At 57.3% G+C, this 457081-nt stretch carries 413 protein-coding genes, 4 tRNA genes and 2 pseudogenes (1 of these 419 cut by a window edge); 167 read left to right on the top strand and 252 right to left on the bottom strand.

The features are described 5' to 3' along the window. Window positions 1-288: 288 nt before the first annotated feature. The 4 genes from purT to ACN0XM_RS03380 are packed head-to-tail and all read right to left on the bottom strand — an operon-like array spanning window position 289 to window position 2805. Window positions 289-1479, bottom strand: coding sequence for a formate-dependent phosphoribosylglycinamide formyltransferase (gene purT, locus ACN0XM_RS03365; protein ID WP_417565516.1), 1191 nt, complete (start codon window positions 1477-1479; stop codon window positions 289-291). A gap of 18 nt (window positions 1480-1497) precedes the next feature. Next, on the bottom strand, window positions 1498-1686 hold the full coding sequence (locus ACN0XM_RS03370) for a DUF1289 domain-containing protein (protein ID WP_417565517.1): 189 nt from the start codon (window positions 1684-1686) through the stop codon (window positions 1498-1500). Beyond that, window positions 1683-2216, bottom strand: coding sequence for a gamma carbonic anhydrase family protein (locus tag ACN0XM_RS03375; protein ID WP_417565518.1), 534 nt, complete (start codon window positions 2214-2216; stop codon window positions 1683-1685). Before ACN0XM_RS03375 ends, ACN0XM_RS03370 begins: the two co-directional genes overlap by 4 nt. 1 nt (window position 2217) lies before the next feature. Then, the gene (locus tag ACN0XM_RS03380) at window positions 2218-2805 is read right to left on the bottom strand and encodes an NUDIX hydrolase (RefSeq protein WP_417565519.1); all 588 of its coding nucleotides are present in this window, start codon (window positions 2803-2805) and stop codon (window positions 2218-2220) included. A gap of 96 nt (window positions 2806-2901) precedes the next feature. Here ACN0XM_RS03380 and ACN0XM_RS03385 point away from each other — a divergent pair, with 96 nt between their 5' ends. Then, a complete protein-coding gene (locus tag ACN0XM_RS03385; RefSeq protein ID WP_417565520.1) occupies window positions 2902-3462 on the top strand; it encodes an NUDIX hydrolase in 561 nt (186 codons plus the stop codon). Here ACN0XM_RS03385 and ACN0XM_RS03390 read toward each other — a convergent pair whose 3' ends face one another. Then, window positions 3463-3774, bottom strand: a complete 312-nt coding sequence (locus ACN0XM_RS03390; RefSeq protein ID WP_417565521.1) for an NGG1p interacting factor NIF3 — start codon at window positions 3772-3774, stop codon at window positions 3463-3465. It abuts the gene before it with no gap. 418 nt (window positions 3775-4192) lie between these two features. Continuing rightward, window positions 4193-8098 (bottom strand): phosphoribosylformylglycinamidine synthase, encoded by a 3906-nt coding sequence (purL, locus tag ACN0XM_RS03395; protein ID WP_417565522.1) that lies wholly within the window; start codon window positions 8096-8098, stop codon window positions 4193-4195. Between the two features lie 290 nt (window positions 8099-8388). Between purL and mltF the strand changes: the two genes are divergently transcribed. Continuing rightward, the gene (mltF, locus tag ACN0XM_RS03400; protein WP_417566057.1) at window positions 8389-9894 is read left to right on the top strand and encodes a membrane-bound lytic murein transglycosylase MltF; all 1506 of its coding nucleotides are present in this window, start codon (window positions 8389-8391) and stop codon (window positions 9892-9894) included. 28 nt (window positions 9895-9922) lie between these two features. Here the strand turns inward: mltF and ACN0XM_RS03405 are convergent, their stop codons facing one another. Beyond that, window positions 9923-10393, bottom strand: a complete 471-nt coding sequence (locus ACN0XM_RS03405; protein WP_417565523.1) for a regulatory protein RecX — start codon at window positions 10391-10393, stop codon at window positions 9923-9925. 174 nt (window positions 10394-10567) lie between these two features. Between ACN0XM_RS03405 and ACN0XM_RS03410 the strand changes: the two genes are divergently transcribed. Continuing rightward, the gene (locus ACN0XM_RS03410) at window positions 10568-13033 is read left to right on the top strand and encodes a DUF349 domain-containing protein (RefSeq protein WP_417565524.1); all 2466 of its coding nucleotides are present in this window, start codon (window positions 10568-10570) and stop codon (window positions 13031-13033) included. Between the two features lie 13 nt (window positions 13034-13046). Here ACN0XM_RS03410 and ACN0XM_RS03415 read toward each other — a convergent pair whose 3' ends face one another. Next, window positions 13047-13310, bottom strand: coding sequence for a late competence development ComFB family protein (locus ACN0XM_RS03415; RefSeq protein WP_417565525.1), 264 nt, complete (start codon window positions 13308-13310; stop codon window positions 13047-13049). 188 nt (window positions 13311-13498) lie between these two features. On the opposite strand from ACN0XM_RS03415, the gene ACN0XM_RS03420 reads away from it, so the two are divergent. From ACN0XM_RS03420 to ACN0XM_RS03435, 4 genes are all read left to right on the top strand, one after another. Beyond that, window positions 13499-14707: an acetyl-CoA C-acetyltransferase gene (locus ACN0XM_RS03420; protein ID WP_417565526.1), complete on the top strand. Its 1209-nt coding sequence runs from the start codon at window positions 13499-13501 to the stop codon at window positions 14705-14707. A 33-nt stretch (window positions 14708-14740) separates the two neighbouring features. Beyond that, complete coding sequence (locus ACN0XM_RS03425; protein ID WP_417565527.1) at window positions 14741-16891, top strand: 3-hydroxyacyl-CoA dehydrogenase NAD-binding domain-containing protein; 2151 nt, start codon at window positions 14741-14743, stop codon at window positions 16889-16891. A 258-nt stretch (window positions 16892-17149) separates the two neighbouring features. After that, window positions 17150-19321 (top strand): carboxy terminal-processing peptidase, encoded by a 2172-nt coding sequence (locus ACN0XM_RS03430; protein ID WP_417565528.1) that lies wholly within the window; start codon window positions 17150-17152, stop codon window positions 19319-19321. Between the two features lie 19 nt (window positions 19322-19340). Next, on the top strand, window positions 19341-20141 hold the full coding sequence (locus ACN0XM_RS03435) for a helix-turn-helix domain-containing protein (RefSeq protein ID WP_417565529.1): 801 nt from the start codon (window positions 19341-19343) through the stop codon (window positions 20139-20141). Here ACN0XM_RS03435 and mtnA read toward each other — a convergent pair. Beyond that, window positions 20130-21194: an S-methyl-5-thioribose-1-phosphate isomerase gene (gene mtnA, locus ACN0XM_RS03440; RefSeq protein WP_417565530.1), complete on the bottom strand. Its 1065-nt coding sequence runs from the start codon at window positions 21192-21194 to the stop codon at window positions 20130-20132. The genes ACN0XM_RS03435 and mtnA overlap by 12 nt on opposite strands. A 111-nt stretch (window positions 21195-21305) precedes the next feature. Between mtnA and ACN0XM_RS03445 the strand changes: the two genes are divergently transcribed. From ACN0XM_RS03445 to rdgC, 8 genes are read left to right on the top strand one after another with little or no spacing between them, the layout of a single operon-like run. Beyond that, on the top strand, window positions 21306-22643 hold the full coding sequence (locus tag ACN0XM_RS03445; RefSeq protein ID WP_417565531.1) for a TRZ/ATZ family hydrolase: 1338 nt from the start codon (window positions 21306-21308) through the stop codon (window positions 22641-22643). Between the two features lie 35 nt (window positions 22644-22678). Next, on the top strand, window positions 22679-23395 hold the full coding sequence (ubiG, locus tag ACN0XM_RS03450) for a bifunctional 2-polyprenyl-6-hydroxyphenol methylase/3-demethylubiquinol 3-O-methyltransferase UbiG (protein WP_417565532.1): 717 nt from the start codon (window positions 22679-22681) through the stop codon (window positions 23393-23395). Continuing rightward, window positions 23370-24056: a phosphoglycolate phosphatase gene (gph, locus tag ACN0XM_RS03455; protein WP_417565533.1), complete on the top strand. Its 687-nt coding sequence runs from the start codon at window positions 23370-23372 to the stop codon at window positions 24054-24056. Before ubiG ends, gph begins: the two co-directional genes overlap by 26 nt. A gap of 58 nt (window positions 24057-24114) precedes the next feature. Continuing rightward, entirely contained in the window at window positions 24115-24864 is a 750-nt protein-coding gene (locus ACN0XM_RS03460) for a YciK family oxidoreductase (RefSeq protein WP_417565534.1), read from the top strand. Beyond that, window positions 24864-25097 (top strand): glutaredoxin family protein, encoded by a 234-nt coding sequence (locus ACN0XM_RS03465; RefSeq protein WP_417565535.1) that lies wholly within the window; start codon window positions 24864-24866, stop codon window positions 25095-25097. The genes ACN0XM_RS03460 and ACN0XM_RS03465 overlap by 1 nt, the downstream gene beginning before the upstream one ends. Before the next feature lie 12 nt (window positions 25098-25109). Next, on the top strand, window positions 25110-25880 hold the full coding sequence (gene yaaA, locus ACN0XM_RS03470; protein ID WP_417565536.1) for a peroxide stress protein YaaA: 771 nt from the start codon (window positions 25110-25112) through the stop codon (window positions 25878-25880). A 48-nt stretch (window positions 25881-25928) separates the two neighbouring features. Continuing rightward, entirely contained in the window at window positions 25929-26129 is a 201-nt protein-coding gene (locus tag ACN0XM_RS03475; RefSeq protein ID WP_099618918.1) for a DUF2788 domain-containing protein, read from the top strand. A 19-nt stretch (window positions 26130-26148) separates the two neighbouring features. Further along, the gene (gene rdgC / locus ACN0XM_RS03480; RefSeq protein WP_417565537.1) at window positions 26149-27075 is read left to right on the top strand and encodes a recombination-associated protein RdgC; all 927 of its coding nucleotides are present in this window, start codon (window positions 26149-26151) and stop codon (window positions 27073-27075) included. A 17-nt stretch (window positions 27076-27092) separates the two neighbouring features. Here the strand turns inward: rdgC and ACN0XM_RS03485 are convergent, their stop codons facing one another. Further along, window positions 27093-29837, bottom strand: coding sequence for a GNAT family N-acetyltransferase (locus tag ACN0XM_RS03485; RefSeq protein ID WP_417565538.1), 2745 nt, complete (start codon window positions 29835-29837; stop codon window positions 27093-27095). A 208-nt stretch (window positions 29838-30045) separates the two neighbouring features. On the opposite strand from ACN0XM_RS03485, the gene ACN0XM_RS03490 reads away from it, so the two are divergent. Next, a complete protein-coding gene (locus ACN0XM_RS03490) occupies window positions 30046-30972 on the top strand; it encodes a histone deacetylase family protein (protein ID WP_417565539.1) in 927 nt (308 codons plus the stop codon). Between the two features lie 6 nt (window positions 30973-30978). Here the strand turns inward: ACN0XM_RS03490 and ACN0XM_RS03495 are convergent, their stop codons facing one another. Both ACN0XM_RS03495 and ACN0XM_RS03500 read right to left on the bottom strand, forming a co-directional pair. Beyond that, window positions 30979-31896: a flagellar protein MotY gene (locus ACN0XM_RS03495; RefSeq protein ID WP_417565540.1), complete on the bottom strand. Its 918-nt coding sequence runs from the start codon at window positions 31894-31896 to the stop codon at window positions 30979-30981. Window positions 31897-31913: 17 nt separating this feature from the next. Further along, window positions 31914-32087, bottom strand: coding sequence for a hypothetical protein (locus ACN0XM_RS03500; RefSeq protein WP_417565541.1), 174 nt, complete (start codon window positions 32085-32087; stop codon window positions 31914-31916). Between ACN0XM_RS03500 and pyrC the strand changes: the two genes are divergently transcribed. Both pyrC and rnt read left to right on the top strand, forming a co-directional pair. Then, the gene (gene pyrC, locus ACN0XM_RS03505) at window positions 32086-33117 is read left to right on the top strand and encodes a dihydroorotase (protein WP_417565542.1); all 1032 of its coding nucleotides are present in this window, start codon (window positions 32086-32088) and stop codon (window positions 33115-33117) included. The two genes, ACN0XM_RS03500 and pyrC, sit on opposite strands and share 2 nt — an antisense overlap. A gap of 44 nt (window positions 33118-33161) precedes the next feature. Next, window positions 33162-33818: a ribonuclease T gene (gene rnt / locus ACN0XM_RS03510; RefSeq protein WP_099618924.1), complete on the top strand. Its 657-nt coding sequence runs from the start codon at window positions 33162-33164 to the stop codon at window positions 33816-33818. A 54-nt stretch (window positions 33819-33872) separates the two neighbouring features. Here the strand turns inward: rnt and ACN0XM_RS03515 are convergent, their stop codons facing one another. Then, window positions 33873-35858, bottom strand: a complete 1986-nt coding sequence (locus ACN0XM_RS03515) for an SDR family oxidoreductase (RefSeq protein WP_417565543.1) — start codon at window positions 35856-35858, stop codon at window positions 33873-33875. A 382-nt stretch (window positions 35859-36240) separates the two neighbouring features. Here ACN0XM_RS03515 and ACN0XM_RS03520 point away from each other — a divergent pair, with 382 nt between their 5' ends. Then, window positions 36241-36540, top strand: a complete 300-nt coding sequence (locus tag ACN0XM_RS03520) for a hypothetical protein (protein WP_417565544.1) — start codon at window positions 36241-36243, stop codon at window positions 36538-36540. 34 nt (window positions 36541-36574) lie between these two features. Further along, window positions 36575-39427, top strand: a complete 2853-nt coding sequence (locus tag ACN0XM_RS03525) for an insulinase family protein (protein WP_417565545.1) — start codon at window positions 36575-36577, stop codon at window positions 39425-39427. 5 nt (window positions 39428-39432) lie between these two features. On the opposite strand, the gene ACN0XM_RS03530 is transcribed toward ACN0XM_RS03525, so the two are convergent. Both ACN0XM_RS03530 and ACN0XM_RS03535 read right to left on the bottom strand, forming a co-directional pair. Beyond that, on the bottom strand, window positions 39433-40065 hold the full coding sequence (locus ACN0XM_RS03530; RefSeq protein ID WP_417565546.1) for a TIGR04282 family arsenosugar biosynthesis glycosyltransferase: 633 nt from the start codon (window positions 40063-40065) through the stop codon (window positions 39433-39435). Continuing rightward, window positions 40052-40780, bottom strand: a complete 729-nt coding sequence (locus ACN0XM_RS03535) for a TIGR04283 family arsenosugar biosynthesis glycosyltransferase (protein WP_417565547.1) — start codon at window positions 40778-40780, stop codon at window positions 40052-40054. Before ACN0XM_RS03535 ends, ACN0XM_RS03530 begins: the two co-directional genes overlap by 14 nt. Window positions 40781-40846: 66 nt before the next feature. Here ACN0XM_RS03535 and ACN0XM_RS03540 point away from each other — a divergent pair. The 3 genes from ACN0XM_RS03540 (at window position 40847) to ACN0XM_RS03550 (ending at window position 46155) form a co-directional block, all read left to right on the top strand. Beyond that, window positions 40847-40923 (top strand) — tRNA-Arg (locus tag ACN0XM_RS03540). Window positions 40924-41126: 203 nt separating this feature from the next. Then, a complete protein-coding gene (locus ACN0XM_RS03545; protein WP_417565548.1) occupies window positions 41127-43850 on the top strand; it encodes a mechanosensitive ion channel domain-containing protein in 2724 nt (907 codons plus the stop codon). A 169-nt stretch (window positions 43851-44019) separates the two neighbouring features. Next, on the top strand, window positions 44020-46155 hold the full coding sequence (locus tag ACN0XM_RS03550) for a VTT domain-containing protein (protein ID WP_417565549.1): 2136 nt from the start codon (window positions 44020-44022) through the stop codon (window positions 46153-46155). On the opposite strand, the gene ACN0XM_RS03555 is transcribed toward ACN0XM_RS03550, so the two are convergent. Beyond that, the gene (locus ACN0XM_RS03555) at window positions 46143-47279 is read right to left on the bottom strand and encodes an MFS transporter (RefSeq protein ID WP_417566058.1); all 1137 of its coding nucleotides are present in this window, start codon (window positions 47277-47279) and stop codon (window positions 46143-46145) included. The genes ACN0XM_RS03550 and ACN0XM_RS03555 overlap by 13 nt on opposite strands. A gap of 355 nt (window positions 47280-47634) precedes the next feature. On the opposite strand from ACN0XM_RS03555, the gene ACN0XM_RS03560 reads away from it, so the two are divergent. From ACN0XM_RS03560 to ACN0XM_RS03575, 4 genes are all read left to right on the top strand, one after another. Beyond that, window positions 47635-48183 carry an outer membrane beta-barrel protein gene (locus ACN0XM_RS03560; RefSeq protein ID WP_417565550.1) on the top strand — a complete coding sequence of 183 codons (549 nt, stop codon included), beginning with the start codon at window positions 47635-47637 and terminating at the stop codon, window positions 48181-48183. A 205-nt stretch (window positions 48184-48388) separates the two neighbouring features. Then, on the top strand, window positions 48389-49675 hold the full coding sequence (locus ACN0XM_RS03565; protein WP_417565551.1) for a DUF2254 domain-containing protein: 1287 nt from the start codon (window positions 48389-48391) through the stop codon (window positions 49673-49675). Window positions 49676-50454: 779 nt separating this feature from the next. Continuing rightward, complete coding sequence (locus ACN0XM_RS03570) at window positions 50455-51129, top strand: spermidine synthase (protein ID WP_417565552.1); 675 nt, start codon at window positions 50455-50457, stop codon at window positions 51127-51129. 99 nt (window positions 51130-51228) lie between these two features. Then, window positions 51229-51807, top strand: coding sequence for a Tll0287-like domain-containing protein (locus ACN0XM_RS03575; protein WP_417565553.1), 579 nt, complete (start codon window positions 51229-51231; stop codon window positions 51805-51807). A gap of 5 nt (window positions 51808-51812) precedes the next feature. Here the strand turns inward: ACN0XM_RS03575 and ACN0XM_RS03580 are convergent, their stop codons facing one another. Continuing rightward, window positions 51813-53444: a methyl-accepting chemotaxis protein gene (locus ACN0XM_RS03580; protein WP_417565554.1), complete on the bottom strand. Its 1632-nt coding sequence runs from the start codon at window positions 53442-53444 to the stop codon at window positions 51813-51815. A 282-nt stretch (window positions 53445-53726) separates the two neighbouring features. Between ACN0XM_RS03580 and ACN0XM_RS03585 the strand changes: the two genes are divergently transcribed. Next, window positions 53727-54392 (top strand): hypothetical protein, encoded by a 666-nt coding sequence (locus ACN0XM_RS03585; RefSeq protein WP_417565555.1) that lies wholly within the window; start codon window positions 53727-53729, stop codon window positions 54390-54392. Window positions 54393-54401: 9 nt separating this feature from the next. Here the strand turns inward: ACN0XM_RS03585 and ACN0XM_RS03590 are convergent, their stop codons facing one another. Next, window positions 54402-55025, bottom strand: coding sequence for an L-threonylcarbamoyladenylate synthase (locus tag ACN0XM_RS03590; RefSeq protein ID WP_417565556.1), 624 nt, complete (start codon window positions 55023-55025; stop codon window positions 54402-54404). Next, window positions 55025-55378: a BolA family protein gene (locus ACN0XM_RS03595; protein WP_417565557.1), complete on the bottom strand. Its 354-nt coding sequence runs from the start codon at window positions 55376-55378 to the stop codon at window positions 55025-55027. Before ACN0XM_RS03595 ends, ACN0XM_RS03590 begins: the two co-directional genes overlap by 1 nt. A gap of 281 nt (window positions 55379-55659) precedes the next feature. On the opposite strand from ACN0XM_RS03595, the gene ACN0XM_RS03600 reads away from it, so the two are divergent. The 4 genes from ACN0XM_RS03600 to ACN0XM_RS03615 all read left to right on the top strand — a co-directional run bounded on the left by ACN0XM_RS03600 (window position 55660) and on the right by ACN0XM_RS03615 (window position 62920). Further along, window positions 55660-57843: a DNA topoisomerase 3 gene (locus tag ACN0XM_RS03600; protein WP_417565558.1), complete on the top strand. Its 2184-nt coding sequence runs from the start codon at window positions 55660-55662 to the stop codon at window positions 57841-57843. 111 nt (window positions 57844-57954) lie between these two features. Then, the gene (locus tag ACN0XM_RS03605; protein WP_417565559.1) at window positions 57955-58689 is read left to right on the top strand and encodes a response regulator transcription factor; all 735 of its coding nucleotides are present in this window, start codon (window positions 57955-57957) and stop codon (window positions 58687-58689) included. Beyond that, complete coding sequence (locus ACN0XM_RS03610) at window positions 58682-60319, top strand: FecR domain-containing protein (protein WP_417565560.1); 1638 nt, start codon at window positions 58682-58684, stop codon at window positions 60317-60319. Before ACN0XM_RS03605 ends, ACN0XM_RS03610 begins: the two co-directional genes overlap by 8 nt. Before the next feature lie 33 nt (window positions 60320-60352). Further along, window positions 60353-62920, top strand: a complete 2568-nt coding sequence (locus ACN0XM_RS03615; protein WP_417565561.1) for a CHASE2 domain-containing protein — start codon at window positions 60353-60355, stop codon at window positions 62918-62920. A 34-nt stretch (window positions 62921-62954) separates the two neighbouring features. On the opposite strand, the gene ACN0XM_RS03620 is transcribed toward ACN0XM_RS03615, so the two are convergent. The 21 genes from ACN0XM_RS03620 to rpsB all read right to left on the bottom strand — a co-directional run bounded on the left by ACN0XM_RS03620 (window position 62955) and on the right by rpsB (window position 85752). Next, window positions 62955-63170 carry a fibronectin type III domain-containing protein gene (locus ACN0XM_RS03620; protein WP_417565562.1) on the bottom strand — a complete coding sequence of 72 codons (216 nt, stop codon included), beginning with the start codon at window positions 63168-63170 and terminating at the stop codon, window positions 62955-62957. Window positions 63171-63580: 410 nt separating this feature from the next. After that, entirely contained in the window at window positions 63581-66238 is a 2658-nt protein-coding gene (locus ACN0XM_RS03625) for an AAA family ATPase (RefSeq protein WP_417565563.1), read from the bottom strand. Next, window positions 66235-67356: a metallophosphoesterase family protein gene (locus ACN0XM_RS03630; protein ID WP_417565564.1), complete on the bottom strand. Its 1122-nt coding sequence runs from the start codon at window positions 67354-67356 to the stop codon at window positions 66235-66237. Before ACN0XM_RS03630 ends, ACN0XM_RS03625 begins: the two co-directional genes overlap by 4 nt. A gap of 126 nt (window positions 67357-67482) precedes the next feature. Beyond that, window positions 67483-69402 carry a PHA/PHB synthase family protein gene (locus tag ACN0XM_RS03635; protein WP_417565565.1) on the bottom strand — a complete coding sequence of 640 codons (1920 nt, stop codon included), beginning with the start codon at window positions 69400-69402 and terminating at the stop codon, window positions 67483-67485. Between the two features lie 112 nt (window positions 69403-69514). Continuing rightward, window positions 69515-70735, bottom strand: a complete 1221-nt coding sequence (locus ACN0XM_RS03640) for a polyhydroxyalkanoate depolymerase (RefSeq protein ID WP_417565566.1) — start codon at window positions 70733-70735, stop codon at window positions 69515-69517. Window positions 70736-70925: 190 nt separating this feature from the next. Then, a tRNA-Met gene (locus tag ACN0XM_RS03645) sits at window positions 70926-71002 on the bottom strand. Between the two features lie 70 nt (window positions 71003-71072). Next, window positions 71073-71759 carry a ribonuclease HII gene (gene rnhB, locus ACN0XM_RS03650; RefSeq protein ID WP_417565567.1) on the bottom strand — a complete coding sequence of 229 codons (687 nt, stop codon included), beginning with the start codon at window positions 71757-71759 and terminating at the stop codon, window positions 71073-71075. Then, window positions 71759-72943: a lipid-A-disaccharide synthase gene (gene lpxB / locus ACN0XM_RS03655; RefSeq protein ID WP_417565568.1), complete on the bottom strand. Its 1185-nt coding sequence runs from the start codon at window positions 72941-72943 to the stop codon at window positions 71759-71761. Before lpxB ends, rnhB begins: the two co-directional genes overlap by 1 nt. 18 nt (window positions 72944-72961) lie before the next feature. Next, window positions 72962-73753 carry an acyl-ACP--UDP-N-acetylglucosamine O-acyltransferase gene (gene lpxA / locus ACN0XM_RS03660; protein ID WP_417565569.1) on the bottom strand — a complete coding sequence of 264 codons (792 nt, stop codon included), beginning with the start codon at window positions 73751-73753 and terminating at the stop codon, window positions 72962-72964. Further along, window positions 73753-74190, bottom strand: coding sequence for a 3-hydroxyacyl-ACP dehydratase FabZ (gene fabZ, locus ACN0XM_RS03665; protein ID WP_417566059.1), 438 nt, complete (start codon window positions 74188-74190; stop codon window positions 73753-73755). The genes lpxA and fabZ overlap by 1 nt, the downstream gene beginning before the upstream one ends. Beyond that, entirely contained in the window at window positions 74190-75230 is a 1041-nt protein-coding gene (gene lpxD / locus ACN0XM_RS03670; RefSeq protein WP_417565570.1) for a UDP-3-O-(3-hydroxymyristoyl)glucosamine N-acyltransferase, read from the bottom strand. Before lpxD ends, fabZ begins: the two co-directional genes overlap by 1 nt. A 47-nt stretch (window positions 75231-75277) precedes the next feature. Continuing rightward, window positions 75278-75775, bottom strand: coding sequence for an OmpH family outer membrane protein (locus ACN0XM_RS03675; protein WP_417565571.1), 498 nt, complete (start codon window positions 75773-75775; stop codon window positions 75278-75280). A 45-nt stretch (window positions 75776-75820) separates the two neighbouring features. Further along, window positions 75821-78139, bottom strand: a complete 2319-nt coding sequence (gene bamA, locus ACN0XM_RS03680) for an outer membrane protein assembly factor BamA (RefSeq protein ID WP_417565572.1) — start codon at window positions 78137-78139, stop codon at window positions 75821-75823. A 44-nt stretch (window positions 78140-78183) separates the two neighbouring features. After that, entirely contained in the window at window positions 78184-79533 is a 1350-nt protein-coding gene (gene rseP, locus ACN0XM_RS03685) for an RIP metalloprotease RseP (RefSeq protein ID WP_417565573.1), read from the bottom strand. A 48-nt stretch (window positions 79534-79581) separates the two neighbouring features. Beyond that, entirely contained in the window at window positions 79582-80775 is a 1194-nt protein-coding gene (gene ispC / locus ACN0XM_RS03690) for a 1-deoxy-D-xylulose-5-phosphate reductoisomerase (protein ID WP_417565574.1), read from the bottom strand. Window positions 80776-80777: 2 nt separating this feature from the next. Continuing rightward, window positions 80778-81617 carry a phosphatidate cytidylyltransferase gene (locus ACN0XM_RS03695; RefSeq protein ID WP_417565575.1) on the bottom strand — a complete coding sequence of 280 codons (840 nt, stop codon included), beginning with the start codon at window positions 81615-81617 and terminating at the stop codon, window positions 80778-80780. Window positions 81618-81638: 21 nt separating this feature from the next. Then, window positions 81639-82409 carry a polyprenyl diphosphate synthase gene (gene uppS, locus ACN0XM_RS03700; RefSeq protein WP_417565576.1) on the bottom strand — a complete coding sequence of 257 codons (771 nt, stop codon included), beginning with the start codon at window positions 82407-82409 and terminating at the stop codon, window positions 81639-81641. Between the two features lie 71 nt (window positions 82410-82480). Further along, a complete protein-coding gene (frr, locus tag ACN0XM_RS03705) occupies window positions 82481-83038 on the bottom strand; it encodes a ribosome recycling factor (protein WP_417565577.1) in 558 nt (185 codons plus the stop codon). Window positions 83039-83122: 84 nt separating this feature from the next. Continuing rightward, window positions 83123-83851, bottom strand: a complete 729-nt coding sequence (gene pyrH / locus ACN0XM_RS03710) for a UMP kinase (RefSeq protein ID WP_099618981.1) — start codon at window positions 83849-83851, stop codon at window positions 83123-83125. A 186-nt stretch (window positions 83852-84037) separates the two neighbouring features. After that, window positions 84038-84907 (bottom strand): translation elongation factor Ts, encoded by an 870-nt coding sequence (tsf, locus tag ACN0XM_RS03715; RefSeq protein ID WP_417565578.1) that lies wholly within the window; start codon window positions 84905-84907, stop codon window positions 84038-84040. Between the two features lie 92 nt (window positions 84908-84999). Next, window positions 85000-85752, bottom strand: coding sequence for a 30S ribosomal protein S2 (gene rpsB / locus ACN0XM_RS03720; protein WP_417565579.1), 753 nt, complete (start codon window positions 85750-85752; stop codon window positions 85000-85002). A gap of 255 nt (window positions 85753-86007) precedes the next feature. On the opposite strand from rpsB, the gene map reads away from it, so the two are divergent. From map to dapE, 6 genes are all read left to right on the top strand, one after another. Beyond that, a complete protein-coding gene (gene map, locus ACN0XM_RS03725) occupies window positions 86008-86778 on the top strand; it encodes a type I methionyl aminopeptidase (protein ID WP_417565580.1) in 771 nt (256 codons plus the stop codon). Continuing rightward, window positions 86779-89424 (top strand): [protein-PII] uridylyltransferase, encoded by a 2646-nt coding sequence (locus tag ACN0XM_RS03730; protein WP_417565581.1) that lies wholly within the window; start codon window positions 86779-86781, stop codon window positions 89422-89424. Then, window positions 89421-90623 carry a succinyldiaminopimelate transaminase gene (gene dapC, locus ACN0XM_RS03735; RefSeq protein ID WP_417565582.1) on the top strand — a complete coding sequence of 401 codons (1203 nt, stop codon included), beginning with the start codon at window positions 89421-89423 and terminating at the stop codon, window positions 90621-90623. Before ACN0XM_RS03730 ends, dapC begins: the two co-directional genes overlap by 4 nt. Continuing rightward, complete coding sequence (locus ACN0XM_RS03740) at window positions 90620-90961, top strand: ArsC family reductase (RefSeq protein WP_417565583.1); 342 nt, start codon at window positions 90620-90622, stop codon at window positions 90959-90961. The genes dapC and ACN0XM_RS03740 overlap by 4 nt, the downstream gene beginning before the upstream one ends. A gap of 112 nt (window positions 90962-91073) precedes the next feature. Then, the gene (gene dapD / locus ACN0XM_RS03745) at window positions 91074-92102 is read left to right on the top strand and encodes a 2,3,4,5-tetrahydropyridine-2,6-dicarboxylate N-succinyltransferase (protein ID WP_417565584.1); all 1029 of its coding nucleotides are present in this window, start codon (window positions 91074-91076) and stop codon (window positions 92100-92102) included. After that, entirely contained in the window at window positions 92089-93225 is a 1137-nt protein-coding gene (gene dapE, locus ACN0XM_RS03750) for a succinyl-diaminopimelate desuccinylase (RefSeq protein ID WP_417565585.1), read from the top strand. Before dapD ends, dapE begins: the two co-directional genes overlap by 14 nt. 18 nt (window positions 93226-93243) lie before the next feature. On the opposite strand, the gene ACN0XM_RS03755 is transcribed toward dapE, so the two are convergent. Further along, on the bottom strand, window positions 93244-93462 hold the full coding sequence (locus ACN0XM_RS03755; RefSeq protein ID WP_417565586.1) for a SlyX family protein: 219 nt from the start codon (window positions 93460-93462) through the stop codon (window positions 93244-93246). Window positions 93463-93685: 223 nt separating this feature from the next. On the opposite strand from ACN0XM_RS03755, the gene ACN0XM_RS03760 reads away from it, so the two are divergent. After that, window positions 93686-94219: a cold-shock protein gene (locus ACN0XM_RS03760; protein ID WP_417565587.1), complete on the top strand. Its 534-nt coding sequence runs from the start codon at window positions 93686-93688 to the stop codon at window positions 94217-94219. Between the two features lie 46 nt (window positions 94220-94265). Here the strand turns inward: ACN0XM_RS03760 and ACN0XM_RS03765 are convergent, their stop codons facing one another. The 3 genes from ACN0XM_RS03765 to ACN0XM_RS03775 all read right to left on the bottom strand — a co-directional run bounded on the left by ACN0XM_RS03765 (window position 94266) and on the right by ACN0XM_RS03775 (window position 96584). Further along, entirely contained in the window at window positions 94266-94640 is a 375-nt protein-coding gene (locus ACN0XM_RS03765; protein ID WP_417565588.1) for a hypothetical protein, read from the bottom strand. Next, window positions 94612-96036 (bottom strand): hypothetical protein, encoded by a 1425-nt coding sequence (locus ACN0XM_RS03770; protein ID WP_417565589.1) that lies wholly within the window; start codon window positions 96034-96036, stop codon window positions 94612-94614. Before ACN0XM_RS03770 ends, ACN0XM_RS03765 begins: the two co-directional genes overlap by 29 nt. Before the next feature lie 107 nt (window positions 96037-96143). Beyond that, entirely contained in the window at window positions 96144-96584 is a 441-nt protein-coding gene (locus tag ACN0XM_RS03775) for a VOC family protein (protein ID WP_417565590.1), read from the bottom strand. 75 nt (window positions 96585-96659) lie between these two features. Here ACN0XM_RS03775 and ACN0XM_RS03780 point away from each other — a divergent pair, with 75 nt between their 5' ends. After that, on the top strand, window positions 96660-97556 hold the full coding sequence (locus tag ACN0XM_RS03780; RefSeq protein ID WP_417565591.1) for a DUF1853 family protein: 897 nt from the start codon (window positions 96660-96662) through the stop codon (window positions 97554-97556). Between the two features lie 7 nt (window positions 97557-97563). Here ACN0XM_RS03780 and ACN0XM_RS03785 read toward each other — a convergent pair whose 3' ends face one another. Then, complete coding sequence (locus tag ACN0XM_RS03785; RefSeq protein WP_417565592.1) at window positions 97564-98142, bottom strand: AAA family ATPase; 579 nt, start codon at window positions 98140-98142, stop codon at window positions 97564-97566. Next, a complete protein-coding gene (locus ACN0XM_RS03790) occupies window positions 98126-98539 on the bottom strand; it encodes a TA system antitoxin ParD family protein (protein ID WP_417565593.1) in 414 nt (137 codons plus the stop codon). The genes ACN0XM_RS03785 and ACN0XM_RS03790 overlap by 17 nt, the downstream gene beginning before the upstream one ends. Before the next feature lie 166 nt (window positions 98540-98705). Between ACN0XM_RS03790 and ACN0XM_RS03795 the strand changes: the two genes are divergently transcribed. Then, window positions 98706-99731 carry an NADP-dependent oxidoreductase gene (locus ACN0XM_RS03795; protein WP_417565594.1) on the top strand — a complete coding sequence of 342 codons (1026 nt, stop codon included), beginning with the start codon at window positions 98706-98708 and terminating at the stop codon, window positions 99729-99731. 32 nt (window positions 99732-99763) lie between these two features. Here ACN0XM_RS03795 and ACN0XM_RS03800 read toward each other — a convergent pair whose 3' ends face one another. The 5 genes from ACN0XM_RS03800 to ACN0XM_RS03820 all read right to left on the bottom strand — a co-directional run bounded on the left by ACN0XM_RS03800 (window position 99764) and on the right by ACN0XM_RS03820 (window position 105577). Then, window positions 99764-100732 carry an NAD(P)H-quinone oxidoreductase gene (locus ACN0XM_RS03800; protein WP_417565595.1) on the bottom strand — a complete coding sequence of 323 codons (969 nt, stop codon included), beginning with the start codon at window positions 100730-100732 and terminating at the stop codon, window positions 99764-99766. An 81-nt stretch (window positions 100733-100813) separates the two neighbouring features. Beyond that, complete coding sequence (locus tag ACN0XM_RS03805) at window positions 100814-102553, bottom strand: sugar phosphorylase (protein WP_417565596.1); 1740 nt, start codon at window positions 102551-102553, stop codon at window positions 100814-100816. After that, window positions 102550-103773 (bottom strand): glycosyl transferase, encoded by a 1224-nt coding sequence (locus ACN0XM_RS03810; protein WP_417565597.1) that lies wholly within the window; start codon window positions 103771-103773, stop codon window positions 102550-102552. Before ACN0XM_RS03810 ends, ACN0XM_RS03805 begins: the two co-directional genes overlap by 4 nt. Window positions 103774-103810: 37 nt before the next feature. Beyond that, the gene (locus ACN0XM_RS03815) at window positions 103811-104626 is read right to left on the bottom strand and encodes an HAD-IIB family hydrolase (protein ID WP_417565598.1); all 816 of its coding nucleotides are present in this window, start codon (window positions 104624-104626) and stop codon (window positions 103811-103813) included. Window positions 104627-104638: 12 nt separating this feature from the next. Next, entirely contained in the window at window positions 104639-105577 is a 939-nt protein-coding gene (locus ACN0XM_RS03820; protein WP_417565599.1) for a hypothetical protein, read from the bottom strand. A gap of 92 nt (window positions 105578-105669) precedes the next feature. Here ACN0XM_RS03820 and ACN0XM_RS03825 point away from each other — a divergent pair, with 92 nt between their 5' ends. Then, window positions 105670-107124 (top strand): protein adenylyltransferase SelO, encoded by a 1455-nt coding sequence (locus ACN0XM_RS03825; RefSeq protein WP_417565600.1) that lies wholly within the window; start codon window positions 105670-105672, stop codon window positions 107122-107124. A gap of 68 nt (window positions 107125-107192) precedes the next feature. Here the strand turns inward: ACN0XM_RS03825 and ACN0XM_RS03830 are convergent, their stop codons facing one another. Continuing rightward, window positions 107193-108707 (bottom strand): fumarate hydratase, encoded by a 1515-nt coding sequence (locus tag ACN0XM_RS03830; protein ID WP_417565601.1) that lies wholly within the window; start codon window positions 108705-108707, stop codon window positions 107193-107195. Between the two features lie 414 nt (window positions 108708-109121). On the opposite strand from ACN0XM_RS03830, the gene ACN0XM_RS03835 reads away from it, so the two are divergent. Continuing rightward, a complete protein-coding gene (locus ACN0XM_RS03835) occupies window positions 109122-112037 on the top strand; it encodes an Ig-like domain-containing protein (protein WP_417565602.1) in 2916 nt (971 codons plus the stop codon). A 225-nt stretch (window positions 112038-112262) separates the two neighbouring features. Here the strand turns inward: ACN0XM_RS03835 and ACN0XM_RS03840 are convergent, their stop codons facing one another. The 3 genes from ACN0XM_RS03840 to ACN0XM_RS03850 all read right to left on the bottom strand — a co-directional run bounded on the left by ACN0XM_RS03840 (window position 112263) and on the right by ACN0XM_RS03850 (window position 115420). Then, on the bottom strand, window positions 112263-112691 hold the full coding sequence (locus ACN0XM_RS03840) for a CoA transferase (RefSeq protein WP_417565603.1): 429 nt from the start codon (window positions 112689-112691) through the stop codon (window positions 112263-112265). A gap of 443 nt (window positions 112692-113134) precedes the next feature. Then, window positions 113135-113899, bottom strand: a complete 765-nt coding sequence (locus tag ACN0XM_RS03845; RefSeq protein ID WP_417565604.1) for a penicillin acylase family protein — start codon at window positions 113897-113899, stop codon at window positions 113135-113137. A 399-nt stretch (window positions 113900-114298) separates the two neighbouring features. Continuing rightward, a complete protein-coding gene (locus ACN0XM_RS03850; RefSeq protein WP_417565605.1) occupies window positions 114299-115420 on the bottom strand; it encodes a CaiB/BaiF CoA transferase family protein in 1122 nt (373 codons plus the stop codon). A 197-nt stretch (window positions 115421-115617) separates the two neighbouring features. On the opposite strand from ACN0XM_RS03850, the gene ACN0XM_RS03855 reads away from it, so the two are divergent. Continuing rightward, on the top strand, window positions 115618-116637 hold the full coding sequence (locus ACN0XM_RS03855) for an AraC family transcriptional regulator (protein ID WP_417565606.1): 1020 nt from the start codon (window positions 115618-115620) through the stop codon (window positions 116635-116637). A 1-nt stretch (window position 116638) separates the two neighbouring features. Here ACN0XM_RS03855 and ACN0XM_RS03860 read toward each other — a convergent pair whose 3' ends face one another. Further along, window positions 116639-117493, bottom strand: coding sequence for a hypothetical protein (locus ACN0XM_RS03860; protein WP_417565607.1), 855 nt, complete (start codon window positions 117491-117493; stop codon window positions 116639-116641). 5 nt (window positions 117494-117498) lie between these two features. Beyond that, window positions 117499-119112, bottom strand: a complete 1614-nt coding sequence (rmuC, locus tag ACN0XM_RS03865; protein ID WP_417566060.1) for a DNA recombination protein RmuC — start codon at window positions 119110-119112, stop codon at window positions 117499-117501. A 305-nt stretch (window positions 119113-119417) separates the two neighbouring features. Here rmuC and ACN0XM_RS03870 point away from each other — a divergent pair, with 305 nt between their 5' ends. From ACN0XM_RS03870 to ACN0XM_RS03885, 4 genes are all read left to right on the top strand, one after another. Next, window positions 119418-119807 (top strand): hypothetical protein, encoded by a 390-nt coding sequence (locus ACN0XM_RS03870; protein ID WP_417565608.1) that lies wholly within the window; start codon window positions 119418-119420, stop codon window positions 119805-119807. A 146-nt stretch (window positions 119808-119953) separates the two neighbouring features. Further along, a complete protein-coding gene (locus tag ACN0XM_RS03875) occupies window positions 119954-120751 on the top strand; it encodes an ATP-dependent zinc protease (RefSeq protein WP_417565609.1) in 798 nt (265 codons plus the stop codon). Then, on the top strand, window positions 120748-122265 hold the full coding sequence (locus ACN0XM_RS03880) for an inactive transglutaminase family protein (RefSeq protein ID WP_417565610.1): 1518 nt from the start codon (window positions 120748-120750) through the stop codon (window positions 122263-122265). The genes ACN0XM_RS03875 and ACN0XM_RS03880 overlap by 4 nt, the downstream gene beginning before the upstream one ends. A gap of 1 nt (window position 122266) precedes the next feature. After that, window positions 122267-123214 carry an alpha-L-glutamate ligase-like protein gene (locus tag ACN0XM_RS03885; RefSeq protein WP_417565611.1) on the top strand — a complete coding sequence of 316 codons (948 nt, stop codon included), beginning with the start codon at window positions 122267-122269 and terminating at the stop codon, window positions 123212-123214. Window positions 123215-123276: 62 nt separating this feature from the next. Here ACN0XM_RS03885 and ACN0XM_RS03890 read toward each other — a convergent pair whose 3' ends face one another. After that, the gene (locus ACN0XM_RS03890) at window positions 123277-124869 is read right to left on the bottom strand and encodes a BCCT family transporter (RefSeq protein WP_417565612.1); all 1593 of its coding nucleotides are present in this window, start codon (window positions 124867-124869) and stop codon (window positions 123277-123279) included. A 253-nt stretch (window positions 124870-125122) separates the two neighbouring features. Here ACN0XM_RS03890 and ACN0XM_RS03895 point away from each other — a divergent pair, with 253 nt between their 5' ends. The 3 genes from ACN0XM_RS03895 to ACN0XM_RS03905 all read left to right on the top strand — a co-directional run bounded on the left by ACN0XM_RS03895 (window position 125123) and on the right by ACN0XM_RS03905 (window position 127399). Further along, a complete protein-coding gene (locus ACN0XM_RS03895) occupies window positions 125123-126766 on the top strand; it encodes an FMN-binding glutamate synthase family protein (protein WP_417565613.1) in 1644 nt (547 codons plus the stop codon). Between the two features lie 117 nt (window positions 126767-126883). Further along, window positions 126884-126960 (top strand) — tRNA-Pro (locus ACN0XM_RS03900). Window positions 126961-127210: 250 nt separating this feature from the next. Beyond that, a complete protein-coding gene (locus tag ACN0XM_RS03905; protein WP_417565614.1) occupies window positions 127211-127399 on the top strand; it encodes a DUF2892 domain-containing protein in 189 nt (62 codons plus the stop codon). 67 nt (window positions 127400-127466) lie between these two features. On the opposite strand, the gene ACN0XM_RS03910 is transcribed toward ACN0XM_RS03905, so the two are convergent. The 21 genes from ACN0XM_RS03910 to ACN0XM_RS04010 form a co-directional block, all read right to left on the bottom strand. Continuing rightward, on the bottom strand, window positions 127467-127832 hold the full coding sequence (locus tag ACN0XM_RS03910) for a MerR family transcriptional regulator (protein ID WP_417565615.1): 366 nt from the start codon (window positions 127830-127832) through the stop codon (window positions 127467-127469). Next, complete coding sequence (gene ihfA / locus ACN0XM_RS03915) at window positions 127813-128115, bottom strand: integration host factor subunit alpha (protein WP_099619018.1); 303 nt, start codon at window positions 128113-128115, stop codon at window positions 127813-127815. The genes ACN0XM_RS03910 and ihfA overlap by 20 nt, the downstream gene beginning before the upstream one ends. A gap of 3 nt (window positions 128116-128118) precedes the next feature. Next, on the bottom strand, window positions 128119-130491 hold the full coding sequence (gene pheT, locus ACN0XM_RS03920; RefSeq protein ID WP_417565616.1) for a phenylalanine--tRNA ligase subunit beta: 2373 nt from the start codon (window positions 130489-130491) through the stop codon (window positions 128119-128121). 62 nt (window positions 130492-130553) lie between these two features. Continuing rightward, window positions 130554-131552, bottom strand: a complete 999-nt coding sequence (gene pheS / locus ACN0XM_RS03925; protein ID WP_417565617.1) for a phenylalanine--tRNA ligase subunit alpha — start codon at window positions 131550-131552, stop codon at window positions 130554-130556. A gap of 151 nt (window positions 131553-131703) precedes the next feature. Then, window positions 131704-132057 (bottom strand): 50S ribosomal protein L20, encoded by a 354-nt coding sequence (gene rplT, locus ACN0XM_RS03930; RefSeq protein ID WP_099619021.1) that lies wholly within the window; start codon window positions 132055-132057, stop codon window positions 131704-131706. Between the two features lie 49 nt (window positions 132058-132106). Beyond that, the gene (gene rpmI / locus ACN0XM_RS03935) at window positions 132107-132298 is read right to left on the bottom strand and encodes a 50S ribosomal protein L35 (protein WP_007151842.1); all 192 of its coding nucleotides are present in this window, start codon (window positions 132296-132298) and stop codon (window positions 132107-132109) included. Between the two features lie 95 nt (window positions 132299-132393). Continuing rightward, window positions 132394-132933, bottom strand: coding sequence for a translation initiation factor IF-3 (gene infC / locus ACN0XM_RS03940; RefSeq protein ID WP_417566061.1), 540 nt, complete (start codon window positions 132931-132933; stop codon window positions 132394-132396). A 2-nt stretch (window positions 132934-132935) separates the two neighbouring features. Beyond that, window positions 132936-134861, bottom strand: a complete 1926-nt coding sequence (thrS, locus tag ACN0XM_RS03945; protein ID WP_417565618.1) for a threonine--tRNA ligase — start codon at window positions 134859-134861, stop codon at window positions 132936-132938. Between the two features lie 153 nt (window positions 134862-135014). Then, the gene (locus ACN0XM_RS03950) at window positions 135015-137621 is read right to left on the bottom strand and encodes a TRAP transporter permease (RefSeq protein ID WP_417565619.1); all 2607 of its coding nucleotides are present in this window, start codon (window positions 137619-137621) and stop codon (window positions 135015-135017) included. 76 nt (window positions 137622-137697) lie between these two features. Continuing rightward, a complete protein-coding gene (locus ACN0XM_RS03955) occupies window positions 137698-138681 on the bottom strand; it encodes a TAXI family TRAP transporter solute-binding subunit (RefSeq protein WP_417565620.1) in 984 nt (327 codons plus the stop codon). A gap of 186 nt (window positions 138682-138867) precedes the next feature. Next, the gene (locus ACN0XM_RS03960; protein ID WP_417565621.1) at window positions 138868-141252 is read right to left on the bottom strand and encodes an efflux RND transporter permease subunit; all 2385 of its coding nucleotides are present in this window, start codon (window positions 141250-141252) and stop codon (window positions 138868-138870) included. Between the two features lie 46 nt (window positions 141253-141298). Then, window positions 141299-142447 carry a WD40/YVTN/BNR-like repeat-containing protein gene (locus ACN0XM_RS03965; protein WP_417565622.1) on the bottom strand — a complete coding sequence of 383 codons (1149 nt, stop codon included), beginning with the start codon at window positions 142445-142447 and terminating at the stop codon, window positions 141299-141301. A 151-nt stretch (window positions 142448-142598) separates the two neighbouring features. Next, entirely contained in the window at window positions 142599-143987 is a 1389-nt protein-coding gene (locus ACN0XM_RS03970) for a DUF1329 domain-containing protein (RefSeq protein WP_417565623.1), read from the bottom strand. A gap of 179 nt (window positions 143988-144166) precedes the next feature. Then, on the bottom strand, window positions 144167-146809 hold the full coding sequence (gene pepN / locus ACN0XM_RS03975; protein ID WP_417565624.1) for an aminopeptidase N: 2643 nt from the start codon (window positions 146807-146809) through the stop codon (window positions 144167-144169). Window positions 146810-146891: 82 nt separating this feature from the next. Beyond that, window positions 146892-147731, bottom strand: coding sequence for a DUF2797 domain-containing protein (locus ACN0XM_RS03980; protein WP_417565625.1), 840 nt, complete (start codon window positions 147729-147731; stop codon window positions 146892-146894). Next, entirely contained in the window at window positions 147728-148018 is a 291-nt protein-coding gene (locus ACN0XM_RS03985) for a YeaC family protein (protein WP_417565626.1), read from the bottom strand. The genes ACN0XM_RS03980 and ACN0XM_RS03985 overlap by 4 nt, the downstream gene beginning before the upstream one ends. Before the next feature lie 164 nt (window positions 148019-148182). Next, on the bottom strand, window positions 148183-149046 hold the full coding sequence (locus ACN0XM_RS03990) for a rhomboid family intramembrane serine protease (RefSeq protein ID WP_417565627.1): 864 nt from the start codon (window positions 149044-149046) through the stop codon (window positions 148183-148185). Window positions 149047-149089: 43 nt separating this feature from the next. Continuing rightward, window positions 149090-150103 carry a metallophosphoesterase gene (locus ACN0XM_RS03995; protein WP_417565628.1) on the bottom strand — a complete coding sequence of 338 codons (1014 nt, stop codon included), beginning with the start codon at window positions 150101-150103 and terminating at the stop codon, window positions 149090-149092. A gap of 2 nt (window positions 150104-150105) precedes the next feature. Next, complete coding sequence (locus ACN0XM_RS04000; RefSeq protein WP_417565629.1) at window positions 150106-150990, bottom strand: NAD(+) kinase; 885 nt, start codon at window positions 150988-150990, stop codon at window positions 150106-150108. 113 nt (window positions 150991-151103) lie between these two features. Beyond that, window positions 151104-152351 (bottom strand): DNA repair protein, encoded by a 1248-nt coding sequence (locus ACN0XM_RS04005; RefSeq protein WP_417565630.1) that lies wholly within the window; start codon window positions 152349-152351, stop codon window positions 151104-151106. Between the two features lie 204 nt (window positions 152352-152555). Continuing rightward, window positions 152556-154625, bottom strand: a complete 2070-nt coding sequence (locus ACN0XM_RS04010) for an FAD-dependent oxidoreductase (RefSeq protein ID WP_417565631.1) — start codon at window positions 154623-154625, stop codon at window positions 152556-152558. A 144-nt stretch (window positions 154626-154769) separates the two neighbouring features. Between ACN0XM_RS04010 and ACN0XM_RS04015 the strand changes: the two genes are divergently transcribed. Next, window positions 154770-155819, top strand: coding sequence for an AraC family transcriptional regulator (locus tag ACN0XM_RS04015; RefSeq protein WP_417565632.1), 1050 nt, complete (start codon window positions 154770-154772; stop codon window positions 155817-155819). A gap of 198 nt (window positions 155820-156017) precedes the next feature. Here ACN0XM_RS04015 and ACN0XM_RS04020 read toward each other — a convergent pair. After that, window positions 156018-156094, bottom strand: a tRNA-Asp gene (locus ACN0XM_RS04020). Window positions 156095-156232: 138 nt separating this feature from the next. After that, window positions 156233-157264, bottom strand: coding sequence for an AraC family transcriptional regulator (locus ACN0XM_RS04025; protein WP_417565633.1), 1032 nt, complete (start codon window positions 157262-157264; stop codon window positions 156233-156235). Between the two features lie 275 nt (window positions 157265-157539). Between ACN0XM_RS04025 and ACN0XM_RS04030 the strand changes: the two genes are divergently transcribed. Next, entirely contained in the window at window positions 157540-158415 is an 876-nt protein-coding gene (locus ACN0XM_RS04030; RefSeq protein ID WP_417565634.1) for a MaoC/PaaZ C-terminal domain-containing protein, read from the top strand. 17 nt (window positions 158416-158432) lie between these two features. Here ACN0XM_RS04030 and ACN0XM_RS04035 read toward each other — a convergent pair whose 3' ends face one another. From ACN0XM_RS04035 to ACN0XM_RS04045, 3 genes are read right to left on the bottom strand one after another with little or no spacing between them, the layout of a single operon-like run. Continuing rightward, a complete protein-coding gene (locus tag ACN0XM_RS04035; protein ID WP_417565635.1) occupies window positions 158433-160016 on the bottom strand; it encodes a response regulator in 1584 nt (527 codons plus the stop codon). A gap of 45 nt (window positions 160017-160061) precedes the next feature. Then, the gene (gene fixJ / locus ACN0XM_RS04040) at window positions 160062-160688 is read right to left on the bottom strand and encodes a response regulator FixJ (protein WP_417565636.1); all 627 of its coding nucleotides are present in this window, start codon (window positions 160686-160688) and stop codon (window positions 160062-160064) included. A gap of 39 nt (window positions 160689-160727) precedes the next feature. Next, window positions 160728-163136: a Lon protease family protein gene (locus ACN0XM_RS04045; protein WP_417566062.1), complete on the bottom strand. Its 2409-nt coding sequence runs from the start codon at window positions 163134-163136 to the stop codon at window positions 160728-160730. Between the two features lie 218 nt (window positions 163137-163354). Between ACN0XM_RS04045 and ACN0XM_RS04050 the strand changes: the two genes are divergently transcribed. After that, the gene (locus ACN0XM_RS04050) at window positions 163355-163732 is read left to right on the top strand and encodes a PilZ domain-containing protein (RefSeq protein WP_417565637.1); all 378 of its coding nucleotides are present in this window, start codon (window positions 163355-163357) and stop codon (window positions 163730-163732) included. A 15-nt stretch (window positions 163733-163747) separates the two neighbouring features. On the opposite strand, the gene ACN0XM_RS04055 is transcribed toward ACN0XM_RS04050, so the two are convergent. The 3 genes from ACN0XM_RS04055 to pncC all read right to left on the bottom strand — a co-directional run bounded on the left by ACN0XM_RS04055 (window position 163748) and on the right by pncC (window position 165953). After that, window positions 163748-164221: a flavodoxin family protein gene (locus ACN0XM_RS04055; RefSeq protein ID WP_417565638.1), complete on the bottom strand. Its 474-nt coding sequence runs from the start codon at window positions 164219-164221 to the stop codon at window positions 163748-163750. Window positions 164222-164239: 18 nt separating this feature from the next. Next, window positions 164240-165286: a recombinase RecA gene (gene recA / locus ACN0XM_RS04060; RefSeq protein WP_417565639.1), complete on the bottom strand. Its 1047-nt coding sequence runs from the start codon at window positions 165284-165286 to the stop codon at window positions 164240-164242. A 166-nt stretch (window positions 165287-165452) separates the two neighbouring features. Next, the gene (gene pncC / locus ACN0XM_RS04065) at window positions 165453-165953 is read right to left on the bottom strand and encodes a nicotinamide-nucleotide amidase (protein WP_417565640.1); all 501 of its coding nucleotides are present in this window, start codon (window positions 165951-165953) and stop codon (window positions 165453-165455) included. Window positions 165954-166035: 82 nt separating this feature from the next. On the opposite strand from pncC, the gene mutS reads away from it, so the two are divergent. After that, entirely contained in the window at window positions 166036-168666 is a 2631-nt protein-coding gene (gene mutS / locus ACN0XM_RS04070) for a DNA mismatch repair protein MutS (protein WP_417565641.1), read from the top strand. Between the two features lie 151 nt (window positions 168667-168817). Beyond that, on the top strand, window positions 168818-169141 hold the full coding sequence (gene fdxA / locus ACN0XM_RS04075; protein WP_088828887.1) for a ferredoxin FdxA: 324 nt from the start codon (window positions 168818-168820) through the stop codon (window positions 169139-169141). Between the two features lie 64 nt (window positions 169142-169205). Here fdxA and ACN0XM_RS04080 read toward each other — a convergent pair whose 3' ends face one another. The 5 genes from ACN0XM_RS04080 to ACN0XM_RS04100 form a co-directional block, all read right to left on the bottom strand. Continuing rightward, window positions 169206-169844, bottom strand: a complete 639-nt coding sequence (locus ACN0XM_RS04080; RefSeq protein ID WP_417565642.1) for a LysE family translocator — start codon at window positions 169842-169844, stop codon at window positions 169206-169208. A gap of 33 nt (window positions 169845-169877) precedes the next feature. After that, window positions 169878-170912 (bottom strand): hypothetical protein, encoded by a 1035-nt coding sequence (locus ACN0XM_RS04085; RefSeq protein ID WP_417565643.1) that lies wholly within the window; start codon window positions 170910-170912, stop codon window positions 169878-169880. A 140-nt stretch (window positions 170913-171052) separates the two neighbouring features. Continuing rightward, window positions 171053-172003 carry a DegV family protein gene (locus ACN0XM_RS04090; protein WP_417565644.1) on the bottom strand — a complete coding sequence of 317 codons (951 nt, stop codon included), beginning with the start codon at window positions 172001-172003 and terminating at the stop codon, window positions 171053-171055. Between the two features lie 110 nt (window positions 172004-172113). Further along, on the bottom strand, window positions 172114-172947 hold the full coding sequence (locus tag ACN0XM_RS04095) for a metal-dependent hydrolase (protein ID WP_417565645.1): 834 nt from the start codon (window positions 172945-172947) through the stop codon (window positions 172114-172116). A gap of 265 nt (window positions 172948-173212) precedes the next feature. Continuing rightward, a complete protein-coding gene (locus ACN0XM_RS04100; protein WP_417565646.1) occupies window positions 173213-174841 on the bottom strand; it encodes an acyl-CoA synthetase in 1629 nt (542 codons plus the stop codon). 153 nt (window positions 174842-174994) lie between these two features. Between ACN0XM_RS04100 and ACN0XM_RS04105 the strand changes: the two genes are divergently transcribed. Both ACN0XM_RS04105 and ACN0XM_RS04110 read left to right on the top strand, forming a co-directional pair. Next, on the top strand, window positions 174995-176497 hold the full coding sequence (locus tag ACN0XM_RS04105) for a PAS domain-containing sensor histidine kinase (protein ID WP_417565647.1): 1503 nt from the start codon (window positions 174995-174997) through the stop codon (window positions 176495-176497). Beyond that, complete coding sequence (locus ACN0XM_RS04110) at window positions 176490-177146, top strand: response regulator transcription factor (RefSeq protein ID WP_417565648.1); 657 nt, start codon at window positions 176490-176492, stop codon at window positions 177144-177146. The genes ACN0XM_RS04105 and ACN0XM_RS04110 overlap by 8 nt, the downstream gene beginning before the upstream one ends. A 6-nt stretch (window positions 177147-177152) precedes the next feature. Here the strand turns inward: ACN0XM_RS04110 and ACN0XM_RS04115 are convergent, their stop codons facing one another. After that, on the bottom strand, window positions 177153-178568 hold the full coding sequence (locus ACN0XM_RS04115; RefSeq protein ID WP_417566063.1) for a PLP-dependent aminotransferase family protein: 1416 nt from the start codon (window positions 178566-178568) through the stop codon (window positions 177153-177155). A gap of 243 nt (window positions 178569-178811) precedes the next feature. On the opposite strand from ACN0XM_RS04115, the gene ACN0XM_RS04120 reads away from it, so the two are divergent. The 3 genes from ACN0XM_RS04120 to ACN0XM_RS04130 are packed head-to-tail and all read left to right on the top strand — an operon-like array spanning window position 178812 to window position 181282. Further along, entirely contained in the window at window positions 178812-179618 is an 807-nt protein-coding gene (locus tag ACN0XM_RS04120; RefSeq protein WP_417565649.1) for a PhzF family phenazine biosynthesis protein, read from the top strand. Between the two features lie 43 nt (window positions 179619-179661). Further along, the gene (locus ACN0XM_RS04125; protein ID WP_417565650.1) at window positions 179662-180855 is read left to right on the top strand and encodes an NAD(P)/FAD-dependent oxidoreductase; all 1194 of its coding nucleotides are present in this window, start codon (window positions 179662-179664) and stop codon (window positions 180853-180855) included. 19 nt (window positions 180856-180874) lie between these two features. Next, complete coding sequence (locus ACN0XM_RS04130) at window positions 180875-181282, top strand: GFA family protein (RefSeq protein ID WP_417565651.1); 408 nt, start codon at window positions 180875-180877, stop codon at window positions 181280-181282. Here ACN0XM_RS04130 and ACN0XM_RS04135 read toward each other — a convergent pair. The 6 genes from ACN0XM_RS04135 to dctP all read right to left on the bottom strand — a co-directional run bounded on the left by ACN0XM_RS04135 (window position 181273) and on the right by dctP (window position 187912). After that, window positions 181273-182028, bottom strand: coding sequence for an Asp/Glu racemase (locus tag ACN0XM_RS04135; protein ID WP_417565652.1), 756 nt, complete (start codon window positions 182026-182028; stop codon window positions 181273-181275). The two genes, ACN0XM_RS04130 and ACN0XM_RS04135, sit on opposite strands and share 10 nt — an antisense overlap. Before the next feature lie 26 nt (window positions 182029-182054). Continuing rightward, window positions 182055-183584: a malonate--CoA ligase gene (locus ACN0XM_RS04140; protein ID WP_417565653.1), complete on the bottom strand. Its 1530-nt coding sequence runs from the start codon at window positions 183582-183584 to the stop codon at window positions 182055-182057. Next, entirely contained in the window at window positions 183581-184942 is a 1362-nt protein-coding gene (locus ACN0XM_RS04145; RefSeq protein WP_417565654.1) for a malonyl-CoA decarboxylase, read from the bottom strand. Before ACN0XM_RS04145 ends, ACN0XM_RS04140 begins: the two co-directional genes overlap by 4 nt. A gap of 22 nt (window positions 184943-184964) precedes the next feature. After that, window positions 184965-186302, bottom strand: coding sequence for a TRAP transporter large permease (locus tag ACN0XM_RS04150; RefSeq protein WP_417565655.1), 1338 nt, complete (start codon window positions 186300-186302; stop codon window positions 184965-184967). 2 nt (window positions 186303-186304) lie between these two features. After that, window positions 186305-186826 (bottom strand): TRAP transporter small permease subunit, encoded by a 522-nt coding sequence (locus ACN0XM_RS04155; RefSeq protein WP_417565656.1) that lies wholly within the window; start codon window positions 186824-186826, stop codon window positions 186305-186307. A gap of 87 nt (window positions 186827-186913) precedes the next feature. Further along, entirely contained in the window at window positions 186914-187912 is a 999-nt protein-coding gene (gene dctP / locus ACN0XM_RS04160) for a TRAP transporter substrate-binding protein DctP (RefSeq protein WP_417565657.1), read from the bottom strand. A 141-nt stretch (window positions 187913-188053) separates the two neighbouring features. Between dctP and ACN0XM_RS04165 the strand changes: the two genes are divergently transcribed. Continuing rightward, window positions 188054-188728, top strand: a complete 675-nt coding sequence (locus tag ACN0XM_RS04165; RefSeq protein WP_417565658.1) for a GntR family transcriptional regulator — start codon at window positions 188054-188056, stop codon at window positions 188726-188728. Between the two features lie 19 nt (window positions 188729-188747). On the opposite strand, the gene ACN0XM_RS04170 is transcribed toward ACN0XM_RS04165, so the two are convergent. Both ACN0XM_RS04170 and ACN0XM_RS04175 read right to left on the bottom strand, forming a co-directional pair. Continuing rightward, complete coding sequence (locus tag ACN0XM_RS04170; RefSeq protein ID WP_417565659.1) at window positions 188748-189674, bottom strand: universal stress protein; 927 nt, start codon at window positions 189672-189674, stop codon at window positions 188748-188750. Between the two features lies 1 nt (window position 189675). After that, entirely contained in the window at window positions 189676-191163 is a 1488-nt protein-coding gene (locus ACN0XM_RS04175) for a SulP family inorganic anion transporter (protein WP_417565660.1), read from the bottom strand. A 331-nt stretch (window positions 191164-191494) separates the two neighbouring features. Here ACN0XM_RS04175 and ACN0XM_RS04180 point away from each other — a divergent pair, with 331 nt between their 5' ends. Then, window positions 191495-192775, top strand: coding sequence for an MgtC/SapB family protein (locus ACN0XM_RS04180; protein WP_417565661.1), 1281 nt, complete (start codon window positions 191495-191497; stop codon window positions 192773-192775). A gap of 4 nt (window positions 192776-192779) precedes the next feature. Here ACN0XM_RS04180 and alkB read toward each other — a convergent pair whose 3' ends face one another. Further along, window positions 192780-193430 (bottom strand): DNA oxidative demethylase AlkB, encoded by a 651-nt coding sequence (gene alkB, locus ACN0XM_RS04185; protein WP_417565662.1) that lies wholly within the window; start codon window positions 193428-193430, stop codon window positions 192780-192782. Window positions 193431-193542: 112 nt separating this feature from the next. On the opposite strand from alkB, the gene djlA reads away from it, so the two are divergent. Next, window positions 193543-194322 (top strand): co-chaperone DjlA, encoded by a 780-nt coding sequence (djlA, locus tag ACN0XM_RS04190; protein ID WP_417565663.1) that lies wholly within the window; start codon window positions 193543-193545, stop codon window positions 194320-194322. Between the two features lie 26 nt (window positions 194323-194348). Here the strand turns inward: djlA and ACN0XM_RS04195 are convergent, their stop codons facing one another. Further along, entirely contained in the window at window positions 194349-194957 is a 609-nt protein-coding gene (locus ACN0XM_RS04195; protein ID WP_417565664.1) for a methyltransferase family protein, read from the bottom strand. Between the two features lie 222 nt (window positions 194958-195179). Between ACN0XM_RS04195 and ACN0XM_RS04200 the strand changes: the two genes are divergently transcribed. Then, window positions 195180-197036, top strand: a complete 1857-nt coding sequence (locus ACN0XM_RS04200; RefSeq protein WP_417565665.1) for a putative bifunctional diguanylate cyclase/phosphodiesterase — start codon at window positions 195180-195182, stop codon at window positions 197034-197036. Here ACN0XM_RS04200 and ACN0XM_RS04205 read toward each other — a convergent pair. The 3 genes from ACN0XM_RS04205 to ACN0XM_RS04215 are packed head-to-tail and all read right to left on the bottom strand — an operon-like array spanning window position 197024 to window position 201941. Further along, on the bottom strand, window positions 197024-197770 hold the full coding sequence (locus ACN0XM_RS04205; RefSeq protein ID WP_417565666.1) for a pseudouridine synthase: 747 nt from the start codon (window positions 197768-197770) through the stop codon (window positions 197024-197026). The genes ACN0XM_RS04200 and ACN0XM_RS04205 overlap by 13 nt on opposite strands. Next, window positions 197770-200853 (bottom strand): efflux RND transporter permease subunit, encoded by a 3084-nt coding sequence (locus tag ACN0XM_RS04210; RefSeq protein WP_417565667.1) that lies wholly within the window; start codon window positions 200851-200853, stop codon window positions 197770-197772. Before ACN0XM_RS04210 ends, ACN0XM_RS04205 begins: the two co-directional genes overlap by 1 nt. 5 nt (window positions 200854-200858) lie before the next feature. Further along, window positions 200859-201941: an efflux RND transporter periplasmic adaptor subunit gene (locus tag ACN0XM_RS04215; protein WP_417565668.1), complete on the bottom strand. Its 1083-nt coding sequence runs from the start codon at window positions 201939-201941 to the stop codon at window positions 200859-200861. A 309-nt stretch (window positions 201942-202250) separates the two neighbouring features. Between ACN0XM_RS04215 and ilvG the strand changes: the two genes are divergently transcribed. Both ilvG and ACN0XM_RS04225 read left to right on the top strand, forming a co-directional pair. After that, the gene (ilvG, locus tag ACN0XM_RS04220) at window positions 202251-203951 is read left to right on the top strand and encodes an acetolactate synthase 2 catalytic subunit (protein ID WP_417565669.1); all 1701 of its coding nucleotides are present in this window, start codon (window positions 202251-202253) and stop codon (window positions 203949-203951) included. Further along, window positions 203948-204226, top strand: a complete 279-nt coding sequence (locus tag ACN0XM_RS04225; protein ID WP_417565670.1) for an ACT domain-containing protein — start codon at window positions 203948-203950, stop codon at window positions 204224-204226. The genes ilvG and ACN0XM_RS04225 overlap by 4 nt, the downstream gene beginning before the upstream one ends. A 160-nt stretch (window positions 204227-204386) precedes the next feature. On the opposite strand, the gene cynS is transcribed toward ACN0XM_RS04225, so the two are convergent. Then, window positions 204387-204830, bottom strand: a complete 444-nt coding sequence (gene cynS / locus ACN0XM_RS04230) for a cyanase (protein WP_417565671.1) — start codon at window positions 204828-204830, stop codon at window positions 204387-204389. A 380-nt stretch (window positions 204831-205210) separates the two neighbouring features. Between cynS and ACN0XM_RS04235 the strand changes: the two genes are divergently transcribed. Then, the gene (locus ACN0XM_RS04235; RefSeq protein WP_417565672.1) at window positions 205211-206812 is read left to right on the top strand and encodes a sigma-54 interaction domain-containing protein; all 1602 of its coding nucleotides are present in this window, start codon (window positions 205211-205213) and stop codon (window positions 206810-206812) included. Window positions 206813-206887: 75 nt separating this feature from the next. Here ACN0XM_RS04235 and ACN0XM_RS04240 read toward each other — a convergent pair whose 3' ends face one another. The 15 genes from ACN0XM_RS04240 to ACN0XM_RS04310 all read right to left on the bottom strand — a co-directional run bounded on the left by ACN0XM_RS04240 (window position 206888) and on the right by ACN0XM_RS04310 (window position 226600). Then, a complete protein-coding gene (locus tag ACN0XM_RS04240; protein ID WP_417565673.1) occupies window positions 206888-208351 on the bottom strand; it encodes a mannose-1-phosphate guanylyltransferase/mannose-6-phosphate isomerase in 1464 nt (487 codons plus the stop codon). Between the two features lie 99 nt (window positions 208352-208450). Next, complete coding sequence (locus ACN0XM_RS04245; RefSeq protein ID WP_417565674.1) at window positions 208451-209632, bottom strand: alginate lyase family protein; 1182 nt, start codon at window positions 209630-209632, stop codon at window positions 208451-208453. A gap of 33 nt (window positions 209633-209665) precedes the next feature. Continuing rightward, the gene (locus ACN0XM_RS04250; protein WP_417565675.1) at window positions 209666-211090 is read right to left on the bottom strand and encodes an alginate O-acetyltransferase AlgX-related protein; all 1425 of its coding nucleotides are present in this window, start codon (window positions 211088-211090) and stop codon (window positions 209666-209668) included. Then, window positions 211087-211737 carry an alginate O-acetyltransferase AlgF gene (locus ACN0XM_RS04255; RefSeq protein ID WP_417565676.1) on the bottom strand — a complete coding sequence of 217 codons (651 nt, stop codon included), beginning with the start codon at window positions 211735-211737 and terminating at the stop codon, window positions 211087-211089. Before ACN0XM_RS04255 ends, ACN0XM_RS04250 begins: the two co-directional genes overlap by 4 nt. Before the next feature lie 11 nt (window positions 211738-211748). After that, a complete protein-coding gene (locus ACN0XM_RS04260) occupies window positions 211749-212906 on the bottom strand; it encodes an alginate O-acetyltransferase (RefSeq protein ID WP_417565677.1) in 1158 nt (385 codons plus the stop codon). Window positions 212907-212915: 9 nt separating this feature from the next. Then, a complete protein-coding gene (locus ACN0XM_RS04265; protein ID WP_417565678.1) occupies window positions 212916-214352 on the bottom strand; it encodes an MBOAT family O-acyltransferase in 1437 nt (478 codons plus the stop codon). 1 nt (window position 214353) lies between these two features. Next, a complete protein-coding gene (locus tag ACN0XM_RS04270; protein ID WP_417565679.1) occupies window positions 214354-215940 on the bottom strand; it encodes a NosD domain-containing protein in 1587 nt (528 codons plus the stop codon). A gap of 9 nt (window positions 215941-215949) precedes the next feature. Then, entirely contained in the window at window positions 215950-217386 is a 1437-nt protein-coding gene (locus ACN0XM_RS04275) for an alginate export family protein (RefSeq protein ID WP_417565680.1), read from the bottom strand. A gap of 5 nt (window positions 217387-217391) precedes the next feature. After that, on the bottom strand, window positions 217392-218768 hold the full coding sequence (locus tag ACN0XM_RS04280) for a hypothetical protein (protein ID WP_417565681.1): 1377 nt from the start codon (window positions 218766-218768) through the stop codon (window positions 217392-217394). A 14-nt stretch (window positions 218769-218782) separates the two neighbouring features. After that, the gene (locus ACN0XM_RS04285; RefSeq protein WP_417565682.1) at window positions 218783-219952 is read right to left on the bottom strand and encodes a PilZ domain-containing protein; all 1170 of its coding nucleotides are present in this window, start codon (window positions 219950-219952) and stop codon (window positions 218783-218785) included. Window positions 219953-220013: 61 nt separating this feature from the next. Then, window positions 220014-221498, bottom strand: coding sequence for a glycosyltransferase family 2 protein (locus tag ACN0XM_RS04290; protein ID WP_417565683.1), 1485 nt, complete (start codon window positions 221496-221498; stop codon window positions 220014-220016). Between the two features lie 91 nt (window positions 221499-221589). Beyond that, a complete protein-coding gene (locus ACN0XM_RS04295) occupies window positions 221590-222900 on the bottom strand; it encodes a nucleotide sugar dehydrogenase (protein WP_417565684.1) in 1311 nt (436 codons plus the stop codon). A 563-nt stretch (window positions 222901-223463) separates the two neighbouring features. Then, window positions 223464-224645 (bottom strand): acetyl-CoA C-acyltransferase, encoded by a 1182-nt coding sequence (locus tag ACN0XM_RS04300; protein ID WP_417565685.1) that lies wholly within the window; start codon window positions 224643-224645, stop codon window positions 223464-223466. A 17-nt stretch (window positions 224646-224662) separates the two neighbouring features. After that, window positions 224663-225814 carry an acyl-CoA dehydrogenase family protein gene (locus ACN0XM_RS04305; protein ID WP_417565686.1) on the bottom strand — a complete coding sequence of 384 codons (1152 nt, stop codon included), beginning with the start codon at window positions 225812-225814 and terminating at the stop codon, window positions 224663-224665. A 24-nt stretch (window positions 225815-225838) separates the two neighbouring features. Continuing rightward, entirely contained in the window at window positions 225839-226600 is a 762-nt protein-coding gene (locus tag ACN0XM_RS04310; RefSeq protein ID WP_417565687.1) for an SDR family NAD(P)-dependent oxidoreductase, read from the bottom strand. Between the two features lie 105 nt (window positions 226601-226705). Between ACN0XM_RS04310 and ACN0XM_RS04315 the strand changes: the two genes are divergently transcribed. The 13 genes from ACN0XM_RS04315 (at window position 226706) to ACN0XM_RS04375 (ending at window position 239313) form a co-directional block, all read left to right on the top strand. Next, the gene (locus ACN0XM_RS04315; RefSeq protein WP_417565688.1) at window positions 226706-227152 is read left to right on the top strand and encodes a MerR family transcriptional regulator; all 447 of its coding nucleotides are present in this window, start codon (window positions 226706-226708) and stop codon (window positions 227150-227152) included. Between the two features lie 23 nt (window positions 227153-227175). Next, window positions 227176-228372 carry an isovaleryl-CoA dehydrogenase gene (locus ACN0XM_RS04320; RefSeq protein ID WP_417565689.1) on the top strand — a complete coding sequence of 399 codons (1197 nt, stop codon included), beginning with the start codon at window positions 227176-227178 and terminating at the stop codon, window positions 228370-228372. 197 nt (window positions 228373-228569) lie between these two features. Continuing rightward, entirely contained in the window at window positions 228570-230114 is a 1545-nt protein-coding gene (locus ACN0XM_RS04325; protein WP_417565690.1) for a carboxyl transferase domain-containing protein, read from the top strand. 14 nt (window positions 230115-230128) lie between these two features. After that, window positions 230129-230935: an enoyl-CoA hydratase-related protein gene (locus ACN0XM_RS04330; RefSeq protein WP_417565691.1), complete on the top strand. Its 807-nt coding sequence runs from the start codon at window positions 230129-230131 to the stop codon at window positions 230933-230935. Next, window positions 230935-232929 (top strand): acetyl/propionyl/methylcrotonyl-CoA carboxylase subunit alpha, encoded by a 1995-nt coding sequence (locus tag ACN0XM_RS04335; RefSeq protein ID WP_417566064.1) that lies wholly within the window; start codon window positions 230935-230937, stop codon window positions 232927-232929. The genes ACN0XM_RS04330 and ACN0XM_RS04335 overlap by 1 nt, the downstream gene beginning before the upstream one ends. Further along, window positions 232929-233837, top strand: coding sequence for a hydroxymethylglutaryl-CoA lyase (locus tag ACN0XM_RS04340; RefSeq protein ID WP_417565692.1), 909 nt, complete (start codon window positions 232929-232931; stop codon window positions 233835-233837). The genes ACN0XM_RS04335 and ACN0XM_RS04340 overlap by 1 nt, the downstream gene beginning before the upstream one ends. 143 nt (window positions 233838-233980) lie before the next feature. Continuing rightward, window positions 233981-234559 (top strand): peroxidase-related enzyme, encoded by a 579-nt coding sequence (locus ACN0XM_RS04345; RefSeq protein WP_417565693.1) that lies wholly within the window; start codon window positions 233981-233983, stop codon window positions 234557-234559. A gap of 51 nt (window positions 234560-234610) precedes the next feature. Beyond that, on the top strand, window positions 234611-236311 hold the full coding sequence (locus tag ACN0XM_RS04350) for an AMP-binding protein (protein WP_417565694.1): 1701 nt from the start codon (window positions 234611-234613) through the stop codon (window positions 236309-236311). A 406-nt stretch (window positions 236312-236717) separates the two neighbouring features. Continuing rightward, complete coding sequence (locus tag ACN0XM_RS04355; RefSeq protein ID WP_417565695.1) at window positions 236718-237083, top strand: DUF2306 domain-containing protein; 366 nt, start codon at window positions 236718-236720, stop codon at window positions 237081-237083. A 124-nt stretch (window positions 237084-237207) separates the two neighbouring features. Next, window positions 237208-237735 carry a hypothetical protein gene (locus ACN0XM_RS04360; protein ID WP_417565696.1) on the top strand — a complete coding sequence of 176 codons (528 nt, stop codon included), beginning with the start codon at window positions 237208-237210 and terminating at the stop codon, window positions 237733-237735. 474 nt (window positions 237736-238209) lie between these two features. Then, window positions 238210-238401, top strand: coding sequence for a hypothetical protein (locus tag ACN0XM_RS04365; RefSeq protein ID WP_417565697.1), 192 nt, complete (start codon window positions 238210-238212; stop codon window positions 238399-238401). A gap of 451 nt (window positions 238402-238852) precedes the next feature. Continuing rightward, on the top strand, window positions 238853-239077 hold the full coding sequence (locus ACN0XM_RS04370) for an addiction module protein (protein WP_417565698.1): 225 nt from the start codon (window positions 238853-238855) through the stop codon (window positions 239075-239077). Then, the gene (locus ACN0XM_RS04375; RefSeq protein ID WP_417565699.1) at window positions 239074-239313 is read left to right on the top strand and encodes a type II toxin-antitoxin system RelE/ParE family toxin; all 240 of its coding nucleotides are present in this window, start codon (window positions 239074-239076) and stop codon (window positions 239311-239313) included. The genes ACN0XM_RS04370 and ACN0XM_RS04375 overlap by 4 nt, the downstream gene beginning before the upstream one ends. Before the next feature lie 99 nt (window positions 239314-239412). Here the strand turns inward: ACN0XM_RS04375 and ACN0XM_RS04380 are convergent, their stop codons facing one another. Then, the gene (locus tag ACN0XM_RS04380; protein ID WP_417565700.1) at window positions 239413-240321 is read right to left on the bottom strand and encodes a DUF2914 domain-containing protein; all 909 of its coding nucleotides are present in this window, start codon (window positions 240319-240321) and stop codon (window positions 239413-239415) included. Window positions 240322-240647: 326 nt separating this feature from the next. On the opposite strand from ACN0XM_RS04380, the gene ACN0XM_RS04385 reads away from it, so the two are divergent. The 4 genes and pseudogenes from ACN0XM_RS04385 to ACN0XM_RS04400 all read left to right on the top strand — a co-directional run bounded on the left by ACN0XM_RS04385 (window position 240648) and on the right by ACN0XM_RS04400 (window position 244648). Continuing rightward, window positions 240648-241601: a trypsin-like serine peptidase gene (locus ACN0XM_RS04385; RefSeq protein WP_417565701.1), complete on the top strand. Its 954-nt coding sequence runs from the start codon at window positions 240648-240650 to the stop codon at window positions 241599-241601. Window positions 241602-241947: 346 nt separating this feature from the next. Then, window positions 241948-242106 (top strand): annotated as a pseudogene (locus tag ACN0XM_RS04390) (AMP-binding enzyme); the annotation flags it as partial. 20 nt (window positions 242107-242126) lie between these two features. Beyond that, a complete protein-coding gene (locus ACN0XM_RS04395) occupies window positions 242127-243611 on the top strand; it encodes a hypothetical protein (protein ID WP_417565702.1) in 1485 nt (494 codons plus the stop codon). After that, window positions 243608-244648 carry a succinylglutamate desuccinylase gene (locus tag ACN0XM_RS04400; RefSeq protein ID WP_417565703.1) on the top strand — a complete coding sequence of 347 codons (1041 nt, stop codon included), beginning with the start codon at window positions 243608-243610 and terminating at the stop codon, window positions 244646-244648. Before ACN0XM_RS04395 ends, ACN0XM_RS04400 begins: the two co-directional genes overlap by 4 nt. 137 nt (window positions 244649-244785) lie before the next feature. On the opposite strand, the gene ACN0XM_RS04405 is transcribed toward ACN0XM_RS04400, so the two are convergent. Both ACN0XM_RS04405 and ACN0XM_RS04410 read right to left on the bottom strand, forming a co-directional pair. Next, window positions 244786-245163 (bottom strand): nuclear transport factor 2 family protein, encoded by a 378-nt coding sequence (locus ACN0XM_RS04405; RefSeq protein WP_417565704.1) that lies wholly within the window; start codon window positions 245161-245163, stop codon window positions 244786-244788. A gap of 139 nt (window positions 245164-245302) precedes the next feature. Beyond that, window positions 245303-245569, bottom strand: coding sequence for a DksA/TraR family C4-type zinc finger protein (locus ACN0XM_RS04410; RefSeq protein WP_417565705.1), 267 nt, complete (start codon window positions 245567-245569; stop codon window positions 245303-245305). 167 nt (window positions 245570-245736) lie between these two features. Between ACN0XM_RS04410 and ACN0XM_RS04415 the strand changes: the two genes are divergently transcribed. After that, window positions 245737-246774, top strand: coding sequence for a fatty acid desaturase family protein (locus ACN0XM_RS04415; protein WP_417565706.1), 1038 nt, complete (start codon window positions 245737-245739; stop codon window positions 246772-246774). 75 nt (window positions 246775-246849) lie between these two features. Here the strand turns inward: ACN0XM_RS04415 and ACN0XM_RS04420 are convergent, their stop codons facing one another. After that, a complete protein-coding gene (locus ACN0XM_RS04420) occupies window positions 246850-247086 on the bottom strand; it encodes a hypothetical protein (protein WP_417565707.1) in 237 nt (78 codons plus the stop codon). A 49-nt stretch (window positions 247087-247135) separates the two neighbouring features. Between ACN0XM_RS04420 and ACN0XM_RS04425 the strand changes: the two genes are divergently transcribed. After that, window positions 247136-249121 (top strand): hypothetical protein, encoded by a 1986-nt coding sequence (locus ACN0XM_RS04425; protein WP_417565708.1) that lies wholly within the window; start codon window positions 247136-247138, stop codon window positions 249119-249121. A 19-nt stretch (window positions 249122-249140) separates the two neighbouring features. Here ACN0XM_RS04425 and ACN0XM_RS04430 read toward each other — a convergent pair whose 3' ends face one another. The 3 genes from ACN0XM_RS04430 to ACN0XM_RS04440 form a co-directional block, all read right to left on the bottom strand. Further along, a complete protein-coding gene (locus ACN0XM_RS04430) occupies window positions 249141-250412 on the bottom strand; it encodes an MFS transporter (RefSeq protein ID WP_417565709.1) in 1272 nt (423 codons plus the stop codon). 699 nt (window positions 250413-251111) lie between these two features. Then, window positions 251112-251420, bottom strand: coding sequence for a hypothetical protein (locus tag ACN0XM_RS04435; RefSeq protein ID WP_417565710.1), 309 nt, complete (start codon window positions 251418-251420; stop codon window positions 251112-251114). A 242-nt stretch (window positions 251421-251662) separates the two neighbouring features. Next, on the bottom strand, window positions 251663-252868 hold the full coding sequence (locus ACN0XM_RS04440) for a CaiB/BaiF CoA transferase family protein (RefSeq protein ID WP_417565711.1): 1206 nt from the start codon (window positions 252866-252868) through the stop codon (window positions 251663-251665). Window positions 252869-253197: 329 nt separating this feature from the next. On the opposite strand from ACN0XM_RS04440, the gene ACN0XM_RS04445 reads away from it, so the two are divergent. The 3 genes from ACN0XM_RS04445 to ACN0XM_RS04455 are packed head-to-tail and all read left to right on the top strand — an operon-like array spanning window position 253198 to window position 255251. Continuing rightward, window positions 253198-253815, top strand: a complete 618-nt coding sequence (locus tag ACN0XM_RS04445) for a LemA family protein (RefSeq protein ID WP_417565712.1) — start codon at window positions 253198-253200, stop codon at window positions 253813-253815. Next, window positions 253815-254573: a TPM domain-containing protein gene (locus ACN0XM_RS04450; protein WP_417565713.1), complete on the top strand. Its 759-nt coding sequence runs from the start codon at window positions 253815-253817 to the stop codon at window positions 254571-254573. The genes ACN0XM_RS04445 and ACN0XM_RS04450 overlap by 1 nt, the downstream gene beginning before the upstream one ends. Window positions 254574-254633: 60 nt before the next feature. Beyond that, window positions 254634-255251, top strand: coding sequence for a TPM domain-containing protein (locus ACN0XM_RS04455; RefSeq protein WP_417565714.1), 618 nt, complete (start codon window positions 254634-254636; stop codon window positions 255249-255251). Window positions 255252-255382: 131 nt separating this feature from the next. Here ACN0XM_RS04455 and ACN0XM_RS04460 read toward each other — a convergent pair whose 3' ends face one another. Genes ACN0XM_RS04460 through ACN0XM_RS04475 form a run of 4 tightly spaced genes read right to left on the bottom strand, consistent with a single transcriptional unit; the run spans window position 255383 to window position 259154 of the window. Beyond that, window positions 255383-256129 carry an ABC transporter permease gene (locus ACN0XM_RS04460; RefSeq protein WP_417565715.1) on the bottom strand — a complete coding sequence of 249 codons (747 nt, stop codon included), beginning with the start codon at window positions 256127-256129 and terminating at the stop codon, window positions 255383-255385. Beyond that, window positions 256129-257076: an ABC transporter ATP-binding protein gene (locus ACN0XM_RS04465; RefSeq protein WP_417565716.1), complete on the bottom strand. Its 948-nt coding sequence runs from the start codon at window positions 257074-257076 to the stop codon at window positions 256129-256131. The genes ACN0XM_RS04460 and ACN0XM_RS04465 overlap by 1 nt, the downstream gene beginning before the upstream one ends. 20 nt (window positions 257077-257096) lie before the next feature. Further along, complete coding sequence (locus ACN0XM_RS04470; RefSeq protein ID WP_417565717.1) at window positions 257097-258284, bottom strand: ABC transporter permease; 1188 nt, start codon at window positions 258282-258284, stop codon at window positions 257097-257099. A 3-nt stretch (window positions 258285-258287) separates the two neighbouring features. Then, window positions 258288-259154 (bottom strand): ABC transporter substrate-binding protein, encoded by an 867-nt coding sequence (locus ACN0XM_RS04475; RefSeq protein ID WP_417566065.1) that lies wholly within the window; start codon window positions 259152-259154, stop codon window positions 258288-258290. Window positions 259155-259399: 245 nt separating this feature from the next. Between ACN0XM_RS04475 and ACN0XM_RS04480 the strand changes: the two genes are divergently transcribed. Together ACN0XM_RS04480 and ACN0XM_RS04485 are read left to right on the top strand one after the other, a co-directional pair. After that, window positions 259400-260476 (top strand): TauD/TfdA dioxygenase family protein, encoded by a 1077-nt coding sequence (locus ACN0XM_RS04480; RefSeq protein WP_417565718.1) that lies wholly within the window; start codon window positions 259400-259402, stop codon window positions 260474-260476. 60 nt (window positions 260477-260536) lie between these two features. Next, window positions 260537-260749 carry a hypothetical protein gene (locus ACN0XM_RS04485; RefSeq protein WP_417565719.1) on the top strand — a complete coding sequence of 71 codons (213 nt, stop codon included), beginning with the start codon at window positions 260537-260539 and terminating at the stop codon, window positions 260747-260749. A 32-nt stretch (window positions 260750-260781) separates the two neighbouring features. Here the strand turns inward: ACN0XM_RS04485 and ACN0XM_RS04490 are convergent, their stop codons facing one another. From ACN0XM_RS04490 to ltrA, 5 genes are all read right to left on the bottom strand, one after another. Continuing rightward, window positions 260782-261717, bottom strand: a complete 936-nt coding sequence (locus tag ACN0XM_RS04490) for a M14 family metallocarboxypeptidase (protein ID WP_417565720.1) — start codon at window positions 261715-261717, stop codon at window positions 260782-260784. A gap of 163 nt (window positions 261718-261880) precedes the next feature. After that, a complete protein-coding gene (locus ACN0XM_RS04495; RefSeq protein ID WP_417565721.1) occupies window positions 261881-262414 on the bottom strand; it encodes a peptidoglycan DD-metalloendopeptidase family protein in 534 nt (177 codons plus the stop codon). A 302-nt stretch (window positions 262415-262716) separates the two neighbouring features. Next, the gene (locus ACN0XM_RS04500; RefSeq protein ID WP_417565722.1) at window positions 262717-263253 is read right to left on the bottom strand and encodes a GNAT family N-acetyltransferase; all 537 of its coding nucleotides are present in this window, start codon (window positions 263251-263253) and stop codon (window positions 262717-262719) included. Window positions 263254-263489: 236 nt separating this feature from the next. Then, window positions 263490-263912: a hypothetical protein gene (locus ACN0XM_RS04505; RefSeq protein ID WP_417565723.1), complete on the bottom strand. Its 423-nt coding sequence runs from the start codon at window positions 263910-263912 to the stop codon at window positions 263490-263492. Between the two features lie 213 nt (window positions 263913-264125). Next, window positions 264126-265079 (bottom strand): group II intron reverse transcriptase/maturase, encoded by a 954-nt coding sequence (gene ltrA / locus ACN0XM_RS04510; RefSeq protein WP_417565724.1) that lies wholly within the window; start codon window positions 265077-265079, stop codon window positions 264126-264128. A 516-nt stretch (window positions 265080-265595) separates the two neighbouring features. On the opposite strand from ltrA, the gene ACN0XM_RS04515 reads away from it, so the two are divergent. Then, on the top strand, window positions 265596-266129 hold the full coding sequence (locus ACN0XM_RS04515) for a 1-phosphofructokinase family hexose kinase (RefSeq protein ID WP_417565725.1): 534 nt from the start codon (window positions 265596-265598) through the stop codon (window positions 266127-266129). Between the two features lie 72 nt (window positions 266130-266201). On the opposite strand, the gene ACN0XM_RS04520 is transcribed toward ACN0XM_RS04515, so the two are convergent. The 9 genes from ACN0XM_RS04520 to ACN0XM_RS04560 all read right to left on the bottom strand — a co-directional run bounded on the left by ACN0XM_RS04520 (window position 266202) and on the right by ACN0XM_RS04560 (window position 273519). After that, on the bottom strand, window positions 266202-266555 hold the full coding sequence (locus tag ACN0XM_RS04520; RefSeq protein WP_048495639.1) for a RidA family protein: 354 nt from the start codon (window positions 266553-266555) through the stop codon (window positions 266202-266204). Between the two features lie 44 nt (window positions 266556-266599). After that, window positions 266600-267637 carry a histone deacetylase family protein gene (locus ACN0XM_RS04525; protein ID WP_417565726.1) on the bottom strand — a complete coding sequence of 346 codons (1038 nt, stop codon included), beginning with the start codon at window positions 267635-267637 and terminating at the stop codon, window positions 266600-266602. A gap of 10 nt (window positions 267638-267647) precedes the next feature. Further along, complete coding sequence (locus ACN0XM_RS04530; protein ID WP_417565727.1) at window positions 267648-268433, bottom strand: amino acid ABC transporter ATP-binding protein; 786 nt, start codon at window positions 268431-268433, stop codon at window positions 267648-267650. A 37-nt stretch (window positions 268434-268470) separates the two neighbouring features. Beyond that, window positions 268471-269124: an amino acid ABC transporter permease gene (locus ACN0XM_RS04535; RefSeq protein WP_417565728.1), complete on the bottom strand. Its 654-nt coding sequence runs from the start codon at window positions 269122-269124 to the stop codon at window positions 268471-268473. Window positions 269125-269136: 12 nt separating this feature from the next. Continuing rightward, the gene (locus ACN0XM_RS04540; RefSeq protein WP_417565729.1) at window positions 269137-269793 is read right to left on the bottom strand and encodes an amino acid ABC transporter permease; all 657 of its coding nucleotides are present in this window, start codon (window positions 269791-269793) and stop codon (window positions 269137-269139) included. 103 nt (window positions 269794-269896) lie between these two features. Next, window positions 269897-270700, bottom strand: coding sequence for a transporter substrate-binding domain-containing protein (locus ACN0XM_RS04545; RefSeq protein ID WP_417565730.1), 804 nt, complete (start codon window positions 270698-270700; stop codon window positions 269897-269899). A gap of 107 nt (window positions 270701-270807) precedes the next feature. Further along, on the bottom strand, window positions 270808-271500 hold the full coding sequence (locus ACN0XM_RS04550; protein WP_417565731.1) for a 3-oxoacid CoA-transferase subunit B: 693 nt from the start codon (window positions 271498-271500) through the stop codon (window positions 270808-270810). Next, complete coding sequence (locus tag ACN0XM_RS04555) at window positions 271487-272182, bottom strand: CoA transferase subunit A (protein ID WP_417565732.1); 696 nt, start codon at window positions 272180-272182, stop codon at window positions 271487-271489. The genes ACN0XM_RS04550 and ACN0XM_RS04555 overlap by 14 nt, the downstream gene beginning before the upstream one ends. Beyond that, a complete protein-coding gene (locus tag ACN0XM_RS04560; RefSeq protein ID WP_417565733.1) occupies window positions 272179-273519 on the bottom strand; it encodes an aspartate aminotransferase family protein in 1341 nt (446 codons plus the stop codon). Before ACN0XM_RS04560 ends, ACN0XM_RS04555 begins: the two co-directional genes overlap by 4 nt. A gap of 152 nt (window positions 273520-273671) precedes the next feature. On the opposite strand from ACN0XM_RS04560, the gene ACN0XM_RS04565 reads away from it, so the two are divergent. Beyond that, a complete protein-coding gene (locus ACN0XM_RS04565) occupies window positions 273672-274622 on the top strand; it encodes a LysR family transcriptional regulator (RefSeq protein ID WP_417565734.1) in 951 nt (316 codons plus the stop codon). Window positions 274623-274633: 11 nt separating this feature from the next. Here ACN0XM_RS04565 and ACN0XM_RS04570 read toward each other — a convergent pair whose 3' ends face one another. After that, complete coding sequence (locus ACN0XM_RS04570; protein WP_417565735.1) at window positions 274634-275113, bottom strand: GNAT family N-acetyltransferase; 480 nt, start codon at window positions 275111-275113, stop codon at window positions 274634-274636. A 541-nt stretch (window positions 275114-275654) separates the two neighbouring features. Here ACN0XM_RS04570 and ACN0XM_RS04575 point away from each other — a divergent pair. The 6 genes from ACN0XM_RS04575 (at window position 275655) to ACN0XM_RS04600 (ending at window position 280285) form a co-directional block, all read left to right on the top strand. Continuing rightward, window positions 275655-276008: a DMT family transporter gene (locus tag ACN0XM_RS04575; RefSeq protein ID WP_417565736.1), complete on the top strand. Its 354-nt coding sequence runs from the start codon at window positions 275655-275657 to the stop codon at window positions 276006-276008. Between the two features lie 28 nt (window positions 276009-276036). Beyond that, a complete protein-coding gene (locus ACN0XM_RS04580; RefSeq protein ID WP_417565737.1) occupies window positions 276037-276750 on the top strand; it encodes an SGNH/GDSL hydrolase family protein in 714 nt (237 codons plus the stop codon). Window positions 276751-276887: 137 nt separating this feature from the next. After that, complete coding sequence (locus ACN0XM_RS04585; protein ID WP_417565738.1) at window positions 276888-277778, top strand: mechanosensitive ion channel domain-containing protein; 891 nt, start codon at window positions 276888-276890, stop codon at window positions 277776-277778. Between the two features lie 300 nt (window positions 277779-278078). Then, entirely contained in the window at window positions 278079-278861 is a 783-nt protein-coding gene (locus ACN0XM_RS04590) for a DUF5602 domain-containing protein (RefSeq protein ID WP_417565739.1), read from the top strand. Window positions 278862-278958: 97 nt separating this feature from the next. Continuing rightward, window positions 278959-279780 (top strand): YciI family protein, encoded by an 822-nt coding sequence (locus tag ACN0XM_RS04595; RefSeq protein WP_417565740.1) that lies wholly within the window; start codon window positions 278959-278961, stop codon window positions 279778-279780. A 22-nt stretch (window positions 279781-279802) separates the two neighbouring features. Continuing rightward, the gene (locus tag ACN0XM_RS04600) at window positions 279803-280285 is read left to right on the top strand and encodes a VOC family protein (RefSeq protein WP_417565741.1); all 483 of its coding nucleotides are present in this window, start codon (window positions 279803-279805) and stop codon (window positions 280283-280285) included. Between the two features lie 18 nt (window positions 280286-280303). Here ACN0XM_RS04600 and ACN0XM_RS04605 read toward each other — a convergent pair whose 3' ends face one another. Genes ACN0XM_RS04605 through ACN0XM_RS04615 form a run of 3 tightly spaced genes read right to left on the bottom strand, consistent with a single transcriptional unit; the run spans window position 280304 to window position 284771 of the window. Then, a complete protein-coding gene (locus tag ACN0XM_RS04605) occupies window positions 280304-281962 on the bottom strand; it encodes an acetolactate synthase large subunit (protein ID WP_417565742.1) in 1659 nt (552 codons plus the stop codon). Continuing rightward, complete coding sequence (locus tag ACN0XM_RS04610; protein WP_417565743.1) at window positions 281959-283152, bottom strand: L-lactate dehydrogenase; 1194 nt, start codon at window positions 283150-283152, stop codon at window positions 281959-281961. Before ACN0XM_RS04610 ends, ACN0XM_RS04605 begins: the two co-directional genes overlap by 4 nt. 5 nt (window positions 283153-283157) lie before the next feature. Continuing rightward, window positions 283158-284771 carry an FAD-dependent oxidoreductase gene (locus ACN0XM_RS04615; RefSeq protein ID WP_417565744.1) on the bottom strand — a complete coding sequence of 538 codons (1614 nt, stop codon included), beginning with the start codon at window positions 284769-284771 and terminating at the stop codon, window positions 283158-283160. A 90-nt stretch (window positions 284772-284861) separates the two neighbouring features. On the opposite strand from ACN0XM_RS04615, the gene ACN0XM_RS04620 reads away from it, so the two are divergent. Then, on the top strand, window positions 284862-285869 hold the full coding sequence (locus tag ACN0XM_RS04620) for an AraC family transcriptional regulator (RefSeq protein ID WP_417565745.1): 1008 nt from the start codon (window positions 284862-284864) through the stop codon (window positions 285867-285869). Window positions 285870-285931: 62 nt separating this feature from the next. Here ACN0XM_RS04620 and ACN0XM_RS04625 read toward each other — a convergent pair whose 3' ends face one another. Next, window positions 285932-286603 (bottom strand): SDR family oxidoreductase, encoded by a 672-nt coding sequence (locus tag ACN0XM_RS04625; RefSeq protein WP_417565746.1) that lies wholly within the window; start codon window positions 286601-286603, stop codon window positions 285932-285934. A 91-nt stretch (window positions 286604-286694) separates the two neighbouring features. On the opposite strand from ACN0XM_RS04625, the gene ACN0XM_RS04630 reads away from it, so the two are divergent. From ACN0XM_RS04630 to ACN0XM_RS04660, 7 genes are all read left to right on the top strand, one after another. Next, complete coding sequence (locus tag ACN0XM_RS04630; protein ID WP_417565747.1) at window positions 286695-287927, top strand: RNA polymerase sigma factor; 1233 nt, start codon at window positions 286695-286697, stop codon at window positions 287925-287927. 78 nt (window positions 287928-288005) lie between these two features. Further along, on the top strand, window positions 288006-288383 hold the full coding sequence (locus tag ACN0XM_RS04635; RefSeq protein WP_417565748.1) for a YciI family protein: 378 nt from the start codon (window positions 288006-288008) through the stop codon (window positions 288381-288383). After that, window positions 288380-288514: a hypothetical protein gene (locus tag ACN0XM_RS04640; protein WP_417565749.1), complete on the top strand. Its 135-nt coding sequence runs from the start codon at window positions 288380-288382 to the stop codon at window positions 288512-288514. Before ACN0XM_RS04635 ends, ACN0XM_RS04640 begins: the two co-directional genes overlap by 4 nt. Before the next feature lie 55 nt (window positions 288515-288569). Then, window positions 288570-289178, top strand: coding sequence for a sigma-70 family RNA polymerase sigma factor (locus tag ACN0XM_RS04645; protein ID WP_417565750.1), 609 nt, complete (start codon window positions 288570-288572; stop codon window positions 289176-289178). Further along, a complete protein-coding gene (locus ACN0XM_RS04650) occupies window positions 289175-289906 on the top strand; it encodes an anti-sigma factor domain-containing protein (RefSeq protein ID WP_417565751.1) in 732 nt (243 codons plus the stop codon). Before ACN0XM_RS04645 ends, ACN0XM_RS04650 begins: the two co-directional genes overlap by 4 nt. A 119-nt stretch (window positions 289907-290025) precedes the next feature. Continuing rightward, on the top strand, window positions 290026-290454 hold the full coding sequence (locus tag ACN0XM_RS04655) for a hypothetical protein (RefSeq protein ID WP_417565752.1): 429 nt from the start codon (window positions 290026-290028) through the stop codon (window positions 290452-290454). 208 nt (window positions 290455-290662) lie between these two features. Further along, the gene (locus ACN0XM_RS04660; protein WP_417565753.1) at window positions 290663-291169 is read left to right on the top strand and encodes a gamma-glutamylcyclotransferase family protein; all 507 of its coding nucleotides are present in this window, start codon (window positions 290663-290665) and stop codon (window positions 291167-291169) included. 1 nt (window position 291170) lies between these two features. Here the strand turns inward: ACN0XM_RS04660 and ACN0XM_RS04665 are convergent, their stop codons facing one another. Then, window positions 291171-292454 carry an NAD(P)/FAD-dependent oxidoreductase gene (locus tag ACN0XM_RS04665; RefSeq protein WP_417565754.1) on the bottom strand — a complete coding sequence of 428 codons (1284 nt, stop codon included), beginning with the start codon at window positions 292452-292454 and terminating at the stop codon, window positions 291171-291173. A 268-nt stretch (window positions 292455-292722) separates the two neighbouring features. Here ACN0XM_RS04665 and ACN0XM_RS04670 point away from each other — a divergent pair, with 268 nt between their 5' ends. Further along, window positions 292723-294186 carry an aldehyde dehydrogenase gene (locus ACN0XM_RS04670; protein WP_417565755.1) on the top strand — a complete coding sequence of 488 codons (1464 nt, stop codon included), beginning with the start codon at window positions 292723-292725 and terminating at the stop codon, window positions 294184-294186. A 55-nt stretch (window positions 294187-294241) separates the two neighbouring features. Here ACN0XM_RS04670 and ACN0XM_RS04675 read toward each other — a convergent pair whose 3' ends face one another. Then, the gene (locus ACN0XM_RS04675; RefSeq protein WP_417565756.1) at window positions 294242-295606 is read right to left on the bottom strand and encodes a glutamine synthetase family protein; all 1365 of its coding nucleotides are present in this window, start codon (window positions 295604-295606) and stop codon (window positions 294242-294244) included. A 261-nt stretch (window positions 295607-295867) separates the two neighbouring features. Between ACN0XM_RS04675 and ACN0XM_RS04680 the strand changes: the two genes are divergently transcribed. Next, on the top strand, window positions 295868-296197 hold the full coding sequence (locus ACN0XM_RS04680) for a hypothetical protein (protein ID WP_417565757.1): 330 nt from the start codon (window positions 295868-295870) through the stop codon (window positions 296195-296197). 7 nt (window positions 296198-296204) lie between these two features. On the opposite strand, the gene ACN0XM_RS04685 is transcribed toward ACN0XM_RS04680, so the two are convergent. Genes ACN0XM_RS04685 through ACN0XM_RS04695 form a run of 3 tightly spaced genes read right to left on the bottom strand, consistent with a single transcriptional unit; the run spans window position 296205 to window position 299138 of the window. Next, window positions 296205-297536 carry a diguanylate cyclase domain-containing protein gene (locus ACN0XM_RS04685; protein WP_417565758.1) on the bottom strand — a complete coding sequence of 444 codons (1332 nt, stop codon included), beginning with the start codon at window positions 297534-297536 and terminating at the stop codon, window positions 296205-296207. Beyond that, window positions 297533-297802 (bottom strand): hypothetical protein, encoded by a 270-nt coding sequence (locus ACN0XM_RS04690; RefSeq protein WP_417565759.1) that lies wholly within the window; start codon window positions 297800-297802, stop codon window positions 297533-297535. Before ACN0XM_RS04690 ends, ACN0XM_RS04685 begins: the two co-directional genes overlap by 4 nt. A gap of 55 nt (window positions 297803-297857) precedes the next feature. Continuing rightward, on the bottom strand, window positions 297858-299138 hold the full coding sequence (locus tag ACN0XM_RS04695; protein ID WP_417565760.1) for a hypothetical protein: 1281 nt from the start codon (window positions 299136-299138) through the stop codon (window positions 297858-297860). Window positions 299139-299681: 543 nt separating this feature from the next. On the opposite strand from ACN0XM_RS04695, the gene ACN0XM_RS04700 reads away from it, so the two are divergent. From ACN0XM_RS04700 to ACN0XM_RS04725, 6 genes are all read left to right on the top strand, one after another. Then, window positions 299682-300788 carry a polyamine ABC transporter substrate-binding protein gene (locus tag ACN0XM_RS04700; RefSeq protein ID WP_417565761.1) on the top strand — a complete coding sequence of 369 codons (1107 nt, stop codon included), beginning with the start codon at window positions 299682-299684 and terminating at the stop codon, window positions 300786-300788. A gap of 3 nt (window positions 300789-300791) precedes the next feature. After that, complete coding sequence (gene potA / locus ACN0XM_RS04705; protein ID WP_417565762.1) at window positions 300792-301910, top strand: polyamine ABC transporter ATP-binding protein; 1119 nt, start codon at window positions 300792-300794, stop codon at window positions 301908-301910. Between the two features lie 4 nt (window positions 301911-301914). Beyond that, the gene (locus ACN0XM_RS04710; protein WP_417565763.1) at window positions 301915-302844 is read left to right on the top strand and encodes an ABC transporter permease subunit; all 930 of its coding nucleotides are present in this window, start codon (window positions 301915-301917) and stop codon (window positions 302842-302844) included. Next, window positions 302837-303658 carry an ABC transporter permease subunit gene (locus tag ACN0XM_RS04715; RefSeq protein ID WP_417565764.1) on the top strand — a complete coding sequence of 274 codons (822 nt, stop codon included), beginning with the start codon at window positions 302837-302839 and terminating at the stop codon, window positions 303656-303658. The genes ACN0XM_RS04710 and ACN0XM_RS04715 overlap by 8 nt, the downstream gene beginning before the upstream one ends. Before the next feature lie 204 nt (window positions 303659-303862). After that, window positions 303863-304492: a hypothetical protein gene (locus tag ACN0XM_RS04720; protein ID WP_417565765.1), complete on the top strand. Its 630-nt coding sequence runs from the start codon at window positions 303863-303865 to the stop codon at window positions 304490-304492. A gap of 8 nt (window positions 304493-304500) precedes the next feature. Beyond that, window positions 304501-305028, top strand: coding sequence for a hypothetical protein (locus tag ACN0XM_RS04725; protein ID WP_417565766.1), 528 nt, complete (start codon window positions 304501-304503; stop codon window positions 305026-305028). 82 nt (window positions 305029-305110) lie between these two features. On the opposite strand, the gene ACN0XM_RS04730 is transcribed toward ACN0XM_RS04725, so the two are convergent. The 15 genes from ACN0XM_RS04730 to ACN0XM_RS04800 form a co-directional block, all read right to left on the bottom strand. Beyond that, window positions 305111-306106: a branched-chain amino acid ABC transporter permease gene (locus ACN0XM_RS04730; protein WP_417565767.1), complete on the bottom strand. Its 996-nt coding sequence runs from the start codon at window positions 306104-306106 to the stop codon at window positions 305111-305113. Between the two features lie 2 nt (window positions 306107-306108). Then, window positions 306109-306996, bottom strand: a complete 888-nt coding sequence (locus ACN0XM_RS04735; RefSeq protein WP_417565768.1) for a branched-chain amino acid ABC transporter permease — start codon at window positions 306994-306996, stop codon at window positions 306109-306111. A gap of 108 nt (window positions 306997-307104) precedes the next feature. Further along, on the bottom strand, window positions 307105-308319 hold the full coding sequence (locus ACN0XM_RS04740; RefSeq protein WP_417565769.1) for an ABC transporter substrate-binding protein: 1215 nt from the start codon (window positions 308317-308319) through the stop codon (window positions 307105-307107). Between the two features lie 78 nt (window positions 308320-308397). After that, a complete protein-coding gene (locus tag ACN0XM_RS04745; protein WP_417565770.1) occupies window positions 308398-309120 on the bottom strand; it encodes an ABC transporter ATP-binding protein in 723 nt (240 codons plus the stop codon). Beyond that, window positions 309117-309902 (bottom strand): ABC transporter ATP-binding protein, encoded by a 786-nt coding sequence (locus ACN0XM_RS04750; RefSeq protein WP_417565771.1) that lies wholly within the window; start codon window positions 309900-309902, stop codon window positions 309117-309119. The genes ACN0XM_RS04745 and ACN0XM_RS04750 overlap by 4 nt, the downstream gene beginning before the upstream one ends. Before the next feature lie 71 nt (window positions 309903-309973). Next, the gene (locus ACN0XM_RS04755; RefSeq protein ID WP_417565772.1) at window positions 309974-310783 is read right to left on the bottom strand and encodes an alpha/beta fold hydrolase; all 810 of its coding nucleotides are present in this window, start codon (window positions 310781-310783) and stop codon (window positions 309974-309976) included. A 4-nt stretch (window positions 310784-310787) separates the two neighbouring features. Further along, on the bottom strand, window positions 310788-311204 hold the full coding sequence (locus ACN0XM_RS04760) for a PaaI family thioesterase (protein WP_417565773.1): 417 nt from the start codon (window positions 311202-311204) through the stop codon (window positions 310788-310790). Further along, the gene (locus tag ACN0XM_RS04765) at window positions 311201-312850 is read right to left on the bottom strand and encodes an AMP-binding protein (protein WP_417565774.1); all 1650 of its coding nucleotides are present in this window, start codon (window positions 312848-312850) and stop codon (window positions 311201-311203) included. Before ACN0XM_RS04765 ends, ACN0XM_RS04760 begins: the two co-directional genes overlap by 4 nt. A 173-nt stretch (window positions 312851-313023) precedes the next feature. Next, the gene (locus ACN0XM_RS04770) at window positions 313024-314085 is read right to left on the bottom strand and encodes a proline racemase family protein (protein ID WP_417565775.1); all 1062 of its coding nucleotides are present in this window, start codon (window positions 314083-314085) and stop codon (window positions 313024-313026) included. Further along, window positions 314085-315227, bottom strand: coding sequence for a zinc-binding dehydrogenase (locus ACN0XM_RS04775; protein ID WP_417565776.1), 1143 nt, complete (start codon window positions 315225-315227; stop codon window positions 314085-314087). Before ACN0XM_RS04775 ends, ACN0XM_RS04770 begins: the two co-directional genes overlap by 1 nt. Window positions 315228-315447: 220 nt before the next feature. Continuing rightward, a complete protein-coding gene (mmsB, locus tag ACN0XM_RS04780) occupies window positions 315448-316335 on the bottom strand; it encodes a 3-hydroxyisobutyrate dehydrogenase (RefSeq protein ID WP_417565777.1) in 888 nt (295 codons plus the stop codon). A gap of 115 nt (window positions 316336-316450) precedes the next feature. After that, window positions 316451-317530 (bottom strand): enoyl-CoA hydratase/isomerase family protein, encoded by a 1080-nt coding sequence (locus tag ACN0XM_RS04785; protein ID WP_417565778.1) that lies wholly within the window; start codon window positions 317528-317530, stop codon window positions 316451-316453. 34 nt (window positions 317531-317564) lie between these two features. Beyond that, the gene (locus tag ACN0XM_RS04790; protein ID WP_099619498.1) at window positions 317565-318344 is read right to left on the bottom strand and encodes an enoyl-CoA hydratase; all 780 of its coding nucleotides are present in this window, start codon (window positions 318342-318344) and stop codon (window positions 317565-317567) included. A 60-nt stretch (window positions 318345-318404) separates the two neighbouring features. Then, complete coding sequence (locus ACN0XM_RS04795; RefSeq protein ID WP_417565779.1) at window positions 318405-319571, bottom strand: acyl-CoA dehydrogenase family protein; 1167 nt, start codon at window positions 319569-319571, stop codon at window positions 318405-318407. A gap of 96 nt (window positions 319572-319667) precedes the next feature. Further along, on the bottom strand, window positions 319668-321161 hold the full coding sequence (locus ACN0XM_RS04800; protein ID WP_417565780.1) for a CoA-acylating methylmalonate-semialdehyde dehydrogenase: 1494 nt from the start codon (window positions 321159-321161) through the stop codon (window positions 319668-319670). Between the two features lie 162 nt (window positions 321162-321323). On the opposite strand from ACN0XM_RS04800, the gene ACN0XM_RS04805 reads away from it, so the two are divergent. The 5 genes from ACN0XM_RS04805 (at window position 321324) to ACN0XM_RS04825 (ending at window position 325355) form a co-directional block, all read left to right on the top strand. Further along, a complete protein-coding gene (locus ACN0XM_RS04805) occupies window positions 321324-322199 on the top strand; it encodes an AraC family transcriptional regulator (protein ID WP_417565781.1) in 876 nt (291 codons plus the stop codon). Between the two features lie 103 nt (window positions 322200-322302). Further along, on the top strand, window positions 322303-322731 hold the full coding sequence (locus ACN0XM_RS04810; protein ID WP_417565782.1) for an SRPBCC family protein: 429 nt from the start codon (window positions 322303-322305) through the stop codon (window positions 322729-322731). A 147-nt stretch (window positions 322732-322878) separates the two neighbouring features. Next, on the top strand, window positions 322879-323679 hold the full coding sequence (locus tag ACN0XM_RS04815) for an MBL fold metallo-hydrolase (protein ID WP_417565783.1): 801 nt from the start codon (window positions 322879-322881) through the stop codon (window positions 323677-323679). A 169-nt stretch (window positions 323680-323848) separates the two neighbouring features. After that, the gene (locus ACN0XM_RS04820) at window positions 323849-324574 is read left to right on the top strand and encodes a YebC/PmpR family DNA-binding transcriptional regulator (RefSeq protein ID WP_417565784.1); all 726 of its coding nucleotides are present in this window, start codon (window positions 323849-323851) and stop codon (window positions 324572-324574) included. A gap of 16 nt (window positions 324575-324590) precedes the next feature. Continuing rightward, the gene (locus tag ACN0XM_RS04825; protein ID WP_417565785.1) at window positions 324591-325355 is read left to right on the top strand and encodes a glutamine amidotransferase; all 765 of its coding nucleotides are present in this window, start codon (window positions 324591-324593) and stop codon (window positions 325353-325355) included. Window positions 325356-325376: 21 nt separating this feature from the next. On the opposite strand, the gene ACN0XM_RS04830 is transcribed toward ACN0XM_RS04825, so the two are convergent. The 3 genes from ACN0XM_RS04830 to ACN0XM_RS04840 are packed head-to-tail and all read right to left on the bottom strand — an operon-like array spanning window position 325377 to window position 328130. Continuing rightward, window positions 325377-325727: an FHA domain-containing protein gene (locus tag ACN0XM_RS04830; RefSeq protein ID WP_417565786.1), complete on the bottom strand. Its 351-nt coding sequence runs from the start codon at window positions 325725-325727 to the stop codon at window positions 325377-325379. A 10-nt stretch (window positions 325728-325737) separates the two neighbouring features. Next, the gene (locus ACN0XM_RS04835; RefSeq protein ID WP_417565787.1) at window positions 325738-326493 is read right to left on the bottom strand and encodes a protein phosphatase 2C domain-containing protein; all 756 of its coding nucleotides are present in this window, start codon (window positions 326491-326493) and stop codon (window positions 325738-325740) included. After that, window positions 326493-328130 carry a protein kinase domain-containing protein gene (locus ACN0XM_RS04840; RefSeq protein ID WP_417565788.1) on the bottom strand — a complete coding sequence of 546 codons (1638 nt, stop codon included), beginning with the start codon at window positions 328128-328130 and terminating at the stop codon, window positions 326493-326495. The genes ACN0XM_RS04835 and ACN0XM_RS04840 overlap by 1 nt, the downstream gene beginning before the upstream one ends. Before the next feature lie 171 nt (window positions 328131-328301). Between ACN0XM_RS04840 and ACN0XM_RS04845 the strand changes: the two genes are divergently transcribed. The 4 genes from ACN0XM_RS04845 to ACN0XM_RS04860 all read left to right on the top strand — a co-directional run bounded on the left by ACN0XM_RS04845 (window position 328302) and on the right by ACN0XM_RS04860 (window position 332358). Then, window positions 328302-329747 carry a phospholipase D family protein gene (locus ACN0XM_RS04845; protein ID WP_417565789.1) on the top strand — a complete coding sequence of 482 codons (1446 nt, stop codon included), beginning with the start codon at window positions 328302-328304 and terminating at the stop codon, window positions 329745-329747. A 19-nt stretch (window positions 329748-329766) separates the two neighbouring features. Beyond that, entirely contained in the window at window positions 329767-330831 is a 1065-nt protein-coding gene (locus ACN0XM_RS04850; RefSeq protein ID WP_417565790.1) for a hypothetical protein, read from the top strand. A 108-nt stretch (window positions 330832-330939) separates the two neighbouring features. Then, complete coding sequence (locus ACN0XM_RS04855; protein ID WP_417565791.1) at window positions 330940-331341, top strand: PA2779 family protein; 402 nt, start codon at window positions 330940-330942, stop codon at window positions 331339-331341. A gap of 9 nt (window positions 331342-331350) precedes the next feature. Next, window positions 331351-332358 (top strand): PA2778 family cysteine peptidase, encoded by a 1008-nt coding sequence (locus tag ACN0XM_RS04860; protein ID WP_417565792.1) that lies wholly within the window; start codon window positions 331351-331353, stop codon window positions 332356-332358. On the opposite strand, the gene ACN0XM_RS04865 is transcribed toward ACN0XM_RS04860, so the two are convergent. Together ACN0XM_RS04865 and ACN0XM_RS04870 are read right to left on the bottom strand one after the other, a co-directional pair. Continuing rightward, window positions 332355-332993, bottom strand: a complete 639-nt coding sequence (locus tag ACN0XM_RS04865; protein ID WP_417565793.1) for a class I SAM-dependent methyltransferase — start codon at window positions 332991-332993, stop codon at window positions 332355-332357. The two genes, ACN0XM_RS04860 and ACN0XM_RS04865, sit on opposite strands and share 4 nt — an antisense overlap. A gap of 91 nt (window positions 332994-333084) precedes the next feature. Beyond that, complete coding sequence (locus tag ACN0XM_RS04870) at window positions 333085-333471, bottom strand: hypothetical protein (protein WP_417565794.1); 387 nt, start codon at window positions 333469-333471, stop codon at window positions 333085-333087. Between the two features lie 153 nt (window positions 333472-333624). Between ACN0XM_RS04870 and rluF the strand changes: the two genes are divergently transcribed. Then, a complete protein-coding gene (gene rluF / locus ACN0XM_RS04875; protein ID WP_417565795.1) occupies window positions 333625-334545 on the top strand; it encodes a 23S rRNA pseudouridine(2604) synthase RluF in 921 nt (306 codons plus the stop codon). Between the two features lie 27 nt (window positions 334546-334572). On the opposite strand, the gene ACN0XM_RS04880 is transcribed toward rluF, so the two are convergent. The 7 genes from ACN0XM_RS04880 to ACN0XM_RS04910 form a co-directional block, all read right to left on the bottom strand. After that, on the bottom strand, window positions 334573-334917 hold the full coding sequence (locus ACN0XM_RS04880) for a YdbL family protein (protein ID WP_417565796.1): 345 nt from the start codon (window positions 334915-334917) through the stop codon (window positions 334573-334575). 29 nt (window positions 334918-334946) lie between these two features. After that, the gene (locus ACN0XM_RS04885; RefSeq protein ID WP_417565797.1) at window positions 334947-335162 is read right to left on the bottom strand and encodes a YnbE family lipoprotein; all 216 of its coding nucleotides are present in this window, start codon (window positions 335160-335162) and stop codon (window positions 334947-334949) included. Then, window positions 335159-336676 (bottom strand): YdbH domain-containing protein, encoded by a 1518-nt coding sequence (locus ACN0XM_RS04890; RefSeq protein ID WP_417565798.1) that lies wholly within the window; start codon window positions 336674-336676, stop codon window positions 335159-335161. The genes ACN0XM_RS04885 and ACN0XM_RS04890 overlap by 4 nt, the downstream gene beginning before the upstream one ends. A gap of 23 nt (window positions 336677-336699) precedes the next feature. Next, window positions 336700-338268 carry a GNAT family N-acetyltransferase gene (locus tag ACN0XM_RS04895; protein ID WP_417565799.1) on the bottom strand — a complete coding sequence of 523 codons (1569 nt, stop codon included), beginning with the start codon at window positions 338266-338268 and terminating at the stop codon, window positions 336700-336702. A gap of 71 nt (window positions 338269-338339) precedes the next feature. Next, window positions 338340-338882, bottom strand: a complete 543-nt coding sequence (gene thpR, locus ACN0XM_RS04900; protein ID WP_417565800.1) for an RNA 2',3'-cyclic phosphodiesterase — start codon at window positions 338880-338882, stop codon at window positions 338340-338342. A gap of 32 nt (window positions 338883-338914) precedes the next feature. Further along, entirely contained in the window at window positions 338915-339604 is a 690-nt protein-coding gene (locus ACN0XM_RS04905) for an SDR family oxidoreductase (protein ID WP_417565801.1), read from the bottom strand. Window positions 339605-339670: 66 nt separating this feature from the next. Then, a complete protein-coding gene (locus ACN0XM_RS04910) occupies window positions 339671-339997 on the bottom strand; it encodes a DUF2007 domain-containing protein (RefSeq protein WP_417565802.1) in 327 nt (108 codons plus the stop codon). A gap of 106 nt (window positions 339998-340103) precedes the next feature. On the opposite strand from ACN0XM_RS04910, the gene ACN0XM_RS04915 reads away from it, so the two are divergent. Further along, the gene (locus ACN0XM_RS04915) at window positions 340104-341180 is read left to right on the top strand and encodes an alpha/beta hydrolase (RefSeq protein WP_417565803.1); all 1077 of its coding nucleotides are present in this window, start codon (window positions 340104-340106) and stop codon (window positions 341178-341180) included. On the opposite strand, the gene arfB is transcribed toward ACN0XM_RS04915, so the two are convergent. Further along, window positions 341171-341584 (bottom strand): alternative ribosome rescue aminoacyl-tRNA hydrolase ArfB, encoded by a 414-nt coding sequence (gene arfB / locus ACN0XM_RS04920; RefSeq protein WP_417565804.1) that lies wholly within the window; start codon window positions 341582-341584, stop codon window positions 341171-341173. The genes ACN0XM_RS04915 and arfB overlap by 10 nt on opposite strands. Window positions 341585-341642: 58 nt before the next feature. On the opposite strand from arfB, the gene ACN0XM_RS04925 reads away from it, so the two are divergent. Next, window positions 341643-342311, top strand: coding sequence for an SOS response-associated peptidase (locus ACN0XM_RS04925; RefSeq protein WP_417565805.1), 669 nt, complete (start codon window positions 341643-341645; stop codon window positions 342309-342311). A 43-nt stretch (window positions 342312-342354) separates the two neighbouring features. Here the strand turns inward: ACN0XM_RS04925 and ACN0XM_RS04930 are convergent, their stop codons facing one another. Beyond that, on the bottom strand, window positions 342355-343383 hold the full coding sequence (locus ACN0XM_RS04930) for an Acg family FMN-binding oxidoreductase (protein WP_417565806.1): 1029 nt from the start codon (window positions 343381-343383) through the stop codon (window positions 342355-342357). 176 nt (window positions 343384-343559) lie between these two features. On the opposite strand from ACN0XM_RS04930, the gene ACN0XM_RS04935 reads away from it, so the two are divergent. Then, complete coding sequence (locus ACN0XM_RS04935; protein ID WP_417565807.1) at window positions 343560-344063, top strand: C40 family peptidase; 504 nt, start codon at window positions 343560-343562, stop codon at window positions 344061-344063. Between the two features lie 44 nt (window positions 344064-344107). Here ACN0XM_RS04935 and ACN0XM_RS04940 read toward each other — a convergent pair whose 3' ends face one another. After that, a complete protein-coding gene (locus tag ACN0XM_RS04940) occupies window positions 344108-344716 on the bottom strand; it encodes a LysE/ArgO family amino acid transporter (RefSeq protein WP_417565808.1) in 609 nt (202 codons plus the stop codon). Between the two features lie 88 nt (window positions 344717-344804). On the opposite strand from ACN0XM_RS04940, the gene ACN0XM_RS04945 reads away from it, so the two are divergent. Together ACN0XM_RS04945 and ACN0XM_RS04950 are read left to right on the top strand one after the other, a co-directional pair. Further along, on the top strand, window positions 344805-345683 hold the full coding sequence (locus tag ACN0XM_RS04945; RefSeq protein ID WP_417565809.1) for a LysR family transcriptional regulator ArgP: 879 nt from the start codon (window positions 344805-344807) through the stop codon (window positions 345681-345683). 59 nt (window positions 345684-345742) lie between these two features. After that, window positions 345743-346162: a DUF2721 domain-containing protein gene (locus ACN0XM_RS04950; RefSeq protein ID WP_417565810.1), complete on the top strand. Its 420-nt coding sequence runs from the start codon at window positions 345743-345745 to the stop codon at window positions 346160-346162. On the opposite strand, the gene ACN0XM_RS04955 is transcribed toward ACN0XM_RS04950, so the two are convergent. Continuing rightward, a complete protein-coding gene (locus ACN0XM_RS04955; protein ID WP_417565811.1) occupies window positions 346153-346773 on the bottom strand; it encodes a CPBP family intramembrane glutamic endopeptidase in 621 nt (206 codons plus the stop codon). The genes ACN0XM_RS04950 and ACN0XM_RS04955 overlap by 10 nt on opposite strands. After that, the gene (locus tag ACN0XM_RS04960) at window positions 346774-347619 is read right to left on the bottom strand and encodes a crotonase/enoyl-CoA hydratase family protein (RefSeq protein WP_417566066.1); all 846 of its coding nucleotides are present in this window, start codon (window positions 347617-347619) and stop codon (window positions 346774-346776) included. 129 nt (window positions 347620-347748) lie between these two features. On the opposite strand from ACN0XM_RS04960, the gene ACN0XM_RS04965 reads away from it, so the two are divergent. The 3 genes from ACN0XM_RS04965 (at window position 347749) to ACN0XM_RS04975 (ending at window position 353040) form a co-directional block, all read left to right on the top strand. Beyond that, window positions 347749-348726, top strand: coding sequence for a ribonuclease Z (locus ACN0XM_RS04965; RefSeq protein WP_417565812.1), 978 nt, complete (start codon window positions 347749-347751; stop codon window positions 348724-348726). A 139-nt stretch (window positions 348727-348865) separates the two neighbouring features. Then, on the top strand, window positions 348866-352630 hold the full coding sequence (locus tag ACN0XM_RS04970; protein ID WP_417565813.1) for a DUF1631 family protein: 3765 nt from the start codon (window positions 348866-348868) through the stop codon (window positions 352628-352630). A 203-nt stretch (window positions 352631-352833) separates the two neighbouring features. Continuing rightward, window positions 352834-353040: a cold-shock protein gene (locus ACN0XM_RS04975; RefSeq protein ID WP_099619215.1), complete on the top strand. Its 207-nt coding sequence runs from the start codon at window positions 352834-352836 to the stop codon at window positions 353038-353040. 71 nt (window positions 353041-353111) lie between these two features. Here ACN0XM_RS04975 and ACN0XM_RS04980 read toward each other — a convergent pair whose 3' ends face one another. Beyond that, a complete protein-coding gene (locus tag ACN0XM_RS04980) occupies window positions 353112-353591 on the bottom strand; it encodes an Lrp/AsnC family transcriptional regulator (protein WP_417565814.1) in 480 nt (159 codons plus the stop codon). Window positions 353592-353747: 156 nt separating this feature from the next. Here ACN0XM_RS04980 and ACN0XM_RS04985 point away from each other — a divergent pair, with 156 nt between their 5' ends. The 4 genes and pseudogenes from ACN0XM_RS04985 (at window position 353748) to ACN0XM_RS05000 (ending at window position 360246) form a co-directional block, all read left to right on the top strand. Beyond that, window positions 353748-357266, top strand: a complete 3519-nt coding sequence (locus ACN0XM_RS04985) for an indolepyruvate ferredoxin oxidoreductase family protein (RefSeq protein WP_417565815.1) — start codon at window positions 353748-353750, stop codon at window positions 357264-357266. Then, on the top strand, window positions 357259-358443 hold the full coding sequence (locus ACN0XM_RS04990) for an aromatic amino acid transaminase (RefSeq protein ID WP_417565816.1): 1185 nt from the start codon (window positions 357259-357261) through the stop codon (window positions 358441-358443). Before ACN0XM_RS04985 ends, ACN0XM_RS04990 begins: the two co-directional genes overlap by 8 nt. Window positions 358444-358566: 123 nt before the next feature. After that, window positions 358567-359681, top strand: a pseudogene (locus tag ACN0XM_RS04995) (sodium-dependent transporter). Between the two features lie 145 nt (window positions 359682-359826). Continuing rightward, entirely contained in the window at window positions 359827-360246 is a 420-nt protein-coding gene (locus ACN0XM_RS05000; protein ID WP_417565817.1) for a universal stress protein, read from the top strand. Between the two features lie 8 nt (window positions 360247-360254). Here the strand turns inward: ACN0XM_RS05000 and ACN0XM_RS05005 are convergent, their stop codons facing one another. Further along, a complete protein-coding gene (locus ACN0XM_RS05005) occupies window positions 360255-360503 on the bottom strand; it encodes a hypothetical protein (protein ID WP_417565818.1) in 249 nt (82 codons plus the stop codon). A gap of 3 nt (window positions 360504-360506) precedes the next feature. Further along, the gene (locus ACN0XM_RS05010) at window positions 360507-361364 is read right to left on the bottom strand and encodes a DUF6544 family protein (protein ID WP_417565819.1); all 858 of its coding nucleotides are present in this window, start codon (window positions 361362-361364) and stop codon (window positions 360507-360509) included. A gap of 106 nt (window positions 361365-361470) precedes the next feature. On the opposite strand from ACN0XM_RS05010, the gene ACN0XM_RS05015 reads away from it, so the two are divergent. Then, window positions 361471-362325, top strand: a complete 855-nt coding sequence (locus ACN0XM_RS05015) for a PA4780 family RIO1-like protein kinase (protein ID WP_417565820.1) — start codon at window positions 361471-361473, stop codon at window positions 362323-362325. Window positions 362326-362335: 10 nt separating this feature from the next. Here the strand turns inward: ACN0XM_RS05015 and ACN0XM_RS05020 are convergent, their stop codons facing one another. From ACN0XM_RS05020 to ACN0XM_RS05030, 3 genes are read right to left on the bottom strand one after another with little or no spacing between them, the layout of a single operon-like run. Then, window positions 362336-362806 carry a MaoC family dehydratase gene (locus ACN0XM_RS05020; RefSeq protein ID WP_417565821.1) on the bottom strand — a complete coding sequence of 157 codons (471 nt, stop codon included), beginning with the start codon at window positions 362804-362806 and terminating at the stop codon, window positions 362336-362338. Window positions 362807-362833: 27 nt separating this feature from the next. After that, window positions 362834-363289: a CopD family protein gene (locus ACN0XM_RS05025; protein ID WP_417565822.1), complete on the bottom strand. Its 456-nt coding sequence runs from the start codon at window positions 363287-363289 to the stop codon at window positions 362834-362836. A 20-nt stretch (window positions 363290-363309) separates the two neighbouring features. Continuing rightward, a complete protein-coding gene (locus tag ACN0XM_RS05030) occupies window positions 363310-364371 on the bottom strand; it encodes a diguanylate cyclase (RefSeq protein ID WP_417565823.1) in 1062 nt (353 codons plus the stop codon). 198 nt (window positions 364372-364569) lie between these two features. Here ACN0XM_RS05030 and ACN0XM_RS05035 point away from each other — a divergent pair, with 198 nt between their 5' ends. Then, window positions 364570-365409, top strand: coding sequence for a zinc-dependent peptidase (locus tag ACN0XM_RS05035; RefSeq protein ID WP_417565824.1), 840 nt, complete (start codon window positions 364570-364572; stop codon window positions 365407-365409). A gap of 18 nt (window positions 365410-365427) precedes the next feature. On the opposite strand, the gene ACN0XM_RS05040 is transcribed toward ACN0XM_RS05035, so the two are convergent. Then, window positions 365428-366096 carry a DNA-3-methyladenine glycosylase I gene (locus ACN0XM_RS05040; protein WP_417565825.1) on the bottom strand — a complete coding sequence of 223 codons (669 nt, stop codon included), beginning with the start codon at window positions 366094-366096 and terminating at the stop codon, window positions 365428-365430. A gap of 87 nt (window positions 366097-366183) precedes the next feature. Here ACN0XM_RS05040 and ACN0XM_RS05045 point away from each other — a divergent pair, with 87 nt between their 5' ends. Continuing rightward, window positions 366184-366360 (top strand): DUF2897 family protein, encoded by a 177-nt coding sequence (locus ACN0XM_RS05045; protein ID WP_417565826.1) that lies wholly within the window; start codon window positions 366184-366186, stop codon window positions 366358-366360. Between the two features lie 36 nt (window positions 366361-366396). Here the strand turns inward: ACN0XM_RS05045 and ACN0XM_RS05050 are convergent, their stop codons facing one another. Next, complete coding sequence (locus ACN0XM_RS05050; RefSeq protein ID WP_417565827.1) at window positions 366397-366918, bottom strand: copper chaperone PCu(A)C; 522 nt, start codon at window positions 366916-366918, stop codon at window positions 366397-366399. A gap of 290 nt (window positions 366919-367208) precedes the next feature. Here ACN0XM_RS05050 and ACN0XM_RS05055 point away from each other — a divergent pair, with 290 nt between their 5' ends. After that, window positions 367209-367928, top strand: coding sequence for a tellurite resistance TerB family protein (locus ACN0XM_RS05055; RefSeq protein WP_417565828.1), 720 nt, complete (start codon window positions 367209-367211; stop codon window positions 367926-367928). A 27-nt stretch (window positions 367929-367955) separates the two neighbouring features. Here the strand turns inward: ACN0XM_RS05055 and ACN0XM_RS05060 are convergent, their stop codons facing one another. From ACN0XM_RS05060 to ACN0XM_RS05070, 3 genes are read right to left on the bottom strand one after another with little or no spacing between them, the layout of a single operon-like run. Next, window positions 367956-368471 (bottom strand): phosphate-starvation-inducible PsiE family protein, encoded by a 516-nt coding sequence (locus tag ACN0XM_RS05060; RefSeq protein ID WP_417565829.1) that lies wholly within the window; start codon window positions 368469-368471, stop codon window positions 367956-367958. 37 nt (window positions 368472-368508) lie between these two features. Further along, entirely contained in the window at window positions 368509-368847 is a 339-nt protein-coding gene (locus tag ACN0XM_RS05065) for a zinc ribbon domain-containing protein YjdM (protein WP_417565830.1), read from the bottom strand. 40 nt (window positions 368848-368887) lie between these two features. Beyond that, window positions 368888-369460: a histidine phosphatase family protein gene (locus ACN0XM_RS05070; protein ID WP_417565831.1), complete on the bottom strand. Its 573-nt coding sequence runs from the start codon at window positions 369458-369460 to the stop codon at window positions 368888-368890. A 283-nt stretch (window positions 369461-369743) separates the two neighbouring features. On the opposite strand from ACN0XM_RS05070, the gene ACN0XM_RS05075 reads away from it, so the two are divergent. The 6 genes from ACN0XM_RS05075 (at window position 369744) to ACN0XM_RS05100 (ending at window position 376719) form a co-directional block, all read left to right on the top strand. Next, window positions 369744-370196 carry a YaiI/YqxD family protein gene (locus ACN0XM_RS05075; protein WP_417565832.1) on the top strand — a complete coding sequence of 151 codons (453 nt, stop codon included), beginning with the start codon at window positions 369744-369746 and terminating at the stop codon, window positions 370194-370196. An 83-nt stretch (window positions 370197-370279) separates the two neighbouring features. Beyond that, window positions 370280-372070: an ABC transporter ATP-binding protein gene (locus ACN0XM_RS05080; protein ID WP_417565833.1), complete on the top strand. Its 1791-nt coding sequence runs from the start codon at window positions 370280-370282 to the stop codon at window positions 372068-372070. 83 nt (window positions 372071-372153) lie between these two features. Continuing rightward, a complete protein-coding gene (locus ACN0XM_RS05085) occupies window positions 372154-372927 on the top strand; it encodes an ABC transporter ATP-binding protein (protein WP_417565834.1) in 774 nt (257 codons plus the stop codon). Further along, window positions 372917-373852, top strand: coding sequence for an ABC transporter substrate-binding protein (locus ACN0XM_RS05090; protein ID WP_417565835.1), 936 nt, complete (start codon window positions 372917-372919; stop codon window positions 373850-373852). The genes ACN0XM_RS05085 and ACN0XM_RS05090 overlap by 11 nt, the downstream gene beginning before the upstream one ends. Next, window positions 373842-375872, top strand: a complete 2031-nt coding sequence (fhuB, locus tag ACN0XM_RS05095; protein ID WP_417565836.1) for a Fe(3+)-hydroxamate ABC transporter permease FhuB — start codon at window positions 373842-373844, stop codon at window positions 375870-375872. The genes ACN0XM_RS05090 and fhuB overlap by 11 nt, the downstream gene beginning before the upstream one ends. Continuing rightward, window positions 375859-376719, top strand: coding sequence for a (2Fe-2S)-binding protein (locus tag ACN0XM_RS05100; protein WP_417565837.1), 861 nt, complete (start codon window positions 375859-375861; stop codon window positions 376717-376719). The genes fhuB and ACN0XM_RS05100 overlap by 14 nt, the downstream gene beginning before the upstream one ends. A 94-nt stretch (window positions 376720-376813) precedes the next feature. On the opposite strand, the gene ACN0XM_RS05105 is transcribed toward ACN0XM_RS05100, so the two are convergent. Then, the gene (locus ACN0XM_RS05105) at window positions 376814-378991 is read right to left on the bottom strand and encodes a TonB-dependent siderophore receptor (RefSeq protein ID WP_417565838.1); all 2178 of its coding nucleotides are present in this window, start codon (window positions 378989-378991) and stop codon (window positions 376814-376816) included. Between the two features lie 182 nt (window positions 378992-379173). On the opposite strand from ACN0XM_RS05105, the gene ACN0XM_RS05110 reads away from it, so the two are divergent. After that, a complete protein-coding gene (locus ACN0XM_RS05110; RefSeq protein WP_417565839.1) occupies window positions 379174-380295 on the top strand; it encodes a PQQ-dependent sugar dehydrogenase in 1122 nt (373 codons plus the stop codon). Here the strand turns inward: ACN0XM_RS05110 and ACN0XM_RS05115 are convergent. Further along, complete coding sequence (locus ACN0XM_RS05115) at window positions 380289-380702, bottom strand: GFA family protein (protein WP_417565840.1); 414 nt, start codon at window positions 380700-380702, stop codon at window positions 380289-380291. The genes ACN0XM_RS05110 and ACN0XM_RS05115 overlap by 7 nt on opposite strands. Before the next feature lie 139 nt (window positions 380703-380841). On the opposite strand from ACN0XM_RS05115, the gene dkgB reads away from it, so the two are divergent. Further along, window positions 380842-381651: a 2,5-didehydrogluconate reductase DkgB gene (gene dkgB, locus ACN0XM_RS05120; protein WP_417565841.1), complete on the top strand. Its 810-nt coding sequence runs from the start codon at window positions 380842-380844 to the stop codon at window positions 381649-381651. Here the strand turns inward: dkgB and ACN0XM_RS05125 are convergent. The 3 genes from ACN0XM_RS05125 to ACN0XM_RS05135 all read right to left on the bottom strand — a co-directional run bounded on the left by ACN0XM_RS05125 (window position 381620) and on the right by ACN0XM_RS05135 (window position 384194). Beyond that, window positions 381620-382297 carry a DUF6064 family protein gene (locus tag ACN0XM_RS05125; protein WP_417565842.1) on the bottom strand — a complete coding sequence of 226 codons (678 nt, stop codon included), beginning with the start codon at window positions 382295-382297 and terminating at the stop codon, window positions 381620-381622. The two genes, dkgB and ACN0XM_RS05125, sit on opposite strands and share 32 nt — an antisense overlap. Beyond that, the gene (locus ACN0XM_RS05130) at window positions 382294-383229 is read right to left on the bottom strand and encodes an aldo/keto reductase (protein ID WP_417565844.1); all 936 of its coding nucleotides are present in this window, start codon (window positions 383227-383229) and stop codon (window positions 382294-382296) included. The genes ACN0XM_RS05125 and ACN0XM_RS05130 overlap by 4 nt, the downstream gene beginning before the upstream one ends. A 194-nt stretch (window positions 383230-383423) precedes the next feature. Then, window positions 383424-384194 (bottom strand): glutathione S-transferase N-terminal domain-containing protein, encoded by a 771-nt coding sequence (locus ACN0XM_RS05135; protein WP_417565845.1) that lies wholly within the window; start codon window positions 384192-384194, stop codon window positions 383424-383426. 356 nt (window positions 384195-384550) lie between these two features. Between ACN0XM_RS05135 and dacB the strand changes: the two genes are divergently transcribed. Further along, window positions 384551-386026, top strand: coding sequence for a D-alanyl-D-alanine carboxypeptidase/D-alanyl-D-alanine-endopeptidase (gene dacB, locus ACN0XM_RS05140; RefSeq protein WP_417565846.1), 1476 nt, complete (start codon window positions 384551-384553; stop codon window positions 386024-386026). A 49-nt stretch (window positions 386027-386075) separates the two neighbouring features. Here dacB and ACN0XM_RS05145 read toward each other — a convergent pair whose 3' ends face one another. Then, entirely contained in the window at window positions 386076-387488 is a 1413-nt protein-coding gene (locus ACN0XM_RS05145) for a DUF4397 domain-containing protein (RefSeq protein WP_417565847.1), read from the bottom strand. Window positions 387489-387622: 134 nt separating this feature from the next. After that, the gene (locus ACN0XM_RS05150) at window positions 387623-387883 is read right to left on the bottom strand and encodes a DUF2798 domain-containing protein (RefSeq protein WP_417565848.1); all 261 of its coding nucleotides are present in this window, start codon (window positions 387881-387883) and stop codon (window positions 387623-387625) included. 143 nt (window positions 387884-388026) lie between these two features. On the opposite strand from ACN0XM_RS05150, the gene ACN0XM_RS05155 reads away from it, so the two are divergent. Beyond that, entirely contained in the window at window positions 388027-388905 is an 879-nt protein-coding gene (locus ACN0XM_RS05155) for a DUF6279 family lipoprotein (RefSeq protein ID WP_417565849.1), read from the top strand. Window positions 388906-388970: 65 nt separating this feature from the next. On the opposite strand, the gene ACN0XM_RS05160 is transcribed toward ACN0XM_RS05155, so the two are convergent. The 5 genes from ACN0XM_RS05160 to ACN0XM_RS05180 form a co-directional block, all read right to left on the bottom strand. Next, window positions 388971-389741, bottom strand: coding sequence for an SDR family oxidoreductase (locus ACN0XM_RS05160; RefSeq protein ID WP_417565850.1), 771 nt, complete (start codon window positions 389739-389741; stop codon window positions 388971-388973). Window positions 389742-389758: 17 nt separating this feature from the next. Further along, entirely contained in the window at window positions 389759-390448 is a 690-nt protein-coding gene (locus ACN0XM_RS05165) for a histidine phosphatase family protein (RefSeq protein WP_417565851.1), read from the bottom strand. After that, entirely contained in the window at window positions 390448-391512 is a 1065-nt protein-coding gene (locus tag ACN0XM_RS05170) for a phosphotransferase family protein (RefSeq protein WP_417565852.1), read from the bottom strand. The genes ACN0XM_RS05165 and ACN0XM_RS05170 overlap by 1 nt, the downstream gene beginning before the upstream one ends. 47 nt (window positions 391513-391559) lie before the next feature. Then, the gene (locus tag ACN0XM_RS05175) at window positions 391560-392378 is read right to left on the bottom strand and encodes an SDR family oxidoreductase (protein ID WP_417565853.1); all 819 of its coding nucleotides are present in this window, start codon (window positions 392376-392378) and stop codon (window positions 391560-391562) included. Between the two features lie 188 nt (window positions 392379-392566). Further along, window positions 392567-393778, bottom strand: coding sequence for an acyl-CoA dehydrogenase family protein (locus ACN0XM_RS05180; protein ID WP_417565854.1), 1212 nt, complete (start codon window positions 393776-393778; stop codon window positions 392567-392569). A 142-nt stretch (window positions 393779-393920) separates the two neighbouring features. Between ACN0XM_RS05180 and ACN0XM_RS05185 the strand changes: the two genes are divergently transcribed. Continuing rightward, complete coding sequence (locus tag ACN0XM_RS05185; protein WP_417565855.1) at window positions 393921-394814, top strand: LysR family transcriptional regulator; 894 nt, start codon at window positions 393921-393923, stop codon at window positions 394812-394814. A 3-nt stretch (window positions 394815-394817) separates the two neighbouring features. Here ACN0XM_RS05185 and ACN0XM_RS05190 read toward each other — a convergent pair whose 3' ends face one another. Both ACN0XM_RS05190 and ACN0XM_RS05195 read right to left on the bottom strand, forming a co-directional pair. Next, window positions 394818-395174 (bottom strand): hypothetical protein, encoded by a 357-nt coding sequence (locus ACN0XM_RS05190; RefSeq protein WP_417565856.1) that lies wholly within the window; start codon window positions 395172-395174, stop codon window positions 394818-394820. Window positions 395175-395202: 28 nt separating this feature from the next. Then, complete coding sequence (locus ACN0XM_RS05195) at window positions 395203-395973, bottom strand: EAL domain-containing protein (RefSeq protein ID WP_417565857.1); 771 nt, start codon at window positions 395971-395973, stop codon at window positions 395203-395205. A gap of 192 nt (window positions 395974-396165) precedes the next feature. Here ACN0XM_RS05195 and ACN0XM_RS05200 point away from each other — a divergent pair, with 192 nt between their 5' ends. Further along, window positions 396166-397320 carry an isocitrate/isopropylmalate dehydrogenase family protein gene (locus ACN0XM_RS05200; protein WP_417565858.1) on the top strand — a complete coding sequence of 385 codons (1155 nt, stop codon included), beginning with the start codon at window positions 396166-396168 and terminating at the stop codon, window positions 397318-397320. Between the two features lie 63 nt (window positions 397321-397383). Here the strand turns inward: ACN0XM_RS05200 and ACN0XM_RS05205 are convergent, their stop codons facing one another. Genes ACN0XM_RS05205 through ACN0XM_RS05215 form a run of 3 tightly spaced genes read right to left on the bottom strand, consistent with a single transcriptional unit; the run spans window position 397384 to window position 399376 of the window. Further along, window positions 397384-397956, bottom strand: coding sequence for a DUF1439 domain-containing protein (locus ACN0XM_RS05205; protein WP_417565859.1), 573 nt, complete (start codon window positions 397954-397956; stop codon window positions 397384-397386). Further along, entirely contained in the window at window positions 397949-398140 is a 192-nt protein-coding gene (locus ACN0XM_RS05210; RefSeq protein ID WP_417565860.1) for a CPXCG motif-containing cysteine-rich protein, read from the bottom strand. The genes ACN0XM_RS05205 and ACN0XM_RS05210 overlap by 8 nt, the downstream gene beginning before the upstream one ends. Before the next feature lie 9 nt (window positions 398141-398149). After that, window positions 398150-399376, bottom strand: a complete 1227-nt coding sequence (locus tag ACN0XM_RS05215; protein ID WP_099619264.1) for a pyridoxal phosphate-dependent aminotransferase — start codon at window positions 399374-399376, stop codon at window positions 398150-398152. Between the two features lie 254 nt (window positions 399377-399630). Between ACN0XM_RS05215 and ACN0XM_RS05220 the strand changes: the two genes are divergently transcribed. Further along, window positions 399631-400614 carry a D-2-hydroxyacid dehydrogenase gene (locus tag ACN0XM_RS05220; RefSeq protein ID WP_417565861.1) on the top strand — a complete coding sequence of 328 codons (984 nt, stop codon included), beginning with the start codon at window positions 399631-399633 and terminating at the stop codon, window positions 400612-400614. Window positions 400615-400686: 72 nt separating this feature from the next. Here ACN0XM_RS05220 and ACN0XM_RS05225 read toward each other — a convergent pair whose 3' ends face one another. From ACN0XM_RS05225 to ACN0XM_RS05240, 4 genes are all read right to left on the bottom strand, one after another. Next, window positions 400687-401352 (bottom strand): LuxR C-terminal-related transcriptional regulator, encoded by a 666-nt coding sequence (locus ACN0XM_RS05225; RefSeq protein ID WP_417565862.1) that lies wholly within the window; start codon window positions 401350-401352, stop codon window positions 400687-400689. A gap of 44 nt (window positions 401353-401396) precedes the next feature. Then, complete coding sequence (gene acs / locus ACN0XM_RS05230) at window positions 401397-403346, bottom strand: acetate--CoA ligase (RefSeq protein WP_417565863.1); 1950 nt, start codon at window positions 403344-403346, stop codon at window positions 401397-401399. Window positions 403347-403655: 309 nt separating this feature from the next. Beyond that, window positions 403656-405191, bottom strand: coding sequence for a fatty acyl-CoA reductase (locus tag ACN0XM_RS05235; RefSeq protein WP_417565864.1), 1536 nt, complete (start codon window positions 405189-405191; stop codon window positions 403656-403658). Between the two features lie 223 nt (window positions 405192-405414). Further along, the gene (locus ACN0XM_RS05240; protein WP_417565865.1) at window positions 405415-406740 is read right to left on the bottom strand and encodes an AAA family ATPase; all 1326 of its coding nucleotides are present in this window, start codon (window positions 406738-406740) and stop codon (window positions 405415-405417) included. Window positions 406741-406948: 208 nt separating this feature from the next. On the opposite strand from ACN0XM_RS05240, the gene ACN0XM_RS05245 reads away from it, so the two are divergent. The 4 genes from ACN0XM_RS05245 (at window position 406949) to ACN0XM_RS05260 (ending at window position 413079) form a co-directional block, all read left to right on the top strand. Further along, window positions 406949-408934 (top strand): HDOD domain-containing protein, encoded by a 1986-nt coding sequence (locus ACN0XM_RS05245; protein ID WP_417565866.1) that lies wholly within the window; start codon window positions 406949-406951, stop codon window positions 408932-408934. Window positions 408935-408958: 24 nt separating this feature from the next. Next, window positions 408959-411136, top strand: a complete 2178-nt coding sequence (locus tag ACN0XM_RS05250; protein WP_417565867.1) for a putative bifunctional diguanylate cyclase/phosphodiesterase — start codon at window positions 408959-408961, stop codon at window positions 411134-411136. 232 nt (window positions 411137-411368) lie between these two features. Then, the gene (locus ACN0XM_RS05255; RefSeq protein WP_417565868.1) at window positions 411369-412022 is read left to right on the top strand and encodes a class I SAM-dependent methyltransferase; all 654 of its coding nucleotides are present in this window, start codon (window positions 411369-411371) and stop codon (window positions 412020-412022) included. Between the two features lie 49 nt (window positions 412023-412071). Beyond that, a complete protein-coding gene (locus ACN0XM_RS05260; protein WP_417565869.1) occupies window positions 412072-413079 on the top strand; it encodes a DUF2156 domain-containing protein in 1008 nt (335 codons plus the stop codon). Here the strand turns inward: ACN0XM_RS05260 and murI are convergent. Together murI and nudC are read right to left on the bottom strand one after the other, a co-directional pair. Continuing rightward, window positions 413057-413911, bottom strand: coding sequence for a glutamate racemase (murI, locus tag ACN0XM_RS05265; protein WP_417565870.1), 855 nt, complete (start codon window positions 413909-413911; stop codon window positions 413057-413059). The genes ACN0XM_RS05260 and murI overlap by 23 nt on opposite strands. After that, window positions 413908-414723, bottom strand: coding sequence for an NAD(+) diphosphatase (gene nudC, locus ACN0XM_RS05270; protein WP_417565871.1), 816 nt, complete (start codon window positions 414721-414723; stop codon window positions 413908-413910). Before nudC ends, murI begins: the two co-directional genes overlap by 4 nt. Window positions 414724-414875: 152 nt before the next feature. Here nudC and plsB point away from each other — a divergent pair, with 152 nt between their 5' ends. Then, entirely contained in the window at window positions 414876-417344 is a 2469-nt protein-coding gene (plsB, locus tag ACN0XM_RS05275) for a glycerol-3-phosphate 1-O-acyltransferase PlsB (protein ID WP_417565872.1), read from the top strand. A 20-nt stretch (window positions 417345-417364) separates the two neighbouring features. Here the strand turns inward: plsB and ACN0XM_RS05280 are convergent, their stop codons facing one another. From ACN0XM_RS05280 to ppc, 6 genes are all read right to left on the bottom strand, one after another. Beyond that, entirely contained in the window at window positions 417365-418198 is an 834-nt protein-coding gene (locus tag ACN0XM_RS05280; protein ID WP_417565873.1) for a class I SAM-dependent methyltransferase, read from the bottom strand. After that, a complete protein-coding gene (locus ACN0XM_RS05285) occupies window positions 418198-418560 on the bottom strand; it encodes a UDP pyrophosphate phosphatase (RefSeq protein ID WP_417565874.1) in 363 nt (120 codons plus the stop codon). Before ACN0XM_RS05285 ends, ACN0XM_RS05280 begins: the two co-directional genes overlap by 1 nt. 119 nt (window positions 418561-418679) lie before the next feature. After that, window positions 418680-419375: a tRNA (adenosine(37)-N6)-threonylcarbamoyltransferase complex dimerization subunit type 1 TsaB gene (gene tsaB, locus ACN0XM_RS05290; protein ID WP_417565875.1), complete on the bottom strand. Its 696-nt coding sequence runs from the start codon at window positions 419373-419375 to the stop codon at window positions 418680-418682. 34 nt (window positions 419376-419409) lie between these two features. Continuing rightward, window positions 419410-420063 carry an adenylate kinase gene (gene adk, locus ACN0XM_RS05295; RefSeq protein ID WP_417565876.1) on the bottom strand — a complete coding sequence of 218 codons (654 nt, stop codon included), beginning with the start codon at window positions 420061-420063 and terminating at the stop codon, window positions 419410-419412. Between the two features lie 200 nt (window positions 420064-420263). Further along, window positions 420264-421634, bottom strand: coding sequence for an HDOD domain-containing protein (locus ACN0XM_RS05300; protein ID WP_417565878.1), 1371 nt, complete (start codon window positions 421632-421634; stop codon window positions 420264-420266). A gap of 59 nt (window positions 421635-421693) precedes the next feature. Beyond that, window positions 421694-424339 (bottom strand): phosphoenolpyruvate carboxylase, encoded by a 2646-nt coding sequence (gene ppc / locus ACN0XM_RS05305; protein ID WP_417565879.1) that lies wholly within the window; start codon window positions 424337-424339, stop codon window positions 421694-421696. Window positions 424340-424443: 104 nt separating this feature from the next. On the opposite strand from ppc, the gene ACN0XM_RS05310 reads away from it, so the two are divergent. Beyond that, entirely contained in the window at window positions 424444-424686 is a 243-nt protein-coding gene (locus tag ACN0XM_RS05310; RefSeq protein WP_417565880.1) for a hypothetical protein, read from the top strand. A gap of 32 nt (window positions 424687-424718) precedes the next feature. On the opposite strand, the gene ACN0XM_RS05315 is transcribed toward ACN0XM_RS05310, so the two are convergent. The 5 genes from ACN0XM_RS05315 to cysM form a co-directional block, all read right to left on the bottom strand. Further along, window positions 424719-425063 carry a pilin assembly protein gene (locus ACN0XM_RS05315; RefSeq protein ID WP_099619282.1) on the bottom strand — a complete coding sequence of 115 codons (345 nt, stop codon included), beginning with the start codon at window positions 425061-425063 and terminating at the stop codon, window positions 424719-424721. A gap of 139 nt (window positions 425064-425202) precedes the next feature. After that, window positions 425203-426057, bottom strand: a complete 855-nt coding sequence (gene mazG, locus ACN0XM_RS05320) for a nucleoside triphosphate pyrophosphohydrolase (protein WP_417565881.1) — start codon at window positions 426055-426057, stop codon at window positions 425203-425205. Next, window positions 426054-428291 (bottom strand): GTP diphosphokinase, encoded by a 2238-nt coding sequence (gene relA / locus ACN0XM_RS05325; protein ID WP_417565882.1) that lies wholly within the window; start codon window positions 428289-428291, stop codon window positions 426054-426056. Before relA ends, mazG begins: the two co-directional genes overlap by 4 nt. Window positions 428292-428352: 61 nt before the next feature. Continuing rightward, the gene (gene rlmD, locus ACN0XM_RS05330) at window positions 428353-429702 is read right to left on the bottom strand and encodes a 23S rRNA (uracil(1939)-C(5))-methyltransferase RlmD (RefSeq protein ID WP_417565883.1); all 1350 of its coding nucleotides are present in this window, start codon (window positions 429700-429702) and stop codon (window positions 428353-428355) included. 26 nt (window positions 429703-429728) lie between these two features. Continuing rightward, window positions 429729-430622 (bottom strand): cysteine synthase CysM, encoded by an 894-nt coding sequence (gene cysM, locus ACN0XM_RS05335; protein ID WP_417565884.1) that lies wholly within the window; start codon window positions 430620-430622, stop codon window positions 429729-429731. 225 nt (window positions 430623-430847) lie between these two features. Between cysM and ACN0XM_RS05340 the strand changes: the two genes are divergently transcribed. After that, on the top strand, window positions 430848-433724 hold the full coding sequence (locus ACN0XM_RS05340) for an ATP-binding protein (RefSeq protein WP_417565885.1): 2877 nt from the start codon (window positions 430848-430850) through the stop codon (window positions 433722-433724). A gap of 10 nt (window positions 433725-433734) precedes the next feature. Here the strand turns inward: ACN0XM_RS05340 and pdxJ are convergent, their stop codons facing one another. The 13 genes from pdxJ to rpoE all read right to left on the bottom strand — a co-directional run bounded on the left by pdxJ (window position 433735) and on the right by rpoE (window position 447103). Next, window positions 433735-434475, bottom strand: coding sequence for a pyridoxine 5'-phosphate synthase (pdxJ, locus tag ACN0XM_RS05345; protein WP_417565886.1), 741 nt, complete (start codon window positions 434473-434475; stop codon window positions 433735-433737). Continuing rightward, window positions 434465-435193, bottom strand: a complete 729-nt coding sequence (recO, locus tag ACN0XM_RS05350) for a DNA repair protein RecO (RefSeq protein ID WP_417565887.1) — start codon at window positions 435191-435193, stop codon at window positions 434465-434467. Before recO ends, pdxJ begins: the two co-directional genes overlap by 11 nt. A 7-nt stretch (window positions 435194-435200) precedes the next feature. Further along, on the bottom strand, window positions 435201-436118 hold the full coding sequence (gene era, locus ACN0XM_RS05355; RefSeq protein ID WP_417565888.1) for a GTPase Era: 918 nt from the start codon (window positions 436116-436118) through the stop codon (window positions 435201-435203). Next, window positions 436118-436807, bottom strand: coding sequence for a ribonuclease III (gene rnc / locus ACN0XM_RS05360; RefSeq protein WP_417565889.1), 690 nt, complete (start codon window positions 436805-436807; stop codon window positions 436118-436120). Before rnc ends, era begins: the two co-directional genes overlap by 1 nt. Next, the gene (locus tag ACN0XM_RS05365; RefSeq protein ID WP_417565890.1) at window positions 436804-437193 is read right to left on the bottom strand and encodes a DUF4845 domain-containing protein; all 390 of its coding nucleotides are present in this window, start codon (window positions 437191-437193) and stop codon (window positions 436804-436806) included. Before ACN0XM_RS05365 ends, rnc begins: the two co-directional genes overlap by 4 nt. A gap of 26 nt (window positions 437194-437219) precedes the next feature. Next, window positions 437220-438017: a signal peptidase I gene (gene lepB / locus ACN0XM_RS05370; RefSeq protein WP_417565891.1), complete on the bottom strand. Its 798-nt coding sequence runs from the start codon at window positions 438015-438017 to the stop codon at window positions 437220-437222. A gap of 12 nt (window positions 438018-438029) precedes the next feature. After that, window positions 438030-439832, bottom strand: a complete 1803-nt coding sequence (gene lepA, locus ACN0XM_RS05375; RefSeq protein WP_417565892.1) for a translation elongation factor 4 — start codon at window positions 439830-439832, stop codon at window positions 438030-438032. 104 nt (window positions 439833-439936) lie between these two features. Continuing rightward, on the bottom strand, window positions 439937-442663 hold the full coding sequence (locus ACN0XM_RS05380; protein ID WP_417565893.1) for an EAL domain-containing protein: 2727 nt from the start codon (window positions 442661-442663) through the stop codon (window positions 439937-439939). A gap of 132 nt (window positions 442664-442795) precedes the next feature. After that, on the bottom strand, window positions 442796-444193 hold the full coding sequence (locus ACN0XM_RS05385; protein ID WP_417566067.1) for a DegQ family serine endoprotease: 1398 nt from the start codon (window positions 444191-444193) through the stop codon (window positions 442796-442798). A gap of 156 nt (window positions 444194-444349) precedes the next feature. After that, the gene (locus ACN0XM_RS05390; RefSeq protein WP_417565894.1) at window positions 444350-444799 is read right to left on the bottom strand and encodes a SoxR reducing system RseC family protein; all 450 of its coding nucleotides are present in this window, start codon (window positions 444797-444799) and stop codon (window positions 444350-444352) included. Beyond that, window positions 444796-445764 carry a MucB/RseB C-terminal domain-containing protein gene (locus ACN0XM_RS05395; RefSeq protein WP_417566068.1) on the bottom strand — a complete coding sequence of 323 codons (969 nt, stop codon included), beginning with the start codon at window positions 445762-445764 and terminating at the stop codon, window positions 444796-444798. Before ACN0XM_RS05395 ends, ACN0XM_RS05390 begins: the two co-directional genes overlap by 4 nt. Before the next feature lie 70 nt (window positions 445765-445834). Then, on the bottom strand, window positions 445835-446401 hold the full coding sequence (locus ACN0XM_RS05400; RefSeq protein WP_417565895.1) for a sigma-E factor negative regulatory protein: 567 nt from the start codon (window positions 446399-446401) through the stop codon (window positions 445835-445837). 15 nt (window positions 446402-446416) lie between these two features. Next, a complete protein-coding gene (gene rpoE / locus ACN0XM_RS05405; protein WP_417565896.1) occupies window positions 446417-447103 on the bottom strand; it encodes an RNA polymerase sigma factor RpoE in 687 nt (228 codons plus the stop codon). Window positions 447104-447237: 134 nt separating this feature from the next. On the opposite strand from rpoE, the gene nadB reads away from it, so the two are divergent. From nadB to ACN0XM_RS05430, 5 genes are all read left to right on the top strand, one after another. Then, the gene (nadB, locus tag ACN0XM_RS05410; protein WP_417566069.1) at window positions 447238-448842 is read left to right on the top strand and encodes an L-aspartate oxidase; all 1605 of its coding nucleotides are present in this window, start codon (window positions 447238-447240) and stop codon (window positions 448840-448842) included. A 40-nt stretch (window positions 448843-448882) separates the two neighbouring features. Then, entirely contained in the window at window positions 448883-449155 is a 273-nt protein-coding gene (locus ACN0XM_RS05415) for a succinate dehydrogenase assembly factor 2 (protein WP_417565897.1), read from the top strand. Window position 449156: 1 nt separating this feature from the next. Beyond that, window positions 449157-449603 (top strand): hypothetical protein, encoded by a 447-nt coding sequence (locus tag ACN0XM_RS05420; protein ID WP_417566070.1) that lies wholly within the window; start codon window positions 449157-449159, stop codon window positions 449601-449603. Window positions 449604-449624: 21 nt separating this feature from the next. Next, complete coding sequence (locus tag ACN0XM_RS05425; RefSeq protein ID WP_417565898.1) at window positions 449625-450620, top strand: YgfZ/GcvT domain-containing protein; 996 nt, start codon at window positions 449625-449627, stop codon at window positions 450618-450620. Between the two features lie 125 nt (window positions 450621-450745). After that, window positions 450746-451579, top strand: coding sequence for an HDOD domain-containing protein (locus ACN0XM_RS05430; RefSeq protein WP_417565899.1), 834 nt, complete (start codon window positions 450746-450748; stop codon window positions 451577-451579). 49 nt (window positions 451580-451628) lie between these two features. Here the strand turns inward: ACN0XM_RS05430 and ung are convergent, their stop codons facing one another. From ung to thrC, 5 genes are all read right to left on the bottom strand, one after another. Then, window positions 451629-452363 carry a uracil-DNA glycosylase gene (gene ung, locus ACN0XM_RS05435; RefSeq protein WP_417565900.1) on the bottom strand — a complete coding sequence of 245 codons (735 nt, stop codon included), beginning with the start codon at window positions 452361-452363 and terminating at the stop codon, window positions 451629-451631. 3 nt (window positions 452364-452366) lie between these two features. Continuing rightward, window positions 452367-453902 (bottom strand): lysine--tRNA ligase, encoded by a 1536-nt coding sequence (gene lysS, locus ACN0XM_RS05440; protein WP_417565901.1) that lies wholly within the window; start codon window positions 453900-453902, stop codon window positions 452367-452369. Window positions 453903-453955: 53 nt separating this feature from the next. Continuing rightward, a protein-coding gene (prfB, locus tag ACN0XM_RS05445; protein WP_417565902.1) for a peptide chain release factor 2 occupies window positions 453956-455051 on the bottom strand; the annotation gives its coding sequence in 2 pieces (ribosomal slippage) (window positions 453956-454978 and window positions 454980-455051; 1095 coding nt in all). A gap of 91 nt (window positions 455052-455142) precedes the next feature. Beyond that, entirely contained in the window at window positions 455143-456873 is a 1731-nt protein-coding gene (gene recJ, locus ACN0XM_RS05450; RefSeq protein ID WP_417565903.1) for a single-stranded-DNA-specific exonuclease RecJ, read from the bottom strand. Between the two features lie 6 nt (window positions 456874-456879). After that, window positions 456880-457081, bottom strand: partial view of a threonine synthase gene (gene thrC / locus ACN0XM_RS05455; RefSeq protein WP_417565904.1) — the 3' portion only. It continues 1199 nt past the right edge of the window; 202 of the gene's 1401 nt are visible here — the last part of the coding sequence; its start codon lies beyond the right edge, outside the window; it ends in the stop codon at window positions 456880-456882.

Here is a 457081-nt window from a genome sequence, read left to right on the forward strand (position 1 = left end):
ATTACTTGGTTAACTTTTTAAAGAGCGTTTGAGCCGTGGCTCAATCAAGGAGGCGTATTCTACATCGTTTCGCCACCCTGTCAACCGTTAATTTCGAACAATTCAAACATCAAATTTTCGAATACTTTCAAACAGTTGCCCTTCGAATCCGGAGCCGCTTAAGTGGCTTGCCCCTCGAAGGAGATGCGCATTCTACAGACCTGCCCCAAAGTGTCAACGATTCGTTTTAACTTTTTTCAAAAATAGCCTAAACACCGTCACCTTAAGACCCTCCAGCCGAAATAAAGTTCAGACTTCAACCTTTACTGAACCGGCGGCATTACGAGCTTTTTCGCGCGCCTCCTCTATCGAAGCGCCCCTTGCCAGGGCAACCCCCATACGGCGGCGTCCCTTCAGCTCCGGCTTGCCAAACAGGCGCAGCTGAGTGTCCGGTTCACCAAGCGCAGCCTCAAGACCAGTATAAGCAACCTCTGATGATTCACCTTCCGGGAGAATAACTGCGGACGCGGACGGACCATTCTGTCGAATTGCAGGAATGGGCAATCCAAGTATGGCCCGGGCGTGAAGTGCAAACTCAGACAGTTCCTGGGAAACAAGTGTTACCAGGCCGGTGTCATGGGGGCGAGGTGAAACCTCGGAAAACCAGACATTATCTTCTTTCACAAATAGTTCAACGCCGTAAATGCCGTAGCCACCCAGATTCTCTACCACGGCACGGGCAATTTCTGCCGAACGATCAAAAGCCAGTGGTGCCATTGCCTGAGGTTGCCAGGACTCTCGGTAATCGCCGTCTTCCTGTCTGTGCCCTATGGGCTCGCAGAAAGAGACACCGTCCCGGTGCTTGACCGTCAGCAAAGTAATTTCGTAATCAAAATCTACAAAGCCTTCAACAATCACCCTTCCCTTACCGGCCCGGCCACCAGACTGGGCATATTCCCACGCGGCTTCAACTTCACCCTCAGTTTTAACGGTGCTCTGACCTTTACCAGAGGAACTCATAACCGGCTTCACCACCAGGGGCAATCCGATCTCCTCTACGGCCGCAAGGTACTCTTCACGAGTCCCGGCAAACCTGTAGGGAGACGTTGCCAGCCCCAGCTCTTCTGCCGCAAGTCGACGAATACCTTCCCGGTTCATCGTAAGGTTAACTGCCCTGGCCGTCGGGATAACGCGGTAACCCTCTTCCTCTAGGCTGATCAGCTCGGGCGTTGCAATGGCTTCAATTTCCGGAACGACCAGATTGGGCTTTTCCTGCTCAATAATACGGCGCAGGCTAGCACCGTCCAGCATGTCGATAACATGGCTCCGATGGGCCACCTGCATTGCGGGTGCATCGGCGTACCTATCCACAGCGATCACCTCAACCCCATACCGCTGCAACTCGATAACCACCTCTTTTCCGAGTTCCCCAGAGCCACAGAGGAGAACCTTGAAGGCGTTACTTTTAAGAGGAGTACCAATTCGAACTTTGTCATTCATGATCTACCAGCGCCTTTGTTAGCCGTGAATCAGAGATTTCTTCTCGCGCTCCGCGACGTTCTGGAGTACATGCAGCCTTTCTTCATGGTCCATTTGAGTCCATCGGGTAATCTCGTCACCACTTCGATGGCAGCCGATGCACATATCATCGTTGTCCAGTGCACAAATACTCACGCAGGGTGAACGTACCTTATCAGCCACATTCATCTCTTAGGCTCACAGGGCTTCAGGCCACTGATGTAACGGGCAGCATTCTGCACATAGTGCTGCGCACTCATTTCCAGCATATTCTTCTGACTTTCAGTCAGCTCGCGCTTGACCTTACCGGGCGAGCCTACAACCATGGAGCCGTCCGGCACCTCCATACCCTCCGGAATCAGGGCATTGGCACCAATAAGACAGTGCTTGCCGATTTTGGCGCCGTTTAGAACCACCGCGTTGATGCCAATGAGCGAATAATCACCGATCTCACAGCCGTGCAACATGACCTTGTGGCCGACGGTTACTCCCTTTCCCAAAGTCAGCGGTATACCGGGGTCGGTGTGCAACACCGAACCGTCCTGAATGTTCGTTTCCGGCCCGATGGTAATCAACTCATTGTCACCGCGGACAACCGCGTTGAACCAGACGCTGGATTTCTCCATCAGACGCACATGACCAATCACCGAAGCATTTTCCGCCACGAACTGCCCGTCTCCTTCAAGCTCCGGCGTTCGATCGTTCAACTGGTAAAACATGTCAGCCTCCTTCGGGCGGTTCAAGCAAATCAATTCCGGCATCGTACACAGCGTTCAGAAAATCGACCAGAACCACTGCAGACAGCCCCCATATCTGGTAACGCTCCCAGCGGTAGCAGGGCACATAAAAAGTATGGTTAAGAAAGTTTAGAGCGTCCGTTCTTTCCCGCTTGTCTTCAAGGAAAAAGGACAGAGGCACTCGGAATATACTCTCAATCTCATGAGGATTCGGCTCCAGCGGATGATCTCGGGGAATTACGCCCACGTAAGGAGTAACCAGAATACCGTAACGGGACATTACCTGACTGAGTGGTGCGATAATCTGCACCTGATCCGGCGGCAAACCAATTTCTTCGTGGGTTTCCCGCAATGCGGTCGCCGCCAGGGACCGGTCGCCGGGGTCACGTTTTCCGCCCGGGTAAGCCACCTGCCCCCGATGTGTGCTCAGATTTTCCGATCTGAGCGTAAAGATCATCTCGGGGTTTCGTGGATCCTCGGTTACGGGCACTAATATGCCGGCTTCGGGATAATCCAGAGCGAGCTGTCGGGGCGCATAGCCGGCCAGGCGCTCAGCGAGTAAATCACGCAAGTTTCGTCTCCAAGGTACATCCTGATGTTGGATGAGACAGAGGCAGTCAGGATCGTTAAACTGACTACCAAACCATTAAAGTATACGGGGAAAATCATGAAGTACTGCAGCACATGCGGCCATCCGGTTGAACAACGCATCCCCGAAGGCGACAACCGGCACCGCTATGTCTGTATCAACTGCGAGACCATACATTACCAGAACCCTCGCATCGTCGCTGGCACCGTACCTGTCTGGGAGGGCAAGATTCTCCTGTGCCGGCGGGCGATTGAGCCGCGTTATGGCTACTGGACACTTCCCGCAGGTTTTATGGAGAACGCCGAAACCACCATCGAAGCGGCTGAACGGGAAACCCTTGAGGAAGCGCTGGCGGAAGTGAATATAGAGGGCCTCTATTCCATTATCGACGTACCGCATATCAACCAGGTACATATGTTCTATCGGGCCACACTCAAGGACGGCCAATTCGGCGCCGGCGAGGAGTCCCTGGAAACCAGGCTGTTCGAGCTTGATGAAATACCTTGGGGTGAAATCTCCTTCCCGACCGTTCGCCGAACCCTTGAGCTTTTTCTCTCAGACCTCAGAAACGAATCTTTCGGTGTTCATGTCAGCGACATCCGGCACCCGATGTCAGCAAACCACCGGAACGCTGACTAACTAGAGGTCCTCCAGGCGATAGATTTCATAAGCGGGTTCCTCGTAAGGGTGAGCACGCTTGAGCGCAGCAAGGGCATCCTGGATCAGGTCATCCTCGCAAACCAGCTCCACCTTGTACTCGCCCACAACTTCAACCTCACCGGTGTTACCAAGGAAAGGGTCGCTTCCCTCCAGGGGACGAAACTGCCCCCTGCCGAGGCACTGCCAGGCGCAACAGTCGTAATCGCCAATGCGGCCGGCACCTGCATCAAACAATGCCCGCTTTGTTTTTTCGACATGCGCTTCCGGGACGAAATAACACATCTTGTACATCGAAAACCCTCCTTGAAATCGGATATTTTTTGTACAGATTAATAGCTTAGACACTTACCCACAGAATCTGTGGATAACTCTGGGGAAAGATTTTGGGAACACGCCCTCAAACCCCGTAATCACTACACTTCCGTTAAATTGGCGACAAATTCACCGGCTAAATTTAAGCCTTAATTATCAATGCCTTATACTTTATGGCCAAAAGTTGAACCGAATTCCCGTTCTTTGTTCACAGAACAAACAGCAAGGCCCCAGAAATGTGCATAAAAATACTGAGTCAAGGGAATTATTGCGACTTTGACAGCTTTTTTCTCTTGAATAACGCTCAAAAACAGGGCACCAAAAAAAACCGGCTTTGGTGTAAACGCTCATGACGAGCGCATCCAAAGCCGGCTTTAATTCAGGCCAATTAAATTGATCAGCCGAACCAGCGCCTCGCATTTCTGAACATACGAATCCAGGAACCGTCTTCCTGCCATTCAGAAGGGCGCCAGGAATGCTGTACAGCTCGGAACACACGTTCGGGGTGAGGCATCATTATGGTTACACGACCGTCGCGGGTAGTAACGCCGGTGATGCCCGCTTCCGACCCGTTCGGGTTGTAAGGGTAACGAACTGTCGCTTCACCCCGGTTATCGACAAAACGCAGGGCCACCAGTTCATGTTCAGAAAGAGCCCCCGCAGAGGTGCCACCGGCAAACTCGATCCTGCCCTCGCCATGCGCGACAGCAATGGGCATACGTGAACCAGCCATACCATCCATAAAGGCCGATGGCGACGGCATCACTTCGACCATTGCCAGGCGAGCCTCGAATTGCTCTGACTGATTGCGAACGAATCGGGGCCAGCCCTCACTGCCGGGAATCAACTCATGCAGATTGGAAAGCATTTGGCATCCGTTACAGACACCAAGTGCCAACGTATCCTGCCGGTTAAAGAAAGCTGCGAACTGATCCCGGACACGGTCGCTGAACAGAATAGACTTGGCCCAGCCTTCGCCGGCGCCAAGAACATCGCCGTATGAAAAGCCACCGCAGGCCACAAGGCTGTTAAAGCGATCCAGAGTCACGCGGCCAGAGAGCAGATCGCTCATATGCACATCAACAGACTCGAAGCCGGCACGATCAAAAGCGGCCGCCATCTCCACTTGCCCGTTCACACCCTGCTCGCGCAGAACAGCCACCTTTGGACGTGCGCCCTTGTTGATGTAAGGTGCAGCCACATCATCATTGATATCGTAGGAAAGCTCAGCGTGAAGGCCCGGATCTTCGACATCCAGAAGGTTATCAAATTCTTCCTGAGCGCAATCAGCATTATCCCGCAGAGACTGGATACGGTAGCTCGTCTCAGCCCAAAAGCGCTGCAGCTCAACGCGTGCCTCATCCACAACCGTCGAGCCCTCAAAGGTCAGGCGCAACCGGTCAGTGTCGTTCGGGCTGCCAATCACGCTAATGTGATCACCAAGCCCGGCCGCTGAGAACTGCTGCAGCACGAAACCGGTGTCTTCCCGCCGCACCTGGATCACAGCACCCAGTTCTTCGTTAAAGAGTTCCCGTGCAAACTGGGTACGGTCTTCTGCCAGGCCATCAAGCTTGATGTCGACGCCAGAGCGGCCGGCAAAACACATCTCAACCAGAGTTACAAACAGACCACCGTCGGAGCGGTCGTGGTAAGCCAGAAGCTTGTCGTCCGAATTGAGGCCCTGGATCACGGCGAAGAAGGCCTTGATATCCTCGGGGTCGTCCAAATCCGGCGCTACCGCACCCACCGCACGATAGACCTGCGCCAATGCAGAGCCGCCCAGGCGGTTCTGGCCGGCCGCCAGATCAACCAGGATCAGATCGGTTTCACCGGCATCTTTTACCAGCTGTGGCGTCAGAGTCCTCGCCACATCGGTGACCGGAGCAAAGCCGCTGATAATCAGCGAAAGCGGTGCAGTTACACTCTTCTGCTCACCGCTATCTTCTTCCCACATGGTCTTCATGGACATGGAGTCCTTACCAACCGGGATGGTAATTCCAAGCTCCGGGCAGAGATCCATGCCCACTGCACGAACCGTTTCATAGAGGTTTTCGTCTTCGCCTGGGTGGCCTGCTGCGGCCATCCAGTTAGCCGACAACCGGATGTCGGAAAGCCTGCCAATGGGCGCCGCGGCCAGATTGGTAATCACCTCACCCACGGCCATACGGCCGGAAGCCGGCGCATCGATCGGGGCAACCGGCGTACGCTCGCCCATCGCCATGGCTTCACCGGTGCGGACGTCAAAGGAGCTGGCAGTGACTGCCACGTCTGCGACCGGAACCTGCCAGGGCCCGACCATCTGGTCACGGGCAACCAGGCCTGTGATGGTGCGGTCACCGATAGTGATCAGAAAGCCCTTCGAGCCCACGGACGGCAGGCGGAGAACCCGACGGATCGCGTCGTGCAGATCAACCTTGGTGGAATCAAAAACCGGTTTGGTGAACGAAGCGCGGCTGATGCTACGGTGCATGCGGGGCGGCTTGCCAAACAGCACGTCCATAGGCAAATCAACAGGCTTGTCGTCAAAATAGGAGTCGCCAAGCTCGAGGTGATGCGCTTCCGTTGCCTCACCGATCACAGAATACGGGCAGCGCTCACGTCGGCAGAGGGCATCGAATCGCTCCAGATGTTCAGGAGCCACTGCCATGACATAACGTTCCTGCGACTCATTACACCAGATCTCCAGTGGAGACATGCCCGGTTCGTCGCTCGGGATATCGCGCAGTTCGAACTTGCCGCCACGGCCGCCGTCTTTGACCAGCTCCGGCATAGCGTTGGAAAGACCGCCGGCGCCCACGTCATGAATAAACGCGATGGGGTTTTTGTCGCCCATCTGCCAGCAACGGTCGATCACTTCCTGACAGCGGCGCTCCATTTCAGGGTTGTCACGCTGTACCGACGCAAAATCGAGATTTTCATTACTGGAACCCGAATCCATGGAAGAGGCAGCGCCGCCACCGAGCCCGATCAGCATGGAAGGCCCGCCGAGGACAATCAGCTTCGCCCCCACCGGTATGTTGCCCTTCTCCACATGCTCTTCACGAATATTGCCGAGACCGCCGGCAATCATGATCGGCTTGTGATACCCGCGCACTTCCTCACCGGCAGCACCGGGCACCTTTTCTTCAAACGTTCGAAAATAGCCGGCCAGATTGGGGCGGCCAAATTCGTTGTTGAACGCGGCACCGCCAACGGGGCCCTCAATCATGATGTCGAGAGCGGAGGCAATCCGCTCAGGTTTGCCATAGTTGATCTCCCACGGCTGGGGATCATTGGGCAAGTTAAGGTTGGAGACCGTAAAGCCTGCCAGGCCTGCCTTGGGCTTGGAACCACGACCGGTGGCCCCCTCGTCCCGGATTTCGCCGCCGGAACCAGTCGCTGCACCGGCCGCTGGCGCAATGGCCGTCGGGTGGTTATGGGTCTCCACCTTCATGAGAATGTGGATGTCTTCCTCGTTATAGCCGTATACACCGGTCTCGGGATCCGGGAAAAAGCGGCCACCACGACTGCCCCGGATAACTGAGGCGTTGTCCTTGTAGGCCGAGAGAACACCTTCGCTATTCATTTCATAGGTGTTACGGATCATGGCAAACAGGGATTTTTCCTGGCCTTCACCGTCGATATCCCAGGAGGCATTGAAAATCTTGTGCCGGCAATGCTCGGAGTTCGCCTGGGCGAACATCATCAGTTCAACGTCGGTCGGGTCCCTCGAAAGATCCGTGAAAGATTTTACCAGGTAGTCGATTTCATCTTCGGCAAGCGCCAGGCCGAGACGTGAGTTTGCCTCCACCAGCGCATCCCGGCCGCCAGCCAGAACCGGAACCCGCCCAAGGAGCCGCGGCTCTTCGTGGCTGAACAGCAATTCCGCACCGCCCATTTCGTGAAACACCTTCTGGGTCATGCGATCGTGCAACAGCGCGGCGATTTTCTCACGCTGTTCCAGTCCCAACTTGCGGCGAGACCGAACATAGTAGGCCGTGCCTCGCTCGATCCGGTGAATCTGCCGAAGCCCGCAGTTCCGGGCGATGTCTGTCGCTTTGCTAGACCAGGGTGAGAGTGTGCCGGGCCGTGGCACGACCAGAAATAGCACGCCATCGGGCTCTTCCACTGGCACGGTCGGCCCGTAGGTCAGAAGCCGGTCAAGAATGGCCTGCTCGGATTCTGAAAGGTCGGCCTCCATATCGACGAAGTGCATGAACTCTGCATAGACATGCTCGATTTCAGGCACGACATCCTGAATTCGGGAATGCAATTTGCGGGAACGGAATGGCGAAAGCGCGGGTGCGCCGCGAAGTTCAAGCATGATATCAACCTGTATCGCGCGAAACGGGGAAGTCTGGATGCAATCTGAAAGGCCGCCATGATACTCGAAAGCGGGGTCAGGATACAGCGCTGGAAACGTTAATCCCGGACAGTACAATTGACATTGTTTTGCATATTAATTAACCAGATTTATTGACCAGACCCCCGACACCAAGGATCATTAAAGGAGTGGAAAGGGAATCCACGCTCAGGATAAACAAGGGTACGGGACTTTCACGGTCGCCGTATCCAGATGATCCAGCTGTAACGGAGACCAAGGATTTGTCGAGAATTAGTACTGCGATAGCAGGCACACCCGTCAGGGCGCTTCTTCTCTTTGGTGTTGCCCTCATTTCTGCAGGTTGTTCACAACCCTCCACCCTTCAGGAAATCCGTGAGGAGGGTGTGCTGCATGTGATTACCCGTGTTGCACCCTCCATCTATATCGAAGAAGAGGGCGGGCCAACCGGTTACGACTACGAGCTGGCAAAACTTTTCGCCGATGAGTTGGACGTAAAACTGAGCATTCGCGTCGCCGGAGACAATACAGAAATTCTCTCTGTTCTGAGGCAAAATTACGCCCATATCGGCATGGCTGGTCTTTCCAGCCAAACAGCGCTTTCCGACGAATACCGAACGGTGCCGACAGGCATTGCAGCCCAATCTGTGCTGATCTACAACCGGGATGTTGAGCGTCCGGAGTCTCTGGCAGATCTTGCCGATAAAACGGTCCATGTCGTTGCGGACAGCAACCACGAGCAACGCCTATCTGAGGCTCAGTCAGACCTTCCCGAACTTCAGTGGCAGATCCACCCTGGCCTCGATGCCGCTGGGATTCTCAGCCGGGTGGAAAGCGGCGAATTTCGGTATGCAACCATTTCGTCCAATGTACTTGAAATGAACCAGGTCTTTTATCCCATGGTGAAAGAGGCCTTTGCCATCGGGGTCCCCCGGGAACTCACTTGGTTTTTCCCCGCCGCACAGGACGAATCACTGGCCAAGGCCGCCGAAGAGTTTCTGGAAAAGCTCAGGGTTGATGGCACCCTTGCCCAGATTTCCGAACGCTTTTACGGGCACCTGGATCGACTGAACTATGTCGGCGCCCGCACATTCATGCACCACGTAAAAAGCCGACTACCTAAATATGAACCGCTGTTTCGGGAATACGCCAAGGAGTACAACATTGACTGGAGGCTGCTTGCCGCCATCGGCTACCAGGAATCGCACTGGCGCCCCAACGCCGTGTCGCCCACTGGCGTGCGTGGCCTGATGATGCTAACTCGCAACACCGCCAGCCACATCGGTATCAATAACCGGCTGGATGCCGAAGAGAGCATTCAGGGCGGCGCCAAGTATTTCAGAATAGTGCATGAAAAGATTCCGGAGCGAATTCCAGAGCCTGACCGGAGCTGGTTTGCCCTGGCCTCCTATAACGTGGGCTTCGGGCATCTGGAGGACGCCAGGCGTCTGACCGAAAGCGCCGGAAAGGATCCCGACCGGTGGATGGACGTCAAGGAATTCCTGCCTCTGCTCGCCCAGAAGGAATGGTATTCAAAGACCCGCTTTGGCTATGCGAGGGGCAATGAACCGGTAGCTTATGTTCAGAATATCCGGCGCTACTACGATGTGCTGGCGCGCCTTCACGAACCAGGAGTCCAACCCCCTGCGATAAAACCGCAACTGGTACAGATGGAAGGGCAAAACATGAAAGATACCCCACACGATGATCCAAGAGCGGGCTCAGAGCTCAGGGCGGCTCTGCCGCCGGAGCTGGGAATGATCCCACCCACGCTCTGATCTTCGAGCTGCAACGCTTGCGGGAGCGTCAGTCTGACCGGGCTTCAAGGGCGCACTCCACCTGACTGGTGGAAAACCCTCGCCGACTCAGAAACCGCGCCTGGCGAACCTTTTCATTCCAGTCTTCACTGAGATCCGCCAGGCCAAACCGTTTTTCCCTTAAACCGATCGCCTTCTGGTTCCAGTCCTCGTCCCCCATTTCCTCAAGACAGTCCGGGCTGCGGTGAACCCCGCGTTGCTGGAGTTCACCCAGAATTCGCAAGGGCCCATACCCAAGGTCCATTCGCTGGCGGGCGTAGACATCGGCAAAGCGGTTGTCGTCGAGCCAACCTTCGCTCTCGTAGTCGTCGAGTACAGACTCGATAATCTCGCCCGGGACTTTCCTCTGACGGAGTTTCAGATTCAATTCCAGTCGGCTGTGCTCCCGTCTGGCCAGCAGCCTGAGGGCCGTTGCCCGGGCCTTGTATTCCTGATCCTCATGATTTTCCTGTTTTGCCATACAGACCCTTTCCGCATACACCTACAAAACGCTAGACTAGCCGCGAATTTCTCCAGCTGGCCAGACAGACCGGCCGCTGAAACTACCCGGCATCCACACCCGGGCGCCGATGGCCGGTGGCGGCTTAACTTTGCCCGACACCGTGAACTGGTTTCAACACCAAAGGATACTCTTATGGCCGCGTTCATCCAGAAACTGTTCAGATCCCGCAAGACACCCGATACTGCCCCGAAAAGCCGGAAGGCCCCCCAGCCTGCCCCGGTCGAGCAGGAAGACACGCGAGCCAGCCAGAGAGAAGAGCAACTCAGAACGATGGCAGGCTCTCCCTCACAGGATGTCCTGGCAAACATCGCGATTGAGGGCGCAACGGCTGACATCCGCCAGACTGCCGCCGGCCGATTAACGGAGGAGAGCAGCCTTCAACAAGTTCTGAAGCAGGCCAAGGGGAAAGATAAAGGGGTTTATCAGACCGTCAAACTGACGCTCCAGAAACTGCGGGAAGAACAGACCCGCCTGGACGGTATCAGTCAAACCATTGCCACCCTCATTAGCCACGCCCGGGACCAGGCACGGAGTGACGACACCAAGCTCTACGAAGCCCGTCTGGAATCCATGCTGAAACAATGGTCAGCGGTGGAAAATCATGCCTCACCTGAACAGGCCCAAACCTTCCTTGAGGCGGTTCATCTATGCAAAGAAAGGATAGCGGCCATCCAGTCCGCTGCCGAGACTGAAAAACGCCAGCGCGAGCAGACAGTGCAGCGGCGGGAAACCCTGAACATGCTTACCAGCACTCTGGACGAGCTCAAGTCGCAGCCGCCGGAGAGCCTGCCCTCACAGGCTTCTCTGGATGCCTTGCAGAAGACCCAGGAAAACCGCTGGCTTGAGGCCACCCGGGACACCGCCGTCGAAAAGCAGGAGCAGAAAACCTACGAGACCGCCATGCTCGCCCTGCGTAATTACCTGAGTGCAGTCAAACGCATCAATCAGGAGCGTGAGACGATTGCCGAGCTCAGCGCGGTTCTCAACAGCAAAGAGGACGCATCTGAGGATGACCGCGCCCGGGCAAAAACACTGATGCAGGAAATCAGCTGGCCGGAAAGCTACCCCAGCCCGGTGCTGCTTGAGCCGCTCCGCAAACTGGCCGGTAAGCGCAAGGCCCCCATCGAAGTCCCGGCGGACCAGGAACGGCAAAAAGCCCTGGCAGCTCGCCTGCAGACCGAATTGCATCAACTGGAAGAGGCGCTTGAGGCAAAGCAGCTTAAAGAATCGAAGCAGCTATTCAAGACGGCCCAGCAGCACCTGCGCGATCTTGACCATCGCTACAGCAAACCCTTCCAGGCCCGGATGCAGCTACTGACCGGCCAATTAAGGGAGCTTTCCGACTGGCAGGGTTTCGCCACAGAGCCAAAGCAGATTGCCCTGTGTGAGCAGATGGAGTACCTGGCCGACCAGCCGATGGATCCGGAAGCCAAGGCGGAACGGATCAAGGACTTGCAGAACGAGTGGCGCGAACTGGGCGGGTCATCAGACCGCAGCCTGTGGTCTCGCTTCAAGGCGGCGTCGGACAAGGCCTACGAGCCCTGCAAAGTCTATTTCTCAGCAAAATCCGGTTTAAAACAGGCCAACCTGGAGAAACGATCCGCCATTTGCGAGCAATTGGAGACCTTCCTGGATAATGCTGACTGGTCTTCCATCGACTGGAAAGGCGCCGAGCGCATTCACCAGACCGCGCGCCAGGAATGGAAAGATGCCTGGCCTGTGGAGTTCCGTGACAACCGGCAGGTGCAGAAGCGGTTCGATGATCTGCTAAAAAGGCTGGAGGCCCCGCTAGAAGAGGAGCGGCGAAAAAACGAAGGGCTGAAGCAGGAGATCGTCCAGAAAGCACAGGCGCTGGTGGACTATGAACCCCTGCAGGACGCCATGAATCAGGCCAAGTCGCTGCAAACTGACTGGCAGGCCATTGGTATTACTCGCCACCGGGAAGACCGGAAACTCTGGCAGGCTTTCCGCAAGGCCTGCGACCAGATATTCGCTCGCCGGGATGCCGAACGCACCGAACAACAGCAGGCCTCTCGCGCCGCTGACGAGTCGGCACAAGCCAACCTGCAGAAATCAGCCGGGGTAAGTGGCGACAGTGACGAGCAGACAATAACAGCCGCGATGGCAGGACTCCGGGAAATTGATACCTCCTCCCTGTCCAACAACCTCAGGGAGCGGGTTCAACAGGAGAAACAGAGGTTGACCCGGATTCTGTCCAGCCTGCAATTGCGGTCAAAGATGGCGTCCTGGCAGTCGCTTGTGCTGGCATCTGCAACCGGCGAAGCGGTGACCGAGGCAGCCCCGGACCACTGGTCTGCACTGGCAGACACTTCAGATACCCAGGACCCGGCAGAACTGGTGATCCGCGCAGAAATCCTTTGCGGCGTGCCATCACCGGACTCGGATCAGCAACGCCGAATGGAAATCCAGGTACAGCGCCTGGCCGATGGCATGGGTTCGTCGGATACCGGCGGCGATCAACTCAAGGACGTGGAAAAGCTGGTGGCCAACTGGTGCCTGGCCGGGACTGGTCCTGCCGCAAATCGCGAGCTAGCGGAGCGCCTGAACGGCGCACTTTCCAACCTGATCAATTCCTAAGCAGATGAACGGGCTACTCCCGCTGGTGCTCCCGGACAAATTCCCTGGCGCCTTTCACGGCGACCAGGGATTTCTGTTTCATCTCCTTCAGTTCTTCATCCGCCAGATAGAACATCATATCGATGGAATGGCGATAATAACGCGTGGGCAGACGGTTTAGCGCCACGCACATCACGTCAGTCAGATAGTCTGCGGAATCGGTATCCTCGCCAGTGGCGGCGATCGCATCCACCACCAGCCGTTCGTAGAAATTGTCGATTGCATCTTGCAGAGACATTGCAAACGCCTCCTGAATTCGTCTGCGGTTACTAATTACCATAGAAGCCACACCACCGCTTGTCATGGATCCTGAGCAATTTCGCCAATGCGATTGGCAGCCCGCGTCATTACACCCCACAGCTGCGACCAGCTATGGTTGTGTTATCGGTAAAAAATCCCGAAACAAACACCACCAGAGGACATTCAATGACCACCGAGGCGTATATCTTCGATGCAGTCCGCACACCCAGAGGGCGCGGAAAAAAAGACGGATCACTCCACAGCGTCAAACCCATCACGTTGCTGACGACCGTGCTCCGCGCACTGCAGGAGAGAAATAGTCTGGACACCGCCCAGGTCGATGACATTGTCATGGGCTGCGTGACCGCCATTGGTGACCAGGGCGCAGATATCGCCAAAACCGCGGCTCTTGCCGCAGACTGGGATGAGAAGGTGGCGGGGGTTACCCTGAACCGTTTCTGCGCCTCGGGGCTCGAGGCCGTCAATCTGGCGGCCATGAAGGTGCGTTCAGGCTGGGAAGATCTGGTGGTTGCCGGCGGCGTAGAAGCCATGTCCCGAGTACCTATGGGCTCGGACGGCGGGGCCTGGGCCACCGATCCGGAGACCAACCTTCATACCGGCTTTATGCCCCAGGGCATCGGGGCGGACCTGATCGCCACACTCGAAGGCTTCAGCCGAGAAGATGTAGACGCTTTTGCGGTGAGATCCCAACAAAAAGCCGCCAACGCCTGGCAAAACGGCTACTTCGGAAAATCCATTATTCCCGTCACTGACCAAAACGACGTGGTGATTCTCGATCATGACGAGCATGTGCGCGGCAGCACCACCGTCGAATCCCTGTCCGGCCTCAGACCCTCGTTCCAGATGATGGGCGAAATGGGATTCGACGGCGTTGCCCGGGAAAAATACCATTACGTCGAAAAGATCAATCACGTGCACCATGCCGGCAACTCCTCCGGTATTGTCGATGGTGCCACCGCCATGCTGATTGGCAATGAAGTCAAGGGGAAGGCCTTGGGCCTTAAGCCCCGCGCCCGCATCGTCGCAACAGCGGTCACCAGCACGGACCCCACCATCATGCTTACCGGCCCTGCCCCGGCAGCCAGAAAGGCGCTGGAAAAGGCGGGCATGACCGCAGACCAGATTGATCTGTTTGAAGTGAACGAAGCCTTCGCCTCTGTCGTGATGCGCTTCCAGCGGGAACTCTCGGTTCCCGATGAAAAAGTGAACGTGAACGGCGGAGCCATCGCCATGGGCCACCCGCTGGGTGCCACCGGGGCGATGATCCTCGGCACCCTGCTGGATGAGCTGGAACGCCGTGAATTGCGCTTCGGCCTGGCGACCCTGTGCGTGGGTGGCGGCATGGGTATTGCCACCATTATCGAGCGCGTCTGAACCCGTCCACTTTTTCTTTAAGGAGAACCGATCATGAGTGCCATCCGTTATGAACTGGGTTCAGATCAGATCCTGACCCTCACCATCGACATGCCCGGACAGTCTGCCAACACCATGAATGCCGCGTTCCGGGAAGCCCTCTCGGAGACCGCCGCGAAAGTCAAAGGCGATCTGGACAACATCCGGGGTGTGATCATTGCCTCGGCCAAAAAAACCTTTTTTGCCGGCGGCGACCTGAAAGAGCTGCACAAGGTCACCCGGAAAGACGCTAAAGCCTTTGAAGATATGGTCAACGGCCTCAAAGCCAATATGCGCCTCCTTGAGACCAGTGGTAAGCCGGTGGTTGCCGCCATCAACGGTACCGCCCTTGGCGGCGGGCTCGAGATCGCCCTGGCGTGCCATCACCGTATTGCCATTAACGATGACAGCATCCAGCTTGGCCTGCCGGAAGTGACCCTGGGGCTACTGCCCGGCGGTGGTGGCACCCAGCGGCTGCCCCGGATGATCGGCCTTGAGGCTGCCTTCCCGTTCCTGATGGAAGGCAAGAAGGTGAACCCGAAAGCCGCCCTCAAAGCCGGCATTGTCGATGAACTGGCCGATTCCACCGACGACATGATGGCCAAGGCCCGTGCCTTTATCGAGGCCAATCCCAAGTGCCAACAACCCTGGGACCAGAAAGGCTTCAGATTCCCCGGCGGCGCCCCCCACCATCCGGCCATGGCCCAGAAACTGGCAATCGCCCCGGCTATGCTAAAGCAGAAAACCAAGGGCTGCTATCCGGCGCCGGAGCGCATTCTCTCAGCCGCGGTTGAGGGCGCTCAGGTAGACTTTGATAACGGAAGCCTGATCGAAACCCGGTATTTCGCCGAACTGGTGATTGGCCAGGTCGCCAAGAACATGACCGGGACCTTCTGGTTCCAGCTGAACGCCATCAAGGCCGGTGGTAGTCGTCCGGACAGCGTCGACAAGGAAACCTTCCGCAAGGTGGGTGTGCTCGGTGCCGGCATGATGGGTGCAGGCATCGCCTACTCTACGGCCACCCGCGGCATCAATGTGGTGCTGAAAGATGTCTCCGTCGAAAATGCCGAGAAAGGCAAAAGTTACTCCGAAAAACTGCTGGCCAAAAAAGTCAGTCGTGGCAGGATGACCGAGGATCAGAAAGCGGAGATTCTCAGCCGAATCAAGGCCACGGACTCCGCAGACGACCTGGAAGGCTGCGACCTGGTGATTGAAGCGGTGTTCGAAGACAGTGGCCTGAAAGCGAAGGTAACGCAGGAGGCGGAGCCCAAGCTGAGGAGCAATGGCATCTTTGCTTCCAACACCTCCACCATTCCCATCACGCAGCTCGCCAATGCTTCAGCAAGGCCAGAAAACTTCATTGGCCTGCACTTCTTCTCACCGGTGGACAAAATGCAGCTGGTGGAAATCATCGTGGGCGAGCAAACCTCCGATGAAACCCTGGCGCGCTCGTTCGACTACGTTCAGCAGATCGGCAAGATCCCAGTGGTGGTGAACGACAGCCGGGGCTTCTTTACTTCCCGGGTATTCGGCACCTTCGTCAACGAAGGCATCTGCATGCTCGGCGAAGGTATTCACCCCTCCAGCATTGAAAACGCCGGACTACTGGCGGGCATGCCGGTGGGACCGCTGGCAATTTCCGACGAAGTCAGCATGACCCTGATGCAGCACATCCGGGACCAGAGCAAAAAAGACACCGAGGCTGCAGGCGGCAACTGGAACGCGCACCCGGCAGAAGCGGTGATTGACGCAATGGTTAACGAGCATGGTCGCAAAGGCAAAGCGGCAGGTGCAGGTTTCTACGACTACCCCGCCGAGGGCAAGAAGCACTTGTGGCCAGAGCTGGAGAATCTGTTTGTCGATGCGAAGAAGGCACGAAATGTCAGACTGCAGGAACTTAAGGACCGGATCCTTTTCATCCAGGCCATTGAAACCGTCCGTTGTCTGGAAGAAGGCGTTCTGCGTACCATCGAAGACGCCAACATCGGCAGTATTTTCGGAATCGGCTATGCACCCTGGACCGGTGGCGCCATACAGTTCATTAATCAGTATGGTGTGAGATCGTTCACCGAGCGGGCGAAGGAGCTCTCCAACACCTATGGCGAGCGTTTTGCGCCACCCAAGCTGCTACTGGAGAGAGCCGAGAGCAACTCGCCTTTCACCTGAGGCCATCGCGCCGGGAGGCATGACGGACCTTCCCGGCGCTCTCACTGGCCTTCTCACGGCAAAACGCCTCTCCCGGTCTGCCCACCACCGAAGGCTTTCCGGTTACCAACCTGACGGCTTCATGGACAGATTGTCACGAACCGATACGTGCTGGCTATGGCAACGGGTGTAGCGCTTGCCTACAATAAATTTATTCGCTCACGGTCAGATAAGCGTCTATACCATGCTTTTCTGCCCAACACCGTCAGGTATGCATTTATGACCATCGCGGAAAGAATTATGGCCCGTCGCTCTCCGGCACAGAACATCCGGACAGGAGCATGCAAGGCGATCACGGTTGCGTTGCTGCTCTCGACGCCACTGGGACTGCAGGCCAAAGTCGACTCTCCGTCGATCTACGAGCCAGTTGCACCCACTATCGAGCAAGCACGGGCCAATATCCTGATTGCCCGTCAGCTGCAGTTTACCCATTTCCGTGATCTCGGCATCAGCGATGAGCTGTCCGGCGACGTCTTCGATGCCTATCTGGACTATCTGGATGGTCAGCGAATTTACCTCACCAAAGCGGACATCCAGAAGTTCGAGCGGATTAAAGGCCAGTTGGGATCGGCTCTGAAAACCGGCCAGCTACAGCCCGGCTTCGATATCTACAACTTGGTCCAGCAGCGCATCATTGAGCGACTGCAGTTTGCCATTAGCGTGATCGACACTGGTATCAACAAACTGGATTTTTCGGAAAAAGAGCGCATTCTCGTCGATCGTTCAGAAGCGGACTGGGTGCCTGATACCCAGGCTCTGGACGAACTCTGGCGCAAGCGAATCAAGAATGCAGTGCTCGCACAGCGCCTCAGTGGCACCGAAGACGATGCTATTGAAGAAACGCTGCTTCGTCGTTACGAAGGACAGCTAAAACGCGCTTACCAGGCCCGAAGCGAGGATGCATTCCAGGCCTACATGAACGCGTTTACAGGCATGTGGGACCCGCACACCTCGTATTTTTCTCCGCGCACATCCGAAAACTTCAACATCAACATGAGCCTTTCTCTCGAAGGCATCGGTGCGGTTCTGCAGTCGGACAACGAGTACACCAAAGTGGTTCGGCTGGTTCCCGGCGGGCCGGCGTCCAAGCAGGGCCAGTTGCAACCGGCAGACCGGATTGTCGCAGTGTCCCAGGAAGACGAAAAGCCAGTGAATGTCATCGGCTGGCGTCTTGACGAAGTCGTGGATCTGATCCGCGGCCCAAGAAATTCAACCGTGACCCTGGAAGTCATTCCGGCCACCGCCTCTGATGAAACTATGACCAAAACCATCGCCATCAAGCGGGATGAGGTGAAACTGGAAGAACAAAGCGCCAGCAAAGACACCCTCCAACTGGAGCGGGCCGGCAAGCAATACACCATTGGCGTTGTCACCATCCCGACCTTTTACGCTGATTTCCAGGCCATGCAGGCCGGTGACCCCAACTACAAGAGCACGACCCGGGATGTTCGCGAGCTGATCGCCGAACTGAAAGCGCAAGGCGTCGATGGGCTGGTGATTGACCTGCGCAATAATGGCGGCGGGGCCCTGCATGAGGCCAATGACCTGGTCGGCCTGTTCATCGACAAAGGCCCAACCGTGCAGATCCGTAACGCCAACAATGACGTGCAGGTACTCAACGACGAAGATCCGTTAGTTGCCTACGACGGTCCTCTGGTGGTTCTGACCAACCGCATGAGTGCATCCGCCTCCGAGATCTTCGCGGGCGCCATTCAGGACTATGGCCGAGGGCTGGTGGTCGGTTCTCAGACATTCGGCAAAGGGACAGTGCAGGCCGTCAGACCGCTAAACCATGGCCAGCTGAAGATTACCCAGTCGAAGTTCTACCGGGTATCCGGCGGTTCGACCCAGCACAAGGGGGTGATCCCGGATATCGAGATTCCGTCCCGCATCGACAAGACCCGGATCGGTGAAGACGCCCTTGAGCATGCCCTTCCCTGGGATCAGATTGAGGCCGTGCCCCACACCCGCTATTACGATTTCAGCGGAATTATTGATGAACTTCGCAAGCGTCATGAAGAGCGTTTCTCAACAAGCCCGGAGTTCAGTCTTTTGCAACAGGAAATCAACTTCCTGGCGGAACAACGGGCAACGGATAGCGTCAGCCTTAATCAGGAAGAACGTCGAGAGCAGCACGAGCAGGTTGAGCGTACCCGCCTTGCTATTGCCAATGCCCGCCGGGAGCTCAAAGGCGAGCAGCCGTTCGAATCGCTGGACGATCTTGAAGACTGGCAGGACCAGCAGGCCGCAGACCTCAATTCAACCGACGAAGAACTGGATTTTGTCATTCGGGAAGGTGGCCACATCATGGCGGACATGCTGGATCTGGATGGCCGTATGGCTTCCATATTGACCCCGCAGCAGTTTGCGGCTCAGGATCCGGCCAGGTAAGTCGCAGCCACCAGCCCCTATGACTGAAAACGGCGACAGCGGACAGGACAACCGGCAGAAGGCGCGAATACTCCAGGACATGCTCCTGGACGCCCTTCATGCCATGCGCTCTCTGGAAGAGGTTCAAAGCCTGGAAAAACCGGCGACCCAGGAGCGGGTTCAAGAAGGCCTCATTGACCGCCTGGCCAGTCTGACTGGCTCAGCGCTGCGTTTTGGGGTCAAGGCCACCGACACTTCCCTCCGGGTTGGCCGAGCCCTGATCAATTCCCAGGATCAGCTTCGGGCCATGCTCACCGCGGGCCAATCTTTGAAGGACATTCGGGAAGTGGCCGGTCTGACCCTGTCGGAAATGAGCGAGGCCCTGAACCTCCGAGACAAATCTGTCCTGGAGGCCATTGAAAACGGCACCACCACCCTCTCCTTTGAACTGATCCTCAGGCTCGCTGCCCTCATCGCCCGGAACGACCCCATTCCGTTTATCATGCGCACCACCCGCAATTACAACCCCGAGGTCTGGCAGCTGCTGAATGACTGGGGCGTGGCAAGACTGCCTCTGCAATTCGAGCGTGAACGGGAATTCATCAATATTTTCCGCCGGCATGATGATGCCCGTACGCTTTCAGACGAAGGTTTCCAAAAGGTACTGGAGTTCACCCGCCACAGCTTCGAGATGTCCCTGCACTTTGTGGAAGAACAGGAACGACAGGTGGAGGAACTGCGTGCGGCTTACGAGGGAAAGGAGCCCGCTGAGCCCGGCAAGCCGGAAAAGCAACCCGCTCCCAGAAAGCGTTCAGGGGGCAAGAGCCCCTCAGCCAAATAGTGCCCGCATACCGGTAATATTTGGGTTATGCACCACCCCCTTTTCCGTAACGATGGCATCAATCAGGCTGGCCGGCGTTACATCAAACACCGGGTTAAACACCTTTACGCCTTCCGGCGCCAGCGGAATCCCGCGAACTTCCCGCACTTCCAGTCCTTCACGCTCTTCAATGGGGATGTCCGCGCCCGAGGCCAGTGACATGTCCACGGTGCTGGAGGGCGCCACCACCATAAAGCCCACTCTGTGATGACGGGCCAGAACCGCCAGGCTGTATGTGCCGATCTTGTTCGCGACATCCCCATTGGCGGTGATTCGGTCCGCGCCTACGATGACCCATTGCACATTTCCGCCAGCCATGATCGCCGCCGCCGCACTATCGGCATTCAGGGTAACGGGGATGCAGTCGCGGGACAGCTCCCAGGCCGTCAGGCGACTGCCCTGAAGCCAGGGCCGGGTTTCATCGGCAAAGACCTCCTTCAGCAGCTTTTCCTCGTTCAGCCTGCGAATAACGCCCAGGGCAGTCCCGTACCCGCCCGTCGCCAGGGCGCCAGTGTTACAGTGGGTGAGTACCGATATTGGTTTGTCCGGCGCCATAAATTCCAGGGCATGATCCGCCATGGCAAAATTGGCAGCAAGATCCTCCTCATGGATTGCCACCGCCTCTTTTGCCAGCCGCTTTACCGCCTCGGCAAGGGAATGGCATTCGTGAAATACCTGCTCCATGCGCTGCAGAGCCCAGAAAAGGTTGACCGCCGTAGGGCGAGACTCCGCAAGTTCACGGATGGATTGTTTGATTTCCGCCTTCCAGTCACCACCGCCAGCGTGCCGCGCTGCCAGAGCGACCCCGTAAGCGGCACTGATACCAATGGCCGGGGCGCCGCGAACCACCATATCCCGAATGCTTTGCGCCACACCGGCTGCACCTTCGAGGGTAATCCAGTGCTCCTCCCCCGGCAGCAGGCGCTGGTCCAGCAGTTCAAGACTGCTGCCATGCCATCTTATGGCAACGGTGCCAATGCCACGCTCAAAAGACAGTTTCGGGGTTTCTGCCATAATAAATGCTCCGGTTTTGCAGCGCTGAAAAGCGCCAGTATAACGGTTATACTTCCGGGCTACATTTCCATAGCGCGGCGGCACCGCGCCAACCTCTGTAAGGCAGGGTTAATGACGGCAGATACCATCACCGCAGCCGATATCCGCATCAACGCACGCTGGCTGATCCCAATTGAACCGGCGGGCACGGTCCTTGATAACCGGGCCGTGATCATTCAAGGAGAGCGGATTGCTGCGGTCATACCTCAGGAACAGGCAGACCGGGAATTCAGAACCCGCGAAACGGTTGATCTGCCACATCACGTCGTGATGCCTGGCCTGATCAATATGCACGGCCACGCGGCGATGACGCTCTTCAGAGGCATGGCAGATGACCTTCCGCTGATGACCTGGCTGAACGATCACATCTGGCCGGCCGAGGGTCGTTTCATTAGCGAGCAGTTCATTGCCGATGGCACGCAGCTGGCCATGGCCGAAATGCTGCGCACGGGCACCACCACCTTCTCGGATATGTATTTCTTTCCCGAAATTGCCGCACAGGTCGCCCACGATGCCGGCATTCGCGCCCAGATCTGTTTCCCCTTGCTGGATTTTCCCACTGCTTGGGGTTCCGGGCCAGAAGAGTATCTGAGCAAGGGTCGAGCGCTTATCAACACCTGGAAGGACGATGGCTACATCATGCCGGCCATTGGCCCCCATGCGCCCTATACCGTCTCAGACGGCCCCATGGCGGAAGCGGTCCGGCTATCAGAAGACACCGGCGCACGGATCCAGATCCACTTGCATGAAACGGCTTTTGAAGTGGCTGAGGCCAGTGAAAAGCTCGGAAAGCGACCAACAGCACGGCTGGCAGAGCTTGGCGTGTTGCGCCCGGAAACCCAGTGCGTGCACATGACCCAGATCGACAACAGCGATATCAACCTGCTGCAGCAGTCCGGCGCCCAGGTTATCCATTGCCCGGAATCCAACCTGAAACTGGCCAGCGGCCTGTGTCCGGTCCAGAAGCTCCTCGATAGCGGAGTAAACGTTGCCCTCGGTACGGACGGTGCCGCCAGCAACAACGACCTGGACTTGTTCGGCGAACTGCGTACAGCTGCCATGGTGGCCAAGGTTGTGGCCGAAGATGCCGCGGCGCTGTCTGCCCACAAAGCCCTTGAGATGGCCACCATCAACGGTGCCCGGGCCCTTGGCCGGGATCACGAGCTGGGCTCCCTGGTTTCGGGCAAACTGGCCGACATTATTGCCGTTGACCTGAGCGACCCGTTCCTGCAGCCAGTTTATGACCCCGCCTCCCATCTCGTGTACAGCAACCACGGCCGGTCCGTAAGCCACAGCTGGATAAACGGCGTACCACAAGTACAGGACGGCCGGCTAACCCGAATTGACGTCGCCGATCTCATGCTTCGGGTCGATGACTGGGCCGGGCGAATCCGCAAACAGGCTGACTAACCGATTTTCTATTGATTCACCAGGCAGAACCAACCATGACAAACCAGAACGTAGACCGGAATGAAATTGCCAAGTTTGAGGCCCTGGCTAGCCGCTGGTGGGACCCTACCAGCGAGTTCAAGCCGCTGCACGACATCAACCCCCTGCGTCTGAACTACATTGACGAGCGGGTATCCCTGGCCGGCAAGCGGGCCCTGGATGTCGGCTGCGGCGGCGGCCTGCTGTCTGAGGGCATGGCACAGCGCGGTGCCCACGTAACGGGCATCGATATGGGCGAGGCGCCGCTCTCCGTGGCGCGACTGCATGGCATGGAAACCGGGGTGAAAGTGAATTATCGCCAGATCACCGTCGAAGAACTGGCCCAGGAGAAAGACCATGTCGGCCAATACGACGTGGTCACCTGTCTGGAAATGCTGGAGCACGTGCCGGACCCCGCATCGGTGATCAGGGCCTGTGCCACCATGCTCAAGCCCGGCGGCCATCTGTTTGTGTCAACAATCAACCGCAATCCCAAGTCATTCCTGTTTGCCATTGTTGGTGCGGAATACGTGCTCGGGCTGCTTCCCAAGGGAACTCACGAGTGGAAGAAATTTATCCGACCTTCGGAAATGTCAGACCACCTGCGTCATGCCGGCCTGGATGTCCGGGAGCTTACGGGCATGACCTATAACCCGGTTACCAAGGTCTACAAACTGGGCCGGGATGTGGACGTTAATTACCTGATGCATGCCAGGGATACCCGTGAAGCCTGAAGCCAACCCAGAACCGTCTGCGGTCCTCTTTGATCTGGACGGAACGCTGATCGACACGGCACCGGATTTTATTCGCTGCCTGAACCGGCTGCGCAAACTGCATGGCCTGCCTGCCCTGCCCCCGGAGCGCATTCGCCGCTCCGTATCCAACGGGGCGCGGGCGATGATCCGAGTGGGCTTCGGGCTTGAACCGGACCACCCGGATTACCTGGAAAAGCACACCGCTTTTCTGGACCTCTACGAAACAGGCGTGGCGGTTGAAACCACCCTGTTTGAGGGCATCGACGAGCTTCTCACGGCCCTTGAGGCACGTGGCATACCCTGGGGCATCGTCACCAACAAACCGGCCCGGTTCGCCGTGCCCTTGATCGAGGCGCTGGACCTGGCAGGCCGCTGCGCCGCGCTGGTGTGTCCGGATCACGTCGCCCAGCGCAAGCCCCACCCGGAAGCCCTGTTCCTTGCCTGCCAGCAGATGGGCACGGAGCCTGGCACAGGCATTTATGTGGGCGACCACGAGCGTGATATTGAAGCCGGTCGTAATGCCGGCATGAAAACCATTGCCGTGCGTTATGGCTACATCGAGCAGCCAGAGAGCGTTGACCTGTGGCAAGCCGATCTTATAGCAGACACCGTCACCGATCTGGCAAAGCTGTTACAATAGTCGGCGAAACTTAGGATCCGGTTTCCATACCGGTAACAGCCTGACACGGAGACAGGTTATGCATGATTACCAAGCACCCGCCGATCTTCTGAAAGACCGTATCGTGATGGTTACGGGTGCCGGAAGTGGCATTGGCAGGGCTGCGGCCAAGGCCTATGCAGCCCATGGTGCGACCGTAGTACTTGTGGGCCGCACAGTCAGCAAGCTGGAAACGGTTTACGACGAAATCGAGGCCGCTGGTCACCCTAAGCCCGCCATTGTACCCATGAATTTTGAAGGCGCGGCGGTCAAGGATTACGAAGAACTCGCGATGACCCTCGAGGATAATTTCGGCCAGCTGGACGGCCTGCTGCACAACGCTGCCATTCTGGGCGACCGCAGCCCGGTAGAGCTGTACGATCCGGAAACCTGGAACAAGGTCATGCATGTTAACGCCACGGCACCTTTCCTGCTCAGCCGGGCTATGATTCCCCTATTGCGCAAATCCGATAATGCCTCGGTGATTTTCACTTCCTCCGGCGTCGGTCGTAAAGCAAAAGCCTACTGGGGCGCCTATGCCGTCTCCAAGTTCGCAGTCGAAGGCCTGAGCCAATTACTGTCAGAAGAGCTGGACGATGAGCGCCACAATGTACGGGTGAACAGTCTGAACCCGGGCGCCACCCGTACCAACATGCGAGCTCGCGCCTATCCGGCGGAGAATCCACAGCAAAATCCGGCACCGGAAGACCTGATGCCGATTTACCTGTATCTCATGGGCAAGGACAGCCAGGGCGTTAACGGCCAGCGACTCGACGCACAACCGAAATAATGGAACTGCTTTTCTATACGACAGCCCAGTGCCATTTGTGCGAGCTGGCCGAAGCCCTGCTGGTGAACACCTCCATGCCGAAGCCGATACCGGTAGACGTAGTGGACATTGCCCAGTCCGAAGAGCTGGTTGAGCGTTATGGCACCCGCATCCCGGTGTTGCGACGTAACGACACCGGAGTGGAGCTGGACTGGCCGTTTACCAGGGATGAATTACTCACATTCCTGCAATGAGGATTGCCTGACATGTTGATGGTTATTTCCCCTGCCAAGACACTGGATTACGAAAGCCCGCTGGCGACAGACAAGGTCACCCAGCCGGATTTTCTTGATGATGCCTGTGAGCTGGTGGACCAGCTCAAAGAACTGGAACCGCACCAGATCAGCAACCTGATGGGCATCAGCGACAAGCTGGGCCAACTGAACGCGGACCGTTTCCGGAACTGGCACACGCCGTTTACCCCAAAGAACGCCCGCCAGGCGGTTCTGGCGTTTAAAGGCGATGTCTACACCGGTCTGGACGCCGAAAGCTTCAGCGAGCCGGATTTCGAGTTTGCCCAGGATCACCTGCGCATGCTGTCCGGCCTTTATGGCGTGCTGAAACCATTGGACCTGATGCAGCCCTATCGGCTGGAGATGGGTACCCGTTTCGAGAACAGCCGCGGCAAGGATCTTTATGCGTTCTGGGGCCACAAGATCACCGTTGAGATCAACCGCCTGCTGGCAGAAGACGATGGGGTGCTCGTTAACCTTGCCTCCAACGAGTATTTCAAAAGTGTAAAGAAGAAAGAACTTGAAGGCCGACTGGTTACTCCCCAGTTCAAGGACTTGAAGAATGGTCAATACAAGATGATCAGCTTCTACGCCAAGAAAGCCCGCGGTCTGATGTGCCGATACGCCATTCAGAACCGCATCACACAAGCCGACGACCTGAAAGGATTTAATCTCGAAGGCTATTACTTCAGCGAAGACCAATCCGATAAGAACAACTGGGTTTTCCTGCGGGATGAACACTAGGGAGATGATCTGAGACTCCCTGATCCACGTTGATATCGGAGTAAAGCAATGAACGAAGCAGTTTTTTCCCAGATCGCCATGCTGGTGTTTCTGACCGGCCTTATTGTCTGGATGGGTGTTATCGTCTGGGATCTGGCCAAGAAGTCACAGGCAGGAAAGTTCGGCACCATTGCCCTGTTTACCGTACTGGGCGCCGGCGTTGTCGGCTTTATCGTTAAAACCGTACTCGTAGAGATCATGCAAATATGAAAGACAAGGACCAGGCCTGATGTGGTTTCGCAATGCCCGTGTATTCCGTTTTACCAAACCGTTTGACATCTCTGCCGAAGAGCTGCAGGAAAAGCTCCAGGCCGACACTTTCAAGCCCTGCGGCCCACAGGAAACCAGCCGCCAGGGCTGGGTGCCGCCACTGGGCAAACATGGTGACCAGCTGGTCCACAGTGCCAACGGCTACCATCTGATTGCCCTGCGCAAAGAAGAGAAGATTCTTCCGGGGCCGGTGGTCAAGGAAGCCGTAGAGGAAAAAGCCGAAGCCATCGAATTCGAGCAGGGCCGCAAGGTTCGCCGCAAGGAAAAGGACGAGATCAAAGAACAGGTGATGCTGGAGATGCTGCCGCAGGCCTTCTCCAAGAATCGCCGTTGTTTTGCCTATATCGCACCGCAGGACGGTGTGCTGGTGGTTGACGCCGGCTCCGCAAAACAGGCCGAAGATCTGGCCTCAACCCTGCGCAAGAGCCTTGGTTCGCTACCGGTGCGCCCGCCGGTCGTGGAGCAGGCACCTGCCTTCACACTTACCGGCTGGCTGAATGAATCCATTGATTTGCCCGGCACGGTGGTTCTGGGTAATGAATGCGAACTGAAGGATCCGTCCGAGGACGGTGGTGTCGTGCGCTGCAAAGGCCTGGACCTGAAAGCGGATGAGATCCGCAATCACCTGGATGCCGGTATGCAGGTCACCAAACTGTCCCTCACCTGGGATGACAACGTCTCGTTTGTACTGGATGAAGAACTGGGCATTCGCCGTCTGAAATTTGGCGAAACCCTGCAGGACCAGCTCGATGACGTCGATGTGGACGACGCAGCGGCCAAGTTCGACGCGGCCTTCACCTTGATGACCCTGGAGCTGTCCAGGCTAATTCCTGGCCTCCTGGAGGCTCTGGGCGGCGAAGACCGCTCGGCGATCGTCGAGGAGTAAACTGAACAGAGCGCCCCTCAGTGGGCGCTCTTTCCCAACCGCTCCCTCTGCCAGTCCTTTTCCGGTTCATTCAGAACCAGCCGAAGATCCATCACTTCCTCTTCCGTGTTGAACTTGACTTCGAAACCCAGGTGCTCCGCCAGTTGCAGCATCGGGCGGTTGTCCGGCAACACGTTCCCGACCATTTCCATAGTGCCCCGGGCCCGGCAGTAGTCGATCATTTTCTGCATCAAGGCAACACCAAGGCCTTCACCCTTCATTTTGTCGTGCACCATCACCGCAAACTCGCATTGCAGGTTGTCTGCGTCGGTCCAGGTCCGCACTGTACCCAGGGTTTCCTCGCCCTCTCCATCTTCCCTGGGCGCGTTGGCGATAAACACCATTTCCCGGTCGTAATCGATCTGCACCATCTGAGCCACGTCCTCCCGGGAAAAGTGCTTGCGGTACTGGAAGAACCGGTAGCGAATGGATTCAGGTGACTGCAGTTCGTGGAAAGCCCGGTGGGCGGGCTCATCTTCGGCCAGTACCGGCCGGAGAATCACCCGCCGGCCAGATTTTGGCAGCACAATCCACTCCTCGAGCTCCCTGGGGTATGGCTGGATAATGGGCCGGCCGGGCTTGTCGGCCAGATTGATGGCGATATTTACCGCCACGGCGCCCTGCTCGTTGAACAGCAGCGGAGCAATCTCGAGGCCCTGGATCTCCGGTATGTCGATCACAATCTGGGATAGTGTCACCAGGGTTTCAGAAACGGCCCGGATATCCTCCTCCGGCTTGAGGCTGTGCTCCCTGAGCAGCTTGTACATATAGGTGCGGCGCAGGAGCTCCCTCGCCAGCACCATGTTCAGGGGTGGCAGCGCGATCTGCCGGTCGGTCATTACGTTGATCTGGGCACCGGCAGCACCACAGACCACCAGGGGGCCGAACAGAGCGTCCCGGGTGATGCCCACGCTGAACTCGATACCACCCACATGCTGGTAGGAACGCTGTACCGCAAAACCGAGAAACCCGCTGTCCGGGAAATGGGTCTGATACTCCTCCATCAGGAAGCGGCAGGAATCCATGATAGCCGCCTCGCTGTTAAGCTTCTGGACAGTGCCCTTGTAGCGCCGCTGGGTCGGGCTCAGGTCCAGAAACGGATGGCAAGCCTGCTCATGAACAATGGTGATGTCGATGGGGCGGCGCTCAACCGCAAAAGCCTCCAGTACTTCCTCCATGTCATCGCAGTAAATTGTTTCGATAGTATTGATGCCGTAATCCCGCACCAGATCCCGGGCTTCACGGTTCGTCAGGTGATGGCGCCCTGAGCGCAGGGCATTCATCACCACCCTCCGGGTGTGAGTCCGGTCGGCAAAATGATCGGTAAAGGATTCCGGGGTTTCCGTCAGCAGCCGTTGGACCCGCTGATGTCGGACATGCTGCATGAAGGCCATTACCGCCTTCTCCGGGTTAAAAAATGACGGCACCCCGGCCCGGTAAAACTCCTCCCGGGCGTCCATCACCGTGCTCTGGCCCAGCCAGCAGGTGAAGACATTAAGTCGCGTGCCCTTGGAAGCCTGCACCACCGCATCGGCAATCTGCAGACTGTCCTCAGTCAGGCTAGGCGCATACATCACCAATACGTTGGCAACTTCCGGGTCCTTGGCCAGAATCTTGATGGCCTTACTGTAAAGCTCCGGAGACGCATTGTAGTTAAGGTCAATGGGGTTCTTGCGCGTCCAGTATGGCGGCAGCTGCTCAGCCAGCGCGTCGATGCTGGATGCCGACAACTCGGCCAGCTCGCCGCCCAGATCCGCCAACCGGTCCACCGCCAGGACCCCGGGCCCTACCCCATTGGCCATGATCGCCAGGGTTTCCCGCCGCAACGGACGCATGCGGGTCAAGGTTTCCAGGGCATCAAACATCTGCCCCAGGCCGTCAACCCTGAGCACACCGGCGCGCTGAAGCATAGCGTCGTAGATGGGGTCGCTGCGTTTCAGGCCATCCGGTAACTGGTGGGGAAACCACTCGGATTCGGGCACGCGGCCGGATTTCACGGCAATCACCGGCTTGGTACGGGAGGCAACCCGGACCGCCGACATGAAGCGCCGGGCATTGGGAATATTCTCGATATGCAAAAGAATGGCTCGGGTCTGGGTGTCCTGGGCGAGGTAGTCGATCAAATCATCGTGATCAATGTCCATGCCATCACCGAGGGTCAGGAAATAGGAAAACCCGACGCCCCGGGCGAAGGCCCAGTCGATCACCGAACTGGCAATGGTGCCAGACTGACCAACGAAGGCTACCTTTCCCGGGATCGCACCCATGTGGGCATAGGTGGCGTTCAGACTACGGGCCGGCACCATCAGGCCAATGGTGTTGGGGCCAAGGACCCGTATGCCGGTTTCGCGAGCGGCTTCCCTGACTGAATACATCAGGGGCTGCCCGGTTTTACTGTGGGTACGGGACATGCCACCGGTCATCACGATGGCGGTTCGAACACCCGCCTCCCCGAGCCGCTTTATGGTCTTGGCGACAGTGTCTGGCGGGGTACAGACAATCGCCAGATCCGGGGAAAACTCCATTTTGGATACTTTCTTAACGCAGGGTACCCCGTGAACATTCTCGTAATCGTTCTGGTTAACCACCAGCAAGCGTCCGGGATAACCGCCCCCCATAAGGTTCCTCAGTACCATACCGCCAAGGTTATCCCCCCGCTCCGACGCACCGATCACCACGATGGATGCGGGGTTGAACAGGCTTTCCAGATACCGGGTGCTCAAGCTGACTCTCCTTACTGACTGGCCAAGGGTCAGTCGGGTAATAAACGTAATAAAACAGGTTACTTATGAGTGTATCTCTTATCTTAGGCGCTGATCTGCCGATGTGGAATGACTATCGCCCCTATAAGACCAAAGAAACCCGGCACCCTGTGGTTTTCCCTGATAAGCTTAAAGAAAATATAAGCATAGTGAAGGCAGCCTGAGACGTATGACCACGGCATTCTTTTTCCACGATGACTTCATGAAACACAACATGGGCCCGGAACACCCGGAGAGCCCGGAGCGACTTGCAGCCATCATCAGCTATCTGGCGGATACCGGCCTGGATCAAAAGCTCGACTGGGTTCGGCCGGAAGAAATTACCCGTGATCAGTTACTGATGGTGCACCCGGAAAATTACCTGCACCAGCTCGATCTGATGCAACCTACCCGGGGCCGGGTGTTTACCGACCCGGATACCGCCATGATGCCCGATACCCTTCGCGCGGCCCGCCTGGCGGCAGGAGCCAACGTCCAGGCCGTGGATATGGTGATGAGCAGCCAGGTGACCAATGCGTTTGTTTGCGCGCGCCCCCCTGGCCATCATGCCGAGCGCGCCAAATCCATGGGCTTCTGTTTCTACAATAACGTCGCCCTGGCCGCCATGCGCGCCCTCACCTTCCATAACCTTGAACGGGTCGCAATTATCGATTTTGACGTGCACCAGGGTAACGGCACGGTGGATATTGTCAGTGGTGATGAGCGGATCCTGATGTGCTCCAGCTTCCAGCATCCGTTCTACCCGCACTCCCACGTGCACCGGCAGGCGGACAACATTGTAAATATTCCAATTGAAGCGAATTGTTCCTCCGAGGAGTACCGGAAGCGGGTGGAAGCAGGCTGGCTGAAGCGCCTAAACGACTTCAAACCCCAGCTGGTCCTCATTTCGGCGGGCTTTGATGCCCATCGGCTGGATCCGTTGGCAGAGCTGAATCTTGATACCGAAGACTATCGCTGGCTGACCGAGATGATTGTAGGTGTCGCCCACGAGCACAGTAACGACCGTATCATTTCAACACTGGAAGGCGGCTACCACCTGCGGGCCCTGGCAGAGAGCGTGAGCGCCCATCTGGAGGTGCTGGATTCGGTTTACTGATCCCGCCTACCCCAGCGGGTCCCCGCCGTAACCGTTGGCCTGTTGCAACTCCGGCTGGTCGCCGGCCCTCTGCAGGCGGATATTGGTGCGGCGGTTGTCCGCAGGGCGGCTAGAGACCGGATACTGGTCGCCGTGGGCCCGGACAGTAATCATGTCTTCATCTATCCCCCTGGCCTTGAGATAATCCGCCACCACATTGGCCCGATCTTCCGAGAGGGCCCGGTTGTTGATCCGGCTGCCAATACTGTCACTGTGGCCATCCACGAAGATCCGTTCCACTGTCGAATCCGCTGTCACATAAGCCACAATAGTGTCCAGCAACTTCCGATCTGCATCCGACAACTGGGTACTGCCGCTGGCAAACGGAATGCGTGAGCGACCGATCTGGTCAAAGTTCACCGGCAGGAGGTTGGAAGTACACCGCTGATAGCGCTGATACTCGCCGGTGAAATTGATGTTGGACACGTGTACCCGCACCGGTCGGCCGTCAAACCAGGATTCCCGGGTAACGGTAGGGCGCATGCCATCAAGCAGGCCCCGGGCCAGCACAAAGGCCTGGCGGGTATCCAGAGAGACCTGGCGGCGACCATCCGAGACGTTCACCGTTCCCAAGGGCCGCGGCGCCACACCCGGGCGCCAGGATGGCGCTTCTACAACCAGGCTACCCTGGCCCGGGCGCATCAGCGGTGATTCAGACTCCAGAAAAAACGACAGGCTTTCCCCGGCGCGATGATAGAACACCGCTCGCCCATAACCGGGCACTTCGTGCACCAGGCGACATTCGAAAACCGACTCGGCCAGGTACCACTGGCTATTTTCAATACCAGCACCATAGCTTGCCGCCTGCCCATCAACAGGCAAACACGCGCCGAAAACACAGGCGGCCAGCACAGTTATCAGATTATTGCGGGGGCGGAATCCCATATCGGTTGCCATCGGTATCAGGGAATTAAAACGCTCTGCGTATTTAACGGCCTTTTCCCGTGTTTCTTTAGCCCCCAGGCGAAAACAATCGCCGACACCTTCTGGTATAATTCGGCAACTTTTTTCAGGGTCTTTTTTTCAGACCCGTTTTCGGCCCCGGCCTCGCCAAAGGTATTGCGGACAATTGCCATGACTGACCAGCTTACTCTAATCCGACCCGACGACTGGCACCTACACGTTCGGGACGGTGATGTCCTCAGGGATGTCGTGCCTGCCACTGCAGCCTGCTTCGGGCGGGCCATCATCATGCCCAATCTGGTTCCACCGGTAGTAACCGCAGCCGATGCCACCGCCTACCGGGACCAGGTTCTCGAGGCTGCCAGCGGCACCGGCTTTAAACCATTGATGACCCTCTACCTGACTGAAAGCACGACACCTGAATCCATTCGGGAGGCCAAAGCGGCCGGCGTTGTGGCCGCGAAGCTCTATCCGGCCGGCGCCACCACAAATTCCGCCTCAGGCGTGAAGGACATCCGCAACATCTACCCGGTTCTGGAGGCTATGGCAGACTGCGGCATGCTACTACTGGTGCATGGCGAGGTGACCGATGCCGAGATCGACATCTTCGATCGGGAGAAGGTTTTCCTGGAGCGGGTTCTGGCCCCAACCCTGGACGCGTTCCCGAACCTGCGGGTGGTACTTGAGCACATCACCACAGCGGATTCGGCGGAGTTTGTCCGGCAGCACAGCAGCGATAACCTTGGCGCTACTCTGACCCCCCAGCACCTGATGTACAACCGCAACCACATGCTGGTGGGTGGAATTCGTCCGCACCTTTACTGCCTGCCAATCCTCAAACGCAACCGCCATCAGCAGGCCCTGCGGGACGCCGTTGCCAGCGGTGACAAACGCTTCTTCCTGGGTACCGATTCGGCCCCTCACGCCAAAGATCGCAAAGAAGCGGCCTGCGGCTGTGCCGGATGTTACTCCGCCTACGGCGCCATTGGCCTGTACGCGGACATCTTCGAAGAATTGGGCATTCTCGACAAACTTGAGGCTTTTGCCAGCTTCAACGGCGCCGATTTTTACGGTTTACCACGCAATACCGACACCATCACCCTGGTTCGCGAGCCCTGGACCATGCCCATAGAACTGCCCCTGGCTGATGGCACTATTGTCCCGCTGAAAGCCGGTGAAACTGTTCACTGGCGGCTGGCGTAAACATGGCTGATTCCTTCTCACACACGGCCAAGACCGGAGCTTGAGTGACTGACGAAAACAAACCACCGCACCCTATGTCCCGCCGCTTCCGCGGCTTTCTGCCCGTTGTTGTCGATGTGGAAACGGCCGGCTTCAACCCCGAGCGAGACGCGTTATTGGAAGTGGCAGCCGTTATCCTGACCATGGATGACGACGGCTGGGTGCGCCGCACCGAAACCCACGTCCAGCAGATAGACCCCTTTGAGGGCGCCAACCTGGAGCAGTCCGCCCTCGACTTTACCGGCATTGACCCCTGGAACCCGGAACGGGAGGCGGTGCCCGAGCGGGAAGGGCTGAGCGAAATTTTCAACCCGATCCGTAAGGCCGTTAAAAACCACGATTGCAAACGGGCGGTGCTGGTTGGTCACAATGCCACCTTTGACCACAACTTCATATTTGCAGCCGCACTGCGCTCCGACATCCGGCGCAATCCGTTCCACCCCTTTTCGACCTTCGACACCGCTACCCTGGCGGGCCTCGCCTACGGCCACACTGTACTGGCCCAGGCATGTAAGCTGGCCGGTATTCCGTTCAACAACAAAGAAGCCCACTCAGCCGCCTACGATGCAGAGAAAACGGCAGACCTGTTCTGCGGCATTGTGAATCGCTGGAAGGAGCTGGGCGGTTTTCCGCCTCCCCTGATCCCGGAAGAGACGGAGTAACAGCCACAAAAAAAACCCGCCGAGGCGGGTTTATTCGTTTCAGGGCATACCTTGTTACCAGTATATGCCTCGCATGATGGCAGCGAAGGCGACCTGCTCGGACGACACCTTGGGGCGCTCGCCGGATCTGCTGCCCGCCGCAGACGGTGAATCCGGGAACATCCGGTACCCCGTGTTCATGACAATCTCGCCCATCTTCGGCGCCAGAGCGTGCAGCACCTGGGCAAAGATACCCAAACGGGTCGCAATGCGCTTCGGCCGGTAAACGATAGCATCGGCCACCATCTCCGCAGCTTCATCCGGAGAAAGCGTTGGCACCGAATCGTAGATCTTTGTTGGCGCTATCATCGGCGTTTTCACCAGCGGCATGTTAATGGTGGTGAAGGTTACGTTGCGGTCGGACCACTCGGAAGCGGCACAGCGGCTGAACGCATCCAGTGCCGATTTTGAGGCGACATAGGCGGAGAACCTGGGCGCATTGGTCAGCACACCGATGGAGGAAATGTTCACCACATGGCCACGGCGACGCTCCAGCATCTTCGGTGCAAAGCCCATGATCAGGCGCACAGAGCCAAAATAGTTCAGCTGCATGGTCCGCTCAAAGTCGTGGAAACGGTCGAAGGACAGATCCAGTGAACGACGAATGGAGCGGCCGGCGTTGTTGATCAGCACATCAACATGGCCGTGATTATCCAGAACGGTTTTGACGAACTCGTCGCAGGCTTCCATATCCGAGAAATCACACGGATAGGCATGCACGCTGGCACCACGGGACTCCAGTTCCGCCGTTACTTCCTTCAGGCGCTCCAGTTTACGGGCGCCGATAACGAGGATGGCACCTGCGTCAGCCAGTTTCTGCGCCGTTGCCAAACCAATACCGGAGGTTGCACCGGTGACCACGCAAACGCGGTCTTCAACTGTGCCACGCAGTGTGCGGTCCTTGAACAGGTCGGGATCCAGATTGCGCTCCCAGTAATCCCAGATAACCGCTGCGTAATCCGGCAAGCGCGGCACGTCGATGCCTGTACCCTCCAGAGCCCGCTCAGTTTCGCGGGCATCAAAACGCGTCGGGTAATTGATGAAGGACATCACTGAAGGCGGAATCCCCATATCGTCCAGAACCGCAGCGGTCAGTCGCTTCACCGGAGGAAGGTTTTTCAGGCTCTGCCGAATGAACGGCGGGATAAAGCCGAACATACGGGAATCGATACGCATGCCCATTTTGGGTGCGTGACCGGCCTCACTGAAGATATTGAGAATTTCTCCCACCTTGTACGGGTCTGAGTCCACCAGATGGAAGCACTTGCCGTCCTCCCCCTCAAGGTGGGCGATGTGGTCCATGGCATTGACCACGAAATCCACCGGTACAATATTCAGCCGGCCGCCTTCAATGCCAATAGTGGGCACCCACTGTGGCAGCGCGTGGCGAATTTTCTGGATCATCTTGAAGAAGTAGTAGGGGCCATCCACCTTGTCCATTTCGCCGGTGGCAGAATGGCCAATGACCATGCCCGGGCGATAGATTCGGAACGGCACCTTGCACTCTTCGCGCACAACTTTTTCGGACTCGTGCTTGGTGCGCAGGTACGGATGGTCCAGCTTCTCCGCCTCCTCAAACATATCTTCACGGAATATGCCCTTGAACAGACCTGCCGCAGCAATGGAAGACACATGATGGAAATGCTTAGCGCCCATGGCCTCGGCCGCATTAACCGCAGCCCGGGTGCCCTCAATGTTGGTTGCCTGCTGGGCCTCTTCATCGGCGCCCATGTCGTAGACCGCCGCCAGGTGGAAGAAATGATCAACCTTTCCCTTCAGGGCCTTGAGCGTTGTGGCATCGATACCCAGATTTTCACTGGTCAGGTCGCCGATAACGGCCTTTACCTGAGTTTCGTCTGCGCCCCAGCGCTCGCGCAGTTGTTCGAGTTTGTCCTGGGACTGCTCACGTACCAGCACATATACCGTGCCGCCGCGTGCCAGCAGCTTCTCTACGAGAAATCGGCCAATAAATCCGGTGCCACCGGTCAGGAAATAATTCATCAATCTTCCACCCTGCTTGTTGCTCAGTTGTTGTCTATCCATGCCGGACCATACGACTAAAGTCTTAGGTTAATCCGGAAACGCCGGCATTGTACTTAATTGCAACCTTCATGTATCGAACTTTTTTAGAGCTTTTACTCTGTAAGCCTTTGTTTTTGATAGAGCTATTACTCTAACTTTTCGCGCCGGGCCAGCCACAGGCGTGTCCAGTTCACCGACACAATGTTTTTGAGACTAGCACAGGAACGGCCGCCTGCCTGCCCAATTGCAGGATTACCACAAAGCAATGAAACACCCTGCCAGCAATGACATAATCGGGAACTTATTGTGCCTCTTGGCATCTCTTTATTTCACAGGACAACCGACCTCCGGAATCCCGATCATGCAAAAAGACAACCCCAACGCGGAACGCTACATTTCTATAGCCCGGGCCTGCCTGAAGGCCATTAACGATACGGCTGATAACGCCGGGTCCCGCGAGCAGAAAATTCAGGCGGTTTACGAAGCCATAGATAGTGCCTTTCAGGCCGAGTTTTCCGATTACCGACAGTCTGTCGCCATTATGGCAACGGTTCTCGAACGGATCGCTTCCGGTCAGCTGGATAGTGAGAAAGCTGCGGACCTTGCTCGTAAAACCCTCGATCAGCAGCCCGAAAGTACTCGCAAAGCCCTGATGCACTGAACCCCGAACACACTTACCGGATAACAGAGAGCCTATGAGCACCCGCACCGCCAGGAAACGCCCCATGGAAAGCCAGATGATTCGTCTGTTTGCCCTGCTTACGCTCCTGCTGTTCAGCACCTTAACTCTTGCTGTCCAGATTCCGGAAAAAAGCCCCAATGACGACAACCAGTACCGGTTCCTCGAACTGGATAACGGATTGAAGGTCATCCTGGTTTCGGACAAGGAGGCAGACAAGGCAGCGGCGTCAATGAATGTGGCCGTCGGCAGCGGCGATGACCCGGAAGATCGCGAGGGGATCTCCCACTTCCTCGAACACATGTTGTTCCTGGGCACCGAAAAATACCCGGCGCCCGGTGAATACCAGCAGTTCATCAAGAGCCATGGCGGCCAGCACAACGCCTTCACCGCGTTTCAGGACACCAATTATTTCTTTGATATTCAGGCTGAATTTCTGAAACCGGCACTGGACCGGTTCGCCCAGCAATTCGCGGCACCGCTGTTCACGGCCGAACTGGTGGACCGGGAGCGCAATGCCGTCCATTCGGAGTTCAGCGCCAAACAAAAAGAGGACGGCCGCAGGTTCTATTCCGTTAAAAAAGCGGTCAGTAATCCGGACCATGCCTTCAGCCAGTTTGCCGTTGGCAACCTGAGTACGCTCGAAAACACCGATGAAAACCCGTTGCTCCCGGATCTCATCGACTTCTGGAAACAGCACTATTCCGCCAATCTGATGTCCCTGGCGGTTTACGGGCCGCAAACCCTGGACGATCTGGAAGCCATGGTGCGAGGGCGTTTTGACACCATCGAAAACCGCCACCTCGAACCCAAACGCCACATGGCCAGCATCTACCCACCGGATGCACTCCCGGCCAAGGTAACAGTGGAAGCATTGAAGGATGTGCGGAGCCTGTCGCTCAGCTTCCCTATTCCCTCGCAAGAGGACAACTATCGCACCAAGCCCGCCAGTTACGTGGCCAACTTGTTGGGCCACGAAGGGCCTGGCAGCCTTTTCGATGTGCTCAAACGGGCGGGCCTTGCTGAAAGCCTGTCAGCTGGCCTTGGCATGGACACCGGTGAAAACGCCACGCTGGAGATCAGCATCTCGCTGACACCGGAAGGGATGAGCCGGCATGAGGAAATCCTGCCACTGGTGTTTGATTACATAGAAAAAATTCGGCAGAAAGGGATCAGTGAGCAACGCTTCCTGGAAATGCAGAACCTGGCACGCATTGATTTCCGGTTCCGCGAACAGGGCAGCCCACTGCATGAGGCCATGCGCCTGTCTAGCGAGCTCATGGACTATCCGCCGGAAGACCTGCTGCGGGCGCCCTGGCTGGTAGAGCGGTACGCGCCGGAACAGTATCGGGACATTCTGAACCGGCTGACGCCGAATAATGTCCTCATATTCGTTCTGTCGCCAGACCCTGGGCTGGAAAACCCGAACCGCACCGATTGGTATGAGGCGGCCTGGACCCGCGAGGCACTGGATCCAAAGGCGCTGACAACCCCACAGCTGCCGGAGCTGGCCGCCCAACTGCGATTGCCGTCTACCAACCCGTTTGTCCCGGAAGACCTGGAAATGGTGTCGGGGCCGACCATGGAAAAGCCCTTATTATTGGGATCAGTCCACGGCATGGAAATCTGGTTTGCCCGGGACACGCGATTTGACACCCCCAAAGCCAACGTGTTCATCAGCCTACGAACACCGGCTGCACAGGCGTCTGCGCGCAGCAATGTGCTGACTCAGCTGCTGGTGGACTCCATCAACGCAAACCTCAACGCCTGGGCCTACTCCGCCAGCCTGGCCGGACTGGATTACAGCGTGTATCCGCACCTGCGCGGCATCACGGTGCGTGTGGGCGGTTACAATGACAAGCTGCATACCCTGATGAATCGAATTCTGCTTCAGATGGCTTCTCCGGAGCTGACCAGACAGCGTTTCGACATTGCCCGACAGAATCTGATCGACAGCCTGCAGAACAAGGCTAAAGATCGCCCGGTTGAGCAGACCTCTGAGTTTGTCCAGACTTCCCTGATCGAAGGAGCCTGGAGCACGGACGACAAACTCAGGGCGGCTAGGGAAGTGACCTTCGAGGAGCTGCTCTCGTTCTCCGAGGCAGCGTTCTCCCAGGTAGATCCGGTGATGATGGCCCACGGTAACCTCACCGAAGCTTCAGCTCTGAATCTGGCCCGGCAGATCGACGCAATCGTCCTGAGAAACACGGAAAACACGCAAGTGAAACGCAGCCAGGTACGCCAACTGCCGGAGCGGGAAACCGACGTTTCCCTGACCGTCAACCACCCGGACACCGGCTACACTCTCTACATGCAGGGGGACAACACCAGCTTTGAGGAGCGCGCCCGGTTCCAGTTGCTGGCGCAGATCATCAGCAGCCCCTTCTACGAGGAAATTCGCACCACCCGCCAGATTGGCTACATTGTTTACGCCACGCCCTTTGAAATGCTAGAGACTCCGGCGCTGGGCTTTGTGGTGCAGTCACCCTCCGCCTCACAAGCCGAGATCGACCAGGCAGTAACGGACTTCTCCGCCGAGTTCGAGAGCACGCTGGCCGGGCTGACCGATGAGAGGCTGAACCAGGAAAAGCAGGCCGTGATCAGCAAACTGCTGGAACAGGACCGGCAACTGGGCGAGATCTCCAGCCGCTACTGGCGCGAGATTGATCGTGGTGCGGAAAACTTTGACTCCCGGGAGAGGCTGGCAAAGGCCCTGAACAATGTCAGTCTGCAGGCGCTTCTGGACACCTTCCGGGAGGCCGTCCTTGAGCGGGAACAGTCGCTCCGAGTGGTTACCGGTGGCAACGGCCTGCCAGCAGCTCAAGCCCTTGGCCAGTTGACCGAACTGCCACCTGTGCCCGCCAGCTGAGGGCCTCAGCAGGTACGCAGAAAGCGGGCCCAGTCTTCTGGCTCGTCCACATCCCAGCGGGGCTCCAGCAAGCAATAGCTGAGCCCCGCGGTATCCAGCCGTTCGCAGGTCTGGGCCAGAACATCCGGTGTACCCCAGGCAATGTTGTCCAGCATTCCCGCCACCACCCGTGAAGCGCCGATGAGGACGTAACCTCCGTCGTCGGACGGCCCGAGCACAACATCATAATCCGCCAGACAGGCCACCGCCTGACGGGCGTAATCCGGATCAACCGACGGGCAGTCGCTGCCGACCACCAGGGCACGGTCATAGTCGCAAAGCGATTGGCTGAGTGCGGCGAACATCTTCTCCCCGAGAGTATCACCCTGCTGCACCCCTTGAACCAGCCCCGCTCCATCCACTTCTTCAAGAATAGAGGCAGCTTCCACAGGGTGATCGTCCACCAGCCGGTCCCACCAGAATTCCACCGGATAACCGGTAGCACACAAGTTGTCCAGCACCGCCAGCGTGAGTCTGATATGGGCCTCAAGCGCACCAACCGGGCCCAATTCCGGAATCAATCGGGTTTTGACCCGGCCGGCTTCCGGCCACTTGGCAAACTGGAGAAATACCGCCGAGGGGGCGTTACTTTGAGACATTGCGGACATCCGATCGGTAGATTTTGGCCAGAGACTCCGGCGATTCACCACGCCAATAACGCCAGCGCAGCTGCCACATCAGGAAAATCGTCCGCCAGACGCCCTGCTTTTCCCACCGGCGGCTATCGGTAACGACAGGTTCTTTTATACAGAAGGGACGGGACACCAGGCAAAGGCGGCGTGAAAACTCCACATCTTCCATCAACGGCATCGGGTGAAAGCCGGCCAACGCCTCGAACGCCTCCCGGCGCACAAACATTGCCTGATCGCCGGTGCAGATACCGGTCAGACAAGACCGCTGGTTCATGAACCAGGCAATCACCCGGAACACCGGCCGCTGGCCTCTCAGGCGCACATTGAACCGCCCCCAGGCGCGGCGCGAGCGGCTAAATTCAGCCAGATGCTCCAGGGCATTGTCCGGAAGGCGAGTGTCTGCATGCAGGAAAAGAAATAGATCACCTCTGGCCACAGCCGCACCGGCGTTCATCTGCACCGCCCGGCCCCTCTCGGAGACCAACACCCGGTCACACAGCGGCCGCGCCAGTTTGGCAGTGCCATCCGTGCTGCCAGCATCCACCACAATCACTTCATGACCCCGGGCGCGAATCGGCTGCATGGCCCGGAGCGTGTCGGTGATGCTCACAGCCTCCATCCAAACTGGAATAATCACGCTCAACGAGAAAGGTTCGGGCAAAACGCACTCCGCAAAATTCACCGAAACAGGGCTGCACCTTGAGCCGCAGGGCTGAGGCCGTTATCATACCGCCCTTCTCGCAATAATGCCCCCGTAGCTCATCTGGATAGAGCGTCCCCCTCCTAAGGGGAAGGTAGCAGGTTCGAGTCCTGCCGGGGGCACCACCCTGACTTCACCACTGTCGACAAAGTACATCAATTTCTTGTTTTTAAATAATTTATAGACAACCCTTCCGATATCTATATCCGCTGGCCTTTACTTGAGGCGAGTCAGTGTCAAAACGGTGGCCTGCGCCATTCGCAGTAACCCTTTTTCATAGCTCGTTAAAGTTTTGCGGTGCTAGTATGAAATCTAAAATGAAAAAGTCATGATCACCACCCGATGCGAGGAGCGCAACGCCATGAACCGCCAAAGGCTTTGCACCCGCTGCGGCGTCCGGTCACTCTGTCTGATATGGCTGGTCGCCCTGTGCTTTGGAGCCATGGCTGCAAACGCGCAACCCAATAGCAAAGGAAGCACTGAAGAGGCAAACGCTGAAGGCGTCGAGACGACCCCTGAAGAGAAAAAAGCAGAACCCGAAGAAGCCAGGCCTGCTGTCCAGCCGGAACTGGAAGCGAATACCGAAGGGCCACCTCAAATCCAGCTTCCAGACACCGAGACGGCGGATATCCGCCAACAGATCCAGGCCCTGAGAGTCTCTCTGGACCAACGCCTGATTGCGGTTGAATCCACACGAAACCGCCTATCCTACGCGGAATCACTTCTCAACCGACTTCAAGACGAATACAACAGTTTCGAGCTTCGCTTGGAAAAAGCCGGCCTCAACCTCACGGGCAACTACGCAAACCTTCTTCAGCAGCGGCTTGATCGGCTTCGGCGACAGGGCATCGCCGAGGACCTGATTCGTGACATTGAAAACCAGCTATCGACAGCCCGCGAAGAGCAGCTTCGACTGGAAGAGTTCGAAGCGGTCATCGATCCCGGTAATGATGCCCGCGACCAGCTGCGGAGCCAGAGGGCCAGCCTGATTCGCCAACTGCACAAGGCCGTCACAGAACACATCCAGGCTCTGAATGAGTATTACAAGACGGTATCAAATCTGCAGGAGCGCGTAGAGGCGTACCGTTCTTTGCTGCAGCAGCGGCTTTTCTGGCTGCCCAGTGCGCCGGTTGTCGGAGTTGAAACTCTAAAGGAACTGATTGGCGCAGCCGCCTGGTTTGCCCGTCAGTGGCGACTTGATCCGCTCGAAGACGCCATGGGCAAATCTGTTCAGAGGCATGGCGTTTACATAGCCTTTCTGATCGCCGCTCTGACACTGCTGCTAATAAAGCGACGAACCGTCAAACGTAACCTCAGGGCCAACAGCAAGTATGTTGGAAATGTCGGCCATGATCGCATTAATTTCACGTTGTATGCGCTCGCGAACAGTTTTTTGCTGGCCCTGCCCGGCGTTCTGGTGCTCGCTATCCTGGCCCTTTTACTGAGGGACGGCACCGACTTCTTCCTCGCCCTCTCCGGGGGATTGGCCGCTGCGGCACTTGTCACCCTCCTGCTGACATTTATCCACGCTGTGGCCCGCCAGGGTGGATTGGGGGACACGCATTTCAACTGGCATATCGACTCACTGCGCGCCCTTCGCAGGGAGCTTCCGTTTCTCCTGGCGATCATCATCCCGATCATCGTTATCATGCCGACCACTGCAACACCTGACGGATCCGAATTTGTCGACAGTCTCGGGCGTTTGCTGTTCGCCGCCGCATCTATCGCACTTGCGGCGTTCGCGCATCGCATCATGAGCGCCGTTCGGGCCGACAGGCCACAGAGCAAGCACCTGTTGGCCCTGCATGTACTGGCAGTTGCCACACCCCTGGTGCTGGTGGCGGCTTCGCTACTTGGATACCACTACACCGCCCTGGAACTGGAGCGAAACCTGTTCATCAGCATCTGCTGGATAGCCTTCAACGCCATGCTGTTCTACATCGGACTCCGGGTGCTTTCGGTCAGGGAACGTCGCCTGACCCTGGCTCGCCTGCGTGAACGCCGCGAGGCGGAACGCAGGCTCGCCGAAACCCGGGAAGCGGCAGAATCCTCGGGCGAAGGGGTACCGCAAATGCTGGACATGCCGGAAATGAATCTCAAGGATATCAATCAGCAGAGTACTGCGCTCCTGCGAATCCTCATTTCCGTGCTTCTCATTACCGGCCTCTGGCTGCTCTGGGCCAGCCTGATTCCCGCCCTGCAGCTGTTCGATAGCATCACGCTCTGGACCATCGCCACCGACCTTGACGGCGGCGACCCGCTGCCCATTACCCTTGGTGACTTGCTGTTGGCGCTGTTCGTCGGCGTCGGTACAGTGCTCGCCGTCAGAAACCTGCCCGGCACACTGGAAGTCATGGTGCTCAGCCGGATGAAGCTTGAGCCCGGCACCGGCTATGCCATTACTACCCTCACCACCTATACCCTGGTGTTAATCGGCGTAGTGGTTTTTCTAGGGGTGATCGGGGTGCAGTGGTCCAAACTGCAGTGGCTGGTAGCGGCACTGGGGGTTGGCTTGGGCTTCGGCCTTCAGGAAATAGTTGCCAACTTTGTGTCTGGTATCATTCTGCTGTTCGAACGCCCCATTCGCGTGGGAGATACAGTCACTATCGGAGGCATTACCGGAACAGTCTCGCGAATCCGAATTCGTGCAACCACCCTGATTGACTGGGACCGCAAGGAGCAGATCATTCCCAACAAGACTTTCGTGACCCAGGATCTGACCAACTGGACACTGTCTGACTCGATTACACGAGTCATACTGAAAGTCGGCGTGGCCTACGGCTCCGACATGGACCAGGTGCAGGAACTGCTAATGGAGGTCGCTCAGAATAACGAACGGGTCGTGGATGATCCCGCACCGGCGGTGTTCTGCGTCGGCCTGGGAGATAGCGGGATCGATTTCGAGCTTCGGGTGTTTGTGAAAGACCCCTTGGACATTATGCCCCTGTCCCATGAGATCAACACCGCCATTACTCGCGCTTTGCGTGAGGCAGGTATCGAGATCCCCTTCCCTCAGAGGGACATTCATGTGCGAACTATTGCGGATGCGTAAACCTTAAGGTAGCGCGTCAAAATCTGGCAGATGGCCATACCCGAATGAGCGTTTGCCTGCCTACTATTTCTCCGCCAGGCACGGAACTCATGCCCAGTCGGTACCGGCATGATGCGGGGCCCAGTCAGGAACGAAGGCGCAATACTCCTCTTGATTCAGGAAACGTCCAATGATGGATTCCCTAACGCAATCCGCGATGTCACTGGTGCAAAGCGCAGGCGTGTGGGGTTACTGGTTCGCATTTTTTGCAGCGCTGGGCGAGACCGTGTTTCTACTTGGCTTGTTTTTCCCGGGGTCGGCCCTTCTGCTTATGATGGGAATGCTGGCTGGGCAAGGCTATTTTGATATCGGCGACCTGCTGTTTTTTGCCATTGCCGGGGCCACGCTCGGCGATAATGTGAATTACTTTCTGGGCCGACGGTACGGTCGTCAATGGCTGCGTGAGGATCGTTGGTTTCTCAAATCCGGTCACGTGGCGAAGATGGAGACATTCTTCAGCCGGCATGGGGGTAAGAGTGTTTTTCTGAGCCGATTTGTACCATCGGCGAAGGAACTGATGCCGTTTATAGCCGGAATGGTCAGCATGAAGCGACGCTCCTTCATGATCTGGAATCTGCTGGGGGCTATTGGATGGGGCTTGCAGTGGATCGTCCCCGGCTATCTTTTTTCGCAGTCATTATCGCTGGCCCAGGCATGGCTTTCCCGCGTTGGTATTCTGCTGCTCGTTCTGGTGGCCGTGATTCTGATTTTCTACGCCATTCGCTGGTCGCTGATGCGATTTGGACCAAGCGGTTTTCTGTTCTTGCGTTCCATCTTGGTGTCCCTCGGTATCGCCTTACGAGAGAGTGACAAGGTCGTTCATCTGGCGCGGCGCTTTCCCGGAACAGCCGGGTTTTTGCGGCGCCGCCTGGATCGGACCCACTGGCGCGGCCTGCCACTGACACTAACCGGAGTGATCGGGCTCTACATTCTCGCGCTCTTCGGCGGTCTTGCTGAAGATGTTGTGATGGGCGACGCTGTAGTTGCGCTGGACATTCGCATCAACAATCTGCTGGCGACTTTGCGAACGCCTGTGTTCAATCACATTTTCTATGTCATCACCTCCTTTGGCTTTTGGCCCGTAATCGCCTGCGGTACTGCGGCGGCAATTTTTGTGCTCTGGTATCGCCGTCAGGCTCAACTGATCCTGCCATTGACCATCTCTGTCGTGAGCTGTGAACTGCTGACCTACCTTGGAAAACTGGCATTCCACCGCCTGCGGCCTGAAGGCGGCGTGCTGGACCCTTACGGGTACTCGTTTCCGAGCGGCCATGCCAGCATTAGCGTGGCGTTTTATGGGTTTTGCTGCTTCCTGGGCATGCAGTTTGCTCAGCGCTGGAGCACGCGCATTAACTTGCTTCTCCTGGGAGCGCTGATAGCGTTCCTCACCGGCTTTAGTCGGCTTTACCTGGGAGTACACTATCTCAGTGATGTGCTGGCCGGGTATCTGGTTGGCTCACTGAGCCTGGCACTTGGGATCTCAGCGACATACTTGCCAGCCCATGCCCATCGTTTCGGGTGGCGGTTAAACTTGTCATCAGGAATACGCCTGACAGGGGCAATCAGCGCCGTGTCAGGTGCGCTGCTGACTGTTCTGGTTTTGAATGTATTTCAGGCACCTGACCTGACCAAGCTGTCGCGATCACAAGTGACCGCCTCCTCAACACCGGCGTCTCCACAGACGATCCTTCAACAAGGCGGGGCCACTGCCAGTTCCATTACCGGAATACCACGAGCGCCGGTCAATCTTGTCTTCCTGGCGCAGGACTTGAACCGGGTTCAGACCTGCCTCACACGTGCGGGGTGGCTGGAAGCCGACCCCATCCGATGGTCCAGCGTTCCGAGGGCCTATTACAATGCCTTGCGTGGAAGCGCCGATCCAACTGCCCCTCTTGCCCCATGGTTTTGGGATGGCAACCCCCAAGCTCTTGGCCTGGTTAAGCCAGGCAATGAAGGGCGGGTTTTTGATCGAGAGTTTCTAAGGGTCTGGCCCAGTAATGTCCGGACAGCGGCGAACAAGGTCTTGTTTGTCGCGACGGTAGGGCAGGAAGAGCGAGCGGATTGGCGATTGGTCCCGCATCCCCTGCCAACGTTTAACCAGGCTCTTGGCGAGCTGGAGAGCCAGCTGCAGAAACTTGGCCTGGCCAGCAAGGTTAAGGACGTCGCCTTTCCTGACGACGAAACCCCAACCTCAACGGACCAAATGCCTCTTGGCGGTGACCGGGTTTCTCTGATCGAGCTGAATCGAGACTGTCAGTCGCAGTAATGTGACCGACCTTTACGCGGTCGCATTGCCAGCCCTGCCAATGTCACTATGCAGAAGCCGGCCCCGCCATAAAACGTTAGGGCTGGCCCTCCGTATTGCCAAAGCAGTCCGGCCAATACGCTCGCGACCAGCAAGGCAATTCCCGATACCAGATTGAAGAAGCCAAAAGCGGTTCCTCGCAGGAATTTCGGTGCCGCGTTCGCAACCATGGTCGCCAGTAATCCCTGGGTCATCCCCATGTGGAATCCCCAAACCACAGAGCCGCAAAGAGTCCACAGCCAGTGATCCCCGAGTGCCAGGATAAGATCAGCGATAATCAGCAGACACAGCCCGATCATTAACAAATGTTGGTGGTTGAACCTGTCGGCCAGTTTCCCGAAAGGGTAAGCCGACACGGCGTACGCAAGATTCATGGTGACGAGTACGATTGGCAGCCAGGCAATGGCAAGCCCGTTGCTTTGGGCACGAAGCAGAAGAAACGCCTCGCTGAAACGCGCGAGGGTGAATACAGCGCCAAGTATCACGACCCACCAGTAGGGGCGGTCGAGCTGTCTCAACGCATCCCGGGAGATAGGATTCCGGCGGAGCTCGGTGACCGGTCGCCCGGGTTCGCGCACGCCAAACATCAACAGACTGACCGCCAAGACCGCGGGGATCGCCGCCACCCAGAATACCGCCTGATAATCGTTGGCCCAGAGCAGCATCAAACCAACTGCGATGAGCGGGCCCGCCAAGGCACCGAGGGTATCGAGTGACTGGCGCAGCCCATAAGCCGCACCACGCATTGAGCTGGGCACCAGATCCGCAACCAGCGCATCGCGCGGTGCTCCTCGTATTCCTTTGCCAACGCGGTCGGTCAGCCTCGCTGTCAATATCCACCCGACGCCGGGCGCCAGAGCAAATATGGGCTTGGTGACGGCGCTCAGGCCGTAACCTAAAATCGCCAGCCCTTTCCTTTTGCCAAGGTAGTCGCTCAAGGCGCCCGAAAAGATTTTGGTAATCTGGGCCGTCGCCTCGGCTGCTCCCTCGATAAAGCCAATGGTTACGGCACTGACGCCAAGGACGGATATCAGGTAAACCGGCAACAGGCTGTGAATCATCTCGGACGAGACATCCATCAACATGCTTACGAAGCCGAGCACCCAAATTCCGGCGGGCAATCGGCTTTGGGGGATAACGTCATGCGTCTTCACGCTGCTGCTCTTTCACTAGAGAACTGCATAGGAATATCACCAGGCCCATTCGGTCCGCGGCCATCCGCTGCATCACCTTGCAGTCACGAAGATTAGCGCCCGGGAATACCCCTGGCAACGCATGTGTTCGGTTGCGCACAGACGGGCAAGAGTCAGGCATCGATCCTAATAGCGTGTGTTCGCGTCGGTTGAGTGCCGCAGTAGCCGCGCGCCACTTTCGGCGCCGGGGTAGTTTATGGCGCATCAGGGAAATGAATCTTAATAGTGCAAGCAAGGAGCCACTACCATGATTAAGATCAACACAGCGGCAATCACTCTCTGCGTTCTTGGTGCATTGCCGATGGCAGCATTCGCACAATCCTCGCAATTCGGCCCCGATGAAGGCGACCGGGAATTTTCCATCTCCGGAACCGGCAGCAATGACAGGGATTTCAATAGCGGCACCTTCGGAGTGACCGGCGAACTTGGCTGGTATCTGCGGGATACTACGGTTGCCGGTGTCCGGCAAAGTGTCAATTACGCCAGCATCGAAGGGACAGATATTGAGGATGATTTCTGGAACGGCGCCACCCGTGGTTACCTCAACTATCAGTTCCTCGACCAGCGGGCACGTCCCTTCATCGGCGGCAGTCTCGGTGCCATTTATGGGGATGGTGTCAAGGATAGTGCCTTTGCAGGCCTGGAGACGGGCATAAAGTACTACTTGCTGACAAAGACATACTTCCTCGCCCGCGCCGAGTACCAGTTCTTTTTCGACGACACTGATGATGCCGACGATGCGTTTCAGGACAATGGAGCCTGGGCTTATACAGTAGGCTTGGGTTACAACTTCTGAACCATGTCACAGTGCTGGCTTGAAGATATCGGAGTCGGGGCCATTGGTTCGCCGGGCCGTAGCTCGGCGAACGCTTCGGTGTGCGGCACATCGCCCTTCTTCCTGAAGCATTGACTCACCGCCGGCATAACGTGACTCGCCCACCGGCACTTTCCACACGACACAGAGGTTCTGGGCTATTCTGTGCGTAACTGCACAGGAGGCAATGATGGCCCACTCGCCACTAGTAAGTCTGGACAGGCTACGCTTTTTTTTCAGCCGCATAAAAGAGCGCTTGTGGGTCAAGCCATTGATACTTTGCGTGCTTTCGATCGGTGGTACTTTCATCGCCAGGCTGGCTGACGATCTGGGGCTTTCGGGCGTTTTGCCGGAAGTTACGCTCAAATCCGTCGAGTCCCTGTTGTCCATCATGGCGTCCAGCATGCTGGTTATCGCCACTTTTGCGGTAGGGTCAATGGTCTCCGCTTATGCATCCGCCAGCACCGGCGCGACACCTCGGTCCATACCGCTTGTTATTTCAGATGACGTTACCCAGAACGCATTGTCGGCGTTTATCGGTGCTTTCATCTTCAGTATCGTTTCCCTGATTGCCATCCAGAATGACATGTTTGGCTCTGCGGGCCGATTTGCCGTTTTCGTGCTTACCCTGCTGGTGTTTGCCATTGTAATCATCACGTTCGTTCGCTGGGTGGACAGAATCGCCCGGCTGGGCCGGGTGGTGAACACCATGGAGCAAGTCGAAAAAGCAACATACCGCGCACTGGATCGTCGCCGCCATGCGCCCACGTTGGGCGCATTGAGAGTCTCGCAGCATCAGGCCGGGACCAAGGGCGTGCCCGTGTGTTCCTCCACGGTGGGTTATGTCCAGCATATTGATCTGGAAACGTTACAATCCTTTGCGGAAGCACTCAATTGCCGCGTGGTGGTGACCGCACTACCTGGCACCTTTGCGACCACACACCGCCCGCTGCTTTATGTTGAGGGGCGCACTGACGAGCACGAAACGTTCAAGCCGGGGGCTCTTACCAGAGCGTTCACGATCAGCTCAAACCGTACCTTTGAAGATGATCCCCGCTTCGGGCTTGTGGCCTTGGCAGAGATCGCTGACAAGGCACTGTCACCAGGTATCAATGATCCGGGTACAGCGATCCATGTCATTGGCACAATGGTACGACTCTTTACGCTTTGGCAATCCCCGGTTGAAAAGGACAACTTACGGGAGATCACATATGACCGAGTAGCGGTTCCGGAGCTTGTGGTCGATGACTTGTTCGACGATGCCTTTACGGCAATCGCCCGTGACGGCGCGACCATGGTGGAAGTTTCCATCCGGCTTCAGAAAGCCTTTTGTGCGTTAGCCAAAACGGATGACAATGCAATGGGCGCCGCCGCCAGAAAACACTCACAGATGGCACTGGCGCGCTCGGAACGCGCCATGTCACTGCCGGAGGATATCGATGCTGTGCGCCGGGCAGCTGGCTTGTTGGCATGAATAAATCGGCCCTCCAGATCCAGCACATCCATCGGATCATTTTCCCACTCTCTTCCCATCCTCGATCTTCTCGTCTACCCGCTGACCTTCCGCCGGGGTCGTATCCCGTTCCTCCTGCCCGGCTTCTGCTCCGGACTCCAGGCTCAGTTCGATGAAAATCGGAAAACGGTACCCAGGCGGGCCCTTTTCCCATCCGCACGAGCTTGAAGTGATCCGAGTGGAAGACATGATCGAGTGGCCAGCGCAGGAGCGGGTTCCTGGCGTTAGAGCTATTGTACATCCCCCCGCCCGACGCGCGGGTCAAGCAGGCTGAGCCTGGCATCATCAGAAGGCGATTCAGCCGCCAGTACCTGTTTGGGCATCAGTGGGAGAGCCGTAGCAATTACCAGCAGCAGAGCCGTCAGGATCAGAACAAGTTTTATGGGATTTGAACAGGCTGCACGAAGAAGGCACGGAATTACTAGTCGCAGGTGACGTCTTCGACGGGACCCTACTGATCGCAAGCAGACAGAGAGATCGTCAGAGTGCTCATAAACAGAGCGGCTGCAATGGACTTGCTGAGTTTCATGGTTCTTCCTTATTATTACCAAAATTCATTGAAATGGTGACAGCTTGTGACGGAATAATCTGTGCGCCAGCGTACGCACCGCTGATGCACGGTCTTGTCAGCCGAAATGTCCTGCCCTAACCGATTCATCAAAGCTAACGCCCTGGCTTTCTTCTTCAAATCAGTCCAGTCGGGTTAAACTGCGAGCCCGTTCAGCTATCCGGAACCATACATGGCCCGCTTCAACGAAATCGGCACCGCAATAATTCCCGGCAAGGGGACACAGCTGCGCCTGCTCCAGCGCAATGATGAGTTCTCCATCAAGATTGCAGGCACCACCGGTGAGCTGATGAACAGCCGGATACACGGCTCGGAAGATGCGCTTGCCACGCTGGCGTGCGAGCGCATTGCCGATCAACCCTCGCCCCGCGTTCTGATTGGCGGACTGGGAATGGGATTTACTCTGGCTGCAGCATTATCAGCATTGGGCAAAGATGCGCGGGTAACAGTGGCTGAACTGGTTCCCGAGGTAGAGGTGTGGAACCGGGGGCCGTTGGGCTCTGCGGCTGGCAACCCGTTGGCCGATCCCAGGGCCAGCGTTCATATTGGTGATGTTGCAGAATTGCTCAAAAGTGGCGATGGCGAATGGGATGCCATTCTGCTGGATGTCGACAATGGCCCGGAAGGGCTGACCCGCAAGGAGAACAACTGGATCTACTCTCCGGCTGGCATCGCCGCCGCCCAGAAATCCCTGCGCCCTGAGGGCATCCTGGCCTACTGGTCCGCCGGCCCGGAGCACGCCTTTACCGAGAGGCTGCGCCGCGCAGGGTTTGCTGTGGAGCCGGTAACGGTGCGGGCTCTGCGCCCAGGCAAGGGCGCCCGTCACGTTATCTGGCTGGCGTGGTAACCTTAAAGGCCCGTTGAAACCCTGTCCTGGCTCAACTCTCTTGTCTCGATCGTGTCATATACTTAGATCAAACCAGCAAGACCACCAGGGAGGTGCCCAATGACCAAGTCAATTTTCACCACTGCCATATTGTTTTCGATTCTTTCCATGTCTGCTGTGGCTCAGCCGCCGGCACAACCCACAGAAGAGCTGGTTGCCGAGGCACGCTCGATGGTCAAAGCCTTTGGTGGCTCATTAAAGCAGGCTCTTCAGGCCGCTATCAAAGAAGGTGGCCTCGCCAACGGTATTGGCGTCTGTAATACCGTGGCTCCTGAAATTGCCGCCAACAACAGCAACGAGGAATGGACCATCAGCCGGACCAGCCTGAAAGTCCGGAATCCTGAAAACGCCCCTACGGACTGGCAGGAGATTCAACTGCTGGCAATGAACAAGCAGCCGGTAAAGAACGGCAAACCGGTGGAGGTCTGGCAGGTTTCCGAAGCTTCAGGCCAGCCCGCATTTCAGTATATGAGCGCGATCCCAACACAGAAGCTTTGCCTTGGCTGTCATGGCAAGTCGATTGATCCGGCGGTGAAGGCCAGACTCGCCGAACTATACCCTGAAGACAAGGCTACCGGATTTTCCGAAGGTGATCTGCGTGGTGCGTTCGTAGTGACCAGACAGACTTTAGCTCCATAACAGAATCATCGACCTCCGTGGCCGCCCTGACCAAGCCGGAACTGCTCGATGGTTTTTCTCAGGGTTTCCGACATGGCCAGCAGATCGCCGGCAATGCGAGCAGTCTCCTTGGCGTCCCCGGAGGTCTGCTCCGCTGAGCGACTGATTTCGATCACGTTGTGATTGATGGATTCGGAAACGTCGCTCTGCTCGTTGGCCGCACTCTCCATTTCCTGGTTGAGATCGGTGATTTCGCGCACCGCAGCTGCAATGGTCTGCAGTTCGGATTCAACCTTCAGAATCGCCGATACCTGATTCTCAGCCATTTCCGAGGCGTGGCGCATGGTCGCCACACAGTCCACCACTTCGCCCTTAAGACCATTGATGGTGTTACGGATTTCCTCAGTGGAATCCTGGGTGCGAGAGGCAAGCGCCCGCACTTCATCCGCCACCACCGAGAAGCCACGGCCCTGCTCACCAGCCCGCGCGGCCTCAATGGCAGCATTCAAGGCCAGCAGGTTGGTCTGGTCGGCAATTTTAGAAATCACTTCCAGCATGTCAGACATCTGGCCGGTGCGCTGGTCAAGCTGTTCAATCCGCTTCGCGCCGCTCTGTACTTCGGTATTGAGCGCCTCGATGCCTTCCACGGCATTGCGGGCCAGTGCTTCGCCCTTATTGGCGGATTCCGCCGTGTCCGCGGACTTGCGGGTGGTGTGGATGGCATTTTCCCGCACCTGAACGGCGGAGGCTGCCATTTCCGTAGTCGCACTGGCCACCTGATCGGTATTGTCCCGCTGGGTCAGGACCTCACGTTCGGTTGTGTCTGCCTTGTCGGCAATACTGCGAGCAGCCTGTTCAACCTGCTCGGCGTTATCCATCACCGTGTTCATGCTTTCGCGGATCTTCGCCATCATCCGGTTGAACGCGCGGGAGACGGAGCCGATTTCATCATTACGGGTGACTTCCAGCTCAATGGTCAGGTCGGAATTGCGGGAAATTTCATCCATTCGGTCATGAAGCCGGCGCAGGCGGGAAAACACCAGCCGGCTCAGGGCCGCCGCCGTCAGGAAAAACACCGCCACGAAGATGGCCACCTGGATCCCGCCACTGGTGAGCAGCTGTTGCTGCAACCGGGCATCGCTTTCTGCCAGGGAATAATCCACCCGGATGGCACCAAGCACGTCCCCCTCTTTGGCCTGATGACAGCCGAGGCAATTCACGCCCTGGTAGTTCTCCATGGCGATTACCGGCTCAATCAGGGTGTAGACTCGCCCGTCCTCATTGCTGGAATAGGCCTCCACCCGCTCACCGGCCAGGGCCTTTTTGTCCAGCGGTTCTCGCTTCTGTTCCGAGGTGTTGCCGGCACCGAAGGTACGATTCAGGTGGTCACTGCGAATTACCCGCACGTCCAGCACATCCTCCGGGGCCGTTACCTTTTTCCGAAGCACATCCCGGTTACCGATAGTGCCGGTCAGCATCATGGTGTTCAGCCCGTCGAAGTATGACTTGGCCAGTCCGCCAACATACTTGTGGCTGAACGCTTCGACATGATCACGCTGTGAATCCGCGTTGTAGAGCACGGTAAACACGAGCACCAGCGAAAAAGCCGCCGCCAGGGCAGCGAGAAGCAGAAAACGAATGGAATAATGTTTTTTCATGGCAACCCAACACGGAGCCGCTCAGCCGGCGGCTTGACGATTATTTTTCCTGATCATAATGACAACTAACCGGCGCCAAACTTTATAGAGATGCGTCAATTATTTCCTGACTTAGATCAGATCGCCGAACGGTCAAGGACATTCCCTGATTAAAAAAGGAGAAATCGAAGTGGCATCAGAGTTGGCCTGAAAGCTGCAGAGGTTCAATGGTGACTACCAGACATTCCAGACGCTGACTGTTCGGCAACCGCAACACGGCGGGCCGAAGGAGGAAAACCATCCATGTCCCTACTGACTTCTCTGATCCGGGCGAGCACCCAGTTCCAGCAGGCCATGGAAAAGCGCCAGACACCGGCCACAGGCCCTGAAACCTTGGCCACCAGAGCTCAGAACACAACGGCAGAAGCCGAACCGACCCCCGGTGATGACCGCTTCACAGCCTCCGATAACAGCCAGGCCGACCCCGGCCGCCTGAAAGCCCGCCGGCTTGCCATGGCCGACTACAAACAGACCGTGGGGCAGGATCTTGCCTTTGTGCGGGAGACACTGCGGCACAAACTTGCCGAATACAATCTGCACCCGGCCACCGCGCTTAACGTGAGCAAAGATGAAAACGGCAGTGTCGCGGTGGAAGGTAAGATTGCGGACAAAACCCGTGCGCTGATTGAGAAAGACCTCAAAGTGAACAAGAACTTCAAGGAAGCGTTCAGCCGTCTGAGCGTCAACGAACCGACTCTCGACTTCATGGACAATGCACTGAAGCTGAACCAGGCCTACGGAGTCAACAACCCGTTACTGGACACCCTGATCAGCGAAAACCAGCAATTTAACGGCCTTCAGGACCTGGTTCACCGGTACGACACCATGCGGCGCTCGGTGGGCGCCGAGCAGATAGAAGCGGCGGGCAATACCCGGGCGTACGCGTTCAATCTGAACGCCCGGGCCTGATACCGGTTATCAGACTTCGAAAGGTGCCGGGTCGCCTTTGCCAACCCGGGTTACCACCGGTGCCTCCCCGGTGAAGTCCACCACGGTGGTGGCTTCCATGCCGCAGAATCCGCCATCAATGATCAGATCCAGCTCATGCTCCAGGGTATCCCGGATGTCATAGGGATCGGTCATCGGCTCCGTCTCACCGGGCAGGATCAGGGTACTGCTCATAATCGGCTCACCGAGCTCGCCCAGTAACTCCTGAACAATGGCATTGTCCGGCACACGCACGCCGACAGTCCGGCGCTTCGGATGAAGCAACCGGCGCGGCACCTCACTGGTGGCATCCAGAATGAACGTGTAGGGCCCAGGCGTGAAATTCTTCAGCAACCGGTACTGGGTGTTGTCTACCTTTGCATACACGCCAATGTCGGAAAGATCCCGACACATCAGTGTGAAATTGTGCTTGTCATCCAGCCTGCGAATCCGCTTGATCCGGTCCGCCGCCTGCTTGTCACCCAGATGACAACCAATGGCGTAGGCGGAATCCGTGGGGTAAACGATTACACCCCCCCGGCGAAGGATATCCACCGCCTGGTTGATCAGACGCTTCTGCGGCGTCTCCGGATGGATCTGGAAAAACTGACTCATTAACCCTCTCCCCGAGCGGTTCGCGCCGCCATCGCCGGATCCTTCTTGGAACCGCCCATACAATTGGGAGACTCCGGCGCCGCCTGGCCGGAAGCCTCCCATTCCTCCGGAGAATACAAATGCAGCGCCAACGCATGCACCTCCCCCTCCAGCTCCTCGGCCAATACCTTATAAATCGCCTGATGCCGCCGAACCTTCATCTGTCCCTCAAACTCCGGTGACACCAGCGTCACCTTAAAATGGGTTTCAGAATTCGGCGGCACACTGTGCTTGTGGCTCTCGTTTTCCACCTGAAGAAGACGCACATCGAACGCCTCATTCAATTTTGCTTCAATCGCGTTTTGAATTTTCATGCCGGTTCAACTCCTGCTTCTGAATCTCAACCCGGAATCATACGGGCGAATGGCACCTTGCAAGAAGCGGGTGTGAAGATGGCTTTCCCAAAAGTGTGTGTTGCCAGGGATGGCAACACCAAGCCCCCAAGGATGGGTTCACGGCGTCTTTTGGGAAAGCCATCTTCACAGCCGCCTCCGCCAACGTTTTCAGTCTACTACACATAGCGCCACCACCCGAACCTTGACAGCATAAAGCCAAAACGCCACATTCCCATCCCGTTTCCAAAACACCAGACCTCATGCACCTGTATATCGCCGAAAAACCAAGCCTAGGCCGCGCCATCGCCGCCGCCCTGCCCGGCCCGCACCAAAAAGGCCAGGGCTGGATTCGCTGTGGCCAGGGTGAACAGGCGGCCACCGTCAGCTGGTGCATCGGCCACCTACTGGAACCAGCCGAACCTGCCCGCTACAACCCGGTCTGGAAAAAATGGCGCCTGGAAGACCTCCCCCTGTTTCCCGAAAAATGGGAAGTGATGCCCAAAGACAACGTACGCCAGCAGCTCAAAGTCCTCGAATCGTTGATCCGACAGGCCGAAACCATCACCCATGCCGGCGACCCGGACCGCGAAGGCCAACTCCTGGTGGATGAAGTGATCCGCTATTGCGGCGCCAGTGCACCGGTCAACCGGGTGCTGATCAACGATCTAACTCCGGCCGCCGTAGCCAAAGCACTCCAGAGCCCGAAAGACAACCGCGAATTCCGGCGCCTGTCCCACTCGGCACTAGCCAGGCAGCGGGCCGACTGGCTCTACGGCATCAACCTGACCCGTTTCTACACCCTCAGTTATCAGCAACAGGGAGAGCAGGGCGTTTATTCCGTTGGCCGGGTGCAAACCCCGGTGCTTGGCCTGGTGGTTGAACGAGACAACACCATCGAGAACTTCCAGCCCAAGCCTTATTTCCGGATTGAGGCCCGATTCAGGGCCCAGGAAGAAGATGCCGATCAGCAGACCTTCACCGCCCGCTGGCTGGCCGACGACCAGTTCCAGAACCACCTTGACGAAGACAATCGTCTACTGAGCCGGGAAGTGGCCGAGCAGATAGCAGAAAGCGTAAAAAACCGGCCCGGCAAGATTACAGAATCCCGTTTCCGCGACCGGCCGGAAGCGCCGCCGCTGCCATTTTCCCTGTCAGCGCTACAGATCGAAGCTGGCCGACTGTTCCGGATGGGCGCCAAGGACGTGCTTGATACCGCCCAAAATCTCTACGAACGTCACCAACTGATCACCTATCCCCGTTCCGATTGCCGTTACCTGCCGGAAGGGCATTATGGCCAGCGGGAACAGGTAGTTCGAGCAATCGGCCGGGTGACGCCGGATCTTCAGCAAGCCTGCGATGATGCCGACCTGGAGCGGAAAACCGCCGCCTGGAACGACAAACAGGTGGATGCCCACCATGCGATTATTCCGACCAGCCGGCCGTCCCCCAACGGCAAACTCAGCGAGGCGGAACAGAAAATCTACGGCCTGATCAGCCGATACTATCTGATGCAATTCGCAGCAGACGCGGTTCACCGGGAAGGAAAGCTCACGGTTCGGGCGGCCGAACACCAGTTCCGTGCCACGGAAACAGCAATTCTGGTGCCCGGCTGGAAAACCCTGGAGATAAAACTCCGGGAAGGGCGAACAGAACCGGAGAAAACACCACTACCCCGGCTGAAGAAAGCCGAGCCGGTGTTCTGCGAAGATAGCTCCATCACCGAACGGAAAACCCAGCCGCCCCAGTACTTCACCGATGCCACGCTTCTCTCCGCGATGACCAATATCGCTCGTTTTGTAACGGATGCCGAGCTTCGCAAAACTCTGCGCGACACCGATGGCCTAGGTACCGAAGCCACACGGGCTGCCATCATTGACACCCTGTTCAAGCGGGATTATCTGTACCGGGATAGCCGGCACATCCGCGCCACAGACAAAGGCAAGGCACTGATCAGCTCCTTGCCCGAATCGGCCAGCACTCCGGATCGCACAGCGGTGTGGGAGGCTACCCTGGAGAGCATTCGCCGTGGCGAGGGGGACCCGAAAAAATTTCTGGAAACGCTGAAAAAGGAAATTCGCAGCTTCCTGAACCGGCCCCAGGGCCGCCCAGCGGGCGGCCCCACGGATCCTGAGACCGCCGCACCGGAAAACCAGACCCACTGCCCGAAATGCCGGGCCCCCATGCTTGAGCGAGACGGCAAGTTCGGGCGCTTCTATGCCTGCACCCGCTACCCGGACTGCCGCGGTACTCGCCCACTGGAAGAGTCCAGCCCCCAGGACGGCACCAGCCAGAAGCCCATACCCTGCCCTCACTGCTTTTCGCCCCTGGTTCGGCGAAAAGGCAAAAAAGGCTGGTTCTGGGGCTGCAGTAATTTCCCCGGCTGCCGACAAACGCTGGACGACGACAATGGAAAGCCCGCAGTCCGTTTACGCAAGTCTACATAACGATACTGAACACAAATGCACATTTTGTGATAATTGGTTGATATAGCAGAGCACTCCGCCCACAGCTCTGCACCATGCCGGGCAAAAAAGCAAAACTCCGGGAGAGACTCAATGCGTATTGCTTTGCTTGAAGATGAAACCGAACAGGCACAGCACATCCAGTCGATTCTGTCTGAGCGCGGACACCATTGCGACAGCTTCCCAACCGGCCAGAACTTTCTGAGCGCGGTATTGCACCGCAGTTACGACCTCCTGATCCTGGACTGGCAGATTCCGGACATGACCGGCATCGACGTTCTTGAGAGTGTCCGGGCTCAGTTGAACTGGGCAATTCCGGTTGTGTTCCTCACCCAACGGGACAGTGAGACAGACATCGTCCGCGCCCTCGACGCCGGTGCCGATGATTACCTCGCCAAGCCCGCCCGGGCGGCTGAACTGGTGGCGCGTATCAATGCCCTCGCCAGACGCACGAATCCGGACAGCGAGAAGGAAGTACTCCGCTACGGGCCGTTCGAAATCAACACTCAGCACCGGACCATTGCCCTGCATGGTGACGAGCTTACGTTGACAGACAAGGATTTCGACCTGACCCTGTTCCTGTTCCAGAACCAGGGCCGCCTCCTTACGCGGGAAATGCTACTGGAACGAGTCTGGGGCCTGGCCCGCGACATCAATACCCGCACCGTTGACACCCACATGAGCCGCCTTCGCCGGCGCCTGGGCCTGAATCCGGAAAACGGCTTCCGGATCAAAACCATTTACCAGCGCGGCTACCGGCTGGAAACCATGAAAGCCCAGGAACAGGATATCGATTCACCTGAGACAGACACAGTAACCAATGACTGATACTCGGGTGGCAAGGCTGTCTAGACTGTTGCTGATAGTGACCCTCCTTACCTGTGCTTTTCAGGCCAGTGCAGAGCTCTCAGTAACCCGTGGGTCTGCCGGGCAGTCTGACGTTTCGCTGGCCAGCCCGTTGCAGGAGTGGATCTACACCCTGCACCCGGGCGAGAGTTTCTCGGAAGTGGCTAACGACTTGCTGGCACAGCACTTCAGTGCCAGCCGTCTGCTTCAGTACAACAAGATCAGCAATGGTGCCATCCTGGGTGCCGGCGATGCCGTTCGCATTCCGCTGGCCTGGCTGAAGCGCCAACCACAGCCAGCGAAGGCCACCACGGTGTCGGGAACCGTTCAACTGATCTCGGGCAACACCGGCCGTAAAATACCTTTGACCGAAAACACCCTCATTCGTGTCGGAGACGAGATACTGTCTGCCTCTGGTACCGCGACAATCGAACTGGCCGACGGCTCGGAAGTACGGATCTCACCCAACTCCCGCCTGATATTCAATCGCCTGACCCAATACGGCAAAGCCGGTATGGTCGACACCCGCCTGAGGCTTAACCATGGAGAAATCCACACCCGGGTAAAACCGGTGATGGAAGGCGGAGCGCGCTTTGAAATTGAAACTCCGTCTGCCGTGGCCGCTGTACGCGGCACCGCATTTGCCCTCCAGGCCTCAGCCAACGGCACCAGCCTGCAGGTAACCGAGGGCGAGGTGGACTTCGGCGCACCGGGCAAAACCCGCCGTATTCCCGCCGGCTTCAGTGCCAGCCTGTCGACCAATAACAACAATGGCCTGAGCATACGTCGCCTGCCGCCCGCTCCGGAAATCAATCCTCTGCCACCCACACTGACCCAATTGCCATCAACCATGACCTGGCAGGAAAGCCTAGCCCCCCTGCACCGGGTGGACATCTTTGAGGCCGACAGCGGCCGATGGGTGGAGAGCCGGAAAGTTACTGGCAAGAGCTTTGATATCGGCCGATTGGACAATGGCAGCTACGAAATTCATCTGGCCGCTCTGGACAGCCGCGGCACTGCCGGTATGCCCGGCGTGATTCCAATCGAAGTCGACCTGCAGGCCAGAGTTGCCAGCCTGGTATCACCCTCAGACGGTGATACCGTCAACGATGACATGCCAGAATTTCGCTGGCAGCTCAACGGCGACAACGAAGTGGCTCGGGTGGAAATCGCCGAAGACAAAGAGTTCCGGAACCTGGTCGCCACAAGTGAATGGGCACCGGAAATCTCCGCACTACCATCACGTCCTCTCGGGCCGGGTAAATACTACTGGCGCGTTGTCACTGAGGCCGGAGGTAACTCCGTGGCCACCACTGAGCCACGGCAACTTGTGGTGAATGGCAGCCTACCGCCGGTGCGCATCATCAGCGTGAACTATATCGACAGACAGGTGCGGGTGTTCTGGGAGAAGATCGTCACGGCCACAGATTACCGCCTGCAGCTGTCCGAAGAGCCGGAATTCAACAACATCATCAAGGAAGCAACGCTGTCTGATACAACAGCAGCCTTGCGTCTGATTCCCGGAAGGCGGTATTTTGTGCGCCTGAAAGCTCTTTCTGATGGTCCGCTGCAAAGCCGCTGGGGCCCTGGGAGGGAATTGTACCTGGAATAATCCTTTGATCGACCGAACCACACAGCAGGGCTCATGAACCGGGATTGGCTGCCAATAAAAACGACCCCCTGGACACTGGGCCTGATACTGCTGGCACTACTTCTGCTCATCCAGATCACCGCACTGCCCCAGCGCCTCGATTACTGGCTTTACGACAGGGCCATCACCGCCAGCCCGGTGCAGGCCTCTGATGACGTTGTTCTGGTAACCATCGACGAACTCAGCCTGAACCGTCTGGGCCGTTGGCCATGGCCCCGGAATCTGCACGCGGAACTGATCGCCAAACTCGACCAGGCGGGCGCCGAGACCATCGTGTTCGATATCCTGTTCACCGAGCCCTCACCAGACGATGATGAACTAGCAGAACAGATGCGGCACCACGGCAATGTGATTCTGCCTGCCTACCTCTCACCGCCCACCTCCCGGTACCTGTTAAGGGAACAACTGCCGGTCAGTAATCTTGCTTCAGCGGCGGCAGGCCTTGGCCACGCCCATGTAGAGCTAGACAGCGATGGTGTTGCTCGCGGACTTTACTCGTATAACGGCCTGGGCGAGCGTCTCTGGCCCAGTCTTTCCCTGGCTGCCACGGGCGCAGGCCCGCAACGTTCAGAAACCATAGACATACCGCCTTACGTGAACGTGCGGGACCAGTACCGAGCAGTTCCACTGATCGGCGGTGCGGGCTCTCTGCCAGCGTACTCGTTCGCTCAGGTACTGACTAAACCACCGGCACCGGAACTTTTCAACGGCAAGACCGTGTTTGTCGGTGCCACGGCCGCAGGCTTTGGAGACATATTGCCAACGCCCTTCTCCGGCCTCAGCCGCCCCATGTCCGGTGTGGAGTTCCACGCCAATGTGTTTTCTGCCCAGGCCAGAGGCCTGCTTATTCGCCAGGCCCCGGTGTGGGCATCCGTTTTTCTGGCATTGGCAACGATTCTGGTGTCCGCACTTGCATTGCCACCCATGCGACCTGCACGAACCCTCCTGGCATGCGCAACTACCGTGGTTATACTGGCCGGGTTTTACCTGTTCATGCTTCTGGCTCTCGGATGGTGGGTACCAATCGCCAGTGCGATAATCGTTCCCTTCCTCGCTTTTCCGGTATCCAGCGGCCTTCGTCTGGCCATGACCAACCGGTTCCTGAACCGGCAACTGGATGATCTGGCCAAAAGCCCCCAGGTTGCCTTGCCTGCACCATCAGGCCGTCACCCAACACAGTTGCTAGAGCATTTCCAGGCCCTGCTCCAGCCCACCGGATGGCTCCTCACAGAAGAAGGCGACACTCTGTCCAGACGAGAACTCTGCCCCGCCGACATTCCGGAAGATCTGACACCTGGCCACTGGCTCCACGACAGCAACCGCAGCTGGATTCAACTCTTACGCGGAGGCACTCGCTACCACCTTGGCCTGTTATTGCCAAACGACCTTGGCCGTGAAGCCATCCAGCGCTATCTTGGCAGGCTCCATCTTGAGCAGACAGCACGGGCAAACCGCAACGCCCGGCCCAGCGAGAACATCTCTGCAAGGATCGAGCGAGTTCGCGTTGCCACCGATCGGATGAATCACATGCAGCAGTTCATCCGCCGGAGCTTTGAGCGAATGCCAGATGGCATCATCGTCACCGACGAACTGGGCGTTATCCGCTTCGCCAACGGTCATATCGAGGAATGGTTCCGGGAGCCCATGCCCAGCCTGGGGGGCCTGCCTCTCGTCAGACTCCTTGACGGCCACGACCCCCGGGAAACCCCACCCTGGCATGAAACGGTGTCGGATACCCTGACACTGCGGCAAAGCCGCACCGTGGACCTGAGAATTCGCGACAAGGACTTCCTGATCCACTTTGCCCCGTTTTCGCTACCTGACAGCGACCAGCAAGGCATCATTGCCAATATTTCCGACATCTCGGAGCTGCGGGAGCAGCAGCGCCAGCATCGCGAGGCCATCGACTTCATTTCCCACGATGTCCGTTCGCCTCTGGTGTCTCAGCTAGCGCTGATTGAACAGCTGAAACGCGACCCCAGCCATATTGAACAAAAGCAGCTGGAGCAATTGGGCAGGCTCGCCCGGCGAAGCTATCACCTGGCCGAGGAGTTCGTGCAGCTTGCCCGGGCCGAGCAGCTTACTGAAACCCGGTTTTACGAATGCGAGTTCCTCGCCATCGTTGAAAACGCCCGGGACAGCGTCAGTGAGCAAGCGGTGGAGAAACAGATACAGCTTCAGCTACAGGGTACGGAAGACCTTTGGCTCAGGGGTAACGCGGAGCTATTGGAGCGAGCGGTGATCAACCTGCTCACTAACGCGGTTCAGTACAGCCCCGAAGGCTCCGCAGTCAACATTCAGGTATTTCGAGCGGGGCATCAGGCGTGCCTGACCATCGCCGACGAAGGGTCTGGCATAGACCCCGAAGAGCTGCCATATCTGTTTGACCGTTACCGGCGTCAAAAAAGCAGCGAGCTGGCCGGAGTGCATGGCACCGGACTTGGTCTTTCCTTCGTGAAGACCGTTGTAGAGAAACACAGAGGAGAAATTTCGGTTTCCTCCACGCCGAGTGAAGGCTCTGCCTTCACTCTGAAATTGCCGATTGCCGACCCGCTGGCCTGAGGCCACATACCTTCAGGCTAACGGGCTGGACATGTCAGGAGCTTACGGACTTGCTCACCACTTCAGAGGGCTCGCTGATCAGCCCGTTAATATCCTCCACCTGAATCGTGAAATACCAGGTGCCATTCCCCAGGCCGCCCACTTCGTATGACATCTCGGCCTCCGAAGCCGCATTGGTGACAACCACTCTTTCGCTGAGGTTATCGGTGTCCTGACCGAACCGGATTACGTATTTGTCCAGTTCGCCCATTGGAATACTGTCGCCATTAACCCGAGTGAGCGGCGCACTCCAGCTTAGAACCGCAGTACGCGCGGGCGATGAACCCGATCCACTGGAACCGGCTTGTGATCCCGCACTGGCAGACTCAGAAGAACCACTCCCGCCACAACCGGTAAGCAAAATCCCTAAAGTAAACGCAGCAATCCATGCCGATGACATTTCTATGACGCGTTTTTTGTACATCCGGCACCATTATCTCATCGAATTTGTGAAATTTTATAAAACGGTGCGGATTATCGATGTGAAGTCTGTCACTTTCCAAGTTACGAAATCGTCAAGTTATTGTCGGTGCAAGGCTATTGAATAACGAGGTCGGCGCTGGTAACGCGGGGATTGCCCCCAACAATGCTTGCAACCGGTGACTGTCATTTGGCTGTTTTCTATCCCAGGGTACCGTTAGCCTGCTCTTTCATGGCCAGAATATCCCTGGGCGCCACACCCAGATCATTCCACTTTTCCGGATGGCAGGTGAACAGCAGGATCTGGTGGCGGTTGGCGGCATCGAACAGAATGCGCTTCATGTCTTCCAGGCGGTCTGTGTCGCTATGTACCAGTGTATCGTCCAGTATCACCAGGGTGGGCCTTCCAGCTTCGCGCAGCAGGTCTGCATAGGCCAGGCGGCTGATCAGACCCATCTGTTCGCGGGCACCGAAACTCAGTTCGGCGATCTGCCCCAGTTCGGTTCCCCGGGTGAAGGTACCTGGCCTCAGGTGTTCGTCCACTTCCAGGGTGGCGTGCGGGAACAGCAGTGATAGGTAGTGGTCCAGGTGCTTTTGCAGCGGGGCCTGCAGGCGCCGGGTCAGTGCCTGTCGCTTCTCGGTCAGCAATGAGAGCAGAAGGTTCAGCGCCTGGGCGCGGCGATGCAGTTCCTGGTAGCGGCGGTTGCATTGCTCGAGCTCGGCCACTTTTTCGTTGAATTGCTCTTCCAGGCCTTCGGCACCCCAGGCTTCCAGCCTTACCTGTATGTCTCTCAGTTCCCGGTGCCGTTGTTCCTGGGTCTGGCGCAGGTTGCTGATGCTGCGCTGGTAGCGTTCGATGTCCTGTTTCAGGATCGCCGGTCGGGCTTGCTGTATCTCTTGCTCACGGGCCTTCAGGGTGGTTTCCAGACGCTCCCGCTTGCCCTCAATTTCCGCCAGCTCCGTCGAGAGTATCCGGAGCTGTTTCTGGTGCTCCGGGTTTTGGACTTCGTCCTGCAGCTGTTGCCACTCGGATTGTCCATTGTCGCGGGCGTGGCGGCGGGTCAAAAGTTCCGTTTGGTGCTTGTGTTCCTCGGCCTCGGCTTCCGCCAGCCGGGTTTCGGCCCGGGTTCGTCCGACCTCTGCAGACTTCACGTCAATAACCTGAGACTGTTGTTCCGGCTCTGGCGAGGGACTGCGCTGCAATTGGGCTTTGGCTTTTTCCAGCTCGGATTCCGTTTCTTTCTGGTCCGCCAGGAGCTGATCGATGCCCACCGGTGCGACAGACTTGAGCAATTCGCGGGTATGCTGAAGCGTCCTTTCGGCCGCTTCCTGGGCTGCCGCGCGATGCTCGGCCTGCTGGACGGAGTCCACACCCAGAGCGGTCATTTGTTCGGTCAGGCTTTGCTCCAGCGCAGCGAGTTTACGGCGGGTACTGGCGAGGTCCTCACCACCCGGGGTGATTCCCAGCGTGCCCACACCCGGTATCACCAGACTGGAGTCCTCGAGCAGCTGTCGCTCGCCCTGCCCCTCAAGCGACTCCTCGTTCAGCGCCAGTCTGGCGCCCGGCTCAAGCCTCCACGTTAATCGGGTTGCGATGGATTGCGACCGGATTTTCTCTTCTTTCAGCTGACGCTCAGTGTTCTTCAGAACTTTCACTTCCGCTGCATCAACCTGATTCTGCCGCGACTGCTCCCTCGCTTGCGCCAGTTCTTGCTCATATTGACGGGCTTTCTCGAGGCTCTGGGTCAACGTCTGATTCTGCTGTCCGAGCCGGCAGACGTCCTGCTCGAGCCTGGAACGGATTTCCTGCAGTCGCGCGTGTTCAAGCCGCCTGGTGGCCTCCTCGTAAGCGGTTTTCGCTGCCTTGGCGCTGCTCGCAATGGAGGGGCTGCGGGCTTCAGCCTGCTCCAGTTCCCGCTGGGCTTTATCCAGTTCTGCTTTGCGAACGTCCAGTTTCTTGTTCAGGCTCTGCCGCTGCTCCTGGTTCTGCCACAACAGTTGCTGGTTGTTCTGCAGGTGGGTCAGAGTTTCTTTATCCCGGGCCTGTTGCTGTTCCAGCGCCTCGACTTGCCGGTACCGCTCTTTCGCCTGTTCAAGTTGCCGCTCGGCCTCTTCCCAGGGGCGTTCTTGCCGGGTGCGTTCGTAATCCTGCGTCAGTTTCCCAAGCCGGTCTACCTGCTCCTGGTATTTCTGGATGCGAGCCTGCAGTTCGTCGATTTCCCGCTGATGTTCTTCCCGCTCCTTCTCCAGCTTCTGGTAATCGCCACGGGGCTTGCCGGTGGGTGTAAAAAGTCCACTCCAGAGCGCTTTGACCTGTTCGATCAGTTCATCACCGCCGGTGCTGGCCACTTCACCGACCAGGGAATTGAGTGCGGATTTCAAGTGGCCGCCGGCATGCTCTACCGCCTGTTCGATGTTCTGTCCGGTTCCCTGTTCAACCCACAGCAACCCGGGTACGCCCCAGTGCTCGGGTTTGCTAACGCCTTTGGCGGAGAACTGGAAGCCCAAGAGTTCCGCGAGCTTTTCTTCGGCCTCGTCTTCGCTGTAGCTGTCCGAATCGATCTTTAGGTCGCAACGTTTGCGCTGGAGAAAGCTTTTGACCAGATGCCAGGACTTCTGCTGGGCGTCAAAGTCCAGCGTTATGGTCGGAGCTGCGGCAGAATCGCCCCAGGGACGAAGATCATCAACGGAGCTGGTCCGGTAACGCTCGAAAAAGGCAGCTCGGATGGCCCTCACCAGCGTGCTCTTGCCGGACTCGTTAGGGCCATGGATTAGGTTGAGGCCCGGCTCCAGATCGTCCATGACAAATGGCTGCCGGAACTGGCGAAGCTGCTCCACCTGCAGGCGACGGAGTATCACTCGCTGACCTCCCGTTTCCGGTCTTTCAGCAGCGCCGCCAGAATGGCGAGTGCATCTCGGGCGGTTTCAGTGTCGACGTTCTGTTGCAGGGTCCTGAGGTGTTCAATCACTTCCCCTACATAGCCATCCGCCTTCAGTGCGGCAATATCGTCATCGGTCGGCTCCAGCTGTAACCCGCTTCGATCACACTGGACACTCCGGAACCGGGCCTCCGCCACGGACAGCGCGTTAATCAGTTTCTCCTCACCGGCCAGGGTAATTGAACCTTCCAGGCGAAGATCAACCACGGAAGGCTCTGGTAGTGCCTGCAGCCTATCCAGCAGCTGGTCCAGATCAGATTCAACAGTCAGGATTTCCCGCCACTGGTGCCATTGGTAACGGGCAGTTTCCAGGGGCGTTACCTGCGGTGATTCTCCTGGCCTGGGCAGGTTGACGATCAAGGCGAAGCCGGCGCCGTTGTTCCGGAACCGCTCCGGCTCGGGTGTACCGCTGTACCAGGTGCGCTCATCAATCTGCTTGGTACCGTGCCAGTCACCAAGGGCGAGATAATCCAGGCGGGCTGTTCCTGCACGATTCGGCAATATGGGGTTAGTGGAATCAATCTCGTCCGGCAGCAGGCCCTGCACGCTGCCATGGGCAAGGCCAACCCGGACCAGGCCTTCCAGGGTTTCACAGGTGTTGAAGGTTTCCGTAAGGTCACTGTAGGTGATGCGTTGCGTCAAAGGGGCGCAGAGGATCGCCAGGCCTTGAGGTTCGAGATTGATAACGCCCGGCTCCAGAGCCAGATGGATATTATCTGGCACCGCGCCGAGGCGCTTCGCTCGTGTCCAGACGCTTTCCGCCAACGCAGCATCGTGATTGCCGGGCAGCATGACCCAGGGGCCTTTGAACGACCTGGTAGCGTTGAAAACACGGCGAATGGTTCGGTCCGAGACAGTCTGGGCATCAAAGACATCCCCCGCTACCAGGACCGCGTCGCACTGGCGCTCGTTGGCCAGCCGTGCGATTTTTTCAATGACCTCAAACCGGGCTTCAACCAGAGCTGCGCCGTCTTCTGCTTCGAAGCGACTGAACGCCCGCCCCATTTGCCAGTCCGCGGTGTGTAAGAACGTGGGCATGTTACCTTTCCTGGATCAGTACGAAACCGTGGGCTGTTAAAGCCACCGGGAACTTTGTAACAGATATCGTACCGACAGTCAGCGACAAATAATGCCGCAAAAGCAGCAAGCGAGCTAACCCGGAACTCAGCCTGCTTTGACGGGTTTGCGGCTTTTCTGGCTTTGGGCCGATTTCGCCGCTGCCGGCTTTCGGGTTGTACGCTTGGCAGTAACGGCCTTGGGTTTGCGTTGCAGGGGGGCTTCCGGTGCCGGCTGATTGCGCACATAGGAGCCGGGCGCCGGCTCAATGACTGGCAACTCGCCGTCTCCCGGCATTCTCGCCGGAACTTCACCGCCACTGAACTGCTCGGCCCACTTGACCCAGTCTGGCCACCAGGAGCCCTCAAACTGCTCCGCTCCGGTGAGCCACTCATCCGGTGACAGATCCGTGTTTTCGTTGATTCGATAGCCGTATTTGTGTTTTTCCGGCGGATTTATGATTCCAGCGATATGGCCAGAACCACCCAACACAAAACGAACGGGGCCGCCCAGATAGCGTGCCCCCTTGTAGCAGGACGCCCAGGGTGCAATGTGATCCTCAATGGCCGAAGCGAAATAGGCAGGCACTTTGACCTGTGAAAGATCGATCGGCGTTCCGGCAAGAGTGATGCCGCCAGGCTGACCCAGACGATTCTCAAGATACATATTGCGCAAGTAAAAACTGTGCATGGCGCCTGGTAGCCGGGTGCAGTCTGAATTCCAGTACAGCAGGTCAAAAGGCGGTGTGTCGCGGCCCAGCAGGTAATTGTTAATAAAGAAAGACCAGATCAGACTGTTGGCGCGCAACATATTGAAGGCGGTCGCCATTGAGGTGCCGTCAAGATAGCCCTGCTTCTTCATGGCCTTTTCCATCTTCTGGATCATGTCCTCGTCAATGAATACCTCCAGATCGCCAACGTCTGAAAAGTCCAGAAGGCTGTTGAAGAAGGTGGCGCTCTTCACGCGATCGTCGCCGCGGGCGGCCAGCCAGGCGAGTGCGCAACCCAACAGTGTCCCGCCGATGCAGTAACCGATGGTGTTGACTTCCCTCTCACCGGTAGCTTTTTGAACGGCATCCAGGGCCGCTACCGGCCCCTCAAGCATGTAATCCTCGAAGCCCTTGCTCGCGTGCTCCTTTCCCGGGTTAACCCAGGAAATAACGAACACCGTATGGCCTTTCTCGACCCAGTAGCGGATGAACGACTTTTTGGCGCCCAGGTCCAGAATGTAATACTTGTTGATCCAGGGTGGCACCACCAGAAGCGGCCGGCGATGCACTGTCTCCGTGGTTGGCCGGTACTGGATAAGCTGCATCAGATCGTTTTGATAGATGACATCACCCGGGGTATCGGCCAGGTTCTTGCCAACCTCAAAGGCATCCGGGTCTGTCATTCTGAACGAGAGCTGACCATCAGCTTCGTCAAGATCCCGAAGAAAATTGGCGAAGCCACGCACCAGGTTGCGCCCCCGGTTGTCGACCGTTGCTCGCAGCACTTCGGGATTGGTCAGAACAAAGTTGCTGGGTGAAAGCGCAGCAGTGATCTGGCTGGTAAAGAAGCGGACTTTTCGACGGTCGTGGTCATCAAGACCCCGGACATCATCAATAGTGTCGCTGACCCACCGGTCCGACATCAGGTAGGCCTGCTTGAGCAAATTGAAGTAGGCGACATCCGTCCAGGCATCATCCTTGAAGCGGCCATCTCCTCGTTCGGGTGCGGCTACTCGCATCGGCTCCCGGCTGATCAGGCTGGTCATCGCACCGCCTCCCAGAATGGTCGCGTTCTGCACCAGCCGCATCTGAGCGGTAATAACTGCATCTGGCTGGGAAGCGAATTTCATGGTAAAGCGAACGAACGGTGTTGCCATACTCTTCAGACTGACCGGGTTGGGGCGGCCGCCTTTCAAGCGCCTGAGCACAGAGCGCGCAAGCAGCCGGCCACCATGCTTCCCGGCGCTGACAAGGGACTTACGAACGCCTTGGGACTCCTCATCGCCACCGGAAGGTGACTTGACGGGTTTCGTGGACATGGATATTTTTCCTCGATTCACCAGTACTGCCTTGTTGAAATATCGTTGGAAGCAATGAAATCAAACTAGCAGAGGGAAGCGGGGGCAACAAGAAACCTGAGCGGTGTTCCGCTCAGGCTTTGCGAATGAATCTCTGCAGGCTGGGAGCAATCTCCTCTCGCCAGCGGCGGCCGTTGAACGTGCCGTAATGGCCAACTCCCGGCTGCAAGTGGTGCACGCGGCGGTCGTCCGGAATGTTGGTGCAGAGTGTGTGGGCGGCACGAGTCTGGCCGGGGCTGGAAATATCGTCTTTCTCGCCTTCTATGGTCATCAGCGCCGTTTTTCGAATGGCAGATGGGTCGACCAGCCTGCCACGGTGCTTGAAGCAGCCACGAGCCAGGTGAAACTCCTGGAAGACACGCTCAATGGTGTCAAGATAGTAGGCATCGGGGAGATCCATTACCGCCAGGTATTCGTCGTAGAACTCTCGGTGGCGGGCAACCTCTTCCGCATCATCATCGCGAATAGACCTGAACAGTCCCCGATAGGCATCCAGGTGACGGTCGAAGTTCATATTGATGAAGCCCGTCAGCTGTAAAAATCCGGGGTAAACTTTTCGCATGGTGCCCGGGTAAGGCGCCGGCACACTATGGATCAGGTTGCGTCTGAACCAGGAAAGTTTGTGTTTGCTGGCCAACTCGCAGGGTTCTGTCGGATCAACACGTCCATCTACCGGGCCGCTCATCAGGGCCAGAGAACGGGGGGCCGACGGGTGATCATCCTGAGCCATCAGCGCTGTTGCCGCCAGCACGGGCACGACCGGCTGGCAAACTGCGAGAACGTGGGTATCAGGCCCAATGTGATCAATAAACTCAATAACATAATCAATGTAGTCGTCGAGGCCGAAATTGCCTTCCGTAATCGGCACCATACTGGCGTCCCGCCAGTCTGTAATGTAAACGTCGTGCCCAGGCAACATGGCTTCCACAGTGCCTCTTAGAAGCGAAGCAAAATGGCCGGACAATGGCGCCACGATGAGCAGTTTGGGGTCTTCGGGACGATCAATGTTGCGCTGGAAGTGCTTCAGCTGGCAGAAGGGCTTGCGTTTGACGATGGTCTCGTTGACCAGAACCGTCTCGCCGTCGCAAACCGTTGTCTCCAGATTGAAGGCAGGCTTGGGATAGCGTCTGGTAAGATCCTCAAACACGTTGAGCGCCGAGGCAATACTGCGGGTTCCGGGTACTCTGGACCAGGGATTCAGCCGGTGACGAAGCATCTTGCTCTGGGTGCTGGCCAGCATGCGGGCCGGAGTCAGAGCAAGACGGCTCATTTCGTGCGTATAGTACATCATCATGCGCATGATCCTGGATGAGTTCAGTTGGTCCCTATCTGTGCCACTGCTCCCATTCCCTGGATACTGCCTCCCGACCCCTTCGGCCAGGCCAGATATTCTGGACAATGCGTTCAGCATACGCCTGTTTGCTTATCAACGCGAAGGTGCAAAAAAAAAGCAGATCAGTCAAAGACTGATCTGCTTTTATAAATGGTAGCGGGGGCTGGATTCGAACCAACGACCTTCGGGTTATGAGCCCGACGAGCTACCAGACTGCTCCACCCCGCATCAAAACTGGTTGTTTACCGGGTCACCCCCGATCAACGTGCGCGTATATTAAGGATTCGATCTCGCGCTGTCAATCAATATCTTCAAAGAGGTCTGTGCGGTATTGAAGTTCCTCCGGATCCGTCGACACGATTTGCCGGTAGAGACCCACCTCATCAATAACTTCCTGAACCGGCCGGAAGGAACGACGGTGCTCAGGTGTTGCTCCAAGACGGCGAAGTGCTTCCAAGTGCACCGGGGTTGGGTAGCCTTTGTGCTGCGCCAGGCCAAAGCCGGGGAATCGGGTTTCCAGTTCTTCCATCTCTCGGTCGCGGGTTACCTTGGCGATGATGGAAGCAGCGCTGATTGCCTGTACGCGGCTGTCACCTTTGATCACAGGCTCCGAGGGCCAGTGCCATTTGGGGCAACGATTCCCGTCTACCAGAACGTACTCGGGCGCAACGACGAGGCCGGCAACGGCGCGCTCCATCGCCAGCATAGTGGCCTGGTAGATGTTCAGCTTATCGATCTCATGGGCTTCACACCGGCCTATGCTCCAGGCTTGAGCATGCTTGAGGATTTCCTCGTAAAGGACATTCCGGCGCTTTTCGGTGAGTTTCTTGGAATCCGCCAGGCCGGCGATGGGCCGCCTCGGATCCAAAATAACAGCAGCAGTGACCACGGCGCCAATCAGCGGCCCCCGCCCGACTTCGTCTACACCGGCCAGAAGCGAGCCGGTGTAGCGACATTCAAATGGAAGCAAAGGAGTCTTGGGCATCAGTTTGGCCCTCCTTCCACCAGTTCCGAGATAGCCTGGGCTGCTTTCTCGTCGGCGCCCTGCCTGAGAGTATGATGCAGTTCGGTGAACGCTTCCGTGAGCCGGGCCCGCTCTTCGCTGTTCTCCAGGCGCTCAAGCACGGCAGCGCCAAGGCTTCCTGCGGTGGCATCGTCCTGTATCAGCTCAGGCACCAGTTGGCGTTTGGCCAGTAGGTTGGGGAGCGCCACGTGCGGCACTTTCACCAGTTTGGAGAGTAAGGCGTAACTGAGTCCGCTCAGGCGGTAACCCACCACCATGGGCTTTTTTAGGAGCATGGCTTCCAGAGTAGCCGTACCAGAAGCCAGCAGAACCACATCGGAAGCAGCCATCACATCCCGGGATCGCCCCCGGACAATAGTGACCGGCAATTTCACGTCCAGCGCATCCACCAAATCCCGGACCTGCTTCTCACGATCCCGGTTCACACAGGGAATCACCAACTGAAGATCCGGACGCCTCTCCTGAATCCAGCGGGCAGCCTCCAGAAACAGGGTTCCAAGGCGCTCCACCTCACCTGCCCGACTACCAGGCAGAATCGCCAGAACCGGCGCATTAGCATCAAGACCAAGGGATCCCCTCATCTTGAGGGTGTCCGGTTCCATGGGGATGCGGTCTGCCAGGGGGTGACCTACAAAAGCCACTGGCACCTGATGTTCCTCGTAAAACCGGGCCTCGAAGGGAAACAGGGTTAGCATGAGGTTGACGGATTTGGCGATTTTAAAGATCCGCTTCTGGCGCCAGGCCCACACCGAGGGGCTCACATAATGAACCGAGAGCATGCCGGCTTCACGGCAGCGCCGCTCGATGGCCAGTGTGAAATCCGGCGAATCAATGCCGATGACGACTTCCGGTGGTGTGGTAAAAAAGTAGTCGAGTAAGCGAGCCCGGATGCTGAACAGCTCGCGAATTCTACCGAGCACTTCCACCAGACCCATCACCGACAGGCGCTCCATGGGCACCAGGGAATGGAAGCCTTCGGCGATCATTTCGTCGCCACCGATCCCTGCAAACCGGGCATTGGGGTAACGACGCCGAAGGGAACGGATCAGGCCGGCACCGAGAATGTCTCCCGATGCCTCGCCAGCAATGATTCCGAAGGTGATATTGCGCTCGCTGATGATCGCGCTTGAAAGATGGTCCGTCACCGACTGGCTCCCGCCGGGTTAGCGGATGATGCCGCGGTCTGCCCCACGAAGGGAATCTATAAGAACCCGTACTTCCGGAACATCGGAATACTCTTTTTCCAGTTCTACAACCGCCTGCTCAGTGGTCAGGCCCTGGCGGTAGATTACCTTGTAGGCACGACGCAGCGCCAGCAGCACGTCCTTGCCGAATCCGCGGCGCCTAAGACCTTCCACGTTCATGCCATGGGGCTGAGCAGACTGGCCGCTGGCCATCACGTATGCGGGTATGTCTTTAAGTACGATACTGCCACCCGCAGCCATGCTGTGAGTGCCGATGTGGCAGAACTGATGCACCATGGTGCCACCACCCAGAATCGCGTAATCACCCACTGATACATGGCCTGCGAGTGTCGCGCAGTTGGCCAGGATGGTGTTGTCACCCACGATGCAGTCATGGGCCACATGCACGTAGGCCATCAGCAGATTGCCGCTGCCAATCCGGGTTTCGCCACGGTCCTGGACCGTACCCCGATGGATAGTGCAATTCTCGCGGATGACGTTGTTGTCACCGATGACCAGAGTTGTAGGTTCACCAGCGTATTTCTTGTCCTGGCACTCTTCACCAATGCTGCAAAACTGGAAAACACGATTGTTGCGGCCTATAACGGTTGGGCCTTTGACCACCACGTGGGAAAGAATTTCAGTACCGTCTCCAATTTCCACATCCGGGCCAATGTAACTCCAGGGGCCAACGGTAACGTTGTCCCCCAGCCTGGCTGACGGGTCTACAATCGCCTGAGGATGGACACCCGACCAGTCATTTGTCGCCATCAAACTTCTCTCTCAGCGGTCAGAATCTCTGCCACGCAGACAACGTCACCGTCGACCAGCGCGCGACAATCGAATTTATAGATACCACGCTTTCCGGAGATGAGTACCGACTCCATACAGAGTTGGTCTCCCGGCAAAACGGGGCGCTTCCAGCGCGCCTTGCTGGATCCCGCCAAGTATTGTACCACGCCATCAGAGGGTTTCCGGCCCACGGTCGCAAAACCGAGAATGCCTGAAAGCTGGGCCATGGCTTCAATGATCAGAACACCCGGCATGATCGGGTTGTTCGGAAAATGGCCCTGGAAGAACTCCTCGTTGAACGAAAGATTCTTATAGCCCTTGATCGACTTTCCCTTTTCGAGCTCCGTTACGCGATCCACTAGCAAAAACGGGTATCGGTGCGGCAGGTATTCAAGTATTTCTTTGGTGTTCATTATCATGTTGATCGGCCTCGGCCCTCTGATTTCTTTTCCAGTTCTTTAATACGTCGTGCCAAGGCATCAAGCTGGCGAAAACGTACGGCGTTCTTTCGCCATTGGCGGTTGGTATCCGCGCTGGTTCCGGAAGAGTACACGCCGGGCTCCCGGATATCACCAGTCACCAGGGTCATTCCAGTCAGGTGAACCTGGTCGCCAATCTCGAGATGGCCTGCAACGCCCGAAGCACCGCCAAAGACACAATGCCTGCCAATACGGGTACTGCCCGCAATCCCCACCATGGCGGCCATGGCGCTGTGATCCCCAATGCAGACGTTGTGAGCAATCTGAATAAGGTTGTCGAGCTTTACACCGTTACCAATGACGGTATCGTCGAGCGCTCCCCTATCGATGGTGGTGTTAGCGCCCACTTCCACATCATCACCAAGAATAACGCGGCCCAGTTGCGCAATGCGATGCCATACGCCCTTTTCATTGGCGAAACCAAAGCCGTCGGAGCCGATAACGGCGCCACTGAGAATGTGGCAGCGCTGTCCGAGCACAACGTCGTGAGCCAGAGTCACCCGCGGCCGGATAACCGTCCGGGCACCAATGCGAGTGCGGGCGCCAATGATCGAGCCCGCACCGATCACCGCTTTTTCGCCAATATCGGCCCCCGCTTCCACAACCACGTTCGGACCGATGCAGGCGTCCTCAGCCAGAATTGCCGAGGGGTCAATCACTGCGGTCGGATGAACGCCTGGAGAGGCGACCGGAGCCGGATCAAACCAGTGACTGAGGCGAGCATAACCGAGGTAAGGGTTTTCCAGTAACAGGACGTTTGTAGGAGCGTCTTTTGCAGTGGCGGGAGACGCAATGACAGCCGAAGCATGAGTGTCAGCCAGATATTTGGCATAGGACGGGTTAGCCAGGAAACTGATCTGGCCAGGCCCGGCTGCCTGCAGTGTTGCCAGCCCTGAAACCCGCACATCAGGATCGCCCCGCAGCTCTGCACCCAGGGCTCTGGCAATCTCCCCCAGGGAGTAAGACCTATCTGTCATCGCGTGCTCCCAAGCAACTTTCCGGGCACCGGAGTACCCGTGACGGGTTAGCGGTTCAGTTTGTCGAGAAGCTGAGAGGTCAGATTCATTTCCGGCTTCACATAAACGACCGCCTCACTCGGCAGAATCAGGTCGAGATCATTATCCTCAAGAAGCTCTTTCACAGCCGCGTCCACTTCCGGGCGGGCCTCTTCCAGGAACGCCTGCTTGCGCTGATTGACGGTAGAATCGAGCCGCTGCTTGAGGAAGTTGAACTCCTTTACTTTTTCCTGGAATTCACCGGCAAGTTTGTTACGTTCGGTCTCATTCATCATGGCGCCGTCTTTTTCGAGGCGCTCCTTGAGTTTGCGGGCTTCTTCCTGAACTTCACGGACCTTGGCTTCATCGCCGGCAAAATCCTTCTGGAGCGTTTCGCTGAAGGCCTTGGCATCGTTTGAAGAAAACAGTGCCTGCCGCAAATCGACTACTCCAATACGGGTTTCTGCCATGGCAGGCACTGAAAACGCCATAATCACAGCGGCGAACATCAATATGAATCGGGACATTGGTTTTCTCCTGGTTTTCATCCGTAGGTTGTTATTATCCATGCTTTAGAAGGTCTGGCCCAGAGAGAACTGGAACATCTGAGTGTCGTCACCGGGTTTGTCGTTCAGCGGCATCGCCAGACTGAAGGCTAGCGGGCCGACAGCAGTAATCCACTGGAAGCCGACACCAGCAGACAGGCGGACTTCTCCCAGCTCCGGATCAAACCCGCGTTCCGTGTCAAAAACCTGACCGGCATCGAGGAAGAACGATGTCCTCATTGAGCGGGTGTCGCCAGCGAAGGGGGTCGGAAAAATCAACTCAAGACTGCCTTCGGTGAGCAGGTTGCCACCAAACGGGTCCGGATCAGAAAAGTCGTTGGGATTATTCGTTGCCCGGTTGCCCAGGGAGTTGGACTGGTAACCACGCACCGAGCCATAACCCCCAGTGTAGAAATGCTCATAGAATGGCATCTGGGTGCGATCCCCATAGCCGTCACCATAGCCAATATCCGATCGCGCGCGAAACACCCAACGATTATTATCGGTAATCGGGTAATAGAAATCGGTCTTGTGGCTCACTTTGTAGAAGGTCAGATCACTGCCCGGTACCGCCACGTCCAGTGACAGGGACTGGCTGTAGCCATCAGAGGGCAACACGCCCCGGTTGAGGGTGCTGCGGCGCCAGCTGCCGAACAGGAAGAAGTTATTAAAGGTGTCCCCTTCTTCATCAATAAACTCCATCACCTCCTGGGAGGTGAAGAGTCCTTCTTTCAGGTTGGACTGGGTGAAGCCCGCACCGAAGTTCAGGCGGGTGATGCTGTCGGTCGGATAGCCAAAGGTGACACGGCCACCATATTCGTCCAGCAGGAAAGATGAAATGTCTTCATCTTCATAGTCGGTTTCGCGGGCAAATACGCTGAAGCCACGGCTCACACCATCCACGGTGTAGTAGGGGTCCAGATAGGAAATATTTGCACTCTTTACCGAATCACTGACGTTCACGCCAAATGAGACGCGCTTGCCACTACCGAAGAAGTTATTCTCGGAAACATTGGCACCAAGAATGACCCCGGAATCCTGAGAGAAACCTACGGATGCCGACAAGCTGCCCGTTGGCTGTTCTTCCACCGAGTAATTCACGTCGACCAGGTCGTCGGTACCCGGAACCGGAACCGTCTCTACGTCCACTGTTTTGAAGAAACCGAGGCGCTCCAGTTTGGTCTTCGAGAATTCGATGCGGTCTGAAGAGGCAACACCGCCTTCCATCTGGGTCATTTCCTGGCGAAGCACATCATCACGAGTGGAAACGTTTCCATCGAAATTAACCCGACGCACATAGGCCCGCTTGCCCGGTTCTACGAAAAAGGTGACCGCAGCGGTATTGCCCTCGCCCGGCTCAGGAACGGCGTTGACGTTGGCAAAGGCATAACCCTCACGGCCAAGCCTGAAAGCCAGGGCCTCAGATATGGCTGTCATGCGGGAACGGGAGAAAACGTCGCCGTCTTTCACCGGTATCAGTGACCGCAGTTCTTCCTCGCCCACAATCAGGTCACCACGCAAATTGATCTCCGAGATGGTGTACTGGGGCCCTTCGTTCAGGGCGATGGCGATAAAGACCTTCTGTTTGTCCGGCGAGATGGAGACCTGACTGGACTCCACATTAAAGTCCAGGTAGCCGCGATCTAGATAAAATGAGCGCAGTGACTCCAGATCACCGCTGAGACGCTCTCGCGCATATTTGTCCGAGTTCGTAATCGAGTTCCACCAACTCGTGGTCTGCAGTTCAAACAAGTCCTTCAGCTCTTCGTCGCTGAAGTCCCTATTCCCGATCAGGTTGATGTGGTGTATCGCCGCCACAGTGCCTTCGTTGATGTCCAGGCGGATTGAAACGCGATTCCGTGGCAATTCCTCCGCTGTTGCCTTCACCCGGGCGTTGTAACGCCCCTGAGCGATGTAGGAACGCAGGATTTCCAGCTCAAGACGCTCAAGGGTCGCGCGCCGGAAGACCTGGCCCTCCTGAAGACCGGCACCCGCCAGGGCATCCATCAACATCTCGGTTTCGATGTTCTTGTTACCCTCGATCTCAATGTTGCTGATGGAAGGTCGTTCACGAACCGTCACGATAAGAACGCCAGCATCGCGGCTGGCCTCAATGTCGGTGAACAACCCGGTACGGAACAGGGACTTGATCGCATCGGCCAGCTCAGTCTCATCAACCTGCTCACCGATGTTCACGGGAAACGCAGAAAAAACGGTACCCGCAGAAACCCTTTGCAGGCCCTCTACCTCGATATCCGCAACTGTGAACTGGTCTGCAAGTGCTGGCTTCAGGCCGGACAGGGCCACAGCGAGGCCAACGGCTACACTTAGTAGAGAACGTCTCATTCAAATATTTCGCCTGGTTAATGCGCGTAAGGAGCCCGCAATTCTCACAACCGCATCAGGTCGTTGTAAAGAGCAAACACCATTAATGTGAGGATCATTGCCATACCAATTCGTAACCCGAACGCCTGAACCTGCTCGGAAAGTGGCTTTCCTCGCAGGGCTTCGATGGTGTAATACACAATATGACCACCATCGAGCACTGGCACTGGCAGCAGATTCAGGATGCCGAGACTCACGCTGAGATAGGCCAGAAAGCGCACAAAATCCTCAAATCCGGAACTAACACTGGCTTCAGCAACCCTGGCAATGGTGATGGGCCCGCTAAGATTGGTGGGTGACAGAAGGCCAGTGACCATCTTCTTGATGGCCACGAGAGTCAGCCGGGTGTCGCCCCAAGTTTCACTGAGGGCAACGGGAACCGCCGCAAACGGACCATAGCTGACTTCGCGTAGCGCTTCATCCGGCCATGAGATAGCTTCAACACCGGCACCAATAAAGCCAATTGACTCGCCACTCTCCTCGCTTTTCGTTTCCGGCGTAAGGCTGATTGAGCGTTCCGAGCCATTGCGGTCAACTGTTACCTCTAGCGTCTGTTCAGGCGCATTGCGGATGAACTCAACCAGATCAAACCAACTACTGATGGGCTCTCCGTTAACGGCAACAACACGATCCCCGGTTTGCAGGCCGGCCGCCTGAGCCCTGCCACCCTCTGAAATCTGGCCCAGCACCGGAGGCACCGCGGGGCGCCAAGGTGTAATACCGAATTCCGCCAGCGGGTTCGGAGTATCGTCGCTCAAGCCCCAGCCGGCAAGCTCTCCGCTGACCGTGCCACGGGCACCACCATTAGATACCTCCAAGGAAATCAGGCCCTGCTCGCCGGTTCGCTCCAGAATACGCATGTTGACGTCTCGCCATGAGGCAACCCGGTGACCATCGACAGAATGGATCTCCATGCCTTCACGCAAACCGACGCGCTCGGCCACACTATCATCGGCCACCTGCCCCACGATGGGAGCAACATGGGTAACGCCGACCACACTCAGCAACCAGTAGGCGAAAATCGCAAAAATAAAGTTTGCCAATGGGCCTGCCGCGGCAATGGCAATACGACGGGACGGAGGCTTGGACGTAAAGGCTTGGTCTTTCAGCTCTTCGGGTACCGGCCCTTCCCGCTCGTCCAGCATTTTGACATAGCCGCCAAGCGGAATGGCGGCTATGGCGAATTCGGTACCGTGTTTGTCGTACCAGGAATACAGCGGCTTTCCGAAACCAACGGAGAAGCGGAGCACTTTCACACCACACCGGCGGGCAACCCAAAAATGACCGTACTCGTGCAGGGTCACGAGGATGCCCAGGGTCAGTGCAAGTGCGAGGACGGTTTCAATAATCTGCATATCGTTCCTGATTGTTGGCTTCAGCCGGGTGGCAAACCGCTGCGAGTATCAGACAGTTAACAGACCGATCTGTTCCCGTGCCCGGGCCCGGGCTTCAGTGTCCTTGGCGAAGATAACCTCAAAACTGTCAGCTGGCTCAACCGCGGTTGCACCCAGCGTGCGCTCTATAATAACGGGGATATCGGCAAAACAAAGGTTACCTTCAAGAAAAGCGGCAACCGCCACTTCATTTGCTGCGTTCAAAACGGCCGGTGCCGTGCCCCCGGCCTCGAAGGCTTCTGCAGCCAGACGCAGGCAGGGGAAGCGAACCAGGTCCGGGCGCTCGAAATGGAACCGGCCGATGGCGAACAGGTCCACTGGTGCAACGCCCGCATCAATACGCTCCGGCCAAGCCAGACCATTGGCAATGGGGGTTCTCATATCCGGGCTGCCAAGCTGGGCAAGCACAGATCCGTCCGCATACTCCACCATGGAGTGGATAATGCTCTCCGGGTGAACATGCACTTCCACCCGCTCCGGCGTTGTATTGAACAACCAGCAGGCCTCAATCAACTCCAGGCCTTTGTTCATCAGCGTTGCTGAATCAACGGAAATCTTCTGACCCATCGACCAATTCGGATGGGCACAGGCTTGCGAAGGCGTTACCGACCGAAGTGCTTCGGCACTGTGTTCGCGGAACGGCCCGCCGGAGGCCGTCAGCAGAATTCGGGTAATGCCGGCGCCGGCAGGGTCCCGGATTTTATCGACCGGCATACATTGGAAAATGGCGTTGTGTTCGGAATCGATAGGCAGGAGTTCTGCGCCAGCTTCGGCCACGGCGTCCATAAACAGCTTGCCGGACATCACCAGCGCTTCCTTGTTGGCCAGCAAGACCCGCTTGCTGGCCCGCACGGCGGCGAGCGTCGGCAAAAGCCCTGCAGCGCCAACAATAGCAGCCATCACGGTATCAATTTCCGGAGCCGAGGCGACCAGGCACAACCCTTCCATGCCACTCAGAACCTGAATGTCCGGCAAATCGGACAGTAACCCGGCAAGCGTTTGCGCCGCCCCGGGATCCGCCATAACAGCCACCCGGGGTTTGAATTCGCGGCACAACATCGCGAGCTCTTCCACACGGGTACTGGCTGTCAGCGCATAGACCGAGAATCGGTCAGGGTGCCGGCGAATGACATCCAGCGTACTCAGGCCGATGGAGCCAGTGGCTCCCAATATACTGATACGGCGGGTTACCTCAGTTACCATAGTCACCACTGTCCGGCTGTCAGCCAACCCAGCTGGGTAATGATCAGGGCAAACACAGGAATGGCGGCGGTAAGGCTGTCAATCCGGTCCATTATGCCCCCATGGCCGGGCAGTAGCTGGCTGCTGTCCTTGATGCCACGAAAGCGTTTGAGCATGCTTTCCAGCAAATCGCCCAGCACCGAGACAAACCCGGTTATCAGGCTGGCGGCGACCAGCAGCAGGGTCTCGCCAGTTCCAGCGGAAGCGATGAAGCTCACCAACAGGGCGAAAACGCCCACGGCCACTAGCCCACCCCAGACACCTGCCCAGGATTTGCCGGGGCTGACCCGCGGCGCCAGCTTGGACTTACCAAAGGCCCGTCCGGCGAAGTAGGCGCCGATATCCGCAACCCAGACCACACAGAAGACGTACAGAATAAGGAGAAGGTTATTGGTGCTGTCACCAAACTGGAACCCACCGGTGCGTAAATGGTTCAACCCGACCCATGCGGGCACCAGAACAAGCAGCCCCATAACCGCTCGCGCGGCCAGACTGCCCCATTTTTCCGAGCCCGCTGGGTAGCTGCGAACCAGCAGAAAACAGATAAACCACCAGGCGAGCGCCATCCAGAGCACCGCAACAATAGGAACGTTCAGCAAGCCATACAGGATGGACGCAGTCGCCAGAGCATACGCCACACGGCCCGGAGTGCTCTCAATGCCGGACATGTTCGCCCATTCCCAGGCCCCCACGGTAATGATGGCACCCGTAAAGAGCGCAAAACCCAGGGGCGGGAGGAAGAAAATCCCGCCAATGGCAATGGGGGCGAGGATCAGTGCGGTAATAATTCGGGTCTTTAACACAGTTAACGTCGCTATCGTTCGTTATTGTTGTGAGGCCTTGGCCGTTATCTGATCATCTGTCTGGCCAAAACGACGCTGGCGACCGGCGTAAGCCTGGAGAGCCTTGCGCATTTCCTCTTCCTGGAAATCGGGCCAGTACACCGGTGAGAAATAGAGTTCTGTATAGGCCAGGTGCCACAGCATAAAATTGCTGATGCGCTGCTCACCGGCTGTCCGGATCAACAGATCCGGCATCGGCAGATCACCAATGCTGAGGTGCTGCTGGATAAGATCATCGGTGATATCAGAAGGTGCCAACTGCCCCGCCCGGACCTGCTCGGCAACCTGGCGCGTCGCCTGAGTGATATCCCAGTGACCGCCGTAATTTGCGGCTATCACCAGGGTCATACGGGAATTATCGCGGGTCAGTTCTTCCGCTATCTCCATGTGCTCACGCAAGGCGGAGCTGAAGGCGGAGCGGTCGCCAATGATTCTGAGGCGAATGTCATTGCGATGGAGCTTGCGTACTTCCCGCTCCAGGGCAAACAGGAAAAGCTTCATCAGTGCGGAAACTTCATCCTTGGGGCGGCGCCAGTTTTCGCTGGAGAAGGCAAAAAGGGTGAGTACTTCCACGCCTTCACGAGCGCAGGTTTCCACGACTGCCCTGACTGCATCCACCCCGGCCCTGTGGCCAGCTACTCCCTTGAGCCGGCGGGCCTTGGCCCACCGGTTATTACCGTCCATGATAATGGCCACATGCCGGGGCCGGCTGTCTGCCGACACCGGAATCCCTGCGGATACATTTCCCGTCATGAAATCCCCTGTGCGGCCGGGGCGCGTGGTTGCACCGGCCTTTCAATTCGCTTGCAAGTGAACCCGGGCAGTTAGACTGCCATCAGGTCCTCTTCTTTGGCCTTGAGCATCTTCTCGACTTCGGCGATGTAGCGGTCGGTCAGCTTCTGGATATCTTCCTCGCCCTTGCGCTCGTCGTCTTCGGTGATTTCCTTTTCCTTAAGCAGCTCTTTAATCATGCTGTTGGCGTCTCTGCGAGCGTTGCGAACAGACACTCGACCGTGCTCGGCATCGGCTTTCGCCTGCTTGACCATTTCCTTACGGGTTTCTTCGGTCAGCATAGGCATCGGAATGCGAATGATGTCGCCACTGGTGGCGGGGTTGAGGCCCAGGTCAGAGCTCATGATGGCCTTCTCGATGGTCGGCATCAGGTTCTTCTCCCAGGGGGAGACGGTCAGAGTCCGGTTGTCTTCAACATTGACACTGGCGACCTGCTTCAGCGGCGTCTCCTGGCCATAGTAGTTCACCATGACACTGTCCAGGATGGACGGGTGCGCCCGGCCGGTGCGGATCTTGTTAAATGCCGAGTGCAAAGACTCCAGGCTCTTCTTCATTTTCTTTTCGGCTTCTTCTTTGATGTCGTTAATCACTTCAGCGTCCTCAATTCGTTCGTCATGTCATTCAGTAATCTGGCCCCTTAGAAATGCAGTGGTCAAGGGGCCCGGGCAACGATGTTATTCGATCAGTGTACCTTCTTTTTCGCCGGTTACGATGCGAATCAGAGCGCCTGCGCGGTTCATGTCGAATACCCGTAGCGGCATGTGGTGATCCCGTGCGAGACAGATCGCGGTCAGGTCCATCACGCCCAGCTTCTTGTCCAGGACCTCATCGTAGGTGAGGTTGTCGTATTTCTCGGCACTGCTGTCCAGGTGTGGATCCGCAGAGTATACGCCATCCACCTTGGTGGCCTTGAGCACCGCATCCGCCTCAATTTCGATACCACGGAGGCAAGCGGCTGAATCGGTGGTAAAGAAGGGGTTTCCGGTGCCGGCACAGAAGATCACCACATCACCATCTTTCAGGTCCCGTACCGCCCGGCGGCGATCGTAATGCTCGACAATCCCGCTCATGGGGATTGCAGACATCACGCGGGTCCGGATGTTCGAACGCTCAAGGGCATCACGCATGGCCAGGCCATTCATAACGGTTGCCAGCATTCCCATGTGGTCACCGGTCACCCGATCCATGCCGGCCGCATTCAGGGCGGCGCCCCGGAACAGGTTTCCACCACCGATAACCAGGCCTACCTGGACACCAATGCCGATCAGCGCACCAATTTCCAGTGCCATGCGGTCAAGAACTTTGGGATCAATACCGAAATCGTGTTCCCCCATCAGGGCCTCGCCACTGAGCTTGAGCAGAACACGCTTGTATCTGGGCTGGGTTTTGGATGATGTCGGCATGGTGATCCCCTTTTCGTCTGTTGGCTGCTATCCGGCGTGATACCCGTTGCAGGCTTGTATCTGACATACTCCTCGAAAAAAGGGGTATCTCAGATACAAGCCCGCCACGAGAGCCGAAAATTCCCGGCTAACGTGGCAGACTCAGCTGGTGCAGCGGCTATGAGCCCGCCACACCAAATAGAAGGATCAGGCCTTGCCTGTGCCGGCTGCAGCAGCAACCTCGGCAGCAAAGTCCACTTCTTCCTTCTCGATGCCTTCACCCACTTCCAGGCGAACGAAGCTGACCAGTTCGCCACCGACGGACTTGATCAGTTCACCCACGGTCTGGTCCGGATTCTTGACGAAAGGCTGTTCAACAAGGCTGTTTTCCTTGAGGAACTTCTTGATACGGCCGCCCATCATCTTCTCGACAATTTCGGCAGGCTTGCCTTCCATATCCGGCTGGGCCTTGATGACTTCTTTCTCTTTCTCAAGCTCTTCGGCAGGCATTTCTTCGGGCTTGCCAACGCGCGGGTTAACGGCCGCAGCGTGCATGGCGATGTCGCGAGCAACTTCCGGATCACCGGCGGTCAGGGCAACAACAGAAGCGATCTTGTTGGTGCTGTGGACATAGCCACCCACAACCGGTCCTTCAACCTTAACGATGCGACGCACGGTGATGTTCTCTCCGATCTTCTGAACCAGCGCCTCGCGCTTGGCTTCCAGATCGCCTTCCATCAGCTTGGCAACGTCGGTTTCGCCTTTTTCGAAAGCGACATTCAAAACATCGTTGGCGAAATTGACGAAGTTGTCGTCACGGGCAACGAAGTCGGTTTCTGAGTTAACTTCCAGAATGTAGGCAACGGTGTTGTCATCAGAGATCTTGATCAGAGACACACCTTCAGCGGCAGTACGGCCAGCTTTCTTGGCAGCCTTCAGACCGGAAGACTTACGCAGCTCTTCGATTGCAGCGTCTACACTTCCTTCAGCTTCCACGAGTGCTTTTTTGCACTCCATCATGCCAAGGCCGGTACGCTCACGCAGCTCTTTGACCATTGCAGCGGTAATTGCAGCCATGTTCAATCCTCTCAACTGTTCCGAATTCGGTGGGTAGGTATGCCCGAAGCAAACCCGGGCATACCTTACATCTCAAACGTGAAGGTATAGCGTCACTCAGCGGCTGGAGCAGCGCCTTCAGCGTCTTCGCTGACTTCAATAAACTCGTCAGCTCCGGCACCGCCAGACTGGGCGGCTTCGATGCAGGTGTTTGCCACGGCTTGCACGTAAATCTGGATAGCACGAATGGCATCATCGTTACCCGGAATGACGTAATCAACACCGTCCGGATCGCTGTTGGTATCCACTACACCGATAACAGGAATGCCAAGCTTGTTGGCTTCCTTGATAGCGATACGCTCGTGGTCCACGTCGATTACAAACATGGCATCCGGCAGGCCGCCCATGTCCTTGATACCGCCAATAGAGCGCTCAAGGCGGTCCATTTCACGGGTACGGTCCAGAGCTTCTTTCTTGGTCAGCTTGTCGAAGGTGCCGTCCTTGCTCTGGGCTTCCAGATCACGGTAGCGACGGATAGACTGACGAATGGTCTTGTAGTTGGTCAGCATGCCACCGAGCCAGCGGTGGTTTACGAACGGCTGACCGGAACGCTCGGCTTCTTCCTTGATGATCTTGGCCGCGGCACGCTTGGTACCAACGAACAGGATCTTGTTCTTGTTCTCTGCCAGCTGCTGAACGAACTTCAGCGCATCGTTCATGGCAGGAACAGTCTGCTCAAGGTTGATGATATGAATCTTGTTACGGGCGCCGAAGATGAACTTCGACATTTTCGGGTTCCAGTAACGGGTCTGGTGACCGAAGTGAGCACCTGCTTTGAGCAGGTCACGCATATTTACCTGAGCCATGATAATTACCTTTTTAGCTTCGGGTTAGTCCTCCACGTATCCGATTACCCCAACCTGGCTCCTTATATAAAGCAGGAGCAGGCACCCTGGGATAACGTGCCGACACGTGTGTGAATTTGCCGGATTCGTTTCCGGCGGGCGCGTTTATACCACAAACGGGGCGGCAAACGCCATTATTTTTGAGAGCCTCCTTCCTTGTACCCGGGCATCAGGCCCCTTAAAATGCCGGTTTGATACAAATCAACGGGAAGCCCAATGCAGGTATCGATCAAGACTCCGGAAGAAATCGAAAAGATGCGCGTCGCAGGCCGCCTGGCGGCCAATGTTCTCGAGATGATCGGTGAACACGTCAAGCCTGGCGTATCCACCGAAGAGCTCGACCGGATTTGCCACGATTACATTGTGAACGAGCAGAAGGCCATTCCGGCCCCGCTCAACTACAAGGGATTTCCGAAATCCATCTGCACCTCGGTCAACCACGTCATCTGCCATGGCATCCCTTCCGAGAAGAAAACTCTCAAGGACGGAGACATCCTTAACATCGATGTGACCGTAATAAAGGATGGCTACCACGGCGACACCAGCAAGATGTGGATTGTCGGCAAGCCGAAACCGGGCACCGAGCGCCTGATCCAGATAACCCAGGAATGCCTATATAAGGGCATTGAGCTGGTGAAGCCGGGAACCCGCCTCGGTGATATCGGCCACGTGATCCAACAGCATGCCGAGAAACACCGTTATTCGGTGGTGAGAGATTACTGCGGCCATGGTATCGGCGCGGTATTCCATGAGGAACCCCAGGTGATGCACTACGGAAAGCCCGGCACCGGCATGGAACTACAGGAAGGTATGACTTTTACCATTGAGCCCATGATCAACCAGGGCAAATACCAGACCAAGCTGTTGCCAGACGGATGGACGGTGGTCACCAAGGATCACAAGCTGTCTGCGCAGTGGGAACACACCATCCTTGTGACTGCAGACGGCCACGAGGTTCTTACCAAGCGATCGGAAGAGTCCTTCTAAGTGGACGGAAGCGAGCTGGAATCCCGCATCAGCAATGATCCCTCTCCCGTTAAGGCTGCCCGGGAGCTGCTAAAGCAAAGGTATAACGCCGATGCCGAGGCTTTCAAGCAGGGTGCCGATGTTCGCGCCCTTGTCCATTCCAGGGCTGACACAGTGGATACCGTTCTGAGACTGATCTGGAACCGCTATCCCTTCTCAAGCTCGCCGGATATCGCCCTGATTGCCGTGGGTGGCTATGGCCGGGGCGAGCTTCACCCCCACTCCGATATTGACCTGCTAATCCTTACCCGAGACGGCATTCAAGACCGCTGGCACGACGATCTCGGCGCCTTCGTTACGCTGCTCTGGGATCTTAGGCTTGATATTGGCCACAGTGTTCGCAGTGTTGAGGAGAGCAAGGCCGCTGCCCGCGAAGACATCACCATTCTGACCAATCTGCTTGAGACCAGAACCATTGCGGGGCCGGATGAGTTGCGCATGGAGCTCAGCGAGCAGGTGTATTCCGATGAGGTCAGCACCGATCGAGACTACTTCATCGCCAAGCGGGAAGAGCAGCAGCACCGGCATCAGAAATACGGCGATACCGAGTACAACCTCGAACCCAACGTAAAAGGCTCTCCGGGCGCTCTTCGGGATATCCAGACCATCGGCTGGATCACCAAGCGGCATTTCGGCCTGCAGAATATCGCCGACCTCACTCGCTTCAGCATCCTGACCGAAGAAGAGCACCAGATCCTGCTCCAGGGTGAAACCTTCCTGTGGCAGCTGCGCTATGGTCTTCAGCTTCTGGCAGACCGGAACGAGAACCGGCTTCTGTTTGATCACCAGCGAGCCCTGGCCCAGATGCTTGGTTACAAGGATGAAGGCAAACGCCTCGGTGTTGAGCTGATGATGCAGTCCTACTACCGGACCGTTCTTGCCCTCGCAGAGCTGGCCGATGTGATTTTGCAGTATTACGACGAGGCGATCCTCGGCAGCGCTTCAGAGGACGCAATCCAGCCGATCAACAAACGCTTCCAGATTCGCAACTACTATATAGAAGCGGTCAACAACCAGGTCTTTGCCTACGCGCCTTACGCCATCATGGAAATCTTTGTGCTGATGGCGCAGCACCCCGAAATCAAGGGCATTCGGGCCACCACGATTCGTTCCCTGCGGGCACACCGGCACCTGATTGATGACGCCTTCCGTTCCGATCTGGCGGTAACCACATTGTTCATGGAGCTGTTGAGAACCCCCCATGCGCTGGACCAGACCCTGTCCGCCATGAAAAAGTACAGCGTGCTTGGCCGCTACCTGCCAGAGTTCGGCCAGATCATCGGCCAGATGCAGCACGACCTGTTCCACATTTACACGGTGGATGCCCACACCATGCGGGTGATCCGGAACATGGTCAGGCTGAACGGAACGGAAGCTCAGACAGAGTACCCCCTGGCTTCCCGCCTGATTCACCGGCTGCCAAAACTGGAAACCCTGTACATTGCCGGCATTTACCATGACGTTGCCAAAGGCCGGGGCGGCGACCATTCAGAACTGGGCGCCATAGACGCAGAAGCCTTCTGCAAACGCCATCACCTCAGTGAGCGGGATACCCAGTTAGTTTCCTGGCTGGTTGAAAACCACCTGCTAATGTCCATGACCGCCCAGCGCAAGGACATCTCGGACCCGGACATCATCCACGGCTTTGCCAGGGCGGTGCCAAGCCAGGCGCATCTGGATTACCTGTACGTGCTGACCGTTTGTGACATCAGCGCGACCAATCCCAAGCTCTGGAATACGTGGCGCGCATCGCTCTTGCGCCAGCTGTATATCGAGGCGAAGCGGGCATTGCGGCGCGGAACGGAAACGCCCATCGACCGGCAGGAGTGGGTGCGCGCCACCCAGTCCGAAGCCAGGGAGATCCTGCACGCCCAGAACATGACCGACGAACAGATTGATGCCATCTGGGACACCGTGGACGAGGACTACTTCCTCCAGGATTCGACCGTGGATATCGCCTGGCAAACGGCCGCCATAATCCGCCATGGCGATAACCCGGACCCACTAGTGTTGATTCGCGACACCCGGGGCGGCCCCACCGATGGTTATTCCCAGATCATCATTTACATGAAAGATCGGGTGGCCCTGTTTGCCGCGACCACGGCGGTGCTGGAGCAGCTCAACCTGAACATCGTGGATGCGCGGATCAGTTCCAGCGAAGGCCCCTACTCCATCAGTTCTTACGTTGTGCTGGATGAGAAGGGCCAGCCCCTGGGAACTGACCCTGCCCGCAAGGAGCGCACACGCAAGCGCCTGATTGAGGAACTGGACGACCCCGATGACTACCCGGACATCATTCATCGGCGCACGCCACGGCAACTGAAACATTTCGCCTTCCCGACGGAAGTGACGTTTTCCAACGACACCATCAACCAGCGCACGGTGATGGAAGTGGTTACCCCGGACCGACCCGGCCTACTGGCCCGAATTGGGCAGGTGTTGCTGGAGCATCGCGTGCGCCTGAGCAACGCCAAGATTGCCACCCTGGGCGAGCGGGTTGAGGACGTTTTCTTCGTGACCGACGAGCACGGCGAACCTATCCGGGACCCGGCCGTGTGTCAGGCGCTGCAGGAAGACCTCTGTAAAATGCTGGACGATATTCAATGAATCCGAATCTGGACAGACTTCACCCTTACCCGTTTGAAAAGCTGGCAAAGCTTAAAGCCGGCGTTTCCGTGCCCGACCATCTCCGACCAATCTCACTGGGCATTGGCGAGCCAAAACACCCTTCTCCGGACTTCGTAAAGCAAATCATTGCGAACAACCTGGACAGGCTCGCCAATTACCCCACCACCCGGGGAACCGACGAACTCCGTGAGGCGATCAGCAAGTGGGCAACCCATCGCTTTAATCTGAAATCGGGCTCGCTCAGCCCGGCCCGCCATATTGTGCCGGTAAACGGAACCCGCGAAGCCATCTTCTCCCTGGTGCAGGCCGTAGTGGATGCCAGCAAGCCGGCCACCGTGGTGAGCCCTAACCCATTTTACCAGGTGTACGAAGGCGCGGCGTTCCTGGCGGGCGCTACACCCGTTTATTTGCCTTGCGACGGCTCCAACGGTTTCATCCCGGATTTTGAGTCGGTGCCAGCGTCCACCTGGAACGATTGCCAGGTGCTGTTCCTGTGCTCACCGGGCAACCCCAGTGGCGCGGTCATTCCGAGAGAAACCTTGGCAAACGTGATTGCCCTTGCCGATAAATATGACTTTATCGTCGCTTCCGATGAATGCTACTCCGAACTCTACCCGGAGGAAGGCAAGCCGCCTGAGGGCCTGTTGCAGACCTGCGCGGCCATTGGCCGAGATGATTACGCCCGCTGCGTGGTATTCCACAGCCTCTCCAAGCGCAGCAACCTACCGGGGCTGCGGTCAGGATTTGTAGCCGGCGATGCCCGCATTCTGGAGGGCTACCTTAAATACCGGACGTACCACGGTTGTGCCATGCCCATCCATAACCAGTTGGCCAGCATCGCCGCCTGGAATGATGAGGACCATGTGAGGGAAAACCGGGCGGCCTATCGTGCCAAGTTCGAGGCGGTGGTGCCCATCCTGCGGGAAGTGATGGACGTGGATTTTCCCGATGCGGGGTTCTACCTGTGGCCCTCCACCCCGATGGATGATGAAACATTCGCCCGGGAACTTTCCGCCCAGCAGAATGTGCATGTTCTGCCGGGCCGTTATCTGTCCCGAACTGTGGACGGCCATAATCCGGGCGAGAACCGGGTGCGGATGGCACTCGTGGCACCGCTTGACGAATGCCTGGAGGCCGCGCGGCGGATTGTTGAATTTGTGAAGGCGAACCAGACATGAAACTCTACGGCATCAAGAACTGCGATACCGTCAAGAAAGCCCGCAAATGGCTGGACGAAAACGGCGCTGACTACGAATTCCACGATTTCAGAAAGGATGGGCTGGACGGCGAGATGCTGGCCCGCTGGGAACATGCGGTTGGCTGGGACACCCTGCTGAACCGCCGGGGGACCACCTGGCGCAAACTTCCCGAGGAGGTTCGTGATACCATTAGCGCCCGGACCGCCCACGAGATCATGCTGGAGAATCCATCCATCATTAAGCGCCCCGTTGTCGAACGAGCCGGGGATGTATTCGTGGGCTTTAATGCAGACGAATGGGCTGCATGGTTAACCTGAATTAACGGCCTCCCCTCTTTTATCCCCTCTCCCCCTCCCGCGAGAGGGTTTGGGGAGAGGGGACGCTACGAACAGACAACCTTCAAATATAGCAAACAGGAGCAACCACCTGATGAGTTTTGCATTCGGTATCGGTATCGGCAGCCAGAACAAACAGGGCGAGTGGCTGGAGGTCTTTTACCAGCAACCGGTCATGACACCTGATAGCACCCTCATGGAAGTCATTCGAAATGCAATGGACTACCATGGTGGCAACCTGGCAATCAGTGCCGCCGCCGAACAACTCAGCCAGCTTGCCAACGCTCTGCGCCAGGTTGGCGAGACCGGCCAGGCGGTCCTGGCGGAAAAAGCTGCCAACAGCAAACGCCCGGTGGTGGTCACCATCCTGGAAACCGATGACACCGCCTCAAGCACACCCGAGGTTTACCTGAAGCTGCACCTGATCTCCCACCGCATGGCCAAACCGCATGGTTTGAAGCTGGAGGGTATTTTCGGCCTGTTGCCGAACCTGGCGTGGACCAACGAAGGTGCCATTGACCTGAACGAGCTGCCCGAGCGTCAGCTTCAGGCTCGTCTGGAAGGCCGCACCCTGGAAGTGAAATCGGTAGACAAGTTTCCGCAAATGACCGACTACGTGGTGCCCAAAGGCATCCGTATCGCCGATACCGCCCGTGTCCGCCTGGGCGCCTATGTTGGAGAAGGCACCACGGTCATGCATGAAGGCTTTATCAACTTCAATGCCGGTACCGAAGGCACCAGCATGATTGAAGGCCGCATTTCCGCCGGCGTTATGGTTGGCAAGGGCTCTGATCTGGGCGGGGGCTGCTCCACCATGGGCACCCTGTCCGGCGGCGGCAACATTATTATTGCCGTTGGCGAAAACTGCCTCATTGGCGCTAATGCCGGCATCGGCATCCCGCTGGGTGACCGCTGCAAGGTTGAAGCTGGCCTATACATCACCGCAGGCACCAAGGTTGCCCTGCTGGATGATAACAACGAGCTGGTGGAAGTGATCAAGGCCCGCGACCTGGCCAACCAGCCAGACCTGCTGTTCCGTCGTAACAGCCAGACCGGTGCGGTAGAGTGCAAAACCAACAAGTCAGCAATCGAGTTGAATGAAGAGCTGCATGCAAACAACTGATTCTTCGACACTCGACCTCGCCATCGATCTGATCAGCCGGCGGTCCGTCACCCCGGACGATGCCGGCTGCCAGGAATTAATGATGTCGCGCCTGGCGCCCATTGGCTTTGCGGGGGAACACTTACGCTTTGGTGATACCGATAACCTCTGGGCCCGCAAGGGCTCAGGGGGGCCGGTGCTTGCCTTCGCCGGGCACACCGACGTGGTACCAACTGGGCCAGAGAAAAACTGGGCCCATCCGCCCTTTGATCCTGTCATCAAGGACGGTTACCTTTATGGCCGGGGCGCTGCTGACATGAAAGGCAGTCTTGCTGCGTTCATAACTGCTTGTGAGCGATTTGTAGCAAAATACCCGGACCACCGGGGATCGATTGCCCTGCTGATCACCAGTGACGAAGAAGGCCCCGCGCAACACGGCACCGTCAAAGTTGTAGAAACCCTGGAAGCCAGAAACGAGAAGATCGACTGGTGCCTGATTGGCGAACCGTCCAGCACGAACGAAGTGGGGGATGTGATCAAAAACGGGCGCCGGGGCTCTCTCCATGGGTACCTGACGGTTCATGGCGTGCAGGGCCACGTGGCTTATCCGCACATGGCCGAAAACCCGGTCCATTCGGTAGCCCCCGCCCTGGATGCACTGGCGAACGAGTTCTGGGACAGCGGCAACGACTTCTTCCCGCCGACCACTTTTCAGATCACCAAAGTGGAAGCCGGGACCGGCAGTAACATCATTCCCGGTGAGTGCCTGGTGCACTTCAACTTTCGCTACTGCACCGAAAATACCGCGGAGAGTCTGGAGGAACGGGTGGTTGCCATTCTGGACCGCCACAACCTGAAGTACGACCTGCAGTGGCATCTGAGCGGGCGCCCCTTCCTGACAGACAAGGGCGCACTGGTGTCAGCCAGCCAGGATGCCATTCGCTCTATTACCGGACGGGAAACCGAGCTTTCAACCTCTGGCGGCACCTCGGACGGCCGATTCATCGCACCGACCGGCGCACAGGTGGTCGAGCTTGGCCCCATCAATGCCACCATCCACAAGGTGGATGAGTGTGTGAAGGCCGAGGATCTGGGCACTCTGTCAGAGATTTACGAGCAGATTCTGATCGAGTTGCTCGCGTAATCCTTTTTAACCCCGTTTTCAGTAGTGAGGCGGAGGGGTTTCGTCCTGTTCGGATTTCATATCGGACGGGGACACATCCTTCAGTTGTTTGTGCAACAAGCGCTTGGCCTCCCATAACTCACGAATATCCATTTCCTGTTTCGCTACCTGCTCGCTCAGGGTGTTGATAACATCATCCTGAAACGCGAGCCGTGTTTCCAACTCATCCAGTCGGGTTTCCAGATCGTTCTGGCTCATTGGGTATTGGTACTCCCCTGGGTAGATCTCTGAAGAATGTGATTGATGACACTGCTTACCCCGTTGCTTGGTCAGCGCTCGCGATAATCTGGTATCATGCCGCCTTTGCCCGCCAGCGCTCCCGTTTTCCGGGGAACTGGCGGTTTTCACCGGCCGGATGCCCGATTTTACCCGATATCCGGTTTTTATCGTTAGCGTTATAAGAATGGAGAAATTTCACTCAATGCGTAATCCATCCAAAGCGATCCTTGTTGCTCTCCTGATCGCCATTCCCGCTCCTTTGGTACTTGCCCTGTTGCTGTCACTCACCCCCGAGCCGCTTCGCCTCATTGCCGTTGGCGAATTTGTAGAGGCGCTGGGAAGCACCCGTGGCATCGCCGCTTACCTTATTGCCCTGCTTCTTTTCGGCATTGCGGGCTTACTGGCCATAGCATTCTCCGCCAAGCAACCGGCCAGCCAGCGCAGCAGGTCCCAGCCTGACAACCGTGCACCGAGCCAGAACTACGACGAGGACGAAGACGACAGCTACGACGAGAACAGTCCTGAAGGTAACGAAGAGGGGACCGTCAAGTGGTTCAACGTCAAGAAAGGCTTTGGCTTTATCGTGCGTGACAGTGGCGATGAGGTTTTCGTTCACTTCCGCGCTATCCGTGGCCGCGGCCGCCGGGTTCTGCGCCAGGGGCAGCTGGTTCGCTTTAATGTTGTGGAAGCCGACAAAGGGCTGCAAGCCGATAACGTTTCCATCTTGAGCGACTGAATCACAGTCCACTGAAGACAAAGAGGCAGCCCGCGGGCTGCCTCTTTCAGTTCCAGACGACCTGTTGTTCGCCCCGGTGATCCAGGCGCCACCACTTTTCCTCCTCAACCGGCTCGCCTTCTTTCCAGTCTCCGGGGCTGCAGCGGATCTCGGTCTCCATGGCGCGCCAGGCGCTGCGGGCGCAGTCCAGATCGCTGTTCCAGGGCAAGCGCTCACCCTCAATAACCAGCGACGTAAAGCGCTTCCCGAAAGCCCCCGGATACAGGGCTATCCGAAGCGACTCGCCTTGATAACGAGCGAAACCCCTGACCACGCCGGCAACCTCACTGTCGTCCAGTTTCAATTCATCGACGTGGCTCTCAAGCCACCGCGAAACCGCACCCGACTTCAGATCACGAATATAAATTTCCAGGTCCTGCACCCGCTGAATCTCCATCCTGCTGTCCACAATGCCGCACATAGTGAACCGGCCCGCGCCGCGCTGCAACCCAGCGTTCCAGTTCCTGCCTCAAATCCTCAATACAGAGCTGACGGAGCGTGCCCGCCGCCTTGCGCTCATGCCAGGCCACTTCTGCAGCCACGCGCTGGAGCTGGATTTCGACAAGTGAAGTCTCGATGTCTTCAACCGATTCCTTCCTCGCCAAAGCCACCAGCGACTGGCGCCGCAGGGTATCTGACTGGCCCGAGAGGGCTACCGCATCTGTCGGCCCTCTATGAGCAAACAGATTCAGCCGGGCGGCGGCACGCTCCAGCCACTGCAACATTCCACCCGGCGTGCTGACACACCGACTGTACCGGGAAGAGACAAAACGAATCACTGGCGCCGGAATCTGCACATTCCACCGCTTTTCGATGGCCGCCTGATGGGCGATCAGGATTGCCTTGCGCTGAACCACGCTTGAAACCGGCATATCAAAGGTGTCCAGAGTTCGGCCAATGCGGTGCTGCAGCATCATCGCCCCATGGCCCGTGCCGGGCTCATCCGGACCAAGTAGCAGAATGGGACCTGCCCATTGCAGAACCAGCGCGCACGCCAGGCCGCCGGGCGATTCCATTAGAGCAACCAGATCGGCGGGAGAGACGTTGTCGAGCACCAGAACCGGCCAACGCGAACGATCGCCCGGGAACTCCCCATTGCCCACTCGCTCTGGAAGGACCAGCAAATCACTGGCCATGATCTCCGCTTCGCGCCTCAGGTCCAGCTCGACATAATCCTGTTCAAAAGCAGACAGCAACGATTGCAGCCAGGCCGTCTTGCCGGAACCTCGCTCGCCACGCACCCAGGCCATGGCCGAAGGCGAGGCTTGGAGGCTGACCGCCACATCGTCGGCAAGCTCAATCCACGCGGAATCGGTAACCACCACTGGCGCTCTCTGAGACTCATCAATGGGCGGCGGCTCCCGCTCCTCAGTCTGGTCTGGCCAGCGGGCGACCAGCTCAAGGACGGCCACATAGGCCTTTCCCTGCAGCCGCTCGGTGTGGCGAACCAGGGTTTCCAGCAACTGGGCCCACCCCAGCCAAGGCGACTCACAGGTCTCCCTCGCCGCTGCAAACCAGTACATGAGCTGGGACGATAACTGGCCCTCGCCACCGACTTCGGTCACGATAGGTTGCTCACACTGAATCGTGCGGATGAGCTCGTCCATATCCACCCCGCGGCTCCGGAGAAAGCGGGGTATCACCGGGCCGGAATCCAGCAGGGCGAGCAGGTAATCTTCAACAGTAACCACCGAGCCGCCGCGGTGTTCAACGCTGTCACGGGCTCGCACTAACGCGGTCTGGCACTGGGGATCCAGGCATCCTTGCCAATCTTCCATCGAACATCTCCTTGTTCTTGATGCATCATCCTGATGCAAGCGCTGTTTTACGGGCCGCTATCGTAACACTTGCAGATGCTTAGCCGCCTGTAACGAAGTCTCACCTCTTACCAGGTGCCGGTATTCTCCATGCTGGCCCAGGGCTCCTTCGTGGGAAGTGCCTCGCCTTTTTGCAGTAATTCTATGGAAATGTTGTCCGGCGTGCGGATAAAAGCCATGTGACCATCCCGCGGCGGCCTGTTGATAATGACGCCATTAGCCCTCAGGTGCTCACACAGTGCGTAAATGTCGTCAACCCGATAAGCAAGATGGCCGAAATTCCGCCCGCCAGTGTACTCCTCCGGATCCCAGTTATAGGTGAGCTCAATCATCGGAGCCCTATCCTCACGGGCGCGGGCCTGGTCCTCAGGAGCAGCCAGGAACACCAGTGTGAAACGACCTTTATCGCTGCTTTTTCGACTGACTTCAATCATTCCCAACAGGTCGCAAAAGAAATGAAGGGTCTCGTCCAGGTTGCTCACCCGGATCATGGTATGGAGATATTGCATGAAGCCTCCTTCTGAACAGGATTAATCGCGAATTCATCATCTTACCCTGAGCTCAGTTTACGGTATTCTTGCGGTATGGATGCAAAAACAGCGGACAATCTCATCTCAGAGCTGACTACACCGGCTATCCGACACCTTGCCTGGCTGTGCCGGGCGCCTCAGCTGTTACATTCGCCACTGACCTTTGAGCCCGCCCGATACCTCTCCGAAGATTTGGACAGCAAACTCAGCGCATGGGATTGCGACCCCAATGCGGCACCAGCCCTTTTGAGAGAGAAGCCTCCGAAGCGATTGGGCTTCTACTTCGAGCGACTCTACCGGGTGTTGCTGGAGGACTTGCTTGGCTGGACCATTCTTCTGCAGAACCGGCAAATACAGTCGAACGGACGAACCATCGGAGAACTGGATTTTGTGGTCCACAACCTCACCGATGACCGGATAGAGCACCACGAAATTGCCATCAAATATTACCTGGGGGTTCCCGAACCGCATGGGAAGACCCTGTGGTACGGACCCAACGCCAAAGACCGGCTGGACCTGAAAACCGACAGGATGCTGCGCCAACAAAGCCAGCGGACCCACCTGCCGGAGGCCCGGACCTTAATGGGCGAGGCCAACATCACGGGGCCGGTGACCCCACGAATCTTCATACCCGGTTACCTGTTCTATCCACGCGATCAGGAAGTGTCCGTTCCCGATTATGTGCCTGCCAGTCACCTCCGCGGACGCTGGCGCTATCTCTCGCAGCTCAAAAGCTCGGACATTGCCGGCTGGGTGGTACTGAACAAGCCGCACTGGATTGGGCCCTGGCGACAGAGTGAGGCGCCCGAAACAGACGATGTCTTAGCTGCGCTGAACACAATCCAGCGCCACGCCGTTCCTCTGTTGTTCGCTAACCTCAAGAGAGATTCAAGCACCGGCCTCTGGCAGGAAACCGACCGGTCATTTGTGGTGCCTGACAACTGGCCCTAGCGGCCGGTCAAGCGTCGATAAGATCCTTCGCCCACTGCGGTAAGGCCGCCTGGCAGCAGTGCCACTGCCCTTCTTCCCAAACCGCAACCCTTACATAGGGTTGCTCGAGACTGCTGTTATCAACCAGGTGCAGCTCGTCTGCTAGTCCTACACACTGTCGAAGATTCGTCAGAGTTCTCGGAATACGAGCCTCGATCTTGGCCTCCGGTACAGTGTGCCCTCCAGATTCAACACGAGACGCGACCCTGGCCTTGTTCAACGACGCCAACTCCAGGTGAAAATAAAACAGCCGGATTCGGAAACCCGCCGCTTTGGCTGCTCCCACGAAATCCACCTTCGACGGATGAGAAAAAACGGTTTCAAAGCAGAAACTCAGGCCTTCTTCCAGCAACCGGAACCGCTCTTTCTCGGCAATCAGTGCAGCTTCATAACTGTGTTTCTCGGGCGCATCCGGCCACACGCTGCGGGCAATATTGTCGGCATTCACCAGAGGAATTTTCCGACGAGCCAGAAACCGCTCATAGAAGGTCGTCTTGCCGGCCCCGTTACCGCCAACCAGCAGCCAGAGCTCAGGCTGCGTTGTCACGGTCACTCAGAGCCTCGAAACGCCCGTTGCGGAACTGCCCGACTTCTCGGGAGCCATCCGGATAAACTGCCTCCAGATAACCGGGCTTATCACCAGAGACCTGATACACAGTGCGCCCCCGGGCAATGGACCGACTCAACTCGCCGCCTTCACGGGCCCGATCCACCTCTGCCCACAGATCATCACTAGTGACCGACTCTGCCACCACTGGCTCAACCCGCACCTGTCGAATACCCTGCGCGATGGCAATCAGATCCTCGGCACTCACCTCACCGGCAACGGCCCGACCAATCTCGGCCCAATACTCGATCTGCTTGGGCGTTGAGCGCCTGTGAACCGCACCCTCGGCAGCTGCGTGTCGAACCAGAGAATCGTCGAGACGGACAGCGGTTGTCATGGTGGCCTCCTGAGGTGTGTCTTCGCATTTATTACAGATTACCACGATTGTTGCGGGTTGCAACAACTGGAAAGTGCTGCTGCCTCGGTATAAAAGATGGGAGGTTGACCAGCGCAACGTTCTCCTGCACCCTAATCTGGTTTCATTATGCAACCGGAGATAACGTGTGAGCGAATACAGAAACCGAGCCGTTGTGCTCAAACAGCGTCCACAAGGTGAGATTCAGCAAGGCAATCTGGTACTGGAAGACCGCCCGGTTCGATCTCCCAGTGAGGGCGAGGTGGTTGCCCAGGTGCTCTGGCTGTCCCTGGATCCCTACATGCGCCCCCGCATGAACGATGCCAAGGGTTACATGGACCCCATTGGTATTGATGAGCCCATTGTTGGCGAGAGTGTTGCGCGGGTGGTGGAATCCCGGTCAGACGGGCTGAAGGTCGGGGATCTGGTCACCTGTTATTCCGGCTGGCAGGAGTACGTTACTTTTCCTGCGGATGCCCCGATGGTGTACAAGATTCAGGAACGCGACAACGTGCCCTTGCAGGCTTACCTGGGCGTCGCCGGGATGCCCGGGCGCACAGGCTACTGTGGCCTTATGTATGTGGGCAAACCCAAAGCCGGAGAAACCGTGGTTGTCTCTGCGGCGTCCGGCCCCGTGGGCACGGTCGTCGGCCAGACCGCCAAGTCAGAAGGCTGTCGGGTTGTGGGCGTTGCTGGTGGCCCCGAGAAGTGCGATTACGTGGTTAATGAACTCGGCTTCGACGCCTGTGTTGATTACAAGGCGGGCAATCTCGAAGCGGATCTTGAAGACGCCTGCCCGGCTGGTATCGACATTTACTTCGAAAACGTGGGCGGTGCCGTAACGCGCGCCGTTGCCCCGTTACTGAATCCAGGCGCGCGGGTGCCTATCTGTGGTTTTGTATCTGCGTACAATGCAGCCGACATGGCCAGTGTGGAAACCCCGTTCCATGTGCTCAAGGCACTTGACCCGGTACCCGAGCACCGCTTTTTCCTGGTGACCGAGTGGCAAGACCAACATCAGGAAATCACCGACATCCTGGCCTCAGGGGTAGCCTCCGGTGAACTGAAATACCGGGAAACGATTGCCGAAGGCCTGGAAAATGCCGTTGATGCCTTCAAGGGCATGCTCAAAGGCAAAAATTTCGGCAAGCAACTGGTCCATATCGCAGACTGATTGCAATTGAAGAAATGCGAAGGCCTGCGGGATCAGTCTGAGATTTTCAGGAGCACCTTTCCGGTATTCCTGTTCTCGGCCACGTAGGCCATCGCGTCTTCCACCTGCTCAATCGGCCAACTGCTGTCAATCAGCGGTTCGATCTGGCCGGCACTGAGCAGCGGCCATACACGCCGATAGAGGGCCTGCATCACCGCCCCTTTGTCTTCGACGGTGCGTGAGCGCAACGTAGAGCCGATCAGCCGCTGGCGCTTGAGCAGCATGATGCCCAAATCCACTTCCGCTGTTCGACCGCCCATGAGTCCGATGAGCACAATGCGACCGTCGACATTCAGCACCTTCTGGTCGTCCGCAATATAGCTGCCGCCGACCGGGTCCAACACCATATCCACGCCGCCCCAGCCTTTAACTGCTGCAACAAAGGAACCCTCGTTGCGGTTCCAGATACCGCTGGCACCCAGGTTGCGGCAGGTCTGCAATTTGGCGTCATCGCCCGCAGTTGTAAAGACCGGGTTGCCAAATGCCGTGGCGAGCTGAATAACAGCGGTGCCCAGACCGCTGGCGCCCGCGTGCAGAAGTACTCGTTCACCGGGTTTCAGCGCTGCCTCGTGGTAAAGGTTCAGCCAGGCCGTCGCAAACACCTCCGGAATCGCCGCCGCTTTCTCAAGAGTCAGGCCCTTGGGTATTGGCAACACCTGAACGTCCGGCACAACGACTCGGGTGGCGTAACCGCCGCCGGTCAGCAGGGCACACACCTCGTCACCGGGCTGAAAGCGGGTCACTCCCTTGCCAACTGAGGCAATCCGGCCACTGACTTCCAGGCCCAGGATGTCCGAGGCACCCGGCGGAGGCGGATAAACTCCTGCCCGCTGCATAAGGTCCGCACGGTTGATCGCTGTCCAGACCACTTCGATTTCAACATGGTCCGCCGGCGGCTCACCCGGCCCTTCCCAGGGCTCCCAGCTCAGGTGGCCCCCGGTTACCTTGATCGCTTTGTTCATGTCTGACGTCTCAGCCTTGCTCGTATGGCCACAGGATACCCTATGTTTTTCGAGCTTTGCACAAATGACGTTACCAGATGATCAGACAGTAATATCCCGGTTGGATAACCAGACACTCTGGTAGGGCTTGAGGGTGATCGAGCCGGACAGATCATCGACCTTCATACCAGAAATCAGGTCCTGCCAGTGGTCGGTACCAATCAGGTTAATATCACTTAAAGTTACCTGCTGAACGTCATCGCTGATGTTGTGAATACAGAAGATGGACTGATCCCGCCGCATACTCTGGCGCCAGAAACCGAAGAGCTGTAGGCCAAGGTGCAGAGTGAACTGTGTCGCGTTGGGATGGAACGCCGGCTGTTTGCGGCGAATGGCGATCAATCGTTTCAGCTCGTGGAAGGCCTTGCTGTGATGGCTTAGCGGGTCTTCAAGCTTGCGCTCCAGATCGTCCAGCTTCCATTGGCTGCGGTTGATGGAACGCAGCCGGCCGGTGTGCTCCACTCGCTCCAGATCATTCTCGGTGGCCAGCAGGCTGTGGATGTAGAAAGCGGGAATCCCCTCCAGCGCCAGCATAACGGTGTGGGCGCAGATAAAACGGTGCAGCTGCCAGTGATCCCTGCCGGATTCCACCGTACCCTGCAGGGCATCGTACAGGGCGATGTTGATCTCGTAGGGCTGGTCCCGGCCATCGGCCGTGCGGCGATAGGATACCTTGCCGCCGAAGGAATCCATGGTATTGATCAGGCGCTGCTTTTCCTCGTCGGTCAGTAGGCCATCGGTGGGGCGCATACCGATACCATCGTGGGAGGCAATGAAGTTCAGGTAGGTGGTGCCCAATTGCGCCGGTGGCATGCTCATCAGCCAGGTTTTCAGGTGCTTGCAGTCTCCGGTCACCAGGGTGTTGATCAGCAGCGGCGGCAGGGAAAAGTTGTAGATGACATGGGCTTCGTTAGCGTTGCCGAAATAGGTCAGGTTTTCCCGGTTGGGCACGTTGGTCTCGGTGATGACCACGACATCCGGGCTGTGATGCTCCATCAGCAAACGCATTATCTTGATCAGCTCATGGGTCTGCTGCAAATGAATGCAGGGGGTACCGGGTTCTTTCCAGAGAAACGCCACCGCATCCAGGCGAAACAGGATGATGCCCCGCTCCAGGTACTGCCGGATGATGCTCACGAACTCGATCAGCACCTCCGGGTTGGCAAAGTTCAGATCCACCTGGTCTTCGCTGAACGTGCACCAGACGTAGCGTTCCCCATCGTCTGTCTGCACGGGATTCAACAGCGGTGACGTACGGGGGCGCACCACGGCGCTCAGATCATCCCGGGGATTGCCTTCAAAAAAATAGTCCTTGCCCGGCTCCACACGCTTTCGAAAGTTCTCGAACCACCGGCTGCGGGCCGACATGTGGTTGACGACAAGATCGGCCATGAGCTTGTAATCCCGGGCGATCCGTTCGATATCCTCCCAACTGCCGTGGGATTCGTTGACAGCCAGGTAATCCATCACCGAGAAACCATCGTCCGAGCTATAAGGGAAAAACGGCAGTATGTGAACGGATGAGATGCTGTCGGCCAGGCAGTCGCCGAGGAACCGATGCAGGGTCACCAGGGGCTTTTCCTCCGGCTGCTGCACGGAATCGGCATAAGTGATCAGCACCACATCCGATTCGTCCCAGTTGTTCTGATGGGCAGGAGGCGGCTTCTGGTCAGGCGCCAGCCCCATGGCAGTTAGCAGCTTTTCCGACAGGAAACCGCAGTCCAGCTCCGGATAAACCCCCTCCAGCATGGCCATCAGTTTGGCTTTCAGGGGCTGGTTCATGGCCGGAATTCCTCGTTATCCAGCTCGATCGCTTCCAGCAGCTGTTCCTTAATATCCGGAATGGCGCTGGTCACCCGGTTCCAGCTGGGAATGAAAGGCGTATCCATGGGGTTGTCGAGAAAGTAGGCGCCGGCCCGCATCACGTTCTGGGCGAACAGCTCCACCGCCTTCTCTTCCTTGTGCCGGTCAAAGCTCAGACCATTGATGATCGCATCGTTCTGGTAGGTCTCGACAAAGTCCAGGGCTATCCGGAAATACGTAGCCTTGAGCGTCCGGAACTTCTCGTTGGAGAAGACCTCGCCATTGGTGGCCAGTTTGCGGAACAGAGCCTTGGCGATGTCCACGCTCATTTTTGAGAGCCCCTTGCTGGCGTCCGCCGGGGACAGTTCCTGGTGCTTGTGGTCATAGACATCGGCAATGTCCACTTGGCACAGCCGGTTGGTGGCGTAGTTGCGCTTCATTTCCGAAAGCACTCCGATCTCCAGCCCCCAGTCGCTGGGAATGCGTAAATCGTTGATCACATCGGTACGGAACGAAAATTCACCCGCGAGCGGATAGCGGTAGCTGTCCAGGTAATCCAGGAAATCGTTGGGCCCGCACACCTTTTTCAGGGCCCGTATCAGCGGCGTCACTAGCAGGCGGCTGACCCGGCCGTTCATTTTGCTGTCCGCCACCCGTGCGTAATAGCCTTTGCAGAACATGTAGTTGAAGCCAGGATTGGCCACGGGGTAAATCAGCCGCGCTACCAGGTCTCTGGAATAGGTGAGGATGTCGCAATCGTGCAGTGCAACGGACTTGCTCACCCCGGAGGCCAGCACGTAACCGAAGCAGTACCAGACGTTCCGGCCCTTGCCCATTTCCGTCGGTGCCAGATTCTGCTCCCGGAGTTTGAGATCAATGGCCCGTAAGCGCGGCCCATCGTTCCAGAGCACCTTGAAATTCTGGGGTAACTCGGAAAAATACTCGAGGGCGTGGCGGTACTGCGATTCGTTCGCCCGGTCCAGGCCGATCACAATCTGATCCAGATACGGCACCTTGCCGAGCTCAGCCACGATGTTCTTCAGGGCCGGGCCTTCCAGTTCGGAATAGAGCGACGGCAGCACCAGGGACATGGGGCGGGCCTTGCGAAAGCTCATTAACTCCGCTTCGAGGTCCTCCACCGGGCGGCGAACCAGGTTATGGAGGGTGGTGACAATGCCATTCTGGTAAAAGTCGCCCATGGCGGCTCTCCTCTTATTATGCCCGTACTCAAACAGGTCAATACCCGTACTCAAACAGGAGATTGAGCACACACTCATTCCAGCCTTCAGGGCCGGGCTTGAGGGAGCGCATGGCGTGCTTTGCCGAAGGTAACTTCACTTCTTCGCTTTTTACGCCCCGGATCACCACCGGTATATCCGCCGATTCGAGCATTCGCTGATCGTTGGGGCTGTCACCAAGGGCAATGGCTACCAACGGATGCTCGCCATAACGCTCCCTGTATTTCTCTCGATATTTATTTAGCAAGAAACGGGCCCCATCGGCTTTGTCGAAAATCCCCATGGCGTGGAGGAAGCGCCCTCCCGGCACAAGCCGGAGATCTTCGTCTGCCAGTGCCGCTTCAAATTCGGCCAGCGCCTCCTCGGTGCCGAGCCAGATCAGAGGCTCGGTGCCCAGTCTTTGTTTTGCCCGCTCTGCCGCGGCCGGATCGAGACCTGCTTCACCGGCCAACTCTTCGGCACTCATGTCATTGAAGCCCCGAAACTGCGCACCCACTTTCCGTTGGGCGTCGAGCACTTCGAGCACCCGATCCCGGGTTGCACCAAAATTCACCACTTCCTCATCGGCATTGCCGAAGGTATTGGGTGGAATGATGACCGCTGCACCGTTTTCGACAATAAAGGGATCGGTATTGCCCAGCTCCTCCCGCAACGCCCGGATTTCCGGCAGGGTTTTGCTGGAATTGAGCACCAGGGGAATCCCCGCCGCCCGGAGCTTCGCCAGCGCTGGGCCGGCCGGCTGCCAGCGATAATCGTCGTGATCAAGCAAAGTGCCGTCGAGGTCTGAAAAAATGAGCAAATTGGGTCTGGCCATGGCGGGTCTCCGTTAATCTGCGCGGAACTTTGGGACGCCAAGGGAGTGATCCTCGGCCACATTGATCAGGACGTCAGCCCTGCCCGGCATTTCATCGAGACAGGCCCGGGTGACCCGTTCGTAGTGCATGACGAATCGGGCGACTTCGTCGTCATTCATTATGCGCAAACCCTGTGCGCCAAAATCCGACTTGCCCTCCTCTGGTGCGCTTCGGGTTTTCCTGGCCAGCTTCTTCTCCTGAAGACTGCGCCACTCCAGAACACACTTCATGGACGGGGCCTTGAGCATCACCAGACAATCGATCTGGCTGAAAAAATCACGGTACTCGCCTTTCAGCTGCTCATTAACATAAGTCCGCCAGGTTCCATCAGGGTCCTCTTCCGCTTCCAGACGGTTGATCGGAGAGCGCAGGGACTGTTCATCCTCCGGCCGGGCATCCAGGCACCACCCTTCAATCAGAATCACCTCCGCCCGGCCGGAGAAAGCAGGCCAGCCGTCGGTTGGAACCCGATCGTCCCGGGACTTGTCAAATGACGGGATCGGGGTTCTGTCGTCGGGACCGGCGGAGCGAAGCTGGTCCAGCACTTGTTGCCCAAGCGCAACATCGTGGGTGCCAGGCACCCCCCGGGTTTTGAACAGGGGGTGAATCCGTTCGGCAAGGTCCTGGCGCGCGGCTCTGGTAAGGTAGATATCATCCAGGGAAAAATTGGCGGTGGGACAATTCCGGTGCCGGGCCAGAATCTCCCGCAGAAACAGGGTCAGCGTCGACTTGCCGGTACCCTGGGCACCGTGGATGCCCACCACGACCGGGCGCTTTTCCGTATCATGGAGAGCCAGGATGTGGTCCGCCAGCGGCACAATGGTCTGCTCCACGGTTTGGGCGTAAGTCTCAGGCAGACCTTCCTGTTGAATCAGGTCCTTGATGGTTTGTTCGAGCGATCGGTCAGACACGTTGGTTTTCCCGGTTTGCACAGATGGTTTGAAAAAAGATTCAGTAGAATTCATATCAGCAGAATTCGTACCAATGGGAGTATAGGCGTTTTATGAGTAGCAACGGTTTTCGAGTAGAGCATCGCTACCTGGAGCTCCCGGACAGCTTTTACACAAGGGTCCAGCCCTCGCCCCTGAGGGGCGCAAAGATGGTGTGCTTCAATTACAAGCTCGCTGAGCAGATGGGCTTCCATGCCACGTCTGAATCAGACTGGACCGGTGTGGGCGCAGGCACCGAGTTGCTTGAAGGGATGGACCCGGTGGCAATGAAATACACCGGCCACCAGTTTGGCGTTTACAACCCTGAACTGGGCGACGGCCGGGGCCTTTTGCTGTGGGAGACCACGGGGCCGGACGGCCGCCGCTGGGACTGGCACCTGAAAGGCGCAGGCATGACCCCCTACTCCCGCTTCGGCGATGGCCGGGCCGTCCTGCGTTCCACCATCCGCGAATACCTCTGCAGTGAGGCCATGCACGGCCTGGGCATTTCCACCACCCGCGCCCTGTTCATGGTAAGTGCCAAAGACCCGGTTCGCCGGGAATCCATCGAAACCGCCGCAGCGCTGGTTCGGGTGGCCCAGAGCCATATCCGCTTTGGTCATTTCGAGTTTGCGGCCCATCATGAAGGGCCAGAAACAGTCAAAACCCTGCTCGAGCACGTGATCTCACTGCACTTTCCACATTTGATCAGCCTGCCGGATGACGAACGCTACACCCGCTGGTTTGAGGAAGTGGTCGAACGCACCGCGCGCATGATTGCAGACTGGCAGGCCGTCGGCTTCTGCCATGGCGTAATGAACAGCGACAATATGTCGATCATTGGAGACACCTTCGATTATGGCCCCTATGCGTTCCTGGACGATTTCGACGCCGGCTATATTTCCAATCACACCGACCAGGCCGGTCGATACGCCTACAACCGCCAGCCGCAGGTGGGCTTTGATAATTGCCAGTACCTGGCTCGCGCCCTGCTCCCGATCATGGATGAGGATGATGTGCGCCGGGGCCGGCGCCGCTATGAAACCGCCTATAACGAACGGTTCCTGCAGAACATGCGCGACAAACTGGGCCTGGCAATCGAAGATGAGGGAGACCTGAGCCTGATCATGGACACCTTCAGCATGCTGCATGAGCACCATGTGGACTACAGCGCATTCTTCCGGGCGTTATCGAATCTCTATGCCAACGGCCATGGGCCGGTCAGGGATCTGTTTGTGGATCGCAGCGTGGCGGACCAGTGGCTGGAGCGCTATGAGGAGCGGTTGATGAGCGAAACCCGCGCCCACGACGAGCGGGAGTACGCCATGCGCGGGGTAAACCCGAAGTATGTGCTGAGAAACTATCTGGCCCAACAGGTTATCCTTGAGGCACAGAACGGGGACTATGAACCGATGAAGGCACTGCTCAAGGTACTGGAACGACCCTTCGATGAGCAGCCGGAAAACGAGGCGTTCGCTGCATTGCCGCCAGACTGGGGCAAACATCTGAACATCAGCTGTTCGAGCTGACGGAGTATTAAAGACGGGGTCAGATGAAAAGTTCATCTGACCCCAATTTCAACCCCAATTTCAGTTTTTCAGACTGCCTTAGCGGCGATGATCTTCTCGTGCCATTCCGCCGGACCGGTCTGGTGCACGGAGGATCCGCGAGAATCCACGGCTACCGTGACCGGCATATCTTCCACCTCAAACTCGTAAATGGCTTCCATCCCCAGCTCTGGGAAGGCAACCACTTCGGCGTGTTTGATCGCCTTGGAAACCAGATAGGCGGAGCCGCCCACGGCCATCAGGTACACCGCGCCAAATTCCTTGATGGCATCGATGGCCACCTGGCCGCGCTCGGCTTTACCGATCATGCCGGTGAGGCCGGTCTTCTCCAGCATCGTGTGGGTGAACTTGTCCATACGGGTTGCGGTGGTCGGGCCAGCCGGACCAACCACTTCCTCGCGCACCGGATCCACCGGGCCCACGTAGTAGATGAAGCGCCCCTTCAGGTCCACAGGCAGCTCCTCGCCTTTCTCGATCATGTCCACCATTTTCTTGTGGGCAGCATCACGGCCAGTCAGCATCTTGCCAGACAGCAGAACGGTTTCACCCGGCTGCCACCCTTTTACATCCTCCGGAGTAACCGTGTCGAGATTCACACGGCGGACGTTTTCACCCACTTCCCAGGTGATTTCCGGCCAGTCTTCAAGGCTCGGCGGAGTCTGCAGGGAGGGGCCGGTGCCGTCCAGGGTGAAATGGGCGTGGCGGGTAGCCGCACAGTTTGGAATGATAGCGACCGGCTTGTTAGCGGCGTGGGTCGGGTAGTCCTTCACCTTCACGTCCAGAACGGTAGTCAGACCACCGAGGCCCTGTGCACCGATACCCAGGTCGTTCACCTTCTCGAACAGCTCCAGGCGCAATTCTTCTGCTCGGTTGGAGGCACCACGCTCTTGCAGATCGTGAATGTCGATCGGATCCAGCAGTGATTCCTTGGCCATTTCCATGGCTTTCTCCGCGGTACCACCAATACCAATCCCCAGCATGCCCGGCGGGCACCAGCCAGCGCCCATCTGCGGCACCATCTTCAGCACCCAGTCGACAACGGAATCCGACGGATTCAGCATGGCGAACTTGGATTTTGCCTCGGAACCGCCGCCCTTGGCGGCCACGTGCACTTCAACCTTGTCGCCCGGCACCATCTTGTAGTGGATGATGGCCGGCGTGTTGTCACCCGTGTTCTGACGCTTGCCATCCGGATCCGCCAGGATCGACGCCCGCAGCACGTTATCCGGATGCGTGTACGCCCGGCGCACGCCTTCGTTGATCACCTCATCCAGCGGCAGTTCGCAATCCCACTGCACGTTCATGCCAATGTTCACGAATACGGTGACAATACCGGTGTCCTGGCACAGCGGCCGGTGACCCTGGGCACACATCCGTGAGTTGATCAGGATCTGGGCCATGGCGTCCTTGGCCGCCTCGCTCTCCTCCCGCTGGTAGGCTTCGTGAACCGCGTCAATGAAGTCCTTCGGGTGATAATAGGAAATGAACTGCAGCGCGTCCGCTACACTTTCAATCAGGTCGTCCTGGCGGATTACGGTGGTCATAGGCGCCTCATCAGCTTGATATCGTTATGTCGTGTCATCAAAAAATCGGGAGGCCAGAGTTTACCAGAAAATCGGTTTGGCGAGGGATCCGACAGAGGGCGCAGCCTTTTGAGCAAAAACAGGGAAGTTACCGGCCCCGCGGGCTCGACAAACCGTTAACCGCCAACTATTTTTCACAAAAGCCTGTCTCCAACCGTGCGGGGAGAATTCAAACCACCAGAATCACACTTTTGGCTGATCAACACTGGCCATACTGTCGCTATAGTCATAGATACAGAAATTGGCTAAAAGCGCTGGCTACAATTTCAGACAACAGTTTTAGCAGAACAGGCCACTGACATCGGGCTTACCGGATCAGACCGGCCCCGTCAGCTGCCGAACATAACGACACAACAACAGGAAAAGGTTCCACCCATGTTCAAGAAAACTCTAATAAGTCTTGCCGTGGCGTCTTCCCTAGGGCTTACAGGCTGCTTTGACAGTGGCGAGACGGGGGCGAATGCTAATCCGGATTATAAGATTAGTAACCCAGCCATTGATGGTAAGACATGGCCTCTGTTTAACGGCGTTTCACGACAATTCCCTGTTCCGAATGACATTCTTTTTGCTCTTGAAACAGCAGGCGATGGGACTATGGTCGATGGGACTGACCCAGAAAACCCAGTGACTACCGGCATAGGGTTTATGGACGGCAATTCCGTCGCATCAGCTTTTGACATCAAAATTTCCGGTAGCTTGGATGCAAACCAGAAACTGGATGCTAGGAGCTTCGTTACTGCAGGCAGCTCAGTCATACCGAATCCAAATCAGAACGTGTTCTTGCTGCCACTGGAGTATCCGGGCCAGGATCCGCTGGCGTCTGCTAAAGGTGAGATTCCAAGCTTTGCTGGGGCAGTGAATTACCAGGTTGCGGCAGGGCTATTAGCCGCTGGCCAGACCGCCACAGCAACCAGTATCTTTAGTAAATTGGCCATGCCCGTTGCCCGAGCCGAAATCATTACTCTGGACGAGGGCGTCAACAATGTAATTCGCATCAACCCGATTACTCCGCTTGAGCCGAAAACCAAATACCTGGTGGTTGTGACAAACGGTGTACAGGATGCTAGCGGCGAACCGCTCGTCGGTTCGCCCTCCTACCAGAACTACTCAAATCCGAATGAGCCATTAGGTACCCCTGATTTAGCACCATTCCGGAATGCCATTTTGAACTGGGAGACGCTGGCAGCGGGTTACTTCGGCTTTATGCAATCAGTCTTTGATAAGGCAGGCGTTGAAGCAACTGCACCGTCTAAAGATGACATCGTATTCTCGATGACATTTACGACTACGGGCGTTGAAGATGTTCTTACTGCGAACGCCGCCCCCAGAAAGTTCTTCGAAAACAGCCAAAGAATTGACGCTCGGCAAGACGCGATCAGCAAATTAATTGACGGAACTTTTAACCTGACTGACCAAGGGACGAGCTCAACCGAGCCAGGTGACTCCAATATCAACACCCGGATTTATGAGTTATTGACCGATCCAGCAAACCAATTCCGACTTTTCAATGCGGACCTAGCTGCGACTCTCTCCAGCGCAAACGCGGGAGCCGTCACGCTGACATACAAAGACGTTGCGGTTTCCTCTGATGGAGAGCTGAACACTACTCTGGCTTTTGCACTGCAAACAGCAGCCTCACAAGCAGCCATCGACGTTAAAGGTGCTATTATTGCTGGCCAAGCAACAGCAGTAGAGGGCGGTTTCGTGAACACACTCGGCGTCCTCGAAGCGCCACAAGCTCGCGCCGTTAACTTCTACTCGACGGACGAAGATGCGAGCTCGATCAACCCTGCACTCCGTGCGCCTGCGAAGGTGTCTCAGGGAGACATCACCCTGCCCTATTTCCTTGAGATCCCAGCAGACAACACTAATGGCTCAGTGATTAGAACTTCCAATTGGACCACCAACCAAGCGGACAACCTGCAAAGTCCTCCCGGTGGTAGTTTGCCAGAAGTTGTAGCGCCCTCAGATAAAATCACTTATAGGTTTCCGTTTGCCGGAGAAATTGGTGAAACAACGGTTCCCGTTCTCGTCACCTATCCCAATGCTGCAGCCACGGCTGCGGTCGGCATAACAAAGCCTTTAGATGGCTGGCCCGTCATCATCTACCAACACGGCATCACGACCGATAGATCCGCGACATTGCCACTTGCTAACGCGCTCTCTTTCGCCTGTGTAGACACTGGCGAAACACCAGAGAACCCATTGACCTGGACCGCCTCCGGTAACGATTGCTTCGCCACCATCGCAATCGACCAGCCGCTCCATGGTGTCGTTCCTACAGGCAGCGTCGTCCCGGGCCTTTCGATGATCAAAAATCAAAGCGGAACGGTGACTCCAGGCGCCTCCGCTGGCGCAACCGAGCGTCACTTCAACTTTTCAGCCAACGCTGAGCTGGAACCCACACCTATGTCAGCCTTGCCTGACGGCGCAGAGGCATCGGGCAGTTTGTTTATTAACCTGAGCAATTTCGCAAACAGTCGCGATAACCTTCGCCAGGGCGTACTCGACCTGCTCAACCTCAACGCGTCGATTGAGGGGCTGGACATTGATGGGGTCGCAAACGGTGCAGACTTAGATCCGAACAGAGTCTATTTTGTCGGACATTCTCTTGGCGGCGTCAACGGCCTGCCATTCGTGTCAGTAAACAACTCGGTGGCGGGTGATATTGGAACCGTTAACGAGGATTTGCCGCCAATTCAGGCAGCTGCAGTGTTGAACTCTGGTGGTGGCGTGACCAAACTCCTTGAGAACTCACCAAGCACAAGCTTCGGCGCTCCCGCCATTCTAGCCGGACTTGCGGCTGCATCCGATGGCGTACTGGTCCAGGGCTCATCTTCTTTGGAGACCTACTTCGCGGTACTCCAAGGCCTGATTGACTCGACTGATCCCGTCAACTTTGGTGACTCGCTATCTTCCTTCAACATACTGCTTACGGAAATCGTCGGTGATGGCACTTCGGACAACCCGTCAGACCAAACTATCCCCAACGCAGCAGATGCGGACCTTTATGGACAAGGCCCGCTGGAGCTTACGCTTAGCAATGGCTTTGTAATCGATAGCTTGCCTGCACCCTTGGCTGGAACCGAGCCAACCATCGCTCAAATTGGAGCCACCCCGAGTGCTGATGGCGCGTTGCCAGCTGTGACCCGCTTCACTGCAGGCTCGCACGGAACACCAGTCTCTGCAGACAACGGCGCTGTGTTTCAAGAAATGGTTGATCAGATCGCAGAGTTGTTTACCAGCGGTACGATCTCCGTCACGAACAGCACAGTGGTAGAAAGCAACTAATGAGAAAGGGGCCGCAAGGCCCCTTCTTCTTCCCACCCAATAATCAATAACTTCTGACTGCCACACCAAGTATTAAACTTGATCGGACTTCCGATCTGCCTCTGCCCAATCCCATCCCCACGATCCACCTCAATCACCATCTTCCCTCAATTGCGGATGCTCTGCCGCCTGGGAAATGGTCAGCACAGGCTCCACACAGGTGTCCTGACCCTCAAATATGTCCTGTCACTCCGCGAACGTCTTATCCAGGATTTTTTCCTTCAAAGCCGCCTTCAACTTTTGTTGATGCTCGGGGTTCTGGCTCAGAGCAAAATCCTTTATCTCACCCAACCCAAGCGTGTCGCAAAGACGCGCAGAACACTGGGGTTCCAGGCTACCGATAGACAACCAGCGATTGTCCCAGGTTCGATAGTAGTCGTAGAACGCCCACCATTCAGCAGCGCCGTCTCGGCACCTGCTCCTGCCAGAAAGACAGGCAGTACCGGACATGGCGCACAACGCAAAGGCCGCATCGGTCATGCTGATATCCACAAATTGCCTTTCTCCGGTCTGTTGCCGCTCCACGACGGCGGCGAGGATGCCCATGGCAGCATGGTGCGAACCACCAGCAACGTCCACACCCAATGGGGGGGGGCACGCTGTCAGAGCGACCACAGTGGCTGTTCACCCCGGCCAACACGAGGTGATTGATGTCGTGGCCTGCCCGGTCCGGTTAGGGGCCGGTCGGGCCGAAACCGGTAATGGCTCAGTAGATGAGTCTCGGATTGATGGCTTTCAGCGTTTCATAATCGATCCCGAGATGATCCATGACGTAGCTGCTGCCACCAGCGCTTCCCTCGGGGAAGTGAGACCCTGCCACAGGCACTGGACCAAAACTAAAACTGGTCAGCCGGAAATGACTAGCCCCAACCTAGGTCGGGTTTTTTGTTTCTAGCATTCGACTCCAAATCTACTCATTTCTAAGGCTAGATATGTCTGCATGCCCCAGTCCATGTCATTGATTGGTAATGAGCCCGGCAAACTAATCAAACAGAATGACCAATAAAAAAACGCCCACTAGGTCCCCTTTTCATCTACTTCAAGTTTCGCGAGTCTTATCAGTATTTAAAATAGGTTATAATCTCTTCCTCACCAAGTGTCAGGTTCTGCTCAATTTCCCTATCTGTGAACAACAATTTCATATATCGCTTGTTGCTGTAGGCTTTGCTCTGATCAAGGAAGTAATCTGACATCGAATCGCTAGACTGACTGTAACTGACAAGCCCGTAGGCCTCCGGGCCATGGTTGGTAAACTCAAGCCCGAAGTGCCAACTGGTACCCCGGGCCATTAACCAGCCGTCTATACCCCCTGAGCCATCAGACAGGCCGGCAGTGTTATCAATCACCTCCGGGGCAATTCGTGGGAACCAGGTATCCTCGGCAAATTCGCTGGTAACCACGCCGGTGGCGTTGAAGGCACCTTCGATATTGCCATCACCACCGTGCCAGGGAATTGGCTGAGTCTGGAAAACCGGCATTCCGCCACTTCCGGGCACCACCCCACCAGAGGCCCGAAAGTATTGGAGATCACCCAGTGGCTCGGTAGGAGCAATCCCCTGAGATTGCAGAGCACTCACCCCTTTAGCAAGAGCCTGCAGCATGGTATCGCTCGCGGTACCCGCGTTCTCCTGGGAAGGATTGGCGGGCGTGCTCACCGGGTCTGCCGGGTTGAAAGGTATGGTCAGGTCTATGTCTAGCTCGTCAATATAGTTTGCCATGAAGACCCGTAAGATATGAGCGCCCAAGCTATCGCGGTTGTATAGTCCATCCCAACCTTGCAGTGCTTGGCACCAGGGTGACAGATCAGGGTCGTTTACGCTCATCAAACCAATAGCGGCGCATCCGGGAAACCCGGGGCCATAGGGTTCTGGAGCATCTTGATACCCAACCGGGTACGGGGACTAATGGGCGCTTTCTCGTTGCCGAACAGAGGGAAGAATCCAGTCAGGAACTCTGAGGGGGTTGGTGGACCAGTAGCTGCTGTTCGAATTCTGGACCCAATCCGAACGAATCAGCATGGGTTTCAAGCTTGGCCTCAAGACCCGCCGCCAGCACCGTACCTTCAGCAAGCAGCATGGCAAGACCGAAAGCTCGGCCGGAGCGGTCACACATCATCCTTGATTCTCGTTTTCTATTGGATCACCGTTACTGATGATACTTATAGAGCTAGCAGACCCTTGGCTTAAGGTCAGAAAAACGGCACAGTTTTTACGCGATGCGCATCAAAGATATTCCTCGTTATCCGCCCCAAGCATTTTCCCAATCCGGGTCGTTGCCGCCGGCGTTTTCTCGAACTTGATCGGGAACCCGATCTGCCTCTGTTTGGTACCGTCACCCCGGTCCACTCCAATCACCATTTCCCTTGCCTGCAGCTGCGGGTGCTCCGCAGCCTCGGAGATGGTCAGAACCGGTTCCACGCAAGCGTCCTGGTCGGCAAAAATCTCCTGCCACTCGGCCAGGGTTTTCGCAGCAATCTTTTCTTTCAGGGCCACTTTCAGCTTTTGCTGGTGCTCAGGCTTCTGGCTCAGGGTGTAGCTTTTCATGTCGGCCATTCCAAGGGTGTCGCACAGGCGGGCAGAGAACTGGGGTTCCAGGCTGCCAACCGATAGCCAGCGGCCATCGCTGGTCTGATAATAATCGTAGAAGGAGCCACCGTTGAGCAACGTGCTCTCCGGCTTCTGTTCCTGCCCGCCAGCCAGGCAGGCGGCGCCGGACATGCCATTCAGGGCAAAGGCGGCATCGGTCATGCTGATATCCACATACTGACCTTCCCCGGTTTGCTGTCGATGGATCACCGCCGCCAGGATGCCCATCACAGCATGGTGGGAGCCGCCAGCGACATCGGCAATCTGTATTCCCATCGGAGGCGGGCCGCTGTCCGCGCGGCCGCAGTGGCTACTGACGCCGGCCAGGGAGAGATAATTGATGTCATGGCCTGCGCGGTCCTTATAAGGGCCGGTCTGGCCATAGCCCGTAATGGAACAGTAGATAAGGCTCGGATTTACGGCTTTGAGGGCTTCGTACCCGATGCCAAGGCGGTCCATCACGCCAGGCCGGAATTGCTCGATCACGATGTCAAAGTCTTTCACCAGCGCCAGCACCTTGTCTGCGCTGCCCTCTTCCTTAAGATTGAGCGCCAGTGACTTCTTGCCGCGACTCAGAAAGCCGTGGGCGGTGCTCACGCCAGCATCGTGGGGAGGCATCACCCGGGTCAGGTCCACCCTGTCTGGCGCCTCTATGCGCAACACCTCCGCACCCATATCCGCCAGTAACATGGTGGCGTAGGGGCCAGGCAATAAGGTGCTGAAGTCCAGAACTTTCAGTGAGGTCAGTGGACCGGCCATGATGATCTCCTTTTGTTATGAGAGTGGTTCCACTACTCGTTGTTATCTCTATCATGCTGCCCGGTTTTGCACGTGAGGCCAACTACTGCTTCGGTCATTCCTATTGGCCGTTTCGTCCATCCTGTTGATACGGCGTCGGTTGCATTGTTCCACGGGGGTTTTATGATGGGGCTCGTTTTCATGGAATGGCGAATACGATGTCTGATCTGACGGTTTCAAGGCACTTTGTTCAGGCCGCCCTCGTGGGTGCCGAGAGACTTGGTTTTGATACCCGCGAAATGCTTCTGGAAGCGGGTATTTCTCCGGATCTCCTGCGTATCGAGATGGCCAGGGTAAGCAGCGATCAGTTCAGCCACCTGATGCAGGTGCTCTGGAACCGGATGGGCGACGAGTTCATGGGGCTCGGCCCCAGACGGGCCCGGACCGGAACGTTTGCAACCATGTGCGCGCTGGTGATGGACTGCCCGAACCTGGAGTCGGTGTATCGGCAAGCTTTCCAGTTTTCCCGCCTGTTTGAGCCCATGGTAGCCATGGAGCTCGAAGTCGGGGAAGACAAGGCGCAGTTGGTGACTCGGATTGAGGGCGAAATTCACGACCCCAGTTTTTTCCTGCGGGAAAGCATTCTGGTGATCTGGCACCGGTTGGGCAGCTGGCTGATAGGGCAGCCGATCGAGTTGGAAAAAGCGGAGTTTGATTATCCCCGTCCGGCGCATGGTGATGAATACAGACACATCTTCCATTGCCCGCTGGCCTTCGAGTCGGACAAGACTGCCCTCGCCTTCGACAAGCGCTTCCTGTCGGCTCCGGTCATCCGGGACAAGCCGGAAATGCGGCAGTTCCTGAAAACCTCTCCGGCAGATTTGTTGTCCCGTCCGGATGAGAGCAACACGTTTACCGGACGAATTCGCGCGCTCATTGGCCGGGATTTCTCGAAACCGCTGCCGGACTTTGAATGGATCGCGGCAGAGTTGCACACCAGCCCGCAGACGCTCCGGCGCCGGCTGAAGCAGGAAAACACCTCGTTCCAGGAGATCAAGGATCTGTTGCGCCGGGACATGGCCATCTACTACCTGAGCCGACAGGAACTGCCCATTAATGATATCGCAGCCAAGGTCGGATTTACCGAACCCTCAACCTTTCACCGGGCCTTCAAGAAGTGGACCGGAGTAACGCCCGGCGCCTACCGGGAGGGTGAGCGCGGAAACCTGACGAGCTGAATCAGGAATCCGATGGCGCCTGAACGGTACGGATCAGATGCCCCAACGTGTCTGCAATTTCCTGAGTCTGATCCCGGTTCAAGGCAAGCTGGAACAGCCGGGAGCCATCCCTTGGGTCGTAAACCCAACAGGTTGAGATCGCTGCTTCACAGCGCCACTCCACTCTCGGATTAATACCAAAAACCGACATCGGCTCGGTGCTGCGCATAACTCGCCCGTCGTCACCGCGCCTGATTTCCTGAATCTGGATGTCGCTGCCCTGGGTAGTCAGGCGATATTCCACATCGGCCGGCCGGTCAAGTCTGACCACCGTCTGATCACCCCGCCAGCCCGAAAGCTCCAGCAGGCTGTTGATGTGCAGAGTGAGTGCCTCCCGGTCCGAATCCGTAAGGTAGAGCTTGCGCAGGGACGCTACTCGACCGTCCCCTGCTGGCTCGATTACTGCAACCCTCTCCCGCTCTCCGTTGCCCTGAGGTGCAAGAGCACTTTCCTTTCTTGCCCTTTCAATATCGGTAATCAGCTTCAGGGACTCCTGATAATGAGAACCCTCGGCACCTGCACGGGTGACGTAACTCTCCAGAGCCGACTGAGCCTCATTGAGATGGGATGCCTGTAGCATCACCCGGCCACGGTAGAAGTAGTAATCGACCGGCTTTTCCCCTTCCAGTTGCTGCAAACGGTTCAGGTACTCGGCGGCCTCACCCCATTTTTCAGCCACCACCGCCTCGTCCGTTGCCAGCATGAGCCGGCGGGTTTCGTGCTCTGGCGCCAGCGCCAGCACCTGTCCGGCCAGAAGCACGGATGCAAGGACAGCTCCACGTGCCAAACGGCGACCTGTTTCAAACAATACTGCCATGGCATTTACTCCTGCTGGTTGTCTGCGCCAATCGCCTGCTCTTCAATATCAGGCAGATCATTGTCATCAGCGATATCGGATTCCTCACCGTCGTCCACTTCGGCCTGATCCATGATCGCTTTAGGCAATTCCTTTTTAACCCGAACACCAAGCTCAACAAAGCGATTTGCCTGGGAGATCAGATTACCACGGCCACGGGTCAGGTTATTCATGGCCGAATCATAGGTTCCCTGGGCCGTGTGCAACTGGCTGCCCAGCCGCTCCATAGCTTCCACGAACACCCGTAGTTTGTCATACACTGCGCCGGCCCGCTCGGCAATACGCCTGGCGTTCTGGCTCTGTCGCTCGTACCGCCAGATGTTTTCAATGGTTCTCAGTGTTGCCAGCAAGGTAGTGGGTGTTACCACAATAATCTTTCGATCAAAGGCTTCTGCGAAAAGGTTCTCGTCCTGCTGAAATGCTGCCACAAAGGCCGGTTCAATAGGCATGAACAGCAGCACGAAATCCGGTGAATGCAGTCCGTGGAGCTGACTGTAATCTTTTTCGCTGAGGGTTCGGATATGGGTCCTTACCGCGTCAACGTGTTGTTTGAGGGCGTCGTCTCTTGCCTCGGAATCCTCCTCCTCGGTCACCCACCTCTGGTAGGCCAGTAACGAGACTTTGGAATCAACGATCAGGTTCCGACTGTCCGGCAGGTGAACGACCACATCTGGCCGGTACAGCTGGTTGTCTCCGTCCCGGTAGCTGCCTTGGGTATCGTATTCCACACCCTTCCTCAACCCGGATTTTTCCAGGACCCGCTCGAGGATCAACTCGCCCCAGTTGCCCTGAATTTTCTTGTCGCCCTTCAGTGCCCGGGTCAGGTTGGAGGCCTCTTCGGTGATCTGGCGGTTCAGGTCCTGAAGTGATTTGATCTCACTGCGCAGGGCCTGGCGATCCCGGGTTTCGCTTGTGTAAACGTCTTCTACCCGCTTTCGGAAGTCCTGCAGCTGGTCACGGAACGGATTCAGAAGGGTATCGAGACTGGTTCGGGTTTGCTGGCTGAACCGCTCGCTTTTCTGCTCGAAAATCTTGTTGGCCAGGTTCTCGAACTCCTGCTTCAAGGCGTCGCGGTTACGTTCCAGCAGTTCCAGTTTCTCGGTGGTGGACCGACGCTCCTTGTCGAGTGTTACTTCCTGCTCTCGCAGAGAAACACGGGCCTCGCCCAATTCCCGGCCAAGGTCATCGGCTTTCGCCTGCAGGTTCTGGCGTTCATCTTCCAGCTGTCCGATTCGCTGCTTTCGCCCTTCAAGGTCTGACTCCAGCGCCGCCACCCGGTTCTCCAGACCCGAAGCCCGTTGTCGCCACTGCTCGATATCACGTTCGATGCGTACATTCATTTCCCGCTGTTCGGCGACAGCATATTCAAGCTGTTCGGCCCGCTGAGCACCCATGGCCTGCTCGTGTTCGGAATCATTCAATTGCTTCTCAAGAAGGGCCTTGACCACCTCCAGTTCATCAGCCTCCCGAGTCATCCCTCGCTTTTCCGCTGTCGATTTAGCCAGCAACCCTGCCAGCACAATTGCTGAAACGAAAAGCACAACCATCAACCCGGATATCAGGTCAGGCCGGGACAACATCAATTCCGTGATGGCTTCAGGCACTGCACAGCACTCCCCTTGTAAGTCATTGATCGATCGCTGTTATCGAAACTGAAAGACAGTCTACCTCAGGAAGGGAACCTTTTGCCCGGGATGCCGTCATTCGAAGTGGCAGCGAAAAAAAGGACCTCGACTGTTTAACACTATTGTGAAGGGCTGAAATCCATCTCTGGACGCCCCTCGTAATATCGTTTAAAAGGTTAGAATGTTCTTTGTCCGTGCAATTATTACCTTTTATTAATCGCACACCCGACTGGAACCCGATCAGAAACGGATAGCCGAACATGCTGAAAGAACTGTGGCGAAAACTCGGAGCGGATTTTTTTCAGACAGACTGCTCCACGCAAGAGGGCTGCGGGAGTTTTTTTGGCAATGCTTCCTCTGCCGGTAGGGATGAGCTCCGGATACTGCCTCACATCACTCACACGGGCGAGTTTCACCTGGAACGTCTGACCAAAATCCTCAAGTCCCGATATGGCAAGAGTTTCGGAATGCCCTCAAGCCGGAATGAAAGCGACGGGGGGGTTCGGGAGCTGATCTGTTTTGCGGCACGGATTCAGGACCAGGATGTGCAAAGGGAGTTGCTGCTTTTCTATCTGAATTGTTCTCCAGTCATTCAGGAATATCTCCGGTCGGAGACGGACCTGGGTGAAGAACATTTCCTGTCACGGTAAACACTACTCCCCCTTAACCATCTGTAAATCAACCGCACAGACCGGATGCTGTATACTCTCGCTCCGTATTGACTTGGATTTACATGCACAGACCGTCACAGCTGCCTGATTCCAGGCGTGACAGGCTGCCGGTTCGAGGGTTCTTCATGGATTTTAAACGTTTTCGGGCTGGCCTGCTCAAGCTTCCCGTTGCCCTGATTGCAGGCGTCATCCTGCTGACGGGATGCTCGTCAGATCGTTATTTTATGGTTCCCAAGACGAATCTGACTGAGCTCGGAGCATCCGTAAAAAGCCAGCGCGCAACCCTGGTTACCATGGAGAACAACGCTTCCATTCGACACCAGCAAGTGATTGAACAGAATCGTGCGGCTACCAACACCATACTGAACGCCATCGCCACCCAGGTGGAAAAGCCCGAATGTCCTCCCATACCCGCACAGGCGGCGTGCCCGGCGACAGACATATCGAAGGGTCGCGCAGACCGCCTTAAGGGAAAAGTCATCGTGGGTGAAGTTGAGAACTTCTACCTCGCCGGGCCAGGGCTGATTTACAAGGCCCGGATCGACAGCGGCGCCGAAACCTCCTCGATTGACGCGCGCAATATCACGCGTTTTGAGCGCGATGGCAGCAATTGGGTCCGATTTGATGTTCCGGTGCCCGGCAACGATAAATTCGTCAGCCTCGAAAAAGAAGTGTCCCGGCGGGTCCGGGTTATCCAGGCCAGCTCAGAAGAAGCGGAACGGAGGGTGGTGGTCGAGTTGCAGTTTTTTATCGGCGACCATCAGCAGGTGGCGGAGTTCACTCTCGCAGACCGAACGAATCTGACCTATGAAGTTCTTATCGGGAGGAACATCCTGCGCGACGTCATGCTTATCGACGTTGGCAAGGAATACGCCACGGAGTTACCGGAGTCCATCCGGAACGGCAACGGGAGTGATTCATGACCACCCGGTCTCGCCTTCCATTTTATGTCGGGATCTTCCTGCTCATTGCTGCTGGCATTTCACTTGCCGTCTGGCGGCATATCGAACTCGGCATCCCATGGCTTACAGGCGAACAACGCCCGGTCTGGATGGTTGAGGCGAGAATTGATTTTGACGCGGACAATGGCCCGGTATTAGCGAGCCTCAACGTCCCTCAACAACCGCCGGGTTTCCAGATTCTGTCTGAACAGGCCGCATCGCCCGGATATGGTTTCTCGATTATCAACAGCGCCGGCAGCCGCCGTGCGGAATGGAGCAAGCGCGAAGCCTCCGGACCACAAACGCTGTATTTCAAGGCACAGTTCGTACCGGATCCCACAGCGCAGCCCGACATACCCACCCGGGAGCCGACGACCCGGCGCGTATTCTGGGAAGAGCCCGAGGCCACCGCCGTACAGGAAATCCTGGATCAGGCCAAAGCCCGCTCCAGTACCCCGGAGAGTATGACGCGGGAGCTGATCCGCCTGATGCAGCCCGACACCCGTACACAGAACACCACACTGCTGATCGCGGAAGAAAACTATCTCGACCTGCTGGTCGACATGCTGAACCACGCCGGCATTGCCGCGCGAATCGCCGACGGACTCCGCCTTGAAGACGCCCGTCGGCGGCAACAGCTGATGCCCTACCTGCAAATCTATAATGGCAGGCAATGGCTTACCTTCAATCCGAAATCAGCGGAACAGGGTGTGCCCGAAAACCTGCTGCTATGGCGCCAGGGGTCGGCCTCACTGCTTGACGTGGTCGGCGGAGAGAACTCGGAAGTCAGCTTTTCCATGCTTCGGCAAACCGTTCCGGCCTTGCAGCTTGCCACCATGCAGTCGACATCCAATGGCCTGGGATTCCTGAGCTTCTACGAGCTGCCTATTGAGGAGCAGAGCATGTTCCGCATGCTCCTGCTGCTACCCCTGGGCGCCCTCATGGTCGCCTTTATGCGGATCGTGATCGGCATTCGCACGTCTGGTACTTTCATGCCCGTGCTGATCGCCGTAGCCTTCGTTCAGACCACCCTGATACCGGGCCTGATTGCCTTCCTGTCAGTGGTAGCGATTGGCCTGTCAATGCGGGGCTACCTGTCCAGCCTCAACCTGCTGCTGGTTTCCCGAATATCTGCACTGATTATTCTGGTTATCTTCATCACCGCCGGACTGAGCATCATAGGTTATCAGATGGGATTCAACACCGGCATGACAGTAACATTCTTCCCGATGGTCATTATCGCGTGGACCATCGAGCGCATGTCCATACTCTGGGAAGAGGAAGGTGCACGCGAGGTCGTTGTTCAGGGTACGGGTAGCCTGTTTGTCGCCATCAGTGCCTACCTGCTGATGAGCGCGCCTCTTGCCGGCCACCTCACGTTCAACTTCCCGGAGCTCCACCTGGTGATCCTGGGGCTGATACTGCTGATGGGCCAATACACCGGCTACAAACTCAGCGAGCTGAAGCGATTCACGCCAATGAAGGTCTACGACTGACATGGACTGGATATCACCGCGAGCGCTTAGCCGGCTGGGCATGCTCAATATGAACCGGCGCAATGTGGATTACATCGCCCGCTACAATGAGCGCTCCTCCTACCCGCTGGTGGACAACAAGCTGAAGACCAAGCTGGTGGTTGCCGAATACGGTGTTAAAACCCCAAAGCTGCTTCAGGTGGTTCGCCAGCAGCATGAAATCTCCCATTTCCGGGAAATGGCGGAGGGGCTTGCGGGATTTGCCATCAAACCAGCAAAGGGCTCTGGTGGTAAAGGCATCACCGTTATTACCGGGCGCGACGGTGAGGAATACGTCAAGGCATCCGGCTCCCGGGTAGAGGCTCCCTTTCTTGAACGCCACCTGACCAATATTCTTGCCGGCCTCTATTCACTGGCCGGCACACCGGATGTGGCCATTGTCGAAAGCCTGGTGGAATCAGCACCCTCCCTCGCCCGGTATTCTCACCAGGGCGTGCCGGATATCCGGATTATTGTTTTCCAGGGGTATCCCGTTATGGCGATGCTGAGGCTTGCCACCACCGATTCTGACGGTAAAGCCAATCTACACCAGGGAGCCGTGGGCGTTGGCCTGGATATCGGAACCGGCCGAAGCCTGAATGCGGTTCAGTTCAATCGACCGATTACTCTCCACCCGGACACCGGCCTGGCACTGGAGAATATCAACATAGAGGCCTGGGAGGAGATGCTGGAAATGGCGTCACGTTGCTACGAGGCAACAGGGCTGGGCTACATGGGCGTGGACCTGGTGGTCGATGCCAACGAGGGCCCGTTGTTGCTTGAACTCAACGCCCGGCCGGGACTGGCGATCCAGATGGCCAATGGCAGGGGCCTGTTGCCCCGTCTGCAGGCGATTGAGGGCCTCAAGCGGCCACATTTCACTCCTGGCGAGAGGGCCAGCCACGCGATGGAAGTGTTCGCCAGCTATTGACCTTTCCGACACGCATAAAAAAACCGGGGCCTGAACCCCGGTTTTTTCATTTCAACCAACACTCACGTCATTTCGCCTCTGGCAATCAGAAGCTTGCGTTCGTGACTCAAGCCTTTGAGGAGACCCCAAGTCATAATCAACAGAACGACCGTAAAGGGCAGTCCTGCGCTGATCGCCGTCGCCTGAATGGCTCCGAGTGCATCTTCACCACCGCCGAATATCAATGCAGCAGCGATGGCGCTTTCAGCCACAACCCAGAATACACGCTGAGCAGTGGGCGCATCAGTCTTGCCGCCGGCAGTAATACTGTCGATAACCAGGGAACCGGAATCCGAAGAGGTAATAAAGAACACCAGCACCAGAATAATAGCCAGGAAGGATATGATTTCAGTCAGCGGGAAGTCCGCAAACATCTGGAACATGGCCAACGGTACCTCTGTCAGACCATTTTCAGCCAGGGAACCAATACCCTGCCGAATCTGCTCAAGCGCGGAACCGCCAAAAGCGCTCATCCAGACAATGGTAATAACAGTCGGAACGATCAGCACAGCCGTGACGAACTCACGTACGGTACGACCTCTGGATACGCGCGCAATAAACATACCAACGAACGGTGACCAGGAAATCCACCACGCCCAGTAAAAGACGGTCCAACCCTGAAACCAGGCTTCGTCTTCACGACCGAACGGGTTACTCAGCGGAACAATGTTACCGACATAGCTCGAAGAAGTTACCCATAAAGTTTCCAGTATCGCCATCGTCGGGCCGGCGAAAATAATGAAGAACAGAAGAATACCCGCCATGGCCATGTTGATGTTACTCAGGACCTTCACGCCGCCGTCCAGACCGCGGAGTACGGAAATCAATGCACACGCCGTAACACCCACGATAATCGCCATCTGGACGTTGGTACCGCTCCCGGTATCGAACAGATAGTTGAGACCAGAAGCCGCCTGCTGGGCACCGAAACCAAGAGACGTCGCCAGACCAAAAATCGTCGCAACGACAGCCAGAATATCGATGATGTGACCTGGCCACCCCCAGACCCTGTCCTTCAGCAGCGGGAAGAATGCCGAACGGATCGTCAGAGGCATGTTTTTATTGTAGGCAAAGAAAGCCAACGACAGGGCGACAACCGCATAGATCGCCCATGGATGCAGGCCCCAATGATACATGGTTGCGCCCATCGCCAGGTTTTCCGCCTGTGCGGTGTTAGCCGCGACGTTAAACGGAGTTTCATACCAGCCTGTGTAGTACGCCACTGGCTCTGCCACCGCCCAGAACATCAGGCCGATGCCCATGCCCGCTGCGAACAGCATGGAAAACCACGAAATCGTGGAAAACTCGGGTTTCGCATCCATACCGCCAATGCGAATCTTGCCCATCGGCAAGACGATCAGGGCCAGACACACCACAACAAAGATGTTGGCACTGATCAGGAAAAACCAATCAAAGGTCGCGATGATGTCCCATTTAGCACCGTCCAGCAGCTCTTTGGCCTGCCCGGGAAACATCAGGGTACCTATTACAAACAGAACGACCAGTATTGCCGTAATCGGGAATACCGGTGCGTGAAGATCCAGCCCGAACGGAGTTATATTGTCCTGACCGGCCACGTAATCCGTCTGATATTCGTCTTTAACTACGTCGCCCACGTTTTGGCGCCTCCTGAGTTGATAAGTCGTTTATTCAGAATCGGAGTTCAAACATTACAAGCTCGACATCATAATGTTTTGAGGTCAAAACATCAAAGACGCCCCAATGTGGCAAATCGACTTTAAGCATAGACCACCATCCTCACCCGGCCAGTCATTTACGAGACCAATCGATTAGAGATCTATGGACGTACCGGTATACTCTCGTGCAAATCCAAGAACCCTCGAATATCCGGGACAAACTGAGGAACACATGGAAAAAACGAAAACCTTCCCGCTCCGCTACACCGTTTACGCCCTAAGCATTGTCGGCTTCATCAGTTCTCTTTTGATCGCACTGACACTGGATGCCGGGTATATGTTCCCAGTCCTTTTCGGAGCATTCGCCGCTCTGGGAACCTACGATCTCATACAGCGCAAACATACGATTAGCCGGAACTATCCGATCATGGCCAATTTCCGATACCTCCTGGAATCCGTTGGCCCGGAAATCCGGCAGTATTTTATTCAGTCGGATACGGAAGAACGCCCTTTCTCGCGGGAACAACGCTCTATCGTATACCAGAGGGCAAAAAATATTCTCGACAAGCGCCCCTTCGGCTCACAACTGGGAATGTATGACGAGGGTTTTGAATGGATGAACCACTCCCTCGCCCCAACCCGGTTGACAAGCAGCGGCTTCCGGATCCTGATTGGAAAAAACTGCGAGAAACCTTACAGCGCCAGCGTCTTCAACATCTCTGCCATGAGCTTCGGTTCACTATCGGCCAATGCCATCCTCAGCCTGAACACCGGCGCAAGAATAGGAGGGTTCTACCACGATACCGGCGAAGGCTCCATTTCCCGATACCACCGTATTCCCGGGGGCGACCTGGTCTGGGAAATTGGTTCCGGCTATTTCGGATGCCGCCACAAAGACGGCTCATTCAATGAGGACATGTTCCGGAAAAATGCCTCCCTGGACCAGGTAAAAATGATAGAGCTCAAACTATCTCAGGGTGCAAAACCCGGCCACGGAGGCATTCTGCCCGGCGCCAAGGTCACCCCGGAAATTGCGGAAGCCCGTGGGGTGTCTGTGGGCGAGGACTGCGTCTCCCCAGCCAGCCACTCCGCCTTCTCAACCCCGGTGGAGTTGCTGGAATTTATTGACCACCTGCGGGAATTGTCCGGTGGAAAACCGGTGGGATTCAAACTGGCCATCGGGCACCCGTGGGAGTGGTTCGCCATCGTCAAAGCCATGCTGCAGACCGGCCGGAAACCCGATTTCATCGTTGTGGATGGCGGCGAAGGTGGGACCGGCGCAGCGCCTCTGGAATTTATCAACCGGCTGGGGATGCCGATGACAGAAGCCCTGTTGCTGGTTCACAACACACTGGTAGGAACCAACCTGCGGGAAGAGATTGCCATCGGTGCAGCCGGCAAAATCACCTCCGCGTTTAATATTGCGCGCACCCTGGCCCTCGGCGCTGACTGGTGCAATGCAGCCAGAGGCTATATGTTTGCCCTGGGCTGCATTCAGGCACTCAACTGCCATACCGGCCGCTGTCCGAGCGGAGTGGCCACACAGGACCCCAGACGCAGTAACAAGCTTGATGTTGAGCACAAGAGCCAGCGGGTATACAACTACCACAAGAACACCCTGGACGCCCTGCAGAATCTGCTTGAAGCTTCCGGCCTCCGGCATCCGTCAGAACTCGGCCCGGAACACGTGGTACGGCGAGTGTCGAAAACCGAGGTACACTCCTACCTTGATCTCTTTCCCTTCCTTGAGCCCGGGGCCCTGCTTGAAGGCAAAACCAACCAGTCAGTCTTCGACAAATACTGGGAAAGCGCCCGCCCTGACTCTTTTGAACCGCCCGAATTTATCGTGAAACTCCGGGAGACCAAGCTGCGGTAAAAAACGGACATCAAAATCGCCCAAGGCTGTTTATTTTTCCTAAGGGCTGGTGTAGACTTCGCTCCCGCTAAGCCACTGAGAATACTCTTAAGTTTTCTACTCTGGCCAACAGCGAATCGGGGCGTAGCGCAGCTTGGTAGCGCACTTGCATGGGGTGCAAGGGGTCGTAGGTTCAAATCCTACCGTCCCGACCAGATTCCGATAAAAAGCCCGGGTCGAAAGGCCCGGGCTTTTTATTATCCGGGAAACCCCTAATTTGCCCCGGCGCTCCAGTTCTCTCACCAACTGACTGACCACTCCCCCCCCCTAGCCAACCTCGTTATGGCGCGGTGAACGAATTCTCTCGTAAGATATACTGTGTGGTATGACCTCATCACTGAACGGCTCAGCAGGTAGGCGTTAGAGTCGGAATTGTTGCCTCATGCCAAAAAAGGAGAATGGATTATGAGTATCAATATGGGATCGGCTGATCGGATCATCCGCGCCATCGTCGGCATAGCACTTCTGGCATTGGTTTTCGTAGGCCCGCAGACACCCTGGGGATGGATTGGCATCGTGCCTCTGGCTACTGCACTGGTGGGCATTTGCCCAGCCTACTCGCTGCTAGGCATCAAGACTTGCAGGAAACAATAATCCTGCCGGCATAAAAAAACCGGGACAACATTCGTTGTCCCGGTTTTTTGGCAGGTCCGCAAGCGCTCTATTTAACCGGCGCGTTCAGGACATCAAGCACCTCTTCCAACTCCGAGATCATCTGTCGGATCAGCTGTTTGTATTGGGAGGTGTCTTCTTTTACCTCGTGGCTACTGAGCTTCTGCTTGGCACCACCAATGGTATATCCCTGATCATAGAGCAGACTACGAATCTGACGAATGGTGATCACATCCGCCCGCTGATAATAGCGGCGGTTGCCCCGGCGCTTGACCGGCGACAGCTGGGGAAACTCCTGCTCCCAATAACGCAGCACGTGCGCTTTTACCGCACACAGATCCGCCACTTCACCAATAGTAAAATAACGTTTTCCCGGAATCGCGGGAAGTTCGTTGTTATGACTGGGTTCCAGCATACGCTTCTACTTTTTGCTTTAGTTTCTGTCCCGGGCGAAACGTAACTACACGCCGTGCACTGATCGGAATCTCTTCCCCAGTTTTCGGGTTCCGTCCCGGCCGCTGCTTTTTGTCTCGCAGATCGAAGTTACCAAAACCTGACAACTTCACTTGTTCATTGTGGCTGAGAGCGCCTCTGATTTCATCGAAAAAAGCTTCCACCATTTCCTTGGCTTCGCGTTTGTTCAGGCCCAATTCCTCATACAACCGCTCTGCCATTTCCGCTTTCGTCAAAGCCGTCATGTCTCAACTCCTCAGTGTTGCCCCCAGCTCTTCTTTCAATGCGTCAATCACACCGCTGAAGAGCGAATGCACTTCATCCTCGTTCAACGTGCGCTCGGGATGCTGCCAGAACAGGCTCAGTGCCAGGCTCCGGTTACCCTCACCCAAGCTCTCACCTTCGTAGACATCGAACGCGCGTAACGCTGTCAGGCGCTCACCGGCATGCTTTTTGGCTACACGCTCCACATCCGCAAACGCCACATCGCTGCCGATAATAATAGCCAAATCCCGTCGAACTTCCGGGAATTTTGAAATTTCATTGAAATTAGGCACATGTCCGGTAACGACCGAATTCAAGAATAGCTCAAACATCAGGATCGTGCCATTAAGTTCAAGATTTTTCTGAACTTGTGGGTGCAACGTGCCTAGCCAGCCGACATGTTCGCCGTCCCGCAGAAGCTCAGCAGTCTGCCCAGGGTGCAGGGCCGGATGCTGACTGCCAACGAAATGGATTTCGATGCCCAGCAAACGAAACAGACTTTCCAAATCCCCTTTTACATCAAAGAAATCTGCATTTCTGCGACCGTTGAGCCAGTTTTCTGGGTACTGGTTACCGACGACTACGCCCGCAAGCATGGGCTGCTGATCAATACGCTCACCTTCCTGAAGGAAGCGAAGGCCTGTCTCAAACAGGCGAATGCGTTGCTGCTGACGGTTCTGGTTATAGGCCACAGTTTTCAGTAGGCCGCTCCACAGGCTGGTGCGCATGACCGAGAGATCGGAGGAAATTGGATTCGCCAGAGCGATACCCTCACGCGCCGGGTCAACCAGTTGCTGCACCTTTGGATCGACAAAGCTATAGGTCACCGCTTCCTGGTAGCCATGGTCCACAAAGAAGTTGCGAATGGCCGATACCGGGCGGACAGCCTCTTTCTCCGGGCGCAGCCCAAGAGAACCAGTAGGCTCGGTCACCGGCAAATTGTTGTAACCGTAAATCCGCCCTACTTCCTCAATCAGATCTTCTTCGATCGAGATGTCCGGACGGAAGCTGGGCACGCTGACCCGCCACCCATCTTTCAGCAGTTTCTCCACCCTAAGGCCAAGCCGAGTCAGGACTTCCTCAACAGTAGTGCGGTCGATTTCCATGCCAAGGACGTCATTGAGGCGCCGGGACCGGAGGTCCACTACGCGATCCTCGGGAATATCATTATCGCTGGCGACCTCGACAATTTCACCAGGCTCACCGCCAACAATATCCATCAGCAACCGGGTTGCACGCTCCATGGCTTCTCGAGCCAGCTTGTAATCCACACCGCGCTCGAAGCGATGAGAGGCATCGGTATGCAAGCCGTAATGGCGCGCCTTCCCGGCCAGGGCAATGGGATCGAAGTAAGCCGACTCCAGAACCAGATCCCGGGTTTTCGGACTGACACCGGAATGCTCGCCGCCCATAACACCCGCAATGGCGATGGGCTTTTCATGATCAGCAATCACCAGGGTGCCCTGGGTCAGCTCCACTTGCTGGCCGTCGAGCAGCACCAGCTTCTCACCGGCCCGGGCCATACGCACGACGATACCGCCGTGAATTTCATCACGGTCAAACGCATGCATCGGCTGACCGAGCTCCAGCATCACGTAGTTGGTTACGTCCACAGCGGCGTCTATGGAACGAATGCCGGAACGGCGCAGCTTCTCCTGCATCCACAGGGGCGACTCAGCCTGCAGGTTCACATTGCGCAGAATCCGGCCGAGATAACGCGGGCAGCCCGCCGGCGCTTCGACACGTATATCCGGGACTTCCGAATGCACAGCTTCTACCGGCTCTATGGCCGGGGCCTTTACCAGCAAGCTATTAAGCACACCCACTTCCCGGGCAATGCCCTTGATAGAAAGGCAGTCGGCGCGGTTGGGGGTCAGATCCACATCAATGGTTACATCATTCAGCTTGAGATAATCCGCGACGTCCTGACCAACCGGAGCATTGGCTGGCAATTCCATCAGGCCATCATGATTCTCGGAAAGCCCCAGCTCCGACTCAGAGCACAGCATACCTTCTGAAGGCTGACCACGGAGTTTGGCTTTCTTGATCCTGAAATTACCGGGCAACACCGCACCAACCACTGCAAACGGTACCTTGAGGCCTTCCCGAACATTAGGGGCTCCACAAACTACCTGCACGCTGTCTTTACCATCACTGACCTGGCAAACCCGGAGCTTGTCCGCATCCGGATGGGGCTGCACTGACTGCACCTCACCGACAACTACGCCGCTAAATTGACCTGCCACCGGCTCAAAACCGTCCACTTCCAGACCCGCCATGGTGATCTGGTCCATCAATTCCTGGGTACCGATTTGCGGATTAACCCACTCGCGCAGCCACTGTTCACTGAATTTCATGGTTATTGCCTTGTTCTGATGCGGTTTTGCCTGTTTGTTTGAATGCCCTGATGGCTGCCCTTTTAACGAAACTGGCGCAGGAAACGCAGATCGTTTTCAAAGAACATGCGCAGGTCGTTCACGCCGTAACGAAGCATGGCCAGACGCTCTACACCCATGCCAAAAGCAAAGCCCCGGTACTCCTCGGCATCAATCCCGCAATATTCGAATACTTTGGGGTGCACCATTCCGCAACCCATCACTTCCAGCCACTTGACGCTGCCATCCGCTTCCCGACCCCATTCAATATCCACTTCTGCGGAGGGCTCGGTAAACGGAAAGTAGGACGGACGAAAGCGAACCTGAAGATCCTGCTCGAAAAAGACCCGGAGAAACTCCTCCACCGTGCTTTTCAGGTCTGCAAAGCTGACGTTTTTCTCGACCAGCAAACCCTCCACCTGATGGAACATGGGCGTATGGGTCATGTCCGAATCGCAGCGGTAAACCCGGCCCGGACAGATCATTCTAAACGGCGGCTGACCAGCCTCCATGGTGCGAATCTGGACCGGCGAGGTATGGGTACGCAGAAGCGTGCCCGGGTTGAAATAGAAGGTGTCGTGCATGGCACGGGCTGGATGGTGCCCGGGAATGTTCAGAGCTTCGAAGTTATGGTAATCGTCTTCGATTTCCGGCCCCTGCTCAACGGTATAGCCGGCCCGCGAGAAAAACTGCTCGATCCGCTGCAGGGTGCGGGTGACCGGATGCAAACCGCCAATCTCCTGGCCGCGGCCAGGAAGGGTAACATCAATGGATTCACTGGCAAGTTTTTGCTCAATGGCGGCGCGCTCAAGATCACCTCTCCTGGCATTGATCGCTTGCTCCACCTGCCCCTTGGCCTCGTTGATCTTCTGGCCGGCCGCCGGACGCTCTTCAGCGGAAAGCTTGCCCAGGGTTTTGGCCTGCTGGGTAATGACACCCTTTTTGCCAAGGTATTCAACTCGAATTTGATCAAGTGCCTGCAGGCTGTCAGCTTTGTCTACCGCCGCCAGACCGTCCTGAACCAGTTGCTCCAGGTTTTCCATTGACCCTGCTCCAAACCAGAAATGGAAGTGCTAAAAACGTAATTTCAGAAACAAAAATAGGGGAAGAGCGTGCCCTTCCCCTATCAGAAGGCGTCATCATGATGTCATGAGACGCCCATATCGATCAGTAATCGATGAAAGAGCTAAGCGATCACAGGGACGCTTTGGCCTTCTCGACAACAGCGGCAAACGCCTGCTGCTCGTTCATGGCCAGATCGGCCAGAACCTTACGATCGATTTCAACGTTAGCCTTTTTCAGGCCAGCGATCAGACGGCTGTAAGACAGACCGTTGGCGCGGGCACCAGCATTGATACGGGCAATCCACAGAGCGCGGAAAGCGCGCTTACGATTACGACGGTCACGGTAAGCGTATTGACCGGCCTTGATAACCGCTTGCTTGGCTACACGGAATACACGACTGCGAGCGCCGTAGTAACCTTTGGCCTGACTGAGAATCTTCTTGTGACGACGGCGTGCGACCACACCACGTTTTACACGAGCCATACTTTAATCCTTCTACCTTAAACCTTTGCAGGAATCGTTAGCGGCTGAATCAGCACGCTGTCATACGCTTGATGGAAGCCACATCAGACTTGGCAATCAGCTTGGTACCACGGAGCTGACGCTTACGCTTGGGGCTCTTCTTGGTCAAGATATGACTGGTGAAGGACTGCTTGTGCTTGAAGCCAGTCGCGGTTTTCTTGAACCGCTTGGTGGCTCCGCTTTTGGTTTTCATCTTAGGCATTTTTTAAAACTCCGCATTCTATTTTTAAGTAAACAATAATGTGACCCTGAACGACAAATCCCCCGCATGCGCGGGGGACAAGCACCCGATCAGGTTCACTTCTTTTTGCGGGGCGCCACAATCATGGTCATCTGCCGGCCTTCCATTTTCGGCCGCATCTCTACCTGGGCAATCTCATCTATGTCTGCTTCTATACGCTGCATGAGTTGCATACCAATTTCCTGGTGTGCCATCTCACGGCCACGGAAGCGGATCGTGATTTTGCCGCGGTCCCCGTTTTCAAGGAAACGTACCAGGTTGCGTAGTTTGACCTGATAATCCCCTTCTTCAGTTCCTGGACGGAACTTAAGCTCTTTGACCTGCGTTTGCTTCTGCTTTTTCTTGGCAGCCGCCTTGGCCTTCTTCTCATCGAAGATTTTCTTGCCGTAGTCCATTATCTTACAGACGATCGGATCGGAATCCGTAACCTGAACCAGGTCAAGAGACGCTTCTTCTGCCTGCTTGATTGCATCTCCAATCGGTACGACACCGACCTGATTGCCTTCGGCATCGATCAGACGGACTTCCGTTGCGTCAATATTCTCATTGATCGGCGCTTTAGGTGTGCGCCCACCCCGATTCGCTCGCTGTTTAATAATTAGATCTCCGTTTTGGTTCTGCCCTTGCGTTGAATGTCATCAGCCAATAGCTGTTCGAACGCTTCAAGCGACATAGTTCCCAAATCTTCACCTTTGCGGGTTCTCACCGCTACGGCGTTGTTCTCGATTTCTTTGTCACCGACAACAATCAAAAAGGGAACTTTATTAATAGTATGCTCGCGGATTTTAAAGCCGATCTTCTCGTTTCTCAAGTCAGCATTAACCCTAAAGCCCAAAGAATCCCACTTTTTCGCCAGATTCTGACAATAATCACGCTGATTATCGGTGATATTGAGGACCACAACCTGGGTTGGTGCCAACCAGGTGGGGAATGCGCCTTCGTACTCTTCAATCAGAATACCGATGAAACGTTCGAACGATCCGAGTACCGCTCGGTGCAGCATGACCGGCGTCTTACGCTCGGAATTATCTGCCACATACTGGGCGCCAAGGCGGCCCGGCATGGAAAAATCGACCTGAATAGTACCGCATTGCCATACCCGGCCGATACAGTCTTTCAGGGAGAATTCGATTTTAGGGCCGTAAAAGGCACCCTCGCCCGGCAAAAGCTCCCAATCCACGCCCTCACGATTCAGCGCCTCTTCCAGCGCAGCTTCGGCCTTGTCCCAGACTTCGTCGGAACCGACCCGCTTCTCAGGTCGAGTGGACAGCTTGTACAGAATCTCGGCAAATCCGAAATCGGTGTAAATCTCGTGGAGCATTGCAATAAATGCCGACACTTCCTTCTGGATCGAGTCCTCTTCGCAGAAAATGTGAGCATCATCTTGCGTGAACCCACGCACACGCATCAGGCCATGCAGTGCGCCCGATGCCTCGTTACGGTGACAGGAACCGAACTCTGCCAGGCGCAGGGGAAGATCCTTGTAGCTCTTAAGGCCCTGATTGAAGACCTGAACGTGGCAAGGGCAGTTCATGGGCTTGATGGCGTAGTCGTGTTTCTCCGACTCGGTAGTGAACATGTCGTCCTTGAACTTGTCCCAATGGCCGGATTTTTCCCACAGACTGCGAGACACCACCTGGGGCGTCTTGATTTCCTTGTAACCATGCTCCTGCTGTTTACGGCGCATGTACTGCTCAATCTGCTGGTACAGCGACCAGCCGTCGGGGTGCCAGAACACCATCCCGGGCGCTTCTTCCTGCATGTGGAAAAGGTTGAGCTTCTTGCCAACCTTTCGGTGATCACGCTTTTCTGCTTCTTCCAGGCGGTTCAGGTACGCCTTCAGATCCTTCTTGTTGCCCCAGGCAGTGCCGTAAACACGCTGCAGCTGCTCGTTGCTGGTGTCGCCCCGCCAGAAAGCTCCGGAAACCTTGGTCAGCTTGAACGCCTTCAGCTTGCCGGTACTGGGCACATGGGGGCCACGGCACAGGTCGATGAAGTCGCCCTGGCGATAGAAGGACAGGTCTTGATCACCAGGAATGTCCTCGATGATGCGCACCTTATACTCTTCACCCATCTCGTCAAACAGTTTGACGGCGTCTTCCCGGGACATAACAGACCGGGAAACCGGAATATCCTGCTTCGAGAGCTCCTCCATACGCTTCTCGATCCGCGCCAGATCCTCGTTGGTAAAGGGGCGGTCGAACTTGAAGTCGTAATAGAAGCCGTTATCGATGACCGGTCCGATGGTAACCTGCGCTGCCGGAAACAGCTCCTTGACTGCCATTGCCAGCAAATGCGCAGTGGAGTGACGGATGATATCGACGCCATCTTCATCACGCTCGGTGACAATGGCCAGCTCGGCATCGTCTTCAATTCGGTAGCTGGTGTCTACAAGCCGGCCATCCACCTTTCCGGCGAGGGCGGCTTTCGCGAGGCCGGCACCGATATCGGCGGCGACGTCATGAACGGTTACAGGTTCGGCAAAACTGCGATGACTGCCATCGGGCAGGGTTACGACGGGCATGGAAAGCTCCTGTTGATTGCTCAGCGGTGATCTATACCAGAGACCACATGGTGACGGCGCAGCGCGACACAAACCGCGGGCCGATTCGAGGCGAAGTCTAACAGAAAAAAACCCGGCAGGTTAATGCCGGGTTTTTACGAGCAGAATTGATACTCAGGCTGGCTGCGTTGCGCCCTCTTCCCTGGCCCGGCGACGCAACTGAGCGAAGGCAAGGAGCCCCAGAAGCAACATCGCAGGGATGAACATCAACTCTTTCGGTGGTCGCTCCAGCGGCACCTGGAAGGCATCGATCGTCCAGTCGAAATACAGGCCGGCATTTTCGGCAACACTGCCGTAAGACACAAAGTCCACAATCATCTGATCGCCGTCCTGGCGCAGCCCAAGACCCGATTCCTGGAGCCGGGCTTCAGGAGTCTCGCCGGCGGGTAGCGGCAACTGCAGGAACGTGGACTTCTCATCACCATCAATCGTCATGCCCGAGGCCTTGATAACAATATCCTCACCCGCGGGAACCGTCTCGATGTATTCCATGATCTCGGTTCCGGGACGGTTCTCGACCGGGGGATAGACCATATCCCACCAGTACCCTGGCCGGAACAGGGTGAAGGTTATCAACAGTAAGCCCAAGGTTTCCCACCAGCGGGTGCGGGTAAACCAGAACCCCTGTGTCGCGGCGGAGAAAACCAGCATGGCCGTCACGGCACTGAATATCGTCACCAGTAGATCAAACCATCCCGTCAGCCCGATCAGCAGCAACTGGGTGTTGAAGATGAACATGAACGGCAGGATTGCGGTCCGGATATCATAGGTAAAGCCCTGAACACCCGTTCGTATGGGGTCCGCACCGGATATCGCAGCAGCGGCGTAGGCCGCAAGCCCCACGGGCGGCGTGTCGTCCGCCAGGATTCCGAAGTAGAACACAAACAGATGTACGGCGATGAGCGGCACAATGAGCCCGCTCTGGGCCCCCAGCGTTACGATAACCGGTGCCATCAGGGTTGATACCACAATGTAGTTGGCGGTGGTTGGCAGCCCCATCCCGAGGATAAGACTGATCACGGCGGTGAAAATCAGCATGAGCATCAGATTGCCGCCCGAGATAAACTCGACAAACTGAGCCATAACCAGGCCAATGCCGGTGAGCGTGACCGTGCCAACAACAATACCGGCTGTTGCCGTCGCCACACCAATGCCGATCATGTTTCGGGCGCCAGTCGCCAGCGACTGCACGACATCCACAACACCCTGCTTGGTTGCTCCTCCGAGTGATCCCCGTTTGCGGAACAGGTTTTTCAGCGGAACCTGAGTAATCACAATAAAGATCATGAACATGGTCGCCCAAAACGCGGAAAGCTGCGGCGAGAAACGCTCCACTGTGAGACACCAGATCAGCACCACCACTGGCAAGAGGTAATAAAGCCCGGTTTTGACGGTACGACCCAATGGTGGCAACTCGTCCATGGCACTTGTCGGGTCTTCTTCCAGCAAGTCCGGGAATTGGGCGGCGTAACCCACCAGTCCGATGTAGATAGCCAGCACAACGGGCCCGAGAATCCACACCGCCGCGGCACCAAATAGCTCTTTCGTCCAGCCAATTCCGTAATACACCGCCAGGGTCAGCGCCGACAGGCCAAAAAGCATAAAAACCCAGGTCAGCAGCCGCTGGGCAAGCGTCGGCTTGTTCGGCCGCTCCAGCCCATGCATGTTCAGTTTGCAGGCCTCAAGGTGGACAATATAGATCAGCGCAATGTAGGAAATCATTGCGGGAAGGATCGCGTGTTTCATCACCTCCAGATAGGAAATGCCCACGTACTCGACCATCAGGAACGCTGCCGCCCCCATCACTGGCGGCGTTAGCTGGCCATTGGTGGATGCAGCCACCTCCACGGCACCAGCTTTTGTGGCAGGAAATCCCACCCGCTTCATCAGCGGAATGGTGAACGTTCCCGTGGTTACCACATTGGCAATGGACGAACCTGAGATGATCCCGCTCAAGCCGCTGGACACAACAGCCGCTTTGGCCGGGCCACCCTTCATATGGCCCAGGGAGGCATAGGCAACTTTGATAAAATAGTTACCTGCGCCGGCTCTCTCCAGCAATGCACCAAAAAGCACAAACAAAAACACGAAGCTCGTGGAAACACCCAGTGCGACACCAAATACGCCCTCGGTACCCAACCACTGATGCGAAGCGAGTTTCTGCAGGCTGGCACCGCCATGGGAAATCACATCCGGCATGTAGGGGCCAGCAAGGGAATAGAAAATGAATACGGCAGCCACAATCGTGAGTGGCAGGCCAAGGGCACGGCGGGTCGCCTCAAGCAGAAGCACCAGGCCAAGCATTGCGACGATCAGATCCTGCAGAATTGGCGCCCCCGGCCGAGTCGACAGCTCCTGATAGAATATATACAGGTACGCAGACGAAAACGCGGCCAAAAGCGCAAGAATCCAGTCATAGAAGGGCACCGCATTGGAGATGTCATGCCGTCCCTTGACCATTGGGAAGGCAGCAAACGCCAGGAAAGATGCAAATGCCAGATGGATCGAACGTGCCTCTGTTGAATTAAACACCCCGATTTCAAAAATATAGGGCAATGGCGAAGCAATCCACAATTGAAACAAGGACCAGACTACCGGGATAACAAACAGAAGCACCGCGGCATACCCGGTGCCAGCACGTCCGCCGGTTTCTGTCTTCAGGAACTGATCTACGGCGGAAGTCTCTACGGAATCCCCGGATTTAGGATCTTTACCGGTCATAGGTATGTCCTGTGAAGGAGAGAAAGGAAACAGCAATCGGGGTGGCACAGGCCACACCCGATTGCTCGGTCAACCGTTACTTGATCAGACCCGCTTCCTTGTAATACTTCAGGGCACCCGGATGCAGAGGCGCACTCAGGGCATCAGATACCATTTCTTCCTTCTCCAGGTTGGCAAACGCCGGGTGCAGACGCTTGAAGCTGTCAAAGTTTTCGAATACTGCCTTGACTACCTCGTAAACCACCTTTTCAGACACATCGGTTGAGGACACGAAGGTTGCTGCTACACCGAAGGTGGCCACATCTTCGTCTGTTCCGCGGTACATTCCACCGGGAATGATGGCCTTACGATAATAGGGGTTGTCGTCGATCAGTTTCTTGGTGGCCGCATTGTCAACTTCTACGATGACGCTGTCACAGGAAGTGGTCGCTTCCTTGATAGAGCCGGAGGGATGCCCGACTGTGTAGAAGAAGGCATCGATATTGCCATCACACAGAGCCTGGGACTGCTCTGCGGCTTTCAGCTCAGCGGCCAGTGAGAACTTGTCCAGGGTCCAGCCCATTTCATCCATCAGCACTTCAGCCGTGGCACGCTGGCCCGAACCCGGGTTACCGACAGAAACGCGCTTGCCTTCCAGATCTTCAAAGGTTTTGATGCCGGAACCCTTGCTGGCAACAACTGTGAACGGCTCCGGATGCAGGGAGAAAACCGCACGCAGCTTCTTGTTGGCGCCGTCGTCTTTAAACTGGCTGGTGCCATTGTAGGCATGGTACTGCCAGTCAGACTGGGCAACCGCCAGGTCCAGCTCGCCCTGGCGAATGGCGTTCAGGTTGTAGACAGAACCGCCGGTACTTTCGACGGAGCACCGAATGCCATGCTCTTTGCGATCCATGTTCACCAGACGGCAGATAGCACCGCCGGCCGGGTAGTAAACCCCAGTCACACCGCCGGTACCGATGGTCACGAACTGTTGCTCCTGGGCGGTCACTGGTGCTGAGGCCATGCCCAGACCTACAGCGGCAGCGACAGCAAATGCAGAGGCTTTGAGTTTCAGTATCATGTGAGTTCTTCCTTATTTCTGGTCGTTATCATTAATTGCCCGTCTTTTGCTGTGGGCAGACTTCACGGTCGTCTTAGAACATAGACCACTTCACGCCATAAATAAAGTCTGGATTAGCTCGCTAACCGATTGAGCGGACAACAAAAAAGCCCGCATTGCGGGCTTTTTTGCGTACTGCTGCGAATGTTATTTCGCAGCGCGGGCCTTGGCAAGCATCTGGTCCGGCCTTAACAGGAACCGGGCCAGAGCGGGAAGAAGCCAGATCGCGCCAACCATATTCCACAGGAACATGAAGAACAGGAGGAAGCCCATGTCTGCCTGGAACTTGATCGGCGAGAATATCCAGGTCACAACACCGAGACCCAAGGTTACGCCGGTAAACATGACCGCCTTACCCGTGGAACGCAGAGTCTCGAAATAAGCCTCCTGTAGGGTCTTGCCCTCAAGCAGATACTTCTCCAGCTTGCTGTAGATGTAGATACCATAGTCGACGCCGATACCAACCCCCAAGGCAATAACCGGCAAGGTCGCAACCTTGATGCCAATGCCGGACACAGCCATGATCGCTTCACAGAGAATCGACGTCAGACCCAGCGGCACCACAATACACAGTACAGCCCGCACGGAGCGGAAGGTAGCCAGGCACAACAAACTCACCACGCCATACACCATCAACAGCATCATATCTTTGGCGTTGGAGATAACCTCGTTGGTGGCTGCCTCAACCCCGGCGTTACCAGCTGCCAGCAGGAAGGTGTGATCCTCGGTGTTGTTGTTGGACGCGAATTCTTCCACGCGGTCTACAACAGTCTGCAGCGTCTCCGCTTTATGGTCCTCCAGGAACACCAGCACAGGCGTCAGGCTACAATCGGTATTGATCAGACCCGAGGGGGCACTCCGGATAGAGGCATTGATAATGGTCTGGTTCCGGGAAATCTCGTACCACTTCCAGTTACCTTCGTTCAGGGCCTTGGTAACGATTTTTGAGACATCTGCCAGAGACGCGGAAGACTGAACGCCCGGTGTATTTTCAAGTTCCCATTGCAATGCATCCATGGCGCGCAGCACCTCATACTGGGTGCACTGCTCAACCGGAGTTTCAACCATCACTACCAGGACATCGGCACTGGTTGAGTAATTGTCAATGATGAAGGCGTTATCGGTGTTGTACCTCGAGTCAGCACGCAATTCGGGCGCGCCACGATCAAGGTCACCCACCTTCAGGTTCTGCTTGTAATAGAGACCCAGGCCAAGACCAATCACCGCAATCAGAAGCGAAATCGGCGCAACGCCGGGATGGGCAAAATACGACATTACCCGCCACTTCCGGTCCTGCTTTTCACCATGGTTTTGAACATGGCGAATACCACCCTTCGAGATTCCGATGTAAGACATGATCAGGACATGAAGCACCAGGTTGGTGAGGATCACAAAGGCCACACCAATACCGGCCGCGACTGCCAGATCCCGGATTACGTCAATCTCGATAAAGAACAGCGTCAGGAAGCCGAAAGCATCTGAAATGAGCGCCAGCATACCCGGAATATAGAGGGCCCGGAACGCCAGACGAGCGGCAGTGACAGGATCAAAGCCTTTGGCGGCTTCGACGGCAATGGCGTTAACAATCTGGACACCATGGCTGATACCAATGGCAAACACCAGAAAGGGCACCAGAACGGAATAAGGGTCCAGACCATAGCCCAGCAACCTCAATGTGCCCAGTTGCAAGAAGACTGCAATGATCGAGGTAAAGACAGGGACCAGAGTTCCGGTAATTGAGCGGGAATACCAGAACAACAACAAGGTCGTCAGAATAATGGTAATGCCAGCAAACCAGGCGATTGAACCAATCCCCTCGATCAGATCGCCCACCTTTTTGGCGAAGCCGACAATGTGAATCTCAACATTAGGATTCTGGGCTTCATATTTCTCGCGGATCTTCTCTTCCAGCTGGCGGGAAAACTCGCCGTAATCAAGCGGCTCACCCGTTTCCGGATTCTTCTCGTAGAGAGGCGCATAAACAATGGTGGACTTGAAATTGTCCGCCACCAGGCGACCGACCTCATTCGATCGCAGAACATTCTGCCGGAGCTGCTCAAGGCTTGCATCCGAGCCGTCGTAACTGTCGGGAATTACGGTGCCACCCTGGAAGCCCTGCTCTGTTACCTCTACCCACCGCACGTTCGATGTCCAGAGGGTTTGTAAGCCCGACCGGTCTACCCCGTTCAGATAAAAGACTTCATCTGTTATCTGCTTGAGGGTTTCCATGTATTCCTTGGTAAAGATATCCCCCTCTTCAACCTCGACTGCAATTCGCACAAAGTTGCCCAGGTTCTGGAGATCGTCCCGTTTCTCCAGCATATTTACGATATACGGGTGTTCAAGCGGAATCATTCGCTCAAAGCTGGCATCAGGTTGAATCTTGACGGCGTTGTAGCCAAGAAACAGGGTCAGCAGAAAAAAGGCGACCAGAATAATGGCACGGTTGTTAAAAATTACCCGCTCCAGGAAAGGTTCCGCCTTGGGCGTCGTCAGGTAGTGCTCGCCCTTGTCATGCTTCGGATTGGACATTCAAAAGCCCCTCTATTTTCCGTTCGGTTATTGCCACATCAGGGCGTTATTGAAGGTTCTTTCCGCGGGCGTCTGTCATCGTCGCACCGCCTTCACCCACGATCAGAAGCCCGGTACCCGAGACTGGAATCACGCTCATGACACCCTCCCGGTCGCTTCGCAAGTATTCACGGAATGACTCGGCGCCATTGCTGCTGGTCAACACCAGGCCACCGTTACCAACGAGGATGATGCGGCCATCGTCCAACACGACGCCGTCATTGAGGGTGGCGTCCGCGGTGCTCGGGACAACGCGCCAGGTCTTGCCGAGATCGTTGGAAAACAGCATGTTGCCACGCAGACCGAAGGCCAGGATCTCGTTCACCTGGCCGGTGCCAATCACACCGAACAGAGACCCCTCATAGGGGCTCTCACGACGTTCCCAGGTCTGCCCGCCGTCCACTGAAACATGGATCTGGCCGGCTTCACCGACCACAACCAAGGCGCCGCCGGTAATCTGTGTCACGCCGTTGAGGTGAAAGTTGGTAGCATTATCAATGCGTGGAGCCCAGTCCTGCCAGGTTTCACCTCCGTCAGTCGTGCGCAGGATCATGCCGTAGGCGCCGACAACGTAACCGCGATTCTCGTTCTCGAACCAGACGTCCAGCAACGGGTTTACTGGTCCAATGTCGAGATCTGACTGCATGTTCTCCATGGTGAAAAGCAGATCATCCATGGCCCACTCAATGTCAGCTTTCTCGTCTTCAGGGGCGGATTCTAACTGCTCTTCCAGTGCTGCGACCTGGTCTTCTTTGGTCTGGATCCCAAGCTCAAGTGCCTGGATGCCGGTGAACTGGAGGTCCCAGGTTTCGCCCGCATCCTCTGAGTGCAGAATTACGCCGCTATGGCCGACGGCCCAACCTTGTGTATTGGATCCGAAATCCACACCTGTGAGGGTTACCGAAACCGGAACCTCGCTCTGGGTCCAAGTCTTGCCCTCATCGTCGGAGTAGATGATATGGCCCCGTTCTCCTACCGCCACGATGCGATCACCGGCCTTGGTGACATCGTTAAGCAGCCGATCCGGAGCGAGCTCTGTGGGTCGGGCCGGGGTTTCGATGACATCTGCAATCGCAAACGCAGCTGGCGCTGACCACACCATGGAAAGCCCAAGGCAAACCGCTCCCAACGTCCTGCACATCAACCTTTTAGCCATTCAATTGCCTATTCATGTTGTTTTGAACTGTGTGTCTCTGGCCGGCCTTGCCGGCCTTATGATGAACATACCGGCAGCCTTTCGGTTGCCGGTATGTTGAGTCACCACTTTCTGTCTGTGGGCGGGAACGCATCCCTCGGCCACCAGCGCCTCAGCGAACACTCCTTCGGCGCAGCGACGCCGGAGAGAAGTAGCGCGTATTCGGAACCTCATCGGTGAACACCCGGGTATTGGGTTCTTCGGTGTCCAGGCCAAGCACGTGATAACGGCGTGCCTGGAGGTCATGATAGACGTCCAGCACGGTCCACACACCTGGAAGTTCATAATAATTTTTTGGAAGACCCATGGTTACACGCCAGAGTTCACCCCGACCGTCATATTGATCCAGCAAGACCGTGTTCCAGCTATCTTCGTCGATATAGAAGCGTCGCTTGCCATAGATATGACGTTCGCCGTCTTTCAGGGTCGCTTCAACCACATGAACCCGGTGCAACTCCCAGCGGGTCAGGTCCGGATTCAGGTGTGAGATCCCCAGAATTTCGGAGTAAGGCGTGCCCTTTTCACCAATCCGGTAGTTGTTATAGGGAATGTAGATTTCCCGCATCCCTTCATAATTCCAGTTATATCGGTCCAGAGCACCGTTAAAGATATCGGTGTCGTCTGCGGTACGAAGGTTGTCCGACGCAGCAATCGGTGAATCATAGCCCAGGTTTGGGGCCCGACGCACACGACGCTGGCCCGCATTATAGCCCCAACCATTGCGCGGATTAACGATCTGGTTCAGGGTTTCGTGGATGAGAATGGCACCGCCGGCAAGCCGCGGTGGAGACTGGGTAAACGACAGATAATAAAAGATGACGTTATCCAGCTCTTTTTCACTACCTTCCGGATTGTAAAAATTGAAAAACGCCTCTTGCTGGGAAGTAACAAGCGAATAATCGCCATCGGTCTGGACCGCAACCTCACTGGATCGGCGGGTAATCGAAACGCCGCGCCAGCGGGTCAGATGGTTCCAGACTGCCTGCCAGGCTTTTTCTTCATTATTACCATGCAGGATGGGGAACGGGTAGCCTCCGAACGCGCCATCAAGGCCTTCACCCTCGCCCACGATTTCCGCATTCACAGCGTTTTCGCGGGTGTTCTCAGCAACCCACTCGGGAATGGCATGAGTTCGACGTGACCGGTACACCGGCACACGGAAGGTGGTTGGATAGGTTTCCAGCAAAGCCCTAACGCCGTCCGTCAGGTACTCCCCGTACTGATCCATGTTGGCAGGCGTGATGGTGAACAGGACCTCATCGTCCGGAAACGGATTGATGTGATGCTGGCCGCTGCCATCATAACCGGCGGGGGGGTCTGTCAGGCCACCTGTCCAGGGCGGTACGGTACCGGAACTGTTACCGGCCTTGGGTGAGCCAAAAGGAGTCAGGGTCTGGCCGAGACGGGCCGCTTCACTGGGGGATACAGCTGCCAATGCAGTCGATGATGCCACGGAAAGAGCCAGCAGACCGCCGAGAATCGCATTTTTGTTGTATGTCATTGTGAAACCTTAAGTGCGTCTGGAAGCCTCTGTAGAGGCTTTTTATTGTCGTCTGCGGGGAATACAGACCTTGAACCAGATTAACGGATCAGGCCTTAAAGTCTATCGACCGAAAGTGCGATTTTGTATCCGGCTGTGACATAGCTCCCGGTCACAGCCGGCTACCTGCATCTCCGGCTTCAGCCGGCGAGGCTCTTGTGCACCACCTCATAGACATCCCGGGACAAACCGTCCTTGTCACGGATGCGTTCCAGCGCGGACTTCATCTGACCACTATAGGCCGGAGCGAACTTCTGCCATCGCGTCAGCGGTGTCACCAGGCGCGCAGCGATCTGCGGATTGCTGTCATCCAACCGGCAAACCTGATTCGCCAGGAAGTCATAGCCGGAGCCGTCCGGGTTATGGAAAGCCGCTAGATTCTGCCCGGCGAATGCCCCAACCACTGAGCGAATCTTGTTCGGATTCTTCCAGTCAAAGGCCGGATGCTCCAGCAACCTCCTGATATCCGGCAACTGCCCGGCCCGGTCGCTGGCTGCCTGAACGGAGAACCACTGCTCAACAACCTGCGGATCGTCCCGGAAGCTGCTGTAGAACTCGTCCAGGGCCTGACGCCGGTCATCCTCGTAGTCGGAGTTGACCAGCGCCCGCAGGGCACCCATACGGTCTGTCATGTTGTCGGCGTCGTTCAACTGGCTCATCGCCAGGGCGCGACCTTCCTCGTCGTTGATCATCAGCAACCAGGAGAGCGCGTTATTGCGCAGGCTGCGCCGGGCAATGGCCTCCGGCGTCACCTCATAGGCGCCGGTTTCGCGATTAGCCTGGTAACACATCAATAGCTCATCCCTCAGGGCATGGGCCAAGGATTTGAGCACCGCTTCGCGGGCCTGGTGAATTGCCGGAACATCGGCGTTCTCCGACAACTCGATCAGGTACGCTTCTGATGGCAACTGAAGCATTTTTGCGACCAGAGCCTGATCAAGATCGGTGGCGGACACCAGCTTCCGGTATGCCTCAATCAGCCTCGATTCCACTTCCGCACCTTCCGCGGCCCCCACCAGGGACTGAATCACATCCACCGCCAGACGCTGCCCAGCGTCCCAGCGGTTGAACCCGTCCGGATCGTGACTCATCAGGAACAGCAACTGATCGCGGGTCCAGGGATAGCGAACCCGGACCGGTGCCGAGAAGTGCCGCAACAGCGAGGGAACCGGCTTGGCATCAAGACCGTGAAACTCAAACGTGTGAGAAGCATCGGTAAGCTCCAGGACCTGCTCGGTCGGCGTTTCAGATGCCGCTGCCCCCATCTGCAACGGCAGTGGTTGGCCGTCCTGTCCCAGAAGCCCCAGAGCAAAGGGAATGTGCTGGGGTTTCTTGTTGGTCTGGCCCGGTGTATCCGGAATACTCTGCTCAATCGTCAGCCGGTAGATACCCCGGCCGGGGTCGAACTCATCGGAAACAGTCAGCACCGGTGTTCCCGCCTGCTCGTACCATAACCGGAACTGGCTCAGATCACGGCCTGACGCATCCTCCATGGCTTTTACGAAATCGTCGGTTGTGACCGCCTGGCCATCATGGCGCTCGAAGTACAGATCGCTGCCCTTGCGGAACAGGTCTGGGCCCAGCAGCGTATGGATCATGCGCACAACTTCTTCCCCTTTTTCATAAATGGTCAGGGTGTAGAAGTTGGTGATTTCCATATAGGAAGCTGGCCGAACCGGGTGCGCCATCGGGCCGCTGTCTTCGGCAAACTGGGCCGTGCGCAGCAGCGTGACGTCTTCAATCCGCTTGACGGTGGGCGAACCCATGTCGGCCGAAAACTGGGCATCCCGGAAGACGGTGAAGCCTTCTTTCAGGCTCAGCTGGAACCAGTCACGGCAGGTGACCCGGTTTCCGGACCAGTTGTGGAAGTATTCGTGGGCGACAATAGCCTCGATGCGCTGGAACGCCATGTCCGTTGCCGTCTCCTGGCTCGCCAGCACGCATGAGGAATTGAAGATATTGAGGCCCTTGTTTTCCATGGCACCCATGTTGAAGTCGTCCACCGCCACGATCATGAATATATCCAGATCGTATTCCCGGCCGTAGACCTCTTCATCCCAGCGCATGGACCGTTTCAGGGAATCCATGGCGTGCGCACATTTTTCGGCGTTTCGGGGCTCCACATACATCCGCAGATCAATGTCCCGGCCGGAGCAGGTGGTAAAGCTGTCGCGCTTCTCCACAAGATCCCCGGCTACCAGCGCAAAGAGATAGCAGGGTTTGGGGAACGGATCTTCCCAGGTCACGAAGTGGCGTCCGTTTTCCAGCTCGCCCCTCTCGATATCGTTACCGTTGGACAACAGGATCGGATACGCCTCCTTGTTGGCCTCAATGCGGGTTCGGAAACGTGCCATGACGTCGGGACGGTCCGGGAAGTAGGTAATACAGCGGAACCCCTCGGCTTCACACTGAGTACAGAACATGCCCGAGGATTTGTAGAGACCTTCAAGCCGGGTGTTATTCTGGGGTTCGATCCAGGTCACGACGGTCAGACGGAACTGGTCCGGCACCGAGCGAATGACCAGCTGATCCCCCCGGTCCTCATAATCGCTCGCCGCCAGTTTGGCGCCATCCAGGGCAACGGACTCCAGCTTCAGGCTGTCACCGTCAAGCTCCAGGGGGGCGGATACATCGGCGGATTCGGGATTCCGACGAAGTTCAAGTGTGCTGTGTACCCTGGCACCATCCTCAAAAAGCTCGAAGGTCAGTTCCACGGTATCGACCAGATACGCTGGCACCTTGTAATCGCTCAGGTAAATGGTTTGTGGCTGGCTGGTACGCATTGGTGTTCTCCAGAATTCGCTGCCTGCATTGGCCGAAAATCAGGGGCCATAGGCATGAAAAAAATGGCCGGGGGGGAGTTATTCAGCTCTCCACGACCCGGAAACGGACTTCATAACCGGTGAACTTCCTGATGTTGATTACACCGGTATCAAGAATAAGGTACTGACCCTTGATGCCTTCAAGAACGCCTTCAACTTCCGGCGTTTTGTCGAGGTTATGGGTTTTGATCTTTGCTGGCCAGGTCTTAACGGGGTAGCTGAGGGCAAGCCCCTGCTCATCCACCTGGCGGATAGAATCCTGGCCATGGGTTTCTCTCAATGCTTCAAGATCGCCGGCGATCAGACCCAGAATTCTTCGGCGTTCGTCGGTTAGGGACAGCTCCGGCACGTCGCCTTTGAGCATCGTCCGCCAATTGGTTCGGTCGGCAACGTGAGCCTTGCAGGCAACTTCCACCAATCCGGCGATGTATCGGGTCGCAACCCGCACCATGGGAATGGCATCCACCGCGCCCTGATCAATCCAGCGGGTGGGCACTTGGGAGGCCCGGGTGATACCCACCTTGAGGCCGGACGAGTTTGCAAGGTAAACCACGTGTTCAACCATACAGTGGGTCTCGCCCCACTCCGGCTCACGACAGGTTCCCAGGTGGTAATGGCACTTTTCCGGACTCATGATGCAACTGTCACACGCGGCCAGCTTGCGAAAACAAGGGTAACAGAACCCCTGGTTAAAGCTCTTTTTGGTCGTGCGGTCGCAGTGGATACAACGAATGATGCCGTCGAAATCAAACCGCAGCGGCCTGCCAATGAGCTCATTCAGGGGTATTCGCGTGTCGCCGACGGCAATGGTGTAGGCCACCGGAGTTCCCGCTTCCGCCGGCATTTTCCGGAGCCGACCGGTTACATCTATCGATTCGCTCAAGACTTGACCTCAACAAACTGATCCGGGTCTACATCGCCCTTACTCTGATTACGCTGTACCGAGGGATCACAGGCGGTTCCCGCCTTGCTGCCCCGGTCGAGATAACCGACACGCTCCCGTTCGGGAATATTGTGCAGGTTTTCGTAATAGATGACGGCCTCCAGACTGATCTCCCGCTGCTCGGGAGTCAGCTTGCGGCCGTCGGGCCATTTTCCGAGCTCAATGGACTGCCGGAGGCTCCGATATACATTGGGATCCAGCCGATCAATCAATTCTTCGTACGTCATTCCCGCTCTCCTGAAAAACGTTCATAAAAAAATGGCGGAATCGTTTGACAGAATCAAACGATAATGATTATCATTTCTTTACCAAATGAGGACGGTCGTATCATTTGGTCTCTCTCATCAGGAGCTTAAAGCTCTTTTCATGCCCCGCCTCTGGCGGGGCTTTTTTATGCTCCGCGTCTGGCTCTTACGGGCAAAATCACGGCAAGGGCCAATCCCGCGACAAATCCCCCCAGATGGGCTTCATTTGCCATACGCCCGAGACCGAGCATTTCCGGAAGTGCAGTAAAACCAATCACCATCCACACCACGGCAAAGGTTACCAATGCCGGCGGAAACTGGAACCTTGGCGCAGACCGCTGGCTCAGCCAGCAGTAACCCAGAATCCCGTAGACAACACCTGAGAGCCCGCCAAAAAGAGGCCCGGACACAAAGTACTGCAACCCGTTGGAAACCACACTGGTTACCAGAAACAGGGTAATCAGCCGCCCCCGCCCGTCAAACCATTCAATCTGACTGCCAAGAAACCAGAGCATGACCGAGTTGAAAATAATATGAGTCCAACTGAAGTGCAGGAAATCCGGAGTCAGAAGACGCCACACCTGTCCGCTGGCAAGAGTGGCTGACAGGGCATCAATACGGCCAGTCATGGTGCTCCAGTCAAAATCCCGGGGGTCAATCATCATCAGGGTGGCAGCGAGCTCATTCTGACCCATGGCCGTGAGCCAGACCATGATCACTGCAAAGCCTATGATGCCCAGAACCAACGGCGCATGGCGAGGCGAAGGCTGCCACCGCCCCCCAACAAAAACCGGCGACCGGCTCTGGCGGTCTACCGCATCCCGAAGTTGCGGCTCCTCCAGGAAACGATCAAGGGCTGCAAGCACCGGTTCAGTGAGAGCCGGATCTTCCAGCCAGATCACCTGAGAACCGCCCTCCTCGGTAATCCGGTGAGCAACACCCTGCCCACTCAGCCAGCGGCTGAAGCCGCCCAGATTCACTGTGGTATCTACCTGTTTGACTCGGTACACCGTTTACTCCGCCTCCGGAAATGGTTGGGCTGTGCTATACGGGCTAGCGTGCAACACTGTCTTCGCTGGTGGGATAATCCGGCTGCTCCGGCCGTTCCACCTCTACCCAGACAAACTTGTCCCGGGAAAGTGCCCGCTCTCCGTCCATCCGGTAAGCCACCAGCCGGCCATACTTCACGGCGCTGAAATCAATACAGGCAACGTTGGACTTGAGCGGGGCCGGCTCGCCCTCCATCCAGTAATGTCCGACGAAGACCGGCGGGGCATCCAGGGGATAGCTGATCAACTGCTTTCGCTCGTTCTCTGTCAGCACCCGGCGCGCCACTTCCGGCGGCAGTGGGTCCGGCTGAAACACTACATCGGCATAGGTGTGGGGATTATCCGCCCAGAACTTGGTTCGGAAAAACTCGCGCACGTAGCCGTCCTTTCCGGTAATTGACATGCCCTCGGGCAACCGGAGATCCGTGCCACGGAGAAGGGTATCCATCACCTGTCCGGCAAAAGATTCGATGGCCGCAGAGGCGTGCAGAAAATCCTCATCAATACAGGCGCCGCCCTGCACCCGCTTGAATTTTTCGATCAGATCACCATCCCAGCAGGCGTGAACCGCGCGAAAACTCTCGTCCTCTATGAACAGAGGAATGGTATAAAACCATTCAAGAAACTCATTCCACTCGTGGGGGTAAGCCTCAAACTGATCGAGAGTCTCCTTGATCAGCCGGTCATGACGGGCATTATGTTCCCGCAGCCACTTCCTGGCACTGCCCGGGCGGGCACGCGTGCAGTAGCCTAGAGCGTTGTACTCATGGTTGCCCATGACAATGCGGGCCGAGCCATGCTCTACCATGTCTCTGACGAGGTGCAATGCTTCCCGGATACGTGGCCCCCGATCAATAATATCGCCAATAAAAATGGCCTGCCGTCGCGGGTGCTGGTAAACGCCGTTGATCTTGCGATAGCCCATCTGGTCCAGAAGCCTGGCGAGCGTGTTCGCACAGCCGTGAATATCACCAATGATGTCATAACCGCGGTTTGCGGCTTGTCTGTTTCCAGCCATGTTCAACTCGCTGATATTTCGCTAGCCCAGCCAAGCTTGTCACGGCAGGTGGCGTAGAAATTGTGGTCGGTGGGATGAATCAGCCGGATCTTGAACGGTTTTTTGGTGATGCGGATGATATCGCCTGGCGCACAGGCAATGTTCATCTGCCCGTCGAAACTGATTTGTGGATAGGTTTCGTTGGTCTCACCGATCACCAGCTTGATCTCACTCTTGCCGTCAACCACGATCGGCCGACTGCTCAGAGTGTGAGGGAACATAGGGACCAGAACGATGGCATCCAGTTTCGGATGCATGATCGGCCCGCCAGCGGACAGTGAATAGGCTGTGGATCCCGTGGGCGTGGAAACGATCAGGCCATCCGAGCGTTGGCTGTAGACAAAGTGACCATCAATGAACAGGTCAAAACCGATCATCCGGGTGGATTTGCCCGGGTGCAGCACCACATCATTCAGCGCAGTTCCAAAGCCGAGGGGCTGACCGTTTCGTTCGACATTGCCGTCCAGAAGAAACCGGGTTTCTTCCATGTATTCGCCCTGCAGCACCTTTCCCAGGCGCTCTTCCAGGTCAGACGGTGAAATATCGGTCAAAAAACCCAGCCGGCCACGGTTTACGCCAAGCAGGGGAATCTTGGACTTTGCCAGTTCCCGTGCAGCACCGAGCAGGCTGCCATCGCCACCAACCACGATCACCAGATCACAGATTTCACCCAGCAGCTTTTTGCTCGCCACCTGCAAGCCGTGACCGGGAAGCATACTGGCCGTGTCTTCCTCAAGAATGACGTGGTAGTGGTTGGCGATCAGATACTGTTTGAGCTGGCGCAGTGATTCAACCACTTTAACGCTACCCATCCGGCCAATCACACCAATGTTTCTGAACTGATCCATGAAGTTTCCTGTGGTGTCGGGATGCGGCGGGGACAGACGAATCCGTTACCCCCGTGACAATCTGGCGTACAGTTTAACGAAAGTCACCCCGATACTGAAAAAACTTCCCGCACTCAGGCCTGGTGTTTCTCGCAGCGATCATCAACCCCCGGACGAAACTCCGCAGGCTGGCTTACCCGAAGGAGGGGCTCCTCGCAAAGCTTGCCACCTTTTCCCTCATGTTTGCAGACCGGGCTTTCGTAATGCTCCAGCCATTCCCGGTAGGCCGGCTCGTTCATGCCACAGCGGTCAGCCGCATAGGCAGTGGGGTTGTTGAAGTAGATTTCGATGTCGTCGTAGGGCAACGTTACATGCCCCACTCCGGGATGATAAGCCACCAGAAACACTGACTGGCGTTTGAGGTGATCGAGGATGGAGTTTTCGGCAGGCTCACGGTGTTGAAGCTCGTGATTTTCCTGCTCGAGCGCAACGATCTTTTCGTCCCGCAGCTCAAGCTCCCGCTGCCGGCGCTCAAGCTGCTCCCGAAGCAGCACCAGCTCTGCGTCTGCGTTGGCATCGTCCCGCTCCTTGTCCTGCCCCCCGGAGACCATCTGCTCCTGCATGGTCAGGTATTGCTCATTACGTTCCGACAGGCGCTTCTTGAGCTGTTCATTGCTAAGGCGATGACGCTCATATTTCTGCTCAAGAGCTGCCATCTCACTGCGCAGGCCCTGCATTTCCAGTCGATGCTCCCGCTGGATATCCGACAGGGAATCCCGGTGAACGCTTTGCAATGTTTTGATCCGCAGGCGCTGCTCCCGGATAAGTTGTGCCAGGCGGGAGCGATTTAATGCAGACGATGCCCCTTCGGCATCGCCGGAATCCTCGGCCTCCGCATTCAGGACCGGAATATTCTCCTCCTGAACCGGTTCAGCCTTGCGGAATTTGAGGCCATTGGCCTCAACTGCTTTGCGGATTGCCTGGAAGTGGTTGTTCCCCGGCGTCATGTCCGGGTCCCACAGATCTTCCTTGTATTGCGGGTCGGGGCACTGGCTGCGGCAAACAAGACGGATTGCCCCACCACCCATGTCCGGTCCCTTGGAACCACGACCCGCCAGCTCCTCAATTGGCACGTTCCAGTGGCTGTCTGCCCGACCCTCTTCATCAAACCAAATCCGGAAGAAGACCAGAGCCTGAACGAGAAGATCGCCGCTCAGCTCGACCAGAACGGCCCTGACTTCGGTCTCGGCAAGATCGGACAGGCCTACATAGCCGTCCAGAAAGGCGCCGAACTCGCTGGCACGCATCTCGCGCGCCACCTGACCCCCTTCAATGAAAAATACCGCCGAATGACCATCGGCTGCCTGGACGGCAGACACCATTGCTGACTCCCACGATTCAAAGATTCGACACCCAGACGACGGATTCAGAAAAGATGTTCCATCGGATTATGGTATCGGCAACTCCGCCCTGTCGGGAACCCGTTGGGGCGGAGCTGCAAACTGACAGACTCAAACGTAATAGTCTAGCCAGACAATCCTTGCTGCACAGGGAAAAACTGCAACATTTTGTGATCGTGGTTTCGCTTAGAGCTCTGCGGCCAGGCGACTTCCCTGATTGATAGCCCGCTTGGCATCCAGCTCTGCCGCCACATCCGAACCGCCGATCAGATGGACCGGCAGACCGGCCGCCTCAAGATCCGCCTGCAGTTCACGTAATGGCTCCTGCCCCGCACAAACGATGATGGTATCCACGGGCAACACCCGATCCTCACCGTGCTCCGCCCCTTTCGGCGTGACCGTAATATGAAGGCCCTCGTCATCAATCTTGCGGTAGGTGACCCCGGGAACCATCTGGACCTCACGATTCTTGAGTGAGGTACGGTGAATCCAGCCCGTGGTCTTGCCCAGGTTCTTGCCTACCTTAGAGGCCTTACGCTGGAGCAGATAGACCTCGCGGGCCGGTTCGGGAACCTCTGGCGTCATACCCTGGATGCCGCCGCGATGCTCAACGCTAAGATCAACACCCCACTCACGCATAAAGTGCTCGGTATCCAGCGCCGCAGACGTCCCTTTGTGAACGATAAACTCGGAAACATCAAAGCCGATACCACCGGCGCCGATAACCGCCACACTCTGACCAACCGGCTTTCGCTCCAGAAGAGCATCCAGGTAGCCAATAACTTTCGGATGATCAATCCCCTCAATGTCTGGAGTCCGCGGCTTCACGCCGGTCGCCAGAATCACCTCGTCAAAGCCGCCGGCTTTGAGATCGTCGGCACTGACCCGGGTGTTCAGCCGCACGTCCACTTGATACTTGTCCAACATGACCCGGTAGTAGCGAAGGGTTTCAAAGAACTCTTCTTTGCCCGGAATCAGCTTGGCCACATTGAACTGGCCACCGATTTCACTGCCGGAATCGAACAGGGTTACCTTGTGGCCGCGCTCCGCAGCCACAGTGGCAAAGGCCAGGCCAGCAGGCCCGGCACCGACCACTGCAATGGATTTTGGCGCGGCTGTTTTGACGTAAGTAAGCTCGGTCTCGTGGCAGGCCCGAGGATTGACCAGGCACGAGGTCAGCTTGCCGCTGAAGGTGTGGTCAAGACAGGCCTGGTTGCAGCCAATGCAGGTGTTGATCTCATCGGCGCGATCCTCCGCAGCTTTCAGGACCAAATCAGCGTCAGCAAGGAACGGGCGAGCCATGGACACCATATCGGCGTCGCCTTCCGCCAGAATCTTCTCGGCCACATCCGGCATGTTGATCCGGTTGGTGGTTACCAGAGGAATACCCACTTCGCCTTTCAGGCGCGCAGTCACCTTCGTAAAGGCACCTCGGGGAACCGATGTGGCAATCGTAGGCACCCGGGCCTCGTGCCAGCCGATGCCGGTGTTGATGATGGTAGCGCCAGCCTTCTCAATTTCTTTCGCCAGATGCACCACTTCTTCCCAGGTGCTGCCATCCTCAATCAGATCCAGCATGGATAGACGGTATATCAGGATAAAGTTCTCACCCACCCGCTCACGAACCCTGCGCACAACTTCAATCGGCAGGCGGATACGATTCTCGTAGCTACCGCCCCAACGGTCGGTCCGATGGTTGGTATGGGAGACGATAAACTGGTTAATGAAATAGCCTTCTGAACCCATTACCTCAACGCCGTCATATCCGGCTCTCTGGGCCAGGGCGGCACAATCGGCATAGGCCTGAATCTGTTTCTCAATCCCCGCCTCATCCAGCTCTTTCGGCTTGAACGGGTTAATCGGTGCCTGAATTGCAGAAGGCGCGACCAGCTCAGGGGAATAGGCGTAGCGGCCGGCATGAAGAATCTGCATACAGATCTTGCCGTCGGCAGCATGTACCGCGTCGGTAATGATCCGATGCTTGTCAGATTCCTCTTCGGTTGTCATCTTGGCCGCATGCTGGAATACCCCGCCTTCAACATTGGGCGCGATACCGCCGGTGACAATCAGGCCGGCACCCCCACGGGCGCGCTCCGAGTAAAACGCGGCGAGGCGCTCAAACCCGTTTTTGGCCTCCTCAAGGCCGGTGTGCATGGACCCCATCAGCGTACGGTTGCGCAGCTTGGTAAAGCCAAGGTCCAGAGGCTCAAGCAGGTTAGGATACTTGGCAACGCCCGGAGTCGTGCTCGTGGTCATGTTCTGTCTCCTCATCGTGATCATCGGCGGGCCTGCAGAGCCCTGCTCATTATTGGGACTTAAATTACCGGTGTGTCTTGCTATCAACAATATCCCGGAATAACATTTTGTTATCTTTGAATAACATGTCCGACAAAGGCTTCAATGAGCACGAAACCGACACACGCCCGGCAAACCCATAATTCCCTGGGAGATATCAGCGTTCTCTATGTTTCCGTACTGATGCGGGCGGCCGCAGCCGAGGGGGCGGATACCAGGGAACTGGCATCCCGTTTCCAGCTTGACCGGCAGACTCTGACCTCACCCGCCGCGCGCATCAGCATCCCTCGCTTCATGCGCCTTGGGCACGCTGCGATCAGCGAAACCGGCAATCTGGCCCTGGGGTTACGTATGGGCGCGTTGTCGCGGCCTGTCGATGCCGGCATCGCCGGGCTTGCCGGGGAAACGGCCTGCACCGCCGGCGCGGCCATCAGCACGCTGATCCGTTATGCCCTGCTGACCAGCAGGAACAGCCGCGGTAGCGCGACGATCAAGCCCGACACTCGACAGGTACGGTTTTACTCGATTCGCCCCTACAATGGCTTCAACTATTTTGTCGTGGATTCGGTCCTGGCAGCCTGGACCCAGTTCCTTCGCAACGTCACCGGCCGGTATGAAGTTCTGGAAAGGGTCGCCATCGAGTATCCGGCCATCGGCCTGGAGGAGTTGTTCGAGAACTGGTTTCGTTGCCCGGTAAACTTCGGAGCATCCGCAAACAGCCTCACTATTCGCCGGGACATCTGGGAAAGCCCGAGCCAGCAGGCGCAGCCGGCCATGCACGAGAAACTGTCTGAGCTTTGTGAACGGGAGATGCAGCAGATCCGGCGCGGCTGGACAACCGGTGATCGTGTAAAGAACCTTCTGACCCCTCTGTTCCGGGGCGAAACACCCAGCCTGGAAACCATTGCCATGAAACTTGGCATTGCGCCATGGACACTGCAAAGGCAACTTGCAGCGGAAGGAACAGGGTTCAGGGAACTGGTGGATGACACACGGAAACAGCTGGCCCGGGACTATATCCGGGAAACCAACATGTCACTGGCGGAGATTGCCTGGCTTCTGGGGTTCGCCAACCCCGCTGCGTTTCACAAGGCCTATCGGCGGTGGTTCAGCCTGAGCCCTGGAGAGCATCGTAAAAAGATCCGAAGCGACTAGAGTTCGGTGGCATCGTCCCAGCCGGCATCGTCTTCGTATTCTTCGAACTGGCTTTCAATCAATTCTTCTTCATAATCCCGCATGGCCATTATCCTGTTTTGTGATTCAGAAACAGAATAGAACGGATGTATGACAAGCAAATGACATACTGGCTGACTTTGAAGACTTAAGAAGCAAAACGAAAACAGGAGGGGAAAATGGCGGAGCGGACGGGACTCGAACCCGCGACCCCCGGCGTGACAGGCCGGTATTCTAACCAGCTGAACTACCGCTCCGCGTTAGTCATCACGTCTTGCATGTTCAAGGCAGTGCAATCAAGGGTGTGACTGCTCGGTGACAACGAGGGCGCATTATAAAGAGGCGCCCCGTTATGTCAACGCTTTTTCTGAAAAAAGTTCAGAAGCCGCGCGCCGTTACATGGCATCAACCATGGCGTCCTTGCCCTGTGCGGTTTTGCGGTACTCGATCGGGGTCATTCTCGACCAGCGCTTGAAAGCCCGATAGAAAGTGCTCGGCTCCGAGAAGCCGGTGAGATACACGATTTCATCAATGGATTCGTCAGTGGTTGCCAGCAGTTGACGCGCCAGCCGGTAACGGAAGTCAGCCAGTACCTGGTTAAAACTGGTTTCGGCTTCCGTCAGCCGGGTACGAAGGGTTCGTGGCTTGATGCCAAGACGCTCAGCCACCGCATCCAGAGTTACCTCCCCGCTATCCAGAAGCTCGGCCACAATCCGCTCCACCTGCCCGACAATATCTTTCTTCTCAAGCCGGGCCACCTGCTCGCTGGCAAATCGCTCATGGAGGTCCAAAAGCTCAGGTTCCGCATGAGGCGACGCATGGGACAGCAGGGCCGCAGGAAAGTACAGGCGATTCTCTTGAGCACCGAACGATACGTTACAGCCGAGCACCTCCCGCACATGATCCTGACCTTCGGCCCGTTCGTGCTCAAACTCGATGCGTGAGGGATGGAAATTATCGTCGGTGATAGAGCGGAAAAAGGTAATCAGCCCCTGCACGAAGCATTCGTTGAAATGCCGTAGCCGGCGGACATCATCAGACGCAGTGTCCAGAACCATGCAGGCATTGTCACCTTCAATGAAGAAATCTGTGTTGGCGGCATCACTCAGCAACCGCTGATAGTTCTGGGCCCGCCGTAACCCCTCCCCGAAAGTTGGGCTGCTCAGAAAGAGATATTCCAGTACCTGGCCTTTGTAGGCAGGCAACAGTTGCCCGAGGTGCAACCCGACATTCGGGTCGCCGGAGACGTCTTCAACGGCCTGCCAGAAGTACATCTGGGCACTGTGGGGAGTTCGAAGTTGCTCGGTGTAAACGTAATTCTCATCGACCCCCAGACGGCTGAAGATGGCATTGGTGTCAATTCCCTTCTTTTTCATCGCCTCATAAATCAGGCGCAACATCACTCCCGCGTCACGAAGTTCCTGCATAAGATCCCGCTTTTTTATTGGATTACTACTACTCTGACCGGTCAGACAGCTGCCGGAGCACGCCAAGTCAATGCCTGATCTGGCCGGGTTTGCCAGACTTGTGGGGTCTGAGAGCAACGCCCTGTTAGACAATCGTCTTACATTAGAGCATATCAGGCCACAAACACACAGTTGTACCAGTTTGCAAAAATAAGCATGACCTGCGCGACAAAACTTTCCATTATGGCAATGCCATACTGACCGTGATCGACACAGGACGTGAAGGAGAACGACCAATGCCACAGACTCTCATTTACCACAAATCACCACCATCATTGCTGCCACTTTACGGCAAAGCACTGCTGGCGAAGCAGGGAAAGAGCGGTGGTGACATTACTATCCCAGAATTGTCTGCCCGCCTGCTTGGCGTAAGCACCGGCGGCGATAACCTAAAACGCTACCGAAGGGTTTGCGGGTTCGCTTCGCACAACCATTTACCGCTCACCTGGCCTCATGTACTGGCTTTCCCCCTGCACCTGAAACTGCTGACCGAGAAAAGCTTTCCCTTGCCGCTACTCGGCCTGGTGCATCTGAGAAATACCATAACCCAGCACCGGCCAATCGGAGCCGGCGAAAACCTGGATATCAGCGTAGGTCTGGGAAATTCGCTGAAGAGCAGCCGTGGGGTGGAGTTTGATCTGATTACCGAGGCCCGCTCGGCAGGCAAACTGGTCTGGGAGGAAGCGAGCACGACCCTCTTCCGGCAACCTCAAGATGATGGCACGTCGCAGGGCAAAAAGTCCCCACCTGAACTCGAACACTATTCCAACACACTCAGCATCAGGGCGGAGGAATCCATTGGCCGCCGGTATGCAAGGGTGTCCGGGGACAGTAACCCGATTCACATGCACGCCCTGAGCGCCAAGGTTTTCGGTTTTCCCCAGGCAATCGCCCATGGCATGTGGACCAAGGCCCACGCGCTGGCAATACTGGAACAACAGGAAGGTTGGCGACCGGGAGCCACCAGGGTCAGTTGTCAGTTCAAGAAACCACTATTCCTACCGGGCACAGCCCAATTGAACTGGCAAACAGGGGACAGAGGCTGGGACTATCAGGTGCTGAATGCCAAGGGCGACTCGCCACACCTGAGTGGTCGCATCGACTGGATCTAACCCCCCGGAGACTTCCACTAACTCCGGGAAGCCTCCTCTTGCGCTGCGCAGGGCGCACCCTGGACCCCAGCGACTGGAAGGGTAAAGTAGAAACAGGCGCCGCCGTCGTCTGGGCGTATGAAACCGATATCTCCCCCCTGGGCCTGAATCAGGGAGCGGCAGGTTGAGAGGCCAATGCCCATGCCCTCATCCTTAGTGGTAAAAAACGGGAGGAACAGTTTTTCCTCGGCATCGGCTGGCAAGCCAACTCCGTGGTCTCGCACCTGGATTCGCACACAGGTGCCACCCTGAAGGCTGGCTGATACCTCAACCGGAGCTGCTGAATCCACGCTGCTGGTCGCTTCCAGGGCATTCCGGATCAGGTTCAGAGCAACCTGTTGCACCTGAACGGGGTCAGCGAGAACGTCCGGCACACCCTCTGGCACCGAGACCTCTATGGCACCCTTATTATTGCGCATGTCCACTTCGGCAAACTGCCGGGTGTCCTCCAGCAGCGCGGACACCGAAAGCACTTCCTTGCCAGTTGCCGGCTTTTTCATGAACCGCCGGATTCGCCGGATGATCTCGCTGGCGCGATGGGACTGGGCCTCGATCTTGTCCAGAGTCTCCTGGAGCAGGCTCATATCCGCCGATTCTTTCGCCATTATCCGCTTGGCGACCCGGGCATAGTTGGTGATAGCCGTCAGCGGCTGATTGACCTCATGGGCAACCCCAGCAGCCATTTCTCCCATGGTGGTCAGACGTGAGGTGTGGGCCAACTGATCCCGCTGCTCCTGAACCAATTGCCGAGCCTCTTCCAGGGCGTTTTCGTTATCCAGTTCAGCAGTGATGTCCCGAAACACCACAACGGCCCCGTGGAGCTCGTCTCCGTCCAGCTTGGGGGTTGAGCGATACTCCGCCGGGAAGCCGGTTCCGTCCGCCCGAAGCATACGGATATCACGCTGATTTTCGGCGACGCCCTGCTGACAGGTTGCTTTCACGGGCAAACCGTCCTGGTTGTCACCGGCAGTAGCGAAATGGATTTCGAAGAAGTTCCGGCCGATCAGCTCTTCCACCGGACGGCCGAAAATCAGCGCCGCAGCGGGATTGGCAAACTCGATAATACCGTTCTCATCAAGGCCGTAGATGCCCTCACTGATAGAGTTCAGAATGCGGGCCTGGTCACTCTGGAGCTCGCGGTTACGGGCTTGCAGCTCTCTTTCAAGGCGGATAACCGAGGCATGGGTTTTCACCCGAGCAATCACTTCCTGGGACTGGAACGGCTTGGAAATATAGTCAGCGCCACCGAGGGAGAAGCCTTTAACCTTGGCCTGAAGATCATCGAGGGCGGAAAGGAACACCACGGCACAATCCGCCGTCTCCGGATCGGCTTTGAGCCGTTCACAAACCTCATAGCCATCCATCTCCGGCATCATGATATCCAGAAGAATCACTTCAGGCTGGTGGCGGTGGGCAAGGTCGAGGGCCTTTTCGCCTTCATTGGCAATCAGCAGCCGGTAACCTTTGTCTTTCAGGGTCTCATAGAGGACTTTGAGGTTCTGCGGATTGTCATCCACAAGCAGAACCGTCACCTCCGAGTTCTCGCTGACAGATTCAGTCATATAGTCAAGGCCGGTTAAAAACGTAACCGTATGATGACGACGAGATCAACGTGCGTCGATAAGGTCCTTTACGGACAGGACCATACGAACCAGATGTGCCAGGGAATGGGTGCCCATCTTATGCATAACCCGGGAACGGTGAATCTCCACTGTGCGTTGGCTGATTTCCAGCTCAATGGCAATCACCTTGTTGGCCTGGCCGGCAATCATCCGATCCATGATCTCGTGCTCCCTGGGGGTCAGGCTCTTGATGCGGCGGATGATCTCCTGCTTTTCATCCAGGGACTTGCGCTGCTCTTGGTCCTGCTTCAGCGCTGCCTCGATTTTTTCCAGCAGCGCCTCTTCCCGGTAGGGTTTCTGGATAAAGTCCACAGCCCCTTCTTTCATGGCGTCAACCGCCATAGGCACATCGCCGTGCCCGGTGACAAAAATGATCGGCAGGATGGAGTGCTTTTCATTCAGCTTCTTCTGAAGCTCCATGCCGTCCATACCGGGCATGCGGATATCCAGCACAATACAACCGGCCATCTTGTCGGAATAATCCTTCAGGAAAGCCGTTGCACTCTCATAGGGCTTAACCGGCTTGCCGTCGGATTTCAGCAGCAGCTCCAGGGAGTCGCGGACTGCTTCATCGTCCTCTACGACGTATACGGTTTGCTGGATATCAGTCATGGGTGTGCTCTCTCCTGTCCGTTTTCTTATGATTGCCGGTCAGTGAATTGACGGGTCTTTGTGATCATCACGTGCATGTTCCTGGCGCTCGTGTTCCCGCATTTTTTCAAGTCGTTGCTGGATAATGCCAAAAACACTCTGCTTCGGGTACCTGCCTTTGTTATCGGCCTTGCCAGCGGGCTTACCCAGAAGCAGAGTAATAGCCTCTTCAACACGGGCAACCGCATAAACCGCAAACCGGCCGCCACGCACCGCCTGCACCAATTCGCTGTCGAGCATCAGGTTCTGCACATTCATGGCTGGCACGATCACCCCCTGGCTGCCAGAGAGCCCGCCTTTAAGCTGACAGGTTGTAAAAAAACCTTCCACTTTCTCGTTCACGCCACCAATTGGCTGAACCTCACCAAACTGGTTTACAGATCCGGTGATCGCGAGATCCTGACGCACCGGAATGCCAGACAGGGAAGATACCAGCGCACACAGCTCAGCAAGCGAAGCACTGTCGCCATCCACCTCACCGTAATTCTGCTCGAAGGTCAGGCTGGCCGACAGGTGCATCGGGTCGTTAACCGCAAAATGGGAAGCCAGCCAGGAACTCAGAATCATCACACCCTTGGAGTGAATGTTGCCACCAAGCTTCACATCACGCTCAATATCCATCACCGCGCCATCTCCATAATAGCAGGTAGCAGTCACGCGGTTGGAAAGTCCGAATTCAAACCCGCCCGTGGACAACACCGACAACGCATTCACCTGGCCAACGCAGGTACCACGGGTAGTGACGAGGGTGGAGCCATCACGAATGGAATCATAGAACTGGTCACGGATCCGACTGTCCCGGTATTTGGCGCTTTCCAGGGCCCGTTCGACATGAATGTCCTGTATCAGCCTGGCCCCTGCCTGGCGGGCCCAGAAATCCGATTCCCTCAAAAGATTGGCGATATCCGCCGCATGCAGGGACAAACGATCCTGATGCTCTGCCATGCGCGCACTGTGCTCAATAACCCTGGCGACCGCCTTGTTTGAGCAGTGAAGCAGTTTTTTCTCGCTCACCAGGCTGGCAATGAACTTGGCGTACAGCAACTGACTGTCATCAGAGCGGTACATTTCATTTTCGAAATCCGCCGTTACCCGGAACAGCTCGGCAAATTCAGAGTCGTACTCCTGCAGCAGCATCCACGTTTCGCGATCACCAAACAGGACAATTTTAACGTCCAGCGGAACCGATTCCGGCTCAATGGAAATTGTGCCGGAAAGGGTCAGCTCGCGCTCCAGGGAATTAATCTGTATCGATTTCGAACGCAAGGCACGCTTCAGACCATCCCACACGAATGGCTGTTCCAGCACCTTGATAGCGTCCATCAACAGGTAACCGCCGTTGGCCCGATGCAGGCTGCCCGGTCGGATCAGGGAAAAATCCGTAAACACCGTGCCCTTGTAAGTAACGTTTTCCACGTACCCGAACAGATTATGGTAGGTGGGATTGTCCTCAACCACCATGGGAACCTCGTTGGTTTTCTGGTGCACGAGCACGTTTACCAAATACCGGCGAGGCATCTTCTTATCGAGGGACGCGTAGGCAATTGCTGCCTGCTCCTCGTTGTCGTCCAGAAAAATCTCGAGGTTTTCCACCAGGTCTGCCCGGACCGCCTCGAAAAAGGTAACCACGTCGGGAAGATCCTTGTACTTCTCAATCAGCTCATCAATCTGGTGGCCCGAAATACTCTCCAGAGTTTCCTGATTCAGCGCCTGCTGCTTGTCAGCGTATTCCTGCTCCCAGTCCGCGAGCTTACGCAGAGCCTGCCTAAGCTTTTTCTCCAGCTTGTTGATGGTGTCTTCAAACTTGTCACGCTGCTCATCAGTCAACGCCTTGAAGGAGTCGGCGGTGTGGGGCTCATCTCCGTTCATGGCAACCAGCCGGTAACCACCAGGTGTGGTCACAGTCAAGCTGACCTTTTTGCGCTTGGCCTGACCGGCCACTTTTTCCAGTTCATCTTCCTGTTTTTTTACGTATTCATTCTTCAGCTGTTCGGAACGCTCAAGGAAACTGTCACTGTCGAAGGTCTGGGGAATCACCTTTACCAGGCGACTCATCAGCTTTTCCATGTCCTGCTTGAGATCCGTACCCTTGCCCGCCGGAAGCTGCAACAGTTTCGGAATACGGGGCTCCCCGAAGTTGGCTACGTAACACCAGTCATGGCTCTGCTGATCGGTATCCAGATGATGCTCCAGATACCGCAGCATCATGGTTCGCTTACCCAGGCCATTTCGGCCAACGGCATAGACGTTGTAACCGCCATGGGGCATAGCCAGGGCAAAACGCACGGCTTCCTGGGCACGGTTCTGGCCCACAATTTCGGCCAGAGGCTCCAGTTGCTTGGTGGTTTTGAATGGCAGATCTTTCAGAACACAGGCTTTGTAAAGCTGGTGCAGGGACAGTGACTTCAAGGTTCGGTCCTGTAACGGTTGACTCATTGGCCGGTCATTGTAGATTCTGCGGTCGGCCCTGTCGCGTTCAGCGAGCAGATTTCTGGAGTTGCGCACAAGGCGCCGGAATTTGTTGGTCAGTTCACAGTTTTGCCGATGATTATTTTTCAGGCAGATGTTCCGGAACTACACTTCACCTCCCGGCAACAAAAAATAATGCACGCAACGGATGCCAGCGCATGACCACCGATTCCGCAGATCGCAGAGTCAAGGATCGTTATCCCGCTTCCTGCCTGAAGGTTCAACTTAGGGAGCGTGGCTTTTTTGGCCGTGGCAAGCCCGCCACACCCGTCACCTGCCTGGACCTTAACCGCTACGGCATGGCAGTACTGTGCCCCAGACCAGTGGATCCGGGCGCCCGGCTATTCATGGATTTCGACGGCAAGTACATCAGTGAATCGAGGGTATGCGCCCGGGTGGTGGACTGCCAGCCATTCCAGACCGGCTATCGCATCAGTGTGCAGTTCAGCTACTGCCGGGACAAGAAAGGGTATTCCCGGACGGTGGACAACGCCCTGTCACGAATTGAAGGCTTCTATAACCGGTTCGCCAGCTAAGCTGACCCCGCCCCCTCAGACAAGCCCGGCATCCAGGCTGGCAGCCAAATACATTCCCAGTTCCCGGCACTGTTCCTCGAACTCATCCCGATATTCACCTCGACAGATCAGAGGATTCTGGATCCGTTTCCAGCGCAACCCGGTGGTGATACTTTCGATCGCCCGGTTGGTACCGGTGCCGTCGTGGCCAGCCCGAATGTAGTAGGCAAAGGGCAAGCCTTGGGTTTTCTCAAGACAGGGATAGTAGCTGCGATCAAAAAAGTCTTTTAAAGCCCCGCTCATGTAGCCGAGGTTTTCGGTGGTGCCGAGGATGATGGCATCACAGGCAAGCACGTCTTCAGGGCCGGCATCCAGAGGGGCCAGAACGGTTACCTGAACGTTTTCGATATCCTCATGGCAGGCGCCGTGCTCCACGGCATCCCGAAGCTTGACGGTATTCGGGGAAGGCGCATGGGCAACAATCAGAAGTTTCTTTTTGTTGCTGTTCATACCCTTCCCCCGAAACGCTTAGAGCAATTCGCCGCTGGCTTCCGCCGGCGCCTCAGCCGCGTCTTTCTTGGAAACCGGCTTGGGCATCAGCTTGTCACGCACCGCAGCCTCAATTTCCTTGGCAATGTCCAGGTTCTCTTCCAGGAACTTGCAGGCGTTCGCCTTACCCTGGCCAATCTTGTCACCCTTGTATGCGTACCAGGCGCCGGATTTGTCAACAAAGCCTTCTTTCACGCCCATATCGAGCACTTCCGCCATGTGGTAGATACCCTTGCCGTACATGATCTGGAACTCAGCCTGCTTGAACGGCGGGGAGACTTTGTTCTTGACCACTTTTACCCGGGTTTCGTTACCCACCACCTCATCGCCATCTTTGACCGAGCCAATGCGGCGGATGTCCAGGCGAACAGAGGCATAGAATTTAAGGGCGTTACCACCGGTGGTGGTTTCGGGAGAGCCGAACATCACACCGATTTTCATACGGATCTGGTTGATGAAGATCAACAGGCAGTTGGCGTGCTTGACGTTACCGGTCAGCTTACGCAGCGCCTGGGACATCAGTCGTGCCTGAAGCCCCACGTGGCTATCGCCCATCTCGCCTTCGATTTCCGCTTTCGGCGTCAAGGCGGCAACAGAGTCAACGATGATCACATCTACCGCGTTGGAGCGAACCAGCATATCGCAGATTTCCAGTGCCTGTTCACCGGTATCCGGCTGGGACACCAGCAACTCGTCGACGTTGACGCCCAGCTTTTCGGCGTAGATCGGGTCCAGAGCATGCTCAGCATCCACGAAGGCGCAGGTTTTACCTGCCTTTTGGGCCTCGGCAATCACCTGCAGGGTCAAGGTAGTTTTACCGGAGCTTTCAGGACCGTAAATCTCACAGATACGGCCGTAAGGCAGGCCGCCAATACCCAGGGCGACATCCAGCCCAAGGGAGCCGGTGGAGACTGCAGGAATGGCTTCACGGGGCTGGTCGCCCATTTTCATCACGGCACCTTTACCGAATTGGCGCTCGATCTGGCCCAGTGCTGCGCTCAATGCTTTCTTGCGGTTGTCTTCCATCAGTGCAAAACCCTCTGTCGCCTTGGCTGCCGGAGCCGTTAAACACCCCGATAGCGGAATTGTGAACCGGGAATCTGTACAGCGTTACCAGTCAATTCCCTGTATATTTGAACAGTATTAAAACATAACCGGCAAGGGAGACCAACCCCTCTTGATGTGAAAGCCGTCAGAGTTCATCTACAAACCCGTTAACCCCCTGAAGAGCAAAGAGAACGGCCTGCCTGCGAACCCGATCCCGGTCTCCCTCAAAGTGCTTAACCACGGCTACGGTGCTTAACGGACTGCTGCCCCATGCGAACCAGACGGTGCCAACGGGCTTTTCCTCGCTCCCCCCTCCAGGGCCCGCGACGCCGCTGATGGCCACAGCAATATCGGCGCCAGTGGCCACAAGGGCCCCAGCCACCATTTCTCGCACAACCGGCTCGCTAACCGCACCGTGTTCGTCCAACGACTTCCGGGTTACCCCCAACAAGTCCTGCTTCGCTTTGTTACTGTAGGTTACCAGGCCACCCAGCAAGTACGCTGAGGAGCCGGCCCGGTCGGTCAGCACCTTGGCCACCCAGCCACCGGTACAGCTTTCGGCGGTAGCAACGGTATGGCCCACTTGCAACAGCCGTTCACCGAGGCGGTTACCCGCCTCTTCCAATTCGTGATCGCTGGCCAGCATAATGACCTCCTTCGTTTCATCAGAGCTTTTATTTTCTTACAATTCACGCCTTCAACCAAAGCAAGGCAACCCGGACCCGTCCATGTCAGCAGCTCAGACCGATCTTTCCAAGCACACCCCTATGATGCAGCAGTACCTGAAGATCAAGGGCCAGCACCCCAGTGAACTGGTGTTCTATCGCATGGGGGATTTCTACGAACTCTTCTACGAAGACGCCAAGAAAGCAGCCGAGCTGATGGACATCACCCTGACCGCCCGCGGCCAGTCCGGTGGCAACCCAATCCCAATGGCAGGCATCCCCTATCACTCGTCTGAAGGCTACATTGCCCGGCTGGTCCGGGCAGGTCAATCCATCGCCATCTGTGAACAAATTGGCGACCCCGCCACAAGCAAGGGGCCGGTTGATCGGCAGGTAGTACGGATCGTCACACCGGGCACGCTGAGTGATGATGCCTACCTGGAAGACCGCCGAGACAATCTTCTGGTGGCCATCTTTAACCACCGGGAACAGTTCGGCTTTGCCTCACTGGATATTTCCAGTGGTCGTTTTACCGTCTCCGAACTGGAAAATCTGGAGGCACTGCAGGGCGAGCTCCAACGCCTGCGACCAGCGGAGATCCTGATCAGCGAGGATTTCCCCTATCAGGAAGTCCTTGAAGGCTTCACCGGAATTCGTCGCCAAGGCCCCTGGCTGTTCGAATCCGATACCGCCCGCCGGGTGATTACCCAGCAGCTGCAGGTCCGGGACCTGACCGGGTTCGGATGCGAGGATCTCGAACTCGCTGTTTGTGCCGCTGGTTGCCTGCTGCAGTATGCCAAAGAAACCCAGCGCACTGCCCTGCCCCATATTCGCAAGCTGACCCGCGAACGGCGGGATGAAGCCGTCATAATGGATGCCGCCAGTCGCCGCAACCTTGAAATCGACACCAACCTCATGGGCGGCCATCAGTACACCCTGGCCTGGGTGATGGACCGCACAGCAACCTCCATGGGTGGACGAGAACTCCGGCGCTGGCTGAACCGGCCCCTGCGGGACGTAGACATTGTCCGCCAGCGCCAGCAGGCGGTCTCCGCACTGCTGGACGGATTTCATTACGAGCCGGTGCACGATTTACTGAAAAAGGTGGGCGATATCGAACGGGTACTGGCCCGGGTCGCGCTGCGTTCCGCCCGCCCGCGGGACCTGGCCCGCCTGCGAGATGCCTTCCAGGCCCTGCCGGATCTGCAGGAAACCCTGAAACCGGTGAACTCGCACCACATCGTCAAACTCGCTACCACCATCGGCGAATACCCGGAACTGGCGGATCTACTGGAACGGGCCATCATTGAAAACCCACCCGTGGTTATTCGGGAAGGCGGCGTCATCCAGGAAGGGTTCGACGAGGAACTGGACGAGCTGCGCAACATCAGCGAGAACGCCGGCCAATACCTGCTGGATGTCGAAACCCGTGAACGCGAACGTACCGGAATCAGCACTCTGAAAGTGGGCTACAACCGGGTTCACGGCTATTACATTGAAATCAGCCGGGCCCAGTCCGGTCAGGCCCCGGTAGATTACATCCGCCGGCAGACCCTGAAAAACGCCGAGCGTTTTATCACCCCGGAACTCAAAGAATTCGAAGATAAGGCCCTGAGCGCCAAAAGCCGTGCCCTGGCACGAGAGAAAGGGCTTTATGACAATGTTCTTGAAACCGTAGCCGGGCAGCTGGCGCCGCTGCAGGATGCGGCCCAGGCCCTGGCCGAACTGGATGTACTGAGCAATTTCGCAGAGCGGGCCACCTCGTTGCGCTTCTCCGCCCCCGAGTTCGGTGATGCGCCGGGCTTTGACATCGAGGAAGGCCGGCATCCGGTGGTGGAGCAGTTGCTGGACGAGCCCTTCGTGCCCAACGATCTGCTGATGGATGCCCAGCGGCGCATGCTGGTAATTACCGGCCCGAACATGGGTGGTAAGTCCACCTACATGCGCCAGGCCGCGCTGATTGCCCTGCTCGCCTATACCGGCAGTTTTGTACCCGCCAATCGTGCGGTGCTAGGCCCGGTGGACCGGATTTTCACCCGTATGGGGGCCTCGGACGATATCGCCGGTGGCCGATCCACCTTCATGGTGGAGATGACCGAAACCGCCAATATTCTTCACAATGCCACCGAACACAGCCTGGTGTTGATGGATGAAGTGGGTCGCGGTACCAGCACCTTCGATGGCCTGTCACTGGCCTGGGCCACTGCCGAGCACCTGGCTCGGGAAATCCGTTGCTACACCCTGTTTGCCACTCACTATTTCGAGCTCACGCAACTGGCGGATGAGCTGCAACACGCGGTGAACGTGCACCTGACAGCCACCGAGCACGACGACAGCATCGTGTTCCTGCACAACGTTCACGATGGCCCGGCCAGCCAGAGTTACGGGCTCCAGGTGGCCAAGCTTGCCGGTGTGCCCCAGGATGTCATCCGCAACGCCAAGGCCCAGCTTTCTCATCTGGAAGGCAGCGCAACACCTGTGTCACCGGCAGGCGCCTCCGGCGATCAGCAGAGTGAATCGCCCCGTGGCAAGGTTACAAAGCAGGTCAGCGACCCCGTGTACCAAGGGGATATGTTTGCGAGCATCGAGCCAAGCGCAGTGGAAGAAGCCCTCAAGGCGCTGGATCTGGATGGTCTTAGCCCCCGTGACGCCATCAATCAGTTGTACGAGTTGAAGGAACTGATGAAGAAATAGCGGAAAATTGATCTGTGTAATAAGGTTATAGCAGCCGAACGCTTGCGGCTGTGCGGGTCGCTCCCTACAATATCGCGCACTAAAATATAACGGTGGCGCCATACCGGCGCTCCTGATGAGACTGACCGACCACTGGACCAGGGATCTGACTATGGCGTTTATCGTTACTGATAACTGCATCAAGTGTAAATACACGGACTGCGTGGAAGTCTGCCCGGTAGACTGCTTCTACGAAGGCCCGAACTTTCTGGTAATCGACCCGGACGAATGTATCGACTGCGCCCTGTGCGAGCCTGAGTGCCCGGCCGAAGCTATCTTCTCGGAAGACGAGCTGCCTGCCGATCAGGTCCAGTTTGTGGAGCTGAATGCCGAGCTGGCCGCCAAATGGCCGAACATCACCGAGAAGAAAGACCCGCTGCCAGACGCCGAAGAGTGGGATGGCAAGCCGAACAAGCTCCAGTATCTGGAGAAGTGATTTACCGGAACTGAATGCGAAAAAGGGAAGCCTCGGCTTCCCTTTTTCTTTACATGCCCAGTGTTCAGGTACTTGCCAGCTTGGCCCCCATGGCCACAAAAAATCCGCCAGTCAGCCCATTCAAAACACGCTTTAGCCTCGGACTCACACCCAGACTCCGGAAAGTCACCACCATCCAGGCCAGACCGCACTGCCAGAGCATCGCCAGCAGGAAATGCACCCCGGCCAGCATCAAGGATTGCTGAAAGGCGTTACCAGCAGGGTCAACAAACTGTGGCAACAAGGCCATGTAAAACAGTGCGGTTTTCGGATTCAGCACGTTGGATAACAAACCTTCCCGGAAGGAAGCCAGCATGGGGACATTCCGGCGGGCAACCGCCAGGACCCGGGCCGAAGGCTCCTCGCCCCGATTCAGAGCCTGACGCAGCGAACCGAGACCCAGCCACACCAGATAGCAGGCACCGGCCCACTTCAACGCTGAAAATGCCCAGGCGGTTTCTACCAGCAGGAGAGAAATACCCAGCGCCGAGAGAGTCGCATGGATGAACAGGCCACTGCAGATGCCAACACTGGTAACGCAGCCATCCCCCAAACCGCCGCGGCCGGTATTACGCATGACCAGAAGCGTATCAACACCCGGCGTAATGGTAAGCAGTGTGATGGCAATCAGATAGGCCCAGAATAGATCCGAGATCAAAACCATACCTCCCAAAACGGTCCAGGGAGGCTGGAATACTCAGGCCCCCTGCTGGAGAATCTTGTGCGCAGCGGCAGACTTGTAGAAAGGCGTTAGCCGCCGGCGAATCAGGGCTTCAACATAGCCCTCTTCCCGTAAAACGTCTATAACCGGAATTGCGTAGGCGTCAACTTCCGCCATCACCACTTCCCGGGTTACGCCCATGTCCCCGAGCAGGTCGGTGATCGGGCGCTCGCCGTACTTCACGAACAGGTGGGAAACTACGGCCCGGGCACAGCCTTCAAAGTATCCGGTCTTGCGGAACTGCAGCCAGAACTCATACCCGAGCACCACGAATTCCTGCAGCTCGACATCCCCCAGGCCTTCACGCAGCTCTGCAATCGTGCGGCCTTCAAGCGACACCCAGGCGGCCATCACGCTGTCTCGCAGCTCATCATCAGACAGTGCCCGGTGCAGGAACTGCTCACTACGGCTGATCAGGCCCGGCAGGCTGTCGGATAGCCAGACTTTGAGCCGCCGCTCGAAGGTTTCATCCAGCCCCGGCACGGCCCTGTTGGCCATGCGCTTGCCAAACTTCATCATCGAGCCAACACCCGGCACGGATTTGGTGATCAGATTGTCCTCGTACAGATAGTTCACCAACCCGTGGTAAACGAGGTTGGACACAAGCTCCTGATACACCGGATGGGCCATTATCTCGCTGATCACCCGCTCCCTCTGGTGCTTCAGTTCCAGCGCCTCTTCCAGAAAGCCGGTGGCCTGTTCACGGGTAATAATCTCTCCCAGGGTTGTCCTGGACTGAACCTCGGCATTGAGTACCTCTGTCGCCATCTCCGCCGCCAGTTCGGGAATCCCCGCATCCAGTTCCATGTCCATCACGATGCGCTGGATCACCCCCATTACCTGCTCTTCGGAGGTAATGCGGCTGAGGGTTATCTCGCCGGCATAATTCCAGAGCTCGTCCAGCTCCAGCTCCAGGAATTTGCGCAGCCTGGCACCCTTCAGTGATGCCAGTTCATGCTTCACATGCTGTTCCAGCAACTGATTGGCGAGATCCGTTTTGCCTTTGGTCATGGCGTCTGATGTCCTGTTATCGGAGTAAAAAACTATACCGAAAGGCTAACACGAAGTCCGGGCGGACCAGTTTGCCAAAACTACAGGGGGAAGGCCGCGCCCGGGCCAGTCACGCACGATCACAGGTCACAGCGAGGTGGTTACTGAAAATCGTTGAAGCTATGCGATTCAGCGGCCAGGGCCAGGCAAAGGCTTCCGGGCCCAACGTAGATACTGCTGGTTATCCCCATCTGGGACAACAGCAATTCCACACCATTGCGCTCACAGGCATCCCGCAGGCGATTGAGCCCAGGAAGATCTTCGATTTCGGTCCAGGTCAGCCCACAGGACAGGCTCACATAGGGCGTCAGCAAGCCGGCTTCCACCCTTGACGCGGCGTAGTTCATCACTTTTTCGACCGCCATATCGAAGCTGCGAGTCTTGGCCGCCGGCTGTCCCTCGGCACCCTGCCCGAAAATCACCGGGGTAATGTTCAATGCCTTGCCCATGAAGGCCACCAGCGCCGACACGCTTTTGTCACCACGGCGTCTTGCCCGTTCACGAATGTAGTGCAGATCCCGGGGAATCACACAGGTGTAGATCTTGTCGGTGAAGGTTTCCACCTCATGGCGCAAGGCATTCTTGGATATCTTCTGGTCGATCAACCTGAGCGTATGCGCTGCCAGCAAGCCCTGGCCGGCAAAAATCTGCTTGCTGTCGATCACCCGCATGTAAAACCGGCCATCCCGGCCTGCGGCTTCCCGGGCGCGTTCATAATGGGCCAGAACGCTGTTCATGGCTTCGGTGGCATTCTGAAAAATAAGACTGCGGCTTTTGGTCACCGTCTCACAGATGGCGACATCGAACTGGGTGACAATTTTTTCCATGAACAGGTCGTGGATCTGCTCGGCCGTATACGCACGGGTTTCTGCCTGGTGCCCCTTCTGCAGAAGACCGCTCTGGTAAAATTCCTGGGTCCGGACCGGATCGTGCTCGTCTATGTAGGTCTGGCCGTCGATCACAGCAGTAACGGGGAGGATGAACAGATCGTGTTTGCGGCTGAACTCATAGGGTAAGTCGCATGCAGAATCGACAATCAAACCAACTCGCATGGTGGGCCTCCATCTCCGGGCCACTTCTCGACCGGAAGCGTCCGTTCTTGTCGTTATTTTTTATTCGGCACAGTTTTACATACCCCGGCCAGAATTTCAGTAACCCCGCCCTATCCTGCAGTTGATGTCATATCCAGTTCTCTCAGGTTGCGTTCAAGAAGCTCACGATTGTCCTGCTGCCAGGGATGGAACCCCATGCGAAAATAGGCCAGGAACTCGGGCAGACATTTGCGCAGAACCCCGGGCTTGCCCCAGAGAAAATTAAGGCCACCAACCCACGTGCGTATGCTCCAGAGCTTGCCATCCGCTTTGAGCAGGCTACAGGTGTTCAGGAAGGTGTATTTTAAAAAATTCCAGGTGACAAACAGGAAGACAACGCGGCGCAGACGCTCATTACCGACGCACGCCTGGTAAACATCAAAGGCGACGGATTTGTGCTCGGTTTCCTCGATGGCATGCCAACGCCACAGTCTAGCCATGGCGGGGGTAGCGCCTTCCATCCATTCCGGGTGACCCAGAATGGCATTCGCCAGTACAGCGGTGTAATGCTCGGCCCCACAGGTTCCCGCAAGCTGCCGGCTTGGCGGAAGTTTTCCCACCCACGCCATATGCCTCTCGAAACGCCGGTCGATGGCATCGATATCATAGCCCCGCGCCTTCAGGGCCTCGTTGTAATCCTTGTGTTCCCGGCTGTGCAGCGCCTCCTGGCCAATAAAACCGCGAATCTCCGCTTTCAGCTTGGGATCTTCGATCTGATCCCGATAGAGCCGCACGGCATTAATGAACTGCTGTTCGCCGTCAGGAAACTGCAAGGAAAGGGCGTTGAAGAATGCTGTCCGGAACGCATCGTTCCCGTGCCAGAGCGTTTTCAGGTCGTCACTGACATCGAATCGAAGGTGCCTCGGTTCAACGGACACACCCTCGGGCGTGGAGCTGATGGTCATGACTGCCTCCCGTTTTTGTAATGTTGTTATCAGTAATGAACAGCGGACACAATTTCATCAGTTACAGCAGTGTAAACCTGAAAACCTGGGGGAAGGAAGGCATACACGGCAAAAATAAGACAGATTGTCACGAAATGACATCCTGTCAAAAACTCAGACTTGAGCAAGAATTCATAATTAAAAAAAGGAGGCACGAGGCCTCCCAAGGACACACAGAGGGGCTGCGCCTTCCGGCGCAGAGCCGGACGACGCGACAGTCAGAGCGTCAGTCCAGTTCTTTGGCCTGATCCCTCAGCACAAACTTCTGGATCTTGCCCGTGGACGTTTTGGGCAGCTCCGAGAAGACGATGGTTTTGGGCACCTTGAAACGGGCCAGGTGCTCGCGACAGAAGCTGATGATGTCGTCCTCGCTAACCTGCCCGGCCTCCGGCTTGAGAGTCACGAAAGCGCAGGGTGTTTCACCCCACTTCTCGTCCGGGCGGGCGACCACAGCGGCCTCCAGAACAGCCGGGTGGCGGTACAGGGTATCTTCCACCTCTATGGTGGAGATGTTCTCACCACCGGAGATAATGATGTCCTTGAGCCGGTCCTTGATCTCCATGTAGCCGTCTTCGTGCCACACCGCCAGATCACCAGTGTGGAACCAGCCGCCACGGAACGCCTCTTCAGTTGCCTTCGGGTTCTTCAGGTAACCTTTCATCACGGTGTTGCCGCGAAGGAAGATCTCACCAATGGTCTTGCCGTCTTTGGGCACCGGCTCCATGCTGTTCGGGTCACCGACCATGGTGCCTGCCAGGGTATGATAACGAACGCCCTGACGGGCCTTTTTCCGGGCACGGTCATGCAAGGGCAGCTTGTCCCACTCGGTTTTCCAGGCGCAGACAGTCACCGGGCCGTAGACCTCGGTCAGACCGTATACGTGAGTCACCTGAATGCCCATCTCCTCGATGGCCCCGATCACCTGGGCCGGGGGCGCCGCGCCGGCGGTCATGGACTTCACATCGTGATCGATGCCGGCCTTGGCGGATTCCGGCACATTCAGCAACGCATTCAGCACAATCGGCGCTCCACACATGTGAGTGACCTGATGATCACGAATAAGCTGCAGGATCTTCTCAGGATCAACCCGGCGCAGGCACACGTGAATACCGGCCATGGCCGTAATGGTCCAGGGGAAACACCAGCCGTTGCAGTGAAACATCGGCAGGGTCCACAGATACACCGGGTGCATGTCCATGGACCAAACAGCCTGGTTGCCAATGGCATTCAAGTAGGCGCCTCGGTGGTGATAGACCACACCCTTTGGGTTGCCGGTAGTGCCGGAGGTGTAATTCAGGGAAATCGCGTCCCACTCGTTTTCCGGGAAGCTCCACTGGAACGCTGGGTCACCTTCCTGCAGGAAAGCTTCGTAGTCGAGATCGCTGACCTGGACACCTTCACCGTACTCGGGGTCATCGACATCAATCACCAGTGGCTTGGTATCCAGCCGGCTGACGGCATCCTTGATCACCTCCCCGAATTCCCGGTCCGCGATTACGACCTTGGCCTCACCATGCCCGAGCATGAAGGCAATGGCCTCGGCGTCCAGGCGGACATTCAGAGTATTAAGCACAGCACCGATCATGGGCACCCCGAAATGGGATTCCACCATGGCCGGAATGTTTGGCAGCATTACCGCAACCGTATCGCCAGAGCCAATACCACGGCCTTTCAGGGCGGAAGCCAGTCGCCGGCAGCGATCATAGGTCTGCGCCCAGTTGTAGCGGATCGCTCCGTGGATGACTGAGGGATACTCCGGGTAAACCGTGGCGGTGCGTTCGATAAAATCGATCGGGGATTGAACGGCATAATTGGCATCGACGGGCGTAAGGCCCTGATCAAAAATCGAGGTCATTGTGTAGTCCTTTTAAGCGCTGTTGTTCTTATGACGTATTCAGGAATATCGCTAAACTAGCTATACTTCAGGCTGACCAAAATAGTATTTGATAGTATAAATACTAGAAATTGAACCAACGTATTATAGATATAATACTATATTCTGTAAGCCATGAACGATTCTTCCTCTACAAGTGTATTTAGTTTGCACGACGCCGACCCGCAACCCGGATTGATCCTGAATGCAATGGGCGCCGTCCTCAGGGGGAACCGGGCGACCCGGGATCTGTGCCGGGTCGCCCGCCTGGCTTCGCCCTCCCGACTCCTGCCGAGCAACGTTCATGCTCTGGTTAAATCCTCCCTTGAGCAGGGCCGGGCTATTGAAAACGTGGAAGCACGGATTCCCGGAACCATCCTGATGTGGACCTTCATTCCGGATGCAGGTACAGCCCAGGTTCTGGCGCGGGCAAGAGACGCCACGGAAGACGTCCTGACCCGGGAAGCGGCAACCCGATCCAACCGCCTCTACCGGTTGATCACAGAGAACACCACCGACCTGATTTCACGCCACGCCCCGGACGGGCACTTTATCGATGCCACGCCCGCCTCCTGGCGCCTGCTGGGTTACTGGCCCGAAGAACTGCGAGGCAAACCACTCGAAGAGGTTTTCCAGGGCAACAATGTGGCCCAGAAACTGGCGGAAACCCGCAATCTGCTGCGGGACGACGGCTATGCCACCATGACCCTGGAGATCATCCACCGGGACGGTTCCCGGCGTTGGTTTGAAATAGCCAGCCGGGCCATTCGGGAAACCTACACAGGTGCCGTTATCGAGGTGATCAGTGTATCCCGGGACATTACTGCCCGCGTGGAATCCGAAGAAAACAACCGCCGGCTCGCCGATGAACTGGCACACACTGCGAGGCTGGCAACACTGGGGGAACTGGCCTCCAGCATCGCCCACGAGATGAACCAGCCGTTGGCCACCATTGTGAACTTCGCCAGCGCCAGCCAACGTTACCTGAAAAATGCCCGAACCAGTCAGGAGTGCCTGGACCGCGTGGATGATGGCCTCCAGAAAATTGCCCACCACGCCAACCGCGCCTCGGAAGTCATCAAGCGACTTCGGGCTTTCCTGCGCAAAGGTCAAAAACGCACCGCTCCTCTTGCCCTGAATGATGTTGTCACCAACGTTGCCCGTCTGTGCCAGTGGGAAGCCGAGAAAAACAGCGTGCGAATCCAAGAGAAACTGGCCCGCTGTAACCCGGTGATCACCGCCGATCCGGTTTTACTGGAACAGGTATTGATCAACCTGATCCGTAACGGTATCGAAGCCAACGTGGAGAATCGTGGCGAAGAGGGAGGAGGCTCGCCTTCGCAGATCGTGATTACGACCTGCATCAACGATCAGAACGAAACCCTGATTGAAGTCATCGATGAAGGCCCCGGCCTGGACGAGCTGAGCATCCGCCAGATGTTCCAGCCGTTTTACACCAGCAAGCCCCAGGGGCTGGGTCTCGGACTGTCCATGAGCCGCTCAATCATTGAGGGCTTTGGTGGCTTTTTGGATGCCCTGCCGGCAGCAACGGGCGGTCTTTCCCTGATCTGCCGGTTCCCGGCCAGCCCGGGCCAAAAGAACAGAACTACAACCACGGAGAACCAGCCTGATGAGTGACCATTCTGCATCGGAAAACACCACCGTCTATGTTGTCGACGACGACGCCGGCATGCTGGAATCCACCCAATGGCTGCTGGAATCCGTTGGCCTGAAGGTCGAGGCATACAGCGACGGCCGGAAATTCCTGGACGCCGTTGGCAACACGAAAGCCGGCTGCGTGGTTCTGGATGTGCGCATGCCGGGCCTAGGGGGCCTGAACGTTCAGGAAGAACTCCAGAAACGAGGTCTGGAATTACCGATCATCTTTGTTTCCGGCCATGCCGACGTACCCATTGTGGTCAGGGCATTCAAATCCGGGGCGTTTGATTTTATCGAGAAACCGTTCAACGAGCAGCTGCTGCTGGACAGTGTGCAACAGGCTCTCCAGGAACACCGGCAGTCCAGCAACCAGCTGCAGGGTGATGAAGACACCGAAGCCCTGCTCGCCACGCTCACCCGGCGAGAGCGGGACGTATTCCTGCCGCTGGCCAAGGGCTACACGAGCCGGGAGATCGCGGACCAGCTCAATGTCAGCGTAAAAACCATTGACCTGTACCGGGCGCGGGTGATGAAACGCCTGGGCGCGGATCGATTGCCGGATGTCACCGGCACGGCCATTGCCGCCGGGCTGCTCGACCCGCTGGACCTGCGCGGCGACAAGCGCTGATTGGTCCTACCGCGCCGCCGTCTGGACATCGTGAGCCAGCGCACCCAGCCTGCCAACCGCCTGTTCAATACGTTCACTCCAGGGGTTGGCGCTGTTCAGTCTCAGGCAGTTCTCGAATTTGTTGGCGGTTGAAAACATCAACCCCGGGGCCACGTTGATGTTTTCCACCCTGGCCCTCTGGTACACCTCCGTTCCGGAAACGCCGTCCGGCAACTGAACCCAGAGCACAAACCCGCCCTGGGGACGGCTCACGGCCGTGCCTTCCGGGAAAGCCCGAGCCACGGCGGTCCGCATCCGCTCGGTGCACTCACGATAGTGCTGCCGCGCCGACCGCAGATAACGATCATAACCGCCCTGCTCCAGAAAATGCGCCACCGCCATCTGGGGAATCGAGGACGTAGCCAGATTTACGAAATACTTGTGCTGCCTGGCGCTGGCCATGTATCGGCCGGGCACCATCCAGCCAAGACGAAGTCCCGGTGAGATGGTTTTCGAAAAGGAGCTGCAGTAAATCACGTTATCGGTACGGTCGAAAGCCTTGGCCGGTCGTGGCCGATCCCCGGCGTGGTGCAGATCACCGTAGATATCATCCTCGATAAGAGGAACCGCAGCCGCCGCCAGCATGGAGACCAACTGCTTCTTGCGCTCATCCGACATTCTCGCACCCATGGGGTTGCTGTGATTAGTCACGACTACGCAGGCTTTCAGAGGCCACTGCTCCAGTGCCAGCTGTAACCCTTCCAGGCTCAGTCCCTCGGAGGGATGCGTCGGAATCTCGATAACCTTCAGGCCGACCACTTCGAGGGCCTGGAGAATGCCGGGAAAAGACGGCGATTCAACCGCCACAATATCGCCGGGCTGGGTCACTGCCCGGAGCGCCAGAATGATGGCCTCCTGAGCACCATTTGTGGCCAGGACATCATCCGGTGTTATCGGCACCCCGAGTGTCGCCATTCGCTGGGCAATCTGCCGCCGGAACGATTCCTTACCGGGAAAGGCGTAATCCAACGTTTCCAGTCCTCTGCGCGCCGCCCACAGGGTGCTCTGCTGGATTTGCCTGAGTGGCAGGTAATCCGGGTGGGGAATGGCAGTAGCCAGAGGCACCATGCGCTTCTGCTCGTCAGCACACAGATCCAGGGTCATTTCACGGGCACTGACGGGTACCGGGCGGCTTCGGTGCCGGCGCATCACCGGTTCGGGCGCATCCACCTCTGGCAGGCGCACGAAATAGCCACTGCGCTCGCGGGCCTGGAGAAAGCCTCGGGCCTCCAGTGTCTGGTGTGCCTGCAGGATGGTCGAAATGCTCACCCCCAACTGCCGGCTGAGCACACGCACGCCTGGAAGCCGGTCGCCGTCCCGGTACACGCCTTCATGAATCAGCGCCTGGAGCTGGTCCGCCACCTGATTGTAGAGAATGCCCATCACACGTTCCTCGGCTATGGGTCCTTTGGGAGTCACAGATCTATTGCACCAAACCCGAAGGGCATCTATGCAGCACAGATGCGCCAGAATCTGACCGGTACAGATACCGCCACTTCTTCTCTGTACCGGTTCAAAAACAGATTATCTGAATCTGTTATGGCTGTCAGTGCAAGGTTTAGAATACCAACATGATCACCAGGCCCTTTTCGACTACGCTGAACGGCACTTTCAGGAGAACACGTTATGAGCTATCCCATCTATCAGGTTGATGCGTTTACCAGCAAGATCTTCGGCGGCAATCCGGCGGCGGTCATGCCCCTGGAACGCTGGCTTCCGGATGAAACCATGCTCGCGCTTGCCATCGAGAACAACCTTTCAGAAACCGCCTTTTTCGTGCCCCTGCCAGAAGACGACGAGGCCGACTTCCACATTCGCTGGTTTACCCCGGGCATTGAAGTGCCGCTGTGTGGCCACGCCACCCTGGCCAGCGCCTGGGTCCTCTTCAACAAGCTTGGCTGGGACCGGGAACAGATCCGCTTCCACTCCAAAAGCGGCCCGCTCGCGGTCAGGCAAACCAACGATGGCTGGCTGATACTGGATTTTCCGAAGTTTACACCGGAGGAGCAGCCGACACCGGCATTGATTCTGGAAGCGCTGGAAGGCGCTCCCCAAACCGCGTTTTTTGTTCCGAATGACACCAATTACATGGTGGTTCTGGAAGACGAAGCTGCCGTGCGGGCGGCCCAACCGGATATCCGGAAGCTGAAGGAATTGGGTAATCTGGGGCTGATTGTGACCGCGCCGGGCACGGAGTGTGATTTTGTCAGTCGCTACTTTGCCCCGGGGGGAGGCATTGATGAAGACCCGGTTACCGGCTCCATCCACAGCGTACTGGTGCCCTACTGGGCCAAAAGGCTCGGAAAGAAACGGCTTGAAGCCCGGCAGATTTCCGCCCGGGGCGGTGTGCTGCGCTGTGAACTGAAGGGTAACCGGGTAGACATTGCCGGCCAGGCAGCCTTCTACATGGAAGGCTCCGTCTACCTGCCGTGAGACTGGTATACTGCCCGCCGGGTTTCTTCGATTGGCGGGCAGTATGGCGGCAGGTTCAGCATCTAAGTACGACGTAATCATCATCGGTGCCGGCGCAGCGGGCCTTATGTGCGCGGCCACCGCCGGCTACCGGGGCCGCCGCGTGCTGGTGCTGGACCACGCCAACAAGCCGGGCAAAAAGATCCTGATGTCTGGCGGTGGGCGCTGCAACTTCACCAATCTGAACAGCACACCTGCCAACTTCCTGTCGGATAACCCTCACTACTGTATTTCTGCTCTGAAACGCTATACCCCCCAGGATTTCCTGGAACTGGTGGACCGCCACGGCATTGAGCACGAGGAAAAAGCACCCGGCCAGCTGTTCTGCAAGGACAGCGCAAAGGACATCCTCAACCTGCTGCTGACCGAATGCGAATGGGCGGGCGCCGAAGTTCGCATGAAGACAACCGTCGAGCGCGTCAGCGAAACCGACTCGGGTTACCGCCTGCGAAGCGGTTCCGGTGATCTGATCTGTGAATCCCTGGTGATCGCCACCGGCGGGCTGTCGATTCCCACCATGGGGGCCACCGGCTTTGGGTACGAAATGGCAAACCAGTTCGGACTGGAGGTACTGCCCACCCGGGCCGGCCTGGTTCCGTTTACCCTGCAACCGGAACTCAAGGTACAGCTTGCGCCCCTGTCGGGCGTCAGTTGCCCGGTGGCTGTGCACTGCCACGACCAGCATTTCCGGGAGCCCATGCTGGTGACGCACCGGGGGCTCAGTGGCCCGGCCATGCTGCAGATTTCCAGTTTCTGGGAGCCCGGAGACAGCCTGGCCATTAATCTGCTGCCGGCCTGCAGAATCAAGGAAGACCTGCTCAACCTGCGTAAAACCCGCCCGCAATCGACGATCGGTCAGTACCTGGCGCAACACTTGCCGAAACGGTTCGCCCAGGCCTTTAACGAATTGCAGGGCTGGGCCGGACCTTTGCAGGGATACAAGAACAGCGATATCGAACAGGCGGCGGAAGCCCTGGGCCAGTGGTCCATCAAGCCTGCCGGCACCGAAGGCTACCGAACCGCCGAGGTCACCCTCGGTGGCGTTGACACCCGCCAGCTCTCCTCCAAAACCATGGCGGTTCTGGAGCGGCCAAACCTGTATTTCATCGGAGAGGTGGTGGATGTTACCGGACACCTCGGGGGCCACAATTTCCAATGGGCCTGGGCGTCCGGAGTGGCGGCGGGAAACAATGCCTGATCGAATTATAAGGAGAGATATGAAAACAACAGGTCACTGTCTTTGCGGCCAGATCGTGTTCGAAATTGAGGGCAAGCTGGCACCGATCGAACTATGCCACTGCAGTCAATGTCGCAGGGCCCAAGGCACCGCATTCGCCGCCAATATTCCGGTAGCGGCGAGCCAGTTCCGCCTGCTCACCGGGGAGGACAGTCTGTCAGGTTTTGAATCGTCACCGGGCAAGGAGCGAGTCTTCTGCCGCAGGTGCGGCTCCCCGATTTTCAGCCGGAGAGCCAGCGCACCCGAAGTGCTTCGCGTACGTGCAGGGCTCCTCGACGGGCCGCTGGAGACGCCGCTGGCAGGCCACGCGTTCACCGACTCGAGGGCCGACTGGTGGCAGATCACGGATGACCTGCCCCAGTTCCCGGGCCCCCGTCCTCAGGCGTAGCTGCCGTTCAGAAGCTTGCCGGCATTGGGCACCAGAGGTTTCAGGTTCAGCTCCTTCAGGATCTGATAGGTCGTACAGGTTGCCGCGGACACCACCGGCAACCCCAATGAATCCTCAACCTGCTGAATCGATGCCAGCGACGGCATCTGCACACACGCCGAAAGTACAACGGCATCGGCCTTGCTGATATCCAGGCGCTTGACGATCTCGGTCAATGCCAACGGATCCCGGCGACCTACTTCCAGGTTGTCCGGGATTTCCAGCGCAATGCTGTCCACCACCTGAATGCCCTCCGCCTCAATGTAGTCAATGACCATTTGGGTCAGAGGTTTCATATAGGGCGTGATGATCGCTACACGCTTGGCCCCCAGAATACCAAGGCCCTCTGTCAGAGCGCCGGCACTGCTGACGATCGGGGTCGGGTGTCCGTTATCCACGGTGACACCGTGCAACCGGGCCTGGGATTCGCGGTGGTAACCCGCTCCCCGGCTCATGATAGCCACCAGGCAGGCGTAGCCCATCACGTCCACGGCCGCATCGGATAGCTCAAGAGCACACCGGTCGGACTCGTCGTCCATGGCCGCCAGTTCTTCCCTGGTGACTTTCTTCATGCGCATCCGGCTGGAGTGGAAAGTGAACCGCTCTGGTTCCACTTCCTCGCGGGCCCGCAGCATGGCGGGAATTTCCGTCTCCATGGTGGTGTTGGAACTCGGTACGATCTGGCCGATACGAAAACTTCTGGTCATGTTTGCCTCTCCAACGCCGGGACCGGTCAAGTGTTCTGGTAAATGTCTTTGTACTCATCCCGGAGCTGCTTCTTCTGGACCTTACCCATCGTGTTGCGGGGCAAGGCTTCCACAAAGAAGACCCGCTTGGGCTGCTTGAATTTGGCCAGATGACCCGCCAATGCCTTGATGACATCGGCCTCTTCCAGCTTTTGCCCCGGCAGGAGCACCACAATCGCTGTTACGCCCTCGCCAAAATCCGGGTGCGGCACACCGATCACTGCTGACTCCATCACTTCCGGCATGGCATCGATCACCTGTTCCACTTCTTTCGGGTAAACATTGAAACCGCCGGATATCACCAAATCCTTGTCGCGGCCAACGATCTGGACATAGCCACGTTCGTCGACCAGAGCCAGGTCACCGGTCACAAAGAACCCATCATCGAGCAGCTCTGCCCTGGTTTTCTCCGGCATGCGCCAGTAGCCCTTGAAAACGTTCGGCCCACGCACTTCCAGCATGCCGATTTCGCCCTGTGGCAATGGCTGATGGTCGCCAGTTTCCGGGTTGGTAATGCGGATTTCCACGCCCGGGAGGGGCAAACCCACGGTACCGGCGATACGGTCACCGTCATAGGGGTTGGAGGTGTTCATGTTGGTTTCGGTCATGCCGTAGCGCTCAAGAATGGCATGCCCTGTCCGCTGCTGGAACTGCTGATGGGTTTCCGCCGTCAGCGGTGCCGAACCGGAGGTGAATATCCGCATATTTGCCGTCAACTCCGGTGTCAGGCGGTCATCCTGAAGCAGTCTCGTGTAGAAGGTTGGCACCCCCATAAGTGCTGTGCCCTCCGGCATGGCGGCGATGATCGTATCCACGTCGAATTTCGACATGAAGTACAGGCTGCCACCGGAAATCAGCATCACGTTGCAGGCCACGAACAGGCCGTGCGTGTGAAAAATTGGCAGGGCATGAATCAACCGATCATTTTCGGTGAAACGCCAGGCCTCCACGAGGCTCTTACCGTTCGAACCCAGGTTTCTGTGGGTCAGCATGGCGCCCTTGGAGCGACCGGTGGTGCCCGACGTATAGAGAATGGCCGCCAGGTCGTCATCGCTGCGCTGTTCGATGCCGGTGAATGCCTCCGCGCCGGCCACGACGTCCATCAATGAGCCGTCCGCATTCGTACCCAGTGTCTCGACCCGAGGACACCCGGTTTCGTCGGCAATGGCCTTTGCAGCCTCCAAAGCCTCCGGCTGGCACACAAACAATGCGGGTTCGGCGTCGCCCAGGAAGTAGCCAATTTCGTCAGGCGTATAGCCGGTGTTGAGGGGCAGGTAAACGCCACCCACGCGCAAGGTCGCCAGATACAACAGAATGGCCTCAGGGCTTTTATCAACCTGGACTGCAACCCTGTCGCCGGGTTTGACACCGAGCTGCTTCAGGGCACCGGCAATCCGCTCCGTTATACCCAGCGCTTCGGCGTAGGAATATTCCTTGCCTTCAGGGGTAGTGATGAAATTCGCGCTACCACGGGCCTCCATCCTGGTGGCAAACGTATTAAATAGGTTCTGGTTCATTTCTCAAGTTCTCCTTGGAGCAGCTTCCGGCCAAGCTTACTCAGTTCACGCACGCTGGAGGAGCAGACAATCTCACCCCTGGCGGAGTATTTTTCGTTGTTTCGTTCAATATTTTCAAGCACATACAAATAGTTAACCATTAGGCCTGCGGACTGCTTCATTCCGCTGTCCGAGACATCGCCAAGCCAGTTGATCCGGTACAATTCGGCGCCATTGCCCAGGTGAAACCGAGCCACCGGATTTAGCGGCAGGTTTGATCCGTTCTTTTCTTTCAGCAGGTAACGAGCCGCCAATGGCCGAACAACGTCGTTCAGGCGCTCTGCCAGTTCCGGCTCTTTGCTCCATTCGGGATTATCCAGGTGGCTCAGCACCTCCTGGGCCTCGGGCGTCAGTACGCCTGAATCTTCCTGATAGGTTTTCTCCAGCCAGCTGCGGAACATTGGCAATGGCGAAAGAGTCACAAAGTTCTTCAGATTTGGCAGTTCCTGCTTGAGTTCCTGCACAACCTGTTTGATCAGGAAATTGCCGAAGGAAATACCACGTAACCCGACCTGACAGTTGCTGATACCAAAGAACGCGGCAGAATCCGCCAGTTCAGGGGCATCGATGTCATAACGGTCGTGGGCAAGAATGGGCTGGATCTTGTCAGGTATGCCCTTGGTCAGAGCCACCTCAACAAAAATCAGCGGTTCATCACCGATAGCGGGGTGGAAAAAGCCAAAGCAGCGACGGTCGCGATTATCCAGCCGGCGCCGCAGATCGTCCCACCCCTGAATTTTATGCACTGCCTCGTACCGGATGATTTTCTCCAGAATTGAGGCTGGCGTGTTCCAGTCAATACGCCGTAACACCAGGAAACCCCGATTGAACCAGGAGCCAAAGAGGTGGATGAAATCCGCATTGATCGGTTCAAAATCCTTGTGCCCCTGCATCAGTCTGAGGAAGTCCTGGCGCATTTTCACCAGTTCATAGGTCGCGCCCTGTGCCAGGTTGAGCCGCCGGAGCAGCTCCTGCCGGAGCGGCTCACTAACTGCAAACAGCCGGGCCAGGTTCCTGTTGCAGCGGTCAGTTTTGTATACCCTGTAGGCTTCGTCGATTTTGTCCGGATCGGCCGCAAAGTTTCTGGCCAGCGTTCCGAAGAAAGCCTGCTTATCTTCATCGGTCAGAGACTCGTAGATATCCAGGGCTCGACTGGCCAAAACAATGCTGGCTGCCTCGCCGTCGCTGTTCAGCAGTTCATCACACGCTGCCTCAAGATCCTTATGATTGTATGCCGTTTTCCTGGCGCCAAATTTGCGCTGTAACGCGTCACGCTGGGTGATGCTACTGAACAGCTCTTGCAGAAAACTCATGTTCATAGTGATAACCCCAGTTCCGGCATCAGGTGCCTTCGCCCATAATCAGATTCGGCAGCCACAAGGCAATCTCCGGGAAGAAGCACAGCAGCAGGATGCCCAGAATCATGCAAAGCGCATAAGGCAGGCTTCCGAGGAGAATGTCCCGAAGCGCTATATCGGGGGCAATGCCCTTGATGATGAAAAGGTTGAGGCCCACTGGCGGGGTAATCAGACCAATCTCCAGGTTGATGGTCAGAATGACCGCGAACCAGTAGGGGTCGAAATTCGCCGCAAGAATGATGGGCAAGAGGATCGGTGCCGCCATCACGATGACCGCAACCGGCGGGAGGAAGAACCCGGCAACCAGCAGGAAGAGGTTGATCACGCCCATCAGAACCCAGCGATTCACCTCAAGGTCGGCGATCGCTCCGGCCACAGTCTGAGTGATGAACAGGGAAGACAGCGCAAAAGCGAAAATCTCGGCGGTGGCAATGATCAACATGATCATCACGCTCTCGCGAAGCGCGTCGCGCATGATATTGCCCACCGGTTTGACCTGCCACATGCGATACACGATGACCGCAAGCCCCAGGCACAGGAAAGCCCCGACACCGGCCGCCTCGGAAGGGGTTGCCACGCCACCATACAGCGCAAACAGGATCCCCATCACTACCAGCAGGAACGGAACCACCCGAATCAGAGCCTTGATGTTGCCTTCAACATTCTCTTTGATCTGAGCGGCTGCCTCGGCCACCGGGTTCGGGCTGTTATAGCCACCGGCAAGCTTGCAGGCAATCAGGGTCCAGACCATGAACAACCCTGCCAGCATCAGACCGGGAATGGCTCCCGCTATGAACAGACGGCCAATGGACGTCTCGGTCGAGATGCCATAAACAATCATCGTAACCGAAGGCGGGATCAGAATGCCGAGAGTCCCGCCGGCCGCGATACAACCAGCAGCCACCCCATCGGGATAGCCGCGCTTGCGCATTTCGGGAATACCGAGCTTGCCGATGGCGGCACTCGTTGCCGGCGAGGAGCCGGAAAGTGCTGCAAAAATCGAACAGGCGGCAATATTAGAGATCGCAAGGCCGCCCGGCAGTTTACCCATCCAGAGGTCCAGTGAACGATACAAGTCACGCCCCGTAGGCGACGAAGCCACCGCGGCACCCATCAGGATGAACATGGGAATGGCAACGAAGCCGAACGACGCCACACTGCCGAAAAAAGTTTCGCCAAAATAGATCAGTTCGCCGACGCCACGATCCAGGATCAGAGCTCCAAGTGAGACCGCCCCGAGTGCAAACGCAATCGGTGTTCCGATGGCCATCAATACCAGCAAAACCACAACAACAAGAATACCGCTAGTTACCGGGTCCATGATTACAGCTCCGCTCGCAGAATTTCAGCCAGATATTGCAGCGACAAAAGAGAAGCGCCCAAAGCCACCGGCAGGACGGCCGGCCACAGCGGCGGATTCCAGACGGTGCCAGTGGTCCAGTCGGAAGCGTAGGCCTCATAGAAGTAATACCAGGAGCCGTATGCCAGAGCCAGGCAGAAGGCCAGGCCCACCAGAGAGGCCGTCAACCGCATCAGGCGCTTGGGCAGGCCTCTAAGTGCGTCGGGTAAAACCGTTACTGCAACATGACCGCCAGTTTTAAGCACATAAGGCGTACCCAAGAGCATGGAGGCGGTAATGGCGAAGGTCGTGAACTCGGTCTGCCAGACTGTACTCTCGCCCATCACATAACGGACAAAAACCATGTGGACGACGGACAGAACACCGAGGGCAAGCAAAGCTCCCGCTACAATCGCAGCGGCAACCGAGACGGCATCCATGCAGCGGATATACCCGCCGGGTATGCCTCGCTCTGAGGCTCTTCGATAACTGGAAGATTGGGACATAAAAAAACCCGGGAAAAGTTGTTCCAACCCTGCCCGGCGACGGGCCGGGACAGGGCGTGATGAACACAAGGTTCAATGACAGGTGTGTTATTCGACCGCCAGGGCCGCATCAATCAGGGCTTGGCCATTGGGAACATTTTCCGCGAAGGTTTTGTAGGAACTCTTCTTGGCAATGTCGAGCCATGCCTGATAGTTCTCGGGCGTCATGTTGACAACTTCAACGCCATTCTCGGAGAAGACGTCAATCATCTTCTGGTCGAGTCCGGCTGCCTCTTTGGCAAAATACTCTTCTGCTTTCTGGCCAGCCGCGGACAGAGCAGCCTGTTGCTCCGCATTCAGATTGTTCCAGCTTTGCTCGGAAATCAGGACAGGCTCATACATGAACCAGAGTGCGTTCTCGCCCGGCGCCGTCAGGCAGGTGACCTGCTCATAGATACGGTAGGATACGAACGAGCCTGAGGAGGTGTTGGCACCATCAAGCACGCCTGTCTGCATCGCGGTGTAAATTTCTGACGAAGGCATGGACGCAATGGAGGCACCTGCGGTTGCCAGCATTTCGTCAAACGCCGGCCCAGCAGCGCGAAGAGTTTGACCTTTTACGGTATCCGGTGAGGTAATGCACTGTGTGTTCGAAGCAAAGCCACCCGCAAGCCATGCATCTGCAAGCACCTTGGCACCGGCGTCATTGATGACTTTCTTGATCATGCCCATGAACTCGGAATCGTTCAGGCGCTGCGCACGCTCGTGGTTACGAACCAGCCCGGGCATCAATGTTGCGGAGAATTCCGGATGGCGGCCACTGGCGTAGTCCAATGGCAGGGAAATCATGTCGACTCGGCCACGAACCAGGGCACCCCACTGCTCCTTGGCCTTGAACAGGGACTGCCCCGGATAGACCTGAAGCTCCAGACCAACGTTTGCGGCGGCGACTTCACGGGCCATCAACTGGACCATCTCGTCTCTGACGTCCCCTTTACCACCCGGGAACTGGTGCGATACTCGCAAAACGGTATCAGCCGCGGCAATACCGGAAAAAAATATAGACAGGGAGGCCGCTATGGCCAACTTAGCGAAGGGCATTTTCATCGTTTGGTCTCCGTAATTGTTTTTGTAGTATCAATCAGACTTATCTGATGTATACATCATTAGACTTGATGTATATTCTTGTCAACAGGTATTGACTAAAGTATGACCAAACCAGATTTCATCGCGAGCAGGAAAGAACCCATGAAACGCTCGAATACCCAGAAACTGAAAGATGCTCTGGAAGAAGACATCATCAACGGCCGCCTGTTACCGGGAGACAAGCTGGACCACGATGCGCTCGCCAGGCAGTACGGCGTGTCCAGAACCCCCATTCGCGAAGCCGTTCAGCAGTTAGTGGTCAGCGGACTGGTGAACGTAAAGCCAAAAAAAGGCACGTTCGTCGCCAAAATGAGCCTGGACCAGCTGATCGAGATGTTTGAAGTAATGGCGGAGCTGGAGGGTATGTGCGGACGACTGGCAGCCAGAAGGATTCAAACCGGGGAGCTGGAAGCCCTTCGATCAGCGCTGCTTCGCTGTGAAGATCCCGAGGTGATGGCGGACCCGGACGATTATTACTACGAAAATGAAGAGTTCCACAACTGCATTTATGCTGCCAGCCACAACCAGTTCCTCGCCTCTGAGGCGCGCCAGCTTAAACAGCGCCTGAAACCCTATCGCCGCATGCAGCTTCAGGCTCGCAACCGGGTCTCCAACTCAATCGAAGAGCATCGGAAAATTTTCGAGGCCATTGAGAACGGCAAAGAGCGGGACGCCGAGCAATACCTGAAAGAGCATGTGCTGATTCAGGGCACCCGATTCAGCGACTTCGTATCGCAGGTCAAGACATTTGGTAATTCTTCCCAGGTCGCCTCCTGAGAAGAATTACCTTGAGTGCTTAGCGGAGAACCACCAGCGGCTTTTTGGCGGTTTTCAGCATTGTCGTAGTCGTGCTGCCCACGAGGAACTGCCGGATGCGGGAATGGCCGTAGGCGCCCATCACCAGAATGTCGATATCGTGCTCTTCCTGATAGGCGTGCAAAGCAGGCTCCACATCCCCGGCACGAATGGCCAGAGTGATTTCAGATTCCAGCCCCACCAGCATTTTCTCGGCTTTCCTGAGCTGCTCCCAGCGGTCATTGGTGTCTGCACCAATCATCACCAGGTGCAGAGGCATACCTTTCAGTACTGGGCTGCCAGCCAACAGCTCCACCCCTTTGACTGCGGTCGCGCTGCCATCGAAGGCGAGCATGGCACTGCGGGGCTGGGAGAACTCGTCCGGCACCAGGAGAATCGGGCGGTGCATGCTGCGGATGACTGTTTCCAGCTGGCTGCCAATGTGGGTATCGCGCCCGGAGCTGCTCTCACCGTGCAGGCCCATTACCAGCAGGCGGGTCTGATTTTCCAGAGCCAGCAGGGATTCAGTCAGGTCGCCGTGGCGCTGGCGCTGAACCACGTCGGTAATGCCGGCATCGCGAACCCGCTTTTCTGCTTCATCCATCATATGATGGCCGTGTTCCAGGGCCAGCTTGGCACGTTTACGGTCAAGCTCCGCCAGATCTTCCAGCAATTGCTCGCGGCTACCCAGGCCGATGTTTCCGGCCAGGTCCGGCTCTGCCGGGTAACGTTCTTCGTCAAGCACGTGCAGCAGCATCATGGGGGTTTCCATGTGCTTGCTGGCCCAGGCAGCATAATCGCAGACAGCTGGGGCCGCCTCGGAGCCATCGATACAGGCAACTACTCGTAACATCTCAACCTCGCCTTCATGATCTTTGTGGTTGTTATTCTGACTGCGATCGCCGTTGGATTTTTTGGCCTGTGTCATGTCAGTGCCCCATCAGCTGGTCAACGGCGTCCGGCTTGTCGTGCAAACCAAAGCGGTCAACGATTGTGGCACTGGCTTCGTTCAGCCCGATTACCTCAACTTCCGCCCCTTCTCGGCGGAACTTGATCACGGCCTTGTCCAGAGCACCTACTGCTGTTATATCCCAGAAGTGCGCCCTGCTCAGATCAATGACCACATTATCCACTGCTTCTTTGAAATCAAAGGATTCGGTGAATTTTTCCGAGGAACTGAAGAATACCTGACCAACCACCCGGTAGGTGCGGGTATCCGTTGCCTCATCCAGCTCCGAGGTGACGAGCATGTAGTGTCCCACCTTGTTGGCGAAGAACAGAGCCGCCAGGAGCACGCCGGCCAGCACACCGAAGGCCAGGTTGTGGGTGGCTACCACCACGATAACGGTAACAACCATCACAATGTTGGTGGAAAGCGGATGCTCCTTCAGATTCTTGATAGAGCCCCAGCTGAAGGTACCAATCGAAACCATGATCATGACCGCAACCAGGGCCGCCATGGGTATCTGAACCAGCCACTTGTCCAGCACCAGCACCATAACCAGCAGAAAAACACCGGCAGTCAGCGTTGAAAGCCGGGTACGGCCGCCGGACTTCACGTTTATGATGGACTGCCCGATCATCGCACAACCGGCCATACCGCCAAGCAGGCCGGAACCGATGTTGGCGATACCCTGGCCCTTGCACTCGCGGTTACGGTCGCTGGTGGTATCAGTCAGGTCATCCACAATGGTTGCGGTCATCATGGATTCCAGCAAGCCAACAACCGCCAGCCCCACGGAATAAGGCAAAATAATCATCAGGGTTTCAAAATTCAGAGGCACATCCGGCCACAGGAAAATCGGCAGGGTATCGGGAAGCTCACCCATATCGCCCACCGTACGGATGTCCAGGTTCAGGTACATGGCAACGCCGGTGAGCACAACGATACAGACCAGCGGCGAAGGCAGAATTTTGCCAACCCTGGGCAGCAGCGGGAAGAGGTAGATAATGCCCAGGCCGGCCGCCGTCATGGCGTAGACGTGCCAGGTGACATTGGTCAGCTCCGGCAGCTGCGCCATGAAGATAAGGATGGCCAGTGCGTTCACGAAGCCGGTAACAACCGACCGGGAAACAAAGCGCATCAGGCCGCCAAGCTTTAGGTAGCCGAAGACTATCTGGATCACACCTGTCAGCAGCGTTGCCGCCAGGAGGTATTCAAGGCCATGATCCTTCACCAGGGTGACCATCAACAAAGCCATGGCGCCAGTAGCAGCGGAGATCATGCCGGGGCGGCCGCCCACGAAGGCAATGATCACTGCAATACAGAACGATGCGTACAGTCCCACTTTGGGATCGACACCGGCAATGATGGAAAAAGCGATGGCCTCCGGAATCAGGGCGAGGGCCACCACAATGCCGGCAAGTACATCGCCACGAACGTTCGAAAGCCAGTTGGCCTTTAAGGAATTCACCATAATTTGGGGTTTCCAGTTAGCTGCGAGGAAAGAAAAACTGAGAAAAACCGTCGATTGCATCCAACATAACGAGTGTTGGCTATGGGCATATCGCTCAGGATAATAACCAGAGGGAGAGGAATCTGAACGCTAGGGCGGAAGGATCGTCACAGTATTGGTTTTCTACACGGTTGATGAAAGTCAGGTAACTGCGAATTTCGGGTCGCGAAGCTTACCAGACCCCTCAACGGAAAGTAAGGCGGATGGGGTAAATCCTTAGCGCTGTAACGACCGGTTGCCTCTGCTGCTATCATTAAGATATTCAATCATTAACAGGAGTCTGTACCCGCCCATGGATGATGTTGCCTCCCAGTTTCTGGCCGGAAACCAGACCACGCTGAACCTTGCCGTCGCCCTTCTGCTCGGCGCCATTATCGGCCTGGAACGGGGATGGGAAGCCCGGGAACAGAAATCCGGTGAACGCATTGCCGGCATCCGGACCTTTGCACTGGTTGGGCTACTGGGGGGCATTTCTGCGGTACTGGCTCAGGAAATCACCGAATGGGCGTTTCCGGTGCTGCTGGTCAGCGTAGTCGCTATGGCGATCGTGGCCTACAGTGAGCGCCTCGAACACATCCGCAATTTCAGTATCACCGGCATGGTCGGCATGGTGCTGACCTTCTGCTTCGGCGCGGTGGCGGTTGCCGTGGATCCGGTGATGGCGACGGCCGCTGCCGTCATTACCGCCATCATTCTGGACAACAAGGAAGACATCCACGGCTGGGTCAACAAACTGAAAGAGCACGAGCTGGATGCGGCGCTCAAGCTGCTGTTGATTTCCGTGGTAATGCTGCCCCTGCTGCCCAATGAGAAAATGGGCCCTGGCGGTGTGCTTAATCCCCGGGAAATCTGGTGGATGGTGGTGATGATCGCCTCCATTTCCTTTGTGGGCTACTTCGCGATCCGGGTGGTGGGTACACGCAAGGGCATCCTGTTTACCAGTCTGTTTGCCGGGCTAAGTTCCTCCACGGCCCTTACTCTGCATTTCGCACGTCAGGCTTCGAAAAATCCGCAGCTCAACGCCCAGTTTGCAACCGGTATCCTGATTGCCTGCGGCACTATGTTTCCCCGCATCCTGGTTTATTGCTCTGTAATCAATCGAAACCTGTTGCCGAGCCTGATCTGGCCAGTCGTAGTCATGACGGCTCTGCTCTATGTGCCGGCTCTGTTTATCTGGCGAAAAAACATTCGCGAGCTCCGGATCAGCCAGCCAGCCCTGAACCAGAACCCGCTGGATCTCACCTCCGCACTGCTATTTGGGGTATTGCTCACTGCCATCCTGCTGCTGGGCGAGTTTTTGCGAAACTGGCTGGGCAACGCCGGCATCTACGCCCTCGCCGCCACTTCCGGTGTGGCCGATGTCGACGCCATCACCCTCTCACTGACCCGCATGTCCAACAACAGCCTGGCTATGAACACGGCAGTCATCGGTATCGTGATCGCGGCGGCCACGAACAACCTGGTCAAATCCGGCATAGCAGGGGTCGTTGGCAACCGCCAGACAGGGCTACTTGTGGGCGTGCCAATGGTGCTGTCTATGGCGGCGGGGCTGCTGGTCGCCTGGTTACAGTGAACAGTTACCGGGCTCTGCGAAACGTCAGATTGTAGCGACAGGCTCCAGTCAGCGGGTGGCCACCGGCCTTAAGGGTTAACACTCCGTGGTACCGCAGGCGCGCCGGGCCGCCCCACACCACGACGTCACCATGGGCGAGCGGGACCCTCAGAGGACGTTCATTGCGTTTCAGCCCGCCAAACTGGAACACCACCGGCAACCCCAGGGATACCGACACAATGGGCTGGCTGAAGTCCTGTTCGTCCTTGTCCTGGTGCAAACCCATTTTTGCTCCGGGTTGGTAGCGGTTGATCAGGCAGGCATCCGTCTCAAACCCTGCAAACCCCCCGGCAGCTGCGGCCTCCCCCGCGAGATTCCGGAAAGATTCCGGCATGGCCGGCCAGGGATGGCCTGAAGCAGGATCCTCGGACTGGTAGCGATAGCCCCGGCTGTCGGTCACCCAGCCCTGCTCACCGCAGCAACTCATGGCAACCGACATGGTGTGACCACTGGGGGTTTTCATATGCCTAAATGGCGCCTGCGCCGTAACCTGCTGAATGTCGTTGAGGAGCTGCCCTGCGGCCGCCAGAGCAAAGCGACGCAGCACCACGGCCCCTTCCATCAGGTTTTCCCGGGTCGGTTCCGGCAGTAGTTCGCCAAACAGATCTTGCGTCATAACTTACGCCCCCACAGACAGATTAACGGCGTCGATGAAAGCCTGTTCATGAAGCCGGACTGAAAAACACGTATATTCTATAGGCTGATTCATCCCTGGTAAGGACAATTTAATGCTGTTTGCAATCATCGTTGGCGGTCTGATCGGTTACGCCTTTGGCAAGTTCCCCGGTTTCCTGGTGGGTGCGGCAATCGGCGCCTTTCTCTTCAATCGGCTCAAGCGCCGTCTGATTGGCCGGCTCCAGAACATCCAGTCCGGCTTTGTCGAGTCCGTCTTTGCCGTAATGGGGGCCCTCTGCAAGGCAGACGGTGTTATATCCCGGGACGAAATCCAGATGGCTGAGACCCTGTTCGTGCGCTTCCGCCTGAACGAGGATCAGAAAGCCATGGCGAAAGCCGCTTTCAACCGCGGCAAGGAGCCGGATTTTGACCTCGATGCAGAGCTGAACCGCTTCCTCCAGGCCAGTGGCCGGCAGCCTGCGTTTCTGCAGATGTTTCTTCAGGTGCAGGTCTCAGCAGTTGCAGCGGATGGGGTCGTCCATCCGGCCGAACATGAAATGCTGGTAAAAATCGCCCGCGGTCTGGGGCTGCCCGAGAGCCAGGTGGATCAGCTGGAAGCCATGCTCAGGGGTGCCCACACAAATCGGGCCGGCGCTGGCCAGCCATCGTCCGCCGATCAGATCAGTGATGCCTACAAGGTCCTGGGGGTTCCGCCGTCAGCCAGCGATGCGGAGCTCAAGAAGGCTTACCGCAAACTGATGAGCGAAAACCACCCGGATAAACTGGCGGGGCGCGGTTTGCCCGAGAGCATGAGAGAAATGGCGGAAGAACGCACCCGGGAGATCAGCCACGCCTACGATGTCATCAAAGAAACCCGAAAAACGTCGGCGTAAAGCTCGGAGTAAAAGCAGGAAGCGGCTCAGAACCAGCGCGGCACCCGAATCCGATAACGCTCGTAATCCTCTCCGAACTTGACCGCCAGCGCCTTTTCTTCCTCACGGGCCTGGCGGGTAATTACCAGCACACCGGCCACCAGGCATACCAGCGAGAATACGCTGGGCAGAGCCAGGAAAAACCCCAGTTGGCCCGCCATCACTGTCAGGAACAACGGATTCCGTGAGCGGGCAAAGGGCCCTTCTGTCAGCAGCTTTCGCTGGTCCTTCCGCGGGTCAATACCCGAGCGCCAGTCCTCATGCATGTAAGCCTGCAGGTAGTTCACCACAGTGAACGATGCCAATAGCAAGAACATTCCGGCCAACAGCACCGGCCAATGGTAAAGCCAGCCAAAAACTCCGAGCCATCCGTCAATATCCGCGAAAATCCGCGCCACGCACACACCCAGAATCAGTGCCCGAAACACATTGAAGATATGCCGGTGCCACCAGGGTGCACTTCCCCGCACTCCATAATTGATATGGGAAAAGCGCATTCGCTGGAAAAGGCCCAGGCCGCGGCTGGCGAACTGCAGGCCGATCATCAGGAAAAAGATGCCGAGAAAGTGGCGCACGAGAGGTTCTGCAAATTCCATTGATGTCGCTTTCCAGGGATTAAGCCTGCAAGCTTATTACCTGAAAACTGACTTGAAAAGCACCCTCTGCGGATTCACTGACAGGGGTTGCCTGAATTGGCCCCACATATCGACAGCTGCCAAATTTTATAGCAAGCTCAAATAATATCTGTTTTCTGTAGCGAGCCGAGATCCAAAGCCGCTCGTATCTCAAAAGAAAAGGACACCCTATTGAGCCCGGCCATGCGTGACAGCGAAGTCCTCGTGACCCACCACAAGGCCTTGATGGAGCTGACTCATAAAAACGGTTTCATCGAAATGCCCCGGCCCCGGAAACTGGCGGCCCTCACCGAACTGTGTACCCGGCGGCTCGGTATCAAGCGCGCCAGCGTCTGGTTGTTTCCACCGGAGCGTGACCGCATCAGTTGCGAGTGGCTGCACGATGAAGAGCATCCTGGCCGCGACAGCTGCGTCCCGCAACAGGATTCCGGCTACAACCTCTTCCGGTCCGACCACCCCGAGTACTTTCAGGCCATTACAGCGGCCCGAGTCATTGCGGTGGACGATGCCCAGCACGATCCGCGAACCCAATCTTTCGACCGCGAGTACCTGTCGGTCCAGAATATTCACGCCATGCTTGATGCCCCCATATTCGATGGTGATCAGCTCAGCGGCGTGGTCTGCCTGGAATCCCATGAACGCCGGGAGTGGTCGGTCCCGGATATCTCCCTGGCGGTAGCTATTGCTGACACCGTCAGCTTGATGAACACCCACGAAGCCTGGCTGAGATCCAAACGGGCACTGGACTACGTCAAGCGTTACGATTCCCTGACCGGCCTCGCCAATATCGATTCCCTCCGCGACCGGCTTGGCCATCTGGTGCGCAAGATCAAACGCCGTGGTGCCGGTAGCCTTGCGCTGCTCTGGATTGATATAGACCGACTTAAAGTCATCAATGATGGGTTGGGACCCCAGGCGGGGGACCAGGTTATTGCCGAGGTCGGTCAGCGACTGAACGAGATTCAACTGGCCGGTAAGGACTTTCTCGCCCGTATCGGGGGAGATGAATTTGCAATGGTCATCCGGAATTACACGCTGCCCGACTTTCTGGAAGAGGTCACCGAGGAGATCCAGAGCCGCATTCGCAAGCCTATCCGGGTGTCAGACCAGGACCTGAACGTCAGTGTCAGCATGGGCATCTGCCACTTTCCCGGCGACTGCCAGGAGCCCGAAGAACTGCTTCGGGGCGCAGAAGCCGCCATGTACCACGCCAAACGGCAGGGTCGGGATCGTTCCACGCTGTTCGATTCCGAAATACAGATGACCGCACGCTCCCGCTTCGCCCTTGAGAGCGAACTGCGGGAAACCCTACAAACCAGTTCCCTGGACGTATTTTACCAGCCGATCATGGCTCGCAAGGACAAAAAAGTCGAAAGCCTGGAGGCGCTGGTTCGTTGGCACCACCCCAGGCGGGGCTGGCTTTCACCCCTTGAATTCCTGGATGTGGCGCGCAGTGCCGGCCTGATGTACAAACTCGGAGCCTGCGTGCTTCGACGGGTCTGTGAACAGTGGCGCGAAGCGAAGGACAGGGGTATTCACGTGCCAACCGTCTCGGTCAACCTCTCTGCGGAACAGGTGCTGGTTCCTGAGCTGCCGGAGCTGGTGCAACAGATCTGCAATGAGCAAAAAATGCCGGTCAGCGCCCTGCAGTTTGAAGTGACCGAGGACTCGATCCAGGGGGATTCCGGGGTCATCGCGAAGGTTCTGGAACAGCTGGTTGATGCCGGGGCCGAGCTGGCCATCGATGATTTCGGTACCGGCTACTCGTCGTTATCCCGGTTGAAAAGCCTGCCATTTTCCCGGATCAAGATCGATCGCTCGTTCATCAAGGACCTGCCGGATGACGACGACGATTGCGCCATCACCCTATCCATCATCGGTCTGGCCCGGGGGCTGGGGCTCTCCGTGGTGGCAGAAGGCGTAGAGAACGAAGCCCATGAGGCCTGGCTGGTCGAGAAAGGCTGCGACTATATCCAGGGCTACCTGTATAGCAAACCCCTGCCCTTTTCCGACATCATTGGCCGCTATTACTCCGACTGACCAGGAACCGGAAACTCCGGAAAGACTGACAACACCTCAAGAAAGCTGTCTTCCGGCGTGGCGGTGATCACCGTCTGCTCCCCCGAGGCGGGGTGCCTGAACTCCATCCGGGTTGCCGCCAGCATCAGCCGCCCCTGACCGAACCGCTCCGCAAAATAACGATTATGCCGGCCCCGGCCGTGATTGGCATCGCCAACAATCGGGTGGTTGATATGTTTCATGTGCCGCCGCAGCTGATGCTTTCTGCCGGTTCTGGGGCAAAGCTCAACCACCGCGTACCGGCTGGTCGGATATTTCTCGATAGCCACCGGTATCTCGGTAGTGGCCAGGGTCCTGTACCGTGTGAAGGCATCCCGTACGGGCTGTTCGATACCCTTCAGGCGACGATCTTCAGGTTCTTCCCTTAGCGGGTAATCAATTTCGCCACACTCCGACGGCCAGCCCCGAATCATCGCCAGATAAGTCTTGCTAACCTCCCCCGACATCATCGCAAGCCCTAGAGTGCGTGCTGTGACAGTGTCCCTGGCAAACACCAGGATTCCTGATGTCGGCCTGTCCAGACGGTGCACCGGGTAAACATGCCGGCCACCATTGAGCGCCCGGGCGTACTGCAGGGCAAACTCGGTTTCATGCCGGTCGATGGGGCTTCGGTGCACCAGCAGCCCCGCCGGTTTGTGGACGATCAGCAGGTGATCGTCGTGAAATAGAACGGTCAGTGGATTCTGCATCGACATCAGGGACTATCAACCCGGGCAGCAAGCCTGACCAGAGTCTGGCCGGCCCGGCTACCCAGAACCAGTAGCGAGGGCGTGAGCAATAGCGTCAGCACTGTGGCGAAGGTCAGGCCGCCCGCGATGGCACTGGATAGCTGGGTCCACCACTGGGTGGACGGCGCCCCGAGACCCAGAGAAGGCGTCAGCAAGTCCACATTCACCCCAAGCACCATGGGCATCAGGCCCAGCACGGTGGTGATGGCCGTGAGCAAAACCGGTCGCAGACGCAGACAGCCGGTTTCCAGGGCCGCATCATAGGCGGTGAGCCCTTCCTTGCGCATCTGGTTGTAGGTATCGATCAGAATGATATTGTTGTTCACCACTATTCCCGCCAGGGCAATGGTTCCCATACCCACCATTACAATGCCGAACGACTGGCCGTTGACCAGCAGGCCAAGGAGCACCCCGGCAGTCGAAAGCACAATGGCAGAGAGGATCAGGAAGGTCTGGTAGAGCGAGTTGAACTGGGTCACCAGAATCAGCAGCATCATCCCGATGGCCACCAGAAAGGCAGTGACCAGGAAGTTTGCGGCCTGCTGCTGATCCTCGTTTTCACCGGCAAACTTCACCGAAATGCCTTCCGGCGGCTCAGGCATTTCCGCTTGAAGCAAACGAAGAAGCTCATCCACCCGCCGGCCCGGGGCCAGATCGGACTTGATGGTCACGGTGCGCTGGCCGTCGACCCGGACAATACTGCCGGTCTTGTCTCCCGGCTGAAGGTCGACGAACTGCGAAAGCGGCACCTGGCCGCGGGAGGTGTGGAGGGTTTGCCGCTGCAAATGGTCAAGCTCGCGCCAGTTGTTGGGCACCCGCACCACGATATCGACCTCGTCCCGGACGTCCTCGGGGCGATAGGTAGCCAGCACCAGGCCATTGGTAACCAGCCGCACTGCACTGCCAATACCGAGCACATCGGTGCCGAACCGGGCGGCGGCTTCCCGGTCAACCTGCAGCCGCCATTCAATACCCGGCAGGCTCCGATCATCCTCGACATCCACAAAACCACCCAGCTCCCGCATGTGGTCCTTGATGCTGTCCACGTAGCCGTTGAGGCTATTGGGCGAGCGACTGCTCACCTGCAGCTCAATGGGTTTGCCCTCGTTCGGCCCACCTTCCTGTTTGCGGAATTCCAGCTCAACGCCCGGAATATCGCCGGTCAGCTTCCGGAAATCCTCCAGAATGGCACTGGCCGGGCGCCGGGTGTACCAGTCGGTGAACTGGAACTGAAGAACACCAATGACATCCGGCGCCATCTGCGAACCGGCGCTGACCGTTGAACGCGCGTAAAGGGCCTTTACCTCTGGCATACCCTGCAGGCGCTGCTCGACCTCACGGACAATCGTATCCCGCTCCCACACCGACAGGTCGCCCCTGGCCCGCACCTGCACCTGGGCCGAATCCGGTTCGACACTCGGGAAAAACTCCACACCGTAATTGAAACGGGCGTAGGCGGCGTAGATCACCGCAATGACACACAGCACCCCAATCAGTGTCAGCCCGGGCGATTTCAGCAGTACCGACAGCAACCAGCGGTAGTGTTGCATCAGCCGGCCTGTTGTTTCACTCTGCCGGGCCCTCCGGCCGCCACTGACACTGCCCAACACCGGCAGAAACACCAGCGCCATCGCCAGCGATGCCACCAGACAGATAATGACCGTCAAAGGCAGGAACTTCATGAACTCCCCCACCACCCCGGGCCAGAACAGCAGCGGCACAAATACCGCCAGGGTGGTGGCTGTGGAAGCGATGATCGGCCACGCCATGCGGCTTGCGGCCTCGGCCCAGGCATTTTTTACCGTCTGGCCATCCGACAGGTTCCGGTCCGCAAGCTCGGACACAACGATGGCACCATCCACCAGCATGCCCGCCACCAGGATCAGGCTGAACAGCACCACGATATTGAGGGTGAGCCCCATGGTCCAGATCACCAGAATTCCGGTGAGGAACGCGCCGGGAATGGTCAATCCCACCATGAACGCAGAACGTGGCCCCATGGCGGCAATCACTACGATGATCACCAGCACGATGGCCGTGAGAACGTTGTTCAGCAGGTCGCTGAGAATGTCCCGCACTTCCTCGGACTGATCCATGATATAGCGAATTTCCAGGCTTTCCGGCAGCTGGGGCCTGGCCTGGTCGATCAGGTCGCGGACCTGGCCAATGGTTTCGATGATGTTGGCACCGGAGCGCTTGGAGACCTCCAACACCAGCGCCGGCTCGCCGTTGATCCGGGCAAATCCAGTGGGATCCTTGAAGGTACGCTGGAGCATGGCAACATCCCCGAAGGTCACCACTGTATCCCCATCTACCTTGACCGGCATGGACATCACGTCCTCAATGGTTTCGATCACCCCGGGCACTTTCAGGGCCATGCGCCCGTTTCCGGTATCCAGCGAGCCTGCCGCTACGAGCTGATTATTGCGGGTTACCAGCGAAGCCAGTTGATCGAAGTCGAGGCCGTAGCTTTCCAGCACCTGGGGATCCACCACGACTTCCAGCAGGTCTTCCCGGTCGCCGCCAATTTCGACTTCCAGCACCTCGGGTATGGATTCGATGGCATCCTGGAACTGCCGGGCTACAGTAATCAGCTCCCGCTCTGACAGGGGGCCGGACAGCCCGACCGACAACACCGGGAAGAGGGACACGTTGATCTCGTTTACCCTCGGCTCATCTGCCTCCCCGGGCAGTTTGCTGCGGGCCGTGTCGACTTTCTCCCGAACATCCTGCAGGGCTTTGTCCGGATCGAAACCGGCATCGAATTCCAGCATCACTGAAGCATGGCCCTCGGAAGCAGTGCCCCGCATTTCCTTGATGCCCTCGAGCGATCTCAGCTCCTGCTCCATGGGCCGCACCAGCAGCCGCTCAGCGTCCTCCGGGCTGATCCCGTCCAGGGTCATGGACACGTAGATCACCGGGATGGTGACGTCGGGATTGGCTTCCTTGGGAATGGTCTGAAACGCCGCGATACCGCCGAGAATCAGGAACAGCAGCGTCAGCAGCGTGGTACGGCTGCGACCAATGGCGGCAAAGATCAGCGTGCGCATCTCGCCTAACCCCTGTCTTCAGCGGCATCGACCGGCATCACTTTCTCACCGTTGCTCACGAAACCACCACCCCGGGTAATGAGGCGGATTTCATCCGGCAACCCGGTTACCCAGGCCCCATCGGTGGAGACGCTCAGCAATGTCACTTCGCCGAACACCACCCGGTTCTGGTCGTCCACGTATTGCACCCCCGGGCGGCCATCGTCTCCGAGCGAAAGGTAAGCCGGAGAAATGAACATCGCCTTCACCTCCGGCAGAGCTACTCTCAGGCTGGCGCTGCCACCCGCCACCCGCCGGCGGTCGGGATTTTCCACAGCAATCTCTACTGCAAAGCTGCGGGTTTCCTGTGATGCCGCACTGGCAACAAAGGTCACAACGCCGGAGAGCCGGCTGCCGTCCAGCAGATCCACCCGGACGGCCTGGCCAGGCGCTACATTGGTCACTGACTGCTGGGGAATCTGCGCAGTCGCTTTAAGACGGTCCACTCTTACCAGTTGGAAAAGCGGGGAGCCCACCTGCACAAGGTCTCCGGTCTCCACGGATTTGCTGTTGATGACTCCGTTGAAAGGCGCCTCGGGGGTAAGATGACTGACCGCCTGCCGGGCGCTGATCAGTTCCGCATTGGCGGCGGCCAACTCACTCTCAAGGCCCAGCACTTCAGACTGGGCGGCAAGATTGTCGGCTCGCAGCCGGCGGGCCGCGGCCAAATCCGCTTCCAGTTTGCGAACTCTGGACTGCCAGCGCAGGACCGCCGAACTGCGCCCTTCATCGGAGATCGAAAGCAGCTTCTGTCCTTGCTGGACCTGTTCGCCGAGGCCCACAGTGAGTGATTCCACCCGGCCGGAAACCTGGGCGCTCAGCATCACAGAATGCCACGGTTCCAGCTGGCCCTGAAGCATCAGACCCGGTTCATGGAGTCTTGCTGTCAGGGTTTCTACCTGAACACTTGTCAGCTGGCCGTCACGGCTATCCTGGCGCTCCGGAGGCTTATCACTGGCCACCTTTATCTCACCGGTAACCATCCAGAGCACCAGTGCGATCACAATCAGTAGTGACAGGCCGAGGGAACCCCACTTTGCTTTCGTCATGGACTGTGTGAATCCTTTCGTAAGGCTGACAGAAAAAAACCGGCAATTAACGGTTGCATCCGGCTAAAAACGTGGGGTAGATTCTACACAGAATCTTTTAACGAATTCAGAGCAGACTGTCGATTTTATGAATCTCAACGCAGTGATTGTCCTTGTGAAGCTTGTCCTGGTGGTCGTGGTACCGTCCGGGGGCTTCTGTGTGGACAAGCGGGTGAGATAGCGACAAACCTGACAAGACACCAGAAACCCCCGGCACCGAAAGGTCCCGGGGGTTTCTTTTTGCGGCAAAGAAAAAGGGAAAAAACGACCATGAACGGCGCACAGCACATTCTTGAAGCGTTCCACCGCCACAACATCAGCACGGTTTTCGGGTATCCGGGTGGCTGCATCATGCCGCTTTACGACGCGCTGGTGGACGATGTGGGCGTGGAGCACGTGCTGTGCCGCCATGAACAGGGCTGTGCCCTCGCCGCCGACGGCTATGCCCGGGCGAGTGGCAAGCTGGGGGTGTGCATCGCCACCTCCGGCCCCGGCGCCACCAACCTGATTACCGGCGTTGCCAATGCCCACCGGGATTCCATCCCCATGCTGGTCATCACCGGTCAGGTCCCCTCCGGCCTGATCGGCACTGACGCCTTCCAGGAAACCGACGTACTGGGCATGACCCTGGGTATCGTCAAACACAGTTACCTGGTTGACGACGCCGACACCCTGCCCGCCATCATGGAAGAGGCCATTGAACTGGCGCAAAGCGGCCGACCGGGACCGGTGTGGGTTGATATCCCCAAGGACCTGCTCCTGACCGACGTTACCCATGCGCCTTTCCCGCAGCGCCAACCACAGCACAGCTGCTGCCCGGACCTGATCGACACACTGACCATGTTGCGCGCCGCCCGCAAGCCTCTGCTGTACAGCGGCGGCGGCATCAGCCTGGGCCACGCTGAAGACAGCTTCCGGACGTTTGCCCAAAGCTCCGCCTTGCCCGGGGTTGTTACCCTCAAAGGCATCGGGAACCCGGGCAAACACAATCCCTACAACCTCGGCATGCTGGGCATGCATGGCTCCCGCGCCGCCAACAAGGCCGTGGACGAATGCGATCTGTTACTGGTGATCGGCGCCCGCCTGGACGACCGCGCCACTGGCCAACTGAACGGCTTTGCCCCCAAAGCAAAGATGATTCACATCGACGCGGACGCCGCCGAAATCAACAAACTGCGCCAGGCCGACCTGGCCATCCGCGGAGACCTGAATGAAATTCTTGAGGCTTTGACCAAAGCATTAAAGGATAAGCCGTTGGCCATCAGCGACTGGCAGAAACAGTGCCAAACGTGGCACACCACAGGCGGCTTCCACGCGGCCGATAACGATGATCCAATGGCCCCAGTCACCGGCCCCGCCTTTATCCGCCAACTCTCCAGAATCGCCCCGGACGATACCGTCATTGCCTGCGACGTTGGCCAGCACCAGATGTGGGTGGCCCAGCACTACGAATTCGATCACCCACGCCACCACCTCACCAGTGGCGGCCTCGGCACCATGGGCTTCGGCCTGCCCGCCGCCATCGGCGCCCAGTTTGCTGACCGGCACGGCACTGTCATCAACGTCACCGGCGACGGCTCGTTCATGATGAACGCCCAGGAACTGGCCACCATCCGCCGCTACAACCTGCCGGTAAAACTCATCGTGATGGACAACCAGTGCCTGGGCATGGTCCGCCAGCAACAGGAGCTGTTCTACAACAACCGGGAGAGCCAGATAAACCTGGACGATAACCCGGACTTCGTCGCCATGGCCCGGGCTTTCGACATCCCGGCCCTGTACATTGAACGCACTGACCAGATCCGCCGCGGCATCGAAACCATCCTGGCCTTCAACGGCCCGATGCTGCTGCACGTCGCCATCAGCCGTGAAGAAAACGTCTGGCCCATCGTCAAGCCGGGCGCCAGCAACCGCGAAATGATCGACGAACCCCGACGCACCAGCCCTGCAAACAAGGAGCACGTAGCATGACCCGGAAAGCCGATATCTCAACGCCGAGTTATACTCTCAACTGCCGCATGTCCCAGGAAGCCGCCGCTCTGGAGCGCCTGTGTCAGGTAGTCCGAATTCGCGGGTTCAGGATTGCCAGAATGGCCGTAGAAAGCGCCGGGGAACATCTTGATATCGCCCTCACCCTGGAAGGCACGCGGCCGATCGCCATGTTGCAGTCGCAGCTGGAAAAACTCCACACGGTTGCGGAAGTTGCTTTGGAAGGTTCAGCGGCTATTCGTTCACGAATTGCCTGACCTCTGTAAACCCGCCATTGTGTGACGGTCACGGGGTGGAGTACCTTTTCTGTCGGGAAAAAATGTCTGAGCGCAGCGAGTTGTTTTTCCCAGAAGAAAAGGTACTCCACCCCGGGACCAGCCCCCAAATCCGCAGGGCAGTGGACCCAGACTCGAAAGGTTACCAGGCCTTATAAGGCAGGAACTTGCCGTTCATGGTAATCACAACACGGTCGCCCTTCGGATTCTCCTCCTTCTCGATGTCCATGGTGAAATCGATGGCGCTCATGATGCCGTCACCGAATTTCTCGTGGATCAGTTCTTTCATGGTGTCACCGTAAACGCCGACCACTTCGTACAGACGGTAAATCAGCGGGTCTTGCGGAACAGCACTGTCCCAGGATTTTTTGGGGCACACCTGCAGAGCTTCGGCCACCGGCTTATCCAGGCCAAGAGTTTCACACAGGGCAAACGCCTTATCTTCGGCCAGGCTGTTCATGCCCAGGGCTGCCGAGGTGGTGAACACCGGGGACATGCCAATGGCATCGGCAAGGACTTCCCAGGTGATGCCTTTGGACACTTTGGCTTCCAAAATTTTTGCAGTCATCAGTTCTTTGTTCATCATGGCTATTTCCTCTTTTGGCTATTGAGCTCAGACATTAACCGCACGGGCGGTGGACAACTGGAACGGTTTGCGGTCATGGGGCACTCTCCCTACTCTCCAATCGTTTTCGCACCCTTTCGGTGCAGAGAAGGTGTAGCTGGGGGCCTGGTAGCTGAAACATGGCCGGGCCGGTTACGTGTTTTGAGAGAGCTATCGCAGGGTTTGTGCCAACTGCTGAAAGTTTTTTAATAAGTTGTTTTAACTACCTTTTAAAAGCGCTAACGCAACCGACAACAGCTACGAGAATTCGTATTTCACGATTTTTCGTAGCAGATACCACGATTATTCGTAGTTGGCACAGGGTTTGTTTTGTCTTTTCCCGGATAACAGAGGAAAGACCCATGAGCCCCGAGACCATCATCGCCCCCACCGCCACCACAAACTGGGTTGATCAGCTGCGAACCCTTCGGGAAAGGCACGATGCCAACCACTACCACCGGGGCGGGTTGCTGGAGTGGCAGCGGGTCGAGGAACTATTCAAGGATATGGAGCGGGAAAACCAGCTGATCCTCCACGCCGTCGGGGAAGGCATTTATGGCGTGGATGTCGAAGGCCGCACCACCTTCGCCAACCCGGCGGCGGAACGGATGCTGGGCTGGCGAATTGATGAACTCATGGGCCGGGTGATTCACCGGGTCGTACACCATTCCCACGAGGATGGCAGCCTTTATCCCCTGAAAGAGTGCCCCATTTACGCCGCCTTTCGGGATGCCAGCGTCAAACGGGTGGGTGAAGACTGGTTCTGGCGCCAAGACGGCACCGGATTTCCGGTGGAATACACCAGCACCCCTATTCTGGATAACGGCCATCCAGTAGGTGCCGTTGTCGTCTTCCGGGACATTTCACCGCGCCTGCAGGCCCAGAAGGAACTGCAACAGGCGCTGGAAGAAGTGGAAAGCCTCAAGCATCGTCTGGAAATGGAAAACGCCTACCTGCAGGAAGAGCTCAGCGCCGAGTACCACTTCCACGAAATCTTCGGCCAGAGCGACGCCATAAAAGCCATCGTCCGCAGAATCGGCATGGTGGGGCCCACCGACGCCAACGTGCTGGTCACCGGGGAATCCGGCACCGGCAAGGAACTGATCGCCCGCGCCATCCACCAGTCCAGCACTCGCCGGGAACGGCCGCTGATCCGGGTGAACTGCGCTGCGATCCCGAAGGACCTGTTCGAGAGCGAGTTCTTCGGCCACATCAAGGGCGCTTTTACCGGCGCGATCAACGACCGTGTTGGCCGGTTTGAGTTGGCCGATGGTGGCACGCTTTTCCTGGATGAAGTGGGAGAAATCCCCCTGGAACTGCAAGGCAAACTGTTAAGGGTCTTGCAGGACCAGCAGTTTGAGCGGGTCGGCGAAAACCGCACAAGGGCGGTCGATGTCCGCGTCATCGCCGCCACCAACCGGAACCTGAAAACGGAAATACAAGAAAAGACCTTCCGTGAAGACCTCTACTTCCGCCTCAACGTCTTCCCCATCGAATCCGTTCCCCTGCGCCGACGCCTGGAGGACATTCCCATCCTCGCCCAGGAGTTCCTCAGCCGCGCCTGCCAGAAGTTCAACCGCCCTGCCCTGGCTCTGCGAGAGCGCGACGTTGTAACCCTCAAGGCCTACCACTGGCCTGGCAATGTGCGGGAACTGGAAAACGTGATCGAACGACAGGTGATTACGGCTGACGGCCGACTGGACCTGGATTTGTCCGGTCCTGATTCCGTTACCAGCCCTGTCGCAACGCAAACCGCGCCGGCGAGGCACTTTAGTGGCGAATTGATGACAGACAGTGAGCTCAGAGAGTTGAAAAAACAGAACCTGCAACGGGCCCTGCAGATGAGTGGCGGGAGAGTATTCGGGGATGATGGCGCGGCTGCCCTTCTTGGCATCAAGCCAACCACCCTTGCGTCCAGATTGAAAAAGCTCGGCATTAGCCCCGGACTCGTCCGCGATTCCTGACCCAAAGACTGGCGCTCACATTACGCAGTCGTACGCTCCGCCCGGGCAAACCCCGGGCGGAGCGTACCGCCAAGCTCACACCCGCTCGGACATCACCGGGATACTCTCGTCTACAACGTCCGCCGGCGGCGTAGACCGGCCATACCTGTCATCCAGACGCTCAATGTCATCTTCGCCGAGGTAGGCACCGGATTGCACCTCGATCAGTTCAAGCGGAATCCGCCCGGGGTTGAACAGACGGTGCACCGAGCCAATTGGTATGTAGGTGGACTCGTTTTCCGACAAGAGAAAGGTTTCATGATCCCGGGTCACCTCGGCAGTACCACGAACAATGATCCAGTGCTCTGCCCGGTGATGGTGCTTCTGCAGGGACAATTTCTCCCCGGGCTTCACCATGATGCGCTTGACCTGGAACCGGTTTCCCATATCAATGCTGTCGTAACTGCCCCAGGGTCGGAATACCTGCCGGTGGGTTCGGGTTTCTGTGCGCGCCTCCCGATTCAGCCGCGTCACCAGCTTTTTCACGTCCTGCACGTTGTCCCGGTGGGCCACCATAACCGCATCTTTAGTGTCCACCACCACCAGATCCTTGACACCCAGTAAAGCGACCAATTTGTCCGAGGCATGCACAAGACAACCCTTGGTGTCTTCCAGGCAGGCATCTCCCACCACTGCATTGGCCTCATCGTCCTTGGTGGTCACATCCCAGATGGTTGACCAGGAGCCAACATCGCTCCAACCGGCATCCATGGGAACCAACAGGGCTTTGGAAGTCTTTTCCATGACCGCATAATCAATGGAATCGTCCGGGCAGTGTTCGAAAATTTCCGAGGGAATACGGGTAAACTCCATATCGCGGGTAAAGCTCCGCGCCGCGAGCAGACAGGTGTCGTAAATGTCCGGGCTGTGCTTCTTAAGCTCGGCCAGATAGCTATCCGCGCGGAACATGAACATGCCACTGTTCCAATAGTAACCACCGGCTGCCAGCAACGCGGCGGCTTTTTCGGCGTCAGGCTTCTCGATAAATCGCGACACTGGTCGGGCACCGCCGGGTGCGGCACCCGACTGGCCGGCAGCGATGTACCCATAGCCGGTTTCTGGCCGGGTGGGCGTAATGCCAAACAACACCAAACCGCCGGATTGAGCCGCCTCCCGCCCTTTGAGCACCGCACAGCGAAACGCTTCAGTATCGTCAATCGCATGATCTGCCGGCAAAACCAGCATGATCGCTTTCGGGTCCTTACGGGCCACCTCAATGGCAGCAAGTGCAACCGCCGGTGCGGTATTACGTCCGAAGGGTTCCAGCAGAATAGACAGGGGCTCACGGCCGATGGCCGCCAGCTGTTCCTTGACGATAAATCGGTGTTCATCGTTGGCCACGACCACTGGCGCGTCTATATCGTCGGCTGGAAGCCGGCTGAGAGTCTGCTGCAACATACTCTGTTCCCCCACCAGCGGGAGGAACTGTTTTGGGTAAGCCTGGCGCGACAAGGGCCAGAGTCTGGAACCGTTACCACCTGAGAGAATGACTGGAATCATTATCCTGCTCCTTTACTCTTCGATTGGCTGCCACAGAAACATTCCGTGGGCACGTTCCGAGGGGGCGACCGCATACAGCACCGGGCCCCTCAGGGATATTTATCTGTCTCGTAACTGAATATCACCGGGTGGGTTGGGCCTCGCATCGACAGGCCATAAGGGAGCAATCCGGTACAGGTAGGAAATGTCTCCACCCAGGCGAGTGGACTTCATAGGCCGCAGCTCGTCGAGGAAACCAGACATGCCCTCGACATCGCCCCACATCACCTGCCAGGGTTCCATCCACGCCAGTGACCAGGACTTGTATAGCCCATCCGTGATCTGCTCATACCCCACCAGGTCTTCGATAACCTCCGAAGACTCAAGGCCGTTGACGACGTTCTGTGCCAGTGCCTGCAACTCATTCCGATAGTTTTCATGCAAGGCGTAACCGTTCACTTCAGCGAACGTCGCGATCAACGCCAGTGGCTGAATGGCGTAGTTAAGGTATTCCAGAGCCCGGGTTTCCCTGCTGAGTTCCCGGGGTAGATAGCCCGCAGAGTCGACCTGTCCCATGGCCTCATCGAATTTCGCCAGTGACCAGTTCCAGTCGCCACATTCTTGGGTCGCCACCGCAGACGACATTACCGCCCAGGCCGCCCAGTAGTCGTGGTTGTTGACCTTCTCCGGGTCGCGATCAGTGTAGTAGGCACGAACGCCTTCACTGAGCTGCCGGAACCAGCGTTCAATACGGTCTGACTGATCGGGATCGAACGCGCCCTCGGGCGCCGCCGCCATGCCCCGGAGATAGGCGTTGGCCGACGCCGCCAGGGCCCATTTCCGGACTGCCTGGCCCACGTGGTTGATGTCGTCGGTCAGCAGAGCATCCGCGCTGGCCCAGTTATCAAGGTTGTCCATCAGGCACCTCAGCGCAGCGGTGCCATCGCCATCCACCTGATAATCGTCCGCTGCGGCGATCACCACTTTCTCAAAGTTCCGGACCTTCTCGGTAGCCTCCTTGTAGGCCCGCTGGGCCTCCTCGTTAAGCTCATTTCGGGCGTCGTCGCTGCCCTGGTACTTGCTGGTCAATGACAGGCTGCCTTCATGGGGCTCCACCCGCTCGCAATCATAATCACCGCCGTCACCCTGCACCGGAATCTGGTAGTAACCCGCTGGTGCGCGCAACTCCCCGTCCAGGCATTGGCCAGCAGTCACCGTGCTGACTCCAAAGACCGTGGATACAGCTGCCGTCAGAAGCGTCCGTCGCCACTGTCCGGGTTCGGACCGTTGTCGGATCTTCATGGCCATGTTCTCCTTACTTTGGTTGAATGTGCGTCAGACATCCTGACGCTGACAAATCTTTGCGGTGACCGTGAGTCCTTCACTGACCTGTTCAGGCTTGAGTTCCAGGTCCAGAGACATGAACAGTTCATCGTTCCACTCCGGACCTTCCGGGAGCTCGAACACGAACCGCCCCGGGGTTTCCACGCGGTCGCCGTACTCCATGTCCACCCGGTCCTTACGGCCGAAAACGAACCAGACAAAGGCATCCACTTCTTTTACTGCGGGGTCGCTAAACTGAAGGTCGACCACATACTCGCTGCTGGGCATCTCGCGAAACTGGCCACCGCCGTTGTAGAGGACCTCGTTGACACCGACCCCAACGGCGGTCGTGTTCTGAAGTACCGGCTTTGTGCCCTCACAGGCACCGCTGATCATGGGCGTCACCTGCCGGTAGAATTCACTGCTGTCCAGAGTGTGGTAACCCGGCACCTCCCAGATCAGGATCTTCGGGGGCGACTGGCGAAAATTGTCAGAGAGCAGATACTCGAACATGGAGCCGTCATAACTGCCTCCCGCCACGGCTACGTTAAGAATCTCCGCGCCCAGAAACTCCTGGAGTGAGCCGACAAAATTGTAATCCTGGGCGCCCTTGCTGTTACTGGTGCCCACCAGCGTAATTGGCGGAAGCCCCTGATCACTGAACAGTGCGCTGGCGCCCCCTGCTTCGCCCGTACCAGCGGATTCCGTGCGGAATTCATCCACATACTGAGAGCCATAGGCAAAGCCGCAGATCCGACGCGCGGCATCCTGCAATGAACCATCCTTGCGGATCAGGCCGGATCGACGGGTGACAAAGTCCTGTTTTGGAAGCGCCTGGTAGGCGGGCATTTTCTTGATTCTTTCCGCCACCACTTTCGCTGTTCGCCTCGCACCGTAGGGTGTCCAGTGGTGATCACGCTTGAAGTAATAAGCTTCCTCGCCAGGCGGTTCCGCCAGCAGCGGGGTCAGGTCCGGCACCACCAGACCGGCCTGGCGAAACCGGTCGAGCGCCTCCCCATAGCTGTGTCGGGCCAGGTTCCAGTTAAATGGCACCGGTGAGGTGTCCGGCAAACGGTCGGGATGAACCAGCCCCTTGGTGGGCTGGAACACCATCACCAGCTCCGTGCCGGTGGTCTCTTTCAACTGCCGCGCAAAGCGCTTCAGGTGTTTAAGCCCCTCCAGATCAGGCCCGAACTGTTCCACCAACTCGGCTTCTGAGCGGAACAGCCAGCCGTCCTCACCCTGCACCAGCATCTTGAAGTTCTTCAGGTAACTGGTGTCGTAGCTGGATGGGGATGCGGTCAGCGGGCACAAATCGCAGCACCGCTGGATATCGTACTCTGGCAGCTCAACGGCGCTGGACGACGAGGCCCAGCCAACAAGCAGGACGACCAGCAACACCGCCCGGAATGCGCGACCTGGATAACTCTGCTTCATACCGATGTATCCACCTTGTTCTCGGCCACCACCAAGCGTGGCGAGCCACCCACATCAATGGCAAAAACACTGAACACTTTGCCCCGCTGAAGGCTGATCTGAGGGGTTCTGGCCAGTGATTCGCCACTCTGGAAAGCACCGAGCACTATCTTGACGGCATTAATCTCGCGATTGTCGACGTCGAGAGAATCCACCGATTCAATGACAGCAACCTTGCCGTCTGCCGTTCTGAGACTGACACCACCCTCGTCAGTCAGGTTGTAGAACGACAGCATTGCCTTGCGAGGGTTATCGAACGCAACATCGTTGAGCACTTTCGTTTTACCGGAATCCAGTACGACCACGGTGTAGAACTCATTTTTATCCATTCGAACCGGGGTTGACCGGCCGGCAACCTCAAGCTGGTAAGTACCTTCGGGAAGGTAGATATATGGGCTCGCGGCCAAGGGCTCTACCTCCTTGATCACTTTGCCTCCAATGGCAGCGTGCGCCAGCGAGCCGCTGGCGTCGGCATTGATCACCCGAATAAACGCCGCGCCGTCCGGGGCCTCGGCGGCATAAAGCGCGCCTTCTCCTCCCTGCGCTGCACTCACGGCAAAAATAAAACTGATCACGACTAGCAAAGCGTTATGCACAAGCGTTTTCATGGTTATGATCCTCACGGGTTGGTTTCAGAGCTGCGACCGGACGTCGCGGCCAGCAGTTTGTCCACCTGGCGGAACCAGGACAGGGCCTGTTCAGATTCCACCGGTTGCGCCAGGTAACGTTCGGGAAATTCCCAAATCACGAGTTGTGGCGGCTGATCTCGGAAATCGGACGATTGCAGGTAATCGGTCATCGGCTGGATCGGCCCCTGACCTTCGTCCGCCACATTGATCAGGTCCCGGCCCAGGTGCTGCCGTAGAGCCCCTGGAAAGTTCCACAACCGGTTAGCGCTGTAACTGGTGCCCACCAAAACTGTCTCGGCCGTGCTGCCACCGAACAGGGCATTGGCATTGGCATTGGCACTGTGTTTTGCGGCCTCCTCAGTTGTCCTCGGCTTGAGCTGATCCGGGGTTGGGCCAAATTCAGTAAACGCTGGGGCCACCGGGATGTAAGTCAGTAAGTCCCCCCGGTGCGTGACTGGCTCCTCCACCGAGGTGATAAATGTCTGCTCGCCCCATGACTGTTGCGGGAACCGCTCACGGATAAAGGTCGCAGCATGCCGGGCAAACAAATCGGCGCCCACCGGCGTCCAGTGAGTATCTGTGCGCAGAAACACGCGCTGCCCGTCACGCTGGGCCTGTTCCAGGGCGGGTGCCAGATCCGGCGCCGCGACTTTCGCCGACGCCAGATTGCTCAGGAAGCGGTCGTACAGGGAGGCCATCACCGCCTCAGGGTTAGTTCCGGCCAGCTTCTCCGAGTAAATACGGGCTTTGGCAGGCACCACCAGGACCACCAGAGGAATACCCCGGGCGCGGAGGTACTGGCTGACCTGAGTCACTCGCTCCAGATTGCGGGCGACCAGGTCGCCGCCGAGCTCTGCCGGATAGAACTCCTCCTCACTGAAAAGCCAGCCCTGCCGACCCACCACGACGCCGAGGCGACCTTCCTCAAACAGGGAATAGTTGATGGCGGCCCAGAGATTGGTGCCCAGATCCCGGACCGGAAACTGGTCGTCGTAGTGCCCTTCCAGCTCCCTGGCCCATTCCCCGTTGACCAGATTCAGATTCGCTTGGGCCTCGTAGCCCAGCAGGGGGCGGACGGACAGTACACCGAGCACCAGCACCAGGGCGATGAAAAGGCAGGCTGTCAGTATTGCGGCGGCTTTGGTCATGACGGCTCCTCAGAACTGGAAATACAGGAAAGGTGAAAAGCTCTCGGCGGACAGCTTGAGCACCGTCAGGGCAAACACCGGAACCAGCAGCGGTCCGGTCGCTGAGCGCCAGGCAGTGGCCACGCCGCCCCGGGCGGTCAGGTCAATCAAGCCACGCCGGGCCAGACGGTTCCGCAACCCCATCAGCGCAATCACGCCGTAGGCAAGCACAAGGATGGCCAGATTCAGGTCACGGATGCCTTGCAGGTACAAACCGCTCAGGCCGGCGCCGTCGAAACTGAACATGGCGCCATAGAAACCGAATGCATCGCTCAGGGTGCTGGCCCGGAAGGTGACCCAGCCCAGCATCACGAATAGGAACGTGGTTGCCCACCGGAGCCAACGGAAATTCGCCGGGTTACCAGAAGCCCCCAATCGGCGCTCCGCCGACAACAACAGGCCATGCCAGGCGCCCCACAGCAGGAACGTCCAGTTGGCGCCGTGCCACAGGCCACCGAGCAGCATGGTGAGCAGCAGGTTACGATAGGTTTTGAAGGTACTGTCACGGTTGCCCCCCAGGGGGATGTACAGGTAATCCCGCAGCCAGGTAGACAGGCTGATGTGCCAGCGGCGCCAGAACTCGGTAATACTCTGGCTGATGTAGGGTTGGTTAAAGTTTTCAGGAAACCGGAAACCCATCATCAACCCTAGGCCAATGGCCATATCCGAGTAACCGGAGAAATCGAAATACAGCTGCGCCGTATAGGCCAGGATGCCCAGCCAGGCGTCCGCCATGGTGGGATCGGCCAGTGCAAAGGCGTTATCCGCCAGTGGCGCGATGGAGTCGGCAATAAAGACCTTCTTGATAAAGCCCTGCATGAATCTCACCGAGCCTTCACCAAACTTCTCCAGCGTGTGCGTACGCTCGGTAAACTGGTCCGCCAGATCCTTATAGCGCAGTACCGGCCCGGCAATGAGCTGGGGGAACAACGCGATGAAGGCGGCAAAATCGATGAACCGTCGGGTCGGTTCCGTGTCCCCACGATAGACATCCACCACATAGGAGATCGCCTGGAACACATAGAATGAAATGCCGATCGGCAGAATGATGTTGGCCAGTTCCAGTGGCTGGCTGCCAGCGGCCAGCAAAAGTTCGTTCAGGCTGTCGACGCCGAAGTTGGCGTATTTGAAGTAAGCCAGGGTGGCGAGGTCGCCAACCACGCCCGCCGCCACCCACTTGCGGGCGCCGCTGGTGCCGATACCGGCCCGGTGAATGCCCAGGCCAATCACGTAGTTCCAGACCGTCACGGCCACGAACAGCAGCAGGAAATCCACCCGCCACCACGCGTAGAAGGAGTAACTGCCAATCAGGATCACGAGTGAGCGATACCTGAACGGTGTCAGGTAGTAGACTCCGAGAAACAGTGGCAGAAAAAGGAACAGGAAGATGTTGGAGGAAAAGACCATGTCAGTTCTCCACCCGCGTAACTTTGCCCATCGCGACGTTGGAAGGCTTGATGACAACAGCCCGATCCTTGTTCAGCAGGGCATCGAAGATCTGCATCTGGAAGTGCCCTAGCACGCCTTCAAAGTGAATTCCTGCGGCGGACCTCGGGAATCGCATCCCCACGTTGTAGAGAGCAATGTATTCAGGGTTGTCGGAAGAAATGGGGCCGCTGGCGTTGGACGCCAGCTCCCCGCCGACCACCGTCAGCGAGACCTCATAATCGTAGAAATCCTCCTTGAAGTTTCGGTCGGTGGCAGACAGGTCTTTCAACTGTCCGTAGATACCCCAGGTGCCATTGAGTACCGCCACGTTGTTGTACAGATCCACATTAGTGCTATTCCGGACCCGGATGCCATTGCGAAGGTTATTCATCAGCCGGTTGCCCCAGAGCAGGTTATCCGGCGACTCATACAAGCCGATACCATCACCCTGATTGTCGTGGGAAACATTGTTGGCCACCACGTTGTTGCGGCTCTGGCGATCCAGAACGATGCCAGACAAGCCGTTGTCATAGCTCCGGTTCCCGATAATCCAGCTGTTGTTGACTTGGCGGGAGATAATAATGCCGTGCTTTTCCCGGGTGCCATATACCTCGTTCCCGGCAATGATCAGCCCCTCGGAATAGTCATGGGGATCGATGCCGTACACGATGTTGTCCCGGTAGACGTTATTGACGATGGCAACGTCTTCGGCCTCGTAGCAGTAAAAGCCGTAGTAAAGGTCTTCAAAAGTGGACTCCACCAACCAGGCGTGGGGTTCACTGCGTTGCAGCCTGGCATTGTCGTATTCTGAATACTGGGCAATGGCAAAGCCGTAGGATTTACTCTGCTGGTAACCCAGGTTAGCCATGGTGCTACCCAGGATAAATGTTTCGCTGCCCCCCCAGCCGACAAAGAACGGGCGAAAATCCGTCTTTTTTCTGAAGATTGATGGGCCATTGGCCTGTTCACGCCAGCCCAGGATCTTGCTGTCGATGGCAAACAACCAGCCGTCATTGGCAAAAAAAGCCCCGCGCTCCTCAGACAACCGCAGCGTCTGATTCCGGATCACCAATGTGGCGCCTTGGCGAACCACGAGGGGCAGCCGGACAATATAGGTGCCGTCTTCCGCCCGCTCCATATACCGGGCGTCAGCCACCTGACGATAAACGTCTTCCAGGGTCACCTTGCCGCTGTTAACCAGGATGGCCTGAGGATGGGAAAATTGGCGAATCACCCACTCCCGGGCCCGGCCTTCATCCACAAAATCTCCGAGAGCACTGACATCGCCGATACGTTCCACCGTGACATTGGGGGCCTGGTCCGGCCGCTCCGCCAACCGGGATTCCACCGCCTCACGGGAAAACCGCGACAGGTCCGGAAGCACCGGATCAGGCCGATACAGTTCCTCACCGGACTTGATCTCAAAGCCGTAGTCTTCCAGGGCGGGCGCCGACACCGGCGGAGGCGTTGCGGATTCGCTGGAAAGCCCGTCGGCCGCGCTCCCCGTCACCGGTATGAGGATCGTCACCAACAGAGACAGGACCCATAGTGTTTTCCGGGTTTTCATGCGCTCTCCTCAGAACCGTTTGGACAGATCCAGAACCACCCGATGCCTGATGTCGTCGGCCTGCTCGCCATAGGCATCACCAGGCATGAAGACGCCACCGCGCAGGCGAACATCGAAGGGCGCCCACGAGCCGCCGTCGCCGTAGTAACCGAGCACCAGATCCACCGATTGACCAAGGTCGTCACTGGCGCCGTTAAAACCAGGCTCGACAAGATCCGAACGAAGCGTGTCCCCCTGATCACTCAGCCAGTAACGGTGATAAAGTAGGTTGGCGTCCCAAGTGTCGCGGTCAGACAGCGCGGTATAGAGAGTAAGCACTTTGAGATTGCTCCATTCCGGCTGGATAGCCTCGCCAAAGCGCTGGACCTGGGAGCGAGTGCCGGTAAAGCGCGAGCTGTTGCTCTCCAGGCTGGTCTGCCGGAACGCATCGGTACCTTCCCGGTCATCACCACCGGAGGCGTAAGCGCCATGGGCACCGATAACCCAGCGCGGCGTGTCCACCAGCTGGGCCCGCACACCGAGATCCGCGGCCCACCCGGAAACATCCCTTTCCCGGGCCCTGTAGCCGCTGGGGGCGGTGCTATCAGGACCAACCACGGAATCGGTTCCGCGCACCGCCCCCACCTGGGCGAAATACTGCACAGCATCATGGGAATGCCAGTCAAAATAGGCCCGGTCGGCCTGAACAGCCGCCCAGGTCAGTGATTCGGTGTACATCTCATCGGACGACTGGCCTCGGGCCGCGGCTTCCTCGGCCTGGTCGCCGGACCCCTGGCCATGGGTCACCAGAAAGCCCAAGTAGTGGCTCTTGCGCCACTGCCAGCGGGTTCGTGCGAAAAACCGGGTAATATCCTGCTCTTCGTCCTGAAGTTCGTTATTATCCGTGCGCATCTCGGCCAATTTCTGGGCCACACCGACGGTGCTATCCAGCAATGAGGTATCAAAGATCCAGCGGGCCAATGTGATATCGTCGTCCCACCACAGGCCGCTGTTTTCCTTTATCCGTTCACGACCGAAACGAATGGACTCGCCCGGATAATCACTGAAACCGTTATAGTCCAGCCAGGCTTCCCGCAGGGCAAAAAAGCCATCGGTGGTGGTGCCGCCAATTTCGTCACTGACATCAACCTGGCCGGTTGCACCAAAGGCTTGCAGGCGCACCTTAGAACGCCAGTCCGGGGATAGCTGCCAGACCCATTCCGGTTTTATATCGAGACCGGCCTCCGTGGATTTGGTGGCGCCATCCGAGCCCAAACCGAGGAGGCGATCACCCTCGCTGATGACACTGATTTTGGAACGGATGCTCTGCTCCACCAGTCTCGGATAGCTCTGTTCCAGCTCACTTTGGTTATTGGACTGGGCCAGGGTGGGCATCGCCCCCATCGAGGCCAGACAACTGACCGACAGCGCGAGGCGCGTAAATTGATCGTATTTTTTAAGCTGCATTGAGCTTATCCTCCTTGTTCCGTGGTCTTCGCGGCGCCATCAGTGCCCTTTGCGAGCAGTTGGCGGCGGGCCGCGCGCTCTCGCTTATAGAGCGCTTCGGCTGCCATTTCGACGTCGTGTGGCATGGTCGGCACCATCTCCAGAAGCAGCGCCTTGGCTCGTTTGACCCCCCCTTCATGGGCCAGCAGCGCAAAGCTCCAGGCGTATCGACGATTCATCTCGATGCCTTTTGCCTCCCAGAAGAGTTCCGCCAGGGCATAATCCGCTTTCGGGAAGCCCCGACGGGCAGCGGTCAGCAGATAAAACGTGGCCTTCTCCGGGTCCGGCTCACCGAGGTAACCGCGTTTGTAAATGCGGCCCAGCAGGTAATCGGCAGATGGGTATTTTGCCCTCGCCTCCTCGGCGTACTTGATTGCCTTTTCCGGGTCCGCCGTTACGATCCTGCCCCGTTCATAGGCCCTTGCCAGGGACAACGAGGCCTTAAGATCGCCGCTGGCCCGCGCTCGGTTGAGCATATCCAGCACCACCTCTGGCTCTGCCAGGTAGGTGTTCTCCATGATCAGCTTGGCCCGGGCAGTCAGTGCCGGCACGTAGTCCGGTGTCAGCAGGGTGTAGAGTTCGTTGGTGGTGGCGACCTGCTTCTGTGGCGATTCATCGTCCGATAGCCAGCGGGCGAACAGGTACAGATCCCGATCCTCAATGGCCCCTTCCCGCCACCCGTTGGTAACCCGGCTAACCAGTGCCTTGAAGTCGTCGCTTCGCCCCTGGGTGAGATACACCCGCGCCAGCAACTGGAAGCAGTCTGGCTGAGCCTCGGCAATCGGCACACACAGCGCTTCAATGTCATCCGCCCGAGCTTCGAACTGGCCGTTCAGCACGTAATAGCGCGCCAGAGCCACATCGCCCCGTGGATCGCCATTAGCGCGGGCCTGGTTGATGAGTTCAAGGGGCTCGCTATCCGGAAATTCCCGGGGGTAGTTCATATATAGATTCACCAACGGAATCAGTGCGGACTTGTCGCCCTCCACCAGTGCCTTCCTGAGGTATTGCGCACCATTGGCCCTCTGCTCAAATGTCGCGCCCTCGCGGGCATTCATTTTTCCGATCCGGATAACAGCCCGTTCGCTGCCCTGCGCCGCTGCTTTCTGGTACAAGTCCAGAGCCTTCTGACGGGCCTTGGGGGTGTCCGCGTCTGCGTAGAGGTCACCCAGCTCCACCTGGGCATCAGCCAGACCGAACCGAGCCAGCTCCTCAAGCTGCGCACGAGCCTGCTCGACGTTTCCAGTCGCCGCCGCCCGCTCGGCCCGCTGAATATCGGGAAGGTTGCCGCACCCGGCCAGGGCCAGGGCGAGAAGGCTGGTAATGCACCCTTGACGGAACATGCCTTGCAACCCCCTCAACCTTCCACGAACCGGTCAACCACTTTTTCCAGGCTTGGCAGCCGGAACTGGTCGACGGTGACACCAATCGGACGCCCAATCGAGCCGGTTGGCAGGGGCTGGTCAGACTCAATTGAGGCGCTGATAACATCAATGGCCCCACTCTGGACCTGGCTGTTCACGTACAGGGATGTGATACGGCCAGTCTGCTCCACACCATTTGGCAGTCGAAGTATCACCTGCTGACCTTCCTCAAGTTTCTCGCCTTGCTCAAACCGGAAGTTGGCAATCACATGGGCCGTTGCGTCCATCGGCGCTACAACCGCCAGCTGCTCGCCTCTGCTCATGTACTGATTTTCCGCAGACCGGAGGTTAATCACCTTGCAGTCGCAGGGACTGGTCAACGTTCCCCGTACCCGCTGATCCAGCAGCTCCTCGATTTGCCCCACGCTATAGCTGCCTTCACCAACCAGATCATTGACGTAGGAAAGCATCGGTGCGTCGAAGGTAGCGATGGCTTCACCGGCCTTGACCACCTGCCCCTGCTTAACCAATGTGGTGACCTTGGCATCCTTTGGGATCCGTACCGGGATCTCCTCCGATGCCACCATCGCCGACTCTGCCTTGGTGACGAAGTAGATGTCCCACAGTTCAGAGGCCACAAAACTGATGGCAAACAATCCGATCAGCATTACGATCAGGCTGCCCACCATGGCCCTGAGCTTGCCGAAAAATCCAAGATCCTGGCTCCCCTTGCTCTTCCGGGCCTTGGTGAAATTTTCACGGGACAGGGTGTTGAGAACGTCGCCAGCAGACACCACCTCGCCACTGAGGAACGCGGTTATCAGATAACGCAATGCCGAGACCTCACGGGCCCCGAGGTTCTGGAACTCACATCCGCAACGATCGTTGGTCGAATCGAAATTCCGGGGCACGAAGCTGACTTCAATCGCGAAATCAAAGCCGTCCACCTTGAAAACCAAGCGCCCGTTGTATAGCCGGCCCTGTCGAAAAGATTCCAGCCCGGTGTTCAGACTGAAGCCACCAGCGGAGAGGTCGGAAACTGGAAATTTGTACGTGCTGCCGTCCAGCTTCACAAACAACCGTGCCGGTATTCTGACCCGGGCGTACTGCCGCTGAGCCTCGGATTCGTGAACGAATTGCGGTGCAACTGCTGCCGTATTCATTGTTCTAGCCCTTATCTGTTTTCATTAGATGATGGATGCATGGGGAACCCCTCCCGCCGAGTCATACCAGTTTCATAACGACCGCCAGAAAAACGCTGCCCGCCGATAGAGTCATGATCCGTGACGACCAGCGATTCATCCTTTGCTGGAATGACGCCTTATCGGAACTGAATCGGGTTTTCTGTCGCGTCCACGACTGGCGATCAAGACGGAAAAAGACATATATTTTCACCAGCGACCCGAAGATCTGGTTGAAATAGAGAATGTATGGGTAAGCCGGCCCCACCCGGTGTCCGGTGGCCGTCAGCAAAAGGGTCAGCAACAGCCGGGTAAGACCGATCCACAGCAGGTAGGCCACTAGCACCAGCCCTGAGTACTTGATGGCGGCGACGATCGCGGCGGTGAGGCCGAGAATGCTGGTCCACATGGAAATACGCTGATCAAAAAGCACGTACCAGGTAAACCACCCAAGTCGCCGGGGGCCCAGTTTGGTGGCCCGGGAATTCTGCCGCAGGGAGTTGCCATACCAGCGGAACATCAACTGTCTGGCCGACCGAATGAAACTCGGGTCTGGCGGATGTTCTACCGTTCGGATTGAGGCATCGGGCACGTAGAAGGTGTCGTAACCCAGCCGCATCATGCTGTACCAACTGGACTTGTCATCGCCGGTGAGAAAACGAAATTCACCCAGCCGCCAGTGCTTCAGCGAGTCGTACTCCACATCGGAGATAAATTCCGGGCGGGTTACCACACTGGCCCGAAACACCGACATCCGGCCGGTGAGCGTGAGCACCCGGTGTGACAACCCCATGGAGCACATATTCATGTGGCGTTGGGCGAATCGCAGCTTGTGCCATTCAGACATCAGATAGCTGCCGCGCACCTCGCAGAACTCGTTGGTGGTGAGAGCGCCTACGTTGGGCATCAGTCGGAAATAAGGCGCGGTTTTACGCACCACGCCCGGGTCCAGCACCGTGTCACCGTCCACAACGGCGACCACGGCATTTTCATCCGGCAGATCCCTGGAAATAGCGCGGAAACCATAGGCCAGGCCATCTCGCTTGCCGGTGCCCGGTATGCGCACGATCTTCAGCTGGATGTGATCAGGCGGGTCCATATTCCGCCACAGAGCCCGCATGATCATCTCATCGGAGAGTTCGACCACCGAGGCTACGATGGTGACAGGCCATTGGCACTCAATGGCCTCACTGATGATTGAGCGATACACCATCGCGGTGGTACCGGAGTCAATCCGGAAGCTGGTCACCATCAGATAGACGTGCGACGGCGCGGCTGATTCGCCCAGTGCCAGGGCCTGACGACGGAGCCTGGGGTAGGCCCATTTGAGAAAATACATTGCACGCAGAAAGTGCGTGATACCCACGGAATACCGCCAGATACCAATCACACCGACCACCAGAAGAAAGTGCTCCCCGCCTCTCACCGTGTAGGTAGTTGGCAGGGAAACCGCCAATGCACCGAGTGCCGCGAGAAGTAGCAGCCAGCCACCGGTTCTGGATACTGGATTGTCTGAGATGTAAGACATGCCGCAGGTTCCTGAGAGTTCGTTCCGTGCCCGTGTCAGACCGGGCGCTCCGGCCCTTCAGCAGGCCTGTGGGGCGCCCCTTAACCGGTCACTACCAGCAGATGCCTTCGAGCACATCGGTCGTTGTGGATTTCATGAAACCCACAAGATCCACAACCCGTTTTCCCTCGGGAACTTCGGAAATCACGGTTTCGAACAACTCATCGTTGTTGCCCACAACGATGACATCGGCATGGTCGATTACACCCCGAAGATCGCTGTGCATCAGGTTCGAGAGATGGGGGATCTTCTGGTTGATGTATTCGCGATTAGCGCCGTGAGTTCGGGCGTAATCCACGTTGCGGTCAAAAATCTGCAGGTCATAGCCCTTACCAATCAGCATCTCGGCCAGTTCCACCAAGGGGCTTTCACGGAGATCATCGGTATTGGATTTGAAGCTCAGGCCCAACATGCTGATCTTGCGGCTGCCGTAACCCGTCAGAATTTTGAACGCATGGGCCACTTGCTCGTTGTTGCTGCTCATAATTGAACTGAGCAACGGATGCTTCACATCCATCTGGCCTGCCCGATAAGTTAGTGCTCGCACATCCTTCGGCAGACAGGAGCCGCCAAAAGCAAACCCGGGGCGCATGTAATAGCGTGAAATGTTGAGCTTCTTGTCCTGGCAGACCACATCCATCACATCGCGGCCGTCGACGCCCATGGACTTCGCAATGTTGCCGATCTCGTTGGCAAAGCTCACTTTGGTGGCGTGCCAGACGTTGCAGGTGTACTTGATCATCTCAGCCACTTCGATGGGCTTGCGAATGATCGGTGCGTCGAGGTCCTCATAAATGCGGGCCAAAAGATCCCCGGAACGCTCATCCAGCTCACCAATGACCGTGATAGGTGGATGATCGTAGTCCTTGATTGCGGTGCTTTCGCGCAGGAATTCCGGGTTTACACAAACCCCGAAATCGACACCGGCCTGTTTTCCAGATGCCCGTTCAAGGGCGGGAATGACCACATCGCGAACCGTTCCTGGCAATACCGTGCTGCGCACCACTACCAAGTGCCAGTCGCCCTTGTCCCGTAAGGCGTTGCCAATGTCTCCACAGACTTTTTCCACGAACTGAAGCTCCAGGTCGCCGTTATCCTTGCTCGGGGTACCGACACAGATCATCGAGAGTTCGCTTTCCTGAACCGCCACATGACCATCCGTTACGCCGGTGATGTAGCCATTCTTGCGACCGAGTTGAAGCAACTCCTCCAGCCCCGGCTCGACGATCGGCGATTTGCCTCTGTTGATCAGGTCAATCTTGACCGGAGACACGTCCACTCCAGCCACGTGATGCCCTCGCTGAGCAAGGCTCGCAGTGCACACCGCACCCACATACCCCAGACCAAAAATACTGATTCGCATTTCCCTACTCCCTGACTGTCGTCTCAATGGCCCACCAAAGATGAACCTTGCAGTGTCCGGCCGAACCACCGGATCGAATTAGGAGAACGTGATGGTGAACAGCCACCCGGACATGACTTCACTCCGCCACCGCGTTCCGACAGCCAGAAACCTATCGTAACTAAACGTTAAACTCCGCTTACGAAAAGATAATTTTTATTATCTAAATCAAATACATGTAACATTTATTGGTGTGCAGGGAACTTATACAGAGGTAAGTCAAATGGCTGATTTTCGACCATTTAAAAATTGTTAATCACAGGACATGTTGTCCTCTAATACATATAAGAAGAGAAATTCTAGAGATTGATATTCCAAATGGAACAAATGGAGGGGGAGGGATATTCGCAATTCTTCTCAGGCCAGAATATTCAGATGGAACTGAAACAGGCGCTCCGTCGTGCCGTCGGGTTGTAGCGGCGGAACTTCGGCTTGCGGAACCGAATAAATGCGCATTAAGCAGCCCAAAACCGCCAGATCGGCCCGCTCCATTGCGGAGCGAGCCCACCGAGTAAAACCGGTTTTTACATCAACTCAATGGCGACCGCTGTGCCTTCACCACCACCAATACACAGCGAAGCCACACCACGCTTAAGGCCACGCTGCTTCAGGGCGTTCATCAGGGTAACGATGATCCGCGAACCGGAGGAACCAATCGGGTGCCCGAGGGCACAGGCGCCGCCATGGACGTTGACCTTCTCGGCCGGGAGCTTGAGCTCATTAATTGCGGCCAGGGTAACCACCGCAAAAGCTTCGTTGATCTCGAACAGATCCACGTCGTCCACGCTCCAGCCGGCTTTCTTCAGAACCTTCTCAATGGCACCAATGGGCGCCAGGGTGAACTCGGCCGGCAAACGGGCGTGCGTGGCGTGGGCCACAATCCTCGCCTGTGGCGTCAGCCCGCGCGCATCGGCCTCAGCTGCCGAGGCAAGCACCAGAGCAGAGGCGCCATCACTGATGGAGCTGGAGTTGGCGGCCGTAACCGAGCCGTCTTTGGCAAAGGCCGGCTTGAGGTGCGGGATTTTCTCCGGCTTGGCGTTGCCCGGCTGCTCGTCGATGTCCACTTCGGTGTCACCGCCACGACCGGCGACCGTCACGGGAACAATCTCGTCCCGGAACCAGCCGTTTTCGATGGCTGCCAGGGATTTCTGCAGTGAGCCGATGGCAAACTCATCCATCGCCTGCCGGCTGATGTCGTACTTGTCGGCGGTGCGCTGGGCGAAGACGCCCATTAAGCCGCCTTCGTAGGCGTCTTCCAGGCCGTCCAGAAACATACTGTCCAGCACCTGGCCATGGCCCATGCGCATGCCGGCACGAGCCTTGGGCAGCAGGTATGGCGCCTGGCTCATGTTTTCCATGCCACCGGCAATCATGATGTTATTGGTGCCCGCCTTGATCTGGTCATGGGCCATGATCACCGCCTGCATGCCGGAGCCACACATCTTGTTGATGGTGGTACAGCCGGAGCTGTCCGGAATACCCGAGGCCCGTGAGGCTTGCCGGGCCGGGGCCTGGCCGAGGCCGGCGGGCAGCACGCAGCCCATGATCACTTCCTGAATGTCCGCCGGCTGAAGGCCAGAGCGCTCTATGGCGGCTCTGATGGATGCCGCACCCAGCTGCGGAGAACGCACCGAGCTCAGGGAGCCCATCATGCCGCCCATGGGTGTCCTGGCGGAACCTGCAATCACTACGCTGTTGTCACTCATAACCGTTCCTCACTCAATCAGGCTTTGCCCAGCACAGACCGGGCAATAATTTCTTTCATCACTTCCGAGGTGCCGCCGTAAATCCGCTGCACCCGGGCATCAATAAAGTTCCGGGAAATCGGGTACTCGGTGGTGTAACCGTAGCCACCGAACAGCTGCAGACAGCCATCAGCAACCCGGCACTGCATTTCGGTGGCGCTGTACTTGGCCATGGAGGCGGTCGGGGCATCCAGCTCGCCGTGGTCGTACTGGTCGATACACTGGTCCACGAAGGCCTTGTTCACCCGATAATCGGTTTCCATGCGGGCGATTTCGAAACGGGTGTTCTGCAATTGGGCCAGTTTCTGGCCAAACAGTTCCCGCTCCTGGGCGTAGGCAATGGTCAGATCCAGGGAGCCACGGGCCGCGGCCACGCCGAGGGCACCGATCACCAGCCGTTCACGGGGCAATTCACGCATCAGGTACATGAAGCCCTGCCCTTCCTCGCCCAAAAGCGCAGAGGACGGAATACGCATATCCGAGAAGAACATCTCGGAGGTGTCGCCGGAATGCTGGCCGATCTTGTCCAGGTTCCGGCCCTTGCTGTAACCCGGCAGTGACGTGTCTACCAGGAACAGGCTGATGCCACGGGCACCGGCTTTCGGGTCGGTCTTCGCGGCCACGATCACCATGTCCGCATGCTGGCCGTTGGTAATGAAGGTCTTGGAGCCGTTCAGGATATAGTCGTCGCCATCCTTCACCGCGCTGCTGCGGATAGCCTGCAGGTCACTGCCGGCACCCGGCTCGGTCATGGCGATGGCGCCCACCGCCTCCCCGGAGACCAGCCTTGGCAACCACTGCTGCTTCTGCTCTTCGCTGGCAAGGTGGCTGAGGTAGGGCGCAACGATGTCCGAGTGCACCATCACGTTGGTGGACAAGGCGCCGAACCCCATGCGGGCAAGCTCCTCACCCACCACCACGGAAAACTGGAAGGGTGCGCCAATACCCCCGCACTCCTCGGGCACATCGACACACAGCATGCCGGCGTTGCCAAGGGTGTTCCACAGCTCCCGGGGCACGATGCCGGATTTTTCCCAGGCTTCGTAGTGCGGCGCGACTTCCTTCTCCAGGACCTTGATGACGGAATCCCGGAACATCGCCAATTCTTCTTTATCAACAGACATAGTCATGAATGACTCCTGCAATTGAATGCTTCACTTCGGCGCCATGCGAAGCGCGCAGTCCAGACGAATCACTTCGCCATTGAGAATCGGGTTGCGCACCATCTGGTCCACCATCATGCCGAACTCCTCCGGCTTGCCGAGGCGCTTCGGAAACGGCAGCGTGGCCGCCAGGCTCTCCTGAACCTCCTCGGGCATACCCGCCATCATGGGGGTCATGAACAGGCCTGGTGCAATCGTATTTACACGGATACCCTCGCGAGCCAGCTCACGGGCCGATTGCAGGGTCAACGACACCACACCACCCTTTGAGGCACTGTAAGCTGCCTGGCCGATTTGCCCCTCGTAAGCTGCCACCGATGCGGTATTGATGATCACCCCGCGCTCGCCATCGGCGTTCGGCTCACGCTGTGCCATATCCGCTGCAGCGAGGCGCAGAATGTTGAAGGTGCCAATCAGATTGACCTGAATAACCTTGCTGAAGTTCTCCAGCGGCATCACACCGTCGCGACCCAGAATCTTTGAGGCGGTGGCAATACCGGCACAGTTCACCGCAATACCGCAATGACCGTGGGCTTCCCGAGCCTTGGTGATGGCTGCCTCAGCGCTCTCCGGAGAGCTTACATCGCACTCCAGGAAAATCCCGCCGATGTCTGCAGCGACCTTTTCACCCTGTTCCTTCTGAAGATCCAGGATAGCCACCTTGCATCCGGCGGCCGCCAGCGCGCGGGCAGCGCCCTCACCCAGCCCCGAAGCCCCACCTGTTACAATGGCTGCCACATTTTTGAATTCCATCGTTCGTTCCCCCTTTTCCGGATTCTGTTTGTTAAAAATCGGACCCTAAAACTACTTTACGTTTACGTAAACTTTATCTAACCTAAGTCTAAAAAGGAAATCCCAATGGACATAAAGAAGACCTACAGCATCAGCGAGCTCGCCAAAGAGTTCGATGTGACAACCCGGAGCATTCGTTTCTACGAAGATCAGGAGCTGCTCAAGCCCTCGCGGCGCGGGCAGACCAGGATCTTCAGCTCCAAGGACAGAGTCCGGCTGAAACTCATCCTCCGGGGGAAACGCATGGGCTTCTCCCTGGCCGAAACCAAAGAACTGTTTGACCTGTGGGACGAAACCCTCAGCGGCAACGAGAAACAGCTGTACAAGATGCTGACCATTCTGGCCAACAAGCGTGCCCAGATGGAACAACAAAAGAACGACATTGCCCAGGCGGAAATGGAAATAGACACAGCCGAAACCCGGTGCCGTGAAGCACTGGCAGAGCTGCAAAAGAAAAAGAAACAGCAGGCCCTGGCCGACGACAAAACCAGGCAGACCGCTGAACACAAATGACAGAAAACCAAAGGTAGCCAACGATGAAATCACAGTACTCAGAACTCAACTTCGGTCTTGGCGAGACCCTCGACATGCTGCGCGAACAGATCAACGGCTTCGCCGCTGCCGAAATTGCACCCCGGGCCGAGGAAATCGACCGCAACAACGAGTTCCCCATGGACCTGTGGCGGAAAATGGGCGACATGGGCCTGCTGGGTATCACCGTGAGTGAAGAATACGGCGGCTCCGACATGGGCTACCTGGCACACGTTATCGCCATGGAAGAAATCAGCCGGGCCTCCGCTTCCGTTGGCCTGTCCTACGGTGCCCACTCCAATCTGTGCGTAAACCAGATTCACCGCAACGGCACCGAAGAACAGAAACAAAAATACCTGCCAAAACTGGTCAGCGGCGAACACATCGGCGCCCTGGCCATGTCTGAGCCCAACGCCGGCTCCGACGTAATCTCCATGAAGCTCTCCGCCCGCGACGAAGGCGATCACTTCGTGCTGAACGGCACCAAAATGTGGATCACCAATGGCCCGGACGCTCACACCTACGTCATCTACGCCAAAACCGACACCCAGGCCGGCTCACGGGGCGTCACCGCCTTCATCGTAGAGCGCGACGCACCAGGCTTCAGCCGCCACCAGAAACTCGACAAGCTCGGCATGCGCGGCTCCAACACCTGCGAACTGGTATTCCAGGACTGCAAGGTCCCCCGTGAAAACATCCTCGGCGGCGAAGGCAACGGCGCCAAAGTCCTGATGAGCGGTCTCGACTACGAACGCCTTGTTCTCTCCGGCGGCCCGCTGGGCATCATGCAGGCAGCAATGGACGTGGTCGTCCCCTACATCCGCGAGCGCAAACAGTTTGGCCAGGCCATCGGCGAATTCGAACTGGTACAGGGTAAAGTCGCCGACATGTACACCTGGATGAACACCGCCAAATCCTACGTTTACATGGTCGCCATGTCCGCCGACCGTGGTGCTGAAACCACCCGTAAAGACGCCGCCGGCGCCATCCTCTACTCCGCCGAAATGGCCACCAAAATCGCGCTGGACGCCATCCAGCTGCTCGGCGGTAATGGCTACATCAACGAATACCCGACAGGCCGCCTGCTGCGGGACGCCAAACTCTACGAAATCGGTGCCGGCACGTCGGAAATCCGCCGAATGCTAATCGGCCGAGAGCTGTTCCTGAACAATAAAGGAAGAGCCCCAGCTTCCAATGTATGACAAGGGGCTGGAGGGGCGGCGTTCCGAAAATGTCGTAGGCCATGGATGGCCGAAGAGAAGCGCACACGGACGTGTCAGCGGTTCTCGAATTGCGCCCTCCAGCCCCGCGCCCCCAACGCGAGGGACCACGACAAAGACAATTCTCCAAAAGCAAAATAAACCCGAGGTCTGACGAATTCCAGGCCAACCAGGACTCCATGGCAACCGCCGTAGCGGACCTGCGGGACAAAGTCTCCAACATCCAGCAAGGTGGCGGCCCCTCCTACCAGGAACGCCACATCGCCCGGGGCAAACTGCTGCCACGGGAGCGCATCAACCGCCTCCTGGACGACGGCTCCCCCTTCCTGGAAATCGGCCAGTTCGCCGCCTACAACGTCTACGATGAAGAAGTTCCCGCAGCGGGCGTCATCACCGGCGTAGGACGCGTCTCCGGCACCGAATGCATGATCATCGCCAATGATGCGACGGTTAAGGGCGGAAGCTACTACCCGCTGACGGTGAAAAAACACCTGCGCGCCCAGGATATCGCCCTGCAGAACCGCCTGCCCTGCATCTACCTCGTAGACTCCGGCGGCGCCAACCTGCCAAGACAGGACGAAGTCTTCCCGGACCGCGACCACTTCGGCCGCATCTTCTACAACCAGGCCCGCATGTCTGCCGACGACATCCCCCAGATCGCCGTTGTCATGGGCCTGTGTACCGCCGGCGGCGCCTACGTGCCGGCCATGGCCGACGAATCCATCATTGTCCGCAACCAGGGCACCATCTTCCTGGCCGGCCCACCGCTGGTGAAAGCCGCCACCGGTGAAGTGGTCAGCGCCGAAGATCTTGGCGGCGCCGACGTACACTGCAAAATCTCCGGTGTTGCCGATCATTACGCCGAAAACGACGCCCACGCCCTGGAAATCGCCCGTCGCTGCGTCTCCAACCTCAACCGCCGCAAACCAACGGACGTCGAGATCCGCAAGCCAAAAGCACCGCTGTACGATGCCGAGGAAATCTACGGCATCGTCGGTACCGATCTGCGCAAACAGTTCGACGTGCGCGACGTGATCGCCCGAGTCGTTGACGGCTCCGAGTTTGACGAATTCAAACGCTACTACGGCCAGACCCTGGTGACCGGCTTTGCCCACATTCATGGCTACCCCGTGGGCATCATCGCCAACAACGGCATCCTGTTCGGTGAGTCGGCCCAGAAAGGCGCCCACTTCGTCGAGCTCTGCTGCCAGCGCAACATCCCGCTGCTGTTCCTGCAGAACATCACCGGCTTCATGGTGGGCCAGAAATACGAGGCCGAAGGCATCGCCAAACACGGCGCCAAAATGGTCATGGCCGTGGCCTGCGCCAACGTGCCCAAGATCACCGTACTGATCGGCGGCAGCTTCGGCGCCGGCAACTACGGCATGTGTGGCCGCGCCTACAGCCCGGATTTCCTGTGGATGTGGCCCAACGCCCGCATCTCCGTGATGGGTGGCGAACAGGCCGCCGGCGTCATGGCCACTGTTAAACGCGAAGGCATGGAACGTAAAGGCCAGGACTGGAGTGCCGAGGAAGAGGCCAAATTCAAGCAGCCGATCATCGACACTTACGAGCACCAGGGCCACCCCTACTACGCCAGCGCGCGACTGTGGGACGACGGCGTGATTGACCCGGCCCAGACCCGCGAAGTGGTTGCCCTGAGCCTGTCTGCCACACTTAACCGCCCGGCCAAACCGACACGCTTTGGCGTGTTCCGGATGTAATCGGGGAGAATGACATGACAGACACCGAATCCGCAGTTCTGCTCAAGCATCGCGATCACGGCGTCGCCGAGGTGGTCCTGAACCGCCCGGACAAACGCAACGCCTTTGACGATGTGATCATCCAGCAACTGATCAACACCCTCACCGAGGTGAGCTCCAACAGCAAAACCAAAGTGGTGATCCTGCGCTCCGAAGGCAAGCACTTCTCCGCCGGGGCCGACCTTGGCTGGATGCGCCGAATGGCCGACAACGGCCACAAGGAAAACCTGGACGATGCCCGCCAGCTGGCAAGGCTGATGGAAGTCCTCAATGGCCTGCGCAAGCCGGTGATTGGCCTGGTGCAAGGTGCGGCCTATGGCGGAGCCGTCGGCCTGGCAGCCTGCTGCGACATTGTCATCGCCACCGAACAGTCCAGCTTCTGTCTGAGCGAAGTGAAGCTCGGCCTGATCCCGGCGGTTATCAGCCCCTACGTGGTGCGCGCCATCGGCGAACGCCAGGCCCGACGGTACTTCATTTCCGCCGAAGTGTTCAGCGCCCGGCAGGCACAGGAGTACGGCCTGGTGCATATCGTCTGCGACGATGCCAAGGCCATGGAAGCCCGTTGCAACGAGATGGTGCAGCAACTGGCCAGCAACGGCCCGGAAGCCATGCGGGCCGCCAAGGACCTGGTATTTGCCGTCAGCCAAAAGCCCATCAATAAAGAAGTGATTGAAGACACCGCGCACCGCATTGCGGATATCCGGGTGGGTGAAGAGGGGCAGGAAGGGCTCAGTGCCTTCCTGAACAAGCGAAAGGCCAACTGGGTTCCGGAGAAAGAATGATGTTCAGTAAAATCCTCATTGCCAACCGGGGCGAAATCGCCTGCCGGATCATACAAACCGCCCACCGCATGGGCATTCGCTGCGTCGCCGTTTATTCTGAGGCCGACGCCAATGCCCGGCACGTGGCCATGGCCGACGAAGCCTTCCACATCGGCCCTGCGCCCAGCTCCGAGAGCTACCTGCGGGCTGACAAGATTATCGAGATTGCCAAAAAGAGCGGTGCCCAGGCCATTCATCCGGGTTACGGCTTCCTCTCGGAAAACACCGGCTTTGCCGAAGCCTGCGAAGCCAACAACCTGGTGTTCATCGGCCCGCCCTCCTCGGCCATTGCCGCCATGGGCTCCAAGTCGGCCGCCAAAGCCATCATGGAAAAGGCCGGCGTGCCCCTGGTGCCTGGCTACCACGGTGATGACCAGTCTCCTGAAATCCTCCGCGCCGAAGCCGAAAAGTGCGGCTTCCCGCTGCTGCTCAAGGCCGTCGCCGGGGGTGGCGGTAAAGGCATGCGCGTCGTCGGGCGCATGGAAGACTTTGACGACGCCCTGGCCGCCGCCAAACGGGAATCGAAGAACGCCTTCGGCAACCCCGACATGCTCATCGAGCGCTACCTGACCCAGCCACGACACGTGGAAATTCAGGTGTTCTGTGACCAGGACGGCAACGGCGTCTACCTGGCGGAGCGCGACTGTTCTGTTCAGCGCCGCCACCAGAAGGTATTGGAAGAAGCGCCAGCCCCGGGCCTGAGTGAGGAAACCCGCAAAGCCATGGGCGAAGCGGCGGTAAAAGCCGCCCAGGCCATCAACTACGTGGGTGCCGGCACCGTCGAATTCCTCTACGACGTGGACGGCTCCTTCTTCTTCATGGAAATGAATACCCGCCTGCAGGTCGAGCACCCGGTCACTGAAATGGTCACCGGCCAGGACCTGGTGGAATGGCAGCTGAAAGTCGCCTGGGGCGAGCCCCTGCCGCTGGAGCAGTCCCAGGTAAAAACCCGGGGCCACGCCCTGGAAGCGCGTATCTACGCCGAAGATCCGGACCAGGACTTTCTGCCCGCCACCGGCAACCTGCGCTACCTGAGCACTCCGGATGAGAGCGCGCATGTGCGGGTGGATACCGGCGTTACCGAAGGCGACGACATCAGCATCCACTACGACCCGATGATCGCCAAGCTCATCGTATGGGATGAAACCCGGGACCAGGCCATCAATCGCATGGTCCAGGCTCTGGAGCACTACCGCATTGCCGGCGTGAAAACCAACATCCGGTTCCTGCACGCCCTGGCCGATGCCCAGCCGTTCCGGGAAGCGGAGCTGACCACCGGGTTTATTGACGACCACCGGGAACTGCTGTTCCCGAAATCCCGGCTCGATACCCACAAGGCCCTGGTGCTGGCTGCCGGCTTCGTACTGGAGCAGCGCAAATCCCGGGAAGTGGTCAGCACCGACCCCTGGTCGCCGTTTGGCCGCCAGAACAGCTGGCGCATGAACTCCGAGTACGCCCAGCCCCTGCAACTGCAGGTGGGTGAAGAGATTCACGACCTGAGGATCCTGGAACGGGACGACCGCTACCAGGTGTTCGTGGGCGACAGCGTTTACAACCTCACCGCCCGCCTGGATGACGATTACCTGCAGGCCGTCATCAACGGCCACCGCATCAGCATCCACGGCAACCTGCACAACGACCAACTGGTGCTGTTCTACGAGGGTGACACCTTCAACTGCACCGTGTACAAGGAAAGCTACGGCTTTGAGGAAATGGCCGGCGAAGGCAGCCTGGCCGCGCCCATGAACGGTGCCATCGTGGCCGTACAGGCCAAGGTGGGTGACCAGGTGACCGCCGGCCAGACTCTGGTGATTATGGAAGCCATGAAAATGGAACACGCCATCAAGGCCCCGGCCGCCGGTGTAGTCACCGAGATCTTCTTCGCCGAGGGCGACCAGGTCTCCGAAGGTGCTGAACTGATTGCCATTGAAGTCGATGACGAGGAGGCAAGCTGATGGCCTTTCCCAAACAGGTTCGCCTGGTGGAAATGAGCCCCCGGGACGGACTCCAGAACGAGCCCGGCCCGGTGATCGCCACCGCCATCAAAACCGGGCTGATTGACAGACTGGCCGACAGCGGCCTGAGCCACATCGAAGCCGCCAGCTTTGTGTCCCCGAAATGGGTGCCACAAATGGGCGACGCCGCCGAAGTCATGGCCGGCATCAATCGCAAGGCCGGCGTGCGCTACTCGGTGCTCACCCCCAACCTCAAGGGCTTCGAAAACGCCCTGGCGGCGGGCGTGGACGAGGTGGCCGTGTTCGGCGCCGCCTCCGAATCCTTCAGCCAGAAAAACATCAACTGCTCCATCGCCGAAAGCCTCGACCGCTTCCTGCCAGTGATGGAAGCCGCCGGCAAAGCCGGCATCCCGGTGCGCGGCTACGTCTCCACCGTGCTGGGCTGCCCCTACGAAGGCGATATCGCGCCCGAACAGGTCACCACCGTCGCCAAGGCCCTCTACGACATGGGCTGCTACGAAATCTCCCTGGGCGACACCATCGGCGTGGGCACCCCGATCAAAGCCAAACGCATGCTCGAAGCCGTCGCCGCCCATGTGCCCATGGAAAAACTGGCCGCGCATTTCCACGACACCTATGGCCAGGCCCTGGCCAACCTGTATGCGGTGCTGGAAGAAGGCGTTTCAGTGATTGATGCCTCTGTCGCCGGCCTCGGCGGCTGCCCTTACGCCAAGGGCGCCTCCGGCAACGTCGCCACCGAAGACGTGCTATATCTTCTCAACGGCCTTGGCATCAAAACCGGTGTCGATCTGGAAAAGCTTGTCGCAACCGGCGACTGGATATGCAGCCAACTGAATCGCCACAACGGTTCAAAAGTCGGCCAGGCAATGGGCGGTAACTGCCAATGATCAAGTTGGCGGGCGGGAACAGCTTCCCAGGACTGTCTGCAGCATGGATGCTGCAGTCAAGCGTACACGGACGTATTTACAGCGTGTCCTGGGAAGCTGTTCCCGCCCGCCAAGGCACCGAACTCGCAGGCTAGGAGTAGTCAATGACTCAGAATAAAAATGTAGTGGCCCTGGATCTCCCCATCCCGGAGATCGACGACACGCCGGAAGACACCCAGAAGTACTTCCAGATCTGCCAGGAAAAGCTGGGCATGATCCCCAATGTACTCACTGCATACAGCCAGAACCTCAAACAGCTCGAAGGCTTCACCCGTCTGTACAACGAACTGATGATGGGCGAAAGCGAGCTGAGCAAACTGGAGCGGGAAATGGTGGCCGTGGTGGTCTCCTCAGAGAACAAATGCTTCTACTGCCTCGTCGCCCACGGCGCCGCCGTGCGGGTACTGAGCGGCAATCCCCAGCTGGGCGAGCACATGGTGATGAACTACCGCAGCGCCAAACTCGACAAGCGCCAGCGGGCCATGCTGGATTTTGCATCCCACCTCACCCGCTCACCGGCCACCGTCACCGAAGACGACATTCAGGCCCTGCGAGATGCCGGCCTCAGCGATCGCGGCATCTGGGATCTCAGCAACCTGATCGGTTTCTACAACATGTCTAACCGCGTGGCGATTGCCAGCGATATGCAACCTAACCCCGAGTATCACAGTCAGAGTCGCTAGCAGGTCGCAACCCTGCTCGCCCTCGAATACAACAACAATGGAGGCAGAGATATGAGCAAGACTCTACCAGGCACCTACCCCAGTTATACGAGCGGTACCGCGGAAAAGCCCCTGCTGGGCATGACCATCGGTGAAATGCTGGACCGCACCGCCGAACAGTACCCAGACAACGAAGCCCTGGTGTGCCTGCACCAGGACATTCGCTGGACCTACAAAGAGTTTGTGGAAAAGGTCGACGAAGCCGCCCGAGCGTTCATGGCCATCGGAGTGAAGCGCGGTGATCGCGTGGGTATCTGGTCCCCCAACCGATATGAGTGGACCGTTACCCAGTTCGCCACTGCAAAAGTGGGCGCCATCCTGGTGAACATCAACCCGGCCTATGGCGTACACGAGCTGCAATACGCCCTGAACCTGGCCGGCATCACCACGCTGGTAACGGCAGACGCCTTCAAAGGCTCTAACTACCGGCAAATGATCTACGAGCTGGCGCCGGAGCTGAAACACAGCGCCCCCGGCAAGCTCAAGGCCGACCACGTACCGGACCTTCGTGCCGTAATCAACATGCACGAAGACAAGCACGACGGCATGTGGACCTGGGAAGAGTTCAGGGCCTTCGCCAGCGACGTCTCCGAGGACGATCTGGACAAACGCCAGGGCGAACTGCAGTTCGATGACCCCATCAACATCCAGTTCACCTCCGGTACCACCGGCAACCCCAAAGGCGCCACCCTCACCCATCACAACATCCTTAACAATGGGTACTTTGTGGGCGAGAGCCAGCGCCTGACAGACAAAGACCGCCTGGTCATCCCGGTGCCCCTGTACCACTGCTTTGGCATGGTCATGGGCAACCTGGGCTGCATCACCCATGGTTCCGCGATGATCTACCCCTCCGAGGGTTTCGAACCGAAAGCCGTGCTGCAAGCGGTCCACCAGGAAAAGGCCACCGCCCTGTACGGCGTACCCACCATGTTCATCGCGGAGCTGGGCGACCCGGACTTCGAAAGCTATGACCTCTCGCACCTGCGCACCGGCATTATGGCAGGCTCCATCTGCCCGGCGGAGATCATGAAGAAAGTAAACAGCAAGATGAACATGAAAGAGGTGCAGATCGCCTACGGCATGACAGAGACCAGCCCGGTATCCACCCAGACCAGCTCCCTCGACCCGTTCGAGAAGCAGGTCACCACCGTGGGCCGCACCCAGCCGCACCTGGAAACCAAGATCGTCGACCCGGCCAATGGCAACGTGGTGCCACGCGGCGAGATCGGCGAGCTGTGCACCCGTGGCTACAGCGTGATGCTGAAATACTGGAACAACGAGGAAAAAACCCGCGAAGCCATCGACGCCGCCGGCTGGATGCACACCGGCGACCTGGCCACCATGGACGAAGAGGGCTACATCCAGATCGTCGGCCGCATCAAGGACATGGTCATCCGCGGCGGTGAGAACATCTACCCGAAAGAAATCGAGGAGTTCCTCTACACCCACCCCGCCATCGAGGAAGTGCAGGTAACCGGCATTCCCGATGAAAAATACGGTGAAGAGCTGATCGCCTGGGTGAAACTGGCCCCCGAAGCGGCTCCAGTAACCGCAGAAGACCTGCAGGCTTTCTGCAAGGGCAAGATCGCCCACTTCAAGATCCCGAAAAACTACAAGTTCGTGGATGAATTCCCGATGACCGTGACCGGGAAGATCCAGAAGTTCAAGATGCGGGAGATTTCGATTGAGGAGATGGGGTTGAAGAAGTAAGCGCTCCTTCCCCATCCCGCTCCTGACTCAAACCCCAGCCATGTGCTGGGGTTTGTGCTTTGTGTACGACCTCAGAGAAGCTGGGACCATGCAAGGGCTGCTGCGGCCCGGAGTTATACGAACCGGTACGCAAAACTCCAGAGAAGGAGCGGGAAACCTCTATAAGCATCTGATACTGTTAAAGCTGTATTTTAACGATCTGGAATTATACGCCCTCCCTGGGGGGAGAAGAGTAGACCAACCAAGGCTTATAACTCCGGCGGTAGCCATGGCGGATCTTGGTTAGGTGTTGTTTTAAAGAGATTTTTTGAGGTCGCCTGAGCGACTGCAATTGGAATTATACGAACGGGTGATATACGAACGTGTTCGTATAATAAGCTGTTAACCACAGTTTCAGGAGCCAGGGATGGCGATAACTATTCACCTTTCTGCAGCACTCTGGGCTTTACTGGCCGGGATTAGCCAGCTATTTGCGCGCAAAGGGACCAAGGTACATAAAGTGGTTGGTTGGTCCTGGATGACAGCCATGGTCATTGTGGCCATTTCGTCTTTTTGGCTCACTGGATTCATGGACCTATTCTGGGGTTACAGTCCTATCCACCTGCTCTCTGTCTGGATATTGGTCTGTGTTGGTGTTTCCGTCTATTCTGCCCGAACTGGCAATATAAAACGGCACCGGGCGTTTGCTGTAGGCGCTTTTTACGGGGTTATTGGTGCGGGACTCGGCACACTGGCGCCAGGTAGGCTAATCCACCAGTGGATTTTTGGTTAACAAGTCAATCAAGTACGTTCCGGGCCTGACGGCCCTGCACCGGACAGCCTTGTCGCCGCTTCGCTCTGCCAAGGCTGCCGCTTATTTTCGGCGTTGAGGCTCACAAAAGTACGAAGCAAACAATATGGGTAGGATTCTTACGCTACTAATCCTTATTCTATTGGCTGTTGCGTCGGTAGCTGGCTATCTGTTTCTCGCTAAAATCATTTCTGCCGGGGAGATCCAAATCGCCGAAGGTCAAAGACGGCTAGAAGAGGGACAGTCTGCGCTAGAGGAAGGCAAGGTTGACTTGCTCGCCGGAAGACGCGAGTTGTCTGAGGGCAAGGAGGAGTACACGCTAGCTGAAGAAAACCTGTTCCTGAAGTGGGCGGACAAGCTGCTAAACGCCGGGAAGGGCCTGAAGGAGGGTAGAGAGCAGATCGCCGAGGGAGAACGACAGGTTGCCGAAGGACAATACAAGGTTGATGCCGGAGAAGAGCGACTTCATGCTGGTGAACTGACATTGAGCCAGGGGCGGGAACGGTTGAGGCTGGCCAAGAAGGTAAGCGTTGCTTGTGCGATCGGAGGGGGTATTTTTGCCTCTCTAGCGATCGTGTTTGGGTTCCGCTGGAGGCGATCATTGGCCCGGGCTATTACGCATTCCCGGACCTAACAACACGTCAGAACCGACTCCGGCCCTGGCGGGCCTCCACCTGACCGGTTTTCCGGCGTGGTGCGCCTCCAAACCGGCCGCTTAATATTGGCGTTATGTTTCAAGGAGAGAATCTCGTGCATCTGCTCGCTAAAGAAGGCCTAAGAATCAATCGATCGGCAAAGGCCGTATTCGATTATGTTGCGAACATAGAACGATTCGGTGAGTGGTTTCCTGGCGTACTTTCAATTGAGTCCGCCAACGGGCATCCTCATGAAAACGTTGGGCGGCATGACACAAGGACTATTCTATGCCCGATATAACGGCTATTCGCGACATCTCGCGAACCTGGCCACTACCGAAGCGTGAGGGACGGTGAGTTTCCAGTAGATACTTGATTCACTGCCGATCGGTGGCGTCTTCGTAGCGTTCGCCATCTTCGCGCTGACCGTTATCGAGGTTGGTTACCGCTATGGGTATAGGTGGCAGGAGCGCATGCAAGACGAGAAGGAGGGCCCCACGGGCATGATCGTGGGCTCGCTCCTGGCCCTTATGGCGTTCCTGCTCGCGGTCGCGATGGGGATGGCATCCGATCGCTTCGACACGCGCCGCGGGCTGGTGCTGGCCGGGGCGAATTCCATAGGCACCACTTACCTCAGGGCCGGCTACCTGCCAGAGCCGGCCTGAGCGAGATCCGGGATCTGCTCCGCGAGTACGTTCCCCTGCGCATCGCGACCGACGATCTGGCAGACGTCCGAGTGAGAATAGCTCGATCGGTCGAGCTCCAAGAGAAGCTCTGGTCAGTCGCCGGGGAGTTGGCCCGCGCCACATCCGAATCTGAAGTCCTGGCCCTGTTCATTGACTCACTGAACGAGACGATCGACCTAAATGAGACGCGGGTAACGGCGGGCATCTACGCACGCGTACCCGAAACGATCCTCCTCCTCTTCTGCGGCTCGATGCTGACGCTGGGGATGGTGGGCTACAACGCAGGCTTGATCCAACGGCGCAGCCGCTCATCGATCTGCAGGAGCAGGTCGGAGCACTTCCGCCAGCGAATCCACCTAAGTAGCTGGCGTGGCACCTGATACCCATCCGTGTCAAAATCGAGCGATACGTGAACGAGAGGTTTTTTTCCATGAATCTCCAGAAAATTGAAGACGAAGCGCTCCACCTCCCCAGAGAGGAGCGAGCCCAATTGATCCAGCGGCTAGTTTTGAGTCTGGAGTCTCCGTCAGAAGAGGAGCTCAAATCCGATTGGTTGCTCGAGGCCCGACGTAGAGGCGAAGAGCTCGACAATGGCTCAGTTCAGGCCGTGCCCGGTGAAGATGTCATGAGGAAGGCTAGAGCACTGATTAAATGAATTATTCGTTTCACCCGGCAGCGGAAGCCGAATTCCTGGAATCAGTTGGTTATTACGAATCAAAAGTTCCGGGATTGGGTGGTGCCTTCATAGAGGAGTTTGAGGCCCTGGCCAATTTAGTTGCCGAGTCACCAAAGGCTTGGCAAGTTGAGTTGCAGCCAGATATTCGCAGAGCGCCCCTTCACAGATTTCCCCTGTCTATCGTTTACCGAGAAAGGCCTGATGGCATTCAGTGAGTTCGAAGCAAAGAAAATTGAGTGGGCCGCTTCTGAATTTCTTGAAGACCGGAGGCCGCCAGTCGAGATCCGGCCCAAGTTAGATGCTGCCAACTTCGGTTAGAGAGGCAGAACCGAAAACTCCCCTTTGGCCAAAAGCTCGCCTTCCTCTGTGACCACCTCAACTCGCCAGTCTCCCACCATGTGTCGGTCGATATACTTGGCTGAGGATGCGCGCATGGGGTCAACCGACGGCCTGATTTCCACTCGCGCAACCCGTTCATCCTCCAGGTACCAGTCGTGGAAGTGCAGCTGACCTTCCATGCCCTGGATTTCGGTAAACAGGTAAATTCGAATCAGTCCGTCACTGTCCATCGTCAAAACGTTCGGGATTTCGTCAATTGGCTCTTTTTCCTCCAGGCCGGTAGTCAGTTGCGCCCGGATTATGTGATCAGAAAGTAGCTCGATGGAGGCAGCATCTTCCCGGGACGGTTCCGATTCTCCTGCCGCCGGCGCCGGCAGGGAGGCGGGCTCTACCGATGACTCCGGTTCGCTCACCTGACTGGCCAACTGAGGGGGAGCCGTCTCTGCACCGGAATCAGTCGACGCTGCTCCCGATGCAGTTTCGGGCACGGCGACAGGCGTCTCGGCCACTTCAGTTTGAACTGAATTTGTCTGGTCCGGCATGCCCGCGTTTGCGTCAGATTCCGATTGTTCTCGTGATGCGGTCTTCGGCAACTGGATAGAGGCAGGCTCGGCGGACGAGGACTCGTCGACAAATACCGACGGGAGAGGAGGCGCCTCCACTGCCTGATTCTCTACCAGCGCTTCCTTTTGCTCGCCTTGCTCGCCGGTGCCAAAGATCTCTAAAGCGCCCCAGATTATGCCCCCCACCACCAGAATTAATACGAAAAGAGCAGCAAAGATGCGCCCCCAAAGATACACAACAACCTCTTCGGGCTCTTCGGGCTCACGCAGGCGGGAGGACCTACCTGAAAAACGTTGATCTTGCGGTCTTGCTGTTTTCACCAGTCATTCTTCCTTGAAGCGGGCAATAGGGGGAGCTTGCCGGTTCGCGAGACAAAATCCTCGAAAACACACTATAGCAAACTGATACAAGCACGAGGTGACGGAACCATAATTATCGGCGACAACGGCCACGTCGAACTGGTCAAACTTTGACCACTCCGCAGCAAGAACTAGACTAACTAATGACTCTGATGTTCGCTGGAGAGTCTTGTCCCCGGTGGTGCACAAGACGATTTTGCTGGATGCACACAAAACCGGGGCAGGTTCAGCGCCGGTCTCGTCCGGCGCTGGAAGCCATGGTTTAGCGTTCAAAAAGGAACTTTAAAATGGCCAGCAAAGATAAGGCGAACGAAGAATCCCCTCTCTCTGCCTCCGAGGTTGCCGAACGTTTCGACAAAAGTCCGAAAGGTAAAATACCAAAAGATCTGCAGTCCATGTTGCTGCCGGAACCCAAGCCCTACAAGTATAAAGGGATTGATGCCGAACGGGATTCGCAGTCTGACGTAAAGCCTACCGCGCCAATGATTCCCAAGTGGTTTGGGGTAAGCGCCCTACCCTGCAGGGAGAAGCCGCTAAAACCGCCTCGTGTTCTTCTGAATGGAAAAGACCTCCGGCCTCTGACTGTTTTTAATCCGGAGGATCGCAGAATTTACAACGACATCAGCTATCCATGGGGAACCATTTGCAAGGTCCTGACGTCGTCCGGCAGCGGATCGGGTGTCATTGTTGGCCCCAGGCATGTGCTGACGGCAAGTCATGTCGTTGACTGGAGCTCAAATGGCGCGGGCACCGTCGAGGTTCATCGATCCGGCGGTTCAGTCCGTGCCGTCACCGCCATCACCAGAGTCTGGTTTTATACAAAGGTGACCGGCAGCGTTGGCTGGTTTGAGCTCGACGAGGACTATGCGGTTCTGGTCACCGCTGATCGTATTGGCGATCTGTTCGGATGGATGGGCACGCGGACGTATAACAGTTCGTGGGATGACGAACCATACTGGTTCAATATCGGCTATCCCGGAAGTATTGGCAGCGCCTTGCGCCCGACCTTTCAGCGCGATAAGACGCTGAATGAGCCATGGTATGATCTCGGCCCCGCTCGTTCCATGGAAACCCATGCGGACCTGACACCCGGAAACTCCGGAGGCCCCATGTTCGCTTTCTGGAGCGATGGCCCCTATGTTGTGGCGGTGGTATCGGCTGAAGATACCGACGAAAACTGGTGCGCTGGTGGTTCCTGGTTAACCAAACTTGTGCGCCATGCACGGGATCAGGATTCGTAAAGGGCCCGACCGGATCTGAGTAACGGGACCCAGAAGATTATCGCGGTAATGGGGCGGCAACTGAACCAGCGCTTGTCACCCTCCCATCGCCATGCTTCACTTCCGGAACCCGTACCCACATCCCAATTGGAGACTACTGTATGTCCAATCCGGTCACTGTCAGTTCGTTAACGCCGACCGTTGCCCGTCGGCTTTGGCTGTTGCTGCTCAGTGTCGTGCTCCTTCCTGGGCGGGTGTTCCACGGTGTACTACAAAACCATGTAAAAATTCGGGTATGAAAAGCGCGACATTCTGGTAGACCGGGTGGAAGACGCACGAGACAGACATCGAAGAAGTGCAGGTAACCGCAGAAGACCTGCAGGCTTTTTGCAAGGGCAAGATCGCCCACTTCAAGATCCCGAAGAACTACAAGTTCGTGGATGAGTTCCCGATGACCGTGACCGGGAAAATCCGGAAGTTCAAGATGCGGGAGATTTCTATCGAGGAAATGGGGTTGAAGAAGTAAGCGTTAGAGGCGACGCTACCATGGGACTGTCGATCAAGAAAACCGAATTTTCGGCGGAAGAGTTTGAACGGTTTGCTGCCAAGGTCCGGATGGACCTTACAGCACTCACTCGTCTTCTGAACCGGCCCGGCTTTGGTGAGGGGGAGAGTTCTATTGGCGCCGAAGTCGAGTTCTACATCGTAAACCCGGACCTGCGAGTTCAACCCATCAACACAGAAATCGCCGCCAGCGTTCAGGACCCCCAACTGACGGTTGAGCTCAACCGCTTCAATCTCGAATACAACCTCAGTCCCCAGGCCTTCAGGGGCGATCCTTTTGCCAGAACAGAGCAAGAGCTGCTCGCTGCCATCGGACGAATCAACCAGCACGCCGCGCCTCTAGGCGGGGAACTGGTACCGATTGGCATTCTGCCCACCCTTCGCCAGTCCGATATCGATGCGAAGGTGATGACCGACGAACCCCGCTACCATGCTCTGTCCAAAGCGCTGCTCAAGCAGCGAGGCGAGCCATTCAGCATCCATATCGGCGGCCACGATGTCATAGATCTGGAGGCCGACGACGTCACCATGGAAGGGGCCAACACCTCGTTCCAGCTGCACTGGCGTGTTCCTGCCCACCGTTTCGCCGATTATTTCAATGCGGTCCAACTGGTCACGCCTATCGTCCTGGCTCTGGCCAGCAATTCGCCCAGCCTGTTTGGCCACCACCTCTGGGACGAAACCCGCATTGCCCTGTTCAAGCAATCCATCGACAGCCGATCCCCCAATCATAAAACCTGGCGCCACCCGCCAAGGGTCTATTACGGAAACGGCTGGGCACGCAGTGCCTGGGAACTGTTTGCGGCCTCCGCATCGCTGTATCCTCCGATCATTCCACTGATGTCGGATGAGGATCCGATGGGTGTCATTGATCGTGGAGAGGTGCCAAAACTGGCCGAGCTGCGCCTGCACCAGGGCACCACATGGCCCTGGAACCGGGCCATCTTTGATCACGCAGATGGTGGTCATCTGCGCATCGAGATTCGTTCTATGCCTGCAGGCCCGACTGCCGTTGATATGTGTGCGAACGGACTGTTCGTGATCGGGGCTGCCTTGGCAGTGCTGGAAGACATCCCTCATCTGACGTCGATACTCCCCTTCCATTACACTGAACACAATTTCTACCGCGCCGCCAAATATGGCATCGGCGCAGACATCATCTGGCCGCACAAGGATCAGGTTCAGTTGCAGGATACACCCCTGTTGACCGTGGCCCGTGAGCTGCTGCCGCGCGCCCGGGAAGCATTGAAACGAACAGCCGTGGACGAGACCGAAATTCACCGTCTGCTGGGAATCATCGAAGGCCGCATTGAATCCAACATGTCTGGTGCCCGGTGGCAGCGCCACAGCACCGAGTCTTTTTTCAGGTCCCGGAGTCCCGATGAGGCGTTCCGGAGTATGCTGTCCCTTTACATGGCCAACCAGAAGAAAAACCTGCCGCTCCATGAATGGACGCTATCCCCGTGAGCAACTCGAACGCTCTTGATTATCTGAATAACCCGTCCCCCCGGACGCTGGGCCGCTCACCCCTTGAGTGGCTGGACCGACTGCACAAGCCCACCGTTGTTCGTGTTGCCGGTCGTGACCGCTCCCGTACCCGAGCCATGGCAACGCTTCTTCACGGTAATGAACCTTCGGGTCTGTTTGCGCTTCACCGGTGGCTACTTGAGCAGCACACGCCCGAGGTCAACATGCTGTTTCTCCTCGGAGGCGTCTATCCCGCAAAGATTCCACCCACGTTTTCACTTCGCCAGCTGCCCGAAGGACGTGACCTCAACCGGTGTTTCAAAGAACCCTTTGCGGGGGAAGAAGGTGCGATTGCCGCGGCCATGCTGGCAGAGCTTCGCGATGAGAACCCCGAATGCTTGCTGGACGTCCACAACACGTCGGGCACAGGTCCGGCCTTCGCTGTGACCATCACCAATGACGCCGCCCATCAGGCGCTGACCTCGCTCTACACCGACCGCCTCATCATGACGGACCTTCGTCTGGGCGCGTTGATGGAATATTCTGAACAGGAGGTACCCACGGTGACCATCGAATGTGGTGGGGCCGAGGATGATCAGGCTCATCAACTGGCGTACGAGGGACTCGTTCGGTATACATCGAGACCAGACGTGTTGTCACTGGACAAAGCGGAGTGGGACGTCGCCGTACTGCGAAATCCGATTCGGGTGGAGCTGGCTCCTGAAGCGACCATAGAATACCGCCATGAGCCCACCGGCCAGGCTGACCTCACGTTTCCGCCAGACATCGAACACCGCAACTTTGGAATTGTTTCCCCGGATGAACCTCTAGGATGGATTGGGAAAAAAGGCCTTAGCGTACTCACAGCGATCGGCCACAACCGGACCGAGAACATGGAGCGGGTTTTTCGAGTCAAGGACGGGCAGATCTACCCCGCCCAGGCCATCAGAGCCTTTATGATTACCACCAACCCGGTTATTGCGAAGAGTGATTGCCTGTTCTATGCGGTCAAGGCAACAGGCGAACCCATTTTCTAAAACCCAACTGAATGATTTTCCAGGACACTCCGTGGAGAAATGCCAAACCACAAGTTGATGAATCCTTTTCGCGATAAAAATTGTTGCTATCCCATTTTTCGGGTACGGATTGCCCAAGTCGCGCGTGAATATGGCCTTCAGCCGGCTGAAGGCAGGTTGCCTCCCAGCATGTTCTCGACCACTGCCGCATTATAGAAGGCTTCCACCGTCTGTATTTTGTCGTTCCGCACACGAAACCAGACGGCAAGCCGCACGTCCCCGATCGGTTCAAAGTTGGTCCGGTAGTCCAGAATCGCGAACACGTGCTCGCCGTCAGCACTAAGCTGACGAACGATCAGATCTTTCTGAATGGCCGCCATACCGAATTGATAGGACAGCATGTCGTCTGGACGAAGGAAACGCATGTTCGGCCCCACATACTCAAACCCCTCGTCAACCAGCAGGTTCTTTGCCTCGTCAAAACGCTGGGCATGGATATCAGCAATGAACTGCGCCACGATATCTTTCGGCTGCATGAATAGACTCCAATTCTAGGAGGGGAACAATCCCGGTGCCTGGATTCAGGTAGATGCCATAAAAACGTTGCACACCTGTGTCACCTGTATATCAAAAAGCAGGTGATGACAAATGAGTTCGTGGACAAAGGGCTGCGGATTACCTGAGTTGACTGTCCTTGCTGGCACGGCGATTAATGCCGCTGGCATAGGTTTCCTGCTTTTCGAGGGCTGACTGACACGCAATGCAAAGTCGAACGCCGGGAATCGCTTTGCGGCGCGCTTCCGGAATAACACAGTCACACTCGTCGCAACGGACAGCGCTCTCGCCTTTAACCAATTGGCTCCGTGCGCGTTGCACGCCATCTTCAACGCTGGCGTCAATTTGATCCTGAACAGCGCCGTCCCGTGACCAACCTCCTGCCATGGCATCCTCCAATCTCTGAATGATTGATGTAGTCCGAAGATCAGCTTGGCACCAAGTTTAAGCGTAGCCAAGCCCCGCAGGAGAATCCAGACGGGTAGAGCTCACCTCGTGACCATTGTAAATTACCTCCCATACGAGCTAATTTTACAGACAGGGAGGGACGGATCATGGATCAGGGTGATGTCCAGATACCGGACGACAACTTGCCGGAACACAGTGAGGGTATCCGGGTAGGCCGGGAGCTTCTGGAGGCCACGAGGCCCTACGTTGAACAATCTTCTGCAACAAGCTGGTGGCACGTCGGCTCTACCTTTGTGTTGGTGATTGCTGCGCTGACCGCCGCCGGGGTGATGCAGTGGTGGCCCATCAGAGTGGTATTTTCGGTACTGGCCGCCCTGCTGATGGTGCGAGCCTTCATCACCTTTCACGATTATCTGCACGGAGCGATTCTCAAAGATTCCCGGGTTGCCTACTGGCTCTTCCATGCCTTCGGGGCTCTGATGCTGACACCAACACGCTCCTGGAGTGCCAGTCACAATTATCACCATGGCCATGTCGGCCAGATTTCGGAGGCCAGTGTCGGCGCCTTTCCACTTATAACCGCCCGTATGTGGCGGGACTCAACTCGGTGGCAGCGCTTCACCTATCGCGCCCAGCGGAACCCATTGGTGGTGCTGTTGAGTTATCCGATTGTTTTTGGTTTAAACATTACACTCATACCCTTATTGAAGGACCCTCGCAAACACCTTGACTCCCTGACAGCACTGGTCAGTCATTTCGCGTTGATCGCCGTGGTGTGGGTGCTGGGCGGGTTCAGCCTGGTTTTCTTCGTCATCCTGCTGCCCATGACCCTTGCCTCTGCGATGGGGTGCTACCTGTTTTTTGCCCAGCACAGTTTCCGACGCATGCTGATTGCCTCGCCCGAAGCCTGGACTTATTACCGGGGAGCCATGGAGTCTTCAAGTTACATGCGGATGAATCGGGTCATGCAGTGGTTTACCGGGAATATTGGCTACCACCATATTCACCATCTCAACGTTCGCATTCCGTTTTACCGCCTTCCCGAAGTGATGGCCGCGATTCCTGAGCTGCAATCACCGCTAACAACCACCCTCGCACCCGGCGACATTGCCGACTGCTTCCGGTATGCGCTTTGGGATGAAAAGAAGCAGCGTATGGTGTCCTATCGGGAGGCAAGCGCTTGATTCAGCACTTGTCAGCGCCCCGTCGCCATGCTTCACTTTCGGGACCGGGACCCGCACCCACTTCCCAGCCGGAGACTACTCTATGCCCAATCCCGTCACTGTCAGTTCGATAACGCCACCCGGTGCACGGCCGCTGTGGCTGTTGCTGCCCGGTGTCGCACTGCAGGGTGGGTGTTCCTCCATGTAATTCAAGACCATGGAAAACTCGGGTATGAAAAGCGCGACATCCTGGTGGACCGGGTGGAGTCCGAGGCCTTTATCCGGCGCTTCCGTGAGGGCAGTTAACACCTGGCGCGATATGGCGGCGAGCATGGTCTGACCTAAGCCACTTCGAAACCAGGAAATCGAGGGAGCCGAAACTATGGCGCACCAAACCGCCGACCCTGCGCTCGGGTCGGCATTGATGCAGTTTGATGTAGCGCTGGGAAATTTTGCCCGCGCCCGCCGCACCGACCCCAGGGCATCCAGCCTTGGACTGCTTGAGCGTAGCCGGATGCTGATGACGCTCCCGGGGGGCTTTGATGCCCTGTACCGGCGGGTCCGCTCGCTGGAATCTGCGGGCATCTTCGGCACCAGCGACTGGGCTCAGCCCGCCATCCTGCAGCCGGCACTGGCAAAGCACTCCCTGCGTGAGGCCGGCGCTGTTACCACCATCGTTGAGGCAATCAGCGAGCTACGAATGCTTGCCGTCTCCCGGGGGGACTACTTCCACCCCGGCATTTCTGCAGAACAGGCACGCTATTTCCTGACCCAGGTTATGGCCCTGAACCTGGACCTGTTGTCTGGCCAACTCACAGAAGCCGACCGGGAGCGCCCGAAACAGCTCGGCATGATTGTCCAGGAACTCTACCGGTATCTGATTTCCCAGCTCGGCTATGACAGCCTGCTGGACAGCCTGGTGGCGGAGGTCTGGCGCCTTCTGGAACAGGGACCGGTGCAGGTCGACAGCATCTGCGAGATGATTGGCCAGATCGCCAAGTGCCTTTATGACCCGAAGATAGAAACCAACGGCAACGCCAACGCCACCCGCCTGGTCAACGCCCTGTTTGCGCCCACACCGGGCAGCATCGAAGACCCGGGCCTTCAAGTCTATGAGAAACGACTGGCGGAGATGGACGACGTAACCCTGGCTTCCGAAGCCACCTACTTTGCCCGCAGCATGCACGACACCGGCCTTGCCTCCCCTTATCACGCGGTGATGCTGAGGTTCCTGCGCAACAGTGATCAGGACGATCTGATACCTAACACGCTGGGGCTGACCATGACCGGCCTGGACGACCTTTATTGCTACACCGAACTGGTTCATGCCCTGATTGACGAAGCTATCTACCCGGAAACCTGCCAGGCCGTTTATGGCCTTACCATGATGCTGGAGCGGGGCTCACTGTTTACGCCCTCCGTAGCTCAGGCCCTGTGGCGGCAAATCAAGCTGCCCTTGTCAGCAGAGACTGCCCACACCCTAAAAGAGGCTTTTGGCAGCGCCCAACCACCCCGGGTATTCCTGCTGGCTGGTGTCATCAACCTTCTGGGCCAGCCGCTGGGTGTGGGCCAGGGCAACAACCCCACTTGCCAGTCTGCTATCGGCCTGTCGGTATGGGCATCCAACGAGGCGGATTATCTGCTCCAGGTACTGGCCTGGGCGGCCCGGGACAACGAAGTGCTGAGCCGCTTTGAAGGCCAGGAAGTCTCTTCCCGAGATCTGGAGCCCGGGCTGGTCAAGGAAACGCCGGTCGATGTGGACCCGGTATCATTGGTCCTGATTCCACACCTGGACCGCCTCTACGGGGAAATGTGGCGCCGATGTGAAAATCGGGATGATGATGCTCACCGCTGGATTAACCCGGAGTTCTATGGCTGGTGGGTCAGCCACGGGTTCTGCGTGGTGGCCGATGTCCACACCGGCGAGATAAGAGACTACGAGGGTTTCATCCGGCATTTCTACGCCAGCTATCACCCCTTCTATAACGGGCACATGCCGGTGATCCACGCACAGCCCGCCGGCATTGCCGTAACGGACAGTGCCGCACGTTTTGTGGGCCGCCATGCCATCAACATCCTGCGGGTCGGACTCAGCCCCCGCGGTGAGATGCGGGTTTACTTCTTCAACCCCAACAACGACAGCGGCCAGGACTGGGGCCAGGGAATCACCTGCTCCACCCGGGGCCACGGCGAATTTCGCGGCGAGGCCTCCCTGCCCATTGCCGAATTCACCTCCCGGCTGTATGCATTCCATTACGACACCCTGGAACTGGGCGACATGTCGGCAATACCGGATGAGGAAGTCGCCCGTGTGATGGAGCTTGGCTACACCAGTTGGGCGGCATCCTCGGAAGAATCGCCGGAATGATCCTGTAAGCGATGCGGCCCTAATAGCTTTCTGTTTTTCCGGTTACCGGCGTTAGCGGCTCACCCTCCTCGTTCTGCAGCTGGTAATCATAGGCCGCCTGCAGGCCGGTCTCTTCTTCACCCTCTTCTTCAGGCTCGTACTCAAGGTACCGCGGGTACAGTGGCGAGAACATGGCCACGACAATGCCTATCGTGCAGAACATGGCAAACGCATCGGCGTAACCGACTTCATTCACCAGCATACCAACGATGGGCGATCCAGCCGCCTGGCCGAGTGAGACCGCCATGAACGGCAGCACCGGCCCCATGGACAGCCGGCCCGGCAACAGGCGGATACCAGTCATCAGATAGAGCCCTGTCAGGCTCATATAAGCCAGCCCGAAAACCAGCGCGGAAAACGCCGCAATCAGCAGGTTGTCGGGGCTGGCAGCAAGCAATGCCAGACTCGCCGCCAGCATCATCAGCATCAGCGCCTGGGTGATCGGTGGGTTGTTGCGATCGGCCAGGTCCGCCACCACGGCGCCACCGAGACCTGCGATACCAACCGCCAGCCATAGCCACCCGGTGGCATCGGACGGCATCGCACCCAAGGTGACCACCAGGTCAGGCGCGAAGATCCAGTAAGCGGCGGAGACGAAACCCATCATGAAGGCAAACAGGGAAAGCCTTAACAGACGCCACCACTGCTGAGCACTGATGGGAGGCGGGGACGCGGCATTTGAAGGAGTAACACGGGACACCGAAGGGATGAAGAACCAGGTGGCAAACACCCCGAGGAGGGCCAGAACCGCAAAGGACGCATAGGCATAGCGCCAGGCCCCGGCCAGGAACAGAATCGTCGGCACAGCAACCACCACGCCAATACTGGTGCCAGCATTCATCACCGAGCTGACCCGCCCGTGCAGGGAACGTTTCACCAAGGCCTGCATCGCCGCCGTGAGCGCCGGCATCATCAGGCCCGTGCAGATGCCGCAGGCAACCACGCCCACACCGAGGGAAACCGCGCCAGCAGCCTGACTGATCAGCGCCAGACCGGCAACTCCGAAAATACCCGACACCATTGCCGTGTTGCGGGCACCAAGACGATCAGCGGATAGCGGCGCAACCATGGTGGCGAGGACAAAACTGATCAGCGGCAGCGCGCCAATGATACCGATCACGTCCGGGGTCAGACCCAACTCGGCGCGGATCGGGGGCACAAACAAGCCAAATGCAAAGCGTGCGAGCCCGTAACTGATCGCAATCAGTGCGGCCCCTAAAAGCGCAAACGCCGTACTCGAGGGAAACTTCATTCCACCTCCGCCAGACACCCGTGCCATGTATATCCACTGCAAGTTTCAGCGTAGCCGGTATGGAAACCATCAGCCAAGTCTGTGTTCAAAAAACGCGCCGGGTTAGGCTGTCTGTTTAATGAACAGCATTGTGAGTAACGGCTATGGGACAGATATCGGAGCAACCCGGCACACTGGCATCGGCGATCCCTCCGGTCGACCCTAAGTGCGCCGCATTGATCAAAAAGGAAGGTTAAAAAGTCAAGCAGCTGGAACCGATGGGCGCCCGAGAAATCCATTCCACCCATGGGGTCCACCCCGCCACGCCCGGACGAAACAGGCACATTTTTCGTTGTTCCAACGACAGCCCTCACGGAATCCTCGGGGGCGGCACCCATTTCGCCCATCAAGGTGCGGCCTTCGACGCTCTGCCAAAGGAGAAACAGGAATTCCGGGAGGGCCTCGTTTCTGTCAATTCCGCGTCAAGCGTGACCCATCCCGTCGTCCATACCCATCCGATTTCCGGGCACAAAAGTGTCTGGCTTCACCTGGGAATGACCGGCGCGGTTATTGAAAGGCTGCCGGACGATGAACTCACCCTGGATCAGCTAAAGACCATGTCGGCATCCGCCGAGGCTCATCTGCCGGTGGAGTGGGATTCCGCTGGAAGGACGACATCCGCATGCAAAACTGATCCAGTCGGTTTGCATACGGATGGTCTCACTGCACTGGCTGACACCCGCGAACCGCAAGGGAAATATTGGTGGCTGCCTGGATCTGATCGTAATACCTGGCGGCCGCTTGCACGCCCATATTGGCATAGTTGCCAGCGGTGGGGCTGATCAGCTCGCCCAGCTGAGCCCAGGCCGAAGCAGACTGTCGGTCCTGCTGGTAGGCTGAGAACGCCTGATAGATCTCGTTACAGGTAATGCCATCACCGTCCATCGCCGCCGATGAGACGTGGGACGAGGTCTGACAGCCCGCCAGGGCCGCCGCTGTCAGAAAAAGCACCAGACTTTTCACGGTCATTAATCGTATCTCCCGGAATTGAACAGGATTCGTTCTGAAAATGTGGCTAGCATGGTCTAACACAAGCCACTGCAAAGCCAGGAAAAGGAAGCAATTCCTGCTATTGTTGGCATTCGCTCATGAAGATTTCTTATGAAAGACGTACCCCAAAAACCGACCGGAACCCGCGGCTACTCCTGGAAATTGTCCGCCGCCGGCTGGGGGAAAGATGGCACCGCCCTGACCACAGCCAGCCGCACCTTTCACTCCGGCCTCTGGTCGGGCGCTGCAATCGTGCCAGCGTCGATCATTGCCTGAACATCGTCACCGGAATAACCGCATTCCAGCAGCAAGCCACGGGAGTGCTGTCCCAGCTCTGGCGCACCTTGCCACGGCTGCCGGGGCGAGGCCGAAAACCGGGCGGCTCCCCGAGCCTGGCGAACCAGCCCGCCCTTAGGGTGCCGGTAGTTGTTCAACAGCTCGTTGGCCTGAACCTGAGGGTGGTCCAACATCTCCGTGCGGGTGAGAACCGGGGCGCAAGGCACCTGCTCTTCCTCCAGTCTTGCCAGCCAGTGTTCGGCGGAGTCTGTCTGGATGACCGACTGAATCAGCGCCAGCCTGGCGTCGATGTTTTCCTGGCGCAACTCGGCGGTAAGGAATCGTGGGTCTGCAGCCCATTCCGGACGATTCAGGGCGCGGATCAGCGCCTGCCACTCCCGGTCGTTCTGAACCGCGATGGTGATGTGGCCACTGGCGGTCTGGTAGATCAGGTCCTGAAAACTGGCCGCCTCCTGCTGCGCCACATCGCCCTGCACAAAGGTCTGACTGCCCATGTCCGAACTCCACAGAAACGCAATGATGGTGTCGAGCATGGACAGCCGCACATGCTGACCTTCACCGCTTCGCTCACGGGCAAACAGAGCCGCTGTGATGGCCTGTGCCGCCGTCACACCGGTCAGCTTGTCGGGCAAAATGGTTCTGACCAGTTGCGGCCGGCGCTCGTCTGACCCGGCCTGAACCGTCGCCAGGCCTGAGAGCCCCTGAATCAGCGGATCGTAAACCGGGCGCTGGGCATAGGGGCCGGTGTCGCCGAAACCGCTGATCGACACCATGATCAGATTTGGCGCGACTTTGCGCAATTCATCCTCACCCAGACCCATCCTTTCGATTACGCCCGGCCGAAAGTTTTGAACAAACACATCGGCAGTCGCAACCAGCTTCAGCAAGGCCTCACGCCCCGCAGGCTCTTTCAGGTTCAGCGCAATGGACTTTTTGTTGCGGTTGTTGTTGATAAACGACGCCGACACGCCGCCCTGCCGGTTGGCAGCGAAGCGGGTGAAATCGCCACCGGCCGGATTCTCCACCTTGATCACTTCGGCGCCCTGGTCTGCCAGCATCATGGTGGCCAGGGGCCCGGAAATCATGGCGGTAAGGTCGATGATGCGGATACCGTCGAGAGGGGCCTTCATGGCGGGCTCCTGTGGTGGTCAGTGTGTCGGTGTGTCAGTCTGCGTTCGGGTTCACTTCAGGTTGTCACGGTGTACGTACACACCGAATGTGCCTCATGTAGGGAACAAGAGCCAGTTTTGTCATTATCCGGCGCCCAACGTAAGCGCAACGTGTTCTTTCAGCCGCCAGAATCTTTTCATGAAAGCGCATGTGCAGTATTACCACGCGGCAATCCTCCCGACACCTTGAAAACAGTGGCTCTGTCCCAACATAAAGGGTAGTTTGACGTTGCCGCCTGCCGGTCTGGCGTCTCCCCTTTTTCATGCAACCACCACCGGGACAGAACACTATGGAAGCTCTTCAAAAACCGTTTCAACAGCGGTCTGCCTGGCAACTGGCGTCGCTGATGGCGCTGGTTTTATTACTCAGTGGCTGTGGCATCAATAACATCCCCACCTACGATGAGAAAGTCACCGCCGCCTGGTCCCAGGTGGAAAACCAGTACCAGCGCCGTGCAGACCTGATTCCCAACCTGGTGGAAACCGTCAAGGGTTTCGCGGCCCAGGAGCAGGAAACCCTAACCGCGGTCATCGAGGCGCGCTCCAAGGCCACCTCGATTCAGGTGGACGAGAGTATTCTCAACAATCCCGAGAAGCTGAAACAGTTCCAACAGGCCCAGGGTGAGCTGAGCAGTGCCCTGAGCCGACTGATGGCGGTGTCGGAACGGTATCCGGATCTGAAATCGAACCAGAACTTCCTGGCGTTGCAGTCTCAACTTGAAGGCACGGAAAACCGTATCGCCGTCGCGCGCCGGGACTTCATCCAGGCGGTGGAGCGTTACAACACCGAGCTGCGCACCTTCCCGGGCAAGATCTGGCACAGCATCCTGTACAGCGATCTGGAGCCCCGCGCCAACTTTGAAGCCACCACGGACAACGCGGATGAAGCGCCCGCGGTGGAATTCTGATGGCTGTCCCGTTCCACAAGAATTGGTTGATGGTATTACTGGTGTTGCTGCCAGCCACCGTGTGGGCCCAGTCCACGCCGGAGTTTCCCGAACTGACTGGCCGGGTGGTAGACCGGGCGGAGATGCTCTCTCCTGAGGTGGAAACACGCCTGAGCCAGATGCTTCAGGCCCACGAGGAGGCCAGCACGGAACAGGTTGTGGTGGTTACCTTACCGGACCTTCAGGGTTTTCCCATTGAGGATTTTGGCTATCAGTTGGGCCGGCACTGGGGTATCGGTCAAAAGGGCGAGGATAACGGCGCCCTGCTGATCGTGGCTAAGGAGGAACGCAAAATCCGCATTGAGGTGGGCTATGGCCTGGAAGGCCGGCTAACCGACGCCGAATCTTCTGTCATCATTAATCGCGTAATTACCCCGGCGTTCCGTCAGGGGGATTTTCAGGCCGGTATCGTTAACGGCGCCGCCGCCATGATCCAGGTTCTGGGTGGCGAGCCCTTGGCAGCGTCTCAAGGCCAACAGCCCGTTGCACTGCAGGAAAAGCCCAAAGCCGGAATGGTCGCGCTGTTCTTCATCATCATGATGGCGGTGGTGTTCTTTATCGGCAGTCGCGGTGGCCGTGGCGGCCGTGGGGGCGCTGCCCTATTAGGCGCGGCTCTGCTGGGTGGCGCCATGGGTGGCCGCGGCGGCGGCTTCGGTGGTGGCGGTTTTGGTGGCGGCGGAGGCGGCTTCGGCGGCGGCGGTGCTTCTGGTGGCTGGTAGCTCCACATTGGTATTCGCGAACGCTGAACCCCCTCACCTGACAATGAGAATCACAGAATCATGACATTATTAAGCAAAAGCGATCAGGAATCCGTTACTGCTGCCATCAACGAGGTGGAGCGGGAAACCGACGCCGAACTGGTCACCGTGCTGACGGCCCAGTCCGATAACTACAGCTATATTCCCCTGCTCTGGGCCGGCATCCTGGCGTTGCTGGTGCCGGGTATTGGTAATTACTTCGGCAGCTGGTTCGGTGCCGACATGCTGATGCTGGTGCAATGGGGCACGTTTATCCTGCTCAGCCTGCTGTTCCGGATTCCCCGCATCAACACCCACCTGATTCCCCGGCAGGTGCGTTACTGGCGGGCCTCCAACCTGGCGCGGCGGCAGTTCCTGGAGCAGAACCTGCACCACACTGAAGGCGCCACCGGCGTGCTGATTTTCGTTTCGGAAGCGGAACGCTATGTGGAGATCCTTGTGGATCAGGGCATTGCCGACGTGCTGGATAACTCGGTATGGGAAGACATCGTGGCGGACTTCACCGCGAAGGTGCGCCAAGGCCAGACCCGACAGGGCTTTCTTGACTGCATTGCTGCCTGCGGCAAGCTCCTGAAAGAGCATATGCCCGCCACCCACGAGCGCAACGAACTGCCCAATCACCTGATAATCCTGCCCTGACGGCAAGGGTCGCCAACACTATGGAGCGCCGGGACACTAACCCTGCGCTCAAGCCGGCATTGATGCGTGGTACCGGCGGGCTCGCTCGCTGGAAGCTGCCGGTATGTTCAGCACCAGCGACTGGGCGCCAGCTATAAGCCTGCAGTCTGGGGCAGAAACCGACGGTCCCAGACCCGCTCAGCGGCTTCAAACAGGCTATCCACCGTGAGCGCCAACAAGCCAATCAGAATGGCACCCTGCAGGACATAAGCCGTGTTACCGTTTACCAGACCGGCAATCACGGGGTCGCCAAGAGTGCGGGCACCAATGGTTGAACCAATGGCGGCGGTGGCAATATTGATGGTGACCGACGTTCGGATGCCGGCCAGGATCACCCTGCCCGCCAGTGGCAGTTCCACCTGCAGCAGTACCTGAAAGGGCGACATGCCCATGCCCAGCGCCGCCTGCCTTACCGTGTCATCAACCCCCTCAAGGCCCGCCAGGGTATTGCGCAGAATGGGCAGCAACCCATACAGAATCAGCGCCACAAGAATCGGCGCTTCACCAAATCCGAGCACTGGCACCGCCAGGGCGAGAACCGCCACCGGCGGAAACGTCTGGCCAATGGACGCGATCTGGCTCACCAGTGGCAGAAAATCCCGGCCAGCGGGACGGGTTGCGAAGATACCACCCGCAACCGCAGCGACAGTACCGACAAAGGCGGAAATAACCACCAGAAATAGGTGGTTCTGGAGCAGGGACAGGAAGCTCTCCCGCTCATAAATCACGTTCTGTTTGTCCGGCTGGACCCACTCGAACAACGGCTCCAGGGCCGGCATACCCGCACTCAAACCACACAGCAGCGCAGTCAGCAGAAAAGGTGGCAGCCAGATCCGCATCAGGCACCTTCCCCGATAATGCGTTCACGGGTGATGGTTCCGGTTTCCTGGCCATCGGCATTGAACACCGTTATCTGGTTGCAGTCCTGCCAGAGCATGATGGACAGGGCCACTCTCAGACTGTCGTCTTCCTTGAGGCCATCGGTGCCGGGTTCCGGTTGCCTGGGCTGCGGGTAACTCTGCATCAGATCACGCACGGTGCGCAGGCTCATCAGTTTCAGGCCCCGGTCCTGATTGCCCACGAGGTTCTCCACGAATTCAGACGCCGGCCGGCGGAGAATATTCTCCGGCGTGTCGTGCTGGATAATACGCCCCTGATCCATAACGGCAATCCGGGTTGCCAGCTTCAGGGCTTCGTCGATGTCGTGGGTCACAAACACGGTGGTTTTCCGCACCTGCCTCTGAATGCGCAGCATCTCCAGCTGCAGGTTTTCCCGCGTGATGGCATCCAGCGCGCCGAAAGGCTCGTCCATCAGCAAAATATTGGGGTTGGCCGCCAGCGCCCGGGCAACACCCACCCGCTGGGCCTGGCCGCCGGATAATTGCTGGGGATATTTGTTAGCGTGTGTGGCCGGGTCGAGATCCAGCAGCGTCAGCAATTCATGCACGCGCTCATCGATCCGCTCCCGGGGCCATTTCAGAAGCTGGGGCACCATGGCGATATTCCGGGCCACCGTCCAGTGCGGAAACAGCCCCGTGCCCTGGATAACATAGCCCATGTTCAACCGCAGCTGCTCCGGGTTCATGGTGGTAATATCCTCACCATCCACCAGAATCTCCCCCTCGCTGAGGGGCAACAACCGGTTGATCATCCGCAGGGTGGTGGACTTGCCACAGCCCGAGCTGCCCACCAGAACGCAGACTTCCCCGGTTTCGACCGTCAGGTTGATTCGATCCACGGCCACGGCATCACCGAAGCGACGGGTCACATTTTTCAGTTCGATCATCCGGACTCATCCTTTTCCTGTCAGGCCGTTGCCGGTATCGGCTTTAAACTGTCCGCAAGCATCGTGAGCAGCGCATCGGCCAGCAGCGCCAAGGCAATCGTCGGCAAGGCACCGAGCAGTACCAGATCCATCGCCGCCTGCCCCAGCCCCTGGAAGATAAAGCTGCCAAAACCGCCGGCCCCGATCAGCGCAGCCACCGCCGTCAGGCCGATGGCTTGAATCGTGGTAATGCGAACGCCCTCCACGATCACCGGCAGCGCAAGCGGCAGCTTGAGTTTGAAAAACAGCTGCCGCTCGTTCATTCCCATGCCCCGCCCCGCATCCGCCAGGGTTTCGGGTACTTCGGTAAGCGCGACAAAGGTATTGCGCACCATCGGCAGCAGGCTGTAGGCCACCAGCGCCAGCAAGGCCGGCGCCCAGCCAATGCCACGGATGCCCATGGCCTGAAGCGCGGGGAATGCAGCCGCCAGTGCGCTGAGCGGTGCAATCAGCAGCCCGAACACCGCCAGGCTGGGAATGGTCTGGAGAAAGCTGACGGCACCGAGGATGGGCCGGCGCCAAGCCGCGCTGCGAATCATCTTCAGGGCGAGCACAAACGCCAGACAGGCGCTGATGCTTACCGCACCGAACGCCAGCGCCAGATGTGTCCAGAGTGCTTGCTCAAACTTATCCGGCCGGGCGTTGAACTCCCGAACCAGGGACAGACTCTCCAGGCCGTCGCCCTGCAGGAACCACAGCCAGCTGCCACAAATAGCCGCCAGGATAAGCAGCTGAAGCCCTCGCCCACTCCCGAGGCGCCCGAGGATCTCGATCAGCATCAGGGACAACAGGAACAGCAGGCACCAAAAACCCGCACCAATGGACGAGCGCGAATAGGGGGCATTTTCCGGCAGATGCCGGCTTGCGAAGACCTCAAGCAGTAACGGCATCAGTGCCAATGAAAGGCCTACCAAAACCAGGAGCGGCAGGTATCGCCTGCGGACAGGCAGAAGAGACAGCAGAATACAGCCAGCCAGAATCACCGTGACCAGGCCAGCCCCTATCCCACCAACGGCCGACAACAGACCGTGCCCGGTCCCCGGGACAATCCGGTTGGGCTGGATGACACCCATATCCAGAAGCCAGACCAGCGCCAGGGCAAGCACCCCCAGCACAGGCAGGACACGGTTCGGGAGTGAATCCTGGGAAACGGAACTGAAAATCGACAAACCTCAGTCCTGGGCCAGGGAATCCAGATAATTCCGGGCGACCGTGTCTGCCGGCACACCGTTCACAGCAACCTGGCCGTTCAGGCGCTGCAGCGTTTCCAGATCCAGCGACTCGAAGATGGGAGTAAGAACCTCCCGGATCTGTGGGTAAGCTTCCAGCACTTCGCCCCGCACAATGGGCGCCGGCTGATAGACCGGCTGAACACCCGCAGTATCTTCCATCACTTTCAAATCGAGCGCATCCAGGCCGCCGTCGGTGCCGTAGGTCATGGCCCCGTTCACATCGTTGTTATTCAGCGCCGCCGCGCGGAGGGTGGCTGCCGTGTTGCCGCCCGAGAGAATCAGCAACTGGTCGGATTCCAGCTCAAAGCCATAGGCCTCCTGGAACGCCGGCAAGGCACTGGGGGACTCCACAAACTCGGCGCTGGCCGCAAACTTGAACTTGCCGCCCTCATTGATATACCGCGCCAGGTCTTCCAGTGTGGCCAGGTTGTGTTCCCGCGCCAGATCGCCCCGCACGCTCATGGCCCAGGTATTGTTGGCCTCTGCCGGTTCCAGCCAGACAATGTTGTGGGCCTCCTTATCAAGGCGAGCAGCGGCCTGGTAGGCCTTGTCGGCATCCTTCCAGATATCCCGCTCGGCCTGATCGTGGAAAAAGGCGGCGTTGCCGGTGTATTCCGGGTAGATATCGATTTCGCCGGCCTTGATGGCATTGCGGACAATGCTGGTGCCCCCAAGCTGGAGCCTGTTTTCAACCGGAATGCCGGCCGCTTCGAGGGACTGCAACACCATCTGCCCCAGCACCGAGCCTTCGGTATCAATCTTGGAAGACACCACCACCGGATCAGCAGCCAATACCGAGCCTGACATCACGAACGCTAACAATGCCGCTGTGCGGCGAATAAGGGTTATGGGAGTCACGGTCATTCCTCTGGTTTTTGGTTACCTATAACAGTCTAGAGGCCGCATCTACGAAGGCAAAGGCGAATTGGTCTTGCCCTGCAGAGCCACCTCCCGACCAATTCAAAACATGGACATGGGGATATCAGGATTGAATTCCAAAAACCCACCGGGTTAGGCTGTCTAGAAAACGAGCAGCATGGTAGTTGACGGCTATGGCACAGACCCTGGAAATAACCCGCGAACCGACCTCCACCGTAGCGCCCCTGAACCCGGAGAATGTGGCCCTGCTCGAGCGGGAAGGCTTGTCGCTCAAGCCGCTGGACCCTATCGGCGTTGAAATCTATGGCGCAGACGTGCGCAACCAGCTGCCAGAGCCGGCGATCAAGGCCCTGGAAGAGGAAATGGCAAATCGCGGGTTCATTGTTTTCAAGCACCAGGCCGGCCTCTCGCCCGAAGAACTGATTGATGCCTGCAAATGGTGGGGCGGCCGGGAGATCCATTCCACCCACGGTGTTCATCCCGCAACGCCCGGTCGCAACCGGCACATCTTCCGCTGCTCCAACGATGGCCGCCAGGGCATTCTCGGTGTCGGCCCCCAGTGGCACAACGACGGCAGTTTCGAGGCCGCCACCTTCTCCCACAGCGCCTACTACATGGCCCGGGCACCGGAGAACGGAGGCGGTACCCACTTCGCGCACCAGGGCGCCGCGTTTGATTCACTGCCGCCGGAAAAACAGGATCTCTGGGAACGCCTGGTGTCGGTGAACTCCGCATCCAGCGTGACCCACCCCGTGGTTCATACCCACCCGATTTCCGGCCGCAAAAGCGTGTGGCTGCACCTGGGCATGACCGGCGCCGTGCTCGAACGTCTGCCCGAAAAAGACCTGACACTCGACCAACTGAAAACTCTGCCCGCCCCCGCCGACAGCTTCCAGTTGCTGGACGAAACCGCCATGAAAGAGCTCTTCAACGATTACAACGACCTGTTGAACGACTCCTTCAAGGATGGCTACGGCATTCGCTACGAATACGACACCGGCGACTTGCTGTTTATCGACAACTGGGCTGTCGCCCACCGCGCCTCGCCCGAGGCGCACCTGCCGGCGGAGCAGCAAGGGCTGCGCATCATGGACCGGGTAACCATCAAGGCCCCGCGGAACCTTTCACCCCACTTTGGTTTGCCCCAGTACATCAATATGGCCGGCCCCCACCCGTTCAATAAAGACGGCGTGTGGCAGGCCGGCGGCGTGGGATTCCGCTGGAAAGACGACATACGCATGCAGAACTGAGCCACAGGTTTTGTCCGCCGATTCCTGCTACTGTTGAGGCTGGCTCACGAGGATCATGTTATGACCGAAGTACCTCAAAAACAGTCCGGAACCAGCGGCTATTCCTGGAAACTGTCTGCAATTGCATCCGTAGCGTCGCTGATTGGCGCCGTTGTTACCCTGGGTGAGGTATCACCCATCATTACCGGATTGATTCTGCTGGCCGCCGTTGGCTGGGGGTTTACCGCCAGAGACAACAAGCGGGCGGAGGAACAGGAACGGGAGGAAGTCTAGTTCGGGTTATGGCGCTATTCTGATCCGGAACATCATTCAGAGGTTTTTGGATGAGCCAGCCCATAGTCTATTGCCGCACACACCGCGGCAGCCTGCGCGGCATTGCATTGCTCGGGGGTTACACGGGGGCTATCGGGATAAACCTCAGTAGTGGTCCGGTAGGGAGCGCGGGTAATACCGGCGCACAGACCCCACTGCGTAAGCGGATACTCAATCACGCCCTGCGCGACCACCGGTGAGCCGAAGATCTCGCCGTTCTCATCAGCCGGCGCAATGTGCGTGATCTGCTCAACCGCCCTGATCAATGCCTGCTGGAATTCCGGCTGCGGGTTCTCGCTGTCGTCAACCACATAAAAGCCATCCGGAATCCCGGCCGGCTCGAACGGCTTGCCATCGCGGGCAGCCAGCGCTGGTCGAAACTCCGATTCGTCGGTATCGGTGGTCTCGTGGAGATCCACATGAATCAGTGCACGATCACGAACCGGCGCCACCAATCGCATGAGGGCGGCCGATTCCTCAGCCGGACTGCCCTCATGGAATGAACGGTTGGGGTCGATCGCATTACGGTTCCAGCGATGAATGCGCTCGTAGGCCCAGGGACTGACACAGGGGGCCACCAGCAGGTTCACGCGACCTGCATAATCCGCTGCGTGCTTATCAAGGAACTGCAGGGCGCCATGCACACCGCTGGTTTCGTAACCGTGAACGCCGCCCGTGATCAGTACCACCGGCAGATCATCATTCCAGTCCCGGCTGCGAATCGCCATCAGCGGATAGTAATCCGGACCGTAATCCAGAGCGCCGTACTCTTCCACGTCAAAGCGCGAGCGAAGGCGATCGATCACACTCAACACCTCGGACTCGTAGCTGCGCTGACGGGTCTGCCGTGGCAACCATTCGGCGCGTTCCGCGTCGCCCCACGGGGTGCCAGGAGTGCCGATTGGGTAGGATGTTGGAGCCGTGTTCATTTCGTTTTTTCTCCGGTGGTCGCCCGATAGGCCGGGAACGTAATTGAGCAGTTGGCACGCTAGCAAGTTCATCAGGATCTGGGAATGCCTTTTTGAAGGTGAACGCCTCCGAAGTCGGCCCATGCTCTCGCAGAATGGTCAGTTTTTGCGCGGGAAACTATTTTCACCTCTCTCCGGCACCGATCAGGCGGTCATTTCGTACCAGAAAACGCCCGTCGATCCGCAACGCCAACGGGTCCCCCGAGATGAGCGGCTGACCCTCTACCGCCGGTCGCTGCGCGTGAATGTGCAGGTGAGGTTCGGTACTGGCGCCAGAGTTGCCTACCTCCCCAAGCGGTGCCCCCGTCTCGACCCGCTCGCCGGCCCCCACCTTCAGGCTGCCCTGGCGCATGTGGGCCAGTACGATTTCAACACCATCACAGCGCAGGACGACATGGTTGCCCAGGCGGTTAATCGAGTCTTCTTGCGGCACTTGGAAGTCCGGCATGTTTCCTTCCGTCGCAACGACCCGCCCCGAGCAGGGCGCGCGCAACTGGGCACCAACAGAGCGAGTGACAGGACAACCGATACCCATGCCCATGGCCCTGCCGGCAACGCTGGCTGGCTTGAAAGCTTTTGGCGCAATTGGTAGGCAAAGACAATCGCCACCCAGAGCAGCCCGTAAACAGACGGTAACCACCAGGCTGGCAACGCCCATTGCGAAACCCGCGCCAGGGCAAAAATCAACGCGCCAATGCCCGCCGACTGACAAGCGAATCCCAGCAAATTGCCGGCAGGCTTTATAGCAAGCCATAACAAAAGTGCCAATGGCAGCACGATCTGGACAGCGATAATAAGGCCCATCATAGGCCGGTCCTCAAGGCTGGGGATCTTTTCAAAATCTGTATGTCCACGGGTTAATCCACGAAGCAGGACTTTTGGCTAGATGCCGATAGAGACACCATAATATCAGCTTGCAGGTGAAGCGATCACAGCTAAGGCCGAGCCTCAGGCGCGCTGTCAAGCGTCGCCTGCATGCTCCTGCTTGCCATCCGCTTTGAATCCTTCGTGGAAAGTGACAGTGCCTTGGGGAATATTCCCGTCGAAAGACATTGCGAGAAAAACTTCCGGTGGGACTCCCTCATGGACAAGTTCTGGAACGTTATCGAATCCGAACTTCTTGTAGTATTCCGGATGCCCTACGAGACAGCAGCCGCGAGCATGCATCTCCCTCAGTTGTGCCAATCCTTCGCGGATCAGGGCCTTGCCAATGCCCTGACGTTGGTATTCCGGCGAGACCGAAACAGGTCCAAGCCCGTACCAGTCCGGTGTGCCATCAGAAATGGTCACAGGCGAGAACGCAATATGACCAACGACCCGGCCATCCATCTCTGCCACCAGCGATACCGTGAGGGCCTTGGCGGCGCGTAGCGCCTCGATTATGAATTGCTCCGTGTGGTTGCTGATCTCCAGCGTATTAAAGGCAGCGATAGTCACTTCGCTGATTGCGCTGGCGTCGTCGCTTGTTTCATTCCTGATAGTGACATCGGGTTTCATGGGGCATTTTCCTTTGGCCAACTCTTGCAGCATGCGCGGCCGTCAGCCGCGTGCTGCTTTGACCTGTCATTGGCCAGAATCACAACACCCTGAACCCTGCTGAATTGGTGGGCATAGTTTCTGTTTTCCCATGGCCGCATTTTGGGCATTTGATTGTCGATTCCAGAATGATATCTACCATAACTATGCTCTCTTTTATGGGGCCAATTCTCGCTCAACCCCCATTTTCACTCGTTTTACATGGCGTAAAAACCAGCCGCAACCAGGTTTAACGCCATCATGATGAAATCTGTGATGAAGATAAAAAGCATCATGCCCTTAACCTGCCATACGCCACCACCCCTGCGATTTTGAATCGCAATCGGCACATTAAAAATAAACTGTGAGCCATGAGCAATGGCGAAGACGAACAGTAAGATCGACCTTTGGGCATCGCTCGGAAACTGGTCCAGGTTGGTTAACAACAGAATATTAAAAACAGCAAAAGCGAAATTGAAACCACCGAGAAACCGGCCCGATTCGGCCAGAATATCAAAGACGGGTGTATCCCTGTGTTCCCTGGGCACCATGATTTTCGCAAATATCCTGTGGCGAATTGAGAAGGCATGGAAGCCCATTGCAAACCAGACGGTGTTAACCAACAGAATCATTTCCAGCATAAAAGTGTTTCCCTACCTTGTTTTGTTGCGGTTGCCTGTATTGACGATTTGCCCGACCGGCTTTAATCTCCTTTGGCAACAGGTAATGCTTTTGTTTAGCCACACTCCGAAAGTTGTTCAGAGTTCACTCGAAGACCGGCCTCATAAAACTGCGCTCACAGCTGAGTACACAACGAGTTTCCTCGGCGAATTTATAGGGATCGATGACGTACTTCAGATAGCAGGTAACCACTTGAATTCCCTTTCAGTTGGCCTTGTAACGCCCGGCTCACGCGCCGGCTTGGAGGTCGGCCACCGTTTCCAGGGCCAGTCAGTGATCTTCGTACGGATCTCTTTTGCTGCCCGTTGGCTAATGGCTCCCATGAAGTACACTCCACGGCGACCCTGCCGATGCTGCCCACCCTTACAATAGACGATCTTCGTCTTCTCCGGATGCAGCGTCAGACCACAGGCTCTGAACCTTTCATCGAGGATGGCTTTAAGCGCTTGAGATTCTCGCTCACTGGAGCAGTGGCACACAATGTCGTCCGCATAGCGTTCGAACTGGATGCCGACCCAGCGCTTTTCTACCCAGCGATCAAAGACGTAGTGCAGGAACAGATTCGCCAGCAGCGGACTGATCACACCGCCCTGCGGAGTGCCCCAGTCCCGTGACTTGATGGAGCCATTCGCCAACTGAACCGGAGCGCTTAGCCAACGACGGACGTACAACTTCTGCCAGTCTTCCGTCACATGCCGATTCACCGCCTTCATTAACAAGCTGTGGTCGATGTTGTCGAAGAAGCCCTGGATATCCATATCCAACACCCAGGCTTTCTTCCAGCATTGGGCCTGAACTTGTTTCAACGCATCATGCGCCGATTTCCCAGGTCGATAGCCATAAGAATCTGGGTGGAAGTGCCGTTCCAGTTCCGGTTCGATTTGCAGCTTAACCACCGTCTGTGCAATACGGTCCGCTACGGTCGGAATGCCCAGAGGACGTGTTCCTCCCGTTGCTTTCTCAATATCTACACGTAATACCGGTGGCGGATGATAGCTTCCCGAGGATAAACGGTTCCAAAGCTTATAAAGGTTATTGCTGAGGTCTGCGTCAAAGTCTTCCAGACTCTGACGATCTACGCCGGCACTACCCCTGTTGGCCCGAACCCGTTTATAGGCCTGATACACCAGAGCCTTCGAGATGGTATACGGCTTTGTCGGGGCTACATGACTCCTCCCGGAAGTCGGTTGGCCATCTGAACTCGACGGGATAATTTGCCCCCTTCGCTCCACACCCATTACAGGTGTTTCAACACTACTACGGGACAATCCGTCCCTATGCCCAGCATCGGTACTCTCGCCTCGTGGGGTTACCACTTGTGCTTCTCCCTTAACATCAGGACGACAGGTTCTCATGTTCCATACTCAAGCCTGAACCCAGGTCATGCCGCCTCTATGCCGGCTGCCGCTACGCCCGTCACCAGTCCGCGTCGTAGCTCTTCCCGGAATTTCGCGGGGACTCCGGTTCTGACAGCAACATTCACCGTTTCGACACCTCATCGGCGGTTCTCCTTCGTTCATCTCCTTGGGCACTTACCTGACCACTCTTGGTGGCCTTTTCCCCTGTCGCTCACGACCCGCACTCTTAATGCGAGCCGCTCAGTTCACCAATTCGTGACCCATTGCAGCGAGGGGCTGGGGGTTATGACCGGCTCGTTACAGCAGGGCTTACCGAAGGACCTGTACGCCGAAGCGGTCCGGCGGGTGCAGGCGGCCGGGGGGCGCGCACTCGTCGACTCTCATGATGAACTTCTGCAGCATGCAATCGAAGCCCGGCCTTTCATGATCAAGACCAACCGTTTCGAACTGGAAGCCCTGGTCGGGCAGCCTCTGACCAATCATCAGGATATCGTTCGGGAAGCCCGTCGATTGCAGGAGCGGGGCGTGACCTGGGTATGCGTCTCCATGGGCGCTGAGGGTGTGTTGTTGGTGACCTCGTCCAGTGTCCTGAAGGCGGAAGCGCCTTCGGTTCCCGTGATCTCCACCGTCGGGGCCGGTGATTCGATGGTGGCCGGTACGGCGGGGCTACTGGCGCAGGGCGCATCTGAACGGGAGGCATTACGTGAAGGGATTGCCTGCAGCGCGGCAACGGTGATGCAGCCAGGAACGGAGTTGTTCAATAAGGAAACGGTCGACCGGCTCCGCGGTGAAGTTCGGGTTACACAGCTTTCGCTATGAACGGGCAAAACCGAAACGCCCCGTATCTGCGATACATCAGAGGGGTAACCCGAACCGATAAAACCCGCTTTCTCAAGCGGGAATGGCGGCAATGACCATAATTTCCACTTTCCATTCCGGTTTGGCCAGATTGCCTGTGACACAGGCACGAGCTGGGGTACGTCCTGGTGTAACCCAGGCATCCCAGGCCGTGTTCATTTCCTGGAACTCGGCCATGTCAGTTACCCAGATGGTCGCAGACAGGATGTGGGATTTATCAGTACCGGCCTTGGCCAGCAGTTGATCGATGCCTTCCAGAATCTGTTCGGTTTGTCCGCGCATGCCGGCACTGGCGTCATGAGCTACCTGGCCTGCCAGATAGGCCGTGTTGCCATGCACTACGACCTGACTCATACGCTGGTTGCTGTCGATGTAACGATCACTCATAAAATACACTCTTTCTAGTTGAATAAAGCGGGAAGCCCGCGCCATTAACCACAACGGAAGCCCTGCAAGAAGGCGGCAAGATTATCACCAAGGCTGTCAGTTGGATATCCGCCCTCCTGAACGATCACTTTCGGGCCTTTGACCTGCGCCAGGCGCTGGCCAATGCGGTAAAAATCCTCGGTTTCCAGCGTCATCCCAGCCAGGGGGTCATCCTTATGGGCATCAAGCCCGAGTGCGATGACGATGGCCTGAGGCTGAAATTCGGCAAGCGCTGACAACAGGCGCGACAGGGCCTGTAAAAAATCAATGCCATTGGCACCCAGTGCCAGAGGTACATTTCGGTTATACCCCTCGCCATCACCTTCCCCCACTTCATCCGCCGCACCCCAGTAAAAGGGGTAGAAATCCGCAGGGTCGACGTGGACCGATCCAGTCCAGACGTCGTTTCGTTGCCAAAAAATGTCCTGGGTTCCGTTGCCGTGATGGACATCGACATCGACGATGGCTACGCGCTCATAGCGCTCACGCAATACGGTGGCTGCCAGAGCCGAGTTGTTCAGGAAGCAGAAGCCGCCTGCCCGTTCCGGCCCGGCATGGTGGCCCGGCGGTCGACACAGAGCATAGCTGGCAACCTCGCCTTGCAGCACGGCATCCGCCGCTGCCTGTGCTGTTGTTGCACTGGCGAGAATGCCGGTATAACTTCCTTGATCCATCGGGCACGCCATATCATTCATGTGCCACCCTGCCTGGCCGATTATGTGGCGAGGGTAAAAACGGGCATAGCCACAAGGATGTACATTGGGAGCAACCACATCGGAAGCACCGGGCAGGGCCCGCCAACGCTCCACCACACTCTCAAGGAAGCTAAGATAGCGAGAGGTGTGAATACGCTTCAGCCGGTCCAGAAGTAGCGTATCCCTGGTAAGCGGTGGCAACAGAATCAGACTGGCACTCGTCGCTTCAATCGCCGCTTTCAGGCGCTCAGAGCGAACCGGTTGCTCTGGTGAGGGCGCAGGGTGACCACGGAGCAAAAAGTGCTTGGGGGCGTGAAACTTTTGCGTCTCATGGTAAAAACATTTCACGGTTCACCGCCTAGTGATTACCACCGAGGTGTTTACTCAGGAAGTTGCACGTTCGCTCCTGATCCGGATTACTGAAGAGCTTATCCGGGGTGCCTTCTTCAACGACCACCCCCCCATCCATAAACATGGCCCAGTCCGAAACATCGCGCGCAAATCCCATCTCGTGTGTCACGATCAACATGGTCATATGTTCTTCTGCCAGGCCGCGCATGACCCGGTTAACTTCTTCAACAAGCTCCGGATCCAGAGCTGACGTCGCCTCGTCAAACAGCATCACTTTGGGCTGCATCGCCAGCGCCCGGGCGATCGCCACCCTTTGCTTCTGGCCGCCCGACAACCAGTTGGGAAACACCTCGGCTTTCTCGGCAAGACCAACCCGGTTCAACAATTCCATGCCCAACTCCCGGGCAACGTTTTTATCCATACCTTTCAGCTTGCGTGGTGCCAGGGTCACGTTGTCGATCGTGGACAGGTGAGGAAAGAGATTGAAGTGTTGAAATACCATGCCCATGTTCTGGCGGATGTGGTTGATATGCCGCTCAAATGCCAGGCCTTTTTTATCGGGGCGGTTCACCTGGATACCATCGAGAAGAATCTCACCCTGGTCAATCACCTCCAGTTGGTTCACCGAGCGTAACAGCGTGCTCTTGCCGGAACCGGAAGGACCAATAATGGATATGATCTTTCCGCGATTTACCGTCAGGTTGATGCCCTTCAAAACTTCCAGATCGCCAAACCGCTTGTGCACGTTGCGGATTTCGACCATCGGAGTTTCGGTTTGATGTTCAGTGCTCATGGGTTCTCCCGCCTGTGATGCTGCAATAGATTAGGGTTTAGCGACGATAGGCCGTCTGCCGCTCCAGCCAGGCTTGGCCTAGCTCCATAAAAATGTTGATCAGGTAGTACAGCATCGCGATAACGATGAAAAACTCGAATGGCCGGAAGGTTACGCTGATCGCATACTGAGAGGCATACACCAGCTCAGCCACACCAATAGCGGATAAGACGGACGTATCTTTCACCATTAAAATCATATTGTTGCCCAGCTGCGGGATCGCGCGAATAAAGGCCTGCGGCACAATAATGTAGAAAATGGTGGCACCATGCCCAAAGCCGAGGGACCGTGAAGCTTCATACTGACCGTCGGACACTGATTTGATGGTGGCAATGAAAATGTCGGCGTTGTAGGCCATGTAGTGAAAACCCAGCCCAAGAATGCCAACCAGGATGGCGGGAATCAGAATCCACTCGCCGAGGCCAAAATACAAAAAGTAGAGTTGCAACAGCAGTGGCGTCGTCATGAACAGCCAGATAAAAAAGCGCAATGGCCAGCTCAGAACCTTATTGATATAAATGGAAATCACCGCCACCACCAGCCCACCCACAATAGACATGAATGCAACGACGAGGGCTACCAGGAAACCCACACCCAGGCCTTTCAGCAAGGTAGGGAAATAGGTTATGACCGGACCGAAATCAAATTCCATCTCTGCGTCCTTCTATTGGGTTGTGTAGCGCGTCGCGCGACGATAGGCCAGTTCGATGATGCCCATCACCGCGTAGACAATGACGATGTACATCAATGCACTGAGAGTGAAAATCTCCAGCGGCTTGTAGGTCGAACCGATCAGGCGCTGTGCCTGATAAGTCAACTCAACCACCGAGATGATGGAAACCAGAGAGGAGTTTTTCACCAGTACAATGGCCAACACCCCGACAGAACGAATCATCAGTGCGGCAGCTTGCGGCAACACGACAGACACCATCGTGTGTACCTTGCCAAACCCAAGTGACCTGGCTGCTTCCGCCTGGCCTTTATCCACCGATTCAATAGAGCCGCGAATCGCTTCACTCATATAGGCGCCAATGTTGAAAGCGCCCACGACGACACCGCACGTGAAGGGATCAAGCTTTAAGCCAATACTGGGGCCACCATAAAACACCAGCAATAATTGGACGAAATAGGGGGTCCCGCGAACCACGCTGATATAGCCACGGGCAAACCAGCGGATGGGTGCAAAGCGAAAAGACTGCAGGAAGACCAGCCCACAGGCGACGAAAAATCCAAAGAGCAGTGCACGGGCCGAGATATCGATCGTGACCCAGGCCGCCTTGATCAGCAAGGGCGTGACCTCGACCATCAGGTTGAAATCCATGGTCTTACCTTTTCGCTGTTATTGGTAATACATCGTTCGAAGTGGTGACCCAGGGGAGAGCCTTAAAGCGCAGGCTGCAACTGGCTCCCCCCTTGCCCGGCCTTTACTCGATGTTGGCGCCTTCGCCGATCCACTTATCGACAATGGCCTGGTAAGTACCATCAGCCTTGATTTCTTTAAGGGCTGAATTCAGAGCCTTAAGCAGCTCAGGGTGATTCTTCTGAATGGAAATGGCAGCTGGCCAGCGTGGCAATTCGCCAACGTCTACCATCTTGATGTCGGGTGCATTTTCCTGCATGGCAACCAGCACGGGCACGTCATCAGCGATCATGGCATCGATGCGGCCGGTGGTCAGGCCATTCATCATGTCAGGTAAGCCCTGGAAGGTCTGGTTATGCCATTTGCCGTCAGCGTTTTCCACCGCCCACTGGTTACCGGTTTCACCCAGAGTGGAACCAATACGCTTGCCTGAAAAGTCATCGATGCTATTGATATCGTTGGTATCTCCTTGCACCCAGACTGAGAGGCCCGCGCTGTAGTAGGGATCGGTAAAGTCAACCGCCTGCCGACGTTCTTCTGTGTTGCTCATGCTGCAAATGCAGGCATCAAAACGGCCACCGACCAGGGCGGCGATGATGCCGTTCCAGGGGGAGGACTGTACGTTAACCTCTACACCCATCTTTTCAGCCAGAGCCTTAGCAATATCAACATCAAAGCCAACCAGGTTGCCCTGGGTATCAACAAAGCTGAAGGGAGGGTAAGCGCCGGAATTTACCACCTGAAATACGTCGTCACGGATTTCAGACAGATCACGCGCCTGTGCCGGCATAGCGAACATGACCGCTGCGCTTGTAACGATTGCTGCGACAGCCAGAGATTGAGAGAACTTTTTAGTAAGAGCCTTCATATTCTTCTTCCTGTTCAGACTTTTTTATAAAGCAATGCACACATCAATGCATCGCACCTCTTCACACTGGTTAATGACCATACCCGTTGAGTCAGGATCGGTCGTTTTCATCCGTCCAGATCAATTATAGGTTTAACTGCGTTGTGTGCTGCGCCGGTCACCTCCTCCTCGAGGGCAAACGTCAGCTCCGCTTCGGTCCGGGCCTGCAAATCGGCGTCACTGATCTCGACCAGTTTTTCACGCACCACCAGACCTTGCGGGGTAACGTCCATTACAGCGAGATCAGACACTATGCGGCTGACGCAGGCTTTGGCTGTCAATGGCAGGCTGCAAGACGTCAGGATCTTGGGTCGCCCGTGTTTGTCGGTATGGGTCGTCAGCACAACGATGCGCTGCGTCTTTTGTGCCAGCTCCATAGCGCCACCAATCCCCGGCGAAAATTTGCCCGGAATTTTCCAGTTGGCAAGGTTGCCCTGCTCGTCGACTTCGAAGGCGCCAATCATGGTCAAATCCAGGCGAGCGCGACGAATCAGGGCGAAAGAGACAGCGCTATCGAACAGACTGGCGCCTTCGCGCAGGGAAACATAGGCACCGGCGGCATCAATGAGGAAGGGGTCCATTGCTCCTGGCGGACTCTGCTTCCAGGCGCCCAGAATGCCGTTCTCTGAATGGATCTGTACATCGAAGTCGTCCGGTAGGTAACGGATAACCTGCGTTGGCAAACCAATGCCCAGATTGACAATGCTGCCCGGGGTGATTTCATTCACCGCCCGGCTCAAAATGCGTTCAGCGGCGGACATGATGTTCCAGGATCCCGTATTCAGAGGTGAGTGATTCCAGCGGCACAATGCTGTCGACAAAGGCACCCGGCGTATGCACCTGTTCCGGCTTGAATCGGCCCGGCGCGCCGAGATCCGGCGTCTCGACAATAACGTGGTTCGCAGCCATGGCCATCAGAGGGCTGAAATTGATAGCCGAGCCCTGATACACCAGATTGCCGATCCAGTCCGCCTGTGCGGCATGAATAAGCGCGTAGGCAGCCGGCAACGCCATCTCGACCTTGTAGGTCTGGCCTTGCCATTCGAGCAGATCTTCTGGCCGGGTAATCTCGGAATCAATACCGATGTCAGTGAGGAAACCAAAGCTGCCGGCACCGGCAGTGCGAATCTTTTCGGCCAGCATGCCCTGGGGATGAAACGCGACCTCGAGGTCGCCCTGATTCATCAGCTCAATCACGCCTTTGTTCAGGCCAATGTGCGTGGTGATCAACTTGCGCACCTGGCCATTCTCAATCAGCCGGCTCAAGCCATGACCGGGTTCATTGGCATCGTTCTTGATGATCGTCAGACCGGTCTGCCCCTGACGCACCAATTCGTTGATCAGGCTAAAGGGCGTACCCGGGTTGCCAAAACCACCGACCATGACCACAGCCCCGGAGGGAATGGCGGCGATGGCATTTTCCAGGGTCTGGTTCTTTTTCATGAACAGACCTCCAGCTCCAGCGACGCCTGTTCGAAGGCCGCGAGGCTGTCATCCAGCAGGGAGATTATGTCGTCAATGTCTGAAGCGGTAACCGTCAGAGGCGGCGTAATCAACACATGATCCCCCTCCAGGCCATTCAGGGAACGCCTAGGGTAAATCAGCAGGCCACGGGCCTTGGCCAGGGCCGTGAGCTTGTCGAAAGCATTGAACGAGGCCGGGAACGGCTGTTTTCTGGCCTTGTCCTGCACCAGTTCCACCCCCTGCAACAAGCCAACCCCACGTACATTGCCAATGCAATCGTACTTTTGAGCCAGCTGGTCAAGTTGCTGGCGAAGATAGGTACCTTGCTCTGCGGCATTGCTAACCAGCCGCTCTGAGTCCATCACATCAATAACAGCAAGGCCCGTGGCACAGGCCAGGGGGTTACCGGCGTAGGTATGACCGTGCATGAAACCACCACTGCGGCTCACCTCATCAACCAGCTCCTGACGCGCCATCATGGCGGCTATGGGGTAATAGCCGGAACCGAGCCCTTTGGCCAGCGCGATAATGTCGGGCACCACACCAAAATGCTGGTAAGCAAACCAGGCGCCGGTGCGACCCATGCCGCTGAGCACTTCGTCCAGGATCAACAGGCAACCGTAACGGTCACACAAAGCCCGCACCCCTTCCATATAGGCCCTGGTGACCATGCGCCCTCCAGTGCTGGCACCGCCCACCGGCTCCAGCGCCACGGCGGCGATGGTTTCCGGGCCCGCCGCCAGAATGGCGCTTTCGGTCTGTTCCAGCACCGATGCAATGTGTTCTTCAGCGCTGGCTTCCTGGTAACGGTACAAGTCCGGAGAGGGCACTTTGACCGAGCCAAGAGTGATTGAGCGATAAGGTGCCTCCAGGGGTTCGTATCCGGTCAGCCCCAGTGCTCCGATGGTACTGCCGTGATAGGAAGGGCGCAGCGACACAAACTTGCAACGCTCCGGCTGCCCTTTGGCGACAAAATACTGGACCGCCAGTTTGATTGCACTCTCGACCGCCTCTGAACCACTGCCGACAAAAAAGACTTTGTCGAGCTCACCGTCTGTGAGATCGACCAATCGGGTAGCCAGGTCGAGCGCGACCTGGCTTTCGAACTGGGTGCGATAGCTGAAAGCAACCTTATCGAGCTGCTCAACCATGGCGCGTTTTACGGCGGGGTGATTGTGGCCAACATTACAGGTGATGGCTCCTGAGCAGGCATCGATGTAACGACGACCTGTGGTATCCCACATATAGATGCCATCGGCATGGCTGACCAGCGGCATGTCATTGCTGGTCAAGTAGAACAAAGCGTTGCTGGACATGGCATCAATGACCCTTGGGAAATCGGTGTTTTTTTAATCTATTTTCATTAAAGAACAGCTACAACTTAATTTCAATGCATAATGTTTATTCATTATTTGATGATTTAAACTCATGTTATAAGCTATAAAAACAACCGTCGGGACCAGCCAATATGAGTGATATAAACCTTAACTCTCTGAAATCTCTCCTCATTTTTAAAACGCTGTATGAGACCGGCACCGCGACACGGACCGCCAGGGATTTGGGCATTACTCAGTCTGGTGTCAGTCGATCTCTGGCACAGTTGGAAGAAAATATTGGAATTCCGCTTTTCATGCGGCACAAGAAGCGGCTGGTCGCGCTGCCTGAGGCCGATGAGCTCTATGGTGAGATTCTTGGTTTGCTGAGCAACCTGGAGAACATGAAGCACAGCATTGTGTCACTGCGTGAGTTTGGCGCTTCGCGTATACGCATCGCCTCGGCACCGGCTCTGGGTTTTGCCTATGTCCCCAAAACCATCGCCCGCATCCTGAGTGACAACCCTAAATACAGCATCTATCTGGACATCATGCCCAGCCCGGAAGTGGTGCGGGCGGTTGAAGCGGGTTATTTCGATGTCGGATTTGTCACCCTTCCGGTTACCAGTCAGGTGTTGGCGGTTGATGAGTTGATCTCAACCGAAGCCGTGTGCCTGATGCCCAAAAACCACAGCCTGGCCAAAGCCGAAGTGATCACAACAGAGGACCTGAAAGGCCAGCATCTGGTCATACCCAACCAGCCCAACCTGGCAGCCGACCAGCTCCTGCTGCACCTGTCGGAGAAGAACATTCGCATTGCCGGTAAAACCGAAGCCAACATCGCTGCCATTTGCTCACTGGTCGCAAACGGTGTCGGCATCACCCTGATCAACCCCATTACAGCTTACGACCACCAGGCTGCCCGCAATGACCTTCTGATAAAGCCGTTCAAGCCGGCCTTTCACTATCGTTTTGGACTGGTGTACAAGCAGAAATGGGTGAACAATCGGTTGATCGGTTTGCTCAAGGAAATGATACCGGAGTTACCGGACCACCTCGTGGCGAAACAGATGCACTCCGGAGTCATGGAAACCCCGACCACCTGAACCATTTAGCTTCAGCTCTCAGCCAAAGAAAGTAACTCGGAACCAGTTAACTGATAACCAATCCATTCACTTTTGGGTTTAGCACCAAGTGATTTATAAAATTCAATAGCAGTTTCGTTCCATTCAAGAACACTCCATTCAAGCCTTCCACACCGATTATCCAAAGCAATCTTAGCCAAATATTTTAGAATGCACTTTCCTGCCCCTGTACCTCGCTCCGAACGAGTGACATACACATCTTCAAGGTAGAGACCATGCCTTCCTAACCAGGTTGAATAATTGAAAAAATAAACAGCAAAACCAATTGGCTCACCTTTTTTCTCACAAATAACAGCTTTTGTAGAAGAATCTTTAGCAAAGATCGAATTCTCAATAGACGACTCAGTAGCGAGGACTTCATTTTCAGATTTCTGATATTTTGCTAATTCTTTAACAAACCTGAGAATTAAACCTGAGTCATCTTTATTTGCTTCTCGTATTACAACTGACATTACCGCTCCGATCTGGTTATTTTATAAAGGACATGCTCAGAAATTGGGTTACTGGATGCTATATCCGGGTGCTTAAAACCATTGTGAGTGTTGGTCATGCCCAACGGCGAGCGACGCAGTAGCGAGTCCGGGGAAAGCCGCAGCGAATTGATGCTCTTTGTTAAACATGGCTTCATTCCTGCGAAGAACTATCTATAGGCACTATTTCGAATTTGGTTAGGTCTTCTTACAGGCGCCAGGTGCAAGTCTGACTTATTTATTAAAAACAGCACCTTAAACACCAATTACCACGGCTACCGCCGAAGTTATACGCCCTCTTCTGAGCCACTCCTGCTCTCACCACAGGCGTATAACTCCGCCATTCCTTTTCCAACTTTTCAACCCTATCAGATAGTTACCTTCTTTTCTCACCCGGTATCCCGGAGTTTTGCGAACGCGTTCGTATTACTTCGGCACGCACTCCCAGCGTAGTGCAGTTTCACGTTTCTGCTGTCAGTCTGTCCGGCGGCGCTGTGGGCTGGTATTGTCTGGTCCCGAATTCGTGCGGTACTGGAGATTCACTGTGAAAAGTTGGTTATTTCTGGGCATTGCCATTGTTGCGGAAGTGGTGGCAACCAGTGGGCTGAAAGCCAGTGAAGGGTTCACCAAACTTTGGCCCAGCCTGCTGGTGATTGCAGGCTATACCGTTGCCTTTTACTTCCTCTCGATCACACTGAAAGAAATCCCGGTAGGCGTGGCCTATGCCATCTGGGCGGGGCTGGGTATTGTGCTGGTGGCGTTTATCGGCTGGCTGATTTACGGGCAGACTCTGGATGCCGCCAGTGTGATTGGTATGGCGCTGATCATCACCGGTGTTGCGGTGATCAATCTGTTTTCCAAGTCAGTCGCTCACTGATCTGTCGGCAAAACCGGAGCCCCTCTCCATGCATCTCTCTTTCTGGCTCACCACCGCCCTGCTCTTTCCGGTACTGCTGTACCAGGGCAAGCGGGTGCGCCGCACAACGCCCAGGCTGCCCGAGGCTGGAGGGGCTCCGGGTGGTCAATATGGGGAAGGCGCCCCTGCAAGGCGGGTTCTGGTGATTGGCGAATCAACGGCGGCCGGTGTCGGCGTTGAAACCCATGATCAGGGCCTGGCCAGCCAGTTGGCGCGCCAGATTCATGAGCACACCGGCCAGACCATTGCCTGGCACACGTTCGGTATCAACGGCAGTCGGCTTGGGGCCTTGGTTGGCGAGCTGAAAACGACTGAACTGCCAGAAGCGGATATGGTGTTGTTGAGCATGGGGGTGAACGACACCACGGGATTCACCCCCCGTTTTCGTTTCCGCCGGCAGTTGCGGGACTTGCGCCAATTGCTCGCACCACGGTATTCGGGGCCCATGCTGCTGCTCAGCGTGCCGCCCATGCACCTGTTCACGGCGCTGCCTTGCCCGCTTCGATATGTGGTGGGTTGGCGCGCCCGGCAGCTGGACAGGGTCTACCAACACCTCGCCAGAGAAGCCTCTGCAGACTTTTTCTATGTGGACTACCCAACCGTGACCGATTCGACCCTGCTCGCCAGCGATGGCTACCACCCGGGGCCGGAGGGCTACGCATATATGGCCGCGTCAATCGCCCCCCGCATCGAGGTGTCCTGAGTTCCTGCTGAGAAGCAAGGGCGACCGCTGTCCTGCTCCCCAAGTGAGCCATTCGCTCTCTGGGGGATGCTTCCCTTGTTACCTCTTCTTTTTCGCCTGACAATGGCCCCTTAGCAAAACGCCAGGACCGCCCCAACATGCTCGAACAATTCTCCCTGATACCGGAAAACTTTACCTTACCGGCTTCCCTGCTCAGGCCGATCATTAGCACTGTCCTTCTGGTGGTGGCCATTGTCATTATGCGCACCCTGACGGCCCGGTTCATTCGCCACAATGTTGCATCGTCGGAACTGCGGGGCCGCTTGCTGGTGAATTTCCGCAATGGCTTTTTACTTCTTGGCATTCTTGGTGTGGCATTGATATGGGGCGATCAGATTCGCTCCCTGGCGTTGTCGATTGTCGCTATTGCTGTTGCGTTTGTGGTTGCGACCAAGGAACTGATCCTTTGTATCTCCGGCTCGATCCTTAAAAGCGGCGCCGGTTCATTCAATCTGGGTGATCGCATCCAGATCAAGGATTTTCGCGGCGACGTGATCGACCAGACCCTTCTGGCAACGACGATTCTGGAGGTGGGGCCCGGAAAAACCGGGCACCAGCGTACCGGTCGAATGATCGTTATTCCGAACGCGCTGTTCGTTGCCGAACCCGTGATCAACGAGAGCTTTACCGATCACTGGGATTTTCATGTTTTTACCATTCCTTTTAAACGGGAAGACGACTGGCAGGCAGCCCAGAAAGCACTTCTGGAGGCTGCTAACCGCCACTGTGCTCCCTACCTCGAGTCAGTTCGCAAGCACATGCAAAAGGTGGGTGTATCCAGGGGGCTGGAGGTGCCATCGGTGGACCCGAGAGTCACCATCCAGGCACCGGTAGCGAACGAGATTCACCTCGTCGTGCGCCTGCCCGCCAAATCCGGCCAACGCAGCTACATTGAGCAGGCAATCCTGTCCGAGGTGTTTTCAAGCGTCGACTTCTCGCACAAAAAACCTCAGACGTCTGATGACGCCACGGACGATAAAGCCCCCTAGTGTCTGGTGCTCGTTCCGTTGATCGAGAGCGCCCGGCACACCACGCGGGCCAACGCCGGGAAAGGTTGAGCAGGCCAGAAAAAATCAGTTTCCGACTCTGAATCTGGTGATATATTGAACAAGCCAGCCAAAACCTTTTCTGGTGGTAGTGAGACCAAGCGTGCCCGAAGGATGCGTTTTTTGCTGCTGTCACCCGCCTGCCACTTGTGATCTCGTTGGAGTCAGCCCGAAGGGCTATGGCTTTCTGGCCATTATGGCCTTTGAAAATGCCAAACGGCGCTGTCATGGAGGAATGAGATCATGAAGCCTGCTGTCTGTTTGTTTCGCTCTGCCGGCACACTCTGTGCGCTGGCTTTTCTGAGTATTGCCGGTACCACCCTGGCTGCTGAGCCTGCGGTCCACACCGGTGCACCCGTGGCAGTGGGTAACGGCACTGCACGGGTGGTGGTGACAACCAATGGAATGAATGAACCGGAATCCGTCTCCGTGGTCCTGACCAGGGATGCGCTCCAGGGCCTGCCCCAGGTCCAGGGTGAGCAGATGGTCTGGGAATATTCCTTACCCATGCCGGATACCGGTCCGCGCACGGGCTTCGACCACGTGGTGTTTGACTGGAACCCGGTCGGGCATATTCCGGAAGGGGTCTACAACGTTCCCCATTTTGACGTGCATTTCTATCTGATCAGCGGTGGTGAACGTGAAGCCATAACCTTCCACGGCGAAGGCCGTGAACTGGCTATGGCGGCACCAGACCCACAACTGGTTCCGGCTGGCTATGTCATCCCCCCGGATGCCGCCGTGGACCGGATGGGAATGCATGGTCTTGATCCCACAGGGCATGAATTCAACGGCCAACCCTTCAGCCACAATTTCATCTACGGCTATTACAAAGGCGAGCTGATGTTTGTTGAGCCGATGGTGTCGATGGCCTTTCTGGAGTCGCTTCCGGAAATGACTACACCTGTGAAGCAACCCCAGCGGTACAGCTACCCGGCCTGGTATCCGGCCACCTACCGGATCGGATTTGATGCCGGTAAGGGTGAGTACACCATCGCGCTCCAGAACCTGGCCAGGTTTGACTGAGGAACAGTAAAGAATTTATTCGTCTCGGTGTCGATGTCCGGTTGCGTTGCGCGACTAACCAGTGAAGCCAACCCATTTTTCACTGGAGACCAATACGATGAAATACATGTTGATGCGCAAGGCCGATGCCGACACCGAGAAGGGCGTAATGCCGTCCGAAGACCTCCTGCAGTCGATGGCGGACTACAATGAGCGTTTGACCCAGGCCGGGGTTTTTGCAGGGGGCCAGGGATTGAGGCCAACGAGCGAAGGGTGCCGCATACAGTTCAGGGGCGGCGAGCCCAACGTTGTTTCCGGGCCATTCGAGCCGGCCGGTGAGCTGCTGGCCGGTTATAGCGTGCTCGAAGTGGATTCACTGGAAGACGCCATCGCCTGGGCCAAACAATGGCCCCGGGAAGACGCGGGCGGGAATGTGACCCTTGAGCTTCGGCGTTATTTTGAGCTTGAGGATTTCGAACCCGGCCAGGCCCTCGAGCAACATCGTGCCCTGGGACGACTCCCCCAGGAGATGAACGTGCATGTGGCGTTTGCCGGAAACTGTAAAGAAGCCATGGAATTCTACTCGGAGGTAACCGCTGGCAAACTGGAAGCCATGATCACCTATGGGGAAACGCCGGCAGCAGAGGACGTGCCACCAGAGATGCATGGCCGCATCGTGCATTCATCCCTGAATATCCGTGGACGCCGGTTGATGGGCGCTGATATGGCTGGGGACTGCTACCAGCCCCCCCAGGGTGCCCAGATCCACCTTGAATACGACGATCCGGAACAGGCGGAGCGGGTTTTTAACGCGCTGTCGGGCGGGGGCTCGATCATCATGCCGTTCGAGAAAACATTCTGGGCTCATCGCTTTGGAATGGCCACGGATCGATTTGGTATCCAGTGGATGATCAGCAGCCAAATTGAACACTGTCAGTAACCCCACCCGGAGGATCAGCTTGATGACGCATCCGAAGAATACCATTTGCCTCTGGTATGAGAGCGAAGCAGAAGAGGCTGCCCGGTTTTACGCAAAGACCTTCCCCGATTCATCGGTGGGCAGGGTACTGCGTGCGCCGGCGGATTATCCCGCTGGCTCGGAGGGCGATGTCCTTACGGTGGAGTTCACGGTATTGGGCATTCCCTGCCTTGGCCTGAACGGTGGATCGGCCTTCCAGCATAACGAGGCCTTTTCGTTTCAGGTTGCCACTGCGGATCAGGAGGAAACGGATCGCTACTGGAATGCGATCGTTGGCAATGGCGGTGAGGAGAGCGCTTGCGGCTGGTGTAAAGACAAGTGGGGAATCTCATGGCAGATCACCCCGGTCGCTCTCACCGAAGCGATAAATGATTCAGACCCCGCCGCTGCCAAGCGAGCCTTCGAAGCCATGATGACCATGGCCAAGATCGACATCGCCGGCATTGAGGCGGCCCGTCGGGGTTAATGGCGCCTGTTGCGCTTTTCAGGGTGCCAGCTTGCGCTTCAGGGCCCTGGAAACCGACAGCGGCAGGCTGGGCAATGACCGCAGCATCCACGGCAGTATCCGGCGCTTCACCCCGCTCAGGGATTCCGGGATCACGGCTTCAATGAGGTGTGGTCCCGGCATTCTCTGGGCGTATTCCAGGGCTTTTGCCATTTCCTCGGCGGTGTACACACGCACCCCATGAACACCCATGCCGTTGGCCATTTCCGCGAAGTTAATTACCGGACCGCGCAGGTCCAGCTGGGACTTGGCCTTCTCTCCGGCCTCTTCCGCGCCTACCCGCTCCAGTTCGATGTTGAGCACGGAGTAGGAGGCGTTGTTGAAGATGATGGAGGTGACGTTCAGCTGCTCCCGGGCCATGGTCCAGAGGGCCTGGATGGTGTACATGGCGGTGCCGTCTCCGATCAGGGCGATGACCGGCCGGTCCGGGCAGGCCACGGCAGCACCCACGGCATTGGGCAGGCCTTGGCCGATGGCGCCGCCGGTGAGGGTAAGCATGTCGTGGCGGGGCGCGCCGGCGGTCATTACCGAGAGCATCAGGCTGGAGGTGATGCCTTCGTCCACGATGATGGCGTTCTCGGGCATCAGTTCACCCACCGCCTTGCAGACCTTTTCAGCGGTGAGCTTGCCCCGGGGCCGGCCCGGTCGTTTTTCCGGCTGTAGCTTTGGTTGACTCTGGCTGGCACCCACGGCGTCGTTGAGTTTGTTCAGGCTGGCCAGGATGTCCTGGTCCGGGGCAGCCAGGGTATGCACCTCGCAGGTATCCGGCACCAGATAGCTCTTCTTGCCGGGATAGGCAAAGAAGGAGACCGGCGCCTTGGCGTCCACCAGGATCAGTTGCTCCACGTCCGTCAGCTGCACCGTGGCCAGCTCGGCCAGGTAGGCCAGGCGTTCTATGTAAGGCAGGCCGGCGCCACGCTCCATACGGGTGGGGAAGGTTTCTGCCAGCAGGGTAACGCCGCTGTGTGCGGCCAGTTTGGCGGCGGCCATCATGCTGGGTTCGCGCAGGGAATGACCGCCCATCAACAGGGCGGTTTTCTTGCCGGAGCGGATGGCCTTGGCAATGGCTTCCACCGTGGCATCGTCTGCCGGCTCTGGTGTCGGCGGCGCCATGGGCGCACTGGGCACTCCGCCCTCCCCCCAGGACACGTCGGCCGGCAGTATCAGTGTGGCGACCTGCCCGGGTGCCGTGCGGGCAGCGGCGATGGCTTCGGCGGCGTCCTGGCACAGGGTTTCGGTGCTCTTGGCCGTGCGGACAAACCCCGGGGACACGTTGCGGGCCACGGTCTCGATATCAGACTGCAGCTGGGCATCGTATTTCACGTGGTAGGTGGCGTGGTCGCCCACAATGTTCAGTACCGGCACTTTGCCCTTCCGGGCGTTATGAAGGTTGGCCAGGCCATTACCCAGCCCGCAACCCAGGTGCAACAGGGTGGCGGCGGGTTTGTCCGCCATGCGAGCGTAACCGTCAGCGGCGCCGGTGGCGACCCCCTCGAACAGGGCAAGCACCGCCCGCATTTTCGGCTCATCATCCAGGGCGGCGACAAAGTGCATCTCGCTGGTGCCGGGGTTGCTGAAGCAGACCTCAACACCGGCGTCCACCAGGGTTTTCATCAGGGCTTGAGCGCCGTTTGTCATTGTTGTTCTCCAAGCTTTCCGGGTTCGGGGTTTGCGTTTCTATCCAGTTGGTCTGTGCCAATGTCGGCAATTCGGGTAACGCCGGTCAGGGTCATGGCCAGTCGCAGTTCCTGCTGGAGACTGGCCAGCAGGTTGTTCAACCCGGCCTCACCGGCGCCGGCCAATGCCCAGGCCCAGGGGCGGCCGATCATTACGCCCCGGGCACCGAGCGCCAGGGCACGGAAGATATCCACACCGCTGCGAACGCCGCCATCCACAAGAATTTCCGTTTCCGGGCCAACGGCGGCCACTATGTCCGGCAACTTGCCTGCGCCGGAGGCAACACCGTCCAGCTGACGGCCACCGTGGTTGGAGACGATGATGCCGTCTGCCCCCACATTGACCGCCTGGCGAGCGTCTTCTCCATCCAGGATGCCTTTGAGTAGCAGGGTGCCCTTCCAGTGACTGCGCAGCCATTCAATATCATTCCAGGTCACCGTGGGATCGAACTGAGCATCAATCCAGGCCTTGAACGCATCCAGATCCCCGGCACCCGGCACCACATCACTGAGGTTGCCGAAATTCAGCGGCCCGCCGCGCATGGCGACATCCCACAGCCAGGCGGGGCGGGACAGCAACTGAACAGCCTTCAGGGCTTTCGCGCGGGGTCCGGTGCTGGAGAGGCCATTACGGAAGTCGCGATGGCGCATCCCCGGCTGCGGCAGATCGACGGTAAACACCAGTGTCCGGCAGCCAGCTGCCCAGGCTTTCTCGAGCAGGGCTTCAATGCGGGCCCGATCACGAATCATGTAAAGCTGAAACCACGCAGCCCTGGAAACGGCGGCCTGAACTTCTTCCACCGGGCAGATGCCGACGGTGGACAAGGTGAACGGAATACCGGCGGATTCCGCGCTGCGGGCCGCCTGCACTTCCCCACGCCTGGCCATCATGCCGGCCAGGCCTAGCGGTGCCAGAACCACGGGCATGGCACAGGACTCCCCGGCCAGTGTGGTTGTGGTATCCACCTGGTCGACATTCTTCAATACCCGCTGGCGCAATTTTATGTTGTGCCACTCGGTTTCATTGGCGCGGAGGGTCTGTTCGTCTGTTGCACCTCCGTCCAGGTAATCGAACAGGAACTGGGGCAACCGGGCGCGGGCCATTTCACGGTAGTCTTCAGCCGTAGCCGGGTAGGTAAGCTTCAACGTCATAGAGTTCAACCTCCGGCCACAATGGAGCGCACCGCTGCCCGGGCCGTCATGATGCACCCGGGCAGGAAGGTGCCTTCCAGGGAGCGTTTTCCGTTGGCGCCACCGCCACCAAAGCCTGCGGCCTCGCCCACACAGTACAGGCCTTCAACCGGCTTTCCATGGGCGTTGAGGATGCGACTCTGCAGATCGGTTTGCAGTCCGCCCAGGCTCTTTCGGGTGATCAGCTGCATGCGGATGACGATGTAGGGGCCGGCGCCCGGTTTCTGCAGGGGCGCCGGTTTGCAGGTGCGCAGCCGGTCTGGCTTCCATTCCCGGGCGTGCTGGATCATTCGGATCTGGGCATCGTTATGCAGGCTGGTGCCGCTGGCGAAATTGGCATCAAAGGCATCGGCAGTGGCCTGGAGCGTGCCCGGGTTGATGTCGTGGGAACAGGTCAGCGCGTTCATCTTGTCGGCCAGATCGGCGAGGTTGTCCGCCACCAGGAAGTCCCGGCTTTCGTGCTGCATCTGGCGCACCAGATTATGGTTGCCCAGCAACAGCTCTTTCACGAACAGCGTAAACTGTTTGTCCCGAATGCGGGCGTTGTGTTCGGCGCCGGAAATGGCAAATTCCTTGGCGGCAATGCGCCAGTTCAGCAGGTGCCAGGTCCAGGGTTTTTCCTGTTCTGCCACCCGCTGACACAGCCAGTGGGTATCGAAGCCGGTCACCAGGGGTTCCGGGCCGATACGCTCGCCCCGGTGGTTCAGCCACAGGGAGGATTTGCAGGGAATGGTGGAAAGGCCGTGGCCGGGAAAGTGCGGGTACGGATGCGGGAAGCCGGCCGCGTAATTCCACATTTCGCCGGCGTGGGTAATCTTACCCCCGAGGGTGTCGGCCACCCAGTGATGCATGTGGCCGTCGGCATAGGGGTGAGCACCGTTCAACATGCGGGTTGGTTGTGGGCGGTCAACCGGCCAGTTGGCGCGGCATTCCTTGTGGCTGCCGTTGATACCGCCGGTGGCCAGAACCACGGCCGTCGCAGCCAGGCGGACTTCCTCCCCGGTGGCCTCGTTGATGGCCAGGGCGCCGCTCACTTTGCCAGCTTCGTGATCCAGTTCGATGATGCGGTGCTGGTGCAGCAGGGTAAGTTTGCCGCTGGTGTTCTCCCGGTGCAGCGCCGTCACCAGGCAACGGACCAGTTCCCGGGCAGTGCCCCAGACCACATGATAACGGGGCAGTCGGTTGCCATCGCCGAAACGGCCACGTTCGACCCAGTTTACCGCCGGCAGGAATTTGATGCCCTCCTCGCTGAGCCAGTCGTACACCTCGGTGCGGGAATGCTCCACGTAGTACCGGGCCCACTGCAGGGGCAATTCATCGTCGGGGGCCAGCTCGCCAAAGCTGAGCCAGTCGCCCAGGGCAACCTCCGGTGTGTCGGCAATCCTCATGCGCTTTTGCAGTGGCGTTCCCACCAGCATCATACCGCCAAAGGCCCACAGTGCCAGGCCACCCATACGCTCCGGGGTATCCCGATCTGCCAGGGTTACCGACTTGCCAGCGCGCAAACCTTCAAGTGCCGCGACAATGCCAGCCAACCCGCCGCCGACCACCAGAATGTCTGAGGAAATTACCTTGGCCATAATGCGCATCCGACTCGATAGCAATGAGTTGTCAGCCCTAAAGATATACCGGTACCATCGCTTTAAAATTGACTTTAGAGGCCAGTAAAATTGACATTAGAGGCCACGGTTTCCATCGGCTGGGTAAATACCGTTATCGCGGCAGCGCAAAGGCTGTCTGTGGCTGAGAGTACCTTGCTGACAACAGCCGGTATTCCGGAGGCTGCCGGCACCCGGGAACGCTGGCCCATTGATGACATCACGCGGCTCTGGCATGCAGCAGAGCGCTGTACTGGCGATCCCGGTTTTGGCCTGAAGGTGGGGGCCGAGTTCACCCCGATGAGCATCAGTAGTGTGGGCTTCGCGCTGCAATCTGCAGCTACCCTGCGCGAAGCCATTGTGATGGTGCAGCGCTTCCAGCGGCTGATCTCCGATGGCGGGCGCTTCCAGATTCTGGCAGGCCATTCCGCCACCTGGCTGGTTTACCATCCCCGGCAGGGAAAACTGGCCTTCAGCCCGCATCAGATTGAGGCCGTGCTGGCTGCGGTAGTCGGGTTTGCCAGTTGGGTAACCGGCACCCGCATGCAGCCTTCACGGGTTCAGTTCAGCCAGCCCCGGCTCGGGCCCCTGGCGGGATACCAGTCGGTGTTCAACTGCCCGGTGGAATTCGATCAGGCGTTCAGCGGTGTGCTGATAGACAATGCCGTTCTGGACCAGCCCCTGCCCCAGGCAGATCCGGAACTCGCGCAGGTGCACGAACGCTACACCACCGCCCGGCTTGCCGCGCTGTCCATTAACAGCGCCTCGGTGCCAGAGATTCGGAGATGGCTGGTGGCCCGCCTGGGCCCGACCCTTCCCCGTAGAGCCGAGGCAGCCGGGGCGTTGGGTATCAGCGAACGGACGCTGGCGCGGCGGCTGCGGGAACAGGGTCAGACTTTCGATGCCCTACTGGATGACGTGCGCCGGGAAAAAGCCCTTCAGGCGGTCGCCGACACCACGATTACCCTGCCGGAAATAGCCGAGGCACTGGGCTTTGCTGAAGTGAGTACCTTCTACCGGGCCTTCCGCCGCTGGACCGGATTGCCGCCGGTTCGCTGGCGCAAAGCCATACTTCGCTGACGGCTCCCATGTTGTGCTGACATTGGCGCCACTTGAGGCGGCTCGCAGCGGCTAATTCCCGGTCACCAGGGCAGCTCCTCACCATTGCTGTGCCAGAAGGACCCGGTATTCTCCAGGTTAAGCCCCTCAATGCGCGCAGCCAGGCCTTTGGCGGATTCTTCCGGCGTAATCAGACCGCCAAAGTTCACCATGCGGGTCTTCACGTAGCCTGGATGCAGCTGTGCCACTGCGATCCCGTGGGGCTTCAGATCCATGGCGAGGGATTTGCCAAAGGCGTTCAATGCCGCTTTTGAAGCGCGGTACCCGTAGCGCCCACCGGAATCGTTGTCCGCAATAGAGCCCATGCGGCTGGTGATGTTGGCAATCTTGCCGCCGGAAGGGATCTGCGACACCAACGCCTCGGCAACCCTCAACGGCGCGTAGGCATTGATTTCCATCTGGGTGCGGATGGAATCGAAATCGATGCTGCCCAGCTTTTCATCCTGCAGCAGGCCGGCGTTGTTGATCAGCAGATCGATGGTTTGCCCGGCCAGCTCTTCGGTGAGCTTCCGGATGCCTGCGTCAGTCGTGACGTCAACGCCATCGATCACCCTGGCTGCAACCTCCTCAAGCTCGCTGGAGGATTGCCGACAAACGCCGATCACCGCCCAGCCTTCGGCGGCATAATGGCGGGCAAGCTCCAGGCCGATGCCGCGATTGGCGCCGGTAATAATTACAGTTTTGTTGTCTGGCATGGAAACCTCCTTTGCTTTGGTAAAGACTTACGGATACGAAAAAAACAGGGTGAAGTTCAACACCTGACGCCACCGGGGGCAGATAAACACGATGATTACCGATGACCAATGGATTGGGCAAATCTATCAGCAACAGTCGCGCCGGGTGCTCTCCACCCTGATCCGGTTGCTCGGTGACTTCTCACTCGCTGAGGAGTCCATGCAGGAGGCATTCGCTGCCGCCGTGCGACAATGGCCCGCCGAAGGCATACCAGAGAATCCGACGGCCTGGCTCATTCGCACCGGTCATCGCCGGGGTATTGACCAGATTCGACGGGCCCGGACCGCACACAGCTATGCCCACTTCGTCAGTGAGTCGTACCCGGATGTCACGGAACCTAATGAACAGACCATCGATGATGATCAGCTCCGGCTGCTGTTTACCTGCTGCCACCCGGCACTGTCCCTGGAGGCGCGGATCGCCCTTACACTGCGTGAGATGTGTGGACTGACCACCGAGCAGGTTGCCAGTGGGCTCTTGCAGAAACCGGCGACTCTGGCCCAGCGGATCGTGCGCGCCAAGCGGAAGATTCGTGATGCCGGCATCCCCTATGAAGTGCCCGAGTCGCGAGAATTGCCCGAGAGACTGCCCGGCGTTCTTCGGGTTATCTATCTGGTATTCAATGAAGGCTATTCCCGTAGCGATGGCGACGACATGCTCGACGCTCACCTGTCGGCGGAGGCCATTCGCCTGGCTGAGGTATTGGCGAGACTGCTTCCTGAAGGCGAAGTGTTCGGTTTGCTCGCGCTGATGCTGATGCAGAATTCAAGACAGACAGCGAGGCAGGATGAGGATGGCAATCTGATCACTCTGGAAAAGCAGGATCGCTCACTGTGGGACCGGGCCAGTATAGACTCAGGTTTTCAGTGGCTGGAGGCCGCTCTGGCCCGCACACCCACCGGGCCTTACACCCTTCAGGCTTCAATAGCAGCTGTCCATGCCGCTGCTGAGGAAGCAGGCAAAACAGACTGGGCCCGAATAGTGCGTCTTTACGATGCGCTCTATAAGCAGCAGCCATCTCCGGTGATTGCGCTCAACCGCGCGGTGGCCATTGCCATGAGAGACACTCCGGCGGATGGTCTGAGACACCTCGAAGTGCTTATGAGCCAGAAGGCCATGGCTGACTACCACCTGTTCCACGCTGCGCGCGCAGACCTGCTGCGTCGGGAAGGCCATATAGAAGAGGCGAGACAGTCCTACGAGCGTGCTCTCGCACTCGTATCCCAGGGGCCCGAGCGGCGATTTCTGGAGCGCAGACTGGCGGAGCTTACGGAATCCTCCTGATTTTTCCTTGCCCTGTCGATTTTCGGCTGCGCCATACGACTTCCTATCAGGAACACCACACAAAACGGAGGAGCGCCCATGAAATACGTAGCCCTGGTGTATTACCAGGAAAGCATTATCAACGCCATGACAGAACAGGAATGGCACGATCTCAACCAGGAATGTGTGGCTGGGGTGGAACGGTTGACCCAACTGGGCAACTTCATTACTGGCCAGCCACTCCATCCGGTGGACACCGCAACAACAGTACGAGTCCGTGACAACGAAGTGTTGGTTTCCGATGGTCCGTTCGCCGAGACCAAGGAACAGCTGGCTGGCTTCTACCTGCTGGAGGCGCATGATCTGAACGAGGCTGTGCAGCTCGCCAGCCGGATCCCGCCGGCCCGCTTTGGCAGCATCGAAGTGCGGCCGGCGAGGGAACTGCCCCCAAAAGATCGAAGACGAGAAACCCCATGAGCTATGTCGACGGGTTGGTTGCAGCTGTACCAACCGTCAACAAGGAGGAACACACCGAGTACGCCGGCGATGACACCCTTCCTGGCGGACATGACGTGCACGGTAACGGTATCGGGACAGTTTCCTGTTGAGCAGAGCGGGAGCAACCAGTAACCTGCTGTTCAGACACTATAGCCCCGGGGCCCCATGACGCCTGATTCCCACCAGCTCCCAGACAAAGCCAGCCCCGGGCAGAACCCGCAGCCGCCGTCAGAAACAACTGAGCGGGTCACCGAGCTGATTCACCGTGTGGCCAAAAAAGACCGCCAGGCCTTCGCCCTGCTCTACCAGGCTACTGCCCCGAAACTTCTGGGCACCGTGGTACGTATCCTCAAAGACAGAGGCTGGGCAGAAGATGTTCTTCAGGACAGTTACCTGAAGATCTGGCAGAAGGCCGAGCAGTTTGATTACGGCAAGTCCTCGCCGATCACCTGGCTGGTGTCAATTGCCCGGAACAGCGCCATTGATGAGCTACGCAAACACCCTGTCGGACGTACCACAACCAGTGACGAACTGGACGAAATGGCGGGCAGGCAGGCAACGGCCCAGGAACAACTGGAAGACCAACGAGCGGAAAATCAACTGAATCACTGCATCGACCAACTGGAAAAAGACCGCCAGGACATGGTACGCCTCGCCTACCTCAATGGCTGGTCCCGGGAAGAACTGGCAAGCCAGTTCGAGCAGCCGGTGAACACGGTGAAAACCTGGCTACACCGCGCCCTGAAACAGATCAAAAGGTGCCTGGAATCATGACAGAACGTGACGACCTGGACATGCTGGTTGCAGAGTTCGTTCTGGGCACCTTGCCAGCCTCGGAACGGCAGTATGTTGAAACCCGGCGCCGCGAGGATCCCGAGGTGGAGGCCCTGATTCTGCAATGGCAAGAGCGGCTGGGGAGACTGGCTGATGAAACCGAGCCCGTGGAACCTTCCCCGGACATGTTCTCGAGAATCGAAAACGCTCTGGATCGCCTTGAATCGACGCCCCGTGAGGCTGCCAGTGCACCCACGGTGGTGGCACTGCGCAGTCAGCTGAACCGCTGGCGCTGGAGTACTGCAATTGCTTCGGCCGCAGCCCTCGTACTGGTCGCAATTCTGGCGTTCCAGCCGGCCCCGACGCCAGAGCCGCAATCCTTTGTGGCGGTGTTCCAGCACAACGACGAGCAGCCGGCATTCCTGCTTACTGTCGACCTGAAACAGCGCCAGCTCAATATCCGCCCGGTGACCGCCGAGCCCCGGCCTGGCAAATCCTATCAGCTGTGGATCAAGGCTGACGAGCTGGGCCCGCAACCACAGTCGGTCGGCGTGCTGAGCAACGATTTCAAACTTGATGAAGGGGCGCTGAGCAACTACGACCCGGCTCTGCTCAAAGAAGCCACGTTCGGCATCAGCGTTGAACCCGAAGGTGGCTCACCGACTGGCCAACCAACCGGCCCGGCGATTCACGGATATCTCTACCCCACCACCGAGCGCACCCCCTAGCCGGGGCCATCAAAAAAATCAGACGTGCCTGAAACTTTGCGAATAAGTGCCCGTAGCTGCTGTTAACCCGTCCAAAACTGATTGAACGGACGGGCAACACTGACAGCAAGGAGAACACAATGAACAAGCACGCAAAAACGTCTGCACTTATGGCTGCACTGCTTTCCGGCGCTTTCATGACCGGTTCCGCACTGGCGGGTGAACACAAAGCCGGGGTCTGGGCCAACGATCAGTCAGTTGCCAACGGCGTTGTTTCGGCCGGAAAAGTGGTTGCCGAACAGAATGGCTGGCTGGTGGTGCACCGCACGGACCGAGCCATGAAGCCCGGCCCGGTGGTGGGTCATGCGCCCTTGCGCAAAGGCATGAACATGGACGTAGCGGCCATCCTGAGCGACGAGGTGAGGTCCGGCGGCATGCTGATGCTCATGGTTCACAGCGAAGACGGCGGCATGAAGACCGGTGCCTTTGAATACACATTGGGTGCCAAGGAAGACGGCCCGATCAAGAAGGATGGAAAATTGGTGATGACAACCATTACGGCAAAATAGTCGCTGACATCATTGCTGGCTGCGACGTATCCAGCGTACGCAGCCAGCACTGCTGAAAACACAAATGGACAAGCATTCACTCACAACATTCCAGCAGTCGCTTTGCATGCTCCCGTAAGGCATCTTTAAGACCGGCAGGATTGAGGATGGTAAACCGGAACGGGAGCTGCAACCGGCAAGCTCTGGGTATATTCGATGAGGAGGTTCCATGCTCTGCTTCTGCTACGGCTCCAACATGTCACAACAGAGACTCCAGGCCCGGGTTCCCTCTGCCCGGTTTGTGGCCGTGGCAGAGCTACCCTCCCATCGACTTCGCTTCCATAAATCCGCCGGGGATGGCTCCGCCAAATGCGACGCAGAGGAAACCGGCAATCCGGCCGATCGGGTGACTGGTGTGGTTTACGAGATTGCCGATGCAGAAAAGGCTGACCTTGACCGACATGAGGCATTGGGATTTGGCTACGATGAAAAGCAGGTAGAGCTGCGAACCGAGAGAGGCGGACTTCAGGCCTGGATGTATTTCGCCACGCGCATCAATAAGGCATTAAAACCCTTTCATTGGTACAAAGACCACGTCCTCATCGGCGCCCGGGAAAACGGGCTACCGGCCGGGTACATTGCGCAGATCGAAGCCGTTGAGTCCATCGACGATCCCAAACCTGAACGGCATGAACGCGAACTATCTATTTACAGTCATTCCAGGGCCAGCCGGTGACTCAAACCCCCAACCGGTCACGCAATGCATAATACCAGGCACCCATTGCCGTCAAAGGTACCCGGAAGGTCCGGCCTCCCGGAAACGGGTAATGCGGCAGGCTGGCGAACGCATCGAACCGTTCGGCTTGGCCCTGAACGGCCATGGCCAGCGCCCTGCCCGCCACGTGGGTAAATGTGACGCCGTGCCCGGAGCAACCCTGGGAGTAAAACACGTTGTCCTGCAGGCGGCCCATTTGCGGCAGCCGGGACAGGGTGAGCAGGAAATTCCCGGTCCAGGCGTAGTCTATTCTGACTCCCGCCAGCTCCGGGAAGGTTTTCAGCATGTGAGGGCGGATCAGCCGTTCGATATTGGCCGGATCACGGGCACCGTAGGTCACACCGCCGCCATAGATCAGGCGCTTGTCGCCGGAGAGGCGGAAGTAGTCCAGCAGGTAGTTGCAGTCTTCCACGCAGTTATCTTCTGGCAGCAGTCGTTTGGCAGTGGCTTCGTCCAGTGGTTCCGTGGTAATGATCTGTGAACCGCAGGGCATGGATTTGGCGTCCAGTTCAGGTACCAGCCCGCCCAGGTAGGCGTTGCCCGCCAGCACTACGAACTGCGCCCTCACCTCTCCTTCTCTGGTTTTCACGGTTGCCGGCTGGCCGGGAAGAATCTGCGTGACTTCCGAATGTTCGTGGATCACCCCACCCCGGGACTCCAACGCAGCCGCTTCGCCCAGCGCCAGGTTCAGTGGATGGATGTGGCCGCCCGTGTGGTCGATGGCTCCGCCCACGTAGCGGTCGGTGCCGACTCGGGCGCGGATGGCTTTTTCGTCCAGCAATTCCAGCTTGTCATACCCGAACCGCCGCCACAGGCCCTGCTGGGCTTCGAGATGTTTGAGTTGGTGCGCGTTCATGGCGGCAAAAATGCCACCCTCTTTCAAATCACACTTTATGCTGTAATCCCGCACCCTCCTCCGGATAATCTGGCTGCCTTCAAAGGCCATCTCCGCCAGCAGGCGCAGATGGTCCGGCGTGGTCTGGCGCTCAATGGTGTCCAAGTCCCGACTGAAACTGTTAACGATCTGGCCACCGTTCCGGCCGGAGGCACCCCAGCCCACGGTCGCCGCTTCCAGCACCACCACCCGGAAACCGGCTTCAGCCAGAAACAACGCGGTGGACAGACCGGTATAACCGGCACCCACCACGCACACATCAGCCTCACACTGGCCCTTCAGTGCAGGGCGTCTCGGCGCCGGATTGGCAGAAGCAGCATAATAGGAAGGAACCGTAGGGTACTGGGTCATAAGTTGGCGCCAAGCAGGGTGACAGACTGATCGGGTAACAATCAGACAGGCATTGGTGAGAGATAAAGAAACGGCACAAAACAGCGGCCGCCGAAGCAAGTCTATGCCAGGACCCGACATCCGTGAAGACACGTTCTTCTACCTATATCTGAGGCCGCGATTGGTTGTGCAAGTGCTGCTATGATTGGCCAATTCCCCTGCCTGCGAGACGGCCATGAATCAATCGACGCATTCCACCACACCCACTGACCAGGCCGGATGGCAGGCGATGGCAGATCAGCTCACTCTGGAGGGCCGGGCCTACATAAATGGCGCTTATCAGTGGGCCAGTAACAACGAGACATTCGTCTGCACTAGCCCGGTGAACGGCAGGGAACTGGCTCAAATCGCCAGTTGCGACCAGGCCGATGCCGAGCTTGCTGTTGCTGCTGCCAGGCAAGCCTTCGAAAACGGCATCTGGAGCCACCTTCCTCCCACCAGGCGCAAGGCCGTTCTGCTTCGTTTCGCAGACCTGATCGACGCCCATGGTGACGAACTCGCCCTGCTGGAAACTCTGGACATGGGCAAACCCATCGGCCATGCCCGGACCATCGATATACCGGCTACCGCACGCGCGATCCGCTGGACTGCAGAGGCCATCGACAAAGTGTATGGCGAACTGGCCGCTACACCCCACGACCAGATCGGCATGATTTCCCGGGAACCTATCGGTGTCGTTGCGGCCATCGTGCCCTGGAACTTCCCGATGATCATGGCCTCCTGGAAAATTGCACCGGCCCTGGCCGCCGGAAATTCGGTCATTCTCAAGCCCTCCGAGAAATCTCCGCTTACCGCCATTCGTCTGGCGGCACTGGCGCAGGAAGCAGGTATACCCGCTGGCGTGTTCAACGTGCTGCCCGGCTATGGCCACACCGTGGGCAAGGCCCTGGCCCTGCACATGGACGTTGATTGTCTGGTATTCACTGGCTCCACCAACGTGGCCAAGCAACTGATGATCTATGCAGGCCAGTCCAACATGAAACGGGTGTGGCTGGAGGCCGGCGGCAAGAGCCCCAACATCGTCTTTGCAGATGCACCGAACCTGAAAAAGGCCGCTGCCGAAGCCGCCAGTGCCATTGCCTTCAACCAGGGTGAAGTGTGCACCGCCGGCAGCCGGCTGTTGGTAGAGGAAAGCATCCGCGCCGAGTTCCTTGGCCTGATTCGTGAGGCTCTGACAACCTGGCGCCCCGGCCACCCCCTCGACCCGGCAACGACCTGTGGTGCGATTGTCGATCAGGCCCAACTGGACCGCATCATCGAGTATATCGGTATCGGCAAGTCCGAAGGGGCGACTCTGGTGGCGGGCGGCAAACAGGTGATGGAAGAGACCGGTGGCTTATTTGTTCAGCCTACGGTATTTGATGGGGTGAATAACCGGATGCGCATTGCATCAGAGGAAATCTTCGGGCCGGTGCTGTCGGTGATCGGTTTTAGCACTGCCGAGGAAGCCATAAACATTGCCAACGATTCCATTTATGGCCTGGCAGCGGCGGTGTGGACGTCCAACATCAACACCGCCCATAAGGTCGCCAAGGCGCTCAGAGCTGGCAGCGTCTGGATCAACCATTACGACGGCGGTGACATGACCGCGCCCTTTGGCGGGTTCAAGCAGTCCGGCAATGGCCGTGACAAGTCTCTGCACGCTTTCGATAAGTACACCGAAATCAAGGCCACCTGGCTGGTGATTGAATAGCCCCCTATATGAAAAGGCGCCTTGCAGGCGCCTTTGATCACTGCGGGTTGATCGTTTAAACCGTATGCAGATACCAGAGGTACTCGAGATCCGAGATCGTCATCTCGAACTCGTTCAGCTCGTGCTCCTTACAGGCCACGAACACATCCAGGAACTGGCTGCCGAGATAGTCCACCATTACGGTTGACTGCCCCAGCTCCCGCAGGGCATCCCGCAGGTTATTCACCAGCGTTGCTTCGTGCTGCTCGTGGGCATTGCCCACGGTCACCGGTGGCGGCTCAATCCTGTTGGAAATGCCGTAATGAATACCTGCCAGCACTGCGGCCATCAACAGATAGGGATTAGCATCAGCACCGGCAACACGGTGTTCAATCCGCAGTGCATCAGGATCTCCGCCCGGCAGGCGCAGTGACGCGGTGCGATTGTCCACACCCCAGGTTGCTGCGCTGGGCACGTAATATTCCGGGCTGAACCGGCGGTAGGAATTGATGTTGGGGCAGAACAACGCCATGGCATCATTCATGGTGGCGATCAGCCCACCCACCGCCCACCGCAGCATATCGTTGGGTTGTTCGGCATCGCCGGCGAAAATGTTGCGCCCTTCGCTGTCTACCAGACTTACATGCAGGTGCATACCACTGCCCGCCTGGCTGTGGTAGGGCTTCGCCATGAACGTGGTGTCCATCTCATGATCGTAAGCCATGTTCTTGATCAGGCGCTTGAGCAGAGTGGCATGGTCACAGGCGCGCACGGCGTCGTCCACGTAATGCAGGTTTACCTCAAACTGGCCAGGGGCGGATTCCGCCACCAGCGCATCGGCCGGCAATTCCTGCTCATGAGCCGCATCCAGAACATCCGCCAGGAATTCTGCATACTCATCCAGATCATCGATTGAATAGGCCTGGGTACCCGCCGGGCGTTTCCCCGAAATGGGCGACTTCGGAGGCTGTGGCCGGCCAGCGAGGTTCTCCTGATCAATCAGGTAGAACTCCAGCTCAAAGGCGGCAACCGGCGTCAGACCCAGTTCCTCAAAGCGCTTGACGATGTTCTGCAGCACCACGCGCGGATCTGCAAAAAACGGTGTTTCGCGATCCAGCTCATACATGGTCAGCAAGAGCTGGGCGGTGGGGCGTTTCTGCCAGGGCTCCATGGTGAGGGTGCTTTCAATGGGGAGGCAGACCCGGTCCGCTTCGCCGATATCCAGGCCCAGGCCGGTTTCCTCCACTGTGGTGCCCTGGATATTCAGGGCAAAGATGGACGCCGGCATGGCAACGCCGCGCTCAAACACCTTGGCCACCGCAGACGGGTCCACCCGCTTGCCACGAACAATGCCATTCATATCCGGAATCAGCAGATCAACGAACTGCAGTTCGGGGTGCGCCTGAAGGAACGCCTCAGCGCTCGCATAACCAGAACCCATAGGGAAAGCCTTCCACAAACTCTGACAGGCCTGTGGCGAGGGGGCCGGCACAGGGGGTCTTAACGCTCCTTTATCCAGTTTTTCGGAGCATTTTGCAAGATAGGCATATACCGTATCAGGCGGTGATTTTGGTATTTGCCATCGGAAGTGGGGGATGGGCTGTACTGGGCGGAAAAATCATAGAGGAAAGCTTCGATAGGATGTAAGGTTCATAGCTGTCATTGAACCCACATTCACTGTCGTTACAGGGAGAAAGCCCCCATGAAAGCCGCAGTCGGCCTATCAATATTTCTGATGGCGTTCAGCCTCAATAGCCGGGCTCAGGAGATCGATTACGATAAGCGCAACACGCATATTTTCTGCTCGTCCCACCTGGCAGTCATCAGTGAATCGTTCGACGGGAAAGGAAAGGAGCACCAGGCTCTGGCCTACCTGTCCAACATGCATCGCAATGAGGCCAGAAAATTGGGTGCCACGAAAAAGCACTTTGAAGACGTCACGGATTATCTGAAAGCAGTTCGCGGTAACAACAAGCAGAAATGGGACAGGCTTTCCTCCCGGAGCAAGAAGGTCTGCCTGCCCAACTCCTGATGTCGCACTAGCTTGTATGCCTTTTGCTCAGATACATGTTCGCGTCGGCCTTGCTCAGTAACTCCCGCGCCGTTGCCCCGTCTTCCGGGTACAACGCGGTGCCGATACTGCATGAAACATGAAAGGCCTTGCCTTCCAGGTTCATCGGCAATGACATGAGTTCACGAAACTTGGCTACCGCTGTCTCGATCGAGGCACGGCCATGAACATCGGTCAGAAGCACCGTGAATTCGTCGCCCCCCATTCGGGCAACGGTGTCCGTCTCCCGCGTACAACCTTCCAGCCTGCGTGCCATTTCAATGAGCATCTGATCCCCTGTTTCGTGCCCTTTGGTATCGTTGATCTTTTTGAAGCCATTGAGGTCAAGGTACAACAACGCCAGCCGGCCTTCGTTCCTGGTGGCCGAACGCAGAGCAGTTTCCAGGCGGTCGTAGAACAATGAGCGGTTGGTCAAACCGGTCAGCGCGTCGTGGTGCGCCATGAACCGCAAGCGTTCTTCCGCCCGCTTGCGCTCAACGACCGTTGCAAGCTGGGTGGCTACAAACTGCAGCAGTTCCCGGTCCGCTTCACGGTAGCGAATACCCGGTAACGGGCTTTCTATAACCAGAGCACCAAGAACGGCATCCGGCGATATCAGGGGAACCCCCAGCCAATCCGCATCTTCGGGCTTTGGCGGGGTTATCAGGCCCATCCCCTGGTGCGCCGGATCGCGGGATGCCATGCAAGCCTGCCCCGTTCTGATAACCTCCGCAATGGCAGTTCCTGCATCTTTGGGCTTCTCTGTCCAATCATTTTCCTGGTTCGCGGACCAGTCCGGAATGCTGAGCACGCCTTTCTCAGCATCGTGGAATGCCAGGTACAGATCCGATTCCGGAAAAAGCTCGCCGATGACTTCACGCACACCATCGCAAAGGGCGCGGAGTGTTTCCGCCGCATGCGCGGCTTCGGAGATTCGATAAAGCGCGTTTCGTGTCTGGTCCGCCTGGCGCAACGCCGTAACATCCCGCGCCACGGCAATCCTTAACCGCTCCTCCTCCGACCATCGGGCTGACCACAGAATATGCACCACACTGCCATCTTTATGCAGATAGCGGTTTCTGAAATCGGTGTGGGATTTACCACTCATAACGCTGTTGGCTGCCGCGAGGGTGCGCTCCAGATCGTCGGGGTGAATATAATCCAGAATCCGAGTGCCGATCATCTCGTCGGCGGAATATCCAAGCAGGGGTTGGCAGGCGTCACTGACAAACACGATTTGCCCGAATTCATCGACCACGAACACCGTGTCGAGCAACAGGTGGATCAGCTTGGGATAGAGTGCCTTGAAATCGATGGTCACGAACCGTCTCCTTTCACACCCAATCGGTCCAGGTACAGGTGAAGGTCGGCCTCGCTCATATCTACATATTCCAGCACCCGCCCGTACAGCATGGCAGTGGGGACGTTACGGCCGTTCAGTTCCCGCTGGGTCTCATGAACAACATAGAGGACGATACGCTCGGTGCGCGTGAGGCCATCGCGGACATCCGGAATGACTTCCAGGAGGGTATTCAGGGAGTCTGGATCAGACATTGTGTACTCGGCGTAGAGATCGGACCGGTACATAGTAGCAGTCTGGCAGCGGCAGCCACAGAGGCACGCCGCTGCGTTTCATCCTCGTTCAGATCTGCTTGTAAACAACCTCCGACAGCCGGCTACGGTTGCCATCGGTATCCAGGGTGCGGATAGCGAAATACCAGGTACCTTCGGTGAGCTCGTCGACCAGCAATTGGTCCACAGAGGCATCGCCAATGGCCAGGCTCTGATCGAGGGTTTCTGCACTGGAACCGTAAACTACTTCGAAACCGGCGATCTCGCCCATGGCCAGGCTTTCACCGTTCTCCCGGGTCAGCGGCGCGGTCCAGCTCAACAAGGCCGCATTAACGGGAATGGTCTCTTCCGGGAGAGGCTCAGTAGCCGGCGGTTCAGTGGTTCCTGTCACTGTTCCGGAATCGACTACCGTGCCAGCGGTCGTGTCGCTGTCCGCGTTCACATCTGCAATGGTCTTGAAGCGCTGTACATTGCGGTTCTCAACCACCGCCAGTTTCTGGCTGATGATGCTTGAGTCTATGGTTAACTGGAGCTCGGAGGCCTGCAGTGCAGCAGCAGAAACAAGGTCCGCGAGTGCTACGTTAGTGCCATCACCCATTTCGCTGATCTGGCCCGTGGCACTGACCTGAGAGGTGAGGTTGTCCAGTACATCAGAAATGGAGTTCCACTGAACATTGTCGTTGACCAGAGCCAGGAAAGCGGCGTTAGCGATAGCGACCTGAATCGCGTCAGCGGAAACACCGGTCATGTTGTCAAGCTGGGTCACATCCGGCGGAGTGAGACGGAGCGCCCCGGCCGGAAGCCCAAACCAGTCTTCCACCGTTGTGTAGGCACTGGAGAGCGCATTCGGCGAAAGCCCGTTGGCACTTCGTTCCGCCAGGGTAACGGCCAGGTGCGTCAACGGAGTCAGGTTGACGGTTTCCATACTCAGATCGCCGGCGCCGCGAAGGCTGAAGTTGCTATCCAGTGCCATTGGCTGACCAAAGGCAACGGGCGCCGAGCCGGCTTGATCACACTGGGGAACAACGTCGCAGATCATGCGGGTGCTGCCATCGGCCTGGAGCTCCACCAGGGCCCAGCCTTCCGCCTTGCCACGAAGCTGCCATTCGTAACTGCCATCTTCAGCCGTACGCACGGGCTTTGCGGCCTGACGTTGCGGAGCGTAATTGCCGTCTTTATCCGCAATCAGGCGGTTGGCGACGACAAGGCCTTGCTGGATAACGCCCTTCATGGCGGCACCGGCAATCTGCACTGTTGGCTCGGTTGCGCCCTGGGATTGCGCCGATGTAGTGCTGTCATCAGTCGAAATGTCGAGACCACAGCCCGAAAGCAGAGCAACCGCCGGTAACATAAGCAGTCCTTGCTTCGAAAATTTCTTGCCGCGATATGACATCTTTTACACCATTTTATTGACGAATTCGGGCAGATCATACAGCGGCGATTTTCAGTGATATGCGGCTTGGTTCCGGATTTAACCGGCTGAATTCGTCAGGAAATTGGCGGTTACGGAGGGATACACCTTGAGATGGAAGGTTACATGGCAAGAGGGCTGAAATTTTCGGTTAACATTTTGTTTTGGCTAACCTTACTGAGACCTGGCCCCACCGTTGGACAACCCTGGGGCCAGCTGCCCGCAGAAGATGATTACAAATTAAAACAACGGTAATCCGGCACGGATAAGCACAACCACCCATTCCTGCATTCAAAATTTTTATAGCGCGTCGGGAGTTCTCATGCTAAATATCGGCCGAATACGGTAGGCTCCCCACCGCCGTTTCCAGGACAAGCCTCAAAGGAGTTGCCCCAAGGCGACCTTCCCTCAGCAGACCTGCACAACACCGCGTGCGTCCTGCACGTTTTGTATTAATCCCTTTTCAGTGAGGGAATTCAGCCAATGTTCAAGTTGTGTAAGCCACAGGCGCTGGCCGCCTCTGTTGCATTGTCTCTGTGTGCCTCTTCCGCTTTTGCCGCTGGAGAAGTACGTGTCTACAACTGGTCCGATTACATCGCCGAGGACACTCTGGCGAAGTTCACGGAAGAAACCGGCATCAAGGTGATCTACGACGTTTACGACAGTAACGAGATCCTGGAGGCCGCCCTGCTGTCCGGCCGTTCCGGCTATGACCTTGTTGTGCCCTCCAACCATTACGTCGCCAAGCAGATCTCTGCCAAGGCATTCGTGCCGCTGGATCACAGCAAACTGCCCAACATGGCGAACCTTAACCCGGATCTGATGGACGACCTCGAAAAGGTTGACCCGGGTAGCCAGTTCGCACTGCCCTACCTCTGGGGCACCAACGGCTATGGCTATAACGAAGGTCGCATCCGGGAAATCCTGGGTGACGACGCCCCCACCGATTCCTGGGCACTGGTGTTTGATCCGGAAGTAACCGGCAAACTGGCGGCGGGCGGTTGTGGCATTGCCATGCTGGATTCGGGTGAAGAAATGGTTCGTGCGGCCATGGCCTACACCGGCCTGGATCCGAACAGCAACAACGCTGACGACATCAAGAAAGGCGGCGAGGTGATCAAGGCGGTCCGTCCGAACATTACCTACTTCCACTCATCCCGCTACATTGGCGACCTGGCCAACGGTGACCTGTGCGTGGCCGCCGGGTACTCCGGCGACATCCTGCAGGCCGCAGCCCGCGCCGAAGAAGCCGGGAACGGCAACGTGATCCGCTACACCATTCCCAAAGAGGGTGCGGTGCTGTGGTTCGATATGATGACCATTCCGGCGGGCGCCCCTAACGTGGAAAACGCCCACAAGCTGATGAACTTCCTGATGCGTCCGGATATCATCGCAGACATCACCAACTACGTGTGGTACGCCAACCCCAACAAACCGGCCAACGAGTTCGTGGACCCGGAAATCCTGGGCGATACCAGCATCTACCCCACGGATGAGGTGATGAAGAAGCTGTATATCATGGAAGGCCGGCCCCAGGACGCTCAGCGCCTGATGACCCGTACCTGGACCAACGTGAAATCCGGTCGTTAAAAGGTGGAAAACGACAACAACACCTCCGCGCGAGCGGAGGTGTTACTCAGCATTCAGGGCATTTCCAAAAGCTTTGACGGTACGCTGGCGGTAGACAATGTCAGTCTGAACATCCACAGGGGCGAGATCTTCGCCCTGTTGGGCGGTTCCGGTTCGGGCAAGTCGACGTTGCTGCGCATGCTGGCAGGCTTTGAATCACCCAATGCCGGGCTCGTCATGCTGGATGGCCAGGACATTACTGCCCTGCCCCCGTACCTGCGCCCGACCAACATGATGTTCCAGTCCTACGCCCTGTTCCCTCATATGACGGTGGAACAGAACATCGCCTTGGGCCTGAAGCAGGATAAGCTGAGAAAAGACGAAATCCGGGATCGGGTGGCGGCCATGCTCAGGCTGGTCAAGATGGAACCCTACGCCAGACGCAAGCCACAGCAGCTGTCAGGCGGACAGCAGCAGCGCGTCGCCCTGGCCCGATCCCTTGCCAAGCGCCCTAAACTGCTGCTTCTGGACGAGCCCATGGGCGCGCTGGACAAGAAGCTGCGCACCGAAATGCAGCTGGAACTGGTGGAGATTCTGGAGAACGTGGGCGCCACCTGCCTGATGGTCACCCACGACCAGGAAGAAGCCATGACCATGGCCAGCCGGATTGCCATCATGGCCCAGGGCCGCATTGCCCAGATAGGCTCCCCCGTTGATATCTACGAAAGCCCGAACAGCCGCATGACGGCCGAGTTCATCGGTTCAGTGAATATCTTCGAAGCTAACATTCACGAAGACGAGGCCGACAGCGTTACGTTGACCAGTGATCTGTTGGACGCGCCGGTGTTCATTGACCGGGGGGTAAGCACCCCGGCGGAATCCACTGAAACCCTGATTGCCCTGCGGCCCGAGAAAATCTATCTGACCCCGGACAAGCCGGATGGCGAACACAACTGGAGCTGCGGCACGGTGGACAACATTGCTTATCTGGGCGACATCACCTCTTACTACGTGAAACTGGCGAGCGGCAAGCGTGTGCAGGCAACCATGGCGAACGTGGAGCGCCGCGGTGAGCGGCCCACCTGGGGTGACAGGGTGTTTGTATCCTGGGAAGCCTCCAGCCCCATTCTGCTCTGGAACTGAAACCATGAATCAGAAACGGCTTTCTGCCCTTCTGATCGAGCGGGTGCGTGCGCTGCTGTTCCATCGCCGGGTGGTGTTCGGCATTCCCTTCCTGTGGCTGTTGCTCTTCTTCCTCCTGCCTTTTGCGCTAGTGCTGAAGATCAGCCTGACCTCGGCGGTGATGGCCATCCCCCCATACGAGCCGGTTTTCCGGTGGATGGACAACACCCTCTCAGTGGTGGTGAACGTCGGAAACTATCTGTTCCTGATGTCAGACAGCCTGTATGTCGCCGCTTACTGGGGCTCGGTGAAAACCGCCTTTATAGCAACCGTGGCATGTTTGCTCATTGGCTACCCCATGGCTTATGCCATGGCCCGGGCGCCGAAGCACTGGCAACTGGTGTTGCTGCTGATGGTAATGCTGCCCTCCTGGACCTCCTTCCTGATCCGGGTCTATGCCTGGATGGGCATTCTCGGAAACCAGGGCCTGCTCAACACCTTTCTGATGTGGCTGGGATTGATTGAAGAACCTCTTAAGATGCTTAACACCAACTTCGCAGTGGTGCTGGGCATTGTCTATGCCTATCTGCCGTTCATGGTGCTGCCCATCTACACCAACCTGGTGAAGCTGGACGTGCGCCTGCTGGAAGCGGCCTCCGACCTCGGCTGCCGCAACATAACTACCTTCTGGACGATCACTCTGCCGCTGTCAAAGGCCGGCATTCTGGCCGGCTCCATGCTGGTCTTTATTCCGGCGGTGGGCGAGTTCGTGATTCCGGAACTGCTGGGCGGGCCGGATACCCTGATGATCGGAAAGGTCTTGTGGGAGGAGTTCTTCAACAACCGCGACTGGCCAGTAGCCTCGGCTCTGGCGATCGTGATGCTGGCGCTGCTGCTGGTACCCATCGTGCTGTTCCACCGGTTCCAGGCGCGGGAGATGGAAAAGCATGGTTAAATCCCGCCTATTCAGCTTTTCCAAAATCATGCTGGCGCTAGGCCTGGTGTTCTTGTACTTGCCGATGTTTGTACTGATCGTGTATTCGTTCAATGCGTCCCGGCTGGTCTCGGTGTGGGCCGGGTTTTCCACTCACTGGTATGGCGAGCTGCTCCGTGATGAGCAGATTCTGTCTGCGGTGTGGATGAGCCTGCGAATTGCCTTTTATTCCGCCAGCATGGCGATGTGTCTGGGTACCCTGTGTGCATTCGTAATAACCCGTTTCAAAAACATGCGCGGCCGCACCCTGCTATCGAGCATGATTACGGCGCCGCTGGTGATGCCCGAGGTGATCACCGGCCTGTCGCTGTTGCTGTTGTTTGTCCAGATGGCCCAAACCATTGGCTGGCCCACCGATCGTGGCATGGCGACTATCTGGATTGCCCATACCACCTTCTGCAGTGCCTATGTGGCGGTTGTGGTGTCAGCCCGCTTGCAGGAAGTGGATCGTTCCATTGAAGAGGCGGCCATGGATCTGGGCTGCACGCCCCTGAAAACCTTCTTTGTCATCACCCTGCCGGTGATTGCCCCGGCGCTGGTGTCGGGATGGCTGCTTGCCTTTACCCTGTCCCTGGATGATCTGGTGATTGCCAGCTTCGTGTCCGGCCCGGGCGCCACAACCTTGCCCATGGTGGTGTTCTCATCGGTTCGGATGGGGGTTTCCCCGAAAATTAACGCGCTGGCTGCGCTGATCATTCTGACCGTTTCCCTGATCGCGTTTATTGCCTGGTATCTGATGCGCAGGGCCGAACGCAAACGGCAACAGCCGGGCTGAAACAATGGAGACCATTAATGCGCCGGTCGACGGAACAAAAACAACAACGGCATAGTCCGCAGGGTCATCCAGGCCATGATCTGAAAATCATTCAGGTAACCGATCGAACAAAAACCACCGAGTACCTTTTAAGCTTTGCTATATTTTTTAGAGTTGCGGCCGGGTATTGAGTGAAAACGGCGCCCACCATGGATGGACACTTTTATGAATCCGCTTATTTCCGCTCGTTTTCTGTTTGCTATCAGCGTCACTGTCTTTTTGATTTCCGGGTGCAACTCAGGCCCGGAAGTACAAAGCATCAGCAAGGCGCCAGGCATTTCCGAAGCACCACAGAACCTTCTGGTCCTGGCCGTCAGTTCCAAAGAGCATAACCGGGCAATCATGGAGGCTGCGTTGGTGTCGCGCCTTGAATCTGCTGGATATAACGCGAAACAGTATGGCCCTGCTCCCTCGTTGCCCTGGGAGGACCCAACAGCACTTCGTGAGAAAGTGAAAGAGAGATTACAGACTCTGGATGCAGACGGGGTTTTAACGGTCTCGCTGGTGCGAAAAACCCGACAAGTTGCGCATGTCCCGAACCAGGTTGTTTTTAACCCCGTGACGACAAGTATGGGCACCCTGGCTTCCGTCACCTATATGGAAGCCATGACCATTCCCGCTCATTACGAGGAGTCCACCGAATACATTCTGCGGACAACACTGTTTGAGGCTGAATCAGGCCAGGCCATCTGGCAGATGTTTTCCCGCACCGTTAATCCGGAATCGCTGGAACAGGCAACCAGAGATTTTTCTCGGGCCGTTGTGCGAGAACTTCGAAAGTCCTTTAACAAATGAGCCAACGTATGACCATTCCCAAGGTTACCAAATTTGCTTCAGTGATTATGGGGCTGTCCCTGGCTGGCTGCTCTGCCCAGAACACTCTCTCGCTGGGTGTCGACGACCCCTGCGCCTCGCTCAAAGGTATCATCGCCGACTACCCTTCAGGGTTTGAGCAATACCGAGGCAGCGCCAGCGATTTCAGATCCGTTACGGTCTACTCCGCGACGGAACAGATCATACGAGGGCACTGTGAAATATGGGCCTGGGCGAATAACGACAGCGCCTATGTCTGTTCCGGCAATACACCTGATGACGAAGTTGCCACCACAAGATATGACGCGGCTGTCACATGGATGGACAACTGCCTTGGCGATGGCTGGCAAGCTCAGGAAAGCGAGAGAATACGGGATGGCGAAAACGCCGGAATGGTGACCAGATTCCGCTCTTTGGAGGCAGAAATGCCGAATGTGTCTGTCCACAAGGTGGCTTTTCGCCGCGATTCTGCGGTTTATGTTTACGTAGGAACACCAAGCCGGTTGGCCGAGTTCTAGAACGCAGGCTATTTTCCTGAAGCTCGATTGAAAAGGGCCACCCTCAGAGGTGGCCCTTTTCTTTTCCTCAGACAGGGCTGAATCAGCCCAGATTCTTCTTTACGAACTTCTGGATCTCACCAACGATACCGCTGCGGAACGCCAGTACCGTCAGCACAAAGATACCACCAAGAATCGGGTCTACCCAATCCCGCAGCGGACCCTGGGAGAGCTGATACTCGATATTAACCACGAAGGTTGCGCCCACAACGGGCCCGAGCAGGGTGCCCATGCCGCCTACCAGGGTCATCAGGATGACTTCACCGGACATGTGCCAGTGGGCGTCATTCAGGGAAGCCAACTGGAACACCACCGATTTCAGGGAGCCGGCAAGTCCTGCCAGCGCCGCCGAGATGACAAAGGCCAACACCTTGTAGCGATTTACGTTATAGCCCAGTGATATGGCCCGGGGCTCGTTCTGTTTTATCGCCTTTAACACCTGGCCGTAGGGGCTGCTTACAATCCGCTGGACCAGGAGATAGCAACCGAGGAACACTGCCAACACGAAATAATACAGGTTGTAATTGTCCGAGAGATCAACGAGACCAAACAGATGGCCCCTGGGAATACCATGCATCCCGTCTTCCCCGCCTGTGAATTCCGACTGGACCAGGAAAAAGAACACAAGCTGGGACAGCGCAAGGGTAACCATCGCAAAGTAGATCCCCTGCCGGCGAATCGATAACAGCGCGAACCCCAGGCCTAGCACTGTGGCTGCGGCGGTACCGGCGATAATGCCCATTTCAGTCGTCAGGCCGGAAAAGTTGCTCAGCAGATAACCGGTGGTGTAACCCCCTGTAGCAAGGAAAGCCGCATGGCCGAAAGACAGCAGGCCGGTAAAACCGAACAGCAGGTTAAAGGCCACTGCAAACAGTGCAAAACAAAGGATCTTCATCAGGAACACCGGATACATGACAAACGGTGCTGCGAGCAGAAGCAGCAGCAGAACACCGTTCAGTATCATCTTCTTCCGGTTGTCCGCGCTCTGCTGTTCCAGAATGGCCTTTTGGATATCGGTCTGATTGACAGGCTGAGTCATGGTTACGCCTCCTTACCAAACAAGCCACTGGGGCGGAACATCAGAACGATCACCATGACCAGGAAGATCACCGCGGATGAAGCAGGCGGATAGAAGGTCTTGGTCAGGCCTTCAATGACACCCATAAGAATGCCAGTGATAATCGCGCCACCGATGGAACCCATACCACCGATAACCACCACCGCAAAGACGGTTATAAGGATGTGAGACCCCATCACCGGCGTTACCGAATAGATGGGCGCAGCAAGAACCCCGGCGAACGCAGCTAGCATTACGCCAAAGCCATAGGTAAGGCTGACCAGTAACGGCACGTTGATACCAAACCCCTGCATCAGCTGTGAATCTTCGGTTCCGGCCCGCAGGTAGGCCCCAAGTTTGGTTTTTTCGATCATGTACCAGGTGCCGAAACAGACCAGCAACGCCATCACGATAACCCAGAGCCGGTAATAGGGCAGGAACATGAACCCAAGTTTCATTCCACCCTGGAACACGTCAGGCATAGCATAACGGAGCCCGGAAACCCCGTAGATATTCGTTAGCACCCCGCCTAAAAGCAGAGCTACACCAAAGGTGAGCAAGAGGCTGTAGATGTGATCCTGCCCCGCAATCCTCCGCAGCAGGAAGTATTCGATCAGCACACCGACCGCTCCCACCAGCAAGGGGGCAAGGAAAAGCGCGACCCAGTAATTGACGCCGAGGCTATCAAAGAGGATGACCGTGGACATGGCGCCCAGCATGTACATCGCACCATGGGCAAAGTTAATGATCTTGAGCAGGCCAAAGATAACTGCCAAGCCGAGGCTCAAGAGCGCATAAAACGCGCCATTAATGACCCCGATCAGAAGCTGACCAGCCAGCACAGCAAGGGGGACACCGAAAATCATGGACATGTTGCTCACTCCAAAAGCAGCGCAAACGTGATACCGGGGATCATCGTTGCGAGTTCCCGGGGCTGCCCGACCGGAAGGAAGGGAGCCCCGAAGATTACGCTCTTCTCTTTATTTGCTGGTTACCAGCGGGCACTTGCTCTCGGAGAGCGGGCGATAGGCTTCGTCTGCCGGGATAGTGCGGAGGATTTTGTAGAGATCCCACTCACCTGTGGACTCCTCTGGAGTTTTGACCTCTGCCAGGTACATGTCATGCACCATGCGGCCGTCGACACGAATCTTGCCGTTTTTGGCAAACATATCGTTGATCGGGGTATCCATCATTTGCTTGCGTACAGTCTGGGCGTCGTCGGAGCCGGTGGCTTCAACGGCTTTCAGGTACTGCATGGCGCTTGAGTAGATACCGGCGTGAACCATAGTCGGGCGCACACCGGTTTCTTCCATGAAGCGATCCGACCAGGCACGGGTCTCATCGTTCATGTCCCAGTACCAGCCAGTAGTCAGCTGGATACCCTGGGCTGCGTCTGCGCCCAATGCATGCACATCTGTCAGGAACAGCAACAGAGCTGCCAGGGTCTGTCCGGACTGGGTGACACCAAACTCACTGGCGGTGTTGATGGCGTTGGTGGTATCCGCACCGGCATTCGCCAGGGCGACCACATCGGCACCGGACGCCTGAGCCTGCAAAATAAAGGAGGAAAAGTCAGGTGTCGGGAACGGGTGCCGCAGGGTGCCGATGACTTCGCCACCGTTGGCCTCAACAACGCGGGTTACGTCTGCTTCCAGGGCGTGACCAAAGGCATAATCCGCAGTGAGGATATACCAGGTTTTGCCGCCTTCTTTGACCACCGCACTGGCGGTACCGTTCGCCAGTGGATATGTGTCGTACACATAGTGGATATGGTTAGGCGTGCAGTGCTCGTTGGTAATGCTGGAGGCTGCAGAGCCGGAAATGATACCCAGCTTGTCATTCTCTTCAAGAATGTCGCTCACCGCGATAGAAACTGAGGAAGCCACAAGACCGGCAACCAGATCGACGTTCTCATTCTCGACCCAGCGGCGCACTGTGCTGGAGGCCACATCCGGGCTGTTGCGGTCATCCGCGCTTACCACTTCGATTTTGGCACCGTTCACTTTTCCGCCGAAATCGGCAATGGCCATTTCCAGAGCCTTCATGCCATTAGGCCCGGCGAGATCACGATAGGTACCGGACATATCGGCCAGATAGCCAATTTTGACGGTGTCATTTGAAACGGCCGCCTGGGCGCCACCCACCATCATGGCTGTTGCAACGGCTGTTGTCAGAAGCTTTTTCATCATTGTCATTGTTGTTTCTCCGCTACTGTCTTGCGTTGGTTGTTCGGGTTGTTACTTTTTTTGGTTGTTGCTCTCTTCTATCCGGTGTTACACACCCAAATAGTCGTTCAGCAGCGACTGCTTGGCTTCAAGCTCGTCGGCGCTTATCTCTTCCACGATCTGACCGTGCTCCACAACGTAGTGGCGGTCGGCCAGGGGCGCGGCGAAATGGAAATTCTGCTCCACCAGCACAATGGTCAGGCCTTTGTTCTTGAGTTTGATCAGCACTTCCCCAAGCTTTTCAACAATGACCGGTGCCAGCCCCTCGGTGATTTCATCTAGCAACAACATGTTGGCGCCGGTCCGCAGAATGCGGGCCATGGCCAGCATCTGCTGTTCACCGCCGGACAGTTTCGTGCCCTGGCTGAAGCGACGCTCATAGAGGTTGGGGAACATGCTGTAAATCTCTTCCAGGCTCATGCCGCCGCTGCGCACTATCGGTGGCAGGGTCAGGTTCTCCTGGACGTTGAGTGCGGAAAAAATGCCCCGATGCTCGGGGCAATACCCGACACCCAACCTGGCAATATGGTGCGGCGCACAAGACATGGTCTCTTCGCCGTTGATCATGATCGAACCGGTGCGACGGCCGACCATGTTCATGATGGCCTTGAGCGTGGTACTGCGGCCAGCGCCGTTGCGCCCGAGCAGGGTGACCAGCTCGCCTCGGTTAACCACCAGATCAATGCCGTGGAGGATATGAGACTCACCGTAAAACGCATGCAGGCCGGAAACGCGCAGCTGTTCGTATTCTTTGTCGGGACGGTGGCTCATTCTGTTTTCTCCCGCTCCGCTGTAGCTTTATCGTTCGCGGTCCCCATGTAGACTTCGCGCACTCGGGGGTCGGCAGACACTTCGTTATACTCTCCCTCGGTCAGCACGGCCCCCTGGGCCAGCACCGTAATACGGTCGCACAGTTTGCTGACCACCCCGAGATTGTGTTCCACCATCAGTACCGTGCGGCCCTTGGCTGCCTTGCGAACAAGTTCAACCACACTGTCTACGTCTTCGCCACCCATGCCCTGGGTAGGCTCATCGAGAAGCAGCAATTCGGGTTCCATGGCCAGAGTGGTTGCCAGTTCCAATGCCCGCTTGCGGCCATAGGCCAGTTCCACGGTTGTGGTGTTAGCGAACTCTGTAAGCCCCACGGAATCCAGCAATTCCATGCAGCGCTGGTTCAGTTTGTTCAGCGAAGCACCGGACTTCCAGAAGCTGTAGGAATTGTTTTCTGCGGTTTGCAGGGCAACCCGAATGTTTTCCAGTGCCGTCATGTGAGGAAACACCGCGGAAATCTGGAATGAGCGGACAATGCCCTTGCGGGCAATGGCAGCCGATTTCAGAGGTGTGATGTCTTGACCCTTGAACAGGATCTGGCCCCGAGTCGGAATCAGGAACTTGGTGAGCAGATTGAAGACCGTGGTCTTGCCGGCGCCGTTGGGGCCTATCAGGGCATGAATATGGCCTTTACGAATCTTCAGATTCACGTCGTCGACCGCAACAAAGCCCTTGAATTCCTTGACAAGGTTACGAGTCTCCAGAACGTACTGTTCACTCATGAGCCAATCTACCTTTGTTATTGTTGTACATGTCATCTATATCACAGATTAGATTGACGTATACGTAAACGTCAACAGTTAATTCTGTTTTTCAGTTCAATCTCGCTACACAAAAAGTCGTAGATCAACGCCACCACCTGGTCCGTTTTTTCCAGATGGGGCGAGTGGCCAGTGCCCTCGAGAAAGACTTCGCGGGCGCTGGCGCCTATGCCGGCTACGATGTCGGTAACCTGTTCGGGCACTCCATATTCATCGTTTTCCCCCTGAATGATCATAGCCGGACATTCGATTGCCGCCAGCCAACCGCTGAAATCCATCGCCGCATGGAACCCTTCGTCACGCCAAACCGTTTGCCAGGCGTTGAACAGATCGTCGGTGCGATGGCCGTGATAACGCTCCAGGCGTTCACGGATATCAGTGTCCCGGTAACGGATGGCCATTTCTTCCAGGCCCGCCAGGGTCAGGTGGTCGGCATAGATATGGGCCGCCATGGTGACGAGCGCCTGTACGCGGCTCCCCATCGCGCCGGCTGTTATTAAAGCAATGGACCCGCCATCGCTGTGGCCGATCAGCACCACCCTCTCAATGCCGAGCTCGTCCAGAAGGCGTGGCAACCAGACAGAACCTTCCTCTTCCTGAAAGTCATAGGGACGCGGCAAAACCTCGTCGGTGGAGTGACCATAACCCCGTCGGTTATAGATCAGCGCATCACAGCCAGTCGCTCTGGCCAGCTTTTCCGGAAACTTGCGCCACAAGGCAATACTGCCAAGGGATTCGTGCAGGAAAACCAGAACCGGCCCTTTGGGATCATGATGCTGTATTCGCCTTACTTCCAGCTCAACGCCCGCGCCCACCGGCACCATCATATCTCTTATCTGCATGGCGTTACCGGTTCGGAGGGATCGAATAAGTCATGGTGGAGTGGGCAACCGGCTCTTCCGCGCCTTCGGAGTAGACGAACACTTCGCCCACACCCATGGTACGGCCGACCTTCAGCATGGTCGCCCTGGCCCAGATTGGCTGGTGTGCCACTGGCTTGCGCAGGAAATTGATATTGAGGTTGGTGGTTACCGCCAAAGGCACCAGGCCAATCTTGCTGAGCAGCGCAGCATACAGGGTGACGTCCGCCAGCCCCATCATGGCCGGCCCGGAGACGGTCCCCCCAGGCCTGAGGTGCTCTTCATCCACTTCCAGCTTCATTTCTGCCCAGCCGTCCCCGAGCTTCTGCAGAGTGCCGAAGGCGGCGCCCTGCGGAAACTGCTCGTCAAGGAAGGCCTGCAGCTCTTCAAACGTGATGATCATCCGCCGGTTTCTTCCTTGGCCTGATTACGCAGGACAAACCGCTGAATCTTCCCACTGGGTGTCTTGGGCAGTTCATCAACGAACTCGATCTCCCGCGGGAAGGCGTGGGTAGAGAGCCTGCGACGCACCAGTTCCTGAAGTTCGTCTTTCAGCGCCTGCTCGTCTCCGACGGCGTAATCACCCTTGATCACCACATACGCCTTGATGATGGAGCCGCGCTTTTCGTCCGGCTTGCCGACAACGCCTGATTCCGCCACGGCGGCGTGCTCAAGCAACGTGCTTTCGACGTCCGCAGGGCCCACGCGGTAACCGGCAGTGGTGATGATGTCGTCATCCCGGCCGCTGAAGGAGAAACAGCCATCGCCATGGTTGATCACCATGTCGCCGGTGAGGTAGTAGCCGTTTACGAATGGGTCCTTTTCACCCCAGGTGTAGCCGTCAAAGTGGAACAGCGGGGAGGCCTTCACATCGACAGCCAACTGGCCGACCTCACCCTCGCCTACTTCCTCGTTTTTCTCGTTCAGGGCGACAACTTTGTGGCCCGGGGAGGCATAGCCCATGGAGCCTTCACGCACCGGATGCTCAAGGCCGTGGAAGTTGCAGCAGGTCATTCCGGTCTCGGTCTGGCCGTAATGATCTTTTACCGGGCAGAAGTGGCGGTTGCGAATCCAGTTCACCACTTCCGGATTGAGAGGTTCGCCGGCACTACTGGCAACCCGGAGACCGAGGTTCTCGCCTTCCGGCAGCACGTGATCGTTGGCCTTGAGCAGGCGGTAGGCTGTGGGCGCCGCAGCCAGGTTGGTGATCTTGTACTTCCGGATCATGTCGTAGGTGGATTCCGGGGTAAAACCGCCCGGGTTGAAATGCGTGGCGTGACCCATGAGCAGGGGCCCAACCACGGCATAGTAAAGACCGTAAGCCCATCCGGGATCAGCCACATTCCAGAACTTGTCGCCGTCCTGCAGATCGATGGCGTACTTCATGTAGACATAGAACGCCAGCAGCGCCTTGGCGGGGACAGCAACGCCCTTGGACTTACCCACGGTTCCGGAGGTAAACATCTGCAGGAACGGATCGTCGCCCTTGATCATGACAGGCTCGAACTCGCTGGACTGGGCCACCAGGGTCTCTTCAAAATCGGGAATGTCTGCGCCAATCTCACTGGCGTTGACACCAACAATCGGCGGACAGACTTTAACGTCGTTCAGCTTGGAATAGTTTTCCGGGTTGGTCACCACCAGCTTGGTGCTGGCCCGCTCAAAACGGTATTCAATGGCCCCGGAACCAAAGGCCGTGAATAGCGGCTGGTACACGGCACCGGCACGGAGGGTTCCGGCGATAACGATCAGCAACTCCGGAGTGCGCGGCAGGAGTGCAGCCACCCGGTCACCCTTCCCGATGCCCTTTGATTTCAGATAATTGGCGAAGCGCGCAGAGGCCTCTCTCAACTCGGCGAAGGTCAGAGTGCCGTCACCGCCGTCCTCGGTTTCGTAGTACAGAGCAACCCGACTGGGGTCATCCGCCCATTTGTCGCAGATTTCGTGGCACACGTTGAGCCCGCTATCCAGACGTCCATCCAGGATGTCCGCTTCCAGAGCAGCAGGATCGAAGTTGTTGTAAACGTCGGTATATTCCGGAAGGCTCATTCTCAACTCCTGTTGTTTTTATCATTGAAAGCACGGGTCAAGGTTTATCACAGGCTTCACTTTACGTAAAGGTAAACTTTAGACCAAAAAGGAAGAAACCTGTCTGGTTTTATGAGTAGGGAAACCGGGCCCGGCAGGCACGCCGCGCCCGGCAAAGGGATCCCGAAAGGAACTCAGGATTGAGGGTTAACTTTTCCGGGATCGCGGCTCGAGAGGATGTGGTGCAGGGATCCGCACTCAACCATGGGGTCATCGCAGTTGACCACAATGTCGGAGCGGGCGATGACATAGCCCTTGCCGGTGATGTTGTTCCTGATCACCTGGTACTCACCCTCTTCCTCGACAGAGGTAAACTCACCGATAAAGCCGGTCTCTCTCAGGGAAACGGTTTCGAGCTTGTCGCCCGGTTTGATACTGCCTTCGTAGTTCATCAACGCCAGGCGGGCCGAAGTGCCGGTGCCCGTTGTGCTCCGGCAAATCACACCAGGATGCACATAGGTTGCGGACCGGGACCGGTAATAGCCCTCGGCCACATGCCCCACAGGGCCCATGAAGTGCAGGAACGGCAGTGGCCCCACATCGCCCAGGGTATAGTGGGAAAAGCCCCGCTCGGCCTGGATTGCTTCGACAATGGCATGAGCGGTTTCCGCCAGTTTGCGCTCTTCGTCCAGGGTCAGGTCGAAGCCCATGCTGGCCGCATCAACCAATGCGTAAAAGCCGCCACTGTAGGCAACGCTGTAGGTAACCTCACCCAGTGAGGGCACGTCGATGCTGGCCTTGTAGGTGTGGATGTAACTGGGCAGACCTTCACAGGTGATGGCTTCCACCACGCCGTCGTGCACAGTCGCCTCGATCTGAACCAGGCCAGCGGGAGACTCGAGGATAAAACTCTGTTTACCTTCCTGTTTAGGAACAATGCCCGATTCCAACACTGCCGTGGCCGTGCAGATGGTGTTGGAGCCGGAGTAGATCGGGTAGCCCATAACTTCCATGATGATATAACCTGCGGCGGCCCGGGGATCGGTTGGCGGTACCAGCAAATCCACGGACATCTCCGGAACTCCGTACGGCTCCTCCAGCAGCAGCCGGCGCAGGCCATCGGCATCATCCCGCAGGTACTCCATCTGCGCCCGAATGGTATCGCCCGGCAACGGATCAATACCACCGGTCACGATCCGGCTGACATCACCGCCGGCATGGGTATCCATCAACTGAATGGTTAGTTCGGGTTTCATCAGGCGCTCTCCAGTGACCAGCGTTGGCCGTGTTCTTCCCATTGTGAGTCGGGAACGATCACGATCTTGCCGAGATAATTACTGCCCCGGTTCACAAAATACTCTTCTGCCCGATGCAGGTCGGAGAGCCTGAAGGCACCGTGCAAAACCGGTTTCAGCTGCCCTCCCCGGATCCAGGCCATCAGTTGTTCCGCCTCTTCCCGGGTGCCATGGGATACCCCGAAAATCTGCACCTGGTAGAGGTAGATCCGGGTCCACAGGATTTCGCTGATGTTGCCGCCGCTGGCGCCAGCAATACTCAGGCGCGGGTAGGTATCCCGGGCGTTCATGTCGAATATCATGGTATCGATGAACACGTCGGTCATTTCACCGCCGACCAGATCCATGACGGCATCGATGGGTTTGCCACCAGTTTCCGCCTTTACACGCTCCACAAAGGTGTCCATATCGGAGCGATCCAGCACGGCCTCTGCGCCCAACTTCAGCAGAGCTGCAGCCTTGTCCTGTTTGCTCAGGGCATAGGGAATGGCTCCCATGATCCGACATAGCTGAATCAGGGCCGTACCCACACCGCCGCTTGCCCCGGTTACCAGCACCCGTTCTCCGGCCTTGATGTTGGCCGAGGTGACCATATGCATGGCGGTCTGGTAGGAGCACATGCCCATGGATGCCACTTCTGCATCCGCGAGCTCAGGGTTGGGAATGTGGTGAAACTGGTCCGCTGGCAACGCAACGTATTCCGCGTATCCGCCATCAGCACCGTGGCCGTAGTAGTCCGGAGTAAGGTTGATATCCCGACGGTCATTGGCGTAAATGTTGAAATCCAGCAGGCCCCGCTCGCCAATTCTGCCTTCATCGACCCCTTCACCGACAGCCACCACGCGACCGGCAATATCCGCTCCCTGAATCCGGGGAAAAACCAGCGTGGGCTTACCGCCCATCTGGAACGAGGTCATTTCACCCTTTTTGGTGGGATAAAGCCCTTCCCGTGCCTTTCGGTCGGTATTGTTCTTCGCTGTAGCAGTCACCAGAACCAACACCTGGCCGGGGCCGGGCCTGGGGGTGATCACGTCCTGATATTCGAGCTTGTCGATATCACCATGGCCGGTGAGAACCATGGCTTTCATGGTGTTCGGGATCATGGGCGGGTGATCCTCCCTGTCCGTTGAATTTGAGATACTCAGAGAGGATAGGTGAGATTCGGGGATGTGTCAGTGTGTTACGACTATCTATTACTATGGCTAGCCTGCGATCACCCTGCAGACCGGACGGAGCCGGAGAATCGGCTCCGTCACCTGCTCCACCCAGTTCCACGGCAAAAGCAAACGAAATCTGCGGTCATTATCTGACCCCGGTTTCACATCACTCAGGCTTGTAAAGCCTCTGAATACTGGAGAAGTCCAGCGTGCCATTACCCTGCCCGGCATGGAGCTCAAACAGGTTGCGGGCCAGCGAGCCCATGGGAATCGCCGCGTGGTTCTTAACCGCATTGTCGAAGGCCAACCCGAGATCCTTGTTCATCAGGTTCACCAGGAAACCGCCCTCATAGCCGCGGGATGCCGGCACGCCTTCCATCACTCCCGGCCAGGGGTTGTAGACGTTCAGCGCCCAGTTGCCGCCGGAGCTCTGCTTCATGATTTCCGAGAGCACCGCCGGATCCAGGCCGTTTTTCACGCCCAGTGCCAACGCCTCGCTGGTGCCCGCCATCAGAATAGCGAGCAGCATGTTATTACAGATCTTGGCAACCTGACCGGAACCGTGCTCGCCAGCGTGGAAGATGTTCTTGCCCATAGCATCGAGGATCGGCTTTGCCTTGTTAAAGTCCTCCTCCGCGCCACCACAGATGAAGGTCAGTGTCCCCGCCTTGGCACCACCTACGCCACCGGAGACCGGTGCGTCCAGAAACGGAATATCCTTGGCTTTTGCGGCCTCTGCCACGCCTCGTGCGGTCTCGGGTGCAATGGTAGAGGAGTCAATCACAAGGGTACCGGCCGGCAGTTTGGCCAGCAGGCCATCGTCGCCCAGATACACGGCCTCCACATGCTGACCTGCGGGCAGCATGGTGATTACACACTCAGCGCCTTTAGCGGCTTCGTGGGCAGTGTCGGCAGTTTTTGCGCCTTCGGACACAAGAGCTGCAACGGCATCTTTCGAAAGATCAAACACGGTGACATCGTGGCCGGCTTTAACCAGATTGCTGGCCATGGGGCCGCCCATGTTGCCAAGGCCGATGAAGGTAATTGTTGCCATGTCTTTTCCCCTTTCTTGTTGTATGCGATTTAGCAGACCGGCCTTGTCGGACGGTCCTGAAGTTCAAGAACTGGAGCCTACCGAATTAGCGCAGCTTAATCCGACAACAGGCCCGCTACTGGTTAAAAAAGCCGTCAATCCAGGCACTCTCCATCTCGGCCAGGGACGCATAGCGCCATCGCGGCTGTTGGTCCTTGTCGATCAGAAGCGCACGGATACCTTCTGCGAACTCCCCTTTGGACAGGCATTTTTTGGAAAGCACCAGCTCCTTGTCGAGCACCTGTTTCAGGCTATCGTGTTTGCATCCATGCAGGTGGCGCCAGACCAGAGCCAGGGACGTCGGCGAGGCACCGGCCAGGGAACGAGTCGCCTTTGCCACCCAACCTTCACCACCAGCAAGCTCGCTGAGCTGGCTCACGGTCGCTTCCAGGGAGTCGGCATCAGTTACGCGATTTATCTCATCAAAATGAGTGCGTACCGGTGATTTCGGAATGGCATCGGTACTCTGACGCTCAAACTGTCTGAGCACGCTTCCTACCACGGCGTGGCCTTCATCCTCCTGCCAGTTGCGTTTGCAAAGCTCAGCGATCACATCAGCTTTCAGGTCGTGCCGGATGAACCGGTCTGCCAAGCCAGTAAACAAGGCGTCCGGGCCGTTAAGACGGGCGCCCGTCAGGCCCAGAAATAACCCGGTACGGCCAGGCGTTCGGTTCAGGAACCAGCCAGCCGCTACATCCGGATAGAGGCCGATGGTTATTTCCGGCATGGCCAGTTTTGAGCCTTCAGTCACTACCCGGTGGGAAGCGCCTTGCATGATGCCCATGCCGCCTCCCATCACAATGCCATGGCCCCAGCACACAATGGGCTTCGGAAAGACGTGGATCAGATAATCCAGCTCGTATTCTTCGGTAAAAAAGGCCTCGCCCTCACTGGCGTTAGCACCCTGGGGCTCGGTCATGCTGCGATACAGGGCTACGATGTCGCCACCCGCACAGAACGCCTTATCACCTTCGGCTTCAAGCCACACTGCCTGAATCGCCGGATCTTCGGCCCAGCGCTTCAACTGTGGTGTCAGAAGGCGAATCATCTCCAGAGACAGCGAGTTAAGCGTCTTGGGCATGTTCAGCCGGGCCACGGCAATCAGCGCGCCGTCGCCCGTTTTCCACTCTTCAAAGATAATGGGGTGATCACTCATATCAGGTCCTTGAGCCAGCCTTCAGGGGCCGGCCTCAGCGGTTTTTCCATTCCGGCTTGCGTTTGTCTAGAAACGCATTCACGCCTTCTTTCTGGTCTTCGGTGGAGAACAGCTCAACAAAGAGTTCTCTCTCCATGCGCCAGCCATCGTCATGGCTACGACCATCCCGGGCGCTCATCACCAGGGTCTTGCAGCGGGCAGTGGAGGACGGGCTCTGCTTGCAAGCCATCTCCGCCAGCTCCAGGGCCTTTTCGAGCCCCTTGCCGGAGGGCACCACTTCCTCTACCAGACCGATTCTCAAGGCGGTATCTGCATTTACGCGTTCGCCACACAGGATCATACGTTTGGCCCAACCTTCACCCACCAGCCAGGGCAGATTCTGGGTGCCACCGGCACAGGGCAACAGGCCGACGGACGCTTCCGGCAAGGCCATCTGGGCATGCTCTTCGGCAATTCGGATGTCGCAGGCCATTGCGCACTCCAGACCGCCGCCCATGGCGTAGCCATTCACCGCTGCGATCGACACCCCCCGGAACCGGCTCAGGGTCGCAAAAGCTTCACCAAACAGTTGGCCCATTTCATTGGCCCGAGCCTTGTCACCGTCGGCGAAGGTTTTCAGATCAGCGCCGGCGGAGAAAAATTTCTCGCCCTGCCCGGTCATTACCAGGGCAAAGATGTTCCGGTCTTCGTTCAGTTCACGAACCGTGTCCATCAAGGCAACCAGTGAATCCCGGGTCCAGGTATTGGCCGGGGGATTGTTGATGGTAAGGACCGCAATGTGTCCGCGTTTTTCGAGCTGAATCAGGTCGCTCATTTCATGTTCCTCTTCTGAAAATGAGGTCAGATGAAATGTTCATCTGACCCGTCTTTATGCTTACTGAATGGCCTCAGCGACGCCGTCATCGAGCAGGCGGCGGGCAATAATCAGGCGCATGATTTCGTTGGTGCCTTCCAGAATCTGGTGCACTCGCAGATCTCGCAGATAGCGCTCCAGCGGGTATTCTCGAATATAGCCATAACCACCGTGCAGCTGCAGCGCATCGTTAACCACCTCAAAACAGACATCGGTGGCGAAGCGCTTCGCCATAGCACAATGCAGTGTCGCTTCCGGATCAGCGTTATCCAGCTTGAAGGCTCCAAGCCGAACCATCTGCCGCGCAGCCACCAGGTTGGTAGCCATATCAGCCAGTTTGAACTGCAAAGCCTGGAAGGCTGCCAGCGGTTTGCCGAACTGCTCACGCTCGTGCATGTAATTGCGGGCTCGCAGCAACGCCGCCTGGGCACCGCCGATGGAACAGGTGGCGATGTTCAGGCGCCCGCCATCAAGGCCTTTCATGGCAATGGCAAAACCGTCGCCCTCCTCGCCCACACGGTTACTGGCAGGAATGCGGACGTTTTCGAGGCTGATCATCCGGGTCGGCTGGCTGTGCCACCCCATCTTCTCCTCGTTCTTGCCATAGGAAACGCCATCGGCATCCGCGGGGATCACGAAGGTGGAAATCCCTTTGTAGCCGGAATCCGGCGCCCCGGTTCGGGCCATGAGCACCAGGATGTCGGTGGCGCCGGCACCGGAGATAAACACCTTGCTGCCGTTAATCACATAACTGTCGCCGTCCCGGACTGCCTTGGTGCGCAGGCTGGCCGCGTCTGAACCGGCACCCGGCTCCGTCAGGCAGTAGGACGCCAGCCATTCGCCGCTCGCCAGTTTCGGCACAATTTCCTGTTTGAGGTCATCCGAGGCGAAGCTGGCAACCATCCACGTCGCCATATTGTGGATGGTGATAAACGCGGCGGTTGAGGGGCAGGCAGCGGCAAGTTCTTCCACAATAACGGAGGTGTCCAGCCGTGACAGGCCCATGCCTCCCAGAGCTTCCGGGGTGTATATGCCCATAAACCCCATCTCGCCGGCTTCTTTGAGTACGTCTTTCGGAAAAATATGTTCGTCATCCCACTTTGCCGCGTAGGGCGCCATGGATTTCTCTGCAAACGCCCGGGCCGCTTCGCGAAACGCCTGCTGGTCTTCAGTGAGGTTAAAGTCCATCGTTACGCTCCAAGTAATAGAGGCTTGACATTGAAAGGGGCAAAAAACAAGGGGCCGGAAACGAATTCCGGCCCAAATACCCCACCTTCAACGCAATTAACGCAACTGGATAGAGAAGTTGGCTTCCGAGCTTGTCGCCTCACTGGAGAACCAGCGGGAGGTAACTGTTTTGGTCTCGGTGTAGAAGCGAACCGCCTGCTTGCCGTAAGCATGCTGATCACCGTAGAAGGAGCCCTTCCAACCGGTGAACGAGAAGAACGGCAGGGGCACCGGAATGGGAATGTTCACACCCACCTGGCCTACATCAATCTCGTGCTGGAAACGACGTGCAGCGCCACCGGAACCGGTGAAGATGGATACACCGTTACCATATGGACTGTTATTGATCAGCTCAATCGCCGCTCCCAGGCTGTCCAGCTCAACACAGGACAGAACCGGGCCGAAGACTTCCTCGTTGTAGATATCCATCTCGGTAGTCACGCCGGAGAACAGCGTCGGGCCAACCCAGTTGCCATCAGGCAGACCATCCACCGTGCAACCACGGCCATCCAGCAGCAGTTTGGCGCCCTGGGCTTCACCTGTGGCGATAAGAGATTCGATACGGTCTTTCGCTTTGGCGGAAATCACCGGGCCATAGCTGGCCCCGGCGTCGTTCCAGGCACCGGGACGGACCTTGGCCATGGCTTCTTTCAGTTCCGGAATCCACTGCTGGGCTTCGCCTACGAAAACGGCAACGGAGATCGCCATGCAGCGTTGGCCGGCAGCGCCAACAGATGCACCCACCAGGGCATTGAGCACCTGCTGTTTGTCGGCGTCCGGCATGATGACCATGTGGTTCTTGGCACCGGCGAAGCTCTGAACACGCTTCATGTTACGGGTGCCGGTTTCATAGATATAACGGCCGACAGGAACAGAACCAACAAAGGAAACGGCCCTGATGGCCGGATCGGTCAGAAGCACATCTACCTGCTCTTTACCGCCATGAACCACCTGCAGAACACCTTTGGGCGCACCGGCTTCTTCAAAAAGCTCGGCAAGGCGCATCGGAGTCATTGGGTCCTGTTCGGACGGTTTCAGGATGAAGGTATTACCGCAGGCGATCGCCATCGGGAACATCCACAGCGGGATCATGGCCGGGAAGTTGAACGGGGTAATACCGGCGCAGACACCCAGCGGCTGAATCCAGGAGTGGGTGTCCACTTCACGGGCCACGTTCTCAACCGTCTCGCCCATCATCATGGAGGCAACGTTAGCGGCGTGTTCAACCACCTCGATACCGCGCCAGACATCGCCTTTGGCGTCATCAAAAGTCTTTCCGGTTTCCAGGGCCAGGATTTCTGCGATGTCGTCATGGTGGGCTTTTAGCAGGGCCTGGTAGCGCAACATCACGCGGGCTCGCTCAGAGACAGGAACTTCCTTCCAGGTCTTGAAAGCTTCACCGGCGCTTTCGATGGCCTTACGCATTTCGCCATCGGTGGTGCACGGAGCCTTGGCAATGACTTCGTTGGTGGCGGGGTTGGTGACATCAATCCAATCACTGGTATTGCTGTCGACAAACTCACCTGCGAGAAAAAGAGGTACTTTCTTCATGTTCATATCCCTGTTTGTTGTTATCGGGGAAGCAAGCCAAAACCCATTGGGCTCTGACCACGTTTAACAAAAGACTAGCACGGGAAAGGCGAGAGTGTGATTGACTAAATTTCGTCCGTGATGGACTATCTTTCGATTCAGGAAATCAAGGCGACAGGAAAAATGACTCAAACCTCACAATGGCCGGTGCCCAAAGACAGCATTCGCTACGTGGTACCTGAGCCAATTATCCGGCTTCTGGCCAGTCACCCACTGACCAGGGACCTGTACCCCCTTGCCTTCGGCCATTACCGCCGCGCCATGGGCCATCACATGCACCGGGAACATCACCACGACAATCTTTTGATTTACTGCACCGAAGGCAAGGCGTTCCTGAATATTCAGGGAGAGCCCCACACTGTGCAAGCCGGCGACCTGCTTCTATTGCCAGCCGGAGCCAACCACCGCTACACCGCGGACCCGGAGAATCCCTGGACCATTCACTGGGTTCATTACACCGGGCCACTGGCCGAGGATTTCCGGAACTACATGGGGTTTGACGACTCAACCCGCATCCGCCACCTGGGGCGCCAGCCTCGCCTGCTGGTGGATTTCAACGGACTGTTATCGGTACGCCAGACCGGTTTTCGGGCTCGCGGGCTGATCCATGCCGCTAACCGGCTCCGGCAGCTCATGGCAGCCGTTCCTATCAACGCCGATGAGACCGGCCACGAACGGCAGGCCGAACTGGAAACCATCCACAACTATATGCGTGAACACCTCGATGAGCGCATCAGCCTGGAGCAGCTTGCGGACCTTTCTGGCCTGTCTCCGGCCCATTTTGCCACCCGTTACCGGGAACAGACCGGCACCTCTCCGATACAGCACTTCCTGCATCTGAAGGTAGAAAGAGCTTGCCAGATGCTGGACACCAGCAGCCTCAGTTTTGCCGACATCAGCCGGCGTCTCGGGTACGACGACGCCTATTATTTTTCGCGGCTTTTCAAGAAGGTTATGGGCCAGTCACCCCGGGATTACCGGCATACCGCCCGCCACTGACAAGGTGTCCCGGGCCAGATTGAAACCTGCCGCCTACTACGACTTTTGTTGTAGAAGCTAACGAGTTAGTCTTGATCGATAAATGGATAGAAAGAGTGAGCCCATGGCCATGTACAGAATTGAAATTGATGAAACCGTCGATGTGCCTCGGAGAAAGGTGTTTGCCCTGTTTGCCGATCACTATCGTTTTGGAAAGCTTCTGGGTGCGCCGGTCAAACGCATCAGGGACAGCCACCAGGCCGACCCAAATGGCATCGGTTCAGTCCGTAAGATTGGTATTGGGCTGGTAGGCCTGGAAGAGACCGTAACCAATTTCGAGCCGGATTCACTGATTGAGTACACCATCACCAGCATGAGCCCGATCCGGAATCATCTGGGGCGAATCCGTTTTGAAGATACCCCGGAAGGCAAGACCCGGGTGAACTACACCATCTCTTTTGAGGACATTGTGCCGTTTACCGGGAAAATGGTGAGTACGGCACTTGAACAGGGAATTCGTCGCGGAATTAAACGGGTGCCGCAACTGGCCTGAATTCCGGCGAAAACAAATCGTTACTTGATGAATATCAGATAATTGACCTGTGGCAAGAGTTGGCTTTTGTCAATTTTGTAACCTCCGCGCAGCTTGCAATATCCGGCCATTCCGGCCGGGTTCCTATGTTTTCAGCGGGAGACCGAAATGGCAGCCGAACCGATTGTCCTGTTCGATGACGGACACCACAAATGCCTGATGTTCGATTCCCTGGTAACCGGCGAGGGCGTTCAGTCCAACCAGTTCCTTATTGTCGATGGCAAACACGAAGCCCTGATCGACCCAGGCGGTGACCTGACCTACACGCCGCTCTCGGTTGCCGCTTCCCGTTACATGAACATTCGGGATATGGATTACGTGTTCGCATCCCATCAGGATCCGGATATTATCGGCGCCATTGACCGCTGGATCGTGCATACCCGCGCCAAAATCGTCACCTCGAAACTGTGGGCCCGGTTCCTTCCGCACCTGGTGTCCAGCTATGTCACCAGCCAGCTCAGCGGCAGTGTGTTCGATCGCATTGTCAGCATTCCCGATGCCGGCGCCAACGTTAAATTCGGGGAATCCTTCTTGCAGTGCCTACCCGCACACTTTATGCACTCGGTCGGCAACCTGCAGTTCTACGACCCGGTGTCGAAAATTCTGTTCTCGGGTGACCTGGGCGCCTCGCTCGGTGGCGAGGACGATCATCTGCCAGTGAAAGATTTCGACAAACACATTCCGAGCATGATCGGCTTTCATCGCCGGTATATCGCTTCCCAAAAGGTTTGCCGGCTGTGGGCCAACATGGTTCGTGAAATGGACGTGGCGATGATTGTTCCCCAACATGGAAAGCGCTTTGAAGGGCCAATGATGGTTGATCGTTTCCTGAGCTGGGTGAGTGATATGGAGTGCGGGATCGACCTCATGACCCAGGACAACTATCGGCGCCCGGTCGATTACGTATAGCCGAGGGAAGATCCGCCGGAAATTGCTGCGCTGTTGGCACCTTGGCACGACACTTTGATATAGACCATTTCAGGAAGGGCGCCACGGAATCGTTGCCAAATAGGCCTGTCCCAAACCGGCAATGTTGAGTAAAATCCGGCCTTTTCCAGAGAACCAAGAGGCAGTGCAAATGGGCAGAGCCTACCAGAACCGCAAAGAGTCCATGGCCAAGACGGCTGCGGCAAAAACCAAGGTCTACAGCAAGTACGGACGAGAGATTTACATGAGCGCCAAATCCGGCGGAACAGACCCGGATGGCAACTTGTCCCTGCGCGGCCTGATCGACCGTGCAAAGAAAGACCAGGTGCCCTCACACGTTATCGAGAAGGCGATTGACAAGGCCCGGGGCGGCGCCGGTGAGGACTATTCCCCTGCCCGCTATGAAGGCTATGGACCGGGTAACTGCATGGTGATTGTGGACTGTCTGACAGACAACCCGAACCGCACCTTTGGCGACGTACGCCTGGCCTTTACCAAGACCAAGTCCAAGATCGGCACTCCGGGCACCGTTGCCCACATGTTTGATCACAGCGCCATTTTTGCGTTCAAGAGCGATGATGAGGAAGCCGTTCTGGAAGCACTGATGGAGGCGGACGTAGACGTAACAGATATCGAGAACGAAGACGGCCTGATTACGGTTTTCACACCGAACACGGAATATGCCAAGGCCCGTCAGGCACTGGTTGACGCCATCGAAGGCATCGATTTTGAGGTCGACGAAATCCAGTTCCTCCCCAAGACCACCACACTGGTGGAAGGCGATGACATCCCCATGTTCGAAAAATTCCTGGATATGCTGAACGAACTGGACGACGTACAGAACGTATTCCACAACGCCGAACTGCCGGACCAATAAACCGGAGGCCCGTGCCATGCAGGAAGACAACACCGTGCAACAGAACCTTTCTCTGAACCGAAAGGCTCGGGTGGTGGTGCTGAAAACAGGCAGCACGTACCCTCGCCTGCTGGCTCAGTTCGGCGATTTCGACGACTGGTTCCTTCGCGGACTGTCATCGGAACTGGATATTACCGTCATAAATGTGGAAGCCGGAGAGCTACCCGGAAGCCCGGAAGACTGGGATGGCATTGTGGTAACAGGCTCGCCTGCTATGGTCAGCGACCGGGCTGAATGGAGTGAGAACGCGGGGCGTTGGCTGGCAAAAGCGGTTAGAAGCGAAATCCCGGTACTCGGTGTCTGCTATGGGCATCAGTTACTGGCCCATGCACTGGGCGGGGAAGCAGGTTATCACCCGGACGGCCGGGAAACCGGTACCCATGAGATTGAACTGCTTCCCGAGGCCGATTCGGACGCCCTGTTCCGGGAGCTACCTAAAACATTCCCGGCCCAGCTGACGCACCGGCAATCCGTGCTCAGCCTGCCCGAAGGTGCGGTGCTGCTGGGACGCAACCGTTTCGAGCCCAACCAGGCGTTCAGAATCGGCTCCTGCGCGTGGGGCGTGCAGTTCCATCCCGAATTCACTGATGCCGTCATGAGAGCCTACCTGGAAGTGCAGGCGCCGGACCTGACCCGGGAAGGGCTTGATGCGGAAGCCCTGATTGCCGGTGTGAAGCCCGCCCCGGATGCGTCCTCGCTTCTCCCTCGTTTTTCAAGGCTGGTTATGGAACGAGCCCGGTAATACGCGGGCCGGCATTTTCCTTCAGTCTAGGATATAGGCGGTCTTTTCCATCGCCTGCTCTTCTTCATCAATGAAGCGAAACTCATTCCAGCCGATACGCACCATGTCGTTACTGTTCAACCGCTGCCGGCCCTCAACTCGCAATTCGTTAACAAAGGTACCATTGGTGCTGGCGCTGTCGGTGATGTAGTAGTCTACGGTACCTTCGAGATAGGCATTGGGTACTGCTTCAATAAGGGCGTGCTGGCCACTCACCGAGATCTCATCGATCCGGATATCATTATCCGGACGGCGGCCAAGGCGGGTTTCCGGCTGCCCAAGTTCAAAGGTGTTGACCACCACGTTGTCCACCAGTTGCGAAAGCGAAGCCATGTCAGTTTCCTCAATACTCCAACGTCAGTAATACCACAGACACGTTATCGCCAGCCTCGTTTGCCAGGCCAGCGTCGATCAATGCCTGAACCGTGCTCTCCATTCCGTCACTTTCCTTCATGATCTCAAGCCACTGGGTTTCCGGGACAGAATTCGTCAGTCCATCGGAACACAGCAACAGCACATCACCGTTTTCCAAACCCTCAACGCGGTAACTGGGCTGCACCAGCTCAATGGCGCCCACCGCACTGGTGAGTACATTCTTAAAGGGCACATTGGGAACGTCTGCCTCGGTAATACTGCCATCTTCCAGCATGTTCTGAACGACGGTATCGTCCCGAGTCAGACAGATCGCTTGGTCGCAGCGCAGGCAGTAACACCGGGAATCGCCGATATGGGCAATGTGTGCCCTGTTGCCGATTACCCAGGCCACCACCAGGGTTGTGCCCATTTTGCCAAGCTTTGCATCCTCGGAGCGCTTGTCCAGTATTCGCTCATTGGCCAGCGCAAAAGCACGCTCCAAGCCATCCCTGACTAAAGCGTCTGTCGTTACGGACAGTGATCCGGATAGTTCTGACTCAAGCAACTCCACAACCGCCTCAACCGCCAGACGGCTGGCGATCTCGCCGCCCTGGTAACCGCCCATGCCATCGGCAACCACCACCAGCGCCTGATCACCGGAATCGTTAACCCGCCAGTCCACCACATCCTGGTTCGATTCCCTGACTGCACCCCGGTGACTCTGGCCTGCAATGCAATACCTCATCAAGACACCTCCTGGCCCGCTTCCCGAACCGCCAGGCGACGAACTGCTTCGGCCATGGTGGCGGCGCTGGCAAAGCGTTTATCCGGCTCACGCTGGATTGCCTTGTTGATCAACCGAACCACTCCATTGGGCAGCTCGGCATTGAATTCCCGGACGCTGCGCGGGCGTTTGTTGAGGATCTGGTATGTCAGATTTGCCAGGGTATCGCCCTGATACGGTGTTTCACCGCTCACCAGTTTGTACAGGGTAACCCCCAGACTGTAGATATCGGAAGCGCCTGTTACTTTCTGGCCCTTGAGCTGTTCCGGGGACATGTAGAGCGGGCTGCCCATAACAGCGCCGGTGCGGGTCCGGGAGTCGTCGGAGATTTTGGCAATGCCGAAGTCGGTGATTTTTATGTCGCCGGTGTCGGGATTGAAAATAATGTTCCCCGGCTTGATATCACGATGGACAATTTTCTGGCTGTGGGCGTAGGCCAGCGCCTCGGCAACCCGCGCGACAATATCCAGCACCCTGGGCAACGGCAGCAGCCGCCCCGGTTTCCCGAATTCACTGAGTGGCCGGCCCTTGGCGTAATCCATGGCGATGTAGGCAAGGTCCGCCTCTTCTCCGACGTCGTAAACCGTCACGATCGCCGGGTGATTCAGACGACCAGCCGCTTCGGCCTCCCGAAAGAAACGTTCCTTCAGATCCTGAAGCAGGCCATCATCAAATGCCTGGTAGCTTAGGGTCTTGATAGCAACGGTTCGGGCAATTTTCGGATCCTTGCCGAGATAAACCACGCCCATGGCGCCCCGGCCGATCTCCCGCTCGATCTCATAGCGCCCCAGAGTTGGCCGACTCACCGTGGGCTCCGGCATTAGCAGGGTGCGAGTATTGTCGAAGCTGCCGGTCTGCACCATTGAACCGTCCGGAGTCATTTTTTCCAGTGCCCCCAGGCGGGCCGCGGTATCCCGGAAATTCTTCTTGCGCGCGAGGATACCGTGGTAAGTGTTTACAGCCTTCTCATACTGGCGTTTACGTTCCTGCTGGATGGCGATGTCGTAACGCAACTCCAGCGCCCCCTCGCAGTCCGGGCACTGATTGAGTGCCTCGAGGGCGTCGTCGGTGTGCCCCTGCTGTAAAATCAGTTTCGCCAACTTCAGACGTGCCTCACGGACGTTGTCCGTCAGGGCGCGAATTCGATTGTGGGGCTGAAGCCAGAACAACATCATCAAAAAGCCGACCACCAGCAGGGTCAGTACTTCCCCCAGAGGCACCCAGGCATTGCGGTAGAACATCAGGGCGGCCTGCAATACCACCAGGGTGCCACCAAGCAGCAGAGTAACAGGCAGGGAAACGGCGGCGCCCATCACCGGGACTGCAAGCGTCAGGTACAGTGCCGTAACGGCCAGCCCGGCCGTAACCGCAATATCCACCCAACGGGGTTCCGCCAGGCCCCGGTCAGCTAATGCTGAGTGCAGGGCTTCCGGTGGCAGGATAGACGTCGGGCCAACACCCTCTGGCACTCCAAGAATACTGAACAGCACCCGGTCGGCCCAGCCAACAAGCGCCAGCTGTTCTCCTGCCAGGGCAAACACCACGGCAGCCAAAAGAACAACCGTCCGCAGGCTGAACAGACGCGGTATGAATGACATAATGGCGTTCACAGGCAACTTCGTTATAAATGATTGATCTGCCTAGTTTAGAAAGCGTTGGTGTCGGGTGATACAGTGACAGGGGTGTTTTTTGTAAGTGTTTGTTTACCTGAGAGGAAGGTCACGTATGGTAATTTCACCGTTTCACTCAAGGATGATGGCATTACGCCCATGACACTGAAGTTACTGCTGCTTCTGTTTCTCCTCACGCTGGTTGGTATCGGGCTCTACCACACCCACAAACCCTTGCCTCAGGGCATCAGTTATCGTGGTGGGGTCTTTCCGCTGGAAGATCCTGTCCTGCTGACCGATGTCACTCGTCATTACCCGGATGGTCACGAAGAGAAAGACCATGAAATCTTTAATGAGGTATTCCGGCTGATCGGGCAGGCCGAAGAGTTCATTCTTGTCGACATGTTCCTGTTCAACAGCACCAAACCGGAAGACGTGGTTCATCGCCCCCTGGCAAAGCAACTGACTGAGGCCCTGCTGACCCGGAAGTCGGCAAAACCGGGGTTGTCTGTGATCGTAATCTCCGATCCACTGAACACCATGTATGGCGGGACAACGTCACCCTGGTTTGAAGCCTTGCATAACGCCGGCATTCCCGTTTACGAAACGGCGCTTCATCCCCTCAGGGACAGCAACCCCACCTGGTCTTCCATCTGGCGGTTTTGCTGCCAATGGTTCGGTAATAAGCCGGACGGCGGCTGGCTCAACAATGCCCTGGGCAAAACCCCGGTTACCATTCGAAGCTACCTGGCCCTGCTGAACTTCAAGGCCAATCACCGCAAACTTTTGGTGGTGGATGATGCCGGCTCCCTAAGAGCCCTTGTGACCTCAGCCAACCCCCATGATGGCAGTAGCCGCCACGGCAACCTCGGACTGAGCTTCAAAGGGCCCGCCGTGGCCGATGTGTTGCGAAGTGAACGAGCGGTTCTGGCCATGTCCGGAGTCGGCACAGAAACGCTTGATGACTGGATCAGCCGGGTTGAAAACGCCCCTGGATCTGGAGGGGGTGAAAAGGACAAAGTGGCGGTGCTGACCGAATCGGCCATACTCGACCAGGCTCTGGATATGATTCGCGCGGCGGCAGAGGGCGACCAGCTGGATCTGGCGATGTTCTACCTGTCTCACCGGCAGATTGTCGAAGCACTGGCCAGGGCCTCAGAGCGTGGCGCACAGCTTCGGATTCTGCTTGATGCCAACAGCGAGGCCTTTGGTCTTCAGAAAAGCGGCATTCCCAACCGGCAGGTCGCCATGGAACTTGTCCAGGCGGGCATTCCTGTACGTTGGTGTAATACCCGGGGTGAGCAATGCCACAGTAAGCTGCTGATACTGGAAAAACAAAACGACAAAATTGAGATGCTCCTGGGCTCTGCCAATTTCACCCGCCGCAATCTGGATGACCTGAACCTGGAAACAGACGTTTGGATCTCGGTTGAGGACAGCTCTGCAGTCGCCACGAAAGCAAGAGCATTCTTCGACGAACAATGGCACAAAGGCCCTGGCAACGAACCGGTTCTGAGCCTGCCCTATGAACGCTGGGCTGACGAATCAAGGCTGCGCTACTGGCGTTACCGGATTATGGAGGCGACTGGCCTGTCGACTTTCTGAACGCAACAGGATAAGACCAATGACGACACCTGTGCATGCCCTCCCCATCGGGGAACGCATTGACTGGTTGATGGAGCTGAGCCGCGCACATTCCGCCAGCTTCTGCAGTCCTGAAAACCACTTGGCAAGGCAGCGATACCTGGCAGAGCACAACACCCAGATCATCGCGATGAAATGCATGGATGGTCGCATTCACCTGCCTTATGTCACCCAGACACCGCTGGGAGTCATTCACCCTTTTCGCAATCTGGGGGGGATCTTTGAGCTGGGCTGGCCTTACCTGGGAGACATGCTGGCCGATAGCGTTCAGGAAGCCGTCAGCCAGGGGCGGCGGGTTCTGGTGATCATCACCTATCACTACTCGAAGGGAGCCCGGGAGCGAGGCTGCGCCGGTTTCGACTGTGACCGCCAGGCAGCCATGAACCACGCGTTCCAGATTAAAAGCCAGATGGAAAAGCTTTTTGGCACCGGGCACCAGACGGTTTACCCGCTGGTGTGCGGCTTTGAGACCGATGAGGACGCACTGGTGTTGCACGGTAGCCCGGAGCAGGTCCTTGACCTGTCATTCGTGCCGGTATCGCGGCTGGAGGATATGCCCGCTGAGATTGCGGCTCTGTGCCCCGACATGCCCGGTCCGGTGCGACGTGATCTGCTGCCCCTGGTGCGGGGTAACATCCGGCATGTTTCCGAAATCCGCCACAGTGACCGGGAGCTGAATATTGAACACAGGGAATGGGTGATCTGCCTGGGTCGCGGTTTCGACTTCCTGCACGCGCCCAATGTGGCCCTGATCATCGGGCCTTACAGCCCTGACCTTTCACACCCTATTCGTCAGGCCGCAGGCATCATCAAAAGCAATATGGACAACGGCCGGATTCCCGATGACGGCTTTCTGCTGTTGTCTTCCGCCCCTTACCAGGAGCCCGGCACCCAGAAAGCTCGAGCAACCCTGAAGTCGGATTTCCTCTCGGATTTCGCCGCCGGGGTGATTCGCCAAGATTATCCGGAACTGGCAAGGCGCATGATCATCCGCGCCGCCATACTCCATTGGCCCGAACGAAAGCTGAAAGTCCGCGGAATCTAAACGTTTTGTATGTTGAGGGAACGCAATGCGGTATTCTATCGTCCGGTTAGTTCAGCGCAACTGAACTCCATCAGTTGCACAGGAACAAGCCAACAACAGGAGTTAACCATGTCAGGAATTCGCAAGCACCTGCGGTATGTTTCTTTTTTTATGGCCATGATGATGGCGCTTGGCTCTGTCTGGTCGGTGACGGCAACCGCCGGGATGGTGGGAACCGGCGAGATGATCAGCGAACAACAGGTTCAGCTGGACAGGCAACAGCTCGTCGACATGCTTGAGAAGCAGGAAGTTCAGGACAAACTGGCGGACCTTGGTGTAAGCCAGGATCAGGTCAAGGAACGAATCCAGAATCTCACGCCTGCGGAATTGGCGGATTTCGAACAACAGCTCGCCCAAGCCCCTGCGGGCCAGGATGTGGTTGGCATCATTGTGCTGTTCCTGCTTGTGTTCATTATCACCGATATGCTGTGCGCCACTAACGTATTCCCGTTTGTGAACTGCCTTCGATAGCATCGATCTGTGGCACTCTTTTTTTCTGCAATAAGAGCAACGTCCAGCAGGCTGATCCTGTTTTTCCTGGTCACCCTGCTGGCCGGTTGCGCCAGCACGCCGCAATGGCCGGCCCCGGACAATGGGACCTCCCGCCACAGTCTGCCAGAACAGATCGTGCTTGAGGATGTCCCGTTTTTTCCACAGGAAAGGTACCAATGCGGGCCAGCCTCTCTGGCCATGATGCTCAACAGCCAGGGCCTTGAGACCAATCCCGACGTTCTTAAAGAACTGGTTTACATTCCTGGCCGGGAAGGCTCCCTGCAGATTGAGATGGTCGCCGCGGCACGGTCCCACGGAATGCTGGTCTATCCGCTGAACGGTGAGTTTGAGAGCATGCTGGCAGAAGTGGCGGCCGGCAACCCGGTGCTGGTTATGCAGAATCTGAGATTTGGCTGGTGGCCCCAGTGGCACTTCGCGGTTGTGATCGGTTACGACGCTGAGCAAAGTGACGTGATTCTTCATACCGATACCCGCGAACGCCAGCCCGTGGCCCTTGAAGTGTTTGCCAACACCTGGGGGCGGGCCGACAACTGGTCCGTGGTGATTCTGCCTCCCGATCAGGTACCGGCAACTGCAAAACCGCTGAGATTTCTCCAGTCCGCCCACGATCTGGAGACGACCGGGCGAACCACCGCCGCGGCAATGGCATACCGGACTGCGGAAACCACCTGGCCGGACCAACCGGCCGCCATCATGGCCAGAGGCAATCTGGCCTGGCAACTGGGCATGCATACCGAGGCGACCGGGCATTTCCTCCGCGCGGCAAACCGTTTTCCGGAGTTCGCCGAAGGCTGGAACAACCTGGCCTTCGCCCTGGAAGAGACAGGGTGCACGGCAAATGCCACCGAGGCCGCCCAATGCGCAGCTGCCCTGGCACCAGAACGCTTTAGCGACTCAACATTACTCGGCAAAAAGCCCGGCACTTCCCCGATAGACTGCCCGGTATTACCGGAATGTCCCGGGGACGCGCCTTAACCACGCTTCAAGAAAAGCGCTACGTCCTTTCCCGGAATCTCCAAACGCCAGCCGAATTTTTCCGCCAGCAATGCCAGCGTGGATTCACGGTAGAACACAACATGGGTGGGGTCACGGCGATAATGCCAGTTGTCGAACCGGTCGTCGTCGGTCTGGAAACAGGTCATCACCCCTAGCCAGCCGCCCGGTTTGAGCAATTGATCGAGTCGCCGGAACACCTCAGCCGGCTCGTACAAATGCTCCACGACCTCGGTACAGGTAATGAAGTCATAGATACCGGACAAGGCTGTTTCAGAGGGGTAAAAATACGGATCATAAAGGCTGACAACCATGCCTTTAGCCTCCAGCATCTTTGCCAGGGCTGGCCCTGGTCCACAGCCGAAATCCAGCCCGGTAGCGCCCGGTTGCATGCGCTCAAGCAGCGGGTCTGCCAGTTTTGAAAGAAATTTTCGGTAGCCCCGATCAGAGGGGTTATTATCGTGCAGCAGGTAGATCTCCCGCTCCTGATCAGGAGAAAGCCGGCACGACTCATCCATTACCGTTGCCTCGCATGCCGGGCAACGGAGATAACACTGAGACTTTACCACCCGGAATTCCACCAGGCTGCCCTGCTCACAAACCGGGCAAATGCTCATGCCGCTGCGAAAGCCCCTTCGGTTTGCAGGAGGGCGGTGGTTTCACCAACACCCGAAAAACCTGGAATAAGGCTGGTTGGAATGGGTTGTTTCATTGATCCTTCTTGAGAAAAGCGCTGACTGCTCGATCCGACAGCAGCACATGGGCAAGGGCCGGGTAAGGCAGATAGTGAATAAATAGAGTGGCGAGTGTGACAGCATCCATCCCTGCATCAAGGAACATCCAGGCGCCAAAAGCGGCAAACAGTGCGCCGAGAAAACCACCATAGATCCAGAGCGCCCGGGAACGCTCCTCCGCCATGGGCAGCCGCTCCAGTGTTCGGGCCACGGAAAAGCTCATATAAACCGCAATCAGGGCAGCAATCGCCAGGGAGGCAAGCAATCCCGTAAATCCGATCAGATACCGGAACAGGTAGTTGGCGAGAAAGAACAGGGCAATGCAGGTTATAGCAACGATGGTTATGCGTGTCTTTTCCATGGCGGCTCTGAATTTGCTGGATTTATGATCTGTTGGATCTATAGGTCGCGCCGCAAAGAATGGCAGAGACGCCATGAAAGAACCAGCCCCTGCTGCGACCCGTGTTCCAGCCTGATATGATGCCCCACATTCTAACCGGCAACCGGAAAACCGATGACCACTGGCAATTCGACCCGTCTCAATAAATACATCAGCGAAAGCGGCATGTGTTCCCGCAGGGAGGCCGATCGATATATTGAACAGGGCAACGTCTACATCAACGGCAAACGTGCCATTGTTGGCGATCAGGTACTGCCCGGGGATACGGTCAAGGTCAACGGCCAGGTGATTGAGCCCCGCTCCGACGAGGACCTGGTCTTTATTGCCCTGAACAAGCCCGTTGGCATTGTCAGCACCACTGACAGTGCCGAGAAGCACAACATCCAGCGGTTTGTCGGCCATAGTGAACGAATTTTCCCGATCGGACGGCTGGACAAGGATTCCCAGGGCCTGATCTTCATGACCAGCAACGGCGACCTGGTCAACAAGATCCTGCGGGCCGGAAACAACCATGAAAAGGAATATCTGGTCACCGTCGACAAACCGGTTACCCGGGAGTTCGTTGAGGGTATGGCCAATGGGGTGCCGATCCTGGGGACGGTCACGAAGAAGTGTAAAGTGGCCCCGGAATCCCGGTTCGTATTCCGCATTACCCTCGTTCAGGGCCTCAACCGGCAAATTCGTCGCATGTGTGAATACTTCGGTTATGAAGTGACCAAACTGGAGCGCATCCGGATCATGAACGTCAGCCTGAAGGGTCTGGCTGTGGGCCAGTGGCGCGATCTGACAGAGAAGGAATTGGCCGGACTGTTTGATGCCATCCGGGACTCCTCCTCAGTGGCTCCGCACCAACCCGGAAAACCTGCTAAAAAGAAGCCTTCAGCAAAGCCAAAGCATCTCCCCAAAGCCAAACCGGGCGCCCCCGGCGGTTCTCAGAGGCCCGGACCGAAAGGTAAGCCTGCCCCCGGCAAGAAGCCGGCATCGGGCAAACGCCCCAAGGCCGGGAAACCCCGGCAAAAGAGCGTTAAACGGTAGTCCTGGCCCTGCACCCAGAACGCCTGACTACTTTTTCACCCACTTGTCATTAACCTGAATGTACTGACCATCGGGCGTTTTTTCGAGGGCCTTCTTCCCGGCAACGGTTTCGACCTGGGTAACCGGAATGTCGTGCTTCTCGGCAATGCGCTTATACTCTTCCCGGCGGGCGCTGTTGATCGCCTCAACCACTTCCATGGCCTGGCCTTCGGCACGGACCACTCCCAGGTAGCCCGTCGGCGTTTCGCCCACCAGCCCTTGCTGCTTGACGACATCCAGTTTCTGTTTGGCCTCATCCAGCCCCATCGCAAACACCGACAAGGTGACACCGAACGCCAGAATCAAGGCACACATCTGTATGAATCGTTTCATCTTTAACCCCTTAAGCTACCCGGATTCGGTCAGAACAACCCTTTTTCGCTGAACAGGTCTTCCACGTCCTTATCGACTTTCACGTAGATTTCGTGCTGGATTTTCACGTTCAGGTTTACTGTAATCGGCTCTTTGGGGGCCGCCATCTGGACCGTTGGCGTGCAGGCAACCATTGCCAGCGGCAACGTCACTATCGTCAGCACTCTTACCAAAGGCGAGCCTGTTGGCCGCAACGATTTTTTCATGGTACTGCCTCCTTGCCGGACTCCTGTAACAGCTTCCGGACCCGTTCTGTAACGGCTTCGTTTACCCTGCCACTTAACTGCAGGCTGGTCAGCAGCGCGGGAATGTCTTCCTCAAGGTTCACGTTGAGTACAACCGGCTGCCCGCCCCGGAGTTCCGGGTTCTTTCCCTCGATGCGCAGACCCAGCGTCAACTTCCCCTTTTCATCGTAGTCTATCGTGCTGGACAGCACCGAGTAGTGAAAGTTCTGCAACGCTTGAACCACCACATCCATGGCCTGGTTGCCACCCAGCATGGCCTGCAGTTTCTCAGCTGGCAGCCGCAATCGACCGCCCGGCGCTGCCGCTGAAATGCGACCTTGCGCCACCTGAATACCATCGGTGCTGAAGCCAATGGGAATACGACCACTGAGCAGGCCACTGCCCTCAAGCCCTTCTGCAGGATAGACTTCCATTAGCCTGTCCAGCGAAATATCCAGCACCTCCATAGGTATCCCGCCAGAGCCGCCCTCCAGACCATAGACACCCGGCGGTATTCTGAGTGCCCCCTCCAGGAATCGGGCCCTCGCCTGAGTTACCTCCAGCTGGCCTTCCAGCATGTTGGCAACCGGCGCAGTGTAGTCGCCGTTAAAGCGAATGGTGGTCACCGGGATACCGGGATTCACCTGCTCAATAGTCAGGCCCCTGAACCCGGCGATCAACCGGTCACCTTCCAGAGAGGCAAGAACCCGCCCACTTAGCCCGGAGAAAGCGGTTCGATTGAACACGCCGGTGACATTTTCCAGGTCGGAGCTGCCGCTCGCTTCCAGTTCACCATCCGGGCCCAGACGAACCCCCGCCGACACCGCTGCACTGCCCGAATCCACGGTCAACAACTCCGGCCATCCAGTAAGAGTCTCGGCAAGGGCGCGAATGCCCACTTGCCCTTCAATCGCGGAATTGACCGAAATCGCGGTCGCGCCATTCGGCAAAAGCTGAACATCAAGGCCGACCTTGAGCCCGGCGGCGGAGACCAGCGAACCCCGAACCCGGAGATCAGCGAGACGACCCCGCACCCTACCCTGGAAACTCCACGCCAGTGGCTCCAGGAGTGGATGCTCAATCCTGGACGCCTCGATCTTCACCTCGCCTTCAATCGCGATCCGCTCGGCCCAGCTACCTGATGCGCCATAATCGAGTGTCAGCGTTACATTGCTGAGATTGGTGCGGACATCCTGTAGCAACAGGGGCTGTTCCGAATCGGTGTACGCCAGTCGTTCGGTAAGAACCAGGGAGGTGGGATTGAACCGAATGACCGCCGACTCACCACTGGCGGTGACCGAGGGCATGACATCAGCCTTGCTTCCTGTCACTTCCCAGCCGCCAGCTTGGATATCCGGCAACGCCATGCCGACCGTTCCCTGCTCGACCACCAGCGACCACCCTGCGGCAACAGCTGGCACCGCTAACAGAAGCCAGCCAACCAGGCGGAGCCGCCGGATCATCCGGCTCGGCTTTAGATATCCTTCAAAGGGCAAAACGACACTCCTGCCGACTCGGGCTACTCACCACGCCAGGTCACGCTGTAGAGGTCGTGACGGCGATCCTGAAGGTTCTTCACGGTACCACTGTTGCGGGCCGTGATCAGCACCTCCGGCCGGAGGTCGGCAAAGGCAACGGTTTCAACATTGGGTTCTGTGTCTGCGGCAATGCCATCCCGGGCAAACGGAAAATCACAGGGCGTGAGGATGCAGCTCTGACCATACTGGATTTCCATGTTCGGCACTTTGGGCAGGTTACCGACGTTTCCGGACATCACTACATACACCTGATTTTCCACCGCCCTGGCCTGACAGCAGTAACGGACCCTCAGGTAGCTCTGGCGCTCATCGGTGCAGAAGGGCACGAAGATGATATGAACCCCCTGATCCACCAAATGGCGAGTCAGTTCCGGAAACTCCGCGTCATAACAGATCAGTACGCCGATGGTGCCGCAGTCAGTCTCAATGGCGCTGACCCGATTGCCACCCTGCACATTCCACCAGAAGGCCTCATTCGGAGTCGGGTGGATCTTGGGCTGGGTGAAAACCTGGCCATCCCTGAGGAACACATGAGCCATGTTCCGAATGGTGCCGTCTTCCTCACGCACTGGCGTGGAGCCGGCCACAATGTTGATGTTGTACCGAAGGGCCAGATCCCGCATCAATTCCCGGTAGCGCTCGGCGTAATGGGTGACTGCTGCGAAGGTTTCTGCCGGGCTGCCCTTGCGGGCCTCAATCGATAACAACTGGAGAGTGAACAGTTCTGGAAACACCACAAAATCGCCCTTGTAAGTGGATACAACATCCACGAAGTAACGGACAATCCCGCTGAACTCATCAAAGGATCCCACCGGTCGCTGCTGGTACTGAACCGTGCCAATACGCACGGTATCGCGCATTCGGTGACCATATCGTTTGCGCCGCTCGCTGTTTTCGACCTGAGGGACTTTCGGGTTACGCCAGACCAGATGAATCCCATAACCCATGGAATCGTGATCGGCATCCAGGTAATGGGGAATGATGCCGTGAATCTCGAAACCTTGATGGAGCTGGAAGGACAGCACCGGATCCTTCTGCTCCTTACCCTTTATAGCCTCGACGTAGGCCTCAACACTGCCGAACTTTTTCAGACGCTGGCGCAGGCTGGGCAGGCGCCCGGCAAATACCACTCCCTGCAGGTTCAGGGCCTGGCACAGTTGCTTGCGCTCGTTGTACAGTCGCTCGCCAATGCGGTAGCCACGGCACTCCGGGTCAACGCAGACTTCCATGCCATATAGCCAGTTGCCTTCCGGATCATGCCGTGAGGCGTAACCGTTACCGGTGATGGAGGTCCAGTCGTGTGGCGCGAGCGCCACTTCTTCGGCGATCCGGAAGGTGGCGCAGTAGCCCACGACGGTATCACCCAGCATGGCCACGAACTGGCCATCGGGAAAGGTATTGATCTGCCCGGTTAACGGTCCCTTGGTATAGCCGTACATGCCGGTGCCTTCATAGACGCGGCGGCTAAGCTGGATGATGCCGGGTATATCCGCCAGTGTGGCATTGCGAACATACAGGCGCTGATCAGGGTCGGAAAACGGCGGGCACATAGACACCTCGTAAAGGCGTTGATTTTCCCTAATCTTTGGTGGCCAAACGGTTTTTCGTCAAGGGAAATCGGTTAATCACTGAGCGACAGAGGAAAGCGTTCAATCACCTTGTATACAGAGCCACCGGGACCCTGTGTACTTTCAAACAACACAAACTGATTTACTGGAAACCTCCCGAACGCCGTTTCACCATGCCTGGCCAGTAAGCTCTCGGCCGAACCGGCCCGGCGCCTGAATCTGGCCAGCGTAATGTGAGGACGAAATATCCGACTTTCCGGAGCCAATCCAAGACTCTCCATTCGGTCTTTGAGCGTGTCATGGAGACTGACAACGGGAGCCACCGGCTGGACTCCCACCCAGAGGTTTCGTGGGCTGCGGGGCTGACCGAAACAGCCCAGGCCGGCCACATCCACCTCAAAAGTCTCCATCGGAACATAACGTGCGGCATCGCACACCGCCGATAGTCGCGCTTCTTCCGTGAGCCCCAGAAACAACAAGGTGATGTGCATCTGTTCAGCACTTTGCCATCTGGCACCTGGGACCACCGCCCTGACCATCAGCAAGCGTTCTTTGATCTCAGCGGGAATCTCCAGCCCGAAGAAAAGCCGGGGCATATTCTGTTTCCCTGACGATCACGCAACCAGTGTTATCCGGCCGGCGTTGGCCTGACCAGAATCTCGTTCACATCAACATGTGCCGGTTGGGCCACCGCGTACATCACGGCGTTGGCAATGTCCTCCGGCTTCAGAGCGTGAGCTGGCGGCTCGTCAAAGAATGGCGTATCCACCATACCGGGTTCAATGAGTGTGACACGGATGCCAGAGCCACGAAGCTCCTCGCGAACGCCGTAACCGATGGCAGAGACCGCCCATTTGGTGGCACTGTACATGGACCCCGGAATCGTGACACGGCCGGCTGCCGAACCGGTCAACAGCAGGTGGCCCTTGCTTTTCCGCAATGCGGGCAGACAATGCTGAAGCGTTAGGCCAACACCATAAATGTTGGTCAGAATCATGTCCTTCCAGACATCCGGGTCAGCCTCACTGAATCCGCCGGGCTCGCCGCCTCGGCCAGCATTGGCGAATACGGCGTCAATGCGGCCAAAGGCCTTCAGGGCCTGGTCGACCATGTTTTTCTGGTCATCGCCGTTCTGGACGTCACACTTAACCGTCAGCACTTTCGCTTCGCCACCGAGTTCCTGCTGCAGGCCTTTCAGTTTGTCTTCGGAACGGGCCGCCAACACCAGACGATATCCCTGCTTCGCCGCCGCACGGGCAGTTTCTGCACCAATGCCCGATGAGGCGCCGGTGATCAGCATTACAGGTTGATCTACCATAGCTTTGTTCTCCTGTTGCCTGGATTGTACTGGAAGGGCTACGCACGCGGGCGCCAGCCCGATCATTCAATAGATTTGAATCAGCACCAGGCCAACAATAACCAAGGCCAGCAGGAACCAGCGGGCGTAGCGGTCAGGCCGGTCGTTATCCTCATCAGCGACCCGTGAGGCAATGCTGCCACCGCTGGCCTCATACTCGATTACCAGCTGACGCGCCTGGTAAAGATCCTCGTCGGCGACGTGGACATTGCTGAAGCCGGCAGCGCCGATCTCGCCCATGGCGCCCTGCAGGTAATGGCCGCCCACAAACGCCTCAATGCCGTTGGCTTCCAGCAAACCAGCGACAATGTGCGCCTCGGTAATGTCTCGCGCCCGATAGGCAATTTGCAACACGCGACTCCTTCTGTGACCGTTCCGGGCAGAACCGGGACAAATCTGCGAGTATTATCCCAAGCATAGTTCGCCCCGCCTGCCGGGGCCAATAACCTGTGGACTGCCCATGCTCTGGATTATTCTTGCCATCATTGTCTTTATTGTCGCCGCAACACTGCTGCTGTTCCGCCTTGAGGATCTGTCTCACCTGGACCGGGACGACTACCCCGTCCGGGATGGCAAGCCCAGCGATGCGAACCGGGAAGTTCTGGGACGCATCCGCGAGCTGGGGCAGTCATCGAAGGGGCTGCGCGGCAAGGCGCGACTGATGGCCCTGCGCAAACACATGGACGGTCTCAGTGAGGGACTGGAGCTGGTGTCTGAATTCCGTCACTGCGAGTCTCCCCGCGGTGAGTGGGTCATTGCCCCTGGCAGCGATAGCCGTCGCCGGATTCTGTACATCCATGGCGGCGCCTGGGCCGCGGGCAGCCCCAGAAGCCATCGGGCGATTACCGACCGGTTGTCACAGATCACCAGAGCTGCAGTGTTTGCCGTGGACTACCGGCTGATGCCGGAAAACCGGTTTATGGATGGTGTCCGGGACTGCCGGGAGGCCTACACCTGGCTGTTGAAGCACGGCCCGGACGGCCCTGAACCTGCCAACTTCATGGTAGTCGCCGGAGACTCCGCCGGCGGCAGCCATGCGCTCAGTTTGATTGCCTGGATACGGGACACGGGACTGCGCCAGGCGGATGCCGCGATAGCCTTCTCGCCATCCACCGACCTGACCCTGACTGCTCCTAGCAATCGCGCCAATATCGATACTGACCCTCTGCTGGGACCGGCTTTTGGAGGGTTATCAAAGATCCCCCTGCCGGTGATCTGGTGGGCGACTCTGGCGGCCTTCAGAGTCTCGCCTACCAGCCCCGCGGCCTCTCCCCTGCGAGGCGACCTGAGAAATCTGCCACCCACCCTGATTCAGGCCAGTGATACTGAAATGCTGCTGGATAACGCCCGGCGTTACGCTGGCCGGGCCAAGGCTGCGGGCTCACCGGTTACCTTGCGCACCTGGCCCGGGATGGTGCATGTTTGGCAGATCTTCGTGCCGCTTCTTCCTGAGGCGGAAGAAGCATTTGAGGATATACGGTCATTTCTGGAACAGATTGAATCAGACGGCAGGACGTCCGCGGAGGATCAGACCTGAACCTTGCCGCGAAGCGCCTTGGTTTTGCCCTTTTTGGTTTTCTTGTCGACACGTTTGCGCTGGGAGGACCGAGTCGGTTTGGTTGGCCTCCGGGCTTTTTGGGGTTTCACCGCTTCCTGGATCAGTTCTTTCAGACGCTCGAGGGCGTCCTCCTTGTTCAGTTCCAGGGTACGAAAGGATTGCGCCTTGATAATCAGTACACCTTCCTTGCTGATTCGCTGATCATTGAGCGACATCAGTCGTTCCTTGTAGAACGGTGGCAAGGTGGAGTGCGGAATATCAAAGCGCAGGTGCACCGCCGAGGCCACTTTATTCACATTCTGGCCACCGGCGCCCTGGGCACGGATTTGGGTAATTTCGATTTCCCAGTCGGCAAGTTCAACAGCATTGGATAGTTTCAGCATCTGCTAAGGTTAACAAATCCCGGACAACCGGGCTTCGAAAATACGGTAATGAACCATCATGTGCGGACGATTCACCTTCTACACGCCACCCGACACCCTGATCCTCGAGTATTTTCCGGAGGGCATGGAGGTGGATGGCCATTTTGACCCCAGCTACAACATCACTCCGGGCATTGGTATTCCCATGATCCGGATGAGCATGAATGGCACTCTGATCATGGCTCCCTCCCATTGGGGGTTTCGCCCGGTCTGGGCCGGCGACAAGGCGCCCTCTCCAATTAATGCCAGGGCGGAAAGTGTGGCCACCTCGAATTACTTCCGGGAGGCGTTCGCCCACCACCGCTGCCTGATTCCGGCCAATGGCTGGTACGAGTGGGCAGAAACTGAGCACGGCAAAGAGCCTCACTACGTGACGCCGACCGATTCTCAAAAGTACCCCGCTATCTTCTTTGCCGGGCTATGGACACCCAGAGAGGGGGATGAAACCACGGCCTGCGCCATCATCACGGAACCCGCCAGCGAGCCCCTGAAGCATATCCATGACCGCCAGCCGGTGGTTCTGGACCCGACTTGCCTGAGGGACTGGCTGAACCCTGAAATCACCGACCGGAATCAGGTGCGAACGGTCACCCATCGCCTCAATGCCGACCAACTGAAAGCTGTGATCGTCTCTGCCAAAGTCAATAACCCGAAGCACAACACCCCGGACCTGATCCGCGAGATGTGATGAATAGATTCACACACTGACCAGCAAGGACCGGCACCGTCCGCTATCTCCGGCGATACTGCGTTGCTTTGCGCTCTCCCATATCTGAGGTTTCAACAACTTCCTGCAGATTGCGTCTCGGCGCAGCTGGCAGATCTGTGGCCGGGTAACCGAGCCTGAGCAGGATCTGGGGAAAGCCGGAGCTACCCAGAAGATGCTGAAGTTTCGGGCGTAGTACCGCCACCTGAATCGGCTGGTTCAGGTAGGAGGCCTGCAGCCCCTGTCCGAGCGAGGTTAGCAGCACCCGCTCCAGGGCCTGCCCGGCTTTCAGCCAGTCTTCGTCGCCATCCCCGGACGTTCCCAATGCTGCAATAACCGGGGATTCGTCCGCCAGTTGCCGGTCTTTGGCACCGACACCATTACCCATATCGAAGGTGCGCACGACCAGCTGTGCCACCGGAGCAACCATGCCCGGCACTGTCAGGCCATCGCCCTTTCGACGCGGATGCATCCAGGCTGCCAGTTCCCGCCGCCAGCTGGGATTGGACCATTGGGCAGCATCGCCCTCGGCCACCAGTTCAGCCACCTGGTGGCGGGCCGACTCAGATTCCAGAACCTGGAACCAGGCCCCCTCGGCCAATGCCGCTTCGGCAAGTGTATCCAGCACACCGGCTGGCACTTGTTTTGGCTCGAAACGCTTGCGGTAGGTGCGGCGTCGGGTGATCGCCCGGAACAACGCCGTTTCCCGATTTTCTGTTCCAACTGTTTGAGAAGAGAGTTCAAACGAAATCGTGGCGAGCAGATCCTCATCTACCGGATTCGGCAGCAGGACGCAATTTGCGGTAAACCCGGCATGGGCAGCGGCAACCCGAAGGTTTAACAGGGCGCAACCACAACTGATGGTGAGTTCCCTGTCATCCGGGTCATTCACCGGCAACGCCCGCAGTCGGTCCGCAAACAGTGATACACCGTTCTCTCCGATTTCAAAGCGCCAGGGCTGGGTATTATGACTGGAAGGGGCCAGAACTGCGCTCTCCAGAATGGCTGCAAGGGCTTCCGGTGATATTGAATCCGTGCGGCGTCCTTCGCTCATAAGCGACTCTCCTCGTTGGTCTGAACCCAGACTATTCCGGCCTGTTGAAAAAAGATAGCCGACGATTACCGAGAAATTCCACGGGCCGCATCCACAAAATCACACGAACCGTAACCTGACATATTCGCGTTCGAATAATACAGTGGAAGCAGAGGACACTCGTTCAGGGCTGAAACATGGTTTATTCCTTCAAACACGTCGTTATTCTGGTATTCATTTCGCTCACACTCGGTGGCTGTGCCAGCAACGGGCACCTGCAACCAGATCAGTCAGACCAACCGCACCAGATACCCACAGCGTCAGCTGATCAATCCGAAAAAGCACAGAAGCTCTGGAAGGTGTTCGAGCGTTATCAGGGAGCGCCCTATGAGTACGGCGGCACCTCTTCTGACGGCTTCGATTGCTCCGGATTCATTCTCACGGCCTATCAGGAAGGCCTCGGCAAAGAACTGCCCCGAACCACCTCACAGATGCTGGCCAGTGGTGACGTGGTTCATCCAGGCAAAATCAAACCCGGTGATGTGGTGTTTTTTCGCATCGGCGGCAAGGAACAGCACGCTGGCATCTACATGGGTGGAGACCGGTTCATCCACGCCTCCACCTCAACCGGTGTTACCCAATCCTCGATCAGCGGTTATTACTGGCAGGGGCGCCTGACTCAGGCCCGACGATTTGACTAACCCAGACAAACCTTACCGCGGGTATGCTTCGGAGGACTCTCCTTCTACAGCGCACCGCCAACGGCAAGATGCAGTGCGATACTGGCCATCATCACGCCAATAACAAAATCGATAATCCGCCAGGCGACGGGGCGTGAAAGCACTGGTGCCAGCGCCGATCCGCCCCACGCCAGCAAGCCGAACCAGAGAATGGAGGCACTGCTGGCGCCGGCAACAAAGGTCGTGGCATCCTGCTGCTGGGCTCCCACCGCCGGAATTAACAACAAGGTGTCGAGGTAAACCTGCGGGTTGAGCAAGGTGACTGCCAGTGTGGTAAACACCACGGCTTTCAGGCTGCGCTTTGTGACTTCCCCGGCTTCAAGGGCAACCCTGCCCCGGCTGGCGCGAACAAAGGACTGAATCGCAAGCCAGCCAAGAAACGCCACTCCGAGCCAGCGAAGAATCTCCAGGGCCTCTGGCATGGCCATCAATGCTGCACTGATACCAAACATACCCAGAGTAAACAGGATGACATCCGCCAGCATGCACAACCCCGCCGACCACCAGTGGTGTTCCCGGCGGATGGCCTGGCTTAGCACGTAGGCATTCTGCGCCCCAATCGCAACGATGATACCGCCGCAAACAATCAATCCGGTCAGATAACTCTCAAGCACGCTGGTTTCTCCTCAATCAATGGCGCAAGGTTACCGGCTTATATCTATACTGGAAATTCATACTCATAATGCTGCATCAGTTTCTCTTATGATTGACTATAAGCTTTTGGAGGCACTGGCCACCGTCATTGAAAGTGGTGGCTTTGAACGCGCCGGCCTGGCGCTGGGTCTAAGCCAGTCCGCAGTTTCGCAACGGATCCGTACTCTGGAGATTCGCCTTGGGCAACCAGTGCTGGTGCGCAGTCCGGTCCTGAAAGCCACCCCGGCCGGACAACGCCTGCTCAACCACGTTCAACAGGTACAGCTCCTTGAAAGAGATCTGGCCAAATCCATCCCGGCACTCTCCGAACCCGCTGCGCGGCTGCGCATTGCCCTGAACGCAGACAGCCTGGCAACCTGGTGGGCAGCCGCCGTGGGCAGTTTCTGCGCCGATGAGGCCCTGCTGCTGGACCTGGTGGTCGAGGACCAGGACATTGGTTTGCGCCGGATGCGCGAAGGAGATGTGGCCGCCTGCCTGTGCAGCAGCCCCCAACCTGTGGCTGGCGCCCGTTGTGTTTCTATCGGCACCATGACTTACCTGCCATTGGCAACACCGGACTATGTTCAGCGGTTTTTCGGGGAAGGCCTGACCGAAAACAGCCTGCAATGTGCCCCGGCCATCGTCTTCGGGCCCAACGACCAGCTGCAACACAGGTTCCTGGCCCAATGCGGCTATCACGGCACCTTTCCCTACCACCTTTGCCCTTCCTCCGAAGGTTTTGTAAAACTGGCTTCGGCCGGCATGGGCTATGGCATGATTCCCGCCATGCAGGCCCGCCCGGAAATTGATGCCGGTCGCCTGGTCAGCATCGCACCGGAACAAACGCTGGAAGTGCAACTATACTGGCACTTCTGGCGCCATAGTGGCGGCGTGATGGACCGCCTGACACGGGCTCTGCAACTAGCTGAAACATTTGACTCCTGCTGATGCATCGCAGATTCAGACGAGCCAAACACTTTGCTGCTATCTATGAAAGGAACAGAAGATTGGATCTGACAACGCCTGCCCTGCTCTTCCCCGCGATTTCGCTGCTGCTGCTCGCCTATACCAACCGTTTTCTGGTTTTGGCGCAGTTGATTCGTCAACTCAAGCAGATGGATACCGAAGAAGACCATGCCCTGATCTCCCGGCAGATCAGCATGCTGAGAAAGCGAATTGTGCTGACCAAGAGAATGCAGGCCTATGGCGTACTCAGTTTCTTCCTCTGCACTGTGTCCATGTTCCTGCTTTTCCTGGGAGCCAGTTTCCCAGGTGTTGTGGCGTTTGGTGCCAGCCTGGTGCTGCTGTCGCTCTCGCTACTGTATTCTCTATACGAGATCCAGATTTCCACCAATGCCATCAACGTCGAGCTGGCAAGCTTTGAGGCTCGGAAAAGTGCAGGCAAGGAAGACGTCGACTATTCCTGAGGCTCTGACCGGCCGGCGGGCCTAACCCTGACGCCGAACCACCGGGGAAAACGAAGCAGGCAGAACAGCGCAATCATGTCGTAGGCAGCGTGCCAGACCATGACCAGCAGGAGGCTCTCTGACAGAACATAAGCCCCGCCCAGAATCAGCCCCAGGCCGGTTGCAACCAGAAAATAGGTGAACGACACATAGTGTACCAGCCCGAATAACACCGATGCCGCCAGCACCGCCGTTGACGGGTTGGTGTACTCCATTAGCCATCCCTGCACCGCGCCACGGAAAAGCAGCTCTTCTCCGACGCCAGCCAGCAAGGACAACAGAATCAATACAGCTGGGGAATAACCTGATGCAAAGTTATACAACCCCTGCATCTGACGTTCGAGGTTGTCCGGGAACAACCCTGGGATTCGAGTGAACAGTAGCAGCAAGACATAGGTACCCGCGGCGCCGAGCACCCCGTAAGACACGCTCTGCCAGAGGCCCGGGCCAATAAGCAGCACCGGAATGCCGAAAACCAGAATGGTAATCAACCCCAGTACGCCAATGCCGCCCTGGAACATCAGGGCGGCATTGGAGGAAATGCCGGATTTGCGCCGTTTTCTCAGTGCCATCTACTGCTCGAACAGTTGTTTTACCGGGAACAGGGCATCGTATTGGGGGGGCTGCTTCTGAGCCTTGGCCTGGAAGGCTTTCATCATATCCACCGGGCGGAACATCCCGGCCTGCCAGGTGGCCATATATTTCAGGCTGTCCTCCACGCTGTGATCGCGGCTGTAGTTGAGCATTTCCTTACAACCAGTCACTGCCAGCGGAGAGTTGGCCGCAATCTGCCCGGCTATTTTCATTACGGCTGCCAGTAGGGTTTGCTGATCCGGATAGACCGAATTTACAAACCCCAGACTCCGGGCCTCTTCCGCCGAAAATTTGCGCCCGGTATACGCCAATTCGCGCACAACACCTTCCGGCATCAGCTTGGGCAGGCGCTGCAGGGTGCCCACATCCGCCGTCATGCCCAGCTCGGTTTCCTTGATGGTGAAATAAGCATCTTCCGTGCAGTAACGGCTATCAGCGGCGCAGACCAGATCCAGGGCGCCACCAATACAGCCTCCATGAATAGCCGCCAACACAGGAAGCCGGATTTTCTCCAGGGACGTCAGCGTATCCTGCAGCTGCAATACGACCCTGCGCAGGTTCTCTGCCATTCGGCCGGGATCGCCATCCATCGGCACCGCTTTGGGGTCGCTGAACACCCCCAGATCCATGCCCGCGGAGAAGTGTTTGCCGGTGGATGAAATAACAATCACCCGGGCATCAGTGTTGGCTTCGATATCCTGCATACAGCGCGGCAACTCGAGCCAGAATGCCTTGTTCATTGTATTCAGCGCCTCCGGGCGGCTGAACTGAACGTGGGCAATGTGGTCGTTCACCTCGATTGAAAAACTCTGGTAACTGGACAGATCAGACAAGACAGCACTCCTCATGTAACGTTCATTTTTCCGGTCATTATCGGCAATCCCAGGCAGATGTATCCTCAATTCTTCTACCTTCGTATCATGGGATCACAAGTTAACCCGAAAAGGTACAGTATGGAATTCACCTTCCTCGGAACGTCTGCCGGAACACCGACGAAATCACGGAACGTGACCGGCCTCGCACTGACTCACGGCCGGCCGAAACACTGGTATCTGATCGACTGCGGGGAAGGCACCCAGCATCAGCTGCTGAGAACCCGCCATTCGGTGATGCAGTTGCAGGCGATTTTTATTACCCACATTCACGGCGACCACACCTTTGGCCTTCCGGGGCTGCTGACCAGCGCCTCGATGCTCGGCCGCACCCAACCACTGTTCCTGATTGCACCGAGACCGGTAAAAACCTTCGTGGAGGCGGCCATCGGCAACAGTGACTCCAGTCTCAGCTTCGAACTGAGATTTGTCGATTCCGAGGCAGATGGGTTCCACTGGGAAGACGAGGCCCTGGCCGTAGCCGCCACCCCTTTGTCTCACCGTGTGTCCTGCCGGGCCTTCGCATTAACCGAAAAGAAACTCGAGCGCCAGTTGCTGCGGGACAAACTCGACGCCGACGGTATCGAGGCGGGTCCGGCCTGGGGCCGCCTTCAGCAGGGCCATGATGTGATACTGGACGACGGACGGCTGGTTCGTTGCGAGGACTACACCCGGATTGCCAGAAAACCAAGAAAAGTGATCGTGGCCGGCGATAACGACCGTCCGGAACTGCTGCGGGAAGCCTGTTCCGATATCGACGTTCTGGTCCATGAGGCCACTTACACTCAAGCGGTGTCTGACCGCGTAGGTCCGTGGCCACAACACAGCTCAGCCGCCCAGGTGGCCCGTTTCGCTGATGCCGCCGGTGTTCCGAATCTCGTACTCACCCATTTCAGTTCCCGCTACCAGTTCAGTCCGAATGCCTACCCGCACATTGGAGAGATTGAGTCTGAAGCAAGAGGGCTTTACCGCGGCAACCTGTTTCTGGCCCGGGATTTTGCGAGCTATGGGCTTGGCAAGGATCTGATTCTGAGATTGATCGAGGACCCAACCCCCTGACAGAGACTTGCCAGGCCTCATTCGGCTTTACATATATCGCTTTTGTATATTCACTTTGCGTTCAGTGAATATCAACTTACACTGACGTCAGCAATGAACTGAAATCCGATTCAATTTCCACTGCTCAGGAAGGCGGTCAATGACCAAGGCCAACGTGCCAAGATCCGGACTCAACAAGGATGCGATTGTCGTTGTCCAGGGCTTTATTCCCTGCGGCTGTGCCATCGAAAGTGTGACTCGCAATGACAACGAGCTTCGCCTTGAACTGAAGCACTTTTCCTCTCCGGCTGTACTCAAGCAGCTTTCCTCTCAGGCAGCGGCACAGGCTGATATGCACGTCTTCCTTGAGCCGGGTCGGGAGACGCAGCACATCCACTTCAAGGGCTTGGTCCGGTCCGGGCCCGGGGGTAGCGCCTCGCTTGAGCTTACCAACCTGACGGCAGCGACAATTAGCGATATCGAGCAGCTGCTCAGAGACAGCGGTGGATCACGGCTTGCTGAGCCGGAGTCAGACCCGTCGCTGAAAAGGCTCTACCACCAGCACTGCCGTCGCCTTCTAGAGCAGTTACTGCCTGAATTCATGGATGGCACATTCGAGGGCATTGAGGCCGATCTGGCGCAGGCGGCCGAGCTCCGCGAGATCACGCGCCTCAAGGACATGCGGTTTATTTTCCAGAGCCGGCAACAACGAATGCTTCAGGATTTCCAGACCCGGTTTCAGGCCAATCAGGCCGTCCTTGAGCCCGCTTCAGAATCCAGAGCCCGGACAACAGAGCTCCACCTGTTGCAACAGCATGAGTTCGAGGACTGGCTCGATTTGCAGACGATCGCTGTCGGGATAAGCAAGGCGAATACCGGCACGACCTTCGTGCTTAATCAGCTGTTAAACCAGATATTCCGGCAAGAAATCAATGATGACAACAACCCTCTAACGCCCAGGGCGCTATGCGTATGCCTGCAATATATGGTGGACCATCTGGGAATTGCGCGGGAACACCGCCTCACAATCTACAAAGCCTGGGGGAATGCCCTTGGCAGAATCTGGCCCGCAGCGGTTCAGTCCCTGATCAATGACTGCCGCAGGGCCGGACTGGAAGCCCTCGACATCAGCGAATTGCCGGCGAACTGGTCTCGCAGGGAAAGCGCACCCGAAAGCAGCAGCTCTCCGGGAGAAAACGACGAAAAGACACCCGGCTCCGGCGACAATCCGGCAGCGGAAACGCCTGGCGGAGCTCCAACGGATACGGCATCAGCCGGACGAGCCCTGTTCCAGCTTATGGCTCTGGAGGGCAATCCGGCATCTGAGGCAGGAGACTGGGAAGAACCCAACCCAAAGCTATCCGAAAACATCAGATCCCGACGCAGTGAACTTCTGGATCGCTTACGCGACGACGAGTCCGAAATGGCAGGGTTGCTTCGGGAGTTGGCCAATTCAGATTCCGATCTGGCCAAGGTGCTTGACCGGACGGCGGTCGAAAAGGCCAGCCTTGTGGACCGTCTGTTTGCGCCTCTTCAGGCCCATGACGAGCTTTCCGGTTCGCTTCGCCATCAATTGCAACAGCTCCGGTTACCGGTTTTTGAAGCCCTCATCGAAACGCCGGACTTCCTGAATGCTGAAGACCACCCGGCACGGGAAATCATCAACAACCTGATGCGGCTGTGTCTTGCGGAAAGGGCTTCCAGCAAAAAGCTTGAGGCCACGGTTGCCGACATTGTTGACGAGCTCACCCGAATCGAGTCATCCAAGCCGGATCTGCTGGAAAGCCTCAGCCAGAAGCTAAAACAGCTGGTGGAACGGCAGGATCAGTCGTTTATCAGAAACTCTGAACGACTGGCAAAAACCCTGGAGGGCAAGGAGCGCCTGCGCAAGACACGAAAAGACGCGCAGAAACGTCTCGACGCCCTCCTGAGACAGAGAGAGGTTCCGAAAATCCTGATCCGGCTTCTTCAGGCCGGGTGGGAGCAGATAATCGTACTTACCATGCTTCGGGAAGGCGCCGACAGCCAACACTGTGAGGAGCTGTTCGATGTAGTAGCACAGCTTCAGGCCTGGCTGTCCCCCTCCGGAACGACGGGCGAGTTTGCCTTCGAGCGGGAGCTCGAGAGCAGTGTCATGCTTCAGTTCGTCGAGCGCGAGCTCAAGACAGCCGGTGAGATATCGCGAATTATCCCGGTCATGGAGGAGCTGGCCAGACAGCTTCAGGGCCAGATGGCGGCGGACACGGTCTGGGTCGAAGAATACGCAGAGGCGGATGAACCTGCGCCGGCGGTACCGTTGGAACTTGAACAGAGTCGTTGGGTCTCGAGGGCGAAGGAGATTTCGATTGGGGACTGGGTCGAAGTCCGACTGGACGAGGGCGAACCGCGCCGCATGCGACTGGTCTGGGGTGGGGAGGACTCCCTCAGATTTGTGTTCCTTTCGCCCAAAGGCATGAGTGAAGTCAGTTACGGTTTTCCGGAATTTGTCGAGAAACTGGCAAACGGTAGCGCATGGCGGGTAGAGGACGGAGAAATACCGTTTCTCGATCAGAGCCTTTTCACTATTGTTGAGGATGTTTACCGGAAGCTGAATTTCCAGGCCACCCACGATGCCCTCACCGGCTGCATGCATCGTCACGACTTTGAAAAGCAGGTCTCCCGCTTAATAGGCGCCTCACCATCATCGTCGGAACCCGGGAAGGGCGCGTTAATTGTTCTCGACATTGATGAGTTCAGCGTTATCAACGCCTCTTATGGCGCGGAAGCCGGCGATGCCTTGCTGAAACAGGTCGCCGAAACCATTCGCAGAGAAGGCCACGCCAGATTTCCGGCATCACATGTTGGCCGGATCAGCGGCAATGAGTTTGCCATACTCATCGACGAAATCACCGTCGAAGACAGCCTTGACCTGGCGGAATCCATTCGCCGCAACTTCGAGCAACAGGTCGTTCAGCATGGGCAGGCAGAGTACCGGGCGACGGTAAGCATCAGCATCCGGCCTGTTAACAGCGCCGCACATTCCGCCGGAGACCTTCTGAACCAGGCAAGCCTGTCGCTCAAGGCTGCCAAAAAGCAGGGCGGCAACCGGATTGAACTGGCCAGAGAGAGCCGCGACCCCTCACAGATTGGCACTCCGCAATGGGTGACCGAAATTGATCGGACCATCCGTGATGGCAGTCTTTACCTTCGCGCCCAGCCCATTGTCCCCCTGGGCCCGAAAACCGGCGAAGGCAAAATGTATGAGCTTTTGCTGGGGCTCCGGGACAGCTCTGGCAAGGAGATTTCACCTCAGGGTTATATCGAGGCAGCGGAGCAGTTCCACCGCAGCACCCGGGTCGACTTGTGGGTCATTTCAGAGGCCATGGCCTGGATGCGCAACAATCCCGAGACCCTGGCCGATATCGCTACCCTGAACGTAAACCTGTCAGGCTCTTCGTTGAGTGATGACGGTTTCATGCTCGGCCTGGAGTCAAATCTGAGGGCAAGCCCTGAACTTGCCCACAAACTCTGCTTCGAGGTGACCGAAACCTCAGCTGTTGCCAACCTGCACTTTGCCTCCGACTTCATGCGCGAGATGAAGCGCCTCAATTGCCGGTTTGCCCTGGATGACTTCGGCACCGGGCTGTCCTCCTACGCCTACCTTCAAAAACTTCCGGTGGATTTCGTGAAGATAGATGGCATATTCGTCCGGGACATGGCCACAAACCTGACCAATTACGCCATGGTGCGTTCCATCAACGAACTGTGTCATTTCCTGGACCTGCAGACGATTGCCGAATACGTCGAGGATATGGAAATCATGGACACCCTGAAGGAGATCCAGGTGGACTACGCACAGGGCTTCGCCATTGGGAAGCCGCGCAGGCTGGATAGCCTCCTCGGTACTGTAAAACCCGGCACCCCGGTTTATGCCTACAAGAAATAGCTTTGCATTTACCGGCAGTAAGAGTATGGTGGGCCTCGTTGGAAAGATTTAGCAAAGCATTTCATCAATAAGACCGCTCAGTTGTAACACGTAGCACGTCCTGTTTTTGATCACGCAAGTTTTTTGTTTCCGCATACCGCTGATCAGGCATCACCAAGATGATCTGACGGCACATTAAAAGATTGAATTCAGGAAAGTATATTATGTCTACAGTTACCGGCAACGTTAAGTTTTTCAACGAAGCAAAAGGTTTTGGCTTTATCACTCGCGAAAGCGGCCCGGACGTTTTTGTTCACTACAGCGCTATTCAGGGCGGCGGTTTCAAGACTCTGGCTGAAGGCCAGCAAGTCGAGTTCACCGTTACCCAGGGCCAGAAAGGTCCTCAGGCGGAAAACGTAGTTGCTGTTTAAATAACAGACAACACGTAATGAAAAAGGCAGCTTCGGCTGCCTTTTTTCGTTTCTGGCTTTCGTCTCTGACCTTACTCCAGCCCCTCCACCGGGATCGTCTCGGTATTCTTTATTTCCCGCAAGGCAAAGTTTGAATTCACCTGGGCAATGCCCTGAAGGGTGAAAATCTTTTCGTTCAGGAAGCGGTCATAGCTGGCCATATCCGGCACGATCACCCTCAGTACGAAATCGGCATTCCCGGTAACCGCAAAGCACTGAAGTACCTCCGGGTAGCTGCTGACCTGCTGTTCAATCTCTGCGGTGCTGTCGATACTGTGTCGCTGTAATGACAGATTGACCAGCACGCACAACCCCTGACCGATACGGTCCGGATCCAGTCTTGCGCTGTATCCCTGAATGACACCGCTTTCCTCCAGAGTCCGTACCCGCCGCCAGCAGGCCGCCGGCGACAACCCCACCTGTTCTGCCAATAACTGGTTACTGATACGTCCGTCCTGCTGAAGCACGGACAGGATTCGCCGGTCCAGTTTATCGAGATTAACCTGTTTCATTTGGTAACACCGGATTTTTATCAAAGGTTCTTTCTTCACATTGTCTTTTATCAAACATCCTTTCGCAAACTCGAGAAACCTTCACCTAATAAGCAAGCACCTTTTGCCGATTTCCCTCTAGAATTCTGGTTATAAAATCGACAAAAGGAGGGCGCCATGTCCGCCGATACCCCACAGCTCGACAATTACAAACTGGAAGACCGCTACCTGCGGGATTCAGGCCGGGTTTTCCTGACCGGAACACAGGCTCTGGTCCGCATCCCTTTGATGCAGGCTGCACTGGACCGCAAACTGGGGCTGAATACCGCCGGCATGGTCAGTGGCTATCGGGGTTCTCCACTGGGGGCCTACGACCAGGCACTCTGGCAGGCCCAGACTCTGCTCGATAGCAACCGTATCGATTTCGTGCCGGCGATTAACGAAGACCTGGCTGCCACCATCATGCTGGGCACCCAGCAGGTGGAGACCGATGATGACCGGCAGGTCGATGGTGTATTCGGGCTCTGGTATGGCAAAGGCCCCGGAGTTGACCGCGCCGGCGATGCCCTAAAACACGGCACCACCTATGGCTCATCCCCCCACGGTGGTGTTCTGGTGGTTGCCGGTGACGATCATGGCTGTGTGTCCTCCTCCATGCCCCACCAGTCCGATGTGGCGTTCATGAGCTTCTTCATGCCCACCATCAACCCGGCCAATCTCGCCGAGTATCTGGAATTCGGCCTGTGGGGCTATGCCCTGTCCCGTTACAGTGGCTGCTGGGTGGGCTTCAAGGCGATCTCGGAGACGGTTGAAAGCGCGGCATCCGTGGAGCTGCCTCCCCTGCCGGAATTCGTAACGCCCGATGACTTCACCGCACCCGAAGGCGGCCTCCACTACCGCTGGCCGGACTTGCCCGGACCCCAACTGGAAACCCGAATCGAACACAAGCTGGCCGCCGTGCAGGCCTTCGCCAGGGCCAACCCCATTGACCGCTGCCTGTACAACAACCCGGAAGCCCGTTTCGGCATTGTAACCACCGGCAAGGGCCACCTGGACCTGCTTGAAGCCCTTGATCTGCTTGGCATTGATGAAGACAAGGCCCGTGACATGGGGCTGGATATCTACAAGGTCGGCATGGTCTGGCCGCTGGAGCGACGCGGCATCCTCAACTTCGTTCATGGCAAGGAAGAGGTTCTGGTTATTGAAGAAAAGCGGGGCATCATCGAAAGCCAGATCAAGGAAACCATGTCTGAGCCGGATCGCCCCGGCGAGGTGCTGATTACCGGCAAACAGGATGAGCTGGGCCGCCCGCTGATCCCCTATGTGGGTGAGCTGAGTCCCAAGCTTGTGGCCGGCTTCCTGGCTGCCCGTCTTGGTCGTTTTTTCTCGGTGGACTTCAGCGAGCGCATGGCCGAGATCAGTGCCATGTCCAATGCCCAAGACCCGGGTGGCGTAAGACGGATGCCCTATTTCTGCTCCGGCTGCCCTCACAACACGTCCACCAAAGTGCCCGAAGGCAGCAAGGCGCTGGCGGGCATTGGTTGCCACTTCATGGCCTCCTGGATGGGCCGGAACACGGAATCCCTGATCCAGATGGGTGGCGAAGGGGTCAACTGGATCGGAAAGAGCCGTTATATCGGCAACCCCCACGTGTTTCAGAACCTGGGTGAAGGCACTTATTTCCACTCCGGTTCCATGGCCATCCGCCAGGCCGTGGCGGCAGGCATCAACATCACCTACAAGATTCTGTTCAACGATGCCGTGGCCATGACCGGCGGGCAGCCGGTAGATGGCAAGATCACTGTGCCCATGATTGCCCAGCAGGTGGCCGCCGAGGGCGTTCGCCGGGTCGTGGTGCTCAGCGATGAGCCGGAAAAGTACGATGGCCATAAAGACCAGTTCCCAAAGGATGTCACCTTTCACGACCGCTCCGAACTGGATACAGTTCAGCGGGAACTCCGGGACATTCCGGGATGCACCGTGCTGATCTACGACCAGACCTGTGCCGCTGAAAAGCGCCGCCGCCGCAAGCGCAATCAGTTCCCGGATCCGGCAAAGCGGGCCTTTATCAACCACCATGTTTGCGAGGGCTGTGGCGATTGCTCGGTGCAGTCCAACTGCCTCTCGGTTGTGCCCCGCAAAACCGAGCTGGGCCGCAAGCGCAAGATCGACCAGTCTTCGTGCAACAAGGACTTTTCCTGCGTCAACGGCTTCTGCCCCAGCTTTGTCACCATTGAAGGCGGACAGCTGCGCAAATCCCGGGGAATGGACACCGGTTCTGTACTGACCAGAAAGCTGGCTGACGTACCTGCCCCCCAAGTCCCGGAAATGACCGGTTCCTACGACCTCCTCGTGGGCGGCGTCGGTGGCACAGGCGTGGTCACCGTGGGACAGCTGATCACCATGGCCGCGCACCTCGAATCCCGGGGTGCCTCGGTACTGGACTTCATGGGCTTCGCCCAGAAGGGTGGTACCGTTCTGAGCTATGTACGCATGGCGCCGTCTCCGGACAAGCTGCACCAGGTTCGGATCAGCAACGGCCAGGCCGATGCGGTTATCGCCTGTGATCTGGTGGTGGCGTCCTCTCAGAAAGCCCTGAGTGTACTGAGGCCGAACCACACCCGGATTGTAGCCAACGAAGCGGAACTACCCACCGCCGATTACGTGCTCTTCCGGGATGCCGACATGAAGGCCGACAAGCGACTGGGCCTGCTCAGGGATGCGGTAGGTCAGGACCATTTCAGTCAGCTAGACGCCAATGGCATCGCCGAGAAGCTGATGGGCGATACCGTGTTCTCAAACGTGATGATGCTCGGCTTCGCCTGGCAGAAAGGGCTGTTGCCCCTGTCTGAAGCGGCCTTGATGAAGGCCATCGAGCTCAACGGTGTAGCGATTGACCGCAACAAGGAAGCCTTCGGCTGGGGCCGCGTGGCGGCTGTTGATCTGAGCGCGGTAACGGGCCTTCTGGACACCGGCGGCGCGAAGGTTGCGGACGTCAAGTCCGAGCCGACCCTTGATGAGCTGATCCAGACCCGTCACGGCCACCTCGTCAACTATCAGAGCCGGCGCTGGGCCGATCAGTACCGCGCCAGCGTTGCCGACGTCCGGAAGGCCGAGGAAGCCCTGGGACAGACGAACCTGCTCCTGACCCGAGCCGTGGCGCAGCAGCTGTACCGCGTCATGGCCTACAAGGACGAGTACGAAGTGGCCCGGCTGTTCGCAGAAACTGACTTCATGAAAGAAGTGAATGAAACCTTCGAAGGTGAGTTCAAGGTCCACTTTCACCTGGCCCCACCCCTGCTCAGCAAGAAAACCGATGCCCAGGGACGCCCGAAGAAACGCCGGTTCGGCCCCTGGATGTTCCGCGCCTTCAGGCTGCTGGCAAAATTCCGCAGCCTGCGCGGAACCGTGGTGGATCCGTTCAGTTACTCAACCGACCGGAAACTGGATCGTGCCATGTTGAGGGACTATCAGAGCCTGGTGGCCCGCATTGGTCAGGAACTGGACGCAAGCAACTACGAAACCTTCCTGCAACTGGCAGAACTGCCAGCCGACGTCCGGGGCTATGGGCCGGTTCGCGAACAGGCGGCAGAAGGCATCCGGGAAAAACAGACCCAACTGATCAAGGCCCTGGACACTGGCCGCCCTACTCTCATCCGCACCCAACTGGCCGATAAGGAGGCAAACCATGTTTGAAGCCCTGAAGCCGCTGCCACAGGACCCGATCCTGCAATTGATGCAGACATTCCGGGAAGATACCCGGCCGGATAAGGTGGATCTGGGCATCGGTGTCTACAAGGATAACGCCGGCAATACGCCGATCATGGCCGCTGTGCATGAAGCCGAACGGCGTCTGCTTGAGGGCGAAACGACCAAGAGCTATGTCGGGCCCGCAGGCGCCGCCGGGTTTAACAATGCCATGGCGGAGCTGATCCTGGGAAGCAACAGCCCGCTCATCCGGGCCGGTCGGACGGCCGTTGTCCAGACTCCGGGCGGCTGCGGCGCCCTGCGGATGGCGGCCGAGTTCCTGCGCCTTTGCAAGCCGGACACCAACGTGTGGGTGAGCACCCCGACCTGGGCCAATCATCTCCCTCTGCTGGGAGGAGCAGGCCTTGCCATCCGGGAATATCCGTACCTTGATCCAGAAACGCTGGAGGTAGACTTCACCGCCATGCTGGCGACCCTCGAACGGGCCAAATCGGGTGACGTGGTGTTACTCCATGGCTGCTGCCATAACCCGTCAGGCGCCGATCTGAGCCTGACGCAATGGCAGGAAGTCACCAGTCTGATCCAGCGCAAGGGGCTTCTGCCTTTCGTGGATATGGCCTACCAGGGCCTTGGTGAGGGCCTCGATCCCGATGCAGCAGGCTTGAGACACCTCGCCGGGGCCGTGCCGGAAATGGTGATAGCGGCGTCCTGCTCCAAGAACTTTGGGCTTTACCGGGAGCGAACCGGGGCCCTGGTTCTTATCTCTGCCACGGCACCCATCAGTTCGGCCGCCACCAGCCAGCTGCTGAGCGTCATCCGCTCCCACTACTCCATGCCCCCGGCCCATGGCGCCGCCATCGTCGAGACCATTCTGGGGGACGATGGGTTGCGGACCCAATGGCAGGAGGAGCTCAGCGGAATGTGCAAACGCATCCTGCACCTGCGCCATGAGTTTGCCAGCGCACTGGCGCCGGTTGGCGACTTCAGTTTTATCGCCCGTCAGCGGGGCATGTTCTCGTTCCTCGGGATCAGTCCTGAGCAGGTTAACCGATTACGGAGGGAGCACGGGATCTACATGCTGGAGAGCAGCCGTGTGAATGTTGCAGGGCTGAACGACCAGGCCATACCACGGGTAGCAGACGCAATACGCGACGTCTTCAAGTAAGCAGTCCGCTTAGAGATTAAACCAGGCCCGAAACGTCAATCCGACAAGAACAACTAGCCGGAGACCCTAGTGAGTCAGAATACCCAACCACACCAGCAGGCCAACAACCTCTGGTCTTCACGGATGACCTTCATTCTCGCCGCGGCCGGTTCGGCAGTCGGCCTCGGAAACATCTGGAAGTTCCCCTACATTACCGGCGAGAACGGCGGCGGTGCTTTCGTCCTTGTCTATCTCACCTGCATTTTTCTTATTGGCGTACCGGCGCCGATGCCGAAACCATTGGCGGTCAGTTCGGCGGGCTGCTCGCAAATCCCTGGGAGCTGTTGCTGTGGCACTCTGTGTTCATGGCGATTGTTGTGTTCATCGTTGGTCGCGGCATTCGCTCAGGGCTTGAGAAAGCCGTGACCATGCTGATGCCGCTGTTGTTTGTGTTGCTGATTGCGATGGTGATCTACGCCATGAATAGCGGCAGCTTTGGCCACGCCGTGAGCTTCATGTTCTCACCGGATTTCAGCAAGCTGACCACTGCTGGCATTCTGACAGCGCTCGGGCATGCCGCCTTCACGCTGAGCATTGGTATTGGTGTGCTCATGGCGTATGGCTCCTACCTGCCGAAAAACGTCAACATCGCCAGAACTGCAATGACCATCGCCGTTATGGACACCAGTGTTGCGCTGCTCGCCGGTCTTGCCATTTTTCCTCTGGTGTTTGCCAACGGCCTTGAGCCAGGTGCAGGCCCTGGCCTGATCTTTGTGACTCTGCCACTGGCTTTTGGCCAGATGGGTGGTGGTGCCCTGTTCGGCACCATTTTCTTCGCCCTACTCCTGGTGGCCGCCATTACTTCCGCCATTTCCATGCTCGAGCCGGTGGTGGAATGGCTGGAAGAACATAAAGGTGTGAGCAGGGCCAAAAGCGCGCTTGGAGGCGGACTGGCGATCTGGTTCATTGGCATAGGTACAGTACTGTCGTTCAACGTATGGGAAGACCTGCATCCACTGGGCTTCATCGCCCTCTTTGAAGGCAAGACCGTATTCGACCTCCTCGACTTCCTGGTGTCCAATCTGATGATGCCCCTGGGCGGGCTTGCCATAGCCCTGTTCGCGGGCTGGGCCATGAGGCGGGAAAGTCTGCCGGCGGACATAGGTCTGCAAGGCTCTGCCTTTAAGGCCTTTATGTTTGTACTCCGCTATCTGACGCCTGCGGGCATCGGGGTGGTATTCCTTTACAATCTGATTTGACCGGGCTTTCTACAGCACGGAGTTGTTCGACTGCAAAAGACCCGGTGTAATCCACCGGGCTTTTTGACAATTAATAAACATTGCTGCCAATCTGGGGTTAAGGAGTTTTCGGCTTCAATGCCTTAACGGAAGTAAGGAGTACGCCATGTACAGAAAAATCCTCGTTCCGGTAGACCTCGCCCATACCGACAAGATGGTAAAGACACTCGACACCGCCATCGATATTGCCAAACACTACAACGCCACTCTCTGTTACGTAACAGTGACCAACAGCACGCCCTCGGCCGCCGCCCATAGCCCGAAGGAACTGGCAGAGAAACTCAGCGTGTTCGCAGAGGAGCAGGGGCAATCACACGGCATTGATACCGATAGCATCGTCATGCAATCCGCCGACACCGCTGTTGAGCTGGATGACAAGTTGCTCGAAGCCATTAAAACAACCGGTGCCGACCTGGTCGTAATGGCCTCACATGCGCCCGGCATCGGAGACAGGCTCCACATTCTCCATTCCAATGGGGCCAACATCGTCAGGCACAGTGATATTTCGGTTTTCGTGGTGCGCTGAGGCTGCCCTTATTCAGGCAGTCTCCGCTGGGCATGGATGTGAAGGTGGGGTTCTGAGCTGTTACCGGAGTTCCCCATCTCGCCTCGGTTCATGTCCGGAATCCTCATGCCCTCAATACCATCAACCGCTTTCGCAATTGCGCCGACGGACAGAACTTGCAGCCCAAGCGCAAACAGACCTGCGGCGGGAAATAATGCCAGCCAGATCAGCATGAGGACCGGCAGAATGAGTTGGATAAAGATAACCATCCAGGGCATTAATCAGGGCTGCTTGCGGATATCGGATCTTGGGAATTCAACGCCGCTGACCTTAGCGACAAAAAATGGGAAATACGCATCCGTGCCAAAGAAATTTCCCGCTTCCACGCGGGTTGGCAGCCTGAAACCATCAAACTCACGGAACTCCGAGAGGTAGCCTCCGAACGGCTGCCATCGATGAACCTTTTCCGGGTTGGCATTGCTCCAGCGGTCGAAACTGACCTGCACCGGTCGGCCATCGTCGGCTACAACAACATCCACTGCCTGTTCCATGCCATTGTGGCGAACAATGACTCTGGCCGTATTCACATCAACCAATTGCCAGACAATACCCGGGCGTGGCAGCAGGGCTGCGGGCGACCAGAATACGGCTTCTGCCACATACCGGCCAAAGGCAGAGCGGGTATGGTCCAGGTTCCCGCCCATTCGGGCCACAGGCAGAATTCCCATCAGCCAGAATCGGGTCCACTGCTCCGTATCCGATCCTGATAACCTCAACTGTCCCCGCCGGGCGCTCATCTTCCAGATAAACCCTTCCGGCATGGCGAGCGTCTGACTCGCCACCATCTCCACATAGTCGGGAGCCTCCCGGTTACCCATGCCGAATTTTCCCGCCATGGAAATCTGCGCCACGGTATAAAGGGGCGTGCCCTTTTGAATGGTGAAAAGGAAATACCGCCGGGCAGGCTCCGGCAGGCTTCGAACAAGGACAGGATCAAACCGTTCCGGTGTGGCCGGCTGAAAGGCCACCAACCGCACCACCGCAGACCGGTCAGCGTTGTGGTCAGCCTGGCGCCAGAGCCACAACCCCGCAACAGCGGCCGCTACCAAAATCAACAGGATCAACAGAAAGATTTTCATGTAAGCTATGCTCCGTAGTGGCTATTTTCCCTGCCCTGCTCATACCCGGCCTTGCCCCAGATCAACGAACACGGTCGGCACGCTCACTGTTAGTCTGAAAGGTTTTATGAAAGTACCGAAAAGATTACAACCCCTTGTTGACGATGGCATGGTGGACGAAGTGCTTTACCAGCTGATGAGCGGCAAGGAAGCTCAGGTGTACGTAGTACGCTGCGGCGACCAGGTACGCTGTGCCAAGGTGTTTAAGGAAGCCTCAAAACGAAGCTTCAAGCAAGCAGTGGAATACCAGGAAGGCCGAAAGGTTCGGAACAGTCGGCGGGCCCGGGCCATGAGCAAGAAAACGAAATATGGCCAGAAAGAGCAGGAAGATGCCTGGCTCAATGCCGAGGTCGACGCCCTCTACCGACTGGCTGCGGCCGGCGTCCGGGTTCCTGAGCCTCTGGGGTTTGTGGATGGTGTGCTGCTGATGGAACTGGTGGCAGATGAGGACGGCAAGGCCGCACCGCGGCTGGGCGACGTTACTCTGTCAGCCGAGCAGGCCCGGGACTTTCACGGACAGGTCATCCGGGAAGTGGTCCGCATGCTGAGCGCCGGACTTATCCACGGGGATTTGTCTGAGTTCAACGTTCTGGTCGATACCGACGGACCGGTCATCATTGATCTGCCCCAGGCAGTCAATGCCTCCGGCAACAACAATGCTGAACGGATGTTGGAGCGCGATGTCGACAATATGCGCCGGTATTTCGGGCGTTTCGCGCCGGAGCTCCTGACCACCGATTACGGCAAAGAGATCTGGGCTCTCTATGAATCGGGCGACCTGCACCCGGACAGTAAACTCACCGGATGCTTCCAGCACGACGATACGGCCGCCGACGTCGACGAACTGATGGAAATCATCGACGCCGCCAAGGAAGAGGAATGGGAGCGGCAGGAACGCATGAAGGATGACGAGGAAGACTGAGCGCGCCGGTTTAGCGGCGGGACCTTGCCTCCTGTTCGCTGAGCATCGCCGACATGACTTCCTGCTCCTCCGGCCCGGGTAACACGCCGGTCAACCAGGCATCGATCACCGTCTCGCCATGCTGGTTCGACAGCACTGCCTCTGCCCGGGCACGATTCCGCTCATCCACTTCAGTAAGGGTGAATACGCAGGTGATGGTGTCACCGAAATAGACGGGCCGGCGGAAACGGAAATTCATGCCGGACGCCAGCCAACCGATCTGCCCACCGACTTCCGTAATCATGCCGCCCACAAGCAGACCATGGCAGATTTTGCCTTCAAGGTTTTTTGCCCGGGCGAATTCATCGCTGTAATGGACCGGGTTCTGATCGCGGCTGATTTCACCAAAGGACAGGGTTTCCTCTTCGGTAAACGTTCGCGTCAGGGAAAACGAATCCCCCGCTTTCAGGCCGGCAATGGTTTTCTTTCGGATGTCAGACATGCAATCAAATCTCGAACGGTCAGAGGCCTAAAGGTAACGGCCACCAGCACCGATCGCCACCACAATCAGCCCGAGAATCAGATTTATCCCCACGAGCCGGCGAATGCGGCCTACCTGACGGCCACCCTCTTGTGGATTGTTCTCTGCAACCGCCTGCTTGAGCCGACGGAAAGGCGCAAAGTAAACGTGAAAGTACAGCAGCATCATAACCAGGCCGAGTGCCTGCATGGCATGAATGTGCCAGCCCGCGCCCGCCATGCCGCCAAAGACACTGAAAATCATCCAGTAGCCGGTGACCAGCAGCAACAGGACAGCCAGCCACACCCACCGGAAAAAGCGGGAGAGCGTTTCGCACCAGAGGGTGCCCCGCTGTGACGACTCCACAACCTCAACCACGGCCGGGCGCATGGCCATATAGGCAAAGAACATACCTCCAACCCAGATAACCGCGGACAGAACATGCAACGCAATTGCCAACCCCATAAGAATAACCTCTCCAGTATTCAGACCGCTTCCAATTCCACCCGATTCCGGCCACTGGCCTTACTCCGGTAAAGCGCCGCATCGGCACGGCTGACAGCGGCACTCAGATCTTCTCCGACACGAAGCTCACTCACCCCGATGCTGATCGTAACCTCAACTTCAACTCCGGTGATTGCTTTCCAGTCCTTCGCCAAAAAGGCATTTCGCACCCGTTCTGCGCTTGCCCAGGCCTTTCCGGAATCGGTATCCGGAAGAATGGCAAGAAACTCCTCGCCACCCCATCGCCCGGTGAGGTCCTGCGCCCGAAGCTCTTCCCGGATGACGTCAGCAACGTAACCCAACACCCGGTCACCGGTTTCATGGCCGTAGGCATCATTGATGGATTTGAAGTGATCCACGTCGAGGAGAAGAAACCCCACCGGATGACCACTACGCTGGAACCGGGCGAGTTCTTTTTCAGCCAGGTAGGTCATGTGACGGCGGTTGGAAAGGCCAGTCAGTGAATCCGTTGTTGCCATCTCACGCAATTTACGCTGAGCGGACACTACCATTCTCAGATAATACGAAGAAAGGTAGCTGAACATGGCGAAGACCACGCTAAGGTTGAACAGATGGACGATATGCAGGGCGGTTTGGGGAATAGGCTGCAGGGGCTCGATAAACCACATCAACACATCCAGCGCTATGTAGTAGCCCCCTAGCCCCAGCAGGGCATAAACGGCCCACCTCCGGGGTGCTGAAACGCAGATCGCCGGTATGAACATCAGCAGGTAATAATGAAAGCCGCTCTCCCAGCCAATCAGAATGATGCCAAGCGCCGCGTGGATAAGCACTTCCGCCCAGATCAATACGACTGCGATTTTATTCCTGTGGTATTTGAGCGCGTAATAGGCGCCCGTATACATGGCAACACTGACCACGTTCACCCATGCCAGAATCGGGGAGCCCAGTGCGAGAAAAAGAAAGAAGAAGATAACGTCGACCGTGCCTGCAATCTGGGCACATCGCATGGCCAGGCGCCAGAACTGCGGTCGGCGCTCTCGTGCCGGCTCATAGGTCGCTGTGGTATTGAAGCTTTCCATAAACTGCATAGTTCCTTGAATGTGGCACAAGATTACCCTGAAATCAGGAACCTTGTGTCATGGAAATGCAAACAACTGAAAATTATTTCCCCGTTTTCCGGGCCCGGAAAAACACCATCAGCAAGGAACCAATCTGCTGTCAGGTGCCGTTTTTCGTTAAGATAGTCGTTAACTCACCGAATGGTCGCTTGGAGAAACATGTCAGCAGCACTCGTATTTGCGGTCTTCGCAGTGACCCTCATAGCGGCAGCGGTTTTCTTCCTGTTCTACTACCAGACATGGCGAAGGGAGCGTGAGTTAAGGGGACCGTTTCCAAAATCCTGGCGCCGGCATCTGGAATCGCAGGTGCCGCTTTACCGGATACTTTCCAAACACCTCAAGCAGGCGCTTGAACAGAGGGTACAGCTTTTTCTTGCCGAGAAGGAATTTTACGGCTGTGATGGCTTCGAAGTAGATGAAAGCGTGAAACTGACCATCGCCGGCCATGCCTGCCTGCTGATACTCGCCCGCACTTACTCGGATTTCGATGATGTCCGCAGCATTCTGGTTTACCCCGACGCCTACCACGTGCGAGGCGTCCAAAGCGATGGCATGGTGGTCAGCGAGAGTCATGAAATCCGGGCTGGCGAGGCATCGAGCCGGGGCCAGGTTGTCCTGGCCTGGAAGGAGTGCAAACAAGCTGCCGGCAACCCGCACAGCAGCCACAACGTCATCCTCCACGAATTTGCCCACCAGCTGGATTATCTGGACGGCACCGCCGATGGAGCGCCACCTCTTAGCGGCGAGCAAGCCGGACACTGGCAGCATACAATGACAAAAGCCTACGAGGATTTGAGGCACTCACTGAGTCATCACCACAAACCCTGGCTCGATCCTTATGGCGCCACCGAGCCAGCTGAGTTCTTTGCAGTGCTGACGGAAGCCTTTTTCCAGCAACCTGGCCACTTGAAGGACGAGCAACCTGAGGTGTACAAGGCTCTTCAGGGGTACTACCGGCTGGATCCGATGAATCTATCAGATGAGCCTGCCATGCCTTAAGCTCACCCACCATCGGCGTTATTCACCGACAGAACAGGCCAGAATCCGGGACAAGTGACTATAAGGCAGCCCGGTTTCATCATGCCAGGTGTTGAAGGCCTGTTGCGCCTGAACAAGCGCCTTCTTGCTTCCCGGACTCGCATCCAGCAATTCTTCCCGACGCAAACCTGCAACAACATCGCTGGAGAGAATGAAGCCGTCCCAACCAACCCGGCGCAGAAAATACTGGGCGGTATTTCCGCCAAGGCGGGCACCATTGCGTTTCAGCCAGAGCAGAAGGCCAACTTGGTCTTCCGATGGCCACTGCGCCAGAAAGCGCCCGAAACTGCCATGGTCCCGAGCCGCATCCACGATCATCCGGGCGTTCTCCGGCACGGTACGGATCTTCTGCATGTTACGGACGATCCGCTCATCCTGGCAGAGATCCTCAAGTACTTCCGGCGGCACCTGCTGCCAGTACAGAGGCACAAAGCCTTTAAAAGCGGCCTCGAAGCCCGGCCATTTGTTCTCGATCACCCGCCAGACAAATCCGGCCTTGAAGATACAACGGGTTACCTCGGACAAATACCGGTCGTCACTTCTGGCTTCCAGTTCGCCATGCTCGGCCACAGGAGGCAGAAGGGCGTGTAATGCATCTGCGCCGCCCTTGTGGGCGATCGCCTGATCATGGATTCGGGAGAAAGACATTTGGTGTCCCGTCCGGATATCTGGTTGTCGATATGGTGTTAGGTGGTTCACTATAAAGGAAACCGGATCGATCAGGGAGCCGCACACATGCCAACGATAGGATGGGTCATTCTGTTTCTCGCACTGGCGCTGATAGTGGGCAGCATGATGATACTGCGTAACAGCGCCCACAGCATGAAAATCTCTGACGAGAGAATGAAGAAAATCCAGGCCCGCAAGGCGGAAATAGAGGCTGAGGAAAGTGCAGAAGACAAAGAATGGTAGCCCGGTCAGTGCGTAATGCTCCGCCGGGCAATCTCCTCAGCTCCCGCTATGATCCATTCCAGCACCGGAGTGGTCCATGTCCTTGCTTTTAACGGCTGGGGCATCCAGCGGCGCGACATTCAGCTCCACATCCATATCCTCCGCGCCCTTGAAGCTGAGGGTTACCGGAATAGCTTCGCCTTCCTGAAGCGGGCTTTTCAGTTTTTCCAGCATCAGGTGATAACTGTGGGGTTCCAGCTCTACGGTTGCGCCGGCTGGAATGGCCAGCCCGCCTTTCACCGGCGTCATTCGCATAACGCCATCCTGCATGCTGCTCCTGTGGATGGAGACCCTCTCTGCCCGGGGGGTTCGGACACTGACAAGAACGATATCGCTGCCACCGGTGTTTGAAATGCTCAGGTAGCCCACACCCATGGGCGTACCTGGTGGTGTGGGGCGACTCCACGGGTGATCGATTTTTACATCGCCCTGGCTGTAATCGTGGGCCAGGACAGGTGTGGTGATCAGTGCACTGCAGGCAATCAGCAGACCGGTGGTCAATGCGGTGAGTCTGTTCATGGTGTCTCGCGTCGATCCGTTTTTTGGAAACGTCATTCAGATCCTAGTGTTGCCCCTGGATCTACTGATGACAAGCGAGCAATGGCTAGATGCGGCGAATGGTCGCAGCTAGCCATTGCAATAGCCAGCCAGCAGAAGCTTCATACCTCCGGGCTAATGTAGCGGTGATCAATGGAACTAAATGCCCTGATTCATGACAACAGATTAATCCCGGCCTCATGACCCGGGAGCCCGGCGGACATAGAATGACCGCAGAAGCCAACAAGTGACCCGATTAGCAGGAGTTGAATATGAACGTGATGTCGGTGCTGAACCAGGTAATGAAACAGGCCCAGGGAGGCCAGTCCCGCAGTGGAGGAATGGACATCAACAGGATGATGGACAGCCTTGGCAGCCAACTCAAAGGCGGACAAGGCTCGGGTTCAGGCATCGACGTCAAAAGTCTTTTGGGCGGCGGCGCCCTCGGCATGATGCTCGGGTCAAAACGCGGCCGGAAGATGGGCGGCAAAGCCCTGAAGTACGGCGCCCTGGCTGGCGTGGGTGTACTGGCCTGGAAGGCGTACCAGAACTACCAGTCCAGCAACCAGAGCACATCGCAGCCAGCATTGGCCCAGCAAGGTCAGCCTCTGGAACAGCTGCAGGGCCAGGCGCAGGAACAACGCGGCCTGGAGATACTGCAAGCCATGATCATGGCAGCCCGCGCCGATGGCCACATCGACGCTAACGAACGTGCCCTGCTGACCCAGGAAATCGAGAAACTGGGTCCGGATGACGAATTACACGCCTGGATACAACAACAGTTTGACGCCCCACTGGACGCAGAAGCCCTCGCCCGGAACGCAGACTCACCCCAGGCAAGCCGGGAAATCTACATCGTCAGCGCGGTGATGATCGACGAACAGAACCCCATGGAGCGGGCATGGCTGGACCAGCTGGCGTCGGCTCTGAAACTTGATACCGGAATGGCCCGAGAGCTGGAGCAACAAATCCGGGTTGCCACAAACGCCTGATCAACCAGCCTCTGAGGCAGCAAACGATCAGTCATCCCATTCATGGTACTGATTGCCCTGCCTCAGCAACCAGTAGGTAACCCCGAGCGCCAGCGTGGTTGCGGCAATCCCGATCAGATACATGGGTGTCAGTGTCTCGAAATCGAGCACGATCACTTTCCGGGCGATGGCCATAAGAGCCGTGGCCACAACCAGCTGTACCGGGAAGACATTGGTGCCGAGATAGAGCCGGATATTGATGAAGATCTCCACCGCAATCAGAACCGCCATGAACGCACCAAAGGTATAAAAAATATCGTTGATGTTCAGAAGCAGAAAGGGCGGCGTGATGAGCCTGTCGTAAATGATGTAAATGACGTCGCCGACCCCCCAGAGGATCACAGCCACCATCAACACGGCAAGCACCCGGATTGCGAAACGAATAACCCGGTGCAGTGCGCGGAAAAACGGATCCGGGAAATCGACTGGCAGTTCCTGATGGAGTTCATGCTTTCGCTCTGGCGGCAATTGGACCGGATTCGTTTCATTATCATGATCAACCATTCAAGTTCTCCCTGCCGCTCCCGAACACCGATTTGAATCAGGCCTTCTTCACGAATTCCGATTTCAGCTTCATGGCACCAATACCATCAATCTTGCAGTCGATATCGTGATCGCCCTCCACAAGACGGATATTCTTTACCTTGGTACCCACCTTCACCACAGAGCTGGAGCCCTTGACCTTCAGATCCTTGATCACAGTGACCGTGTCGCCGTCCTGAAGTTCATTGCCGTTGGCATCCCGAATCAGCTTCCCGGCCGCATCAGCCGCAGCCTCCGCCTCAGACCATTCATGCCCGCACTCTGGACAAACAAGCTGGACGCCATCCTCGTATGTGTATTCGGAACTGCACTGCGGGCACGGAGGAAGTTGGGACATTATCATTTCCTGTTAATTGAATGAGTGCTGAATTATACCATCAACGCCCGGGTGAAACTCTCGCCAGCACCCTCGGATCTTCAGACAAGGGCAATCCGATAATTACCCCCTCATTGGACGAAGGATACACACCGGTCAGCGCCGTGGTATTCACCTGATGGGACACCAGAATCACCGGTGCCCCGACCCCCAGCCCGTTAACCAGAGAAATGGTTTGCCGAGTCTGCGCCGAACCATCCCCGCGATTGCCAAAAAACGAATTCAGCGACGGCCACTCAGTAACCTCCCCCATGTTCATACCCCTGGCCGTGTCCAGACACCGACACCACTGACTGCTGAACACCCGCGCCTCGGTGATTCCGTGGCTCTCCAGAAACGGCTTCCAGGCCCGAGCCTGCTCCCGCCCCGTGGCGTTCAGATTCCGCTGTGTGCTGCAGTCGTTGATATCAAAATTTGCCGGATCCCCGGTACCCGGTGCCAGAGCATGACGAAGCATCAATACGGCCCGTCCCTCTCTGAGCGCGTCCCAGGCCTCTTCGTTGGTTTCAGCGGCGGAAGCGCTGAAGCATAAAGCCACTGCCAGAAAAACGGCTAGGAAAAATCGGCTAAGCATAGTTGCTACCCTCTGAGAAGATCCAAAAATTTTCTGCGTCCCGCGGATAAACTGATGATGCCCGATCGAGGCATTGTGAGAACCTTTCCAAAAATGTTGGAGGCCAAGGATGGCCGGAAACAAGCGCACATGGACGTGCTCGTAGCGGTTTTTGGAAAGGTTCTCACAATGCCTCCGGCACTAATGTCCATGGCTATTAAACAGATACGCGGGCAGCATCTATCAGGCTCATAACAACAGAAGGTAAACTCACCCAAAACCAAGCCAAAAGAAGGAACCAACCATGCCAATCTGGGTCGACGCCGACGCCTGCCCCGTCCCCATCCGGGAGATCCTCTGCCGCGCCGCCACCCGTTGGCAGATCGAGACGACGTTCATCGCCAACCACATTATCACCCTGCCCCCAAGCCCCTACATCAAACGTCGCCAGGTCCCCCAGGGCTTTGACGTGGCCGACAACGAAATCATGGACCAGATGCAAAAAGGCGACCTCGTCATCACCCAGGACATCCCCTTGGCCGCCGAAGCCATCGAGAAAGGCGCCGACGTTTTCAACCCTCGCGGCCAGGCTTTCACCAAAGAGAACATTCGCCAGCGCCTCGCCATGCGCAACTTTATGGAAGAAATGCGAAACGCCGGCCAGGTTACCGGAGGCCCTGCCCCTTTCAGCCAGACCGACCGGAAGGAATTCGCCGACAAACTCGACCGCTGGCTGCAACGCAACGGTCGCAAGTGATAATGATTCTATTCTAAAGTTCTGGAGAATCCGCTACCCTTGCCGCCCTGATGCCTGCGTATTTGACCGGAGAGTAGCCAAAAATGTCTTCACACAGCCACCACGCCACCAGCAGCTTCGCCGCCCTGGCCCGTCTGCTGAGGTACGCCCGGGGTTATCGCAGGCAGATTATTACCGCCACGATTTGCTCCATCATCAACAAGCTGTTCGATATTGCCCCGGAAATCCTCATCGGCGTCGCCATCGACGTGGTTGTAAACCAGGAAGAGAGCTTTGTGGCAGGCTTGGGGTTTGAAACTGCCCAAGAACAGATCACCATTCTGGCGGTCCTAACCTTCTTTATCTGGGCCGGCGAATCGCTGTTTGAATACCTGTTCCAGATCCTCTGGCGCAACCTCGCCCAGCGGCTGCAGTCGGACTTGCGGCAGGATGCCTACGAGCACGCACAGCGCCTGGACATGAGCTTCTTCGAGGCCCGCAGCTCCGGTCAGTTGGTGGCCACTATGAACGACGACGTGAACCAGCTTGAACGATTCCTCGACGGTGGCGCCAATGCCATGATCCAGGTGGTGGTGACCGTGGTGGCTGTCGGCGCCGTGTTCTTCGTGCTTTCTCCAATTATCGCCCTGCTGGCGTTCACACCGATCCCCCTGATCATTTGGGGCGCCTTTTATTTCCAGCGTAAGGCTGGCCCGCTATACGCCGATGTGCGAGAAAAAGTGGGAGATCTCTCCAGCCGGCTCGCCAACAACCTCGGCGGCATTGCGACCATCAAGAGTTTCACCGCCGAACAGCGGGAAGCAAAGCGCCTCAAGGAAAGCAGTGAGGCTTATGTGGAAGCCAACCGCCGGGCCATCCGCATCAGTTCGGCATTCATTCCGGTCATCCGCATGGCGATCCTGGCCGGCTTCCTGGCCACCTTTACGGTGGGTGGCATGATGGCACTTGAGGGCTCGCTGAATGTGGGCGCCTACGGCGTGCTGGTATTCCTGACCCAGCGCCTGCTCTGGCCCCTGACCGGCCTTGCCGAGGTCATCGACCTGTTCGAACGGGCCATGGCCAGCACCCGGCGGATCCTGGACCTGCTGGCCGAGCCCGTGCACGTTCGGGACGAGGCCGGCCAGGAACTTGAGGCGCCGGTGAAAGGCTCCGTGGAGCTGGAAAAAGTAAGCTTTCACTATCCCTCCAGCGGCGCCGGCATTCGGGATATCAGCCTGACGGTACCGGCCGGGAACACCCTGGCATTGGTAGGCGCGACCGGCTCGGGAAAGTCAACCCTGATCAAGCTGTTACTGCGGTTTTACGACCCCAGCCATGGCGAAATCCGGATCGACGGCCAGCCAATCCGGGATGTCAGCCTGAAATCCCTGCGGGGTGCCATCGGGCTGGTCAGCCAGGATGTCTACCTGTTCGAGGGCAGCATTCGCGAGAACCTGGCCTACGGCAAGCCGGATGCCTCCGATGCCGAGATCATGGAGGCCGCAAAAACCGCCGAAGCCTGGTCCTTTATCGAAGCCCTGCCGGAGGGGCTGGAAACGCCGGTGGGAGAGCGCGGCGTCCGACTGTCCGGCGGCCAGCGCCAGCGCCTTTCATTGGCCAGAGCCCTGTTGAAAGACCCTCCCATCCTGGTGCTGGATGAGGCCACCAGTGCAGTGGACAATGAAACCGAAGCCGCCATTCAGCGCTCCCTGAGACGGATCGGCCATAACCGGACCGTGATCATGATTGCTCACCGCCTTTCCACCATCGTTGATGCCGACAACATTGCCGTGATCGAAGGAGGCAAAGTGGTGGAGCGGGGTACCCATAAAGAACTGCTCCAGGAAGACGGCGCCTACGCCGCCCAGTGGCGGGTCCAGACCGGGCAGATTTGAAGCGTGCCGGGCCATCACGCTTTTTATTGATAGTGATTCGTATTTAGATTACTCTGCAGACCCTCAGCCTATCGGGAGTCTGCATGTCTGCCTTCTTCGACGTATCCAACCTGGGCGTGCACATCGGTGGCACGGCCATTCTTCGCAACATAAATCTTGGTTTTCGCGAGGGCGAGGTCACCGCCCTGCTCGGCCATAATGGTTCCGGTAAATCCACACTTCTGAAAGTACTGGCCCGCCAGCTCACGCCTTCGTCTGGTGATATTCACCTCCTCGGCAGAGCCTTCCAACATACCGGCGCCCGGGAGTTTGCCCGAAATGTTGGTTACCTGCCCCAGAATCCACCCGGCACCGATGGCCTGACGGTTCGTGAACTGGTTGCGCTGGGGCGATACCCCTGGCGGGGGCCCCTGGGGCGTTATAACGAAGACGATCACCGGCTGATTAACCAGGCCATTGACGACACGGGACTTCGCCAATTCCGCCACCGGTCGGTAGATTCCCTTTCCGGCGGCGAACGCCAGCGCGCCTGGATAGCCATGTTGCTGGCCCAACAGACCCTCTGCCTGCTGCTGGACGAACCCATCTCTGCACTGGATGTGAAACATCAGGTGGAAACTCTCCGGCTGGTGCATCACCTCGCCGAAGACCGGGCACTGACGGTGATCGTTGTGTTGCATGATGTCGATCTTGCCGCCCGTTTCTGCGACCGCCTGGTGGCGCTGAAAGAAGGGCAGCTGGTCGCCGATGGCAGCCCTCGGGAAATCATGGATACCGGCATTCTCGAATCCATTTACGGCGTGCCCATGGGCGTGACGGAACGAGCTCCGGGGCAGTGGGTTTCCTATGTTCACTAGGCTCTTTACCTGGCGCTGCTGTGGGCTGGCCGCTCTGCTGGGCCTGCTGCCTGTTCTGGCAAGTGCGGGTAGCTGGCAGCACGAACAGGGCACCCTTAATCTTGAGGAAACGCCCAAGCGAGTGATCACACTTAACTGGGCGGCTACCGAGGCGCTGTTGTTGTTGGGCGTAACACCTGTTGGCGTTGCAGACCGGGACGGCTACAAGGTGTGGGTGAAGGAGCCTGAGCTACCCGAAGGCGTTGCCAACATTGGCACCCGGGTTGCGCCGAGTCTGGAAGCCATCGCCGAACTCAAGCCAGACCTGATTGTTACCAGTTCCGAAATGGCGCCAGCGGCTGACTTGCTAAAAAGAATTGCCCCGACCTACGTGGTCAGTATCTACAAGGAAGGCACCCGGCCTTTCGAGAAAGCCCGTGACATGCTCACCACCCTCGGCAAAATACTGGACCGCGAGAGTCGTTCAGAAGCCGTTCTCAACGGCATCAACCAAACCCTGAAAACCCAGCGGCACCGCCTGGAAGAAGCCGGATTGACGGACCGGCCCGTAACACTGGTGAACTTTCTGGACGACCGGCACGTTCGTATTTACGCACCCAACGGCCTGTTCCAGCATGCCCTGAATGCCTTGGGCCTTGAAAATGCCTGGCCGCACCCGGGCAACTACTGGGGCTTTTCCGTGGTGGGGCTGGAAGCCATCGCGCCCTTTCAGGACAGCCGGATTGTGGTCATATCCCCCACTCTGCCCGGCCTGGCCGATACCCTGGCCAGCAGTCCGTTCTGGACCTATCTTCCGCCGGTCCAACGCGAGCAGGTCTACCAGATCGAACCGGTCTGGCCGTTCGGTGGTGTCTACCCAATCAAGCGCCTTGCGACATTGCTGACCGACAGTCTGCTGGCAGGAGGGTCGGACAATGTACGCTGAATCTGCCGCAGTACCGGCCCGGCAACCGGCTCTTCCGCCCGGGCTGCCCATCGCGGCGGCATTGCTCTGGATGGGCGCCTTTCTGGCCAGCGCTGCGCCCTGGTTTGGCGAGCTGGACCCCGGAGCACTGCTCGCGGCTTTCTGGACCTTCAATGCCAGTGATTACTCCTCCGTCCTCGCCCATTACAGCTGGGCGCCCAGAGTTTCCATTGCCATCCTCATTGGCTGCGGGCTTGCTCTTGCCGGTGCAGTTACCCAGCAGATTCTGGGCAACCCCCTGGCCTCTCCAACGACATTGGGAGTGGAGGCCGGTGGCCAGTTTGGAATAACGGTCGCTACCATGTTCTTCCCGGGGCTGCTGGCCTTCAGCCCGGATCTGGTTGCCGTTGCCGGAGGCTTACTGGCCATCGGGCTGGTGATCGCGCTTACCTGGCGGCTCGGATTTTCCCCGGTCACTGTCATTCTTGCCGGCCTGGTGATCACTTTTTTCCTCGGCGCCGTGAACATGGCGTTTCTGCTCCTCAAGGGCGAATGGCTGGGCAACCTGTTTATCTGGGGCGCCGGGTCTCTGGTTCAGAATAACTGGGCGCCATTCAGGGAGCTCTGGCCCCGGGTTCTGGTGCTTACCGTACTGATGTTGCTGTTGATGCGTCCCCTGCAGGTGCTGCAACTGGGGCAGACCTCGGCAAGCTCACTCGGCGCCAAAGTGGGAACGGTTCGCCTGCTGGCACTGCTGCTAGTGGTACTGATGACCGCCACGGTGGTCAGCCGAGTTGGTGTAGTGGCCTTCGTTGGCCTGGCTGCACCCGTGCTGGCTCGACTGCTCGGCGCCCGAACCCTTGTCGCCCGGCTGCTCTGGAGCAGCCTCCTCGGCGGAGGCCTGCTGCTGCTGGCCGATACCCTGGCGCACTGGGCATCCACCTGGGGCGACGGCTCCCTGGTACCCACCGGCACCACGACCGCGCTGATCGGTGGCCCTATTATCCTGCTGTCACTGCAAAGTCTCAAAAACAGTCATCATATGCCCGGGCAGGATGCCGGTCCGGCCGGATTCCTGCGCAGGCGACGCCCGGTGATGATAGTGGCTGGTTCCGTGGCCATACTCCTGATCATTACCACGGTCATTTCCATGAGCTGGTCCCCAGGCCTCGAGGGCTGGAGCTGGACAGCATTTTCACAATGGCATGAGGTGTGGGTATGGCGCGGCCCGAGGTTGCTGGCGGCCATCCTCGCTGGCGCAGCTCTCGGCCTGGCCGGAACACTCATCCAGCGGATGACAGGCAATGCCATGGCCAGCCCGGAAATGCTAGGCATCAGCGGCGGAGCGGCAGTCGTAATGGTGCTGATTGTCCTGTCTGGCGCCGAAGTTGGCCGGGCTGGGCAACTGGGTGGCGCCACCCTGGGCGCTGCGGCGGCACTTGGTTTACTGATCCTGCTGGCGCGAAAACACCATTTTGCGGGCAACCAGCTGTTACTTGGCGGACTGGCTCTGTACGTATTCATGGACGCCGGCCTGCGCCTGGTAATGGCTTCCGGCGGCACCGTCGCCTCGCAACTGCTCAACTGGATGTACGGCTCAACCTGGCTGGTGTCGGAGAATGAGGCCCTGGTACTTCTGGCGCTGATCCTTTTGATCTCCGCTACCCTGCTGCTGATTGTCCGCCCTCTGACCATTCTTCCCCTCGGAGAAACCTCGGCCAGTGCTCTGGGGTTGCCGGTGGCAAAGATGCGCCTTGTCCTGTTGCTGCTGGCTGCGTTGTTAACAGCCTCGGCAACCGCAGTTATCGGACCGTTGAGCTTTGTCGGCCTGATTGCCCCCCACCTGGCACGAGTGCTGGGCCAGCAGACGGTGGGCCGGCAACTGATTGTTGCGGCACTTGCCGGCGGCTTGCTGCTCGGCGTGGCCGACTATCTGTCCCGGATTGTGGTCTATCCCAACCAACTACCGGCAGGCCTGCTGGCGGCGCTCGTGGGTGGTGTGTATTTTCTCTGGGGGCTGAGTCGCCATGGCCGGGCCTGAAGGAGCTGGAATCCCGGGCGTCTGGTCTGAACGCTACGCCCGTCTGCTACAGGCATCCGGGCTGGACACTAAATCCGTTTTTGGTCAGGCACTTCAGCCTGCTCCCGGTGAGCGCCGGGCACTCTTTTCTCTGGCACAGTGCCTGGAGCAGCCGGCATTGCTGAGCGATCAGGTGGCCAGGGATCACCCGCACGTTTCCGATGCCAGAGCCATCAGGGCACAGCTTTCCGTGCTTCAGCAGGATCTGGCGTTAAGCGTCATTGGCCCTCTCACCTTGCGCCTGTTCCGGGACGGCCGGTCTCCCCTGCCTGATCCTGGCCGCATATTCCTCGCACCCGTTGAGCAAGGGGTGCAGGCCGCATCCCGGTGGTTCCATTTAGCGAACTGGGACTCGGTCGATGAACCCACGTTTATCCGGTCACTGGGCCGTCTGGCTTCAGACTGGTATCCGGTTTTTCGGAAAGGACTCGGGGTCAGCCCCGGAGCTTACTGGAGCAGCATTGGGCTGGGGCTTGGGGCGCCATTTTCGGCCGTGTGGAACCTGGCTGAGCCGGAAGCGCTTTGCGATCTGGCTCAGCGTTGGCTTGAAGAATTTGGCAACGACGCCAACCAGTTCATTGACTGGATTCCGGCGGTGTTCGGTGAAAAGATGACCGCGATTCCCCAACGAAAGGGGTGCTGCCTGAAATATCTGCTGCCCGAGGGTGGTTATTGCGGTACCTGTGGCATTTATCGAAAGGAACGTTTTGCGGCTCTCGAGCAACATTCAGGTACCCAAGGCGGAGCCCAGGGCCAGACCAATGGCAACCAGGCCAATAAACGCACCGGCGCCAGCGGCCAGTTTTAATCCTTCAATCATTTCCTGTTCGGGTGTCATTCCGTTTTTCCCCATATATCCTGAACAAAGAGGACGGGGCTATTTCCCGCCCTCACCCTCCCGGTCAGTAAGCCCAGGAAACCCTCAGGCTGGCGTTGGCCGGATCACCATAGAAGCCCTGGGCGGAAGTGCCAAACTTCTTGAGGCTCTCGATGTATTTTTCGTCGGTCACATTGTTCACGTTCAGGGTGGCATTCCAGTTACGAGCAAAATCGTAGCTGGCCATCAGATCGACCACCGCATAGCTTTCCTGTTCAGTGATAATCGTAGCCCCGGCATTGGGTCCGGTTGTGGCAACGCCCTGCTCCTGAGTAATGGACGACTGCCAGCGAATCTCACTGCCAACCTCAAGGCCGTCGACACCCGGCACCTTCCAGGTTCCTCTCAACTGGGCCAGATGCTCCGGTACAAAGGATTTCGCGGAGTCACCATCCGCGTCTTCAATGTTCACGTAGGTGTAGCCGGCAAACAGCTGGATGCGGTCGGTTACGTCACCAACAAACTCCAGCTCAACACCCTCGCTTTGAACCCCGTCCATACCGCGGTAGTAGGCGTCCTGGGTGCCCGAGAAGGTTCCGGCCACCTCGGCTACGTTCTGCTGCTCGGTCCGGAACAGGGCCACGGTGGTATTCACCCGGTCATCCAGAAATTCACTTTTCAGCCCCAGCTCGTAATTAACCCCGTCGATCGGGGCCAGGCGGTCCCGGTTGATATCCACCTCGGTTTGCGGGGTGAAGATCTCGGTATAACTGGCGTATACGGAGTGATCCCTGTTGAGGTCGTAAATCAGCCCGGCATAGGGCGTTTCCACCGCGTGGTAACGGGTATTTTTCGTCGCTCCGTAGCTGATGCCTTCGCTGTCCAGCCAGGTGAGCCGGACACCGGTAATGGCTGTCAGGCTGTCGGTCAGGGACCAGCGGGCAGCGGCATAAGTCGCGGTTTCACGATCAGTCCAGTCTGATCCTGCAACGCCATTGTCGAAGGTTGGTCGGGGGTAATTGCCATCCCATTCGTTCAGGGGCGGCAGTGGGTCGCCAATACCCTGGCCATAGCGGGACTCATCCACGGTCTCGGAACGCGACCATGTGGCTCCCAATACCAGTTCATGGGTTCGGTTGGCCAGATTGAAGGGACCGGTTGCGTAGACATCTGCCAGCCACTGCTCGACATTCAGATCATACTGGCTCGGGTAGGCCAGCAGACCGTTCCCCGTCTGCGGATCCGGGGTGCCATACTGGTAGAATAGCTCTGAGTTGCTGTCTTTTTCCAACCGCAAAACAGAGCCCTTGGCCCGCCAGCCGCCCGCCAGCTCCTGTTGCAGTTCTACAAAACTGTTGAGCTGGGTGTTGTCCCAGTAGGACCAGTCCGAAGCGGTACTCGTCGACCGGGCAAAATCGGTTGCGGTGCCATCGGTATAGAACAGGGGTAAAGCACCCCACAATGGGCTGTCGGTATCCGAGGTCTGGATGGAGTGGCCCAGAGTCAGCAGGGTCGTGTCCGTCAGATCAGCTTCAAGCACCCCGTAGAACATCTGCTTTTCGTTGCTGTAGCGGTCCAGGTACGAGTTTTTGTCCTCGTAACCGGCCACTACCCGGCCGCGAATCGCGCCGGACTCTGAAACCGCGCCGGTCACATCCCCGACAATGCGTTTCTTGTCCCAGGACCCACCGGTCAAGGCAACTGAAGCACTGGTTTCCGCCGTCGGACGCTTACGGATGAAGTTGACGGTTGCCGATGGGTTACCGGAACCGGCCATGAGGCCATTGGCACCGCGCACCACCTCAACCCTGTCGAAGAACGCAGTATCCAGTTCACCCTGAACGTTGTCATACACCGCCGGCAGGCCGACGCCGTCATACTGGAAGTTGTTGATGTCGAAGCCGCGGGAGGTGTAATAGGTGCGATCCGTCTCAACGGATTCCACGGTAACACCAGTGGTGCCTTCCAGAACGTCGTTAATATCATTCTGGGCAAAATCGTCCATCTGCTTTCGGGTGACAACCGTGACCGCCTGTGGCGTTTCCCGGTGGCCAAGTTCCAACTTCATGGAGGTCGTGGTTGCGCCACTGGTGTAACTGCCGGTGGACTCAGATGGGACCGGGCCGCGTTCGGCAGACACATCCAGCACTTCCAGGGTGGTGGGCCCGGCGTCCTGCGCCGGTGCCACGGCGGGCAGGACCGCGAACAGAATTGCAGTACACAGCGCCTTTCGGCGGAACAGGGGTTCCGGAATTCGGGACATCTTCTTCTCCGTTCTGGGTTTGATACAGCATTGAAGTATTACCCGAACATCTTAATGCGAATGATTGTGATTTGGAATACATAAAGCAATGATCCGGAAAGTTTTTGCCTCCCTATATATCCACACTGCTATTCTCAATCATCAACCGTTCATTGATTGGCGCCGGCAAAACGGAGGTTTCCATGCCTATCTGCAAGCATCTGATTCTCGCAAGCGGCCTGCTGCTGACGTCTACCGTCGGCATAGCAAGTCAGGCTTTTTCCTCTGAACAGGCGGATTTCAGGCTGGAAACCGTGGCACAGGGACTTGAGCACCCCTGGAGTCTCGCCTTTCTGCCGGATGGAACCAGCCTGGTTACCGAGCGGGCTGGACGGTTGAGAGTTATCCGCAATGGCCAACTGGTCGACACGCCGGTCGGCGGCCTCCCTGAGCTCGTTGTCTCCGGCCAGGGTGGTTTGCTGGATGTGGTCCTGCACCCCGACTTCAAAAACAATCAGACCCTGTTTCTGAGCTATGCCCACCGAAACCAGAAGGGTATGACCACCCGGGTTGCCCGGGCGGTTTTTGATGGAAACCAACTAACTGGCGTTGATGTGATTTTCGAGGCCCTGCCCCGCTCTGGCGCCAGCCGGCACTTTGCCGGGCGCATGGAATTTGATCGGGAAGGCAACCTGTACGTAGCTGTGGGTGACCGGGGCGAGATGGACCGCGCTCAGGATACCGAAGATGATGCCGGCGGCGTGCACCGGATTACCACGGACGGCCGACCGGCCCCCGGCAATCCGTTCCTTGATGACCGCAGGCGCAACGACACCTTTTTCACTTTCGGCAACCGGAACATCCAGGGTATGACCATCCACCCGGAGACCGGCGAGATCTGGAGCCATGAACACGGTCCCCGGGGTGGCGATGAGATCAATATCATCCGGGCGGGAACCAATTACGGCTGGCCCGAGATTACCTATGGCATTGATTACTCCGGCCTGCCCATCACCCTGGACACCAAAAAGGAAGGTATGGCTCAGCCTCTGCACTATTGGGATCCGTCCATCGCCCCCTCTGGCATAGCCTTCTATACCGGCGATCTGTTCCCGCAATGGCAAGGCGATCTTTTTGTGGGCGCACTCAAGATGCGTAAGCTGGTTCGTCTCGAACTCGAAGGCGGCAAAGTGTCCGGGGAAGAGGATCTTCTGACCGAACTGGGGGAGCGAATCCGCGATGTACGCATGGGCCCGGACGGGGCCCTCTGGCTGCTCACGGATTCGCCGCGGGGCAACGTCTACCGAATGGTTCCGGTTCAGTGAGGGTCGTTGGTTCGCTCGGTTTTGTCGAACTGTGGCAGCTCGTCGGTAATCTCGAACCAGTCGGACTTTGAGCCCACGAAAACGTGGTGGGCCGGCCCCCTGCCCAGGGGCTCGTTGATCCAACCGACCCGCAGGCGGAGAATCCCGGGAATGGCATCCACACGGCTATAGAGCTGACTGCCGCAGCGGCTGCAGAAGCCCCGGTACTTTCCGGGGCGAGATTCAAACTCGGTAATTTTGTCTTCGCCTGACATGAAACGGAACCGCACCTTCTGTACCGGCGCACTGGCCGAGAAAGCACTGCCATGGGCCCGCATGCACTGGCTGCAGTGGCACAGGGCAACTGGACCGAGAGTTCCATCGTATTCAAATCGGATGTCGCCACACAGGCAGTGGCCAGTATACATGGTCGGTCCCTCAGGGTTGCGGTTCAGAATAGTCGGGGATGATTGAGAGTAATCAAGCGCCGATGATACCCGGGAGCTACTTGAAGAACCAGAGTGCCGGCACCACCTTAAAAACACACGATTCGCAAAGGAGGACAGTATGTCATTCAGCGCACTTCCGAAAATCGGCATGGGAACTTTCCGGCTCAAGGGCAATGATGCCCGGGATGCCGTCAAGAGTGCCCTGTCCCTGGGCTACCGCCACATTGACACCGCCCAGATGTACGGAAACGAAGCGGAAGTTGGCGATGGCATCACCTCCAGCGGCATTCCGCGACGCGAGATTTTTGTCACTACCAAGATCTGGCATGACCAACTGCACGCGAGCGATCTGATCAACAGCCTGCACGACAGTCTCGCGCGTTTGAAAACCGACCATGTCGACCTGGCGCTTATTCACTGGCCATCACCCGGCGATGAAGTGCCCATGAAGGAATACCTTAGCGCCCTCAGGGATGCCCAGCGGGAAGGCCTGGCAGAACATATCGGCATTTCCAACTTCACCTGCGCCCAGATGGATGAGGCGAAAGAGATTCTGGGCGACACACCCATCTTCACCAACCAGGTCGAGGTCCACCCCTTCCTGGCCAATCGCAAGGTTGTGGAGCATGCGCAGAAGCTCGGCATAACCGTGACCGGCTATATGCCGCTGGCCGTGGGCAAGGTTATGGAAGACGAAACCCTGCAACGCATTGCCGGCGAACGAAACCTGACACCGGCTCAGGTCGCGATCGCCTGGGTTGCCTCTCGAGGCGTTGTGCCCATCCCCTCATCCACCCGCCCAGCTCATCAGAAGGCCAACCTTGACGCACTGGACATCCAGCTGAATGAAGATGAGATTCGCGCCATTGACGCGCTAGACCGCAACGAACGGATTGCTAACCCGGGCTTCGCCCCTGTCTGGGACTGAACCAGAACGCGACGCCGATGCCCATCAGCGTGGCCATTGGGAATAACAGCAACCACCAGGTTTGCAGCGCCCAGAATATGGCCGCGCTGAACAGGCTCCACAGCAGCGGCACTATCAGATAGAGTCCGCGCCAGAAGCCTGTCATCAAGGCGATGGCCAGGGCGCCAGCCGCTGCTGTCGTGCCCGGCGCCACACCGAAGAGCGCAATGGCCTGCCAGCTGCCGGCCTCCGCCACTGGCAACCAGGGTAATCCGCACACTGCCATCAACCAGCATAAAACCAACGGCCCGTTCCGCAGTCTCCGCTCATGGACACCGCCAAAGAGCGCTGCCGCCGCCAACAAACCACCCTGAGCCACAAACGCCCAGCCAAACCAGGCGGCTGGCCAGTTAATGGGCCCGAAGTAACCCACCAGAAACCCGTAACCACTGAATATCCAGGCCGCTGACACCAGCCCGAGAGCCAGGTGTCTGGACCTACCATCCTGCTTCGGAAGCATTGCCGGTACCGCAATGGCGGCCAGCACGGCCAGCAACTGCCAGGGCCAGATATCCTGATTGATCCTTACGAAAAGCCGCAGAAACGCCTGCGGCCCGAACATCACAAAGTCCTGCAGCGAGTAGCTCAGCCAATCGGCGCCACTCACAGGGACCTCACATAGTCCGTCATCCGCTGACGCTGCTCGGGATTCGGCAACACCCCATAGAGCGCTCCCATGTTTTCCTTCATGTGTTCTACTTTGGTTGTTGCCGGAATCGCACAGGTCACCGCCGGGTGAGAAATAACGTACTTGAGGAAAAACTCTGCCCAATTAGCAACGCCAGCCTCACCGACCCAGCCCGGCAGCGGCTCCGACTGAATGCGCCGAAACAGCGAACCTCCCTGGAATGGTCGGTTCACAATCACCGCAACCCCCCGCTCCCGGGCCAGGGGCAACAGTCGATCCTCGACGTCACGGTCCAGCACGTTATAAGTCAGCTGCACAAAATCCAGCGGTTCGCTCTCCATAATCTGCTCAAATTCACGGTGTCTGCGACCGTGGGACGTGGTAATCCCGATATACCGAACCTCCCCATTCGCCTTCATCGCCTTCAGTGTCTCAAGATGTCCCTGCCAACCCAGCAGGTTATGGATCTGAAGCAGATCAAACCGCTCAACGCCCCAGCGCCGGCGAGACTGCTCCGCCTGCTCCCGGGTCTCCGACTCATCCCCGGTCCAGATCTTGGTCGCCGCAAACACCTTGTTATGGGCATCAAGAGCCTCAAGCGCCTCGCCAACCACATCCGACGCTGAACCATACATCGGCGAGCCATCCACCACGGTTCCCCCCAGCTCGAAAAACGTCCTCAGAACCTCGGTGCGCTGCTCAATCAACTTTGCATCGCCGCCCACATTGAAAGTAATCCAGGTTCCCATCCCGATCGCCGGAATGGCTTCGCCCGTGCCGGGAATCCGGCGCGTGATGGGTAAGGAGGAGGGATTGGCGGTACTGCCTGCAAACAACCGAGGTGCTGTTAGTGCCAGCCCCAACACCCCGGAACTGACAAGAAATCGTCTACGACTCACATAGTTCGCCATATTTGCTGCCCCACTGTCATAAATTTCAGTGTGAATAGCACGAGGCCGAAAAGCGCGGGTGGGTCATCCCTTTGACAGACCGTGGAGGGCCAGGGACGGCCCGACCGAGCCTACATGGAAGTATTTACGGCGTGTCTGGCAAAGGGATGACCCACCCGCGCGGCTACTCCAAGGCTGACAGTCTTACGGTCAAGTCAGTTCCCGTAATGACTATCGAGATATTTCAGAATGAGGGAAGACTCGAAGAGTCCCTCGCCGGTATTGGGATCCTCCAGATAAGGCACCTGAACCCGCTTGTGCGCCTGAAAAAACGTATCCCGCTTGCCACCGGGGATCGGCGTATAAGGCCCGGGCTTGATCCGTTGCTTCGCCGGCCCGATCTCCGACCAGTGCTCCTTGGCCAAATTATGCAGCGTGTACGGAATCTCCAGCTCACACAGCCGCTCCCGCACCAAACGGGAAAACGGGCTGCCCTCAAAACTCCACAGGTGCAAAGGCTGGTCCGGCCGCTGCCCGGGGCTGACTCTCAGCCCCCTCATGGCACTGACCACCGAGGCTACCGAACCCAGAACCGGCTGCCAGACCCGGCCACGGTAATATTTGGGCACCGACCGCCCGGCATACTGGCGGAATAGATACTCAATAATTTCCTCGGACTCATACATCATTGTCCCCGTGTTCTGGTCCGCCAGTAACGGGAACTGCTGCTTGCCACCCAGAGCCTCCGCCTGCGCCCGAAACACCGAACCGCCTTTCGGACAGGGGCGGATTTCAACATCCAGATTCAGGGCAGTCAGGGCTTCACGCACCCGGCGGCAATAGGGACAGCCCTCCATATCGTAGAGCACAATCGGCTTTTCCGGCTGAGGTACCTTTTTCACCATCAGACAGCCGCGCCACGCCGTCAACGACGAAGTGGTGACCGAACCCAGCACGTGAGCGTTATGAGACAGCAAATTCGACATAAACAAACCTTCTGTTGGAGACCACGCCATTATCACGCAATCTGAGGATTTTCCATTGGCTCCCGGGTGGCCCGCCTGACATTGTTAATTTTTGTCCACCTAACCCCATGATTCACAAGCGCACTTACATCTAGTCACAAAAATTCAATACAAACAACGACACTACTGCCATTTTTTAACGTCATGTAGAGCTTCTCTGCATAGTACAACCGACCAGGATGGGCTATTGTCTATTCATAAGAACTCATTGGACTGCGACGATGGTAATTTCGGGAATGCGACTCTCTGGCAGAGAAGAAAAAATGTGGCCTGAATTCAGACGTTCCGCGCTGGCATCACTGGCTGCTTGTGCCCTGATGGCATCTCCTCTCGCTGCAACCGCCGAGACCGAAGGAAAGGGGTTCCCCGGGAACCCGCTATGGAGCAATCAACTCAGAGATTACGCTCAGGAATCGCTCCACAACGAGAACGCCATGAGCATGGCCGCCATCCCCCTGAATGGCCCCGGCATTAACCAGTATATCAATGCCGATACGCTCATGAGTCCCGGTTCCATCATGAAGCTGGTTACAACCTTTGCGGCGCTGGAAGTCCTCGGTCCCAACCATCGCTGGGACACCGATTTTCTGACCGACGGGGCCATGATCGGCGATACCCTGACAGGCAATCTCTATGTCCGCTTCGGCGGCGACCCCAAGCTCACCATTGAGCGCCTCTGGACGACCCTGAGGGATTTGCGGAGCATGGGCATTACCAGAATCGAAGGGAACCTGGTACTGGATGGCAGCTATTTTGAAGTGGATGGTGGTTTCCCGAGCTTCGAAGACAACGGTGACAATCCCCATGCCCCCTTCCTCGTTGAGCCTTCCGCTTACCTGACCAACCTGAATCTGGTGCACCTTCAGGTGCGAGCAGATGAACGGGGCACCCAGGCCTGGAGTACCCCGTCCCTGGGCGAGATAGTGATCGACAACCGCGTCGTTGCAACGGCGGAAGGACCATGCCCCTCCCGTCGCAGTTTTGAGTGGCAGCCTATTTTTCATGATGACCAGCGGGTCACGGTGCGGGTAACCGGCGAATTGCCCCAGGGCTGCCGCACCACGACATACATGTCCCTGTTACCCCATGAACAGTACACTGCATCGTTAATCCGCTCACTTCTGACAGACATGGGCGTGGATATTTCCGGCAACGACCTCAATGGCGTTACCCCGGATGATGCGAGGCTGGTCATGAAAACCACGTCGCCGGATCTGGTGTCCATGGTACGAGACATCAATAAATGGAGCAGCAACGTCATGGCCCGACAGCTGTTGCTCACCATTGGTGCCGAAAACCGACTGGAAAACGAAAACGATGATCGGGTAGCCGGCATTCGGGTGATCTATGAATGGCTGGAAGACAAAGGCATCAACACCGCCGGCATGGTGATCGATAACGGCGCCGGGCTTACCCGCCATGGCAGGATTTCTGCCCGTCAGGGCACACAGATATTGCAGCACGCCTGGAATAGCGCCTACTCGGCAGACCTGATGGCCTCAATGCCCATCATCGCCATGGACGGAACCATGGCCCGCCGCCTCCGCAATACCGGTATGGATGGCGAAGGCCGCATCAAAACCGGCTACCTGGAGAATGTAAGATCGATCGCCGGCTTTACTCGCGATGCTAACAATACAACCTGGGCGGTGGTGGGAATGGTCAATAACGATCCTGCGTGGAATGGCCAGGCAGTCCTGGACCGGATTCTGTATTCACTGCATTTCAGGCCTCCGACAGGCACAGCGATTTCGCAGGCCCAATCCGGTTCTTCCGAGACGTCGATTCAATGAAAAAGCCCCGGCATAACCGGGGCGTTCACCAACATTGAGAGCCTCTAACTTACTGCACCGAAACGAAGTCATCCAGTAACGTCAGTCCAGCAATGTTGCCCACTTCACCCGGAACTGCCAGTCGCGCAACGACGGTGTATATACCGCCGGCAGTCAAGGTGATGTTGCCGGTTTTCAACAATTCACTGCCGTCAGTTGTTGTAATAAAGACCACATACTCCCCTTCCGAAACCTGTAAGTATCCGGACGACTCACCGAATTCGAAGTCATCCAGCGCCGGCGCACTATTATTAATCTGAGTCGCACCCGGACCACCCTCGGCAGTCGGCAGGAGATAGACATCCACCACCTGAGCCTCAAATGCGCCGTGGATCACGCGGAGCTTTGCTGCCGTTGCAACCCTTCGGTTGTCGTCTGGGAAAGCAAGTGCCTGCAAACTGCTATCAGCCACAGTCCCGGCAGCCACTACCGTCAAAATATCGCCCAGGGCCAGATCCAGTGTCGCGTCAATAGCCGCTTCAGTTCCATTTGCAACAGTAACAACGATTTGATTCTCACCGGTATCGAGACCTACATAACCGCCAGTGACAGGATCGGCAGGGACAGTCTGGGTGAATTCCAGATCCTGGACCGCAGCAGGATCGACACCGGGCGCGCCATTCACGTATAAGTCGACAAGGCCCGCATCCCCAGAGTTGTGAACAGCCCGGATACCGGCACCTGTTCCGGCATCAAGAACCTCTGTGACCTGAGCTCCACTGAGAACCAAAAGACTCACAGGCGAGTTGCCGTAAACGGTATTGTCGACGGCTGCCACCAGAAGATCCGCTCCCGCAGGAAGGGCAATCTGACCACTGTCATACACAACAGTCTCCGACCCGGTGGGTGTAACCCGTATTTGATAGTTGTCAGCTGCCGGAACTTCCAGTGGCCCGACACTCTCCTTGAAGGAGAAGCTGAAGGTGGCCTCGGCAGGCAGAGGATCGCCAAATGCGGTGACGTAAACATCTACCGGACCATCGGCGGCAGCTTCCGCCCCGGGGGATAGGTGGGCAACTCTGAGACGCGCACTGTTCGCGTCATCCCGGGCGCCATCGTCGGTCAATATCAGAGGCTCAATCGTTGAGTCGCCAACCTTGCCAACCGCAATCACGTCATACTTGGTATCGAAGCGAAGAGACACGCCATCCGCTTCGATTACCGTGGCGGTTCCGCCGCCTGGCAACAGTCCGTCGACAGCAATTGACGCAACACCGGCATCGGGTTTGAGCACGGCCGCCTGCTTGTAGTCCGCGCCTGAGACGACAATGTCCCCATTCAGGCGAACATTCACCGCTGGTGCGTCAGAAGAGGCGTGCACAATTCGAACATCGGTGCTCGGCGAAGAATCCGATCCGTCGAAACATCCCGCGAGCAAGACGCTGCCCGCCACAACCATTGGTAGAGCAAAGTTCGTTTTCATTGTTTCCGTTCCCCACTTGCAGAGGTTGATTACCAGGGTTGAGTGGTTCGAACCTGCACAAATTCAGTCCTTGAATTATGCGTCATTGCAATTTACGAGGTGACAGAAAAATCGGATTTACAATATTTGACAATTCAGTTGGCAGATGTACTTTCTTTATCAAGCCGGCGGATGGTGAATGCAGTCATCTTTCCCGCCAGCGGCGCAATAAAGGTTACCAATGGGAAAGCAACCGCCCAGGCAACCACAAAAGCCGCCATCCACCGATAAATAAATCCGCCGGCCAGACCTGTGTTAATGAAGGTGATCACACCGGACATCAGCAGGGACATAATGCCGGACATGTAAAAGCCGAATATCAGCTGGCGTATACGTGAAAGCTTTATTCTGCTCATGGCCTCTCCTGGTGGGCTGATCGGTGCCGGGGTGATTGCATCTGAATGCTTTCAGATATCGTAAAATGACGTAACACCGCGCCTGAATGATAATGAGCTTGCAATCTTTTTTCGATACGCCTTTTTGCCAAGTTGGGTGAGATATGGATTTCTACGGTCGCAATCCTGTTAATGCTTTCACGATGGTCGCTCTATTGCTGGCACTGGCCGTGGCCTTGGCAGGTTGTAGCTCCACCAAGACGGCCTATCGTTACGCCGACTGGGGCATTGTCTGGTGGGTGGAAGATTATATTTCCCTCACTGACGCACAAAAGCAACAACTCAACGCCGATATCGACAACCTCCGGCAATGGCATTGCAGCGCCGAGCTTCCCCGCTACCAGGCCTGGCTTGAAGAGCTTGAATCCGACGTGAAGAATGGCCCGCTTGACCGTGCAACGGTGGCTTACCACCAGGAGCAGCTGTTTGCTTTCTTTCCGGGCCTGCTCGAACAGGCCACCCCCGTTGCCGTCAACCTGCTTTCCAGTCTGAGCGACAAGCAGGTGCAGGAGTTGGCGGAAAACATGGAACGGAATCAGCGTGAAATGGAGGAAAAATTCCTGGCCGATTCCCCGAAAGCAACAGCGGAAGCTCGGGCTGACCGGACAGCGGCGAGGGTGGAACGCTGGCTGGGCAATCTCAGTGATGAACAACGTCAGACGGTTCGTAAATGGTCCGCTAATCGCGGAGCACAAACCGAGATCTGGCTTCAGGGCCGCAGAAACTGGCAACTGGCGCTGCTGGAAGTGCTCGAGCGAAGGAACGGGCCGTCATTCCCCGGGGAACTGGAAAACCTGATCATGAATTCCGAAAAGATCCGGGGAGAAGCCTATGAAGCCATGATGGCTGAAAGCCGTATCGCCATGGCTTCGCTGATGCACGATCTGATCAAGGCAGGCGATGCGTCCACCCTGGTGCACTTGCAGAATCGGGCAGCGGAACTCAACAACGACTTCGGGGCCCTGGTCTGCGCACCTGCCTGACGTAAGGTCGGTAAAGCCGAGGTCAGATGAAATTTTCATCTGATCCAAGTTCGGCGGTGCTACCGTCAGATTGTCAGGTAACCTCCGTCCGCATTGATGCATGCGCCGGTAGTGTAGCTGGAGGCATCGGAAACCAGATACAGCACCGTACCCGCCATTTCACTCGGATCCGCCACCCGTTTCATCGGAATGTGAGCCATGGCCTGCTTCTTGATCGCTTCATTGGTGGTCAGTGCGCTGGCGAACTTGGTGTCGGTCAGACCTGGCAACAGCGCATTCACACGAATCTTTTGTTGCCCCAGTTCCATGGCAAAGGATTTGGTCATGGAAATCACGGCTGCCTTGGTCACCGAATAGATGCCCTGGAAGTGCCCCGGGTTCACACCATTGACGGACGCCACGTTGACGATGGAGCCTCCACCCACTTTTTTCATCATCTGGGCGCCGCGGGCACACATGAAGAAATAGCCCCGGATATTCACGTCCACGGTCTTGTTGAAGGCGCCCAGGTCAGTGTCCTCCACCGGCCCAAAATAGGGGTTGGCTGCGGCGTTGTTCACGAGAATGTCCAGCTTGCCATGGGTTTGTTCAATATAAGCCCAGATACTTTCGATCTGATCCATTTCCCCGATATGGCAGGCATAGGCTTCGGCACTACCACCCGCGTCACGGATGCTGCTGGCCACTGCCTCGCAGCCGTCAATCTTACGACTGCTGACGATCACATGGGCACCGTAATCCGCCAGGGTGCGGGCAATGTTCTCGCCGATGCCACGGCTGGCGCCGGTAATCAGGGCAACCCTGCCAGTCAGATCAAACAGGTTTTTGCTGCTCATTCGTTCACCTCAATGCGTTATCGGAATGTCACCAGGGCGGGATCATCCGCTTCCAGGTGGCTGTAGTTGTTGAAGACGGCCAGACTGCGGCGGGGCCCGGAGTGAAGAACGCGAGACACGCTGGTGTTAGCAATCACGTTGTTCATCTCCAGCGCTTTTTTGTCACTCAGCTCAAGCAGGTGCTGGGCGATAACCGCGATGGGACCGCCGGAGGTGGACACCAGCGTGTCGCCGCCATCGGTGTATTCGATCAGTTCATCCAGTGCCGTAATCACCCGCGAACGAAACTCCGGCCAGGTTTCGGAGTAGTCGCTATCGAATTCACCACTGACCCAGCGGGCCATGGCTTTCTCAAACGCCTGCTGGAACGCCCGTGCCGGTTTCGGGAAGGACGCCAGATCCGATGCCATGCGCTGCCGGTCTGCCCATTCCGGCCGCAAGCGCTCGACCACCTGCATGTGATCAAACTCATTTAGCCCATCGACCGCCTGCATATCGGGTAGCGCGTCACCGAAACCACTGGTGATGGCTTCAACGGTTTCGCGGTGGCGCTCCATGTTGCCGCCGAACACCGCATTGGGCTGGACCTTGCCCGCCAGCCATCGACCCAGCACCCGGCCCTGCTCCCACCCGCGGGGCGAAAGCTGGTCGTAGTTGTCTTTACCGAAACTGGCCTGGCCATGGCGAACCAGATAAATCGTTGCCATTACAGTGAGCTCTCCGAAATCAGACGCTGGCACCGCTTCTCGAGGTAATTGGCAGCATGGCCAAAGGCGGCGAATCGCTTGTCCTTGGTCTGGCCATGAAAGAAGCGATAATAGATCTGCTGGATGATCACCGCCAGACGGAACAGGCCGTAGATTTCATAGAAATCGAAGTTATCGGCTTTGAAGCCCGATTTCTGCATGTAGTAATCGACCACCTCCCTGCGGGTCAGCATCCCCGGGCGATGTGTGGGCTGCCGGCGCAACATCTGAAATGGGCCTTCGTCATCTGCTTCAATCCAATAGGCCAGACTGTTACCCAGGTCCATCAGCGGGTCACCGATGGTGGCCATTTCCCAGTCGAGCACACCGATGACTTCAAATGGGTTGTCCGGATTGAGCACCACGTTGTCGAAGCGGAAATCGTTATGGATCACCACCTGGGCGATGTCCTCCGGCATCTTGTCGTTGAGCCAGTTCATCACCGTTTCGAAATCTCCAACATCCTCGGTGCGTGCCTTGCGGAAGCGATCACTCCAGCCCCCGATCTGTCGCTGCACGTAACCGGCGCCCTTGCCCAGCTTGTCCAGGCCCGCCGACTTGGCGTCCACTGTGTGCAGGTCCACCAGCTTGTCGATCACGCTCAGGCAAAGCTTGCGGGTATCCGCCTCGCTGAGTTCAAAGTCCTTCGGAAAATCCTGGCGCAGGATGATGCCTTTCAGGCGTTCCATCACATAGAAATCACAGCCCAGAACGTCGTGATCGTCGCAGATGGCGATGATGTTGGGCACATAGGGATAGATCGGCTTCAATGCCCGCATCACCCTGGCCTCGCGAAGCATGTCGTGGGCCGACTTGGCAATTTTGCCGAACGGCGGCCGGCGCAGGACAAAAGACCGGTCGCCATAGTCCACCTGATAGGTCAGGTTAGAGGCGCCACCAGGATACTGGCGAATCTCCGGCGCCCCCTGCAGATCCGGAATGGCCTGCCTCATGAACCGGTCTACTGCGCCAGTATCCAGTTCCTCGCCTTCGCGGATGTCCACGGCCTCGTCGATCTGGGTCATTCAGGACTCTCCTCTTAAATCTTCTTTACAGAGCAGCAGCGGCCGAATCAGGCCTTGCTGCCGCCCATCTTGCTCATCCAGCGCTTGCTTTCCTGATGCATCAGCCAGTCAAAAGCCTTGGGCGCATGGCGCTTCAACATCCACATGCGACGTTCCTTGGCGTGGGGCAGCACCCAGAAATTCTTCTCTTTCACCGAACGGAAAACATCCTGGGCGACATCTTCAGCCGTTACCGTGGACCGTTTCATCAGTTTGTTCACATTCTGCTGGATACCGGGAATATCCGAACGCATGCTGCTGGTCAGGTTGGTCTGGAAAAACGCCGGGCACACACAGCTCACATGAATACCGTCATCCCGCAGCTCCTGGCTCAGGGTCTCGGACAGGGCAATAACTCCGGCCTTGGTGACATTGTAGCTGTCCATCAACGGCGCCAGCATCAACCCGGCCATGGAGGCCACATTCACAAATGCACCAGAACCCTGCGCCTTGAACTGCGGCGTGAATGCCTTGCAGCCACGAACCACGCCCAACACGTTGATATCCAGAATCCATTCCCAATCGGCCATGGTGGTGTCTTCTATGGAGCCCGCAGAGGCGACGCCGGCGTTGTTCACCACCACATCAACCCCACCCCACTTCTTGACCAGGTCATCCCGGACTTTCTCGAAATCGGTCAGCCTGCGGACGTCACACTCCACGAAATAGCCTTCGCCGCCCGCAGCATTGATTTCTTTCTCAACACCAATGCCCTGCTCCGGGTTAATGTCGCCAATGCAGACTTTGGCGCCTTCTTTGGCATAACGCAGTGCTATGGCGCGGCCAAGTCCGCTCGCGCCTCCGGTTATGAACACTCTCTGAGTCATCAATGCTTCCCCGCTGTTGTCTCGCTAAAAACTGAAGCCAACTCCGAGATACGACGGAGTCGGCGGAAGGGTGTTTCTGAAACTGTGCGGAGCCAGGGATGGCGGAGCCCAAGCGTCACATGGACGTGCCGTAAGGAGCGTGTTTCAGAAACACCCTTCCGCCGAATCCAGCCTCCTGATTTAAATTCTTAACTTTTATATTTACGCAGCTCCAGACGAGCCACCATAGCCCGATGCACCTCGTCAGGCCCGTCGGCCAGGCGTAAAACACGAGCATAGGCAAACAGCTGCGTCAGTGGGAAGTCGTCATCACTGACCCCCGCACCACCGTGAATCTGAATGGCCTGATCCACAATCGTTTGCAGCATGGACGGAATCACCGCCTTGATCATGGAGACTTCCTGAAGCGCCCCCATGATACCCTTGGTATCCAGCGCCCAGGCGCATTTCAGAGTCAGCAAACGCGCTTGCTCAATGGCCATGCGGGCATTGGCAATGATGTCCGGGTTTCCGCCCAGTTTGGCGATCGGGCGCCCGAAGGCTTCCCGGGTGGTGGCGCGTTTAATCAACAGCTCCAGCGTGCGCTCTGCCGCACCGATAGCCCGCATGCAATGGTGAACTCGCCCTGGTCCCAAACGGCCCTGGGCGATTTCGAAACCACGGCCTGGGCCGGCGATAAATGCGCTCTTGGGCAGACGAACGTTATCGAAAAGCACTTCGCCATGGCCGTAGGGCTCATCGTACTCACCGAATACGGGCAGCATTCGCTCAATCTTTACCCCCGGTGTGTCCAGCGGCACCAGCACCATGGAATGACGACGATGCTTGTGGGCGCCCGGGTCCGTCAGGCCCATGAAAATAGCCACCTTGCAGTCCGGATGGCCGATGCCGGTGCTCCACCATTTGCGACCGTTCAGAACCACTTCGTCGCCTTCAACAACGGCGGTCGCTTCCATGTTGGTGGCATCGGACGATGCGACCGCCGGCTCGGTCATACAGAACGCGGAGCGGATTTCGCCGCTGAGCAACCGCGGCAGCCATTCGGCTTTCTGCTCTTCAGAGCCGTAGTGGATCAGCACTTCCATATTGCCGGTATCCGGCGCATTACAATTGAAGATCTCCGGGGCAATAAAGCTGCGACCGGTTTCCTCGGCAATCAGGGCATAGTCGGAATTCAGCAGACCACAACCGTACTTTTCATCCGGGAAAAACATGTTCCACAGGCCCTGGGCCCTGGCTTTCTCCTTCAGCTCCTTGATAACGGGCAACACAACCCAGCGGTTCTCAAGGGATGCCAGCTCCCTGTGGTACTGCTCTTCAATGGGGAAAATCTCATCCTTCATGAACTGCTTCACTCGGTTGAGATAGTCCTGACCTTTCTCGGAAATATTAAAATCCATCGCCATATCCTCACTGAAATTGCACGACCGGGTGCGCTGAATAGTTTGATGTTTCCAGTCTAGGGCGGGCTAAACTATTACGCGACTGAATTATTCTTATCGTTTATTATTAGCCACACTTATTCTATAACGGATGTTGATCATGGCCCTGAATCGCCTGGATCTTAACTTGCTGCACGTTTTCGACACCATCTACCGGGAAGGCAGCCTGACCCGCGCCGCACGGGCGCTGCACCTGACACAGCCAGCGGTCAGCCACTCCCTGTCACGACTCCGGGATCACTTTGATGATCCGCTGTTTACCCGTCAGGGCAACCAAATGGTGCCAACACCCCTGGCCCGGCGGTTCCTGGAGTCCATGCGCCCGGGACTCACCCAGATTCAGGGAGCGGTCAACCAGTTCCACGCTTTCGACCCTGCCACTCAACGCAAGACCTATTCGCTGGGGCTGAGGGACATACTGGAGTCCACCTTTCTGCCCCGGCTGATGAAACGTCTGGACGCCTATCCGGAGCTTGAGATTGTCAGCCAGCGGATCGCGCGGCGGGATATGGAGTCCCAGCTGGCCGCCGGAAAACTGGATTTTTCGGTGGATGTGCTGCTGCCGGTCAGTAACCAGACCGCCCACGAATTACTGCGGCGGGATCGTCTGGTGGTGCTGGCGCGGGAGGGCCACCCGCTGACGGCAAAGACATTGGATATGGAAGGTTATCTGTCTGCGAAGCACGTTCTGGTGTCTTCGCGCGCTGAGGGGCCCGGCATTGAGGACTTTGAGCTATCCAGGCTGGGTGTGCAACGCAGTATCAGGCTGCGGTGTCAGCATTACTACGCGGCTTGCCGGGTGGTTGAGGATACCGACCTGCTGCTGACCATGCCGGAAGCCTACGCCCGAATCATCGCCGAGCGGGCAAATATCCGGCTTATGGATCCGCCAGCGGATCTGCCATCCATTGACGTGCATCTATACTGGCACAAAGCCTACGAGAGAGAGCCTGCGCTGATCTGGTTCCGGGAACAACTCAACGCAATCAGCTGAAGGCTAATACGCACCCACGGCCATCAAAAACCCAAAAAAGCCGATCCCCGTAATGGCAAGGGCCGCCAGAACAATGCCGAAGCCCCACCAGATCGCAGCACCGTCGGAAATACCGACGCCATGGCCCCGCAGGGTTCGGTAGAAGGCCCAGGGGCCAAGAATAAAGGCACCCACGACGGCGAAAATCAGCCCGACACTGATGCCAGCAAAGGTCCAGGTGGCGAGCACCATGGCACGATCATCGACCTGGTCGGTCACACCGTGATGTTCCAGGAATTTCTTGCAGAAAAACCAGAGCAAGGCGAACAGGGCAATAACAAAAACCAGTCCGCCAACAATCGTTATGACTCGGTAGAGCACAGGGTCGATCCCGTTAGTTTAAAATAATTCAGTCCGGAAACTCAGGCTCCGGGAGACACTCAAAACCGGGCTTGGCAAACAGGTAGCCCTGATACAGGCTAATCCCCTGCGAGCGTAACCAGAAGTACTCTTCCTTGGTTTCAACGCCCTCGGCAATGATCCGGCCGCCCAGCTGTCCCATCATGGTGATGATGCCCGCTACTACTGCTTGCTTGTTAGGTTCCTGATGAATATCACGTATCAAGGCCATATCCAGTTTAAGCAGATCCGGCGGGCTGGCCATCATGATGTTGTAGCGGGAAAAACCGGCACCAAAATCATCAATGGCGGTGCTGAACCCCATCTCCTGGTAGGCTTCGATGATGGAAACCAGGTGATCAACAGACGTCGAATTCAGGTGCTCGTCTTCGGTGAGCTCGAAAATGATCTTGCGAGTATCAAAATTGTACGTCCTTGCTGCCGCAAGGGTGGTCCGGATGCAGTACTCAGCCCGGTAGACCGCGTTGGGCATGAAGTTGATGCTGAGCATTGGTTCCATCTGCAGCTTCGCGGCAAGCTTCACGGCTTTTACGCGACACACCTGATCAAACGCGTAACGATTCCGTTCATTTACCCTGGAAAGAATACTCATGGCGCCCTGCCCTTCAGCCCCCCTCACCAGTGCTTCGTAGGCATAAACAGACTTGTTCAGCACATCGACAATGGGCTGGAATGCGAAGGTAAAGGCAAAGTCCAGTCCCGCTCCACAGGCACATTGCTCACAGTGAGATTCATCGAACAGTACGGCGGGTTGGTTCACTTCAACTCCTGAACTTCAAATCTGGCGATTTTATGTGTCAATAAGACGTATTTTCAATTAACTATAGCGTCGATCCTTTCCCCGGTAAAACCACTTTTGGTTAAAGCATGTGAAACGCTGGCGTCCCAGGTTTACATGACTAAACTGGGGTTTGTTGCTTATACGAGTCTGTTTACAAAAGGAGTCTCCCGAATGGCCGAAACTATCCGAATCGCAGTCACCCCCGGCGATGGCATTGGCCCAGAAGTGGTGGCTGAAGCTGTGCGTTGCCTCGAAACCCTGCGAGCCAAGCATGGCCTTGCCATTGAGTGGACGCGATTCCCCTGGCCTTCCCATGCCTGGCATGAGGAATACGGAGAATCCATGCCGCAGGATGCGCTGGAGCAGTTGCAAAAATACGATGCCATTCTGCTCGGTGCTTTGGGTGACCCGGGCCCGATGGATGATCCGGACCGTTACCTGCTGCCGGACAGCATCTCCCTGGCGCCTCTTCTGGATATGCGCAAGGGCTTCGACCAGTGGGTCTGTGAGCGTCCGGCGAGGCTGCTGCCAGGTGCCCGCCAGTATCTGGCGGATGACCGCGCCAAAGACATAGACATGCTGGTGATCCGGGAAAATTCAGAGGGAGAATACGTCAGCCAGGGTGGCCGCTTGCGAAAGGGCACTCCCGATGAAGTGGCGACCCAGATGGAGGTATTTACCCGAAAAGCCACGGACCGGATCATCCGGTATGGTTTTGAACAGGCCCGAACCCGGGCGGCAGACCGCATTAACGAAGGCCGAACCCGCACTTTCCGTACTCTGGATGGCCGCTCCTGCGAAAGCCAGGTATGTGTGGTCACCAAACGCAATGCGCTGCGCTATTGGGGCGACATGTACACTGAAGCCTTTGAAGAGATCAGCAAGGAGTACCCGGATGTGGCGACGCACCATGAACTGGTGGATGCGGCCTGCATGAAGTTTGTGCAGAGCCCCTGGGCCTTTGACGTGGTGGTTGCCAGCAATCTGCAGGGCGATATTCTTACCGATCTGGCTGCCGTGCTGTCAGGTGGCATGGGCGTGGCGCCCTCATGCAACCTGAACCCCACAGACCCGAACATGCCCTCCATGTTTGAGCCCACCCACGGCAGTGCACCGGACATTGCGGGCCAGGGCCTCGCGGACCCGACCGCCATGCTGTTCACCACCGCGCGCATGCTCGAATGGCTCGGCCGAAAAGACCCGGCAATCGCTGCAGCTGGCAAGGAGCTGTTCGATGCGATTGCGGCAGATCTTGCGGAGAACTCCGAAACCCGGCGGGGCACTCATGAAATAGGAACAGCCATCTGCGCACGCCTGTCTGCCTGAAACTATACGACTGATCAGGAGAACTGCATCTTCGTGGCCATGTCAGAGTGCCTGGCCACGGATTTACTTGTCTGCCATTACAAACTCTAGACGGCCCGGCGCCACCCGGATATCCACAGGCATCATGCCAAACATTCGCTGGGCAAAATCGGTCTCGTCTAGACGGTAAACCGGCATGGTTTCCAGCATCTGAGCGACAAGCCGCATCACCGTGTCGGTAACCGGCTTCAGGTCACCCTTAAAAAACGGTGAATCAATGCTGCTTTCCAGCAACTGCAGACGCCTGATGAAGATCGCTTTTTCCGTACTGTCGTATACCGGAGCTCCTTCCACCTTCAGGGCAATGTCCACTGGCAACTTAGCCATCAGTGCGTTCAGAGCGACCTGCCCCCGCAAATCGATCACGGCCACGTCCCGACCATCCGGACCCAGGGTGATATCGGCGTCGTCAAGGCTCAGGCTCAGTGGCGAACCGCTGCTCAATTGCTGGCGGTCGAACTCGCTCACCACATCCTGAAGGTGCCTCTCCAGCTCACCTTCAGAAACGGAGTAGGGTGACATGCTGGCGCAGCCGCTTGTCAGTGCCAGCGCCAGAATCAGAAGGGCCCAAAGACCGTTCAGGGGTGTTTTATTCATTTTCAGCTCGGGCATCCACGTGAGGGGTTAGATTGTCGTCGAAGGCGACGCGCAACAGAATGGGCCGGCAGCAGACCTGGCAGTCCTCGACATACTCCTGCTCCGGCACCGAGGGGTCGACGCTGACTTCCAGCGTCTCCCAGCAGTACGGGCACTGAACGAGAACCGAGTCCAAGGCTGACATGGCATCACCTCAGAATTGTTGTTTTGCCATCCATGGAATGATTCGGTCAAACGCCTGCTCGAGCTTCTCGCAAGTGGTGGAGAAACTGATCCGAACAGCGTTGGTGCAACCTTCCCCGAAGGCATCGCCCGGAACCAGACAGACGCCGGTTTCCTTCAGCATCCGAAGGGCCAGATCCGAACCGTCTACATGGGGGGGCAGATCCGGGAATGCGAAAAAGGCGCCGCCGGGCTTGTATCCGGTCATGTAGGGCGTTTGGTCGATCAGCTCAACCACTTTGTCCCTGCGCTCCCGATAGATATCCACCATATCCCGCACACACTGCTGGTCGCCCGTCAGCGCGGCCACCCCGGCAAACTGAGACGGCGTATTGGCCACAGAGGTGGTGAACATATGATACCGCCGCAATGACTTGATCGCGGCCTGGCTCGAAATCACCCAGCCGATCCGCAAGCCCGCCATACTGTATGTCTTCGAGAAGCTGCTGATGCACATGATGTTGTCCAGGTCCATCGAGCAGTTGAGTACGCTGGCGAAGTCATCGTCGTCAAAGATCAGGTGGTCATAGACCTCATCCGCATATACCTGAATACCGCGGTAGGCGCATTCTTCGAGAATGGTCTCTACCGTGCTGCGTGGGTAAACCGCGCCGGTCGGGTTGTTCGGGTTATTCAGGATAAGAGCAAAAGTGCGCGAGCCCATGGCTCGGATGACTTCGTCCGGATCCAGCTGGTGATTGTTTTCCGCCCGGGTCGGCACAAACTTCACCTCGCCACCGTTCATCCGGATCAGAGGCGCATACAGAAGGAACGACGGGTCAGTCACAATAAACTGTCTGCCCGGTGCGGAAGTGGCAGAAATGGCCAGGTACATGGCCTCAGTCGCACCACTGGTGACCAGGATGTTGTCCCGGGTCAGCTTCCGGTTATACCGCTTGCCGTAGTAGTCACGCAGCGCCACCAACAGTTCCGGCAATCCGGCATCCATGGTGTAGCCGGTCTGCCCCGCGTTCAGGGCGTCAATGTAAGCATCAATAATATGCTTGGGTGTCGGCAGGTCCGGCTGACCGATAGAAAGATGAATCACATCCTTCATGGTGGCCGCCATGTTCACCATACGACGAATGCCCGGCACCGGAACCGCCTGCATGGCAGGGTTCCAACTGGCCTTGGTCTTCCGGTACTTCACTTTACGCGGTTTGGTCTGGCCAGTTTCTTTATTGGCGGCTTCTGCCATAAACACCTCCTGCAAGCGGGGCTGATAAAATCCACTCCTGCAGGTTAGTCAGTATAGAGGGGCTCTACAAGACAAAACGTCATAAAGATGATGACCGTGGATGTAGGTATAAGTACCTCCATAAAAGTAGTGCCATGATCGTCGCTGCGGGGAAATCATGCGCGCAGCAAGTTGACCAGACCGGGCCTGCCGACCAGACTGTAAATATCCCTCACGGGCAATCACCAGTCGCACATCAAAAAGGCGGAGGCTTAATGACTCAGCACAGCAAACCTGTTGTAACCGTTCTCACCGCACCGGGAGAACAGGAACCGCCGGGAATGGATGCACTCAGGGCCCGCGCGGATGTGCGTTTTGCCTGTGACGAACCAACCCTCCGGGAAACCCTTCCCGGCACCGAAATCATGATGGTGACGGACTTTCGTACCGAAGCCCTGGCCGCCGCCTGGCATACAGCCGACAAGTTGAAATGGATTCATGCCACCAGTGCCGGGGTGGATGCCCTGATGTTCCCAGACTTGATCAAGGGCAATGTAACGGTTACCAATGCCCGCGGCATTTTCGACCGCACCATCGCGGAATATGTGCTCTGCACCATTCTGATGTTCGCGAAAGATTTCCCGAATTCCATCCGGCTGCAGATGAAACATCAGTGGCAGCATCGGGATACGGAACGGGCGGAAGGCAAGCAGGTTCTCGTGGTCGGTGCCGGCTCCATTGGCCGCCAGATCGGCCGTCTGGTCAGTGCCGCAGGTTTGAAGGCCCATGGTATCGCCCGCAAACCACGGCATGATGACCCGGACTTTGTTGCCGTGCATGGCAATGACGATCTTTACGAACAGCTCGGCCACGCCGACTTTGTAGTGATTGCCGCCCCTCTGACACCGCAGACCGAGGGCCTGTTTAATGGGAAGGCCTTCAAGGCCATGAAGAACTCTGCCCGCCTGATCAACATCGGCCGCGGTCCGATCGTTAAAACCGACGATCTGGTTGCCGCACTCAGGAATGGCGACATCGCCGGGGCCGGGCTGGATGTGTTCGAGGAGGAACCATTGGCGGAAGACCATCCGCTCTGGGACATGAAAAACGTGACCATGACCGCCCATATGGCGGGTGATTTCATTGGCTGGAAGCGGGCGTTGACTGATCAGTTCCTGGAGAATTTTGACCGGTGGCACAAGGGGGAAGAGCTGTTCAACCTGGTCGACAAGGAACTTGGGTACGCCGGAAGCAAGTAAGTATGTTTTGGCCGCTCAAAAAAATGGGAGCCCGATGGCTCCCGTTTTTTTTCAACCCGACGAAACTGGCGATCAGCTCCCCGACAACGACTGATCCGAAGGATCAATCTCCATCTGCTGAATTGCAATTACCGCCTGAGTCCGGTTACGAACCCCCAGTTTCCGGAACACCGCCGTAATATGCGCCTTGATGGTAGCCTCCGAAACATCCAGATCATACGCAATCTGCTTGTTCAGAAGCCCCTCGGCGAGCATGCCCAGGACCCGGAACTGTTGAGGTGTCAGTGACGCCAGTTTTTCTGAAAAGTCTGTGGCATCCGAATGCATCCGCTCGATCTTGTCCGCCACACCTGGCGGCAACCAGACATCTCCTTCCAGAACTGCCTGGATGGCCTCTGTGATGGTCGGCAACGGTGCCGACTTCGGAATGAAGCCCGAGGCACCGTAGTCAATGGAGCGGCGCATCACCTGCAATTCCTCGGAACCTGACACAACCACTACCGGCAGCCCCGGGTATTGCCCGCGCATGAACACGAGCCCCGAGAAGCCATGGGCACCCGGCATATTGAGATCCAGAAGAACCAGATCCGCGTCCGGGTGCGACTCTACCGCCACCTGCAGCGCCTTGATGCTGTCGACTTCAACTGTCTCCGCATCCGGAACCGCCTGACTGACCGCCTGCTTCAGTGCTGCGCGAAACAGTGGATGATCATCAGCGACGATAATTGTTTGTGCCATTCAACAGATTCCTTACAGGTGCTCAGCCCAACAACACTCGGGCTCTACTTGTTTGCACGACCGCTTATCAGGTCATCCACCACGCCTGGATCCGCCAGAGTAGAGGTGTCGCCGAGCTGATCGTGCTCGTTTGACGCAATCTTACGCAAAATCCTGCGCATTATCTTGCCGGATCGAGTTTTCGGCAATCCGGGTGCCCACTGAATCACATCCGGAGAGGCAATGGGGCCTATTTCCTTACGCACCCACTGGACCAGTTCTTTCTTCAATTCATCGGATGGCTCTTCACCGTGAACCAGGGTGACGTAGACATAGATGCCCTGCCCCTTGATCTCGTGCGGATAACCAACAACAGCTGCTTCGGCAACTTTCTCGTGGGAGACCAGTGCGCTTTCAACTTCCGCGGTACCCAGACGGTGACCGGAAACGTTCAGAACGTCATCGACCCGACCAGTAATCCAGTAGTAGCCATCTTCATCGCGACGGGCGCCGTCACCGGTGAAGTACATGCCTTTGTAGGTGCTGAAGTAGGTCTGGACAAAACGCTCATGATCACCATAGATGGTGCGCATCTGGCCAGGCCAGCTGTCCAGGATAACCAGGTTACCTTCGGTTTTGCCTTCCAGGATATTGCCATCGTTATCCACCAGGGCCGGCTGGACACCGAAGAAGGGTACCGTCGCGGAACCCGGCTTCAGATCAATGGCGCCGGGCAGCGGGGAAATCAGGATTCCGCCGGTCTCGGTCTGCCACCAGGTGTCCACAATCGGGCACTTGCTATTACCGATGACCCGGTGGTACCACTCCCAGGCCTCAGGGTTGATAGGCTCGCCCACGGAACCCAGCAGTTTCAGGCTATCGCGTTTGGTGCCGTCCATGCAGGACTCACCTTCCGCCATCAGGGCACGGATCGCGGTCGGCGCGGTGTAAAGAATGTTCACCTTATGCTTGTCGACTACCTGGCCCATGCGGGAACTGTCCGGGTAGTTCGGCACACCCTCAAACAGAACGGTAACTGCACCATTGGCCAGCGGGCCGTACAGGATGTAGCTGTGGCCGGTAACCCAGCCAAAGTCAGCGGTACACCAGTACACGTCGCCATCGTGGTAATCGAACACGTACTCGTGGGTCATGGACGTGTAGACCATGTAACCGCCAGTGGTGTGCAGAACGCCCTTTGGCGCACCGGTGGAGCCGGAAGTGTAAAGCATGAACAGCGGATCCTCGGCATTCATGGGCTCCGGCGGGCAGTCTGCGGAAGCAGACTTCATCAGGTCTTCATAACGCTCGTCGCGACCGTCGTTCCAGGGCACTTCGGAGTTACCGGTGCGAGTCACAACCACCACTTTCTCAACGCTGGCGGCGTCTTCGTTCTTCAGGGCCGCATCCACGTTCTTCTTCAGCGGAATCTTGCGCCCGCCGCGAACACCTTCATCGGAAGTGATCACGAAGCGGGATTTACCGTTAACAATCCGGGCACCCAACGCTTCCGGAGAGAAACCGCCGAATACAACGGAGTGGATCGCCCCTATGCGCGCGCAGGCCAGCATGGCAACAGCCGTTTCCACGATCATCGGCATGTAAATGGTCACAACGTCACCCTTCTTCACGCCAAGACCTTTCAGCACGTTGGCAAACTTGCTGGTTTCTTCGTGCAGTTCGCGGTAGGTGACATTGCGGGAGTCGGCGGGATCATCGCCTTCAAAGATGATGGCTGTCTGGTCGCCACGCTTTTCCAGATGACGGTCCAGGCAGTTGGCAGATGCGTTCAGCTGACCATCTTCAAACCACTTGATGGACAAATTATTGTAATCGTAACTTGTGTTCTTAACCTTGGTGAAAGGCTTGATCCACTCCAGGCGTTTGCCGTGCTCACCCCAGAAAGTGTCCGGGTCTTCAACTGACTGACGATACATTTTTTCATACTGTTCCCGGTTCAGAAGGGCCCGCTTGGCCACCTCCGGGCTCACCGGATATACCTGTTTACCAGTCATTGTGCTCCCCCTTTGTCAGAGTCTGTTGTCATTGTCGGTTTTTGGAATTCTGAGCGCTGGGACCTCTCCGGTCCTCTAGACGGATAGCCGTAGTTCAACATGTGTGCCACTACACAATGAATTAGACTAACGTCCTAATGCGCCTGAACTTTTGGCCAAAACTGGCCGCTAACCCACAAGAAAACAAGGGTTATTTGTGGCGAACGAGAAGCTACTTCAAGGATAGTTCTATCGGGGCCAATCGCAAACTGGCAAGGGAAACAGGCCTTACTGGAAAACGGCCCGGCCATGGCGACCGGGCTCAGTTTTTTACGCCGCTTTCTTGCGGGCCTTGGCCGAACGAAGGCTGTAGACCTTACGCTCCTTCAGGGCATACCGGTTAAGTCCGGCAAGGTGAATCTTGCGCAGATAAACGGACCAGTCGATCTGACGGGCATCAACAGGGAATAGCACTTTGTCCAGCTCACCCATGCGCGCGGCCAGCGCCAGCAGGTCATCGTTGCGGAAGATATAATCCGGCGCCGTGTAGAAGCCGAAAATGGTTGCCAGGGAACGGGTGGTATCCAGGTTCCGGAGCACTTTCAACTCCCGGTTCTGGCCCAGCATTTTTAAAACCTTCCCGGTAATGCTCAGGGGAATACGCACCCCACCGACCACAGCATCAAAAAGCCTGCGATTCACGGCAATGAACGGCTTGGTCGGCTGTCGATAGAACAGCTGGTCATACTCCGCGTAATTGGCCCTGGATTCCGCCATCAGGTGATCAATGAATTCGCCCAGGGAAACCGGGTTGGAATTGCCACTGCAGCACTGGTAAATACGGTGACGGGGAGAGTCCCCCATCGCCTCAGCGGCGGCCAGGATGATGGCGTTGGCCACCAGGTCCACGGGAATGACATCAATGACTCCGGAACGCCTGCCCGGGAACAGGGTGACCTTCTCACGGGCATAGGCAAGAATAATTGCGTCTGCTACCTTTACACCTTCAATCCAGCCGGGTGCCGGCTCCTCGAGTGCACTTTCAATAATCGAGGGTCGCACAATGGTCAACGCCCTACCCGACAGGGCCTTCATCAAAAGCTGCTCTCCCAGCCACTTGGTAAAGGTGTAGGTGTCGCTCCAGCCGTAGTGATTGGCTTCACGAATGCCCAGGTCGACCAATTTCTTTTCCAGAACCTTTCCGGAGTAGCGGGACCGGACGTCGGCAATCTTGTCGTCCAGCAACCGGACCAGCTCTTCAATCTCGTAATAGCCCTCGGTGCTGCGGGGAATGGTCTCGCCCGCAGGCTTGATCACCGTTTCGGTAATCTGGCCGGAGTTCATTCCGTTCACGTAGCAGGTGGAAACCTGAAGCACCGCCAGAGACTTGTTCTGACGCGCCAGCTCGGCAACGTTTTCCAGACACCGGGTGTTGATCGCCAGGGCTTTATCCAGCTCTTCCCGGAAGTTGACGCTGGCGGCCGAGTTAATTACCGCATCAATGCCGCTCGCCAGCTTGCGAAAGCGATCTCCCGACAACCCGAACAACGGTTCGGTGACTTCACCGGTAACGCAATACACCCGTTCCTCAATGAATGACTCAAAAACCTCGTTATCCTCCTGCCGAAGGCGATCAAATACCGAAGATGTAGCAATCTCATCGAGAAAGCGCCCCCGGGCATCCGGGTGTCGCTTGTTACCACGAATCAGCAGGTGAATGCCGCCGATATCGGGAACGGCGCGAATAAGCTTTTCCAATACCACCTTGCCAAGAAAACCGGTGGTACCGGTAATCAGTACGTGCTTTCCGCGGAGCTGTTCGAGTACTTTCGATGATGCTCCAGGGTTCAGCTGCTGTGTTGCCATGGGAGAACTCCTTCTCAATTTGAATGCGTCGCCGGCGCACACCTGCCGGCCGAGGAAAATTTACGAATCAGATACATCAAAAGCCACTGCATATTGCGGGCCACGATCCAGACATATGCTCAATACTTGCACAACTTTGGTGACAGAGCGGTGACACACTGCAAAGTTACGCTACAAAAAGGGCTAAAAAAATGACAAAAAAGGAGGTAGGTTTTACTGCCTATCACGATCGCCCCTGATCATTGCCCGAGAGTGAACGCAGAAGCTGATCCAGGGAAATATCTGCGGGCTGCTCCTTCAGCACGCGCACCAAACGATCCTGCTCGCCAAAGCTGATGCGGTCATAAAAGGGCTCGCGCAGAACCGAAAAAGCAGGCTCTGGTTTGGTTGCTTCTTGTAGAGGGGGCGAAATCTGGTCCGCAAGCACCCGCAGGTGAGTCGCCAGGTGGCTTTTTCGCTCCGGACTGAGGTTTTCCCACTGAAAAGCCCCCAGTCCGGTCTGGACGATTTCGATGACGTCGCTGTCCAGCGTGCGCCCCAGGAGTGCAAAAAGCCGCATAAATGCTTCATAACGCAGCATCGGGTCGACCGGCGCCTGGGTGAAAACCGCCTCCAACTGGTTCACCGCAGTCTCGCACTGAGCTTTAACATCTGGAGCTTTTTCTTGTGCCGTTGCCCCGGGCGTAGAGGCTGGCGCAGGTGTTACTTCCGGGTTCTTGCGAGACACCTTGTGCCAGTATGCTGCGATACCGGCCTTGCGCCTGGGAAGCTGGGACAGGCGTACATTCAGCATATCCGCGAGGGTATGAAATTGCCGGCAGGATGGGTCTGACACCGGTAACAGTGCAACGGGCTTCTGGTTCAGAACAGATTGGCGGAGAGTTTCGTCCCGCCATATTCCACCCATGTAATGCAACGAGATCTCCAGATGCCGCTGAGCGGCAGCGTCCAGGCGCTGGAACACGGAGCGGGCCTGACTGGCCCCCTGAGCCATATTGACAAGAATACTGGGAATCCGGGTATAACCTCTGCGCCGAAGGACCTTGATCAGGGAGAAGGCGTCTGTCAGGGAGGCCGGATCCGGGGTTACCACCATGCAGGCCAGCTCCGTGGCTGCAATCATATGCAGCCCGGTGGCCTGCAAGCCAGCCGCGGTATCGGTAATAACATAGTCATAACGGGTCTCGAGGTTATAGAGCGCCCGCAGAATGCGCAGGCTCTCGGCCTGCCCCATGTCCATGCACTCCTGGACGCCGGAGGCACCGGGAACAATATGGAGACCGTAGTCGGTCTCGAGAATGATGTCCTCAAGCCGACATTCCCCGGCCATTACGTTGGCGAGGGTTTTCCGGGGGTACAGACCCACCATGATGCTGACATTGGCCAGATCGGTGTCGCCGTCCAAAAGTAAAACACGTTTATCCTGTCTTGCCAGGGTGAGCGCCAAATTCAGGGCGACCGAGGTTTTGCCCACCCCACCCTTACCACCGGTAATGGCGATGGTTCGGGGTTGGTTCGGATTGTGCTTTACAGGTTCTCTGGCAGTCATCACCGGTAATCTAGGTCCCTGATTTTACGGTTGCAGGCTTTTTAACCTGTCAAAATTCTACACATATCACGAATCAGATAATATATTGCTTAAAAAAACAGCAATAAGTATTTAATAACGACGTATTATTGTCTAAGCTCTTTCCGGACAACAAGATTGAGTGATCCGTCAGATACTGACTTTATTACTTCGCACGGCAGGTAAGCCTATGCACATTGCGCCTGATCTTCAGTTACCGAGCCTCCCGGAGGTGACCTTGCGGGCGCTCGATGCTTGTCATCAGGACGAAAACTACCGGAAGATCAGCGAGATCGTCTCAGCCGACACAGCCCTGGTAGCCCGCATACTTGCCCTCGCCAACTCTGCACTTTACGGCCCCTCAACGCCGATCCGATCAGTGGACCAGGCTCTGTTACGGCTAGGTACCCGGCGATTCCATACGCTCGTACTTACCGCCGCCCTTCGCCAGCTGCTGTTCGAGCTCGGTGGAGATGAGTGGCAGCAACTCCGGGATTTCTGGCGGCACTCACTGACGACTGCGTTGACCGCGCGGGCGCTTGCCACCCTCACTCGGTACCCGGAGCCGGATGAAGCATTCATGCTGGGCATGCTTCACAACATCGGTGAACTGATCGCTATTAAAACGCCAGCAACTGAAATCAAGCAACACTATCTTGATCATCAGTCCGATATTGCTGCAGAGCTTGTCACGTCCTGGGGCCTGGGCCCCATGGCTGCCGATGCCATGCGATACCAGCAAGCCCTCCCTTCGGAGCTGCGGGACGCCGGCCACCTGGTGAAGCTGATCAGCCTGGCTACCCGGTTGGCGCTTTCCGATGCGGCGGGCATTGCGGCTGCAGGAACGGTATTCGGGCTGAACGAGGAGCTCACCCGTGAGATCAATCGCAGGATCGGGCATGAGGTGTCAGGTATGGCTGCGTCTCTTGGCATTCCTCTGGATGAGAACTACGACGGCGAAAGTGCGTCCAGGCAACTGAAGCAGACCATTCTGCGCCAGGCCATGGCCAGCCAGGCAATCAATCTTGCCAGTGTAACTGACGAAACCGAGGGCATCCTGGCGGAAACGGTCAACAGCCTGACCCTGATCACTGGCCTGCCGGCACTTTGCTTTGGGCATTCAGGTGACAATCTGGTGCTTCTGTCCGGGACCATCGGCGACATCCCGGAACTGGCCGTGACCGCCAAACCGGGCGGCAGCGTACTGACCGAGGCTTTTATTTCCGGACTGCCCGTCAGCCTCGGGGAACGCTCACCAACCGTACTCGACAGGCAACTGCTATCCTTGCTGCACACACCGTCACTTTTGGCGGTTCCGGTTACCAATGGCAACGACCGTCCGGGCGTCTTTGCCCTTGGCACCGACAACGCCCAGCTACCGACGACTCTGGAACTGGCAAACATTTTCACCCGCCAGCTGTCCTCTGTACTCGCGAACCGGCCATTCCCGGACAAAGAGGTCGTCACTGACGGCAAACAACTGGATCAGGAAATAGCCCGTGACCAGCTGCGCAAACAGGTCCATGAGGTCAGCAATCCCCTGACTATAATCCGGCAGTACATCTATCAGCTCAGAGGTCGGCTGGAGGATGCCGACGTTAAGCAGGAACTGGACGTGATCCGGGATGAGCTTGACCGGGCTGGTAACCTTTTACTGCAGATGAGTCATACTGACGCCCCGGACCATGATTCCGATAGCGTTGAGCTGAACCCGGAGCTGGAAAGCCTGGCCCGGATTCTGGAAGATAGTCTGTTCAGCTCCGAAAATCGCGACCTGAAGTTAACACTCTGCAGCCAGCCAACACTGGTTGCCGCCGGCAACACCCGGATTCGCCAGGTTGTAATAAATCTGGCCCGGAATGCAGCCGAGAGTCTTCCGGATGAAGGTGGTACGGTAGAGATCCGCACGTCTTCCCCGGTTTGGCAGAATCAACGCACCTGGGTGGAGCTGGAGATTACGGATACCGGCACCGGAATACCCGGTGAAATCAGGGATGCCCTGTTCTCACCGGTCAGGACCACAAAAGGAGAGGGCCACAGCGGCTTGGGCCTGAGTATTGTGAAACAGCTTGTTGATGACATGGAGGGCATCATAGCTTGTCGCACGGGACAGGAAGGCACGACCTTCAGGATTCTGTTTCCGGCGGCCAGCCATAAAAATAACGAGACCGACTGACGCAGAAACAACGGACGCAGACCGATGGCACCTGAACTCACTGATCAGCCTTTCAGTCACGGGTTTACAGCACGGATTCTGGTGGCGGATGACGAACCCCGCTTGCTGGACACACTGGCTTCGCTGCTGCGTAGTCGTGGTTATGACGTATCAGAAGCCCACGGTGGCAGGAAAGCCTGCGAATTGATCGACCAGCAGAGGTTCGACCTGGCACTTCTGGATCTTCGGATGCCGGAGGTAAACGGTTTTGATGTCATGGCCCACCTTGCCGACGTACAGTCCGATTGCGGCGTAATCGTTGTCAGCGGCGAAAGCTCTTTCAGTTCCGTCAGCCGGGCACTCCGGCGAGGCGCCCTGGATTATATCCGCAAGCCCTTTGACCCAGAGGAATTACTGGCAACTGTCGAAAACGTAATCGGCAAAAAGTCCCTCCTCAAAGCCCACGAGCACATCCAGTTCCGACTGGAAAAATCCGAAGCCCTGCACCGGTACATCGTCAACAGCTCCCCCGATATCGTCTTCATGCTGGATCAGGAGGGCCATTTTTGCTTCATAAACAGCAAGGTGGAAAGCCTGCTCGGATACCGACCAGCAGAGCTCTGCGGCCAGCATTTCCGGAACATCCTTGACGACCGGGATGTTACCCGTGGAACCATGGCCCTTAAGGGCCCCAATATCACCGCCGACAACCCGAGAACCCTGGAAGTCCGCCTGAAAACCCGAGGCAGCCGCCGGGCCACCCGACATTTTGAGATAACCGCATTTCCCATAGACCCCCAGACCTGGCCCCATTCCGGCACGACCCAGGGCAATGGCAACGGCAACGGCGCCCAGTATTATGGAACCGCCCGGGATGTGACCGAACGGAAGGAAGCCGAGGCGTTTATCAACTTTCAGGCCTACCACGACCTTCTCACCCGCTTGCCCAACCGGGCTCTGTTCAAGGACCGCCTCGAACTGGCGATCACACACGCCAAGCGCGGTGGCCAGAAACTGGCGGTGATGTTCCTTGATCTGGATCGTTTCAAGGTCATCAACGATACCCTGGGGCATGCCATGGGGGATCGCTTGCTTCAGGCGGTGACACACAGGCTCGAGAAATGCCTTCGCAAGGGCGACACCCTATCCCGGTTCGGCGGTGATGAATTCACCCTGTTGCTGCCATCCATCCACAACCATGAGGATGCGAGGCAAATTGCAAAAAAGCTGATCGATGCACTTCGAGCGCCTTTCCAACTGGGCGACCATGAAGTGTTTGTCGGCGTAAGCATCGGTATCTCCATCTTCCCGGAGGCTGGCGAGACCATGGATCATCTGATCCAGAACGCCGATATTGCCATGTACCATGTGAAGGCCAAGGGCAAGGACAGCTATCGTTTCTATTCCGAAAGCATGAGCATCGATACTGCCAACCGGCTGAATCTGGAACGGGATCTGCGCCAGGCGCTGGAGCGTGATGAGCTGCGGGTTTTCTATCAACCTCAGGTGTGCTCCAAAACCAACCGAGTGGTTGGGCTGGAGGCACTGGTACGCTGGCAGCACCCGGAAAGAGGCCTGCTCTATCCCCGGGATTTCCTGCCACTGGCAGAGGAAACCAAGCTTATTGGCCAACTCAGTGAGCGGGTTCTCGACCAGGCCTGCCAGGATGTCGGGCGCTGGATTCGTTCAGGCCATTCGGATCTCCGCCTGGCGGTCAACCTGTCCCCCATCCAGGTGGAGCACCCCCGGTTTGTGGAGACCCTGATGCAACAGGTCGAGGCTCACAAATTCCCGGCCGGCAACCTGGAGATTGAAATCACCGAAAATGTGATCATGAATGATCTGGAGCAGATCAGCCAGAAGCTACGCGAACTCGCCTCCTTCGGAGTACGAATTGCAATTGATGACTTCGGCACCGGCTACTCCTCCCTGAACTACCTGCACCGCCTTCCTATACACACCCTGAAGGTGGACCAGTCCTTCGTAAAGGCCATACGCAGCGGAGAAGACGGCGCCTGCATCGTGAATGCCATTGTCGCCATGGCTCACGGTCTCAAACTCGAGATCGTTGCGGAAGGCGTGGAAACCGACGAGCAGCTTGAGTACCTGAGAGGCCTCGGGTGCCATCAGGTTCAGGGCTTCTTCTATGGGCCGGCAAGGCCTGCCGCCGAAATTGCAAAAACTCTGGATATCACGAAAGTTCGGGCTACCTCTTTCGGATAGACGATTATTTATTGTCCGACACTCCTATATGAAAGCGCGATCTGGTTTGCAAAGTATTGCAGCACGTTACATTGTGTATCCGGAAATGCGCATTACTGCACATATTTCTCCCACCCTGTTCTCTAAGCTCAATTCCATCAGGCGTTGACCACCGGTATGTCCGACAGTCTGTTGGACCAAAACGACAAAAATGGTGGCGGCATCCAAGGAACAAGAACAGGCAGCAGTCATCATGCGCGACAAGTACAAGTACATTGGCCCCGTCTACGATTTCCTGAGCGATCTCTACAGTGGCAAAAATATCCACCGCTGCAAAACCGCCATGCTGGACATTGAAACCGTCCAACCCGGAGACCGGATTCTGTTTGCTGGCGTAGGTCATGGCCGGGATGCCATTCGAGCCGCTGAACTCGGCGCGGAGGTTACCGTGGTTGATCTGTCAGAAACCATGTTGCGAAAGTTTGGCGAAGCCCAGGAGAAAGAGGCCCCTCACCTGACCATCCGCCGTATCCACAGCGACATCATGAACGTGGATGAGTTCGAACAGTACGACATGGTGGTGGCCAACTTCTTCCTCAACGTATTTGATGAAGACATGATGGTTCGGGTCCTTGAGCACCTGATTCGCCTGGGCAAGCCAGATGCCAGAGTGGTTGTCGGCGACTTTTGCTACCCCACTGGCAACATCCTCTCCCGGATGTTCAAGAAGCTTTACTGGTACACGGCCGTCTTCATCTTCTGGCTATTTGCCAACAACGCCTTCCACAAGATCTATAACTACCCCGAGCACATGCAGCGCCTGGGCCTCCAGGTCACCGAGAAGAAGCATTTCAAGCTTCTGAACATGAACTGCTATTGGTCCATTCTGGGACGCAAGCAGGCCTGAACAGCATCGCCCAGGGGTCACCCAACAAAAACAATCGGGGAGCAGCAGCATGTCGGATCAGATACTCGCACTGGACAGAATCGGCACGCTGGATAGCGGTTCGTTCACCTTCAGCGAGCGAGTTGGTTATCTGAAGAAGTTCGGAACCCACTCCCAATCGTTTTCAACGCTCCAGCCGGGCATGCAGTATTTTGATCTGCCTGGCATGGGCTACATCGCCTACATGCGGAAATGGGGCGGGACATTTGTGCTCTCGGACCCGGTTTGTGCACCGGGCGATTTCGGCAGGCTACTGGAGAGCTTTCATCAACGCTTCCCGAATGCCAGTTACATTCAGGTATCAAAGCCGGTGGTGGAGTTTCTGCATCTGCGCTTTGGCCTCTACGGCACCCAGTTCGGCAGCGAATCGCGAATCGATCTTGCCAAATGGTCTCTCAGCGGGAAAAAGAAACAGATCCTCAGAACCGCGCTGAACCAGGCGGAAAAGAACGGCATTACCGTCATGGAACGCTTCAGCGACGATCATACCCGGGAGATCTCCGAGGCCTGGATACGCACCCGAAAGTGTAAAAGCAACGAGATCCGCTTTCTGATCCGGCCCATGGAAATGGAATACCGGGAGAATGAACGGCATTTCTATGCCTATCAGGATGGCAAGGCAGTCGGCTTTATCTACTTTGATCCAATTTACCGCAACAACGAGATCATCAGCTACGTGCCCAACATTTCCCGGGCCAATGCCGATTTTCGCCAGGGCATTTTCTACACCCTGATGGCCCACGCCCTGGACGTTTTCAAGGCCGAAGGCGTGCCCTACCTGGACCTGGGACTTATTCCCCTGTCTCTCGATCAGGCGACAGAGCATCAAGAGAGCCGCCTGCTCAAACGCCTGCTGCACGGGCTCTATGAGAAAGGCAACTTCCTGTACAACTTCAAAGGGCTGGAGTTCACCAAGTCACGCTTTCGGGGAGACAACTTCAAGACCTACTGCTGCCACAAACGTTCGATTCCGGCGCTGGAGTTTCTCGCGATGTTCAAGCTGACCCGGCTTCTGTAGGCTTGGCGGGCCAGGTTCCTCTCACCAGCTGCACCGACAAGCCCAGTTCGGACATGAACCGGGCGATACCGTCGGGGGCTGAATCCGAGAAAAGCGCGGCACTGACCGGCGAACGGGCGGGCTCAGTGATGTCCTCCCAGGCATCAGCAACCTGATCGGTCTGCTCCAATAGCCACGCTACACGGCGAGCGATCGCGTCTCCGGAATCCATCCAGAACCGGACGGAAGGCAAACTCGTTTTCAGGCCATCCAGCAACAGAGGATAATGGGTACAACCCAATACCACCGTATCCACCCCGGCCTCACGGAATGCCTTCATGGCTTCCTCGAGCTCATCGACCGGTACAACGCCACCGGAAACCAGATCTTCCGCCCAGCGCACCAGGCCGGGATGCCCTATTCGCTCGACCCTGCAATCGCCAGCAAATTCCTTGATCAACCTGTCCAGATAAGGTCTCCGGATCGTGGCAGGCGTTGCCAGGAGGCCGATACGCCGGTTTCGGGTTTTCGCCGCCGCGGGCTTGATCGCGGGCACCACGCCCACCACCGGCACTGACGTCATCGCCCGCAGGTGGGGCAAGACCACGGTGCTGGCGGTGTTGCAGGCCACCACAATAACGTCGGAGGGGTACTGCTCAAGGGCATGGGCAATCAGGGTGCAGCAGCGATCAACGACCACCGTTTCAGGCTTGTCACCGTAGGGAAATCCGGCGTTATCTGCCAGGTAAACCAGGTCTACCGACGGCAGAAGCTGGTGAATGCAGGCGGCAACGCTCAAACCACCGATACCGGAATCGAACACCAGAACCCTTGGTGGCGCCTGATCGCTCAAACTGGAATACCTCCCCGGGAAATTTCCTTTTCCATCGCCCGGATCAGGCGGCCTGCAATCGTGGTTTCCGGGGGAACCGGTGGTGTGTCACCGGGCAAAAACCAGTCGGCATCCGCGAGCTCATCTTCCTGCAACACCAGGTCCCCTCCGAGGTAGTCAGCGAAAAACCCAACCATCAGTTGATGCGGAAAGGGCCAGGGCTGGGACGCGTGGTATCGGATATTGGTCACATCCAACCCGGTCTCTTCCTTCACCTCCCGATAAACAGCCCCTTCCAGGCTCTCGCCCGGCTCAACGAACCCGGCAATCAGACTGTAGAAGTTGCGTTGGCCCCGTGACGATTTCGCCAGCAATAAACGGTCATCCCGACGGATAACGACAATAACGCAGGGGGCGAGCCTCGGGTACCAGGGAATCCCGCAGGGTTCACACCATTTGGCACGCTCGCGGAGATGAAAGTCAGTTTCCTCACCACAGCGCCCGCAGTAACGGTGGTCCCTCCACCACTGCCAGACCTGGAAGCCGGTACTCAGCATATCCGCGGGGGCATCGCCTATCATCAGCAGAGCATCCCTCAGTGGAATGATCTCCTGTTCTTCAACCTGGCTTTCCGGCAATTCAGTCACAAATACATCGCGATCGCCGAAGGATCCCAAAGAGACGGCGCCAGACAAGCTATCCCCGAACAGCGCGCTGCCCCGCGGGTGCAACCAGCCGTTATCGTGCTTCACCACTCCCGAGCCCACAAGCGCCAGAATCAGGTCACCCTGCTCCGGCGGTCTGTTTGTCCAGCCGGGTTTCCACTGAGTCATCGAGACCACCATTTTATGTGCTACCTGAATAATTATAAGACCAATCTGAAATGTACCACATTGCCTCACTGGCCAAGAATGCAACCTCGCCTTTCCGCTCTGTACTCAACCAAGTAAACTTGGCACCTGTCTTTTCAACGGAGTTGCACTTTATGCGTCTTTACCAGGGCATTCGCAGCCTGATCCTGACCCTTTTTCGTAAGATACTGTTTATCTGGGTCCGGACAGATGTCAGCGGCAACAGCGTTGATGCCCTTGCCCTGGATCCGGACAAGCCGGTCTGTTACGTGCTGCAGTACAGCTCCCTCTCCGGCCGGCTGGTTCTGGAACAGGAAGTTATCCGGGCCGGATTGCCCGGAGCGTCAGAAGCACTACCGGTTAAAAACGGACCGTCACATTCTTTCTTTTTTCTGTACCGCCGTATTGGCGGCTTTTTCCGGGGCCGCCAGGCACCGGCACCCACCAGCGAGTTTCAGGCGCTGGTTCACTACGGCCTCGAGCACCCGGATCAGGATGTCCAGATCGTTCCGGTTTCCCTGTTCTGGGGTCGCTCCCCGGACAAGGAGAAATCCCTGGTAAAACTGTTGCTGTCCGATACCTGGTCCATTGCCGGCAGGCTGCAGAAGCTCCTGATCATTATGGTCCATGGCCGCAACACCTACGTCCAGTTCAATCAGCCTCTCTCACTCAAGCAGGTGATTGATGAATATCGGCATAATGAAGAGCGCGCCAACCGAAAACTGGCCCGGATACTCAGAACCCACTTCCGTCGGGTACGCCAGGCTGTGCTGGGACCGGACCTCTCCCACCGTCGGACCCTCGTCGCAGGTCTGGTGCGGACCCAGGCAGTAAAAGAGGCGATTCGGGAAACGGCCGCCAAAGATGACATTCCGCCGGAAAAGGTTCGCGCCAAAGCCTACAAGTATGCCGACGAAATTGCTGCCAGCATGTCCGTCGTCACCATCCGCATTCTTGAGGTGGTGTTGTCCCGGCTGTGGAACCGGATCTACAAAGGCATCGCCATCAACAACATCAGGGTGGTGAAAGACGTCGCCCAGGACAATGCTGTCGTTTACGTACCCTGCCATAGGTCCCATATCGACTATCTCCTTTTGTCCTACGTGCTCTACAAGAACGGCCTGATGCCGCCCCACATTGCTGCAGGGATAAACCTCAACATGCCCATCGTAGGTCCTATCCTGCGTCGGGGTGGCGCCTTTTTCATGCGCCGCAGCTTCAAGGACAACCCGCTGTACGCCACCGTTTTCAACGAATACATGCATGTGATGTTTTCCCGGGGCTACTCAGTTGAATACTTTGTCGAGGGCGGCCGAAGTCGCACAGGCCGAATGCTGCAACCCCGCCCTGGAATGCTGGCGATGACCGTGCGCAGCTTCCTCCGGGACCACCGCAAGCCCATTGTTTTTGTACCGGTTTACATTGGCTACGAAAAGGTGATGGAAGGACGTTCTTATCTGGGCGAGCTTCGCGGCAAGAAAAAGGAAAAAGAAAGTGTCTTGGGGTTGGCCAAAACCGCGCGCAAACTCAGCAATTCCTTCGGTCGCGTGGCAGTCAATTTCGGGGAGGCCATTCACCTTTCCGAAGTTCTGGACGATGTCCATGACAGCTGGCGGGAGGAAGCCTACGACGCAGAGTACCGACCGGCCTGGCTCAATACGGCCGTGTCCGAACTGGCCTTCCGGGTAGCCTCCAACATCAATGCCTCTGTCGCGGTTAATCCGATTGGCATGGCCGCGACGGTTCTGCTCGGGACTGAGCGCCTGGCCATGGACGAAGGCCAATTGATCCGGCTGATGGATCAGTACGCCGCCCTGCTGAAAGCCTTCCCCTATGCCGAGACAGTCACCCTGCCTGAGGGCAGCGGTAAAGACTGGGTAGCCTACTGTGAGGGTATGGGCCTGATCACCCGACAACCCCAGAAGCTGGGGGACATCATCGCCCTCGAAGGCAGCAATGCCATCCTGATGACCTATTACCGCAACAATATCCAGCACCTGTTCGCACTGCCATCATTGATTGCCAGCCTCTTTGAGAACAAGGATTCCCTGAGACGGGAGAAGATCGTGTTCCTGGCCAGTGTGGCCTATCCCTATCTGCAATCCGAGCTGTTCCTGAAATACCCGGCGGACGAGACCGAAACCGTCATCAATCAATGGATCGATGTGCTGATCGCCCAGGGCTTGCTGAAGCCTCTGGACGACGACCGGATCGGTCGGCCGGACGAAGGCACCGAGGCCATGCTGAGATTGCGGGTGCTGTCACGCTTTATCATTCAGACCGTAGAGCGCTACCACATCGCGCTCGGCATCCTCCGGAAATACGGCTCGGGCAAGATCAGTGCGGCAGAACTGGAAGAGCAGAGCGCGCTGCTGGCCGAACGCATGTCGATCCTGTTTGGCCTGAATGCGCCGGAATTCTTTGACAAGAGCCTGTTCCGGAACTTCATAGCCAACATGCAGAAGAACGGCGTGATCACCACCGATGACAACGGCTTGCTGTGTTATGGCGAGGGGCTGGATGAAGTGGCAGAAGACGCACGACTGGTATTGAGCGTCGAGAAGCGACAGGCGATTCAGCAGGTCACCATGATGGGAGCCTGAGGCTTCAAGCGGGTACAGGCTTACTGCGCAGGCAGGGCCTTGATGGAATAGACATCGTAACGGCTGCTTTTTCCCTCTATCCGTGTGGTTGGATCCGGCCCCGTAATCGCTGGCGCCTTCCGCGGCCGCTTGACGACCACCCGGTAACGGGCGCATTCCAGGGCACCTGCGAGCAGGCGTTGAGAATCATCATCGTCGCCGACAACCGTCCGGAATACCTGCATTTCCTTTTTGACCAGGGCCGATTTATCCCGGTGCGGAAACATCGGGTCCAGATAGATTACATCGGCAGCCTCACCGCCAGCCTGTTCGAGCCAATCAATACTGCTGCCTTCCATCAAGTGCATGTGTTCAATGATCACCGCACAATCCACATTCAGAGAGGCACGGGCCAGGCCATCCGCCAGCAGGGCATGGATCACCGGATTGCGCTCAAACAACGTTACCCGGCACCCAAGGCTCGCGAGGATAAACGCATCCTGGCCAAGCCCGGCGGTGGCATCAACAACATGCAGATTGGCGCGGGTTTTCTGCAGGCCGACAGCCTTGGCAACCAGCTGACCAGCCCCACCGCCATGTTCACGCCGGTAGCCCATCTTGCCGGTGACGAATTCAGCCCGCACCGGCCCGGGCGCTCCCTTACCGGTAACTTGCAGGCCCAGGCCCTGCTCATCAAGGAACAACAGAACCGGGAAGTCGCGAACTTCCCTGGGCCGCACCACCCCCAGATCCTCCAGGAACAGAGACTCGGCCAGAGATTCAGCCTGAAACCTGTCTCCCAGGGGACTTCGGGCAATGGCAATGGTTTGTTGCCAGTCGGCGGGCACTACAGAAGAAGCAGAGGAATCAGACATCAGACCAGAATATCGATCCCGGCCAGGCTGCCGTCGCCGCCAGCGTTCTGACCGGCAGCCGCAACGGAAGCAAACGTAGAAAGGGCCCGGGCGGCGGGCAAGGAGACTTGATCAGCCCGGAATCGTTCGAGACGGACATCTTCCGAAGCACGTCTGGCTTCGACCCTGCGTTCGAGACTTTCGGAGGAGGTTCGGTCACTGACCAGACCCTGGCTGCCATCGGCAAGATCCCGGCGAATTGCTTCACCCGTTTTCTCGGGGTTTGAAGCGGGAGCACGTGCTACATCACTGCGTTCGCGGACCTGGCTGTTGTTGCCGGTCTGCGACGCGAAATTGTTGCCCGGATTAATTCCGCCAATCATGTTCAGATACCGATGGCCCGTTGACAGGAAAACGTGAACTGGAAGTATGGAAGATTATTACCCGGAAGAAAAGACAGCAGTTCAGCCTTCACTCAGGCCAAAGTGATCGGAGTGCTTACCTACCGACCCGGCAGCTTTTTCCAGGCCACTTCGTCCCGGATATACACCGGTTGAGCCTGTTCCGCAGGAACCGCCTTGCCTTGCTGAAATCCGATAGCCGCCAACCGTGCCACCCAGGAAGCACGAAGCACCAGCCCCTCATCGAGGATTTCTACCTGTCCGGTTATTGCGGAGGGCATTGCGGAGCGATATTGCCAGCCTTGCCCAACGCCAAACCAGAAACCGGGCCCCGACGGGAGAATAACGTTTGCAGGAGGATATACCCGCTCCTCACCCAGCAGAACCGGAAGACCGGCACGACATTCAAAACAGCCCCAGTAGACCTCGCCCATGCGGGCATCAAAGGCCACAGCGATACCACTATTCTCGGAGATATCGAGTGTTTCGATCGCGCCCAGGGCAACCGCTTCAAGGGAAGAAACCGGCACCACCGGAATACCCAGCCCCCAGGCCAGCCCCTGTACCACTCCGGTTGCGATTCGCAGGCCGGTAAAGGAACCGGGGCCACAGGCAAAAGCTAAGGCATCCAGATCTGTCGGCACCAGGCCCTGGGCCAAGAGCAGCTCGCGCACCATCGGCATCAGCAGCCGGGTATGGCCGCGCGGGGCAAGTTCAAAACGTTCAGTGATCTCGCCATCAACGAGAAGGGCTGCGGAGCAGCCCTCTGATGACGTATCCAGTGCCAACAGTTTCACGCGTGTGAAAACCTCAGGTCAGGATGCCGTGGATTTACTTGAGCTCGGACAGAATCTGGTCGCGAATGCTGTCCAGGCTGCCAACACCTTCTACCCGCACGTACCTGGGTGCCGCGGCCGAATCCTTTGATGCCCAGTCCTGGTAATAACCGATCAGCGGTGCAGTCTGGTCGTGGTAGATTTTCAGACGCTTGCGAACCGTTTCTTCCTTGTCATCTTCACGCTGAACCAGTGGCTCACCGGTTTCATTGTCCTTGCCTTCCACCTTGGGCGGATCATATTTGACGTGGTAAATACGGCCACTGCCTTCGTGAACCCGACGGCCGGACAGGCGGCTGACGATTTCTTCGTCGTCGACAGCGATCTCAACAACATAATCAATGGCGATCCCCTGATCTTTCAGGGCCTCGGCCTGGGGAATGGTGCGGGGGAAACCGTCCAGCAGAAAGCCGTTCTTGCAATCCGGCTGCTGGATACGCTCTTCAATCAGCGCGATGATGATGTCGTCGGACACCAGGCCGCCGGTTGCCATGACCTCCTTCACCTGCTTACCCAGCTCGGACTCGGCCTTGACCGCCGCCCGCAGCATGTCACCGGTGGAGATCTGGGGAATATCAAACCGTTCGGTTATGAACTGGGCCTGAGTCCCCTTACCTGCGCCCGGCGCGCCTAACATGATGATTCGCATAACGCTGTGCTCCCATTGTAGTCATTATCGTTTGAAAAGCTGTGGCAAAACCCCTGTCTTTGCGACAGCCTCTCCCATCCGGAACAGGTGTCCGCCGGAATCGGCGAGGGCGCATTATACGAAGTCAGCCACCTCAGAGAAAGTCGACCTCCGTATCATGCACCGGAAGTGCGCATTTCCCCGCAAACAACGCCAGGGTGTCAGGATGACAGGGAGCTGGCCAGGGCATCCAGATCTGGAGCCACCCGGTCAATGTCTGCATTAAGCTCATCAAGCACACCCGGCTGCAACCCAAGCGCTTCCGCCAGCGCTGGCACATCATCGGGATTGAACTCATCACCGATGCCACGTTCCTTGAGCAGGCCATTTGCGAGCTGCACCATCAACACGTAATTTTCATGCTCGCCATGATAGCCGGGCTGCTGATGGACGCCGGCCGCTTTAACCACGGGGTCCGGCAGTTGCCACAGGCGATGGAGAATCCCGCCGATGGCACCATGGCCCACCGCCAGAATTTCCTGCCCGTCCCCGTGGCCGAATACCTGCAGTTCAAGGGAATGCATACTGGCTTCGGGGTTGGTTTCGCGGAGTTGATTAAGCTCGTCAAATTCTGTGGGGAACAGGTGCCCCACCAGCAACAGGCCAAAGTTATGAAGCAACCCGCACAGATAGCCGAGGCCTTTCTCGGCACCGCATTTTTGTGCAAGGGTCTGGCACAGGAATGCACAATACAACGAGTGACGCCAGAAATTATCCATCCCCAACATCCCCTGCCGCGGCACCTCAAATGCCCTGACAGACGCGATGCCAAGTGCAATATGGGCGACGCGATCAAATCCGAGCACCCGGGTTACCGCTTCCTGGACCGAATTGATCTGGCCGGGATAGTTGAACAGCGCTGATCGGGCATAGCGCATGATCTGGGCCGTCAGACTGGGGTCAAACTCGATGAGCTCGGCCAACTCACGCGCGGTGGCTTCAGTATTTGCGGTCAGCCGGAGAATGCGCAGGGCGAGAGCTGGCATCGGTGGCAGGCGATAGAGTTTCTGAAGTTTGTCGGCCACTTCATCCAGGGTCAGCGCCTCACGATTGCCGTTGCCCTGCCCACGGATGACCAGGTGCCCTTCCTTGGCACCCGCCAGCGCCAACCTGAGAGACTGGCCATCCATCTCTACCAGCGAGTGACCGGTACCGCTGGAGAAAAGCACCCGCTCGGCCTTGATGACATCTTCATCCACTACCACTGGCAACTCATAAGCCTGGCCTATGGGTGGTGTGAAGCCCGGATCGCAGTCCCCGAACAGGCGCATGGTCTGGCGGGCGGTCAGGGGCTGCAATCGACGACCGGTCAACTGGTAAACCGCATCCGGGTCAAGGGAGCTGTCAAACTTGTGAACGGCCATCACCACACCGCTAATATCAATCAGCAGTGTGGCCTGAATAAAATCGGCCTGGGGTAGCCCTGAGGCGATAACCGCTGAATCCATGCTGGTTACCTGGTCAATCGGCAACTCCTGGAAACCAACACCCTTGCGGGCCAGAAAACGCTCCAATCGTGCAGCCAATGCCACAGCTTACTCCTGTTGTCCAACGTCAGTGGCCGAGGGTATCCGGCCTCTTTCCAGCACCATTAGCCGGTGTTACGCATGCCCGCAGAGATACCCGCCATGGTGACTTTCAGGGCCCGCTCTACCAGCTCAGGCACTTCACCTTTGCCCTCACTTTCCCGATCACGTCTGAGCAACTCCGCCTGCAGGTAATGCAGCGGATCTGTGTAAGGATTGCGGACCCGCATGGAGTGGGCGAATACCGGTTCCGCTTCCAGCAAGTCGGTCTGCTCCTTGAGCTCCAAGAGCCGCTCAATACACCCCTTGAGTCGTGTTCTCAGGCTTTCCCCGAGGGCCTTGAGTTTGTCATCGTCCAGCAAGGTCTGCTCATAATAGCTGGCAATGCGCAAATCCGCCTTGGCCAGCACCATCTCCAGCATATCCACATAGGTGCGGAAGAAAGGCCAGCCCTGCATCATCTCCCTGAGGACGGGGAGCCGATTATCCCGGGCTGCGTCTTCCAACGCCACATCGCTGCCGAGCCAGCTCGGCAGCATCAGCCGCATCTGGGTCCAGGCGAAAATCCAGGGAATGGCCCGAAGGCTCTCCACGCCACCCGTCGCTTTTCTTCGTGCCGGTCGACTCCCGAGTGCCAGTTTTCCTAACGCCTGCTCCGGTGTTACCTGGCGAAAATAGGGTACGAAGTCCGGGTTCTCGCGGACAACATCCCGGTAGGCCTTCAGGGACCGCTCCGTGAGCCAGTCCATGGTTTCCCGCCAGCTGTCTTCCGGCTTCGGTGGTGGCGCCAGGGTCGCTTCAATAACCGCCGTGGTATAGAGCGTCAGGCTCTGCACTGCCAACCTCGGCAAACCGAACTTGAAGCGGATCATTTCGCCCTGTTCAGTAATCCGGAAACTGCCGTTTACCGAACCCGGTGGCTGGGAGAGGATGGCCCGGTTGGCCGGGCCGCCGCCGCGACCGACGGTGCCGCCCCGGCCGTGAAACAGGGTCAGATGCACACCATACTGGTTCGCAACGTGGGTGAGCTTTTCCTGGGCCTGGTACTGCGCCCAGGCTGCCATCAGCTGGCCCGCATCCTTGGAGGAGTCGGAGTAACCAATCATCACCTCCTGGAGGCCCTGGCAATACTCCCGATACCACTCCACCTCGTACAATGCAGCCATGCTCTCAGGGGCACCACGCAGGTCGTCAAGGGTTTCAAACAGGGGCACCACACGCATCGGATACTTCATACCCGATTCCCGCAGCAGCAGAATGACGCTGAGCACATCGGAAGGCTTGCTGGCCATTGAGATCACATAGGATCCCAAAGCCTGGGGCGTTTGCTGAGCGACGACTTCACAGGTGGCAAGCACCTCGCCAACCGACTCCGAGGGCTCCCAGTTGCGAGGCACCAGGGGTCGCCGACCCTGGAGCTCCTGCACCAGAAATGCCTGACGTTCCTGCTCGGACCAGGACAGGTAATCCCCCAAACCAAGATAATCCACCATCTCGGCAACCGCTTCGGCGTGACGGCTCGCCTCCTGGCGAATATCCAGCCGGATCAGAGGCAGGCCGAAAGTGTGAGCCCTGCGAATGGTATCCAGCAGCGGACCATTGGCGATGGATTCCAGGTCACACTCAACCAGGGACCGGTGACAGAGTTCCAGGGGGCCGGTGAAGTCTTCGTTTTCAAACAAAATACCAGTGGCATCTGCCGGTTCGCCGTTAATGCTCGCTTCGGCCCAGTCGCGGGTTTTAATCAGCCGGTCACGGAGTTCGGCGAGGACATGGCGATAGGGTTCCCGGGAGTCACCGGCAACAGCCATCAGCTCACCGCTTGCCTGCCACATGGACAGTTCGGCTCTCAATGCCTGAATATCCCTCAGGTAAAGATCCGCCGCCATCCAGCGGCCCAGCAGGAAAACCTTGCGGGTAACCTTGTGCGTCACGTTTGGATTACCGTCGCGGTCGCCCCCCATCCAGGACGCAATCCGGATCGGAGACGCCTGCAAGGGCAGCCCTTTGCCGGTGGCCCCCTCCAAAGAGGTGTCGAGGCTTCTCAGAAACTGCGGCAACGCCTGCCAGAGGCTGTTTTCAATTACGGCAAAACCCCATTTGGCTTCATCCACGGCTGTTGGCCGCTCATGGCGAATCTCGTCGGTATGCCAGGCTTCTGTCACCAGCTGGGACAGGCGGTTGGCAATTTCCTCGCTCTCCGCGGGCATCAGGTCATCGTGGTCCAGCCTGGCCAGGCAATCCGACATTTCATCGTATTTCATGATCAGTGTACGGCGGGCCACTTCTGTGGGATGAGCAGTCAGCACAAACTCGATCCGCAGGTCGGCAACCCGCTTGTGAAGCTCCTCCGGACTGACGCCTCCGGTTTTCAGGCGATCAAAAACCTCACCAAGAGATTCAACCATGAGATCAGACTGATGGCCTCGTTTACGCCGTATGCCATGGTATTGCTCAGCCAGATTGGCGAGGTTCAGAAACTGGTTGAAGGCGCGTGTAACCGGCAGGAGTTCATCATCGCGCAGTTTTCCCAGCAAGCTCACCAGCCGCTGGCCGGAGCCACTTTCCTGAAGGCGGTCCGCTTTTGCAGCAGCCCGGATTTCCTCGATCAGCTCATAACAATCCTGCCCGGGGTGTCGTCGTATGCTCTGGCCCAGCAGCTCGCCCAACATTCGCACGTTTTCTCGGAGATCGGGGTGTAGCTCAGTCACATTGGCGTCCTTTTGAATTGACGGAGGCGAAGTAAACTTACGATACTAAGGAACAGTCGAGAAAGTCTATTGGCGATTCAAGCCTCTAGCTGTAAGGAGCCATCATGAAGGTTACTGATCTGCCCAAACACTGGGAAAAGCAAAAAGAGCTGGTGGAGCGCACGCACGATTACAATTTGCGCCTTCCACTGGAGGATGCTGCTCGGGTGGCGGCACTTGCCGAGCTATACCCGGACCGCAGTGAGAGCGATATTCTGAACGATATGATTGGAGCGGCCCTGGACGATCTGGTTCGCCAGAGCCCGCTCAAGGACAGGCTTGAAGGAAAGGACAAGCCGGTCAAGTAGGCAAGGGCGGGCGGTTAACCGTTAACCGCCCGTCAGGCTACTGATTCCAGCTGGCGAGCCTTGAGGCGCTGGATGTGCTTCTGGCTCAGACTGACAAACCTCGGAGTCAGCCCCTGATCTTCGTAGATCTCGAAACCATCCTCATCGTAAGCCACCACCTTGGTGCCCTGAACATAGGGGAAGCTGGTTTCCATCTCATCAAGTGCTGCGGAAATCAGATCCCGCATCAGATCCTGGGATGACTTCATTGGATAGAGCGCTGCGAGCTTTTCGAGGCGCTTGTGATGCTGGTCAGACAACGCTGTGAAATACGCGTCTCGGGTAAGCCGACCACGAGCATGCTTGTCCCAGTAGTTGACCAGATCTTTGATTTTCATGGTGCCTTCACTCCTGCATCTTTTTGATGGCGCGCGGCGCACAAAACCCGTGCATCCGTTTCCGGAAGTGTAGACGAAGCCGTCGCTCCGCGGACCAGAAAATTGGTAACGGATTGTACTTACCGGGCGGCTCTGTCAGTCAGCATTTTCCGCTCCGCTCCACGCCTTTAACCGCCTTCCAGACGGCATCCAGCGCCTCCAGCGATTCTTCGTCCATGTTGCGGCCCTCGCGTTCAAGCACTCGTTCAATCGCCCGGAAACGGGCATCGAATTTGTGGTTGGTTCGCTTGAGGGCCTGCTCAGGATTGACCTTCATAAACCGTGCCAGATTTACACAGACAAACAGAAGGTCGCCCAGTTCATCCTCCACGGCATCGGAATCCCCCTTACCTGATTGCGCCGCTCCCCAGGCTTCCTTGAGCTCGTCGATCTCCTCGTGGAGTTTGTCGAACACGGGACCGATATCCGGCCAGTCAAAACCGTGGCGGGCCGCCCGTTTCTGGAGCTTTTCTGCCCGCGCCATGGCCGGCAGGGTTCGGGCAATGCCATCGAGCCGGCTAGATGACTCGCTGGTACCGGTTTCGGGCGCCAATGCCCGCTCTTCCGCCTTGATCCGCTCCCAGCTTTCCTTGATCCAGGCTTCATCCGGCCGATCGTCCGGATCAATACGGCTGTCCAGAGTCCCTGCGGGGAAGACGTGGGGGTGCCGGCGCACCAGCTTCCGAACCAGGTGATCAACCACACCGTCAAAGTCGAAATACCCGTCTTCCCGACCAATCTGGGCGTAGAAGATCACCTGAAACAGGAGGTCACCCAATTCATCTTGCAGGTGCGGGTAATCCTCGCGCTCAATGGCGTCGGCGACTTCGTACGCCTCCTCCAGAGTATGGGGCACAATGGTTTTGTAGGTCTGCCGGGTGTCCCACGGGCAGCCGGTCTTCGGATCCCGGAGCCGTGCCATCAGGGTTTTCAGGTCGTCAATGGTGTAGCTCATCCGCGCTTACGCCTTACATCAATGATATTGGGCAGGTTACGGATCTGCGCCAGCAAGCGGGCCAACTGCTCCAGACTGGAAATCTCCACCGTCAGTAACATGGTCGCTGTATTATCGTCCTTGTTACTCAGGGTATTCAGTGCCAGCACATCACTCTTGGACGACGAGAGCACCTGTGTAATATCCCGTAGCAATCCGGACCGGTCATAGGCTTCAATCTCAACGTCCACCGGATAGACAGCCGCCGGCCGGCCACCCCAGCTCACCTCGATTATCCGGTTCGGTTCAAACTCCCGCAGATTCAGGAAGGTTAGGCAATCCTGACGGTGCACGGTCACTCCGCGCCCTACGGTGATATAGCCGCCAATGGCGTCTCCGGGCAAAGGCTTGCAGCATTTCGCTACCTGGGTTTTTAGCTTGCCTACGCCAAGAATCTGGATATCGGATTCGGTATCGTAAGGCTTGCGCCGCTGGCTGCTTAGCTTGAGGTCCAGTTGCTCGGATTTCGGCTCCAGCATCTGCTGGGCTACGTTGGCGACATGGGCCGGGCGCAGATCGCCGGCACCAACGGCTGCAAACATATTCTCGGCGTTTTGGTAGTTCACCTTCACTGCCAGCTCACCGAGATCCACATCGTAAAGCGATAGGCGCCTGAATTCGTCCTCAAGGATAGCCCGACCGTCAATGATATTGCGGCCGCGATCCTGTTGCTTGAACCAGTGCGTTACCTTGGCCCGGGCCCGGGAGGTCTGGATGTAGCCGAGGCTCGGGTTCAGCCAATCCCGGCTGGGGGCCGGATTGTTGGAGGTCAGAACAAACACCTGATCCCCGGTTTTCAGCGGATAAGTCAGTGGCACGATACGGCTGTTCACCCGTGCTCCGCGACAGGCATGGCCGATCTCGGTGTGGACCCGATAGGCAAAATCCACCGGGGTTGCACCTTGGGGCAGATCCACCACATGACCCTCAGGCGTAAAAACGTACACCCGGTCCGATGTCACGTCGGATTTCAGATGGTCCGCCAGCCCGGACAGGTCGCCAAGCTCTTCCTGCCATTCAAGCACCTGGCGCAGCCAGTTGATCTTGGCATCGTAACCCGTGGACTTGTTGCCTTTGTCGGTGCCCTTGTACAACCAATGGGCACACACACCCAGTTCCGCTTCCTCATGCATCTTGTGGGTACGGATCTGGACTTCCATGACCTTGCCTTCCGGGCCGATCACCGCCGTATGCAGCGACTGGTACCCGTTTTCCTTGGGGTTGGCAATATAGTCGTCAAACTCGTTGGGAATATGGCGCCACAGGGTATGGACGATCCCGAGAGCCGCATAGCAGTCCCGTACTTCCGGGACCAGGATACGAACAGCGCGGACGTCATACACCTGAGAAAAGTCGATACCCTTACGGCGCATTTTTCGCCAGATGCTGTAGATGTGCTTGGCCCGGCCGGAGAGTTCGCCCACAATACCGAACGCTTTCAGTTCTGTCTGCAGAGTCTCAAGCACCCGCTTGATGTAGCCTTCCCGATCCAGGCGCTTCTCATCAAGCAGCTTGGCAATCTTTTTGTAGGCGGAGCTATGCAGGTAGCGGAAGGACAGATCCTCCAGTTCCCATTTGATGTGGCCTATACCAAGTCGATGGGCCAGCGGGGCATAGATATCGAACACTTCCCGGGCAACGCGCATGCGTTTTTCTTCAGTGCCATTCTTGACGGCCCGGATGGCGCAGGTCCGCTCCGCCAGCTTGATCAGGGCAACGCGGACGTCGTCAATCATAGTAACGAGCATCTTGCGAACGTTGTCCAACTGGCCTTCACTCTGCCCCAGTACATTGCCCTTGAGTGGGTGATGAATGGAGGAAATCGCGGCCATTTGCTGAACGCCGTTGATCAGGCCTGCGACCTCATCACCAAATTCCTTGCGGATATCTTCAAGAGGAACCCGTTCTTCACGAACGGCCCGATACAGGATCGCCGCCACCAGACTGGCCTGATCCAGATGCAGCTCCGCCAACACCTGGGCCATTTCGAGACCAATACGGAAACTGCTGGACCCAGGCGCCCACAGGCGGTCTTCCCGAAACGCCTGCAGATCAATCTCGGCCGCCTTTTCGCAAGCTCGCCGGAACTGCTCAACGTTTTCCAGATATGTCTGCGAGGCAATCTGGTTTACCCAGCCCTCAATATCCACCTGGCCATCGCCAGTTATTGCGTAGTCTTCGCGAACTTTTACCATATCAGTCTTGTTCTTCCTGATGGTTCACGCAGCCATCCCTGACTGCCCACGACATCCAACTTCAGCAGGAATCCTGCTCGAACAGCGCAATTGATTCCACATGGGTGGTGTGGGGAAACATGTCCATCACACCCGCGCGCACAAGGCGATAGCCGTTGCGCACCATGACTCCGGCGTCCCGCGCCAGCGTCGCCGGATTGCAGGACACATACACAATTTTCCGGGCCCCAAACGCCGTCAGGTATTTGCAGATTTCCTCGGCTCCCGAGCGGGGCGGATCAATAAGGATCTTGTCGAAACCTTCCTTTGCCCAGCCCTGGCCGGTGAAGTCCCCGTGCAAGTCGGCACCGTGAAAAGCGACATTGTCCAGACCATTAAGTTCCGCGTTTTCCTGGCCACGAACCACCATGGCCTCATCGCCCTCCACACCAACAACCTGCGCGCCCTTCCTGGCCAGTGGAAGGGTAAAGTTGCCAAGGCCGCAAAACAGGTCCAGCACCCTCTCCTCTGGCTGGATATCCAGCCACTCGACAGCCCTGTGTACCATTGCCCGATTAATGCCTGCATTGACTTGGGTAAAGTCCATGGGATGAAACTTCATGGTCAGATCGAATTCTTCCAGCCGGTAGCTCAGGCGTTCATCATCCCGGCCGGCCGATTCCGGCCAGATCCGGTGCACGGTATCCGGCCCTTTGGGCTGCAGGTAAATATGCAAATCGTGGGCCTGACCAAAACCAATCAGTTTTCCCCGGTCACCCGCCGACAACTCATCCATGTTCCGGAACACCATCACCGCCACATCATCACCACAGGCCACTTCTACCTGGGCAATCCTGCTGTATGCGTCCAGATCGTGGAGCATATTGCGCAGGGGCAGCACCCGCTCACCGATGCGCGGATCCAGCACAACGCAACGATCTATATCCGTCAGGAAGCTGTTGCGCTTCTCCCTGAACCCCACCAGAACGGACTCCCTGGCCTTCACGTAACGAACTCCCAGCCGCGCCTTTCGGCGATAGCCCAGGCTGCTTTCCGAGCGCAGGGGTTCGACCCACTCTTCAGGTTCAATGCCCCCGAAATGAGCAAAATGTTCACGCAGGGTGGTTTCCTTGAACCGGATCTGGGCGTCGCCGCTCATGTGCTGAAGGCTGCAGCCCCCGCACAGGTCGGCGAACTCGCACGGCGGTGTCTGGCGCTCAGGCGCTGCTTCCAGCACCTGCTCAGCGCGCAGCTCATCAAATTTGCTTCGGCTGGACACCACTTTGGCCATCACCGTTTCGCCGGGCAGGGCTCCATCCACAAACTGGATTTTTCCGTCCTGACGGGCGATACCCCGGCCGTCGTGGCTCAGAGTTTCAATTTCACAGCGCACGGGCTCTTTGGGAAGAACCTTCCTGCGTCGTCTGCTCATATTCGGATCTCTTAGTAAAAACGAATTCAGGCGCCGGGAAACACTCCGGTCGAAAGGTAGCGATCGCCGCGGTCACAGATAATGGCCACGATAATGGCATTTTCAACCTGCTGCGACAGCTTCAGCGCGGCGGCAATGGAACCGCCCGAGGAGACTCCGCAAAAGATACCTTCCCGGGAGGCCAGCGCCCGCATGGTGGTCTCGGCCTCTTCCTGGCCAATGTCCAGTACCTGGTCCACCCGGGTGGCGTCGTAAATTTTCGGCAGATAGGCTTCGGGCCAGCGCCGGATTCCGGGGATGGAGGCACCCTCTTTCGGTTGCAGGCCAATAATGCGGATATCCGGGTTGCGTTCCTTGAGGTACCGGGAAACGCCCATGATGGTGCCCGTGGTGCCCATGGAACTGACAAAATGGGTGACCCGCCCCCCGGTCTGCTCCCAGATTTCGGGGCCGGTGGTGCGGTAGTGCGCCAGTGGGTTGTCCTGGTTGCTGAACTGGTCCAGCACCTTGCCCTTGCCTTGCGCTTCCATCTTCAGTGCGAGGTCACGGGCAGTCTCCATGCCCTCTTCTTTGGTGACCGTGACAATCTCCGCGCCGTAGGCACGCATGGAGGCCCGCCGCTCCTCACTCATGTTGGCAGGCATGATCAGAACCATGCGGTAGCCCTTGATTGCCGCAGCCATGGCGAGTGCTATACCGGTATTGCCGCTGGTCGCCTCGATCAGGGTATCTCCCGGTTTGATCTCACCGCGACGCTCGGCCTCCTGAATCATGCTGATGGCCGGGCGATCCTTCACCGAGCCGGCAGGATTGTTTCCTTCCAGCTTGGCCAGAATGATGTTGCTGGTCTCACCGGGGAGACGCTGCAGGCGAACCAGAGGGGTGTGCCCGACATAATCTTCAATGGTGGGAAAATGCATATGATAACCCTATGGTACACTTTTGGCTTCGCATGATACGCGTTATCGCTCCGGTCTCCCAATACAGCTTCTCGCTATATCCATGACCGGCGGCTATATCCGCCAAGAGATTTTCGCGGTATGCCGGGACTGATACCACAGCTATCAGCACCCGGATCATCTATGCTTAACACGGAAGTTTTCCGTACTTGCTTACGGTCACAGGCAATAACTCAGGAACACGGTATGCGACGTTGGGGTATTCGCAAGAAAGTTTTGGTGGTAACCCTGGTTCCCACCTTACTGACCACCTTGATGCTGGGGCTGTTTTTCACCTACAGCTGGGTCACCAATATTGAGAGCCTGCTCTGGGACCGGGGCGAATCACTGTCGCGCCAGTTGGCAGCAGGCTCGGAATACGGTCTGTTCACCGCCAACCGTAGCCTACTCAGCAGCCTCTCCAATGCCCTGCTTGAAGAACAAGACGTTCGCTCAATCACCTTTTTTGGCAGTGACGGCTCACGCCTGCTTCACACGGGGCCAGGCAGCTCCGACACCGTGAAAACCGAAAAGCTGAGCGCGGAGCCCGCAACACGAATCTCCCGGGATAACAGCACCCGCTTCATTACTCCGGTTTTCCTTCAGGACCTGATGATCGAGAGCATGATGGACCCGGATGCCCGCCAGTCCATGGCCGGCCTGCAGGAACCCCTGGGATGGGTTGTTGTGGAGATGTCCCACATCCGAACCGAGAAGGAAACCTACAAGGCACTGCTGATTTCCCTGCTGCTGGTACTCGGTGGTGTAATCCTCAGCATGGCCATTGCCCTGAGGCTCAGCCGCGCCTTCACCAACCCGGTATTCGAACTGAACGAAGCGGTTGCCAGACTCAAGGAAGGAAAGCTGGATACCCGTGTGTATACCAGAGCCGGTCCTGAGTTCGAACAACTTGAATCAGGGCTCAATGCCATGGCCGGGGAGCTGAGCAAGGCCCAGGCAGAGATGCAGCAAAACATTGACCAGGCCACCGAAGACCTGCGGGAAACCCTGGAAACCATCGAAATCCAGAACATTGAGCTGGACTTTGCCCGGAAAGAGGCTCTGGAGGCGAGCCGGATCAAATCGGAATTCCTGGCCAATATGTCCCACGAAATCCGCACGCCACTCAATGGCATCATCGGTTTCACCGAACTGCTTCTGAAAAGCCCGCTGCCGAGACAGCAGAGGGACCACCTGAGCACAATCCGGAAATCCTCGGAAATCCTGCTGACGATCATCAACGATATACTGGACTTCTCCAAGATCGAGGCCGGAAAGCTCATTCTCGATCGGGTCCCGTTCCAGTTAAGGGATATCGTCGAGGAGGTCATGGTGATGCTGGCACCGGCGGCCCATGCCAAAAACCTGGACCTGGTGCCCCTTGTCTATAACGACGTGCCGGACAACATCATGGGCGACCCATTGCGGGTCAAACAGGTCCTCACCAACCTGGTCAATAACGCCATCAAGTTTACCCAGACGGGTGAAGTGGTGCTCCGAGCAAGCCTGGAAGACGAAGAGAAAGACACCAACCGAGTCACCCTTCGCCTTAGCATTTCCGATTCCGGCGTGGGCCTTTCCCGAGCTCAACAACAATCCCTGTTCAATGCCTTCAGTCAGGCGGACGCGTCCACTGCCCGCCAGTATGGCGGTACCGGCCTCGGCCTGGCCATATCCAAGCGGCTGGTCGAGGAGATGGGCGGTAAGATCGGCCTTGATAGTGAACTGGGCAAAGGTTCGACCTTCTGGTTTACCCTGACATCGGAGCTGGCAACCAGCGGTGAAGCCATCGCACCAAGAGATGCGTTGAGGGGCGAACGGGTAATTTACCTGGAGCAACAAAAAACCACGGGGCTGGCAGTAGAACACCTGCTGCGCGACTGGGGCATGGTGGTTGATCGCGTGGCTTCGCCCGGAGCTCTGCAGGAGCAGATCGAGGAAGCCCAGAAAAGTCAGTCCGGGTATGCCGTGGCTATTGTTGGCATTACCCGTCATCTGCTCAACTCCAGCCAGTACTGCGGGCTGGTACGCACCCTGGAAATCGAACGGGACTGCCGGGCGCTGCTGTTGACACCAACTCTGGAAAACCACGACACCCCACTCTCGACGCTGGCCAGCGGTCACCTGACCAAACCGGTGTGCCGGGACGCCCTTTACGATGAGCTGTTGCTTCTGGTACATGGCATCGACTCGGTGGGGCGCACCTCTGTGGAATATGAAACTGCCGAACAACGGCTGTCCTCTGGCAATGTGCCCAGAGTGCTCGCCGTCGATGACAACGACGCCAACCTGAAACTGGTCCTTACACTGCTAGGCGACTGCCAGCTCGAAGCCGAAGGGGCATCCAGCGGGTTTGAAGCCCTTAGTAAGGCGAGGCAGAAACCCTTCGACCTGGTCTTCATGGATCTTCAGATGCCCGGAATGGATGGTGTGGAGACGACAGCCAGATTACGGGAGATGGATACCGGCAATCACCGCACGCCGATTATTGCGCTGACAGCGCATGCTCTCGCCGACGAACAGGAAAGGCTGACCAGGCAGGGCTTCGACAGCTACATGCCCAAACCCATTAGCAGTAGCCAGCTCACCGAGATCATTCACCAGTACACTGGATATGTCTGCCCGAGCATGACCGGCACAGGACGCACCCGGATCCCGGAAGTCCGGGACACGCGCCGCGCCCTGCGCCCGTCAACGCGTCAATTGCAACAGGACTGCGTGAGTGTTGACGAGAGCATTCAGTTGGCGGCCGGCAAAGCGGACCTGGCCGAGGAACTGTTCAGCATGCTGCTGGAGCAAGTCCACGTCGATCTGCCGCGGGTATCCGAATTTTGGGAGAAACAGAGCATGGATGAGCTGCTGGAGTGCGTTCACAAACTTCATGGCGCTTCCCGCTACTGCGGTGTTCCGGAAATTCGAGCCGCGGCCAACCGGCTGGAAACAGCCATCAAATGCTCCGCACCGGATATGGACCAACAAAAAGATCAGTTTCTTTCCGCCATGGAACGCCTGCAGATCTGGAGTGAGCAGACCGACTGGCAACAGCTGTTTCGCGAACGGCACCCGGCGGCCAAAACGTCCTGAGGCCGCCCGATCAGGCCCGGCCCCGGGCCTGATCAAGAATGACCTTCATATCGCGGACGGCCTCTTTCAGGCCGGTGAAGACGGCGCGGGCAATAATGGCATGGCCAATATTCAGTTCATTGATGCCCTGAATCGCAGCCACCCGTTCAGTGTTGTGATAGTGCAGGCCATGGCCTGCGTTTACAATCAGCCCCTTCTTGCGCGCATAAGCGACAGCATCGGCGATGGTCTTGAAAGCGGCATCCTCGGCCTCGGCATTCCTGGCCTCAGCATATTCGCCGGTATGCAGCTCCACCACCGGGGCGCCGCAGCGAACCGCCGCATCAATCTGCACCGGGTCTGGATCAATAAAGAGTGACACCTCGGCGCCAATCCGGGCGAGTCGCTCGCAGGCCTTCGCCACTCGGGACTCCTGGCCATCGACATCCAGGCCACCTTCAGTGGTCAGTTCTTCCCTTTTTTCAGGGACCAGACAAACGCATTCGGGGCGCACCTGCTCTGCAAACGCCAGCATGGCATCGGTAACGGCCATTTCGAGGTTCATCTTGGTCTGCAGCACTTCTTTCAGGAGCAGCACATCCCGATCCTGAATATGGCGCCGGTCTTCCCTCGGATGGATAGTGATGCCATCAGCACCCGCTTCCTCTGCCATCAGCGCCGCCTGAACCGGGTCTGGATACCGGGTTCCCCTCGCCTGCCGCAGGGTGGCAACGTGATCAATATTGACGCCAAGCAAAACTCTAGGATTCATGTGATTCTCCCCGAAGGTGAGTGAAAAGACTGCGGCTATTCAGGGGACGTCCCTGCAGAAGGTAGTCAGTGAGTACCCGCATAATCCGCTTGGACACCCGGCGACAGGTCTCGGATTGAAAATCCCCCCGGGCCAGACCTAACAGCACCTCTCCCGGAAGATTTTGCAGGCGTACTCCGGGCGAGACCCCGGCCACAATGCCCTGCTCGGGATCATAACAATACTGCCGGCCGGCTTCGACGGACTGCCCCGTGTCTGTGGCGATATCCCAGGCAAAGCCGTAGCCCATGGCTGAGGCGAACGCCAGTTCGAAGTGCCGGAGCACCGGCTCAACATCGGTCGTGCCGGACAGCTGGCCGATAGCATCGATGTAGGCCGCAAACAGGGTCGGATGTGGATCAAAAGCCGGAAGAACCCGCTGCAGCAGTTCATTCAGATAAAGACCACTGTACAGGGAAATGGTCCGGGTCAACGCCGGGCCACTGCACACATCCACCTGGGTGAGAGTTTTCAGGTCGCCCCGGCCCACCCAGTCCATAACCAACGGCTGGAAAGGCTGAAGCTGGGCTTTCAAGGGACTTTTGGCGCTGTTGGCGCCCTTGGCAATCACTGTGATGCGGCCGTAATTCAGGGTGAACACATCAACCATGAGGCTGGTTTCCCGCCATGGGCGACGGTGAAGGGCATAGGCGGGCTCCTGCAACTCAGGCCCTTTCATAACCGCCTCAGAGGTCGTTCATGCCCAGGCTCTTGAGGGCCCGGTCGCTGTCAGCCCAGCCACGCTTTACCTTCACCCAGAGCCGCAGCATGATTTTGCTGTCGAACATACGCTCCATATCCGCACGCGCCTCCTGACCGATACGGCGCATCCGCTCGCCCTTGTCCCCGATCATGATTTTTTTCTGACCTTCACGCTCTACCAGGATGAGCGCAGAGATGTGCAGGGTCTTGCCCTCGCGCTTGAACTCCTCAATTTCAACCGCTACCGAGTACGGCAGTTCTGCACCCAGTTGCCGAGTGATCTTTTCCCGAACGATTTCGGAGGCAAGAAAGCGTTCGCTGCGATCGGTGATCTGGTCATCCGGGTAGAAGTGAATACTCTCCGGCAGGAAACGACCCACCGCTTCTTCAAGAGGCTTCAGGTTGGTTTCTTTGAGGGCTGAAAGCGGAATAATCTCTGCGAATTCGCGCTTTTTCGAGACCATATCCAGGTGGGGCAGCAGGCTTTCCCGCTTCTCGATCTTGTCGACCTTATTGACCGCCAGGATAACCGGGCATTTCAGCTTGCTGAGTTTCTCCAGCACCATTTCATCGGCGGTGGTCCAAGCCAGCTGATCCACCACAAAAACCACGACATCCACGTCAATTAATGCTGAGGTGGCCGCCTTGTTCATGTAGCGATTCAGGGCCCGGGGCTCTTCTTCGTGCATGCCCGGCGTATCGACATAAATCGCCTGGACCGGGCCGACGGTCTTGATGCCGAGCACCTGATGCCGGGTGGTCTGGGGCTTGCGGGAGGTAATACTCAGCTTCTGCCCGAGAATATGGTTCAGCAGCGTGGATTTACCCACGTTCGGGCGGCCGACGATGGCCACAAAACCGCAGCGACTGTCCGGGTTCTCCGGACGGGTGATCTCATTCATTACTGGTTCTCCACGCCCAGCTCTTTCAGGGCGTTACGGGCTGCCTGCTGCTCGGCCACACGGCGGCTGCTGCCGGTCCCGGTGGTTTTTCGATCCAGAGAAGGCAGCGCACAGGATACATTGAAGGTCTGGTTGTGGGCTTCGCCGTCGACAGAAATGACATCGTACCGCGGCAGCGGAAACTGCCGGGACTGAAGGTATTCCTGCAGACGGGTTTTCGGGTCTTTCTGGGTATCCTGAATGTCGAGCTTCTCCAGCCGGTGTTCGAACCAGCGCAGCACCTGTTCACGACATGTGTGAAAATCGCTGTCCAGATAGATGGCACCGATGATGGATTCCACCGCATCCGCCAGAATCGACTCCCGCCGAAATCCACCGCTCTTGAGCTCTCCGGAACCCAGGCGCAGGTAATTGCCAAGCTGAAACTCCCGGCCAATTTCCGCCAGCGTGACACCCTTGACCATGCGGGCACGAAGCCGGCTTAGCTGGCCTTCCCGAGCTTTTTCAAAATGAAGGAACAGGTATTCTGCAATGACCATGTTCACAATGGAATCACCGAGGAACTCAAGGCGCTCGTTATTCTGGTTCCCGTAACTCCGGTGGGTAAGCGCCAGCAAAAGCCGCTCCGGCGATTGGAACTGATAGCCGATGCGGCGCTGCAACTGATCCAGATCCGGCTGTGAACTCACTTGCCCTTCATCTCATATTCATGCTTGAAGTGGACGACCGTATCCACGTTGCTGAAAAGGTTATTACGCACTTCGTAATCAACCTTTATGACAACAAGTTCGCCGTCTTTTTCAACAGAAATGTTTTTGGCATCAAAACCCCGGACATTGTTCACACTGAGGCGCTTGTTCATCAGAGTGCGTACCTGCGCTGGCCCCATCTTCGAGAGGCCCTCGGTGCCATCAAGGCTTTCCAGCGCCTCCTGAATGGTGATGTCATCAAGGTAAGCGGGACCGAGCTTGATCACTAAAGTCAGCAAGCCACCAAAAAACAGCACCATAACCATCATCGTCAGTGCCGAAGCACCGCCTTGACGGCCCATGCCGGAAAGATTGTTTTTCTTCATTATGCCTGCACTCCAGATTGTCCGAGTTACTCGATTCCGCCCACACGATCAAAGGATGGCAGACTGGTTAGGGATTTCCAGTGCATCCATATAGCAAAGGCCTTGCCGACTACCAGCTCGTCAGGGACCATGCCCCAGTAGCGGCTGTCATTACTGTTATCGCGATTATCGCCCATGACAAAATAATGGCCCTCGGGCACCTGCCACTCCCCTTCACCACTTCCACCGGGGCGGCCAAGCGTCAGGTAGATGTCGTGTTCAACCTCGCCCAGATCTTCCCGGCGCAACTCCATGGGCGGCAGCCTTGCGATAAATCGGCTCTCCACACGCTCGCCATTGATAAACAGTTGCTTGTCCTGATACCGGATACGATCGCCTGGCTCTCCAATGACCCGCTTGATGTAGTTGGTCTCGCCATCTTTCGGATACTTGAACACCATTACATCGCCCCGCTGAGGATCATCAACGGTAAGGACTTTGGTGCCCGCGACGGGCAACCGAAGCCCGTATGCGTACTTGTTGACTAGAATAAAATCGCCAACCTCAAGGGTTGGCAGCATGGAGCCGGACGGAATCTGGAACGGTTCCACCAGAAAGGACCGCAGCACCAGAACAATCGCCAGCACCGGGAAAAAGGAGCGGCTGAGATCAACGAGGTACGGCTCTTTGGGTTCTTCTGCCTCACCGGCTGAGCCACCTGCGTCGTTATCTCCGGCACGGGATCCAGCTAGGCGACGCTCCCGAAGAAACAGCTTGTCCGCCAGCCAGATCAGACCCGTTGCGAAGGTCAGTACCACCAGAACCAGGGGGAAATTGATATCCATCCAGGGGGCCTTTTAGTTATCGACTTTCAGTACAGCAAGAAACGCTTCCTGAGGCACCTCGACATTACCCAGTTGCTTCATGCGCTTTTTACCTTCTTTCTGCTTCTGCAGCAGTTTCTTCTTCCGGCTGACGTCGCCACCGTAACACTTTGCGGTTACGTTCTTACGCAACGCCTTCACCGTAACCCGCGATACCACCTGGTTTCCGATGGCTGCCTGAATGGCAATATCAAACATCTGCCGCGGGATCAGTTCCTTCATCTTCTCGATCAGCTGACGCCCCTTGCGATGCGCCTGCTCCTTGTGAACGATCAGCGCCAGCGCATCTACTCGCTCACCATTGATCAGCACATCCAGCCGCACCAGATTGGCTTCCTGAAAACGGGTGAAATGGTAATCCAGTGAAGCAAAGCCACGGCTGGCAGACTTGATACGGTCGAAGAAATCCATGACCACCTCCGCCATAGGCAGCTCATAGGTCAGCTGAACCTGGGTCGACATGAAGTGCATGTTCTTCTGAACGCCCCGCTTCTCTTCACACAGGGCAATCACGTTACCGAGATGCTCCTGTGGCACCAGAATGTTCGCTTCCACCATCGGCTCTCGCATTTCTTCAATAGAGCCAATATCCGGAAGGCTGGATGGGTTGTCCACCGACAAGGTCTCACCCTGCTTGGTAAGCACCTCATAGATCACCGTGGGGGCGGTGGTAATCAGGTCGATGTCGTATTCTCGCTCCAGCCGCTCCTGGATAATTTCCATGTGCAACATGCCGAGAAAACCGCACCGGAAACCAAAACCAAGGGCGTCCGAGCTCTCTGGTTCGAAGAACAGGGAGGCGTCGTTCAGGGTCAGTTTCTCCAGCGCATCCCGGAAATCGTTGTAGTCGTCCGCACTTACCGGGAACAGACCGGCGTATACCTGCGGCTTGACCTTCTTGAAACCAGGCAGCATGGGGGTTTCAGCAGCGAACTTTTGGTGCACGATGGTGTCGCCCACCGGCGCACCATGAATATCCTTGATACCGGCCACGACAAAGCCGACGTCGCCGGCCTCCAGCACATCCGTATCAGTTGGCTTGGGGTTGAAAATCCCGACCTTATCCGCGTTCCAGGCTTTACCGGTTGATTTGATGACAATTCTGTCGCCCTTTTTCAGGGTTCCTTCGGTCACCCTGACGAGGGACACAACGCCCAGGTAATTGTCGAACCACGAGTCAATGATCAGCGCTTGCAGCGGTGCACTGCGATCACCTTTGGGCGGTGGAATCTTCTTGATCAGGTCTTCCAGCACATCTTCAACGCCTAAGCCACTTTTGGCGCTGCAGCGCACGGCGTCCGACGCCTCGATACCGATGATGTCCTCAATTTCCGCAGCCACCCGCTCCGGTTCGGCCTGGGGCAGGTCCATTTTGTTCAGGACCGGCACTACTTCCAGCCCCTGTTCAATGGCGGTATAGCAGTTGGCCACCGACTGGGCCTCAACACCCTGCCCGGCGTCCACCACCAGCAATGCGCCCTCGCAGGCGTAAAGCGAACGTGACACTTCGTAGGAAAAATCCACATGGCCCGGGGTGTCGATAAAATTCAGCTTGTATACCTGGCCATCCCGGGCCTTGTAATTAAGCGTGACACTCTGGGCCTTGATGGTAATCCCTCGCTCACGCTCAAGGTCCATGGAGTCCAGGACCTGCTCGGCCATTTCACGGTTGGTCAGCCCACCACAGAGCTGAATAAAACGGTCTGCAAGCGTGGATTTACCATGGTCGATGTGGGCGATAATGGAAAAGTTACGGATTCGGCTCAGTTCAGTCACAGACAATGAATACTCAGTTAAGACGAAGGATTGAGCCCGGAGAGGCCACTACCCGGATCCGGGAACGGCGTGATTTTACCGGTTACCGGCCGCCATTGCCATGATCAGGAAATCAGCGGCCTCTCGTACTGCCGGATCAGGAAGCCGATCAGGGCATCCTCGTCCAGGGGGTAACTGAACAGGTTGCCCTGACACTGGGCACAGCCGTGGGATTTCAGGAAACTCAGCTGCTGCGGCGTTTCCACTCCTTCGGCCACTACCGTGAGGTGGAGCTTGCGGGCCAGGGCAATGACAGCCGAGGCAACATCGGTGGCGCTTACATTGTAAGGGATATCACGAATAAAACGGTGGTCGATCTTGATTACATCCAGCGGCAGTTGTTGCAGCGCGACCAGTGAACAGGGGCCGGCGCCAAAGTCATCGAGAATCAGGCACACGCCCAGATCGTGGAGCGAAACCAGCAGCTCGCGCAGCATTCGCGGGTCTTCGTTGAGAAGCTCGGCCGGCATTTCCAGCTCCAGCTGTTCGGGCGACACGCCTGTCTCGGTAATGACCTGCCGGATCATATCCAGGAAGCCGGAGTCTGTCAGCTGGCGCACCGACAGATTCACCGCCATCTTGAGGGACTCAAACCCAGCCCGTTCGAGAGCCTGAACCTGGATACAGGCCTGGCGAAGCGCCATCTCGCCGAGACGCACAATCAGGCCCGTTTCCTCTGCCAGTCCGATAAACTGCTGGGCTGATACCAGCCCTTTATCGGGGTGGTGCCAGCGCAGAAACGCCTCCACCCCGATCACCTGCTCGCTGGCCAGATCAATCTTGGGCTGATAGTGCAGCACGAAACGCTCACCATCCAGAGCCGTTGCCAGCTCCTCCTGCTGCAGCAGCCGCCGGGCAGCCTTGATATTCATTGCGGGCGTGAAGAACTGGAAGGTATTCCGGCCCAGCTCCTTGGCCCGATACATCGCCAGGTCAGCGTACTTCATAAGGGTTCCGGCGTCCTCACTGTCGTGAGGGATCATGGTAATGCCGATACTAACGGTGATCCCGACCTCATGATCGTTAAGACGGATACGCTGGCACAGGCTGCGCAGAATGGTCTCTGCCACCTTGCCCGCGGCGTCCGGACCGCTGATCCGGGACAGCAGGACAACAAATTCGTCCCCTCCAAGCCGGGCGACCGAATCCTCTTCACGAACGCAGCCCACCAGCCACTGGGCCACTTGGCACAACAGGTCATCGCCGGAATCATGCCCAAGGGTGTCATTGATGCGCTTGAATCCGTCCAGATCCAGGAACATCAGGGCGGCCGGCTCCCCGCTGCGACGACTGCGGCTCACCACATGATTGAGACGATCCCGGAACAGCTGCCGGTTAGCCAATCCGGTCAGGGGGTCGTAGAAGGCCAGGCGATGAAGCTCAGACTGTGCAGCCTTCAACTGGGTCAGATCACGAAGGCTCAGAACAACACCATTAACCCCGGGCACCGCCAGCATGGCGGTGAAAGTGCCTTCCATATCCCGCCACCGGCCCTCGGCATCACGAATACGGACACGGATAACCGGCATCTGCTTGCCCGGCGCGTTCACAGAATCGTCAAAGCCTTTTTGTAGCTGGGGCCAGTCATCCCCATGAACCAGCTTTTCAAAGTTCAGCGCCTGCACCTGATCCGGCTCAAAACCAAGAATATCGAGACTGGACGGGCTGGCATAGAGCGGCTGTCCGGCTCGGTCCATCACCAGCGTGACATTGGCAGCCCCCTCGGTAATGGCCCGGTAGCGGCCGGCACTCATATGGGCCATCAGCCGAGAGCGAATCAGAGCCAACACGAACAGGAACAACAACACGCCGATGACCAGTCCTGTGCCAAGCACAATGGGTGGCCGCGGATCCGATGCCAAAAAATCGAATGCGGGGGTGGAACGGGTCTGCAGTAACCATTCACGCCCTCCATGGCTGATTGTCTGGCTCATCTCGAAACTGAATTGGTTATCAAGCGAACCCAGATTGGAGCCGTACATCAGGTTCTGCCGCTCCGCCACCCCGGCGTCATAGATCCGGACATCGAGAAATGGCGATATCAGGCCAACAATCCCGTCAATCAGGTTGTTCATGCGGAACGCACTGAACACGTAACCCGCCAGCATCATGCGACGCTCGGCCCGGATCTCGGGAACATCGCCGCCCTGAAAGACGGGGTAATACATCAGAAAGCTTGCCTGGTCCTCTCCGAGCTCCTCCTGAACCAGGACTACTTTGGCAGTCACGGTGGGGACAGCGTCGTCACGAGCCCGCTCCATGGCCCGACGATGGATCGGATCACTGAAGGCATCGTAGCCCAGGGCCCGGCGATTACGCTCGGTTCCCGGTTCCAGATAGACCATGGGATAGTAATACGGACCGTTTCCTAGCGGCTTCACGAGATAGTTGTGAACACCCTCGGCCCGCACGGATGAAATGTGATCGGCCATCTGCCGCACGCCAATCCGACGGACATAGCCAATACCCTGAATGCCGGGGTAATAACGGTTGATATCGACCTTGTCGACGTATTCCCTCCACTGCTCCCGGGACACATCACCGGCCACGGCAAAAAGCCCGGCGCTTCCAGCCAGGACCTGTTCATAGTTGAGGAGGCGTTCTTCGATGGCCGATTTCAACTGCAGTGACTGAGTGCGGAATCTGGCTTCGGTGCGGTCTTCAACAAGCCTGATGGAAACCTGCCAAAGTAGAACAGTGACCGCTACCGCCACTGCAAAAATCATCCACGCAACCCAGGCATTGCGAAATTCCAGCAGCTTACGGAGGGAAAGTTCCTGTCTGTTCATCATGCGTCCTGGTCCGTTCCATGGCCACTCGTTATTATTGATGATGGGGAGTATAACAAAAGCCCCCGGGCGTGTCGTTTTCAACACGCCCGGGGGCTTTTCGGGACTGCCTGGTGTTCAGTCAGTGGCTTCCGGTCAGGGCTTCATCACAAGGTACAGCGCGCGCCCCTGCCGCACGACTCTCACCGACACCGCCTTGCCGTCAGGCAGCGCCCGGACCACCTCACGAAAATCTTCAACAGAGGCAACCTTCTTCCGGTTGATTTCGGTGATCACGTCTCTCGGTCGGATGCCGGCTTCATAGGCTGCGCCACGGGCGACGCTGGCTACCACGACTCCGCCATCAACACCGAGAGAATCCGCCAGATCTGCGGGTAGAGGCTCGACCACCATACCCAGTGGCGCAGAGGAGGGAGCGCCCTGATCACCCGACGGAACTGCCGCCTGCTCGCCACCTTCCTCGGGCAGCCGGCCAATTTCGACATCCAGCTCAATCATTTTGCCACTACGGAGTACCCCGACCCTGGCCGTTTCCCCGACTGGGGTGCGCCCAACCATCGGCGGCAAGTCCGAGGACAACTCGACGGGTTCACCGTCGTAACTGAGAACAATATCGCCGGCCTGGAGACCGGCCTGCTGGGCCGGAGAGTCTGCCATAACTTCGGCGACCAGCGCGCCTCTTGGCCTTTCTAGGCCGAAGGATTCCGCCAGGTCACGGTTAACTTCCTGAATCAATACGCCCAGCCAGCCACGGGAAACGACGCCCTTGTCGCGCAACTGGCGGAACACGCTCATGGCATCGTCAATGGGAATGGCAAAAGAGACGCCCATAAAGCCACCGGAGCGGGTGTAGATTTGGGAATTGATACCGACGACCTCGCCGTCCAGATTAAACAGGGGGCCGCCGGAGTTACCCGGGTTGATAGCAACATCGGTCTGGATGAAGGGGACATAATTTTCCGACGGTAGCGAGCGACCCAGGGCACTGACGATTCCCGCAGTCACCGTATAGTCGAAGCCAAATGGAGAACCGATTGCAAACACCCATTCACCAACCTTCAGGTCTCTCGACTGGCCAATTTTCACGACGGGCAAATCATCCCCGTTCTCGATTTTCAGCACCGCCATATCGGAACGCGGATCTGTTCCTACCAATGTTGCCGGCAACTCCCGCCGGTCATTCAGACGGACAATGATCTCATCAGCACCTTCAACCACATGGTTGTTGGTAAGTACGTAGCCATCCTCAGATACGATAAAACCTGAGCCCATGGACTGGCGAGGCGGGGCGTTTCCGGGAGCACCGCCAAACGGAGACTGCGGGCCTCGGAAAAAATCCTGGAAGATTTCGGGCAATTGCTCAAGCTGCCGCTCGTCAAAGGGCAAGCCCCGCGCGTTTCCCGCCTTGGGTGCGCTGGTCGTGCTTATGTTGACCACAGCGCCGGCGTTCTTTTCAACAAGCTCGGTAAAATCCGGCAAGCCCTGAGCCAGGCCTGCCGTACTCCACACCGTCACGACCAATATGGACAACATCAGTAACAGAGTGGCCAGTGTTCCACCGGACTGGAGACCCCGGGACTGTTGGACAACTTCTCTTGTTCTCGACATGTTGCACCCTCTCGAATTACAAAGACCTTGCGGTAGTTTTAAGACCCTGCCACCGATTTTCAACTTAAAAAACGGTAGGGTTTATAGACAGTTTTCGGAGGAAATCCGGTTAACCCGAACCAACCGGGGCTCGTAATCCGTTGTGCCCCGACGCTGCAGTATACGGACAACCAAAAAGCCCAGGGCCAGGCCACCTGCTGCGGACAACATGGCAGCAAGGTCCTGCCCGCCAGACAAATGGTGACCAAAAACACTCGCCACCACCATCAGAATCAACGGGATCGCGTAAACCACCAGCGAGGCGCCAAGCAGTGCCTGTTCGTCAATTCCGATGGTGACCTCATCCCCGACCCGGGCGTTGACTGTATTCGTCACCAGAATCTGATTCGCCCGCCCCCCAGTTGCGGCTGCCAGCACTTTTTGCCCGCAACCATTGCGGGCGACACAACTCTGACACGCACTGGCGCGGATGGTCTGTACCCAGACCCGATCTCCTTTCAGCGCAACAACTTTGCCAGTTTCCGTGATCACAACTCACCTGCACTGAGCGCTAATGCGTTCTCGATCCGGACGGATTCAGCAACCTGGCGAGCGGTTTGTGGCGGCAATTCACCAACAACAGTGACCAGAAATGCGTTGCCCTCATCACTGATCTTGTGCATATAGACTGTCGTGGCACCGATCCGGGAGGCACCTGTGGGCATGTTTACCGTACCAGCGGGCTCAACAAAGACCGAAAACGCCGCCAGTCCGTCAGAGAAAGCCACCGCTTGCCCTTTGCCGGAACGAGGGGCCGCGGCCGGCAGAAACCCGTCCGGCCGCCAGCCAAGCTGCCAGCCATCCATGCGCTGAACCGCCGATGCCTGGGGCAACGAGCCCTCAAGTGTTCTGGAAATTTCCCGGCCCCGGGTGCGAATTTCAAACTCACTGTCGGGGATGTTTTCGCCGATTTGCAAACTGGTGAACTGGAATTGCTCCAGAACCTCGCCTTCGGCATTGCGTACATGACTCTTAAGCAAAAGCCCCGTAGACTTTTCGAGCCACAACCGGTGACTGTAGCGGTAAGGATCCTTGGCACTCAGGGCCACCGTCACCACATCGTAACCTGCGACTCGGTCCTCACCCTTCATTTCCGCACGATACCAGCGACTCACCGGCACGAGCTGACTGGTAAACGCCTCTGCGAAAGGACCGGATGGAATGACCTGATCGAGTTTGATACGACCCCTTTCAGGAAGCACGCAGACCACGTTCATTCCCTTACGGACGATTTCACCGCTGCCACCGTCCTGCAAAACCAACCGTTCCTCGACAATACCATCATGGTAACGGTGCGCAATCTGCATTGAATGCACGCGGTCACCCCGCGCGTAGACGAACACGCCACGATAGGAAGTCATGTTCAGAGCCGGACCGAGTCGTTTGAGCCAGGCCGCTGCCTCCTCTTCATCGGCGGCCAACGGCATGGGGCCGGCAAGCACGAAAACCAGGACCATCAGCAATGACAGTGAACGATTCCGGAAAACAGCGTGCAGGGTTTTGCGTTTAATCACAGTCACTCCGGGGTCAGTAACCGCTGCCATTAGCGCTGACCAGGCGGGCATAGCCAACGGCTCCCCGACCGGCGCCGACACTGTTGTGCTGCGCATGTTCCAGTAAATAACGACTCATGTACTCCCACTGCTCATCATCCAGACCCTGCAGTGCAATCTCCCTGACTGGCTGATCCTGTGTCGACACCTCTGGCGCGGCCGCCGTCGCTGGCTGAACAGGTCCAGGTCCGACATCAGAAGAATCCCAACCTGCGCCAGCGCCAAAACCAACGAGCAGCGCCGCGGCAACCATGGCCGCGGCAGGCCAGTGCCAGCGGCGAATACTGGTGTTTGGCCCCAGGACCCGGGCTCGCGCCGAAGCAGACGTTCGGCCATCAAGCAATCCACGAACAGCAATACTCACATCCACGCCATGGGCCGGTGAGTGGCCGTCGTGCAGGAGATCCCTCACATCCTGCCATCGCTGCCACTGAGCCCGAACTTCGTCCTGGCTATCGTGGGACAACAGGCGGCGCACCGACAGCTCGTCAGCTTCGTCGTCCATCATGGCAGACAGTGTTTCTCTGAGACGATCATCCATGGGATGCAACCTCAATTACGTGACCGAGTGGTTGAGCAAAGGTCCGAGATGACGATCAACCGCATCCCGGGCCCTGAAAATTCGTGAACGGACAGTACCGATGGGACACTCCAGAATCCCGGCAATATCTTCATAGCTGAGGCCATCATATTCCCGTAGCAAAAATGCCGAGCGCAGTTCTTCCGGCAGTTGGGCAATCGCCTTGGTCAGCTCCTTCTGGAGCTGCTCCCTCTGCAGCAGTCGTTCCGGTGATGCGTGATCCCGGAGCCTGGAGCCTTCATCAAAATTCTCTGCCTCGGCAGAATCGGCACTGCCCTGGGGACGACGCCCCCGAGATTCCAGATAGTTTTTGGCGGTATTGACAGCAATCCGGTAAAGCCATGTGTAAAAAGCACTGTCACCACGGAAGCGTTCGATTGCCCGGTATGCCTTGACGAACGTCTCCTGGGTCAGATCCATGACTTCCTGGCTATCGTAAACGTACCGGCTGATGATAGACGCGACTCTCGACTGATACTTGACAACCAGCAGGTCGAACGCGGCACGATCGCCGTTCTTGACCTTGCGCACCAGCTGCAGGTCCGTCTGGCTGTCGGAGTGCTCACCCTGTTGTTTGTCTGTATCAGGAGTCATGGACTGTTTGCCGGGGTTCCCTGATTTGACGGCCAGCTGTCCGGCCTGTACCAAGTGTCGTTGCGTCATCGATTCTATCCGGCGTCCGTTCATGAAACGGGCGACGCCACCTGTCAGGCAGCTCACCCTGTCAGGCCAAATAGACAGCAAGCGTAAAGTTTAGTTCAATACACGTCCACATTATGGCCTGCGATAACGACCCGATGCCACAGTCCTACGAATATGATGTTCTCATTATCGGCAGTGGTGCTGCCGGTCTGACCGTTGCCCTCAATCTGCCAGGGCATATGAAAGTGTGCGTTGTCAGCAAAGCCGAGATCAGCAGCGGCGCTACTCTTTGGGCCCAGGGAGGGATTGCTGCTGTGCTGGATGACCAGGACTCCACGGAGAACCACATCGCCGACACCCTGAACGCGGGGGCCGGTCTGTGCCATGAGGACGCGGTCCGTTTCACCGTGGAGCACGCCAAAGAAAGCATCGACTGGCTGATCGATTCCGGCGTCGATTTTACTCGGGATCAAGATGCCCACTATCATTTGACCCGGGAGGGCGGTCACAGCCATCGGCGCATCATCCACGCCGCCGATGCCACCGGCCACGCAGTATCTACAACCCTCACATCCCAGGCCCAGGCCAGAGCCAACATCGAACTCATGTCGGGCCGGGTGGCGGTGGACCTGATCACCAACCGGAAACTGTCCCTACCGGGGAACCGATGTGTCGGCGCTTACATCCTGAACCTTGAGGACAACCATGTGGAGTTGTTCCGGGCCCGGTTTACCGTTATTGCCACCGGAGGCGCTTCCAAGGCCTATCGCTACACCACCAATCCGGATGGAGCCTCCGGAGACGGCATTGCCATGGCCTGGCGGGCCGGGTGCCGGGTGGCGAATATGGAGTTCAACCAGTTCCACCCGACCTGCCTGTACCACCCCCATGCAAAGTCCTTCCTGATCACCGAGGCCGTGCGAGGGGAAGGTGGCTTGCTGAAGCTGCCCGACGGCACCCGGTTCATGGACCGCTTCGATGAGCGCGGAGAACTGGCACCCCGGGACATAGTCGCCCGGGCCATTGACCATGAGATGAAACGCCTGGGTGCCGATCATGTGTACCTGGATATCAGCCACAAACCCGAAGACTTTATAAAGCACCACTTCCCGACTATATATGAGAAGTGTCTGGGCTTTGGCATTGACATCACAAAAGAGCCCATTCCCGTGGTTCCGGCCGCCCACTACACCTGCGGCGGCATTGTCAGCGACGAGCGCGCCAGAACCGACATTAACCAGCTTTATGTGGTGGGCGAAGCCGCTTTCACAGGGCTCCACGGTGCTAATCGTATGGCCAGCAACTCCCTGCTGGAATGCCTGGTCTATGGCCGGGCCGCGGCGGCAGACATCACCCGGCGTGAAGCCGACATTCCGGCGCCCCCGAACGCGCCGGACTGGGATGAAAGCCAGGTACGGGATTCCGATGAAGACGTCGTGATCTCCCACAACTGGGACGAACTGCGCCACTTCATGTGGGACTATGTCGGTATTGTGCGCACCACCAAGCGGCTGCAGCGGGCCAAGCACCGGGCCGATCTGCTGTCCGCCGAAATTGGCGAATTCTACAGCAACTACAGGGTTACCAATGACCTGCTTGAACTGCGGAACCTGGTGACCATATCCGACCTGATAATCTGTTGTGCACTGCAACGAAAAGAAAGCCGTGGACTGCACTACACCCTGGATTATCCGGGACTGCTCCATGAGGCCCGTGATACCGTATTGGTCCCGACGACTTACCGAACCCTTTCGCCGTAAACCAAAGCAGACTTTTGCAACCTATTCGATGGTATAGACTATGTCAGAGACTCCTGAAGCGTCCGAGAAAACAGAATACAACCGCCTGTGGTGGCACAGTCGTCGCGGCATGCTTGAGTTGGACAACCTCCTGATCCCCTTCGTGGAGGAGGCCTATCGGGATCTGAACCCCGAAGACCAGGCCCGCTATAAAAAACTGCTCACCTGCGAAGACAACGACATGTTCGAATGGTTCATGCAGCGCAGTCGCCCCGCAGATCCGGACCTCCAACTCATGGTCGACATCATCCTGAACCGTGTCCAGCCGGATTGAACTGACACTCTCACCGTCCCGACTGGCCGGGCTGCTGGCAACGACCCCCTGGCTGGTTCTGCTTACGTTTCTGGTGGCCGCGGCGCTGGCAGGGAAGCCCTGGCTGCTGGCAGCCTCGCCGCTGGTTCTGGCGGGGTTGCTGCGGCAGTACCGGTGTCACGGCCTGCTCAGGGGACGCCATAGTGTCAGCAGCCTGTCAGTCGAGCAGGGGCAACTGTACGCAGCTACCGGTGATCACAGGCGGGTGCCTGTGATCACCTCGTCAGCGAGTCGAATCTGGTCCGGGCTGGCACTCTTGAAGCTTCGACCCGCAGGCGCCAGATTCCGCTCATACACCACAATCCTGCTGGCTCCGTCATCGGGCACAAACGGTAATTGCCCCGAAGACGAATTCCGGCGCCTGAGAATGTGGCTCAGACTGGGCCGGGCCCGGCCATCATCCACCTGACGTTCCGATCTGGAGTATTCCATGACTGGCACAGACACACCGGTACCCAATGTTGCAGACTTTCCCTTGCCCACCGATGGCTGGGCGGTTCTGACTGACCGGACCATCGTGCGGATCAGCGGTCCGGGGACAGACAAGTTTCTCCAGGGTCAGTTCAGCCAGAATCTCAATGAAGTCACCGCCGGGCGCTCCCCCCGGGCTGCCGCCTCAACACCAAAAGGCCGCGCCTACTGCCTGACCCGCATGATCAGGGCCGGAGAGGATATCCTGATGGACCTTTCCTCGGATCTTGCTGATGACACCCTGACCCAACTGCGCAAGTATCTGATGCTGTTCCGGGGCACAACCATGGAGGTGATTCCGGCCGCCAGGCTTGTCGGCATTCTCGGTAACCGGGTGGCCGCGACCCTGGCGGGAGATGCCATGAACAATCTGAAGGAACCCGGGGACTCTGCCGAACTGGACACCGGGTTCCTGGTGAAAGCAGAGCCGACCGCCGAGGGCACACCTCGTTTTGAATTCTGGCAGACCACGGGGGAGGAGAACGGCCTTGACACCAATGACCAGCTGCCCCCGGCAGACTGGTACGCTTCGGAGATCGCAGCCGGCGTCGCATCCCTCACGGCAGTCACCCAGGAGTCCTTCGTACCCCAGATGCTGAATTGGCAACATGTGGGCGGGGTCCACTTCAAGAAGGGCTGCTACACCGGTCAGGAAGTGATTGCCCGGATGCACTTCCTCGGCCAGCTGAAAAAGAGTCTGTTCCGTTTCCGAATTGGGCAGACCGGAGAGCTCCCTGAGCCTGGCAGTGCCTTGGTTGCTGGCGAGCGTTCGGTGGGCGAAGTGGTCAACGCTGTAAAATACCGGGACGGCAGCTGTGAACTACTCGCCGTGGTGCGCCATGATGCGGCCGAAAAAAACCTTCATCCGGAGGGGCAGCCCGAAGCTACCCTCATCCCGATACCCCTGCCCTACGCCGTACCCGAGAGGGAAAAAAGCCCACAATCAGATACATAAGTTGACAGGCAAATCCCTCAGGATTTGCTATTTTGCTATGCAGTAGCTCACTTATTTGATTTTCCAGGGTAACGGCCAACATCAATGGTCGGTATCCGGAACTTACACGCGGACCGTAACTGACCATGTCGAATATTGTCGAAACCATTAAAGCCGACCTTAATGCCGCCATCGAAAATGACAAGCTTGTGCTGCCTACCCTCCCGGAAGTGGCCCTGCAGGTGCGGGACATTGCTCAATCCGAAGATTCGGCCATTGCCGACCTGGTGAAGGTGATCAGCAATGACACCGCCCTTTCCGCACGCATTATACGGGTGTGCAACAGCCCGCTGTTCCGGGGCAGCCGGGCCATTGAGAACCTGAACATGGCGGTGAGCCGACTCGGTATGGCCTACACGAGCAATCTGGCGATGGGCCTGGCCATGGAACAGATGTTCCAGGCCACCTCTGACATGATCGACAAGCGAATGCGCGCCACCTGGCAGACCAGCACCGAAGTGGCCGGTGTCTGTCACGTACTGGCCCAGCACTACACCAGACTCAGACCGGATCAGGCGACTCTCGCGGGCCTGGTTCATCTGATCGGGGTGCTGCCGATCCTTCGGTACGTGGAAGATCAGGACATCCAGATCAGCAGCATCATGTTGGACAACGTGATTGAAGAGTTACACCCAAAAATCGGGGCGACCATTCTCAAGAAATGGGACTTCCCGAAGGACCTTCAAAACGTTCCACTGGAATACGCCAGCTTCAACCGTGAGGTTCCGGCAGCGGACTATGCGGATCTGGTGATGGTTGCCAACCTGCAGCTGGTTGCAGGCTCCGAGCATTCCTGGAACGAGATGGACTGGACGAAAATTCCCGCCTTTGATCGGCTTGGGCTGGATCCGAATATCGACATGAGCGAGGAAGAGGATCTGAACGCGCAGATGGAAGCGGCTATGGCGTTGCTTAAGTAAGTCTCAACTTTGAGGGTGGCTCCATTGAGGGCGGCACACTCAATGGAGTTCAGGCTCTTCGATAGCGCTCCAACAAATCCGCTTTTAAAGGTAGTTCCCAGTTTACCGTGGGCTTCCCCCGTTGCCGTAACCAGTCATTTGCCTTCGAAAAGTGCCTGCAGCCAAAGAAGCCTCGGTAGGCACTCAAGGGTGACGGATGCGGGCCTTCGAGTACCAGATGCCGGTTGCGGTCGATGTGCTGGCCTTTCTTCTTCGCGTAACTTCCCCAGAGCAAAAACACCACCCCTTCCCGTTCGCGGTTGACGGTTTCGATCACCCGGTCGGTAAAGGTTTCCCAGCCTTTGCCCTGATGAGCACCGGCCTGGCCCTGGACGACGGTGAGAACGCTGTTGAGCAGCAAAACGCCCTGCTCTGCCCAGGGCTGCAGGCAGCCGTGGTCCGGCGGTGAGATGCCCAGGTCGCCCTGGATTTCCTTGAAGATATTGACCAGTGACGGTGGGGTGGCCACATTCGGGCGCACCGAGAAGCACAGGCCGTGCGCCTGGCCGGGACCGTGGTAGGGGTCTTGCCCCAGAATCACGACACGTACCTGTTCCAGCGGTGTGCTGTTCAGAGCATTGAAGCAGTGGTGGCTGGCCGGGAACAGGACCTTGCCGGCCTGCTCCTCGGCGGCCAGGAATGCCGCCAGGCTCTGCATGTAGCGCTGGCGGAACTCTTCCGAAAGGTGCTCTTGCCAGCCCCGGTCTGGCCTGAGCTGGCTGGCCAGTACCTCAACCGGAGTCATGGGTTATGACTCGTCTTTCCGGTGCTCCGCCCTGTGCTCCGGGCGCATGGCCGGGAACAGGATGACGTCGCGGATGGAGGCGGAATTGGTCAGCAGCATGGCCAGCCGGTCGATGCCGATGCCCTCACCGGCGGTGGGCGGAAGGCCGTACTCCAGTGCCATGATGTAATCTTCGTCGTAGAACATGGCCTCGTCGTCGCCGGCGTCCTTTTCAGCCACCTGGTCCTGGAAACGTTCGGCCTGGTCTTCCGCATCGTTCAACTCGGAGAAGCCGTTGGCGATCTCGCGGCCGCCCACGAAGAATTCGAAGCGCTCGGTGACGAACGGGTCGCTGTCCTTGCAGCGGGCCAGCGGCGACACTTCTTTCGGGTAATCGGTAATAAACGTCGGCTGCATCAGGCGGTGTTCGGCGGTCGCTTCGAAAATCTCGATCTGGACTTTGCCAAGCCCCCAACCATTCTTGATGTAAATGCCGAGGTCTTTTGCCACCTGGCGGGCACCCGCCTCATTCGACAGCTGTTCAGCGTTGATGTCGGGGTTGTGGCGCACGATGGCATCGACCACAGTCAGGCGCTCAAACGGCTTGCCAAAGTCGTATTCAATGGTTTCGTCTTCACCATCAGCCAGGGTCCTGGTATTCACCACAGTGGTGGTTCCCAGCACCTCTTGGGTAATGGTGCGCAGCATGTCTTCGGTCAGGTCCATCAGGTCGTTGTGGTCAGCGTAGGCCTGATAGAACTCCACCATGGTAAATTCCGGGTTGTGACGGGTGGAGAGCCCTTCATTGCGGAAGTTGCGATTGATCTCGAACACCCGCTCAAAGCCGCCCACTACCAAACGTTTGAGGAACAGCTCCGGAGCGATACGCAGGTACATGTCGATGCCAAGGGCATTATGATGGGTGACGAACGGGCGCGCCGAGGCGCCACCGGGGATCACCTGCAACATCGGGGTTTCCACTTCCATGAAGTTCCGGTCGGTGAAGTACTGACGCATGACGCTGATGATTTTCGAGCGTGCGTAGAACACCCGGCGGCTGTCCTCATTCACCATCAGATCCACGTAGCGGTGACGGTAACGGGCTTCGGTATCCGTCAGGCCTTTGTGCTTCTCTGGCAGTGGCCGCAGGGATTTGGTGAGCATCACGTACTCGTCCATGCTCACATACAGGTCGCCCTTGCCGGATTTGCACAGGATGCCACGCACACCCACGATATCCCCGAGATCCCAGTGCTTGGTGTCTTTCTGGACATCCTTGGAGGCGTAAATCTGGATCCGGCCGGTCATGTCCTGAACCACCTTGAACGCCTTCCGATCGAGCATCATGCGGCCAGCAATCGCCACCTGGATACCCATGTCGGCCAGCTCTTCCTTGCTCTTGTCGCCGTATTTCGCCTGTAGCTCGGCAGCGGTGGCGTCACGACGGAAGTCGTTGGGGAAGGCATTGCCCTGCTCGCGCATCTCTGACAGTTTGGCGCGGCGTTCGGCAATCAGCTTGTTGTCGTCATGCTGTGCGGCATTCTGAGTTTGATCAGTCATTTTGGCTCACTAGAAATCAGGATTTGTCCGGGTTAGCGTGGCGAAGGCGCTGATCACAGCGCCATCTTCAGGCTGGCTTCGATGAACTTGTCGATATCACCGTCCAGCACCGACTGGGTGTTGCTGGTTTCGACCTTGGTGCGCAGATCCTTGATGCGGCTGTCATCCAGCACATAAGAACGGATCTGACTGCCCCAGCCGATATCGGCCTTGGCGTCCTCGGCTTTCTGCTTCTCGGCGTTCCGTTCCTGCATCTCTCGCTCAAACAGCTTCGCCTTCAGCTGCTTCATGGCCTGATCCTTGTTCTGGTGCTGGCTTCGGCCAGCCTGACAGGCCACAACAATACCGGTTGGGTTATGGGTCAGACGCACGGCAGACTCGGTCCGGTTAACATGCTGACCACCAGCGCCCGAAGCACGATAAACGTCCACCCGCAGATCCGACGGATTGATCTCAATGACGAAACTGTCGTCCACTTCCGGTGACACAAACACCGATGAAAAGGATGTGTGGCGACGGTTGCCGGAATCGAATGGTGATTTGCGCACCAGCCGGTGGACGCCGGTTTCCGTGCGCAGCCAACCGTAAGCGTAATCACCCTGGATGTGAATTGTGGCACTCTTGATGCCTGCCACTTCGCCTTCCATCAGTTCAACGATCTCTGCCTTGAAACCACGGCGCTCCGCCCAGCGCAGGTACATGCGCAGGAGCATGTTGGCCCAATCCTGCGCTTCCGTTCCGCCGGACCCGGCCTGAATATCCAGATACGCGTTGTTGGCGTCCATTTCGCCGGAGAACATGCGGCGGAACTCGAGCTTCTCCAGCTCTTTGTCCAGCCTGTCCAGATCGGACTCGATCTCGGCCACAGTGCCCTCGTCATCCTCTTCTGCGGCGAGATCCAGCAGCCCTTCGGCGTCTTCAAGGCCCGAAGTGAGGTTGTCGATCGTTTTGACGATCAGCTCAAGATCGGCGCGCTCTTTGCCCAATGCCTGGGCCCGGTCGGGGTCGTCCCAGACCGTGGGCTGCTCCAGTTCCCGCTCGACCTCTGTCAGTCGTTCATTGCGCTGATCGTAGTCAAAGATACCCCCTGAGCGCTTCAGTGCGCTCACGAAGCTCTTTGATCTTCGTAACAATGGGATTAATTTCCATGAAACCCTTACCCGCTCTTGAAAATGGAGAGTAAAAACAGAGGCCGGATTCTACCGGAAATCTGTCTGTAAATCAGCCTGTGGGGAATTGCTTACAGTGGTTCCAGGTAATCCACCAGCAGTTGCAGGCTGGTGCGGCCCCGGAAGGTATTGGCATCCGGTTTGTAAACTACCCGCGCTCCGGTACGGGTGTAGTCGGGCACTTGGGGGCCGGTGTTGAAGGCAATGCCGTCGACGATGCCGCCACCGTCCACGGGTTGCAACACCAGCTTCAGATGGTTCTCACCGACGACACGCTGGCTCACTACCCGGAACTCGCCATCGAACAGCGGCTCCGGAAAATGCTGACCCCAGGGACCGGCGCGCTTGAGCAGCGCGGCCGTGTCGAGGGAAAGCTCATCCGCGCCCAGGGGGCCATCGGTGGTGATAGCTGCCTCCAGATCCTCCGCACAGAGCGTGTCGCGAACGGCCTGATCAAAGGCTTCGGAAAAGGCATCCAGGTCCGCTTTTGCCAGAGTCATGCCTGCGGCCATGGCATGACCACCGAACTTTTTCATCATGCCGGGATGACGGGAGTCGACTGCGGCAAGTACGTCTCGGATATGCAGGCCCGGGATAGAGCGGGCCGAGCCCTTGATGTCTTCGCCATTGTCGTCCGGGGCGAAGGCAATGGTGGGTCGGTGGGTCTGCTCCCGGATGCGGGCGGCAAGGATACCGATAACCCCCTGATGCCAGTCAAGATCAAACAATGCCAGGCCCCAGGGCAGACCTTCCAGATCCAGAGACATGGACGCCAACAGATCCTGGGCCTGGGCTTTCATATCTTTCTCGATGGTTCTGCGTTCCCGGTTGAAGGTATCCAGCTCCCGGGCGAGCCGGCGGGCCTCATCAGGACTGTCTGCCAGCAAGCAGGCGATGCCGATGCTCATGTCATCCAGGCGGCCGGCCGCGTTCAGGCGAGGCCCTACCACGAACCCGAGGTCCGTTGAGCTGATAGCCGTGTGGTCACGACCAGCCACTTCCAACAATGCGAGTATGCCAGGGCGGGCCTCGCCCTGGCGTATCCGGCGCAGGCCCTGCTCGACGAAAATACGGTTGTTGTGGTCCAGGGGTACCACATCCGCAACCGTCCCCAGTGCGACCAGATCGAGCAGGCATCCCAGATTAGGCTCCGGCTGCGGCAGGCGCCCGGTCTCGCGGAGGTGTTTGCGCAGTGCCGTAAGCACATAAAACATTACGCCAACCCCGGCGGCGTTCTTGCTCAGAAAGGGGCAGCCAGGCTGATTCGGATTCACGATTGCGTGGGCATCCGGGAGCTGTTCCCCAGCCAGGTGATGATCGGTAACCACCACCTTCACACCCAGCTCCCGGGCAACACGGACACCCTCAATGGCTGATATACCGTTATCCACCGTGACCATCAGGTCTGGTAATTCACCTTCGTCACGCAGGCGCTCAATGATTCCGGGGGTCAGGCCATAGCCGTCAGCAAATCGGCTGGGCACTCGGAAATCAATACTCTGCAAACCGAGCATGGACAGACCGAGCATGGCCACGGCAGTGCTGGTGGCGCCGTCGGCGTCAAAGTCACCCAGAATCAGCACTCGCTCCTGTAGTTCGATGGCCCCGGCCAAAAGTTCCACGGCGCGGTCAATGCCCTGCAAGGACATGGGCGAAGCGAGGTGTTTGAGTGTATAGCTCAGCTGCTCATCAGAGGTGACGCCGCGGGCAGCGTAAAGACGGCGAAGCAGGGGGGGCAGTTTTTGCCCCCAGCCGGTAAGCGATTCTGGCTGGGGGCGACGCAGGATCTTTTTGGATGCCATACCAGGTCAGGTATTCTTCCAGTTCTTGGCGATGAATTCCTGAACGCCAGCGATGTTGTTATCGAGCACCGTATAACGTTCTTTCCGCTCGAACAGGCCCGCCATGTGGGCCGGTAGTGGCGGCTGCACACTCAGACCGGATTCGGCAACGGCATCCGGGAACTTGGCCGGATGGGCGGTCCCCAGGGTAATCATCGGCACTGCCGGA

The sequence above is a fragment of the Marinobacter sp. genome (genome assembly GCF_048269445.1).
Classification (GTDB): Bacteria; Pseudomonadota; Gammaproteobacteria; order Pseudomonadales; family Oleiphilaceae; genus Marinobacter.

What these genes read in the sequence shown, in the direction of transcription:
- ACN0XM_RS04385 (WP_417565701.1), top strand. Translation starts at nt 240,648, where the DNA reads ATGGCCAGCAAAGATAAGGCGAACGAAGAATCCCCTCTCTCTGCCTCC.
- rnhB (WP_417565567.1), bottom strand. Translation starts at nt 71,759, where the DNA reads ATGCCCAAGACTCCTTTGCTTCCATTTGAATGTCGCTACACCGGCTCG.
- ACN0XM_RS04750 (WP_417565771.1), bottom strand. Translation starts at nt 309,902, where the DNA reads ATGAGTGAACAGTACGTTCTGGAGACTCGTAACCTTGTCAAGGAATTC.
- cynS (WP_417565671.1), bottom strand. Translation starts at nt 204,830, where the DNA reads ATGATGAACAAAGAACTGATGACTGCAAAAATTTTGGAAGCCAAAGTG.
- ACN0XM_RS05000 (WP_417565817.1), top strand. Translation starts at nt 359,827, where the DNA reads ATGTACAGAAAAATCCTCGTTCCGGTAGACCTCGCCCATACCGACAAG.
- ACN0XM_RS03565 (WP_417565551.1), top strand. Translation starts at nt 48,389, where the DNA reads ATGATGGCCCACTCGCCACTAGTAAGTCTGGACAGGCTACGCTTTTTT.
- ACN0XM_RS04630 (WP_417565747.1), top strand. Translation starts at nt 286,695, where the DNA reads ATGATTACCGATGACCAATGGATTGGGCAAATCTATCAGCAACAGTCG.
- ACN0XM_RS04290 (WP_417565683.1), bottom strand. Translation starts at nt 221,498, where the DNA reads ATGTCTTACATCTCAGACAATCCAGTATCCAGAACCGGTGGCTGGCTG.
- ilvG (WP_417565669.1), top strand. Translation starts at nt 202,251, where the DNA reads ATGAACGGCGCACAGCACATTCTTGAAGCGTTCCACCGCCACAACATC.
- cysM (WP_417565884.1), bottom strand. Translation starts at nt 430,622, where the DNA reads ATGCATTTTCCCACCATTGAAGATTATGTCGGGCACACCCCTCTGGTT.
- ACN0XM_RS03995 (WP_417565628.1), bottom strand. Translation starts at nt 150,103, where the DNA reads ATGGCTGGAAACAGACAAGCCGCAAACCGCGGTTATGACATCATTGGT.
- ACN0XM_RS05035 (WP_417565824.1), top strand. Translation starts at nt 364,570, where the DNA reads ATGTCAGCAGCACTCGTATTTGCGGTCTTCGCAGTGACCCTCATAGCG.
- gph (WP_417565533.1), top strand. Translation starts at nt 23,370, where the DNA reads ATGCCAGGGATACCCGTGAAGCCTGAAGCCAACCCAGAACCGTCTGCG.
- pncC (WP_417565640.1), bottom strand. Translation starts at nt 165,953, where the DNA reads ATGCTGGCCAGCGATCACGAATTGGAAGAGGCGGGTAACCGCCTCGGT.
- ACN0XM_RS03760 (WP_417565587.1), top strand. Translation starts at nt 93,686, where the DNA reads ATGCGTAATCCATCCAAAGCGATCCTTGTTGCTCTCCTGATCGCCATT.
- ACN0XM_RS04250 (WP_417565675.1), bottom strand. Translation starts at nt 211,090, where the DNA reads ATGAAGCAGAGTTATCCAGGTCGCGCATTCCGGGCGGTGTTGCTGGTC.
- ACN0XM_RS04370 (WP_417565698.1), top strand. Translation starts at nt 238,853, where the DNA reads ATGAATCTCCAGAAAATTGAAGACGAAGCGCTCCACCTCCCCAGAGAG.
- ACN0XM_RS03850 (WP_417565605.1), bottom strand. Translation starts at nt 115,420, where the DNA reads ATGGCCGGTCCACTGACCTCACTGAAAGTTCTGGACTTCAGCACCTTA.
- ACN0XM_RS04640 (WP_417565749.1), top strand. Translation starts at nt 288,380, where the DNA reads ATGAGCTATGTCGACGGGTTGGTTGCAGCTGTACCAACCGTCAACAAG.
- ACN0XM_RS04475 (WP_417566065.1), bottom strand. Translation starts at nt 259,154, where the DNA reads ATGTCAGGCTCGGTATTGGCTGCTGATCCGGTGGTGGTGTCTTCCAAG.
- ACN0XM_RS04825 (WP_417565785.1), top strand. Translation starts at nt 324,591, where the DNA reads ATGCAGGAAGACAACACCGTGCAACAGAACCTTTCTCTGAACCGAAAG.
- ACN0XM_RS05005 (WP_417565818.1), bottom strand. Translation starts at nt 360,503, where the DNA reads ATGCCCTGGATGGTTATCTTTATCCAACTCATTCTGCCGGTCCTCATG.
- ACN0XM_RS05185 (WP_417565855.1), top strand. Translation starts at nt 393,921, where the DNA reads ATGGCCCTGAATCGCCTGGATCTTAACTTGCTGCACGTTTTCGACACC.
- ACN0XM_RS04095 (WP_417565645.1), bottom strand. Translation starts at nt 172,947, where the DNA reads ATGACCATCAGCTCCACGCCCGAGGGTGTGTCCGTTGAACCGAGGCAC.
- ACN0XM_RS05010 (WP_417565819.1), bottom strand. Translation starts at nt 361,364, where the DNA reads ATGAAAATCTTTCTGTTGATCCTGTTGATTTTGGTAGCGGCCGCTGTT.
- ACN0XM_RS04800 (WP_417565780.1), bottom strand. Translation starts at nt 321,161, where the DNA reads ATGAAGAAAGTACCTCTTTTTCTCGCAGGTGAGTTTGTCGACAGCAAT.
- bamA (WP_417565572.1), bottom strand. Translation starts at nt 78,139, where the DNA reads ATGAGACGTTCTCTACTAAGTGTAGCCGTTGGCCTCGCTGTGGCCCTG.
- ACN0XM_RS04500 (WP_417565722.1), bottom strand. Translation starts at nt 263,253, where the DNA reads ATGAAACCCGATGTCACTATCAGGAATGAAACAAGCGACGACGCCAGC.
- dapE (WP_417565585.1), top strand. Translation starts at nt 92,089, where the DNA reads ATGCAAACAACTGATTCTTCGACACTCGACCTCGCCATCGATCTGATC.
- ACN0XM_RS05310 (WP_417565880.1), top strand. Translation starts at nt 424,444, where the DNA reads ATGAAGGTTACTGATCTGCCCAAACACTGGGAAAAGCAAAAAGAGCTG.
- pepN (WP_417565624.1), bottom strand. Translation starts at nt 146,809, where the DNA reads ATGCGTACCAGCCAGCCACAAACCATTTACCTGAGCGATTACAAGGTG.
- ACN0XM_RS04450 (WP_417565713.1), top strand. Translation starts at nt 253,815, where the DNA reads ATGGCTGTCCCGTTCCACAAGAATTGGTTGATGGTATTACTGGTGTTG.
- ACN0XM_RS04025 (WP_417565633.1), bottom strand. Translation starts at nt 157,264, where the DNA reads ATGCAGGAACTTCGTGACGCGGGAGTGATGTTGCGCCTGATTTATGAG.
- ACN0XM_RS04655 (WP_417565752.1), top strand. Translation starts at nt 290,026, where the DNA reads ATGAACAAGCACGCAAAAACGTCTGCACTTATGGCTGCACTGCTTTCC.
- ACN0XM_RS04980 (WP_417565814.1), bottom strand. Translation starts at nt 353,591, where the DNA reads ATGAAACAGGTTAATCTCGATAAACTGGACCGGCGAATCCTGTCCGTG.
- ACN0XM_RS04690 (WP_417565759.1), bottom strand. Translation starts at nt 297,802, where the DNA reads ATGTACCGGTCCGATCTCTACGCCGAGTACACAATGTCTGATCCAGAC.
- ACN0XM_RS05210 (WP_417565860.1), bottom strand. Translation starts at nt 398,140, where the DNA reads ATGTCAGCCTTGGACTCGGTTCTCGTTCAGTGCCCGTACTGCTGGGAG.
- ACN0XM_RS03515 (WP_417565543.1), bottom strand. Translation starts at nt 35,858, where the DNA reads ATGAATTATTTCCTGACCGGTGGCACCGGATTTATTGGCCGATTTCTC.
- ACN0XM_RS05135 (WP_417565845.1), bottom strand. Translation starts at nt 384,194, where the DNA reads ATGTCGAATTTGCTGTCTCATAACGCTCACGTGCTGGGTTCGGTCACC.
- ACN0XM_RS04240 (WP_417565673.1), bottom strand. Translation starts at nt 208,351, where the DNA reads ATGATTCCAGTCATTCTCTCAGGTGGTAACGGTTCCAGACTCTGGCCC.
- ACN0XM_RS04140 (WP_417565653.1), bottom strand. Translation starts at nt 183,584, where the DNA reads ATGAACCAGAACCTATTTAATACGTTTGCCACCAGGATGGAGGCCCGT.
- ACN0XM_RS04985 (WP_417565815.1), top strand. Translation starts at nt 353,748, where the DNA reads ATGTCCGCCGATACCCCACAGCTCGACAATTACAAACTGGAAGACCGC.
- ACN0XM_RS05015 (WP_417565820.1), top strand. Translation starts at nt 361,471, where the DNA reads ATGAAAGTACCGAAAAGATTACAACCCCTTGTTGACGATGGCATGGTG.
- ACN0XM_RS04335 (WP_417566064.1), top strand. Translation starts at nt 230,935, where the DNA reads ATGTTCAGTAAAATCCTCATTGCCAACCGGGGCGAAATCGCCTGCCGG.
- ACN0XM_RS04145 (WP_417565654.1), bottom strand. Translation starts at nt 184,942, where the DNA reads ATGAACATGAGTTTTCTGCAAGAGCTGTTCAGTAGCATCACCCAGCGT.
- ACN0XM_RS03465 (WP_417565535.1), top strand. Translation starts at nt 24,864, where the DNA reads ATGGAACTGCTTTTCTATACGACAGCCCAGTGCCATTTGTGCGAGCTG.
- ACN0XM_RS04670 (WP_417565755.1), top strand. Translation starts at nt 292,723, where the DNA reads ATGGCAGATCAGCTCACTCTGGAGGGCCGGGCCTACATAAATGGCGCT.
- ACN0XM_RS04255 (WP_417565676.1), bottom strand. Translation starts at nt 211,737, where the DNA reads ATGAAAACGCTTGTGCATAACGCTTTGCTAGTCGTGATCAGTTTTATT.
- ACN0XM_RS04560 (WP_417565733.1), bottom strand. Translation starts at nt 273,519, where the DNA reads ATGTCCAGCAACGCTTTGTTCTACTTGACCAGCAATGACATGCCGCTG.
- ACN0XM_RS04635 (WP_417565748.1), top strand. Translation starts at nt 288,006, where the DNA reads ATGAAATACGTAGCCCTGGTGTATTACCAGGAAAGCATTATCAACGCC.
- ACN0XM_RS04520 (WP_048495639.1), bottom strand. Translation starts at nt 266,555, where the DNA reads ATGAGTGATCGTTACATCGACAGCAACCAGCGTATGAGTCAGGTCGTA.
- ACN0XM_RS04165 (WP_417565658.1), top strand. Translation starts at nt 188,054, where the DNA reads ATGAAACGCTCGAATACCCAGAAACTGAAAGATGCTCTGGAAGAAGAC.
- ACN0XM_RS03390 (WP_417565521.1), bottom strand. Translation starts at nt 3,774, where the DNA reads ATGTACAAGATGTGTTATTTCGTCCCGGAAGCGCATGTCGAAAAAACA.
- ACN0XM_RS04535 (WP_417565728.1), bottom strand. Translation starts at nt 269,124, where the DNA reads ATGGAATTTGATTTCGGTCCGGTCATAACCTATTTCCCTACCTTGCTG.
- ACN0XM_RS03415 (WP_417565525.1), bottom strand. Translation starts at nt 13,310, where the DNA reads ATGTCTCTGCAAGATGCAATCGACAATTTCTACGAACGGCTGGTGGTG.
- ACN0XM_RS03960 (WP_417565621.1), bottom strand. Translation starts at nt 141,252, where the DNA reads ATGTCCAATCCGAAGCATGACAAGGGCGAGCACTACCTGACGACGCCC.
- uppS (WP_417565576.1), bottom strand. Translation starts at nt 82,409, where the DNA reads ATGACGGGAAATGTATCCGCAGGGATTCCGGTGTCGGCAGACAGCCGG.
- mtnA (WP_417565530.1), bottom strand. Translation starts at nt 21,194, where the DNA reads ATGGCAGAAACCCCGAAACTGTCTTTTGAGCGTGGCATTGGCACCGTT.
- ACN0XM_RS04120 (WP_417565649.1), top strand. Translation starts at nt 178,812, where the DNA reads ATGAGCTATCCCATCTATCAGGTTGATGCGTTTACCAGCAAGATCTTC.
- ACN0XM_RS04275 (WP_417565680.1), bottom strand. Translation starts at nt 217,386, where the DNA reads ATGCAGCTTAAAAAATACGATCAATTTACGCGCCTCGCGCTGTCGGTC.
- ACN0XM_RS05415 (WP_417565897.1), top strand. Translation starts at nt 448,883, where the DNA reads ATGTCAGAGACTCCTGAAGCGTCCGAGAAAACAGAATACAACCGCCTG.
- ACN0XM_RS05365 (WP_417565890.1), bottom strand. Translation starts at nt 437,193, where the DNA reads ATGAAGAAAAACAATCTTTCCGGCATGGGCCGTCAAGGCGGTGCTTCG.
- ACN0XM_RS04130 (WP_417565651.1), top strand. Translation starts at nt 180,875, where the DNA reads ATGAAAACAACAGGTCACTGTCTTTGCGGCCAGATCGTGTTCGAAATT.
- ACN0XM_RS04595 (WP_417565740.1), top strand. Translation starts at nt 278,959, where the DNA reads ATGAAATACATGTTGATGCGCAAGGCCGATGCCGACACCGAGAAGGGC.
- ACN0XM_RS04955 (WP_417565811.1), bottom strand. Translation starts at nt 346,773, where the DNA reads ATGGCACTGAGAAAACGGCGCAAATCCGGCATTTCCTCCAATGCCGCC.
- ACN0XM_RS03845 (WP_417565604.1), bottom strand. Translation starts at nt 113,899, where the DNA reads ATGAGCGTAAACGACCCTGATCTGTCACCCTGGTGCCAAGCACTGCAA.
- ACN0XM_RS04375 (WP_417565699.1), top strand. Translation starts at nt 239,074, where the DNA reads ATGAATTATTCGTTTCACCCGGCAGCGGAAGCCGAATTCCTGGAATCA.
- ACN0XM_RS04885 (WP_417565797.1), bottom strand. Translation starts at nt 335,162, where the DNA reads ATGAAAAAATCGTTGCGGCCAACAGGCTCGCCTTTGGTAAGAGTGCTG.
- recO (WP_417565887.1), bottom strand. Translation starts at nt 435,193, where the DNA reads ATGAAAGGGCCTGAGTTGCAGGAGCCCGCCTATGCCCTTCACCGTCGC.
- ACN0XM_RS05205 (WP_417565859.1), bottom strand. Translation starts at nt 397,956, where the DNA reads ATGAATAAAACACCCCTGAACGGTCTTTGGGCCCTTCTGATTCTGGCG.
- ACN0XM_RS03580 (WP_417565554.1), bottom strand. Translation starts at nt 53,444, where the DNA reads ATGAAAAAACATTATTCCATTCGTTTTCTGCTTCTCGCTGCCCTGGCG.
- ACN0XM_RS04615 (WP_417565744.1), bottom strand. Translation starts at nt 284,771, where the DNA reads ATGGCCAAGGTAATTTCCTCAGACATTCTGGTGGTCGGCGGCGGGTTG.
- dapC (WP_417565582.1), top strand. Translation starts at nt 89,421, where the DNA reads ATGAATCCGAATCTGGACAGACTTCACCCTTACCCGTTTGAAAAGCTG.
- ACN0XM_RS05380 (WP_417565893.1), bottom strand. Translation starts at nt 442,663, where the DNA reads ATGATGAACAGACAGGAACTTTCCCTCCGTAAGCTGCTGGAATTTCGC.
- ACN0XM_RS04830 (WP_417565786.1), bottom strand. Translation starts at nt 325,727, where the DNA reads ATGGCTTCGCTTTCGCAACTGGTGGACAACGTGGTGGTCAACACCTTT.
- relA (WP_417565882.1), bottom strand. Translation starts at nt 428,291, where the DNA reads ATGGTAAAAGTTCGCGAAGACTACGCAATAACTGGCGATGGCCAGGTG.
- ACN0XM_RS04215 (WP_417565668.1), bottom strand. Translation starts at nt 201,941, where the DNA reads ATGACGAAAGCAAAGTGGGGTTCCCTCGGCCTGTCACTACTGATTGTG.
- ACN0XM_RS05235 (WP_417565864.1), bottom strand. Translation starts at nt 405,191, where the DNA reads ATGGCAACACAGCAGCTGAACCCTGGAGCATCATCGAAAGTACTCGAA.
- ACN0XM_RS04235 (WP_417565672.1), top strand. Translation starts at nt 205,211, where the DNA reads ATGAGCCCCGAGACCATCATCGCCCCCACCGCCACCACAAACTGGGTT.
- lpxD (WP_417565570.1), bottom strand. Translation starts at nt 75,230, where the DNA reads ATGACAGATAGGTCTTACTCCCTGGGGGAGATTGCCAGAGCCCTGGGT.
- mmsB (WP_417565777.1), bottom strand. Translation starts at nt 316,335, where the DNA reads ATGGCAACAATTACCTTCATCGGCCTTGGCAACATGGGCGGCCCCATG.
- ACN0XM_RS05100 (WP_417565837.1), top strand. Translation starts at nt 375,859, where the DNA reads ATGGCCGGGCCTGAAGGAGCTGGAATCCCGGGCGTCTGGTCTGAACGC.
- ACN0XM_RS05030 (WP_417565823.1), bottom strand. Translation starts at nt 364,371, where the DNA reads ATGGAAAGCTTCAATACCACAGCGACCTATGAGCCGGCACGAGAGCGC.
- ACN0XM_RS04895 (WP_417565799.1), bottom strand. Translation starts at nt 338,268, where the DNA reads ATGTGCCCGCCGTTTTCCGACCCTGATCAGCGCCTGTATGTTCGCAAT.
- ACN0XM_RS03460 (WP_417565534.1), top strand. Translation starts at nt 24,115, where the DNA reads ATGCATGATTACCAAGCACCCGCCGATCTTCTGAAAGACCGTATCGTG.
- ACN0XM_RS04505 (WP_417565723.1), bottom strand. Translation starts at nt 263,912, where the DNA reads ATGCTGGAAATGATTCTGTTGGTTAACACCGTCTGGTTTGCAATGGGC.
- ACN0XM_RS04805 (WP_417565781.1), top strand. Translation starts at nt 321,324, where the DNA reads ATGACTCAAACCTCACAATGGCCGGTGCCCAAAGACAGCATTCGCTAC.
- ACN0XM_RS03420 (WP_417565526.1), top strand. Translation starts at nt 13,499, where the DNA reads ATGACCACCGAGGCGTATATCTTCGATGCAGTCCGCACACCCAGAGGG.
- ACN0XM_RS04180 (WP_417565661.1), top strand. Translation starts at nt 191,495, where the DNA reads ATGGATGATGTTGCCTCCCAGTTTCTGGCCGGAAACCAGACCACGCTG.
- ACN0XM_RS04155 (WP_417565656.1), bottom strand. Translation starts at nt 186,826, where the DNA reads ATGTCCCAATCTTCCAGTTATCGAAGAGCCTCAGAGCGAGGCATACCC.
- plsB (WP_417565872.1), top strand. Translation starts at nt 414,876, where the DNA reads ATGCGTCTTTACCAGGGCATTCGCAGCCTGATCCTGACCCTTTTTCGT.
- ACN0XM_RS04340 (WP_417565692.1), top strand. Translation starts at nt 232,929, where the DNA reads ATGGCCTTTCCCAAACAGGTTCGCCTGGTGGAAATGAGCCCCCGGGAC.
- ACN0XM_RS04445 (WP_417565712.1), top strand. Translation starts at nt 253,198, where the DNA reads ATGGAAGCTCTTCAAAAACCGTTTCAACAGCGGTCTGCCTGGCAACTG.
- ACN0XM_RS03970 (WP_417565623.1), bottom strand. Translation starts at nt 143,987, where the DNA reads ATGACATACAACAAAAATGCGATTCTCGGCGGTCTGCTGGCTCTTTCC.
- rpsB (WP_417565579.1), bottom strand. Translation starts at nt 85,752, where the DNA reads ATGGCTCAGGTAAATATGCGTGACCTGCTCAAAGCAGGTGCTCACTTC.
- ACN0XM_RS04460 (WP_417565715.1), bottom strand. Translation starts at nt 256,129, where the DNA reads ATGCGGATCTGGCTGCCACCTTTTCTGCTGACTGCGCTGCTGTGTGGT.
- ACN0XM_RS05150 (WP_417565848.1), bottom strand. Translation starts at nt 387,883, where the DNA reads ATGAGCAGAATAAAGCTTTCACGTATACGCCAGCTGATATTCGGCTTT.
- ACN0XM_RS04285 (WP_417565682.1), bottom strand. Translation starts at nt 219,952, where the DNA reads ATGAATACGGCAGCAGTTGCACCGCAATTCGTTCACGAATCCGAGGCT.
- ACN0XM_RS04435 (WP_417565710.1), bottom strand. Translation starts at nt 251,420, where the DNA reads ATGACCGTGAAAAGTCTGGTGCTTTTTCTGACAGCGGCGGCCCTGGCG.
- ACN0XM_RS03825 (WP_417565600.1), top strand. Translation starts at nt 105,670, where the DNA reads ATGAGTAGCAACGGTTTTCGAGTAGAGCATCGCTACCTGGAGCTCCCG.
- ihfA (WP_099619018.1), bottom strand. Translation starts at nt 128,115, where the DNA reads ATGACGGCTTTGACGAAAGCGGAAATGGCAGAGCGGTTGTATGAGGAA.
- ACN0XM_RS03860 (WP_417565607.1), bottom strand. Translation starts at nt 117,493, where the DNA reads ATGGCAGTATTGTTTGAAACAGGTCGCCGTTTGGCACGTGGAGCTGTC.
- ACN0XM_RS04590 (WP_417565739.1), top strand. Translation starts at nt 278,079, where the DNA reads ATGAAGCCTGCTGTCTGTTTGTTTCGCTCTGCCGGCACACTCTGTGCG.
- ACN0XM_RS03910 (WP_417565615.1), bottom strand. Translation starts at nt 127,832, where the DNA reads ATGCTGGAACCCAGTCATAACAACGAACTTCCCGCGATTCCGGGAAAA.
- ACN0XM_RS05045 (WP_417565826.1), top strand. Translation starts at nt 366,184, where the DNA reads ATGCCAACGATAGGATGGGTCATTCTGTTTCTCGCACTGGCGCTGATA.
- ACN0XM_RS05090 (WP_417565835.1), top strand. Translation starts at nt 372,917, where the DNA reads ATGTTCACTAGGCTCTTTACCTGGCGCTGCTGTGGGCTGGCCGCTCTG.
- ACN0XM_RS03495 (WP_417565540.1), bottom strand. Translation starts at nt 31,896, where the DNA reads ATGGGATTCCGCCCCCGCAATAATCTGATAACTGTGCTGGCCGCCTGT.
- ACN0XM_RS05430 (WP_417565899.1), top strand. Translation starts at nt 450,746, where the DNA reads ATGTCGAATATTGTCGAAACCATTAAAGCCGACCTTAATGCCGCCATC.
- ACN0XM_RS05250 (WP_417565867.1), top strand. Translation starts at nt 408,959, where the DNA reads ATGGCACCTGAACTCACTGATCAGCCTTTCAGTCACGGGTTTACAGCA.
- ACN0XM_RS05025 (WP_417565822.1), bottom strand. Translation starts at nt 363,289, where the DNA reads ATGGGGTTGGCAATTGCGTTGCATGTTCTGTCCGCGGTTATCTGGGTT.
- ACN0XM_RS04300 (WP_417565685.1), bottom strand. Translation starts at nt 224,645, where the DNA reads ATGAGTGACAACAGCGTAGTGATTGCAGGTTCCGCCAGGACACCCATG.
- ACN0XM_RS04665 (WP_417565754.1), bottom strand. Translation starts at nt 292,454, where the DNA reads ATGACCCAGTACCCTACGGTTCCTTCCTATTATGCTGCTTCTGCCAAT.
- ACN0XM_RS04110 (WP_417565648.1), top strand. Translation starts at nt 176,490, where the DNA reads ATGAGTGACCATTCTGCATCGGAAAACACCACCGTCTATGTTGTCGAC.
- ACN0XM_RS03375 (WP_417565518.1), bottom strand. Translation starts at nt 2,216, where the DNA reads ATGTTTTACCAGTTGAACGATCGAACGCCGGAGCTTGAAGGAGACGGG.
- ACN0XM_RS05085 (WP_417565834.1), top strand. Translation starts at nt 372,154, where the DNA reads ATGTCTGCCTTCTTCGACGTATCCAACCTGGGCGTGCACATCGGTGGC.
- ACN0XM_RS04210 (WP_417565667.1), bottom strand. Translation starts at nt 200,853, where the DNA reads ATGCGCACGCTGATCTTTGCCGCCATTGGTCGCAGCCGTACCACGCTG.
- ACN0XM_RS05110 (WP_417565839.1), top strand. Translation starts at nt 379,174, where the DNA reads ATGCCTATCTGCAAGCATCTGATTCTCGCAAGCGGCCTGCTGCTGACG.
- dapD (WP_417565584.1), top strand. Translation starts at nt 91,074, where the DNA reads ATGAGTTTTGCATTCGGTATCGGTATCGGCAGCCAGAACAAACAGGGC.
- ACN0XM_RS03555 (WP_417566058.1), bottom strand. Translation starts at nt 47,279, where the DNA reads ATGTTGATGGATGTCTCGTCCGAGATGATTCACAGCCTGTTGCCGGTT.
- ACN0XM_RS04970 (WP_417565813.1), top strand. Translation starts at nt 348,866, where the DNA reads ATGACCAAGGCCAACGTGCCAAGATCCGGACTCAACAAGGATGCGATT.
- ACN0XM_RS04310 (WP_417565687.1), bottom strand. Translation starts at nt 226,600, where the DNA reads ATGGAATTCAAAAATGTGGCAGCCATTGTAACAGGTGGGGCTTCGGGG.
- ACN0XM_RS04905 (WP_417565801.1), bottom strand. Translation starts at nt 339,604, where the DNA reads ATGGTAGATCAACCTGTAATGCTGATCACCGGCGCCTCATCGGGCATT.
- ACN0XM_RS04835 (WP_417565787.1), bottom strand. Translation starts at nt 326,493, where the DNA reads ATGAGGTATTGCATTGCAGGCCAGAGTCACCGGGGTGCAGTCAGGGAA.
- ACN0XM_RS04555 (WP_417565732.1), bottom strand. Translation starts at nt 272,182, where the DNA reads ATGAAAAAGAACCAGACCCTGGAAAATGCCATCGCCGCCATTCCCTCC.
- ACN0XM_RS04305 (WP_417565686.1), bottom strand. Translation starts at nt 225,814, where the DNA reads ATGACTATGTCTGTTGATAAAGAAGAATTGGCGATGTTCCGGGATTCC.
- ACN0XM_RS04945 (WP_417565809.1), top strand. Translation starts at nt 344,805, where the DNA reads ATGATTGACTATAAGCTTTTGGAGGCACTGGCCACCGTCATTGAAAGT.
- ACN0XM_RS03545 (WP_417565548.1), top strand. Translation starts at nt 41,127, where the DNA reads ATGATCACCACCCGATGCGAGGAGCGCAACGCCATGAACCGCCAAAGG.
- ACN0XM_RS03475 (WP_099618918.1), top strand. Translation starts at nt 25,929, where the DNA reads ATGAACGAAGCAGTTTTTTCCCAGATCGCCATGCTGGTGTTTCTGACC.
- ACN0XM_RS04055 (WP_417565638.1), bottom strand. Translation starts at nt 164,221, where the DNA reads ATGAACAGCAACAAAAAGAAACTTCTGATTGTTGCCCATGCGCCTTCC.
- ACN0XM_RS04975 (WP_099619215.1), top strand. Translation starts at nt 352,834, where the DNA reads ATGTCTACAGTTACCGGCAACGTTAAGTTTTTCAACGAAGCAAAAGGT.
- ACN0XM_RS04345 (WP_417565693.1), top strand. Translation starts at nt 233,981, where the DNA reads ATGACTCAGAATAAAAATGTAGTGGCCCTGGATCTCCCCATCCCGGAG.
- ACN0XM_RS03550 (WP_417565549.1), top strand. Translation starts at nt 44,020, where the DNA reads ATGATGGATTCCCTAACGCAATCCGCGATGTCACTGGTGCAAAGCGCA.
- ACN0XM_RS04125 (WP_417565650.1), top strand. Translation starts at nt 179,662, where the DNA reads ATGGCGGCAGGTTCAGCATCTAAGTACGACGTAATCATCATCGGTGCC.
- lysS (WP_417565901.1), bottom strand. Translation starts at nt 453,902, where the DNA reads ATGACTGATCAAACTCAGAATGCCGCACAGCATGACGACAACAAGCTG.
- ACN0XM_RS03790 (WP_417565593.1), bottom strand. Translation starts at nt 98,539, where the DNA reads ATGACAACCGCTGTCCGTCTCGACGATTCTCTGGTTCGACACGCAGCT.
- ACN0XM_RS03875 (WP_417565609.1), top strand. Translation starts at nt 119,954, where the DNA reads ATGGATTTTAAACGTTTTCGGGCTGGCCTGCTCAAGCTTCCCGTTGCC.
- ACN0XM_RS03950 (WP_417565619.1), bottom strand. Translation starts at nt 137,621, where the DNA reads ATGACCGGTAAAGATCCTAAATCCGGGGATTCCGTAGAGACTTCCGCC.
- ACN0XM_RS05040 (WP_417565825.1), bottom strand. Translation starts at nt 366,096, where the DNA reads ATGTCTTTCTCCCGAATCCATGATCAGGCGATCGCCCACAAGGGCGGC.
- ACN0XM_RS04455 (WP_417565714.1), top strand. Translation starts at nt 254,634, where the DNA reads ATGACATTATTAAGCAAAAGCGATCAGGAATCCGTTACTGCTGCCATC.
- ACN0XM_RS05280 (WP_417565873.1), bottom strand. Translation starts at nt 418,198, where the DNA reads ATGTCTGATTCCTCTGCTTCTTCTGTAGTGCCCGCCGACTGGCAACAA.
- ACN0XM_RS03620 (WP_417565562.1), bottom strand. Translation starts at nt 63,170, where the DNA reads ATGGGCGAACTGGACAAATACGTAATCCGGTTCGGTCAGGACACCGAT.
- rseP (WP_417565573.1), bottom strand. Translation starts at nt 79,533, where the DNA reads ATGCAGATTATTGAAACCGTCCTCGCACTTGCACTGACCCTGGGCATC.
- ACN0XM_RS03405 (WP_417565523.1), bottom strand. Translation starts at nt 10,393, where the DNA reads ATGGCAAAACAGGAAAATCATGAGGATCAGGAATACAAGGCCCGGGCA.
- ACN0XM_RS04350 (WP_417565694.1), top strand. Translation starts at nt 234,611, where the DNA reads ATGAGCAAGACTCTACCAGGCACCTACCCCAGTTATACGAGCGGTACC.
- ACN0XM_RS04395 (WP_417565702.1), top strand. Translation starts at nt 242,127, where the DNA reads ATGGGACTGTCGATCAAGAAAACCGAATTTTCGGCGGAAGAGTTTGAA.
- ACN0XM_RS04855 (WP_417565791.1), top strand. Translation starts at nt 330,940, where the DNA reads ATGTCAGGAATTCGCAAGCACCTGCGGTATGTTTCTTTTTTTATGGCC.
- map (WP_417565580.1), top strand. Translation starts at nt 86,008, where the DNA reads ATGCAGGTATCGATCAAGACTCCGGAAGAAATCGAAAAGATGCGCGTC.
- ACN0XM_RS04775 (WP_417565776.1), bottom strand. Translation starts at nt 315,227, where the DNA reads ATGATCCCGAACACCATGAAAGCCATGGTTCTCACCGGCCATGGTGAT.
- ACN0XM_RS03575 (WP_417565553.1), top strand. Translation starts at nt 51,229, where the DNA reads ATGACCAAGTCAATTTTCACCACTGCCATATTGTTTTCGATTCTTTCC.
- ispC (WP_417565574.1), bottom strand. Translation starts at nt 80,775, where the DNA reads ATGGTAACTGAGGTAACCCGCCGTATCAGTATATTGGGAGCCACTGGC.
- ACN0XM_RS05260 (WP_417565869.1), top strand. Translation starts at nt 412,072, where the DNA reads ATGTCGGATCAGATACTCGCACTGGACAGAATCGGCACGCTGGATAGC.
- ACN0XM_RS04050 (WP_417565637.1), top strand. Translation starts at nt 163,355, where the DNA reads ATGACCACCGATTCCGCAGATCGCAGAGTCAAGGATCGTTATCCCGCT.
- ACN0XM_RS04915 (WP_417565803.1), top strand. Translation starts at nt 340,104, where the DNA reads ATGCTCTGGATTATTCTTGCCATCATTGTCTTTATTGTCGCCGCAACA.
- ACN0XM_RS04765 (WP_417565774.1), bottom strand. Translation starts at nt 312,850, where the DNA reads ATGAGCCTTCCGGAATATACCGACGTTTACAACAACTTCGATCCTGCT.
- ACN0XM_RS04170 (WP_417565659.1), bottom strand. Translation starts at nt 189,674, where the DNA reads ATGACACAGGCCAAAAAATCCAACGGCGATCGCAGTCAGAATAACAAC.
- era (WP_417565888.1), bottom strand. Translation starts at nt 436,118, where the DNA reads ATGAATGAGATCACCCGTCCGGAGAACCCGGACAGTCGCTGCGGTTTT.
- ACN0XM_RS04000 (WP_417565629.1), bottom strand. Translation starts at nt 150,990, where the DNA reads ATGGATCAGTTCAGAAACATTGGTGTGATTGGCCGGATGGGTAGCGTT.
- fhuB (WP_417565836.1), top strand. Translation starts at nt 373,842, where the DNA reads ATGTACGCTGAATCTGCCGCAGTACCGGCCCGGCAACCGGCTCTTCCG.
- ACN0XM_RS04715 (WP_417565764.1), top strand. Translation starts at nt 302,837, where the DNA reads ATGGTTAAATCCCGCCTATTCAGCTTTTCCAAAATCATGCTGGCGCTA.
- ACN0XM_RS03370 (WP_417565517.1), bottom strand. Translation starts at nt 1,686, where the DNA reads ATGAATGTGGCTGATAAGGTACGTTCACCCTGCGTGAGTATTTGTGCA.
- ACN0XM_RS03595 (WP_417565557.1), bottom strand. Translation starts at nt 55,378, where the DNA reads ATGAAAATTCAAAACGCGATTGAAGCAAAATTGAATGAGGCGTTCGAT.
- ACN0XM_RS04150 (WP_417565655.1), bottom strand. Translation starts at nt 186,302, where the DNA reads ATGGACCCGGTAACTAGCGGTATTCTTGTTGTTGTGGTTTTGCTGGTA.
- pyrC (WP_417565542.1), top strand. Translation starts at nt 32,086, where the DNA reads ATGACTGACCAGCTTACTCTAATCCGACCCGACGACTGGCACCTACAC.
- ACN0XM_RS04730 (WP_417565767.1), bottom strand. Translation starts at nt 306,106, where the DNA reads ATGACTCAGCCTGTCAATCAGACCGATATCCAAAAGGCCATTCTGGAA.
- rmuC (WP_417566060.1), bottom strand. Translation starts at nt 119,112, where the DNA reads ATGTTGTCCCGGCCTGACCTGATATCCGGGTTGATGGTTGTGCTTTTC.
- ACN0XM_RS03610 (WP_417565560.1), top strand. Translation starts at nt 58,682, where the DNA reads ATGACTGATACTCGGGTGGCAAGGCTGTCTAGACTGTTGCTGATAGTG.
- ACN0XM_RS04930 (WP_417565806.1), bottom strand. Translation starts at nt 343,383, where the DNA reads ATGAGCGAAGGACGCCGCACGGATTCAATATCACCGGAAGCCCTTGCA.
- ACN0XM_RS05240 (WP_417565865.1), bottom strand. Translation starts at nt 406,740, where the DNA reads ATGACTGCCAGAGAACCTGTAAAGCACAATCCGAACCAACCCCGAACC.
- ACN0XM_RS04740 (WP_417565769.1), bottom strand. Translation starts at nt 308,319, where the DNA reads ATGACAATGATGAAAAAGCTTCTGACAACAGCCGTTGCAACAGCCATG.
- ACN0XM_RS03895 (WP_417565613.1), top strand. Translation starts at nt 125,123, where the DNA reads ATGGAAAAAACGAAAACCTTCCCGCTCCGCTACACCGTTTACGCCCTA.
- ACN0XM_RS04935 (WP_417565807.1), top strand. Translation starts at nt 343,560, where the DNA reads ATGGTTTATTCCTTCAAACACGTCGTTATTCTGGTATTCATTTCGCTC.
- ACN0XM_RS05130 (WP_417565844.1), bottom strand. Translation starts at nt 383,229, where the DNA reads ATGGCGAACTATGTGAGTCGTAGACGATTTCTTGTCAGTTCCGGGGTG.
- ACN0XM_RS03630 (WP_417565564.1), bottom strand. Translation starts at nt 67,356, where the DNA reads ATGCCCACGTTCTTACACACCGCGGACTGGCAAATGGGGCGGGCGTTC.
- ACN0XM_RS04090 (WP_417565644.1), bottom strand. Translation starts at nt 172,003, where the DNA reads ATGCGAGTTGGTTTGATTGTCGATTCTGCATGCGACTTACCCTATGAG.
- pdxJ (WP_417565886.1), bottom strand. Translation starts at nt 434,475, where the DNA reads ATGAATCCTAGAGTTTTGCTTGGCGTCAATATTGATCACGTTGCCACC.
- ACN0XM_RS05065 (WP_417565830.1), bottom strand. Translation starts at nt 368,847, where the DNA reads ATGTCCCAACTTCCTCCGTGCCCGCAGTGCAGTTCCGAATACACATAC.
- ACN0XM_RS04745 (WP_417565770.1), bottom strand. Translation starts at nt 309,120, where the DNA reads ATGAGCCACCGTCCCGACAAAGAATACGAACAGCTGCGCGTTTCCGGC.
- ACN0XM_RS04005 (WP_417565630.1), bottom strand. Translation starts at nt 152,351, where the DNA reads ATGGTGTCTGCCGTCCAGGCAGCCGATGGTCATTCGGCGGTATTTTTC.
- ACN0XM_RS04135 (WP_417565652.1), bottom strand. Translation starts at nt 182,028, where the DNA reads ATGACCAGAAGTTTTCGTATCGGCCAGATCGTACCGAGTTCCAACACC.
- dctP (WP_417565657.1), bottom strand. Translation starts at nt 187,912, where the DNA reads ATGAAAATGCCCTTCGCTAAGTTGGCCATAGCGGCCTCCCTGTCTATA.
- ACN0XM_RS04755 (WP_417565772.1), bottom strand. Translation starts at nt 310,783, where the DNA reads ATGCAGATAAGAGATATGATGGTGCCGGTGGGCGCGGGCGTTGAGCTG.
- ACN0XM_RS04605 (WP_417565742.1), bottom strand. Translation starts at nt 281,962, where the DNA reads ATGACAAACGGCGCTCAAGCCCTGATGAAAACCCTGGTGGACGCCGGT.
- ACN0XM_RS04360 (WP_417565696.1), top strand. Translation starts at nt 237,208, where the DNA reads ATGGGTAGGATTCTTACGCTACTAATCCTTATTCTATTGGCTGTTGCG.
- ACN0XM_RS04545 (WP_417565730.1), bottom strand. Translation starts at nt 270,700, where the DNA reads ATGAAGGCTCTTACTAAAAAGTTCTCTCAATCTCTGGCTGTCGCAGCA.
- ACN0XM_RS04735 (WP_417565768.1), bottom strand. Translation starts at nt 306,996, where the DNA reads ATGTCCATGATTTTCGGTGTCCCCCTTGCTGTGCTGGCTGGTCAGCTT.
- ACN0XM_RS03530 (WP_417565546.1), bottom strand. Translation starts at nt 40,065, where the DNA reads ATGTCTCAAAGTAACGCCCCCTCGGCGGTATTTCTCCAGTTTGCCAAG.
- ACN0XM_RS03525 (WP_417565545.1), top strand. Translation starts at nt 36,575, where the DNA reads ATGAGCACCCGCACCGCCAGGAAACGCCCCATGGAAAGCCAGATGATT.
- ACN0XM_RS04440 (WP_417565711.1), bottom strand. Translation starts at nt 252,868, where the DNA reads ATGAAGGCCCCTCTCGACGGTATCCGCATCATCGACCTTACCGCCATG.
- pheT (WP_417565616.1), bottom strand. Translation starts at nt 130,491, where the DNA reads ATGAAATTCAGTGAACAGTGGCTGCGCGAGTGGGTTAATCCGCAAATC.
- ACN0XM_RS05340 (WP_417565885.1), top strand. Translation starts at nt 430,848, where the DNA reads ATGCGACGTTGGGGTATTCGCAAGAAAGTTTTGGTGGTAACCCTGGTT.
- ACN0XM_RS03810 (WP_417565597.1), bottom strand. Translation starts at nt 103,773, where the DNA reads ATGGGCGACTTTTACCAGAATGGCATTGTCACCACCCTCCATAACCTG.
- ACN0XM_RS04720 (WP_417565765.1), top strand. Translation starts at nt 303,863, where the DNA reads ATGAATCCGCTTATTTCCGCTCGTTTTCTGTTTGCTATCAGCGTCACT.
- ACN0XM_RS04700 (WP_417565761.1), top strand. Translation starts at nt 299,682, where the DNA reads ATGTTCAAGTTGTGTAAGCCACAGGCGCTGGCCGCCTCTGTTGCATTG.
- ACN0XM_RS03855 (WP_417565606.1), top strand. Translation starts at nt 115,618, where the DNA reads ATGTCTGATCTGACGGTTTCAAGGCACTTTGTTCAGGCCGCCCTCGTG.
- ACN0XM_RS05080 (WP_417565833.1), top strand. Translation starts at nt 370,280, where the DNA reads ATGTCTTCACACAGCCACCACGCCACCAGCAGCTTCGCCGCCCTGGCC.
- ACN0XM_RS04325 (WP_417565690.1), top strand. Translation starts at nt 228,570, where the DNA reads ATGGCAACCGCCGTAGCGGACCTGCGGGACAAAGTCTCCAACATCCAG.
- ACN0XM_RS03830 (WP_417565601.1), bottom strand. Translation starts at nt 108,707, where the DNA reads ATGACCACCGTAATCCGCCAGGACGACCTGATTGAAAGTGTAGCGGAC.
- ACN0XM_RS03585 (WP_417565555.1), top strand. Translation starts at nt 53,727, where the DNA reads ATGTCCCTACTGACTTCTCTGATCCGGGCGAGCACCCAGTTCCAGCAG.
- yaaA (WP_417565536.1), top strand. Translation starts at nt 25,110, where the DNA reads ATGTTGATGGTTATTTCCCCTGCCAAGACACTGGATTACGAAAGCCCG.
- ACN0XM_RS04870 (WP_417565794.1), bottom strand. Translation starts at nt 333,471, where the DNA reads ATGGAAAAGACACGCATAACCATCGTTGCTATAACCTGCATTGCCCTG.
- ACN0XM_RS04790 (WP_099619498.1), bottom strand. Translation starts at nt 318,344, where the DNA reads ATGAGCGACCTGATTCAGCTCGAAAAACGCGGACACATTGCGGTCCTT.
- ACN0XM_RS04865 (WP_417565793.1), bottom strand. Translation starts at nt 332,993, where the DNA reads ATGAGCATTTGCCCGGTTTGTGAGCAGGGCAGCCTGGTGGAATTCCGG.
- ACN0XM_RS05200 (WP_417565858.1), top strand. Translation starts at nt 396,166, where the DNA reads ATGGCCGAAACTATCCGAATCGCAGTCACCCCCGGCGATGGCATTGGC.
- ACN0XM_RS04355 (WP_417565695.1), top strand. Translation starts at nt 236,718, where the DNA reads ATGGCGATAACTATTCACCTTTCTGCAGCACTCTGGGCTTTACTGGCC.
- ACN0XM_RS04880 (WP_417565796.1), bottom strand. Translation starts at nt 334,917, where the DNA reads ATGAAACGATTCATACAGATGTGTGCCTTGATTCTGGCGTTCGGTGTC.
- ACN0XM_RS04675 (WP_417565756.1), bottom strand. Translation starts at nt 295,606, where the DNA reads ATGGGTTCTGGTTATGCGAGCGCTGAGGCGTTCCTTCAGGCGCACCCC.
- ACN0XM_RS04100 (WP_417565646.1), bottom strand. Translation starts at nt 174,841, where the DNA reads ATGACCTCGATTTTTGATCAGGGCCTTACGCCCGTCGATGCCAATTAT.
- ACN0XM_RS04625 (WP_417565746.1), bottom strand. Translation starts at nt 286,603, where the DNA reads ATGCCAGACAACAAAACTGTAATTATTACCGGCGCCAATCGCGGCATC.
- ACN0XM_RS04725 (WP_417565766.1), top strand. Translation starts at nt 304,501, where the DNA reads ATGACCATTCCCAAGGTTACCAAATTTGCTTCAGTGATTATGGGGCTG.
- ACN0XM_RS04990 (WP_417565816.1), top strand. Translation starts at nt 357,259, where the DNA reads ATGTTTGAAGCCCTGAAGCCGCTGCCACAGGACCCGATCCTGCAATTG.
- ACN0XM_RS05180 (WP_417565854.1), bottom strand. Translation starts at nt 393,778, where the DNA reads ATGGATTTTAATATTTCCGAGAAAGGTCAGGACTATCTCAACCGAGTG.
- arfB (WP_417565804.1), bottom strand. Translation starts at nt 341,584, where the DNA reads ATGCTGAAACTATCCAATGCTGTTGAACTTGCCGACTGGGAAATCGAA.
- ACN0XM_RS03880 (WP_417565610.1), top strand. Translation starts at nt 120,748, where the DNA reads ATGACCACCCGGTCTCGCCTTCCATTTTATGTCGGGATCTTCCTGCTC.
- thpR (WP_417565800.1), bottom strand. Translation starts at nt 338,882, where the DNA reads ATGCCCCGGCTTTTCTTCGGGCTGGAGATTCCCGCTGAGATCAAAGAA.
- fdxA (WP_088828887.1), top strand. Translation starts at nt 168,818, where the DNA reads ATGGCGTTTATCGTTACTGATAACTGCATCAAGTGTAAATACACGGAC.
- recJ (WP_417565903.1), bottom strand. Translation starts at nt 456,873, where the DNA reads ATGGCATCCAAAAAGATCCTGCGTCGCCCCCAGCCAGAATCGCTTACC.
- ACN0XM_RS04205 (WP_417565666.1), bottom strand. Translation starts at nt 197,770, where the DNA reads ATGTCGATGCAGAATCCACTGACCGTTCTATTTCACGACGATCACCTG.
- ACN0XM_RS04330 (WP_417565691.1), top strand. Translation starts at nt 230,129, where the DNA reads ATGACAGACACCGAATCCGCAGTTCTGCTCAAGCATCGCGATCACGGC.
- ACN0XM_RS05215 (WP_099619264.1), bottom strand. Translation starts at nt 399,376, where the DNA reads ATGGCAGAAGCCGCCAATAAAGAAACTGGCCAGACCAAACCGCGTAAA.
- ACN0XM_RS05060 (WP_417565829.1), bottom strand. Translation starts at nt 368,471, where the DNA reads ATGGTTGATCATGATAATGAAACGAATCCGGTCCAATTGCCGCCAGAG.
- ACN0XM_RS04660 (WP_417565753.1), top strand. Translation starts at nt 290,663, where the DNA reads ATGCTCTGCTTCTGCTACGGCTCCAACATGTCACAACAGAGACTCCAG.
- ACN0XM_RS04425 (WP_417565708.1), top strand. Translation starts at nt 247,136, where the DNA reads ATGGCGCACCAAACCGCCGACCCTGCGCTCGGGTCGGCATTGATGCAG.
- pheS (WP_417565617.1), bottom strand. Translation starts at nt 131,552, where the DNA reads ATGGAAAACCTGGAGCAACTGGTTCAGGACGGTCTGGCGGCGGTAGAC.
- ACN0XM_RS03520 (WP_417565544.1), top strand. Translation starts at nt 36,241, where the DNA reads ATGCAAAAAGACAACCCCAACGCGGAACGCTACATTTCTATAGCCCGG.
- ACN0XM_RS03430 (WP_417565528.1), top strand. Translation starts at nt 17,150, where the DNA reads ATGACCATCGCGGAAAGAATTATGGCCCGTCGCTCTCCGGCACAGAAC.
- ACN0XM_RS03590 (WP_417565556.1), bottom strand. Translation starts at nt 55,025, where the DNA reads ATGAGTCAGTTTTTCCAGATCCATCCGGAGACGCCGCAGAAGCGTCTG.
- adk (WP_417565876.1), bottom strand. Translation starts at nt 420,063, where the DNA reads ATGCGAATCATCATGTTAGGCGCGCCGGGCGCAGGTAAGGGGACTCAG.
- ACN0XM_RS03835 (WP_417565602.1), top strand. Translation starts at nt 109,122, where the DNA reads ATGTTCAAGAAAACTCTAATAAGTCTTGCCGTGGCGTCTTCCCTAGGG.
- rdgC (WP_417565537.1), top strand. Translation starts at nt 26,149, where the DNA reads ATGTGGTTTCGCAATGCCCGTGTATTCCGTTTTACCAAACCGTTTGAC.
- purT (WP_417565516.1), bottom strand. Translation starts at nt 1,479, where the DNA reads ATGAATGACAAAGTTCGAATTGGTACTCCTCTTAAAAGTAACGCCTTC.
- dkgB (WP_417565841.1), top strand. Translation starts at nt 380,842, where the DNA reads ATGTCATTCAGCGCACTTCCGAAAATCGGCATGGGAACTTTCCGGCTC.
- ACN0XM_RS04965 (WP_417565812.1), top strand. Translation starts at nt 347,749, where the DNA reads ATGGAATTCACCTTCCTCGGAACGTCTGCCGGAACACCGACGAAATCA.
- thrS (WP_417565618.1), bottom strand. Translation starts at nt 134,861, where the DNA reads ATGCCCGTCGTAACCCTGCCCGATGGCAGTCATCGCAGTTTTGCCGAA.
- ACN0XM_RS04515 (WP_417565725.1), top strand. Translation starts at nt 265,596, where the DNA reads ATGACCGGCTCGTTACAGCAGGGCTTACCGAAGGACCTGTACGCCGAA.
- ACN0XM_RS04645 (WP_417565750.1), top strand. Translation starts at nt 288,570, where the DNA reads ATGACGCCTGATTCCCACCAGCTCCCAGACAAAGCCAGCCCCGGGCAG.
- ACN0XM_RS03560 (WP_417565550.1), top strand. Translation starts at nt 47,635, where the DNA reads ATGATTAAGATCAACACAGCGGCAATCACTCTCTGCGTTCTTGGTGCA.
- ACN0XM_RS05055 (WP_417565828.1), top strand. Translation starts at nt 367,209, where the DNA reads ATGAACGTGATGTCGGTGCTGAACCAGGTAATGAAACAGGCCCAGGGA.
- alkB (WP_417565662.1), bottom strand. Translation starts at nt 193,430, where the DNA reads ATGACGCAAGATCTGTTTGGCGAACTACTGCCGGAACCGACCCGGGAA.
- ACN0XM_RS04540 (WP_417565729.1), bottom strand. Translation starts at nt 269,793, where the DNA reads ATGGATTTCAACCTGATGGTCGAGGTCACGCCCTTGCTGATCAAGGCG.
- ACN0XM_RS04365 (WP_417565697.1), top strand. Translation starts at nt 238,210, where the DNA reads ATGCAAGACGAGAAGGAGGGCCCCACGGGCATGATCGTGGGCTCGCTC.
- ACN0XM_RS04405 (WP_417565704.1), bottom strand. Translation starts at nt 245,163, where the DNA reads ATGCAGCCGAAAGATATCGTGGCGCAGTTCATTGCTGATATCCATGCC.
- ACN0XM_RS04610 (WP_417565743.1), bottom strand. Translation starts at nt 283,152, where the DNA reads ATGACGTTGAAGCTTACCTACCCGGCTACGGCTGAAGACTACCGTGAA.
- ACN0XM_RS04195 (WP_417565664.1), bottom strand. Translation starts at nt 194,957, where the DNA reads ATGGAATTTGCAGAACCTCTCGTGCGCCACTTTCTCGGCATCTTTTTC.
- ACN0XM_RS05225 (WP_417565862.1), bottom strand. Translation starts at nt 401,352, where the DNA reads ATGGCACAAACAATTATCGTCGCTGATGATCATCCACTGTTTCGCGCA.
- ACN0XM_RS04315 (WP_417565688.1), top strand. Translation starts at nt 226,706, where the DNA reads ATGGACATAAAGAAGACCTACAGCATCAGCGAGCTCGCCAAAGAGTTC.
- ACN0XM_RS03425 (WP_417565527.1), top strand. Translation starts at nt 14,741, where the DNA reads ATGAGTGCCATCCGTTATGAACTGGGTTCAGATCAGATCCTGACCCTC.
- ACN0XM_RS04320 (WP_417565689.1), top strand. Translation starts at nt 227,176, where the DNA reads ATGAAATCACAGTACTCAGAACTCAACTTCGGTCTTGGCGAGACCCTC.
- ACN0XM_RS04760 (WP_417565773.1), bottom strand. Translation starts at nt 311,204, where the DNA reads ATGATCATCACGTTTGAAGAGCTGCAGGCCTTCCTTGACGAGCAGTTT.
- ACN0XM_RS05020 (WP_417565821.1), bottom strand. Translation starts at nt 362,806, where the DNA reads ATGTCTGACATCCGAAAGAAAACCATTGCCGGCCTGAAAGCGGGGGAT.
- ACN0XM_RS03955 (WP_417565620.1), bottom strand. Translation starts at nt 138,681, where the DNA reads ATGATACTGAAACTCAAAGCCTCTGCATTTGCTGTCGCTGCCGCTGTA.
- ACN0XM_RS03570 (WP_417565552.1), top strand. Translation starts at nt 50,455, where the DNA reads ATGGCCCGCTTCAACGAAATCGGCACCGCAATAATTCCCGGCAAGGGG.
- purL (WP_417565522.1), bottom strand. Translation starts at nt 8,098, where the DNA reads ATGCTTGAACTTCGCGGCGCACCCGCGCTTTCGCCATTCCGTTCCCGC.
- ACN0XM_RS04200 (WP_417565665.1), top strand. Translation starts at nt 195,180, where the DNA reads ATGCGTGACAGCGAAGTCCTCGTGACCCACCACAAGGCCTTGATGGAG.
- ACN0XM_RS04010 (WP_417565631.1), bottom strand. Translation starts at nt 154,625, where the DNA reads ATGACCACGAGCACGACTCCGGGCGTTGCCAAGTATCCTAACCTGCTT.
- ACN0XM_RS03780 (WP_417565591.1), top strand. Translation starts at nt 96,660, where the DNA reads ATGGATGCAAAAACAGCGGACAATCTCATCTCAGAGCTGACTACACCG.
- ACN0XM_RS03500 (WP_417565541.1), bottom strand. Translation starts at nt 32,087, where the DNA reads ATGGCAATTGTCCGCAATACCTTTGGCGAGGCCGGGGCCGAAAACGGG.
- ACN0XM_RS05160 (WP_417565850.1), bottom strand. Translation starts at nt 389,741, where the DNA reads ATGAGCAGCAAAAACCTGTTTGATCTGACTGGCAGGGTTGCCCTGATT.
- ACN0XM_RS04570 (WP_417565735.1), bottom strand. Translation starts at nt 275,113, where the DNA reads ATGTCAGTTGTAATACGAGAAGCAAATAAAGATGACTCAGGTTTAATT.
- ACN0XM_RS04415 (WP_417565706.1), top strand. Translation starts at nt 245,737, where the DNA reads ATGGATCAGGGTGATGTCCAGATACCGGACGACAACTTGCCGGAACAC.
- rluF (WP_417565795.1), top strand. Translation starts at nt 333,625, where the DNA reads ATGACCACTGGCAATTCGACCCGTCTCAATAAATACATCAGCGAAAGC.
- ACN0XM_RS05315 (WP_099619282.1), bottom strand. Translation starts at nt 425,063, where the DNA reads ATGAAAATCAAAGATCTGGTCAACTACTGGGACAAGCATGCTCGTGGT.
- ACN0XM_RS04785 (WP_417565778.1), bottom strand. Translation starts at nt 317,530, where the DNA reads ATGAGTGATCACCCCATTATCTTTGAAGAGTGGAAAACGGGCGACGGC.
- ACN0XM_RS04490 (WP_417565720.1), bottom strand. Translation starts at nt 261,717, where the DNA reads ATGAACACGGCTCCAACATCCTACCCAATCGGCACTCCTGGCACCCCG.
- ACN0XM_RS03640 (WP_417565566.1), bottom strand. Translation starts at nt 70,735, where the DNA reads ATGATGATGTACTATACGCACGAAATGAGCCGTCTTGCTCTGACTCCG.
- ACN0XM_RS04225 (WP_417565670.1), top strand. Translation starts at nt 203,948, where the DNA reads ATGACCCGGAAAGCCGATATCTCAACGCCGAGTTATACTCTCAACTGC.
- ACN0XM_RS03815 (WP_417565598.1), bottom strand. Translation starts at nt 104,626, where the DNA reads ATGGCCAGACCCAATTTGCTCATTTTTTCAGACCTCGACGGCACTTTG.
- ACN0XM_RS04585 (WP_417565738.1), top strand. Translation starts at nt 276,888, where the DNA reads ATGCTCGAACAATTCTCCCTGATACCGGAAAACTTTACCTTACCGGCT.
- ACN0XM_RS05175 (WP_417565853.1), bottom strand. Translation starts at nt 392,378, where the DNA reads ATGACTCAGAGAGTGTTCATAACCGGAGGCGCGAGCGGACTTGGCCGC.
- ACN0XM_RS04770 (WP_417565775.1), bottom strand. Translation starts at nt 314,085, where the DNA reads ATGAAACCCGAACTAACCATTCAGTTGATGGATACCCATGCCGGCGGT.
- ACN0XM_RS03675 (WP_417565571.1), bottom strand. Translation starts at nt 75,775, where the DNA reads ATGTCCCGATTCATATTGATGTTCGCCGCTGTGATTATGGCGTTTTCA.
- ACN0XM_RS04245 (WP_417565674.1), bottom strand. Translation starts at nt 209,632, where the DNA reads ATGAAGATCCGACAACGGTCCGAACCCGGACAGTGGCGACGGACGCTT.
- nadB (WP_417566069.1), top strand. Translation starts at nt 447,238, where the DNA reads ATGCCACAGTCCTACGAATATGATGTTCTCATTATCGGCAGTGGTGCT.
- ACN0XM_RS05425 (WP_417565898.1), top strand. Translation starts at nt 449,625, where the DNA reads ATGACTGGCACAGACACACCGGTACCCAATGTTGCAGACTTTCCCTTG.
- ACN0XM_RS04820 (WP_417565784.1), top strand. Translation starts at nt 323,849, where the DNA reads ATGGGCAGAGCCTACCAGAACCGCAAAGAGTCCATGGCCAAGACGGCT.
- ACN0XM_RS05155 (WP_417565849.1), top strand. Translation starts at nt 388,027, where the DNA reads ATGGATTTCTACGGTCGCAATCCTGTTAATGCTTTCACGATGGTCGCT.
- ACN0XM_RS04495 (WP_417565721.1), bottom strand. Translation starts at nt 262,414, where the DNA reads ATGGGCGTTGCCAGCCTGGTGGTTACCGTCTGTTTACGGGCTGCTCTG.
- ACN0XM_RS05165 (WP_417565851.1), bottom strand. Translation starts at nt 390,448, where the DNA reads ATGGCAACGATTTATCTGGTTCGCCATGGCCAGGCCAGTTTCGGTAAA.
- ACN0XM_RS04465 (WP_417565716.1), bottom strand. Translation starts at nt 257,076, where the DNA reads ATGATCGAACTGAAAAATGTGACCCGTCGCTTCGGTGATGCCGTGGCC.
- ACN0XM_RS03965 (WP_417565622.1), bottom strand. Translation starts at nt 142,447, where the DNA reads ATGGCTAAAAGGTTGATGTGCAGGACGTTGGGAGCGGTTTGCCTTGGG.
- ACN0XM_RS04565 (WP_417565734.1), top strand. Translation starts at nt 273,672, where the DNA reads ATGAGTGATATAAACCTTAACTCTCTGAAATCTCTCCTCATTTTTAAA.
- ACN0XM_RS04265 (WP_417565678.1), bottom strand. Translation starts at nt 214,352, where the DNA reads ATGGTCTTTTCCTCCAACATCTTCCTGTTCCTTTTTCTGCCACTGTTT.
- ACN0XM_RS05395 (WP_417566068.1), bottom strand. Translation starts at nt 445,764, where the DNA reads ATGGTCCTGGTTTTCGTGCTTGCCGGCCCCATGCCGTTGGCCGCCGAT.
- ACN0XM_RS04270 (WP_417565679.1), bottom strand. Translation starts at nt 215,940, where the DNA reads ATGAAAACCCGGAAAACACTATGGGTCCTGTCTCTGTTGGTGACGATC.
- ACN0XM_RS03985 (WP_417565626.1), bottom strand. Translation starts at nt 148,018, where the DNA reads ATGACGTACGAAGAATTGATTGATCGGCTGGATCCCAATGTATATCGG.
- acs (WP_417565863.1), bottom strand. Translation starts at nt 403,346, where the DNA reads ATGACTGGTAAACAGGTATATCCGGTGAGCCCGGAGGTGGCCAAGCGG.
- ACN0XM_RS05050 (WP_417565827.1), bottom strand. Translation starts at nt 366,918, where the DNA reads ATGAACAGACTCACCGCATTGACCACCGGTCTGCTGATTGCCTGCAGT.
- lepB (WP_417565891.1), bottom strand. Translation starts at nt 438,017, where the DNA reads ATGGATATCAATTTCCCCCTGGTTCTGGTGGTACTGACCTTCGCAACG.
- ACN0XM_RS03435 (WP_417565529.1), top strand. Translation starts at nt 19,341, where the DNA reads ATGACTGAAAACGGCGACAGCGGACAGGACAACCGGCAGAAGGCGCGA.
- rlmD (WP_417565883.1), bottom strand. Translation starts at nt 429,702, where the DNA reads ATGAGCAGACGACGCAGGAAGGTTCTTCCCAAAGAGCCCGTGCGCTGT.
- ACN0XM_RS05105 (WP_417565838.1), bottom strand. Translation starts at nt 378,991, where the DNA reads ATGTCCCGAATTCCGGAACCCCTGTTCCGCCGAAAGGCGCTGTGTACT.
- ACN0XM_RS05145 (WP_417565847.1), bottom strand. Translation starts at nt 387,488, where the DNA reads ATGAAAACGAACTTTGCTCTACCAATGGTTGTGGCGGGCAGCGTCTTG.
- ACN0XM_RS03605 (WP_417565559.1), top strand. Translation starts at nt 57,955, where the DNA reads ATGCGTATTGCTTTGCTTGAAGATGAAACCGAACAGGCACAGCACATC.
- ACN0XM_RS04680 (WP_417565757.1), top strand. Translation starts at nt 295,868, where the DNA reads ATGAAAGCCGCAGTCGGCCTATCAATATTTCTGATGGCGTTCAGCCTC.
- ACN0XM_RS04925 (WP_417565805.1), top strand. Translation starts at nt 341,643, where the DNA reads ATGTGCGGACGATTCACCTTCTACACGCCACCCGACACCCTGATCCTC.
- ACN0XM_RS04550 (WP_417565731.1), bottom strand. Translation starts at nt 271,500, where the DNA reads ATGTCCGCCGCTGAACGCATTTTGAGCCGGGCGGTGAATGAAATCACC.
- ubiG (WP_417565532.1), top strand. Translation starts at nt 22,679, where the DNA reads ATGACAAACCAGAACGTAGACCGGAATGAAATTGCCAAGTTTGAGGCC.
- ACN0XM_RS04845 (WP_417565789.1), top strand. Translation starts at nt 328,302, where the DNA reads ATGACACTGAAGTTACTGCTGCTTCTGTTTCTCCTCACGCTGGTTGGT.
- ACN0XM_RS04530 (WP_417565727.1), bottom strand. Translation starts at nt 268,433, where the DNA reads ATGAGCACTGAACATCAAACCGAAACTCCGATGGTCGAAATCCGCAAC.
- ACN0XM_RS03775 (WP_417565590.1), bottom strand. Translation starts at nt 96,584, where the DNA reads ATGCAATATCTCCATACCATGATCCGGGTGAGCAACCTGGACGAGACC.
- ACN0XM_RS03800 (WP_417565595.1), bottom strand. Translation starts at nt 100,732, where the DNA reads ATGAACAAAGCGATCAAGGTAACCGGGGGCCACCTGAGCTGGGAGCCC.
- ACN0XM_RS04175 (WP_417565660.1), bottom strand. Translation starts at nt 191,163, where the DNA reads ATGGTGAATTCCTTAAAGGCCAACTGGCTTTCGAACGTTCGTGGCGAT.
- mutS (WP_417565641.1), top strand. Translation starts at nt 166,036, where the DNA reads ATGTCAGCAGCTCAGACCGATCTTTCCAAGCACACCCCTATGATGCAG.
- ACN0XM_RS03410 (WP_417565524.1), top strand. Translation starts at nt 10,568, where the DNA reads ATGGCCGCGTTCATCCAGAAACTGTTCAGATCCCGCAAGACACCCGAT.
- ACN0XM_RS04410 (WP_417565705.1), bottom strand. Translation starts at nt 245,569, where the DNA reads ATGGCAGGAGGTTGGTCACGGGACGGCGCTGTTCAGGATCAAATTGAC.
- ACN0XM_RS04080 (WP_417565642.1), bottom strand. Translation starts at nt 169,844, where the DNA reads ATGGTTTTGATCTCGGATCTATTCTGGGCCTATCTGATTGCCATCACA.
- ACN0XM_RS04295 (WP_417565684.1), bottom strand. Translation starts at nt 222,900, where the DNA reads ATGCGAATCAGTATTTTTGGTCTGGGGTATGTGGGTGCGGTGTGCACT.
- ACN0XM_RS03445 (WP_417565531.1), top strand. Translation starts at nt 21,306, where the DNA reads ATGACGGCAGATACCATCACCGCAGCCGATATCCGCATCAACGCACGC.
- ACN0XM_RS03490 (WP_417565539.1), top strand. Translation starts at nt 30,046, where the DNA reads ATGACCACGGCATTCTTTTTCCACGATGACTTCATGAAACACAACATG.
- ACN0XM_RS04850 (WP_417565790.1), top strand. Translation starts at nt 329,767, where the DNA reads ATGACGACACCTGTGCATGCCCTCCCCATCGGGGAACGCATTGACTGG.
- ACN0XM_RS05070 (WP_417565831.1), bottom strand. Translation starts at nt 369,460, where the DNA reads ATGCTTAGCCGATTTTTCCTAGCCGTTTTTCTGGCAGTGGCTTTATGC.
- ACN0XM_RS04815 (WP_417565783.1), top strand. Translation starts at nt 322,879, where the DNA reads ATGGCAGCCGAACCGATTGTCCTGTTCGATGACGGACACCACAAATGC.
- djlA (WP_417565663.1), top strand. Translation starts at nt 193,543, where the DNA reads ATGCTGTTTGCAATCATCGTTGGCGGTCTGATCGGTTACGCCTTTGGC.
- rpmI (WP_007151842.1), bottom strand. Translation starts at nt 132,298, where the DNA reads ATGCCTAAGATGAAAACCAAAAGCGGAGCCACCAAGCGGTTCAAGAAA.
- ACN0XM_RS04420 (WP_417565707.1), bottom strand. Translation starts at nt 247,086, where the DNA reads ATGCTCGCCGCCATATCGCGCCAGGTGTTAACTGCCCTCACGGAAGCG.
- fixJ (WP_417565636.1), bottom strand. Translation starts at nt 160,688, where the DNA reads ATGACTGATATCCAGCAAACCGTATACGTCGTAGAGGACGATGAAGCA.
- ACN0XM_RS05285 (WP_417565874.1), bottom strand. Translation starts at nt 418,560, where the DNA reads ATGATTGGCGGAATTAATCCGGGCAACAATTTCGCGTCGCAGACCGGC.
- ACN0XM_RS03755 (WP_417565586.1), bottom strand. Translation starts at nt 93,462, where the DNA reads ATGAGCCAGAACGATCTGGAAACCCGACTGGATGAGTTGGAAACACGG.
- ACN0XM_RS03740 (WP_417565583.1), top strand. Translation starts at nt 90,620, where the DNA reads ATGAAACTCTACGGCATCAAGAACTGCGATACCGTCAAGAAAGCCCGC.
- ACN0XM_RS03770 (WP_417565589.1), bottom strand. Translation starts at nt 96,036, where the DNA reads ATGGAAGATTGGCAAGGATGCCTGGATCCCCAGTGCCAGACCGCGTTA.
- ACN0XM_RS03385 (WP_417565520.1), top strand. Translation starts at nt 2,902, where the DNA reads ATGAAGTACTGCAGCACATGCGGCCATCCGGTTGAACAACGCATCCCC.
- ACN0XM_RS05255 (WP_417565868.1), top strand. Translation starts at nt 411,369, where the DNA reads ATGCGCGACAAGTACAAGTACATTGGCCCCGTCTACGATTTCCTGAGC.
- mazG (WP_417565881.1), bottom strand. Translation starts at nt 426,057, where the DNA reads ATGAGCTACACCATTGACGACCTGAAAACCCTGATGGCACGGCTCCGG.
- ACN0XM_RS04115 (WP_417566063.1), bottom strand. Translation starts at nt 178,568, where the DNA reads ATGGGCATTCTCTACAATCAGGTGGCGGACCAGCTCCAGGCGCTGATT.
- ACN0XM_RS05385 (WP_417566067.1), bottom strand. Translation starts at nt 444,193, where the DNA reads ATGTTGTCCATATTGGTCGTGACGGTGTGGAGTACGGCAGGCCTGGCT.
- ACN0XM_RS04480 (WP_417565718.1), top strand. Translation starts at nt 259,400, where the DNA reads ATGGCACAGACCCTGGAAATAACCCGCGAACCGACCTCCACCGTAGCG.
- ACN0XM_RS04580 (WP_417565737.1), top strand. Translation starts at nt 276,037, where the DNA reads ATGCATCTCTCTTTCTGGCTCACCACCGCCCTGCTCTTTCCGGTACTG.
- ACN0XM_RS03905 (WP_417565614.1), top strand. Translation starts at nt 127,211, where the DNA reads ATGAGTATCAATATGGGATCGGCTGATCGGATCATCCGCGCCATCGTC.
- ACN0XM_RS04430 (WP_417565709.1), bottom strand. Translation starts at nt 250,412, where the DNA reads ATGAAGTTTCCCTCGAGTACGGCGTTTGCGCTTTTAGGGGCCGCACTG.
- ACN0XM_RS03635 (WP_417565565.1), bottom strand. Translation starts at nt 69,402, where the DNA reads ATGTCCACGAAACCCGTCAAGTCACCTTCCGGTGGCGATGAGGAGTCC.
- ACN0XM_RS03870 (WP_417565608.1), top strand. Translation starts at nt 119,418, where the DNA reads ATGCTGAAAGAACTGTGGCGAAAACTCGGAGCGGATTTTTTTCAGACA.
- rpoE (WP_417565896.1), bottom strand. Translation starts at nt 447,103, where the DNA reads ATGACGCAACGACACTTGGTACAGGCCGGACAGCTGGCCGTCAAATCA.
- ACN0XM_RS05075 (WP_417565832.1), top strand. Translation starts at nt 369,744, where the DNA reads ATGCCAATCTGGGTCGACGCCGACGCCTGCCCCGTCCCCATCCGGGAG.
- ACN0XM_RS03600 (WP_417565558.1), top strand. Translation starts at nt 55,660, where the DNA reads ATGCACCTGTATATCGCCGAAAAACCAAGCCTAGGCCGCGCCATCGCC.
- ACN0XM_RS04695 (WP_417565760.1), bottom strand. Translation starts at nt 299,138, where the DNA reads ATGTTACCGGCGGTTGCTCTGCTTTCGGGCTGTGGTCTCGACATTTCG.
- ACN0XM_RS04035 (WP_417565635.1), bottom strand. Translation starts at nt 160,016, where the DNA reads ATGACTGAATCTGTCAGCGAGAACTCGGAGGTGACGGTTCTGCTTGTG.
- pyrH (WP_099618981.1), bottom strand. Translation starts at nt 83,851, where the DNA reads ATGCCGACATCATCCAAAACCCAGCCCAGATACAAGCGTGTTCTGCTC.
- nudC (WP_417565871.1), bottom strand. Translation starts at nt 414,723, where the DNA reads ATGACTCAGTGGAAACCCGGCTGGACAAACAGACCGCCGGAGCAGGGT.
- ACN0XM_RS04105 (WP_417565647.1), top strand. Translation starts at nt 174,995, where the DNA reads ATGAACGATTCTTCCTCTACAAGTGTATTTAGTTTGCACGACGCCGAC.
- recA (WP_417565639.1), bottom strand. Translation starts at nt 165,286, where the DNA reads ATGGAAGACAACCGCAAGAAAGCATTGAGCGCAGCACTGGGCCAGATC.
- ACN0XM_RS05245 (WP_417565866.1), top strand. Translation starts at nt 406,949, where the DNA reads ATGCACATTGCGCCTGATCTTCAGTTACCGAGCCTCCCGGAGGTGACC.
- ACN0XM_RS05400 (WP_417565895.1), bottom strand. Translation starts at nt 446,401, where the DNA reads ATGGATGATCGTCTCAGAGAAACACTGTCTGCCATGATGGACGACGAA.
- ACN0XM_RS04650 (WP_417565751.1), top strand. Translation starts at nt 289,175, where the DNA reads ATGACAGAACGTGACGACCTGGACATGCTGGTTGCAGAGTTCGTTCTG.
- ACN0XM_RS04840 (WP_417565788.1), bottom strand. Translation starts at nt 328,130, where the DNA reads ATGTCATTCATACCGCGTCTGTTCAGCCTGCGGACGGTTGTTCTTTTG.
- dacB (WP_417565846.1), top strand. Translation starts at nt 384,551, where the DNA reads ATGGCATCTCCTCTCGCTGCAACCGCCGAGACCGAAGGAAAGGGGTTC.
- ACN0XM_RS05115 (WP_417565840.1), bottom strand. Translation starts at nt 380,702, where the DNA reads ATGTATACTGGCCACTGCCTGTGTGGCGACATCCGATTTGAATACGAT.
- ACN0XM_RS04810 (WP_417565782.1), top strand. Translation starts at nt 322,303, where the DNA reads ATGGCCATGTACAGAATTGAAATTGATGAAACCGTCGATGTGCCTCGG.
- ACN0XM_RS04280 (WP_417565681.1), bottom strand. Translation starts at nt 218,768, where the DNA reads ATGTTCCGTCAAGGGTGCATTACCAGCCTTCTCGCCCTGGCCCTGGCC.
- ACN0XM_RS04710 (WP_417565763.1), top strand. Translation starts at nt 301,915, where the DNA reads ATGAATCAGAAACGGCTTTCTGCCCTTCTGATCGAGCGGGTGCGTGCG.
- tsf (WP_417565578.1), bottom strand. Translation starts at nt 84,907, where the DNA reads ATGGCTGCAATTACCGCTGCAATGGTCAAAGAGCTGCGTGAGCGTACC.
- ACN0XM_RS05220 (WP_417565861.1), top strand. Translation starts at nt 399,631, where the DNA reads ATGACTCAGCACAGCAAACCTGTTGTAACCGTTCTCACCGCACCGGGA.
- ACN0XM_RS04795 (WP_417565779.1), bottom strand. Translation starts at nt 319,571, where the DNA reads ATGGACTTTAACCTCACTGAAGACCAGCAGGCGTTTCGCGAAGCGGCC.
- rplT (WP_099619021.1), bottom strand. Translation starts at nt 132,057, where the DNA reads ATGGCTCGTGTAAAACGTGGTGTGGTCGCACGCCGTCGTCACAAGAAG.
- ACN0XM_RS03805 (WP_417565596.1), bottom strand. Translation starts at nt 102,553, where the DNA reads ATGAACCAGCCCCTGAAAGCCAAACTGATGGCCATGCTGGAGGGGGTT.
- ACN0XM_RS05170 (WP_417565852.1), bottom strand. Translation starts at nt 391,512, where the DNA reads ATGACCCAGATCGACGAGGCCGTGGACATCCGCGAAGGCGAGGAACTG.
- lpxA (WP_417565569.1), bottom strand. Translation starts at nt 73,753, where the DNA reads ATGGCGACAAATGACTGGTCGGGTGTCCATCCTCAGGCGATTGTAGAC.
- ACN0XM_RS04485 (WP_417565719.1), top strand. Translation starts at nt 260,537, where the DNA reads ATGACCGAAGTACCTCAAAAACAGTCCGGAACCAGCGGCTATTCCTGG.
- ACN0XM_RS04085 (WP_417565643.1), bottom strand. Translation starts at nt 170,912, where the DNA reads ATGACCAAAGGCAAAACGGATCTCGCCAATCAGTTGCTGGAACAGCAT.
- ACN0XM_RS04015 (WP_417565632.1), top strand. Translation starts at nt 154,770, where the DNA reads ATGAGCACGAAACCGACACACGCCCGGCAAACCCATAATTCCCTGGGA.
- ACN0XM_RS04030 (WP_417565634.1), top strand. Translation starts at nt 157,540, where the DNA reads ATGCCACAGACTCTCATTTACCACAAATCACCACCATCATTGCTGCCA.
- ACN0XM_RS03885 (WP_417565611.1), top strand. Translation starts at nt 122,267, where the DNA reads ATGGACTGGATATCACCGCGAGCGCTTAGCCGGCTGGGCATGCTCAAT.
- ACN0XM_RS04600 (WP_417565741.1), top strand. Translation starts at nt 279,803, where the DNA reads ATGACGCATCCGAAGAATACCATTTGCCTCTGGTATGAGAGCGAAGCA.
- ung (WP_417565900.1), bottom strand. Translation starts at nt 452,363, where the DNA reads ATGACTCCGGTTGAGGTACTGGCCAGCCAGCTCAGGCCAGACCGGGGC.
- ACN0XM_RS03615 (WP_417565561.1), top strand. Translation starts at nt 60,353, where the DNA reads ATGAACCGGGATTGGCTGCCAATAAAAACGACCCCCTGGACACTGGGC.
- ACN0XM_RS04260 (WP_417565677.1), bottom strand. Translation starts at nt 212,906, where the DNA reads ATGACCAAAGCCGCCGCAATACTGACAGCCTGCCTTTTCATCGCCCTG.